Genomic DNA, 461,373 nt, shown 5'->3' on the forward strand with positions numbered 1-461,373 from the left:
CCGTTTCCGTGGTCAAGTCGTACCGGGAGATACGCTCACTCTTGAAGTGGAGATTACTCGCCTTAAGGGCAGTATTGGAAAAGGACAAGCTACTGCGTCGGTTGAGGGGAAAGTTGTTGCCTCTGGGGAAATTATGTTTGCGCTCAGCTAATATTAATTAGCGAATATATATTATACATGGAGAAGGAGAGATTCTAAATGACTCAATTAAGCCCAAAAGCGGCAGAAACCTTATCTCGCTGGCTGGAGAACGCATCTGTTGATGAGTCTACGAAGGCGGAGCTGCGCGCTCTGGAGAACGAGCCACAGGAGCTCGAGGAACGATTTTATAGAGATCTAGAATTCGGTACAGGTGGTCTACGCGGTGTAATTGGCGCAGGTAGTAATCGTATCAATCGTTATACGGTAGGTAGAGCTACACAAGGTTTCGCTAAATATATTCTGGAGACGCATACTGGAGAGGGAAGACCTTCTGTTGTTATCGCTCATGACTCCCGTCGTTTCTCGCCTGAATTCACACTTGAGGCTGCTCTTGTATTGGCTGCTAATGGCATTGAGGCTCATTTATTTACTTCTCTGCGCTCAACACCCCAATTGTCGTTCAGCGTGCGCCATTTGAAGGCAACGGGCGGTATTGTTATTACTGCAAGTCATAATCCGCCTGAATATAACGGGTATAAGGTTTATAATTCTGAAGGTGGACAGCTTGTCCCTGACGAAGCCGAAAAGGTCATTTCTTACATATTAGGGGTTGACACTTTTGATGGTGTGAAGCGGATTTCCCAAGAAGAAGCGGAGCGTCAAGGTCTGCTGCACTGGCTTGGTAAGAAGGATGACGAAGCGTTTACCGATACTGTCGCTGCGGTTAGTCTTGCAAGTGAAGAGATCGCCTCTACGCTTGGAAAAGACTTCAAAATCGTATACACCCCGCTACATGGTACTGGTAACCTGCCAGTCCGCCATGTGCTTGAGAAAATTGGTTTTACACAGGTGCATGTTGTACCTGAGCAAGAGCAACCAGATTCTGAATTTTCCACTGTAAAATCACCGAACCCAGAAGAACGCGAAGCCTTTACACTGGCTATGAAGCTGGGCGAAGAGTTGAATGCAGACCTCTTAATTGGCACGGATCCCGATGCAGACCGTATGGGGGCAGTGGTTCGTGATAATGAAGGTAAATTTGTTGTTTTGTCGGGCAATCAATCTGGAGCTTTGATGATTCATTATTATTTGAGCCGTTTACAGGAACAAGGTAAGTTGCCTAGCAATGGTGCAGTTGTGAAGACTATCGTGACGAGCGAGATGGGGGCAGCTGTAGCCTCTCATTATGGTGCAACTGTATTTAATACGCTAACGGGCTTCAAATATATTGGGGAAAAAATGACTCAATTCGAACAATCCGGAGATTACACATATCTTTTCGGTTATGAAGAAAGCTATGGTTATCTTGCAGGTAACTATGCTCGTGATAAGGACGCCGTTCTTGCGGCTATGTTGATCGCTGAAGCAGGTGCTTATTACAAAGCTCAAGGCAAAACATTATATGATGTTCTTCAGGAATTGTATGAGCAGTTCGGATACTTCTTGGAAAGCCTGGAGTCCCGTACACTGAAGGGTAAGGATGGCGTTGCGCAAATTCAAGGTATCATGAATGATTGGCGTACGAATGCTCCACAAGAAATTGCGGGATCTGCCGTTACAGAGGTGCTGGATTATTCGCTAGGTTTAAATGGTCTGCCGAAGGAAAATGTACTAAAGTATTTGCTGGCTGACGGTTCATGGTTCTGCCTGCGTCCTTCAGGTACCGAGCCAAAGATTAAAGTTTATTTTGCGGTTGTGGGTGAATCTTTGCAGAATGCTAAGGAAAAGGTAGCTAAACTATCCAAGCAGGTTATGGCTCGTGTTGACGGGGAACAATAAAATAAGAATATAGATCGCGCTCTATATTGTGAAATTATATTTTTTACGTAGAAACGGGTACCGTCTCTAAAAGGATGACGATCCGTTTCTACTTTTGTAAAAAAGAGTTTTGAAGTGAAAGAGGAGGTACTTTTGGTGCAGCAAAAATGGCAACGTTGGAATATTTCTTCCCGAAAGTGGCTGTGGATCATAGTTGTGGTTGGCGTTTTAGCTGCCTTGCCAGTTGTCTATGACCGTCTGCAGACGGAGAAGTCTTCCAAGACAGTGGAATTTGTATTTGATTACCGTGATTTAGTTGAAGTAGCAAGCTATCGTGCAAATCCGCAGGATTATATTTCCGAACAGTTAGATCGTCTAAAAGATGCTGGTGTTCAGAGTATGGCGATTTACGAAAGCACGCTGGAAGATTATCGGAAGGCACGTCGTCTAATGATGTGGGGTGCGGCTGATATCGCTAATCTTACGGATACAATCATTCCGGTGAATGAGAACTATACTTATGTTCTTTTTACTAATCCTGATTACTACCAGGCCCTGGCGCCTGTCATTAAAGAGGCATTCGGTAATCTTGGGATTACTTCGAAGGAATGGAGTTTCCGCGGACAACAAGGTCTTATTATTGAGACTCCAATAGAAGATGCTACACTGAAGCCACTTCAGCCGGATCCATTTACACTGGAGATGCTGCATGACAAAGGGTTCACCATTGTACCGCGTCTTGTGGATTCTTTGACTTATAATAAAGCAACAGTTAAGAAGCTGTTAGATCGTTATGAAGAATTGGGTGTAAAACGAATCCTATTCGAGGGAGAGTCCGTTAAAGGGTTTAATGATGATGCCGATACGGGTAGTATCACTGACTTTGCAAATCTCCTTAAGGAACGTGGAATCGGAATTGCAGCGATTGAAAATATTAAGAAGCAGCAGAAGGGCTTTAACAAGCTTGCCTATTTGCTGGACTATAACGTAACACGGTTATACTCCCTTAGCGAAGGGGATTCTGCCTTAGATCCAAAAGTGATCTCAGATCGTTTCGCGCTGGCAACAAAGGATCGCAATATCCGAATGATTTATTTAAATACGATTCCTTCTCGAAATACAGCTAAGGCACAGATTACAGATACGCTAGACAACCTTGTCACGAGTCTGAGTGATCCTGGTGGTGCCGTTGAGCAGATCAAAGACAATGGGTTTAAGTTAGGACAAGCTACGGCTTTTGAGGTTGTAGATTCGTCTTATCAGCGTTACTTCAAGTTAGTTGCGGTAGTTGGCGCAGTCTCTTTAGTAGCGCTGCTGATTTCATACTTTATTCCATGGCTTACGATCCCGGCATGGGTGCTAGGATTACTGGGAAGTGCAGGCCTGCTGGTCTTGAAACCAGAGCTATTTGAGCAGGCACTGGCGCTAGCGGCTGCGATAAGTGCACCAACCCTGGCGGTTGTACTTGCCATTCGTAAGGTTAATGAAATGGGACCTCCGCTACGGAACAATACCCTTACCTATAAGGCTATGAGCCCGCAACGTCGGTTTACGCATAGTCTGGTGCTTTATTTGAAGACGTCATTAATTTCTTTGAGCGCTGTGCCATTCGTGATCGCACTGCTCAACAACATAACCTACAGCCTAGTGCTGGACCAGTTCCGTGGTGTTAGTCTGCTCCATATGGCGCCTATCGGCCTTGTAGCACTTTATGTACTCCTCTATCGCGGAGAGTTTGTCTTTAACAAGACAGGTAAGCTGCTGCGTACACCAATCACATTAGCTATGGTTCTTGCCGCTATGGTTCTTGGGGTCGTAGGTATGTATTATTTAAGCCGTACTGGAAATGGTGGTAACGTAACACCTCTAGAAATGGCCTTCCGTACATTCCTAGAGAATACGGTTGGTGTCCGGCCGCGTAATAAAGAGTTTTTGCTCGCACATCCGTTATTAATTCTTGGTGCATTTCTGGCCTTTAGATATCGGAATGCAGCATTTATCATGATCATTGCCGTAATTGGTCAGCTCTCCATGGTGGATACCTTTGCACATATTCATTCACCTGTTCTGATCTCGCTGGTTCGTGGATTGCTCGGTCTTGGACTCGGACTGATCATTGGTGTAATTGCCGTAATCGTATGGCAGATTGCAGAAGGGTGTTGGAAACGATGGTCGCCACTCCTAAAAAGATAGTTATCTCTGGTTACTATGGTTTCCGTAACAGTGGAGATGAGGCGGTGTTGCAGTCCATTCTAATTGCACTGCAGAAACAGTCTCAAGCTTTGGGTATATCCATTGAGCCTATAGTGCTGTCCATTGATCCTGAGTGGACGAGCGCCACATACGGAGTGAAATCCGTGCACCGGATGAAGCTTGTTGAAGTCCGTCAAGCGATTTATGAGAGCGCTGGTCTGATCAGCGGTGGGGGCAGCTTGCTGCAGGATGTCACAGGTAGCAAGAGTATTCCTTACTATTTAGGTATTATCAAGCTTGCGCAGTGGATGGGGAGACCAACCTTTATCTATGCTCAAGGTATCGGGCCAGTGAATCGCAAGCTTTTTCACCCTTTAATCAAATCCGTGTTTCGTAAATGTACTTATATATCTGTGCGGGATGAACAATCCCGCGAGCTTCTCCTATCTATGGGACTGGAACAGAAAAAGATAGAGGTTGTTCCCGACCCGGTTATGGGCTTGTCTTTGCCAGAGGACACGGATGCTACTACACAATCTTCAGAATTATCTGATTCACTTCCGGTGATTGGGATATCGGTACGTTTTTGGGAGCAAGACCGCAGAGAACTGGAGGCTCTTGCACAAGGCTTGATTAAGGCCAACCTTGAGGTTCCGTTACATTTGCGATTTCTCCCTTTTCACACCCCTTCGGACAATGAGGCTTCACGTTATATGATGGAGAAGCTGACGGGAATCATAATCGAGCATGGTGGGCAGATCAGTATATGTGAGGATGCTATTCACCCGCAGCATATGCTACGGGAAGTGGGACAATGCGATGTTCTGATCGGCATGCGACTTCATAGCTTGATTTACGCGGCTGGAAGACGTGTTCCACTGATTGGTATTTCTTATGATCCAAAGATCGATCATTTTCTGGACAGAATCCAGTGCTATCCTGTTGGAGCAACGAACACACTTGATGCTGAACATGTTGCTGCCGAGATTGTTCATCTTTTGAACACAGGACAGGAATGGAGAGCGGCACGGGAAGATGTCATTTCCAAGTTGATTCAAGAAGCAGAGGCACCAGCTCGGCAAATCGTAGAATATTTTCACCATAAAGGATGATCTAAAGTGAAAGCAGAAAGCGCGGTACCTACAGTTCCTATTTTTGGAATTAGAGTCTCGAAAGTTGATATGGCAGCAACAGTTGCCTATTTGACGGAGGCTGTTCATACCCGTATCCCGCATCAAGTGATTACAGCTAATCCCATTATGGTTATGGCTGCACTGGAAGATCCAGCTTATATGGATATTATGAAATCGGCTGAATTGGTTGTCCCCGATGGGACAGGTGTTGTATGGGCTGCTAATTATTGTAATGAGCCGGTATCAGAACGGGTAGCAGGTTATGATCTGTTACATGAATTGATGCGGCAGGGTGAAAGATATAGTTGGAAGGTATATCTCCTAGGTTCTACGCCTGAAGTGATTCGGGAAACCGCTGAAAGGTTACAATTGCAATATCCGGGTGTAATCATTGCAGGATATCACGACGGTTATTTTGGTCCGGATGCAGATGAAGAAATTGTGGCTGGAATTGTTAAAGCTAATCCTGACTTATTATTTGTTGCCAGAGGTGCAGATAGTCAGGAACCTTGGATTGCTAAATATAAGTCCAAACTGGGCGTTCCGATCATGATGGGGGTCGGCGGCAGCTTTGACGTGATCTCTGGGAAGAGCAAAAGAGCGCCAATAGCCTTCCAAAAAATGAGAATAGAATGGTTGTACCGTCTCCTAAAAGAGCCTACACGGTACAAACGAATGCTTGCACTGCCGAAATTCGCATTAAAAGTGGTGCGTGAGAAAGATAAAGTAACAAAAGTCTAGCAAAATGCCGATATTCACCTAGAAAATGAGATAAATAGCCTAAATAAAGGATTGGAATTTGTTTTTGTAACAGCGTATAATTCAATGCGGTAGAGAAATGGGGGTCGACTGATCAAATGTTAATCATATACATCGCTGGATTTATCGTATGCATGGGACTCGCACTTGGCCTCACACCTTTGGTGAAGAAATTCGCCATTAAGATTGGTGCAACAGATGTGCCGAATGCTCGTAAAGTGCACACGAAAATAATGCCCCGCCTTGGCGGATTAGCTATTTTTCTAGCGTTTGTGTTAGGCTTGCTTGCCGTATTGCCGATTATTCCATACGAGTTCACTCCGCGGGAGGTCAACTTCATCAAAGCGCTGCTGTGTGGTGGCGGACTGATTGTACTTATCGGGGCACTCGATGACCGATTCGAATTATCAGCAAAAGTGAAGCTACTGGGCCAAATTATCGCAGCCTGTATCGTTGTTTTCGGCTTTGGTATTACTGTAGATTTTGTGAATATTCCATTTAACAATACGTATTCCTCACTGGAGAGCTGGATTGCTATCCCGCTTACGATTTTCTGGATTGTCGGTGTTACCAATGCCGTTAATCTGATCGACGGGCTGGACGGGCTTGCGGCTGGTGTATCAGGAATTGCAATTGCTACGATTGCGGCAATGGCTTTCGTGATGGGAAACACCATGGTGGCAATGCTGTGTTTGTTGCTTCTGGGTAGCATCATCGGATTCCTGTTCTTTAACTTCCATCCTGCTAAGATTTTCATGGGTGATACGGGTTCGCTGTTCTTAGGCTTTTGCTTGGCATTACTTGCTTTGCTAGGATTTAAACAGATTGCAGTGGTTTCGTTTATTACACCTTTGCTTATTATCGGTGTACCATTGTCGGACACGTTCTTTGCGATCGTGCGCCGTAAGCTGCAAAAGAAACCAATCTTCGCACCAGATAAAGGTCACTTGCATCACTGTCTACGCGAGCTTGGCTTTAGCCACCGCCAGACTGTACTTATTATTTATGGTATTGCTGCGTTTTTCGGTATTCTAGCTGTCATTCAATCATCCGCAGCTCTTTATGAAGCGAACTGGGTTACGTTCGTGGTCATCTGTATCATGCTCTTCTTCCTGCAGATTGGTGCTGAAATCACAGGTTTGATCGGCAAGACTAAACGGCCGCTGATTGATTTCTTTTTAAGAATGCGTATGAAGGCTGATCCGGAAAGAGGCTCTAAGTCCTAAGCGACTAAGCAATTATTCTAAAATTTTCTAAACTTAACAAAACTCATCCGATTTCGGATGAGTTTTTTGTTGTTTTCCCTAAAAATATCGCTACTTATGACCGATAAAGAACAAAGTGAAGGTTTACGAGAACTTATACTCAAAGGAGAGATATAACACATGCAACGCTTTAAGAGACCGTTCGTTTGGCTGATGCTGGCGGCTTTGATCGTTTCTATGTTCCCAGGTAAATACACGCCGATAGCGGCAGCGGCTACCACGACATACTTCAGTCCGGATGATCTCACGCTGAGAAATACAATTGAGCTGAAACAGGAGATTGTGCCGGATACCGATCCGAATGCCGTATATAATATTTCAAGACAAACCGTTTATAAGACAAGCAATCCGAATTTTTCGATTACCGGTACGTATGCACAGGTAACGACTTCTACAATGAAAGTCACTGTACAGCAATTGACTCAAAGTGGTAGTAAATGGGTTACAGATGCTACCCACTCGACTACCGGCGCAGTAACCACTGATACTACAAATCCTACTAACCGTTTTATTGCTAGTGGGCTCACATTGTTTACAGGATACAATAAGATTACTTTTTCTGGGATGCAAGGTACTTTAGAGCGCTCAGAATCATTTTATGTTCTTTATGATAAGGTTCCTTATATCTCCTCTCTACAAGTTCTTGGAGGTGGACCTTCCGCGATTAATTTGAATGAGGGAACTAAGGTTGTTGTTCCTAATCAACAGATTACGCTACAAGGTAATGTGACCAATGCAACTCGAGTTGGCGTTTCATTGAATGGAGGATCATCACTGCAAACCTCGCTACTTGAGGATGGTACATTTTTCACTCCAGCATTAACGCTTAAATCAGGGGAAAACACTTTGGAGATCGTTGTGCAGAATGCAGCGGACTCGATTACAATAAAACGCTCAATTTATTACTTTAATACAAACAGACCTTTTACTGACTTGCAGATCTATCATGGTGATGGGTCGAACTTTAAAGCTCATAACATTCTTGATAATGTTCCTACACTGACTGCTTCAGATACTACTGCTAATATCATTGGACAAGTTCTTTTACCTTATAGCGCAAGTGATAAATCCTTTGAAGCTGATCATACTGTCAAGATTAATGATCAGGTTGTTCCGGTTAAAGTGTTGAAATCATACACGATTTCTGCTGATGGTGTTTATGCACCTGTGGAGGGGAACGTTGGAGATCAGAAGGAAATAGTTATTCCAGGTCCAGATGGTGTTACACCTCAATACCGACTGGTTTCTTTCATAACTACATCGCCGTTTACCCTTACTTCGGGATCAGGCAACGTGGTACTGTCCATTAAATATGGTTCTTACGAGACGTCAACCAAAGAAAGTTATAAATATCTGAAAGATGAGACTGTGATTACAGATATGTTTTATCTTTCAGGATATAAAGAAGCTACAAGTGTTGATATTTCTTCCGTTTCCAAACTAGCGTTGAATGGATCGCAGGTTGAAAAACCTGATTTCTATGTTTTGGTGAAAACAAATGTTGCCCCAAAAGCAGGAGCGATATTGCAGGGTTCTTACCTACCACTGGGTGCTTCGCTAGTCCTGTCGGAACAGTCTAATGTCACAGGTTTAAAAGCTAATGAAAAGGTGTATAAAGTTGAGGGCTTCTCTAATGGCCAGCAAAAAGTAAAATTTCAATTTTCGGGGTCTCAATCTTTTTATAATGCCGATATCGCCTATGTTTCTAAGAACTATATCTATGTAGCTAATTTGAATGATGGACAGACCTATACTTTTAATTCTGCTACTAGCTCTAATAGTATGACTATTTCTGGTGAATATATTGGATTTGAAAGCATCGGTAATCCTCAATTTTTTATTAATGGTATATCAAACGATAAAATAAAAACAAATGCAAAACCAGATGGATATGAATTTAAAGTAACGCTGACCAATCCAAAGTTCTCCTTTGATTTACCTATATCCTCCGCAGGTCCACTAGTTTATGGTGAGAACAAGATTGTGTTTGTTGGAACCTCGATGGATAAAGCGGGAAATAAAAGAGAGATTCGTAAAGAGCTACGGATTTATATCATCGATACGAATGTCTCTAATTTGTCACAGTTCCATCCGGCTGTATCTAAGGGACGGGTCGATTTTACTCATGATTTAGTGAAGGATTATACAGATAAAGAACTTAATGACATTCTTGGATTGACGTCTGAGTTCATTTATAAGGATGAAAAATTTGTTACCAGCCAAACTAAATATGATTTGGTGTTAAGAGGCGGGGCGGCTACTAAGCTTAACTTGTACCAAGGATCAGACCTGTTCCTTTCTTTTGGTAGTGAAGTTTTGACTGGAAATGCTTCTGGACACAGGAAGCTAAATGAATTCACCTATAATAATCAAAAATACTATTATGATTTCTCCGGTAACAGCACGGAATTTATGCTTCGAATTCGTGATATCCCAGCAGAAACTGCTGGAAGCATTGTATATAATCTTGAATTAATCAATGACACAGGTGCACGGACGAATCAGCGTCTGGAAGTTGTTCGTGAAGTTTCTCCCTATCGCGTACTGTCCCCGGTGGCAACCGTAGGTGAACAGATCGTTGTTAACAAAAACTTTGTTCGTTTTGATATTGAAGCTGAAGGTGCTACAAAAGTCATTATTGATAAATACGAAGCAGAAAAGCGCACCGATCTGCCGAATCGTTTCACACTGGACTATGTAGGCTTAAAAGCAGATAAAGCGACAACGATTAAAATTCAAATTGTTCGCGCTGATTCTACTCTCAGTGATACGATAAGCGTGTATTATGCGAGTGCCGTTCAAGTAGATACGCAGTATATGGCTGAGAAAGTTGCAACAAAGTATAGTGCGTTTAATAAGGGACTAGAGCTGAGTTTCCCTAAAGGTACACTTATGAAAGGCTATACTACCTCAGGTGCAGCTAAGTACTATCCAGATACAAAACTATTGTTCGGTATTGCTGATCCATTGGATGGTGTTGTTGAACGTAAAAATGATTATGGCAATACTATTAACGTCGATGCTGATGCACGGACTCCAGGTGGCTTGAGTACGTTGTTGATCCCTTCAGATCTTGTATTACGTTTTAACTCAACAGTAGAAACTAATAACTTCTCACGTGTATCCGATATTTATTGGCTTAGCGGAGGTTTGGGAGAAAGAGGTACAAAAGGTACTGCTCTTTATAAACCGGCTACTAACGGGATTGCTCCATACTCAATAGAAGGTAATTTCACACAAATTGAAGCTGAACGCAAAATTGTACCATCCCAGCGAGGTGATCTTACACTAACCTTTAATCCAAATATTGTTGATGAGGTTGGTTCCACAATCACTGTATTCCGTTACACGGACTCAGGACAATGGGAGAATATTGGTGGAGAAGTGGACACAAAGAAACACACAATCACGGTGCCATTTGATCAATTTGGGTATTACACTGTAATGAAGCTTCGTCGTGGATATAACGATATTACCAATCACCCATGGGCAAGAAATATCTTGAATGGTCTTTATTCTAAAGGCATTATGAAGAATTTGCGTTTTGACCAATTTGGTGCTGATAATACAACAACACGTGGAGAATTCGCTACGTTGTTAGTGAAGGGCTTGAGCCTTCCATTGAATTATAATAATAATCAGCAGACGTTCTTCGATATTGTACCTGAAGCAGTTTCTACAACTTGGGACTTCAAACATATTGAGACAGCAGCAAGAGCTGGTATTATTACTGGATTAAGCGATGGTTTCTTTGGTCCGGATCAACCTGTTACGCGAGAACAGGCGGCTGTGATGATCGCTCGGGCACTTAAGCTAAAAATGTCTATAAACGACAATAAGTTGTTAACCAGTCTATCTAAATCTTTTGTAGACACCGGTAATATGGATTTTTACTCTCGGCCAGCTATTGAGGCAGTTTCCAAGGCTAAGATCATGGAAGGCAGCGCAGTGACGATTACAGGGCAAAAGAAGCCAGTATATAATTTTAATCCAAAAGGTAAGCTTACACGTGCAGAGGCTGGTAAGATTGCTGTAGAACTGCTCAAAAAGAGCACAAGTATTTTCCCGAAAACTTTTAATTAATGCGTTAGAATTAAAAAAACGGCCAATTTCGCAAGAAATATCTGCGGATTGGTCGTTCTTCATTCCATTTAATTGTTTAATCTCAACCAATTTTACAGTTGTATAATAGTCAACTCAGAGAAAAGTGTAAACTTACCAGAGACATATATTTTGTATTCTGCTTCGATTTACGATACAATAACTTAGAAAATATTATTTTCTGAAAGGTGAAAGCCAACCATGAAACCGATTTTAGCAAAAGCACAGTTGGATTACATGAAAGCCAAGAATATGTTTGAGAATAGAGCAAAAGTGTTGGAGAAGGAAATCGCGGCTAAACGGGCGCTACAGGAAATTACACAAGAGGTCATGGAGGAACTTGTGCAGGCTACAGGATTCCATGATTCATACAACGAGCTTGTTGTGGCTGAGAATGCCCTGATCGAATGGTCTCATACTACAATCAAACATGAGAAGAGCTACCGCGAGAATCGCGCAGCTATTGATGCAATGTATGACAATGTAAACTCAAGTCCTGAAAAGCGTCAGGAATTGATCCAATTATCTATGAAGATTCGTTAGACCCTACTGTAATAGAAGCAAGCGCCGGCAACGGCGCTTTTTTGTTGCGTTCAGCATCATGATGCTGTCTTTAAAGTGGATCTCCGAATGGTGACGGTAAGTAGTGGTCATTAGCTTACGAATCATCAAAGTAATGAACCAGGAGGCTAACCAAGAAAGAACATATTTGATTGAACCTATAAACGAAGGTTTTTAGGTTATAGCTTTAAGAGCTGAAGCTCAGAAGGGGAGCCGCTATATAATCAGCCTACGGTGAATGTGAGTAATCAGGTCTTTCCGCCCCGTTATACTCAAATTTTGTAGGAATGTTTAAATAAATAGCACTAGTGTTAATGATACTTAGTAAATATTGCATAATGACGTTTAGAAAACGACTATGGTATACTATTTTCCGTAGCAACCCATGATTAACAATAGTTAGTAGAACATACATATGTATCTTCTATTGGGATTGTGCCGGAAAACAAAAAAAGAAAAGATTTTTTTGAGAAACCGCAACTTTTCCAAATCTTCTGCGTTTAAGGTGTAGAGTCATTTACACAGGCAGTTGAAATTAACCAGTGGTAAAGCGATTTTAACAAAATGGAAAAATTAGCTTTACGTGACTTGAGGCACATTGTATAATACTTAGGTATAATTAGGAATCTAGTATTGTCATGTCCTGATCATTGTTTACCAGTTTCTGTGATACCCGTCACAGACATTATTTATACTTAATTTGCTCAACTCTGGAAAGGGGGTGCATCGGCTAATGAGTGACACGAGCTACTCAACTAAAGAAAAATCTCAGTTTATGAACGTCCAAGGAGGAGAAAAAAAGGTTATGAAGAAAATTTTATCCGTAGCATTATCTACAGCAATGGCATTCTCGATGTTTGCCTCTGTAGCGTTTGGTGACGCAGCAGCAACTCCGCAACAAAAATTTGACGCTTTGGCAGCAAAAGGTATTCTCAATGGGTACCCAGATGGTCAAGCTCACCTTGAAAAAGATCTTACTCGCGCTGAATTCGCGAAGATCGTTACTAAATTGTTCGATCTTACTGAAGTAACTAACAAATTGTCTTACAAAGACAAAGGTTACAACGCTAAGAACTGGGCAGTTCCTTACATCGAAGCTGTTACTGCAGCTAACTTGATGCAAGGTAAAGATACTGTTAAAGGTATCTTCGACTACAACGGTAAAGTAACAGTTGAAGAAGTAGCGGCTGTATTGTTCCGCGCTTTGAAACTTGAAACACCAGCAACTAGCGACAACACTGCATCAGCATGGGCTAAAGGTTATGCTCAAGCGGTAATCAATGCTGGTCTGATCGCTAAAGACACTAACTTCAAAGCTAACGCTAGCCGTTCTTTGGTAGTTGAAACAGCTTATGCTGTTGATCAATTGAAAGCAGCTCCTACTGTAGCTTCTGCTGAAGCAACTAGCCCTACTAGCGTAGTTGTAACTTTCTCTGACAAAACTACTACTACTGTAACTTTGACTACTGCACTTGTAGAAGGCGTTGAAACTTCAATTTCCTTCAAACACAACAACCACGACTACACAACTAAAGTAACTTTGGCTGCTCCTAAGGTTCTTTCCGTAGAAGCTCCAAACGCTAAACAAGTTGTTGTTAAATTCAACCGTGCAATCAGTGCTGATTCTGTAATTGAAGACGGCAAATTGGTTGCTGACACTGTTAAAGTTGTTCCTGTAAGTGGAACTGCTGTAACTGTTGCTGGTTCAGCTGCAAGTTTGAACGAAGCTGGTACTGAGTTGACTATCACTTTGGATAAAGTTGATACTGACTATCTGAAAGGTCAATACACTGTAGTAGTAAGCGACGCTGTTCTAACTTCTGCTGGAACTAAAGTTGCTTCTTACACTACTTTGTTGACTGTTGCTGATACAGTAGCTCCTACAGTTAAGGCTATCAATGCCGTAGCTAAAGATTCTACTAAAGAAGTATTCGTACAATTTAGCGAGCCAGTAAAACAATACAGCTTTACTGCTACTGTTAACGGTGCTACTGTATCTGTATCAAGAGAATCTGCTGATACATTTAAATTGACTACAAATACTGCACTGAAAACTGGTACAGCTAATGATGTAGTGCTTAACAAAGTTACTGACTTTGCTGGTAACGTTGCAAGCTCACTTAAAACTAGTGTAACTGTAGTAGCTGATACTGCTGCTCCAACGATCGTTAGCGTAACTCCAGAGAGCGATCAATATGTAAAAGTTAAATTTAACAAAAAAGTTAACGCTGCATCCTTCAAGGGTAATGTTTCCTTGTTGAAAGCTGACGGTGACAAAGTTGGTAACATGAACGTTATTACAACTGACGATGGCGACACAATTAAACTACAAGTACCTAGTGGTTTTAACTTCCCATCATCTGGAACTTTCACTGGTACATTGTCATTCGCAGCATCTGTACGTGATACATTGGGTAACACTCTTGGATCTACTGTGACTCAAGCAGTTACTTTTGTTAAAGACACTACTAAACCAACTGTAGTATCTGCTACTTATGGTACTAGTGGTCTTGTACTGACTTTCAGCGAAGATGTAGTACTTGCAACTGGATCTGTTAGCATCATTGATGAATCCACTGGTGCTGTTACTGGTCCAGCGATTACTCAAGCTGATATGACTGTAAAAGGTGCAAAAGTAACCGTTAAGACTAACAGTACTTTGAGCGGAGACTACACAGTTCGTTTGACTGCTGGCTTGGTGAAGGATAAAGCAAGAACAGCTAATGTTTCTGACGCAGCAACTGTTGCTCTTACAGCTGAAAAAATCAACACTAACGATGACAAGAGACCTACTGTTACTTCTGTAGTTTATACAGCTGGTTCTTCAGAAGCTGGATACCACCAATTTACAGTTACAGCTACTGATAACGTTGGTTTGAATGTAGCTTCACTTCGTGATGCTAGCAGCTATGTCCTGAACGGTGCTGCTCTACCTTCTGGTTCTTACGCTGTTGTTGATCCAACTAAGGTTGTAGGTACTGCTACTAAACCAACATCTGCTGAAGTGAAAGTATTCATTCCAGTAGGCGGAATTACAGAAACTAAAGATTACACATTCAAAGTTGTTGGCATCTCTGATGCAGCTGGCAACGGAATGGAAAATACTGCTTCGGCTTCGGTAGTTCATAAGCTTATGAACACAACTGCTCCTAAATTGACTGAAGCAGCTATTAACAGCAATTCCGCTTACCTGACATTGACTTTCTCAAACAAAATTAAAACTGCTTTTGATGCAGACTTTGATGTTGTTGTAGGAGTAGATGGTAAAGAGCCAGTAAAAGCAGTTGTAACTGCAACTGTTGGTTCTGGTAGCGAAGAAGGTAAAGTATTGTTGAAAATCAGTGCTCACGGTAAAGAAATCACTGATTTGAACACTGTTGATTCCCTCACAGTTGAAGTTAAGACTGGTGCTACATCCGTAGACGGTGATGGACTTAAACTTGTTAGTGGTAACAAACAAACTGTAAGATAATTAGCTTCCTTTCGAAGCAAGAATAGCCTCTTCGGAGGCTATTCTTTTTTTATAGGCATTTATCCCCACTCATGAGGAGGAACTTCATTGAAATCGGTATGGAAAGTAACAACAGCTGCTGTATTACTGGCTGGTGGTGTATGGGCTGGATCACTGTTGAATGTTACTGCTGAAGGTGCAGGTGTTGGTTCGCAGCCTGGAACAGCAGATGACCCTGTGGTTACCAAAAGCTATGTTGATCAGCAAATTCAGAAAGCACTTACAGGTGGTACAGGTACAGCTCCAGTAGCTACAGCTACTCCGAGTCCAAGCTCAGCTCCAACAGCTACAACAAACCCGACTACTAGCAGTAATGAATCCGTAATTGTCGATGTAAAACCAGGACAAACCTTAATTGCTTCCGCAGGCGCTGAATTTATCGTTCGTGCGGGTAAAGCGGTTATCTACTCTCAGGATGCAAATGGTGTTGCTGATTTAACGGATGGTAAAGACCTTGCCAATGGAGTAGCTGCACCGACTAACCATTTATTATCTTTCCCTCGTGATGGTCGTGGTATTACTGTGCAATCAGGACAAACTCTTGGCCTTGTTGTCATGGTTCGTGGTGGATATACACTAAAATAATTTGTAATAATATATATTCATAATGCCCGTAAAAGTACTTAATCATACATGCAAACTGATTTCCAAAGTTACAAATCATTGGCGCGATTGAAGAGTAGCTGTTGGACGCACAATATTCCTGTAATCTTACAAATTCACAGGAGGTGCTGTAACATGGCACGTAACAATCGTACAGTGGTACCGGAAAGCCGGGCAATGCTGAAGCAAATGCAATATGAAATTGCAGCTGAATTTGGTTTATATGGAGCGCATTATGGAGGCGGAGCAGACACAGAGTTTGCTTCTGAATTAGGAGCAATCGGAGGTAGTGGTTCTGGCCGTAGCCAGTATCTTGGACATCTTAGTTCGAGAGATAATGGCTCTGTTGGTGGAGAAATCACGAAGAGACTCATTAAGCAAGCCGAACAGTCTCTTCTTTAATAATATCAGGCTGAAGGAATTCTTATTAATCCTATCTGATATTTCTTTTTAATACTGTGGAATCAATATTTATACTGTGATGGAGGGGCTTCGGAGTAATTGACACCACCTCCCAAATAAGATAATATGACTTTTGAGGAAAGCCTTAGACCTTTTCCATATGGGAAAGGTTCATTTTTTTGAAGAGTTTAGTGAATATAAACATGAAATACTGCAATCATCCTTCATAAAAAGAACAGGCCCCTGAGTTTCTTTGTTTTATATTTTTTTATTAATTTGGCCTGTGATTATTAAGGAACTCCTTATACAGTGTCAGACTAACCATAAGGGAGGTTGTTATACTTGTCTATTAAAGGGCGTCATTTGTTTACTTCTGAGTCCGTGACGGAAGGGCATCCGGATAAAATCTGTGACCAGATTTCCGATGCGGTATTGGATGCATTTTTAGCTAATGATCCAAATGCACGTGTAGCCTGCGAAGTAGCAGTAGCAACTGGTCTTGTTTTGGTGATCGGGGAAATCAGTACCAAATCTGAGTATGTAGATATTCCTGCCATCGTACGCAATACCATTAAAGAAATTGGCTACACACGTGCAAAATATGGTTTTGATTATAATACCTGTGCAGTTTTGAGCTCACTTAATGAACAGTCAGCTGATATTGCTCAAGGTGTAAACTCTGCTCTCGAGCACCGTGATCCAGCACAATTGGCTGAAGAAACAGCAAATATTGGTGCGGGTGATCAAGGCTTAATGTTCGGTTTTGCTACGAATGAGACACCTGAACTGATGCCGCTACCGATCGCTTTATCTCACCGTATTGCTCGTCGCTTATCTGAAGTTCGTAAGAACGGAACTTTGGAATATTTGCGTCCTGACGGGAAGACACAAGTTACGATCGAGTATCAAGATGAGAAGCCTGTACGCGTGGATGCTATCGTAGTATCTACACAGCATGCGGAAGAAATTTCTCTTGAACAAATTCAGGCAGATATTAAAGAGCATGTAATTATGCCGGTTGTTCCTGCGGAACTGCTCGATGCTGAAACTAAGTATTTTATTAACCCAACAGGACGATTTGTAATTGGTGGTCCTCAAGGGGATGCTGGTCTGACTGGACGAAAGATTATCGTTGATACGTATGGCGGATATGCTCGTCACGGCGGCGGCGCATTTTCTGGTAAGGATCCAACTAAAGTGGACCGTTCTGCGGCTTATGCTGCTCGTTATGTGGCGAAGAATCTTGTTGCTGCGGGTCTAGCTGATAAATGTGAGATCCAGCTTGCTTATGCCATTGGTGTGGCTACTCCTGTCTCAATTAATGTGGATACATACGGAACAGGTAAGATCAGTGAGGAAAAGATGGTTCAACTGATCAGCAACAACTTTGATCTTCGCCCTGCGGGTATTATCTCAATGCTTGATTTGCGTAAACCAATCTATAGACAGACTGCAGCATACGGCCATTTTGGACGGACTGATGTAGATCTTCCTTGGGAACGCGTAGATAAAGCGGAATTACTCAGAGGTCAAGCAGGATTGTAGTTAATTATATGTTCTTATAATTCGTTAAGCCCGCAAGTTGGCACTTAGTGTCAGCTCTGCGGGCTATTTTTATGTAATGGACAGAATTAGGATTGATTCTAATCATAGAGAAGTAGACTACTAAACTTTGTAAGCCCTTTAACCGAAATATAAGAATATACATAAAGACGTTAGTATGGTTTGAGAGGAGTCTATCACGGCATGAAAAGAAAAATTTCAATATGGACGGCAATTTTTCTAGCAGGAGAACTGGTACTTGGAGCAGGGTATCCTTCTATCGGAATTGGAATATCGGCAGTACATGCTGCAGCGGAATTTGGCATTAGTGTGTCGCCAGCACCTGGAGCAACCTATGTAAATATCGGGTCATCTCTTAAATTAAGCTTTGATCGTCAAGTAAACCCACAGGCTGGAGAAATTACCATCACGGGTCAGGGTGATAGTGCACCTTTTGTAACGATTCCTATTGGTAGTTATGGTTTAATTGGTAGTTCAAAAGATTACGAGCTTAAGTTAGGTCCAAACCAACAATTGACTCCGAATAAGGCATACACGGTCACAATTCCCAAAGGATTGTTCAAAGATAACGAGGGTAATGAATCAGGACTTACTTCATGGGCATTTATCACCGCTCCAGAGAGTAATACGGCTATCACGGCAGGCAACTTTTCACCGGCTAGTAATACAAGAGTAGATGCCGGGAGTTTAAAGGAGCTTAGTCTGACACTAAATAAGCAGCTGTTAAAAGGTGGGGGCTCTATCCGAATCCTGTCCTCAGCAGATAATACAACAGTGCAAGAGTTCAGAATAAAGGATGATGACACTAGAGTTAACGTTCTGACTGATGCTAACTCTACTACAGTTAAATTAACGCTAGAGAAAGCATTGGCAGCCGGAGGGAATTACTATGTTCTTATTGATGCCTACGCTTTTAAGGATGTTGATAATAGAACGTTCTCTGGTATTTCTAGCGGCAATGTATGGAGTTTCTCTACAAAAGGTGTAGCTGAAATTCCCATGACTCCATCCCCGGCTAACGGTGCAGGCGGTATATCTACCACAGGAGCGCTACAGCTCACTTTTGACCGTCCTATGATGCCTGCATCAGGTGTAATTACGGTGTCCCCAGGGGCAGCTAACGATGCTAGAACAAGATGGCTTAATGTGAACTCCCCAGCCGTTACTGGAGGAAGCAGCAGAACCATAACATTGAATCCAGCGTCATCAGCCTCACCGCTGCTAAACGGCACACAATATACAGTTACGATCCCCCAGGGTGCTTTTTATGATCAAGATGGAAATGTATTTCCTGCCTCGGGCCCGTACACTTGGACCTTCACAACGGTATCTTTGACTGGACTTGGCGTAAGTGCTTTGAATCCATCTGATCGAAGTGAATCTATTGCTAACAACAGATCCTTTTCGATCGCTTTTAATCGGGATGTGAATTATAACGGTGCAGTGGCCAATGGTGTGGCTCTATATAAAAGCGGAGGATCTCAGGTGCCGGTTAACGTTACCCGGAGTACCACAACAGCTAAAGAATTTATAATCACACCTTCTGTAGCGTTAGATAGTGATTCAACTTATTACATTGATATCGCTAAAGGGGCTTTTGTAGACGCAAGTGATGCTAACGTTCTATATGACGGGTTAAGTGGTAAAAATTCATGGAGCTTCAAGACCTTGTCTCTGGATAAAGCAGCTCCACAGCTCACATCAGCACAGCTTGAGAATAATCGAACCATTCGTCTGAAATATAATGAGTCTCTCAATTCATCCATAGCGCTGTTAACCTCAAGCTTTGGAGTTACGGTGAACGATGAGAATCGAGCGATTGAAAGTGTTTATATTCAGGGAGACAGTGCCTACTTGGTGCTGAGTACAGGAGTAGCCGTTGGGCAGATTGTAAAGGTCAGCTATAATGGCGGACTGCGGACGATTCAGGATCCAAGCGGAAATGCAGCGAGCACTTTTAGCTCTAAACAGATCACGAACTCTATTGAGTCCTCCATGCCGACACCTAAAGATGGGCGAATCACGGGGAGATCTGTAGTATTAAATTTTAACGACACACTAAAATCGGTTTCCTATTACGCTCATAACCAGTTCTCAGTGACTGCAGATGGAAGCTCACTTGGGGTTAACTCGATCAGTTCCAGTGGCAATACAGTATATTTAACATTGGGCAGTGAAGCATCGAATGGACAGAACGTTCGGGTGTCCTACTATGCAGGTTCGTATCCTTTGCTGAATTCTTATGGTCAAAATATTGCGGACTTTACTGATTTCAATATCCGTAACAGTAACGATACGATTGCGCCAGTGTTTCAAAGTGCAACCGGAGGCGGCACTAAAATCATTTTGAATTATAATGAAGGCTTATCTACAACCAATCTCCCACTGAATAGCCAATTCTCTGTGTTAGTGGGCAGCACGCCTAATTATGTAACTAATGTATCGGTCAGCGGCACTCAGGTCACTTTGACGCTTCAGACAGCGCTGACGGTGAATCAGAATGTGACTATATCTTATGTGCCGGGTTCTGCCGGGGTGAGCGATTTGAATGGAAACCGAGCGGCGTATATTAACCTGCAGCCTGTATCTATCTCAGAAAACAGCGGCACTACTATACCTGAGATTAATTCAGCGACCGTTTCAGGTGACGAGTTAACAGTTACTTTTGCAAAGAATATGCAGGCATCCGGTTCACTCTACGCGAATCAGTTTGGAGTTCGAGCAGATGGCAGCAGTTTGGGAGTGCAATCCTACTATATCTCAGGCAATATTCTGAAAATAACTTTATCCTCGGTTGTGAAGACCGGTCAAACAGTGGACCTGTCCTATATGTCTGGTACCGGAACGATTAAGGATTTGAGTGGGAATACACTATCCTCATTCTCAGCTTTATCAGTTCAGAATCTAACTGGCGTGACCACTGGATCTGGAAATCGTCCATCCTACCTAGGAACACTTGCAACGAGTGAGTTTGGAAAAGAGTATGCACTATTAAAGAGCGATTCCTCGCAAATTGTGGATGACCGTTCTGTATATAATCAATCGGTAAAAAGATATACTTTAAACGCAGATCGAATAGCTGCCAGTTATGAATATCTGTATAAGATGAATAATGATGTATTGGCTTTTGAGGTTCCTTCCACGGAGCAAGCAGCTTTTGTAACTGCTCCGCTAAAACCATTACTAGACGCGGTGAACCGTAATAAAAATACTAAGTTCATGATTCGTCATGGAGACAACCTATTTAGCGTAGGGCTCGATGATATTGATATGAATGGGCTGGCGAGCAGCCTAATCTCGGATAGTAAAAATATCTCGCTCGTGTTCCGCTTGGATAAAGTTCCAGCAGGTACATTTACACCTTTTGAGCAAAAGCTACAGACGATGGGTATGCGAACTATTACTAGTCTTATGGATGTCCGGGTGACGGCGATCGTTAGCGGTAATTATTCGAATGCCAAGGCACTGACAGTACCGGGAGAATATACCGTACGTACTACTTCTTCATTAAATAGTGCGCAGACATCTGCGGCCAGATTGGACCTTTCCTACTACGATGCAGCTTATTTACCTACAAAAATCAGTACGGTTGGCAACTATACGGTTATTCGTGCTCGTACCGCTGGTAATCAGATTTTAGGGACTTTCTTATCCACCCGAGCTTTCACGGATATGGGTAAGCATTGGAGTAATGCAATCGTAGCTGAGCTTAACGCAAAGAATATTATTGATAGCAGCTACGGTAGTGCGTTTAATCCGGAGAAAAAAATTACCCGTGCTGAGTTTGCTATTATGCTCAGTCGAGGTCTAGGTTTGCTAGGAGACCGTGAGACCGCACAACGTTTCCGGGATGTGCAGCCTTCCACACAAACTGGAGATTACATTGGTGCAGCGGCTAAAGCTGGAATTATCACAGGGAATACGGATGGTACCTTCCGTCCGAATGATAATATAACACGCGAGCAGATGGCGATCATGATGATCCGTGCGATGGAATATACCAATCATCCTATTACACTAAGCGGTACTTCTGCCTCAACACTTGCAAAATTCAAGGATAAGGCAAAGATTCAGAATCAAAGTGCGGAGTTCGTCGCAAAGGCAGTACAATCAGGGATTATTTTGGGCATGACAGTAAGTGAATTCGGGCCCCAAGGCAATGCCACCCGTGCTCAAGCTGCCGTGATGTTACAACGGATGCTGAAACAGACTGATTTCTTGTGAACAACTCTTATAAATAACCAAACAATTGGTAAAGCCCGGCAATTATGCCGGGCTTTTTTTGTCGTCTAATTATGACAGCTTTGACTCTATAAAGCTTGGAATCTCTCAATTTCGCAACTTTTTGGCTTATTTTCAGTCTATTAAAAGAGTACTAGAAAAATAGGAACCAGTTTCCAGACTTTGATATGGACTGAAAGAGTACAAAAGAGATGGGAGAGTTACGTTGAAATGAATGAAGTTTTCATGGAGAAGAAGAGTAACGAGGTTGTACGGGGAATAAGATTATCTTCCACTAAAAAGTGGATTGCTGCTTCATTGGCTGGTGTGTTATGGATTATGCCGGTAATTGGCAGTGAAGGTATGATGCTGTTTGGTCAGGGATCTGCACCAATCGCAGCTGCAGCCACAGCTCCTTTTAAAGTAAGTAAGCTGGGAGAAGAAGTGATTACTTCGGGCGCCATTATGATGAAATATAAATATACTACTACACGTTCTGGGGCGAGTGCTTCTGGGCTTGCGGACGTCATTCGTGTGGATCTTAACAATCCATATGTTTCTTTAGATGTGATGACTGGTAAAGGCGGAAACCTGACTACGCGGCAAAGTACTGGCGGGATGGCCAAGGAAACAGGAGCCGTGGCCGCAGTAAATGGCGATTATTTTAATACAGGTGGAGAGGGTGCTCCGATCGGTGGACAAGTATCAGGTGGAGTACTGGTGTCTACCCCTTCACAATTGGATGGAATGTATGCCTTTGCAGTGACAAAAGACCGCAAACCTATTATTGACGAGTACAGCTTCGAGGGGATGGTAACCGCGCCAGATGGCGCACAGTTTGAGATCTCCGGTATCAATAAAGGTGCTTATAGCCCTGAAGGCGGAAGCTCGACTTATAGTCATGCTAATGCTATGTATATCTACACAGATGTATGGACTGCACTGGACCGCCCTAAAAATAGCTCCACCACTCCAACAGAGGTACTTGTTGAGAATGGTGTAGTTACTCAAATTTCAGAAAATGCTGCACTCCCTATGGCGGTACCAAAGGGAGCTTATATTTTGCGGGCACATGGCTTAGCCGCACGATATGTTACTGCCCATTTGACGGTAGGACAACCTGTAACAAGTGTGTACTCTCTGAAATCTAAGACTACACAGCAATCGCTAGATCCTGCGAATCTGCAAACCATGATTGGCGGACATACGATTCTAGTAAATAACGGAAAAGCAGCAACGTTCTCTCGTTCTACTAACAGCATTGGAGGCTATCGTGCACGCACGGCTTTAGGATATTCTCAAGACGGACGTTATGTATATATCATAGCTACTGAGAAAAATGGCAATAGTTCAGGGATGTCTCTAACCGAATTGCAATCATTCATGACCAATATTGGAGTCTGGAAAGGTCTTAATCTCGATGGAGGCGGCTCTACAACGATGGTAGACCGGCCCCTCGGTGAAACCTCTACTACACTCACTTTTAATACAGAGTATGGCACAGAGCAACGCAGTATCGTTAACGGGCTTGGTGTCTACACTAACGCACCGCAAGGTGAAGTCAAAGGAATCAAAATTAGCGGAAGTTCCGCACTGCTGGTTGGACAAAAGGCAACATATTCTTTAAAGGGTTATGACACTTACTACAACCCTATTGATGTAGCAGCAGGTAATCCTACATGGGTATCAAGCGGCGGAAGCGCAACGGTAAGTGCAGGTGAAGTAACGGCAGTGAAGCCAGGTACCGTTACCTTAACGGCTAAAAGCGGTTCTGCAAGCGCCTCTACAACTGTTACAGTTCTGGGTGGTAATGATCTATCCAGTATGAGTGTAGGTGCAGCTACAGCGCCACTGACAGCCGGAACTACTGTGTCTGTCCCTGTTACAGCGGCAACGAAGAGTGGAACAACTATCAATGTTCCGGATTCAGCACTGAAGTGGGAGTTTGTAGGCTTTAAGGGAGCCGTGAAAGATGGCAAGCTTACTGTAAACGCCGTTGATGCAGGGGTTACTACAGGTTATGCTATTGCCCGTTATGATGGATTTAGTGCAGTGGTTGTATTATCAACAACAGCAGCTACAACATGGGAAGATTTCGAGAAGGTAAGCTATCCAATCGACTTTACTACCAATGTTCCAGCGGTACAGGGTACTGCAACGATAGTGGATGGAACGGCTGAAAGAGTAGGCTCCAAGGTGCTGTCACTCAGTTATGATATGACGGCTGGCAGCGGCAAAATGTATGCTTATGCTCAGCTTAATGGTACAAGCGGCAAAACAGTTCCAGCGCTTGCAACTTCGATGTCGGTTGATGTGATGGGCGATATGAGCTTGAATTGGCTGCGTGCTGAATTTGTAGACAACAGTGGAGCTACAGCTTATGTGGATCTTGCGAAGATCATCGATTGGAATGGTTGGAAGAACATTAACATTGACTTGTCAGGCTCAGGCATTAAATTCCCAGCAACGCTGAAGAGACTCTATGTTGTCAACGTAGAGGAAGGCCAAGATGAACGGGCGAAGACGGGTACAGTTGCCGTTGATAATATCAAGTTTACAATGCCATCGCTTTCTAGTGATGCAGGCTTACCGAAAGGTACGGCTTCCATGAGCATTGGTTCAAAAGCAATGACCGTAAACGGAACAAAGAAAGCTATTGATGTAGCTCCAATTGTAAAAGACGGTAGTACTTATGTGCCAATTCGGTATGTCCTTGATGCTTTCGGAGGCAGCGCTACTTGGGATCAGGTGAATAAGAAGATCATGGTATTACGCGGAGCCAAGGCACTGGATCTTACCGTAAATAAAAAAGAATATCTGCTGAACGGCAAACGTCAAAGTGCTGAAGTAGCACCAATCATTTTACAAGGTAGGACTTTAGTACCGTTAAGACTAGTTTCTGAACAGCTAGGATTAACTGTAAAATGGGAACAGAAAACGAAGACCGTAACTATCGAATCGTGATATGTTAATATAAAGGAAAACCTTTAAAACGATTCGATAGAAAAGGGGCAAGCATCCGTGGAATTTCAAGCCGATGCGATTGATCGCGTCATTAAAAATACCATCGACGTGATGGAGAGCAGCAAGTATCAGATTTTTGAAATATTGCAGGTTGCGCGTGATGAACTTGCTGCACTCAACAAAGAACTGCAGCGGGTCATGGACGAAACGGATGAGACATTGAAAAAAGTAGACAAGCTGGAGCTGCAGTATCATCGCTCCAGAATCCGGCTGACAGAGGTCAGCCGGGACTTTGTCCGCTACTCGGAGAAGGATATCCGTATTGCCTATGAGAAGGCTACGGAGCTACAGCTCGAACTCATGATGACGCGTGAGCGAGAGGTCTATCTTCGATCAAGACGTGATGAATTACAAATGCGAGTGCGCAGTGTCGAAAATTCTGTAGAGCGCGCAGAGTCAATTGGTTCGCAAATGAGCGTAGTGCTCGAATATTTGTCGGGAGAACTAGGTCAGGTGACGAGAATTGTCGAATCTGCGAAGAACAGACAGATGATAGGACTCAAGATAATCCTGGCTCAAGAGGAAGAACGGAAGAGAATTGCCCGGGAAATTCATGATGGTCCTGCTCAAATGCTGGCGAATCTAGTCCTTAGGACGGAAATTGTAGAAAGAATGCTGGTAAAGCAGGAATTTGGGTTGGTGCAGGACGAAGTAATAGATTTGAAAGGACAGGTTCGATACAGCCTGGAAGAAATGCGTAAGGTCATCTTTAATTTACGACCGATGGCTCTCGATGATTTGGGATTAATTCCGACTTTGCGGAAATATGTGCATGATTTTGAGGAGAAGACGAAGCTGAGGACGACCTTGGAAACCAGAGGTCAGGAACATCGACTATCTTCAGCCATGGAGGCAGCAGTATACCGATTGGTCCAGGAAGCTTTGTCTAATGCAGCTAAACATGCCTATCCGAGTTTTGTATTGGTAGAGATTACTTACCAAGCGCAGTTAATTAAGATTGTGATTAAGGATAATGGATTAGGTTTTAATGTGCAGAAATTAAAAAATCCGCAGGGCAATCGTGAAAGCTTCGGGCTAGTAGGTATGCGGGAACGTGTAGAGCTGCTTGAAGGCAGAATGGAAATCATATCAGCCGAGAATCAGGGGACAACAATCGTGATCCACATTCCGACGAACGTGGAGAAAGGGAAGGAGTAATGTGATGGAGAACTTAAACTCTACTAAAACGCCCATTAAAGTTCTTTTGGCGGATGATCATCAGCTTTTTCGTGAAGGGCTGAAACGTATTTTGAATATGGAGGAGGATATCGAAGTCATCGGTGAATGTGGTGACGGTATCCAGGTATTAGAGTTCTGTAACGGAACTAAACCAGACATCGTACTGATGGATATTAATATGCCTATTGAGAATGGCGTGGAGGCCACTCAAAAACTGCGGGAAATGTTCCCGGAGGTTAAGGTAATTATTTTATCGATTCATGATGATGAGAGTTATGTGTTTGAAACCCTTCGTAAGGGCGCCAATGGTTACTTATTGAAGGATATGGAGGCCGAATCCCTTATTAATGCAATCCGTTCGGTCTGTGAGGGACACGCTTTTATTCATCCAAAGGTTACCGGAAAGCTAATTAATCAATTGCGGCGCATGACTTACCTTAATGAGACTGGAGTAGCTGCTGATACGGTAGTGAAGGAAGCCGGTGTTAAGTTTGTGGCCGGTGACAACAATCCTCTAACACGTCGTGAAGCGGAAGTTTTGCGCCTAATGGCGGAAGGTAAGAGTAACAAAATGATCGGTGAGTATTTGTTTATTAGTGAAAAAACGGTCAAAAACCATGTTAGCAGTATTTTGCAAAAAATGGAAGTTGATGATCGTACGCAAGCTGTAATTAACTCGATCAAATATGGTTGGGTAACCTTATAAGAATATTTACAGATTTACGGTACATATAGGAATGAATTCAAGGAGAGCACAGCTTGTTCCTTTAAAATATAAGAAAGTATAAGTTTCACTCCATACTTCATGTCTTATATTTCTCGCTTAAACGCTTACCGTCCTTGCAAGGACGCCGAAGGCGTTTATGCTTGATAGGAACTCTGGGCAGTCACCGACCTTTTAAAGCCGGCATATAGTGTTGGTATACAGAGGAGGTGCATCTCCATGGTAGCCCAGTTGATATGGATTGCGGCTGTTTATGTATCCGCTGCAGTGATTATTCATATGCTGCATAATCGGCAGAAGGTGCGGCAGACACCGCAGTCCGTGAAATGGATTCATTATATTTTGATTACTCGCAATCATGCATCTGTTGTGGAATGGTACATTCGGGCGCTGACATTTCAAGCATTTTTAACCGGAAAACGATTTCGAGTAACGTTCATGGATGATGGCTCGAGCGATGGAACCCTTGGAATTGTTTCCAGGCTGGCTGATAGTGGCTGCTCTATCGATCTTGCAACATCTATGTACACTTTTCAGGTGAGTGAAGAAGAGTTGCAGCAACAAGGGATTGTGGTAGACTTGCGGTTGTCAGGGCAGTCTGTTTCGTTGCCTTTTATGGGGATGGCAGGAAGTAGGGGATGCGAATCAAAGCGCGACAGATTTTAAGTGAATATGTGAGTAACGGGTGAAGCACACTCTCCAAGAAATGGAGGAGTGTGCTTTTTGCGTTTGGCTGTAAGGGGAGTGTTGTGGGGGAGAGTGATTTATGGTGAAAGTTAAGGAGGCGGATTTTATGCGAGCGGCTGTGTATGCCTTGGAATGTAGAGGGATCTGGAGTATTTGGATTTCTTTAGATCTTACAGTAGATAGATGGTGGTGGTCTGGCGCTGGACCGGAGCGTCAAGGCAGAGGCTTAGTAACGGTGGACAAACTGGTCTTATTATCTCCTGTACTGCCGCTGGGGTGGGCGGTGAAGCTCCGCGATTATTTTAAACAAAGGCACGGAATGAGGAACTGGGGGGCTAAGGAGTGGGGTCAATACGTAAGCAGTGTTCTTGAGCCTGAGTTGAAGGAGGAAAGGGAAGCAGGAGGAATGGGAAAGGAAGAGTGCCTTAGTGATGGGGTATCGCTATGGCAGGCTTCTGAAATAAGTGGGCGATTTATAGAACAGTCTAGAAAGAACAATGAATGCAGAGGAAATGACCTCGATTATGCTTTGCTTGAATCGGAGGTAGAACAATTCGTACATGCGGTGGCCGGCCGCTCTTTACTTCAGCCGGAAATAGAAGCGCTGCTGGCAGAGGGCTTTCCAGAGCTGACCGGTCGTTGGCGTCAGGCGGTACAACTGGCGCATCTGCAGGGGCGGCTGCAACTGACAGCTGCCGTTGGTAGTCACGCCCCGGCTGCGCATGGGGCGTGGGCCCGCCAGCTCCCTGCGGGCGCTGGCGCTCTGGCGCGTGCGGCGGCTAGGCTGCCGCACGTATTATGGCACGGCGCTGTCGCCCGCCGCGCGGTTTCGCGCTGCCTGCGTTGCGGCAGCGCTCCCAGCGGCCGCACGGCATGCGCCGCGTGCGGCCTTATGGGCTGCGCCTATTGCGAGGCCTGCCTCGCACTTGGGCGCAGCCGGGCTTGTGCGCTGCTGCTGCGCAGCGCAGCGCTTCCGGCCGTGCGGTGCACGGCCGCCCTTGACCCCACCGCGGCCGCAGGCCGGTGGGGACTCAGCCCAGCGCAGGCGGGAGCCGCTGGCGCTGCGCTGGTTTTTTTGGCGGAGCGGCGTGAGCGCTCCGCCAATTCGTGCCCAGAGCGGTTCCTGCTCTGGGCGGTAACGGGAGCCGGGAAGACAGAAATGATCTTCCCGCTCCTAGAGGCCGTGCTTGCCGCCGGTGGGCGGGCGCTCGTAGCGACGCCGCGACGCGATGTCGTACTTGAGCTCGCTCCGCGGCTCGCCAAAGCTTTCCCGGCGGAGACTCTCGCCGTGCTTTACGGCGGCAGCGCAGAACGCTGGGTGAGTGGTCGCTTAACGCTCGCGACCACCCATCAGCTGCTGCGCTTCCATCGAGGCTTTGATCTCGTTATCATAGACGAGCTGGACGCGTACCCCTACCACAATGATCCTATGTTGGCTTATGCCGCAGAACGAGCCTGTAAGGTAGATGGCTCTTTTATCTACTTATCAGCCACTCCACCACAAGAAATGCAGCGGTTGGTCCGGTCAGGCAGACTTCCACATGCCAGAGTACCTGTCCGCTTCCATGGTCATCCTTTGCCTGTGCCGCAGCATCTGTCTATGACATCTGTTCAAACATGCCTAAAGCGTGGGAACTTACCTAGATCGATCATACATACGCTTCGTAGGTCGCTCGAGCGCGAGGCGCAAATCTTTTGTTTTGTGTCGCGTATTGCACATATTGAAGGATTACTGGTTCTGCTTCGTCGGAGCTTTCCCGGCGTAGTTATCGAGGGTACCTCCTCCAAAGATCCCTTCCGGTCAGATAAGGTAACAGCTTTCCGCAACCGTGCCATCTCCCTATTAGTAACGACTACGATTCTGGAACGGGGAGTTACAGTGCCTCGTAGCGATGTTTTTATTTTGGATGCGGACAGCGATCTTTTTGACGAAGCCTCATTGGTTCAGATGGCGGGGCGTGCCGGGCGATCTAAGGATGATCCTGCAGGGCGGGTTGTATTTGCCTCTCTTCAGTGGACTCGATCCCAGCGTGGAGCGATCTCACAGATCCGTACTATGAATGTCATTGCTCGCCGAAAAGGCTATATTAGCAAGGAGACGCTGAAATGAGTGCTCTGTTCTCATGGTTAACCAAAGTTCAGGCACTCTTGTCCCCCTCTATAACTCCATGCTTAACCTGCGGCAAGCGTAACCTTGGATCCTCGGAATTTCCTGGAGTTTGCAGGAATTGCATAGAATCCATTCCTTGGATACGTTCTCCGCGCTGCTTGAAATGTGGTCGGCATGTGGGCTGTCCTGACTGTACCCGCAGTAGTGAACCATCACCGATTATTTGTAATCGAAGTGCAGTGGCTTACACTAGTGTTATGCGAGAATGGTTGGGTCAGTATAAATATCGCGGGAATGAACGGTATGCCCCTTTACTTGGCCTCATGCTGGATAGAGCCTATCTAACCCTAAAAAAAGAGAAGCAGAGCGCTCTTTTATCCCGAAAATCATCCATCATACATCGTTCTTGGTCTGCTGATTTGTTAGTGCCAGTGCCTGTCAGTGATTCTCGGCTTATGGAGCGAGGATTTAATCAAGCGGAAAGATTGGCTGATGTACTATCTAGATGTAGGAAGATTCCACAGCTTCCGCTGCTGATCCGTACACACCATACGGGAAAACAGAGCTTTAAGAGCCGAGCGGAACGACTGGCGGATATGAAACACGCTTTTGCAGAAAATCCGGCAGTAACAACACAATTTGCGGATTGGTTTAATAGGGAGGTACCTCTAAATCGTCCTGTTCGGATTATTATTGTTGATGATATTTATACGACGGGCAGTACCATTCGTGCGTGCGCTGAGATCATACAACAAGTGGGTTCAGATTATGGTTATGCGGTAGAGGTGTATAGCTTAACTTGGGCACGTTCTTAAGTGGGAACAAAATGCATGATTGTGAACACCTCCATTCACTTTTTGAAGACAAACATACACCTAGTAGCGTTTCTTCTGTCCCATAGACGAATTCCCTGCAATCATGTAATCTAGGAGCATAAGAATATTATGCGTTGTACAGAATGTACGGAGAGGAGCGGCTGCTTGTTATGAATCTAGACAATTGTCCAAGGTGCGGCCGGTTGTTTGTTAAGAATCTTATGGGTTTGTGCCAGCCCTGCATCAAAGAGCTGGAGCATGAATATGAGATCTGCGTGGAATATTTGCGGGAAAACAAAGGAACCAACATTCAAGAGCTGTCCGATGCTACGGGAATTTCGATTAAGGAGATCACCCGCTTTATTCGAGAGGGCCGGATATCTATAGCAAATGCTCCTAATATGATGTATCCCTGCGAGGTGTGTGGAACACTGATTCGTGATGGGCATATGTGTGATAGCTGCCGTACTCGGCTTAGAAAGGATCTCACCAATGCCGCCAAGGAAAATGCTGCTGAGGATACTACCAAAAAGACAACAGACGGCGCATATCGTGCCATAGATAAGCTGCGTGGCCTATAAAATCTGCAAAAAAACGTTTGCAGCTATAAAGTATGTTTCAGTCTACGCCGATAAACTTAGTAAAGATTATCGGCTTTTTTATATTAGAAGGAAGGTGAAGTTATGAAAATTAACGAGACCGGACGAATTAACGCGATGAATCCGTATCAACGCAGCGCGGAAGCGCAAAGGCAGGAACAAATGAAGAAAAGTTCACGCAAGGATGAGGTTTCGATCTCTGATGAAGCAATTCAGCTCTTGCAAGCACAGAATTCTGGTAATGATGCTGAACGTGCACTTAAGATCGACAGTTTGAAGCAACAGGTCTCCGCAGGTACCTATCAAGTAGATGCAGCTAAGCTAGCAGAGAAACTCGCCCCTTACTTTAAGCAATCCTCCGAGAATTAGGTGAAACCATCCATGGCATTGACGACATTAATAGAACTATTGGAGCGGCTGGACGAAGTGCATAATCAAATGCTGGAGCTGGCCGCTGAGAAAAAACAGACGATTATGGACAACAAGGTGGATGCCTTAATCGACATCCTGAACCGTGAGTCCAAGCTAATGAAACTGATTGGACAGCTCGAGGAACAGCGAATCGCGGCAGCGTATACCGTTCTACAAGGCGTAGGTATTCGTTCCAACCTGAACCTGAACCTAACTGAGCTGTCCAGACTTATATTTGACCCTGAAGACAAGGCACGACTGCTGCATATTCAGCAGAAGCTTTCTGGCACTTTGCACCGCTTGAAAGAAGCAAATGAGCTAAATCAGAAGCTGATAGAGCAGTCGCTTACTTTTATAGATTATTCTTTGGATCTGCTGGTCGGAAGACCGAATCAGGATATCACTTATCATCGTCCGTCCGATAAGGGCAATGGCGTAAATCGGTCGGGGATTTTTGATGCACGAGGCTAGAATTGTACTGATGAAGTGTTCTGTCAGAGCAGAACATAAGGAGGAGTAAGCAGCATGACATCCACATTTCACTCGATAGAGACGGCGAGACGCAGCCTTTTTACTCAGACCGCAGCTCTTAATACGACTGGACACAATATCGCAAATGCGAATACCGAGGGTTATACTCGTCAACGTGTAAATATGAAGGCTGCTTTACCTATTGAAGCGTACGGATTTAATAAATCTACCGTTCCTGGTCAAATGGGTACAGGGGTGGAATTCTCATCTATCGATCGGATTCGGGAAATGTTTCTGGATGATCAGTACCGTGGTGAGAATTCTGCATTTGGTAACTGGAAACTTCAAGCAGATACCCTCTCTAAACTAGAAGCGATTGTTAACGAACCATCGGATACAGGTATTCGTACCGTTCTAGATAACTTCTGGAAATCATGGTCTGACCTTAGTAAGAACCCTGAAGATCCTACTGCTCGTAAGATTGTAGTGCAAACTGCACAATCTCTGACCGATGCCATGAATTATATGAGCACGCAATTAGATAATCTCGATCGGGATCTAGCTACTAATATTGACGTTAAAGCAAAAGAGGCTCAGGGCTACCTGACCGCTATCGCAGATCTGAATAAATCGATCTATAAGATCGAAGGTATGGGCGATCAGGCGAATGATTTACGCGATCAACGCGATCTGATGGCAGACAAGCTATCCAAGATTGCTAATATTACCGTTGTAGAGACGGAAGCTGGTTATAACGTTTCACTGGGTGGACAGCCACTGGTAGAGGGTGGAGAAGTTACTGCAACCGTAGATAGTGCATTTCTTAATAATGCTTATGCCGCTGGAACTTTGAAGGGCGGCGAGGCCTACGGAATGATTTTCTCCAAAAACACTTATGTTACCGACTACAAGAAACAACTCAACGATATGGCTAGTACGATTGCTACAGGTGACGTTGAAATTACAATACCGGCAGGTTCTAATCTTCCTGAGGGTACGATGTTGACTAATGATGCTAAGATTACGCAAGCGGATGGCACCGTAGTTACTTTGGCCGCTGGTCAGGCAGTGCCTAAGGGAGCAACGATGTATGAGGACGCTAAAACCATTGTTAAAGGCCTGAACGGACTTCACAAGTTAGGTTATGCGATGGATGGAAGCTCTGGTCGTGATTTCTTCGTAACCTCTGGTGACGCTGGAACGATCAAGTTGAATCCGGAAATTGCTGCAGATGTTAGCTTATTCGCAACTTCACTACGTACAACTGTTGATGCAGCTGGCAACACACAGGTCGTTAAAGGAAATAACACCCTGGCGCTCTTGCTGACAAACCTGAAGGATAGTAAATTCACTACGCCAGACGGTAAAGTTAGCAATACTGTGGGTGGGCTTCTAGGTTCTATGGTTGGCCAATTGGGTATTCAATCGCAGGAGGCTGCGCGTCAAACAGACAACTCAGATTATCTGGTAGAGCAGGTTAACTCCCGTCGTCAATCAGTCAGTGGCGTTTCACTGGATGAAGAAATGTCGAATATGCTCGTATTCCAGCATGCTTATAGTGCCGCTGCGCGTTTTATGACTACTTTTGATGAACTGCTCGACAAATTGATTAATTCCACCGGCACAGTCGGCAGATAAAAGGAGATATAGCGTATGTTGAGAGTAACCTCTAACATGATGAATTCACAGCTTTTGCTTAACCTAAACCGCAATGCACGTACAATGAACGACACACAATTACAGCTTGCAAGCGGACAAAAAATCAACAAGCCTTCCGATGATCCGGTAGGGATTACGTATTCCCTGCGCTATCGTGCGGAGCTTTCTTCTAACGAGCAATATACTAAGAATGTAGATAGCGCTCTTTCATGGCTTGATTATAATGATACAGTCCTAGGACAAGCTGGAGATGTTGTTCAGAAGATTCGTGAACTGTCTGTACAAGCTGCGACAGGGACTAATCCACAGTCAGCACTGGACAGTATTAATGCCGAAGTGATGCAGTTAAAAGACCAACTTGTGGATATTGCAAATAGTACGTTGAATGGTAAATACATTTTTAATGGTGAGCAGTACAACACGAAACCTTATGAGTTCGCTAAAGGTGCAGATGGTACATATGATGTATCTAAGCCGATTACAACAGATACCGGGCAGATTCAGTTTATTGTAGGTGAAGATGTGCGTATGCCTATTAGTACGACTGGTAATGACGTATTCGGTAACACTGGGGATGCGGATAATTTGTTTGCAATCATTAATCAATTATCAGTTGCCTTGAAATCGGGTGATTCCAAAGGAATATCGGCACAACTTGGTTTAATTGATACAAGGATGGAAAAAATTCTGACGGCACGCTCTGAAATAGGGGCCAAAACCAACCGTGTAGAATTAATGCAGGATCGGCTTAGTGATTTGAATATTAACTTAACGGACTTACAGGCTAAGACTGAAGATGCCGATTATGAAGGTTTGATTATGAACTCTAAGATTCAAGAGAATATCTATAATGCATCCTTGTCTGTGGGTGCAAAGATTATTTCCACAACTCTCGTAGACTTTATCAGATAACGGAGGTGGTTCTCGTTGCTACAACCGATATTGCAAATCCGTCAGACGCCTGCTGTGATTGGTATTGATGCTGATCCGGGCACTTATTCGATCACTCAGCCTAAAGCTGAGGTTAATATAACGACTACTGCAGGTGAATTAACTGTTCAATCTACTAGACCGGAGCTTACTATTGATCAATCCCGTGCTTGGGAGGCTTATAACGGTGGGAAAATGCTGGATATGAATAAACGGATTTATTCCGGCATTCAACAGTTATATCTTCAGGGAATTGCCAGAAAGGTCGAGCAAGGGAATCGGATGGCTCAGTTTTTTAGACCTGGTAATACAATTGCAGAAGTTTACGGTATGGATACCGAACCAAATTCTTTTCCTGAGATTCGAGGCCCAGCATCATACGACAATGTGGACATTCACATCGAAACGAGAGCCCCACTAATTGATTTTCGAGCCGCGAGAGTGAACATTCAGGTGGAAAGACGTAATCCAGAAATTGAATATACCCGTGGAAAGTTAAATATATATATGCAGCAATATGCTTCTATTCAGTTTATTCCACCAGAATTGAATGTTCAAACGTAGCTTTTTAAGCTATAGATGTGCCAGAAAGCGCCTCTATAGCTTTTGTGCTATATATAATGTGGTGGGATTTTCATAAGATGTTAGTTTTGCGAAGCGAAACTTTTGAGGAGTGAATAACTTGATTATAGAAACACTATCTTGGGGCAAACTGGAAGTAGATGAAATGCAAATATATCATTTTCCGAAAGGACTACCTGGCTTTGATGAAGAAACCGATTTTGCTTTGATTGCGATGGAGGAGACGCCTTTTTGCTATCTACAATCTGTTAGAAACAGGGGTCTATCCTTTCTGTTAGGAGATCCATTTGTTTTTTATCTGTCCTATGAGTTTGAGTTGCCGGATGATGAAGCTGAAGAATTAAGCATAAATGATGGGACTGTCGTTCGTTGTATTATCACGCTGAAGGAACAAACCGAACATTCGACAATTAATCTTCTGGCTCCTATTGTATTGAATCCTACAGCTCGTTTAGCTAAACAGATCGTTCTTCATAAAGCACCTTATCATACAAAGCATAGCTTGCTGCAGGTGCAGTCGGTTATCGATGGAAAGGATGGTGGATGATATGCTTGTGCTTTCTCGAAAAAAAGGGGAGTCCATCGTCATCCAAGATCAGATAGAGCTGACGATCTTAAGTGTGGAAGGTGATACGGTAAAGGTTGGTATTTCTGCACCGAAGCATGTCGATATTTTTCGCAAAGAAGTATATCTTTCTATACAAGAATCTAACCGCGAATCCGTTGCTCCACAGCAGTCTGATCTGAAGGCACTGATCCATCAACTTCGCAAAGTGAATAATAACGATTAATGGTTATAACGTATATACTGAATTCAGAATCTGGGACTGCACGAATGCAGACTCAGGTTTTTTATTTGATTTAAGAGATTTATTCAAGGAATTTCAAAAAAACTTCAATTTGCTCTAAACACTTGGATACATACCGTCGATATATGTAGTAGACGCTGATCCGGCAGGGCGGCCGACCTTAATGGTTCGGCGTTTACCACATGGATGTGGAACTAACTCAATTTCAGGGAGGAAATATCTAATGATTATCAATCACAACGTAACAGCCTTAAATACTCATCGTCAATTATCCATTAACACTGCTAACACTAGCAAAAACATCGAGAAACTGTCTTCTGGCATGAGAATCAACCGTGCTGGCGATGACGCTGCTGGTCTCGCGATCTCCGAAAAAATGCGTGGGCAAATTCGTGGTCTTGACCAAGCTTCCCGTAACGCTCAAGATGGCATCTCTTTGATTCAAACAGCTGAGGGTGCATTGAATGAGACACACAGCATCCTGCAACGTATGCGTGAACTTGCAAACCAATCGGCAAACGGTACTAACACAGAAACTGACCGTGGAGAAATTCAGAAAGAGATTAACTCACTAACTTCTGAAATCAACCGTATCGGTAACACCACTGAGTTCAATACTCAAAAACTATTGAATGGCGATAAAAACGGAGCTGGTTCTGCCAAGGTAGACGCAGTAGCGGGTGTATTTAAAGCGGGCGTAGTAGATCCGACAGCAGCATTCACAATCGATGGTACAACCATTGCTGCTGGATCTGCTGATCTTGCTGGGCTGATTACATCAATTAATGCAGATGCAACGCTGGGTGCTAAGTACACTGTTACTGCGGGTACAGGTGGGGATGCTGGCAAACTGATCATAACCCAAAAAGCAGGTGCAGAAGCAGATCATACTCCAACTATTGGTGGCGGTACCCTACTTGAAACAGTAACAAAAGGTGTAGCAGCAAAAGCTGCAGTAGTAGCTGACGATGCTAAGAGTATGAAGTTCCAGATTGGTGCAAACCAAAACCAAAGCTTGACTCTTGATGTTGCTGACATGAGAGCATCCGCGTTGGGTATTACTACTGCAGGTACGACTGATAAACTTGCTGTAACTGATGGTACAAACAATACAACTACTGAACAGGCTCTTGATGTAACAACTCATGAGGATGCAGCAAATGCAATTACAAAGATCCAATCAGCTATTGATAAAGTTTCCGGCGAACGTGCGAAATTAGGTGCAAACCAAAACCGTCTGGAACATACAATCAATAACTTGGGAACTTCTTCCGAGAACTTGACTGCTGCTGAATCTCGTATCCGTGACGTAGACATGGCAAAAGAAATGATGTCACAAACTAAGAACAACATCCTTGCTCAAGCTGCTCAAGCTATGTTGGCTCAAGCTAACCAACAACCACAAGGCGTTCTTCAATTGCTTCGTTAATTTAAAAATTAACAATTATAGCTTTACAAAAAGAACCTTGGATTTTTTCCAAGGTTCTTTTTTTTTGAATATTTGTGATTATTAATAAAACTTCGGAATTCCCGGGATTTTTTCAAGTTTATCTTTCTTAAGTCCTAAATTATCCCTGAATCTAACCGATATAAAGAGTATAAAATGAGCGTTGGTGGAGGTCGGGCTTTATGAATGTACAGTTTTCTCTTTCTGCTAGTTCTGCTAGTTCTGCTAGTCCTGCTAGTTCCGTAACAAGTGTACAGGGTGTATCTGAAGCAAAGTCCAGTACTGCATCGGTGTCATCCATAAATCAAGAAACGCCTATCCGAAATGCTAAGGATATGAGTTTGAGAGAGAAGCAGGGGGTAAATGTGTCTGTTGCTGAAGAACAGCTCATTCGTACCATTGAACGGGCGGTGAAATCTCTACAGGGACCCCAGACTACGCTGCAGATCAGCATCCACGAGAAGACGCATGATATTATGGTCAAGGTGCTTAATAAGGATACCGGTGAACTCATTCGCGAAGTACCCCCAGAGAAAACTCTGGATCTCGTAGCTAAGATGATGGAAATTGCCGGAATACTTGTAGACGAGAAAATTTAGGAGTAGGAGGTGCTGTTTTGGTTACACGTGTAAATGGATTTTCAGGGATGGATATCGATAGCATGGTAAAGAGTATGATGACCGCTAAGCGTGTCCCCTTAGATAAGCTTAATCAACAGAAACAGATCCTTAACTGGACTAGAGACAGTTATCGCGAAATTAATAGTAAGTTGGTTGATTTTCGTACAAATAAACTTACTGATAAATATGGCGTTAACTCAGCTATGAATGCCAATAAGGCTGTTACAAGCGGTAATACGGAAGCGTTAACCGCTGAAGCTACAGCAACTGCTAACGGAATTGATATGAAAGTAAGTATTACTCAGCTGGCTACCAAGGCTACAATTGAATCAAATGGTGCAGGTTCTGGTTTAACTACAGCTTCTTCACTAGCTAAGGCAAAAATCAACGGTTCAAATGTTGAGATTACGGATGCTGATAAGGCAGAGAAATATAGTTTGAAGATCAATGAGCAAACTTTTTCTTTTACAGGAGCGACAGAGATTTCTACTGTTATTGCAACGATTAATGGTAACACTAAAGCTAATGCTATCGCGAGTTTTGATGAAGTCACTGGGAAGCTGATTATTTCATCTAAGACTTTTGGAAGTAAAGGTGCCTTATCTATTGAATCAGTTGATGGTAGTAATAATTTATTTGAGGCTTTTAAAGGCATTAAACAATACACTGGTAAAGATGTTAAACCAGGCATGGATGCTATTGTATTTGTTAATGATACGATGATAAAAAAAGATAGTAATAATTTCTTGATTAACGGGGTCCAACTGACATTATTGGCTACAACATCCACCCAGACCGATCCTGAGGTGAATCCATCAACAGGAACGGATAAGCCTATTACAATCAAAACTCAATCAGACCCTCAAAAAGCTGTAGATGCAATAAAAGGATTTGTTGAAGATTACAACAGTTTGTTGAAATTGTTGAACGATAAAATATCTGAAGAGAAGTACCGCGATTTTGCACCATTGTCTGATGAGCAAAAGTCAGCAATGAAAGAGGCAGATATCACGACTTGGACAGAAAAAGCCAAAAGCGGACTTTTGAAAAACGATGATATATTAAGAGAAGCGGTATCCTCTTTGCGTGGGGTTATTTCTAACCAGATCGGTGCCTTGAGTTCTATCGGGGTGACTACCGGATCTTACTTTGAGGGAGGAAAACTGAAGTTAGATGAGACTGCTTTGAAAAAGGCTCTTGCCAACGATGCTCAAGGGGTTATGGATCTACTCCAGGGACCAGCCAGCGCCTCCACTACAGGGGTATTTGACAAGTTAGCTAGTAAAGTCAATAACACACTGGATGCACTAGTCTCGAGGGTAGGTACTAACAAGTACTCTACTGATCTAACCAGTACCTTCAAAGAAGAAAGTGTTATGGGTAAGAAGCTCAAAAATTATAACACTCGTATAAGCGATATGTTAACCATGCTAAATAATGCTGAAACACGCTATTACAAGCAGTTCTCAGCAATGGAAACGGCAATGAATAAATTACAGGCGCAGTCTTCCAGTCTTTTCCCCACATCCAGCTAAGAAATTTATAAAATAGAGGGTGAGATTATTGATTACATCTCCGTATGAGAAATACCGTCAGTCTTCTGTTCAAACCTCAACACCTGCACAACTAGTAATTATGTTGTACGATGGAGCTATTCGCTTCGTGAGAACAGCAATGGATGGACTCAGTAAACAGGACTATGAGAAGACAAGTCTTAATTTTGGTAAAGCACAATCTATAGTTAGTGAGTTAATGAGTACATTGGACTACTCCTATGAAATCTCTAATAATCTTTATTCACTTTACGAATATACAAATCATCTATTAATTGATGCCAACATCCGCAAAAGCCCAGAAAAAGCGGAAGAGGCTATCGGGTACCTTACAGAACTTCGGGAAACTTGGCTACAAGCATCCAAAATCGCTGCAGGCCAGGGACAGGCTGAAAGTGCTCATGGATGAGTTAATTCAGAGCCTGAAGGAACTGACCTTAGGTATCACGTACAGACTCGATGAGACTACCTATGAAGAACTGGAGCTTTTTGTCGAGGATCGTCAGGAACTTGTCGACTCTATTGCAGAACAAGCCGGAATTTGTAAGTCGACGCCCGCACAAAAACAAGAAATTAATCGAATTTTGGAGTATGACAATGTGATCTTAGACAGAATGAACGCCCTTCGATTGGAAGCCCAGGACTGGTTGCAGAAGCGTAATCAGGCCAAGGTACAGCGCAGCGCCTACGAGGCTGCTTACACTCCAGATAGCTTTCTAATGGATCGCAGAAAATAACTTATTCTGTGTTTCACTATAGGAGTAGACGGGTATTAAATACCGTCTGCTCTTTTTTTGATCCTTACGCCGCAACTATTTCTTGATTATGGTAAATTAAACGTCCTATTTTACGTGGTAAATTATTGCATGTAAACATTTACTTTTCCAATTGACAATGAAGAAGTTACGGTGGTATAGTCGATTTGTGAGCAAGACTCACGTTCATCTGATGACGAAGGGAATGTTTAATCAATGGAAGGTAAAGTAAAATGGTTTAACGCAGAAAAAGGTTATGGTTTTATCGAGACTGCAGACGGTGGCGACGTATTCGTACACTTTTCCGCGATTCAAACAGATGGTTTCAAAACTTTGGATGAAGGCCAATCCGTAGAGTTCGATATCGTTGAAGGTGCACGCGGACCACAAGCAGCTAACGTAATCAAATTATAATCATACGGCTAAGCCGACCTACATATAAGTAGATGGTTAGCAATTTAGACAGCGCTAGCAAGGATCTTGGGAATTCTCCCGAGGTCCTTTTTTTTGTGTGTTTGAGGCCCCGGCAAAGCTCCACTTTGTGGGGATAATTTGTGCTCTCATAAGCCTCTATCAATGCTGTTAATAGAAAGAAAATAGCGTACTTTGTAAATTTATAATATGGAAAATGTTAGAACTCTTCGAAATGTGGGTAATAAGTATACGTTGAGCTGTTTATCTTACCTCGACGCACACTATGTTAGCCTAGGCCAATACTTCCGAGAAGAGATTCATATAGCCTACGCTATCAAAACTTTTAGGAGGATGATTAGCAGGATGAAAAAGAAGTTGCGCGGTCTTATGACCGGAGTTTTAGGAGTTAGTATGTTATTAGGATCTCTTGGCAGCGTATCTGCCGCCTCCGTGCCTAAGGATATTCAAGGTCACTGGGCCCAAGCTCAGCTACAGGAATGGCTAGATAGTGGATACCTTGGAGGATACCCAGACGGTACAGTTAAACCAAACAAGGCAATTACACGTGGGGAGTATGTGACTCTAGTAAATCGCCTGTTCGGTTTTAAAGAAAAAGCAACTGTAAGCTTTAAAGATATGAAAAGCACGAACTGGAACTACAGTGAAGTGGCTAAAGCCGTGGAAGCTGGTTATATCGGAGGATACGAGGACAATACGTTCCGTCCTAATAGTCCGCTCACAAGACAAGAGGCAGCAGTAATGGCTGCGAAATTACTTAAATTGAGCACCAATAGCACTACTAGCAAATTTAAAGACAATGCACAAATTGCAGCATGGGCAAAAGGTGCAGTAGCCGCTGCAGCGGATAAAAAGATTATTAACGGTTATCCGGATGGAACCTTCGGTCCTAAGAGATCGTTAACACGTGCAGAGGCTGTAGGTATCATCAACACCTCAGTCATCTATTACCCAGGTAGCGGCACAGGTGGTGGAGTAATTCCTACCCCAACGCCAACGGCTACTCCGACACCAACAGCTACCCCAACGCCTACAGCTACTCCAGGTGGTAGTACGGGTGGAGGAAGTGGTGGATCTGGCGGCGGTAACGATGGTGGAAATGTCACAACACCAACCGTAAGTGAGGCAACCTATGGTAACGTTGGTTCGGTAACAGCCGATGTATACCTGACATCTTCCGTAACAGGCTCAGTGTACTATGTTGTAGCTCCTTATACTGCTAACGTAACTGCACCGAGTGCATTACAGGTGGAAAAAGGACAGATCAGCAATGGAACTGCAAGCGAAATTCATGGTAGTGTTGCAACTGTAGCCAAAGCAACGGTTACATTCTCTGTTTACGGATTGAATCCTGGGACGGAATATGCAACATATATCGTAGTAGCTGATGCATCTGGCAATCTGTCTACTGTAACAACAGTTCGTTTAACTACTGCTCAGGCAACTGAAAAGTCGATTACGCTTTTTGAACCAGGACAAGTAGGTACAGTTACAGCAGATGTATATGTTAAATATGGTGCGACAGGTGACACTCCAACCCCAGTAAGATATGTAGTATTACCTGCTAATGAAAAAGCACCTAGCGCAACACAAATTTCTTTAGGTCAGAATAGTGCGGGTACAGCATTGACTGCTCCATGGACGGACACGCTTACGTTCGCTCCTGGTGTAAAACATACGCATACTTTGACTGGATTAACAGCCAATACCGCCTATAAGGTATACGTTATTACAGGATCAGGTATGCAATTGTCACCTGTAGAAATCATTCAAATTCATACCAAGTAACTTAATCTTATACTGTCTCAGTTTGGGAATATAAGAATGGAATTCGTACTATAATAACGACAGGTTTACAATTGGTCCGGTGAGGCGAATAGTTGCTCTTACCGGACTTGTTTTATTTGTGAACACAAGGACAATATTTGTTATCTAATTGTAAGGGCTGTAAGGAATTACTTTTTACTTAGCCTTAACAATTTGGTATAATGAAGGTGTAACTAAAGGAGGAGTGGCCATGCAATTCACCATTCGAGGTCAACAAATTGACGTGACCGACGCTTTGAGAGAGTATGTTGATAAGAAGCTCAGCAAACTTGAGAAGTATTTCGAAGCACCCCCTACCTCTGAAGGGTCTGTGACGCTTGGCGTAGTTCGCGGCCTTCATACGGTGGAAGTAACCATTCCGCTTGCTGGCGTGACGCTTCGTGCGGAAGATCGCAGCGATGACATGTATGCTTCCATAGATGCCGTTGTGGACAAGCTGGAACGTCAAATTCGCAAACACAAAACGAAGATCAATCGTAAGTTCCGTCAAGAGGGACTGAAGACGCTGTTTGTGGATGGAGCTAGTACCGCTGTTGCTGTAGAAGAACAAGATTATGATGATTTAGAAGTTGTGCGGAACAAACGCTTTACAATGAAGCCGATGGATGTGGAAGAAGCAATTCTTCAAATGAACATGGTGGGACATAATTTCTTTGTGTTTTCCAATATCGACACCTCGGAAGTAAGCGTAGTTTACAAACGTGATGATGGTAAATATGGACTGATTGAACAGGGCTAAGATACAATGATGCCAGTTATGCTCTAAGTATAAAGGGCCTCGAGAGTTAGTCAGAACCTAAGAAATTTAAACCGAGCCCCTATTCGCTTGCAGCGAATAGGGCTCTTGTGCGTATAAGCGACTATATTTGAAAAATGTGGCTGATACACCTTGTATTGCGGCATCTCTTACAAACTGTTACAATTTATGAAGCAGCGGAATCGAATTTATAAATGGCCCTTTCAATTTTGTGAGGATGGGCTCGGTTCCACCATCTGTGTTGCATGAAAGGGGTTAACCATGCTAGGACTTGTAAAGAAAATATTCGGAGACACCAACGATCGTGACGTTAAACGTCTCATGAAGACAGTCGATGTAATTAATGGATTGGAACCGGAATTTGTAAAGCTATCTGATGAACAGTTACAAGCTAAGACAGCAGAATTCCGTGCCCGTATTGAAAAAGGCGAAACTCTGGAAGAAATTCTTCCTGAGGCATTTGCAACCGTACGTGAAGCTTCCAAGCGGACACTTGGTATGCGGCATTTTGATGTGCAGTTAATTGGTGGTATGGCTCTGCATGAAGGCCGGATCTCCGAGATGAAGACTGGTGAAGGTAAGACACTAGTAGGTACATTGCCAGTGTATTTGAATGCTTTGCTAGGTAAAGGCGTACACGTAGTAACGGTCAATGACTATTTGGCTCAGCGCGACAGCGCACAAATGGCACAAATCTATAACTTCCTGGGCATGACGGTTGGGGTTAACCTGAGCGGTATGGACCATGCTGATAAACAAGCTGCTTATGCCTGCGATATTACGTATGGCACAAACAACGAATTTGGTTTTGATTATTTGCGTGACAACATGGTGCTTTATAAAGAGCAAATGGTTCAGCGCCCTCTGTATTTCTGTATTATTGATGAAGTGGACTCTATTCTTATTGATGAAGCACGTACACCTCTTATTATTTCCGGACAAGCTGAGAAGTCTACAGAATTGTATTTTTCAGCAGACCGTTTCGTGAAAAAGCTTAAGGCTGAAGAAGACTACACAGTTGATATTAAGGTGAAGTCTGTTGCCTTGACTGAAAAAGGTGTAGCTACTGCTGAGCGCGCTTTTGGTATTGAGAACTTGTATGATCACAGTCATGTAACTTTGAATCACCATATCGTCCAAGCCCTAAAAGCAAATGTAATTATGCGTCGTGACGTAGATTACGTTGTAAACGAGGGTGAGGTCGTTATTGTTGATGAATTTACAGGACGTCTAATGTCAGGTCGTCGTTATAGCGATGGGCTGCACCAAGCGATTGAAGCGAAGGAAGAAATCGAAGTACAGAATGAGAGTATGACTCTTGCAACAATCACATTCCAGAACTACTTCCGTATGTATCGTAAACTCGGTGGTATGACAGGTACAGCGAAGACTGAGGAAGAGGAGTTCAAGAAGATTTATGGTCTTGAAGTTCTTCAAGTTCCTACGAACAAACCAAATCAGCGTGTAGATATGCCGGATGTTGTCTACAAGAGTGAGAATGGTAAGTTCAAGGCTGTCGTGGAAGAAATCGTAGAACGTCACAAAAAGAACCAGCCTGTACTGGTTGGTACAGTGTCGATCGAGAATTCAGAGCTCGTTTCTGAAATGCTGAAGCGCAAAGGTGTTAGACACCAAGTACTTAACGCGAAGCATCACGCTGCGGAAGCAGAAATCATTACCCATGCAGGTCAGCCAGGTACAGTTACGATTGCTACCAACATGGCTGGACGTGGTACGGACATCGTTCTTGGTGAAGGTGTGACAGATCTTGGAGGTCTGCATATCATTGGTACAGAGCGTCACGAATCGCGCCGGATTGATAACCAGCTGCGCGGTCGTGCGGGTCGTCAAGGTGACCCTGGTTCTACACAATTCTACTTGTCGCTTGGCGATGAGCTCATGAAGCGTTTTGGTGCTGACAACGTTCTGACTATGATGGATCGTCTCGGATTCGAGGAAGATCAGCCGATTGAGAGCCGTATGATCACGCGTGCTGTAGAATCTGCTCAGAAACGTGTTGAAGGCAATAACTTTGATATCCGTAAAGTCGTATTGCAATATGATGACGTGATGAATCAACAGCGTGAAATTATTTATAAACAACGCCGTGAGATTCTGGAGTCCGATAATATTAAAGATATCGTGCTTGAAATGATCAAGCCTGTAATTGAGCGTATCGTTCTAGCACACTGTAGCGATGATATTCCTGAGAACTGGGAACTGCAAGAAGTTGCTGATTACGTAAACAGCAAGCTGCTTGAAGAAGGTGCTTTGACCCGTGATATTCTATGGGGTAAGGAAGCTGAGGAGATCATCGAGTTTATTTTCGAACGTGTGCTTGAGAAATATGCTGCACGTGAAGAACGTCTGGGTTCAGAACTCGTACGTGAATTCGAGAAGGTAATCGTGCTTCGTTCCGTAGATAGCAAATGGATGGATCATATTGATGCAATGGATCAATTGCGTCAAGGGATTCACTTGCGTGCTTACGGTGGTACGGATCCACTTCGCGAATATCAATTCGAAGGCTTTGAGATGTTTAATACTATGACTGCTACGATTCAAGAAGAAGTAGCTACTTATATTATGAAGGCTCACATCGAGGCGAATCAGGAACGTCAATCCGTTATTGATGAAGACAAGATCTCTACAAACAGCGAACCTGTTGAGAAACGTCCGGTTCATGTTGAGGCTGTGACTGGCCGTAATGATCTTTGCCCTTGCGGAAGCGGCAAGAAGTACAAGAATTGCCACGGTCAAAACGCATAAGACAAACGTTTAGTAGCGCTCATATTCAGGTGTTGAAGATGTAAGTCTTTAACCCTGATCTCTATGGGTATACTAACCATAAAGAGCGGCTGGGCCCGGGGGTATCCCCCGTTTACGGCCCAGTCGCTTTTTTGGATCTTTAGCACTTGAGTGAATTTGGAATGGAGAGAAGGTTTGGAACTGTAGAAACGGAGTGTTCGCCTTTGTTTCGAGATTCCAACCGCGATGTGGTTATCTATTCAAGGAATCTGGAAACAACAGCGATCGGAAGTCTAATCCTTCTCGGAATGGCTGAACATTCACTCATTCACTAACTATCCAATAGAGCGAAGACCGTAACAACCCATTTTGAAAGGTGAAGTGACCTATGATAGAACCAAATGTAAAGCAGGATCTGCGTGAAATAGGCAAGAAACTAACTGACCTTAGGGGGTCTCTTTGACTTAGATCTTAAGCAAGAGATGATTTCTAACTTTGAAGAGAAAATGGCAGCTCCAGGATTCTGGGATAATAGTGAGCAAGCGCAGAGTGTAATCGCTGAGATGAACGCTGTGAAATCTTCCGTAGATCAATACGAGAAACTTCAACAGGAATACGATGATGCTGCGATGATGGCAGAGCTTGCGGATGAAGAGGGCGATGAGGATCTGGCAACAGAAATCGGAGAGACGATCCGTAGCCTAGGCAGTAAAGTGGATGAATTCGAGCTGCAATTGCTGCTTAACCAGCCGTATGACAAGCTGAATGCGATCCTTGAGCTTCATCCGGGTGCAGGCGGAACGGAATCCCAAGACTGGGGGCAAATGTTGCTGCGTATGTACACACGTTGGGCTGAAAAACGTGGATTTAAGGTTGAGGTGCTCGATTATTTACCGGGTGATGAAGCAGGAATTAAGAGTGTTACACTACTCATTAAGGGCTTCAACGTATACGGGTATTTAAAAGCTGAGAAGGGTGTACACCGACTGGTGCGGATTTCTCCATTTGACTCTTCGGGTAGACGCCACACCTCTTTTGTGTCCTGTGATGTCGTTCCGGAAATTACGGATGATGTTGAAGTTGAGATCCGCACCGAGGATCTTAAGATCGATACGTATCGTGCGAGTGGCGCCGGTGGACAGCATATCAATACCACGGACTCTGCGGTACGGATTACTCACTTGCCGTCGGGCGTAGTGGTAACCTGCCAGAACGAACGTTCACAGATCAAGAACCGGGAACAAGCCATGAAAATGCTGCGTTCCAAGCTCTATGAGCGCAAACTGCAAGAGCAGCAGCAGCAATTGGATGAGATTCGCGGCGAGCAATCCGAAATCGCTTGGGGCAGTCAGATTCGTTCCTATGTATTCCATCCGTATAACATGGTCAAGGATCACCGTACTTCCGTGGAAACAGGTAATGTGGGTGCAGTAATGGACGGAGACCTGGACGCGTTCATTGATGGGTACTTGCGTAGCCAGATCAAGGTTGAGGCGGATTAAGGGATTTTTTCGGGAATATAGGAAAGTATAAGCTTACTCCATGCTTTATCTTTATATTTTTTTAGGGGAAACGGATACCATTCTTTAATATGGATGGAATAGCCGTTTCTTCTTACGTAGAGCAAGATGACACTTTAAGGAGCGCCATGAAATGCAAAAAATCAATTCTCGTAATAAACCCCCGCTGATTCCACTGAATGGACCCGTCCGTCATGTGGTGGATACAATGCTTATTCTGATCGGTTCGCTAATCACGGCACTGGGGTTTAATCTTTTTTTTCTGCCTAATCATATAGCTTCTGGTGGTGTATCGGGTCTTTCTGTATTGGCTGAAGCTTGGTTTGGGGCTGAACCGGCATTTACGCAATGGGCACTTAATATCCCGCTGTTTGTGCTCGGAGTAATCTTCCTGGGTAAACAATACGGCGTTCGCTCGTTGCTTGGGAGCTTTGTGCTGCCGCTATTTATCTTGTTGACAAAAGATTTACCTACACCGACAACTAATCCACTTTTAGCCTCCATTTATGGCGGTATCTGTGTGGGGGTGGGACTTGGCGTTGTGTTCCGCGGACGGGGCTCAACAGGTGGACTTACGATTTTGGCGCAGATCATTCAAAAGATATCCGGTCTCAGCTTCTCGGTTTCCGTTGTGTTGCTGGACGGGACGGTTATTGTGCTGGCTGCATTTATACTCGGCATGGAGCAGGCGCTGTATGCGCTGATCGGATTGTTTGTTACGGGTAAAGCCATTAATGCAATAGAGGTAGGCTTCCGTTATACGAAGGTTGCTTATATTATCTCAGACGAGACAGATGAAATATCTGCGGCGATATTAAATGATCTGGATCGTGGTTTGACGAAGCTGGACGCACATGGCGGGTACACTGGAGATGCACGTACTGTTCTGATGGTTGTGGTAGGTCAGAATGAAGTATCAAGGCTAAAGGCGATTGTCCAATCCGTAGATACAAGTGCATTTGTTATTATTACCGAAGCACATGAAGTGTTAGGCGAAGGATTTAAAAGAGAAGCGTAATCTCTCCTACGGGGGAGGCGACGCTTCTCTTTTTTTCTAAATGAGGTTATATTTAGGATGAATAAAGTTCACATATTGTGTTGTATTTATATTAATAGGGATGTATAATAATACATATTTCTAAGACGGTATGCATTATATTAAATAATATATTCATGATAAGCAGGAAGTGGGGATGACAGTGGAAGGCAAGCTGAGGGCGGCGATTGTTGGATCAACGGGTTATGGAGGCGTAGAGCTGATTCGGCTACTACAAAGTCATCCTAAAGTAGAGATTACTTCGGTAATTTCCTCATCTAGTGCAGGGGATGCGATAGAGGAAGGGTTTCCTCATTTGACGGGCATTATTGACCGAAGGTTGGATGGCGTTGATCCGGCGCAGATGGCTGAGCGGGCGGATGTGGTTTTTACGGCTACGCCGTCTGGTGTAAGTGCAAAGCTGGTGCCTCAGCTGCTGGAAGTTGGACTTAAGGTCGTAGATCTATCCGGTGATTTCCGATTGAAGGATGGCGCAGAATATGAGCACTGGTACAAACATACAGCTCCTGCTGATGAGTACCTAGAACAAGCTGTGTACGGACTTTGCGAGGTGTTCGGAGAGCGTGTGGCCGGGGTTGATTTTATATCTAATCCAGGCTGTTATCCTACGGCTACACTTCTTGGACTAATTCCTGCGATTCAGGCAGGCTGGATTAAGCATGACAGTATTATTATTGATGCCAAATCCGGGGTTACCGGAGCAGGGCGCGGAACGAGCCTGATGGTGCATTATGCAGAGATAAACGAGAACTTAAAAACTTATAAAATAAATAAACATCAACATATACCAGAAATCGAGCAGACGCTCACGGAGATTGCTGGAGAAAAGGTAACCGTAACGTTCACCACACATCTCGTGCCTATGAGCAGAGGAATTATGAGTACGATGTATGCAGGAATGACGGGCAATTATACGGAGCAGGATTTTGTGAATTTATATCGTGAATATTATGCGGGCAGACCCTATGTGCGGGTACGCGATGTAGGTGTGATTCCAGCGACAAAAGAAGTTAGTGGCTCTAATTATTGTGATATCGGATTTGCGACAGATGCTCGTACAGGGCGGGTGACCATAGTCTCCGTCATTGATAACGTTGTAAAAGGTGCGGCAGGTCAGGCGATACAGAACCTTAATTTGATGATGGGATGGGAGGAAACCCTTGGCCTCGGCTACACACCTGTGTATCCATAAGGATCAGCGGTACAAATAACATGAGCGAGATTGAATTATTTACTACCTTGGAAGGTGGAAGCATTACTTCACCTAAAGGATTTAAGTCCGGAGGACTGCACTGTGGATTGAAAAAAACAGACCGCAACGATCTCGGAGTGATTCTTTGTGAGGTTCCAGCTACGGCTGCTGCCGTGTATACGACAAATGTTTTTCAGGCGGCTCCTCTGAAGGTGACGCGTGAAAGTCTTGTGAACGGAACGTTGCGAGCGGTAGTCGTGAACAGCGGGAATGCTAATGCCTGCACAGGTGAACAAGGCGAGGCCGATGCTTATGAGATGCGCGCTGCTGCGGCTCAACATTTGGGTGTGGAGGTTAACGATGTTGCTGTCGCTTCGACTGGTGTGATCGGTGAACTGCTGAAGATGGATTGCGTACGTAGCGGTATTGCTGCACTTCCAGAGAAGCTGGACGGTGGGGCTGCTGGAGCGGAAGAATTCTGTCAGGCCATCCTTACAACCGATTTAGTCAAAAAAGAAATTGCCGTGAAGGTACTCGTCGGTGGCGTAGAAGTTACCATTGCTGGAGCCGCAAAGGGCTCCGGGATGATTCATCCTAACATGGCTACCATGCTCGGATTTATGACTACGGATGCTGATATTTCAGCGGAGGATTTACACAGTCTACTTCGTTCTGCTACGAACGTTACTTTTAATATGATTACAGTGGATGGAGATACTAGCACCAATGATATGTTAGTGTCGATGGCCAGTGGGCTTGCGGGTAATGAAAAGCTGACCCGATTGCATCCGGATTGGGATGCTTTTGCCGCTGGATTCACGTATGTCTGCCAGACGCTTGCGAAAGCGATAGCTCGTGATGGAGAGGGTGCGACTCACCTGATTGAGGTTCAAGTGAATGGTGCTTTTCATGACGAAGCTGCTGCAGCGATTGCCAAGACAGTGGTGGGTTCTAGTCTAGTGAAATCTGCTATTTTTGGAGCGGATGCGAACTGGGGACGGATCATTGCTGCGGTTGGACGCGCGGGTGTTCCAGTATCTCCGGAGCGTGTGAACATTTCGTTAGGTGATATCGAGGTGCTACTGCATTCGAAGCCGGTTGCTTTTGATGAGGAGAAGGCTTTGGCCTATTTGCAAAAAAGTGAAACTGTGCTGATCACTGTAGATTTGCATGATGGAACCGGAAAGGCTACAGCTTGGGGCTGTGACCTAACTTACGATTATGTGCGTATTAACGCTGCATACCGTACCTAATTTGTGGCGGCTTAAGCCCACAAGGGAAGGATACCGAACTTATGACGCTAAATAGCGAGCTTGAACTTATAGATGCATTAGATGGTAGTGGATTGTTTGTGATGAAATGCGGCGGCAGTACGCTGGCTGCTCTTCCTGATTCTTTTTTCGAAGATTTACGAGATTTGCAGCAGGAAGGCATTCAGCCTGTAATTGTTCATGGCGGAGGGCCAGCCATTTCAGAGAATCTAGCAAAGCTGGGCATTGAAAGCAGCTTCGTGAACGGTCTGCGAGTAACCACCGAGGCAGTACTAGATGTCGTAGAGATGACACTGGCAGGGAGTATCAACAAGGCGATTGTAAGGCGAATTCAAGGAAGTGGCGGTCTAGCTCTAGGGCTATCCGGTATCGATGGAAATATGATTACTGCTAGACCCGTAGCTAATAGCGCAGAAGTAGGTTTGGTAGGAGAAGTAACGGAAGTAAAAGCTGAGATCGTAACTGGTATTGTTGGGATGGGATATATTCCTGTCATTGCACCTATCGGTGTAGATGCTGCAGGTCAGCGCTACAATATTAACGCAGATACAGCAGCAGGGGCAGTCGCTTCATATGTAGAGTCTCCCCAAATGATCGTAGTTACAGATGTGCCTGGCATTATGAGTACGGTGGAGGGTCGAAAGGTTGTGCTTCCATCCGTTACCGTACAGGAAATCGAAGCTTTAATTGAAAGTGGAGAAATTTACGGTGGCATGATCCCAAAAGTACGGGCAGCTATCGATTGCATTCAAGGCAGCGTTTCAGAGGTTATTATTGTGGATGGAAAAGAACCGCGGGTGCTTAGCCGAGTACTACAAGGTGAAGCGATAGGCACACGTATTATTCGTTCGTAGAATCATAGATGAATATCATTTAGAGGTGCAGCCTGGTACACAGGAGCACAAGGTGGGAGAGTGACTTAGAATGAGCAAGCTTACACAAGCTGAATTGGATTCGCAAGCAGGGGCACAGCAGACCGATACAGTAGGATCAAGTACGCCGGATGTTGCAGCAGGCAAGCTGAGCGCGGTATTTCCTTCTTACGCCAGATATGATCTTAGCTTAGTTAAAGGCAAGGGCACCTGGGTATGGGATGATAAGGGCAATAAGTATCTTGATTTCACAAGTGGATTAGCTGTGACCAGTCTAGGTCATGCTCCTGAAAAAGTCGGTGCGAAGCTGAAGGATCAGATTGATACGCTCTGGCATGTCTCGAACCTGTTCCATATTCCTGGACAGGACAAAGTTGCAAACCTTTTGACAGAGAATAGCTGCGCTGATCAAGTGTTTTTCTGCAATAGTGGGGCAGAAGCGAATGAGGCTGCTATTAAGCTGGCTCGTCGTTACCACCAGAAGATTAAAGGTGTGGATCGTTATGAGGTCATCACATTTGAACAATCCTTCCATGGACGTACATTAGCCACACTAACAGCTACAGGTCAGCAAAAGGTAAAAGAAGGATTCCTGCCGCTTCCAGCAGGCTTCAAGACTGTACCCTTGCATGATCTCCCGGCGTTAGAAGCTGCTATCGGGGATCATACAGCTGCTATCATGCTGGAGATGGTGCTTGCAGAGGGTGGCGTGCTAGAGGTAGAACCAGAGTTCTTGAATGCTGTAGTGGCACTGTGCAAGAAACACGGATTGCTTCTGATTGTAGATGAGGTACAGACAGGTATGGGACGTACAGGCAAGTTATTCGCTCATCAGCATTATGGAATTGAACCAGATATTTTCACTTTGGCTAAAGGGATTGCTAGTGGGTTCCCAGCGGGCTTAATGCTTGGCAAAGGGTATTTGCGTGAAGCATTCTCACCTGGCAGCCATGCGTCCACCTTCGGAGGAACACCGCTTGCAACTGCGGTTATGGCAGCGACGATTGAGACAATGTTGGAGGATGAGCTTCCTCAACGCGCTGAAGAAATGGGTAAGTACCTGACAGGTCTTTTGAAAGAGAAGCTGGCGGATAGTTCTTTTGTGAAGGATATCCGTGGTAAAGGACTGTTAATCGGGATTGAATGTCAATCACCAGTGGGCGATATTGTTTTGGCTGGACAAAAGAAAGGTCTGTTGTTCGTGACAGCAGGTCCTAATGTCCTTCGCTTACTGCCTAATCTATATGTAAGTAAAGAGGAGATCGACCAAGCGGTGGACATCGTCTCCGAACTCATTCATACTTATGCTAAACAAGCAAACGGGGAGGTAAGCTCATGAGTCAGGGCGTACAGAGTAACAAGCACACCATTGCGCAGCAACTGAAAGGCCGTGATTTACTGGAGCTGAACGATTACAGCCCGGAGGAAATTACGTATCTGATTGATTCGGCGATTGAGCTGAAGAAGAAGCAGAAAAATGGCGAAGAATTTCAGCCGCTGAAGGGGAAAACAATTGGTCTTATTTTTGAAAAATCCTCTACTCGTACGCGCGTGTCGTTTGAAGTTGGAATGTATCAGCTGGGAGGGCATGCCCTTTTCTTGAGCAAAAATGATATTCAGCTTGGACGCGGTGAAACCGTTGGAGATACAGCACAAGTAATGTCGCGTTACCTCGACGGCATTATGATCCGTACCTTCGGCCATGACAAAGTAGAGGATCTGGCCCGTTATGCTTCTATTCCAGTAATCAACGGTCTGAGCGACCTGGCACATCCTTGCCAAGTGCTGGCGGATTATCAAACCATTTATGAGCACAAAGGAAAGCTTAAAGGCCTGAAGCTGGCTTATATCGGCGATGGAAACAATATGGCACATTCCCTGATGATTGGTGGCGCTAAGCTGGGCGTGGACGTATCTATTGCCGGACCGGAAGGTTATGAGCCGGATGCAGCAGTTGTCGCAGAAGCTCGTGAGATCGCTAAAGAAACCGGAGCGAAGATTGTTGTTACTCACAGCCCACAAGAAGCTGTGCAAGACGCTGACGTCATCTACACCGATGTGTGGGCGAGCATGGGCTTCGAAGAGGAGCAAAAGGCGCGTGAAGCGGCATTCAAGGACTATCAGGTCAATGAGGAGCTTGTAAAAGGCGCGAAGAGCGATTATCTCTTCCTGCACTGCCTGCCAGCCCACCGTGAGGAAGAGGTCAGCACAGGCGTGATTGACGGCCCTAACTCGGTGATCTTTGATCAGGCTGAGAACCGCCTGCATGCACAAAAGGCTTTAATGGCTGCGCTGATGAGTTAAGGAATCATAGATAATTAGGATTGAAATTATATTGGTCTAAGATTATATCAAATACTATATAAGATGAACTTAATAAGTAGCGTTGGAATTCCGGTGCGGAGCAATGAAGTGAAAGTTTGGAACTGTAGGAGCGTTAGCGTTCGCCTTTATAATCAGATTTCATCTGCGAAGGCAGACTACAATCATAGAAATCTGATTATAACAGCGACCGGAAGTCCAAACATTTCACGTAGTTGCGCTTTATCACCGGAGTTCTATAAGCGCATTTAAGCGAATCTTATACCCCCCACACGAAAGGAAGTTGCCACACCATGGCTAAAGAAAAAATTGTACTCGCCTATTCCGGCGGACTAGATACATCTGTTATTTTGAAATGGCTTAAAGAAACTTATGATGCTGAGATCATCGCCTTCACAGCCGATATCGGCCAAAAAGAAGAGCTCGACGGTTTGGAGGAAAAAGCACTAGCAACCGGCGCTTCGAAAGTATACATCGACGACCTGCGCGATGAATTCGCTAGCGATTTCATCTACCCTATGTTCCAATCTGGCGCACTTTATGAAGGCCAGTACTTGCTCGGAACTAGTATTGCTCGTCCACTGATCGCTAAGCGCATGGTGGACATCGCCATCGCTGAAGGCGCAACGGCTATCGCACACGGTGCGACAGGTAAAGGGAATGACCAAGTGCGTTTCGAGCTTGGTGTAGCTGCATTGGCTCCGAACATCAAGGTGATCGCACCTTGGCGTCTGGAAGAGTTCCGCAATCAATTCCCGGGTCGTGCGGAAATGATCGCTTATGCGGAAGCTAATGATATTCCGGTACAAGCCTCTGCGGCGAAGCCATATTCGATGGACCGTAACCTGCTGCATATCAGCTATGAGAGCGGCGTATTGGAAGATCCTTGGTTCGATCCAAGTGCACCAGAGAACAAAGGAATGTTCCTGCTGAGCAACGCTCCTGAGGATGCTCCGGATGAAGCGGAATATTTGGAACTCGATTTCGTTAAGGGAGACTGCGTAGCCCTGAATGGTGAGTCCTTAACTCCACTTCAAGTGATGGAGAAACTGAACGAGCTAGGCGGTAAACACGGTATCGGACGTGTGGATATGGTTGAGAACCGTTTTGTCGGCATGAAGAGCCGCGGCGTGTATGAGACTCCGGGTGGAACAATCCTGTTCGTCGCTCATCGCAAAATGGAGTCCATCACGATGGACCGTGAAGTGATGAACCTGCGTGACAGCCTGATCACTCGTTACAGCACTTTGGTGTATAACGGTTTCTGGTTCGCTCCAGAGCGTATTGCACTGCAGGCTCTTGTGACGCAAAGCCAACAAAATGTAACGGGTACTGTTCGTCTTAAACTGTACAAAGGCAATATCATTGGCGCTGGAGTGAAGAGCCCAGTCAGCCTATACAACCCTGAGATTGCAACGATGGAAGCTGATCCTACACAAGCTTATGATCAAGGGGATGCCACTGGTTTTATCCACTTGAACGCTTTGCGCCTTAAAGTTTCTACAGGTGTAAATGGAGCTTCTAAATAGTACGATAACATATACTTAAACGGGCAACCCCGAAGGCCGTTCCTCCCGTCAGGATAGGAGCGGCCCTCTGGCGTCCAAGAGGAGGAAACAACAGGTGAGCAAGCTTTGGGGCGGACGGTTTACTAAAGGAACGAACAAGCTGGTGGAGGAATATACGGCTTCCATTGGCTTTGATAAGGCTTTGGCCAAAGAGGATGTGCAAGGCAGTCTGGCACATGTCACGATGCTGGGCAAATGCGGAATCCTTCCACAAGAAGACGTGGAGACGATTAAGCAAGGTCTGAACAAAGTATTGGACAAGGTTAACGCTGGAGAGGTTGTTTTCTCCGTAGCGGATGAAGACATCCATATGAATATTGAAAAACATCTGATCGAGGAAATCGGTCCGGTCGGTGGTAAACTGCACACTGGACGCAGCCGTAACGATCAGGTGGCAACCGATATGCACCTTTACTTACGCGGCCGTGTAGTTGAGCTAGTTAGCTTGCTGCATGAGTTGCAGGAAGCTTTGATCGAGCAAGCCAAAGACAATGTGGAGACGATCATCCCTGGGTATACGCATTTGCAGCGGGCTCAACCGATCCTGTTTGCTCATCACTTGTTGGCTTACGTCTCCATGTTCCGCCGCGATGCAGAACGTCTGACGGACAGCTACAAACGGATCAACGTTCTGCCACTCGGAGCAGGAGCGCTTGCGGGAACGACCTTCCCGATCGACCGCCATTTTGTGGCGGAACAACTGGGTTTTGACAGTGTGTATGAGAACAGTCTGGATGCTGTCAGCGACCGCGATTTCATCGTGGAGTTCTTGGCAAATGCTTCGCTTATCATGACACATCTATCCAGACTCAGTGAGGAACTGGTGCTGTGGAGCAGCACGGAGTTCAGCTTTGTAGAACTGGATGATGCTTTCTGCACAGGCAGCAGCATTATGCCGCAGAAGAAGAACCCGGACGTACCAGAACTGGTACGGGGCAAAACAGGCCGCGTTTACGGCAACCTGATTGGCTTGCTGACCGTACTCAAATCTTTGCCACTAGCGTACAACAAGGATATGCAGGAAGACAAAGAAGGCATGTTCGATACAGTTACTACACTGACTGGTGCACTGCAATTGTTCGCACCGATGATCTCCACTATGAAGGTGAACAAAGGCCGTATGCGTGAAGCCGTGAACACGGACTTCTCGAATGCAACGGATATCGCCGACTTCTTGGTAGGCAAAGGTCTTCCTTTCCGCCAAGCACATGAAGTAATCGGAAAAACAGTGCTCTACTGCATTAACGAAGGCAAGTTCCTGCTGGATCTGACGCTGGAAGAGTTCAAGCAATTCTCGCCGCTGTTCGATGAGAATATCTATGCTGTTCTTCAACCGGAAGCTGTAGTTAACGCCCGTAACGTTTATGGCGGCACAGCCACCGTTCAGGTGAAAGCTGCAATCGAACGCGCGGAGCAGGCACTGCATGAAGCTAATGAATGGGTTGTAAAACACGGTGACGCTATATTGTAAACCGTATCAATACCAAATCTCGCCTCAGACTTTTATAGGTCGCAGGCGGGATTTTTTTTATCTAAAAGGGCTCTAACTATAACACGACTGGATTCACAGTGTGCTTTACGGTTATCCTTAGATTAGGGATAGGAGGGTGCGTAAGTATGAGTAGAGAGCAAATCCTAGACGAGCTTAAATCGCAATTAAAACTTGGGAATCATATTATTGGAGTAGCCACAGGTGCGGGAATAACGGCAAAGTATGCGAAGCAGGGTGGAGCAGACTTCCTTCTGATGTTAAACTCGGGTAAATTCCGCCAGATGGGGAGGAGCTCTCTCGCTGGGATTTTGCCATTTTGCAATAGTAATGATATGGTGATGGACTTTGCGTCTAGGGAAATCATCCCTTTGGTAAGAGATATTCCTATTATTTTTGGACTTAATGCAACCGATCCGACAAAAGATATGGTGAGCTATATTAGTGAAATAAAGGATAAGGGATTTTATGGAATTAATAATTACCCCACGGTTGGATTAATAGATGGTCAATTTGGAGAAGCTCTCGAAGATGAGGGGAATGGTTATCTACTCGAAGTAGAAGCTATAAGAATAGCACACGAAAAAGATTTGTTTACCATAGCCTTTGTATTTGACGAAATTCAAGCTGCTCAGATGATCGAGGCTGGAGCGGATATTATTTGTGCACATTTAGGCTTAACCGAAGGGGGATTATTAGGAGCCAAAAAAGTATTCTCTCTGGAAGCTGCCAAGGCTAAGGCGGACAAAATTTTTAATACATGCAATGAGCTAAAGCCAGATTTAATTAAATTGGTGTATGGTGGTCCGGTGAAAACGCCAATTGATGTGCAATATATGTACAGTAATAATCAAAACTTGATGGGGTATATCGGGGGCTCTGCTTTTGAAAGAATTCCATCGGAGAAGTCCATTACGAATATAACCAAAGCTTTTAAAGTGTCGGGGACACTGGATGAAGATGATTTTATGGTCAAAATGTTAGACGGCATCACAAAGCACTATGATTATGTTGAATTTGTAAAAGAATACGTAGCTCAAAATTATATGAATGAGATCTTGTTTGCAGATTTAGCTAAGGTGGCCCATGTATCCCGAAGTTACTTAAGTAGTTTGTTTACCAAAAAAGTAGGCTGCAGCTTTCAAACGTATCTCGTACAATTTCGGATGGATAAGGCAGCAGAAATATTACATAGAGACCATATCCAGTTATCTGAGCTAGCACCATTAGTTGGGTACCAAGACTATGCGCAGTTTAGCAAAATGTTTAAGAAGTATAAAGGGTTCTCTCCAAAACAATATAAATCTAACATAAACACAAAAACATAAGACATAAAAGCGTTTTCATTGATAAACCAAAGAAGTATGATTAACTCATAAGTTGATCATGCTTTTTTGTTGTAGATATTTGAAGAGGAGGTTGAAGAAATGAAGACGATTGCCATTGCCGGAACTTTTGACACCAAGGGTGAAGAATATCTCTACATTAAAAATTTGCTGGAAAGCTTGGAGCTAGGTACGTTTACGATTCATACGGGTGTGTTTGAACCCACTTTTACACCGGATATCTCTAACCGAGAAGTAGCAGCAGCCGCGGGTGTAAGTATAGATGAGCTCGTTGCCAAGAAAGATAGGGCACTAGCAACAGAATTATTAGCCAAAGGTATGGAAAAATTAGTACCTGAATTATATAAGCAAGGCAAATTTGATGGAATTATCTCCTTTGGGGGCACTGGAGGGACTTCACTTGTAACCCCTGGTATGCGGGCATTGCCTATTGGTGTACCAAAAGTGATGGTTTCGACCGTAGCTTCAGGGAATACTGCCCCATATGTAGGCACTAGTGATATTGTCATGATGCCATCGGTTGTAGATGTTGCTGGACTGAACTCCATTTCAACAAAGATTTTTACCAATGCGGCCTTCGCCATCGCCGGTATGCTTAAATTTGAGAATAAACAAGTGATAGAGAAAAAACCATTAGTAGCTACAACAATGTTTGGGGTAACAACCCCCTGTGTGACGGCAGCCCGTAACTATCTTGAAGCTAGAGGATATGAAGTGCTTGTATTCCATGCAACAGGTGTAGGTGGCCAGTCCATGGAAGCGCTAATCGAGGCTGGTTTTATTGAAGGTGTATTGGATCTGACCACAACAGAATGGGCGGACGAAATTATTGGTGGTGTGCTAAATGCTGGACCTCATCGGTTAGAAGCTGCTGGAAAACATCATATTCCACAGGTAGTATCGGTAGGCGCACTTGATATGTGCAACTTTGGCCCTTATGATACGGTACCCGAGAAATTTGCTGGACATAAGTTCTATAAGCATAACCCTACAGTTACTTTGATGAGAACAACGGTAGAAGAGAATGAAGCCATCGGTAAGAAGCTTGTCGAGAAATTAAATATGGCCAAAGAAAAAACGGTATTAATGTTGCCTCTTAAAGGGATATCCGGCATTGATGTTGTAGGGGAAGCTTTTTATGGCGTAGAGGAAGATCAAATGTTATTTGATACCTTGAGAAATGGTGTGAACAGAAATGTTGTCGAGGTTATCGAAATGGATTGTGCCATTAATGATGTAGAGTTTGCAGAAGCAGCAGCGCAGAAGCTAATAGATCTCATGAGCAAATAAGGCTTTTATAAGATAAATAAATATTTAAATGGAGGCGTTACACATGAACAAAAATACAAGAACTGAAATCATGGCGAAGTTTAGAGAAGAAGTAGCAAATGGAAAAATTCTTTTAGGTGTTGGGGCTGGCACAGGGATTACTGCAAAAAGCAGTGAAGCTGGCGGAGCGGATATGCTGATTGTTTATAATTCAGGAAGATACAGAATGGCAGGTCGTGGATCACTCGCGGGGTTATTATCTTATGGAGATGCCAACCAAATCGTAGTCGAAATGGGCTCTGAGGTATTACCTGTTGTGAAAAATACTCCCGTATTAGCAGGCGTATGCGGAACGGATCCTTTTAGAGTGATGGAGGTTTATTTAAAACAACTTAAGGAACAAGGTTTCAGCGGCGTGCAAAACTTCCCAACCGTTGGTTTGATCGATGGCGTATTCAGACAGAACCTGGAAGAGACAGGGATGGGATATGGTTTAGAAGTAGATATGATTAGAGCGGCGCATGAATTGGATATGCTCACAACGCCTTATGTATTTGATCCTGAACAAGCTAAAGCTATGGCAGAAGCAGGCGCAGATATTTTGGTGGCGCATATGGGCTTGACTACTAAGGGTACAATTGGAGCTAAGACAGCTCTTACTTTAGATGATTGTGTAGAAAGAATTGAAGCGATTATTAAAGCAGGAAAGGCAGTAAATCCCGATATTATGGTTATTTGTCACGGTGGACCGATTGCTGAACCAGAAGATGCTGCGTACGTAATTGAACGGACAGAAGGTATAGACGGATTCTTTGGTGCATCCAGTATTGAAAGATTTGCTGCTGAAAAAGGAATCACAGAACAGACTGGATTATTTAAAAAAATCACCAAATAAGCATAATTGCCTTCGGCATCCTTATAAGGACGGTAAGCAATTAAGCGAGAAATAAAATAACCCTCCGGAGAGGGCAATCTGAGTAGTATAGAATAAGGTGTAGCTTATAGCTGCACCTTTTTTGTTGTCTATTAGAAGAAGCTAATTATTACTCAACGGCAGCCAAGCCAATATATCGCGTATTTTGGCATCCCAATAGCCCCATTCATGTGTGCCTGGACCTTCTTCATAGGTTAAAGAAAGTGAGGTTGCTCGGCAGGCATCGCGGAAGCTCAAGTTATCGGTGTATAGGAAATCTTCTGTGCCACAGCATTGATACAACGCTGGTTTTGGTCCTGTAGAGCGGTTCACTTCCTCAAGCAGCCATAGCAGGTCTTCGGGCGTTCCGGCGATGTCGTCTGTTCCGAAAATCATTTCGTATTCTTTGCTTTTGACGGTAGGATTTTCCCCGTTCATAAAATTATGCGCCATATCAAGTGCTCCTGATAGACTTGCTGCAGCCGCAAAAGCTTCCGGTTTCCGTAGTCCTAGCTTGATCGCTCCGTAACCACCCATCGACAACCCGGCTACAAAGTTATCCTCGCGTTTATCTGACAATGGGAAGAATGAGCGCGCAAGCATAGGCAACTCCTCACTAATAAAGGTCCAATAACGACCGCCAACAGCCATATCCGTATAGAAACTGCGATGCACATTCGGCATAACTACAGCTATTCCCATCTCTGCTACATATCGTTCTATCGAAGTCCGGCGAAGCCAGATCGAATCATCGTCGGACAAACCATGTAGCAAATACAACGTAGGGTGTAGTTCTCCCCTGGTTACGTTGCTCATACCGATTTGTGTGGTTGTTTTTTGCGGCAAAATTACAGTCATTGAGGTATTCAATCCTAGTACTTCCGAATAAAATTTACACTCTATTAAAGCCATTTCATCCATCCCCTCTCTCTCCAAATAATAGCACAGAGCAAAAGTGAGAGATATTGTAGAAATATCTGAATTATAAGGGTTTTGAGGATTGCTGTAGCTGGATATGAGAGAATATAATGGAAGTAGAAAATTAAGGAAAAAACGTGCAAATATGAAAGCATTCTCGTAGGCGGGAGGAAGAAAGTAGGATGAAATCAGGCCTAAAGCAGGAAAAAGGATTTACATTGATCGAAGTGCTGGCCGCTATTGTGATCTTGTCGATAGTTTCACTGGTACTTACGTCTTACTTTACAAACGCCATGAGTTACTCTAAATCGAACCAGAACAAGACGATTATGGTCAATCTGGCGCGGAACGCGCTGTTTTATGTGGAGAAGCAGGATTTTGAGGAAATGAGTAATTTTTTTGTAACAGATTCACTAGAGCATAAGAAGATTGTAGATGCAGGTGGGGAACTGCCGATGATCAAGGCTTCAGAGTGTACAACGAAATTAACATGCGTATATAGCGATATTTTTGTGAATTCAGGAGCACTACCAGATGTATTAAATCCAATCATTAACAACATCAAATATGAGATTAATATTCGCTACCAGTCTCAACTTCATCAGGAGATGCAAGAGGGAAAGGATAGTGGTGGAGGGGTCGATACTCGTAAGAGTGAAATGGCACCCTATCTGATACCTGTCGAGGTAGAAGTGAGTGGGAATGGAGGGCCAGGAGGGGAAACGTACACTACGGTGGTGGAGGGATATATTACGGATGAGAAGATTCGCTAACCGTCTAAAAAATCAGCAGGGTTTTACTCTAATTGAAATGATCGCAGCCCTTACTATCTTCTCCATGGTTGTAGGGATTATTTCTATGGTGACGATGTTTGGGTTTCGAAGCTATCACAAAATAACGATTGAGAACTCTCTTCGTGAGGAAGCAGATTTGATTATGTCATCTATCATTAATGAATTATATGTATTTGGGCCTACTAGAGTGGAGAATACGACAAGCGGATTGAATTTGATAAAGGATTCAGATGGTGTAATATCTACACGAACTATTCAATTTGTTAAGGGTGGGGAAGGTGGTATTACTACACTTACCATAAATAGTGTCATAAACGATCCTCGCACCTCGATTCATTCCGATCTTTCTGGTTCTACGATTGTTTCTACCAATTCTAATGGTACGGATTGCAAGGCTAATATATCTTGTAGAAGCGGACTGGTCGATATAAAACTACTTCTAACTCAGCATTACGATGGAAGGACATATGATATGGAGATGGTGAGCAAATTTGGTTTTTAGGAGGAATCACATAATGACGGGACAACCTACTAGGTATGCCTATGTCAAGAAAGCTCATATCAAGTTAAAACGTTTAAAGGAAGAGAGAGGTTCGGCACTTGTATTGGTAATGTTCATTCTACTACTTCTTACTATTCTAGGATTGAGTGTGCTGAGCGCGACAATAGGTGGCGCACAGCGTACAGAGACGCGTAAAAATGATGTGCAAAGTCTACACTTAGCTGAAAAAACGCTTGATGAGGCTGTGGCGTATATTACATCGAGCTTAAATAAAAAAATAGAAAGTAATATAGATATGAGCCAAGAAGACTTGGATCAGGCTATAAAGAATTTTTTGGCCACACTTCCAACCACACTTCCAGATACACTTTCGGCAGGCCTTAAGACAAGTACTGGTTTGGCAAATGCAAGTGGGAAAATAAATGAAATTACATATCCGATAGAGGGAACGATTGGAAATGGACAGTTGGTCAGATACATAGTGACTATCAAGTCGGAGGCTGAAGTTAACGGTGTCAAGCGTAACCTTAAGCAGAGGGTGTTTATAGACACTTTTCCAGATTTTCTTAAATACACTATAGGGTCAGAAAAGAATCTTACAATTAATGGAGCTCCATTAATTATTGGGAATATTTACGCAGGAGATACACTAATTATCAGCGACAAGGCTGAGTATATCTATAGAAAGAATGGTGGTTCGATAGTATCACGTCCCTTTGAGCTGGATGGGGAGGCGCATGTCCAATCCCTTGATAAACTAATTTATAGGGAAGCTGGAAAAAGTGAAATAAAGGCTTCTGAAATTACAGAAGAAACTTCTATGAATGGTAAGATTCCTCAAGATAAGGTGGGAATTAGAAACCGTCGAACGTTTGTAGAAGTTAATGTTGAGGGTTCATTTGTGGATAAAGTGGCGGAAGCAATAGGGGCGGGGGCTGACAGAACTACGATTAGGAATAAGCTTGCTGAAGGAGAACTAGCATCTTATTTATCAGGTATGAATCTTTATAATTTTGATGCTATTGACCAGGTTGACTTGATCAAACCAGTTCTTATGGATGATTCGCCTGAGGCTCAGGAGGACTTTGTTGAGAAGATGGTGGAATACAATGAAACAGTAAACATTATAAAGAATCCAACCAAATCAGTTATTTATAAAGGAGATTTGGATCTGGACGGCAGTGGAGACTTTCCGGGTATTTTATATTCAGAAGATGACAAAAACACAACACCATCTCGTAAGTGGTTCATTGTAGACGGAAATCTAATCATTGATAATTATGGTAATAACCAACCAGTGCAGATACGTGCTAATATTTTGGTAACTGGAAAGGTAGAAATTAGAGGTAACGTTCAAATTGATTCCACCATGTTTGTACTTAAAGAACCCTCGACTATTAATGGGATCCTCGAACATACTACATTGGTGGAAGATGCAACCCTTCAAGGCTTGGGTGATAAGGAACTTGTATTGATCTCCCGTGGGCCAATACTAATTAATCGCTTGGCCGCCTTCAGTAACACTCCTACTCAGTTAGATGCCTTTTTCTATACAGATTCTGAAGCCGATTTATATGGTGTAGGATCTATGTTCTCGCTTAGCGGAGGATTCTTTGCAAAGGGCAATCTTACTATAAATGCTGTGCGGGGAACAGCTGTAGGGAAAGACAATGAAATTGTAATAGACAACAACAGCAAGTTAATCCGGTTCAAGGCAGCTTATAACGATAAGATCTTTGAAGATCAGAAGGCTGGGCTTCCCCGTGTGAAGTCAGTGAATATTAGCGTAGAAGACATGCAGTTGGAGTAGGCTATGATATAAATGTGGAATATAAAACCCCCGAGACGCAGTATCTTTGCGACTCGGGGGGGTTGTCTTTTTAGTACCGATCTTCATTCTCTACAGTTACCTCTACAGAGGCTTGGATTTTAGGGTCTTCAATATACGAAACAGTAATAGTGGCTTTCCCCTTCTTTAGACCGGTTATTTTACCATCTGCTGAAACCGTCAGGATGGCTGTGTTGCTGCTTGTCCAGAGGAGTTTATCTTTAAAGTCATTTTTGATTAAGCTTTCTGGCCAAAGTACAAGACCGTTATTAAATAAATCTCTGGAATTATCCGGCCCAACTCCTATTTTGAATGGCGAGGGTAATGATAGGTTAGTTAATTTAACACCAATTGCTATTTCTTTAAAGGCTTCAATAACAGGGGAGGATCCTTTTACAATCACTTTGACCTTGACTGATTTGGTAAACTTGTTGCCCTTTAACTTTATAGTTTTGTTATCAGGGGTAGGTACGTATGTTGCATAATTACTTCCATCACCTTCCAGGCTCCATACGTATTCAACCGGATCGGAATTCTCTACAGGTTGAACGACAGACACATTTAACGGTATTTCATTTCCGATGTTTACAAAAGAATCCCCATTAATTTGTATCTCACGAACAGGATTTGTAATTGTAACGGTATGTTCTTTTGAATAGATAGCACCGTTAGGCTTCCGATCAGTTTTGACTGTGGCCACAATTGTCACTGATCCAGATCGATTAGCCAGCAAGGTTGCTTTACTTCCAATAGATGGATCGGTATTTTTAGTTATTGTAGCATTGGCTGAATTCGCCCCTGGTTTGATGGACCATTCGTAGCCAATTATGGTTTCATCAAAGGGCTCATAACTAGCTTCGAAGGGAACTTTCTCACCGACTATAGCGTCCTTAGCTCCTGTAATCGTTAAATCAGCTGAAACGACTTTTACTTTTGCAGTAGTAAAGACGTGGCTACCATCGCTTCTTACATCTCTAGCTGTAACCACTAATGTTGCTTCTCCGGCTTTTAGACCTCTTATTACTCCGGTGTCACTAATAGAGACTATATCCGGCTGTTTAGACAACCAACTGACTTCTTTGTTGTTGGCATCTTCAGGTGTTATGACCGGTAGCAGTTTCAGTTCACTATCTACCCGAATCACTGTATCTTGAAGTTTAATGTTCGCTACTTTAACGATAGCTTCAAAGGAAATCGGAGAGAAACTTATTGTTACCCGTTCTCGGGTGACTGGTGTAGGGTTCGGTAAATCTCCGGTGAATGGAGACAGATCGATACTGTGCCCACCATTATAACCTGAGATTGATTTTCCGATAAATGAGCCAACAATATCACCAGTGAAAGATATATTTGCTAATGGAGCCAGAACAGTACCATATAATTTGTATCCGCGTAGGCTAAATGATGTTGCTTCATAAAAATTGTATAACACGTTTTTACTGCTTACACCTGTAAGGGTGTTGGTGCCATTGCTGATGGTTACATTTTCCCCGGAAATATTGACAACAGTAGTGGAAGTGCTTGGAGTATCAATGCTCAGGCTATTAATACTTCCATTGGTTGGATTTAAATGAAATACGTTAAGTTTAGGATCGGTTCCCTTTAGAGTAATGGTCTGATACAGATCGGTTGATTTGGACGTCTCCGGTATTGCTGCATAATACAATGAACGATTTTTAAGTTTTTTCCCAACCTCAGTAAAATCAATATAGTTGTCTTTATGCTGAGTTTGATTAATAAGGTAGGCTGGAGCCGTTATATTGCCACCGTAATAGGCCATCCCTTTCATTGAACCACCATTTAAGGTCAAGTTTCTACCTGCCACAACAGTTGCAGTAGTATCGGCATTTGTTAATGAACCTCCTAAACTAAATGATGCAATATTTATATTCCCACCTGCTGCTATACGCCAATTATTTGTGAATCCATTGTTTGGGAAATCAATGTTCTCTAGCATAAAGATTGAATAATCATTAGCTATACCCAGTGATGAGACTGGAGCATTAGAGCCAGGGAATGAAGATGTTGCTGCATGGATTTCATCATAATAAATCTTAGAATTATCCAATAGGTATGCCTTCTTTTCTTGTGGAATTGCAGTAAGACTAAAAGTGTTAGCAGAATTGTTTATCGGTGTATAAGATTTGACGTTGTTACTTTCTGTTAACTTATAGTTAATGTTCCCTAAATTTTTAGATAGAGTATATCCCTCGATTAAAGTACCGCTTTTACTCATGCCTTCTGGAAGAGGATCACTAAATTCCAGATTAGGCGGAAATTTCTCTTCAAATTGAACGTTTGAGATCACTAGATCTTCAATCCCTTGCTCACCTGGATCAACAGCAAGATAAGGAACAGCGTTTGGCGTTACTGTGTACGTAAAAGTGATCGGATTCCCTTTTTCAACAGTAGAGTTAGACTGTGTACGTTGAATCGTAAGGTTTGATTCGATTTTTTGAACGGTTACATTTATAGTTTTAGTAGAGATTGCACCTTGTCTGTCCCTGGCAGTAATCTCAATTTGAAGATTTCCCCCTGCAGGAAGAGGATTGTTAAAATTTTGCGTAACGGTCTCTCCAGATAAAATTGCTTTCTCGTTCATTGTATAGCCGGTAATTACATTATCGTTTTGTTTAAACTTAATACTGGTAAATAGGTTCTTGTCTTTCAAATCCCAGTCATCGACTGTATAGCTGACGACCAGTTGGTTCTGGTAAGAAGGTTTAATGCTTTTGTCCATAGGTGTATGCACAGTAATTTCTGGAGCATGATTGGCACCTGTAAATGCACGGTACATCGTGTTTACGAACAACTTTTGTTCCCATTTTGGGAAAGAGGTTGCTTGAGTTCTATTATAAGATGTTCCGATGATGTGTCCGGTTCCTGAGTAAGTTACACTCCCTTTAGAGTACGTATAGTAGTGGTTCCAGCTGTCGTTAATATCCCGATTACTTCCAGTAATGTTGTACCAAGGAATGATAGTGGAATCTTCTAAGTCAAGGGTAAAGTATTGATTATGTGTGTTGGCTACCTTATTCTTATCATCTTGCTCGCTTAAATTAAAAGGATATTGAGTTAGCAATCCATCGTTCACAGGAGTAACAGAGGTTGATGTACTCGGAGCATTTAAGCCCAAATTGGTTTGAGGGCTGGTTTGACCTGTGATTCCTTGGAACTTATTAATCCATTGGCTACTCTTGTTGTTGCTGGCAATATAAATAGTATCGTGAGTGAACATAACACTTTGCTTGGTATCATTGATGAAATTTAATACAGCATTCGAGGAGAGCTCATCAATTAGAGCTTTTTCATTGTATACATCCCGGAATCCAAACAGGAGCATGTCATATGTGCCATTCAAGCCGTATTTTGGAGTAGAGTTTTCCTTACTTTTAATGTATTCATTGAACTGAGTCATTGATTTTGTTTCGATAACTAGTTCGTAGTCCTTAGATACGTTTTGTAGATAGCTAGGATCCATAACTAATTCATTATTAATGAGTTGGCTGTCATTATTTCCATCAGGTAATATCTGCAATACATTAACCATCGTCTTCTTACCCTTAAATTGAATAGTGCCGGTAGTGAAATCACTTAGAACTTTTTGATTCAAAGAATCTACTGCCTCTAGCTTCCAATATAATAGACCTGAATAAGTCTTAGGAAGCTTATATTTGATTTCACCGATTGCCGAAGTGCTCAAGGACGTAGTAGCAACGACTTGATCTTCAGTCATTTTTATGGACTTATCTAAGCCCAGATAGAGCTTAACAAGTATAGGATTCGTTCCTAAATTAACATTTGAAACATTGAACTTGAATGTGAGCTCGTCGCCGGGCCTATAGATCTTGGGCACACTCGCACCGTATTCGATAATTTGACTCTTGTTAGTAATCTCTAGTTGAGGTCTTTGCTTCATTTTGGACAAATAAGTAGAATTACTTTTTTTCAATTCAGAGATAAAGGTATTTAACTCAGAATCATTAAAGAATAGAACATTAGATTTTGGAGTTAATGCCTGGTATGTATTAAAGGTCTTATATAAAATTCCGTTTTGTGTTGGAGTTGAGAAGGGCTGCTTGTGGAAAATTACGTATAACCCTTTATTAATAAAATAATCGGTGATTTCTTTAGCTTTTAGATTAGTAATGTCGTTCATAACTAATTTGGTATTATGGTCTTTTCCAGAAACACCACTCGTACTGTAAGTCCCCTTCCCAATATAAATCGCATCATATCTTCCATCCAAATCATCCCGCAGCGCCACAAAGCGCTTCATACTCATGGTATCCACTGTGAAGTTAGATAATCCTGCTTTTAGAGATGTTAACTCGCTGCTTCCACTATCCGTAATTTCAAGCATCCGTATTTGGTAATCATTTGAACTAGCTTCTACATTCGTGAAGTGATTTTTGAGTGGCGGAACAAGCAGAAGGAGAAGCAAGATCGTTACTGTAAAAAGATAGATCCTTTTGTTACTGGCAAATTTCATGTTCATCTCTCCCTGATTGTTAACTATTGGTAGATATGGTCGAATTGTATGTTGTATATGCTAGTTTCCGACAGCTTTTTCAACTGAATTCGTTGTAAAATTATCCAATCTATGTTATATACATTCTAGGACATTCAGCATTGATAGACAACATAAATCTATTGAAATATACCTATAAACTTATTACTAAAGTCCCAAGTGTATTGAAAAATACGCTAGTTTGACAAATTTATAAGATCCTTAATTATGGAAAAAATAATCTTCTTATTTTGCAGAAATGGAACTGGTAATTTATCCTCCGTTTATTCCAAGTATTATCCATTATCTAGTAGGCATAAAGGTATAACCAATAACGGCATATGGAGCTGAACGGACATGGCCATCGCAAAAAAGAGACTTGGGGATTTGCTGGTAGAAAATAATATTATTTCGCAGGAACAGCTGCTTGAAGCACTTGCGGAACAGCGTAAAAGCAAGCGTAAGCTTGGCGATCTGCTAATCTCTCAAGGCTATATCACGGAGCAGCAGCTGATTGAAGTGCTTGAATTCCAGCTCGGCATTCCGCATGTCAGTTTATTTAAATACCAGATTGATCCTGCGATTACGCAGATTATTCCTGAAAGTATGGCTAAGCGTTATCAGGTGCTTCCCTTCTTGAAAGAAGGAGGTAAGCTGATGGTTGCGATGGCCGATCCACTGGATTATTTTGCGATAGAAGATTTGCGAATGAGTACTGGCTTCCGGATCGAACCTGCTATTTCTACTAGGGATGAGCTACAGCGAGCGATTGCGCGTCATTATGGGATGCGTGATTCTATGAATCAGATGCTAGTAGAGCTCCCTACACAAGAAGAAATAGAAGAGACAGAGATTACAGATGAGGAATCTCCTATCGTACGTTTGGTCAATCAGATGATTCAGCAGGCTGTTGCTCTGCGGGCGTCTGATATACATATGGATCCAGGTGAGAATAATCTAACGATCCGCTATCGGATTGACGGAACCTTACGGACGGAGCGGATTATCCCTAAGCAGATGCAGGGCTTTATCACCGCTCGTCTGAAAATAATGGCCCGACTGAATATCGCAGAACGGCGTTTGCCACAAGACGGGCGAATCAAAATGCAGTTTGATTACAAAATGGTAGATATTCGTGTATCCTCATTGCCTACGATGCACGGAGAGAAGATTGTGCTGCGGTTGCTAGATTTGAGCACTGGGGTTAAATCTGTAGATGCTTTGGGATTCAGTGAAGGAAATGCGGAAGCTTTTAAAGAAATGATCGCTCGTCCTTATGGAATCTTGCTAATTACAGGACCTACAGGTAGTGGGAAAACAACAACTTTATATTCAGCACTGAATCAACTCAATGTAGAAAGTGCAAATATTATCACGGTTGAGGATCCAGTGGAATATCAGCTTGAGGGCGTAAACCAGGTGCACGTAAACTCGGCTATTGGGTTAACCTTTGCGGCGGGACTACGTTCGATTCTCCGACAAGATCCGAATATTGTAATGGTCGGTGAAATACGGGATGCGGAAACTGCAGAAATTGCAGTTCGTGCCTCATTAACAGGTCATCTAGTGTTGTCTACTTTACATACAAACGATGCAATTAGCTCCGTCTCTCGCTTGCGAGATATGGGGGTGGAGCCTTACTTGATTGCCTCTTCACTAATAGGTGTGGTAGCGCAGCGGCTCGTTCGTAAAATCTGCACCGACTGCAAAGAAACCTACAAACCGTCTGAGCAGGAAGCGATTATGTTACGTAGCTTAGGGCTGCCAGCAGATGAGTTACATCGCGGTCGAGGTTGCGGTAGCTGTAGCAGTTCCGGCTATCGTGGCCGAATAGCGATTCATGAGGTACTCAGTATTGATGATCATTTGCGGCAGCTTATTACGAACACTGCTTCGGTAGAAGAACTGCGTGTCGCAGGAAAAGCGCGTGGACTTGTTCAACTGATGGATGACGGACTACTCAAAGTTAGTCAGGGAATCACGACGTTACAAGAGGTCATGCGTGAGACGGTCTCACATTAGGATCTATAAGGTGAATCGCATTTTAATCTAGGGGGAGCAGCGGATGCCAACGTATACGCGGGATATAAGACAGCTTTTGCAGACAGCTTACTCCTCCAAAGCTTCCGACTTACATATCTCTGTAGGCTCGCCTCCAGTTATACGTATGGATGGAACGCTTTACCCACTTGAGGGTGCACCAGTAGCAGCCGATGAAGCTGCTGAAATGGCAGAAGCGCTGCTTGGCAGTGAACGAAACGAAGTATTTCGGAGCGCAGGTGAGGTCGATTTTTCTTATCCGCTGGATGGCGGCGTAAGATTTCGGTTGAATGTCTATCGTCAGCGGGGTGAGATTAGTATTGCTGCCCGAGCCATTCCTGCAGAGATTCCGAGTCTAGAACAACTGTCGATGCCTCCGATTTTGTCCACTTTGTCGCTTAAACCACAAGGTTTGATATTAGTTACAGGGCCTACGGGCAGCGGTAAATCCTCTACGTTAGCAGCTATGCTGAATTACATTAACAAGACCGAAAGCAAGCATATTGTGACACTTGAAGATCCTATAGAATTTCTGCATAGTCATGGAACCTGTCTAGTGGATCAACGTGAAGTGGGTAATGACACAGCTAGCTTTGCGAGCGGACTACGTGCCGCATTACGTCAGGATCCGGATGTTATTCTCGTTGGAGAGATGCGGGATTTGGAGACCATTACAGCAGCAGTTACTGCCGCGGAAACAGGTCATCTAGTGATGGCAACCTTACATACAACAGACGCACCACAGACGATTGATCGAATTATTGACGCTTTTCCGGGTCATCAGCAGGGACAGATTCGTTCACAGCTAGCCTCAGTATTACTGGCAGTTGTTAGTCAGCGGTTGTTTCCAAGGGCAGGAGGACGCGGGCGGATATGTGCAACAGAAATCTTAGTGAATACACCTGCCGTAGCAAACCTCATTCGTACCGAAAAGACACATCAGATTAAAAATGTGATGCAAACCGGACGCTCGCAAGGTATGCATACATTGGATATGAGTATCCGTGAGTATTTATCACAGGAGCTCATTCACCCGGCTGCAGCAAAGGCATTTATGGCGGAGGTGAATAGCTGATGCCTCTTTTTGAATATCAAGTGAAGACAACCGCAGGCAAATCCATTAAAGGAAAGCTGACCGCAACAGATAAGCCTACGGCAATGGAGGAGCTACGCAAGCGGGGCCTTACGGTATTCTCGCTGATCGAACGCAAAACAACGATTCTATCGATGGATATTTATATTGGTAATCCAGTCAAACCACTTCATTTCATTATTTATTGTAGGCAGTTTGCCACGCTTATGCGTGCTGGAGTTTCGATTGTGGATGCAACACGTATTTTGGCAGAGCAAACAGAAAGTAAACCACTACGTAAAGCACTAGTAGATGTGAACTCTAGCCTGATGCGCGGGATATCGTTCTCACAAGCCGTTCAGGATCATAAAAAAATCTTCCCGCAGCTATTCGTCAGCATGATCCGTGCCGGTGAAGAATCCGGAGATATTGAAGGGACGCTCGACAGATTAGCGATGTTTTTTGAGAAGCAGCACTCGACGACAGAGAAGATTAAATCTGCGCTTACTTATCCGATCACGGTTGGGGTGATGGCGATTGGAGCGGTTATATACCTCCTCTGGGCGATAGTTCCACAGTTTGTAACGATGTTCGAATCGATGAATGCAGAGCTTCCGGGGATTACAAAGATGGTATTGGCCCTTAGCAAAAGCATTCAAGGTCAATGGTATTTCTGGATACTCGGAGTTCTCCTCCTAGTGATAGCTTTTCAGATTACAAAACGCACGGAAAAGGGAGCCTACGCACTCGATTATGCCAAGCTGAAGATTCCGGTGTTTGGCAAGCTGAATCAAAAAGGCTCGATTGCTCAGTTTACGCGAACTTTTTCATCTCTTTATGCCAGCTCAGTTCCGATCCTGCAATCCTTGGTGATTGTAGAAGAGGTAGCAGGAAATAAGGTCATTGGGGGATTTATCCGAAGTGCAGGTGATTCGCTGAGACAAGGAAATCCACTATCTGAACCGTTGAAAAAAGCATGGGTCTTCCCGCCGCTAGTAACACAGATGATTGCGATTGGTGAAGAGACGGGGGCGCTTGACACCATGTTATCTAAGGTAGCTGATTTCTATGAGATGGACGTAGAAAATACCGTTGATCGTCTGAAGTCACTGCTTGAACCATTGCTGATTGCTTTTCTAGCAGGTGTTGTAGGTGTGATTGTGGCCGCTATTATGCTGCCGATGTTCAGTCTGTATGGCAATATGTGAACCTTGCGGTTCCTTGTAAATATTGAGAGGGGTGACGCCCGAGGGAGCGGGGCAGGGCCACAGATCTTTTGCTGGCGCTGGACAAGGAAGGATCACTAGTGTAGTTGGATTCACTGAAACAAAAAAATATAGGCCTTATTATCACACACCACTTAGAGGGGGAAATAAAATGTTAGCACAAGCCATTAAGAGAAGATTGAGCAAAGAGGAAAATCAAAAGGGGTTTACGCTGATCGAGTTGCTTGCGGTTATCGTTATTTTGGGTATTATTGCGGTTATTGCGATACCTTTGATTGGGAACATAATTTCCAATGCAAAAGAGGATTCTGATGTGGCAACCGCTCGTCAAATTTATGATGCTTCAAGATTATTCATTGTGGGCGAAAAGGATGGGAAGTTTAGTGATGACACTACTGCGGTGACAGTAACTCTTGAAGAAATGCAGAAAGACGGTTTTCTAGATAAGGAGATAAGTCTTCCAAGTTCAAAAGTAAAGATCACTGAGGCAACAGTTTATTACACCAAGGAAGGACAACTAGATAAAATTATAATCAAACCAATAGCAGCTGGTGCAGATAAAACGACAGGTGTTTTTACAGCTACACAAGTCTTGAGTTCAAAAGCAAAGTAATTTGACAACTTTATGCTGTTATTATATCTCACTATTTGTTTCTCCAAGGAATCGGACTTCCCGATTCCTTTTTTAAAATCCAGAAAGCCAACAGAGGACATCCATGACGATATTCATCGCAAGTTACATCACATTACTGGGCCTGACTCTAGGCTCCTTCTATAACGTAGTGGCACTGCGGGTGCCAGCTAAGGAATCGTTGCTTAATCCACCGTCACATTGCCCGAACTGCAATACGCGGCTAAAGGCGCGGGATTTGTTTCCGGTGATAAGCTATCTGCTGTCAGGAGGCAAGTGTCGTTATTGCGGCACAAGGGTGTCGCCTTTATACCCGTTAGGAGAAGCGGCAACTGGTTTGCTTTTTCTATGGGTGTACTTGCAGTTTGGGCTGACGGCGAAGGGGATTCTTGGATTCATTCTGGTGAGTCTGGCGGTTATTGTGACGGTTGCGGATTTGAAGCACATGCTGATTCCGAACAAGGTGTTGCTGTTCTTTTTGCCGATACTGCTCATTCTTGTATTGCTCTATCCAGAGGGGCCATTATGGCATCACTTGCTGGGAGCTGTGCTTGGGGGAGGGGCTCTTATCCCCTTTGTTCTGTTAGGAGGGATGGGTGCCGGGGATGTGAAGCTATTTGCGCTGCTAGGCTTGGTGATTGGATTTCCGAATGTGATTTTGGCTTTTTTGATGGCTTGTCTGCTTGGAAGTGTGGTCGGAGGACTGCTAATGCTGCTCGGAATCATCAAACGCAAACAACCGGTTCCTTTTGGTCCATGGTTAGCAATAGGGGCTTTAATTAGTTACGGATATGGTTCAGACATCATTGGCGCATATCTCTCGCTCATCGGATAGGAGGACATCGACATATGCTTGGATTAGGCCCTAAAGTGGCCGGGCTTTCAATTGAAGCTACCGGAATCCGTTATATTAGTTTTAAGAATAAACAGTCATGGGAAGTCCGCAAAAAACGATATCTCCCGCTCCTTCCAGGTATGATCATTGAGAATCAGGTGGCGGATAGCGAGGCGCTTTATGATCGGGTTAGGCAGTGGGTGAGGAAGGAAGGGTTAAGGGGCAGCAAGGTTTCCTTGTCGATTCCACCTTCGCAGATCATTATCCGCAAAATGAGTATCCCAAGTACCAACGATAAGCAGGTTGAACAGCTCGTAAAGCTCGAAGTGGAGACGGGGCTGCATTTGCCATTTGAAAATCCTGTTTACGACTATGTGACGCTCGCAGTGGATGAGGAACATAGCCATTTGCTCGTATTTGCCGCTCCGCGGAAATCGATACAGGATTATGTAGAGATTTTGGAGCGTGCGGGTTTACGAATAAGCAGTGTTGAAATTTCGGCAACCGCCTTGGCGCGAAGTATAGCAACTGCACATGGGGAAAGCTTTGCGGAAACGATGTTGATTAATCTAGAGCCATCCGTCATGGACGTTTATATGTTCAGAAACGGGAATCCGGTGTTCATTCGTACGATTAACTTGCTTGATCTGCATAAAGGTCGAAATGTTGCGGCATTGGAATTTATGGCAGACAGTGAAGTTTTGGCAGAAACAGCAGTTGCTGTGGAAGAGCAATTATCACCGGAACAAATGGTGGAGATCACTGCGGAAATCTCGCGGATGCTCAGCTTCTACCAATATAGCTTGCACGATGGCTCAACTCGTATCAAAAACTTAGTTGTAACAGGTGTCCCATCCATTCGCAAACAGCTAGACCTAGAGCTTCAGCAGTCGCTGGCAGAACTCGAGATTACACCGAAAAGCCTAGATCAGATGGGTAAAGATGCTGTGTCTGATCTCGAGCTAAATGATTACCGAGTAGCGGCCGGGACAGCTCTAAAAAGCATGATCAGCGTGGACACAATTGACCTACTGCCAAGAGAAGATCGGGAGACGTTATTATTCCCCTATGTGACCATGGGTCTTGTGGCGATCTGGCTGGTGGGAACGATTGGGACGGGGATTTATTTTTCGGCTAATAAGGGTCAAATCTCTAATGGTAAAGAGGAGCTGCAAGGCTTGCAGGATCGCAGTTTAATGCTGCAGGTAGAGCTTGGGAAGCTTAAGAATAGCGGACCTGGACAGTTAGATCGGAAGACGGCAATCGCAGAGATTCAGAACAATAAGGTGATTGCTGTTCCCATACTAGATGAATTAGTCGAAGGGTTGCCACCGGATTCTTTTCTCCGTGACATTAACTACACCTACCGGACATCGATTGACTTGACTGTAAATGTACCTACTATGGTAGATGCCTCTAACTATTTAAGACAACTGCGTCAGATGTCCTTTATAGTGGATGCTTCTATTTCGAAGCTGACCGAAGGGACTGTGGATCAGAGTGCGGGGCCAACGAATGTAGCCACTTCCTTAAATATGTATACAGCCATTTATAAAGTAAACTTATTAGCAAATAATCAACAGACAAATGGAACGGATGCAAGCCAAGAGGAGGTGAACAGCGATGGAACAGTTCAATAAGTATCGCTCTCCAATTGTACTGGGTGTATTGATTCTGTTCTTGATGCTGTTTGCCTTTTATATGCTGGGTGTTCAACCGACAAATAAGGAAATATCCGCACAGAACGCAGAGATCAGCCAGCTGGAGAAAGAAGCAGATATTCTTCAAACTAAAATTAATGAACTAAAAAGCAGCGCTACTTCTTTAGATTCCGAACAACAGGAACTTCTGGCAGCACTCCCGAAAGGCGATGACAGCGAAGGATTGATTGATGATTTACGAGAGGTTGGGATGTCCTCACAGGCACGCTTAAAGGATGTCAGCTTTATTTTGGATGAGGCTAATCCGATTCAGCAAATGACTGGTTCGGCTGAAGTGCTGTTCCCGACGGTCAAACAAGTCAAAATGACTGCTGTAGTAGAGGGCACCTATACAAGCATACGGCAGTGGATGGATGAGCTACAGGCGCTGGCACGTATAGTGAATGTAGACTCGTTTAATTTCCAGCAATCCTATGAAAAGCGATCTAAGGATAGTCCTGAAAGTATCTTGACTGCTAACGTAGCTTTCACAGCTTATTATGAGGTTGTTACTCCATCTTCGAATTAGATTTCTAACCGTTGTAATAACACTATTTCACGACTCCACTTTTCCTGTAAATCAGGAGGGTGGATTTTTTTCTTTACTATAAAATATAAATGCGTATTCATTCCTCTGTTTATTGGGTATTTTAGCTTGCGGGGTGCATAAGCTGGAACAGTGGCTATCGCCTGTATTTTTCAGATCAAAAAGGAGGAATTCCGAATGAACAAAAAGTGGATGATTGGTTCGTTGGCCCTTTCCATAGGCCTGATCTCAGCAAGTGGAGGAGCTATGGCAGCTTCACCGTCAGCAGGAAGTACGGCAATCAAGAAGGTGGCTGTGTCTGCGCCTGGGAAAGAGGGCCCTGCTACCATCAATAATTTGACGGTGAAAAGTATCATACCGCTCGTAGTCCATGCAAGAGCTCTTTATTTCTATAGTAATCGAGGCGGAAACATCTTCCCGATAGAAACCTTCACGTATAAAGCGCAGGAGTACCGTTATCTTTCCAGTGACATTGGCACAAAGACGAAGCTGATGAATTACATAAAAAAAGCCTACACTCACAATGCAGCGGCATATTATGTGCAGACTCAATTTTTGGAGTATAACGGAAGAATGTCGCAGGTTAATGCAGATGTGGGCAATTTATTGATGTATGAAAAAGCCACCGCCCGCATGCTCTCTAAAACTGCGACAACCGCTGAATTTGAACTGACCGTTCCTTATCCAGGTGCGCAGGAAAGCAGTGAGTCGGTGTATGTGAAGCTGAAGAAAGTGGAGGGATATTGGAGAATTGACACGTCACCGGATATTCTTTTCTGAGGAAAGGGGAAGGTATTAGAGGAAAGATGATGGTAGGGCTTTGAACTAACTGCGCTTCAGGTCAGAGATATAAACAACACCTGCGAATTTGCCTTTACGGGTAATGATGACACAGTCATTCTTCATAGGATCTGGGCGGCTCATAGCAGTAGCTAATACGGATTCAAGTGGAGTGGAGATATCAAAAATGAGTGGCGTTTTGTTCATGAGCTTCATGGCAGGTTCTTTGTAGAACAGATCTACTCCTGATCTTCCTGTGGCTTTTAAAAAGAAACGGTCGCACATTAACAATCCAAGCGGTTCATTCGTGGCGTTACAGACGACGATGCATTTGGATTCTGGGTGCTGGAACATTACGCGAAGGGCTTCTCTGCAAGTACGTGAGGCGAAAATAGCAGGTGCACTGCGGACAATATTAGAGAGATCATTTACAAGAGCTGTTGACATGGTGTTCATCCTTTCTGATTATAGATCTATTTCTAATGTACCCCCGAATCGTAAATTTTAAAGGCGAGAAAGGTCATCTACAGGTAAAATAGATGAACAAGCAAAAACGGTCAGAACCTCACGAGGTCTGACCGTTTTTTTTTGTAGGTAATCTATTCACTTCGAACGCCATCCTCCACCAACTGCTTTCTAGGTGCTTCTGGAATAACAGATTTGCTTACGCCTCCACGATTGATGGCGATTAATCGTTTTTGTGCGTAATACACGTCACGGGATAATTTCTTTACCTCAGTGGATTTACCGTCAACAAACCGGGTGCTGTAAGTTTCAACAACATATCCGGTCTTCCCATTTTGTATAACGCGTGAGCCTCCACGGGGGAGGGAAGGGTCGTTTACGTACTTGTCGACTGGAGGCAGCACCTCTACGATTTGTGAATGGACCTTATATGTAACATTTTTCGGAAAAGTACCGAAGAGCTTGATCGTTAGTGATCGGCCTTGCACAGCCGCTTTAATGACTAGATATTTGCCAGTCGTATTGCGAAAACGGAAGTTGATATAACCTTCAGCGAAGGTGGCATCCTGGCCTTTGGGTAGATAGTTGACCGGCAAGGAGTGATTGCGTCGCTCCACAATCTCCAGTCCGGTGCGCAAAGCGGCATTGTACAGCGTACTGGAAACTTGGCAGATTCCGCCGCCGACGCCGGCTTGTAGCTTACCGTTCACAATGACTGGCGCTTCGCGGAAGCCGTAATCTATTTTTGCTTTTTCAATAGCTTTGCCATAGTCAAAAACGGCTCCAGGTGGGAGCACGGTTCCGTTCACAGCTTTGGCTGCTGATTCGACGTTGTAGATTCGTCCAGGTCCACTTGCTCCGAGAGAGGTGCTGAATTGCATGATTTTTCGCTCAATGCCTTGCTCCTTTAGAGCGTTTAGAGTGATGTCCGGTTGTAATATGGTTAATGGAACTTCCAAAGTAATTCCCTTCTCTTGCAGCGAGAGTAGTCGACTAAAACGAGTGGGGGCAGCGGCCCATAGTGAGGTCACCATTCCTGTCCAGTCTACCTCAAGGGAAGTCTTCTCGGACGTATACACTACACGATCATCCCCGGTAATTCGCCGTGTAGCATCTACTGGATCACCGAAGGATTCTCTCTCCCAAGCGGGACTTAAGATGGTCTGTAATTGAGCAATATCCAGATGGGCTTCAAGACTCCAATTCTGGGGGAAGTTGTAGCGGGCTTTTACACGATCCCATAGCCGCCCCTCCGTAAGATCTTGTAGACCTTGCTCAAAAGCAGCGGCTTCATAGGTCATTCCAGCTTGTTTAAGCTTGAGGGTAAGCTCAGAATTCCCTTCGACCTGCAACACAAGGGGGATAGATTCAAGGGCCTGTAGCTTTTTCTCCAGTTCGGAACGTACCTCTGAGATATTCAGCCCGCCCACCTCCCATCCGGCAAGGGTTGTACCTTTTGGAAGCGTGTTTTTATGGCCATATAGTTGAAGTCCCCCATAGATTAATGAACCGATAAGAATGAGTGCAATGACTATTATGAGGGTAAGATGGATTTTTTTCATGAATAATCTCCTTCCTGGATGGCTTCTGCAAGCGGCACAGTAGGTGCTTTTTATATGTATATGTACAGACATTACAAAACTTTCGAATAGTGGGGCAGTTACGGGGTACTCAATCGGTTACAGATTTGTTACAATAGATACATTGCGGAAATATTGAAGTTTATGGAAACTTAAGCTGTACCCTGTCGATTCACACAAGTGGAAAATGTCATAATTGGGAAGTGAGAAAATGATTGAAATGCAAGATGTATGGAAGACGTACCCTAACGGAACTCACGCACTGCAAGGAGTTTCAGTAAAAATTGACCGCAATGAATTTGTGTATGTTGTCGGTCCATCCGGCGCGGGTAAATCTACTTTTATGAAATTGATTTATAGAGAAGAAGTGCCAACTAAAGGTCAAATTTCTGTGGGAGGCTTTAACATAGGGAAGCTTAAACAACGTAAAATCCCATATGTGCGCCGTAATATCGGCGTTGTGTTTCAAGACTTTCGGTTATTACCAAGGATGACAGCGTATGAGAATATCGCTTTTGCCATGGAAGTTATTGAAGCCCCGAAGAAGGTCATCAAGAAACGTGTGAATGAAGTTCTCGATCTGGTTGGACTCAAAAATAAAGCAAATCGTGAGCCCTCACAGCTCTCAGGTGGAGAACAGCAGCGTATTGCAATTGCTCGGGCTATCGTTAATAACCCATCTGTTATTATTGCGGACGAGCCTACAGGTAACTTGGACCCTGAGACTTCATGGGGCATTATGCAGCTGCTGGACGAAATTAATTTTCGTGGAACAACAATTGTAATGGCTACCCATAATAGAGATATCGTGAATAAAATGCGCAAGCGGGTGCTTGCGATTGAGAACGGAAACATTGTGAGAGACCAGGCGAGAGGGGAATATGGCTATGAGTTTTAAGACCTTCTTGCGACACTTGCGGGAAGGCTTCAAAAGCGTATTCCGTAATGGCTGGATGTCGATTGCTTCGATCACTTCCATCGTCGTCTCTCTTTTTGTCCTAGGTGTATTTATTCTTCTTGTTCTTAATGTGAATGCTGTAGCGGATGAGGCAGATAGCCAGGTACAGATTAATGTGCATTTGGCACTAAATGTAGATCAGAAGTTGCGTGAGACTTTGCAGACTGAAATTGGCAATATGCCGGAGGTCAGCAAGATTACGTTCATCTCCAAGGATCAAGGACTTAAAGATCTCCGTGCAGATATGGGTGAGGACGCGGCTGAGCTTCTGGAAGGGTTCGATGAAGACAATAACCCTCTCCCAGATACGCTTAAGGTAGAAGTTGTCGAACCTACTACAGTATCATTTGTGGCTGAGAAGATTGAAGCACTCAACAAGACACATACTGATCAGCCCATTTACAAAGTGAAATATGGCAAGGGCTCAATAGAAACCTTGTTCAAAATAACACGCGCTGTACGAAACATTGGTTTTATTTTTGTAGCAGGTCTGGGGCTCATGTCTATGTTCCTCATCTCTAATACGATTCGGGTTACGATACTTGCTCGTCGTAAGGAGATTGGCATTATGAAGCTCGTAGGCGCGACAAATTATTTTATTCGCTGGCCTTTCTTTATAGAAGGGGCATTGATCGGTCTGATCGGATCGCTCATTACCTCCGTTGTCTTGTATTTGGGTTACAGCACTTTGGAATCGACCGTACAGGGAGATCCTATGCTCCAATTGCAGCTAATTCCGTTCGATAATATTTGGATGCTGGTCGTCGGTGTACTAGTTGGACTAGGCGTGCTGATCGGCGTCTGGGGAAGCACGGTTTCTATTCGTAGGTTCTTGAAAGTTTAATATTAAAAAGTGAAGGATGGGGAGTGCAAGTTGAAGAAGATTGCTGCCGGACTAGCCGTAATGTTACTAGCTGTCACTATATTCCAGCCCTCTGATGGATATGCCAAAAAAACAAGTGTTGCCGAAATCGATAAGCAGCTAAAGCAGCTGCAAAAAGAGGTGCAGGAAGCTAAGGCGCAGCAGGAGAAAGCGGCGTCCCAAACGCAGGAAGCACAGCATTATAAGAATAAGACGAATCTCAATCTGCAGTATGTCTTACAGCAAGTGGATCAAGTTAAGGGCAAAATGACCGAAATCTCTACCCAAATTTCCGATACAGAACAATCTCTGAATGTTACGGCAACGGAGTTGGATAAAGCAGAAGCACGAGTCGCCTCTAGAGAGGAAGTCTTAGGATCCCGTGTTCGATTAATGTATACCGATGGTGCGGTTTCTTACTTGGATGTTTTGCTCTCCTCGACAAGCTTCGCTGATTTTCTGGATCGCGCGGATTCACTTAAGATGATTGTGGATCAGGACCAGGAGCTGTTAGTTCAACATAAGTTGGACAAGCAGACGGTGATAGAGAAGAAACAAGAGCTTGAAGGGCAATATGCCCAAGCCAAGCAGCTGTATACTTCTTTGGAACAACAGAGAAGTCTGCTGAAGGAGAAAGAAGCTGAGAAACAGGAGCTTATCGCTTTCTATGATAAGCAAATTCAAGAAAGTGATGATTTAAGTGAAGAGCAGAATGAAAAGCTAGTCAAACTGGCAAGCGAACGCTCTGCGCTGGAAACGCAAAAGGATAAGATTAAGGCAGAGGAAGCCGCTCGCAGAGCAGCAGCGGCTAAGGCGGAAGCGGCTCGTAGAGCTGCGGCGGCTGCCAAGAAGGCTGCAGCTGCAGCTAGTAAGGGAAGCAGTAGTTCTAGCTCCAGCTCTAGTGATACGGGATATTCAGGTGGAGATGGGCCGTTTCTACTTCCTGTAGGATCCGCAAGAATCTCATCCCCTTATGGACCACGGACACATCCAATCACGGGTGAGAAGGGGAAAGTACACACCGGCGTCGATTTTGCGGTTCCACAAGGAACCAATATTCATGCGGCGGATTCCGGAACGGTTATCTTGGCTGAATGGTGGAGCGGTTACGGATATTGTGTAATTATTGATCATGGAGGCGGAGTTTGGACGCTCTACGGACATATACGTAAAGGCGGTCTTAGAGTTAGTGCCGGGGATAAAGTCAATCGCGGAGATGTGGTTGCTGAATCTGGTTCCACAGGTAATTCAACGGGTCCCCACCTTCACTTCGAAGTACGGATTGACGGTAAGATTGTAAATCCTATGCCTTATCTCTAATTTTTAACGAACTTATAACTCATATTATTTGATTGTACGGCATATACTGGAAGAGATACCGTACCTTTCAGGACGGACTTAGGATGTTGTTTACAAGATGGACAAGAAGGGACGGTGGGAACATCATGTTAAAAAAAAGCACCGCGGCGTTTATGATTGTCGCCGCCCTGCTATGCGGTAGTTTAGTAACCTTGGGCGTGACGGGTTATACTCATGTCTTTGGACAAGCTGCAGGACAAGGATTAGCCTCTGCGTTGCAGGTTGCAGGTCTACAGCAGAAGGAATCCCAGAAGCTTGGGACTGCGCTCAGTTTGATTGAGAGCAATTACTACGAGACGGTAGATCGGGAGAAGCTGATAGATGGTGCTGTCAACGGTATGATGGAAGCGCTAGGCGATCCCTATTCCAACTATATGGGTAAAGAAACTGCTGAGAAATTTGAAGAGAGCATTGAGGGTTCCTTTTCAGGTATCGGTGCAGAAGTCTCTTCGGATAATGGTAAGGTAGTCGTGGTCTCCCCAATCAAGGGTTCACCTGCTGAAAAAGCAGGAATTCAGGCTAAGGATGTCATTTTGTCCGTTAACGGAGAATCGCTAGAAGGCATGGATCTAAATGCTGCTGTTGCGAAGATACGCGGACCTAAAGGCAGTAAGGCTACTTTGAAAATACAACGCTCAGGTTCTGTAGAGCCTCTGGAGTTCGCCCTTACACGGGATGATGTGAAGCTTGAGACAGTCTACTCAACCATGGAAAAAGACGGAGTAGGGGTAATCGAGGTTACTCAGTTCTCCCTAAATACCGCAGAACGATTCAAGGAAGAACTTGGGAAGCTAGAGAAGCAAGGCATGAAGGGACTGGTCATTGACGTCCGTAATGATCCAGGTGGTGTCCTTCCGATTGTGATTGAAATGGCTGAAGAGTTCGTTCCAGCTGGCAAAAACATAGTTCAAATTGAGTACAAAGATAAAAAACGCGAAGTTAGTACCTCCAAGGGATCAAGTAAGGCTTATCCAGTGGTAGTGCTAATGAATAAAGGTAGTGCGAGCGCCTCGGAAATATTGGCGGGAGCCTTGCAGCAGTCCGCGGGAGCCAAGCTAATTGGTGATAATTCATTTGGTAAAGGCACGGTGCAGACGAGCTTTGATAAACAGCTTGGAGACGGCAGCTTGCTGAAGGTTACCATTGCGAAATGGCTTACACCGGATGGCACATGGATTCACGGCAAAGGAATTAAACCAGATATTGCGGTAGCGCAGCCGGATTACTTCTCAGTGGCTCCGATTAACAAAAGCGTGACGCTGCAATATAACATGAACAACAGTGATGTGAAGAGTGCACAGACGATGCTGGATGGCTTAGGTTACAAGCCTGGTCGCAAAGATGGCTATTTCGATGCTGGCACTAAGAACGCAGTGAAGAAATTCCAGAGTGAAGCGAAACTTCAAGTCACAGGCATGATTGATGCCAAGACTGCGGAGGCGCTGGAGGTGGCACTGATCAAAGTGATCCAGGACCCTGCCAACGACAACCAACGGAATAGAGGGATTGCTGAGATTCAGAAGGAAATTAAGGCGGCAGCGTCGAAAAAGTAAGAAGGCTGAATTCAGCCTTCTTTTTTTCTGTTAAGATTAGAAAGGTAAACACTTAGGGCAGAAGGGTACAGTTCAATGCGCAGCAGAATCTTTTGTCGTCTCTAAAGGACGCCGAAGATGCCTCTGCTTGCTATAAACTTATCATTAACCGGAAGAAAAGGAGTGTGACGAACAGTTTGAATGTGATTCAGGAATGGTTAGGAAGCTTGGGCACTGCGTTCTTACACTTATTGATCCAGCCATATTACTATATTGCTATTATATTTATTGCGTTGTATTACCGTCGGCAGGTGGCATTAGAACGTAAGCTAATTCATGTGAAGTTACATAGCTGGGGTCAAGAAACGTGGCGAACGGTGTGGAGCGGGCTGGTGATGGGACTAGTGGTTTCTATTGCAGCCATATTGTTAGGAGTATCCTTATCAGGTACAGCTGTGGCCTGCATTTGGGTAGTCAGTATAGTGTTATCGCTATTGCGTGTACGGTATTTGTGCTTCGCTTATTCTATAGGTTTGCTAGGTGTGATTCAATTTGTACTGTCTTTCTTTCCAGATGCCTTACATAGCGGAACGGTCGGGAATATTACAACAGCCATACGGGAGATGGATATTCCCGCATTGCTAGTGCTAGCTGCGCTACTGCATATGGCGGAGGCGCTGCTGGCCCGCTGGCAAGGGGCCAAGCTTGCGACGCCCCTCTTCTTGAAGGGCAAGCGCGGCATGGTTGTCGGCGGCTATCAGCTGCAGGCTTTCTGGCCGCTGCCGCTGTTCCTGCTGATCCCTTCGGGCGCAGGAACGGATCTGCCATGGCAGCCGCTGCTGGGCGGCGGGCTTGGCATTGTCTCTTTGCCCGTCATCATCGGCTTCAGCGAGATGACGCAGGGCATGCTGCCCGGGCGCAAGGCGGCCCGCACTTCAGGACGGCTGCTGATGTACAGCATCGTCCTGCTCGGCTTAAGCCTGCTTGCCGCTTGGTGGAGCCCGCTGACCCTGCTCGCGGCGCTCGCAGCGATGGTGCTGCACGAAGGGTTAAGCTGGTACAGCGCTCTGGAAGAGCGCAGCATCAGCCCCATCTTCGTGCATCCACCGCGCGGCCGCAAGGTGCTGGCCGTGCTGCCGGGCAGTCCCGGACAGGAGCTGGGCATACTGCCCGGCGAGATTTTACTGAAGGTCAACGGGGTCCTGTTGACCGATGCCGCGCAGCTACATGAGGCGCTGCGCATGAATCCAGCGTTCTGCAAGCTGGAGGTGCAGAACCGTGAAGGGGAGAGCAAATACCTTCAGAGCCCGATTTACGACGGGGACCATCATCAGCTCGGCATCATTCTGGTACCGGAGACAGATGGAGCGGTTACTGCGGAGGCGAAGCCATCCAGCATCTTCAGCATCATCGCAATGAAGACAGGTACTCGCAGCCGGCATCTTCCGAACGGCCGACTCAAACGGAACAAAGCTACTGAAGCCAAGAAGGGATCAGCGGAAGGATAACTAAAGTCAAGCCCGGACTCTGGAAATAGAGTCCGGGCTTTTTTGTAGAACTCCTATCCCCGTCCACCCTTCAAATAGAAAATAGCGATTTGCGTACGATCTCGCAGCTCTAATTTACTTAGAATATCCGTTATGTAATTTTTGACCGTACCCTCGCTAAGAAACAGCTGTCCGGCGATTTCTTTGTTGGTATGCCCCTCAGCGATAGAGGCGACAACGGCCAATTCCATTTTGGTCAGTCCAAAAGATTCCAGTGGCTGTACCTGTGGAGATTCAGGACGGGCCGCGGGCTGTAGAAAGGTGGTTAGTTTGCGCGCGATATCAGGGTGAATCAGCATGTTGCCTTCATTAACTGTTTTGACACCTTGTATGATACGGTCAGGCGGTATGTTTTTGAGCAAATATCCACTAGCTCCGTTCCGTAGCGCCTCAATGATATACTCATCGTCATCGAAGGTAGTTAGCATCAGTATCGAAACCTGAGGAAAAGCCTGCTTAATTTTCTCTGTCCCTTCAACACCACCGCAGCCTGGCATCCGAATATCCATCAGAATCACATCCGCCATATTTCCCGCTTGGAGCAAATTCAAGGCCTCATTTCCGTCACTGGCAGCTCCGATCACTTCAATATCGGGGTCCATCCCTATCAGTACTTGCAGACTTTGACGAATAAAAGGATCGTCATCTACAATCATCACCTTAATCATTAGCGTGGCTCCTTCTTCATAATATAGATTTCTTTTTTGCTTCAAATCCTACGTTGCCTATACAATCTCTCCCTGCTTATAAATGGGCAACCGCGTAACAATGGTGAATTGAGGCTCCTGCCGCCATTCCAAGGTTCCGCCGATCAGATGTGTTCGTTCGAACATTCCTTTCATCCCGACCCCTCCACTTTCCGGCAGTTTGGTTAGTTTATTGCCTTCGGGAAGCGTCCCGTTGTTGCTGACCTCCATCGTAACTCCAGTATCACTAAAGTCGACTTTAATCGAAATCGCAGTTGCATTTCCGTGACGTAGGGCATTGGTTATGGCTTCTCGGGCGTTCTTATACAAGATCACCTGAATACTAGGATATAGCGGGTAAGGTATCCCGTGCACTTGGTATGAGGTCTCGATTCCCGTATCGCGGCCGATCTCTTCTAGCAGCCGGTCTAACGCATAAGCTCCCTCTAATTGTGGCGTATAGTTGATACGCTTCACTGCAGAGCGCATATCGTCCATGCTGGCTGACAATTGATCTCGAATGAGCTCCATCATCTGCATTCCGCTTTCAGGGGAGGTGGGTAAGGTGAGTAGCGCGGCTTCCATCATCATTTTAATGCGGATGAGGCGGTGGCCGATATCATCATGGAGCTGGCGGGAGATGCGAACCCGTTCTTTGGACTGGGCTGCATCTTCTATTTGGGCGTTAAACTCCAGCAGTCGGTTGCGGGCTTCATCCAGCTCGAAATGCTTTTTTCGCAGCTCATCGTAAAGATTGAGGGTGTTCTCACGGCCCCGACCCGCCCTCTGTAACAATTCGTTGAGATAGGCGATGAGCAGAAAAGTAATGTTGATGAATGTGATTATAAGTTTTGGAGAATCCCAGAGCGCTATGTTCAAGGTAATCAGATGCACAACCGTAAACACGAGAGGTACTGCTTGGGGCTGAAGTCTAGAATAATAAAGTAATGCTGAAATGGCCGGGAAAATCATTATGCTGCCGTACTGGTAACATAACCAGGCAGTGAACAGTATTTCCACAATGCTTATTAAGGCATGAAAGGAACGGGGTAGCTTTGGCACCATGACCACAAGGAATAGAAGCATCAGAATATGCAACGTGAAGATTCCATAGTCGGCATATGGATAGATGTAAATGCTAATACAAGCAGGAATTATGATGAGTAGGTATCGCAATAGGGTCAGTTCTCTAGTCACACCTAAGACATCCTTTATAGAGTTTCTTCTAATCTTAGCATATTCGCCTACTTCTTCAGGAGATGACTTAAGTCACCTTCAAAAGATGACTTTTCGTACCTCCGTGGTCAATCCCTTTAAGCTAAAATTGTAAATATAGAAGCGCAAAGACAGGAGCGATGAAAAGATGGCAATCGCCGTATTAACCGATGTGGTGAAACGATATGAAGGTAAATTAACAGTAGATCATGTGAACATGACGATAGAAGAAGGAGAAATCTTTGGCTTGCTAGGCCCGAACGGAGCGGGTAAAAGTACAACGATCAGTATGATCTGCGGCTTGCTTAAGATTGACGGGGGAGACATTGTTATCGACGGTCTGCCCGTTTCCTCGAAATCACTTGAGGTGAAGAAAAGAATTGGTTTGGTTCCACAGGAATTAGCCTTATACGACACGATGACAGCGGCGGATAACGTTACCTTTTTCGGAAGATTGTATGGTTTGCGTGGCAAGCTCTTGAAGGAACGGGTAGATGAGGCTCTTGCGTTCACAGGCCTTAGCGATCGTGCTAAAGAGAAACCCTCAACCTTTTCCGGAGGGATGAAAAGACGTCTGAATATTGCCTGTGCTATTATGCATCGTCCCAAGCTGATTATTATGGATGAACCTACGGTGGGGATTGATCCGCAATCTCGTAATCATATTCTTGAATCGGTTAAGGAGCTCAATCGACTCGGTTCAACGATTATTTATACCAGTCACTATATGGAGGAGGTTGCGGCCATTTGCGATCGAGTAGCCATTATGGATAAAGGGCATATCATTGCTTGCGGCACGGAAAAAGAACTGCGAGAACGCGTTGCCAAGGAAGAAAAAATCGTCATTAAAGCTGCTAATATCACACCGGAGCTTGTTCAGGAGCTGACGCTTCACCCTAGAATTAGACGCGTAGAAGCAAAGGATGAAGTAGTCGAGCTGTATCTGCCTTCTTCACAAGGGGAGCTACAGGACATCCTTTTTATTTTTGCCAAGCATAAGGGGATTATCGGCTCGCTAAATATTGAAGAACCTGATCTGGAGACGTTGTTTCTAAACTTGACCGGAAGGACCTTAAGAGATTAAAGGGGGGATTATTCTGATGAATACTTGGACGATTATGATCTATGAGCTGCGAAGACTATTTAGCTCACGTTCTATGATATTAAATATGTTTTTGCTGCCCCTGTTATTGATCTTTCTCTTAGGTGCTTCGCTCTCCGGTGTCGTTGGTGACAAAGGCTCCACTACTATTGATGTTGTGCGAGTGGCTGTTGTTAATCTTACTGGTGAGGGCTATGAGAGCTCGGCGATGATGGATAGCTTTTTGAAGTCAACAGAGCTTAAGGATATCATTACTCCGGTTATGGTGGGTAGTCGAGAGGCGGCAGAAAGCGGTCTGCGAACAGGAAAATATGGTTATGCGGTTGTTGTTCCTCCAGGCTTTGATAGTAAGGTACAGAGCGGTGAAGCCGCACAGCTGGAATTTATACTGGGCCAAAAAAGTACAGATAACAGGGTGGCAGGGACGGTCTTCGATAATTTTCTGAGGAATCTTAATTATAAACAGTCTGTGGCGATGACACTGGGTCCAGAAGCTTTGAACGTTATGGCACCTAGTTCCACCAGTAATGAGCCTTCCGTAAAGCTTGGAGAACTGAGCGAGGGAGGATATTCATATACTTCTTCCCAGTTCTATGCGGTATCCATGATGCTGATGTTTTTGCTGTATAGCGGCTTGACGGTATGTACTTCTCTTTTTAATGAAAAAGAAAATCATACCCTTTTCCGGATAAATTCAATGCCAGTCAAAGGCTCAGAACTGTTTATTGGCAAAATGCTTGGTGTGGGTGTTGTAAGTATAGTACAGTGCGCAGCGATTATTATTCTGACGAATGTGCTGTTCGGTGTGAATTGGGGAAATCGCCCGGGCTTGTTACTCCTATTTTGCTTGCTGATGATTGTGGCTTCGATGACCTTATCTATCGTTATTTCTATGTTCAGCAAGACTGGAGCAAGCGCAAGAAGTGTGGTTACGGTACTCACTGTAAGCATGACCTTCATTAGCGGGGGAATGGCACCACTTCCAGAATCGTGGGTGAACTCTATAGGGGCGTTTACGATTAATCATTGGGCAATGCAGGCTATTCTGAAAATGATGTTACATGCCGATGTATCGCAAATCATGCCGAATTTGGGAGTGTTATCGCTGATCTGCCTAGTGTTGTTCAGTGCAGCGGCTATCTCGTACCGGAAGGTGGGTTATCATGGATAAAATCTTAACGATTGCCTGGAACATGGTGAAACGAACCATTGGTACTAGGAAGGGGGTGCTCATCTATATTCTGCTTCCTTGTATTGTACTTGCAGGTATTGTTTCCGTTACTGGAACGATGGGAGAGAACCCAGCTGTTGTGCTGTATTCGAATATGGATAACGGGGCAGCAGGTAAGCATTTGCTCACTGAACTAAAGAATTCCGGAGAATATAAATTTGTAGAAAAGACTGACGAGACTGCTTTAAGAGAAGGCGTAGTCGATCAGAATGGAGAAGCTGGAATTCTAATTCCAGCAGGCTTCACTTCGGCACTACTTGCTGGAGAAGAACCACAAATTAGTGTGTATGAGCTGAAGACGAATGAAACTTCCGTTATGATTAAATTAAAAGCGAGCACAATTGCTGATGAAATGAGGAGTACGGCCGCGATCATAGGGGCAGTTAATAACGGATCTAAGGACGTTGACGCACAGTTTACTACGGTTATGCAAAGAGCGGAACAGCACAGTATTGGCAGCATTCGAACTGATTATAATCTATATCCTCGGGAGGGATTGGGAGTCGTTACGGGCTTAACGCTAATGTTTCTCATGAGCCTGGTCACGAGCTCTGTGTCTCTGATTATGGATGATCGGAAAGGCCGGACGATGATGCGAATGTTCAGTGCTCCGGTTCGTTCTTACGAGATTGCTATTGGTAATTTTCTGGGTAGCTTCATGGTCGGACTGATTCAGATCGTCGTAGTGCTCGCCTTAGGTCGCTGGGTGCTGCACTATGATTATGAAGTTCCAATCTATCTCTATTTCCTTGTTCTTGCGGCATTTATGCTGGTGTCTATGGGGATCGCGAGTACAGTGGCAGGATTAATTCGTAATCCTAATAATGCTGGTATGCTGAATTCCCTTATTATCACACCGACTTGTATGCTTGGCGGCTGCTTTTGGCCTTTATCCATTATGCCGGACTATATGCAGAAGGCGGCTAACTTTGTTCCGCAAAAATGGGCCATCCAAGCGGTCGACATCGCTGCAACCGGTGGGGGCTGGAATGAGTTGTGGTTACCCTTTGCCATCTTAGGTCTTATGGCTGCTGTGCTACTGGCGATTGGTTCTGCCATTCTCCGCCCAAGTGAAGCTGGAATTAATGCTTAGAAAGCATAAGGCTAGATATTCATAGCTTGGGCTGTTACCTTCAGGTACAATAATAGGTATCAAATGTATTTGATTCTTATTATGTACAATAGAGGACATTTCTAGGAGGATGAACAGATGAGCAGCAATAAATTGGCTTGGACATGGCGGGTGAAGGAAGAATGTCTGGAAGAGTATGTAGCGATGCATTTAAATCCTTGGCCAGAAGTTTTGGAGGAGCACAGTAAGGCTGGTATTTCTAACTACTCCATCTTTCAGAATGGTAATCAATTTTTTTATTGCTTTGAATGTGAGGATACAGAAGCGGCTTTCGATTACATTGCTAAAAGTGACGCCTGCAACCGATGGAATGCCATTACTTCAAAGATGGTTGAAGGGTCATTTGATTTCAATGATGAGGTGCCAATGTTGCCTTTACGTGAAGTGTTCTATCTAAAATAGTGAAGCTGATTCTTTATTAACTAAAATTTGCATAAGGTAAAATATCGGCGTATTTTGTTTACAGTCTTTTATATTACGGTTATAATATATTTAATATTGTTTAATTGAATAATTTTTTGTTTTTTGGAGGAGCCTGTCAACAAGGGCTCCTCTTTGTCTTTTTTTGGCTTGGAGATGTCCCTGGTTGGCAGTTCTTATATACAACAAGGGAGTGGATGAAACATGGAGTTTGTTCTATATCTTATGCTGATTATACTATTCACCAAGCTAGCTGGTGATTTATCTGTACGACTGGGACAACCGTCGGTACTGGGTAAGTTAATTGTCGGTATTATACTAGGTCCTGCGGTACTGGGTTGGATTCAAAATGGAGAGTTTATTCATTATTTTTCGGAGATCGGTGTTCTATTGTTAATGTTTATAGCAGGGCTTGAGACTGATCTGGATCAACTGCGCAAGAACTGGAAGTCAGCTTTCGCAGTAGCCGTCGGAGGTATTATTTTACCTTTTCTAGGTGGATTCGCCATCGGAGAAATGTTTGGTTTTGCTTATCATAATGCTATGTTTATGGGTGTCATTCTTAGTGCAACTTCAGTCAGCATATCGGTTCAGGTACTGAAGGATATGAATAAGTTGAATACACGTGAAGGTTCTACCATTCTGGGAGCCGCTGTAGTCGATGATATTCTGGTTGTTATTTTGCTCGCTGTATTAATGAGCTTTTTCGGCACAGGAGAATCAGTGTCCATTGGTCTTTTAATTACGAAAAAAGTGTTGTTCTTCGCTGTAGCGCTTGTTGTGGGTTGGTTCGTTGTGCCGCGGGTTATGAAATGGATGGCTCCGTTAAAGGTGACAGAGGCTGTTATCGCAGCGGCGCTAATGATTTGCTTTGCGTTCGCGTATTTTGCTGAAATTATGGGGATGGCAGGCATCATCGGTGCTTTTGCAGCTGGGATTGCTATTTCACAAACCTCCTTTAAGCACACTGTGGAATCTAAGCTTGAGCCTATCGCCTATTCGATTTTTGTTCCGGTCTTCTTTGTCAGTATCGGACTTAATGTTTCCTTTGAAGGGGTTGGCAGTCAACTAGGATTCGTCCTCTTGTTGACGGTGATTGCCATTCTGACCAAGTTGTTTGGTGGCGGTCTGGGGGCGCGTCTTACAGGATTTAATAACCATTCGTCGCTTATTATTGGTTCAGGGATGATTTCGCGGGGTGAGGTTGCATTGATCATCGCGGCAACAGGTCTGCAAAGCGGATTGTTGCAGCAGCAGTATTTTACTTCCGTAATTATTGTTGTCATTGTAACTACACTTGTAACACCACCACTCTTAAAATATATGTTCCGCGATCCAGTGCGCGCTAAACAAAAATAATAATCATAGCAAAAGGGTGTCTCGAAAGCCATTTTACATGGCTTTTGGGGTGCTCTTTTTTTGTTTGCTCTAATTCCCTATCCTTCGGAAGGAGAAAGCCCCCCGTCTTAAGACTGAGTATAAAACCAGCCGTAGGGCTGTTTTGACTTCGACCAAAAATGTCTAAACTAAATCTCGGGATGGAAAATAATACATAATGGGGCAGTCATAAGATGAGTACCAGAAATATACGGGGTGGAAGGGGAAACGATAATGAAATGGTTAACCAAATGGTCGTTCGGTAACAAGGCGGCGGTAGGGCTTTTAGTGGTAATGGCGCTTGTAGTGGGAGGGCTGAGCTACACTTCGCTACCGATGGAATTTATGCCAGAGGCAGATAATCCACAAGTGACTGTAACGGTGCTCGGTCCGGGTCAAGATGCCCATGCAATGGAGACGAAGGTTACGAAGCCGATTGAGGCTGGGGCCGCTTTTGTAAAGGGAAAGAAAGAAATACTGTCCACTTCCGGAGACGGATACGCACAGGTGAATATTTTTTATGACTCAAAAACAAATATGAAGGATGCAGCTGGGGAGGTGCAAAAGGTTGTAGATTCGTTGCAGTTCCCTGAAGGGGTGATGGCCCCTTTTGTACTTCAACTGAATACTTCCATGATTCCCGTGTCGCAGGTCACCCTTTCGTTTGACGAAGGTCTGACTAAAGAAAACCTTAAGCTTGCGGAAGAAACGATCATTCCAGAGATGCAACAAGCAGAAGGTGTAGCCAACGTCGCCTTATATGGGAAAGTAACACCGCAAGTGCGGGTGAAGCTAGATCCAAAATTAATGGCTGAGAAAGGAATTACGACACCTCAAGTACTAGGGTTACTTCAGGGACGTAATGTATCGGCATCTCTTGGAGAGCAGACGATTGGTGGTCAGACAGGTAACGTTAATGTGGTTTCTACAATTGATAGTATCGATACTCTAAAAAAGCTACCCGTATCCTCGGGTGTTAAGCTACAGGATATTGCTGTCATCGAATTGAAGGAAGATCAAGAGAGCGTTAGCCGCTCGAATGGGAAAGATGTTCTTTTCGCCATAGTAACCAAAGAAGCTAATGCGAATGCAGTAAGTGTCGGAGATCATATACAGGATACCGTAGCACATATTAACAAAACCATTCCAAATGCAGAGGCAGCGGTCGTATTCAGCACATCAGATATGGTGGTTACCTCGGTCAATAGTATGATGCGTGAAGTATTGCTGGGCGCGCTGTTCGCGACGATCGTAATTTTACTGTTCCTACGCAACCTGCGGGCAACCCTGATTACGGCGGTTTCTATTCCGCTTTCACTAGCGGTTACCTTATATCTGCTTGATATATCCGGCATAAGTCTGAATATTATCACGCTCGGAGGTGTGGCCGTTGCGGTCGGTCGCTTGGTTGATGATAGTATCGTAGTGATTGAGAACATTTACCGTAGGCTGCAAAAAGAACCCTTCTCCCGTGAAATGATTATAAGCGCAACTGGGGAAGTGGCTAGAGCGATTACTTCATCTACGATTGCAACGGTAGCGGTATTTCTGCCGATGGGTCTTCTGCGTGGTAGTTTACAGGCGTTCCTACTTCCGTTTGCCTTAACGGTCACGTATTCACTGTTAACTTCACTCGTTGTAGCTTTGACGGTGGTTCCGCTGTTAAGCTCATGGCTGCTGAGAAGAACTTCAATGAAAGAACACGAGCCGTCTAAATGGTTCACCCGATTCCTCGATTGGAATTTGCGCCGGAAATGGATTACTTTATCGCTAGGTCTTCTCCTTCTGATTGGCTCTATCGCTGCTTATGTGACTATGCCAAAAGGTGCGCTTGATGCTTCAGATGCCAGCTATGTCTCTGTTCAGTTGAATTATCCGAAGGATGTTCCTGTCAAAGAGATTTTAGAAAAAGGAAAGCAGTTAGAGCAAGATTTGATGAAACAGCCTGAAGCGGAAACGGTGATCATGCAATCAGGGAACAGTGCAGATGCGGCCCAGTGGGGGTCCGTCAGCTCGGAGACCTTAGTGGACTATACCGTTGTGATGAAAAAAGGTGCGGATGCGCAAGGCTTCATCGATCATGTCCGTGATGTGAAGGATTCCTACGCTGGGGCAACACTTGTTGCTAATCAAATGAGTATGATGGGTTCAAGCTCCACTAGCGAATATATTGATATCGTGGGTGATAATCTTACAGATATTACTGCTGTTGCAGCAGAAGTTACGAATAAGTTGAAGACTGTGGAGGGGATTCAGAAGGTCAGTAGCAACATGGAGGATACCAAACCTGTCTTTACATTTAAGGTAGATCCAGCACAGACGAATGCACAAGAAATTACCATGCAATTGTCGGCTATGCTGAATCCGATTCCTATGGGGCAAATCGAACTGGACGGTACACCTGCGGGAGTAGTGTTAGATCCTATAGCTGAGCCAAAGTCGGAGCAAGATTTAAAAGCAATGAAGCTCATGACTGCTGAAGGTCCAAAGCCGTTGTCTCAACTAGCAACCTATGAGGTTCGGAATGAACCAGCACTGTTGTTCCATAAAGATGGGAAGCCATATGCGAGAATTACAGCGGAAGTGGATCCGAAGAAGGTGTCTGAAATCGGAGCAGATATTAAAAAGCAAACCGATAGTCTTACCCTTCCAAAGGGTGTGACTCTATTTGCAGGCGGAGCCTCGGTTGATCAGTCAGAGGATTTCGCTGACCTTGGTATGACAGCGCTGATCTCCATCGGGTTGGTGTATCTGATCATGGTCCTAACCTTCAAAACCCTTCGTGCTCCGCTGGCAATCATGTTCTCCTTGCCTTTGGCTGCGATTGGGGCGATTGTTGGACTGATCGTATCCGGCGTAACACCTGATTTCACTGCCCTGTTCGGGGCTCTGATGCTAATTGGTATCGTCGTCACGAATGCGATTGTGCTTATCGACCGTATTAAGCAGAATGAAACGCATATGGGTATTCGCGAAGCCATTCTGGAAGCGGCCGGAACACGGATGCGCCCGATTCTGATGACGGCTATTGCTACCATTTGCGCCATGACTCCACTGCTGTTCGGCCATGCCGAGATGGGCAGCATCGTCTCGCAAAGCTTGGCGATTGTGGTCATCGGTGGCTTGACCGCGGCAACGCTGCTTACGCTGGTTGTGGTTCCAGCGATTTACGAGCTGTTCTACTTCCGTAAATCGGCTAAGGAGCGCAAGGGCGTAGTGAAAGTAGAAACTCCGACGCATGGTGCGTAATATCAAAAAGTTATAGTGATAAACAACTGAAACAGGCCCTTCTCAGACATTTTTAATGATGCTGGGAAGGGCCTGATGATTTAGAGGATGAGAACTTTTCGTGTAGTTGGACAGTGCGAAAAGCAGGCCGACGATACTTGGTATCGTGGCCTGCGTTTTTAATACTACTCATTAGCTGTTAACCGCAAGAACAATTCAATACCGGCTTACGCGCAGCCTGTGTCTCATCCAATCGGCTAATTTCTGTGGTATGAGGTGCGTTGATTACGATTTCCGGTGTCTCCTGCGCTTCTTTTACGATCTGGATCATCGTATTAATGAAGCCGTCGAGCGTTTCTTTACTTTCCGTTTCCGTCGGCTCGATCATCATACATTCCTCAACAGTCAGAGGGAAGTACACGGTTGGCGGATGGTAGCCGAAGTCGAGTAATCGTTTAGCAACGTCTAAGGTGCGTACACCATACTGCTTGAGGTTTTTGCCGGACATTACGAATTCATGTTTACATACGCCCGGATATGGGATTTCAAAATATGGCGCCAGACGGTGCATCATATAGTTCGCATTCAGCACGGCATTTTCGGATACCTCACGCAGTCCGTCTGGACCATAGGTGCGGATATAGGCGTAGGCACGAACGAGAATACCAAAGTTGCCGTAAAAAGCTTTCACGCGTCCAATCGATTCAGGTCCGCCGAAGTCGATTGAGAAGCTGCTATCTTCGTTTTTCACCACAGTTGGTTGTGGTAGGAACGGAATCAAGATGGATTTTACGCCGACAGGTCCGGCTCCAGGGCCACCACCGCCGTGCGGGGTGCTCATTGTCTTATGCAAGTTCAGATGCACAACGTCAAAGCCCATGTCGCCAGGGCGGGTAATGCCCATAATGGCATTGGAGTTGGCTCCATCATAATAGAGTAAGCCGCCTGCTTCGTGCACGATCTCAGCAATCTCGACGATTTGGGTCTCAAACAAGCCGAGTGTGCTTGGGTTAGTCAGCATCAGCGCGGCTGTATCGCTGCCGACGGCCGCTCTTAACGCATCAAGATCGACCATCCCTTTATCTGTGGAAGGGATCGTGATCGTTTCAAGTCCTGCTGCTGAAGCACTAGCAGGATTGGTGCCGTGCGAGGAATCCGGCACGATAACCTTCGTGCGGGTCTCGCCGCGGCTTTCATGATAGGCGCGGATCATCATGAGACCGGTCCATTCACCATGAGCACCTGCGGCAGGCTGTAAAGATACAGCATCCATGCCGGTTAGTGCAGACAAGTCGTTTTGTAGGGTATACATTAATTCCAGTGCGCCTTGAATACTTTCTTCCGGCTGGTACGGGTGGATCTTAGCTAGGCCTACGATGCGGGCAACATCTTCATTGATTTTAGGATTGTATTTCATCGTACATGAACCGAGTGGATAGAAGCCGTTATCTACCCCAAAGTTGCGGCGTGACAAGGAAGTGTAATGGCGAATGACGTCCACTTCGGATACTTCTGGAAGCACGACGGGTTCGCTACGGAGTAAACCTGATGGAATCAGAGCTTCCAATGTTTCTTCCTGCGGCACATCGCATATTGGCAAGGAATAGGCCGAACGGCCGGGACGGCTTAATTCAAAAATTAGACTTTGCTCCGGTTTCATAAACAGCCCTCCAGTGCGCTAGCGAATTGGTCGATTTCGTTTTTGCTTCTTTTTTCCGTAATGGCTACCAGCATTTGTCCAGCAAGTTCAGGATAATCACGGCCCAGATCATAACCGCCTAAATAACCTTCCTTCAGCAGCTTCGAATTAATTGCACTTACGCTGCTTCCTTCCGGAAGCTTCACGACAAACTCGTTAAAGAATGGGGAGGAAAAGGTAAGTTCAGCCCCTGTCAGTTCGCTTAGTTTATTAGCGGCGTAATGGCTTTTACGAATGTTCAGCTCGCCTACTTCACGCATCCCTTCTTTACCCATTACGGACAGGTAGACGGATGCGCAGAGTGCGAGCAGCGCCTGATTGGAGCAAATATTCGATGTCGCTTTTTCACGACGGATATGCTGTTCACGAGCTTGGAGTGTCAGAACGAAGCCGCGTTTACCGTTACGGTCAACAGTTTGACCAACGATACGACCTGGCATGCGGCGCATTAAATGCTCTGCTACAGCGAAGAATCCACAGGTTGGTCCGCCGAGGGAAGCTGGAATACCGAGTGGCTGAGCGTCACCGACTACGATGTCGGCTCCGAGCTTACCTGGTGTTTCTAGTACGCCAAGAGCGATCGGATTTGCACTGACGACGAACAACCCTTTAACAGCATGGATCAGCGGTTCAACGGAGCTAAGATCTTCGATGCTGCCAAAGAAGTTAGGCGATTGCATCAGTACTGCAGCCGTATTACCATCAATGGCCTCAGCAAGCTTAGCCTGATCGGTAACACCGTCTCTATAGTCAATCTCCACTACCTCAAGACCCCAAGCATTAGCTGATGTGCGTAACACTTGGCGCGCTTCAGGATGAACGGTGCGGGAGACAATTAATTTTTTGCGTTTGGTAGCACCAGCTGCGAGGACGGCTGCTTCGGATAATGCGGTTGCGCCATCATACATGCTGGCATTGGCTACTTTCATACCGGTTAGTTCGCAAATGTAGGATTGGAATTCGAAGATCGCTTGCAGTTCGCCTTGGCTGATCTCCGGTTGATAAGGGGTGTAAGCAGTGTAGAATTCTGAACGGGAAATGACATGGTTGATCACCACAGGGATGTGATGGTCGTATAATCCGGCGCCGAGGAAGCTGGCGTGCGAATCGAAGTCAGCATTTCGGTCAGCGAGACCTTTCATGTGACGTAGCAGGGCGTACTCATCGAGTGGTTCAGACATCGGCATAGTGCCTTGATAACGGACGGCTTCAGGGATATCGGAAAACAGCTCATCTATGGACTGAATCCCGACGGTTTCCATCATCTCTACGCGGTCCTGTGCTGTCATGGGCAGATAACGGTGCTTCATTAAGGTTTCACTCCTTGGCTTTTTTAAAATATAAGAAAGTACAATTTTCACGCTATACTTTATCCTTCTATTTCTCGCTTAAAAGCTAACCGTCCTAATAAGGACGCTAAAGGCGTTTATACTTGTAAAAAGGGGCCTTAATCACGACAGCTTTAAGCTGCTTGCCGCGTATCTCTACGAAAACCTCTGTGCCTATTTCACTATAAGCTGTATCAAGCAAAGCTAATCCCAGGTTGCGTTTCAGCGTTGGAGATTGGGTTCCGGTTGTGACCTCTCCGATTTTGATGCCGTCCGCATAGACTGGGTAATGGGAGCGTGGAATGCCTCGATCAATCATTTCTAGACCGACAAGACGGCGGGGGAGACCCGCTTCTTTTTGCTGTATCAACGCATCGCGTCCGATGAAATCTGCTTTGTCCAGCTTTACGAAAAACTGAATCCCTGCTTCAAGAGGAGTGATGTCAGCCGACAGCTCCTGACCGTACAGTGGCAATTTTGCCTCGAAACGAAGCGTATCCCGTGCGCCCAGTCCAGCAGGTGTTAATCCGTGAGGAGAGCCAGCTGCGAGAAGGCCGTTCCATAACGTCGCTGCCCCATCCAGCGGAGCATAAATTTCGAAGCCATCTTCACCGGTATAACCCGTACGGGAGATCAGTACTTCTACACCGCAGACGGTTGCGCGTTCGATGAAGTGGAAAGGCTTGAGCGTTGAGATCGGTGCATCAGTAACTTCTGCGAGTATGGTCTCTGCCAGCGGACCTTGCAAGGCGAGCAAAAGCGTCTCGTCAGAGACATTAGTGAGTGTGACTTCACCGAATTCAGAGGTCAGATGCTCTTGCAGCCACTGGAAGTCCTTATCGATGTTGGAGGCATTTACGACGAGCATATAACGGCCTTCACTTAGTCGATACACGAGTAAATCGTCGACCACCCCGCCGTTTGGATAACAGAGCAGCGTATATTGTGCCGCACCATCGGTAAGGCGGCTGACATCGTTGGTCGTCATTTTTTGTAAAAAGGCTTCAGCGCCGCTTCCGATCACCATGAATTCACCCATATGCGATACATCGAACAGTCCAGCCTGCTGGCGAACAGCCTCATGCTCCTTCACGATACCTGTAAACTGTACTGGCAGCTCCCAGCCGCCAAAATCAATGCACCTGGACTCCGCATATGCGGAATAGAGATCATAAAAAGGCGTTCTTTTCAAAGCATCCATGTCGTCACTCCCCTAGTCTGATTACATACGAAAAAAAGGACAGGCAGAAGCAATCATGCATAAATGCACTAATCGCTTTCTGCTCTGTCCTTTGTACCTGAGAGTTACCCTGCGTAACTAACATGCAAGTTTCCCCGTTGGTGACCTGACGCACTCAGCCTCGCGTCTGATGCTCTCCAGAGGTACGTCCGACAAAGGTCCTTTTGCCTGAGAGATTCACCCCTGTTAGGGCTTACTCCTTCGGCGCCGTCTTCAAGTGAGACAGTCTCTCCCTATGCCATCATCCGCAACTGTATTTGTTTCTTATGTCTCCATTAAACGGGTATAGGAGGGCGCTGTCAACAAGAAAAAGTCAAAAAAACGACAAATTTATTTTACTTTTAGTAATATTGACATTATGCTCCGCGATCACTTAGGCTATAACTAAATTTAGAATTCCAATTTGGAAATGAGGCGGCTTGAAATGAGTGAAGTTTTAGATAACCTTCTTTACAGCGAAGAGCATGAGTGGGCACAGCAAGTGGAAGGACGCGTAGTACGTGTTGGGATTACGGATCATGCTCAGCATTTGTTAGGCGATATCGTATTTGTGGAATTTCCTGAAGTGGGTTCGGCCATTTCAGCTGGCGACAGCGTAGGCAGTATCGAATCCGTTAAGACCGTATCGGAACTCTATTCACCCGTCTCTGGGAAGGTTACCAAGATTAATGATGGTTTAGAAGCTAGTCCAGAGCTAATTAATGATAAGCCGTATGGTGAAGGTTGGATTTTTGAAATTGAAGTGGACGGAGAGTATGCTGATGCTGTAAAAGGACTGCTAGATGCAGCTGGATATCGTGCATTGGTAGGAGAGTAATTGGGATTTTTCACTGTATATTAATTTCACCGCATGTGATATTTGTAGCAGCAAGTTTCTGTTTTTGGGGACTTGCTGTTTGGTGTTTTTATATAAATAGCGGTCGGGATCTTTGAGTTAAATCCTGGGACTCTTTAGAATTATGGGATTTTATTTAAAAGCGAATCTACTGATTGTGGAATTAGGGAAAACCTCCCTTATTTTAGACGAATATAGCGTGACACAAAGGGTTTTAGGGAATTCCTCCCTAAAATTTCGGTGAAAAGCGCTATTTCTGAGTAAATAGGGTATTAATCAGGGAGGAATTCCCTAATTCTGCGCCTGGACAAGGGAATAGGCAGATAATCAGGGAGTATTTCCGTAATAAATAGTGGCGAGCCCATTTTGGTATGTTGATAAGCAGATTCGCTCCCGCACAGGCCTAGCTACTGTAACTAGCTCTGAGTAAAACATTTTTTAGGCACCCTCTTGAAGCTGCCGCAGCACAATGATCTCTACACGGCGGTTCTTTTGCTTACCTGCAGCTGATGTGTTCTCCGCGGTGGGCTGGGTATCAGCATACCCTGCATATTGAAAATTGTCGGGGTTCAACCCTTCATGATCTAAGAAAAAGCGAAGCACTGACAGCGCACGAGCACCAGATAGCTCCCAGTTGTCGTTATAGTGAGAAGCCGAAGATACTGGCGTATTATCGGTATGTCCTTCAATGCTGATCTTTGCGCCGATATCGCTGAATAATCCAGATAACTGCTGAAGAGCAGGCAGGGCTGGAGACTTCAGATCTGCCTTACCTATATCGAAGAGAAAACGGTCACTGAGTGTGATTTCTATCCCCTGCGGTTTGTCGGCAACAAAAATTTGTTCTCCGAGATTATTTTCCTCTACATAGTTCGTAATCACACCCATTAATTCAGCAAGTTTAGCCTCTTGTTCTCGAAAAGCAAGTTCACGTGCCGAAGGTGTTTCGTTCTCCGTTTGTTCAGCAGATCCATCATTCGGTCTCGCAGTTGCAGCTGCATTCCCATTCCCGTCTGTACTTTCCGGTTTGTTCTCAGTTGATTTCCCAGCATCTAAAATGCCGTTCCCACCCTCAAGGACAGTGCTGCCAGATTTGAAGGTCTCGGATAACGAGCCTGTCACGATGTTATATTTGTCAGTATCCAGGCTGCTCATCGCATACAATATAACGAAAAAAATAAGTAAAAGTGTAATTAGATCAGCATAAGTAATCATCCAACGGTCGCGGCTTTCCCGAGTCTCTACACGCCGCTTGCGCCGGTCTCTTTGTCTCATAGAAGACCTCTAGTTTCCGCACGGTCATTCGTGTCCGTGTCTGAGATGAATGAGTTCAGTTTTTTACGCACCAGCAAGGGGTGATCCCCGTTCTGCAAAGAAAGAATGCCGACGAGCAGCATTTCCATACTATGTAGCTGGCTTTGACTGCGGGATTTGATTTTGGAAGCGATGGGTAAAAATATTAAATTAGCGATGGCAACACCGTACAATGTTGCGGTAAATGCCACTGCGATAGATGTGCCCAGATTTGACGGATCTGTAAGGTTGCCAAGTACACGGATGAGCCCCATCACCGTCCCGATAATTCCCATCGTTGGTGCATATCCACCTGCAGCTTCAAAAATCTTAGCATAGTTCTCATGCTTCAATTCTTTAGCATCCATTTCTAATTCAAGGATCTGTCTTACCTGCTCAGGATCAGTGCCGTCGACAATAAGAAGTAGACCTTCACGTGTAAAAGGGTCCGGATGTTCTTCAGCTTGTTTTTCTAACATTAGAACGCCGCCGCGACGGGCCACGGTTGCCATTGCAATAAGTTCTTCTGCTTTTTCTACATCACGATCAGGGTTGCTACCGAAAGCCATGCGTAATGCTGTTGGAATGGAGCGCAGCTTAGATGCCGGGAAACTGATCATAACGGCGGCAAACGTACCCCCGAACACAATCAAAGCTGCATTAAGCTGCAGCAGTCCTGAGAGGCTTCCGCCTTCCCAGAGATAGCCGCCGATTAACGCAGCCAGTCCAGCCAATAGGCCGATTATTGAGGTAATATCCATGCTTCAAGCTCCTAACATTTCTATGTATTATGGTTTGCAACGATCTAGGCAACACTGTATAATGAACGGGAACACATATTCTTATCTTCCATATTTTTTAATTATAAGAAAGTATAAGTTTCACGTTATACTTTAATCCTTATAATTCTCGCACAAACGCTTAACGTCTTTTAGAGACGCCAAAGGCGTTTTAGCTTGCCATCGTATGGAGAGAGAACATTCAGACAACAATTATAATATATTAATCTAGTTTAGACGATAGAGGGGAGACGGGCAAATGAGTGATATTGTCGTCAGTACAAAGACTTTTGAATTGGAGTCCGAGTATACACCCCAGGGCGATCAGCCTCATGCCATAGAGGAATTACTACAAGGCATCCGGCAGGGCAAGAAGCACCAGACGCTGCTGGGCGCGACGGGTACGGGTAAGACGTTTACCGTTGCACAAGTTATTTCCAAATTAAACCGCCCGACGTTAGTTATTGCGCACAACAAGACTTTGGCTGCCCAACTGGCGAGTGAGTTTAAGGAGTTTTTTCCGCATAATTCGGTAGACTATTTCGTCAGCTACTACGACTATTACCAACCAGAGGCGTATATTCCCTCCTCCGATACTTATATCGAGAAAGACTCCAGTATTAATGAAGAGATTGATAAATTGCGCCACTCCGCAACGAGCTCCTTGTTCGAACGGCGTGACGTTATTATTGTGGCGAGTGTGTCTTGTATTTACGGCCTCGGTTCGCCGATGGAATACGGAAGCTTGCTTTTGTCCTTGCGGGTAGGGATGGAGAAGCCTCGAAATGAGATTTTGAGCAGGCTAGTGGATATCCAGTACCAGCGTAATGATATCAATTTTGTACGCGGAACCTTCCGTGTACGTGGTGATGTGGTTGAGATTTTCCCGGCATCTCAGGGTGAGCATGCCATTCGGGTCGAATTGTTCGGTGACGAAATTGAGCGAATCACTGAGATTGATGTACTGACGGGTGAACTGATCGGGGAGCGCGATCATGTCGCTATTTTTCCGGCGTCTCACTTTGTTACCAAGGAAGAAACGATGCGAGTGGCACTGGTCAACATTGAAAAAGAGCTGGAAGACCGCTTAACGGTTCTTCGTGACGCAGGAAAGCTTCTTGAAGCTCAGCGTCTGGAACAGCGGACACGTTATGATATTGAGATGATGAAAGAAGTGGGCTTCTGCTCTGGGATTGAGAACTATTCCGGTCCGCTCACCTTCCGTGAACCAGGGGCAACTCCGTATACATTAATGGATTATTTTCCAGATGATATGTTGATCATTATTGATGAGTCCCATGTAACACTTCCACAGATTCGGGCGATGTATAATGGTGACCGGGCGCGTAAGACGGTACTGGTAGAGCATGGTTTCCGTTTGCCGTCTGCGCTGGATAACCGTCCACTCCAGTTCGAGGAATTCGAAGAAAAAGTGAAGCAGATCGTATATGTTTCAGCGACACCAGGACCCTATGAAATGGAGCACTGCGACACCATGGTGCAGCAGATTATCCGGCCTACAGGTCTTTTGGATCCGATCATTGAGGTTCGTCCTACAGAGGGACAAATCGATGACTTGATTAGTGAAATTCGTGATCAGGTGGAACGAGACGAACGCGTACTCGTCACAACGTTGACGAAGAAGATGTCAGAGGATCTGACGGATTACTTTAAGGAAATTGGGATTAAGGTTCGTTATATGCACTCTGATATCAAAACGCTGGAGCGGATGGCGATCTTACGTGATCTTCGACTTGGTACATTCCATGTTTTGGTAGGGATTAACCTGCTAAGAGAAGGTCTCGACCTCCCGGAAGTATCGCTGGTCGCTATTCTCGATGCGGATAAAGAGGGCTTCCTTCGTTCCGAACGCTCCCTAATTCAGACGATTGGTCGTGCGGCCCGTAACTCCGAGGGTCGTGTAATCATGTACGGTGATCGAATCACTGATTCGATGGAGAAGGCGATGAGCGAAACGTCGCGTCGTCGCGCCATCCAGATCGCCCATAATGAGAAGCACGGCATTACCCCAACCACCATTAATAAAAAGGTGCGTGACATCATCGAGGCAACGAAGGTTGCCGAGTCCAAAGCGGATTACCTCACGGGTGTTGGTGGCAAGATGAATAAGAAAGAGAAACAAAGCCTGATCCAGCGTCTGGAAGCCGAGATGAAGGACGCTGCGAAGAACCTGCAATTCGAACGCGCGGCAGAGCTGCGTGACGCATTGTTGGAGCTCCGGGCCGAGTAATAAACCTTAAATGCATCACCGATATTTAAAATAAGTAATTGAACGGTGCTGTCCTGGCCGTTCTTTTTGAATAAATAGAAAACAGCTTTGATATTTGATTCATTAAGGAGAGGTTCCGTTGGCGAACGATAATATTGTAATTAAAGGCGCGAGGGCGCACAATCTCAAAAACATCGATGTGACGATTCCACGTGACCGTTTCGTCGTGCTGACGGGGCTGAGCGGCTCGGGTAAGTCTTCGCTTGCATTTGATACGATTTATGCTGAAGGACAGCGGCGTTATGTTGAATCCTTGTCAGCTTATGCTCGTCAGTTCTTGGGGCAAATGGAGAAGCCGGATGTGGATTCGATAGACGGATTATCTCCGGCAATCTCTATTGATCAAAAGACAACAAGTCGCAACCCGCGCTCCACAGTTGGTACGGTTACTGAGATCTATGACTATCTCCGGTTGCTTTTTGCTCGAATCGGTCACCCTCATTGTCCAGAGCATGGAATTGAGATTACTTCCCAGACCGTTGAACAAATGGTAGACCGGATTATGCAGTATCCAGAGAAGACTCGTTTGCAAATCCTAGCGCCTATTATTTCAGGACGTAAAGGTGAACACAAAGGACTCTTCACAGATATTTCTAAGCAAGGGTTCGTACGTGTGCGTGTGGACGGTGAGCTAAGAGATCTGTCTGAGGATATTGAACTTGAGAAGAATAAAAAACACACCATAGAAGTTGTTGTAGACCGGATCGTCGTTAAAGACGATGTGGAGACCCGGCTGACGGATTCACTGGAGACGGCACTTAAACTTTCGGGCGGTAAAATCCTTGTGGATATCATCGGTCAGGAAGAGCTTCTGTTCAGCTCTAATTTTGCTTGTCCGATTTGTGGTTTCAGTATTGAAGAGCTGGCACCACGTATGTTCTCCTTCAACAGTCCGTTTGGAGCCTGCACAGAGTGCGATGGACTTGGAATGAAGATGGTGGTCGATCCAGATCTGCTTATTCCTGATGCTGAGAAATCCATTGAAGAAGGTGCTTTTTTAGCTTGGACTGGAAGTACTTCTAATTACTATCCGCAATTTCTGAAGTCCGTGTGTGAGCATTTTAATATTCCACAGAACGTTCCAGTGAGCAGTTTAACACCTGATCATATGAATAAACTACTGCATGGTACAGGTAGCGAGAAGGTTCGCTTCAAATATGAGAATGATTTTGGACAAAAGAAAGATGCGATGGTTGCTTTTGAAGGGATTATTCCGAATCTGGAGCGTCGTTACCGGGAGACCGCATCTGACGGTATTCGTGAATTTATCGAAGGATTTATGAGTGCTAAGCCTTGTCATGTCTGTAAGGGCAAACGTCTGAAGAAAGAAATTTTGGCGGTGACGATCAACGAGCAAAATATTTCGGATATTACCGATCTCTCGATTGGTGACTGTCAGCATTGGTTTGAAGAAATAAAGTTAAGTGAGAAAGAGACAGCTATCGCCAATCTCATTCTTAAGGAAATCTGCAATCGTCTGGGATTCCTAGTGAATGTCGGACTGGACTATTTGACACTTAGCCGCGCAGCAGGCTCGCTATCTGGTGGTGAAGCACAGCGTATCCGGTTGGCCACTCAGATCGGTTCCAGTTTGATGGGTGTACTGTACATTCTGGATGAGCCAAGTATTGGTCTGCATCAACGGGATAATGATCGCCTGATCTCTACGCTTGCTCATATGCGTGACCTAGGCAATACGTTGATTGTTGTAGAGCATGACGAAGATACGATGATGGCAGCGGACTATATTATTGATATCGGACCGGGTGCGGGTATTCATGGTGGACAAGTTATGGCGCAAGGAACACCGGAAGAGATTATGAAAGATCCGAATTCCTTAACCGGTGAATATTTAAGCGGTCGTAAGTTTATTCCAGTTACCGCTAAGCGTCGTGCTACCGATGATCGTTGGATAGAAATTCGTGGCGCTAAAGAGAATAACCTGAAAAATGTGAATGTGAAGATTCCATTGGGTGTATTTACGGCGGTGACTGGTGTGTCGGGCTCCGGTAAATCTTCACTTATTAACGAAATTCTGTACAAGAGCTTGGCACGACAGCTGAATAAGGCTGTGAAGGTGCGTCCGGGTCAGCACAAAGAAATTCGTGGCTTGGAAAATCTCGATAAGGTTATTGAAATCGACCAATCGCCAATTGGGCGTACACCACGCTCTAACCCAGCAACCTATACTGGCGTATTTGACGACATTCGTGATCTGTTCTCGAAGACGAATGAGGCAAAGGTACGGGGGTTCCAAAAGGGACGCTTTAGCTTTAACGTAAAAGGCGGACGCTGTGAAGCTTGCCGTGGGGACGGAATTATCAAGATTGAGATGCACTTCTTGCCTGACGTATACGTTCCTTGCGAGGTATGTAAAGGTAAACGTTATAACCGGGAAACACTAGAAGTGAAATATAAAGGGAAAAACATTTCCGACGTGTTGGAGATGACTGTAGAGGATGCTACAGAGTTCTTCGTGAATATCCCTCGTATTCACCGTAAAATGCAAACGCTGATGGATGTGGGTCTTGGCTACATTAAGATTGGTCAGCCAGGTACAACATTATCCGGTGGTGAAGCGCAGCGTGTGAAGTTGGCTTCCGAGCTATACCGTCGTAGTACCGGTAAGACACTCTATATTTTGGATGAGCCTACAACAGGTCTGCATGTGGACGACATTGGTCGTTTACTAGAAGTATTGCACCGCTTGGTGGATTCCGGAGAATCGGTTCTTGTCATTGAGCATAATCTGGACGTTATTAAGACCGCTGATTATATCATCGATATGGGACCAGAAGGCGGCAGTGGCGGCGGAACCGTACTGGCAACAGGAACACCAGAGAAGATCATTACTGTTACGGAGTCTTACACAGGTAAGTATCTGAAGCCAGTTCTGATTCGTGATACAGAGCGTACTGAAGCGCTTATGCTTGAGACGGCGGAAACTACCTAAGCTATAAATAGCTGGATAGTATAACTACTAAATAATAAAGGTCGCGGCAATTTGCCGTGGCCTTTATTGTTTGTTGTCCAAAATTATTATTTTGGGAAAACAATTGATCGGTACAATTGCTGGTAGTCACCAGTAAATTAGAGCCTTTATCCGTTCTGATGTGAGTTTTCTAGTAAACGTTATATGACTCCTATAAAAAGAATACTAAATAATAGGCGGGATAGGCATATGTAGGGCATGTCCGTCGTAAGATTTAATGAGGAACATGCTGTTGCTGTAAGTATACTTAATGGGTAATAGAATAACTGTAGGCTCAATGGTTCCTTGAAAAATAAATAACTATTTGTAATATACATTTTGTTCTATTAAAAGCTTCAGCTACTAGATTGGGGAAGCAGCCTTAGAACTAAAATCAAACCGATAATCGGCTAATTTGAGGGGGCTTAATCCATAACTGATACTTCATTTCATCACCTTCAAAAAATAGAGCATTACTCGTTAGGTTTGTATCGCTTTCGCCGGAAAACACCAAACGTCAATGAACAAAATCATTAATATATCCGATTTTGCAGCAATAAAATATTTTTTTTGCGACAAATACATAATTTTTCTACAAAACCTATTGCATCGCCCAAATGGTAGCGATAACATAGAAGAGGATATGGGGAATACTGGATCTTGCTTGACAACATTTTTGAGGAGGTAAGGTAATGCTACTTGCAGAAGTTGCCGCGCAAGGACCGTCTAAATTTCATACCTTTGATGTTTTTATGATTTTATTCACTATCCTAATTTTGGTTGGAGTCGTTCGGTTACTGAGAGCTCCCCAGAAGAACAAGTTCGCCATTGCTTTCGGAGCGGTTAGTTTGTTGGTTTTTATAATCTCTGACTATGCCATGGTGATGCATTGGTTAAGTTAACGGAAGAATTAAATTGAACAGCTTTGCACCAAAAGACTCCTTTAACGCCGTGGGCGCATTGAAGGTGTCTTTTTTTCAAATTATATAATGTAAAATTAATCCATTCGCAGAGAGAGGGTCTGGTGAAGGTTGATGAGGATTGGGGAGAAGCTGGTGAAGAAAGGAATGGGCTTGCTGCTGTGCGGTTTGTTGCTGTCAGGAGTATGGAGTGAGTCGGTTTATGCGTTGGGTGATACGACTAAGACGGTTAGCGCGGCGACCACAACCCAGAGAGACAAAATCAAAAATTCAACAGCAGCGGAAGACCCCGTACCAGGGATTATTAAAAGTATCACCCCCTCCGTAGTGGGCATTATCGGCAAAGACGATAGTGGGGGGACTAGCGGACCGGATGATCGATACAATCTGACGCATGGTTCTGGCATTATTGTGAAATCGAATGGATGGATTGTAACCAATGCACATGTCATCAAGGATCTGCAGAATGCCTTGGTAGTGACGTCGGACTCCAAAACCTACAGCATTAAAGAAACATATCTAGATGAAGTTAGTGATCTGGCCCTGATCAAAATCAATGCAACCTCGCTTAAACCTGCAAAGTTTATTCCATCGACCGGCAAAACCGTTGTTGGTGAGAAGGTAGTGGCCGTCGGAACACCGATTAGCTTTTCTCTAAGGAATTCAGCGACCGTAGGGGTTATAAGTGGCCTTAACCGTGAAGTAGCTGCGGCTTATCGTCTGATCCAAAGTGACACAGCGATTAATCCCGGGAATAGCGGGGGGCCGCTAGTGAATATGAAGGGCGAAGTGCTGGGAATAAACAGTCTGAAATACTCAGCGGTGGGCGTGGAGAATATGGGCTTCTCTATACCGTCGGATACCGTGCAGTATATTATGAACCAGCTTTTTAAGTACGGTGAAGTAAAGCACCCGAGTCTTGGGCTGGAACTAGAGCCGAGCTGGTCTACGATTGTAGGATTGCCAACGCTCGATCCCCTGACTGTAACCAAAGTGAATTCTGCTGAAGCACGTAAGGCGGGTGTTGCCGAAGATGATGTCTTGTATAGCATTGACGGCCACCGTGTGGTCTCACTAGTTGATATTAATGAATTGTTTAAAAGCTATTCTCCGGGTACAACGGTACGACTGGTTATGCAAAGTGATGGGGATATCGTCATCCGTAAGCTGGTGCTCACTCAGGGTGATCCCCTATTAAGTGAAGAGGGTTCAGGAACAGATGGGGACGAGCATACGGAAGAGTGATCAGGAAACTAGAGAGGAGGACGGTAAATGGGCTTTAAAGTTTTAAAACAAGGATTGTGTGCGATACTGGCCTTGTTATTGCTATTTTCTATATTACCGATACCAACCGCACGGGCGGCAGAAACAGACAAGCTACAGTTGAGTCTTAAAGTGGGCAGTACTTCTGCTACGGTGAATGGCAAGAAGGTGACTATTGAGCGGCCTTATATGGAGAACGGAACGGTTATGGTACCGCTCGGGGTTTTTAAAAAGACATTTGGCAGCACGGTTTCCTTAGAAGGAAATGATGTAGTGAAAGTAACGTACGGCTCTCATACAGGGTTAATGACGATTGGTAGTATTAGTGCCTGGAAGGATGAGACTAAAGTTAAACTCACCTCCGCACCTCGGATGGTTTCAGGTGTGTTGATGGTGCCGCTGCGTTTTGTGGCGAGTGTACTGGGTGCAACCCTCTCCCAGGGTAACGGTGGTGAGCTGATCATTACCATAGCTCCTGCAGACAATGAAGGCGATGTGCCAGTGGATACTGGTATTGATAGCGATGTAGGGAAGACGCAAATTGGGAACAGTTATTTTCAATGGACACTAAATTATCCGTCTGGACTGATTGCTGGAAATAGCGGTGGTGATGAGAGTGTGGCTACCTTCTCCAGTGCGGACAATCTTTATTATTTGGAGATTCATGCAAGTGATCAGGCGGTTTCAGTGGATGCAGATGGGCTTCTGGAGCAACTAGTTCGGGAAGTCGAGGAAGGTGGGGAGTTAATATTAGATCGAGAGTCTTTCCCTAATGCCTCAGTACCTTATGCACGATTGGTCAGTAAAGATTCTAGCGGAGCACTCTGGGAAAACAGGCTGATCTATGCTGAAGGTAGACTTTACGAGATTTATTTGACGGATGAGAAAGCTACTAATTATAAAGATTTAGCCAAATATGCGGGGTTACTGAGCTCTTTTCGGCCCTCTTTTGACACTAAGGATAACAAAATCCGTGATCTCTCTACCGTAAAGAATGGCTTAAGTGAAGCCTATAATGAGGACTATGGTATCTCACTACAGGTTCCTGCCGCTTGGATTAAGGATGACCAGCATTTTTATTATGAAAGCAAACAAGGAAGTCATTTGAGTGTGGCGATTACATCGGCACCTGCTGGTTCTACACTAGAGAGCTGGGCTGAAGAGCTGAAGACAAAAACGCAGGAGAACTTTGTAGCGGACGCATATATTGTTAAAGGTAGCATGAAGTCTGAAATAACCGGCGTACCTGCGCAAATAAGTGAGACACAGCTGAATTTCGGCAACGGTTGGGCGACAGAATATCAGGCACTCGTACTCAAGAATGGGTACCGTTACTATTTCGAATATGTGACACCTGCTGGACAAGAAGACGATAAGGCCAAATTTAAAGCCATTATATCCTCTATTGATATTGATTTTGATCTGTTGAAGGAGAACTTCGGGCGACTCGCTTGCGATGACTATAAGACAATCAAGAATAAAACGATAACCAAAGTATCTAAAAGATACGGCTATGCCATCGACATTCCACGTTTATGGACACCCAATCAAGATGTATTCGAGACACAGTTGGTAGAGTATCGGTTCATCGGAGGACGTTTCCAGATTAACTCGAAACCTGAAAGCTCAGTCGATTATGTGGTGAATATGCTCAAAGATTCTTATCAGAATAAAAATAATGATCCTAAGGGTCCTCGCATTGAAAGTATAGTGGAGTCTACCTTTGCCGGTGTTCCTGCTACGATCCTTACTGTGCATCAAATCAAGAATGGTGTTCCTGTCCGCAGTAAGCACGTTGTTTTTGGTAAAAATGAGGTGGTCTACACGATTACTGTTACGCTGAATGATGCCAATGCTACTGCAGAACAGCAAGCTTTGTTGGATAAAACGCTGCAGTCGTTTCGGTTTACAGGGAATGAGTAGTTTAGAGGTGTTTGGAGTTCATGACTAACTAATAGTAGAGTGTAATTCAATTAGATGAGAACGTCCCTGTAGCCAAAATGGCGTGGGGCGTTCTTTTCTTTATATAAATGTTGGTAAACACATGGCGCTGAGATGTGATATTTGATACAATTATCAAGTTAATCAACTAGAAATGACCCGCCACATGGCGGTTTGGGAGGATATAAATGAAAGAGCAACAAATACGCAGAGAAGACGTGGAGCTATTGGCACCTGCAGGTGACTGGGATTGCATGCGTGCGGCGGTAGCGAACGGAGCGGATGCTATCTTTTTTGGCGTAGAGAAGTTTAATGCACGGGCGAGAGCGAATAACTTTCGCATGGACGAGCTGACGGAAATTATGGCGTTTTTGCATAGCTATGGTGTGAAGGGTTTCCTGACCTTTAATATACTGGTTTTTGAAAATGAATTGTCTGATGCGAAAGAACTGATTGACGCTTGTGTAGATGCTGGCGTGGACGCAGTGATTGTACAGGATTTAGGTTTGGTCAAAATGATTCGTGAAATCTCACCAGACTTCCCGATTCATGGATCGACACAGATGACGATTACTTCCCCGGAGGCGGTTGAGTTCACTAAGCCTTTCAGTTTGGAGCGTGTGGTACTCGGTCGTGAGAACAATCTGAAGCAAATTAAGACGATAGGGGAACAAGCCCGTCTGCCGATGGAAGTATTCGTGCACGGAGCCTTATGTGTCTCTTATTCGGGTCAATGTCTAACTTCGGAAATGTGGGGTGGACGCTCCGCCAACCGCGGAGAATGTGCTCAAGCTTGCCGTCTGCCTTATGATCTGATGGTGGATGGAGAAGTTAAACCAATGGGTGATGTGACTTATTTGCTCTCCCCTAAGGATTTGGCAGCTATTGATCTTATGCCTGAGCTGATCGAGGCGGGTGTAACTTCTTTCAAAATCGAAGGGCGCCTCAAGAGCCCGGAATACGTTGCGAATGTAGTTAGTAAGTACCGTAAGGCAATTGATCGGTATTTTGATGGCGATATGTCCAAACCATCGAAGGAAGAAGTTCGTGAACTGCAACAAAGCTTCTCCCGCGGTTTCACGCATGGTTTCCTAGATGGAACGAACAATAAAAAGCTCGTAGACGGCACTTTCCCGAAAAGCCGTGGTGTATATCTCGGAACGGTTGAACAAATTCTTCGTGATGGAGTTGTCTGCCGTATTCATGCACCGCTTAAGCGGGGAGACGGAATCGTGTTTGATGCAGGGGATCCGACGAAAAAAGAAGAAGGCGGACGCGTTTACGACCTTCGTCGTAAAGGTGTGAAGCTCGAAGGTGAAGCCGGAGAAGGCTGGATCATCGACATCGTAGCCGGTCGTAATGATGTGGATCTGCGTCGTCTAAATGTCGGTGACCGCATTTGGAAGACAAATGACCCTGCGTTAGACAAGGCGCTGCGCCAGACTTATGAGACAGAGAAGCCGTACCGGGTATTCCCGGTACATGTGCGAGTGCAGGGCTGCGTCGGCGAGAAGCTGACCACCTGGTGGACGGACGTTCAGAAGAACGTTACCGTCCGTGTGGACTCGGAGCTCGCGCTGGAAACAGCGCAAAAGCGTCCGATGGATACTGCGCTGCTGGAAGAACAATTCGGCCGCCTGGGCGGAACCGTGTTCCAGCTTGACGCGCTAGAGTCGCATCTGCAAGGCGACGTCATCGTCCCTATGCGCGAGCTGAACAGCATCCGCCGCCAAGCGGTGGAGCTGCTTGCGGGCGAGCGCCCGAAACCGCCCGTGTACGTGAAACGGGCGATCGAGGTCTACGGCGACGCTACCCGCAGGGACGTCGCTCCGCAGCGCGCCGGTGAAGCGGAGCTCACCGCGCTGTGCCGCAGCCTGCCGCAGGTGCAGGCTGTGCTCGAGGCCGGCGTGAGAAACATCTACGCCGACTTCGAGTTTATCAAGCAGTTCCCGGCAGCGGTAGATGCGGTACGGGCTGCAGGGGCCAGCATCGCGCTGGCCACACCGCGCATTCATATGCCGGGCGAGAACGGCTACCACGCCAATATTCTGCGCCTGCAGCCTGATGCCGTGTTAGTACGCAATACCGGCGCGCTGTATTATTATCTGCGCCGCCGCCAAGAGCAGCCTGATGCCGTGCATCCACGCCTGATCGGCGATTTCTCACTGAACATTGCCAATCATAAGGCAGTGGATCTGTTCCTTGAGGCAGGCTGTGAAATGGTAACACCATCCTATGACTTGAACATTCAGCAGATGGTTGACCTGCTTGAACACAGCGATACTTCTCGTATGGAGATCGTAATCCATCAGCATTTGCCAATGTTCCACACAGAGCACTGTGTATACTGTACCTTCATGAGTGAAGGCACAGACTTTACGAACTGTGGCCGTCCATGTGAAGAGCACCGCGCATCCCTGCAAGACCGTATTGGAATGTCACATCCGGTTCGTGTGGATGAAGGCTGCCGTAATACTGTTTATAACGCAGTTGAGCAGTCCGGTGCGGAATATTTGAACAATTTCCGTGATCTAGGCGTATCCTCGTACCGTGTGGAGTTCCTGGAAGAGACACCAGAGCAAGTGGCTGAGGTAATTAGCCTTTACAGCCGCGCACTGCGTGGTGAAATCTCTGGTACGCAGGTATGGAAGAGCTTGAAGGCTACAAATCAGCTGGGGGTTACACGGGGACAATTGGTTAACGCGAAGTAATAGGGGGTAAAGGAATAGGGCTTGGTGACTACCGGAGGATACTCTGGAGTTGCTTGGCCCTTTTTTATAGATATCATCTCGTCCTCTTTGTTACTTGCATATACTAGATAATGTATAGGTGAGAGTTAGCAAAGGGGGGATCTTGCGATAAATGTTTTATACTTCCGTCTCCCCGGGTGTGATTGGAATTGATATACAAATATAACAAACTCTCTGACATTAGTCTGGTATAACTGCTATAATTGAAGGAAATATGCCATTTTACTATACAGACTTTTAAAATGGAAGAGTAACCGACAGAAGGAGTTAATGTGATGAAGATCCGTAAAGCCATTATCCCCGCTGCAGGTCTTGGTACCCGTTTTTTGCCTGCAACCAAAGCAATGCCTAAAGAAATGTTACCAATAGTAGATAAACCGACGATCCAATATATTGTCGAAGAAGCAGTTGCTTCCGGAATCGAGGATATTATTATCGTCACGGGGAAAGGTAAACGGGCGATTGAGGACCACTTTGATAACTCTTTTGAACTAGAGTTTAATTTAGCAGAGAAGCAGAAGTGGGAGCTTCTTGAGTCTGTTCGCAAATCCTCTGAAATGGCTGATATCCATTACATTCGCCAAAAAGAACCGAGAGGTCTTGGTCATGCGATTTGGTGTGCTCGAAAATTCATAGGCAACGAACCGTTTGCAGTACTGCTAGGTGATGATATTGTTGAGTCGGAGAAACCCTGTCTCAAACAGATGATGGAAGTATATGAACAGTACAAATCCTCTATTGTGGGTGTTCAACCTGTGCCTTGGGAAGAAGTTTCCCGCTATGGATTGGTGGATGGAACTGAGTTGGCTGAGCGGGTCTATAAGGCCAATCGCCTTGTAGAGAAGCCGAAGAGAGAAGATGCTCCTTCTAATCTAGCGATTCTAGGACGATATATCCTGACTCCACGCATCTTTGATATGCTTGGTGAGCAGCAGGTAGGTGTAGGTGGAGAAATCCAGCTAACGGATGCGATCTCCCGCTTAAGTGAAGTGGAGCGGATTATTGCTTATGATTTTGAAGGCAAACGCCATGATGTAGGTGAGAAGATGGGCTTCATTCAGACCACTATTCATTATGCACTTCAGCATGAAGAGCTTAAAGATGACTTACTTCGTTATATGAAAGAGCTTGTCGATAATGAAGTTGCTAAGGCTGGGCTTTAAATAGAACTCATATCATTGAAAAAAGCGCGCCGCTGTAATTACAGCGGCGCGCTTTTTTGATTTCTTCCTTTTTAAAATTGTGAATTTGCGATGGCTTCGATCTGTGCTGCTTCCGCAGGATCAGCTGCGATCAGCGAATCGTATATCGCCTGATCCTCGCCACCAGTTTTCGTTAGTGCAGCAAGGTACCAACGAGCAATTTCACGATTGTTTGCATCTGTCAAATCTTGGCTTAAGGCCGGTTTCAAGATGGAGACTGCATTTTGTAGCTGTCCAGACATATAATGCATTTTCCCTACTTTCAGTTTCACATCTGGAGCAAGAGTCTTGGAAAGTTCATTATCCGCAAGTAACTGATTGTAGGCCAAAAGCCCAACGGCAAAGCCAGCTTTCATATTTTCTAATCTATCTTCATTATCTTGTTGTGCGTAAGCCGCTTGTCCTAAATCAAAAGAACGGCTGATGAGTGAACTGTACCAATCAATATTCCATGGAGTTTCACTATTCATAATATCCGTGTAATTAGGATCCGAATTAAGCTTCAGAGTTGTCTTGGCTGCATCCTCTTGTCCGGATAAAAGTTGCATTTTGCCAACGTTTAAAGCGATAGTTGGCGTTACTGAGAAAGGACGCCCTTGCAGTTGTTCTGGTGGAAGGGTCTTCAGATGTTCTATTCCAGTAAGAACATGATTATATGCTTCTTGAGCTTCATTGAAATACGCTTGTTTCTTTATCTCATCCTTTTGATTAAGTGCTTGTTGACCTAATGCAAGGGAACGGCTGATGAGAGTATCATACCAACTAATATCCCAGTTAAACTTATCAGCATTATCACGGTAAACACCGTATGCAAGATCATTTTGACCTTTTAGGTCATAATAGGTTACTAATTGAGTTAAAATATTTTTGTTGTATGGCTCGTCCTCTAGTGCTCGAGTCAGTACACTATAAGCCTCATTTAGAAATTGTTCATCCTGATTCTGCTTGAAGACCTGTAGATCTAACGAGGATAGGTACAAGACTGATTCTGGATGACCTGGACGTGTTTTTAAAGCCTCAGTTAATGGTTTCTTAATTTCCTCGTAAGAATTACTAACCCCGATTAGATTTTTACCCTTTAGGGCTGCATTACTGGAACCAATATAGCTAATCGAGAGGAATATCAAGAATACAGTTCCTACTGTGAGAACAGCGGAATATCCAAGCCGCATACCAGTTTTATTCCAACTTTTACGTAGCTTTTTACTATCCATGACAACTGCCATTCCCGCCAGTCCAAGGAAGACGAGTATTCCCATAAAGGCATAACTCATATTGAAATCTAGTAGACTGTGAACAAGAATGGATAGAGCAATAATTAGATAAAAGAAACCATTCTCAAAATCATTTTTATCCCGTTTCACATACCCACGAATGTATTTATAGAAAATATACAAAATGAATCCCATAAATACGATAAAACCAAGGATCCCAACCTCAATCAAGTATTGTAAAAAGAAGTTATGCACTTGGCGGCTGGTGTAAGGGTTGTTCTGATAGTGCTCATATAATGAGGACCATCCACCACCACCAGCACCAAGAATCGGATAATCCTTAACTACCTTCATCGCATCTTTATAAAAAGTAATCCGCTCAAGAACACTATGTTGCTGGAAGTTGATGTTCTCAAGACGAGTTGCCATATTGCTAGGTAAGATATTTTTTGCGCTTGTACCTATTAGTAGGAAAGCTACAATTCCGACGAGTGCAACAGAACCAAGTGGAATCCATAGACCTGTCAGTTTACGCGACGACCAATTGCTAAGCTTCTTCTCTAGCCAAGGAGCGACAAACCTCTGAATGACCCAAGATACTACAGCAACAGCCATTGAAGCTCCAAGCAGATAACCCCAGCCCTTCAAGGCACCGGAAGAAGTGAAATTCGTATTTAATTCTAATCCTAGGTTAGTCACTGGAGTCGTAATGAGTAACGAAGCAATACCAGCAACACCAAGATGTAGAATCCAAAGGATTTGCTGTGCAGGTTTCAGGAACATCAGCAGCAATATAAATACGACAGGTAGCAATACTAAACCACCACGAGATAATGTTAATAAGATCGATACAATGACGGGAACTAACATAAGGCTGTGTGTTAACGTTCCGTACCATTTTTTAGAGCGAATAAGAGCAAATATAGCTACAAATAGAAAGGCCATCAAGAATGCTGCGTAGGTATTTGCATATTGAAAGATCGAAGTCAGACGAAGTCCGTTAGAGTCCGTCATTACTGCATCTAAGTAGATATTATTTCTTACGGTGTTTGAGAACCAACCCACTAGAGTTCCCGCTAGTTTGTTACTCCCCAACCAATTTAGTAGTCCAAACCCTACTATGAAATAAGCGATTGCTAGAATGGCATTTTGAATGACAACATTTACTTGCTTTTGCTTCAAGAGATAAAAGGCTATAATGAAGACTGCAACATACATGCTCTGAATAAACAACATATTCATCGCCATATAATGCGAAACTGCGACAAACAATGATAGAGCATAAGTCAGAGGCAGTAATATTGAAGCTGAAGCTACTAAGTCCCTCTGTTCATCTAGTTTGAATTTTTTGTAGTATAAGCCAACGCAGACTAGCAGCAAAAGTCCACTTACTAGTGCTGACACATATATAGGCTTCTCGAAGTCTAACTGCTGTCCGTTAAATAATCCCACTTGAAATGGGGCCCAACATAAAAATAAAATAAAAGCAACAACCAAGGCCCATATCGGACTTGCTGTCTTTTCAACATTTCTCGACTGAGCGGCGTTTTTACCGTATACTGGTTTCGACACGTTATAATCTCCTTTTCCTGTAGGTACGACAATATTTTAGCATAAATTTAATTGCATAGTCTTGTAATAAACTAGTGATGGTATGGAATAAGTAAATAAATATAATTGGCCTGTGCCTTAGACATTCCGAAATGGAACTCAAGGGTACAGGCCAATTTTTTTGATGTTATTTAATATGTGAAATTTAAATCTGCATCTTTTAAAAGAGGTGCACGCTCATCCTTGGCTGACAAAACGGGCACAACATCAATAGGCCATTGAATCCCAATGGATGGGTCATTCCACAGAATACCCCCATCACACTCTGGAGAGTAAAGTTCATCAACCTTATATTGCACTTCCACATTCTCGTTCAAAGTCATGAAACCATGGGCAAAACCTTTAGGGATAAGCAATTGCTTTTTGTTCTCGGCGGATAACTCAATGCCAAACCATTTTCCATAATTGGGACTTCCTTTACGGATATCAACCGCGACATCATAGATAGACCCTAGCGTGCAGCGAACTAATTTACTTTGTGCTTTTGGGTTTAACTGGTAGTGCAGTCCTCGCAGCGTTCCTTTGGTTGCAGAGTAGGATTGATTATCCTGCACAAAATTTAAATAAATTCCCTGCTCTATGAATTTACTTTCGCTGTATGTCTCCATGAACCAACCTCTGTGGTCACCAAAAACTTGCGGCTCAACAACCCACACACCCTGCAGTGCAGTTTCTGTAAACTTCATGTTCCCCCACACTTTCTGTTATTTAATATTGAATTTTCCCGTTTGCTACCTTCATGAGGTACTGGCCATAGCCGGTCTTACTTAGTTTATTTCCGCACTCCCATAAATGTTCTTGTGTAATCCACTTGTTAATATATGCAATTTCTTCAGGTGCAGCAATCTTAATGCCCTGATGATCTTCAATAGTTCTGACAAAATTAGTAGCATCTACTAAGCTCTGATGGGTTCCAGTATCCAGCCATGTAAAGCCACGTCCAAGTAGTTCTACATCCAACTCTCCTAAATTTAAGTATTCTTCATTTATTGATGTAATCTCAAGCTCCCCTCGTGAAGAGGGTTTCACATTTTTTGCGATCTCTACAACACGGTTGTCATAAAAATATAAACCTGTTATAGCGTAATTCGATTTTGGGTTCTTAGGTTTTTCTTCCACGCTTAGAACTTTACCATCATTATTGAATTCTACAACACCGAAGCGTTCCGGATCTTGCACATGGTATCCAAATACAGTGGCACCCTTTTCCTTGCTGGAAGCTCGTTTTAGCATCTTGCGAATGCCGTTTCCATAATAAATATTGTCTCCAAGAATCATTGCAACCGATTCATCATCAATGAAGGATTCTCCCAAAATAAACGCTTGTGCTAAACCATCCGGATTGGGCTGGATAATATATTGCAGCGAGATTCCAAATTGAGAACCATCACCAAGAAGATCTTTGAACCGTGGGGTATCCTCTGGCGTCGAGATAATCAAAATATCTCTTATGCCTGCTAACATTAAAGTGGATAAAGGATAATAGATCATCGGTTTATCGTAAATCGGAAGCAATTGCTTGCTTGTAACCATGGTTAAAGGGTACAAACGTGTCCCGCTGCCACCCGCCAAAATTATACCTTTCATTGTTTAAACAACTCTCCCTTGATTATTGATGAACTAATAAATGTTATTATAGTTAATGGTTCGGATTCTAAAGGACTCTGTGGAAGGATGCATTGTTGTTCTCATTTTACTCTGATTGAGTGGGGCCTGTCCATGTTCTATCCATATTAATGTGTTAAACAAGAGAATTGTGAGAAGCCTGCACACTGAAAGACTCAAATTGGTGAATGTTTAACCACGTGTAAAATAAGTTAAATACTGGAGAGTTTCAACACTGCGTTTTGTATGATAACATTAACTTGTTTTGATGAAAGAACTAACGTGAATGCATTACTTTATTCCATTAAATTTAAGAGGGGGGGGATTCCGAGGTCTAGGCAATAAAAATACGATACACATAACGAATTATCTTACTTAAATCAGAGACTTTACAATATAAAGAGTAGGTACTACCATAGCATGCGTAGAGACGCATATTATCAACATTTCTCGACGGAGCGGTCTTTTTACCGTATACTGGATTCGACAATGCTCCTTATAAATTCGTGTACGTGAATGAAAAACAATCGACAAGAAAAAAATATATATGTTGATAAATGAAGGGAAATTTAGATTGATGAAATTCAAGAGAATAATATTTATTCTGTTTTTTCTGGCGCTTTCTTATATTATGTTTGGGTATGTTGAGAAATATCAACGCGACAATACACAAATAGATCTGAGCTTTAAAGTGAAATCTGATGTTGCTGATGAATACCAGCTATTTTATCAGACGAATCGTGGGGATGACTGGTCAGAAATACAGTCATTTCATTCTACCTATGCCAATGCCAATGAGTGGCAAACTATGAGCTTTACACTTCCTAAGAAAACGCTAGAACTTAGAATTGATTTTGGCTCAAATATTGCGACTGTTAGTATTAGTGATATGAAGTTAACTGGGGTAACTGCAAAGAAAATCAATCTGAAAGAATTATCATACAACGAGAATCAACTAACAACTTCTGCTCAAAGTGAAACAGCGGTTGTTTTAAAAACGGCTGATAAAGATCCTTTCATTACTTTTTCTGCTCAATCTTTTATTACTGAAGTTGTTGATGGTACATCGTTAAGACTGGCGGCATTGAGTACTATCATAAGTGGTCTATTGGGCGGATTTATAACAATGGTGGTTTTTTCGTACAGGGATATAATGATTTTTTTTAAAACCATTTTTTCGGGTAGAAGGTTGATTTTTAGTTTAGGTAATAATGATTTTAAAACGAAGTATGCTTCCTCATACCTTGGTATAACATGGGGATTTATTCAACCTTTGATGACTATTGCTACTTATTGGTTTGTTTTTCAGATCGGGTTAAGAAGTGGTAATGTTTCAGATACACCTTTTATTCTTTGGTTTCTTGTAGCTATTGTGCCCTGGTTCTTTTTCTCGGAAGCTTTTTCCAGTGCTACTAATGTTTTTTCTGAGTATAGTTACTTGGTCAAAAAGGTAGTATTTAAGATTGAGTTACTTCCGATGGTTAAGATCACTTCCGCCTTTTTTGTTCATATGTTTTTCCTGTTTTTCATTTTTATAATCTATAGTGTTTATGGATATTATCCTTCTCTATATAATCTTCAGATTTTATACTACGTAATTTGTTCCGTAGCCCTAGTAATTTCGTTAAGTGTTCTAGCTTCTGCTTTAGTGCTTTTCTTTAAAGATTTGAATCAGATCATTATGATCATATTACAGATTGGATTTTGGTTTACACCGATAGGATGGTCTTATACAATGCTGCCTACATCTTGGACATATATCTTTAAGCTGAACCCTATGTTTTATATTGTTGAAGGTTTTAGGGATTCGTTTATTTCCCACATTCCCTTTTATGATCATCCTTATTATACTTTTTATTTTTGGTTATTTTGTTTAGTAACGCTTGTAATCGGCATTAAAACCTTTGAAAAATTAAAACCCCACTTTGCTGATGTCATATAGAAGGGGAAGAGAATAATGAACTTAATGATAGAAGTTAAAGATATAGTGAAGACATATAAACTTTATAAAAAACCAATAGATCGTTTGAAGGAATCCGTTCTCCCTATGAAAAAGAAGTACCATGAAGATTTTAATGCTTTGAATGGTATTTCTTTTGAAATCAATAAGGGAGATGCCCTGGGTATTTTAGGAAGGAATGGTTCTGGAAAATCCACACTTCTCAAATTAATTACAGGTGTATTATCACCGACAAGTGGTGAAATTAAAGTGAATGGCAGAATGTCAGCCATCTTGGAACTAGGAGCGGGATTCAATCCAGAATATACAGGTCGGGAAAATATATATTTAAATGGATTGATGATAGGTTTACAGAGAGCCGAAATTGATATAAAGATGAATGGAATCATAGATTTCGCTGATATTGGTTCTTTCATTGATCAACCTGTGAAAGTATATTCAAGTGGAATGTTCGCTAGACTTGCATTTGCTGTGGCTATTAATGTTGATCCTGATATTCTGATTGTGGATGAGGCTTTGGCAGTTGGAGATGTGCGTTTCCAAATGAAATGCATTGAAAAGATGAAGGAACTGAAGGCTAACGGCACTACAATTCTTTTTGTTTCCCATGCAACGGAACAAGTGAAAAGATTTTGTAACAGAGCAGTTTGGTTGAAAGATGGAGTAATAGAAGCAATTGGAGAATCTAGTGAAATTGTAGATTTATATGAGGATTATATGAAATACAACAGCAGCGAAGACGATCAATCCCGAGATGCTGAGAAGGTTGAAAGTGAAATTAATGAAGAAATTGAGACGGATATGATATTTCCTAACAATCCTAATATTTTATCTATGATCACCAAGGTTAATATTAACGGGAAAAAGTTCAAGACGTTTGATCAGGTTGAAGTAGAAGTGGAGTATGATGTATACGAAAAAGTGATTAGTGGCTTATTATTGGGGGTTGCCTTATACACTCCTGATAGAGAATATATCTTTGGTCCGAATACCCACCTTGAAAAAATAGAACTTCCCAATACAAGAGGGCGACATAAGGTAAAGTATACAATACCAAGATTGCCTTTGCTTGGAGGTACTTATAATATTGATGTTGGTCTTTTTAATAATGAGGGGATAGTGTGCTTAGATTATAAGCAGGAAATAGTCGGGTTTACCATTGTTAATAAGTATTTTTCAGAGGGACTTGTTTATATTAATCACGAATGGGAAATTTTACAATAAATTTCTGGACTAAGAATTGGAGTTGTTAATGATGATAGTTCCATTTGACCAATATCAAAGATACAAACATGCATCAGAGCTTATCAACACAGTCCGAGAAGAGGGACAACTTTTTTCGATTTTAGAAGTTGGTGCTAATGAACATAAAAACCTAGAAAAATTTCTTTCTGAGGATAGAATAACTTACTTAGATATTGTTGTACCTGATCAGTTAAAAGAGGATCCTTCATATATTGAAGGGGATGCAACTAATATGCCTATTGAGGATAATAAATTCGATTTTATTATTGCTCTTGATGTATTCGAACACATAAGCGATCCACTTAGAGAAGCTTTTATCTCCGAGTTAATGAGAGTATCCAGACATGGGTTCATACTTGCAGCTCCATTCAACACTCCAGGAGTGGAGGAAGCAGAGATTAGAGCTAATAAATATTTTGAATCCTTGTACGGAATGAACTATCAATGGTTAGAAGAACATAGACAAAATGGGCTTCCTGATAGAAATAATCTTACGCACTTCCTCGATTCAAAACATTGGCCATATCTTAATTTTTCGCATGGAAGTCTCGATATATGGGAAAGAATGATCAAAATTCATTTCTTGGCTGCTGGAAGATCTTCTTTATATGATTATAGATCTACGATAGATGATTTTTATAATAGAAATATTTACAATGTGGATTATTGTGAATCAAGCTATAGAAACTTTTTCTTCGTATCTGAGAATGAAGGTATAATCCGTAAAGCAGAAGCTTTGATTAATAAGCGCAATCAACAGGGAGATTATCATGACTTACTTGAAAAGTTGGGATATCTGGAGAGGGATCTGATTACCATAAGTAGTTATGATCTAGCACATAAGGAGTATACTGCTAAAAATCAGGAGTTGAAACAAAAGGATATACAAATAGAAAATATTAGTGTTGAAATGAAGGCTCGAGAACAAAAGGAGCAAGAATTAAGTATAGAAGTTGAGAAGCTTAAAGTTGAATTGCAAGAGGTGAGGAATCACCTGTCTGTACAAACTATGACAAATGAATCTTTGAATGTGGAAAAGGTGAAAGTTGCAGAACAGTTCAACGTTGCTAAAGAAACTATTATTTCTTTGGAACAAACTATCGCCTCACTTGAGCAAACAAAAGCACTTAAAGATGAATATATAAATCAATTGGAACTTATTTCACAGCAACTACGACTAAAAAATAGAGTGAAAAAATTAGTGCCTAAACCAATCCGGTCAAAGGTTAGGCTCAGTCTTTCGGTGATGAGGAAGTTGAAGAATAATCCCTCTTTATTTAAGAAAGGTCTTCAGGAATTCCGACATAAAGGAGCACGCTCATTAAATAATAAGATTCAATCTGTTGTGACTGTGGGGGAATTAACATCAGACTATGTATCACAGGAACTCAGCGCTGATGAACAAGCGTGTTTGAGAGCAGAAATGGAGCAATTCATCAATAAACCAATGATATCTATTGTAGTACCGGTTTATAATGTAGCTCCAAAGTGGTTGGAGTTGGCTATTGAATCCGTTAAAAATCAAATATATCCATTTTGGGAGATGTGTATTGTAGATGATTGCTCCACAAATGCCGATACAGGACGTTATCTGGACAGCATAAAGGATCCTCGGATAAAAATCGTTAAGTTGGATGAGAACTCTGGAATATCAAATGCTTCTAATAAAGCTGTTTCTATAGGAAGTGGGGAATATATTGCTCTGCTAGATAATGATGACGAGATAGCACCTCATGCTTTGTTCGAAGTGGTTAAGGCGATTAATGAGCATAATGCCGATATTTTGTATTCGGATGAAGATAAAGTTGACATGCATGGAAATAAGAAAAATCCGTTGCATAAACCGGACTGGTCACCGGATTTACTAAGATCTCAGATGTATATCGGTCATTTTCTTGTTTTCAGAAGAAAGTTGTTTAACGAGGTTGGAGGATTTAGGACAGAGTTTAACGGCAGTCAGGATTACGATTTGGTATTAAGAATGAGTGAAATAGCTGATAAAATACATCATATTCCTAAAGTGCTCTACTCATGGAGAGAACTCGATACCTCCACAGCATTAAATCCATATTCTAAGCCCTATGCGCATACTGCAGGATTGGCCGCGCTTAATGAACATTTAGCAAGAGTATATGGTGCGGATAATGCTTATGCTACTGAAGATAAACATCTATTTGTTTACGATAGTAGATACAGAGTAAAGTCGGCAAAAGTGAGTATTATTATTCCAACAAAGGATAAAGTGGAACTGTTGGAACCTTGTATTTCAAGTATCCTACAAAAAACAGATTACCCCGATTATGAAATTTTAATAATTAATAATAATTCAGTTGAAAAGGAAACGTTTGAATGGTTTGAAAAACAAAAATTGAGAAGCTCTGTACGAATCGTTAATGCCAATTATGAGTTCAACTGGTCCAAGCTTAATAATCATGGAGTAAGGGAAGCAAGTGGAGAGATTTTTGTATTTTTGAATAATGATACTCTGGTAATTAGTGAAGATTGGCTCCAACGACTGGCTGAGAAGGCCCTACGAGAAGATGTTGGAACGGTTGGAGGTTTGCTGTTATATCAGGACAATACAATTCAACATGCCGGAGTAGTAATTGGACTCGGAGGCTGGGCAGACCACATATTTAAAGGAATGAATCCTAATCATTTCGGATCACCTTATATATCACCAATGGTTACAAGAAATGTAATTGCATCTACGGGGGCTTGTCTAGCAATATCCAAGAAGACCTTAGAAAAGATTGGGCTGTTTAATGAAGATTTCATCATTTGTGGTAGTGATGTTGAGATTTCATTACGGTCAATTGAGCATGGGTTAGTTAATATATATGATCCGCATGTGAAATTATATCATTTAGAATCGAAATCAAGGTCGTCATATATTCCTCCAATCGACTTTGAATTGTCTAAGTTTTTCTATGGTCCATATTTAGAAAAGGGCGATCCTTATTTTAATAGAAACTTAAGTCTGAATAATCTCGCACCAAAGTTATCACAAGGAGAATGATAATTATATGTCTAGATTTATTGATTATATCGCCAGGAAGGCGAAGAATAACAAGACACTAAAGAAAGCCTACCAATCAACGGTAAGCTCTTATTTGAACACGCATATTGGAGAAATAACGCCTTTTAATCCGAGACCATCTGATAACACTGAAAGAAGGCTCAACTTGTTAGTCCCATCTATAAATCAAGAGCATTTATTTGGTGGGATCTCCACAGCTCTTCATTTTTTTGATGAATTATATAGAACGGAAGAAAAATCACATCGCCGGATTATTACTACAGATGCCTCGCCTAGCGATGAGGACTTACTGAAATTCTCTGAATATATTCTTTCATCATCTGAAGATGATTTGATAGAAAACTCATATATTGTTCCTTTCAATGACCGGTACAATAAAACAATGCCAATCGGGAAAGAGGATTTGTTTATTGCAACCTCATGGTGGACGGCTTATTTTGCTCAACGAGTTGTGAGGTGGCAAGCCGAACAATACAATCAACCGGAGAAAAAGATCATTTATTTTATTCAGGATTTTGAACCAGGGTTCTATGCTTGGTCTAGCCAATATTCGTTGGCATTAAGTACTTATCAGTATACTGGGGAGCAAATTGCTGTATTTAACTCAAGCTTGTTAAAAGACTTTTTTAATAACAAGGACTTTAAATTTACAGAAGAATATTATTTTGAACCACGTCTCAATTCATCTTTGAAGAAATATTTGATACCTTTTGAGATGATGAAGAAGAAAAAGAAAATACTTGTTTATGGTAGACCTTCAGTTGCTAGAAACGCGTTTTCTATAATTGTTGAAATGCTTAGAGTCTGGGTATGGATTCAACCCAATCCCACTGAATGGGAAATTATATCTGCTGGAGAGCAGCACAACGATTTAGATATCGGAAATGGAGTGGTTATCAAATCTAAAGGGAAAATGTCACTGGATGATTATGCAAATGAACTGAAAGAAAGTGCGATAGGTGTTTCTTTAATGATTTCACCTCACCCCAGTTACCCACCGTTGGAAATGTCCCACTTTGGTATGTTAGTTCTTACTAATTCTTACGAGAATAAAGACTTGTCAAAGTTGCATGAGAATATCTATTCAGTGGATAACATTAGCCCGGACTCCTTAGCTAAGGAACTTATGGTTTTATGCTCAACATTTACAAAGGACAATTTTGTTGGTAATTGTAAGGGGGTAGTAAGCTATTTAGAGGACAGTAAACAATTTGACTTTATAGAGGATATAAAAGGAAAATTATAAGGATTAATATAGGTATTATTGGGGGGATATATTTGCTAGAAAGGTTAAGTTCAAATAAAAGAATCAATATATATATTTTTTTTATAATGTGTTTTGCGCTGTTACTACTGTATCATAGAAATCCAGCCTTTATGGATGAAGCGGACAACTTGCTTGGCGCTTTAAATATTGCTAATGGATCAGATATCTATAAGGGGTATTTCTCACAACATACTCCATTTGTTTATTATTTTATGTCTATATTCGCAATTGTTGGTGTTAGGGATTATGAGACATTTCGGTTATGTATGAGTATGGTTATTTTGCTGACTTGGGTTTTTATGTATTGTCGTTATTCTACATACTTTGGGAAGAAGACCATTCTCATATTTATGTTGATATATGCACTTACTTTAAATATTACATGGGGATACATGATTCTTAGCGATGTATTCCAAGGATATGCTGTGTTAATTCTATTATTTGAAGCGCTCATTTTTCAAAAGGAAAAATCATTAACGATTAAAAGTATGATAATTATCTCAATGTGTATTTTTATTTCAATCATGTCAGCTTTTGTGAGCGTATACCCTGTTTTTTTTATTGCTCTATTATTTTTATACAATATATTAATGCTACCAACTAAGGAAATACCAATACGGCTTAAAGAATATATTAAATTAGCTGTGATCATTATCATTCCTTTTCTTATTTTAATTGCTTGGTATCTACTCACAGGAAATCTCGAAAATTTCTATGAACAAGCGTATCAAATGAATCGTACTTATTATAGTAATTACTTGGGCGGATTTGGTAGTAGTGTAATAGATCTCTTTAAAAGTACTCCATTAAACTGGACAGGACATATAAAAAATTATTTATTAACTGTAAATAAAGACACTATTTTTAATTCACTGCTGGTTATATTCAATTTGCTTTTTGTACATATTCAATTTAAGAATAGTAAGGTAAGTGGTATAATTCTCTTTTTCTTCTTGGGATTTTGTGGAATTAGAGGATATACAGATTTTCATTCTTTAAATTACTATATAATTTCATTCTTTTGTGTATCTTATGTTGTTGAGTATTATTTTCTAAGGATTTCTGAGATCTCCGAGATTAAGAGAGTGGGGATTAAGGTTCTAGTTTTCTTAATTTTTCTTGTTTCTTTTAACAGTTATATTCCTAATGCTGGGATTAATCTTTTTAAGGGTAAAGGGGTTTTAGCGCAGAATATTTATTATGATTCATATATACAAGAACTTACAAATGAAGATGATTCAGTATGGATAACTAGCCTCACACCCCAATCTTATATAAATAACCATAGAAAACCATCATCCAGAACAACTACCTTAGTACCTTGGTTTTACGATGCATACAAAACAGTAATGATTAACGACTTGAAGGAAAATAAACCTGAATTAATTATCTTTGAAAAGGACAATGAGGTCTGGGGTCATGTATACTCGGAGTTTGCACCAACGATATTAGAGTATATAAATCAATATTATAACTGTCTAAATGAATACGATTCTGTAGAAAAAAATATATACGTAAAAAAAGAAAGATATAAAGAAATTAGTGAGAAGCTCTGGCCTGAGGCATCGCAGTTGGAGGAAGGTAAACTTGTTTCGAATCAATCTCGGATTTTTTTAATTGAAAATGGTTTGAAACGACACATAGCAAGCCCAGAGATATTCAATGAAAAAGGATATGATTGGAATTCTATTATTCCAATAAATGATGAAACAATCTCAAAAATCAAAACAGGACCTGAGATCTCTGGTTTAACTAAGTAAAAGAAAGAGGTGGTTTATGAGTACTCAAACAATTCGATTTATTATTGTTGGAATTTTAAATACATTGGTTGGTTTGGGTGTTTATGCAATCTATCTTTATTTTGTTAATAACAACTATTTGCAAGCTTTGATTACTTCTCATATTATTGGTGTGGCCCATAGTTATTTATGGAATAATAAATGGACCTTTCAACAAAAAAATTATAGCACTAGAAGTGTTATAAAGTTTGTATCAGTATATGCTATTACTTTTTTTGTTAATTTGTTTCTATTAACTTTATTAGTTGATACAATAGGAATGAATAAACTAATCGCGCAGGCAATAGCTCTTTTTTTAACTACAGTAGTAAGTTTTTTTGGTCATAAATACTGGAGTTTTAGAGCCTCCAAAAATTCTTAAGGGGTGTAGTAATGTTAAAGCAAGGTATGATTGTATTATTTAAAGAATCTGATGAATATGCTTTGGTTTCTTCTAATGTGCGAGGGGACCAGATCGAGGTTTATAATCTATTTAATAATCTTCTAAATGGGTCTTCAGAGAAGTATAACTTCGAAGTTACACATGGAGATTTGAAGAATTCATTATATTTAGATACCCGTATAAAGACAAATGTCTCTCAGAAAGATGTTACTCCATTTGCTGAGATTAGCAAAACTGATTTCGAGAAAATAATGAGACTTGATATATTATCAAAAGTTGAGAACTATTACGAACTTTTTCACTCCGAAAGAAATAAGGACTTTGATCCCGAAGCAACCCAAGTATCATATGGAGGTCGTGTATACGACGAGAAAGAAATGAGAAGTTTGGTAGATTCCTCACTTGACTTTTGGTTAACTGCCGGTCGTTACAATAAACAGTTTGAAAAAGAATATGCAGAGTTTCTAGGAGTAAGGTATGCGCTTCTTACTAACTCGGGTTCTTCTGCTAACCTATTGGCTTTTTCTGCATTAACCTCTCCTAAGCTGAAGGATCGCCAAATCAAGCCAGGCGATGAAGTAATTACTGTAGCAGCTGGTTTCCCAACAACTGTAACACCTATCGTACAGAACGGTGCTGTTCCCGTTTTTATAGACGTAGAATTGGGCACTTACAACATCATTGTGGATCGTATTGAAGAAGCAATCACACCAAAGACCAAAGCAATTATGGTAGCACACACAATGGGAAATCCATTCGAATTGGACAAGGTTATGGAGATCGCTGCGAAGTATAATTTATGGGTAGTTGAAGATAACTGCGATGCGTTAGGCTCTACATTTAATGGAAAATTGACCGGTACTCATGGACATATCGGTACATCAAGCTTCTATCCTCCGCACCACATGACTATGGGTGAAGGTGGAGCAGTATACACCAATAATGCTTTGTTAAAATCAATCATAGAATCTTTTAGAGATTGGGGAAGAGATTGTTGGTGCCCGTCAGGTTGTGATAATACTTGTAACAAGCGGTTTGGCTGGGAATTGGGATCATTACCATATGGATATGACCATAAATATACATATTCTCATATCGGATATAATCTACGGGTTACTGAGATGCAAGCGGCTATTGGAGTGGAACAGCTTAAAAAGGTTCCAACATTCACTCAAGCACGTAAAGATAATTTCAATCGGTTATATGAGGGCTTGAAGGACTTAGGAGAGTACTTCATTCTTCCTAGGGCTACCAAAAACTCTGATCCTAGTTGGTTTGGCTTCATGTTAACTGTACAAGACGGTGTTAGTTTTACTAAGAATGAGATTGTTGAATACTTGGAAGCAAATCGTATTCAAACACGAATGTTATTTGCCGGTAATCTAACTCGTCAACCTGCATTCCATAATGTGAATTATCGTATTAGTGGAGATCTTAAAAACACGGATAAAATCATGAATGATACTTTCTTGGTGGGTGTCTATCCAGGATTAACAAAAGAAAAAATCGACTATGTAGTGAGTAAGATCAGAACTTTTGTGCTAGATAAAAAATAGATTCGGGGGGCTATTGATATGAAGGTAGTTATTCTTGCAGGTGGTTATGGCACACGAATTAGCGAAGAATCTCATCTTAGACCGAAGCCGATGATTGAAATTGGGCAAAAACCGATTTTATGGCACATCATGAAATTATACTCACATTATGGTTTTAATGATTTTGTTATTTGTTTGGGTTATAAGGGTTTCTATATCAAAGAGTATTTTGCACACTATTTTTTACATGAATCTGATGTTACATTCGATTTCACTAGTGAAAATCAGTTAGTAACACATACCCATACAGCGGAGCCATGGAAAGTGACTCTTGTAAATACAGGAGTTGATACTATGACTGGTGGAAGAGTTAAAAGAATACAAAAATATGTTGGAGATGAACCATTTATGTTAACTTACGGCGATGGCGTCTCTGATGTGAATATATCTGAACTGGTTAACCAACACAAATTACATGGACGTTTGGCAACAGTAACTACTGTACAACCTAGCGGTCGTTTTGGCGCATTGGATATCGCTGCAAATAATGAGGTTAAAGGTTTTCAAGAGAAGCCTAAGGGTGATGGCTCTTGGATTAATGCAGGATTTTTTGTACTGCAACCGGAAGTGTTTAATTACATTAATGGCGACGAAACCTTTTTTGAAAAGGAGCCTTTAGAAGGGTTAGCAAGTGATGGTGAACTTTTTGGATTTAAACATGAAGGCTTCTGGCAGCCAATGGATACGTTGCGTGATAAAAATTACTTGGAAGATCTTTGGGGCAGTGGAAAGGCACCATGGAAAACTTGGGAGACAAAGTCGGTGAATGTATAATGGTTAATCCAACTTTTTGGAATGGAAAGAAAGTATTTGTGACTGGTCATACAGGTTTCAAAGGTTCCTGGTTATGTTTATGGCTAAGCTCGATGGGGGCCGAGGTTACAGGATATTCATTAGAACCTTCGACAACTCCTAGCTTGTTTGATTTGTGTGATATTAAGGAACTTCTAAAAAGTAATGTAATCTCTGATATAAGAGATAGCCAGCGACTGAATGCTGCTATGCAGGAAGCGCAGCCTGAAATAGTAATTCATATGGCAGCACAACCATTGGTAAGGGAATCATATAAGAATCCCGTTGAAACATATGAAGTCAATGTGATGGGGACAATTAATCTCTTAGAAGCGGTTAGAAATTGTGCAAGTGTAGTGTCAGTTGTTAATGTAACAACTGACAAATGCTATGATAATAAAGAATGGCATTGGGGATATAGAGAAAATGAACCTTTGGGTGGTTATGACCCATATTCAAGTAGTAAGGCTTGTTCCGAGTTAGTTACTAGTTCTTACCGGAACTCATTTTTGAATAATCAGGTTGGGGATAGAAAGATTGCTGTAGCATCTGCAAGAGCCGGAAATGTCATAGGCGGTGGGGATTGGGCAGCAGATAGGTTAGTGCCGGATAGTATCAGGTCTATTCTAAACGATCAAAAGATTGTTATACGAAACCCATCCTCTATCAGACCGTGGCAGCATGTTCTTGAACCATTAAGTGGCTACCTAATGCTGGCAGAAAAGCTTTTTCAAGAAGGAGAGCAATATGCTAGTGCTTGGAATTTTGGTCCTTCAGACGCTGATGCTAGGCCAGTGGAATGGATTGTACAAGAGATTTGCCGGAAGTGGGATGGGGCAAGCTACGAAGTAGATAACAGTGCACATCCACATGAGGCACACTATCTAAAGTTAGATTGTTCTAAAGCCGCAAGTGATTTGAATTGGCATCCCCGTTGGAACCTGGGACAGGCAATTGATAAAATTATTGAGTTTACTGTTGCTTATCAAAAAGGAGAAAGTTTAATAAATGTCTGTATGAGACAGATACAGGATTACAACGGTCTAAATAAGGAGTGAGCACACTTGAAGCTATCGGATTACGTTATAGACTGCATAAAACAACAGGGCGTATCACATGTTTTCGAATTTATTGGTGGCGCTATCGTCCACTTATTAGATTCGGTTTCGTTTAGAGATGATATAGATTGTATTTCTGTACGTCATGAACAGGCAGGTGCTTTTGCTGCTGAAGCTTACGCAAGAATGAATGGGAAACTTGGGGTCGCTATGGCAACGAGTGGACCTGGGGCATTGAATTTGCTAACCGGAATAGGGAGCTGTTATTTCGATTCAGTTCCTTGTTTATTTATCACAGGACAGGTAAATACTTATGAATACAAGTTTGAAAGACCTGTGAGACAGATTGGGTTTCAAGAAACAGATATTGTTAGTGTAGCGAAACCATTAACTAAGTATGCTGCCATGGTTACTGAGCCAGATCAAATTAGATATGAATTAGAAAAAGCAATATATCTGGCTCAAAATGGTCGTCCTGGTCCAGTATTGTTGGATATTCCAATGAATCTTCAAAGAGCACAAATTGAACCTGAAACTTTAGTTAGTTTCTTTGATAGTGAAGAATATAAAGAACTCTCCAAAGATTCAGAATTAAATGAACCTGTTATTTCTAAAATTATTAGTATGTTAGGCGAAGCGAAGAGACCGCTGATTCTAGCAGGTGGCGGTGTAAGGGTCAGCAATTCAACAGAACAACTCTCCAAATTCATAGGGAAAACTGGAATTCCAATGGTCAGTTCATTAATGGGACTCGATGTGATTTCACATGATAATCCTCTGTATTCAGGTTTAATTGGATCATATGGTAACAGATACAGTAACCTGATTCTTGCTAATTGTGACTTATTGCTTATATTAGGTTCAAGACTGGATAGCAGGCAAACCGGAACCCGACCGGATACTTTTGGTCGTGGAGCTCAAAAGATACATGTTGATATTGATTATAACGAGCTTAATAGTAAGGTTGAAGCAACTCTTGCTGTAAAAGCGAATTTAAGTGAATTCTTGGAAAAAATGAACTATGAGTTAGAAAGATCTGAATTCAATAGACCTGATATTAATGAGTGGTTAGAATTAATTGAAAGATTAAAGGCCCTTTACCCAACTTATTCGTTTAAACCCGAAGGAAATGAAATTGAGCCAAATCGCTTTATGGAATTACTATCATCTAAGTCCGAGCAATTTGGTGCAATTTGTCTTGATGTTGGACAACATCAAATGTGGGCATCCCAATCCTTCAAATTATCAAAGAACCAGAGACTGCTGAATTCCGGTGGGATGGGAGCTATGGGATTTGCTCTACCTGCAGCAATAGGTACCTCATTATCAAACGGAGATGAGACTCTTGTCATTGCAGGAGATGGCGGTTTTCAATTGAATATCCAAGAATTAGATACTATTGTAAGATTGAATCTACCAATTAAAATTGTAGTTATGAACAATAGTTCATTGGGTATGGTAAGGCAATTTCAAGATCTGTATTTCGAAGGCAGACAACAATCAACTGTGAATCCTAATCCTTCATTTATAGATATAGTTAAAGCATATGCAGTTCCAGCTTTTCAAATGAACACGATGGACGAAGTTCACCAGCTTGAACAGTTCTTGAATACTGTAGGACCGGCATTCATCGAAGTGAAGTTGGAGAAGAAAACTGAGGTGCATCCTAAGTTAGTTGTCAATAGACCTATTGAGGATATGTACCCTTATTTGGATAGGGAAGAATTGAAAAAAATAATGTTAATTGATCTTGTGGACGAAATGGATATTCCCACCTAAAGGGGTTCTAGAAAATTGTTGAATGATACTTGCGTGAATATAGCTATACTTGGAGCTACAGGTCATATCGCTAAAAATTTAATTAAAGGCCTTTCCGCTACGAAGCACTATCAATTGAATTTATTCGCTCGTTCTACGGAAAGACTTAGTGCCTTTCTTAAAGAAAATAATATTTCAGAACAAATCCATATTTGTGATTATGAACAATTCCAACAAGAAGCTACTTATGATGCCATCATTAATTGTATAGGTGTAGGCAATCCACAAGACTTAGTACAAAATCCATTTAGTGTATTTCAAATTACTGAGCAATACGATAATTTAATTTTGCAATATATACAAAAGAAACCTGCAACAGTTTATATTAATCTTAGTAGTGGAGCAGCATACGGATCAGATTTCGAAGCACCTGCGACAAGAGATAAAATTTTGAACTTGAATGTTAATAATTTAACTGTTAAGGATTATTACGGGATAGCTAAGCTTAATATGGAGGCAAAACATAGAAGTCTTCATAACCTGAAAATTGTAGACCTTCGTGTGTTTGGTTTTTTTAGCTCTTACATTGATTTGGAGTCTAAATTTCTAATAACTGAAATAATTGATCATGTACAGACTGGAGAAATACTATATACCTCATCAGAAGATATTAAAAGAGACTATGTACATCCTGAAGATTTCCTTCAGCTTGTTGAGCTTTGTTTTAATAAGAACATAAAAAATGATGTTTATGATGTGTATTCGCGTAATCCATTATCTAAGTTTGAAATGTTAAACTATTTTGCAGATGAGCATGGTTTGAAGTTCGAAATAAAGGTAGAGACTGCATACGCCTCAATAACAGGTTCAAAAACTAATTATTATTCAAATAATGATAATGCAATGGGAATCGGCTATCAACCTCGCTACACTTCTTTACAAAGTGTTAGAGACGGTTATCAACAATTCAGAATGAGGAATAATGATGAAAACAATTAGTATAGTAACACCTTGCTATAATGAGGAAGAGAACGTTCGGGAGCTATATAATCAAGTGAAGGCAGTTTTTGCAGAAATGCCCGATTATGTTTATGAGCATATTTTTATTGATAATGCTTCTAAAGATAAAACAGTGGCTATTTTAAAAGAAATTGCTAAAGATGACCATAATGCTAAAATTATTGTTAATTCCCGCAACTTTGGGCATATCCGTTCTCCATATCATGCTCTACTGCAAGCCGAGGGTGACGCTGTAATATTATTGGTAGCAGATCTACAGGACCCACCGGGAATGATTAAAGATTTAGTGGCTAAATGGGAGGAAGGCTATAAAGTTGTTTTAGGTGTAAAGACCCAAAGTCATGAGAGCAAAGCAATGTTTGCAATACGAAAGATGTATTATAATTTCATAAACCGTGTCTCTGAGATAGAATTGACAAAAAATAATACGGGTTTTGGGTTATATGATAAACAAATTATCCGTATTTTAAAAGAAATTGATGATCCATATCCGTACTTCAGAGGATTAATTTCTGATATTGGTTTTGAAAGCTATAAAATTGAATATGTTCAGCCTGTTAGAAAACGTGGAATAACTAAAAATAATTTCTATACCTTATATGATATTGCAATGTTGGGTATTACTAACCACTCAAAGATACCATTAAGATTGGCAGCTATACTTGGATTTACTATGTCTGCTTTGAGTATGCTTGTAGCTTTGGGATATTTATTTGCAAAACTGATTTTTTGGAATTATTTCTCGTTAGGTACTGCTCCTCTTATTATTGGACTATTTTTGTTCTCTTCTGTTCAATTATTTTTTATAGGTATCATTGGAGAGTATATAGGATCCATTCATACTCAGGTGCTGAAAAGGCCGCTGGTTGTTGAGAAAGAAAGAATTAATTTTTAGATGATCAATAAGGAGGGCTACAGGTGAAAGGTATTATCCCAGCTGGAGGCATGGGCTCTCATCTATACCCTCTCACTAAAGTCACCAACAAATATTTTCTCCCTGTAGGCAAATATCCAATGATTTTTCACGTAATCTATATATTCAAACAAGCTGGTATTTTCTACAGATGCTGGGACACAATCTTCGCTAGCCAGAGCAAATGAATTGGCTAAGAATGTTCTGTTTGATGAATAGTTTGATAAAATAAAATTATAGAATAGATATTTCGCAAACCTTATCGAACCGGTTGTCCATGGTGACAAACGGGGTGTTTTTATGGAAAGATATAACGCATAAGTTCAGCGTTAACTATCAGTCTATCCAAGACAACCAATCCATCTCTTGGGGTTGTCATTAGTGAATATAACAAACGCCAATTGCTTGTACCAAAAGGCTTCGCGCATGGATTCTGCACATTGGTTCTTAACACCCAAGTGTTATATAAGGTGGACGAATATTATTCCCCCGAAAATGATCGCGGCATATTATGGAATGATCCAGCCTTAGGTATTGATTGGCCGACTTCTAGTCCGATATTATCGGATAAAGATCAACGCCACCCTCTACTTAAGGACGCTGAACTTAATTTTGAGTTATAAACACAATATTTCATGAAATAAAGGTGGTCTACACATGAAACTGCTAGTTACCGGCGGAGCCGGATTTATCGGCAGCAACTTTGTATTATACATGCTGCAACAACATCCTGATTATCAAATCGTTAACGTAGATGCGTTGACGTACGCGGGTAATCTGGAGAATTTGAAGTCAATCGAGAGTCACCCTAATTACACTTTTGCTAAGGCTGATATTACAGATGTACAGGCAATGGATGCTTTGTTTAGCCAAGGTGTGGATGTGGTGGTGAATTTTGCTGCTGAATCGCATGTGGATCGGAGTATTTTGGAGCCGGAAGTGTTTGTGAAGACGAATGTGCTTGGAACACAAGTGCTTTTGGATGCGGCGAAAAAATACAGTGTTACTAAGTTCGTTCAAGTTTCTACGGATGAGGTGTACGGATCACTTGGAGCAACTGGGTTGTTTACTGAAGAAACTCCTTTGACTCCGAACAGTCCTTATTCTGCAAGTAAAGCAGGTGGGGATTTGCTTGTTCGTGCTTACCATGAAACATTTGGTCTGCCAGTAAACATTACCCGCTGCTCGAACAATTATGGCCCGTATCAATTCCCTGAAAAACTAATTCCGTTGATGATCTCTCGCGCACTTGCGGACCAAGCGTTGCCTGTTTATGGCGATGGGATGAATATCCGCGACTGGTTGTATGTTGAGGATCACTGCAGCGCGATTGATTTAGTCATTCATGAGGGTGTGAATGGCGAAGTTTACAACATTGGTGGTAATAACGAGCGTACAAATGTGCATATCGTGAACACAGTATTGCAGGAACTTGGCAAACCTGATTCACTGATTACTTATGTTCAAGACCGTCCGGGTCATGATCGCCGCTATGGAATTGATCCTACCAAGATTATGAACGAACTGGGTTGGAAGCCAAAACATACGTTTGAAACAGGTATTAAAGAAACCATCCAATGGTATCTCAATAACCGCGAATGGTGGACTCGCATTCAATCTGGGGAATACCAGAAGTACGCTGAATTACAATATGGCGATCGTTTGGGAGAATCTCTGTAATGGCTCAACTGAAGGTACTTGTTACAGGTGCGGCCGGACAATTGGGTCAGGATGTTGTTTTACTACTCCAGCATCATGGTCACCAAGTGATGGGCTGCGACCGTCAAGAGATGGATATCACCGATCTGGATCAGTGTATCCGGGTTATTGGTGAGTATGGACCGGATGCTGTCATTCATTGTGCTGCGCATACAGCAGTAGATGCGGCAGAAAGTGACATCGATGCAGCTTATTTAATTAATGCAATGGGCAGTCGAAATGTAGCGCTAGCTTCTGAAAAAGCTGGAGCTAAGCTGGTGTACATTAGTACGGATTACGTATTTGATGGTTTGGGAGTACAGCCTTACCATGAGTATGATAATACAGACCCTAAGAGTATATATGGTAAATCGAAACGTGCGGGTGAAGTGTTAGTTCAATCCCTTTCCTCTAAGTATTTCATCGTACGCACATCATGGGTGTATGGTAAATACGGGAATAACTTTGTCAAAACAATGCTAAAGCTTGGTCAAGAAAAGCCAATGCTTCAAGTAGTCGATGACCAAAAGGGTTCGCCTACCTATACAGTTGATTTAGCTCGTTTCTTGCTTGAGCTTATCCAAACTGAGAAGTATGGTGTATACCATGCGTCAAATAGCGACTCATGTACTTGGTTTGAATTTACACAGGCGATCTTTGCAGAGGCTGAGGATATTTTGGGTTTGAAATTCACCGCAAAGCTTGAACCTTGTGCTACGGAACAGTTCCCAAGACCTGCACCGCGTCCTCGGAATTCGGTGATGGAGCATTTGTCGATACGTACGAATGGATTTGAGGATATTCGACCTTGGCGTGAGGGCCTGAGAGATTTCCTGTTAGAGCTAAAAGAATAAGATAGTAGCAATTGAAACTCCCAAATCGTTCATAACGATACGGGAGTTTTTTGTATTCTTTCGTTATAATAAGAGGGGAGTGTGTAGTTAACAAGAAATTACAAAGTCGAGGATACTCATGAATAACAAAACAGTAAGTGTACATATCGTCACCTACAACAGTGCTGACGACATCATAGATTGTATAGAGGCAGTAATGGCACAGGATTATTTGGTCAAAAAAATTGTCGTAGTGGACAACGCTTCAACTGATGGTTCGGCGGATAAGGTCAGAACGTTCTATCACCAGTTTAACTCGGACTCACCCGCTGCATTCTTGGTGGGGCATGAAGCTATGAACTCCGCAAGGGAGATAAAGCAATATCCAACAATTGACCTTCTGGAGAATGAGCTTAACACAGGCTTCGCCCCAGCCCACAACCAGGCCATTTCGGCCACGAATACAGATTACGTGCTCGTTCTTAATCCTGACCTTACGCTGGCTCCAGACTATATCTCCAGACTAATCACACAGATGGAGAATAATCCACAGATCGGCAGCGCCACAGGCAAGCTTTTGCTAAAGGCCGATCATGGGCTGGTAGACAGCACAGGTCTCCGTATGAACAGAACACGGCGTGCGTTTGATAGCGGAGCAGGCGAACCAGCAGACCAATGGACACAGTCAGGACCTGTATTCGGCGTATCAGGAGCGGCTGCGATGTATTCTCGACGGATGATCAACGACATAAGTGTTGGTGGCGAGTTTTTTGATGCAGACTTTTTTGCCTATAAGGAAGATGTGGATGTGGCTTGGAGGGCGGAGATATTCGGCTGGCAGGGATATTATGATGCTGAGGCGATCGGGTATCACGAACGTGGCTGGAAAACGTCTGGTCGTAACACTAAGCCGTTGTTCATCCGACGAATATCTTACATTAACCGCTACAAAATGATCTACAAGAATGAACCGACTCGAACTTTGCTGAAAACAATCTTCATTTCTCTCCCCTATGAAATTGCAGCTCATGGTTATATGCTTCTGAGAGAGCCACAGTTAATTACAGCGTGGAAGTCCTTTTTTACTCAGCTCCCTGCGTTAAAAAAGAAGCGGGAGTATATACAAGCCGCGATAAAAGAGAGAAAGAAACACAAAAGCTAAACCGCATCTGGAAAAACCTCCCTGAAACGTCACCTCCTCTCAGGGAGGTTTTATGTTATAATTATTGTCGGTAGATTACTATATTTGTCAGGAGCGTTACGCAGTGAATGTAGATGTAAGCATACTTATTGTTAATTACAACACGTGTCGCCTGACGATGGATTGTCTCAGGTCGGTGTATGACTCAGCAACGAACTATTCCTATGAGATTATTTTAATAGACAACAATTCCAATGATGATTCGGTAGAGAAGATTAGTAGAGAGTTTCCAGGTGTAATGTTGATCGCAAATAACGACAATGTCGGTTTTGCCCGTGCTAATAATCAGGGGATGGAAGCTTCATCCGGACGGTATGTGCTGCTGCTGAATTCAGATACGGTGGTACGTAAGGATACGCTAGAGACGATGATCTCCTTTATGGATAGTCGGCCTGATGTAGGAGCGTCAGGGTGCAAGATTATTTTACCGGATGGCTCGCTGGATAAAGCTTGCAAGCGGGGGTTTCCTACACCGTCTGCTTCGTTCTATTATGCTTTTGGATTTAGTAAGCTATTTCCGGATCGTCCGAGGTTTAACGGTTACCAGTTAGGTTATCTGGACCCTGATCTTGATTACCCGATAGATTGTCTGGTTGGTGCGTTTATGCTGCTGCGGCGGGAGACGATTAACCAGGTGGGTGGATTGGATGAAGAGTTCTTTATGTACGGTGAGGATTTAGATTGGTGTTATCGTATTAAAGAGGCTGGTTGGGAGATTTATTATTATCCGAAGACTGCTATCGTGCATCTTAAAGGCGGCAGCGCCAGACGCAGACCGTTTAAGATCGTCTATGAATTCCACCGGGCAATGATTTTATTTCATCGTAAGCATTATAGTAAGAAGTACAACAGTATGATAAATGGAACAGTATATGCCGGCGTAGGTGTGAAGTTCGCACTTTCGCTTTTGCGGAATGCCTTAACTTCGCCTAAAACAGTCCCATCACCTGCTCAGAGTCTTAACTCCGCTAATGAAACAGGTGCACGTAACGAAAAGAATACTGAGGTGAATTTATGATTCGGCGTAATCAGAAATTTTTGACACAGCTCTATATGGTGGCTGACTTTCTTGTCATCCAGCTGTCCTTCCTTATAGCCTGGTGGCTAAAGTTTAGAAGTGGTTGGATGGAGTACGAAAACCCGTTGCCTGTAGAGTCGTACGCTTACTGGAGTATGATTTATGGCGGAATTGCAGTGTTAGTCGGTATACTGCTGTCGCTGTATTTGCCGAAGCGTAAGAAACGGTTTGTCGATGAATTCATTAAGATTTTCCAAGTGCATATTATGGGCATTTTCATTCTGCTCGGTCTGATGTTTTTCGTGAAAGAAATAAATATCTCCCGAACATATCTAGCTCTTTACATGGGATTGAACATTCTTTCTATTATGCTGTACCGTTATGTACTGAAGAAGATGCTTAAATCTTTTCGCGAAAAAGGCTTCAACCGACAGTTTGTACTTATCATCGGTGCAGGTACGCTAGGCAAAAGATTCTACAATAATCTAGAGCAATACCCTGAGCTTGGATATGAAGCGATTGGCTTCTTGGATGACTATCATACTTGGGATGGAATTGAAGAACAACGATATAAACCGATTCTTGGAACAGTTGACCAGTTGTCTGGAATGCTAGAGATGCTGCCTGTGGATGAGGTTATACTTGCGCTGCCACTTGATGCCCATTCGAAGTATCCTTCAATTATTGCGGCCTGTGAAAAAGCAGGTGTACGCACATTGATTATCCCTGACTTTTTCGACTACTTACCAGCGCGCCCTTACTTTGATAACTTTGCAGGCATGCCAATGATTAATGTTCGTGATATTCCACTAGATATGACGGGTAATAAGATGGCAAAACGATTGTTTGATATTGTGTTCTCTTTGTTCGCAATTATTATGATCTCACCAGTGATGCTAATCGTGGCTCTTGGTGTCCGACTGACCTCTCCGGGACCGATTATATTCCGGCAGGAACGTGTGGGATTGAACCGTCGTAATTTTATGATGTATAAGTTCCGCTCCATGAAGATGCAGCAGGATGGTGAAGAGGATACAGGCTGGAGTACGCGGGAAGATCCTCGTAGAACAAGATTTGGGACCTTTATCCGTAAGACAAGTCTGGATGAGCTTCCGCAATTTTTTAATGTGTTGCTGGGACATATGAGTGTGGTGGGACCTCGACCAGAACGCCCATATTATGTGGAACAGTTCCGTGATGAAATTCCAAAGTATATGGTAAAACACCATGTACGACCTGGAATCACAGGTTGGGCACAGAGCAATGGACTTCGCGGTGACACTTCCATCGAGGAGCGGATCAAACACGATATTTTCTATATCGAGAACTGGTCTTTACTGTTTGACATTCGAATTATTTTCAAAACAATTCGCAACGGCTTCGTCAACAAAAATGCTTATTGATTCCTGCACTTATTTTGGATTTATTAAACTTTTATACGATCCCCGTTTCTACCTATGGTAGAGCGGGGTATTGTTTTTCTATTGTTTCATAATCTAAACTTCGCAAAGGAAACTATCAACTATGGATAAGAAAAAGATTGTTGCTACCGTAATTGTAATTGGAGCTCTTATCATGTTACTTGTAATCGCTTTTAGTAATGAAGATGAACAGCCTGCAAGCGGCTTTGAAGCTCACAAGGTCATTGCACATGCTATGGGTGGCATTAACGGGCATACATACACCAATGCTTTTGAAGCATTTGTTGCTAATTATGCACAGGGAACTCGCGTATTTGAAGTAGACTTGTTATTATCAGCTGATGATCAGCTAGTAGGTAGGCATGAGTGGTCAGGCAACATGAGTAAGCTTTTAGGTCAGTTGGATGTTCTCCCTGCTAATAAACAAGGGGTGGTACTAGATTTTAAGGAATTCATGGATAGTCCCATCCTGAATATATACACCCCAATCGATGTCAAGAAGTTGCTTGATCTGATGCAGCATTATCCAGATGCCTATATCGTGACCGATACGAAAGAAATCAAACCTGAACTTATAAATAAACAATTTACATTGTTGGTAGAAGCGGCGCAGCGCCGGGATCCAGCCATATTAGATCGGATTGTTCCACAAATATATAATCAGTCGATGCTTGATGAGATCAATAAGGTGTATTCTTTTCCAGAAGTGCTTTACACTCTGTACCAATCCAAGGATACGGATGAACAAGTTATTGAGTTTGTTAATAAAACAGGTGTGGATATTACCATGCCAGTTGGCCGAGCCACCAAGAGCTTTGTTAAAAAGCTGAAGAAGGCTGGCGCTCGTGTATATGTTCATACAGTAAATGAAGAAGCTGAAATTAGGGAACTGGCCCGTATGGGCGTGGATGGTTTTTATACTGATTTTGTACCCGAAGAGGATTTGATTAACATCTCAGATGTACGTTGAAATCTTAGACTACTTATTACCATTAAAAAATACGAAAAAATGTTCGCATTTTTGTTCGCTTTAAATTGACACACCTGCTGTGCTGGCATAGACTAGATCTATATCTTTTGCGGCGGCAGGAGTGTCTTTGTCTTGCCCAAATGACTATTAAGGATGATTCTCATGAAATCAGTGCAGCAAATGATCAAACCTTGGCGGCATGTATTTAAGCTAGACCCTGACCGGATGATTTCGGATGAGGATTTGGAGGCCGTTTGCTTATCTGGCACGGATGCCATACTGATAGGGGGCTCAACAGGAGTAACCTATGAGAATACAGTGGATCTCCTAGCAAGAGTAAAACAGTTTGAGTTACCTTGTGCACTTGAGGTATCCGAACTTGAAGCTGCTGTTCCCGGATTTGATCTTTATATGATCCCTATGGTGCTTAATACGCCCGATCCAGCTTGGATTGTAGGCCATCATCGCCGAGCTATTGAACGCTATGGATTTATGATTCCATGGGATTCGCTTCTAACGGAAGGTTATATTGTGCTGAATAGTGCCTCTTCAGTTGCACGGATTACAGGGGCTGAGACGGCCATTGATGCTGAAGAAGCGGCTGCTTATGCTCAGGTTGCGGACAGGCTGATGTCACTGCCGATTGTTTATCTTGAATACAGCGGTAGGTTCGGGGATATGGAGACTGTGCGGACAGTACGCGAAATGGTGGAACACGCCCAACTTTTTTATGGTGGGGGCATTACTTGTGAGGCGGAAGCCGAGCAGGCAGCAGCTCTATGTGATACAGTAGTGGTCGGCAATATTATTTATAGTGATGTACAGCAGGCACTGCTAACAGTTGCGGCTGTAAAAAAGACAGTACAAGAGCAATTCGATTAAAATATAAGAGAGTATAAGTTTCACGTGATACATTATCCTTATATTTTCGCATAAACACTTACCGTCCTTATGACGCCAAAGGCGTTTATGCTTAGTGGTTATTTTTAGGACTACTTATGATTTGTGATTTTATATTTAGAAAGGAGCATGTTACACATGCAACTTATTAGCATACAAGACGCAGTAAGTCGACTGAATCCTCCACAAAGACAGGCTGTCGAAACTACTGAAGGACCACTTTTGATTATGGCTGGTGCGGGCAGTGGGAAGACGAGAGTGTTGACTCATAGAATTGCCTGGCTGATTGCCAATCGAAAGGCGCCGCCTTGGGCGATTTTGGCGATTACGTTTACGAATAAAGCCGCGCGGGAAATGCAGGAACGTGTATCTAAGCTTGTCGGACCTGAGGGAAGAGATATCTGGGTATCCACCTTTCACTCTATGTGTGTTCGGATTTTGCGGAAGGATATCGAGCGGATTGGTTTTACCTCCAACTTCTCCATTCTGGACTCTACAGATCAGTTATCCGTAATACGTAACTGTATGAAGGAACTGAATATTGATACGAAGAAATTCGAACCAAAAGCTGTGCAGGCTATCATTAGCGCATCCAAGAATGAGCTGATCACTCCGGCGCAGTATGAGCAGAAGGTTGGCGATTATTTTGAAGGCTTAGTTGCAAAGGTATATAAGATGTATCAAAGGCGTCTAAGAAGCAATAACTCGCTTGATTTTGATGATTTGATTATGAAGACCATCGAACTGTTTAAGGAAGTTCCCGAGGTCCTTGATTTCTACCAAAAGAAATTCAAATACATCCACGTGGATGAGTATCAGGATACGAACAGAGCGCAGTATATGTTGTGCCGTATGCTCGCTGATAGCCACCACCGGATTTGTGTGGTAGGGGATAGTGACCAGTCGATTTATCGCTGGCGCGGAGCGGATATTACGAACATTCTTAATTTTGAAGAGGACTATCCAGAAGCGAAGACCATTCTTCTAGAGCAGAACTACCGTTCAACTGCTAATATCTTGAATGCAGCCAATGGTGTGATCGCACTCAATAGTGGACGTAAGCCGAAGAAGCTGTGGACCGATTCCGAGGAAGGCGCCAAGATTAAGGTGTACCGGGCGGACTCCGAGCATGATGAAGGTTACTTTGTAACCGGAGAAATCAGCAAAAATGTGAAACAGGGTCAAGCCTACCAGAATCATGCGATACTGTACCGTACGAATGCCCAGTCACGGGTAATCGAGGAAATTCTAATTAAATCTGATATTCCGTATCAAATCGTAGGCGGGATTAAGTTCTATGATCGTAAAGAAATCAAAGATCTGCTCGCTTATTTACGCCTGTTGTCTAACCCTGATGATGATATCAGCCTGACGCGTATTATTAATGTACCTAAGCGGGGATTAGGGGATACAACGGTTGGTAAGCTGGCAGCTGCGGCTGGTGAGCGTGGTGTTTCTATTTTCCGCGTACTGCAAACTGTAGATGATTTGGGCTTTGCCGGACGGACGCGGAATATGCTAGTAGAGTTCTACGATATGATTGAAGCTCTGCACCGTATGGTGGAGTTCTTGTCCGTAACAGAACTGACGGAAAAAATACTGGAGATGTCGCAGTACCGTTTGGAGCTGCAAAATGAAAACACTCTCGAATCTCGCTCGCGACTAGAGAATATTGATGAGTTCTTGTCCGTGACGATGGAGTTTGAAAAGAATAACGAGGACAAGTCGCTTGTCTCCTTCCTCACGGATCTTGCACTTATCGCAGATATTGATAGTGTGAATGATGATGAAGAGGACCGTAGTGACGCTGTAGTCCTGATGACGATGCACAGCGCCAAAGGTCTGGAGTTCCCAACGGTATTTATCGTCGGGATGGAAGAAGGCGTGTTCCCGCACAGCCGAGCCTTCCAAGACAATGATGAGCTCGAAGAGGAACGCCGGCTTGCATATGTAGGGATCACCCGCGCCGAGAAACAATTGTTTCTCTCTTGCGCGCGGATGCGTACGCTCTTTGGGCGGACGACGGCGAATCAGCCGTCCCGCTTCATTGAAGAGATTCCGGAGGAGTTGAAGGAAGATACCGCGAAGACACAGGACCGCTTCCAACGTGGAGGCTCGGAGGTAGGCGGTGCTTATGGCGGACGCGGCTTCAGTGGCGGCAGTCGTGGGAACTTCGGCGGCCGAGGTGGAGCTGCTGGTGCGGCGCCGATTGGCAGCGGAAGCACAGCGTCCGCAGCGACAAGCAAGAGCAGCGTGACCGTAACCTCCGGAGGCGCACAGCGCGCTACTGGAGCAGGGGCTGCAGCAGCTGGCGAATACAAAGCGGGTGATAAAGTTTCGCACGGCAAATGGGGCACTGGCACCGTTGTAGCTGTAAAGGGCACCGGGAATGATACGGAGCTGCAGATTGCTTTTCCGGCACCAGTGGGTGTAAAACGACTGCTTGCAGGGTTTGCGCCGATTACCAGGGTGGAATAATAGTAGGAAACGATTAACGAACGGATATTTAGACCACGCTAACCATTAGGAAACTTATTGACGGAGGGATGTACCTGCATGGATGCTATGCATGTGATGGAAGAGCTTGTTGCGGAGTTAAATAATTATAATTACCACTATTACACGCTGGATGCTCCGCTAGTCAGCGATAAGGAATACGATGTTTTATACGACAAGCTTGTAGCACTGGAGGCTGAGAGTGGCTTCGTACTACCGGATTCACCTACACAACGTGTAGGTGGAGAGCTGCTTAAGGGCTTCACGCCGCATCGGCATCTGGCTCCGCTTTGGAGTCTCGATAAAGCACAGAATATTGAACAGCTGCGGAGCTGGAATACGCGGGTACTCCGCTTAGTGAATGAGTACAATCTTAAGAACCCAGGCAACCCTCTACCTGATCCTTGTTATGCAGTAGAACTGAAGTTTGATGGCTTGACGCTGAATCTAACCTATCGGAATGGTGTTCTAGAACAGGCATCGACGCGTGGTAATGGTGTCATTGGGGAAGGAATACTTGCTCAGGTGAAGACCATTAAGTCTGTTCCGTTAACGATTCCTTTTAAAGAAGGGGTCATTGAAGTACAGGGCGAAGGGATTATGAATCTGTCTGTGCTCGCTGATTATAATACCCGGGCTGCAGAGCCACTTAAGAATGCGCGTAATGCGGCGGCAGGAGCACTGCGCAATCTAAACCCGAAGACTACTGCAGAACGTCGTTTGAATGCATATTTCTATAATGTAGGTTTTGGAGAAGGTGTAGAGTTCGCCGATCATCAGGAGATGATGGATTTTCTACGGAATAACAAATTCAAAGTAAATCCTTATCTGACTTACTGTAATGATTTCGATGATGTGACTGAGCAGCTTGCTGGAATCGAGGAGAGTCGTTCAAGTCTTGATTACCTCATTGATGGAGCGGTGATCAAGGTGACGGATTTCCGTATTCGTGAAGTTCTTGGTTACACTGACAAGTTCCCTCGCTGGGCAGTGGCTTATAAATTTGAAGCTGAAGAAACAACGACCGTGCTTGAGTCTGTTAGCTGGAATGTAGGACGTACAGGTAAAGTGACTCCTTTAGCTCGTGTTGAAGCCGTAGAGCTTGCTGGAGTTACCGTACAGAATTGCACATTAAATAATGTGGGCGATATTGAGCGCAAAAACTTGAAATTCGCCTTAGGCTCACGAGTGTTTATTCGGCGTTCTAATGATGTTATCCCGGAAATTCTCGGCAAGGTAACGGAAGAGAATGACGGAGGAGAAATTATTTTCCCTGAGGATTGCCCGGCTTGTGGATTTCCGCTAGAAATGCGCGGTGCGCATCTTTTCTGTAATAATAAGCTGAACTGTAGACCGCAAATTATTAGTCGGATCACCCATTTCGCTTCACGAGATGCGATGGATATTGAGACGTTTAGTGAGAAGACGGCAGGTCAGCTCTACGACGAGCTTAATGTTCATGATTCTGCGGATCTGTATGAATTGTCCTTTGAGCAGCTTGTACAGCTGAACCGTTTCGGGGAGAAAAAAGCACAGAATCTGCTGCAAGCGTTAGAGGATAGCAAAGGTCGCGATCTCGCCTCATTCCTCTTTGCGTTAGGAATCCCTAACACAGGTAAAGCAACAACTAAGATGCTGGCTGATCATTTCCGCGATCTGGATGCTGTGATGCAGGCTAAAGCGGAAGAACTTGCCGAGTTGCCAGACATTGGCGGGATTGTCGCCGAGAGTATTGTTAACTTCTTCGCAGATCCTATAGTTGTGGCGAATGTTGCTCGGTTGCGGGCGCTTGGGGTTGAAGCAAAAGCTCCTGAGGCCGCACGCCCTGTTAGCACGGATTCCTTCTTTAGCGGAAAAACGGTAGTGTTGACCGGTTCATTACAAAAGCTTACACGTGACGAAGCCGCCGAACGTCTGGAAGCACTCGGAGCGAAGGTGTCTGGAAGTGTATCTAAGAAGACGGATTTGGTTATTGCCGGCGAGAAGGCAGGTAGTAAACTGGCCAAAGCACAGCAGCTGGGCATTCAGGTCATCGAGGATGAGGATGAGCTGATTCGACTGCTGGAGATGTAAGCATATTTTTACTAAATTCTAAAAGGGTACCAGTTCCATTTCGTTTAAGTACGAGTGGAGCGGGTACCCTTTTTTTGCGTAACCTACTTATTGTCGTTCGATTTTAAGTACATGTTTCTATTTTCGAGGAAAAACGTTCAATGGATCTGCTAATATAGAAGCTAAAGATAATTATTACTATATTTGAAAGGAACCCCCTCCTGTGAAGAGAGAAACGATATTGTTAGTAGATGATGAGAAGGAAATTGTAGAGCTGTTATCGATATACCTCTGTAATGAGGGCTATCGCCTGCTTAAAGCTTATGATGGGATGGAGGCACTGGCGTGTCTGCAGAAGGAAGAAGTAGATCTGATTATTCTTGATGTCATGATGCCTAAGATGGATGGATTAGCTGCATGTATGAAGATCCGTGAAGAGCGGAAGATGCCAATTATCATCCTTTCAGCCAAAAATACGGATATGGACAAAATCTCAGGACTTAGCATAGGAGCGGACGACTACGTGGGCAAGCCGTTTAATCCTTTGGAGATTGTGGCACGAGTTAAGTCACAGCTGCGTCGTTATCACGCTTTCAATAAAGATAGTAATAGCCTAGGGAATGACAGCAAACTGAGCTTTGAAGATTTAACTATAGATACGTCTAAGCATGAGGTACATATAGACCAGCAGAAGATTAAGCTGACCCCCCGGGAATTTTCTATTTTAGAGCTTTTGGCAAGGCACCAAGGTCAAGTGCTCAGCTTAGAGCAGATATACGATAAGGTGTGGAACGAACCATTTTTAGATGGGGGTAATACTGTTATGGTACATATTCGTAACCTCCGCGATAAAATCGAAGTGGATTCGAAGCGCCCACGTTATATACAAACCGTCTGGGGAGTTGGCTATAAATTAGATGGACCTTCCTGAAAGGATTAGGTGAGGCTTCTTGAATTCAAAATATATAACTACGATTCGTTGGAAGTTTATATACGCCTTTTTGCTTAGTGTGCTTTCCGGTGGATTACTGCTGTTTGCAGGTTACCAGCTCGTTAATTTCATGATCTATCTGAATCCAGTGTCAGAGTCGGCTCCCTATTCACGTATCTTACGCTGGATCATTAATCATATTGGCTCTATGCCACTGCTGACCGCAGCTGGTATTATCAGCTTTTTGCTGTTCTTTTTTATCTATACTCGTAAAATAGTACTGTATCTGGAGGAGATCACCAAAGGAATTCGGGAAATCACAAGCTCCGGGATGTCGCACCGAATTGAAGTCAGAACCACGGACGAGCTGGGAGTGCTGGCTGAGAATATTAATGAAATGGCTGAACGTTTGCAGCACTCTGTGGAAGAGGAACGTAAAGCTGTGAATGCAAAAAATGACTTGATCACGGGTGTCTCCCACGATTTACGAACCCCCCTTACCTCTGTCCTCGGTTTTCTGGAATATATCGAGCAAGATCGATGCCAGGAAGAAGTAGAAATACGATATTACGTGAGCATAGCCTACAACAAATCCCTTGTGCTGCGTAAACTGATCGACGATCTTTTTGAATATACACGCGTAAATAGTGGGGAATACCCTCTAGTTATGGAGCGATTAGATTTAAAAGCATTTATACGGCAGCTAGCGGAGGAGTCAGTTCCCGAACTAACAAAGGCTGAAATGACCTATGAGATCGATGACCAAGCTGGTGAGTTGTGGATAGAGGCTTCCCCTAAAGAATTAGTTCGTGCATATGAAAATTTGATTACGAACGCGATCCGTTACGGTAGAAGCGGCGGGAAAGTGGAGATTGGTTTCAGTAAAAGGGGAAATGAAGCGGTTGTCCGCATTAGCAATTTTGGAGAGATGATTGCAGAGAGCGATATTCCGTTTATTTTTGAACGATTCTATCGAGCAGAGAAGTCTCGTTCACAGCATACAGGCGGTTCAGGCCTAGGTCTTGCCATTTCCAAAAGTATCGTCGAACGCCACAATGGCGTTATTTATGTAGAAAGCTCCCCGCTTCGGACGGATTTTATCACCTATTTCCCATTCTTCATAGAATCTTAAGAAAACTCTTGGCGGGTTCTTAAGATTTGGAAGATATCCTTGTGAGCACAAGGAGGGAATGACTATGCACAAACTTCGGACGGTTCGCATCCATTATCTTTATATTTTTATAGGGAGTGCTCTTTTGAGTGCTGCCTTTCTTTTTGCTGTCGAGCGGGCTGTTGCTTTGCTGTATTCTCATTATTCGGGGAAGTCAGGCGTCTTTTTTGTTCGTCTTATCCATTGGACCATTAATCATATTGGAACAATCCCTAGCGTCATAATTCTATTTGTTCTATTCTTCAGTGGGTTGTTTATTCTCCGTTCACAGAAAATTGCCGATGATTTGCACACGGTACTGATTGGAAGCTCAGAGTTAGCAGACAAGGGAGTAACAAAAGAAATCAAGGTCCTCTCTGGAGGAGAATTAGGCCAAATCGCCGCTAACCTGAATCGTATGCAAAGAATTGAAGTTCCGAATAGAGGCGTAGCAACAGAAACGATGCAGGACACACCAGCTGTAGCTTTATTGATAAGAACTCGGGCAATTCTCCGTGCTCTCCGTGAGGTAGAGGAGGCTGACAACACGGATGATGGGATGGAAGCCCAAGCACTTCTTGAAGCAGCGAGTGTTGAAGCCCGTAGTATGGAGCGGTTCTTAGAGAACCTGATTATAGAATCATGAATGCCGTTACCGAAAAAAAACAAAGTGTAGCCCATTCAGGCAAGGATGGCAGATGGATCGTGCGTACCCGGATACTCCGTCTGGGGTATTTATTATTTGATGGGAGTATCATTGGAATAATAATAGCGCTCGTGGGTTTGCTTTACGTATTTCAATACGGCGGGCAAGTGGTTAAACAGCAAGAGGATAAACTTCAGCTGCCGGAATCGAGCATCATTAAGACCTCGGACGGGACGACATTACGAATGATCCCTTTACCGGGCTCGGGGTATAGACATTCAGCGGAGCTGGAGGAAATGCCTGCATTATTGATAAATACGTTTTTAGCGGTGGAGGACCGACGCTTTTATAGCCACCAGGGATTAGATTATAAAGGGATTTCTCGCGCTTTTCTAAATAATATTGTGGATATGGATCTCTCTGAGGGCGGGAGTAGTATTACTCAGCAGCTAGCTCGCAATCTTTATTTGAACAGGAACAAGAATGTCATACGTAAGCTAAACGAAGCATCCATTGCTCTTGCATTGGAGAGGCAGTTATCAAAACGAGAGATTTTAGGGCTTTACCTCAATCAGATTTACATGGGGCGTGGACAATATGGAGTAAAGGCAGCTGCGGAGCGTTACTTCGGCGTATCCGATTTGAAAAAACTAGAAATATGGCAAATCGCCACCTTGGCGGGAATCCCTAAAGGACCGTCTATTTATAATCCGGTAGACAATAGTACATTATCCAAAACAAGAAGGAATCTCGTTCTACAGATTATGTTAGATCAAGGACTGATTACTAAAGAACAAATGCTTGAGGCCAGAGATAAAAAGTATCAACCTCCCGCTGCGAACAAAGTAGAAGTCATTGGTGTGCATTATGTGGACGCTACGCTTAAGGAAGCGGCTCAGATCACTGGGAAGTCTGTGGAGGAGCTTCGAACGGGTGGCTATACTATCGTTACAGGGTTGAACATTAAAGCACAGCAGGCGCTAGAGCAGGCTTTTCTAAAGGGTTCTTCTTTCCCGCCTGACGGAAAAGATCAGCAGGTAGAAGCAGCTATGACCATAATGGATCATCGTACAGGTGAAGTGGTGGCACTAATTGGTGGGCGTGAACAAAATGAGGGGAGCTTGAACAGAGCTACAATTGATGCGCGGCAGCCAGGCTCCAGCTTCAAGCCGATCATTGATTATGGACCCGCGCTAGAGAGCGGGAAGTATAGCCCGAATAGCATACTTTCTGATCGCAAATACGCTTATGGAAACTATGTACCTGAGAATTTGAACGGTGTGTATCAAGGTCAAATCACAATGAGTAGAGCGCTGCAAAAATCCGTGAATGCGCCAGCTGTTTGGCTTTTGAAGCAGGTTGGAATCTCTTCTGCACGGCAATTTGCAGCCAAATTAGGAATTGTACTGACAGAGGAGGATAACCATTTATCAATAGCTTTAGGAGGGCTTCATAATGGGGTATCTCCACTTAAAATGACACAAGCCTATGGTGTCTTTGCTAATGGAGGTAAATTCAATGAGGCTCATATGGTACGCACGATAATGGATTCAAAAGGGGAGGTTGTGTATTCACATCTCTCCGAAACACGGCAGGTAATATCGCAACGAACCGCAGAGGCAATGACGATGATGCTACGTAATGTTGTCAATGAAGGAACGGGCAAAAAAGCGCAAATGAACAGGCCTGTAGCGGGGAAAACCGGAACAACCCAATTGGATCTGCCAGGCGTAAGCAAGAAAGCTAACCGGGATTTGTGGTTTGTTGGTTATACTTCGGAATGGACAGCTGCAGTGTGGATGGGGTTTGATCGTACAAATAAGGATAATTATATGACAGAGGGCAGCGGGAAGGCTGCCGCTCTATTTTCTACAGTCATGAGTAAGGCGTTAAGTGGTTACTGATGTTACTGATGTTACTGATGTTACTGATGTTACTGATGTTACTGATGTTACTGATGTTACTGATGTTACTGATGTTACTGATGTTTATTGAGCGGCCCATTCTTCTAGTTTCTCGTCTCTAGGAAGCAGGAGAGCAAGGAAACCCAAAAGAGGTAGGAATCCACAAGCTATAAACACTTTTGAAATTCCAATGCTGTCAATCAGATTGCCGAGTACCAAGGAGCCAATTCCTCCGAGCCCAAAAGCAAGACCAGTGATTAACCCTGAAACTGTTCCGATATTGCCTGGATAAAGCATCTGAGCATAGATTACAGTAACAGAGAAGCTGGACAAAAGGATGAAGCCGCCAATCAGTAAGAGTATAGCTGCCCACATTTGGTTCACGAAGGGTAGAGCCAGTGCGAAGGGCACTGTTCCGACCATAGAGAGAAGAATGAGATTACGCCGTCCGAAGCGGTCTGCCAGTGGGCCTCCAAAGAATGTACCGACAGCTCCAGCTGCCAGATACATAAAAATATAGATTTGGGCCTTATCAAGCGTCATTTGATATTTGTCCATTAAATAGAAAGCGTAGTAACTGCCGATAGAAGCGCCGTACCAAGATCTTACAAAGACTAGGAAAACGAGGATGATTGTTGCCGTTCGAATACTTTTGCGTCGGGCAGGATCGATTGCACGAGCTGTTGATTTTTTATGAAACGTATATCCCGCATCCAGCATCTCTCGATACCAGCGAGCGACATAGGTCTGGACGGCAATTCCGGCAGCCGCAACGATAGTGAAGCCAAGAGCGCCGATCTGCCCAAAGGGAATGAATATCCATTTCGTGAGCATTGGTCCTAAAGATTGTCCAGCATTGCCGCCGACTTGAAAAATAGATTGCGAAAGACCTTTCCGCTGACCGGCAGCCATATGAGCAACACGCATGCCTTCGGGATGAAAGGTAGCAGATCCGAAACCGATTAGCATGACGGAAAACAATAAAAGGATATAGTTGTTGGCATAAGCCAATAAAAGTACGCCTAGAAATGTGCTGCACATACCCAGTGGTAACAATATAGGACGAGGCTTACGATCAGCCGCATACCCAATGACTGGTTGGATCACGGAGGACGTCATGTTTAAGGCAAAGGAGATCCACCCAATCTGAGCGAAGGAGAGCATCAAGTTATCTTTGAGAATAGGAAAGATTGCAGGGATGACTGCCTGAATAGAATCGTTAAATAAATGAACAAAGCTGACAGCCAGCAAAATCTTATAGATTGTTGCTTGCTGCAGATTACGCTGCTCCTTGTCCTTGGTGTTTGTTTGGGTCGCAGCACTAGATGGATTTTTTTTCATTTAGACTCCTCTCATACGTATTATTAGAAGTTAATATATGGGATTACGATAAATTCTATTTAGCCATAAATTAAGGATTATTGGAATCAATTTGTGTTGGTTTGTGCTAGTTTGAAAGTATTTATTCGTAGATTATTTTTTATTTCAAAAAAAGCTTGCAAACATAAGAACAGCATGGTATATTATCTCTTGTGCTTATGACGCATCGAACAAATGAAACACAAACGATGAAAAAATAAGTTGACAAGAAATACGACAACATGATATACTCTAATTCCTGTGCAAGAGACATTTGATGTCGAAATGCCGGGAGCAAGTTCTTTGAAAACTGAACAAATGGAACGCGTTAATTTTTAAAAGATTCATTTAATGAATCGTCAGTTTCAAAATGAGCATATCGCTCTTTTCAATACTAATTGGAGAGTTTGATCCTGGCTCAGGACGAACGCTGGCGGCGTGCCTAATACATGCAAGTCGAGCGGAGTCATTTTGAAAGCTTGCTTTCAAAATGACTTAGCGGCGGACGGGTGAGTAACACGTAGGCAACCTGCCCCTTAGACTGGGATAACTACCGGAAACGGTAGCTAATACCGGATAATTTCTTTTTTCTCCTGAAGAAAGAATGAAAGACGGAGCAATCTGTCACTGAGGGATGGGCCTGCGGCGCATTAGCTAGTTGGTGGGGTAACGGCCCACCAAGGCGACGATGCGTAGCCGACCTGAGAGGGTGAACGGCCACACTGGGACTGAGACACGGCCCAGACTCCTACGGGAGGCAGCAGTAGGGAATCTTCCGCAATGGACGAAAGTCTGACGGAGCAACGCCGCGTGAGTGATGAAGGTTTTCGGATCGTAAAGCTCTGTTGCCAGGGAAGAACGTCCGGTAGAGTAACTGCTATCGGAGTGACGGTACCTGAGAAGAAAGCCCCGGCTAACTACGTGCCAGCAGCCGCGGTAATACGTAGGGGGCAAGCGTTGTCCGGAATTATTGGGCGTAAAGCGCGCGCAGGCGGTCATTTAAGTCTGGTGTTTAAACCTTGGGCTCAACCTGAGGTCGCACTGGAAACTGGGTGACTTGAGTACAGAAGAGGAAAGTGGAATTCCACGTGTAGCGGTGAAATGCGTAGATATGTGGAGGAACACCAGTGGCGAAGGCGACTTTCTGGGCTGTAACTGACGCTGAGGCGCGAAAGCGTGGGGAGCAAACAGGATTAGATACCCTGGTAGTCCACGCCGTAAACGATGAGTGCTAGGTGTTAGGGGTTTCGATACCCTTGGTGCCGAAGTTAACACAGTAAGCACTCCGCCTGGGGAGTACGGTCGCAAGACTGAAACTCAAAGGAATTGACGGGGACCCGCACAAGCAGTGGAGTATGTGGTTTAATTCGAAGCAACGCGAAGAACCTTACCAGGTCTTGACATCCCTCTGAATCCACTAGAGATAGTGGCGGCCTTCGGGACAGAGGAGACAGGTGGTGCATGGTTGTCGTCAGCTCGTGTCGTGAGATGTTGGGTTAAGTCCCGCAACGAGCGCAACCCTTAACTTTAGTTGCCAGCAAGTAATGTTGGGCACTCTAGAGTGACTGCCGGTGACAAACCGGAGGAAGGTGGGGATGACGTCAAATCATCATGCCCCTTATGACCTGGGCTACACACGTACTACAATGGCCGGTACAACGGGAAGCGAAGCCGCGAGGTGAAGCCAATCCCATCAAAGCCGGTCTCAGTTCGGATTGCAGGCTGCAACTCGCCTGCATGAAGTCGGAATTGCTAGTAATCGCGGATCAGCATGCCGCGGTGAATACGTTCCCGGGTCTTGTACACACCGCCCGTCACACCACGAGAGTTTACAACACCCGAAGTCGGTGGGGTAACCCGCAAGGGAGCCAGCCGCCGAAGGTGGGGTAGATGATTGGGGTGAAGTCGTAACAAGGTAGCCGTATCGGAAGGTGCGGCTGGATCACCTCCTTTCTATGGAGAATCGTCTTCTGCAATGAAGACATTCAAATCGGAAGTTAAACTTCCAAAATCATTTAACGCGTATCCATTTGTTCGGTTTTGATGGAATTTGCGGGGCCATAGCTCAGCTGGGAGAGCGCCTGCCTTGCAAGCAGGAGGTCAGCGGTTCGATCCCGCTTGGCTCCACCAACAAACTTCATCTTTTTGTTATGTCTAGAATATTTTTAAACTTGATCCTTGAAAACTGGATACCGAAACGAATTTGCGTTTTAGAACATCTTTTAGCTAAAACTTGTGTAAACAAGTACGTTAGTTATTAGCTGGAAGCGAAGATTTTCAATTGTGCGAACAAGCGAAACATCGGAGCGAAGGTTAAGCTAATAAGAGCACACGGAGGATGCCTAGGCGCCAGGAGCCGACGAAGGACGTGGCGAACAACGAAACTGCCTCGGGGAGCTGTAAGCAAGCTTTGATCCGGGGGTGTCCGAATGGGGAAACCCAGCTGTGGTAATTCGCAGTTACTCATCTCTGAACACATAGGAGATGTAGAGGCAGACCAGGGGAACTGAAACATCTAAGTACCCTGAGGAAGAGAAAACAATAGTGATTCCGTCAGTAGCGGCGAGCGAACGCGGAACAGCCTAAACCTAAGAGCTTGCTCTTAGGGGTTGTGGGACGTCTCACATGGAGTTACAAAGGAATATGGTAGGCGAAGAGGTCTGGAAAGGCCCGCGATAGAGGTAAAAGCCCTGTAGCCTAAACTGTGTTCTCTCCGAGACGGATCCCGAGTAGTGCGGGGCACGTGAAACCCCGTATGAATCCAGCAGGACCATCTGCTAAGGCTAAATACTACCTGGCGACCGATAGTGAAACAGTACCGTGAGGGAAAGGTGAAAAGCACCCCGGAAGGGGAGTGAAATAGAACCTGAAACCGTGTGCTTACAAAAAGTCAGAGCCCTATCTATGGGTGATGGCGTGCCTTTTGTAGAATGAACCGGCGAGTTACGTTTAACATGCAAGGTTAAGTCGAGAAGACGGAGCCGCAGCGAAAGCGAGTCTGAATAGGGCGATTTAGTATGTGGACGTAGACCCGAAACCGTGTGATCTACCCCTGTCCAGGGTGAAGGTGCGGTAACACGCACTGGAGGCCCGAACCCACGCATGTTGAAAAATGCGGGGATGAGGTGGGGGTAGCGGAGAAATTCCAATCGAACTCGGAGATAGCTGGTTCTCCCCGAAATAGCTTTAGGGCTAGCCTCGGTATAAGAGTAGTGGAGGTAGAGCACTGATTGGGTGCGGGGTCCGCAAGGATTACCAAGCTCAGTCAAACTCCGAATGCCATATACTTATTGCCGGGAGTCAGACAGTGAGTGCTAAGATCCATTGTCAAAAGGGAAACAGCCCAGACCATCAGCTAAGGTCCCCAAGTGTGTGTTAAGTGGGAAAGGATGTGGAGTTGCACAGACAACCAGGATGTTGGCTTAGAAGCAGCCACCATTGAAAGAGTGCGTAATAGCTCACTGGTCGAGTGACTCTGCGCCGAAAATGTAACGGGGCTAAACACACCACCGAAGCTATGGCTAGATACGTATGTATCTGGGGTAGGGGAGCGTTGTATGTGGGTTGAAGGTGTACCGTAAGGAGCGCTGGACAGCATACAAGTGAGAATGCCGGTATGAGTAACGAAAAGATCAGTGAGAATCTGATCCGCCGAAAGCCCAAGGTTTCCTGAGGAAGGCTCGTCCGCTCAGGGTAAGTCGGGACCTAAGGCGAGGCCGAAAGGCGTAGTCGAAGGACAACAGTTTGAAATTACTGTACCACCGTAATCCGCTATGAGCGATGGGGTGACGCAGGAGGGTAGTGACGCGGACTGATGGATATGTCCGTCTAAGCAGTGAGGCTGATGTGTAGGCAAATCCGCACATCGTTAAGGCTGGGCTGTGATGGGGAGCGAAAATTACAGTAGCGAAGGTCATGATCTCACACTGCCAAGAAAAGCCTCTAGCCAGGAGAAGGTGCCCGTACCGCAAACCGACACAGGTAGGCGAGAAGAGAATTCTAAGGCGCGCGGAAGAACTCTCGTTAAGGAACTCGGCAAAATGACCCCGTAACTTCGGGAGAAGGGGTGCCCCGGTAGTGTGAATAGCACGAGGGGGCCGCAGTGAAAAGGCCCAAGCGACTGTTTAGCAAAAACACAGGTCTGTGCGAAGCCGCAAGGCGAAGTATACGGGCTGACGCCTGCCCGGTGCTGGAAGGTTAAGGGGAGTGGTTAGGGGTAACCCGAAGCTATGAACCGAAGCCCCAGTAAACGGCGGCCGTAACTATAACGGTCCTAAGGTAGCGAAATTCCTTGTCAGGTAAATTCTGACCCGCACGAATGGCGTAACGACTTGGGCGCTGTCTCAACGAGAGATCCGGTGAAATTTTAATACCTGTGAAGATGCAGGTTACCCGCGACAAGACGGAAAGACCCCATGGAGCTTTACTGCAGCTTGATATTGAATTTGGGTACGATCTGTACAGGATAGGTGGGAGCCGTAGAAATCGGAGCGCAAGCTTCGGTGGAGGCGCCGTTGGGATACCACCCTGATCGTATCTAGGTTCTAACCTAGTACCCTAATCGGGTACGGGGACCGTGTCAGGCGGGCAGTTTGACTGGGGCGGTCGCCTCCTAAAGAGTAACGGAGGCGTTCCAAGGTTCCCTCAGAATGGTTGGAAATCATTCGAAGAGTGCAAAGGCATAAGGGAGCTTGACTGCGAGACCTACAAGTCGAGCAGGGACGAAAGTCGGACTTAGTGATCCGGTGGTACCGCATGGAAGGGCCATCGCTCAACGGATAAAAGCTACCCTGGGGATAACAGGCTTATCTCCCCCAAGAGTCCACATCGACGGGGAGGTTTGGCACCTCGATGTCGGCTCATCGCATCCTGGGGCTGAAGTAGGTCCCAAGGGTTGGGCTGTTCGCCCATTAAAGCGGTACGCGAGCTGGGTTCAGAACGTCGTGAGACAGTTCGGTCCCTATCTGTCGTGGGCGCAGGAAATTTGAGAGGAGCTGTCCTTAGTACGAGAGGACCGGGATGGACGTACCGCTGGTGCACCAGTTGTTCCGCCAGGAGCATGGCTGGGTAGCTACGTACGGACGGGATAAGCGCTGAAAGCATCTAAGCGTGAAGCCCCCCTCAAGATGAGATTTCCCAATTAGTAAGACCCCTTGAAGACGACGAGGTAGATAGGTTGGAGGTGGAAGTGCAGTAATGCATGGAGCTGACCAATACTAATCGGTCGAGGGCTTATCCTATACTTAAGACGCAAATTCAATTCGGATTCAGTTTTCAGGCATCAAGCCTGAGCATTTACGCTGTAAATGCCCGTTTGGTGGCGATAGCGGAGGGGTTCCACGCGTACCCATCCCGAACACGACCGTTAAGCCCTCCAGCGCCGATGGTACTTGGACCGAAGGGTCCTGGGAGAGTAGGACGTTGCCAAGCACAATTAGACCACTGTTGAGTAATCGACAGTGGCTTTTTTGCGTTTATTATAGACTGTGGAAAACTTGTGGATAAACTTTTGGATTTGCAGAAAAAGTTACGCACATGTGGATAGATGATTGAAAGAGAAATAACCCCTAAATAGTGTGGATTAAATACATATTTATATGGATCTGTCAACAGAAAACCTAAGTAGTACACGGGTTGCTGTGGATATAGCCGGGATTATGTGGATAGAGTTATTGATAAGTGGATAACTATTTTAACTTGGATGTGACAAGATTTCAAGACTATTTTTAAAACTGTATAGAGCTGTGGATAACTAAAAATAAAGTTATAAATAATGCAATAGATTAGCGCACAATTGACGCTCTTGTTATACTTATCCTAAAAGTAATTTTATAAAGGATGAGGTGAGTTTGTGGTAATAAGACAGTTACGTTCGGAAGAATTCGATGCAAGCATGAACTTGTCAGAATATGCTTTTCAGTACAAGCTTCCTAGTGAAAAAAGAGCAAGTGCTAAGGAAAGATTCAAGCCTGAACAGGTATGGGGTGCTTTTGAGGACGGAACATTGGAAGCTAAATTGACAATTATTCCTTTCCAAGTCTACATACAGGGCAGAGTGGTACCTATGGGTGGTATAGCAGGAGTAGCTACATGGCCAGAGAACCGCAGACAAGGACATGTGGCAAATCTTTTGTCTCATGCACTGCATACGATGAATGAGGCGGGGCAAACGCTCTCTTTTCTACACCCATTCTTGATTCCGTTCTATCGTAAATTTGGCTGGGAAGTTTATTGTGAATATAAGAAATACTCTATTCCAGTAGCGAAATTTCCTAAAAAGGTTGAAGTTGAGGGCAAGGTTAAACGGGACATAAAGGATATCGAAGTATTGGATAGCCTATATACTCGATTCGCTGTCAGTTATAACGGGACACTTAAGCGCGATTTGGACTGGTGGAAGAACTCTGTTCTAGATGATGAAGGAAAGAGTGCAGTATTTTACTCCAAGAGTGGTGAACCAGAGGGATATGTGCTGTATAAGGTAGAGAACAGAGAACTGGTCATTGATGAATTTGTTTTTTTGAATGAACAAGCTCGGCAGGGGCTGTGGACATTTCTTGCGAACCATGATTCGATGGTGACCGGTGCATCCTTAAAGCTGGTGCCTTCAGATGACATATTACCTTTCTTGCTGCCAGATCCACGTATAGGACAAGAGAATTATCCTTATTTTATGGGGCGGATTGTTAATGCCAAGTCATTCATTGAAACTTACGCCTTCAGAGGAAACAGTAGTCAAAAGAAGCAGCTTATATATATCGAAGATAAGTATGCACCTTGGAATGATGGGCTATGGGCATGGAATATCTCTAATGAGGGCTCGGCTACTTTGATTCGAGTGGAAAGGGAACGGGCGGAAGCAGACTTTAGCTGTGATATAGGCACTTTGACGGCCTTGATGCTTGGATACAAACGACCAACAGAGATGGCTCGTTATGGAAGTGTCTCTGGCCACGCAGCAGCACTGGAATGGTTTGAAGAAATTATTCCACAAGCACAGACAGCTTTATTTGATCATTTTTAAAAATATAAGAAAGTATAAGTTTCATGCTATACATTATCCTTATATTTCTCGCATAAACGCTTATCGCCCTAATAAGGATACCGAAGGCGTTTATACTTGACAAAAATTAGGCTCTCCCCTTCGAAAGAAGTTGGGAGAGTTCTTTATTTCCGAATACATTCGCTGAAAAAAGTGAAAAATAAGAGAATCCACTTGGAATTAGCACAGAATATGTTATAATATTAAAAAGTCAAAGAAAGTCAAAGTCAACGAAGCTTAATGACAGCGATCCGATCCTCTGAACACGTGGGATTATCCACAAATGTTTAAGTTCAATTAAAGACCATTGTCATTATGAATGCAAGTTGCAATCGGTATTATAAGATTTAAGCACTGGAGGATGAGTGATGCGCAATATCTCTGATATTATCGAACAATATCTGAAGAATATTTTGCATGAAAGTCCCGAAGGTACGGTGGAAATCCAGCGAAATGACCTGGCGGACCAGTTCTCATGCGTACCGTCACAGATCAATTATGTCATCAGTACACGCTTTACTCTAGAAAAAGGTTATGTGGTGGAAAGTAAGCGTGGTGGCGGGGGATATATTCGTATTCAACGTTTTGAATTACCGCCTAACGTGGCACTGCATGCCCATTTAAACCATACTATAGGTGGCGGGATTGATCAGAACGCTGCTGAAGGGCTGATTTATCAGCTGGAGGAAGCTGGTTTTCTAAGTAAGCGTGAAGCGTGCCTTATGCGCGCTGCTGTTTCTCGGGAATGCCTAACGGTTAAGATTCCATACCGGGATGAGATTCGTGCCAAGATTATGAAGGCGATGTTAATCTCTTTGTTAGGCAAATAATTGTCAACCATAAGGGAGGGGCTTTCGCTTATGCAATGCCAGGAATGTGGCGTCAAGCCGGCAACACTCCACTTCACTAAGATCGTGAATGGAGAGAAGACGGAGTTTCATATCTGCGAGAGCTGTGCACGGGAGAAGGGTGAACTCATTCCCGGAACGGCTGGAGGATTCTCCATCCACAGTCTGCTCTCAGGTCTGCTTGATCTTGAAGGTGCCGGCAAGGAGAAGTCGGCTGCAACGAAGACAACGCAGAGTCTGCAATGTGAGAATTGTGGGATGACGTACTCCCAGTTTAGCAAATTAGGCCGTTTTGGCTGTAGCTCCTGTTATGAATATTTTAACAGTGCACTGGACCCGCTTTTTAAGCGAGTGCATGGCAGTACTTCACATGTAGGTAAGATTCCGAAACGTGCAGGAGCTCAGATTGTGTTTAGACGCCAAATTGATGAACTCAAGCAGGAATTACAGCAAAGTATTACACAAGAAGAATTCGAGAAAGCAGCGGAGCTGCGAGATCAGATTCGTAAACTTGAAAAAGAAATAGCACAAGAGTAAAGTCTTTGATATATAGGGGGGATATGACATGTCAAGTCTCCGATTTACTGAACAAGCGCTTAGTGATTGGATGCGTTCTGGAGGTAGTCACTCCGAGATTGTAATTAGCAGTCGTATGCGTATTGCCCGTAATCTAGAGCATCTTCCGTTCCCAATGCTGGCTTCCTTAGAGCAATCGGAAGAAGTATTAGAGCTACTGGCTCCTGTGTTTCATGAGGAAGCAGCTGCAGATTTCGGATCTTTTCAACTCCTAAAGCTTGATGAAGTGAATGAACTGGACAAAAAGGTATTGGTTGAGAAGCATCTAATCAGTCCTAACTTGGCTAATGATTCGCGCAGTGCGGCCGTCTTATTAAATGAAGATGAGTCGGTCAGCATCATGATTAACGAAGAGGACCATCTGCGAATCCAATGTCTGTTTCCTGGTCTTCAGGTTAGAGAAGCATGGGATCGTGCGACGGCGATCGATGATATATTCGAGGCAGCTGTCAATTACGCTTTTGATGATAAAAGAGGATATTTGACTAGTTGTCCCACCAATGTTGGTACTGGGCTTCGTGCCTCGGTAATGCTGCATCTACCAGCGCTTGTAATGACTCATCAGATCAATCGCATATTGTCTGCAGTGAACCAAGTGGGATTGACTGTAAGAGGAATTTACGGTGAGGGTAGCGAAGCAGTAGGGAACATCTTTCAAATTTCTAATCAGATCACTCTCGGTCAAACGGAAAGTGAAATTATAGAGAACCTTCACAGTGTAGTTACCCAGATTATTGAGCATGAGCGAAATGCACGTGAACGGTTGCTTGTTGATTCCGCCCTGAGAATAACAGACCGAGTGAAGCGTTCTTACGGAATTTTATGTTATGCAGCTCTTATGGAGCTTAAAGAATCTGCTCAACGCCTGTCTGATGTGAGACTTGGGGTTGACCTTGGCATTCTGGAAGGTCTTTCGATTTCAGTGCTTAATGAACTTAACGTTAAGACGCAGCCAGGATTTCTGCAAAAGATGTTCGGCGATGAGCTGAATGCTACTGAACGAGATATGTATCGGGCAAAACTGCTCCGAGAGACACTGGGAACACAACATTAATATAGATATTTATTATTCATGGAGGTGCAGGAGATATGATGTTTGGAAGATTTACGGAACGCGCACAAAAAGTGCTAGCGCTGGCGCAGGAAGAAGCTGTTCGTTTAGGACACAACAATATTGGTACAGAACATATTTTGCTCGGACTTATTCGTGAAGGAGACGGCATTGCTGCTAAGGCATTAATAGCTTTAGGGCTAGGTCTTGAAAAAATCCAGGACGAAGTGGAGACACTGATTGGCAGAGGTCAAGAACAGCCTACGAACATTGCTTATACTCCTCGCGCTAAAAAAGTGATTGAGCTGTCGATGGACGAAGCCCGCAAATTGGGTCATACGTATGTTGGCACTGAGCATATTTTGCTTGGACTTATCCGTGAAGGGGAAGGTGTCGCGGCTCGTGTGCTTAATAACCTCGGCATCAGCTTGAACAAAGCTCGTCAACAAGTTCTTCAGCTCCTAGGAAGCAGCGAGGCTGCCTCTAGTCATAGCGGGACTCCGGCTAACGTCAGCACACCGACCCTAGATGGTCTTGCGCGCGATTTGACCGCCTATGCTAAGGAGGGCAATCTAGATCCAGTTATCGGCCGTAGTAAAGAAATTGAACGTGTTATTCAGGTACTGAGTCGCCGGACTAAGAATAACCCGGTACTGATCGGTGAACCTGGTGTTGGTAAAACAGCTATCGCTGAAGGACTTGCACAAAAGATTATCAATAATGAAATCCCAGAAACACTTCGCGACAAACGCGTCATGACGCTCGACATGGGCTCAGTAGTGGCTGGAACAAAATATCGCGGTGAGTTTGAAGACCGCCTCAAGAAAATTATGGATGAGATTCGCCAAGCAGGTAATATCGTGCTCTTTATCGATGAGCTTCATACACTGATCGGTGCTGGTGGCGCGGAAGGTGCGATTGACGCATCTAACATTCTGAAACCGGCGTTAGCCCGTGGAGAACTTCAGTGCATTGGTGCGACTACGCTTGACGAATATCGTAAATATATTGAAAAAGATGCAGCATTGGAGCGTCGTTTCCAACCGATTACGGTGGATCAGCCTTCTCCAGAGGAAGCGGTCCAAATTCTTTTCGGACTTCGCGATCGTTATGAAGCGCATCACCGTGTGAAGATTACGGATGAAGCTATTGTGGAAGCAGTGAAGTTGTCCGACCGTTACATCCCGGACCGTTTCCTGCCAGATAAAGCGATTGACCTTATCGATGAAGCAGGATCTAAAGTAAGGCTTCACTCTTACACCATCCCGCCAAATCTGAAGGAACTTGAAATGCGCTTGGATGATATCCGCAAGGAGAAAGATTCCGCAGTACAGAGTCAAGAGTTTGAAAAAGCGGCGGCCTTGCGTGATACAGAGCAAAAAATCCGTGAAGAGCTTGATACGACAAAGAATCAATGGAAAGAAAAACAGGGTCGCACGGATTCAGAGGTTACACCTGAAGACATCGCACAGGTTGTAGCTAGCTGGACGGGTATACCTGTAAGCAAGCTGAAGGAAGAGGAGACCGACCGTCTACTTAACATGGAGGCTTTACTACATGAACGAGTGATCGGTCAGGACGAAGCTGTTAAGGCAGTTAGCCGGGCACTACGCCGTGCGCGTGCGGGTCTTAAAGATCCGAAACGTCCAATGGGTTCCTTTATCTTCCTCGGTCCTACAGGTGTAGGTAAAACTGAGTTGGCTCGTGCATTGGCTGAAGCCATGTTCGGCGATGAGAATGCGGTCATTCGTATTGATATGTCGGAATACATGGAGAAGCACTCCACGTCCCGCTTAGTAGGAGCCCCTCCTGGATATGTTGGCTATGAAGAAGGTGGCCAATTAACTGAGAAGGTACGCCGTAAACCTTATTCTGTAGTGCTGCTTGATGAAATTGAAAAAGCGCACCCAGAAGTATTCAATATTCTGCTGCAAGTTCTTGAAGACGGTCGTTTGACTGACTCTAAAGGACGGGTAGTCGATTTCCGTAATACATTAATTATTCTGACTTCTAACGTAGGCGCACAAGCGATCAAGAAGAATTCGACACTTGGATTCACAGCTGTGCAAGATGCTGGAGCAGAATACGGTAATATGAAGGGCAAGGTTATGGAAGAGCTTAAGAAGAGCTTCCGTCCTGAGTTCTTGAACCGGATTGACGAAATCATCGTCTTCCATTCCCTCGATGAGAAGCATATTGCTGAAATCGTTACGTTGATGTCTGATGAGTTGCGCAAGCGGCTGCGTGAATATGATGTTGATTTCGTACTCACGGATGCGGCGAAGGCTTTCCTGGCTAAGGAAGGTTACGACCCAGCCTTTGGTGCACGTCCATTGCGTCGTGCGATTCAGAAGCATATTGAAGACCGTCTTTCCGAGGAATTGTTGAGAGGAAATATCCAAAAGGGTGATTCGCTCAACATTGATGAAGTTGGCGGAGAACTTGTAGTGAATAAAGTGAATGCTCCTGTAGCGCCATTGCTTGAAAAAGAAGTAGAATCCGAATAAAAAAACGGAATAAAAAAAGCTTCCGCTCCTCAGTTTATAGAGGGGCGGAAGCTTTTTTAATATAAATTTATCACTTAAAAATATACATTTAGTACAAATTCCGAATGACCTTTCGTTAAAGGGGCAGAAATGGTAAACTTTCATTAGAAGAAAATATCCGCAATTTAAAAGTTCGGACCGTAAGGAGAACAAATGGCTAAACCAAAAACTAAATTTTTTTGCACCGATTGTGGATACGAATCGCCAAAATGGTTCGGAAAATGTCCCGGGTGCCAAGCTTGGAACTCCATGGTGGAGGAAACGGAAAGCGTAGTCAAAACACAGGGAATGAATGCCCCTATTTTTCATAGTAAAGAAAAGGCACAATCGATCATAAGTATAGAAAGTGACAAGGAACCGCGCATACTGACAGGTATAGGTGAGCTTAACCGTGTTCTCGGTGGGGGGATCGTACCAGGATCGCTGGTACTAGTAGGGGGAGACCCAGGAATCGGTAAATCTACGCTCTTATTACAGACGTCGCATGCTCTGACAACTCAGGGATTGCGAGTGCTGTATATTTCGGGCGAAGAATCGGTAAGGCAAACTAAACTACGTGCGGATCGCCTCGGTGCGTTGTCAGCTGAGCTATATGTACTATGTGAGACGAATATGGAAAGCATAGAAGAAGCGATTGAACAAATTCAGCCGCAATTTCTTGTTATCGATTCGATTCAGACTGTATTTATGCCAGAAGTAACTAGTGCGCCAGGCAGTGTGACCCAGGTTCGGGAATGTACGACAAGATTTATGCGTATCGCTAAGATTCGGGGAATTGCTACAGTTCTCGTTGGGCATGTCACCAAGGAAGGCGCTATTGCAGGCCCACGGATGCTTGAACATATGGTGGATTGTGTGCTGTATTTTGAGGGAGAGCGGCATCATACGTATAGACTCCTGCGGGCTGTAAAGAACCGCTTCGGTTCAACGAATGAAATCGGCATTTTCGAAATGGGTGAAGTGGGTCTAACAGAAGTAGAAAATCCATCGGAGCTCTTCTTATCGGAGCGTCCACTCGGCGTAGCCGGATCTACAGTTGTGGCTAGTATGGAAGGGACTAGACCGGTGCTTGTTGAGCTTCAGGCTCTTATCGCTGCCACTCATTTCCCCTCCCCACGCCGGGTGTGCACAGGTATGGATCACCAGCGGATGGCACTCATTATCGCTGTACTTGAGAAGCGGATGGGCATGTTCCTGCAAAATCAGGATGCATACCTTAATGTTGCTGGAGGCGTGAAGCTGGATGAACCGGCGATTGATTTAGCAGTAGCTGTTAGTATCGCTTCCAGCTTTCGTGATATTTCAACAAAACCTTACGATGTTTTCTTCGGTGAAGTAGGACTTACAGGTGAAGTAAGAGGTGTTTCACGCGCGGAAATGCGTGTGAAGGAGGCCGCGAAGCTAGGCTTCCGGCGGGTGATCATGCCAGAGAAAAGTTTGAAGGGCTGGAAGCACCCGCAAGATATCCAGATTATTGGCGTCAGTACCGTAGCAGATGCACTATCGGTCGCGTTAGATTAGGGGGCACAGGGATTATGAAAGAATATAACCAATTAGAGAATATGAATGATCTGCTCAGACTGGCGGCACCGGGGACACCCTTTCGGGAAGGTCTTGAGAATGTGCTGCGCGCTAAGACGGGAGCACTAATCGTCGTTGGGTATAGTCCTGAGGTGATGGAGGTAGTGGATGGAGGATTCTCCATTAACTGCGATTTTTCGCCCAATTATTTATATGAGCTCGCCAAAATGGACGGTGCCATTATTCTTAGTGAGGATTTGAAACGAATTTTGTATGCAAATACACAGCTAATTCCGGATTCGTCCATCTCTTCAATCGAGACAGGCATTCGTCACCGGACCGCCGAGCGCGTAGCGAAGCAAACAGGTAAACTGGTTGTTTCTATTTCACAGCGCCGCAATATCATTACCCTGTATCAAGGTTCCATTCGGTATGCGTTAAAAGAAATCGGAGCTATTTTGGCTAAAGCTAATCAAGCGATTCAGACCCTCGAAAAGTACAAAGCGGTTCTTACACAAGGACTGACGAATTTGTCTGCTTCGGAGTATGAGGGAATCGTAACCGTAGCTGAAGTGGTCGGAGTGATTCAGCGGGTAGAGATGGTTCTACGCATAAAAATGGAGATCAAACGATATATAAATGAACTAGGCAATGAAGGACGCTTAATCAGCATGCAGATGGAAGAACTGGTTGGAAATACAGAGGAAGAAGCATGGCTCCTATACAGAGACTATGCTAAGGAAGAGCAAGAAGATAAAATTCGTGAAATTATTGCCGGTCTCAAACGTATTAGTGATGATGACCTAATGGATGACAACCATATTGCTCGATTGCTGGGCTACTCTTCTACGGCAATTTCTTCCGAAGAGGTGGTTACTCCGCGTGGATATCGTCTGCTCAACAAGATTCCGCGGCTTCCAAATGTGATCATTCATAATCTGGTGGAGCGGTTTGAAATGCTGCCTAATTTGATGTCTGCAAGCATAGCTGAACTGGATGAAGTGGACGGAATTGGGGAGGTGCGGGCTCGTAATATTCAGGATGGGCTCAAACGTTTACAGAAGCAAGTTCTTATTGACAGGCAAATGTAAATAACATACAATCACGTAATATTGGAGCTGTTTAAGGCCAATGTGAGAAAATTGAGGTGAAGGAATGATACAAAAATCAATTCCGAGTCTTTTTACCATAGGTAACTTGATGCTCGGAATGTTTGGTATCATGATGGCGTTTGACGGTAAAGTTAGCATGGCCGCTATCATGGTTATTATTGCTATGCTGTTAGACGGATTGGATGGCCGAGTTGCTCGTGCACTTAAATGTGAGAGTGAATTTGGTAAGGAACTGGACTCTTTGTCTGATGTCGTTTCTTTTGGAGTAGCACCGGCTGTTATTATGTACGTCTCAAGCCTGCATGATTTAAATTCTGCATTAGCCTGGACAGTAACTGCAATTTTCCCGGTGTTTGGTGCATTGCGCCTAGCTCGCTTTAATGTTCATCCAGGAGTTCCTGGTTATTTCATCGGATTGCCAATTCCTGCTGCTGGTGGTGTACTTGCCACATTAGCTCTTTTTAATAAAGATGTTTCTGCTCCATTTATGATCGTGGCTACATTGCTCTTATCATATTTGATGGTCAGCACTGTTAAATATCCTAATTTTAAGAAGGTTGGATTACCTAAAAAAGTGGTTGTCGGAGCGCCAGTAGTCATTGTTGTTGCCGTGGCTGTTGCTGTTGTGTTCCCTGAACAAATTGCTAAGCTAATCTTCGTCTTACTTGGGATTTACGCGTTATATGGTTTTAAACAAAACATCGATCGATTGACAGCCAGACGCCGTCACCGTCGTAGAAGACGTTCTGAAGATAAAGTGTATCACTCGAAGAACGGTTAAAGCAGTCTTGTAGTAAGGTTGAACTAATATAATTATAGCTAGAGGCTTTGTCGTCCTTAGGGGATGGCAAAGCCTTTTTGCAATTCCAGCGCTACCCCAAGTTTATCGTCTTGAAAATTGGAACATACTGGTGAGGTATAGATCATTCAAGGATGAATAAAAAGGAGGTGCGTTAGGTTATGTGGAAAAAAGTGATATTGTCTTTTGCTTTAATATGTGGTGCTTGGTCTGGTTTTTCGCTATACAATGCGCTTGAAAGAGGATTCCCCAAGGGGATGGAAAAGCTGAGTGAAAGTTTACCTGTAGAGGGAAGCATTTTATTTACGGTGCTGGGTGCCATTATTTTTTTGTTTGCGGGGTCTTTATGCGCGGAATGGGGAGGTTCAAAACTGCGGGAGGCGGTTCTGTACTGTTCGCGTATACCAATGAATGAATTGGCTGCAGGTGCAGCTGGGCTTACAGGGGGGCTTTTGCTATCTCTTCTGTTATATCCTGCTATGATTTGGCTTGGAAAAGCTGGGCAGTTGCTGCAGGTACCCGTTACGTTAGCTTTTGGATATATGGGGCTGCGGATCGGTCTGGAGAAAAAAGAGGAACTAGCTGCACTTTGGACAACTGGACGCTGGGGGCAAGCGGCTGAACCGGAAGGTCGTGGCCTGGAGGAGCATAAAATCCTCGATACAAGCGTTATTATTGATGGTCGGATCGCCGACATTTGCAAAACTGGATTTATTGAGGGAACGATTGTCATACCGGAATTCGTACTTGAGGAGCTCCAGCATATCGCAGATTCTTCCGATCTACTGAAACGTAATCGCGGACGGCGGGGACTTGATATTCTCAATAAAATCCAAAAAGAGCTCGATGTGAAGGTATTAATCTACGAGGGAGATTTTGAAGAAATCTCTGAGGTGGATAGTAAGCTGGTGAAGTTAGCGAAGGTACTGCGAGGTAAAGTAGTTACCAATGACTTTAACTTGAATAAGGTTTGCGAATTACAAGGAGTCTCAGTCCTGAATATTAATGATCTTGCGAATGCCGTGAAGCCCGTAGTGTTGCCTGGTGAGGAAATCGTAGTTCAGGTCATTAAGGATGGCAAAGAGCATGGACAAGGCGTAGCCTATTTAGACGATGGAACAATGATCGTTGTGGAAGGCGGACGGGAATATATCGGAACTACGATGGAGGTTCTCGTCACGAGTGTGCTTCAAACTTCAGCTGGACGGATGATATTTGCGAAGCCAAAGCTCTTGGAAAAAGCACAATAAGCGTAGATAAAGTGCATGGCAAATGTCCTATGGGTTGGAAATGCCCGCCAAACACGTTATGATGGGAATATACGTGAAAGACAGGAGCCTGAGTAATGTCAAACGGTGTGGGCGTCGTCATTGTGGCGGCAGGCAGAGGAACGCGAATGGGGACTGTAGAGAGCAAGCAATATCTGTTACTGCAGGGTAAACCAATCATCGTTCATACGCTGGAAGTATTTCAGCAGCACGAATTGATTTCTGAAATCGTGCTCGTAACCGGTAAGGAAGATATTGAGCGCTGCCGGGAATGGATACAGCTCTATAAGCTGGACAAGGTTAAGGCTATAGTACCTGGTGGATCTGAGCGTCAGCATTCCGTACATAAAGGATTGTTGAAACTTACGACACAGTGGGTAATGGTACATGATGGTGTTCGTCCGTTTGTGCAGCCGAATGAAATTGAGGCATGTTACGAGCGAGCGAAGCAGATCGGTGCTTCAGTTCTTGCTGTACCAGTCAAAGATACGATCAAACAGGTAGATAACGAAGGCAAAGTACTGTCTACGCCGGATCGGCGAAGTCTGTGGGCGATTCAAACCCCGCAGACTTTTCGTCTTTCTGAATTGCTGGATGCCTATGCGGCCGCGGAGCGGGATGGATTTCTAGGTACTGATGATTCCAGCTTGGCAGAGCGTGCTGGTATTCCGGTTTCTGTGGTAGAGGGAAGCTACAGAAATATTAAGATTACGACGCCAGATGATTTGGATTTTGCAGAATTCACAGAAAGAAACAGGGGAGAGGGACAATCATGATCGCTGTAGGACAAGGGTTTGATGTACATCAACTGGTTGAGGGAAGGCCTTGTATTATTGGAGGCGTTACGATTCCTTATGAAAAAGGATTAGTAGGACATTCCGATGCCGATGTGCTGCTGCACGCAGTAAGTGACGCGATTCTAGGCGCACTAGGACTTGGTGATATTGGCAGACATTTTCCGGACACAGATCCAGCGTTTAAGGACGCGGATAGCTTGAAATTATTAGAACAAGTGTGGGCACTTGCTAGCGAGCGAGGTTATAAGCTTGGAAATATCGATTCAACGATTATTGCCCAAAAACCAAAGATGGCGCCATACATTCCACAAATGACGGAGATTATCGCTCGTGCGCTTCACGCGGACCCGTCCAAGGTGAACGTTAAAGCTACGACTACTGAACAGCTTGGTTTTGCCGGTCGTGGTGAAGGAATTGCCGCACAATCTATTGTCTGTCTACTCCAAGATGTGATATCATCTTGAGATGGTCTAAGTAGCAAATCTAAGTTTTAACCATATGAAGCGGAGGGAATATAATGACGGATCAAGTCCGGGTGCGTTACGCACCGAGCCCTACGGGACATTTACATATAGGTAACGCCAGAACGGCGCTGTTTAACTATCTGTTCGCCCGTAATAAAGGCGGTAAATTCATTATCAGAATTGAAGATACAGACGTGAAGCGCAATGTCGCAGGCGGTGAAGAGAGCCAGCTTAAGTATTTGAAATGGCTAGGCATGGATTGGGATGAGAGTGTTGATGTTGGCGGAGAGTACGGACCTTACCGCCAGACTGAACGTCTTGACCTATATCGTGTATATTGGCAGGATTTGCTGGATAAAGGTTTGGCTTACCGCTGTTACTGCACAGAGGAAGAACTGGAAGCAGAACGTGAAGAACAGACTGCACGTGGAGAAACCCCTCGTTATTCCGGCAAACACCGTGATTTGACGGAAGAACAACGCCTTGCCTTTGAAGCTGAGGGACGAGTAGCTAGCATTCGCTTCCGTGTACCAGAAGATCGTACGTACACGTTCGATGATATCGTAAAAGGTACTATTTCTTTTGATACGAAAGAAATGGGTGATTTTGTTATCGTGAAGAAGGACGGAATTCCGACCTATAACTTTGCGGTAGCTGTTGATGATTATTTGATGGCTATCACCCATGTACTACGTGGGGAAGATCATATTTCCAACACACCACGTCAGCTTATGATCTATGAGGCTCTTGGTTGGAAACCCCCAATATTTGGTCATATGACACTGATTGTCGGTGACAACCATAAGAAGCTTAGCAAGCGGGATCAATCTGTAATTACATTTATTGAGCAATATGATGAATTGGGTTACTTGCCTGAGGCTTTGGTTAACTTCATTTCTCTACTGGGCTGGTCGCCAGAGGGAGAAGAGGAGATCTTCAGTAAAGAAGAACTTATTTCTATTTTTGATGCGGACCGTTTGTCCAAAAGTCCGGCTGTATTCGATAAGTACAAGCTGGCGCATCTAAATAATCACTATATTAAGCATGCTGATCCTAAACGGATCTCGGCATTAGCGATTCCACATCTGCAAAAAGCGGGGAAAATACCGGCTGAGCTGAATGATGAGCAGCAGGCATGGGCAGAAAGCCTTGTAGCACTGTATCAAGAGCAGATGAACTCTGCCTCCGATATCGTAGAGCTATCTGAACTATTCTTCCGCAGCCATCTGGAGTTAGAAACAGAAGCGGCGCAGGTTCTGGCGGAAAGCCAAGTGCCTGAAGTCTTGTCTGCTTTCCTAGCTAAGGTTGAAGCTTGTCAGGATTTCAGTGCTAGTAATATGGCTGTACTGATTAAGGAAGTGCAGAAAGAAACAGGGCACAAAGGCAAAGCGCTCTTTATGCCGATACGTGTGGCTTTGACCGGACAAACGCACGGACGTGATCTTAATATAACGATTGCTTTGCTCGGCCAAAACCGTGTCATCGAACGTTTGAAATCACAAATTAAAGGAGCTTAAGGTAGCATTACTTATCATTAAGCCTCTTGTCAGTCCCTTATCTTTTACGCTAAGATAGAACCATATGATAATAGCTGTGATCAGGAGAAGTACGTCCATAAAGGCAATTGCCAGAGAGAATAACCGAGAAAGGGATACCCTTTCGGGCTGGGAGTTATTCATTTGTCCGGGGCAGAACATGCGCCTGTGAGCTGCACGGTTGAACGATCCTAAAGGCTCGTTAGATCGTGCCGGGTACATCGCCGTTAATGATGCCAAGTGGAACGAAGGAACTCTGCCGATGGTAACAACAGCAGTCTGTTTGATTCGTTCAAGCAGAGTGGAACCGCGGTTAAACGTCTCTGCAGCTTTATGCTGCAGGGGCTTTTTTTGTTTCAGGGTATCTTTTCTAATATAACAAACCAAGCAAACACCCACAGCATATGTATGATAAGAATGATGGATTGGAGACAATACCTTCCTTGTGTACCTGTAAACAGGAGATGGGGGAGTCAAGAAGAGAGGAACCGTGATGTTTAAGCATATTAAGTCGGACATTCGGGCGGTATTTGATAACGATCCCGCTGCCCGCAGCTGGTTCGAGGTTGTCTTCACATATGCAGGGTTGCACGCCATTTGGGGTCACCGGATTGCCCATTCTTTTTTCAAACGCCGCTGGTATACAATGGCCCGTATGGTCTCACAGTTTAGTAGATTTATGACCGGTGTTGAAATCCATCCCGGAGCTGTCATCGGAAATAGGCTGTTTATCGACCATGGTATGGGGATTGTTATTGGGGAAACCTGTGAAATCGGTGATGATGTTATTATCTATCAAGGTGTTACACTTGGGGGGACAGGGAAAGAAAAAGGTAAGCGCCATCCCACAGTTGGCAACAATGTAGTTATTGGTTCTGGTGCGAAGGTATTAGGATCGTTTCGTATCGGCGACAATTCAAATATAGGTTCGAATGCGGTTGTGCTGCGTGAAGTTCCAAATAACAGTACAGTAGTAGGAAATCCGGGCCGTGTAGTAAAACGTAACGGTGAACGTGTATCCGATCGCTTGGATCATACCAAGATGCCAGACCCGCTTGTAGATTCACTTCGCTTTCTGCAAAAAGAGATCGAAGAGATCAGAGAGAAGCTTGGCGAAGAAGATAAACAAAAGACCGCGCAGCGGCTAGTCGAAACTCAGCAGTACATTGGTGATTACGAAATTTAAGCATATCCGGTACTTAAGGAATCGGGACAACAGAAAGGGTTGGAATAGGATGGCTTTACAAATTTACAACACAATGACACGCAGCAAGGAGCAGTTTGTGCCCCAAGAGTCGGGCAAAGTGAAAATGTATGTATGTGGTCCAACCGTTTATGGATATATGCATATCGGAAATGCTAGACCTATTATTGTCTTTGATATGGTCCGGAATTATTTGGAGCAACTCGGCAATGAGGTACGGTATGTTACGAACTTCACAGATGTAGATGATAAACTGATACGCAAAGCAGAAGAAATGAACACTTCAGTAGCAGAGGTTGCTGAGATTTTTATTAATGCTTATCGTGAGGATCTTGAAGGGCTTGGAGTAAAACCGGCAACATTGAATCCGCGGGTAACAGAGAGCATGGAGCTGATCATTGGATTCATTAAAGAGCTTGAGGAAAAAGGGTATGCCTACGAGAGTGGTGGCGATGTATACTACCGTACTTCCAAATTTGAAGAATATGGTAAGCTGTCCCGTCAGAATCTAGATGAATTACAGTTTGGTATTCGCGTGGAGGTAGACTCACGGAAAGAGAAACCTGAGGACTTTGTGCTGTGGAAAGCAGCAAAACCAGGTGAAGTGTACTGGCAGAGCCCGTGGGGAAATGGACGCCCAGGCTGGCATATTGAATGCTCGGCCATGGCAAGAGAGTTCTTGGGGGATACGATGGACATCCACGGGGGTGGACAAGATTTGCAGTTCCCGCATCATGAATGCGAATGCGCTCAGACAGAAGCTCTGACGGGTAAGCCACTCTCTAATTACTGGATGCATAATGGATTTATCAACATCGGTGATGAAAAAATGTCGAAATCATTGGGTAACGGATGGCTTGTGAAAGATATCCGTGGGCAATTTAAAGCTGGAACTATTCGTTATTTCATGCTATCGACCCATTATCGTAATCCGTTGAACTTCTCGGTGGATTCAATGACTTCAGCTGAAAAGAGCGTAGAACGTATCTCACTTGCAGAAAGTAACGTTAAGCATCGTCTTGAACTTGCTGCTGAAGGTGCTCAGGGTGAGGTCAGCTTAGAGATTAATGATAAGTTATCTGCTATTGTGGCCAATTTTCATGCTAGAATGCAGGATGACTTTAATACCCCTGATGCGATTACGGCTATGTTTGATTGGGTGAGTCTTGCAAACCATACCCTTGCGAATAGTGAAGCAGCCCCTGCTGATTTTGCTGCGTTGCTGCAAGCTTTTGGGGAAATGAATGCTGTGCTGCGTTTGACACCTGAGCATGAGGAAGAAGAGATCGCGAGTGAAGAAGTTGAACAATTGATCGCGGAGCGGGTTGAAGCGCGTAAAAATAAGAATTGGAGCCGGTCCGATGAGATTCGTGATGAATTAGGTCGCTTGGGCATATTGCTTGAGGATACTCCGCAAGGAATGCGGTGGCGGCGGAAATGAGTGAGGAACGCAAGTTTCAGAACGGGTGGTTTCCTTACGAGCCTTCCAAACCTGCGCGACTCCTCTCGCCAATTGTGCTTGCCTATGTAGGAGATGCCATTTACGAAGTGTCAGTTCGCCAGTATTTAGTATCTCTTCCGAATTTGCGCCCAAACCATTTGCATCGCTCTGCTACAGGACTTGTATCCGCTAAGGCGCAGAGTGCAATTCTTGGATTTTTGGAGCCAAGTCTCACAGAAGAGGAAAAAGATGTCGCCCGTCAGGGGAGAAATGCTAAATCGGGAAGTATTCCTAAGAATGCAGATGTGCTTGAATACCGTCATGCTACTGCTTTTGAGTGTCTGATAGGTTACTTATACTACACAGGTCAACAGGAGAGAATACAAGAAATTGTGAACAGTGGCATACAGTTTATGTTGAAACAGCCGTGATAAGGCTTTTGCGAAATAGAGAATAGGAGAAGTGAACATGGAAGAAGATTTGAAGACAGAAGAGGAAATATTGGCTGGGAAGCATTCAGTGCTTGAGGCGCTTCGTGCGGGTCGTACATTAAATAAAATATGGATTGCAGAAACGGCTCAGAAGCATCTGACCGCACCAATCGTCGCTGAAGCACGTAAAGCGGGGATTGTCATTCAGCATGTGGACAAGCGTAAACTGGATCAGCTTGCTCCTGGAGTTCAACATCAGGGGGTAGTTGCTCAAGCCGCACCTTTTGCCTATGTCGAGGTAGATGATCTGCTGGCTGCAGCTGAAGCCAAAGGAGAGCCTGCATTCTTGATTTTGCTGGATGAGATTGAAGATCCTCATAACCTGGGGTCCATTCTGCGGACAGCAGATTGTACTGGAGTGCATGGGGTAATCGTACCTAAACGTCGTTCGGCTCAGATTACTGCTACCGTCTCCAAAACATCGGCGGGTGCCGTGGAATATGTTCCGGTTGCGCGAGTCACTAACCTAGGTCAGACCATTGATCGTCTGAAAGAGCAGGGAGTCTGGGTAGTAGGTACGGATGTGGATACAGATCAGAATCTGTTTGGATCCAATATTTTCACAGGACCGGTAGCTGTTGTAATCGGTAATGAGAATAAAGGAATGGGACGCCTGATTCGTGAAAAATGTGATGTATTACTTAAGCTGCCGATGGCCGGAAAGATCAATTCATTAAATGCCTCTGTCGCCGCAGGAGTCATTATGTATGAAGTGGTACGCCTTCGGCAACAGCAGGGATAACTATGGCCGACTGGCGCGATGTGCTGCTTGTGGACGGGTACAATATGATCGGTGGCTGGCCGGAACTTGCGGCACTGTCCCAGATTGGTATGCAGGAAGCACGCGACCGCTTGATGGATTTGCTGGCTGATTACCAGGCTTACTCAGGACGACGAGTTATTGCTGTGTTTGATGCATACCGCGTTCCAGGATTGGGTCGGTCATTTGTCCAGGGCAAAGTCCAGGTGTTTTTCACCAAGGAAAAAGAAACCGCAGATGAATGCATTGAGCGATTGGTTGGAGAATTTAGCAACCGACGTCGACAGATCTATGTTGCAACAAGTGACTTTGTGGAGCAACATATTATTTTCGCCCAAGGTGCACTGCGGATTTCTGCAAGAGAATTGCACCTAGAAATTGAAGAGAACCAGAAACAAGTGAAAAAAGCTATCGAACCGGGAAGTATCAGTTCTACACGTCATTCTTTGGAAGACAAACTGCCTCCTGATGTGCGGAGTAAATTGGAAAATTGGCGTAGGCAGTGACAAGAGGAAAGATTTAGGCGATATTTTTATTCCATTTTATGCTATTCCAGATTGTTTTTGGACAAATCCGGTTGACGGTGTAAGGTAACATAATATATACTGATCCTATATTTCGCGAAGTAACGATGTGTCTTGCGTTGCAGCCGGGGGGATTCTTGGTGAGTGTCGACCTCAAGGAAATAATGCTATCCGAGTATGATTTCATAAGTGATGAAGATATTGTCGAGGCTTTCCGTGGTGGCGACAGTGGCGCATTGGAACACTTAATTAATAAATACCGTAATTTTGTACGTGCTAAAGCCCGCTCTTATTTCTTGATCGGGGCAGATCGTGAAGATATTGTTCAAGAAGGAATGATTGGTCTATATAAGGCTATTCGTGACTTTAAAGGTGACAAGCTCTCTTCATTCAAGGCTTTTGCTGAGCTCTGCATAACACGTCAGATTATAACTGCTATTAAGACGGCCACGCGTCAGAAGCATATTCCGCTCAATTCTTATGTTTCTTTGGATAAGCCCATTTATGATGAAGATTCCGACCGGACGCTTATGGATGTCATTTGTGGAACTCAGGTACTAGATCCAGAAGAGCTAATTATCAATCAAGAAGAATTCATTGGACTTGAAGATAAGATGGCGGAGATTTTAAGTGACCTAGAGCGTAAGGTTCTGATGTTGTATTTAGACGGACGATCTTATCAGGAAATTGCTGAAGATCTGAAGCGGCATGTGAAATCTATTGACAACGCTTTACAACGAGTAAAGCGGAAATTAGAAAGATATCTAGAAGTGCGTGACAATTAATGATATAATGAACACAAGAGGGCTCGTACATCGAGTTCTTTTTTTTAGTCTCATGAAATTGCTTAGATAGAATTAGGAGCTAACACCATAAATTTCTATTTGAGTTGATTTTAGTTGTTGCCGTTGAGGGTAGGTTTATACACAGTCGGAATGCCCCATAATGATAAGGAAGACAGCGAAGTGTGAGGAAGAGATAGACCCAAGGACAGGGTACGGCCATATGACTATAACACCCGAAATTACCCAGTGCAGAACGGAATTCTTTCGTTGACACAGACCTTGACATTATGCTAAAGTGTTTTAGGTAGGCCTAAATTCGCGGCTTTTTTTAGGATCAATATTTACGTCTTCTAATTGTATTGTTAGAAGGACGTCTCGGGAGGTGCACATCATGCGGGTAATTATCACTTTGGCTTGTACAAGTTGCAAACAAAGAAACTATGCGACTACCAAAAACAAGCGAAATCACCCCGACCGCATGGAGATGAAGAAATTTTGCAAGTATTGTAACTCGCAAACTCCTCATCGCGAAACCAGATAGTCTGTGGAGGTGTAGTCGGCATGAAACGTAGTTTCAAGTCTATGTTTTCCTTTTTCACTGAGAGCTGGAGTGAACTCAAAAAAGTTCGCTGGCCAAGTCGTAAAGAATTGACCAACTATACATTGATCGTTCTCGGTACAATTGTAGTTGTCGCTATTTACTTCTGGGTTCTGGACATCGGTATTTCCGCTGTGATTGAAGCGATTATTTAGAGAGGTCCCAGGTGGCTTGATATGGAAAAAAGATGGTATGTCGTTCATACCTATTCTGGGTATGAGAATAAGGTCAAAGCCAATTTGGAAAAGCGCGTTGAGTCCATGGGCATGGAAGACAAAATATTCCGCGTTCTTGTTCCTATGGAAGAAGAAATCGTAAACAAAGACGGTAAGAAAAAAACCGTTATGCGTAAAGTTTACCCGGGTTATGTTTTGGTGGAAATGGTTCAGACTGATGATTCCTGGTATGTTGTCCGCAATACTCCGGGCGTTACTGGATTTGTTGGTTCGACAGGCTCAGGGTCTAAACCAACAGCTTTGCTTCCGGAAGAGGTAGAACAAATTCTGAAGCATATGGGCATGGTTGAACCTAAAGCGAAGATTGATTTCGAAATCAAGGAATCCGTACGTATTATGGTTGGTCCGTTTGCGAATTTTGTGGGATCCGTGGAAGAAATTTTGGCTGACAAGAGCAAGATCAAAGTGCATGTGAACATGTTTGGACGGGAAACCCCGCTAGAGTTGGATTTCACTCAAGTGGAGAAAATATAACATAAGCTAAGGGTTTCTTGTGGGAGAGCGCCAATGGCGTTCGAAGACCACTATTTTTGCAAGGAGGTGTCACTCATGGCTAAAAAAGTTATTAAAATGGTGAAACTGCAGATTCCTGCAGGGAAAGCGAATCCAGCGCCTCCAGTAGGTCCGGCGTTAGGTCAAGCAGGTGTCAACATCATGGCATTCTGTAAGGAATTTAATGCTCGTACTGCCGACCAGGCTGGCTTGATCATTCCGGTTGAAATTACAGTATTTGAAGACCGTTCCTTTACGTTCATCACTAAAACTCCTCCGGCTGCTGTTCTGCTTCGCATCGCTGCTAAAGTAGAAAAAGGATCCGGCGAACCAAACAAGAAAAAAGTAGCAAAAATCGGCCGCGCTGCGGTTCGTGAAATTGCTGAAACAAAAATGCCAGACCTTAACGCTGCATCTGTAGAAGCTGCAATGCGTATGGTTGAAGGTACTGCTCGCAGTATGGGTATCACAATCGAAGACTAGTAGTTTTCGAAGAATCGGTCATTCGTGACCCGCAAGTATGTGGGAGGAATTTCCGCTAACACCACAAAGGAGGAACATTTTCATGGCTAAACATGGTAAGAAATACCAAGAAGCTGCTAAGCTGATCAACAGCGAAGCAACTTACGAGCCTTCAGAAGCTGTAGAGCTTGTGAAAAAGGCAGCGACTGCAAAATTCGACGAAACCGTTGAAGCAGCAGTTCGTCTGGGTGTAGACCCGCGTAAACAAGACCAAGCAGTTCGTGGTGTTGTTGTCCTGCCTCACGGCACTGGTAAAACACAACGCGTGCTTGTATTTGCAAAAGGTGAAAAAGCGAAAGAGGCAGAAGCTGCTGGCGCGGATTTTGTTGGTGATCAAGACATGATCAACAAAATTCAACAAGGCTGGTTTGAATTTGATGTCTGCGTAGCTACACCTGATATGATGAGTGAAGTCGGTAAACTGGGTCGTCTGCTTGGTGGTAAAGGTCTTATGCCTAACCCTAAAGCTGGCACAGTTACATTCGATGTTTCCAAGGCTGTGCAAGAAATCAAAGCCGGTAAAATCGAATATCGTCTTGACAAAGCAGGTCAAATTCACGCGCCAATCGGCAAAGTGTCCTTTGATGCTGCACAATTGAACGATAACCTTAAAGCTCTTATCGACGCTTTGAACCGTGCGAAACCAGCTGCTGCTAAAGGTGTATACCTTAAAGGTATCTCGATTTCTTCCACAATGGGTCCTAGCGCTCGTGTGAACACAACCGTCTTCAGATAAATAAGGGTTGACTCTTTGGGTCAATTTTGATAATCTATAACAGTTGTGAAACTTAAGGTATCAATCTTAACCTTGAATATGCTTACCGTAGACAGTAGGTGCCTTAGTGCTTAATTCCCTACCGAGGTGTTGTGATAGAAACAAGAAGTAACGAGCTCGCTCGTATAACTTTCGTTTTATCAAGCCTTCGTGATTCTGCGGAGGCTTTTCTAATGCCTGCGTAGGAGCGGTGATGCTTTCCTTGGAAAGGACGCCGACACATAAATTTTCAGGAGGTGTATACATTGGCAAATGCAAAAGTAATTCAAGCAAAACAGGATGCGGTTGACGTTGTTACTGCGAAACTGCAAAACAGTCTTTCGACTGTTGTAGCGGACTATCGTGGATTGAACGTTTCCCAAGTGACTGAACTGCGTAAGCAACTTCGTGAAGCTGGCGTTGAGTTTCAAGTCCTGAAGAACACATTGCTACGTCGCGCAACTGCTGCGGCTGAGTTGACTGAGTTGGATGAAGTTTTGACTGGTCCAACAGCTATCGCATTCAGCACAACTGATGCAGTAGCTCCAGCTAAAATTTTGAACGATTTCGCCAAGAAAAACGACGCTTTGAAATTGAAAGGCGGCGTAGTAGAAGGACGTGTCATCGACGCGGACCAATTGAAAGCACTGGCTGAGCTTCCATCCCGCGATGGTTTGCTGTCCATGCTGCTTAGCGTACTTCAAGCTCCAATGCGCAACTTCGCGCTTGCAGTTAAAGCTGTTGCTGAAAAAGAAGAACAAAGCGCGTAAGCCTTTGGCTCTTACAGCATAAATCAATACCACAAACAAATTTAAATTATAAATGGAGGTTCAATCATGAGTAAAGAAGCAATCTTGGAAGCAATTAAAGGCATGAGCGTATTGGAACTGAACGACCTGGTTAAAGCAATTGAAGAAGAATTCGGCGTAACAGCAGCAGCTCCAGTAGCAGCTGGCGGTGCGGTAGCAGCAGTAGCTGAAGAGCAATCCGAATTTGACGTAATTTTGACAGGCGCTGGCGCTTCCAAAATCAACGTTATCAAAATCGTTCGCGAAATCACAGGCCTTGGCTTGAAAGAAGCTAAAGACCTTGTAGACAACGCACCAAAAGCAATCAAAGAAAAAGTAAGCAAAGACGAAGCCGAAGCTACTAAAGCAAAATTGGAAGAAGCAGGCGCAGCTGTAGAAGTGAAGTAATTCCTTCTATACTGAAAACCCCTTGAACTTGTTCAAGGGGTTTATTTTATAAAAATATAAGAAAGTATAAGTTTCACATTATACTTTATCTTTATATTTCTCGCTTGAACGCTTACTCGTCCTTATAAGGACATCAGAGGCGTTTATGCTTGATAGAGTTAGTAGGGTTGTGTGAATACAAACTATTAACATAAAGGAAAGGGAGGATAGAGATGTCGCAACATTATTATTCGCAGCAACCGGAAGTGCGTCATGACAGACGTACCATCGACACCGTTCTAAGAGGCAAAAGCTTTCGTTTCACAAGTGATGCAGGTGTGTTCTCTAAAGGAGACATCGATTACGGTAGTCGAGTTCTCATTGAAGCTATGGATATTCCGGACGGTTCAGCAGTGCTTGATGTGGGTTGCGGATATGGACCGATAGGCATAAGTGCAGCATACCTAGCCCCCAAAGGGCAAGTTACGATGATTGATATTAATAGTCGTGCGGTAGAACTTGCGCGTGAAAATGCCCAGCACAATGGAATCCGGAATGTTACGGTAATGGAAAGCGATGTGCTCGGCGCATTGAATGAACATCAAAAGTTCGATGTGATTCTTACCAATCCTCCGATACGTGCAGGAAAAGCTGTAGTGCATCAGATTTTTGAAGAAGCTTATGAGCATTTAAATGAGGGTGGATTTCTGTGGATTGTCATTCAGAAGAAGCAGGGCGCTCCATCAGCGGTAGCTAAACTTGAAAGCTTGTTCTCAAATGTAGAAGAAGTGGGCAAAGATAAAGGTTATCGTATTATTAAAGCTCAAAAATAAAAATCAATAGGTTATTGACATGTGATAGTGATAATGGTATTATTATAAAATGTCAGTATTAAGATAGGCTCCATGTCTTTAGTTTGCTGAAAATGTCAAGCGATATATTGTCGCCGGCTAGCGCAAGCCGCACGGCAAGTTTTTTGCGAATTGGTTCTCTATGCTCTGGCGTAGCGAGTGTTACGCGGTAATAGATAATAGCGCATAAACTGTTGCTTGGTGACGTATAATATGTACGTTTTGGGCAAATCTACTGGATAAGGAGTATTTTGGTCATGGATAAGTGCGCTCTTTTTTCGAAGATTTCGATAAGGGCTTTTCTTTTATTTATGACTGAATCCTTGTAGTATGGTTCCATTATACGGTTCCAAACAAGGGTTCGCAATCAATTTTTAAGTGAGTAGACATGAGGGGTGAGTAAAGTTGGCAGGACATCTTGTTCAGTATGGTCGACGCACTCGGCGGAGCTATGCGAGAATTAACGAGGTACTCGAGGTCCCGAACCTGATCGAGATCCAACAAAAATCTTATGATTGGTTTTTGGAGGAAGGATTGCGGGAAATGTTTCAGGACATCTCGCCGATCCAGGATTTCACAGGTAATTTGGTACTAGAGTTCATTGATTACAGCCTGGGTGAACCAAAATATACGGTTGACGACGCTAAAGAGCGGGACGTGACGTATGCGGCTCCTCTGCGTGTAAAGGTGCGGCTCATTAATAAGGAGACCGGTGAGGTCAAAGAGCAGGAAGTGTTCATGGGAGATTTCCCGCTGATGACGGAGACCGGCACTTTTATTATTAACGGTGCGGAACGGGTTATTGTCAGCCAGTTGGTTCGCTCTCCAAGCGTCTATTTCAGCACAAAAGTGGATAAGAACGGCAAAAAAACCTACACCGCCACAGTAATCCCGAACCGCGGAGCCTGGTTGGAACTTGAGACCGACGCTAAGGATATTATGTATGTTCGTATCGATCGGACTCGTAAAATTCCTGTTACCGTACTTTTGCGTGCTCTCGGTTTCGGTAGTGATGCCGAAATTCTGGAATTGCTTGGCAATGATGAATATATTCGCAATACGCTGGATAAAGACAACACGGACTCCACGGAGAAGGCGCTTATTGAAATTTATGAGCGTTTGCGTCCGGGCGAACCGCCGACACTAGACAATGCCAAAAGTTTGCTGGTCGCGCGTTTCTTTGATCCAAAACGCTACGACCTAGCTAATGTAGGCCGTTACAAAATCAATAAAAAGCTACACATTAAGAACCGTCTTTTCAATCAACGTCTTGCTCAGCCTTTGGTTGACGAAGCTACAGGGGAAATCCTGGCTGAGTCTGGTCAAATGGTCGATCGCAGACTGCTTGATGAATTGATTCCTTACTTCGAAAAGAATGTTGCCTTTAAGAACTACCGTGTTACTGGTGGTGTTATGGACAGCGAAGATATTCCTCTTCAAACGATTGACGTATTCTCGCCAATTGAAGAAGGTCGGGTTATTAAGCTGATCGCTAACGGCAACATCGACAAGTCTGTTAAGCACATTACTCAAGCTGATATTATATCCTCGATCAGCTACTTTATTAATTTGCTTCACGGAATTGGTAATACCGATGATATCGACCATCTGGGTAACCGTCGTCTGCGTTCTGTGGGTGAACTTCTGCAGAATCAGTTCCGTATCGGTTTGTCCCGTATGGAGCGCGTTGTGCGTGAAAGAATGTCGATTCAGGATGCTAATGCAATTACGCCTCAAGCTCTGATCAATATTCGTCCGGTTATCGCGTCCATTAAAGAGTTCTTCGGTAGCTCCCAGCTGTCTCAGTTTATGGACCAGACGAACCCACTTGCGGAACTTACGCATAAACGTCGTCTGTCTGCACTCGGACCTGGTGGTTTGACACGTGAACGCGCGGGCTTTGAAGTTCGTGACGTCCATCACAGTCACTACGGCCGGATGTGTCCAATTGAAACACCGGAAGGTCCGAACATTGGATTGATCAACTCCTTGTCCACCTTTGCTCGTATCAACGAATACGGCTTTATCGAAGCTCCGTATCGTTGGGTAGATCCAAAGACAGGTAAGGTAACTGAACAAATCGATTATCTGACTGCTGATGAGGAAGATAATTATGTAGTTGCTCAGGCTAACGTATTGATCGATGAAGATGGCTCCTTTAAGGAAGACATGGTAATCGTTCGTTACAATAAAGACTCTGACAACATTACAACAATGCCAAGTAATCGTGTAGATTACATGGACGTTTCGCCTAAACAGGTCGTATCCGTCGCTACGGCGCTCATTCCGTTCCTTGAGAACGATGACTCCAACCGCGCTCTGATGGGATCTAACATGCAGCGTCAAGCCGTTCCACTTCTAATTCCTAAAGCTCCGCTCGTCGGAACAGGGATGGAACATAAATCCGCTAAGGATTCTGGCGTATGTGTTGTTTCTAAATATGACGGTATTATCGAACGCTCTTCAGCTAATGAAATTTGGCTGCGCCGGGTTGAAACTGTCGAAGGCAAAGAAGTTAAAGGCGATATCGTTAAATATAAATTACACAAATTTATGCGTTCTAACCAAGGTACCTGTATTAACCAACGTCCTCTAGCTAAAAGAGGGGATATTGTTAAGAAGGGTGACATCCTGGCGGACGGTCCTTCTACAGAAATGGGCGAACTTGCTCTTGGTCGTAACGTAGTCGTTGCGTTCATGACTTGGGAAGGTTACAACTACGAGGATGCGATCCTGTTAAGTGAAAAGCTAGTTAAGGAAGATGTATACACTTCGATTCATATCGAGGAATACGAATCCGAAGCTCGTGACACTAAACTGGGACCTGAAGAAATCACACGTGATATTCCAAACGTGGGCGAAGAAGCTCTGCGCAATCTTGATGAGCGTGGAATTATCCGCATCGGTGCGGAAATCAGTGCTGGTGACATTCTAGTTGGTAAGGTTACTCCTAAGGGTGTAACTGAATTGACTGCAGAAGAGCGTCTCCTACACGCTATCTTTGGTGAGAAGGCTCGTGAAGTACGGGATACCTCTTTACGCGTTCCTCACGGTAGTGATGGTATTATCGTTGACGTTAAAGTATTTACACGTGAGAACGGCGATGAGCTGCCTCCTGGCGTAAATCAATTGGTTCGTGTGTACATCGCTCAGAAACGTAAGATTTCTGAAGGTGACAAAATGGCCGGACGTCACGGTAACAAGGGTGTCGTTGCTCGTATCCTGCCAGAAGAAGATATGCCGTTCCTTCCGGACGGTACGCCAGTACAGGTTGTTCTTAACCCTCTAGGCGTTCCTTCTCGTATGAACATCGGACAGGTGCTTGAGGTCCATATTGGCATGGCCGCATTGCGTCTGGGAATTCACATTGCAACGCCGGTATTCGACGGAGCACGTGAGTACGACGTATTTGATACGATGGAAGAAGCTGGCATGCAGCGTAATGGTAAGACTGTATTGTACGATGGTCGTACAGGTGAACGCTTCGAACGTGAAGTTACTGTCGGCGTCATGCATATGATCAAACTGGCGCACATGGTTGATGATAAGATTCACGCCCGTTCAACAGGACCTTACTCACTAGTTACGCAACAGCCACTGGGTGGTAAAGCTCAGTTTGGTGGACAGCGTTTCGGGGAGATGGAAGTGTGGGCGCTTGAAGCTTACGGTGCTGCATATACATTGCAAGAAATTTTGACCGTAAAATCCGATGACGTGGTTGGTCGCGTGAAGACGTACGAATCCATTGTCAAAGGTGAAAATGTACCGGAACCAGGTGTTCCTGAGTCGTTCAAGGTATTGATCAAAGAACTGCAGTCCCTGGGTATGGATGTTAAGATTCTTAGCGGTGACGAGCAGGAAATTGAAATGAGAGAATTGGACGATGAGGACGAGACGTCAGGCGACAAGCTGAGCCTCAATTTAGAAGGCGCAGAAGTCGGAGCAGAATAATCACGTTGGAGCTTTTGAGTTCCATTTTATAAAGGACCGCGCCCTCTTTTGATGTAACAGTCAGAGGAGGGCAAAGCGGTACTAAATCAGGATTAGGTTAAGGAGGGTTGCTCCTTGTTGGACGTTAACAATTTTGAATTTATGAAAATCGGACTCGCTTCTCCGGAGAAGATTCGTTCATGGTCCCGCGGAGAAGTTAAGAAACCGGAAACCATTAACTATCGTACATTGAAACCGGAAAAAGAGGGTCTTTTCTGTGAGCGTATCTTTGGACCGCAAAAAGACTGGGAATGTCATTGCGGTAAATACAAACGTGTCCGTTATAAGGGCGTAGTCTGCGACCGTTGTGGCGTTGAAGTTACTCGTGCTAAAGTTCGTCGTGAACGTATGGGTCACATTGAATTGGCTGCTCCGGTATCTCATATCTGGTACTTCAAAGGTATCCCAAGCCGTATGGGTTTGGCACTAGATATGTCTCCAAGATCACTTGAAGAGATTATCTACTTCGCTTCGTATGTTGTAACTGACCCAGGTGAAACACCACTGGAAAAGAAACAACTTTTATCCGAGAAAGAATATCGTAGCTACCGTGAAAAATACGGTTACGGATTCCAAGCGGGCATGGGTGCTGAAGCTGTTAAGAAGCTTCTTCAAGACATCGACATCGAAAAAGAGCTGGAATTCCTCAAAGAAGAACTGCGTACGGCCCAAGGCCAACGTCGTAACCGGGCGATCAAACGTCTGGAAGTCATTGAAGCATTCCGTAACTCAGGCAACAAACCTGATTGGATGATCATGGATGTTCTTCCGGTTATTCCTCCGGAGCTTCGTCCGATGGTTCAATTGGATGGTGGCCGTTTTGCTACGTCTGATTTGAACGATCTTTATCGTCGTGTTATTAACCGGAACAACCGTCTGAAAAGACTGCTGGATCTTGGTGCACCTGACATTATCGTGCAGAACGAGAAACGGATGCTACAGGAAGCTGTCGATGCTCTCATCGATAACGGCCGTAGAGGACGTCCGGTAACGGGTCCTGGTAACCGTCCATTGAAATCTCTCAGCCACATGCTGAAAGGTAAACAAGGACGTTTCCGTCAGAACTTGCTCGGTAAACGGGTTGACTACTCTGGTCGTTCCGTTATCGTTGTAGGACCGTACCTCAAGATGTATCAGTGCGGACTTCCTAAGAAAATGGCGCTAGAATTGTTCAAGCCTTTTGTCATGAAGGAATTGGTTAATAAGGGCCTAGCCCACAACATAAAGAGCGCAAAACGTAAAGTTGAGCGTGTAAGTCCTGAAGTATGGGATGTACTTGAAGAAGTAATCAGAGAGCACCCAGTACTTCTAAACCGCGCACCAACACTTCACCGTCTCGGTATCCAAGCTTTTGAACCGATTTTGGTGGAAGGTCATGCTATTCGTCTTCACCCACTCGTATGTACGGCTTATAACGCCGACTTTGACGGTGACCAAATGGCGGTGCACGTTCCTCTGTCAGCAGAAGCTCAAGCGGAAGCACGTATTCTCATGCTTGCATCCGGTAATATCTTGAACCCTAAAGACGGAAAACCGGTTGTAACACCTTCCCAGGATATGGTCCTTGGTACTTTCTACCTGACCATGGACAACAAGGAAGAAAAAGGATCAGGTATGATTCTGCGTACCGTAAATGAAGCTGTATCAGCTTACCAACGCGGAACTGCAGGTCTTCATGCTCGTGTAGCTATTCCAGTTAAAGCACTAGGTAAGACTTGCTTTACGGAAAAACAACAAGGCGCAATGTTGATTACTACGATCGGTAAGATTATATTTAATGAAATTTACCCAAGTAGTTTCCCTTATATCAATGAAGCGACTAAGACTAACTTGCTGCATGGCACGCCAGAGAAATACTTTATCTATGAAAAAGGCGCAGATATTCGCGAGCTGATTGAATCCGCTCCTGAAGCCAGCGCTGTAGGTAAAGAATATCTGGGTCTGATTATCGCACGTTGTTTTGAAACTTATCATACAACCAAAACCTCTATGATTTTGGATAAAATTAAACAACTCGGCTTTACTTACTCCACACGTTCCGGTGTTACCGTTGCTGTGTCGGATGTTATCGTGCCTGAGGAGAAAGTTACGATCCTGAAAGAGTCCGAAGCTAAGGTAGATGTGGTTGCTAACCAATATCGCCGTGGTCTGATCACTAATGACGAACGGTACGACCGTGTTATTGAGATCTGGTCGAAGACGAAGGATGATCTTACGAACATCCTGCTTAAATCGATGGACCGTTTCAACTCTATCATGCTCATGGTTGACTCCAAAGCGCGGGGTAACAAATCGCAGATCACTCAGCTGGGTGGTATGCGTGGTCTGATGGCAACACCTTCGGGTCGGATTTTCGAATTGCCAATTAAAGCGAACTTCCGTGAAGGTCTTACGGTCTTGGAGTACTTTATCTCCACTCACGGAGCGCGTAAAGGTCTTGCCGATACCGCACTTCGTACTGCTGACTCCGGTTACTTGACTCGTCGTCTCGTTGACGTAGCTCAGGACGTTATCGTTCGTGAGGAAGATTGTGGAACGGACAAAGGATTTACAGTTAGTCGAATTCAGGATGGTAAAGAGGTTATTGAGGATCTGTATGACCGTATTGAAGGTCGTTACTGCTTCGAGACTGTTCGTCATCCAGAAACAGGCGAAATCATTGTTCACCGCAACGATTTGATTGACTCCGATAAAGCGGAAGCAATCGTAGACGCTGGTGTAACTAAGCTACAAATCCGCTCTGTACTAAGCTGCCGTGCTCGTCATGGTGTTTGTAAGAAATGTTACGGTCGTAACTTGGCAACTGGTAAACACGTTGAGATCGGTGAAGCGGTTGGTATTATCGCTGCACAATCTATCGGTGAACCAGGAACCCAGCTTACAATGCGTACGTTCCATACCGGCGGTGTTGCCGGTGATGACATCACGCAAGGTTTGCCGCGTATTCAAGAGTTGTTTGAAGCCCGTAACCCTAAAGGTCAGGCTACAATCAGTGAGATCGATGGTGTAATCAAGGAAATCCGTGAAACTAAGGATCGTCGTGAAATCGAGGTTCAAGGTGAAGCAGAATCCAAGACTTATTCCATTACTTATGGTTCACGTCTACGTGTCAGCGAAGGCCAAGAAATTGAAGCCGGCGATGAGTTGACAGACGGTTCGATTGACCCTAAAGAAATGCTGCGAATCAAAGGGATCCGTGGGGTACAAAACTACATTCTGCAAGAAGTTCAGCGTGTATATCGTAACCAGGGCGTTGAGATCAATGATAAGCACATTGAAGTTATGATCAAACAAATGCTTCGGAAGATCCGTATCATTGACGCAGGTGACACAAGTCTGTTACCAGGCGCGTTTGCGGATATTCATGAATATGAAGCTGCTAATAAGGAAGCCATCTTGTCAGGTAAAGAGCCTGCAGTTGCTAAACCGGTCTTACTCGGTATTACCAAGGCATCTCTTGAGACAGATTCCTTCTTATCCGCTGCATCTTTCCAAGAAACTACTCGTGTCTTAACAGACGCTGCTATCAAAGGCAAAGTAGATAAGTTGCTTGGACTCAAAGAAAATGTTATTATCGGTAAGTTGATTCCTGCAGGTACTGGTATGAATCGTTACCGTAATGTTAAGCTAAGTGATCCAAATGCAGAAAGCGCGCTTGAATCTTTAGAGCCGGTTCCTGCTGAATAAATTAGCAAACATGGTAGTGAACTCGTGTCATACCTAATCATAGGTGTGACACGAATATCTGCTGTGTATAATATTCATAAAAATTATTGCTGAATTTCTTGACACCATCTATTGATAATGCTAAAATGTCTAAGGTGCGTGAGTAGCCATGTTATCCTTGTTCATTGGAGGTAATGATTATGACTGATGATAGAGGACTACAGGATGCTCAGGTCAAGATCGGTACCAAACAAACCGTCAAGGCGGTAGAGTTGGGCCAAGCTGCAGAAGTCTATGTGGCAGAGGACGGAGATCAAAGGCTTACTTCCAGGATAGTTATGCTTTGTAACAAACAAGGTGTTAAGATCACATACGTGGATACGATGCTGAATTTGGGCAAGGCCTGCGGAATAGAAGTTGGCGCTGCGATGGCAGCCGTCTTAAAACAATAGCTACGGAAATGTTTTTGTACTGGGGTGAACTCCAGCGGCAAGAACTTTTCATTTGTCTTTTTATGAACCGCCTGGGTCTGTGGGCTTAGAGTTCTTAAATCGGCTATCATTTCAGGAAGGGGGTGGCAACAACATGCCAACAATTAACCAATTGGTTCGTAAAGGCCGTCAAGCCAAAATCGAAAAATCTAAATCTCCCGCTCTTCAAAAAGGGTATAACGCCCTCAAGCGTGAGGCTACAAATTTGAGCGCTCCGCAAAAACGCGGTGTGTGCACTCGTGTTGGTACTATGACTCCACGTAAACCAAACTCAGCGCTTCGTAAATATGCCCGTGTTCGTTTGACGAACCGTCTCGAGGTAACAGCTTATATCCCGGGTATCGGACATAACTTACAAGAGCACAGTGTTGTATTACTTCGCGGAGGTAAAGTAAAGGACCTTGCAGGGGTTCGTTACCATATCGTTCGTGGTGCATTGGATACAGCAGGTGTAGCTAACCGGATGCAAGCTCGTTCTAAATACGGTGCTAAACGTCCTAAAGCTAAGAAATAAGAAAAAATTCTAGAATAATAAACATTTAAGAAAGGGGGATATCCATGCCACGCAAAGGTCCAGTTACTAAGAGAGACGTATTGCCAGATCCGTTGTATAATAGCAAGTTGGTTACTCGTTTGATTAACCGCATTATGCTGGGTGGTAAAAGAGGTGTCGCTCAAAGCATTCTGTACAATTCATTCAAGTTGATTGAAGAACGTACGGGTAAAGATCCGATGGAAGTTTTCGAAGCTGCCATCAAGAATATCATGCCGGTTTTGGAAGTCAAAGCTCGTCGTGTCGGTGGTGCTAACTATCAAGTACCTATCGAGGTTAAACCAGAGAGACGTACTGCTCTGGGATTACGTTGGCTCGTAAACTACTCTCGCAACCGCGGTGAGAAGACGATGGAAGAGCGTTTGGCGGCTGAGATCATCGACGCTTCCAACAACACAGGCGCTTCTGTTAAGAAACGCGAAGATACACACAAAATGGCTGAAGCAAACAAAGCGTTCGCTCACTACCGTTGGTAGGATTAAGGTCATTCAAATAACTTATATTTTGAAGGGAGATCCATTTCATGGCTAGAGAGTTCTCCTTAAAAAATACACGTAATATCGGGATCATGGCGCATATTGATGCTGGTAAAACAACTACCACAGAGCGGATTCTTTTCTATACAGGCCGTACGCACAAAATCGGTGAAGTTCACGAGGGTGCTGCTACAATGGACTGGATGGAGCAAGAACAAGAGCGCGGAATCACGATTACGTCCGCTGCTACGACTGCTGCGTGGAAAGGTCACCGCATCAATATCATTGATACCCCAGGACACGTTGACTTCACTGTTGAAGTTGAACGTTCCCTGCGTGTATTGGATGGGGCAGTAGGTGTATTTAGTGCAAAAGAGGGCGTTGAGCCTCAGTCTGAAACCGTATGGAGACAGGCTGACCGTTATAACGTTCCACGTATTGCATATGTGAACAAAATGGACATTATCGGTGCGGATTTCCTTAACGTAATCGAAACTATGCGTGATCGCCTTCAAGCCAATGCAGTTGCTATTCAATTGCCAATTGGTGCAGAAAGTGATTTCACTGGTATTATCGACCTTGTTGAGCAAAAAGCACACATGTTCAGAGATGATCTAGGCCAAAACATCGAAGTAACGGATATTCCGGAAGAATATTTGGCCAAAGTTGAGGAGCTGCGTCTCGAGTTGATCGAGAAAGTTGCTGAACTTGATGAAGATCTGACTATGAAGTACCTGGAAGGCGAAGAAATTACAGTTCCGGAAATTAAAGCTGCACTGCGCAAAGGCGTAGTTGAAGTTAAATTGTTCCCTGTAATTGTTGGATCCTCCTACCGTAACAAAGGGATTCAGCTTATGCTGGATGCTGTTGTTGATTACTTGCCATCTCCTCTTGACGTTCCAGCTATCACTGGACATCTTGATGATGGAACTGAAGCAGTTCGTCATTCTTCGGATGAAGAACCGTTTGCAGCTTTGGCATTTAAAATCATGACTGACCCTTATGTAGGTAAACTTACGTTCTTCCGTGTATACTCTGGTATTCTAGAGTCCGGATCTTACGTAGTTAATGCTACTAAGAACAAGCGTGAACGTATTGGTCGTATCCTTCAAATGCATGCTAACAGCCGTCAAGAGATTTCCATCGTGTATTCTGGCGACATCGCTGCAGCAGTTGGTTTGAAAGACACCAGTACAGGTGATACACTGTGTGATGAGAAGCATCCAGTAATTCTGGAATCAATGAACTTCCCTGATCCAGTTATCGAAATCGCTGTTGAACCAAAAACAAAAGCTGACCAAGATAAATTGGGCGTTGCTCTCGGTAAGTTGACTGAAGAGGATCCAACTCTTCGTGCTCATACTGATGAAGAAACAGGCCAAACTATCCTGGCTGGTATGGGTGAACTTCACTTGGACATCATCATCGACCGTATGCGTCGTGAGTTCAAAGTAGAAACCAATGTGGGTAAACCACAGGTTGCTTACCGCGAAACGTTCAAGGCACCTGCTCGCGTCGAAGGTAAATTTGTACGCCAATCTGGTGGTCGTGGTCAATACGGTCACGTATGGGTTGAATTTGAACCCCTCGAGCCAGGTACTGGTAGCAAATTCGAAAGTAAAGTTGTCGGTGGCTCGGTTCCTAGAGAGTACATCGCTCCTGCACTTGCGGGTATCGAAGAACAAATGAAAAACGGCGTACTTGCAGGCTTCCCGCTTGTAGACGTTAAAGCTACCATCGTTGATGGTTCTTACCATGATGTCGATTCCAACGAAATGGCATTTAAAATTGCCGGCTCGATGGCGCTTAAAGCAGCTAAAGACAAGTGTAAACCTGTCCTGCTTGAGCCAATCATGAAAGTAGAAGTAACTGTTCCTGAGGAATATATGGGTGATGTTATGGGTATGCTGAACTCCCGCCGTGGCCGTATCGAAGGTATGGATTCCCGTGGTGGAGCGCAAATTATCCGTGCTAAGGTGCCTCTTTCCGAAATGTTCGGATACTCTACAACTCTTCGTTCTGGTACTCAAGGACGTGGCGTATTCTCAATGGAGCTTTCTCACTATGAAGAAGTTCCTAAATCCATTGCGGAAGAGATCGCTGCTAAGAACAAAGGCGGAGAATAATTACTAGTTTTAACTTGCCGTCCGAGTATAATTACTCAGTCATCTAAGATAAACATATATGCGGGCGGCTCAAATATAAGGAACCCCACATTAAGGAGGAACTGTTCAAATGGCAAAGGCAAAGTTTGAACGTAACAAACCGCACGTTAACATCGGTACTATTGGTCACGTCGACCATGGTAAAACGACTCTGACTGCTGCAATCACTACTGTATTGTCCAAAACTTACGGTGGCGCAGCTATCGCATTCGATCAAATCGACAAAGCTCCTGAAGAGCGCGAACGTGGTATCACAATCTCCACTTCCCACGTTGAATATGAAACTCCTAACCGTCACTACGCTCACGTAGACTGCCCTGGTCACGCCGACTATGTTAAAAACATGATCACTGGCGCAGCGCAAATGGACGGAGCTATCCTGGTTGTATCCGCAGCTGATGGCCCTATGCCACAAACTCGCGAGCACATCCTGTTGTCCCGTCAAGTAGGTGTTCCATACATCGTTGTTTTCTTGAACAAATGCGACATGGTTGAAGACGAAGAGTTGTTGGAATTGGTTGAAATGGAAGTTCGTGACTTGCTGAGCGAGTATGACTTCCCAGGCGACGACACTCCAATCATTCGTGGTTCTGCTCGTGAAGCTCTTCAAAACCCAGAAGGCGAATATGCTAAGAAGATTGTTGAAATGTTCGAAACAATCGACGAGTACATTCCACTTCCAGAGCGTCAAACTGACAAACCATTCTTGATGCCTGTCGAAGATGTATTCTCCATCACTGGCCGCGGTACTGTGGCAACTGGTCGCGTAGAACGCGGAACAGTTAAAGTCGGAGAAGAAATCGAAATCGTTGGTATTCACGAAGAAACTAAGAAATCTGTAGTTACGGGCGTAGAAATGTTCCGTAAATTGCTGGATTCCGCTCAAGCGGGCGACAACATCGGAGCTTTGCTTCGTGGTGTAGACCGTACTATGATCGAGCGTGGCCAAGTATTGGCTAAACCGAACTCTGTTAAACCACACACTGAGTTCACTGCTCAAATCTACGTTTTGACTAAAGAAGAAGGCGGACGTCACAAACCATTCTTCACTGGTTACCGTCCACAGTTCTACTTCCGTACAACTGACGTAACTGGCATTATCAACTTGCCAGAAGGTACTGAAATGGTTATGCCTGGTGACAACATCACTGTAACTGTTGCTTTGATCTCCCCTATCGCTATTGAAGAAGGTACTAAATTCTCCATTCGCGAAGGTGGACGTACAGTTGGAGCAGGTAGCGTAGCTTCCATCCAAAAATAAATTCGTTTCTATCTGCGGGTAGACTCTGAATCATAGTGCCCCGGATTCTTCTTGCGGAGAATCCGGGGCTTTTTGTTATTTTATAGGATAAACCATCTTAAATTCGACAATATACGATAAAATAAGTATGAAATTTCGAATAATTCTACAAAATTCAACAAAATTCAACGATAAATTGTTTACAATTTTAATAATCATAGAGTAAAATGAAAGGAAGGTAATATTGTAAAAAAATAGTAATTGAGGGGAGAGTGATAACATGGGAAAATGTCCTTTTTCATTCATGCATGCTATAACATCACGTAATAATAACGAGGATTCTCACACCCCTAATTTGATAGAACATAAACACCAGACTAAGCGTACTGAAGATTTTTTTCATACTCTTGAGGGTTATGACGAACTCAATGAGCAAATGAGAATGATTGATCTATCTGAATCAGATTTGAACTTATTACGTAGGGTGAAGCCTAGCGTTGAAAAGAATATAGACTATATCATTGATCAATTTTATAATTCGGTATTAGGTGTGGATAAACTCGAAGCCATTATATTGGAGCATAGTAGTATCGAGAGGTTGAAAACAACACTCCGCGAGCATATCATTGAAATTTTTGATGGCAAAGTTGATGAAGAATACATAGCAAAGCGAATGAAGATTGCTAATATTCATAAAAGAGTAGGACTTGAGCCTAAATGGTACTTATCTGCTTTTCAAAATCTTCAGAACGTTTTTATACAAGTTATCTATAATGAGACACATGATGACAATACACGTCTACATGTAGTTAAGACCGTAACTAAGCTGCTTAACCTTGAACAACAACTTGTCCTAGAGGAATACGAGAAGGAGAACGTCAAAGAGAAGGAACAGCAATACCTTTTGGTTAAAAATGAATTAAAGCAGAAAATTGCTGAATTCAGCAGCGAATTAATAGATTTTAGTATCGACACAAATGCCGCTGTGAAGCAGCTAGTAGCCAGTAGCAATGAAGTGAGTAGAACATTCCAACGTACAGCTACATCCGCTGTAGAGTCGCAGGGGTTGGCTACAGATGGACATGAGCATTTGGATAGCTTAACAGGACAGATTAATCTTATTTATCAAAGTACTAGTGAAATGGAACATTCAGTCCACGAATTAAGCAATTCCTCTAAACAAATTCAAAAAATCGTAAACTCAGTTAAAGATATTGCAGATCAAACTAAAATTCTTTCACTTAATGCAACGATAGAAGCCGCTAGAGCCGGAGTGCATGGTAGAGGGTTTAGTGTAGTTGCTCAAGAAGTTAGTCGGTTGGCAGAGGATACGAAGAATACTGTAATTCAGATCGTAGAGCTGACTTATAAATCGGGAAGTCTCACACAACAGGTCGTTGAGGAGATACGTAAGGTACAAGAGCTAACCAAAAGTGGGAGATATCAATCCGTAGAGACTAGTCTTTTGTTTTCCGAAATTGTAGAGGCGATGAGGAGTAGCACACAAGAGATTGTTATAGTAGAAGAAGAAATAAGAACATTGATTCAGACAATAGAGGGAATTGGGTCAGCAACAGCACAGACTGCGGAGTCAGCAGAGATTTTTAAGTCTGCCACTGCGAATCTTTAACCTATATAATAGTAATAAAGCAACGCATGAAAAAAATATGCGTTGTTTTGTTATTTTAGCTTGCAATACTGCTGCCTATTATATATAATAATAAATGTTGTTCTGAGACGTTGCGATGATGTGAGAGGTTACTGACACACCCGGCCCCTTTGCCATGAGGTCGACGTCAGAAAATTTTCACGGAGTATGTCCGATAATAAATTGGGCGATAGAAGGAGGGACTAAAATGGCAAAGCAAAAAATTCGTATTCGCTTGAAAGCATACGACCACAGAATTCTTGATCAATCCGCAGAGAAAATCGTTGAAACTGCAAAACGTTCGGGTGCTGGTGTATCTGGACCGATTCCGTTGCCAACTGAGAAGCAAATCATTACTATTCTCCGTGCGGTACACAAGTACAAGGATTCCCGTGAACAGTTTGAACAACGGACTCACAAACGTTTGATCGATATTGTGAACCCAACACCACAAACTGTGGATGCCTTGATGCGCTTGGATCTACCGTCCGGTGTAGATATCGAAATCAAATTGTAATTCTATTTTTAGCAACTTAGGAAAAGAAAAGAGGTGTCAACATTGAAAGGTATCTTAGGAAAAAAACTCGGTATGACTCAAGTGTTTACTCCAGAAGGTAACGTAATTCCTGTTACTGTTATCGAAGCAGGCCCTTGTGTAGTACTGCAAAAGAAAGACCTGAATATCGACGGATATGAAGCAGTGCAATTGGGCTTTTCTGATAAAAAAGAAAGTCGCTCCAATAAGCCTGAACAAGGTCACGCCAAAAAGGCAAATGCAACACCTAAGCGCTACGTTCGTGAAATTCGCGGTGTTGACCTCGGGTCTCTCGAGGTTGGACAAGAACTGAAGGCTGATATTTTTGCTGAGGGCGAATTTGTTGACGTAACTGGCACATCTAAAGGTAAAGGTTTCCAAGGTAACATCAAACGTTGGGGACAAAGCCGCGGACCAATGGCACACGGATCGCGTTACCACAGAAGACCGGGTTCCATGGGTTCTATCCAAGCTAACCGTGTTCCGAAGGGCAAACGCCTCCCAGGACATATGGGTCACACGACTATCACGGTTCAAAAGCTTGAAATCATCAAGGTTGACGTTGAACGTAACGTATTGCTGGTTAAAGGCGCTATCCCAGGTCCTAAAAACAGCTTCGTGAAAGTTAAACAAACCGTTAAGAAATAATTACCTAAGAAAGGAGGAACATGAAATGCCAAAAGTAACACTTTTTAATATTAGTGGCAACGAAGTTGGTGAAGTAGAACTGAGCGATACAGTATTCGGTATTGAACCGAATGAGCACGTTCTACACGAAGCTGCGCTTATGCAAAGAGCTTCCCTTCGTCGTGGTACACACAAAGTAAAAGGACGTTCTGAAGTTCGTGGCGGTGGACGTAAGCCTTGGAAACAAAAAGGTACAGGTCGCGCTCGTCAAGGATCCATTCGTTCTCCACAATGGAAAGGCGGCGGCGTTGTCTTCGGACCAACACCACGTAGCTATTCCTGGAAATTGCCTAAGAAGGTTCGTCGTTTGGCGATCAAATCCGCTTTGTCCTCGAAAGTACTCGAGAATGACATTATCGTATTGGATAGCTTGACAATGAATGCTCCGAAGACGAAAGAATTCGCAGCAATCTTGAACAACCTGAAAGTGGAACGCAAAGCTTTGATCGTAGCTACTAGCTATGATGATAACGTAGCACTTTCCGCTCGTAACATCCCTGGGGTGAAATTCGTAGCGGCTGACGGCATTAATGTTCTTGACGTACTGACGTACGACAAACTGATCATCACTAAAGAAGCAGTTCTGAAGGTAGAGGAGGTGTTCGCGTAATGAAAGATCCTCGTGATATTATCAAACGTCCGGTGATTACGGAACGTACTTCCGACTACATGAGCGAAATGAAATACGCTTTTGAAGTGGATATCCGTGCTAACAAAACCGAAATCAAAAAAGCTGTCGAGGCTATTTTCAAAGTAAAAGTAACTAATGTGAACACAATGCGCGTGCCTGGCAAACTGAAACGTTATGGTAAATATTCTGGTTACACTCCAGAGTGGAAAAAAGCCATCGTTAAGCTTAGCCCGGACAGCAAACCGCTTGAATTTTTTGAAGCGGTAGAATAATACTCTTAAAGTAAGGAGGAAACTATAGTGCCAATCAAAAAGTACAAACCGACCTCTCCGGCAAGACGCCATATGTCTGTGTCTACGTTTGAAGAAATCACAACAAACCAGCCAGAGAAATCGTTGCTTTCTCCGCTGTTCAAACATGCGGGACGCAACAACCAAGGTAAAATTACGGTTCGTCACCATGGCGGCGGACACAAACGTAAATACCGTATTATTGACTTCAAACGGACTAAAGACGGCATACCAGGTAGCGTTGCTACAATCGAGTATGACCCGAACCGTACATCTAATATTGCTTTGATCCACTATGCTGATGGTGAGAAACGTTATATCATCGCTCCTAAAGGCCTAAAAGTTGGGGATAAAGTAGAGTCCGGCCCAACAGCCGACATCAAAATTGGTAACAGTCTTGCACTGGAGAACATCCCAGTGGGTACAGTTATCCACAACATTGAGTTGAAACCAGGTAAAGGCGGACAATTGGTTCGTGCTGCTGGTACAGAAGCTCAATTGCTTGGTAAAGAAGAAAAATACTGTTCCGTTCGTTTGTCATCCGGTGAGGTTCGTAAGATCCTTAGCGTATGCCGTGCAACTATCGGTTCCGTAGGTAACGAAGATCATGAATTGATCAAAATCGGTAAAGCTGGACGTAGTCGCTGGCTGGGCCGTCGCCCTGAAGTACGCGGTGTAGTAATGAACCCGAACGATCACCCACACGGTGGTGGTGAAGGCCGCGCTCCAATCGGACGTAAATCGCCTATGTCTCCATGGGGTAAACCAACCCTTGGTTACAAAACGCGTAAGAAAAACAAGGCATCTGATAAATATATCGTTCGCCGCCGCACAAAATAAGACGCTTCTGGCAAGTTAATAAAGCGCGAAGCGTCGATTCGCGGTTTGAAGAACCGGATGAAGGGAGGATTCACACATGGGTCGCAGTTTAAAGAAGGGGCCGTTTATCGATGGCTACCTGCTTAAAAAAGTTGAGGAACTGAACGAGGCTGAAAAAAAGGTTGTAGTTAAAACTTGGTCCCGTCGCTCAACCATTTTCCCTCAGTTTATCGGACATACGTTTGGTGTATATGACGGCCGTAAACACGTGCCTGTATACGTAACAGAAGATATGGTAGGTCACAAGTTGGGCGAGTTCGCGCCAACACGTACTTACAAAGGCCACGCGGGTGACGATAAGAAAACAAGAAGATAATAATAAGGTCTCTGTTTGAAAGGAGGTTAAACAATGGAAGCAAAAGCACATGCAAGATCGGTGCGGATTTCCGCTCGTAAAGCGAAACTGGTTGTTGACTTGATTCGTGGTAAGCAAGTGGGGGAAGCAATTGCTATTCTTCGCCACACTCCGAAATCCGCTTCTCCGGTCGTTGAGAAGTTGCTTAATTCGGCAATTGCGAATGCTGAGCATAACTATTCTTTGGACGTGAACAGTTTGTTCGTTAGCGAGGTTTTCGTTAACCAAGGACCTACTATGAAACGTTTCCGTCCGCGCGCCATGGGCCGCGCAAGTCGGATCAATAAACGCACGAGCCACATTACACTGGTGGTATCTGAGAAATAAGGAGGGATAACACGTGGGTCAAAAGGTAAATCCAATCGGACTCCGGATCGGGATCATTCGCGATTGGGAATCTAAATGGTATGCAGGAAAAGATTTCGGTACTCTTCTGATGGAAGACGTCAAAATCCGGGAATACCTTAAAGGTAAGTTGAAGGATTCCGCTGTTTCCCATATCGAGATCGAAAGAGCGGCTAACCGCGTGAACGTTACAATTCACACTGCTAAACCAGGTATGGTTATTGGTAAGGGCGGAGCAGAAGTAGAAGTACTTCGCAGCGCAGTTACAGCAATCGCTGGTGGCAAAAAAGTACACATCAACATCAATGAAATCAAGCACCCTGAATTGGATGCAATTCTTGTAGCTGAGAGCATTGCTCAACAATTGGAACGTCGTGTATCGTTCCGTCGTGCACTCAAACAAGCGATTCAAAGAACAATGCGTTCTGGCGCAAAAGGGATTAAAACTCAAGTAGGCGGACGTCTTGGCGGAGCTGAGATTGCTCGTTCAGAAGGTTATAGCGAAGGAACAGTTCCACTTCATACGCTTCGTGCCGATATCGATTACGGAACGGCTGAAGCACATACAACTTACGGTCTTATCGGCGTAAAAGTATGGATCTACCGTGGAGAAGTTCTTCCCCCAGCTAAGAAACAAGCTGCTCAGGAAGGAGGCAACTAATCATGTTGGTACCAAAACGCGTAAAACACCGCAAGCAACAACGCGGACACATGAAGGGTATGGCAAAGGGTGGTACTGAATTGAACTTCGGCGAATTCGGCCTGGTTGCAATGGAACCATCTTGGATCACTAACCGTCAGATCGAAGCTGCTCGTATCGCAATGACACGTTATATCAAACGTGGCGGTCAAGTTTGGATCAAGATTTTCCCAGATAAGCCTATTACTCAAAAGCCTCTCGAGGTTCGTATGGGTAGTGGTAAAGGTAACGTTGAAAAATGGGTAGCCGTAGTTAAACCGGGCAAGATTATGTTCGAACTCGGAGGCGTGTCGGAAGAAATCGCTCGTGAAGCGATGCGTCTTGCCGCTCACAAGCTGCCTGTTAAGACTAAGTTTGTGAAACGTGAAGAATTGGGTGGTGAAGCAAATGAAAGCTAATGAACTTCGCAACTTAACCACTGCTGAGATTGAACAAAAGATCGCTGGATTCAAAGAGGAACTTTTTAATCTCCGTTTCCAATTGGCAACTGGCCAACTGGACAACCCGACTCGGATTCGTGACGTGCGTAAGGAAATAGCTCGTGCTAAAACCGTAATCCATCAAAGAGTGCTTGGGATTAGTTAAGTGAGACGGATCTCAGATCCGTATTCAGGAAGGAGGCTAACTAATGAGCGAAGAACGTAATGCACGTAAAGTGCTAATCGGTAAAGTGGTCAGTGATAAAATGGATAAAACCATCGTAGTCGCTGTTGAAACCTATAAGAAGCATAACTTGTACCACAAACGCATCAAGTCTACGAAGAAATTCAAAGCACATGATGAGGAAAACGTTGCGAAAATTGGCGATACCGTAAAAGTCATGGAAACTCGTCCGTTGTCCAAGGACAAACGTTGGAGACTAGTTGAAGTGGTTGAAAAAGCGGTTATCATCTAAGATAATCAAAAGAGTTTTTCCGGAAGGAGGAAATTATAATGATTCAACCATTTACACGCTTGCATGTGGCTGACAACTCTGGTGCGAAGGAACTGATGTGTATCCGCGTACTGGGTGGTACTGGACGCCGTACAGCAGCAATCGGTGATTTGATCGTTTGTTCCGTTAAACAAGCAACACCAGGCGGCGTTGTCAAAAAAGGTGATGTTGTTAGAGCGGTAGTTGTTCGTACGAAACGTTCCGTTCGTCGTAAAGATGGATCTTACATCGCATTCGACGAAAATGCAGCTGTTGTTGTTAAAGACGACAGAAGCCCTCGTGGAACACGTATCTTTGGACCAGTTGCTCGCGAACTTCGCGATAAAGACTACATGAAGATCGTTTCCTTGGCACCGGAAGTAATCTAATAAACACGAGCACCAATAAGTTGAAGGTTAGTTATAGGAGGTGTAATAAATGCCTAGAGTGAAAAAAGTTCTGGAATCCCATAACAATAAACTGCACGTGAAGAAAGATGATGTGGTGCTTGTGATTAGTGGTAAAGACAAAGGCAAAAAAGGCCGTGTCATCGCTGCTTATCCTCGTGAAAACCGCGTTCTGGTAGAAGGCGTCAATATGGTGAAAAAACACCAAAAGCCGAACCAGCTGAATCCACAGGGTGGAATTATTGAGCAGGAAGCTTCGATTCATGTGTCCAACGTAATGCACATCGATCCGAAGTCCGGCAAAGTAACACGTATCGGTTACAAAGTATTGGACAACGGTAAAAAAGTTCGGATTGCTAAAAGATCCGGAGAGATTATCGACTAATCTAGCCCTTAAGAAAGGAGGTTAAATCTTCATGGCAGCAAGAATGAAAGAACGTTATCTCAACGAAATAACACCTGCTTTGATGCAGAAGTTTAACTATACAACTGTTATGCAAGTGCCTAAGATCGAGAAGGTTGTCATCAACATGGGTGTGGGTGACGCTGTTCAAAACTCCAAAGTACTTGATGCTGCAGTTAATGACATGCAGTTGATCGCTGGTCAAAAACCAGTAATCACTAAAGCTAAAAAATCCATCGCTGGTTTCAAACTACGCGAAAATATGCCGATTGGGGTTAAAGTAACACTGCGCGGCGAGCGTATGTATTACTTCTTGGACAAATTGTTCAACGTAACGCTTCCACGCGTACGTGACTTCCGTGGTGTTTCCACTAAAGCCTTTGACGGCCGTGGTAACTACACACTTGGTCTTAAAGAACAATTGATCTTCCCCGAGATCGAATATGACAAAGTGGATAAAGTCCGCGGTATGGACATCGTTATTGTAACGACTGCTAAGACGGACGAGGAATCCCGCGAGCTGCTGGGTCAGCTGGGAATGCCTTTCGCAAAATAAAGTCGGTTAATCCATTTTCTCCGAAAATGTTTAGGAGGTGTCAGGCTAAGTGGCAAAAACTTCGATGAAAGTTAAACAACAACGTACGCCTAAGTTTAAAGTACGTGCATATACACGTTGCGAACGTTGTGGTCGTCCACATTCGGTACTGCAAAAGTTCAAAATTTGCAGAATTTGTTTCCGTGAATTAGCTTATAAAGGCCAGATCCCTGGCGTGAAAAAAGCAAGTTGGTAAGAAGTTTATAAACGGGAAGGAGGTTTACACACATGACTATGTCTGATCCTATTGCAGATATGCTTACTCGTATTCGTAACGCTAACATTGTGCGTCACGAAACGGTAGAAATGCCTGCTTCTACTATGAAGAAACAAATCGCTGACATTTTGAAGCGTGAGGGTTTCATCCGCGATGCGGAATTCGTTGAAGATAGCAAACAAGGGATTATCCGTATCTTCTTGAAATACGGCCCTAACCAAGAGCGTGTTATTTCTGGTTTGAAAAGAATCAGTAAACCAGGCCTTCGCGTATACACGAAGAGCAATGAAGTGCCTCGTGTACTCGGTGGTCTAGGAATCGCGATTATCTCCACATCTAAGGGAGTTATGACCGACAAAGAAGCTCGTCAATCAAAATCTGGCGGAGAAGTTGTCTGCTACATTTGGTAATAAACGTCACAAGATAAGGAGGTGCAACACATGTCTCGTATTGGTCGTAAACCAATCGCAGTACCTAGCGGTGTAGATGTCACTTTGGACAACGCCGTTATTACAGTAAAAGGTCCAAAAGGTTCTTTGACTCGTGAGCTTCATAAAGACATGAAGGTTACAGTTGAAAATAACGAAATTACCGTTGTTCGTCCGTCGGATAACAAATTGCATCGTTCACTTCACGGCACAACCCGCTCCGTTGTCAACAACATGGTAGCAGGCGTGACTGAAGGTTTCTCGAAATCTCTGGAATTGGTTGGGGTCGGATATCGTGCAAGCAAATCCGGAGATAAAGTCGTTCTGAACGTTGGTTACTCCCACCCGGTTGAAATTACACCGGAAGCAGGTATTGAGTTTGAAGTTCCTGCGAACACGAAGATCATCGTTAAAGGTATCGATAAAGAACGCGTTGGCGCATATGCTGCTAAAATTCGTTCCGTTCGTGAGCCAGAACCGTATAAAGGTAAAGGTATCAAATATGAAGGCGAGCGTATCATCCGCAAAGAAGGTAAAGCTGGTAAGAAGAAATAACCAGTTTGAACTTAATTGTAAGATACCCCGTGCATCTTAAAGTGAAGCTGTTTACGGCAAACTGAAGGGAGTGAAAGGGAAGTCATGATTACAAAAGAAGATAAAAACAAGGCTCGTCTCAAAAGACACCTGCGTGTTCGTAAGAAGATCCAGGGAACTACTGAGCGTCCACGTTTGAACGTATTCCGTTCTTCAAAACACATCTACGCTCAACTGATCGATGATGTTAAAGGGGTTACTATCGTATCCGCTTCTACACTTGATAAAGAACTGAGCGCTAACATCGGTAATGGCGGCAGCGTTGAAGCTGCAGCGAAAGTTGGCCAATTGGTCGCTGAGCGTGCTAAAGAAAAAGGCTATGCAGTGGTCGTATTCGACCGCGGAGGTTACTTGTACCATGGACGAATTCAAGCATTGGCTGACGCAGCTCGTGAAGCTGGTCTTGAATTCTAGAATAATTCTTAAAAGGAGGTTAACGACTTGCGTGTAGATCCGAACAGTTTAGAACTGACAGAAAGAGTTGTACACATTAACCGTGTAGCAAAAGTTGTAAAAGGCGGACGCCGTTTCAGCTTTAGTGCACTCGTTGTTGTGGGCGATGGCAATGGCTACGTCGGTGCTGGTATCGGTAAAGCCGGCGAAGTTCCGGATGCCATCCGTAAAGGCATTGAAGACGCCAAGAAAAACCTGATTCACATTCCAATCGTAGGAACTTCGATTCCCCATCTCGTTACTGGCCACTTCGGCGCAGGACGCGTGTTGCTGAAACCAGCATCAGAGGGTACTGGCGTTATCGCTGGCGGTCCAGTTCGTGCGGTATTGGAATTGGCAGGCGTTGGCGACATTTTGACAAAATCACTGGGTTCTTCGAATTCCATGAACATGGTCAATGCAACTTTGGAGGGACTTTCCCGTCTGAAACGCATTGAAGAGGTCGCGAAACTTCGCGGCAAATCTGTCGAAGAATTGCGCGGTTAAGGAGGGGAACGTCAATGGCAAAATTGCAAATTACCCTCGTACGTAGTGTAATCGGACGTCCAGAAACACAACGTGTTACTGTTAAGACGCTCGGCCTACGTAAACTCAACACGACAGTGGTTCACAATGACAGTCCTGCAATTCGCGGAATGATCAACAAAGTGAGTCACTTGCTATCTGTAACTGAAATTGAAGGCTAATCGCCTCGCATAAATTAACAAACATAAGGAGGTGCAAACGATGAAGTTACATGAACTTGCTCCAGCTCCTGGTTCCCGCAAAGAACGCAATCGCGTTGGTCGTGGACCAAGTAGCGGAAATGGTAAAACTTCCGGTCGCGGTCACAAAGGTCAAAACTCACGTTCTGGCGGTGGTGTTCGCCCGGGCTTCGAGGGTGGACAAAATCCGCTCTATCGTCGTCTGCCTAAACGTGGTTTCGTCAATCCTACCCGTAAAGAGTATGCGATTGTGAACCTTGAAGATCTGAATAGCTTTGCAGAAGGAACAGAAGTGACTCCGCAGTTGTTGCTTGAAACTGGTGTTGTCAAGAATTCCAAAAGCGGCATTAAGATTCTCGGCAACGGTGAGTTGACCGTAAAATTGACTGTACAAGCAAATAAGTTCTCTCAATCTGCGGTAGAGAAAATCGAGGCTGCCGGCGGTAAAACCGAGGTGATCTAATGTTCAAGACGCTTAAGAATATCTGGCATGTTGAAGATTTGCGCAAAAAGATCCTGTTTACCTTGTTCATTCTGATTATCTACCGTATCGGTTCGTTTGTTCCGGTTCCTGGTGTGAACAAAGATGTACTGCAAACAGCAAATCAGAGCGGTGACGCTTTGATGGGACTCTTGAACACCTTTTCGGGCGGAGCGCTCAAAAACTTCTCGATATTTGCGATCAGTATTTACCCATACATTACAGCATCCATCATCGTGCAATTGCTATCGATGGATGTTGTTCCTAAGTTTGCTGAATGGGCTAAACAAGGGGAGCACGGGAAAAAACAATTGGCGCAAATCACTCGTTACGGTACAGTGATATTAGCCCTGATCCAAGGTTTTGCTACGTCGATAGGGTTTAACCGGATTTATGGAACTCAAATGATGCCGAATGCGACATTTGCTGATTACTTGCTGGTTGCCATTATCTTGACGGCGGGTACTTCTTTCTTGATGTGGCTTGGTGAACAGATTACCGAAAAGGGAATCGGGAACGGGATTTCGATCCTGATTTTTGCGGGAATCGTCGCCGGTATCCCGGGACATATCACGAGTACGGCTAACTCAAGCTTTATTCAGCCGGATCAGGTGTTCCTGAATATTCTTAAAGTCGTTATCGTGCTGATTGTGATTGTGGCGATTATTACAGCAGTTATCTTCGTACAGCAAGGTATTCGGAAGATTCCTGTTCAATACGCTAAACGCGTAGTCGGCAATAAAATGTACGGTGGACAGAATACGCATATTCCGCTCAAGATTAATGCGGCTGGTGTTATTCCGGTAATCTTCGCCGTATCATTGCTTCAGTTCCCAGTTGTTCTCTCCAGTTTTTGGTCAACGCATGATTGGGCGAAATGGATTGCTAAGTATTTAGCAATGGATGCACCCCTTGGTATGCTTCTGTATGTAGTGATGATTATTGGTTTCACGTTCTTCTATACGTTCGTGCAAATGAATCCTCAACAGATGGCTGATAACATGAAGAAGAATGGTGGGTACATTCCAGGTATCCGTCCTGGTAAAGCCACAGAGAAATATCTGACTAGAGTAATGTCTCGCTTGACCATGTCCGGTGCGTTGTTCCTAGCCGTGATTTCTGTAATGCCGGTATTCTTCGGTGCTTTATCCGGATTGCCCAAAGAAGTTCAAATTGGTGGTACTGCACTGCTAATTGTTATCGGTGTGGCATTGGATACTATGAAGCAGATCGAGAGCCAATTGATTAAACGCCATTACAAAGGCTTCATCAATAAATAGGCGATAGGTTCCGGCGAAGCTTGAGATCTCTTTCTTCCCGGCACCTATTGTGCTGTTTCTTGCTTGGTGGCGAACTTTTGGGGGGAGAGAGAAATCGTGAACATTTTATTCATGGGCCCTCCGGGGGCAGGCAAGGGAACACAAGCGGCAGAGATCATAAAAGAATTTGGCATTCCTCATATTTCGACAGGAGATGCTTTCCGTTTGGCAATCAAACAAGAGACTCCAGTAGGATTGAAGGCTAAATCATTTATTGATCAAGGTTTGCTTGTACCAGATGATGTGACCATTGGGATAGTTGAAGAACGGCTGCAGCAGTCCGATTGCGAAAAAGGATTTCTATTGGATGGTTTTCCAAGAACTCTTTCGCAAGCGGAAGCGCTGGATGAAATTCTAAGCCGTTTGAATACTTCTTTGGATCATGTCATCAACTTGAATGTTGACCGTGGACTGTTGATGGCGCGTCTTACTGGACGTCGTATCTGCACAGTTTGCGGAGCATCCTACCATTTAATCTTCAACCCGCCGAAGCAAGATGGCATTTGCGACATTGATGGCGGTGAATTGTATCAACGTCCGGATGACAACGAAGAAAGTGTAGGCAAGCGTCTGGATGAGTATGATAATAAGACAGCGCCGCTGCTTGCGTTTTATGATAATAAAGGTCTTTTGCGTCAGGTAAATGGGGAAAACGAAATCAATGTCGTTTCTTCTGAAATCGTATCTTTATTGCGGGGTTAATGTAATGATCATTTGTAAATCCGAACAGGAACTTGCCTTTATGAGGGAAGCTGGTCGAATTGTTGCCGAGAGTCACCGTCTTATTGCTGAGGCCATTGAGCCTGGCATTACAACGGGCGATCTCGACAGAATCGCCGATCAATACATTCGCAGTCAAGGTGCTGTGCCGTCTTTCAAAGGCTACAACGGTTTTCCTGCCAGCATTTGCGCTTCAGTCAACGAACAATTAGTGCATGGATTTCCAGGTAAACGCAAACTGATCGAAGGCGATATTGTAACGCTGGATATCGGTGCAGAGTACCGCGGTTATCACGGTGATTCCGCCTGGACCTACGGTGTGGGCAGCATTTCCGAAGAGGCTCAGCGTTTGCTGGACGTTACGGAAGGCTCCTTGTACGCGGGACTGGCGTTAGTTAAGCCGGATGTGCGCTTGTTTACAATCTCCCATGCTATCCAGCAATACATCGAAGAGGCTGGTTTCTCAGTCGTACGTGAGTATGTTGGTCATGGTATTGGGGCAAAACTGCATGAAGAACCGCAAATTCCGAATTATGGCATAGCGGACCGCGGACCACGTCTGAAACCGGGTATGGTACTCGCGATTGAGCCGATGGTAAACGTAGGAAAGAGACATGTCAGAACGCTGGAAGATAACTGGACTGTCGTTACGGTGGATGGCTCCCTATGTGCTCACTTTGAGCATACAGTAGCAGTTACTCCGGACGGCATGGAAATTTTCACAAAACTGAATGCGTAGGTGATCTCCACTTGAATACTGTGAGCAGCCCGCAGGTTGGTCAATTAGTGAGAATTCTCAAAGGCAAAGATGCCGGAGAGGCAGCCGTTGTTATCGCAGTTGTTGATAGCAGATTTGTATACATTGCAGATGGAGACAAACGTAAGTTTGATGGGCCAAAGAAGAAGAATATTCTTCATCTTGAGCTCATACCCTTCATCAGCAGTGAGGTTGTGAACAGTTTGGAAGAAACTGGGCGGGTAACAAACGGAAAGCTGCGTTTCGCAGTGACGAAGTATGCTGGCCCAACCGGAATAAGTGCTTATGAGAAAGGAGACTAACTGTGGCTAAGGAAGATGTCATTGAAGTAGAAGGTACTGTCCTTGAACCGTTGCCAAATGCAACGTTTAAGGTTGAGCTTGAGAACGGTCATCAAATACTTGCCCATGTATCCGGTAAATTGCGGATGCACTTTATCCGTATTTTGACCGGAGACAAAGTGGTCGTGCAGTTATCGCCTTATGATTTATCAAAAGGTCGTATAACTTACCGTAAATAGATGGGAACTACGAAAAAAGTTTTGCTTCGCAAAACTTTGAGGAGGTAATTAACATGAAGGTAAGACCTTCTGTAAAGCCCATTTGCGAGAAATGTAAAGTAATCCGCCGCAAAGGGACTGTTATGGTGATTTGCGAAAATCCGAAACACAAACAAAAACAAGGTTAAGAAGGGGGTGTAGCGTAAAATGGCTCGTATAGCTGGAGTGGATTTGCCACGTGACAAACGCGTTGAGATCGCCTTGACTTATATTTTCGGAATCGGTAAAACGACTTCTCAGAAAATTCTTAATGAAACAGGCATTAGCGCTAATACACGTGTCCGTGATTTGACGGAAGATGAAGTCAGCAAACTGCGTGAAACGATCGACAAAACGGTTAAGGTTGAAGGTGACCTGCGTCGTGAAATTTCCTTGAATATTAAACGTCTTACTGAGATCGGCTGTTACCGCGGTGTTCGTCACCGTCGTGGATTGCCTGTTCGCGGTCAACGTACTAAAACCAATGCCCGTACCCGGAAAGGCCCGCGTCGTACGGTAGCAAACAAGAAGAAATAATAAGGGGGGATAAGAGACAATGGCTAAACCGAAAAAAGTCGTACGTACCAAACGTCGCGACCGTAAAAATATCGAATCCGGCGTGGCACATATTCGTTCCACGTTCAATAACACCATCGTTACCATCACAGATCCTCACGGAAATGCAATTTCCTGGGCAAGCTCCGGCGGCCAAGGATTTAAAGGTTCCCGTAAGTCGACTCCATTCGCAGCACAAATGGCAGCTGAATCAGCAGCTAAAGCAGCTATGGAGCACGGCATGAAGTCGGTTGAGGTTATGGTTAAAGGACCGGGCGCGGGCCGCGAAGCAGCCATCCGTTCCCTTCAAGCTGCAGGGCTTGAAGTTAACCTTATTAAAGACGTAACTCCGGTTCCTCACAATGGATGCCGTCCGCCGAAACGTCGTCGCGTATAGTGAAATCAGTATTGTAAATGTGGTATAATTCTGACGCATCTGCTAATAATAGGTGTTTAGGCATACTACATGATGCACCTGATGGGGTGACAGTTTCATATAGGAGCGACGTTGAAGGAGGGGTAAACTCGTGATAGAAATCGAAAAGCCGAAGATTGAGACCGTAGAAGCTAATGATGAAGGTACCTATGGGAAATTCGTAGTTGAACCGTTGGAACGTGGGTATGGCACGACTCTGGGGAATTCACTTCGCCGGATATTGCTTTCTTCGCTTCCAGGAGCCGCAGTGACTTCGGTCCAAATTGACGGCGTTCTGCATGAGTTCTCGACCGTTCCAGGCGTAATGGAAGATGTGACGGAGATCATTCTGAACCTTAAAGCCTTGTCCCTGAAGATTCATTCAGACGAGGAAAAAGTGTTTGAGATTGATGCCGAAGGGGAAGGCATCGTTACCGCAGGTGATATCCGTGCGGACAGCGATGTTGAGATCCTCAACCCGGATCTTCACATTGCAACGCTGGGACCTGGTGCGAGACTTCACATGCGTATTTTTGCAGGCCGTGGTCGCGGCTACGTCCAAGCGGACCGGAACAAACGCGACGATCAGCCAATTGGCGTTATCCCGGTTGACTCCATCTACACTCCTATTTCACGCGTTAACTACGGCATAGACAATACACGTGTTGGTCAAGTGACCAACTACGACAAATTGACGCTTGAAATTTGGACAGATGGCAGTATTAGACCGGAAGAGGCTGTAAGCCTCGGAGCCAAAATTTTGAACGAGCACCTCGTATTGTTCGTAGGTCTTACGGACGAAGCGAAAGACGCCGAAATTATGGTTGAAAAAGAAGAAGACAAAAAAGAAAAAGTGCTAGAGATGACAATCGAAGAGCTTGATCTTTCTGTCCGCTCCTACAACTGCCTCAAACGTGCTGGTATTAATACCGTACAAGAGCTTACCACGAAGACTGAAGAAGATATGATGAAGGTGCGTAACCTTGGTCGTAAATCTTTGGAAGAAGTTCAGGAGAAGCTTGAGGAACTTGGTTTGGGACTACGTACAGAAGAATAACTACAGATTGTTACAGTAAAGGAGGGAAAACACATGGCATACCAAAAATTGGGCCGTGATTCCAGTGCGCGTAAAGCGTTATTTCGCGACATGGTAACGGATCTATTTTTATACGAGCGCATCCAAACAACGGAAGCTAAAGCGAAAGAAGTTCGTTCTATCGCTGAAAAGTTGATCACTAAAGCTAAAAAAGGCGATCTTCATGCTCGTCGTCAAGTAGCTGCATTTGTTCGCCGCGAGACTGTTGATGGTGAACAAGATGCAATTCAAAAATTGTTCTCTGACATCGCTCCTCGTTACACAGAGCGTCCAGGTGGATACACTCGTATCCTGAAACTCGGACCTCGTCGTGGGGACGCTGCGCCTATGGTTTATCTTGAATTGGTAGACCGCGCGTAGTATCACAAGTATTGATTTCCGATGCTTCCCTTTCATCCGGCCCTCTTTGGAGTAAAGATGGGGGAAATATCAGCGTTATTGTGCTGCAGAGGCGCAAGACTCTGCTGTACTAATAACCGTGGGAATCACCTTGGTTCAATTGAAGGAGCTCCCGCAGGGGCTCTTTTTTTTGAAGTAATGGAGTGAAGTGTTAATGGATGCCGTCCTTCTAGGGACGGCAAAGCCATTTCTTCCTCTTGAATAAGATCAGACAGTGCTTCGATCGACGTTTCTGCTGAACGGTTTAAAAAGGAGAACGGAATGCGTAATCTATTGATGAAGGTCAATTATGACGGAACAAATTATGATGGCTTTCAGACCCAGCCTCAGGGCAATACGATTCAAGATCGGCTGGAGCAAGCGATACTCCATCTGACAGGTGAGGAGCTTAAGATTACTGCTTCTGGTCGCACAGATGCCGGAGTACACGCCTACGGTCAGCCTTTTAACTTTACGACCTCCTCTCGAATCCCACTTGAACGTTGGTGTCTGGCGCTTAATGCCCGGCTGCCACAAGATATCGTGGTTACTGAGGCTAGGGAAGTACCGCTGACGTTTCACTCTCGTAGAGGAGCTAAGCGTAAAACTTACCGATACACGATTAACGGCAACAGGTTTCCAGACCCGTTTCAACGGCGCTGGCAGCTTCATCATCCGGTGAGGTTGGACATTCCTGCGATGCAGCAAGGCTTAACGCATATTTTAGGGACACATGACTTCACTTCGTTTGCTTCACGGAGGTCTACTAAGGCCTCTCATGTACGAACGATCTTTGAAGCTCATATGGAAGTAGACCGCAGCATGTGCCGACCCTCTTCATTAGATCAGGGAGTGATCCAAACTTATATAACGGGTAGTGGATTTCTTCAGCATATGGTTCGCATTATTATGGGGACTTTGATCCATGTGGGGGAAGGTAAAATAGATGCTGATCATGTTGCTGAGATATTGGCGGCATGTGATCGTTCTGCTGCTGGTCCAACAGCTATGGCCAAGGGGTTGGCTTTGTGGAGTGTAGAATATGACGAGACTGAAAGTGAATCTTTTTTTCTATAAATTTCTTCCTGAGTAATAGGCTGAATGTTTAAAAATCACTTGCACTTGTTATGTTTATACTGTAATATAAAAGTTGTGTTTTCTTGATGGCTATCCCACAGCCCCGATCAAGGAAATGCCAAAAAAATGCTTTGCTTAACTCACATAATTGTAATTCAATGAGAAACAAGATATACGAAACAGAAGATTTTCGTACGAGAACAAGGAGGAAACATTCATGCGTACCACCTATATGGCGAAGCCGAACGAAGTTGAACGCAATTGGCACATTATTGATGCCGAAGGCAAGACACTCGGTCGTTTGGCCAGCGAAGCCGCTGCTTTGATCCGTGGCAAACACAAACCGCAATTCACTCCACACGTTGATACAGGAGATTTCGTTATCGTAATCAACGCTGAGAAGATTCACTTGACCGGTAAGAAATTGCAAAACAAGAAATACTACCGTCACTCGATGCACCCAGGTGGCTTGAAAGTTACTAATGCTGAAACTTTGCTGAATACTAAACCAGAACGCGTAATTGAATTCGCTGTTCATGGTATGATTCCTAAGACTCGTCAAGGGGACCACATGAAGCTGAGATTGAAAGTATATGCAGGCGCCGAGCATCCACATGCAGCACAAAAACCTGAAGTTTACGAACTTCGCGGATAAGAATAGAGGAGGACAGTTTCATGGCACAAGTACAATACTATGGGACAGGTCGTCGTAAACATTCGGTAGCACGTGTTCGCCTTGTACCGGGTGAAGGACGCATTGTCATTAACAAACGTGAGATGGACGAATATTTCGGTGTGGAAACACTGAAAATGATCGTAAAACAACCTTTGAACCTGACTGAAACACTAGGCAACTACGATGTAATCGTTCTTGCACATGGTGGCGGCATTTCCGGTCAAGCTGGAGCAATTCGTCACGGTATCTCCCGTGCATTGCTTAAAGTTGACCCTGAATATCGTGGTGCGCTTAAGAAAGCCGGCTTCCTGACTCGTGACCCACGTATGAAGGAACGTAAGAAATACGGCTTGAAGGCTGCACGTCGTGCGCCTCAGTTCTCGAAACGTTAATATTTATCAAGAATTCAACCCTTGGCCTTTACGGTCGAGGGTTTTATTTTTTTTGCAGCCCCTTTCGAACAAGAAATGGGCTTTTTTTGCATTCCTTTACTAATTCTGAGGGTTGAAACTCATTGACTTCCTCAGTAAAAGTTATATACTATTTCATATAGAAATAGTTGGTTTTATTACTTCTTTTACCTCATTTATTCATACGATTAATATTTTGGATGGAGGAATACCTTAATGAACCTGCTCGAGAAAGAAGAATTGATCAGAATAAAGGCCGAAGAATTAGAGAGTGCTTCACCCGAGGATATTATCCGCTGGGCTGTAGAAACATTTCCTAACATTACTTTTGCCTGCAGCTTTGGTGCCGAAGATGTAGTGCTTGTTGATATGCTTCACAAAGTTAGTCCATCTACTGATGTCTTTTATCTCGATACAGATTATCATTTTAAGGAAACCTACGAAACCAGAGATTTGATGGCAGACAAATACGGATTAGAGTTTGTACGAGTGTCTCCGCAACTCACCACGCAGGAGCAAGCACTTCAATACGGTGATGCGCTATGGACGGTTGACCCAAATCAATGCTGTGGTATTCGTAAAGTTGAACCATTGACTCGTATATTATCTCAATATGAGGCATGGATTACTGGAATTCGTCGCGATCAAGCGCCTACCCGTGCAAATTCTAAAAAGGTCGAGTATGATTATAAATTTGGTTTAGTGAAGTTTAATCCTATTGCGGATTGGACGTCAGAAGATGTGTGGAACTATATTCGTGAAAATGACATAATCTATAACCCTCTACATGACCGTAACTATCCAAGTATTGGCTGTGAGCAATGTACACGTCAGGTTATGCCAGGTGAAGATCCGCGTGCTGGCCGTTGGTCTGGATCAGAGAAGACAGAGTGCGGATTGCACAAGTAAGACATATCCCTGTGGGAACATAGAAGGAGAGACTAAGATGACTTCAATACGTCCGCATGGCGGAGCTTTGGTTAACCGTGTAGTAGAGGGTACTGAAAGAGAAGAATTGCTAAATCTCGCGCGTGATAGCAAGGCAATTGCCTTAAATACCTGGACTTTATCCGATTTGGATCTTATAGCTGTAGGAGCATTTTCGCCACTGACAGGCTTTTTAAATGAGCAAGACTATCATTCAGTAGTAAAAAACATGCGATTAGCAGATGGCACAGTATGGAGTATTCCAATAACACTGGCTGTAGAAGATGATGTGGCTGCCGGTTTATCAATTGGGGATAAAGTTTCTCTAATCGGTGAAGAGGACGGAGAGATTTACGGATTATTGGATATTGAGAGTATATATACTGTTGATCAAACGATTGAAGCACAAAATGTCTTCAAAACAACAGACCCTGAACATCCAGGTGTGAGCAAGCTGTTGGCTCGCCCTGCAACTTATGTTGGAGGACCCATTACAGTCTTGAACCGCCCACAGCCAGAGAAGTTCGGTGAATTTTATTTTGATCCTGCGGATACGCGTAAGATATTTGCTGAAAAGGGCTGGAGAACGGTTGTAGGCTTCCAAACACGCAATCCGGTCCATCGAGCTCACGAGTACATTCAAAAGTGCGCTATGGAGGTTGTAGACGCTCTATTCCTAAATCCGCTTGTGGGTGAGACGAAGTCAGATGATGTACCGGCAAATGTACGGATGAAGAGCTATCTGGCGCTTTTGGAGAACTATTATCCTGAGGATCGTACCTTCCTTGGTGTTTTTCCGGCGGCAATGCGTTATGCAGGCCCTAGAGAGGCAATTTTCCATGCAATGGTTCGCAAAAATTACGGCTGTACCCATTTCATCGTCGGTCGTGACCATGCTGGGGTAGGTGATTATTATGGCACTTATGAAGCACAGGAAATTTTCTCGAATTTTAGTGCTGAAGAACTTGACATTACTCCATTATTTTTTGAACATAGCTTCTTCTGTAAAAAATGCGGGAATATGGCATCCAGTAAAACTTGCCCTCATCCTAGTGATGATCACATGACATTGTCGGGTACGAAGGTACGTGCTTTGCTCCGTGATGGCCAATGTCCTCCGCCAGAATTTACACGGCCTGAGGTTGCGCAGATTCTGATTGAAGGTATGACTCAAGAAGTTACAGCTTAATCATTAACAGCTAGTACTATTTGACCTTCTTGTCCCATATAGATGAGTATTATCTATCGGGACGAGGGGGTCTTTGTTATGTCTGGCCGAAAGCAGAGTAAAGTCTCGGTCTGGATTTCATGGAGCAGTATCAAAAAAAGTATGCTTGGCGTGATGCTGCTAGCTATAATGATTGGAATTATCGCGTATGACATGCCTACCGCTAAAACACTAAATTATTGGAGTCTGCCCTTGTCAGGAAAAGTTATTGCTCTCGATGCGGGACATGGTGGAGCTGATGGAGGAGCGGTTAGCCGGGAAGGGCTAATTGAGAAAGATATTAATCTCGCGGTATCGCTTTATTTGCGTGATTATCTGCAGCAGGCAGGGGCTATTGTAGTAATGACTCGTGAAGGTGATTATGATTTGGCTCAGGAAGGTACTAAGGGCTATTCTAAGCGTAAGACAGAAGATCTTAAACAAAGAGTAAGAAGTATCGAAGAAAAAGGCGCAGACCTTTTTATAAGCGTTCACATGAACAGTGTCCCTTCCAATCGTTGGAGTGGAGCACAGACCTTTTACTACCCCAATCACAAGGATAATAAAGCTATAGCGGAGTTTGTGCAGAGTGAGCTGAAGACTACGCTGGAGAACACGGATCGTGTGGCTAAGACAGTGAATACTGTTTATCTGTTAAAAGCATTGAAAATACCAGCGGTACTTGTAGAAGTTGGCTTCTTATCACATCCTCAGGAATCTGCTCTACTTGGAAATGATGTCTATCAGCGTAAGGTTGCGACTAGCATTTATCGGGGGATTCTTCGGTACGCCTCCGAGTAGTCAGGACTACTCATGGGAAGACAGGTAATGCTATAATAGACAAAAACTCCGGAGAATTCTCAACCGGAAAGGAAACAGAGGTGCTTCCCATGCTGACTAAGGAACAAATTCAGGAAATACTGCAGCCATTAACAGACTCTGAAACTGGAAAAAGCCTTGTGGAACTACAGCTGATCCGTGACATTATGATTAAAGAAGACCGTATTTCTTTATCTATCATATGTCTGAATCCTGAAGAGCAAAGTCGCATGGATCTAGAACAACAGGTTCGTGAATTGCTTGAAGCGGGTGGGGTTTCTAATGTACATATCCGGCTTCGTGATGCAACCGATTATGAACGTGCTATACTTCGCGGAGAGAGCGTAGAGGATTTCGATGAACCTGGGAAACTTAAAGGACATGCAGCTGGCCTTGATGACCATGAATTAATTAGCGAGAGCTCTGGCGTGAACTTTATCGCCGTGGCCAGCGGCAAAGGTGGAGTTGGTAAGTCAACCGTAACGGTGAATTTGGCCGTAGCCCTTGCAAGAAAAGGGAAAAAAGTTGGTCTTATCGATGCTGATATTTATGGTTTCAGTATTCCCGATATGATGGGGATCGAAGAGGGACCAGTTGTAGAAGAAGGAACGATTATTCCTGTGGAACGATTTGGAGTGAAGGTCATGTCTATGGGCTTCTTTATTCGTGAGAATAGTCCAGTTATTTGGCGGGGACCTATGCTAGGTAAAATGCTTCGCCAGTTCTTCAATGATGTTGGTTGGGGTGAACTTGATTATATGCTGCTTGATCTTCCCCCAGGTACTGGTGATGTGGCACTTGACGTGCATCAGATGCTGCCTCACAGCAAAGAGATTATAGTTACGACACCTCACGCTACCGCAGCGTTTGTGGCGGCTAGAGCGGGCTCTATGGCTCTACAGACAGATCATGAGATTATTGGAGTCATTGAGAATATGGCTTATTATGAGTGCACTGACTGTGGTAAGAAAGATTATATCTTTGGCAGAGGCGGAGGAGCGAGGCTTGCCGAGACGCTTCATACGGAGCTGCTTGCACAAATACCGCTAGGTGCACCGGACAACCATATTTCCGAACCGGATTTCTCACCTTCTGTATACAAAGAAGAGACACCATCAGGACAATTATTTGCAGAAATTGCTGATAAACTTATTGCCAAATATGAGCACTAACTCTTGTGCATAAAAAAGAGGCCTTCCCACACGTATTAGTGGGATAAGGCCTTTTTTTTTAAGAACTTGAATCATCGCCGCTGCCGCCGCCACTGCTTTCCTGTTTGTCGCCACCTTCGCTACCCTTTTCTTTTTTCTCTTTTGGTTCAAGTTCTTCTTGTACGACTTTTTTAAGTAAATTCAATACTTCCATGCGAAATAATGGAGTTTGCATGGATTCCTGCATGGTCTTCATGGATTGTTTACGGTAATCAGGTGTTTTAGTGAGATTTAAAAACATTGTCATCATTTCTGGAGACTTCATAATTTCTTCGACTGATTTCTGATAAGTGGGATCCTTAATTAGCTGTAGGTGTAGTTCCTTGCTTTGTGATTGAATGGCTTTAGCAAAATCGCCCGCGAATTTGGGATCAGTCATTATCTTCTCGATTTCCTTCTGATATTCCGGTGCAGTGAGAGTATTTTTAACAGCGAGCTTGATCTCCTCTGTTGTTTGAAGTGGCATCATCTTCATGCTCATTCCACTGGTACCGCTAGAGCTGGAGCTTGATAATGATTCCTCAACCGCTTTTTTACCCTCATCGCTTTTCAATATATCTAAAACCATGGTCTTCGTTTCTTTATAACTGCCTTGTCCGGAAGAAGAACTGCTCTGCTCACTTCCGCAAGCCGTTAAGGCCATAACAAAGCTCAATGCCAAACCCACAGATCCGATAAATCTCCATTTCATTGGCGCTGCCCTCCTTTATAGGATTCTCTAGATGTATTATGCCGAATTAGATCACATTTATGTTGTGGGTGTAATGGTGTTTTGTCGGTATCCTTGGTAAAATAAATCTGACAAGAGGAGGTGAATTGGCTGAGTATAAAAAAATGGTTTCATTTATTTTGGACTACCCTCCTTATAGGAGCGGGTGGGGCTGTAATCGCTGGTCTGGCACTGCAATTCGTAAATGGTAAGATTGATTTCAAAAGTGTCGGGGATTTCTTTTTATACCCGCTGATTCTGCTTGGCTACGGTATGCTTGTAAGCGTTTATTCGCAACTTGGTTTTTTTGCCTATTTGATTTTGAATTATATGGGCAACGGCGTTTTTCCACAAAAGGTTTGGAAATACATACAACTAGTGCTTTCTGTGCTCGCATTGCTTGAACTGATTTTTTTGCGTACCGTCGTTGGTGGGGAAAGAAATGTTATGTCTGATCTAATATTAGGAATCGTTATTTTGCTAGCAGCTATTATTGTGTCTTATTTCAAAGTAAAAAGTACAAACATCTCAGCTTTGATTCCAACCCTCTTTTTTATGACAGCTATTTCAATTGTGGAAGTTATTGGCGTGCTTCGTATAGGTGTTGATAGTGCAACGGTATTTATTGTTGTTCCGCTTATCGCTTGTAATGCATTCCAAATTTTGATGCTACACCGTATTCTGAAGCCGGCAGCCGGATAATGAATGGGGAAGGCACTAAACAAAGAACCCCGTGCTCTGATCTCAGAAGACGGGGTTTTTTGCTCTAACTGTATCTTAACGATTAAAATCTGATTGTAGAGGTTAATCTTAAAGAACGATACGCTCACAAAACTAAGCGTATGCTTTCGAAGTAAGTTTTGTACGAAGCGTCCCGATGATGTATATGCTTTACAAAACTTTCAGGAGGGGAATATATGGACATCAAGCGCTATATGATAAAAGACACAAAAGAAATCCGGCTTAACAAGCTGGATCCGGACGACACAGGTGTTTTTAAATCCAAAAAAGAAGTAGAAGCCAAAACAGAAGAGCTTAAAGCACGTTTGGCAGAGCTCCAAGATATTTTGTTTGCTCAGAAAAAGCATTCGCTGCTTGTTATTCTGCAAGGAATGGATTCCAGCGGTAAGGATGGCACGGTTAAGCATATTTTTTCAGGCATTAATCCACAAGGATTTATAGTGACCAGCTTCAAGAAACCATCTCTAGAGGAAGAGGCTCATGATTTTCTATGGAGGGTTCATCAGAAGACACCCCCTAAGGGATATATCTCTGCATTTAACCGCTCGCATTATGAAGATGTATTGGTACCACGGGTACACGGAGGGTTAAAAAAGGATGACTTGAAGCGTCGCTTTCGTTACATACGGCAGTTCGAGGAAATGCTGGTGGAAGAGGGGACGACAATTATCAAGCTTTTTCTGCATATTTCTAAAGAGAAGCAGCTGAAGAAGATTAAGGAACGGCTTGAAGATCCCAAAAAACATTGGAAATTCGATGCAAGTGATCTCCAGGAGCGGGAGTATTGGGATGATTACCAAGAAGCATATGAAGATGTCTTCAAGGAATCTAGCATAGATAAAGCACCCTGGTACTGGATACCTGCCAATCATCAATGGTACCGCAACTATTTGACCTTATCCATCGTTGTAAAGACACTGGAGAGTCTGGATCTGAGCTATCCGAAGCTGAATACCCCCACACCTGACATATCGGAACTCATTTCTCCACGTCATTAATCCTTTGGACAGATCAACATCCATTACGGCACCAGAGATTGAATATGTTTTTACAGCCCAGCTGCGTCCTCAATGGCATTACTCAGTGAAGCTGAGTCGCGTACTTCTTTACCTTCGGTGTTGCTTTGACTAATCAGCTCAGAGACGGTAACGAATTCATAACCTTGTCTGCGGAGCTCGTCGATAATGAGTGGAAGTGCTTCATGTGTTTGTTTACAGGAATCACTGGCATGTAGAAGGACGATATCACCTGGATGCGCTTTTGTCGTTACACGCTTCACGATATTGTCTACGCCGATGTTCTTCCAGTCCAGGGAGTCTGTATCCCATTGAATGACCTTGTAACCGAGATCGTTGGCAACCTGAAGGACTCTTTTGTCAAAATCTCCATTAGGCATACGAATCAAATTAGGTTCAGTGCCGGTTAATTCGGTAAGTACGGTGTGAGCCGTTGAGATCTGTGTACGAATTTCTTCGTTGCTTAGTGTGCTGTAATTGACGTGTTTATGACCATGACTTCCAATTTCAAAACCTGCATTCTTAATGTTAGTTACAATGTCTGGGTGAGTCTTACTCCATGGAGACGATAGGAAGAAGGTGGCTTTGTCCACTTTCTTGTCTTCAAGTACCTTCAAAATTGGTTCGGGTCTTTTCTCCCCCCAGCTAATATCGAAGGTCAGGGCAATCAGCTTCTTCTCTGTTGGTACACTGTAGATCGCGGAAGGTCCGGATTCAGAAAAAACGGTTATGTTTCCCCTCTCGACATAGACAACTCCAGCAGCAAGAAGCACAGCGGCGAAGATATAGATGAATCGTTTAATCTTTTTGCCGCTGAATACATAAAAAGAATTCATAATGACAGCGCTCCTCTCCCATGCGAAATGCTTGTTTGTTCTAAATGTATGCTCGTACCGCAAGGTTATGACCTAAGAAACAGAGATCACAATTTCAGGAGGGTATTTATGTTGTCGTTCTTCACGTTTATTAAAGATCTAAAAACGATCCGGAAGGCTTTATTGCTATCCTGTCTGCTGTTCGCAGTAGGAGCGGTTATAGGGTGGGTAGCTACTAGCAGTCTGGAAAAGCTATTGGTTCAGCAATTAGAGGGGCTCAGTGAAATCAGTGGCAACCTTAGAGATTCTTCTAATCCGCAATGGAGCTTCTTTGTATTTATATTTTTGAATAACAGCATCAAGGGTGTTCTTATCATATTTTTAGGGGCGCTGTTCGGTATACTGCCAGCCATATTCTTATTTATTAACGGAGCGGTTATCGGCTATCTGATTCATTTATCAGCACTGCAAGGACAGGATTTATTCGAACTAATAGTAAAAGGACTGCTGCCACATGGGATTATAGAGATTCCAGCAATCATTATTGCTTGTGCATTTGGACTTCAGTTCGGCGGGAAAGTAGTTGCAAGTCTGTTTAGCTCATCCACTAAAAAAGTGAACAGAGGTGTTGATTGGTCTTCGTTCATGCGTCAAACACTTACGGCATCTATTTGGACAATAATCCTGTTATTTGTTGCAGCCATCATTGAAAGCACAATAACTTTTTCTCTTTTATCATAAAACTTCCGAGAATGGAGCATAACATTAAAGCTATTCATCCAAGGATTGCCTAAAGGTCAGAAGTATATAATCGTGACGAAACCATAAAGGGAATTTTTAATAATTATGGTTATAAAAAGAGTACTCCGGTTAATCTAGTGTAAGAGGATCTTAAGGCAGCTTTCTCCATGAGATGGACTAACTAATTATGTACAAGGGGTTTTTGGTTTTAGTGAATGTGTTACTTGCAACTTCATGAAGGAGGCCAAGCATATGTTGGGAATGTTGTTCAACGAAAAAGAATGCAAGGAACTGGATTATGTTTTGCGGAAAGAACTTGATGAGATGCTGTTAGATTTGAGCGATCAGCGCTTGGACCAAAATATCAGGCATGCCATCGCCAATAGATATAAGACTGTATTTCGTATGTATGCTCGTTTTGCTCCTCAGAAAGAGCTTTCCAAGTATGCGTGGGGTGGACGTTCTTCTCAGTATAAACACTAAGGATAAGCGGTAAATGCAAGAGTCTTATATGAATTTAAGATTTTTTAATAAAATAGCTTGACTAAAAAGGAGTGCTCGTGATAAATTATATCTCGCGCTCCTTTTGCTTGTGTAAAAGGGAAGCGGAAGGCAAGAAAAGTTGAAAAAAACTTTTTCAAAAAAAAGACTTGCCAAACAACGAAACACTGTGATATATTATAAAGGTCGCCGCTGACAAACAACGACGACGAAATGAGAGACATTGATCTTTGAAAACTGAACAACGAGTGAGTGGGAAATCACGAAAGTGAAATCCAAAATTAGAGAATTAATTTTCTCGTCAGATGTTTCAAAATGAGCATATCGCTCTTTTCAATACTAATTGGAGAGTTTGATCCTGGCTCAGGACGAACGCTGGCGGCGTGCCTAATACATGCAAGTCGAGCGGAGTCATTTTGAAAGCTTGCTTTCAAAATGACTTAGCGGCGGACGGGTGAGTAACACGTAGGCAACCTGCCCCTTAGACTGGGATAACTACCGGAAACGGTAGCTAATACCGGATAATTTCTTTTTTCTCCTGAAGAAAGAATGAAAGACGGAGCAATCTGTCACTGAGGGATGGGCCTGCGGCGCATTAGCTAGTTGGTGGGGTAACGGCCCACCAAGGCGACGATGCGTAGCCGACCTGAGAGGGTGAACGGCCACACTGGGACTGAGACACGGCCCAGACTCCTACGGGAGGCAGCAGTAGGGAATCTTCCGCAATGGACGAAAGTCTGACGGAGCAACGCCGCGTGAGTGATGAAGGTTTTCGGATCGTAAAGCTCTGTTGCCAGGGAAGAACGTCCGGTAGAGTAACTGCTATCGGAGTGACGGTACCTGAGAAGAAAGCCCCGGCTAACTACGTGCCAGCAGCCGCGGTAATACGTAGGGGGCAAGCGTTGTCCGGAATTATTGGGCGTAAAGCGCGCGCAGGCGGTCATTTAAGTCTGGTGTTTAAACCTTGGGCTCAACCTGAGGTCGCACTGGAAACTGGGTGACTTGAGTACAGAAGAGGAAAGTGGAATTCCACGTGTAGCGGTGAAATGCGTAGATATGTGGAGGAACACCAGTGGCGAAGGCGACTTTCTGGGCTGTAACTGACGCTGAGGCGCGAAAGCGTGGGGAGCAAACAGGATTAGATACCCTGGTAGTCCACGCCGTAAACGATGAGTGCTAGGTGTTAGGGGTTTCGATACCCTTGGTGCCGAAGTTAACACAGTAAGCACTCCGCCTGGGGAGTACGGTCGCAAGACTGAAACTCAAAGGAATTGACGGGGACCCGCACAAGCAGTGGAGTATGTGGTTTAATTCGAAGCAACGCGAAGAACCTTACCAGGTCTTGACATCCCTCTGAATCCACTAGAGATAGTGGCGGCCTTCGGGACAGAGGAGACAGGTGGTGCATGGTTGTCGTCAGCTCGTGTCGTGAGATGTTGGGTTAAGTCCCGCAACGAGCGCAACCCTTAACTTTAGTTGCCAGCAAGTAATGTTGGGCACTCTAGAGTGACTGCCGGTGACAAACCGGAGGAAGGTGGGGATGACGTCAAATCATCATGCCCCTTATGACCTGGGCTACACACGTACTACAATGGCCGGTACAACGGGAAGCGAAACCGCGAGGTGAAGCCAATCCCATCAAAGCCGGTCTCAGTTCGGATTGCAGGCTGCAACTCGCCTGCATGAAGTCGGAATTGCTAGTAATCGCGGATCAGCATGCCGCGGTGAATACGTTCCCGGGTCTTGTACACACCGCCCGTCACACCACGAGAGTTTACAACACCCGAAGTCGGTGGGGTAACCCGCAAGGGAGCCAGCCGCCGAAGGTGGGGTAGATGATTGGGGTGAAGTCGTAACAAGGTAGCCGTATCGGAAGGTGCGGCTGGATCACCTCCTTTCTATGGAGAATCGTCTTCTGCAATGAAGACATTCAAATCGGAAGTTAAACTTCCACAATAGAACCTTCGGGTTCGAACACTCACTCGTGTTCAGTTTTGAAAGAGTAAGTCTCTTTCATATACGTTTGGTGGCGATAGCGGAGGGGTTCCACACGTACCCATCCCGAACACGACCGTTAAGCCCTCCAGCGCCGATGGTACTTGGACCGAAGGGTCCTGGGAGAGTAGGACGCCGCCAAGCGGACAACCATTCTTTGGTTGATTCACAATGTTATATATGTTATATGGGCTTTTAGCTCAGTTGGTTAGAGCGCACCTCTGATAAGGGTGAGGTCGGTGGTTCGAGTCCACCAAGGCCCACCATATAACTTTATATCTTTTATGGGGCCATAGCTCAGCTGGGAGAGCGCCTGCCTTGCAAGCAGGAGGTCAGCGGTTCGATCCCGCTTGGCTCCACCATAATTTTTAATTCAATACCTTCTTTAAACATTGATCCTTGAAAACTGGATACCGAAACGAATTTGCGTTTTAGAACATCTTTTAGCAACTTGTGTAAACAAGTAAATGTTATTAGTGAGATGATTCCAAAAGAGAATGTCATTGTATGATATTTTCCTGCGGAAAAATCAAGGTTAAGCTAATAAGAGCACACGGAGGATGCCTAGGCGCCAGGAGCCGACGAAGGACGTGGCGAACAACGAAACTGCCTCGGGGAGCTGTAAGCAAGCTTTGATCCGGGGGTGTCCGAATGGGGAAACCCAGCTGTGGTAATTCGCAGTTACTCATCTCTGAACACATAGGAGATGTAGAGGCAGACCAGGGGAACTGAAACATCTAAGTACCCTGAGGAAGAGAAAACAATAGTGATTCCGTCAGTAGCGGCGAGCGAACGCGGAACAGCCTAAACCTAAGAGCTTGCTCTTAGGGGTTGTGGGACGTCTCACATGGAGTTACAAAGGAATATGGTAGGTGAAGAGGTCTGGAAAGGCCCGCGATAGAGGTAAAAGCCCTGTAACCTAAACTGTGTTCTCTCCGAGACGGATCCCGAGTAGTGCGGGGCACGTGAAACCCCGTATGAATCCAGCAGGACCATCTGCTAAGGCTAAATACTACCTGGCGACCGATAGTGAAACAGTACCGTGAGGGAAAGGTGAAAAGCACCCCGGAAGGGGAGTGAAATAGAACCTGAAACCGTGTGCTTACAAAAAGTCAGAGCCCTATTAATGGGTGATGGCGTGCCTTTTGTAGAATGAACCGGCGAGTTACGTTTAACATGCAAGGTTAAGTCGAGAAGACGGAGCCGCAGCGAAAGCGAGTCTGAATAGGGCGATTGAGTATGTGGACGTAGACCCGAAACCGTGTGATCTACCCCTGTCCAGGGTGAAGGTGCGGTAACACGCACTGGAGGCCCGAACCCACGCATGTTGAAAAATGCGGGGATGAGGTGGGGGTAGCGGAGAAATTCCAATCGAACTCGGAGATAGCTGGTTCTCCCCGAAATAGCTTTAGGGCTAGCCTCGGTATAAGAGTAGTGGAGGTAGAGCACTGATTGGGTGCGGGGTCCGCAAGGATTACCAAGCTCAGTCAAACTCCGAATGCCATATACTTATTGCCGGGAGTCAGACAGTGAGTGCTAAGATCCATTGTCAAAAGGGAAACAGCCCAGACCATCAGCTAAGGTCCCCAAGTGTGTGTTAAGTGGGAAAGGATGTGGAGTTGCACAGACAACCAGGATGTTGGCTTAGAAGCAGCCACCATTGAAAGAGTGCGTAATAGCTCACTGGTCGAGTGACTCTGCGCCGAAAATGTAACGGGGCTAAACACACCACCGAAGCTATGGCTAGATACGTATGTATCTGGGGTAGGGGAGCGTTGTATGTGGGTTGAAGGTGTACCGTAAGGAGCGCTGGACAGCATACAAGTGAGAATGCCGGTATGAGTAACGAAAAGATCAGTGAGAATCTGATCCGCCGAAAGCCCAAGGTTTCCTGAGGAAGGCTCGTCCGCTCAGGGTAAGTCGGGACCTAAGGCGAGGCCGAAAGGCGTAGTCGAAGGACAACAGTTTGAAATTACTGTACCACCGTAATCCGCTATGAGCGATGGGGTGACGCAGGAGGGTAGTGACGCGGACTGATGGATATGTCCGTCTAAGCAGTGAGGCTGATGTGTAGGCAAATCCGCACATCATTAAGGCTGGGCTGTGATGGGGAGCGAAAATTACAGTAGCGAAGGTCATGATCTCACACTGCCAAGAAAAGCCTCTAGCCAGGAGAAGGTGCCCGTACCGCAAACCGACACAGGTAGGCGAGAAGAGAATTCTAAGGCGCGCGGAAGAACTCTCGTTAAGGAACTCGGCAAAATGACCCCGTAACTTCGGGAGAAGGGGTGCCCCGGTAGTGTGAATAGCACGAGGGGGCCGCAGTGAAAAGGCCCAAGCGACTGTTTAGCAAAAACACAGGTCTGTGCGAAGCCGCAAGGCGAAGTATACGGGCTGACGCCTGCCCGGTGCTGGAAGGTTAAGGGGAGTGGTTAGGGGTAACCCGAAGCTATGAACCGAAGCCCCAGTAAACGGCGGCCGTAACTATAACGGTCCTAAGGTAGCGAAATTCCTTGTCAGGTAAATTCTGACCCGCACGAATGGCGTAACGACTTGGGCGCTGTCTCAACGAGAGATCCGGTGAAATTTTAATACCTGTGAAGATGCAGGTTACCCGCGACAAGACGGAAAGACCCCATGGAGCTTTACTGCAGCTTGATATTGAATTTGGGTACGATCTGTACAGGATAGGTGGGAGCCGTAGAAATCGGAGCGCAAGCTTCGGTGGAGGCGCCGTTGGGATACCACCCTGATCGTATCTAGGTTCTAACCTAGTACCCTAACCGGGTACGGGGACCGTGTCAGGCGGGCAGTTTGACTGGGGCGGTCGCCTCCTAAAGAGTAACGGAGGCGTTCCAAGGTTCCCTCAGAATGGTTGGAAATCATTCGAAGAGTGCAAAGGCATAAGGGAGCTTGACTGCGAGACCTACAAGTCGAGCAGGGACGAAAGTCGGACTTAGTGATCCGGTGGTACCGCATGGAAGGGCCATCGCTCAACGGATAAAAGCTACCCTGGGGATAACAGGCTTATCTCCCCCAAGAGTCCACATCGACGGGGAGGTTTGGCACCTCGATGTCGGCTCATCGCATCCTGGGGCTGAAGTAGGTCCCAAGGGTTGGGCTGTTCGCCCATTAAAGCGGTACGCGAGCTGGGTTCAGAACGTCGTGAGACAGTTCGGTCCCTATCTGTCGTGGGCGCAGGAAATTTGAGAGGAGCTGTCCTTAGTACGAGAGGACCGGGATGGACGTACCGCTGGTGCACCAGTTGTTCCGCCAGGAGCATGGCTGGGTAGCTACGTACGGACGGGATAAGCGCTGAAAGCATCTAAGCGTGAAGCCCCCCTCAAGATGAGATTTCCCAATTAGTAAGACCCCTTGAAGACGACGAGGTAGATAGGTTGGAGGTGGAAGTGCAGTAATGCATGGAGCTGACCAATACTAATCGGTCGAGGGCTTATCCTATACTTAAGACGCAAATTCAATTCGGATTCAGTTTTCAGGCATCAAGCCTGAGCATTTACGCTGTAAATGCCCGTTTGGTGGCGATAGCGGAGGGGTTCCACGCGTACCCATCCCGAACACGACCGTTAAGCCCTCCAGCGCCGATGGTACTTGGACCGAAGGGTCCTGGGAGAGTAGGACGTTGCCAAGCGGATATTCCCTGATAGCTCAGTTGGTAGAGCACTCGACTGTTAATCGAGTTGTCACAGGTTCGAGTCCTGTTCGGGGAGCCATGCTCTCATAGCTCAGCAGGTAGAGTGCTTCCATGGTAAGGAAGAGGTCACCGGTTCGAATCCGGTTGAGAGCTCCACAGATTTGCAAGGCCCGTTGGTCAAGGGGTTAAGACACCTCCCTTTCACGGAGGTAACATGGGTTCGAATCCCATACGGGTCACCAACTTTTACTTGTACTTACCCTTAGAGGGTCCCATAGATATGGAGGCTTAGCTCAGCTGGGAGAGCATCTGCCTTACAAGCAGAGGGTCGGGGGTTCGATCCCCTCAGCCTCCACCATAATCTTCCTGAGAGATTATGGGCAACATAGAGGTAACATCAATGGGGATTAGCCAAGTGGTAAGGCAACGGACTTTGACTCCGTCACTCATAGGTTCGAATCCTATATCCCCAGCCAAGTGCGAGCCATTAGCTCAGTTGGTAGAGCACCTGACTTTTAATCAGGGTGTCGAAGGTTCGAGTCCTTCATGGCTCACTTTTATTATTACATGCGCGTGTGGCGGAATGGCAGACGCACCAGACTTAGGATCTGGCGTTTCACGACGTGGGGGTTCAAGTCCCTTCACGCGCACCACTTATTGCGGACGTGGCTCAGCGGTAGAGCATCGCCTTGCCAAGGCGAGGGTCGCGGGTTCGATTCCCGTCGTCCGCTCCATAATTTTTGCGCCCTTAGCTCAGCTGGATAGAGCGTTTGACTACGAATCAAAAGGCCGGGAGTTCGAATCTCTCAGGGCGCGCCATTTTTTTTATTAAGCAATTATAGTATTTTAACGGGATGTAGCTCAGCTTGGTAGAGCACCTGGTTTGGGACCAGGGGGTCGCATGTTCAAATCGTGTCATCCCGATTTTCACCTTTGCGGGTGTAGTTCAATGGTAGAACTTCAGCCTTCCAAGCTGATAGCGTGGGTTCGATTCCCATCACCCGCTCCATAATTTTATAGTAACGGGATGTAGCTCAGCTTGGTAGAGCACCTGGTTTGGGACCAGGGGGTCGCATGTTCAAATCGTGTCATCCCGATACTCAGCTTAATTGCTCTTAGAAAGCTCTTACTTCGGTAAGAGCTTTTTTTGTTATGTATAGAATTAAAACACACATAAATTCATATAACATATGCTCTATCATTCTTCCAAAAGAAACTGTACTTCTGGCGGAATGCCAATCCGTAGATAATAACTTTTACAGGATTCTTCTTGCTCAGGATTACTGCCTATGGATAGTAGCTTTACAGCAAAGACGTTAGCTTGACGCTCAAGCTTGCCAGGAGAGAAGTAAGAGCTTTCTTCCAGGAAAAAGCGGTTAATCCCCTTGTGAAGGCGATCATGTCCTAATTCATGCGCACAAACGAAGCGCTGCCACTCAACTGGCAACTCATTATGAATGACGATAAATCTTCTTCTTAGTTTTCGGTAATATAATCCCTTTGTGCCTGTCCCAAGGTTCATGAAGCGAATATGAATACCTAGCGCTGAGGCCAGCTCGAACGGACAGTTGGTTTTATATTTTTTAATCAGATTATTGATCAGTTCATCCATATTCTTCACCTGCAGCATGTTAGTGTAGTTATTAAGTGTTGTTGGATTTCTTTCTCTTGTTCATCTGTTTGGCTTCCCAGAATAAGCCGGTCAGTACATCTTTTATCCTCTGTTTGTCATCCTTGTCTAGTGGAATCCCATCAAACATCAGCTCTCCATCATCCTCCAGCATTTTACGGAAGTCACGTTTATCCTTGCTTGTAGCCCACTCTGGGACAATCTCTTCGCTTGGAAGAGCCTGTTCCTGCAAATACCCCGCTTGATCCATTAGCTCCTCGTACGGGACTCCTGTAGCCTCTGCTATTTTGCGTAATGTAGTTGGCTTAGGAACACCTCTTAGACCATTTTCAATCCGTGAAATCTGTGATCCGCTAATACCTGCTGCTGCTGCCAATTGATTAATAGTAAGTCCCTTAGTTTCGCGAAGTTGCTTCATATAATCCCCAAAATCCTGTTTCATCTCAACCACTCCTTATAGACTGAAGCTTATGTTATTAATATAAGCCATTTTTGCCAATTGGTAAACAACAAAGCGTATATTATTGCCAAAAGGCAAGATAATGGAGGGAAAGCTATTCTTTTTCGCTCAAAACAGACTCAAACGGGGTTTTACGAGATTGGTAGAGAAGTGGTATATTATAGAAAAATACGAACAGAATACGAACACTTTTATATTTTAGCACATTGCTTAGGAAACTTCCGCAATTTAATCTCATTCTGTTAAAACCTAAAGGAGTGCATAAAATGATGAACTTATCTGCTTTACCGGAGCTAGACCGTCGCCGAACCCAGGTCGCTATAGAGAGCATGTTGGAGAAATACCGTATTTTTAAGACCGTTACATTTGAGGCTAAGGAAGCCAGTACTACTTATTCGTATACAGAAAGATTTCATGGTCCTACGAATACTGTTACTGATCAGACTGCTGCGATAGCTTCTTATAATGTGGATATACCGGCTGCCAGGAGGGCTTTTTGCTCAGCGATAGACTCTGTGGTAGAAAGACTCGATACGAGGGAACAGCAATTAGTAAGAGAGCGTTATATGAAAAGAGACGAAACGTACGATTATACGATTTACAATCATGTGTTTGATCCACCGGTGAGTAAGGACACTTACGTGAAGATACGTTCGAAGGCTTTTTATAAGATGGCTTTGGCTTTAACAGATCTCGGTCTACTGTCCCTTAACACTTTAATAACAGCACCTAGAGTGAAGAAAGAGAAGATTAGTATTACTTAAGAGAAATAGACGGTTACTAAAGACTGTGTCGTCCGAGCGGATGATGCGGTCTTTTTTTATTGATTTTATGTTCCTCCGAAAAACCGCTCTATACCATCCCAAAGCTAGCTTAAACCTCGTCGGTATACCGTCTCTGCAAGGCAAATAGGGGTGTATATTTATAACATGGCAAATGAAGCAAAAAGAACACCGCAAGAGCATGAATGCTCTGCTAATAGTTCAACCCTAGTGGTGATGAGAACAAATCTAGCGGTGAAAGATTCTTTTGGCATTGGCCTAGTATAGAAGGGTATTATCCAACATTGGATAGTATCCTTTTTGTTCTTAATTTTAGTAGAGGGGGTGTCTTCTTAAATGTTAATGCAATTGAAGGTTAACACCATCAAAGATCGGCGATCCGCCGCAGATCAGAAAGGAATGAAGTGATGTCGGTACAACAATTACGAGAACACATTACGAGTGCGCTGGAGAGGTACTTTCCAGATGTGCCTGTATATGTGGAGGGGGAGAAACCTCAGACGGCTTATTTTTATCCCGGACTGATCTCAGCGACTCTGGATCGGCAGCGGGAAGGCCGATATTTAGCGGTCTATCGCTTCGGTATCCGTTATGAACAAGGCAGTCTTCTGGAAGCTGAGAGAATGGCAGATAAGCTGAGTGAGGCAATGGCAGGGATGGAGCAAGAGGGTGGCTCCTTTCGTGTAGCTAGGCAAGCCTGGGAAGCTGGGGTAGAGGGGCATGGACCGCTTTTTACAACGGACTATATGGTGTATTTGCAAAGTGAGAAGCCTGACCCTATTAAGATGGGACAAATGATAGGAGGAGAAAGACTGAAATGAGCACAAAGGTGAGTAATGGAGATCGTTTTGGTAAAGAGCAGATTGTGAATTCATCGCTTTTTACGGTTAAGGAAAAGGATGTGCTGAACGTTATTTTGCAGGATGACAAAAGTTATACGATCGAAGAAGCGAAGCAATCTATGGGATTGTTTATTAATAAGGAGGTTTTGAACTAATGGCAGGCGGAACATGGACAACTCAAAATAAGGTACGCCCCGGGGTGTACGTAAATGTAGCATCGAATCAAGGTGCCATCGGCAAAATGGGAGAACGCGGAATTACTGCTTTGGCACTTGCCTTATCTTGGGGAGAACCCGGAGTGATCATGAAGATTACCCCGCAGGACGATGTAAATAAGCTGCTAGGTTATGATCTGGAACATTCGACACTACTACCAGTGCGCGAAGCGCTGAAACGTGCGGGAACGTTACTGCTCTATCGATTGAATGAAGGGGTTAAAGCGGCGGTCACGAACAATGGTCTACAGGTTACGGCTAAATATGGCGGTGTACGCGGAAATGATCTTTCTGTTGTTATTGAGAAGAATATTGAGAATAATGCTCTTTTTGATGTAAAGACACTGCTGAATGGAACTGAACTGAATAAACAAACGGTTGGAACGGCTGAAGAGTTGGTCGCTAACGATTATGTACAATTCCAGAAAAATGGTGCAGAAGGCTTGAAGCTAACCGCAGGGATGCCGCTTATTGGCGGAGCTAATGGTACGGTGACAAATGGTGCGCATAGCGATTTCTTGTCTGCTCTTGAGGTGCTTGAGTTCCAAACGGTTGGACTAGTATCGCAGGATAGTACGCTTAAGGCGCTGTATAGCTCTTGGGTGAGAAGACTGCGGGATACGGAAGGTAAGAAAGTGCAGGCTGTACTATCGGATTATGCTACTGCGGGTCATGAGGGTGTGATCAGCGTGAAGAATGGGGTAGTACTGAGTGACGGAACTAGGATTGATAACAACAATGCTGTTGCTTGGGTGGCCGGTGCTACGGCTGCTGCTGAGGTGAATCAATCACTGACTTATCAGGGATATGACGACTCCGTTGACGCTGATGTGCGGCTTAGCCATTCTGAGACGACTGCAGCTTTGCTGCGAGGTGAATTGCTCTTTACTTACAGTGGAGGGCGAGCTGTGGTGGAGCAAGATATTAACACGTTTACGGCATTTTCTCCGGATAAAGGCAAAGCGTTCTCCAAAAATCGTGTGCTACGCGTGCTGGATGGGATTGCGAATGATCTGAAGCGTATTTTTGAGAACTACTACATTGGTAAGGTAGCGAATAATGAAGATGGACGGGCTCTGTTCTGGTCACAATGTGCGACTTATATGAATGATCTGCAGGATATGGGTGCGATTGAGGGCTTTAACGCGCAGACAGATGTTGTCGTTGTGGCTGGTGCGGATAGTGATAGTATCGTGCTGGATGTGGCTGTGAAACCGGTAGATTCCGTAGAAAAAGTATATATGAAAGTGAAGGTGGTTTAAGATGGCATTTTTAAAAGCTAGTGATACGATTTCCGGCCAGGAGGGCCGTGCGTATGCCGTGATTGGTACGCAAGCTGAAGAGATGTTCTATGTGAAGACGCTTGAAGCTACGGTAGAAAAAACAAAGGCAGAGGTGAAGACTCTAGGCCGCCGTGGTGTTCAGCATAAAGCGACTGGATGGTCGGGCAGCGGTTCGATGACGATTTTTTATATGACTAGCCGTTTCCGCCAGATGATGCTCGATTATATGAATACAGGTGTCGATCAATATTTCGATATTGAGGTTACGAATGAAGACCCATCGTCCAGTGTTGGAGCACAACGCATTATTTTAAAAGGCGTGAACCTTGATAGTGTCATCATGGCTTCTCTTGATACAGAATCAGATGCGCTGGAAGAAGAAGTGAGCTTTACCTTTGAAGACGTGCAGATTGTGCAAGCATTTGGCGCTCCCGCCGGCTCCGGAAAATAATAAAGACAACTAGATAGGAGCAAGTAAGGCCCGGGCGTGCAGGTGAGCGGCGGGTCTCTTCTCTGTCTAGTTAGTAGTACTAGAAGAAACTAAATCATTTTAGGAGGAAGACAATGAGTGAATTAAGTTTGTTTTTTGCGCAAAATGTAGCATGTGACACGACCGAGGAGTTTGTAGTATCGCAGCGGTTTAAGGATAAGGAAGGAAACGCAGTTGCCTGGAAGCTACGCAGTATGAACGAGGATGAGAATCAGGAATGCCGTAAAGCAGCTACTCGTAAGGTCAAAGGTAAGAACGGAGTGTATACCTCCGAGATTGAACCGAATGATTATATGGCTAAGCTTATGACCTCAAGTGTGGTGCATCCAGATCTGAAAAATGCTGAGCTACAACGTTCTTATGGTGTTCTTGGTGCCGAAACGCTGCTGCGTAAAATGCTGCTTCCAGGTGAATTTGCGGCACTGGGTGAACGGGTACAGGCCTTGAATGGCTTCGGTACAGATATGAACGAGCTGGTGGATGAAGTAAAAAACTAATCAACGAGGGCGACAGTGAAGCGAACTTAGCTTACTACGCCCTCCACGAGCTGCATATTTTACCGCATGAGCTGATGAAGCTGTCTTCGCGCGAACGTGCCGCAATTTATGCGATGATTGCTGTTCGTGTGGAGAAGGAGAAGCGGGATCAGGCACGGAGTAAGGCGAGGAAGAGATGAGGGGGTGAATGAATGGCAGGTATGCAAAACAATATAGCTGGAATCCAGCAAGTCTCCAACCAATGGATCAATGATATAACCAATCAAATTACAACTCAGGTTTCTGCAAATATTTCAAATTCCTTTTCCGCAACCTTAAACCGAATAAGTATGAAAATAGTCAATAAACCCGTGTACAACATTACTAACAATTACAGTGCAGCTTATACCAGAATTCAAGCTTCTATTGGAGGCGCAGTACAGGCTCAGGAGAGACTGAACGGTGCGGCAGAACAAGGAGCAGCAGGGGCTGAACAGCAGGCGGGTACATGGGAAAAGATCACCGGTGCTTTTGGGAAAGCCAAAGGTGTGCTGGAAAAAGTTAAAGGAGTTATGGAAAAGGTGCTTGCGCCTGCAGCTGAACAGCAAAAATGGGAGGATCTTTTTAAAGCGAAAACCGGAAATGCTGATGTTGGTGTGGCAATGTTTGATAAGTTCAAGAAGAGGGCACTAGATACCGGGCAGGATGTAAACAAGTCCATGGAAAGTGTCTTGTCGTTTTATCCTAAAACTCAAAATACGGATCAGTTAGATAAGCTTATGGATTATTCCACAAGGCTAAGCATGATGTCTCCGGAGGGTAAAGATATTGGTGATACTTCATCGGCGATTACTTCTGCTTTTGAGGGGGATTCTAGTGATTTAGCATCCATGCTTCAGGTGGATAAAGAGGATCTGGGTGGACTTGATCTAGTGGCCGGAACGGGCAATATGGAAGCCTTTTTGAGTACTTTGGGAGATATTATGACAACGTCAGGGATGACGAGTGATTCGCTACAAACCATGATGGATTCACCCGTTAATCAATGGCAAGCTCTTCTTGGAAACTATAACAACTCTCTGGCTGGTATGGGAGAAGGTGCTCTTGCAGCATTGTCACCACTATTAGGCATTCTTAACCAGGCATTTTCAGATGGAAGCTTTCAGCCAATTATCGATGGGATAGCGATTGGACTGGCGATACTTGCACAAGTATTCTCGCAGGTCGTACAAGGTGCATTGTATCTCTGGAGTGTTCTTAGCAACCCTGTTGTTTTGCCGATTGTTTTGGGTGTTGTTGCTGGAGTTATTGCCTTAGCAATCGCGATGAATGCCTCAACAATTGCAACTAGAATTTCATCTATTGCTACCGGAATTGCTACCGCAGCCCAAGGCATTTTCAACGCTGTGATGAGTGCTAATCCAATTGCACTTGTAATAGGGCTTATAGTTGCACTTATAGTAGCATTTTTAGGGATTGTGGCAGCCCTTCAGCCTGTGAGGGACTTTTTGGCGAATATGTTCAGGGGACTGGGACAGCTCGTTGCAGAATTTGTGGGCTTTGTTATCGATCTTTGGACCGGATTTGTTAATGGTATTATTGGCGCTGTGAACTTTTTGCTAGATAGTATAAATAAAGTAGTTGGAGCTGTTGGCAAATTTATTGGTATAGAGTCGGAGATCAATCTTCATATTGAAGAGGTTGATAGCAGTCAATTCAAAAAGGATTTGCAAATGGACATTGGAGCTTCTTTTAATTCAGGGGCAGAAAAAATCCAGAATTTTGATATCAATAAGTTTAAAGAAAAATTAAATGTGGGTGGAAATAAGAGTAATAACACCACATTAAATCAGTGGAATACTACCCATTCAGGGGATTTGTCAAAACCTTTGCAAACGCCTACCGTACCTGAAATTCCAGTAGTTCCTACGATGAATACACCTTCAGCTACGGGTTCTTTTCAAAATGCAGGAACTCCAGGTAATCTAAACACCGTAAACCGCGTGAAGCAACTCGACTCCATCAACGACACTGTAGACATCTCTAGCGATGATCTGAAAATGCTGCGTGAGCTAGCGGAGATTCAGGCGATCCAGAATTTTGTGGAGCTTACGCCGACGGTGCAGGTGACGACCGGGAATATTAATAATGCCGGAGACATTGATACGATTATCAACAAGATCGGGCAAAAGCTGAACGAGGAGTTTGTCTCTACAGCACAGGGGGTGTATACGTAACGTGGAAGAGTACGGGATTTTTCTTGGTTTTAATAATCAGGCGGAAGCATTCCGGCTGCCAGTCAACCCGGAGACCTTAGAGATCAAAGAGAGCGGGGATGGAAAAAGCTATACCATTATAGATTTGGGTGAAATCAATACGATTGCTTATCCGAAGCTTACGGAGATTACAATTGAAAGTATTTTTCCGGCACAAAAGTATCCGTTCGTATTGGTGCAAGAAGACGGGTTGAAGAGACCTTTTGAATATGTGGAGCTGATTAAGAAGTGGATGACTAGTCGCAGACCTATTCGTTTTGTATTCTCTGGGGTGAGTTATGCTGATGACTTGAAAAAAGCTGATGGGAAGCTAAACAACCCTCAGAAATGGTTAAAGGAATCATCGACTAGTGAGGATAAATCCATAGAAATTGATTTCGGTGTGAACATGGCTATGAGTATTGAAGGTTTCTCTTGGAAGCTCAGTGCGGGTACATCAGGGGATATTGAATATTCTTTATCTCTCAAAAAGTATGTATTCTATCAAGCGGTAGCAGTTAAGGTTGTCAAAGATGAAGTGAAGGTAGAACAGAAGCGGGCTAATGAAAAGCCCAAACCTAAAACGTATATCATGAAATCTAAAGACAATCTATGGAAAATAGCTAAAGAAATTCTTGGAGATGGCAAAAGGTGTGGAGAAATCCAGAAACTTAATGGCATTAAAGATAGTGAGCTGAGGAAGCTTCCAATCGGTAAGGTCATTAAGCTACCGTAGGAGGCTGTTATGGAGCTACTTGTAAAGAATAAGGAAGGACATTTATGGGATATTTCAGGTATCGTCTCCGATATTACATGGAAAACTGCTCGTTCAGGCAAACCATCAACGCTAGAGTTAACACTTGTGGACAGTGGTATCTATCAGCATCCCAAGTTTAGCATCAGCAACGGTGATATTATTCAGTTCAGCAAAGATAATGTGGATGTATTCTACGGGTTTGTGTTCAGCATTGATACAGGCTCGGATCAGGAGATTAAGCTGACTGCTTATGATCAGATTCGTTATTTACTAGGCAATGGTAGTTATGTTTTGCAGGATGTCACGGCTAGCGATGTTATTACTAAAATAACCAAGGACTACGGCCTGAAGACAGGTGTGCTGGAGAATACAGAGTACCGAATTCCCTCATTAATTGAAGATGACAAAAAGCTGTTGGACATCATTATGGGAGCGATCGGCAGTGAGCTTCAGTATAAGGGGCGGTTGATGGCTTTTTACGATGATTTTGGCAAGCTTACGCTGCGTAAACCGGAGTCTATGCTGCTTAACCTAGTGCTGGGAGCGGGGCATTATCTGTACGATTATTCGCTCAAAAAAAGTATTGATGATGATACGTACAACACCATTTTTCTATACAAGGATAACGAGAAGTCTGGTAAGCGTGATTTCTTTCCGGTTAGCGATAAGGATAATGTGAAGCGCTGGGGTATCCTGCACTTGTATCAGAAGGCCGATGACAAAGCGAATGCTGCACAAATTCAGGAGAAGGCAAATAATCTGCTAAAAATGCACAACCGTGAAAAGCTTAGTCTCTCCGTACAGGCGATTGGTGATATGCGCGTAAGGGCTGGTAATTTCATTTATGTCCTGCTTGATGAATTCAAGACTCAGGTGTTTCTGGTGGATCAATGCAGTCATAAGATTTCCGGTGGGGAGCATACGATGTCCCTCGATATAAAGGTGGTGTAGAAATGATGTTGGATATTATAAAAAAAGCAAGCTTAGGAGCCGTGGGAAATACAAATCCCGTGGCTTTTTCTTATGGGACGGTAACGGAGGCAGCCCCTTTGCAGATCCAGGTGGATCAACGTTTTATTTTATCGGGGAATGCGTTAGTGCTGCCTGAATCGGTAATGGAATGTAAAGTCGAGCTAGAGGGTAGAGAAGTGGTAGTGCGTCGAGGGCTTGCCTCTGGTGATCGGGTTCTGATGGTTCGGATGCAGGGTGGACAAAGCTATATTGTTCTGGATCGGCTGGTGAGTCCGATATGATTCCTGCGATTGGAAAATCTGGACCGATAACTGCCCTTCTTGAAGGCGAGGTCAACCTTGAACGTGGGGAAAGCCCCAGTCTAACTTACCGAATGGATTGGGACAGACAAAGGATCACTGGCCAAGCGGATGGACTTGAGGCAGTGCAGCAGGCAGCGGCCAAAATTCTGCGAACCGATAGATTTGAACATCTGATTTACAGTTCGGATTACGGAACAGAGTGGCAGCTGGTTCTGGGTAAGGATCGGCTGTTGGTCAGAGCTGAAATCAGACGTGTCATTAGTGAGGCCTTACTTCAGGATGAACGAATCCTTAGCTTAGAGAATATTGAGGTTTCGTTTACCGGAGAAAACTTAACTTTTGACTGCAAGGTGGTCACACGTTACGGGAATTTTCAGCTGAGAAAGGAGTGGAATGAGGATGTATGAGGATCAGACGTATGAGGCTCTTTTAGAGCGGATGCTGGACCGGGTTCCGTCAGGTCTGGATAAACGCGAGGGCAGCATCATTTATGACGCGCTCGCTCCGGCAGCAGCAGAGCTCGCGCAGATGTACATTGAGCTGGATGTGAATAATAATCTGTATTTTGCAGATACAGCGACCGGAGAGTACTTGGAGCGAAGTATCTCCTGGTCAGGAATTGTTAGGCGAGAAGCGAGCAAAGCGCAACTGAAGGGGATTTTTTATAAAGCGGATGGAGGATTTGTAGATGTCCCTCTCGGAAGCCGCTTTTCACTCGATATGCTGAATTATATGGCTGTGGAGAAGCTATCTCCTGGAGTGTATCGGCTAGAAAGTGAAACCGCTGGAGAAGAAGGAAATCGATATTTTGGTTCTTTGCTGCCAGTGGATTATATTTCAGACCTCGCGCGCGGAGAAATAGCTTCTCTTCTGATCCCTGGAGAGAACGCCGAAAGTGATGAATCGCTACGCCAGCGTTATTTGGATTCAGCCAGACGCCCAGCTACTAGCGGCAATAAATATCACTATATGGAGTGGGCGATGCAGGTTATTGGGGTGGGAGGTGCACGTGTTTTTCCGCTATGGAACGGTCCTAAGACGGTGAAGGTGATTGTTGTGGACGCTGAGAAAAAACCTGCTTCTGAGTTATTGGTGACTAAGGTTCAGCATTACATTGATCCGGTCTCTGGAGCGGGTGAGGGGCAAGCACCCGTAGGTGCAGTTGTAACAGTAGCGTCGGCGAAAGGCAAAAGTATTAGTGTAAGCGCAAAAGTTACCCTCGCTTCAGGTTATGCGCTGCAAGCTGTAAATGATGAATTCAAGGGGATTCTTGAGAGTTATCGCAAGGAGAAGGCTTTTTCAGCAACCTATATTAGCCAGTCAGTAATCGGTGCACTATTGCTAGCTACTGAGGGAGTCGCGGATTACAGTGAACTGAAGCTGAACGGTGGAGCGGGCAACGTAATGTTGAACGAAGAAGAAATACCTTTGTTCGGCAACGTTTTACTGGAGGTGTAGCATGGGTTACCCGGAGAAAGTTGATATTTTTCAAGAAAAGCTTAATAAAAAAGCAAATGGTGGCAGCTATGTTATTGAAGAGAGATTACCGCTTGTAAATGGCATGTATAGTGGTGCGCTTGCGCATGACAACATCAATAATCAGACCATCGCGGTGTACACAGGGTCACAGTATTCCGGGATCGAGCTACGTAATTTTACGGTGTCTTTTCCGGATGAAGCGCCATGGCGGCGGTTGATTAAGATTTTTGCCGATGTGCCCGAGGTTTATGTGACTTACGAAACCCCCGGGGATACAGTTGAAGCGGATGATATTAATGGTTTGCAGGTAAGTATTACCGCTGTTCAAACTGAAATAGAACGGTATAAGAACAAGGGTCAGATTGACGGAGGATCATTCAGAAGAGAGGTGTAAAATGGCACAGACTATACAAATAAAGCGGGGAACAAAGGCTGAGCTAACGAGTTATGGCGTGTTGAAGGCGGGTGAGCTTGGTTTTTGCAGTGATACTAAGGAAGTTTATATTGGTGACGGCACGTCTAATTCCATGGTCGGAAGGGCGTTGTCCGGGCCAGAAGCTTCGCGTCCGGTTGCAGGAGCCGTTGGCCGTTTGTATTACGTGACTACGGGTACGAATAGCGGATATTTGTATTTTGATGATGGGGCAGCTTGGCGGCGGGTGAACGCGCAGAAGCTTAGCGATCTGACAGGTACAATTGATGATATCGCTGATGGAGCAACCTACGCGAAGGTGCTTAAAGCGGATATTAGTGCGGGACATATCAATAAAGTATCAGATGGCACGAATGTAAAGACTGCCGCTGAGATCAAGACTCACATTGACGATGTGACCAAGCACCGGACGATCAATGATGCCGGGACTACGATTACAGATTTGTGGTCAGCGCAAAAGATTAAAAATGAAATTGAGTTGGCCAAGCATAACATCGAACCGCAAGCGTCGGTAAAAGATCAGAACCTGCTGGCTCCACCTGCCAGTCCGGTTGAGGGTGACCGATACATTATTCCAGCGGGAGCAACCGGGGCATGGGCGGGGAAAACCAATCAAATCGTTGAATATCAATCTGCCGCTTGGGTATTTTATGTTCCGGCTGTAGGCTGGACCGCTTACGTCGATGATGAGCAGAAGATTTATAGCTGGAACGGTAGCGCATGGGTGCGCACAGGTGGTGCGTTACAGACTATTACCGCTGGTAACGGGCTGATCGGCGGCGGTCAAGCCGATGCTGTGACGCTGAATATTGGTGCAGGTAATGGGATCACGGTTACTGCAGACGCGATTGCGGTGACGGCTGGAAAAGGGATCACCGTGGACTCGGCTGGTGTAGCCGTAAGTGTGGATGGAAGCAGTATCGTTTACGATGCAGCGAATGGCAATAGACTTACTGTAGCCAGTATTGATGGCGGAACATTCTAGGGGGCGGGACAATGGCTTTAAAGACATTGATTCAAATACGCCGCGGATTGGAAAGTGCGATTGGAGCACTGGCTATTGGTGAGCTTGGCTATTGTACAGACAGTGGCAAGCTGTACATTGGTTCTGCTGCTGGTAATGTCTTACTGGTAGCCGCGCAGAGTACCGGAGATATGCTGAAAAGCATTTACGATACGAATAACAATGGCAAGGTGGATTTCGCGCAACAAGCGGATAGTGTAGCTTGGGCGGGTGTAGCGGGTAAACCAGCGGTATTCCCTCCGGCGGCGCATACACATGATTATTTGCCCAAAGGGCCCCTAACCTGGAATCAACTGAAGGGGGTGTAGAGGATGAGTTACGGCAGCTCTTTATACAGCGAATTGCAATATTCCGCAGATAAAGATTCGAGCCATCCGGGTGAAGTCGAGGCGCCTGATCTAATGCAGTATTTGCCGGATTATTATAAGGATGTCCGTGAAATGGAGAAGCTTCAGGAGACCATCGGGCTAGAAATTGGTGGACTGAAGGTAGGCACTATAGATGTACTGGATCAGGCGTTTGTTGAAACGGCAACGGTAAGTCTTGGACGTTGGGAGGCTGAGCTTGGACTAAATGTCGATTTATCCAAGTCATATGCCACACGCCGAGAGATGATTAAAGCGAAGCTGCGTGGAAACGGGACGACAACGCCGGAGATGATCCAGCGGACGGCGTCCGCCTTTTCGGGTGGAGTGGTTGAAGTTAAGGAAGTGCCTGATGAGTACCGTTTTGAGATTCATTTTGTGAGTACACTGGGCATACCTCCGAATATGGCAGGGTTGATTCAAATCATCGAAGAGATTAAACCCGCACATTTAGCTTATGAATTTGTGTTCAGCTATACGTGGTGGGACTCCGTTAAGGTTTTGACCTGGGAGAATGCTCACAGTAAGACATGGAACGAATTAAGAACTTATAGATAGGAGAGTGACACATGCAAACCACAGGAAATTTGGGATTAAAGAAGCCCGAGGGAACAGATATCGTTGATATTGCCGATTTAAATGGGAATATGGACATCTTGGATAATGCCGTTACTAGCAAGGTCGATAAAGTTACTGGCAAACAGCTGTCGACCAACGATTACACCGCAGCTGAGAAAACTAAGCTGGCGGGGATTGCTGCGGGAGCGAATAATTATGTGCATCCTAATCACACGGGGGATGTTACTAGTAATGGTGATGGAGTTACGGCTATTGCGGCTGGAGTGATTGTAAATGCAGACGTTAATTCTGCGGCTGGGATTGATGCTTCGAAGATTGGGACTGGCGTGGTCTCGAACGCAGAGTTTGGGTATTTGGATGGGGTGACTAGTGGGATTCAGGGGCAGTTGAATGGTAAGGCGCCTTTGGTTACTACACCGCAGCAGACGACGGCTGATATTACTTTCTATGTGCGGACGGATGGGAACGATACAAACAACGGTTCAGCTAATACGGCAGCAGGGGCATTTAAAACAATCAATAGGGCTATCGGCATGATTCCTCAAGTTGTTAATCATACTGCATCTATAAATGTTGCATCTGGAACCTATGCCGAAGATGTGAGAATAAGCGGCAAAGTAGGCGGTGGTCATGTTCAATTTATGGGTACTTCTGTAACTATCCGCTCCTTCGTGGCTGAACGGTGCAATCGTATTGTTATAGACGGTTTTTCTGCTAATACCACAACCTCAATGGGTTTTAATGCGTATGACGGCGGAAACATCGACATTAAAAATTGCTCCTGTGAAACTACCGCTAATTATCCGGGCATTAATATTGCAGGTCAAAACGCAGACATTAGAAATTCTTCGGTATCTGGACGAAACTTTGGAATAATAGTCGGAAGTGCTTCGATTGTTACATCACTCGATAACACGGGGCAAGCGAATGGCGTGGGTCTTTACGCTAGTCATGGCGGTTCAATCTATAAATATGGCTCACAGCCATCAGGAATAACTTCCGAAGGCTCATTAAATGGTATCATCACTAGTGGAGTTCTTAACCCTTGGGGAGATAATACATTTTCAAAACGAAGTGCCTTTTCTGCCATACCATCTACTAATCAAGTGGTTCCGAAAGCTATTTTAACAAAGATTAATTTCCAAACTGAGTATTACGACAATCTCGGTGAATATAACCCTTCGACGAGTATGTTTACAGCAGCGAAATCAGGGCTTTATCTAATTGAATGTTCTATTGTAGTTAGTTCGCCGGAAGCACTAACTTCTCATTACCTCCAAATTTATAGAAACGGAACAAACAGAGAAATAGGTACTTATGGTATACCAGTGAACTCTGGTGGCGACATACAGCTATCTTTAACTGCTATGCTCCTTATAAATGCCGGAGACAAACTTGAAGCCTATGTGCAGCATCATAATTCTATAGATAAAAGCATAACGACTGATTCTATATATTCAAGATTCAAGGTATCTCAAATTGCGTAATGGAGGAATTATAATGAACATATCAGCAGCAATTATGCACATGCACCCAAAATCTGACCCAGTGCATGACTTTATGGTGCGGGATGACGGTCCTGAACCTGTATTACGCGAAGGCGTAGATGGTCACATACGCTACGAGATCCGCCCATTAGAAGAAGATGAATCCAAGTTAATAGAAGGGGTACACTATCGTTATGCAGTGGATTTTAATCGACTAGTCGAAGGCGTAGACTACGACATTATTGAACGCGGCCCATACATCGCCACCTGGAACCTAGACTCACCGCAACCAACGGAAGCAGAGCTCGAAGCTGCATGGGAAGCCTACCTAGAAGCCGAAGCCAACAAACCGCCAGAATTAAGCGAAATCGAACAACTACGCACAGAGAATACAGCTTTGCAGAATCGGCTACAAGACGTCGAAGTCATTATGGCTGAATTACTCAGCATATAAACCCAAAAGGAGGTGAGTTGTAATCATGACAATGGATTCATTAACAGCCGCCAAAATCCGGCTGATGACTAATGCCTGTATCACTCGTTATGATCGTGAGGAAGGTCCGATAGAGGATATCATTTCTTCCTATAACATGCAGCCGGATAATGAGATTTTGGTTAAGGATCAGATTATCCAGAAACGATCAGATATTCATTTTGCTGAAAATGATTCGACTGAGCAAGCTTCATCAGCTAAATAATTAGCACGCATCCACACAGGAGCGTGTTTTTTTGTGCCCTCGGTGGTGCCGGGGGCTATTTTGCATCAACATCATTACAGAAAGGAGCGGACGAATGAAAGAGGGGGATATTGCGCAATTGGAGAAGCTGCTGCCGCTGGCGGATAAGTATGGGCTGGCTTATATTGTTGCGTTTATTTTGATGATTGTGCTCATGGTATTATTGCGTGCGATTGTCAAAGGGAACCTTGTACCGCGAGAACTGCTGGATCGTGCAGAGGAGGATCGGGATCGTCTGCAAGCGATTCTGGACAAGGAGCGCTCGGAGTTTATGCAGCCGACACTGGACGTCTTAAAGAAACTGAAGATTGACCATACGGAAGACAGGGGGAGTTAGGAATGCTGTCACAATGGATTCGGCGGCTGCTTCTCCCCCGGCATGTTGATAAAGAGATGGAGCTCCGCAGAGCCTCTACCAGCGTTACGCTGACCATAAGTCATTATAAAAATGTCTCGCAGGAAATTCAGGAGGAGATTGATCGTAACCGATTCGCCAAATATTTAGTTTATGATCGAGGGGATCATGATGCACATGATTGATTTTTTATTATTGGTGCTATATAGCACTGCTGCAGCCTGTGGAATATACATCATTTATCGCCACAGACAATATTTTTACGAACGATTCAAAAAAGGTGTGGTCAGCGTGTTTATGCTGGCTATGCTTTTTTTCTTAATGGCCTATACATTCAATATGTTAATCATTCTACTATTCCGTTTGGTAGCTCTACTAGGAGCGGACTCGGCAGCACGGCTAATTTGGCTGAACTATAGCTGGGCTATTGCTCAATTCGGAACAACAGTCGGCATTATTATATTGGCTTTAATGACACGTTCCGGGAAATATGACCAATTTATTTATCTGAAAAAGAAAGACAGAAAAGAGGATCATCATGCTGACACTAATGCAGGTGAAAAATAAATCAGCCTCACGCCTAACAGGTCTACACCCCGTAGTCCGTTCCGCTGCTACTGCTCTAATCGAACGTTGTTACAAACTCAACATCCCCATTCTCATTACGCAAGGACTTCGCACAATTGCCGAGCAGGATGCTCTTTACGCACAAGGTCGCACTAAACCTGGAGCGATTGTTACCAATGCGCGTGGCGGGTATAGCTACCACAATTTTGGACTAGCCGTAGATTTTGCTCTTTTGCTGCAGAATGGATCGAGTGTGTCATGGGATATGCGCCGGGACGACAATAACAACCAGATCGCAGATTGGCAGGAGGTTGTAAAAGAGGCCAAGGCACTTGGATTCGAATGGGGAGGCGATTGGACGAGCTTTAAAGACTATCCACATTTTCAAATGGCGTTTGGGTTAACACTCACACAGTTACGTGCAGGGGCAAAGCCCTCAATATCCGCAGTGGAGTCAGCGTATAAGGTCATCAATAGGAAGGAGGAAGAAGAATTGAAGAGTGATATTATTGCCGTTGTAAAGGTTAACGGGGTTAAGGTTGCAGATGGAGTGCTTGAAAAAGGCATCACCTACGTTCCCGTTCGTATTATTGCAGAAGCGCTAGGTGCACAGGTGGGTTATGATTCCGCCACTAGGACGGTTGAGATTACAAGTACTCACTAAGGAGGTATCTATCATGGAAACTAGAGAGATTTTAGATGATGTTATGGCATTCGCCTCTATCTTAGCAGTATTCGTACTGGCACTTGTTCAATTGGTCAAAAATAGTATCAACATCCCGCGTAATGCAGTCCCTGTCATCGGACTATTGATAGGCTTGCTCATCGGAGCGGCAGCGTATCCTTTTACCGATCTGGATATTGTCCTTCGCCTTTGGGCTGGGGGCTTTGCAGGTTTATCTGCGACGGGGTTGTTTGAGTTAGCTTTTAAGGATCGCCCGGGGACGACGAAAGAGTAAATGGATAATAGGTTTAAATCATAAAAAAAGGGCTGTTCCAAAACGTCTGAATAGACCTAAGGAAGAGCCCCATTGTTTTTTATGAGATTACATAGTTAAGCTTCAGAACGAAAGCGTACTTCCAGGCAGCAAAGAGTACAGCCCTGCAAAACCTTCTCCTTCTAATATAGAAGTGACATGATCAATATGCGATTTGGGAGCATGAACGAGCACCGACCGGCGGCTGGGAACCGTTCGTAGCATTTCCCGAATATCCGGTAAGCCTTGGTGGACTTTATAGCGAATGAGTGAGATTGTACATCTCGTGTCGCTAGATTCTTCTACCATAGAATGTTTAACGAGACGGTGCCCGAAACTGCCTGCCGCCAAATGTCCCGTGAAAATCACATGGTTCTTAGGAGAAGCAGAGAGCTGATGAAAATACTCTTGTGCTTTTGCCGACTGCATCATTCCGTCATTGGTAAACACGATTGAGCTCTTGAGATTCAACAATGCCTTTGCACGTTCCTCTGAATTAGATACAATGCACAAGTTCTTTCTATTAAAAAGCATATCAACGCGCTGAATAGCGCCCTCTTTCAGCCATTCGGTCTTATCGCTCAAACCTCTTAAAGGAGCTATGAGCTCTTCTTCGACGATCAGCTGATCATCCGGGAAGCACTCGCTTGCCCATACGATCAATTCCTGGCTTCTGCCATGGATAGGCACCGGAAGGAGGATTGAACCCCCTTTTTGCAGAGTGTTACAGATCGCTGACTCTAATTGCTGTAACTTTACAAGCTGCTCATCAGGATCCGCGCCGTAGGCGGCATCGATAATGGATAGATCTACGACATCTTTTGTTTCGGCTTCCATAATCGTTGGTGAATCTGCCATGAGCAGCAGCGACTCCTTCGTATAATCCCCTGAGAAAAATACGACTGTTCCGTCCCATTCGAGGATCAGCCAAACCGAACCTGCTAAATGTCCGCTTCGCCCCCATTGTACTCGAAGATTAGGTGCAATCCTCAGCCAAGTCTGAGGGGGGATATGCTCCTCCAAATACATGAACTGGATAGATTGCTTATCTATTTCTCCATAAGGTAATGATGCGGACTGAGCAGCCACGTATTTATCCCATGCTTCGAAATAATCGGGAAGCTGTTTAACGGTAGCTTTCGTTGTCCATACCTTACCTGAATATCCGTACTTATATAGTAGAGGAAGTGCTATGGAATGATCCTCATGCGCATGGGACAGAAACACTGCCTGCAAATGTGGGATGATGTCTGTATCAAGCAGGGGGTATTCACCTGGACCTTCTTTTTTGACACCACAATCGAGTAGAATACCAGATTGCCCATCTTTGTCCTGCAAAAGATAGGAGGAACGGCCATGCTCTCCGGCCCCTCCCCAAATGGTTAGTGTGCTCATCGTTGTCTCCGCTTTCTATCTGGGCTTAAATATTCTAATACTAGTAGTAATATAGTGGTAACGCCGACAGAGATTACTGCCATGGCCATCCCCATCGCTACAGCACCTTGTTCAAACTGGGCAAAAATATAGGTCGCCGATGTCTGCATTGAAGGTGGAAGAATGAGTAAGGAGGCTACCAGTTCCCGATTGGAAATGGTGAAGGTCATCATCCATCCAGCCACCATCCCCGGTAGAATGAGTGGGAGCAGGATACGGCGGAACACATAAAGCTTGCTTCCTCCGAATACTTGTCCCGCTTGCATAAGGGAAGAATCGATCTGCCCATAGCTCGCTTTTACATACTGAACAGTGTAGGGAATGAATAGTACAACGTAGGTAAGCACAACCATCCAGTAGGTATTATAGAGCGGAATAGGCATCCAGCGAGCATTCCATAGCAGGATTAGCCCTACTACAATTACAATTCCAGGAACTGTGTTGGGAAGTAGGCTGAATAGATCTGTAATTTTCTGCTTGAATGTAGCTCCTTTTCCTACAGTTAAGGCAAACCAAGTCCCAAGAATAACTGCGATACTGGAAGCAACGATGGCTAATGTGAAGCTATTTAATAAGGCCTCAAGACCTTGAGAACCCGGTAATAGCAGCTCTGCATAATGTTTTAAGGTTAAATTGCTCCAAGATACGCCTTCTCCTCGCAGCTTCAATAATGAGGCTGTTATGATTGAAAAATAAGGAATGCCGATAGATGCTAGAAGTAATAGAACAACATACCCCCAACTAAGAACCCCTATGATCCCCGTACTTTTATAACGTTTGGTACGAGTCCCTTTTCCGCCTATTAAGCGATATGAGAAGCGGCTGCTAATTAGAGTCTGGATGTACCACATGACGAGACAAACCCCGAGCAGCAAGGAAGCTAGTGAAGTAGCCTTTCCAAAATCTATTGGCCAACTAGAGATATACTTATGGATCTCAGAGGTCAGAACGTAAAAGCCGATCCTACGACCAAAGGTCGCAGGGGTACCAAATTCGGCAATCGTTTTGACGAAGATGAGAAGAGCTCCAAGCCCATAGCTGGATAATAGCAAGGGAATGATTACTCTTTTAAATCTGTAAAAGAACGGAGCACCATGAACAGAGGCTGCTTCCTCCAGATTGCCCCCGATCTGCAAAAGCGCATTACGCAGCAGTAAATACAGGAAGGGGAATAAATGCAGGCTCATGATCAGCACCATCCCTCCATAACTAAAGAAATACGGAGTCAGCACGGAGGAAGCGGGCAGAAACTGTTCCATATACCCACCCGTCTGCATAAATAACATCCAACCCATTGAACCAATGTATGGCGGAGTCATAAAAGGGATTAGTAGCACAACATCAAGCCAATTATGATGCCCTAAGTCCGTTTTAGCCATAATCCAGGCCAGAGGTAGTGCAAATAGCGTAGTTAGTAGAATAACGCTTACCCCGAGCCCGATAGAATTCAGCAGTACCTCAACCAGATCATCACTACCCATAATGGTTCGTAGTGGCGCGGCTATATCCAGCTGCTCATTGGGATAGATACTGGTCCAAAAAATGAGCAGGAGTGGCAGCAGTACGAGCACTGTCAGTATAAATAAAGCAAGTCCGCCGCTCACCCATTTAAATGAGCGTAAAGAGTTAATATTCATTACGCTTATTTAAAAATTTGTGTGAAGGTCGAGGAAACTTCATCACTATGTTCGTTCATCCATTCCCATTTCACATCAAATGTCTTAATTTCATCGAGATTCGCACGATTCTCTGCTTTCACATCGGTTCTACCTGGCAATAAGTAGGCTTTAGCAACTAGCGCTTGTGCTTCATCAGATAGAAGATAGTCGATAAAAGCCTTGGCATTATCTACATTCGGACTTGTCTTAATAATCGCAGCCGGGCGAGGGCTGATCACTGTTCCTTCAGCAGGGTAGACGATATCTACAGGCTCTCCATCAGCTTTTGCCTTATAAGCCATGTAATCTACACCTGAGGCAACGACGGATTTAGCACCGGTAATAACCGGATCAAGTGCCTCCTGGTTGGCGCCCGCCATCGCTACACCATTGCTTTTGTATTGTTTAAAAAGATCCCAACCGCTGTCCCCTTTAGCGCTTAAATATCCAGTTACGAAATCTAGAGCCGAGCCAGATAGCGAAGGATCTGGAATATTGACGGTTCCTTTCCATTCCGCTTTAGTGAGATCATCCCATGAAGTCGGAGGTGTGCTTACTTTTTTAGTATTGTAGACAATCCCCAGTGCGGATGCGCTATAGCTAAAATAATTGCCATCTGCTGTGTCTGACCAATCGCTAACGAGCTTATCTGCATTAACCGCCTCTTTATATGGAAGCAATAAACCATCATTCTTCATCCCTTGCATGGACGGAAGGGAGGCGAGAACAACAACATCGACTACTGGATTGGACTTTTCTGCTTCCATACGGGCTAATATTTTTCCAGTAGTGCCTTGGAACATTTCCACCTTCACACCGGTTTTGGCTTCAAAGCCGTCTTTAATTTTATTGGCTAGACCTTCAGGGCCTGCGCTGTAGACGACAAGACTGCCACTCAGAGCTTTCTCTGTGGGTTGTGGTGCTTCAGTTTGAGTTGTAGTGTTAGCGGTTGAAGTCGGATTGCTTGCGTTAGCAGCAGGAGTGTTAGTAGAGCTACAGCCGGCTAGACTCGCTCCGATTATAGTTGTTAGAAGAAGTGTACTAAGTCCTTTAGTGTTATTCATTGATTTCAATGTGAATGCCTCCCTAATATTTTTTGCATCTTGCTGCATGGAACAGCATCATACGAGCTATTCCATGCAGTGGACGCTTAATTCAGATGATGGATCTGGTGCTCTGAAGCGTAGACCTGGATCGACTCTCCAACAGGTAGACGTTGATCATGATAAGCGGTCCAAGCGGTTTGGTTCTCCATTTCTAGAATGACCTCATAGCGATCACCCATATAGCTCACATGTCGAATCGTCCCCGTAAAAGGGAGAGAGGAAGCATTCTCCTGAGACCAACGTAAATGTTCCGGACGAAGCATTTGCTTATCGGGAACGATCCAGTTGGATTTTCCAATAAAATGAGCTACAAAAGGATGATTGGGTTTCTGATAAATCTCCTCAGGAGAACCTGTTTGTAAAATAGTTCCACCTTGCATCACGACCACTTCATCTGACATAGACATCGCCTCGGTTTGATCATGGGTGACATATAGAGCGGTAATACCCATGTTCCTCACCAAGGAGGTTAACTCCAGCCTCATTTCATCTCGCAAGACTGCATCCAGTGCACTTAACGGCTCGTCGAACAATACGAGTTGGGGTCTAGTAACTACAGCTCTGGCAAAAGCAACCCGTTGCTGTTGTCCACCGGATAGCTGATGGGGAAAGCGTAGCTCGAGTCCTTCTAGTTTTACGGATCGAAGGGCTTGCTGAACCCTAATCCGTAAATCCTTTTTCTGCTTAGAGGCACGAAGTCCGAAGGCGACATTCTCGAAGACAGTTAAATGCGGCCAGAGCGCGAAATCTTGAAAGACCATGCCAAAGTTGCGGCTATGGATGGGGCGACTAATTTTTTTGTTACCTGAGAAAATAAACTCGTCATCCATTAGGATTTCTCCAGCATCCGGTGTTTCTAGCCCAGCAATCAGACGGAGTAGTGTCGTCTTTCCACAACCTGAAGGACCGAGTAATGTCGTAAAGCTTCCAGCGGGAATCTTCAGATCTGCAGCCTTCAAGGCATGCACATCTCCGAATTTCTTTTCCAATCTGTGGATTGTAATTTCCTTCATCTCTATCTACCTGCCTGTTCTTAAGCTTGTTCTTAGTGTAAAGGTAAAGAATTCCCGCTATATTTGCTGAATGTAACTGTGATATTAACTTTTTTGCCGATTTATTTTAACATTCATAGAATTCTTCTATGTTACCGTTTAGTGAATAGGCGAGGAGTGGATGATAATGAACCTTAATTTAATCAAGCTGGAGATCGTAGAACTGTTAAATAAACATAAGAAAATAACTACAGTAGCCGATAAACTCGGACTGAAGCAGCCCACCGTTACGTACCATTTGAAGAATTTAGAGCAGCAATTGGGGGAGAAGTTATTTGAATCCAGAATGGATAAAATGATTCTTACGGAGAGTGGAAAAGCGTTTCTTCATTATGCGACTAAAATCAATGCACTTGCTGCAGAAGCGGAGCGGGTTGTAAAAGAGTTCAGTCAGGCGGGGCGAGGAACGCTTAAGATTGGTGCCAGTTACGTTCCAGCTACTTATATTCTTCCGAAAATATTGGGGCTGTTTGGAGAACAACATCCGGGGATTACGATCTCTTTATCGGTTAAGCCTTCCCCTGTAATCAAAGAAATGCTGGCTAGCCATGAGATTGACCTTGGTATTTTGTCTACAGAATCTTTTTATCTACCAGATCTGCATACTCAAGCCTTGTGTGAGGACGAGCTCGTGCTTGTTTTTTCGCCATCTCATGAATTTGCCTCATTTTCTAATCTAAACCCGGCTATGATTGCTTCAGCAAGTTTTATATTACATGACAAGGAGTCGAGTACACGCCAACTGACGGATAAATGGTTTGAGCGTGAGGGGAATGAACCGAGGACCTATATTCTACTGGATTCACTGGAGGCCATAAAGCAATCGCTTATGAGTGGAAAGTACGTTTCGTTTATATCGCGTCTTGCTGTGGAGGATGAGGTAGCCAGAGGAAGATTGCTAATGCGCACCATTCCAGATTATAATTTTCAAAGACATATTTATTATTCGTATAACCGCGATCGTCATTATTCTCCTCTTATTGGCCTGTTCATCGATCAGATTCGAACGCTCCGTATTTAAATACACATAATGAAGGTATGCTAGAGCCATTATATATAAGAAAGAATACATAAAATATAAGGACTGTATAAATTGAGAAATTGGTGTATAATCTTAGATACTGTGTCGCTTTACAGCGCAAAATAGTTGGAGATTTTCACGCAGTTTTATTGTATGATATGAGGAAACCTTTAATAGGCGATTTTTAGACAGACAATAATTAACACATTGATCCGGAAGAGAATGGGGGGAGCAGCATGACCGAACTTACGACTACCGTCAGCAAAAGCAACTCTAACAATCTGCTGCGACGGGACGTACGGTTCTTGGGGAACATTTTAGGAGAGGTCTTGGTTCACCAAGGCGGTAACGAACTACTAGAGATCGTGGAGAAAATTCGCGAAACCAGTAAATCGCTGCGCTCACTATTTTTACCTGAACTGCACAGTGAATTTAAGGAGTTAATCAATTCTTTGGATCCAGAGAACCGTCATCAGGTAATAAGAGCGTTCGCTATTTATTTTCAGCTCGTGAATATTGCCGAACAGAACCATCGGATTCGCCGCAAACGTGACTATGAACGTTCAGCTGGGGAGACAGTCCAACCCGGTTCTATAGAAAGTGCGATTAAAGAGCTTCGTGAACGTGATTTCTCTCATGAGGAAGTTAACGAGATTATTGCAGGATTATCTCTGGAACTTGTAATGACGGCACATCCAACGGAAGCTATGCGCCGTGCTATTCTCGATATTCATAAGCGGATATCTGATGATGTTATGGGTCTGGATAACCCTACCTTAACCTTCCGGGAGCGTGAACAGCTCCGTGAGAAGCTATTAAATGAAGTGATTACGCTATGGCAAACGGATGAACTGCGTGACCGTAAGCCTACCGTACTCGATGAAGTACGTAATGGGATGTACTATTTCCATGAGACGATCTTCCATGTATTGCCCGATGTTTATCAAGAACTTGAACGTTGTCTCAGTAAATACTACCCAGGGCAGAATTGGCATGTACCAACCTACTTACGTTTTGGCTCATGGATTGGTGGAGACCGTGACGGTAACCCTTCGGTAACTTCTACAGTTACTTCACAGACTTTGCGCATGCAGCGTAAGCTGGCGATTCGGGAATATCAACGGATTATGCGTGAACTCATGAAATATCTAAGCTTTAGCACAAGTATTGTTAAGGTGACGCCTGAGCTAGTAGAATCCATTGAAGCTGATCGTGAGATCATTAATCTTGGCAAGATGGAAGAATGGCGCAATGATAATGAACCTTACCGTATTAAGCTCAGCTATATGATCTCCAAGACACAAAATGTTCTGGATGATGAGAAAAAAGATACTCTTGAGCGTTATTCTACACCTGAAGAGTTTATCGATGATTTGAACGTGATTGACCGCAGCTTACGGCATCACTATGCCGATTATGTGGCCGACACTTACATTAAGAAATTGATCCGCCAAGTGGAGCTGTTCGGTTTCCATACGGCGACACTTGATGTGCGTCAGCACAGTCAAGAACATGAGAATGCTATGACTGAAATTCTGGCGAAAATGAACATTACGCCGGATTACTCCAAACTGTCTGAAGATGAGAAGATTGAGCTACTGGAGAAGCTGTTGAATGATCCACGTCCAATCACTTCTTCTTATCAGACGTATAGTGAGGGTACAGAGGAATGTCTTGCAGTGTACCGGACGATCTTCGCTTCGCAAGAAGAGTACGGCAAACAATGTATCACTAGTTATTTGATCAGTATGGCAGAAGCGGCAAGCGATATTCTGGAGGTTATGGTCTTCTCCAAAGAGGTAGGACTATTCCGCAAAGATAATGACGGTACAGTCGTATGTACGCTGCAAGCTGTGCCACTTTTTGAAACGATTGATGATTTGCATGAAGCACCACAAATTATGAATAGATTGCTCAGCATGCCTATCTACCGCGATGCAGTAAGAGCAATGAATGATTTGCAGGAAATCATGCTTGGATATTCAGATAGTAACAAAGATGGCGGCGTGGTTACCGCTAACTATGAACTGCGTGTTGCTCTGAAAGAGATTACAGCTACAGCCGATAAGTTCGGAATCAAGCTGAAGTTCTTCCACGGTCGTGGTGGAGCGCTCGGCCGTGGCGGCATGCCGCTTAACCGCAGCATTCTGGCTCAGCCAGCCTCGACGATTGGCGGCGGCATTAAGATCACCGAGCAGGGAGAAGTTATCTCCTCCCGTTATTCGATGCAAGGGATTGCTTACCGCAGTCTAGAGCAAGCAACATCTGCGCTTGTGACTGCAGCGATCAATGCGAGAATTCCACAAGCGGATTTATATGAAGAGAAGTGGGAAGAGATTGTTGCCCGTATCTCTGAAGTTTCGCTTCACAAATATCAGGATTTGATATTCCGTGATCCGGACTTCCTGACTTATTTCAAAGAATCTACACCTCTGCCTGAGGTTGGAGAGCTTAATATTGGTTCACGCCCTTCCAAACGGAAGAACAGTGACCGCTTTGAAGACTTGCGTGCAATTCCGTGGGTATTTGCGTGGACACAAAGCCGTTATTTGCTTCCAGCGTGGTATGCTGCTGGAACCGGACTGCAGAGTTTCTATGAGGGTAAGGAAGAGAATCTGAAGATAATGCAGCATATGTATGAGAACTTCTCATTCTTTACTACACTGATAGATACGCTGCAAATGGCTATTTCAAAAGCGGACCTGATCATTGCTAAGGAATACGCCAGCATGGGCAAGAACGAGGAAGCGCGTCAACGGATCTTCGGCCAGATTGAAGATGAATTCAAACTGACCTCTGAGTTGATCCTGAAGATTACTGGCCAGCAGGATATCTTGGATAACGTCCCTGTGATTCAGGAGTCGATCAGACTCCGCAATCCTTACGTTGATCCACTTAGCTACCTGCAGGTTCAATTGCTATCCGAGCTTAGAGCGCTCCGTGAAGTTGACGGAGACGATAGCGAATTGCTTCGCGAAGTATTGCTTACCATCAACGGCATTGCCGCTGGTCTTCGGAATACCGGCTGATATAGTCTTAACACAAAAAGTCCGCCCTTTATCGGGGCGGACTTTTTGTGCTGCTTCAGGGTCAAAATGCTGAATTAAAGGGGATTATTACCTGTAAATCGGTATTTCAAGCTCATTTCGATAAAATATAGGGAGTTGTTCCCTTTATATCAGCTGAACTTGGTGTAATTAATTGAATTTGTCCAATATACAGGGAGAAATTCCTTATAACTTTTTCATAAAACAGCTGTGACCTAAGTTATAGGGTGGTTTTCCCTATAACTCGTTCCATCAAAATGTAATCCTCAACCTACACTGGAGTTCCTACTTGCTAAATCACCGAAAACCCTGACGAAAGTATAACAATGTCTGCTCCATATACGACAAATTTAAACTAACAGAAGCCTATTCAACCGACGGGATGATTTTGTTGCTTAATACGAGCTACTTTGCTCATAAACTAAATATTGTGCTGCGAAGTGATTCTTTTGTCCTGAAAAATATTGTGGTGCTTTGCCCAATATTGATCTTTCAGGCCCTACCCAAGTAACCGAGATGTAAGCGAAGGTAAATAGTGTGGCACTTATTATTCAGGTGATGGAGTAGCGTAGAGAATGTTTGGAACTGTAGGAGCGTTAGCGATCGCCTTTATTGTCAGATTTCTACCGCAAGTAGCGGTTTAAATCAGGAAATCTGACAATAACAGCGACCGGAAGTCCAAATATTTCTCGAAGCTGCACTTAATCACCTATACCAAGTTGTCCAGTTTTTAACTCAGTTTACAGAGAAGGTTACAATACAATCCTTGATTTTTACACAAACTTGAATTACGATTTAATTGCTTGTACCGTGGATATTTGAAAATAAATACCAAGGGCGGCAAGTCTGGGGGAGTTAACAGGTGGAGAATTTGGAAGGCAGATTGACAAAGCTCGCCTTAAAAGGCGACCAAAGGGCATTTGCCGAGCTTGTGGAACTATATAAAGACAAAATATATCATTTGGCGTACCGGATGCTGAACAATCGCCATGAGGCGGAGGATATAGTTCAGGAGACCTTTTTGCGTGTGTATAGAAACTTGGATCGGTATGATGATAAACAGAAGTTCTCTACCTGGATTTATCGGATTGGTACGAACCTCTGTATTGATAGATTACGCAAACGGAAACCAACCTATTCGCTCGATGCAGATATGAACGATCAGGAGGGCCTTGACGGCTATTCGTTGATTCCAAGTGATAATGTAACACCTGAGACCGAATTACTGCTCTCTGAGACACAGGGGCTAATCTATGAGGCCATTGACAGTCTGCCTGTGAAATACAGGTCTGTGATGATTCTTAGATACCTGCAGGATTTGTCGCTTCAGGAAATAAGTGACGTGCTCGACATGCCTGTAACCACGATTAAGACGCGTGTACACCGAGGTCGTGAATTTTTACGTAAAAAATTAGGCCCGAAAATGTAAAAATAGATTTTTTTTATGAAACATCTTTGGGAGAGCGACGTATGTAAGTTAAGCAAGTCTTATGTGTCCTGACCCTTTGTCTTAGGATAATTAAATAGCACTCATGAAAGGATTGGCTCCTATGGAATGCAAACTGGCCGTCTCTATGATGCACGACTACTTGGATGACGACTTGCCCGATCAGCAGCAGAGGGAGTTGAAGGAGCATCTTCTATCCTGTCCAGATTGCCGTGCAAAGTTTAAAGAATTAGAACAGACAGATATGTTGATGTTCTCCCTAATGCATCAGAATCCTGTTGCCTCAGATGATCTTGTGAGCCGGATAATGAGTTCATTGCCAAAGACCAAGAAAGAAAATGCTTTTGTTACCTGGATCAAGAGACACCCTGCACTTACAGCGGCATCTCTGTTTCTTGTCGTAATGCTGATGAGTTCCGTAACTTTTTGGAGTCCAGATAGACAACTTGTAGTTAGAGGTGCAGATCTGGATCAAGTGGTTATCAAAGGGGATACTGTAATCGTACCTTCCGGCAAGATTATTACCGGTGACCTTACCATAGAGAATGGTAAAGCACAGGTATATGGGGAAGTGAACGGCAACGTAACAGTCATTGACGGTTCTTTGTATCAGGCTTCAACAGCTCATATTTCTGGGCAAGTCAAAAGCATAGACCAAGCGGTAAGTTGGCTCTGGTATAAAGTGACGAACATGTTCTCTGAAGTTGCCTACCGTTAAAGAAAGCGACAGTGGTTACCTTGAGCTGGAATATTATTTTGCGCCTCTTTTTCCGGAAAGATGGCGCTTTTTTGTTGCCTAAATTTAGAAAAATTAGAAAATGGGTGAGGGGCTAAACTTGCAACTGGAGCCCGAACGTTATAACCTAGATATTGATACAGATCTAACAGACATTTTACATAAACCCAGCTAATATGAAATGACGGGGGTTTTAGGCAATGAGTTATTTTACAGACTTAACATGGAAAGATTCCATTAAAGATATTATTGATATACTGATCGTCAGCTACATTATTTATAAAGTGCTTAATATGGTCCGCGGAACTCGAGCGATTCAGCTGCTGAAGGGGATTCTGGTCCTGGTTTTGATTTGGGCTGTGAGTACCATGCTAGACCTCTATACGCTCAAATGGCTAATGAATCAAATGTTTACATTCGGGGTGCTGGCGGTCTTTATCATCTTTCAGCCGGAACTACGAAGGGGACTGGAGCAGCTTGGACGAGGTAAATTTTTCGGACGGGCTGGGGAAAGTGATGAAGAACTCAGTAAATTAATTGGCGAAGTGATTAAAGCCGTAAATTATTTATCACATAGAAAAATAGGGGCATTAATCGTATTCGAGCGAGAGACAGGCCTTAATGAATATACGGAATCGGGTATCGCCATGCGTTCTTTAGTCAGCTCTGAGTTGCTGATTAACATCTTTATACCTAACACCCCTCTGCATGACGGAGCCCTTATTATGCAGGGGAATCAGATCGCCGCGGCTGCATGTTATTTACCTTTGTCCGAGAACCCTTTTATTAGCAAGGAACTGGGGACAAGACATCGCGCGGCTATCGGGATTAGTGAGGTTGCGGACTCGGTGTCTGTCATTGTCTCGGAGGAGACAGGACAGATTTCTCTGGCCATCAATGGTCAAATTGTAAGGGACATTAAGGAAGAATCAATGATTTCGAAGCTCCATCAAGAGCTGAGTGTAAGTTCATCGCTGAAGGAGAAAGGTTCAACTTTCTGGAAACGGAAGGGGGACAAAAATCATGGATAAGTGGATGAACAATAACAATTTCAATAAGATTCTAGCCCTTGCATTTGGGATCATACTGTTTACTATGGTTCGTATCGACACTGCGCCTGTTGGACAGACCACGGTCGATACTAAATCGAAGATTATTGAGAATGTAAAGATCGAAGAGATCGGTCTAGATAAAGATAAATTTGTACTGGAATACAAGGATGTAGATAGTGTGAGTATGGAGGTTAAGGGGAAGAACTCGGATATCTCTTTTCAGTTCTCGGACGACTATAAAGTGACCCTTGATCTAAGTAAGGTTGAGCCTGGAGATAATACGTTGCCACTCTCATATTCATTACCTAGAGGTGTAACTCTTGTCAGAATGACTCCTAAAGAGGTCAATGTACATGTAGAGCTGCGAAATACAAAGTCTTTTCCCATAACATTGGTTACCAAGGGAGAACCAGCAGCGGGGTATCAATTAGGTACCCCAGTCTTGCAGCCTACGGATACTGTTGAGGTTACGCTGCCAGATAATGAGTTAAGCAAAGTGGTGAAGGTACAAGGCACTATTGAGCTAAATGGCGAGAACGAAACCTTTAAAGAGAAAAAATTGAAGCTGCATGCTTATGATAATGAAGGAAAAGAAGTGAAGGATGCCGTCATTGAGCCGGCTACCGTTTCGGTGGAATTGCCAATTACCTTGCCTTTTAAGAGCTTACCGCTGGATATCGGCTTTACCGGACAACTTCCGGGTTCTCTCGTCTTATCAAATGTAACGCCTGAGCTGGAATCAGTCGTGGTATATGGTCAAGCCAATGCGTTAGCTGCATTATCTACCTATGAAGCAAGTGTCGATCTTAGCGCTATAGATTCTGCAGGAACGAAGCAGCTGAAGGTAGAACTGAAACCTCCGGCAGGAACTGAGAAAGTAATGCCTGAAACCGTGAACGTTTCATTAACGATCTCAGAAATTGCTGAACGGACGGTTGAAGCGGTACCCATCAAGTTACAGGGTGTCGGTGATGAGTTTGAAGGAAGTATTGTTAATCCAACGAGCAAGGATATAGCCCTTACCTTAACAGGTGCACCTACTTTGCTAAATCAACTAAATAAAGACGATATAGGTGTTGTGGCTGATGTGACTGGCCTGACTGCCGGGACTCACGAGGTTTCTTTACGGGTATCACTGCCTAAATTCATCGCACTGGCTAATTCAAGCGTGCCTCTTACGGTAACTGTACAGTTGCTGTCACCTGCAACGCCGGTGCCTACGCCTCATCCAGACACGGGTAGTGTAATTACTCCTGAGCCAAGCTCTGAACCTGTTATAGGCGATGAGGAGGCCACTGAGAAGCCTACCCATAGCGGAGAAGTTGGAGCTACAGCGACGCCTGTCCCCACGGATAGCAGTCCAGAGAATAATGGCACAGCTAACACAAGTACGAATTCCGAAAATCCTGTAGGTACAGGGGGAACGTAACCTTTTATTGAAATACGTCTTTTAGGATATGTCCCAAAGGTACACCAAAATAGTATTTAAATCATAGGATAGAACATTAAGCTAATGTAGCGTATTCAAAGGAGAAAAATAATGGGGAAGTATTTTGGAACTGACGGTGTGCGGGGAGTAGCAAACCGTGAATTAACTGCAGAAATGGCTTATAGTATTGGTCGCTGTGGAGGATATGTACTAGCGGGTAACGTGCATAAACCAAAGGTTGTCATTGGGATGGATACACGTATTTCCGGACCTTTGCTCGAATCGGCTCTTATTGCTGGTTTGCTGTCTATTGGGGCAGATGTAATCCGTATAGGTGTAGTGAGTACACCTGCTGTTGCTTATATTACGAGATTATTAAAGGCAGATGCAGGGGTCATGATTTCGGCATCACATAATCCGGTTGAAGATAATGGCATTAAGTTCTTTGGCGGAGATGGTTTCAAGCTTACGGATGAAACTGAGCTGCGTATTGAAGAACTAATGGATGCTGAAGTTGATGAATTGCCTCGTCCTATCGGCTCTGGATTAGGTATGGTTACGGTTGATAATGACGCCAAGTACCTTTATCTGGAGTATTTGAAGACAACCATTTCTCAAGATTTCAAGGGAATTAAGGTTGTACTCGACTGTGCTCACGGCGCAGCGTATGAACTTGCACCAAGATTGTTCAGAGAGCTGGGCGCTGAGGTTATTTCTATTGGTGCTGAGCCTGATGGATTGAATATTAATGCTGGATTTGGTTCGACACATCCAGAGACTTTGCGTGAGGAAGTATTACGTCATGGAGCGGATTTGGGACTTGCTTTTGACGGAGATGCTGACCGATTGATTGCGATCGACAATAAAGGCGATGAAGTGGACGGAGACTTTATTCTCTGTATTTGTGGGGATGCAATGAACCGTGCTGGTAAGCTGAAAGATAGCACGATTGTATCAACGGTTATGAGTAATATCGGATTCTACAAGGCTACCGAGAAATTATCCCTCAACACTGCTAAAACAGCTGTAGGCGACCGGTATGTGATGGAAGAAATGCGCCGTGGTGGTTTTAATCTAGGTGGAGAACAGTCTGGACATGTTATCTTCCTTGATTATAATACAACAGGTGATGGTATTCTGACGGCTATCCAGCTGGTAGATACGCTTAAAGCTTCCGGTAAGCAGCTTAGCGAGGTTAAGAGCATGATGACGAAATACCCGCAGGTACTAGTCAATGTTCGTGTACAAGATAAGACCAATTATCCTAACAACCAGGCTATCGAAGCAGCTATCGCTGAAGTAGAAGGCAAGCTGGGCGACAATGGCCGTGTGCTTGTACGTCCGTCGGGTACGGAGTCTTTGATTCGCGTCATGGCAGAAGGCCCTGATAAGGCAGATCTAGATCTTTATGTGAATCAAATTGTAGAAGTTGTTCAACGCGAATTGGTATAATTCATTACCATATCTATATAGCCGGTGTAGAGAGTGATTTGGACTCGTTACACCGGTGTTTATTATTTTTGGATGGATCGTCTGAATAGGGATTTGTGAAATTTAGGTTGGTGCAGCATTGCCAAAGTAATGTAAGGTGCATATAATAGATTAAGTGTCATTCTAGAAGGAAAGCGGGGATTGTGAGGTTTGCAATAGCAAGCGCCAGAGCTTGGTCGAGCGCGGGGGAGAAGGGAAAGCTGCTACATGGTTATGTAGACAAGGCTTGAACGGATCACGGCAGACGTAAGCTGACGAGGTGGAGGTGTTCGAAATGTTCGGCGGGGACCTCCCGGTGATGCACCAGAGCCGTAAATGGAGACGGAAAATGGAAGGGCGACCTTTCACACAACGTTTTCATGGGTGCATAAGAAATATAAAATTCATGTGTGCGCGCATCGTAAAGAAACACGGTAGTTCTGCCACGGCAGAGAAGAAGGCTGTGCATTTCATGAACATAAGATGTAAGTGACAGTTTATTTTGTTGATCCAAAAATACAACAGAATATTTGCTTTTTCTCAAAAACATGCCGCACGGCACGTTTCTTTCCTTATGCCGCCACATTACGATAACTCGGACGGGGGAAATAATAATGTGTGGTATTGTAGGATATATTGGTAATCAGAATTCGCAGGGGATCTTGGTTGAAGGATTGAAGAAGCTGGAGTATCGGGGATATGATTCCGCTGGTATAGCTGTATTCACTGGGGAAGGACTGCAAGTAGTGAAAGCACAAGGCCGTTTGGCGAATCTGCAGTTGAAGCTGGAAGGCAGCCCACTGGCAGGTAGCGCAGGTATCGGACACACACGCTGGGCAACTCACGGTAAACCATCCGATGAGAACTCCCATCCACATACGGATAACAGCATGAAGTTCTCGGTCGTTCATAACGGTATTGTCGAAAACTATCTGGATCTGAAAGAAGAGCTGATCGCTGGCGGATGCCACTTTGTCTCCGAAACAGATACAGAAGTTATTTCACACCTGATTGCTCGCGAATATGATGGAGATATCGTGAAAGCTGTGCAAAAAGCGATTACCTTCATGCGCGGTGCTTTTGCATTAGGCGTCCTGACTGAATATGAACCAGATAAATTGGTGGCTGTGCGTCAAGCAAGCCCGCTCATTATTGGTCTTGGCGAAGGAGAAAACTTTATCGGGTCAGATATTCCTGCACTGCTTGAATATACCCGTAACGTATATATTTTGAACGACGGCGAAATGGCAGTCTTGACAAGAGATGCTGTCGAACTGATGACGATTGAAGGAAACTTTATTTCTCGGGAAATGATTACTGTCGATTGGGATGCAGTTACCGCAGAAAAAGGCGGCTACGAGCATTTCATGTTGAAAGAAATCCACGAGCAGCCTAAGGCTTACCGCGACACTATGCGTGGTCGTATTAATGCTGAGGGCAACAAGGTTGTTTTGCCAGAGTTGAACATCACAGAAGAACAAATCAAGAACATCCGTAACATCCAAGTTGTTGCTTGCGGAACGGCATACAACGCTGGTGTGGTAGGACGTACTATGATCGAATCTTTGGTTCGTATTCCAGTAGAGAATGACATTGCTTCGGAATATCGTTACCGTTCACCAATCGTGACCCCGGAAACTTTGGTTATCGTTGTCAGCCAATCCGGTGAGACTGCAGATACATTGGCAGCTCTTCGTGAAGCGCAAGCTAACGGTGCACATGTTCTGGCAATCACAAACGTAGTGGGCAGCTCTATTGCTCGCGAAGCGAATGATGTGTTGGTAACCTTGGCAGGTCCAGAAATTGCAGTAGCCTCGACCAAAGCCTACACTTCACAATTGGTCGCTTTCGGATTGTTTGCTCTTTACTTGGCTGAAGTTCGCGGTACACAAACCGAAGCTCAAGTGGCTAAGATTCTAGCAGCTATGCAAGCTCTACCAGAACAAGTGGAAGAGATCCTAGCTCAAAAAGAAGCGATCAAAGGTTATGCAGAGCAAATTTCTGAGCACAAGAACCTGTTCTTCATCGGCCGCGGCGTAGATTATGCTGTTGCTCAAGAAGGTTCCTTGAAGCTGAAAGAAATCTCTTATATTCACTCTGAAGCTTATGCAGCAGGTGAATTGAAACACGGTACATTGGCTCTGATCGAGGAAGGCGTTCCGGTTATTGCCCTGGCAACTCAGGAAGCTGTGCTTGAGAAGACCGTCAGCAACATCAAAGAGGTGAAAGCTCGCGGCGCAGACGTGCTTGCGATCACTCACCAAGAGCATTTGACTGACCTGCTTAGATCAGTGGATCAAGTGTTTGTTATTCCTAAGACATTGCCAATGCTGACAGCAGCGTTGTCTGTAGTACCTCTGCAATTATTGTCTTATTATGCTTCTCTTGCGCTGGGTCATGATGTGGATAAACCACGTAACTTGGCGAAGAGTGTTACTGTGGAGTAGGAATTGTTGGGGATAGCCAATTAATGTCAGAAGAAAATAAAGTATTAGACTGAAAAATAAAGTATTAGACTCGGAAAATAAAGTATTAGACTGAGAAAATAAAGTTGTAGACTGGGAAAATAAAGTATTAGACTGACGGATTCGGTAATACTACTACTAGAAGCTCTTCAACTGTCTACAGAACTGACATCGAGAATATACAACATGACTCTAATTGAGGCTGCCTTCGGGCAGTCTTATTTTTTTGATTAAGGGGGTGTGGTTCGTAATGGCCAAACGAAAACGGGAGATCACAGAAGCAAAAATAGAGCGTTTTATTAAAGAAGGAAGAGGCCAAGGAACAGGTAATGACTATATTCCATGGCTTCGAGTTCAAGATGTTCCCTCAGAAGGCAGAGCCACTCGTGGGGTAGGCTGGACAACTGGCCGAAGACATGAGCTTCTTTCAGATATTGAACGTGACTATTGTTATCTGCTGGATTACTCAGATGGTGTATCGGATATTCGTGAGCAGTTCCCTCTCTTACCTCTGGAAGAAACAAAATTGATAGCTGAAAGAATAGGTGTGAAGCATCCTGCAGATCCCAAAACGGGCATTGCTATTGTGATGACGAGTGATTTTTTAGTCACCTACAAAGAAAAGCAATATGCCAGAACGGTAAAACCTTTCTCTGAGTTGGAAAATGAACGCACGATTGCAAAATTTGAAATAGAGCGAGTTTATTGGACAGAACGCCATGTGGACTGGGGAATTATTACCGACCATGACTTGCCTGATATTCTGATTAGAAATATTGAGTGGGTACACAAAGAGTATCATAATAACAATGTTTCAGAATTAGGCGTTTTCGTTATTCAAAATCTACAGAAGATACTTTCCGAGCGTTTGAGTTCTGGAGAAAACATAGCAAGAGGTTGCTCAATCTGCGATGAACAACTCGGATTAGAGATAGGAACGTCATTAGCTCTGTTTCGTCACTTTATAGCCCGGAAAATCTGGTCCGTAAATATGAATGAAAGAATTATTCCATCGCATCCTGCGAAAGATTTCATGATAAATGTAACAGAAGAGAAACAAGCAAAAGGTGGGTGAATGATGTGCAATCACTATATGAAAATATGGTTGTGGAATGGAAGTCTTCTGATTCTGAAGACCGTTGTGTAGAACGTATTTTGTGGATTTCACCTGTCGATGATCTGCTTTGTTGCATTGTAATGGGAGACGAGAAAGCTTTCCCAAATATGAGAACCCACTCTGAATATACTGCGGCTTTTAAAGCGGATTTGCTAAAACAGGTTGATTGGATCAATGATAACATCCCTTTGCTAGATTATGATATAAATAGTGAACATTTACTTATTCGTGATAAATCATGGGACGCGATTAAAGATATTGTAACTGACGAGCCGGATTGCTTCGAAAAGGGCTTTAGAGGGTTGAAAATCAGGGAAGTACAAGCAAGAACAGGAATACATAAAAGCACCATTTATCGCTATCTGCGCAGATATTGGCAAGGTGGCAAGATGAAAAATTCCCTATTACCCCATTTTAATAATTGCGGAAATGTTGGGAACGACAGAGCAGCTAAAGAGAGCAAACGGGGCCGCCCAAGGAAATTTGAGGATGAGCCTGTAGGTATTAATATCGATGAAGAAATCAAACAGTTGCTGCGTTCAGGCATAAAATTATTTTATAACAACAAAGACAAATCTCCTCTTAAGCATGCTTATCAAAAGACACTAGAAAAATTCTTTGCATCCGGATTCAGGCAAGAAGGCCAAGCGCTTATCCCGGTTCTTCCATCTCCTGATGAGTTGCCGACTTTTGGACAATATAAATATTGGTTTAACAAAGAAATGAACTTGGAAGATACGATTACAAGCAGACATGGTAAAAAAAGGTTCTCACTGGATTACCGCCCCATTCTTGGAAGCTCTACTTACGAAAGTTTTGGGCCAGGCTCTAGATTTCAGATTGATGCAACTGTAGCAGACGTATATTTAGTGAGTGAATATCGCCGGGAATGGATTATTGGGAGACCTATTATTTACATTGTAATAGATGTGTTTAGTCGATACATTGCAGGGATTTACATCGGTCTTGAAGGACCAAGCTGGATTGGTGCAATGATGGCATTAGCTAATACGACAACAGATAAGGTGAATTTTTGTGCTCAATATGGTATTGATATTGATCCAGAGGACTGGATCAGCAGCCATTTACCGCAAAAATTAACAGCTGACCGTGGAGAACTTGAAGGAACTAGGCCAAGCCAACTTATTGATGTTCTGGGCGTAGATGTTGAGAACGCTCCTCCCTACCGAGCAGATTGGAAAGGGATTGTGGAGCAGCAGTTCCGACTAGCGAACCTGCGAAGCATCCGATTTATTCCAGGCGCAATTAAAGGACGTTTTAGAGAGCGTGGAGAACGGGACTATCGTCTAGATGCAAAATTGACTCTTCGTGAATTTACTCAGATTATGATTCACAACATTCTTTATCATAATAATAATCATCATATGCTGTGGTATGACCGGAATGAGTTTATGGTGGCTGATGATGTAACGCCTATCCCTAGAGAGATATGGAATTGGGGGATTGTTAATCGAAATGGGCGTCTAAAAAAGCTGCCAGAACATATCGTAAAGCTTAACCTAATGCTTCAGGGAGAAGCCACTGTTACTGCCGCTGGCATTCAGTTCAAAGGTGTGCATTATGGATCTGATTTGGCGATGAGGGAGCAGTGGTTTGTAAAGGCCAGGGCGGGTAAAACGTGGAGGGTTAAAGTATGTTACGATCCCCGTTCGACTAATGAAATATATTTATGGTTGGATAACGGCCATCGATTCGAAACATGTACCCTACTAGAACGTGAAGAAAGATACCTTAATAAAAGATTTGAGGAAGTTGAAGATCTACTAGAGATAGAGAGGTATCAGGGACGGCATCAAGATGTGAATAATATGCTCTCGAAAATTGAGCTTGATGCGCAAACGAAGGCGATTATCGAAATGGCAGCCAAGAAGACAAATGAAGCTATTAAGCAAAGCGAAGAAAGTAACAATCAGCGTGTAAAAGGAACAAGACAGCGGCGCACTACCGAAAGAATGGCTAATCGTGAACATGAGGCTTTTCAATTATCGGGACAAGGTGAAGCCCGGAAAGACTCAATTAATAATGTAGTACCTCTAAAAAGTGATGAGACTACTGACAAGAAACAAGCATACATTCCTCCAGCTGACAATCTCTCGAAGATAAAAGCGTATTTGCATGAAGAGGATGATGAAGATGAGTGAATTTGATGTTCCGTTATTTCAATTCAGTCGTGGTAACTTCGTGGAGGCAGATTATCAAGATCCATTACTAGAGGACTACCGAAATAACCCGTTGCTAGAGGCTCTTCCACCGATATGGGACGATAAAACGGTTGTAAATAAATTGGCTTCAAAGCCGATCTTCCATGTTTCAGAGCGTGATTTGCCGATTCATCTCCGGTTGCATTGTATTCAGCGGATCTCGCGTGATTTTTTTAGACCTTTAACCAGGCATTTAGAGTTACAGCAGAGCATTTCCAGACTGATTAGAGATGGCTATGTTGGACGTAACCCTCTTACCCCTAATTATGCCTTTAGAGCCCGTAAGGATGCCTATGATCTGATTATGCAGGGGAATACAAACGGATATCCAGTCAATACACCAACCTCAGCAGGCTTTGCTTTAGTTGGAATATCGGGGATTGGTAAATCCAGTAGTCTATTGCGTATTCTGCAAATGTATCCGCAAGTGATTCTGCATCGGAAGTATCAAGGTCAAGATATGCCGGCACCATATCAAATTGTCTGGCTGAAGATGGATTGCCCGCATGATGGTTCGATAAGAGGATTATGTCTTAACTTTCTATTGGCTGTAGATAGCTTGGTCGGAACAAGATATTACAAAAAGAATTCAACCAGAAATCCGGATGAATTATTGCCTATAATGGCACAGGCTGCGGCTGTGCATTGCCTTGGTGTGCTCGTCATAGATGAAATTCAAAACTTGCAGGAAGCTAAAGATGATCGGGCAGCACAAATGCTCAACTTCTTCGTTCAATTAGTGAACACGATTGGCTTGCCGGTAATTCTTGTTGGAACCTATAAAGCTCTTCCTGCCTTGAACGGAGAGTTTCGAAATGCCCGGCGCAATAGTGGCCAGGGAGATGCCACTTGGCATCATTTCAAGAAAGACGATGAATGGGAGTGGCTATTACAAGGTCTTTGGAAATACCAGTGGACAGATATTCAGGCTGCATTAAACCATGAATTTATTGATGTGATGTATGACGAGTCTCAGGGATTTCAGACATTGCCATTAAACTGTTCATGCTAACCCAATGGAGAGCTTTAGATAGAGGAATTAAGAAAATTACACCGGAATTAATTCGTTCTGTAGCCAAAGACCGATTAACCTTGATACGGCCTGCGTTGGAGGCTCTACGTTCTGGGAAAAAAGTACAGATTCAAAAGTTTGCCGATATCTACGATAGTGTTTCAATCGATGATTACTTGGATCGGATAGAAGCCGAGCTACGGCAAGCTGAGCGCTTGGAAGTGATCCGGACAGAACTTGGTTACGACATTGCTGAACAGACTGTAAATGAGTTAAGTACGTGGCTTGTAGATGCCGGCTTTGAGTCTTCTATAGCTCTTAGTTCATCTAGAGAAGTAACACAGAAATATATTCAAGAGTCAGATACGGTGGATCTTCACAAGGAAGCATTGAAGCTAGTGTTGTTGAAGCAAAGTGCAGCCTCTAATAGGTCGTCAGAGCAAAGTAGAAAGAACAAGTCTAAAGTGTTGCCTACTGAGCCCAATGACTTGCGAGTTATTACTGCCCAAGGGAAAAAACAGCGGAAATCAAACTACGATGCGCTTAAAGTAGCTGGGTATATTAAAAATCCATTGGAATTCTTCGGATAAGGTTGTGTGCAGATGAATGGACGATGTGAATTGCCAATTCCTTATCCGGATGAGCTTCAGTATAGTGTCGTTGCCCGTTATCATCTTAGATCAAATAACAGCAGCCCTAAATGGACACTCAAAGATGTATACGGAACTGAAAATGTTATTGCAACGATTGATCTGCCCAGCCATATAGGTGAACTATCTCGTAGAAATATAGTTAAGAACATATCGGTTGATCAATGGATCAATGAGCACACCTTCTATCCGTTCTATGCACCATTTATGCCAAGGAATCGAGCTATATTATTGCGTAAATTGATGGAGAGTGGGGATGGTTCGGGAATCCATACACTGGTTGGAATTACAGCCAGCACTTTTGATCGGGATAGCAAAATACTCTTCTGCCCTTCATGTTATGACGAAGATGTTCAACAATACGGTGAGCCCTTTTGGCACAGAATCCATCAACTCCCTGGTGTATGGCTTTGTCCTATACATGGTGATATTCTTCATCAAATGACTTATCCAGTTTCGGAACGACATGGTCTTACTGTTCTTCCTATTTCGAGAAGGATGTTCCGCTCAATTCCTGTTTTAGAGAACGTATCTGATAAGACTTTTGAACGCTTATTAGCCATTTCAAAGGATATTCAAGCGCTCCTACAGATGAAAGAAGAACGAGGATTTTATAATTCTAAACCCTTGTTGCTGTCACGCTTGTCTGAGCTAGGTCTTCTGACTGCAGCTGAAAGAATAAGACAACAGGAATTAAGAGAACGATTCATCACGTTCTATAGTTACGATCTGCTGGACAAGCTTGAAAGCATCCCAAAGCAAGATGACCACACTTGGTTGGCAAGTGCTACAAGATCAATGAGATATACAGTTCATCCTTTACGCCAGATACTCCTCATACACTTTCTATATGGGTCATTTAAAGCTTTTTTAGAGCAACCGGTGGAAGTCCATAGCCCATTCGGTAAAGGTCCCTGGCCCTGCTTAAATAAAGCATCAGAGCACTATAAAAAAGCAGTCATACAAAGTTGTGAGGTTACACGTTGCTCAGATACTGGGAGACCTGTGGGAACATTTGTGTGCGAATGTGGATTCTCCTATTCAAGACGTGGGCCGGATCAGAATGAAGAGGATAAATTCCATAAGGGAAGAGTTAAGTCTTTTGGAGCTATCTGGTTTAGCAAGCTTCACGAATGTCTGCATGCAGGTCTCTCCTATCGTTCAACAGCAAGAGTACTCGGCGTGGATACAAATACGGTTATTAAATATTCTGCTGTTGGAGTTATGGAACAGAGAAACAAATTGAAAGTGAATCGGATAAAGAAAGTTGCATCATCAAAATCACTGCGTTCTAAGGAATGCAAAAAGGCACGTGTTAATTGGGAAAAGCGCGATTTGGAACTGAGTTGGCAGATTGAGGATATGTGTAAGGAATTATTTGCGAGTAATAATAAGCCGGTTAGAATCCGTGTTTCAGTAGTTGGTAAGCGAATTGGGAAGCTAAGCATGCTCGAAAAGCATAAAGATAAGTTGCCAATAACAATAGGCATTTTGAACAACTATCTCGAATCAACTGCTCAGTTTCAGTGTAGACGGGTGCGTTGGGCTGCTGAACAAATGTGGGGTGAATGGCCATTGAAAAAGTGGAAACTTGTAAAGAAGGCTGGACTTCGACCAGGTTATCTTGAAGTTGTGGAAGATGAAATTAACCGATGTATTGGTAGCAACTCGAATATAGCCCCTCTTTCTACTACTGAGGTGATACAATGGCATCATTAACTCTGAGACCCACATTATCTGGAAATCAGGAAGCTGAACTATTTTGGTTTGGCTCACCGCATATGGATTACCATGGAAACTGGAAAATTAAAGTTGCTTTTCGAACGGCAACTATGAGTACAGAAATTGTCTCATACCCATGGGGTACCCTCCCTAATTTACGTATTGGACAGTTGTACACGGATGGAAAATATGATCCGGTTAAACCCATAAGTGGATCGCCCTACCACCTATCTATTAGTAATTTCAATCAAGGTATCGTAACCAATGGTTTTAAACTGCCTAAACGCCTAATTGATTTCGGGAAAAACCCTGAACTCGGATTGCAGAACATTATTCAGTTTAAAGCGGATCGGCTCACATATTGTATTCCAGTCATTGAATTTATTCGAGCAATGTTTATAAATTCAAAGAATTTAGCAATTCAATTACTTCAGCCACATGGATTAGAGCTGCTTGTAGATAGAAGTGAAGTTAACAACGAAACATTATATTTTGATATGAGTAAACGTGTCCCACAGAGATTAGCTACAGAAAGCAATGCGCAGCATATGTCATGGATATATAGTGATGTCAGAGTAAGAGCTATGTGGGACTCTGTATATCAGCATATCTTCAGTCAGGCAATCAAGAGTTCTCCGCAGAATCCCAACGCTGCTCTAAAGAAAGGCATTCCATTAAATGTGGATTTACCTGATCTTGGGCCTATTGAGATGTATGTTCGTGGAGAAAAAGTCTTTGATTATATTCTGGTAAAAGAGATTATTGGGTTCAGTGGATTTAGGCATCCGCATAAGAATATCATTTTTTGGCATCCATCAAAAAAACAGATTGAAACCAGGAACGGGGATAAACATGTGCGTTTAACCTCAAAGCCGGATAATGATGAGTACATATTGAATGATGATAGCAAGGATGCAAAAGAGGATACCAATCAAGATGTATTAGAGGCCCCACCTACTTTTATGCGCTTCTCTAACTCTCCAGTCGTGACGACTAGAAAGCAAAATAAAAAACGGTCAAATACAGGAAGCGACATCATAGTTACAACAGGAAGAGGAGGTAAAAACTCAGGTTCATTGGAAGAAGTAAGCACCCAGGATTCTGCTGTTGGCGGTGATACGCCTCCTATCGATTTCCAGACACTTGAAACGATACCTGTTACTGAGGCTTTTGGTCTGGAATCTTTCTTTGAAATGGTTCACGTTCTTAAGGAAACAATGTCTGCTAAGATCAACCTATCTGTATTAAGAACTCCCCACGGGAAGCGCTTCTCTACTTGCCCTAATGGATCACGCCGTACATGTGCTGTTGTTCAGGTTGTAAGTGTAACTTCTACAGCATATATCATTGAGGTGGCGAGACCGGATAATTGGTCGATTTCTACTCTGATTCTTAAACCTAATCAGGAGTTATCACTTAAGAAAATCGAGCAGAACATAAAGTTGCTTCTTGAAGGGTTGGTTGAAAAAGGCGGGCATTGGGATCAGTATGTTCTTGATCGTTGTAAAGGGATGGAGATTGAAAAGGTTAAGCATTATAGGAGTGATACTAATTGGGATTGGGCAAATCGTTTGCTACACAAGTCAATGATTTAAGAGTAGTCCTTATAGTAAAATTGTGGTATTTTTAGTGGTGAGATACTATTGTAAACTGGGGTTGAAAAAATGAATAATATATATTTGCCAGAGCTGAAAAAAATAGAGATAAGAAATTTCTCGTTATATCAAAAGGATATTATTTATGAATTCATACATGGCCTCAATTTGATAATTGGTGGAAATGGCATGGGTAAAACAAGCTTTATTAACTTAATTAAATATGGACTAATTGGGTCATACAAAAAAGATCTTGATGTTAGAACATATAAAGGTGAGAGGAGACAAGGACGACTGCAGTATTCTCCTGATTACTTTAAAAATCGGATGAGCGGCAATTATGATCAAGACATTAAGGCAGAGGTTGAACTTACTTTTGATGTTTGTAACACTACTTTTATTGTTACAAGAGGTTTATATGAAATCACTTTGAAAAGTGTATTTGTAACAGAGAATGGAGAAGGCTTTTTTCTCCCTGGTGAACAGATTAGACAAGATAAGTATGAACGTCTAAATGAAGATGAAAAGAGTAACCTTCTTCAAGGGAGGTATGAAAGTCTAGTAGCAGAGAAAACTAATATAAATGATTTTAATGACATAATATTTTTCGTTAATCAAATACTTTTTTTTGGTGAAGATAGAAAAACTATTGTTTGGGATTCATCGATTCAAGGAAGGTTATCAAGTAAGTACTTTAATGATCCTGCGCTTGATGAAAAGTTTCAGGAAACTAAAAGACAGGCTAAGTATCATGACAGTATTGCACGCCATAAATCTGAAGACATGAGAGCAATTAGTAAAATACTGAAGAGAATTGAAGGGGAATCTGGTGATAAAGAAGTCAATGCCTTAAATGAAATAAACTTATCGAAAAGAAAATTGGAAAAATATACTCTGAATCTAAATGAAGCTCAAATTGAAAGAAAAGATCGCGAGAACCGAATGAGTGTGTATGTTAATGAAAGAATAAATATTAATAAAAAAATAAAGGATCTTGAACAAAAAATCAGGGAAGAAGAATCAAAGATTTATCAAAGGATATGGGGTACACTTAATCCTAATTACAAAATTTACGAGGACAATCTGAAAGTAATTCATTCATGCCCTATGTGCAATCAACATATAACTGAAAAGTTTGTAATAGAAGAAGATAATTGTTTTTTATGTAATCAGAGTATTAGAGTGGAACAAGAATTACCGAAGCATGTAACAGATATGAAAGATGATTTAAGTGAAATGCTTTTGTTGTCTCAGAGATGTGAAAAAGAAATATATAATATTGAAATTGAGTTACATAAATTGGATCAAGAGTACAATAAATTAAAACGAGAAGTATTTGAGTTACAATCTCGCTTAAGAGATATAGATCATAATTTATACAGTAAAGATGATAAATCTCAAGAATCTTATACCTATACTGCAATGATGTCAGAAATGGAAGAACTGGAGAGGGAGAAAAAAGAAAATTCATCCAAAAGTGATGAATATAATAAGATGGCTGATGATATATTGAAAAAAATTGAAAATAACTTGTCGAATATCACCAAAGAATTATCTTCAATGTTTGCTGATTTTGCAGGGGATTTTTTAGGTATGAATAGTAAGTTATCATTTGACAGTATGGAGGGAGAAGAAGTCAAAAGGTATATACCCGTAATTGATGGAAAGCCTAGACTCAATTCCCTAGAATTATCTGAGTCACAAAGGTTTTTTACTGATCAATCATTTAGAATGAGTTTGTTAAGATTTTTTTATACCACACCTTCTTTTTTTGTATGCGAAACACCTGATAGTAGTTTGGATATATCGTATGAAGCTAATGCAGCTCAAATTTTCTTGAAATATTTAAATAAACCTAATACTTTGATTATTACTTCGAATTTTAATAACAGTGAATTTCTTGATTTAATAATAGATAAGACACCAAAATTAAATTATTTGAACTTGTTAGAGCATGGACGTATATCATCTATACAACGTGATAGTAAAGTGTTATCAGAGATCTCAAAAAGAATTGAGGAGAAGATAGTTGCAAAATCTTAATGAAAAAATATACAGGGTGAATGGTGACATTTTAGCAACATTAACTACAGGAGAAGATCTAGCGTGGGGAGCTATGAATGAACTTTCAATACAGAGAATTTTATATATTTCATCTATTCTATTTAGTTTTAGATTTGAGAACAAATACAATCCGTATGAAATAGATTATGATTTTTCTGTTTCGCTTAGAGGACCTTTCTCTGATGTAGTTCCCTTCTCAATAAAATTCCTACTAGCAAATAAGTTTATCATTATAAATGAAAATGATGAAATAGAACTTGCAGGTAGAGAACTCCCTGATATGACATCTATGCCGTACTACACTGAAAGAAAAGAATGGATTGAAACAATTATATATATTTTAGGCATTTATGGTGAAGAGAAGATATATGATTTTGTATTTCGTGACCCTCAATATCAAGATAATTTACAGAGAAATTCGATGAAGGAGATTAACTTAAAGTCTGGAAACAAAACTGAACTTACATTGCGAAGATTAAAAGCTGCCTTTGAGGGTACTTTGGGGAAATCTGCTTTAGAATTAGATAACAAGAAATATTTAGAGATGTATTTCGAATACGTATTTAGTAAAATACTTCGAGGTGAAACAGAATAATGCAGCGCTTTGAATTTGACAATCCTGATTTTATGAATGTGATTGGTTCTAAGGTAGAAGATTTCTTATTGCAAGCAAAAAATCAAATACTGAATAAACCTAAATTCAAAATTTTAAAGATGCAGCACTTAGAAAAACTATGGCGCAATCGAATAAATAAAAAGAATCTATTTACATTACTAATAAAAGAGGAAGATCTAGATCTGATTGATTTCAAGAATATAAATTCAAATTTTGAAGCAGACGTTTTTGGGGTTTCAAGATTGAACAACATTATTGAAGTGAATAATATTATGAATATCACTTCTTATAAAAGTATTACGTTTAGAAGTTCAACTGAAGCTAAACAATATTATAAGAAATGCTCCAGAGAAGGGTATTGTGTACTTTTTTTTGGTTCAGATGGAATAGATATTTTTATCAAAGGTGAAAATATAGGTGAGATAAATCTATTTTATTGTACAGAAGATCTTACTAGATTTGCAGAGAAAAAAGATATATCTCAAATTTATGAGGTTATTAAAAGTTATGAACTAACATATTTAAGTAATCAAAGTGAATATATGGTTTTCTTTGCTGACAATAGTACATTAAATCAGTTTGATTCTTCTCTAATACGCAGAAATATCCTTAAGAATAAACCTGAAAAGTACATGAGAGACCATTTGAAAAATTATCTGAACGATAGAATGCGACATACCTTTTTAATTGAAACTGAGTTATCTGCAAGTAAAAGAGAATTAGATATTTATACGGAGGTTAATGGAGAATTTTATTTTTTTGAAATTAAATGGTTAGGGCAAGCCATTAATGATTCCGGAAATAAGCTGACTAATCCATATGGTGATGCTCGGGCTAGACAAGGAGTTACCCAAACGCTTGAGTACATCGAAGAACTTTTAAATGTTATGGATATTAATGTTAAGATGGGTTATTTGATTCTATTTGACGCAAGAGATGATAAAAAAGAAGTGGATTACCAAAGTTACAATTTTGTTAGTTCAAATCTTAAATCTTACATGCAATTATTTGAGATAATTCCAAATATAAATTTGAATAAACGTCATCCTGCTTAGTCCGGCTCTACCGGGCTTTTTTTTTTGTTTTTAATTAGTTTCTAATGCGTATTCCGGAGTAGAAGATATTCTGTTACAATGAATTAAGAGTCTTGCGATAAGAATGGAGAAATAAAAGTGATACCTTATGAAGCTATGAAAATAAAAGATTGGTCATTTGAATATAATAATTTTGTAAGTGCTAATAAAAATAAAAAGAAATCAGTCAATCGTTGGTTTCCAATTTTAGAAGGGTTTTCAAATGATTTTGTGGAGTCGATTATTCGGGAGCAAGAAAAAAATAACTTGTTTTGTTTAGATCCATTTTCGGGTGGTGGAACTACTTCATTAGTTAGTCAAGAATTAGGAAATGATTGTTATTCGTTTGAGGTAAGTCCTTTTATGAGCCAGGTTTGTAGGGCGAAATTGAGAAAAAATTATAAAACCGAAGAATTCATAGAAGTTATTAAATTACTTAAATCACTATTGTATAATGAAAAAATTGTTCATGATTATAAGATCGGATTAAAAACAATTTCTAAAAGTACTAAACTTAAAAAGTGGATTTATCATAAAACAGCTTTACTTTCACTGTTGAATATTAGGAAGGCAATTGAAATCATCTCAGTAACTAATCCGAAATATTTTGATATACTGTCCGTTACTCTAGGATCTATTTTACTTCAATTTAGTAATGTATTCAGAGATGGGAAAGCCCTTAAATATAGAGAAAACTGGAAAAATAAAACCCACAAACAAAAAGATATTTATAAAGTGTTTTTTGAAAAATGTGAGCAAAGTGTAATGATTGATATTGGGAATATTGAAAGAATGATAGGGAATTCCCAAGTTAATAATATAGATCTCTTATATAATGGGGATTGCAGAGAACTAGTTAGTATTATCGATGATAATAAGATAGATTTAGTTATTACCTCTCCCCCCTATCTAAACTCAAGAGATTATACAGATTCTCATATGATAGAGTTATGGATGTTAGGTCATGTATTGAACTATGAAGATGTTAGAGTTTTAAGAAGAAAAACAATGAGATCACATGTCCAAGTTCGATGGGGAGAGATACCTCTACCAAATAGTAAGATTCTAAAGGATAGGCTTTCGAAAATAATGAATTTTGAAGAAAAGTTTTGGAATAAAAGTATTCCCAGTATGATTATTGGTTATTTTTCCGATCTGGAAGATTTGCTCCGCAAAATTAAACCGAAGATGAAACAAGATGGGAAACTGTATGTTAATGTTGCAAATTCATCTTATTATGGAGTTGTGATTGAAACTGATCGAATTATCGAAGAGATTGCTATAAATCTTGGTTATAAAATTAAAGAAATTAGACTTGCTAGAAAAATCAAGACAAGCAGCCAACAGTCAGAAAAAGTTGGTTGGTTACGTGAGACTGTTATAGTAATTCAAAATTCGATTTCTGGTTAAGTATCAAAAAATTGTTGTATTCATAATTTAGTGAAATAAAGTTCTGATTCAGTCTAGAACTTTATTTTTTTATAGAATATGTAAGTCTCGTGGTTTAATTTCTTTAGTCTACAACTTATTTTTCAATACCTGACGATTTTGTAACCAAAAAACCGCATCAAATCAACAACACTAGTCTAATACTTTATTTTCTTCGGACAATTAATGTAGAATGACATTAAAGTTGGTTATTAGACATTAATGTGAGTAACTTAACAATAATGTTTGTATCTTAACAAAATAGATTGTAATTACTGTTTATAATCATTTTAGCTTGCTAAGTCGCTCATATTTTTGAGCGGTTTTTTTATGCCTTTAAAGAGGAAAATAGGAAAACGAAGTAAAATTAGGCTTTACTGTGAGGAGAAAATAAAGTGTTAGATTCAGCAAATAAAGTTGTAGACTCGGAAAATAAAGTATTAGACTGACGCTGCTTGATTAAGCTAACGGGCAGTTTAGAGCAACATTAAATTCGGTATAATTTTGAAAGGAATGACAGCGGTGAAGACAGATAAAGAAATGTTGATATCGGTTATATACAACGACACTTCAAGAGATGACGAAATTGACGATGCCGTTATGGATTTATCCAAATTTGATGACGATGAAGTGATACAAATTCTTATGAAAGTAGCAAATGACGCTTCATTCGATCACATGATAAGAGCCAGTGCAGGAGAATCTTTGGCAGATATTTGGTTAAGAAGAAGTATCATCAACTATACACAGTTAGGAACTCTGACAGAGATTGCATTGAAAGAAGCATTGGCAATGATTAAATCCAACCGAACTGATTGGTATACGACTTTTTCGGAATTATTCCCGATGAAAGTAAAGTGAGAACCGATTTTACGCTAATAGAACACGATTACCTTCTGAGTTTTCTCACCGTACTATCCCTCCTTTACTACCCGTTTGTGTCAACTGCGTCCTATCTGTTGGGAGAGGAGGGATACTCCTACTCCCTTATATCTTCGTACTGTGCAGATTTGCCTATAATTACCGGAATAAAGAGATTTGGCCGAAATTAGCATGCAGAATCGTATTTAATTGGGAGGTCTGGCACGTTCCTGCGTCTCTCCCGAGCTTAAGTTTCTCATTTCGGGCTGGAATCCGGCATGATCCGGTGCCCCTGTCAGTCCAAAATTCCGGGAAAAATGCGCGGCTTGGCATACTGTTCTGATTGTGGCATTTAGCGAAAATGCCAGCCGCAGTTTTTTGAAGATTAAGAATATAGATGTAACCTTGTACCCGTCTCATACATCTAATCAGCAGAAACAGTGACAACGAATGAACAATAAGACCTCATAGAGAATGGAGGCTGACGGTTGGATATTGATCAAGAGGAAGAAGTCAGGCGCGCGCAGGAAGGAGACGAGGAAGCTTTCATCCATCTTGTGAAGAGGCTGGAGCTGCAAATGTACAATGTGGCGAAATCGATTGTGAAGAAGGATGAGGATTGTGCAGACGCGATGCAGGAAACGGTATTGAAGGCCTACAAGGCCATTTCAACGCTGCACAGCCCCTATTTTTTCAAAACATGGCTGTTTCGTATTTTGATCAACGAATGCAATCTGATTTTACGTAAGCGTGCGCAGAATATCACTATGGCCGAGCTACCCCAGAGGCAAACGGTTTCCACCGAAGTTGAAGCTATCGACCTTCGCGAAGCGGTCTACCGGCTGGAGGAAGTGTCGCGGACGATCATTATCCTGCATTATTTTCAGGATCTTCCGCTGCAGCAGATTGCAGACATCATGGAGCTGTCCGAGAGCGCGGTCAAGACACGGCTGCACAGGGCAAGGAAAACGTTATATGGATGGCTTGCAGACCCCTCAGAAAGGAAGGTGAACGCATGAGCAATCCGGAACTTGAGCTTGATCTGGGAATCTTGAAAGAGCAGAGGATTGAAGAGATGCCGGAATTAGTACGTGTCCGTATGGAGCAAACCTATCAAATGATGAGCAGCGTACCTCCGAAGCCTGTCTCTGTCAAGAAAAAAAGCCGCTGGCTGCGGAATGTTATGATTACAACGGCAAGTGTGGCGGCTGCGGGAGTTATTTTCATCAGTCTGGGATTCATTTCACCTGCGATGGCTCAAACCTTGAAACAAATTCCCTTCGTAGACAGTGTATTCAGATTGGCGGGAGACCTCGGGCTGCAAACCGCGAATGAGAAAGGGATGACTGCAGCTGTCCATCAGACGGTTACCCATCAAGGAGTAACGCTTAGTGTATCCGAACTGATGTATGACGGGAGCCGTTTATCCCTGGTGTTGACCCGTGATACGCCGGAGGACGCGAATGAAACTTTTTATGATTTGTGGGGGAGCGAGAAGGGTCCGGAAGGGCTTGTGAACAACATCGACTTTTTTATCAACGGTGAACCGGTAAATACCAGCTGGGGGATCTCCTCCGGCGGAGACCAGGCCCCTGACTCCCTCATTGTTACCACCTTTGAATCGGTAGAGGTGCCCGACGAGTTCGATTTTTCTATGGTGGTCAGAATAGCTAAGCTAAATCAGGATTTCGAATTCAATATTTCGGTGAAAAAGAATAATACGAACAGTATCATGCTGACCCCGGCAGAGATGAAGACACACGATCATATCCACATGAAAATCAAGCGAATCGAGCTTAGCCAAACGACGACCCGTTTGGTTGTCGAGATTAGGGGTGAGCCCGGTGAAGACATTCGGGAGTTTCAGCAAAAGATTCCGGATAAATATAAAATCACAGGGTTCCTTAATATTGATTTTGATCTTACCGATGAGCAGGGGCGAACCCCGACATTTATCGGAGGCAGCGGTTCGGGTGAAGGAGATTATTTATCCTATACAACCATGTTTGAGCCGATGGAGGCCACGCCGAAAACGGTCACCGTAAAGCCGTATATCCGCTCCAGAGAAAATAAAGTATATATTCCCGAGCTTGAATTTACAGTGCCTGTACAATAGCAGATTGGCAAAAAAATCTCCGGCAGATCACTTGGGACTGACCCCCGTTTATGAGACAGGGATCAAAACACCTTGCAAGTTTAAGCAGCCAGTCGTCGGAAATCCACCGGCGACTGGTTATTTAGTTTCGCTTGAATCCGAATTGAGTTATAGTAGGTGATGTAGTCTCGAACGGTCTGTTCAACGATTGCCGTCGTTGTACACATAAGATCTTCGAGGTAGAACGTGCTGCTTATGATCGCAAAAAAAAGTATCGTTCTGGCAATTCGATGATTCACACACATAAATAATTCCTTTTCTTTCTGCTTTGAAATAACTCATATTAATCATCCTCGCTCTTCGTACTGGGAATCTGCTGACGTTGAGCTTCCATCAAATTACGTTTAAATGTAACAAGAGCTGCGGATACGATACTCCAGATTTCAGTTTCAGATAATGATTCAGGATCTACCCTTCTAATACCGCTATTTCCTTAATCCTCTTATTATCAAAAGATTCTAATCTAACTTGCATCGTTTTCACTCCTTCACAGTTTGCGTCTACTGCTCAGTATCTTCGTACTATGCAACAATCACTATGACTCTCGATGAAAAATCTTCTTTAAGCTAACTGTGAGGCTAGCGTAAACAAAATGATCAAAAGTATTAACCATACGTAGTTAATTACAATTCGGGATTAGCACAATGATTTTCGGCAGCTTCGTTTGGTTAACGAGGGTAGTTTAAGTAAATGTAAATATTTACTTGCGAACTAATGTTCGGTATAATAAACTTGATTCCATTACAAAAAGGAGATGTTGGATATGTATAAACACATTAAAGATTTTGCCGCAACTTGGCAGAATGAAACGGAAGCAACAATGCGGACACTGGAGATGCTGACCGACGAGTCTCTTGGCCAACAGATAACAAGCGATCATAGAACGCTTGGACGTGTTGCATGGCACCTTGTACAGACGTTGCACGAAATGCCATCTCGGACGGGACTGTCTTTCGAAGGACCGGGCGAAGATATGCCGGTGCCAGCTTCGGCAGCAGACATCGCGTCAGTCTATAAGAGGACCTCACAAGCGCTCCTTGATGCTATACAGTCCAGTTGGAAAGATGAGAATCTGCTTATCATGAGCGATATGTATGGTGATCAATGGCCAAACGGCTTAATGCTGGATATTCTCGTAAAGCATGAGATTCATCATCGTGGTCAGATGACAGTCCTGATGCGTCAGGCAGGCCTTCGTGTGCCGGATCTTTACGGCCCGACAAAAGAGCAGTGGGCCGAGTACGGAGCGCTACCTCCAGTAATTTAGAGTAAGATTATATTCGCTTTGGCCGTTTGGCTATAGTGGAATTTATAAGTATTTTATCATAGGATTGAAAGTGGTGGCTTGAATCATAGACAAGACAAGAGGATACCATCGGACTGAAACTGTTGATTCTATTGAACTCCCATGGAAGAACGCAATTACTTCTATAATCTGTGGTGTCGCGTGAGCGACATGGATGGCTAACGGGTAAGTTGAGCCACGCGGATTGAGGTTAAGATTTATTGAACTAACTGGATACTATAGTTTAATAGCATAAATTGTTGAGCAGGCCGAAGCCTGCTTATTTTATTGAACGGTTAAGCTGCTTGCTTAAGGGGCATACCTTTGTGTGGGATGTAAGCTTTTTTGTCTTGTGCAAGCTAACTACTCTTTTACTGTCGGGTGTTAATTAAAAATATCTTTTACCAAGCTCACGAATATATTTCCTATCAAAAACTTTGAAGCCATTACGATCGTAACGATTACAAGACCGATGACATTGCCAAGGTTTTGTTTTTTAACATCATTCATTCTGCAACACCTCTCTATTCCTCAAACGATAAATTCATAGGCTCGTCTAGAAGTTCACACATAAAATCGATATTCGTCGTAGGCACCTTGGTATCCACTTCCTCGAATTGAAGCCCATCTATCCAGACCTGTCCACTCCCGGACAACAGCACACCAAAAGCAATCGCGGCACTATTATCCGGCACATCCAGCACGATGCTGTAATGGTTCCACTCCGTATCTCCAATAATGGGGCGGTCACTCATGTTATCGAATTGCAGTACATCATGAAGAGCATCATCGACTCGCATCCAGAACCCACAAAACCCTCTCACTGCTTTTGTTTTGATAAACCCTGAGAGCTTTAGTCTTTTGCCCATATATTTGTCCGCTTTGAATTGCTGCATCATCGTTGCAAATTCGCCTTCCGTCGGTACCACTGTAACCGACTTTAAAAATCCGGACGCTCTCCCTTGATGGAAGGTTTCCCGGTCAATCCCCATCTGATAGTTGAAGGGGTGACTTCCGCTTAATTGCCATCCCTTTAATAATTGTTCATTTTTCATTTTCATTTCCTCCCTTTGCATCGTTAATTTGCCCATGATTTTGCGATACTGCCCTGGCGGTAATTGATAGTATTTCTTAAAAGAACGGGTGAACGATTCTTGGCTCTCAAAGTGATAATAAATGGCAATATCTATAATTCTTTCATCTGTGAACAGTAACATGTTGGACGAATTTGCAATTCTCCGAAATCGGATATATTCAGATACGCTCACGCCAACCTCTTGCTGAAAAATCCGATGGTAATGATACTTTGAAAACCCTGCAAACTTAGCCATACTCTCTAGTGACAATTCTTCGGGCAAATGCGTCTCTATATAGGCAATCGACTCTTGGATGATCGGACTGTAGCTCATGTTATAACCTCCTTAAGAATAAAATATCAGAAGCAACCGCTGCATATTTGATATATATTGCTTTGTTTCTCGGGTATATAAAGGATAACTCCATCCATATTATTGTGTTCACATAAAGATAGCAATAATGATCAAAAAGGTGTGGTGCAATGAATGTATATTTGAAGTAGAACGTAAAATTATTTTTCGGTAAGGAGTTAGATGCAATGAAATGGAAGGCGAATACCCTTAGTCTGCGTAGCTTGTTGTGCATGCCGCTCACTTTGATCATGCTTAGTACCTCGATAACATCAGCGGTTATCCCGGTCAAGACTGCATATGGGGAAGCAGCGGTGAATGAACAGCAAGTCAGAACAGCAAGATCGTATCAGGCTACTTTATCCGATTGGAAGCGTTGGGCCGCGGATCATGCTTATGCCTTACACACGATCCAACCGGAATCATGGTCTTCGAACGGAGGATCCATTGGGCAGGACAAATTTAGCGACCTTGATATACTGATCCCGTTGCTCGCTGATAAGCGAATCGTATATTTGGGAGAAAATTCACATGGTGTGGCCGAATTTAATCTAGTCAAAACTCGCCTCATTCAATACATGCACCAAACGCTAGGGTTTAACATTGTTGCATTTGAGAGTGGTTTGGGCGATGCAGCCCTTGGTCAAGGACGGATAAAAAAGACGGCGACTCCCGATACGATGAGGCGTTCCATATTTGGCGTATGGTGGACGGAAGAGACGAAGCCGCTATTCGAATACATGAAGGAGACACATAAGAGCGAATCGCCTTTGCGACTGACGGGCTTCGATATTCAGGTGCAATCCCCACTTTTTCAGAATGCGAACTGGATTCCAAGTATTAAGCTGAAGGACAGAGCGCTGCAAGCGGAACAAGAGGTTCATAAGTGGAGAATGAGCAAGGATCAAAGCGGATTCCGTAAGGCCAAGCCTGAGCTGATTAAGGTGTATGAAGAGCTATTGCAGGCCGTGACTAAGAATGAAAATGCGTTGAAGATGGACTATCCCGATGAGCCGCATATCGTCAAGTTAATGAAGCGAGCGCTAGAGGATCGAATCCGGGTCATTCAGGAATTTAATGAGCTGTGCATCCAATCCAATCTATTAACAGAACAAGGGGATTATAGCGGCGCTCAGTCCATGATGGAATGGCGCGATCGGGCGATGGCCAGCAACCTTGCATGGTTGGTGACAGAAGTTTATCCGGAAGAGAATATCATCGTATGGGGCCATAATGGCCATATCAGCAAAGCACAGTCTCTGATTTCCACCATGCCGAAGAGTATGGGAGAGCTTATGCCAAAGGAACTGCAACAGGAAAGCTACGTCATGGGTCTATTTATGGGCGAAGGACAAGCAGCCGAGAATACGAGGGAACCGATTCAGTTGAATCCGATTATTCCGGGGTCTATGGAAGATATTTTGGCGGCTGTAGGACAGCCATATACATTCATGGATTTACGCTATCGGGAAAATGAACGGGGAAATTCTTGGATGTTCGAACGGATGATAGCCTCTTATCAGGTGCAAATGCCGATGCCGTTAGAGCTAAGACGGCATTTCGACGGCGTCCTTCTCATCAAACAAGCGAAGATGCCGACATATTTGCCGGACACACATAAGTGAGAAGGAAACCGTTTTAAAAAAGTTATTCTTCTTAGATTTCAGGCTCAGCTTCGTATCCCTTCGGGACAAGCTATTTTTTTGATTAAGACTCCTGAGCAGACAAATCTAAACTACATTGAAATAGGTGGAACGGAACAATGTGCACTTACCTTGGAAGTCAATGATTTTCACGGACTCTACAGCCAAATGAAGAACAACGGAGCTAAGGTATCGGAGATTGAAGATAATGGGGTATGTAGTAATGTCTGGTGATAAGGAAGTCTGGAACCAGTAAATAAAGTTTAGAACCGCTAAAGTCAGTCCCGATGATGCTCATGATATCATCGGGATTTTTCTATATAGGGAGTTATTATGTCAACTATTGGAGATAGAATTAAAAAAGGGTGAATTTAAGCCAGCCTTAGATATTTTATTGGAAATAAATAATAAACCTAGCTTGGATTTATATTGGTTGTTATATGGTGAGAAACAAACAACGAGACAGAAAAATAATGCTGAAGGGAAGTTTAATATAAAAGAAACTGACATGATTGAGAATTTTGATAAGCTGAATTTAGATGATCAGGACGAAATAATTGAATTTTTTAAAAGAAAGTAAGCCGTTACATATAGATAGGAATTAGTTTTTGATTAGTGAATAAGAGGGTTAGACTAACTGCAGTCGCCACAAGGGCTCAAGCTAGTGCTATTCCGTCAAGGAGAAGTGACTCACCGGAGCAAAATCAAAATCCTCGACTCGACAACCTTTCCGTCATTGCAACTCAGCTCCAGCGCCGCCAGCGGATACATTCCGACATGTACCAGTTCAACATTGTTCTCTAGCTTAACATGTTAACCTAGAGAATTTAAATTGACATCTATTTTGTAAACGATGTATAATTAAGGAATATTTTCCCTATATTTGAATTAATTTCTTCTAGATCTATTTCTATGAACCTCATTGCGAGCGCTCGCCTTCAAACAATAGAAATAGAACCCCATCATGCGATTTGATGAAACGGGTATTAATTACTTCTTAACAAAGGAGGCGACATTCTAATCTTCTATAATGGCAGTTTGATTGGGAGAAGTTGAAATCTGACTAAATGAAAATTAAAGGAGTGGACTTATCTTATGAAACGGTTATTCAAGAGTAAATGGTTGATAGCGATTCTGGCACTTGTATTTATTGGATCCGCAGCACCTGCTGTATTTACTCAGACGACGCATGCTGCCGGCACGCCGAACCCTCATGTCATTATAAATGTAAATAGCAATAAAACATTGGGAGTAAGTGGATGGGATAAACAAGCGGATGGGGCGCTTATCATACAATGGAACTTTAATTGGAATTCCATTGTTAATGATCAAAAATGGTATTTGGAAGCTCTAGGAGACGGCTATTATCACATCAGAAACGTAGAAAGCGGAGATTTACTGGAAGTCAGCGAATCGTCTACATCCGATGGTGCTAATGTGATTCAATGGCCGGATAATGGCGGATGGAACCAACAGTGGAAAATTGTTCCAACCAATCAAGATAGAGGTGACTCGTCGTATATTATCAACCGAGGTAGCGGCAAGTATTTGGATATGTCGGGACAATCGACATCCGACGGAGGACAGGCTGTTCAGTGGGATTTTAATGGCGGCGCCAATCAGCGTTGGTTCATTCCGCCTGCATCGTAACACATATGAAGCTAATGCCGCGCCGTTTCTACACTTAGAAACGGCGTGGTTTTTTAGATAGAGAAATTCAAGTTGACACATAAATGCAATCACTAGCGTTGCATAGTTCTAGATTGACGTTGCTTCATAAGCTATAGGGCAGGATAGATTAATAAATACCGAGAGGATGCCGTGATAAGTGGCATCCTTTTGTTTCGCTAAAGGACAGTTTGGCTATAGCTAGTGCTACAATTGGCATGAGAGAAATTTCTTGAACAAATGAGTTGTTAAAATGAAAAACGAAAGTAATGGCATACTTCAGCAATTTTAGGGAGGATATTCCATTGAATTATAAAAGCATTCTCATCCTTGACTTTCCCCTGCACGGGAAACTGTATACTCACATTATGTTATAGATTGGAGATGATATTTTGTTCAAAATCAGTGTGTTTTCCAGGCTAAGCAAAGTCTCCTTAAAAACACTGCGTTATTATGACCAGATTGGCATACTAAAGCCGAGAAGGGTGGATCACGATACTTGCTACCGTTACTATTCCGCAGATCAGCTACTAGAGCTCAACCGAATCTTAATCTATAAGGAATTGGGTTTTACATTGCCCCAAATTAAACAGCTGCTTCAGGAAAATATTTCATTAGAAAATATTCAAGGCATGTTTAAGCTGAAAAGAAGTGAAATACAGTAAATCATCGATACGGAACAAGCCAAACTCGTCAGGATTGAGGAGCGTATGCAGCTTATAGAAAAAGAGGGGCAATTCGAAACGGGTCAAGAAATCAGAGTCAAAGCAGAGGGTGCTCAATTGTTTCTTTATCAGAAAGCATGCGGGAAAGAAGAGGACATTCCGGATTTGCTTCGTCAATTTGATCAGTTTATAACGACGGAAACTCGTCAATTAATTCAAGGTCCTCAGGTTGTTTTGTGGAAAGAAGTCGAAGGAAAAGAGGATGAGTTTGAGTTTGAAGTCGGGTATTTTTTAACTTGTGAGCTGCGATCATTTCCAGAACAGTTTCAGCTACGGACTCTTCCTCCTGAACCGATGATGGCCACAATGGCTTTTCACTCAAATTCTAATTTTGATTGTGCGGCCTGTGTTCATTTAGCGAAATGGATTGAGAAAAATAACTATCAAATCAAGGAAAACGAATCGGGTAGGGAATTATATTTACCGTTATCTCCAGAACGAGATGCACAATTCATAGAAATACAAATTCCCATTATAAATAGATAACTGAAGAAGGTGGAGTGGGGGAAATTGAAAAATAAACGGATCATTTATATTCTGGCACTGGCTGTTTTTCTGATTGGAACCATTGAATATATTATTACGGGAGTTATTGAGATGATCGCTGTGGACTTGGGAGTATCTACTTCAGAAGTTGGATTATTGGTGACTGTGTTTGCTCTCTCCGCAGCCATTGTCGCTCCGGTTTTGATTGCATTAACGATCAATGCAGATCGCAAGAAACTACTAATGACCACCCTTGGTGTGTTTATTGCCAGCAACGGACTTATGTTTGTAGATCTTGCTTATGAAACAGTACTATGGATACGTATTATCCAAGGGGCTAGCGGAGGAATCGCTACTGTTGTAGCCATGGCAATAGCGACACGACTCGTTGAAAGAGAAAAAAGGGGCAATGCCATCGGTATCATTTTGATGGGGCTTAGCAGTTCGCTAGTGCTCGGTGTTCCTGTGGGCACATTTTTTAGTGAGATGTTTGGATGGAGAGTGCTATTTGTTTTAATTGGATTATTAAGTGTTCTTCCATTATTTATCATCTATAAAAAGGTTCCGGCAATAAAAGAAGAAGAAAAGGTTACCCTTAGAATGCAGCTCTCTATTTTAAGAAATCCAACCATTCTGATGGCCTTGGCTATTACGTTATTTTATGTCGGCGGCTATTCTACACTGTTTACTTATATTACTCCTTTCTTGCAAGCCACGTCCTCTCTTTCCATGACCGAAATTAGCGGTGTTCTGTTCCTGGCGGGCATTTGCAGCTTTGTCGGATCAAGGCTGGGCGGACAATTGGCAGATGCAAAAGGATCGAAATTCACCATTTGTCTCGGACTCCTGTTACAAGGGGCAACTCTTCTTTTATTCGCTCTAGCCGGTGTCAATCTCTTGGTATTAATCTTGGTTTTAATGATTTTTATGTTAGCAACGTGGAGTATTTCCCCGGCCCAGCAACTATATCTGGTTACTCTGGCACCTCGAAATCCGGACATTGCCCTTAGTGTAAATACTTCGTTCATCCAATTTGGTTTTGCACTGGGATCTGGATTAGGCGGGCTAGTCATCAGTCGTACATCTGTCCTATATTTGAATTGGCTGGGCTTTGCCGCTGTAAGCATAGCTTTACTTCTTGCCATCTTACTATTTAAAAAAATGAGCAGTAGGACTGGAACTCCTATTGTTACTAGATAAATACGAAATGGACTGAACTAGGGTGAAACTAAAATGATATTCCGTCTTATTGAAGTGAGACAATCATGTATTCCTCATCTCTTAGAGTGAGCAATGATGTTTCTATTTTCCACCCTAAATGGTGTATAAGACAGTATAACTCTTAAGTCATAACGTTATAAAAAGTTGCACCCTATCACCTCGTTAGATATGATTATCTAACGGGGTGTTTTTTTGTAACTACGCCTGAACAAAAGGCGATTCTGAGGTTAGGAGTGATCGACATGGAGGTTTTTGCAGACTATTTAGCGCAAATTGATAACCCACAGCATCGGGAGCGAATGGAAGAGGTGTTGGCTTGGGTAACTAAGAAATTCACAGATTTAAAACCAAAAATTGCGTGGAATCAGCCTATGTTCACTGATCACGACACCTATATTATTGGCTTTAGCGTATCCAAACAACATATGGCTGTTGCGCCTGAAATCGCAGGAATTAATCATTTCTCAGATGCAATTGTACAGGCAGGCTATGATCACACCAAGCAGTTGTTACGGATCCGATGGGATAGTCCGGTTGATTTCTCATTACTTGAGAAAATGATCGAGTTTAACATTATGGACAAGGCAGATTGTTCAACTTTTTGGCGAAAATAAAAAAGTAGTTAGCCTCGATGATGAATACATCATCGGGATTTTTTTAATTAGGAGTAAGACACTCCTACATAAAAGGTTGCTAGAAATGGAGCTAATGACCTCGCCTGTCGGTATTGGGGGCGAAAATATTAGTTCTTTTTGTCGAATCCATAATTCTTTCTAAGCGGATCATTAGCAAACATGCTAATATAATGACTGAAAAGGTTGAAAGCCCTTACTTTTTTACGGATAGGGGCGATCATCTCATGCTCATATGACAAAGAGGGGAAGAGACTGCATGCGGCGGATACTGTCGATGTTAAAGTTAAATACGCTGCGAAATCAAATGTTGCTCGGTTTTCTCGCCGTCATGCTCATCATTCTGACGTTCGTTGGAGGGATTACGTTCCATTCAGTCTCGACGCTACTCAAGAACAATGCGGAGAAGCATATTCAGCAAACCGCGATTCAGGCTAACGGCCGTTTGGAAAGCGTTCTCGAACAGATTAATTCTCTGACGACGCTGGTCTCGACTAACGATTATATTCAGCAACTCCTTTTACGCGATATAGAGGGTCATCCCGCTACCTTTACGGAACGGCAAGCGCTGCCATCTATTATTAATCTGGTCCAAATCTACACGGACGGTATCAAATCTGTTGAGCTTTATAATAAAGACGGAGTGAGGCTGTATCCTCTCGACGGCAGTACCCTTAGAGATAAGGTACCCGAGGATTGGATTGAAATGGCGACCAGAAAGGAAGGCAGTCTCGTTTGGTTCGGTATTGATCCGCTTGATTCTACATCGCTTGTAGCGATTCGACAGATCAGCCTTATTGATCGGCATTTCACAACTGGAGGGTATTTACTCATTCGCTCAGACCGAGATAAGTTTGCACTTAAAGACTCTTTATCCGGGGAAGGGGACGGAGAAACAGTATTACTTCTCGCTCCTGATGGGCAGTTCATCACGTCTAACGATGACAGTATTTCACAAAAGACAGCAGCAAAGCTGGTGGAGGAATCCGACGATCAGAATGTTTCCATCGGCAAACGGTCCTTTATCGTTGTCAAACAGCGGTCTTCCGTGACAGGATGGACGCTACTCATCTTAACCCCGGTTAACGTCATCACCAAGGGGATTTCGGTCTTGCGGACGACCATTGTCGTATCGGCTTTGATGGGTACCTTACTGTTCACCCTGCTTTCTTTTTTCCTATCTATACTTATTACCAGACCTGTGTTCAGGTTGATCAAAGCTATGAGAAGTACCCGTCTAGGCATCCTGAAGCCTATCGAGAATGTATCGTCCACTATGGAAATTCAGGAACTGAATTATTCCTATAACAAAATGGTTGATAATATCAACGAGCTGATCCAGTTGGTTTATGAGAAGGAGTTATCCCGGAGTCATACGGAGTTGAAGGCACTTCAAGCGCAAATTAATCCGCATTTTTTGTTTAATACCCTAGATGTTCTGTACTGGTCGCTGCTGGATAGGGATGAAGATCAACTGGCGGAGTATGTTGTCGCCATGTCTGATTTATTCCGCTATACGATCACCGGCTCGAGTAAAGGGGGATGGGTGAAGTTACAGGATGAGCTGGAGCATGTAAAGCGATATTTGCTTATTATGAAGATGCGATTTGAAGATCGCTTGGAGTGGGAAATTGAGGCTCCTCCTGAATTTTCGAATGTGGAGTTACCCCGACTGTTGCTGCAGCCTCTTGTAGAGAATGCCGTATTGCATGGGGTCGAGAGCAAGATTGAACCGGGATGGATAAAGCTAACGGTTGCTGGAGATGAAGAATGGGTCACCATTACGGTGGAAGATGACGGGATGGGTATGGACGAGGAGATGCTGCGCTCTCTTGTGGAAGGGCTGGATAGCGGAAAGGTATCTTCTTCAAAAGATTCCGGCGTCGGAATCGCTAATGTGCATAGAAGGCTTCAACTATTTTTTTCGAGAGAGAATGAGCAGGGTGCGGCAATGACCATCGATAGTCAAAAAGGTCAAGGCACCCGTATAAACATCAAAATTCCTGTTCGAGGAGACAAAATGCCATGAGAAGCCGAACAATTCTTATTGTCGACGATGAACCGAGATCTAGAGAAGGAATGAAGAAAATACTAGAGGTGTGGGCAGCCGGTCATTATGAAATCCTTACGGCAAGCAATGGGATCTCGGCTATTGAAATTCTGGAGGAAATACCGGTGGAGCTCATGATATCGGATATCCGCATGCCGGGAATCAGTGGTCTTTCTTTAGTTAGCCAAATAAGGGATAAAAAAATACAGCGTCAGCCATCCGTTATTCTCATCTCCGGTCATGCCGAGTTCGAGTATGCTCAGCAAGCGATTCAGTTGTCCGTAGTTGAATATTTGCTCAAGCCAGCCAGCCGGGAAAAGCTAATCGCATCTGTGGAGAATGCCCTGAAGGCAGGGGAGGAGCAGGAACATATCGGCTTCATGCGGAAGATGGCTGATCCACAATTAATGGCCATAAGAGATGAAGATGCCGCATTAAGCGATCCGGTCCGTCAGGCGATAGATTATGTGGAAATGCATATAGAAGAGGCGATCAGCCTGCAGGAAGTAGCCGGACTTGTTCATCTGAACGGGAGCTATTTCAGTTCTCTTTTCAAGGAGCAATGCCAGATGAATTTCAGCGAATACGTCGCCCGTAGAAAATTGCAGAAAGCGAAGGAATTACTGCTGAAAACGAATCTGCCTATAGCGGAAATTGCCAGCCTTACGGGTTACCAGACGGTTAAATATTTCAACAAGCTCTTCAAGGAATACGAAAGAATGAGTCCAGGGCAGTATCGTTCTTCCATGAGGAATGGTATAGAAGCGAATATCCAATAACGGCTCGGCAAGGGGGGAATATCTACGAAGAGGATCGGATTATCCATTACCCTTTTCTTAACATTGTTGTTGATAACAACTGCTTGCAATGGGGATAAGGGGAGTAACAGCAAGAGCGACGGCGAGAAAATCACTTTAAAAATGATGCATCTATGGCCGGATAGCAATAACTCCGCGCAAAACAAAATGGTAAAAGAAATCATCAGAGAATTTGAAGAAGCTAATCCGAATATCACCATCAAGACAGAAGTTCTTGAAAATGAGCAGTATAAAAGCAAACTGAAGGTACTTGCCGCTTCCAACGATCTACCGGACATCGGATTCACCTGGGCAGCAGGCTTTATGGATCCTTATGTTAGGGGAGATAAGTTTGCAGCCGTGGACGATCTTTTACAGGATGAGTTGAAGGGAAAATTCGTAGCTGGTACGACGGAGGGGTACTCTTTTGATGGGAAGACGTATGCCCTTCCTGTCGAACTAAACATAGTTCCGGTCTACTATAATAAAGAAATATTTTCGGAATTTAATCTGCAGCCTCCCCAAACCTTGGATGATCTCAAAGCGATCATTCGAACACTGAACAACAATGGCATAACACCTGTTACTCTTGGAGGCAAGGACGGTTGGCCGGCTTCCTTCTGGTACATGTATCTAGCTGATCGTATTGGGGGACCTAACCTGATGGATAAAGCTGTTGCGGATCAGGACTTCACAGATCCTTCCTTGCTAGAGGCTGCAAGACAAGTACAAGAGTTGGTAAACCTGAACACATTCATCAAAGGCTACAACGGATTATCCAATGATGAAGCCAAGGTACAGTTCATGAACGGAAAGTCAGCCATGTTCGTTACAGGGACTTGGGAGCTGCCAGATTTCACGACCACTACAAATATAGCCCAAGAATTTAAAGTCAACATCGGTTATTTCAAGTTCCCGACAGTTGAAGGCGGCAAAGGCAACGTGGATGATTGGGTCGGTGGTCCGGGCACTGGATTGTTCGTTTCCAAAAATTCGAAGCATGCTCTGGAGGCCAAAGAATTCGTCAGCTTTTTCGTTCAAAAGTGGGGAGAGCATTCTGTTGTCAATGCAGGCGTAATTCCGGCTACCAAAGTAGATACTGCGGCCATCAAGCTACCGCAAATGTTCATCGATTTATTAAACGAGTTAAATAAGGCTAATAAAGTAACTCTTTATCTGGATACACAAATGAAGCCCGTCGCATCTACCATACACATGAATCAGATTCAGGCATTGTTCGGCGAAGCCGTCACGCCAGAAGAGTTCATCAAGAAACAGGATGACGCGCTAAAAGCGGATAAGTAATAATCAGAAATATAAACAGATCATGGAGACGCCAAGGGATAGATCCCTTGATGTCTCTTTTTTTTGCGCTCTATAGAACTGAATCTAAAAATAGTGGAAGTTTTCCTAAAGAGGGTGTCCTTATGCTTATGGATTGCAGGCTCTATAATTATGTATGCGGTTACAAAAAGCCGAAGTAATAATACAAAAGGGGAGGCAAAGATATGAAAAGTATGAAACGTAGTTTAGTGGGGATCTCTACATTGCTCGTGATGTCATCTGCTCTCGCAGCATGTGGTGGGAACTCGAATTCTAACTCATCTAGCTCAAGCCCAACGACTGCACCAGCAGCCAACGCTACCGAAGCTCCATCAAAAGGAACAGGCGAGAAAGTCACTATCAATCTCTGGAGCTTTACAGATGAGATACCTAATATGACCAAGAAGTATATGGAAACTCATCCGGACGCGAATGTTGAGTTCAAAACTACAGTTATTGCAACCACCGACGGCGCTTATCAACCTGCGCTTGATCAGGCTCTGTCCGCTGGAGGAAAAGATGCTCCGGACATTTATGCAGCTGAATCAGCATTCGTACTCAAATATACACAAGGGGACGCATCCAGCTATGCAGCCAACTATTCTGATATGGGCCTTGATGACCAAATGGTTAAGGATGCTGGCATCGCGCAATACTCGGTTGATATCGGTAGCTTAGACGGTAAATTAAAAGCCCTCGGCTATCAAGCGACCGGCGGCGCCTTTATCTATCGCCGCTCCATTGCGAAGGATGTTTTTGGAACAGATGATCCAGCCACTATCAAAAATGAAATTGGACCAGGCTGGGATAAATTCTATGATGCAGCCGCGAAGTTGAAAGCTAAGGGATACGGCATCGTTTCTGGTGATGGCGATATCTGGCACCCGATCGAGAACAGCTCTGACAAAGGTTGGATTGTTGATGGTAAGCTTCATATCGATCCGAAGCGTGAAGAGTTCCTTGATCTTTCTAAAAAGCTGAAAGACAATGGCTATCACAACGATACGACAGACTGGACGGAAGCATGGTACGCGGATATGTCCGGTGCCGGCGCTCAACCGATCTTCGGTTTCTTCGGTCCTGCTTGGCTCATCAACTACGTGATGAACGGTCAAGTAAAAGACACGAATGGCGACTGGGCGGTTTCCGAACCACCGACAGGCTTCTTCTGGGGTGGCACTTGGCTGCTTGCCAACAAAGACGTTACCAAGGACGAAGCCAAGAAACAGGCTGTTGCGGACTTTGTGAAGTGGGTTACACTCGACACCTCCGAAACGGGACTCCAACATTACTGGGCTAACGGTACGATGAAGGAAGGCGAGCAAGGTACGAAGGACAGCGTTGCTTCCTCCGTTGTCATGTCGAAGTCAAACGGTGAAGTTCCACTGCTCGGTGGTCAGAACATGTTCGACGTGTTTGTACCGGCCAATGCAAACGCTTCAGGTAAAAACTTGACCCAGTACGACGAAACAATCAACAAGCTCTGGCGTGATCAAGTGCGTGAATACACCGCGGGCAATAAGGACCGTGCCAAAGCGATCGAAACCTTTAAGCAACAAGTCAAAGACCAACTTGGCATTGAAAGCGAATAAGAAGGATTCGGAGGGGCGGGGGAGTAATCCCGCCCCTTCATATCAACTAAAGAGGTGAGAGCATGCGCCGCAAAAATGTGAACTATTCGAAATACGGTTATATTTTTACCTTCCCATTTGTTCTTGCATTTCTGATTTTCTCACTGTATCCCATTTTATATACCGCAGTCATTGGATTCACCGATATGAAAGGAATCATACCAAAACCGATCCATATTCTTGATAATCCTTTTCAAAACTTCAAAGATCTTCTCTTTGATAATCCTTCGTTCCGGAAGTCTTTGATCAACACTGGATTGCTCTGGATTACTAACTTCGTTCCCCAGATGCTTCTCGCGCTCTTGCTAACGGCATGGTTCACGAATAAGCGTCTCAATATAAAGGGACAAGGCTTGTTCAAGGTTCTGCTCTATATGCCTAATATCATCACAGCGAGTACGATTGCCGTGTTGTTTAGCACTTTATTCGCCTATCCGATGGGTCCTGTAAACAGTTTGTTTCAAATGTTGGGGTGGACCGACGCTCCGGTGTTCTTCCTGCAGGATAAGACGACAGCACGGGGCATTGTCGCGTTCATCCAGTTCTGGATGTGGTACGGCAACACCATGATCGTCCTGATTGCTGGCGTTATGGGTATAAATCCTGCTCTCTTCGAGTCTGCATCGATTGACGGGGCCAACGGGTTTCAAACCTTTTTCCGCATCACACTGCCGAGTCTGCGTACGATATTGCTGTTCACACTAATTACATCGATGGTGGGTGGTTTGACCATGTTCGATATTCCGCAATTATTCCTTGCAGGCGGGCCGGACGATTCTACGCTTACCACATCCATGTTTATCTACGGGCAAGCATTCAAGGGCAGCTATATGTACAATCGTGCTGCAGCAGCGAGCATGATTATGTTCTTGATTTCGGCAATATTGGCCGGAATACTGTTCTACGTGATGCGTGACCGTGATGCGTCAAGACTTAAAAAAATACAAAAACAAAAGAATAGAAAAGCTGCTATAGCAGCCCGTGAGGGAGGTGTAACACATGGCAAATAATCAGAAAAGCGGAACCGTTAACCGAAAGATCAACAAGACAATTATCTATGTTGTTTGCATCTCTTTGGCGGTGCTCAGTATCCTGCCGTTTTGGATCATGTTTGTAAATGCCACACGCTCTACACCGGAAATTCAAAGCGGACTTTCTCTGCTTCCTTCGAGCCACATGATGAGCAATCTGCGAGTGTTGCTCGATAAGAGCTTTGATCCGCTTCAAGGGTTCCTGAATTCATTTATTATTGCCAGTTCTGCAACCATCTGTACAGTCTATTTCTCGTCCTTGGCGGCCTATGGGCTCGTCACTTACAGCTGGAAGCTACGGGGGCCATTCTTTACCTTCATCATGTGCGTGATGATGATTCCTTCCCAGGCAAGCGCAATCGGATTCTATCAGTTCATGTATAAATTACATTGGACCAACAATTTTCTCCCGCTGATTCTACCAGCAATTGCTGCACCGGCTGTGGTGTTCTTCATGCGCCAATACTTGCTCGCAACTCTGTCGATAGAGATCGTGGAAGCTGCGCGTGTAGATGGGTCTGGTGAATTCTTCACTTTCAACCGGATTATCTTACCGCTGATGATGCCGGCAGTAGCAACACAAGCCATCTTTGCCTTTGTGGCTAACTGGAACAACTTGTTCATGCCGCTGATATTGCTGACACAGAAGGAGAAATATACTATGCCAATCATGGTAAGCTTGCTCCGAGGTGATATCTACAAAACGGAGTTCGGCTCGATCTATATGGGTCTGGCTTTGACGGCTTTACCGTTGTTTATAGTTTACTTCTTGTTATCCAGATACATTATCGCGGGCGTAGCGCTTGGTGGTGTCAAAGAATAACCCCGGCAAGCTGGCTTCGAATAAGGAAGGACCGTGGAACGAATCAATTCCAATCTAGGCCTGTTGATTAGCTAAATTATAGTTATGGAAATGTGAGAGCATTAGCTGAAAATACTTTAGGAGCGCCTTAGTGTACCTTTTTTTGAAATATCAGAAAGTATAAGTTTCACATGTCTACTCATGTTCTGATATTTCTCGCAGAAACGGAACCGTCCCTATAAGGACGGTAAAATCCATTTCTGCTTGGCTAATCAACAGGCGTAATCTCAATCAGGAGGAGAGTCCTATTATGGCAACAAAAAATGAACCGTTAGTTACCCATCTCTATACAGCCGATCCCTCCGCTCATGTATTTGAGGGCAAGCTGTATATTTACCCATCCCATGATATTGACCATGATGGACCTACGAATGATAATGGTGACCAATATGCGATGGAGGATTATCATGTGTTTTCCTTGGAAGATCCTAAATCGCCCTGTGTAGATCACGGAGAGGCGCTTCATCTTCGGGATGTGCCTTGGGCTTCGAAGCAAATGTGGGCGCCCGATGCCGCGTACCGGCAGGGGACGTATTATTTATTTTTCCCAGCCCGGGACAAGCAGGGTATTTTCCGTATCGGAGTGGCTACGTCAACTTCTCCGTCTGGTCCTTTCCAGGCTCAAGAAAGCTATATCGAAGGGAGCTTCAGCATCGATCCAGCAGTATTCGTGGACGAGGATGAAAGAGCCTACATGTATTTTGGCGGCTTATGGGGCGGACAATTAGAAAAGTGGCAAGACGGTATTTTTCAACAAGATGCGGTAGAAAAGGGCCCAGAGGAACCGGCTTACGGTCCTTGGGTGGGCGAGCTGAGTGAAGACATGCTGTCATTCAAATCTGACCCTCAGGAGATCTCCATTATTGATGAAGAAGGGAACTCAATCCTTGCGGGTGATGAAGACAGGAGATACTTCGAGGGTCCATGGATGCACAAGTATAAAGGGAAATACTATCTCTCGTACTCTACTGGCACAACCCATAAGATCGTCTACGCGGTGAGTGATAAGCCTTGCGGACCCTTTGTTTTTCAAGGAACGATCCTGAATCCAGTCGTTGGCTGGACGACCCATCATTCTATCGTGGAATTTAACGAGAAATGGTATTTATTCTATCATGACGCATCGCTTTCTGGCGGCGTGGACCATAAACGCAGTATGAAATTCACGGAACTCCATTATGAAGAAGACGGCAGAATCCGGCCGGTAGAGCTTTAATCGAACGACTCGACCTTTCTATGAGTTCCTTATGAAGACCTACTTAAGGATGTCTTGAAGCTAATACTTCAGAGACATCCTTATTTGTCTTTTCATTTCTGTCAGAGCCTTTTGATTTTAGAAGGCAAACCCATTATCTAATATTGTATTCATTTTACAGGGGCTATCGCCCTATGGAGGGCAGATGTATAATCATGGAATAAAGCGCAAAGGATTTGAAGCGATGAAATTATATTTGTTTATTATTCAAGCCTTTTATTTATTATCGCTAATTCCCTAACACGAGTGGAAATTGGATTAACCGTCCAGTTCCCTTCGTGTTTTTTGCTCTGCACAGCATCATATAATCATCTCTCTTGACAATCATGTATTGAAAATCTAAAAATGAGTGGAAGAAACAATAAAAAATTCAATTAGGTGGGAGGGAATGGATTGGCACGATATTCATTAAAGCAGGTATTAAAAAAAGTTGTTCCATCATCATTGAAGTATAAGCTTTTCGTTGCATATTTCTTATTGCTGCTTATACCTCTATCATCCATTAACCTATATAACTTCTACACCGCTGAAGAAAAGATGTGGTTAAAAAATAGTGAACAAAGCCAAAGCTCATTAGAAAAGATTCGGCAGGAGTTAGAAGATTATATGGGTATTGCTGCAAAAACAATGATATTGATTGAACAAGACCCATCCACAGAACAAAGATTGAAGCACCCAGAGCAATATACCTATCTTGAACGGAGAGACGAGATTGAAGCACTTCTCAATGGATTTATGATCAGTTTGTTTCTCTCTGCCCCCCCTGTGTTCTACACCATCTCAGATCTTAAAGACAATGTATTCTTAACGTATAGTCCACTGAACAATAACAATCAATCAAAGACCATGATGGCGATGTACTCGGAGATGCTCTCCAACAACGAGACTTACAGATGGCAAAGAGAGGCGAATTATGTAAACCGAGACTATACAACGAGTCTGGATATATTGTCCCTATACAGTGTTCTTAAGGACAAATCATTAAACCCTTATGCTATCGTGCGTATAGGTATAGATTATAGGCAATGGATTTCTAAAATGAAGAAGAATTCAACGCAAGGTGAACATTATTTGATCATGGACAAGAATGGCGAGATCATACTTACGACTGGAAGTAGTGATCAAGTTAATGGTGCTCAGCTATTTGAGAAAATGAAAACGATTACTTCCACAAAAATAATGGATAAACAATTTGCTTATCATTATAGTTACGTTCCAAAACTCGAATGGTATTTAGTCCGCATGGTACCGCTTGATACCTTGTTTGCAGAAACCAATCAATTGAAACGTTCATTTTTCTGGACTTTTACCATACTGACCGTATTGTTTGTCATGGTGACATTCTTTATTTCATCTAGTGTGAGTCGTCCTCTAAGGGAATTGCAATTGAAAATGCGACAACTGGCGAAGACGAATCTTAAAACGCGGTTAGATGAAGAGCGCTTTGATGGAGAAATACTAACCCTTGCACAAAGCTTTAACTCGATGGTAGTGGAAATTGAAAGTTTGATTTCTAAGCTCAAGATAGAGGAGCGGCAAAAGGAGGCTGTCCGATTTCAAGTTCTGCTCTCACAGATGAACCCTCACTTTTTATTAAATACTCTAAATACAATAAAGAGTATGTCTGTTATTCCGGAGGAACAGCATAAGGTCCATGAGGTATGCATCGCACTGGGCAGAATCCTTGAGACAAGCCTGAATACCGACGTTGATATGATTTACTTGGAAGAAGAAATGAGTATGATTCAAGCTTATTTTTTGATCCACCAGCAACGTTTTGGAAGTCATATTCAAATTAAATATGAATGCGAGTCTGATCTGAACCACACGCTTGTTCCGAAATTTAGCATACAGCCGCTTGTGGAGAATGCAATTACACATGCCTTTCAGACGATTGCAGAACCTGTCATTACAGTGCGAGCTAGTAAGCAGGAACAGAATTTAGTGATAGAGGTTTCTGATAACGGAATGGGCATAGAGAAGGCAGGGGCTATCAAATCTTTAAGACGGCGTAAAGGGATTAGTATCGACAATATTAAAGAGCGATTACAACTTTTGTTTAAGGACAAAGCGAAGTTCTCAATGGTCTCTTCTGAGCAGGGGACAACTGTTCAATTGACTATTCCATATCTGCTATCAGAGCCGTATCGAAAAGGAGAGAAATAACATGTGGAGAACACTTCTTGTTGAGGATGAGATACATTCATTAAGCTACTTAAGAAATTTTATTTCATGGGAAGAGGAAGGCTTTTCGATTGTCGGAGAATGCCACCATGGGCTAAGTGCATTTGAGTTTATTAAAGAGCACCAACCTGATTTAGTCATATGCGATATTATGATGCCTGTAATGGACGGTATTACACTTTTGAAAACTGTTCGTGACAATGGCTATAATTGCAGGTTTATCATGTTAACTTGCATGAGTGAATTTGAGTATGCGCAACAAGCAATCGAGCATGGTGCGTCAGGATATATTCTGAAGTTATCTTTAGAACGTGAGAAGATGCAGGCACTATTAAAAAAATTGAATAAGGAACTGCAACAAATGAGGAAGTTAACGATGATCGAAAAGATTTTACCGGAAAGCAAGCCGACTAATACTAAACAGACCTTCACGGATCACCCTGAAATCAATAAGATCATGAATTATATATATCAAAATTACAAAGACCAAATCACGCTGAAAGAAATGTCCGCTTATATCAATATGAATCAGAATTATGTAAGTGAATTGTTTAGTAAAAAAACAGGCCATTCGCTTATTTCTTTTGTCCAAAAGGTGAGAGTGGAGAAGTCCATAACCTATTTATGCGATACAGATTCGTCAATTTCGCATATTTCAGAGTTATGCGGTTTTATAAATGTAAATTATTACATACGAGTTTTCAAAAAAATTATGGGGGTAACGCCAAGTGAATATCGGAGATCCACAATCATGCCCTATAAAAAATAAAAAACGTAAACACGAAAAATGTGTAATTTTACACGAAATCTGTTTCTGTGAACGCGCTTACTCCGGTGATATGCTTTAGCTGTAAAACTTAACTTAGAACACGGAGGGGTTAATGTGAAGACAAGAAAGAGATATTCTGCACCTGTAGTGTTACTAGCTATCACCCTAGTACTAGCAGCATGCGGTAAATCAGGGGACTCTAGTACTAGCATCAATGCAAGTGATAGTCCATCTAAGCCTTCGAGTAGCGCTGTTTCAGAAGAGCCTGTAAAACTAACATTCTGGGGCTCCGTTCCAGAAGAAGCGGGTCCGCAAGAAGCAGTAGATGCTTGGAATGCAGAGAACCCGAAGATTCAAGTGGAGTATATTCGATACGTAAATGACGATAGTGGAAATCTTAAGCTGGATACAGCATTGGTAACGGGGCAGGATGTAGACCTTTATGTGAATTATAACAAGGGGTTTCTTGGTAAACGTGTTGACAGTAAGGCTGCTCTTGATTTAAGTCAATTTAGCGATTATGACATTTTGGATGCCATGGGTCCTGAGGCGGCAGATTGGCAAGTTAACGCTAAATTTTATGGCATACCAACAAGTAAAGGAAATAACTTTATTTTTCTTAATAAAAATGCTTTAGACGCAGCAAATTTACCAATTCCTCCACTGGACTGGTCCCAGAATGATTTACGTAAATATGCGAAGGTGTTGAAACAAGATTTTGAATATGGCTATGCACAATTTGATTGGTACTATTATATGCAAATTGACGGCACCTTCCAAAATGCGATCGCTGAAAATAAAACTTCGAAATTTGATGCCCCAGAGGTCAGAGAAAGTCTGCAAAATTGGCATGCCATGATGCATGAGGATAAATCAATTCCAACCTATGGGGATCAAAGTGCTTCTAAAATGGCTGTGGATGCAATGTTCTTAACTAAAAAAGCAGCTATGCTTGGCGCCGGTGGCTGGATTTTTAGATCATCTAACAATCTGACAGATTATCCTCGGGATTTCAAAATTGCTTTTGCCACTATACCAAGTGCAGTAGATAAACAATCGAATTTCAAAATTGAAGGCGGCTTAGGCGATGTGGTTTCTATTAATGCAAATTCAGAGCATAAAGAAGAAGCTTGGGCCTTTCTAAAATGGTACGCGGATGTTGGTTCGCAATATTTGGCAAAGGGAGGAAGAATTCCAGCCTCTAAGCATACGGATTTGGATCAAACTGTTAAATTGATGACAGCTGGCATGGAGGATCTTTATGACATGGACTCGTTAAAAGCAGTTGTACTCGGGAACAGTCCTAAATATATCAACAGCATTGACCGTAAAGTATCGGATATGAGGAAGGAAGAAATAGAACGTTATTTCCTAAAAGAGAAAAGTCTAGACGAAACAATTAAAAGTATCGTTAAGAGACATAATGAATTATTGGCCCAGTAACAATTGATAGATTTCTGGAGGAAGCATTCAGGGATTCAGGGAATCTTCCTCCACCTACTCGGAGGTACTTCTATGAAGTGGAATTATAACTTAAAGCAGAAGCTGGCAGGATACCTATTTATCACACCGAGCATGATCGGCATTATATTTTTCTTTTTGGTGCCTGCATTATTCTCATTCTATTTGATGTTTACGGACTGGACTTATATGAGTGGAAAATCACCCGAATTTATAGGTATAGATAATTTTAATAGATTATTTAATGATGGGTCCTTTTATCGATCAATTAAGAACACTTTTATATTTGTTATGAGTGTGCCCGTATCCATGTTTATTTCGTTTTTTATTGCTTATTTTTTAAATCGCAAGGTTTACTTTCAAAAGCTGCTCAGATCCATGTATTTCTTACCTTATGTCATGAACGGCGTGGCTATTGCATTTGTATGGATGCTGTTATTTGAACCCCAAAATGGTCCTATCAATGGAACGCTGAGAGCGATTGGTATATCTGACCCTCCTGGATGGCTGTCTACAACAAACACTTCAATTTACGCCATCGTTATTATCCAGGTTTGGATTATGATTGGCTACAACATGATTATTTATCTTGCAGCCTTACAGGAAGTATCACCAGAATTGCTGGAAGCAGCAAAAATCGACGGCGCTAAGTCGAATCAAATTGTAAGGCATATCATGTTGCCGTTAATCAGTCCATCTTCTTTTTTACTCCTAATTACTGGCTTTATAGGCGCGATAAAATCCTTTGGCATTATACAGGCGATTACTGGTGGCGGACCAGGGGATAGTACGACAGTCCTATCACTATATATTTATAAATCTGCATTTCGTTATTATGAGATGGGTTTTGCCTCAGCGGCGTCATGGGTGCTCTTTGCTTTTGTTCTCATCCTCATGCTTTTCAATTGGTACGGACAAAAAAAATGGGTGCATTACGGGTAAAAGGAGGCTAAACCATGAAAGCAACTGTTATAAATCATATTCTACAGAAACAAGCATCCGTTAAGAAACGGACGCATCCAATAGAACTCCGAAAGCTAATTCCAACGGCCATTGCATTAATCTTCGGTGTACTTATGATTCTCCCGTTTATATGGATGCTTAGTACATCTGTAAAAACACCGTTAGAAGTGTTTGACTATCCGATTAAATGGATTCCGGATAAGTTTCAATGGAGTCATCATTTCAATGTTTGGTTTGGTGAACAAAACTTTATTCAATATTATTCGAATTCATTAAAGGTGGCCGTTCTTTCAACGGTAGGTTCATTATTCGTATCAAGCTTAGCGGCATATGGATTTGCCAGAATTGAATTTAGGGGTAGAGATTCATTGTTTCTGTTGTACTTATCCATGATGCTTATCCCTCCCCAAATTTTATTCGTGCCAAAGTTCATTATGTTTAACGAAATGGGTATTTTTAATTCACATTGGGCATTAATCTTGCCTGGCATCTTCACCATCTTTGGCGTGTTTTTGCTTCGCCAGTTCTTTATGGGTATTCCGAAGGAGATCACGGAAGCTGCATTAATAGATGGGGCAGGCCACTTTCGGATATTCATTCAATTAATTGTACCACTAGCTAAACCAGCCATTGCCACACTTGCCATTCTGGATTTCTCGTGGAATTGGAATGATTATGAGAATTCACTAATATTTCTGATCGATAAGAATCTATACACGATACCGCTGGGGCTACAGAATTTTATTTTAGAAAATTCAATCGATTATAACGGTATGATGGCGGCAGCTTCAGCAGCGATCCTGCCTATGATAATCATATTTATAATTTTCCAGAAATACATCATTCAAGGTGTTGCCAATGCTGCGGTGAAAGGTTGAGGTGAATGTAATGAGGGAGGAAACCATTCAGATAGACATTACAGTAGTAGGAGGAGGTTTAGCCGGTGTCAACGCGGCGATCGCAGCTGCTCGTCTAGGACGAACCGTTGCACTTGTTCATAATCGTCCTGTTCTGGGTGGGAACTCCAGCAGTGAGGTGCGCGTCTGGGTCTGTGGGGCAACCGCGCATGGTAAACACCGTAATGCGCGAGAGACGGGTATCATGGGCGAATTGTTTATTGAGAATCAGTTCTGCAACCCGGATGGGAACCCTTATATCTGGGATCTAGTTGTAATGGAGGCAGTGAAAGCCGAACCGAATATCCGTTTGTTCTTAAACACTGATGTGCATGAAGTTGAAGCTGAGGGAGAAGCGGATCAGAGACGCATCTGCTCCGTCACAGGCTGGATGATGGGTTCCGAACGAAAAATTCGACTGAAAAGTGAAATTTACCTCGATTGTACAGGTGATGGGCTGATCGGATTTCTTGCTGGTGCTCAGTACCGATTGGGACGCGAAGCCCATAACGAGTACGGAGAGGCTTGGGCTCCTGAGAATGCCGACGATATCACTCTAGGCAGCACGATCTTGTTCTACACCAAAGATGCGGGTCATCCTGTAAAATATGTACCGCCAAGCTTCGCTAAAGATATTTTGCAAACAACGATTCCTATAACAAGGGTAATTCGCAGTGGTGATTCTGGTTGCGATTACTGGTGGGTCGAGTGGGGGGGCGAGCTAGATACCGTACATGAGAATGAGCGCATTCGGGATGAGCTATGGTCTGTCATCTATGGAATATGGGACTATATTAAAAATTCTGGCAAGTTTGACTCTGAAAATATGACGTTAGAATGGATTGGTGCGTTGCCCGGCAAACGAGAATATCGCCGCTTTATAGGCGATTACGTGCTTAATCAAAACGATATTATTGCACAACGAAGATTTGAGGACAGCGTCACCTTTGGTGGTTGGTCGATCGACCTTCACCCGCCTCAAGGTATGTATTCGATAGAAAGCGGTTCGAAGCATTGGCATATGGATGGTAGCTATCATATTCCGTTTCGGTCACTTTATTCAATCAACGTCTCCAACTTGATGTTTGCGGGACGTAATGTGAGCGCAACGCATATTGCCTTTGGAACGACCCGGGTCATGGCGACCTGCGCAGTTATGGGTGAGGCAGCGGGAACAGGCGCTGCAATAGCGGTACAGCATGGGGGTTCGCCACGTGATGTCTATGAGATACATCTGGAAGAGCTAAGTCAGACACTGCTACGACAAGACGCTTCTGTCCTTGGTATCGTCAACCATGACGATCGTGATCAGGCGCAGAGGGCAACCATTTGTGCCTCAAGTACCCGAGTACGGCTTGCTGCAGAGAATCCATCGGACAAATTCGCGCTAGAGACAGATGCTGGCTTGCTGTTACCTGTTAATCCTGAGCTTTCAGAGTTGGAGTTGCTGCTAGACTCAGCTGGCGATACCAAGTTAACGGTAGAAGTATGGAGCACGGGAAGTCCGCAAAATTATGTACCTATTCAATTAGAAACATCGGCGACAGTAAGCGTTTCAGCTGGCGAAGCTCAGTGGGTGAGTTTCCCATTGTCTTGGAAACCGGGTACTCCGAGGAATGCATTCATTATTATAAAGTCCAATTCTTGTATTACCCTGCGCGTCGATGATCGTTACGAGACTGGCGTTCTAAGTTTCCGTAAAAACGATGGTGTGATGGAGACGAATACACTCACGGATCAGCAAGAGGATCAACTGTTGGTCATGTGGAGGACTAATGGACTTGAACGAAAGACTTTCTGCTTTCGCGCGTTTCCAGAGATAGAAGCCTATAGTGCGTATAAAGCGATCGACGGTTATCGTCGTCCATACGATGGTCCTCACGCTTGGAAATCGGAAGAACTGAGCTGTGGAGAAGAGGCCTGCCTAGAATTGAGCTGGACAGACAGACCTGTCGAACTGAATCAAGTACACATCGTCTTTAACGATGACGTAAATGAAGATCTAATTAATCTTCATCATCACCGTACTCCGTTCGATACTATTCCGGAGCTTGTTCGGGATTATCGACTAGAAGCATTTTCGGAAGGAAAGTGGACTGTATTACATCGGGAAAAGGGGAATTACAAACGAAAAAGAATACATCGTTTGCCTGCTCCAGTCAAGGCAAGTGCGCTTCGCCTCGTCGTGGAAGCTTCAAATGGAGGTCGTTTTGCGGAAGTTGTTGAAGTTCGCGTCTACTCATAATCATTCATTACGTACCACTGGGAGGCGTTATTATGATTCAAGAAGAGTCATCGAATTATTCGAAACGAATTTGGTTCAACAAATCTGCAACAGATTGGAATGAAGCTCTACCTGTTGGAAATGGCAGGCTAGGAGGCATGATTTTCGGTGGTGTTCGAGAGGAAAGGATCGCACTCAATGAGGACAGTGTATGGTCAGGGCAACCGCATGAGAATGAAAATCCTTTGACGCAAATTTCGTTAGATCAAGTCCGCGACTTGCTATTCCAAGGCAAACACAAAGAGGCGCATGATCTTGCACATGAAACAATGCGCATTCCTAATAACCCGAATTACGGAAACTATCAGCCGCTTGGCGATTTGTTGCTCTCATTTAGGCTGCCAGAGGGTGAGCCGTCTAATTATGAACGGGAATTGGACTTGAATACAGCGATTACAACCACATCATACCGTTTCGGAGAAACTCATTTTTTACGTCGAGTATTCTGCAGCTTTCCGGATCAAGCACTTATCGTTAGGTTAGAACAGGAAGGGCAGCTTCTTCGAGATTATGCTTGCACGATTATGTTGGATCGGAAACAACCGGTTAAGCTAACGTTCGATGGCTGCGATACGCTCATGATGAGCGGGGAGTGTGAGGATGGCGGGGTTGGTTTTGAGGTGCAGCTGCGTGTCGTTCTAGAAGAGGGTTGTGTCTTCCCAGTTGAATCTGGCTTGCGCCTTGAAGGCTTTCGAACGGCAACTATATTTATGACCGCTCAAACTACTTACCGGAAGAGGGAACCTGCACTCGTTTGCCGAGAAGAATTGGATAAAGCAGTGTGCAAAGGTTACGAAGCTATCCGATTGTCTCACGTAAAGGACCATGGTGAGCTGTTCGAACGGGTTCAACTGCGCTTAGACGAAGGTGGGAAAGAAAACATACCCACGGATATTCGGCTAGAAGCATTTCGCCATGGAGAAATTGATCTCAGCTTGATTGCGCTGCATTTCCACTTTGGGCGATATTTACTCATTGCATGTTCGAGGCCTGGGACGCTTCCGGCTAATCTTCAAGGCATATGGAACGAGAGCTTTACACCACCCTGGTTCTCCGACTATACGATCAATATAAACCTGCAGATGAACTATTGGCTTGCAGAAACCTGCAATCTGTCAGAGCTTGCGGAGCCCCTTTTCACCTTTTTGGAGGCGTTACGCCGGGAAGGAAGACGAACTGCTTTGGAGCGTTATGGCAGCAATGGCATTGCATTCGGCGTTCGTACGAATCCTTGGCACACGACGACCCTTCGGAACTACGTGCATTTGCTGTGGCATGAAGGAGCAGCATGGCTGGCTTCACATATGTGGGAGCATTATTTATTTAGCGGTGATCTCGATTTTCTGCGACTGAGGGCTTATCCGTTCATAAAGGAGGCAACACTCTTTTATCTCGACTTTATGGTTGAGCACCCGGTTACAGGACACCTAGTATCTGGACCGACAACGTCGCCCGAGAATCAATATATCGCGCCTGACGGCACAATCGGAAGCCTTGATATGAGTCCAGCAGCTACGGTGCAAATTATTAACGAGCTTTTTGAACAATGCATTAAAGCTGGCCCCGTAGTTGGTGAAAACGAGGGTTTCTTGGAAATAGTTTCCCAGGCTAAGGAGAGGCTACCCCCTTTGCGTATCGGTAAGAAAGGACAACTGATGGAGTGGTCTGAGGATTATGTAGAAGAAGAACCAGGTCACCGTCATATGTCCCATTTGTACGGCCTTTTCCCAGGAACCAGTATTCATCAAGGGAGTCCAAATTTGATTGAGGCCGCGAGGCGTACGATTGAACTACGCTTGGCAAATGGCGGTGGTCATACTGGCTGGAGCTGCGCGTGGTTGATTAATCTATTCGCACGTTTAGAGGACGGAAACCAAGCGGAAACTATGATTGAGATGCTGTTGCGGCACTCTACACAATTCAATCTCTTAGACGTTTGTCCGCCATTTCAAATTGACGGTAATTTCGGCGGATCAGCAGGTGTGGTTGAAATGCTGCTGCAGAGCACTTCCGATGAACTTGCTTTACTGCCTGCTCTTCCGGACTCGTGGAGCAACGGCTTCGTTTCAGGTTTACGCGCACGTGGAGGCTTCGAGGTTTCCATAACGTGGGAGGTAGGCTTGCTAAAAGAAGCGCGTATTGTTGCTTCACGTGAACAACAATGTTTTATTCATGCTACACAAGCTTTCATTATTGATGGCGAAGCTGCAACAATACAACGACTTGCCCCGAATCGAGTTTATGCAGAAGTGAGCGCAGGGGCTTGCTTGATTATCCGCGCCGAATAATTAGACATATGAACAGACAGAGAAGATCACTTATTGTCCTGTAAGGTGATCTTCTTGGGTTCTTCAAAAGAGGAAACGAATTTGAATTTTAACTTAGCTATGGATGTAGCTTTTTATTATGATCAACTTTATGTAAGCGCATACTTTTAACGGTAGATCAACTGAAGGGAGTAGATCTCTAGCATGGTTAAAAAGATATTATTTCAATTCATGCTGTTTTCATTGTTGTATTTCTCAATTTCTGCGGTTAGTTTTGCGTCTTCCATTGTAATTGATAATGGGGATGAAGGGTATGAGGAGAACGGTAAATGGGAGAAGAGTGGTGTGCTGGGTTATAAAGGTTCTGGATCAAGATATACAACCGAACCAGGGAGTTGGGCAAAGTGGACCCCGAAAATTCAGAATCCAGGAGAGTACGAAGTATTTATCTACAGCCTTGTCAATGCCGCTAGTGAGAGTAACGTCGAAATTGAGGTTGTACACGAAAATGGAACGGATCTTATATTTCAGAATTGGAAAGCTGGGACGCCAGGTTCATTAAGTTCATCAGGTTGGGTTAGTCTAGGGGTTTATACTTTCACCGAAGAGAATTCGGGATATGTAAAGATAACTAAAAACTCAAAGGATCGGAATTTATATACACGGGCGGATGCAGTGAGATTTGAAGATTTGAATCCTCAGGTACCAGAGGAGCCAGAAGTAGTACCATCAGCGACCTATTATATTGATCCTTTTAATGGAAATGATTTAAATACTGGAACTAATGCGGATGCTGCATGGCAAACTCTTGAAAAGGTCAATTCTGTTGTTTTCCAGCCAGGAACTAAGCTTCTATTTAAAGCTGGAGGGTATTGGAAGGGACAGTTGAAGCCTCAAGGATCGGGTAGTGATGGAAACCCTATCATTATTGATCGATATGGAACAGGCAATAAACCTATTATTGATGGAGATGGAATAATTGATGAGGGGGTAGTACATCTTTTTAATCAGGAGTATTGGGAAATTAATAATTTGGAAATTATCAATGACGCTCCAGAAGCGGCGAGTAGGTACGGCATTTATATTCAAATTGACAATGAAGATAGTGAGAATCCTTTAACAGCAGATCATATTTATGTTAAGGATTGTTATGTGCATAATGTTAAAGGTGATAATCGGAGTCCCCATACAGGGGTAGGCATATTTTATTATGTGACAAGTGCGGATACCTCGACTTTTAATGATATTTTAATCGAGAATAATACAGTTAAAACCGTTGACCGATCGGGAATTATTCTGAGAAGTCCAGATGGAACATTTAGTACGAATGTAGTGATTAGAAGCAACTTTGTTGAAGACATAGGCGGAGATGGGATCGTTGCAAAAACGAGTAAAGCGCCTCTAGTAGAATACAATATAGCAAAGGATACCTCAGCAAGAGCTAATAATGCTAACGTTGCGATATGGACCTGGTACACGGAGGATGCTACCGTTCAATACAATGAAGCCTATGGCACAAAACGTCTGCCTAATAATTTAGACGCCCATGGTTTTGATAGTGATTTTAATAATCGTCGGAATATCTTCCAATACAATTATAGTCATGATAATGGCGGGGGCTTTATGCTTATCATTAACGCTACTGAAGGCGGTTATAATGATTCTACTATTGTTAGATATAATATTAGTCAGAATGATAAGGCAAAGGTAATTGAATTATTAGGTGATAATACGAATGCTCAAATTTACAATAACACTATCTATCTGGATAGCTTATCCAACGCATTGATGGTACGAGTTAGTAACTATTTCGGCATTCCGAAGTCAGCAAGCTTTTATAATAATATATTTTATAATTTAGGAAGTGGCAGTTATGAATTTCCTAAAGTAGAAAACTTTTTGTTTGATACCAATATCTTTTATGGCATGTCGCCACCGGTTTCAACAGAGGAAGCGGACATTACTGTCATAAATTCGGTATACGGTGATCCAAAGCTGGTGAACCCTGGTTCTGGCGGAATGAACATCGATTTTGGCGATCCGAACAGACTTAGTGGGTATAAGCTACAATTGGATTCATCTGCGATCAACGCTGGTCTAGTTATCGAGAACAATGGAGGAATCGATTTCTGGGGAAATTCATTGTACAATGGGCAGCCGGATATTGGGGCATTTGAATATCATCCCGAGACTAACAGTGGGTCAGGCAACAATGGCAACGGAAATACGGGATCAGGAAGCAATATCATATATGTTACCCCAACTCTTCCGCCCTCTAGTAAAGATGCTTCACTTTATATACCAAAAGATACTGAGCTTCGGAAAGATTCTATGAAGGATGGAAATAAAGCAGTAAATGTCGTGATTGATAGTAGTCGACTAGCTCGAAAATTAGCTGATCTAAGCGTTAAGGATAAACCCACACTAACAATCGATATACCAGGGGGGCATTCATCGGTCGCTGTTCAATTACCACTGTCTATATTGTATAACAGTCTTAAAGATAATTCAGAAACTGTGATAACTGTAAAAAGTGACTTAGGTTCATTCGATTTTCCGCTTGAAATATTGAAGCGCAAAGAAATCGAGGCTGTGAATGCTTCTGATACAGGTGCCGCTCTGATCGTCCGTATGGATAAGAATAATACACAGATGACACAGCAGTTTGATCAAGCGTTTGCCAATCAAGGATTAGGTCGTTTAAGCGATATTTTTGAGTTCAAAGTATTTCTTAAATCTAATGATAAAGTAGAAGAAATTCGTAACTATGGCGACAAATTTATTACACAAGTGCTGAAAGTAAATAAAGCTATTAAGAATACTTCGCGAGTTACTGCAGTTGTTTACGATCCGGTTAGTGGGAAATTGAAGTTTATTCCATCGTTCTTCACTGTGAAAAATGATCAGACAGAAGTGGTGATTAACAGCAATACAAGTAGTTTGTACACCATTGTTCAATACGAGAAAGTATTTGAAGATATGGATGGACACTGGGCAAAAAGGGATGTGGAGAGCTTGGCTGCCAAAATGGTTATCCAAGGAACAACAAACCGCTTGTACTCACCAGATATGCAGGTTACACGTGCACAGTTCGCAGCTCTTCTCGTAAGGGCACTAGGATTGTCTTCGGATTTCGTTTCTAATGCATTTGCGGATATTACTTCTTCGATGTGGTATGCATCAGAAGTCAATGTCGCTGCGAAATATGGCTTGGTTCAAGGAACGGGTGAAGGTGAATTCGATCCTGATAGCCTTATCACGAGAGAGCAAATGGTCGTTATGATGATGAATGCTGTTCGATTAATCGAGGGGGATGGGGGAACCGAAGTATCCAGTAATATTCCTTTTGAAGATAAAGAACAGATATCAGACTATGCATACGGTGCTATAGGAGCTGCTTTAAATGAAGGCCTGATAACTGGAAGGACGGCAACAACCTTTGCTCCACAAGACGCTGCGACACGTGCTGAAGCTGCTGTCCTCTTAAAGCAAGCCATGCAATATTTGAGGCTTATGAATTAAATTAATTATCTGGAATATCTGAGTTAAAGGTTGATTTAATATCAACCTTTAACTTTGATGATCTAAAAATATTTAAAGTTCATTCCTATGTGAGAGGAGTGTTATCTTTGATGAAGACGTTCATTATACTAGTGACAGTTATTGTTGCTTTGCTATCCTTATTTCTTATTGCACCGTCTTCCAATAATGATGTTGAAGATATTCAAACCGTAGCGACAATGAATGGTGAACCGATTCAAATCCCAGAATTCATGCTTATTTTGAACAATAATTATGTTGCAAAAACATATAATTATTTTTCAAATAACTACGGTGTCAAAAATTATAAAGATTTTTGGACAACAGTCTATGGTAACGAAAAACCTATAGACTATGCAAAGAATTTGGCCTTGAAAGAGTTGATTAGAATAAAATCAGAACAAATATTGATGAAAGAGTATGGAGTGGCTAACGATATTTCTTATGGATCCTTCTTGAATGAACTTGAACAAGAAAACAAACGGAGAAAAATAGCAGTTGATAATAATCAGGTGATATACGGTCCGATTGAATATAGCGAGTATCAATATTTTTCACATGTATTTGCTAATCATGTTGTAGAGCTTAAGAAAAAACTTGAAAAAGAAACCTTTAATATTAATGAAAGCGACTTAAGAGCGTTATATGAAAATGTAAAAGAAGAGTACTTCATGGATTCATATCAAATAAAAGTAGAAAAAATAAGTATGAAAAAAAGTAAGAACGCAGACAAGGTAATGAAGAACTTGTTAACAAGTCTACAAAATGGATATTCTTTTAAACAATTAAGTAATGCTAATCAAGAGATCTTGTTTGAAACACAGACCTTCAATGAAACTACATCAAAAACGGATTATGATGTAAATCCACAACTTCTTAATGAAGCCAAAAAAATAAGCGTTGGTGAGATTAGTAATATTATAGAAGAAAATAACACTTTAACAATTATAAGATGCATAGAAAATAAAGATAGAGGTTTTCAAGAGTATGACAAAGTTAAGGAGCAAGTCAAAACCCAAATCATAGATGAAAAATATGAGGAACTGATTCATAATAAAATAGAACATGCGGATGTGGAAATTTCCGATGTTGTGTTTAATAATTTAATCGTAGAGCAGTAGAGAATTCTACAATGAAGATGGGGCTCAAATCAGGTTTGAATGGAATAAATGCTTGCGTTTTAGTTATATCGAAGTTATTATAGACTCCTAAAGCCTTTAATTGGTTTACTGAATGAAATATTCAAAGCGGTGGGCACCGACTCAGACGGAAGCAGATCTTCTTTCTGGATATCATCCGTGCGATCCGTTCTTTTTTTGGGAATATTACAGATAACATAAGTCTCTAATATCTTTAATATAAATTGAAAAGCGAAAGGGAGAATTAGTATGACTCATGATTGTGTAATTATCGGTGGAGGACCGGCGGGTCTAAATGCTGCTCTCGTGCTAGGCAGGGCAAGAAAAAGTGTGATTGTGATTGATGAAGGACGCGCACGTAATAGGGTTACTCGAGAAACGCATGGCTTTCTTACTAGAGATTCTATAAGTCCAGGCGAATTTAGGAGGATTGCGAAGGAGCAGATTAGTGCCTATCCATCCGTTACTTTTGCGGAAGATACCGCCCTATCGATTACGGGAACCGATGGCGATTTTCAAATTACGACGGTTCAGGGTCAGACTTTTCAAAGTAAAAAAGTGCTCTTCGCCATAGGGATGAAGGACCTCCCGATGGATATTAAGGGACTCTCAGACGTATATGGTAAAAGCGCCTTTATCTGCCCCTATTGTGATGGATGGGAACTAAGAGATCAGCCTCTTGTCGTAATTGTTAAGGGAGCCGATGCAACGCATATGGCCCAAGTGTTATCTGGTTGGACGAAAAAGATTACCATATGTACTAATGGATCTGATGACTTGACGGATGCACAACGCGAAGAGCTAAATCAACATAACATTCCTGTCTATGACTCACCGATTCAGTCGATCGAATCTGACAATGGCATGGTGCAGCAAGTTGTGTTGAAGGATGGTACTAGCATCGGATGTACGGGGATATTTTTTAGACCGAAGCTCATGATCGGGTCGGGTTTGCCACAAGCCATTGGTTGTGAACTCACAGAAACAGGAGCAGTCATCATCGATAATCTCGGTAAAACGAACGTTTCAGGCGTTTATAGTGCCGGTGATGCAGCAACACATCTTCATCAAGCCATTATTGCCGCTTCTATGGGCTCCTTAGCTGGGGTCGGCATTAACAACGAACTAAATGAAGAGGAATGGCGTAACATATGATGTTATTGTACAAAATAGTCTAATTCATTTATTCCCTTGAGCTGAATCTTCATCCAGATTAGTATAGAAACTAGCTATATTTATTCTGAGAGGGGTAGTTCAAAATAAAAATTGGATTTCTAATTATTGATATGCAAAACCTTTTCTTACACGATCATATGGAGAAGTTAAATGTAAGTGAGGCTTGTGAATACATTAATCATGTGTCTGGGTTACTTCGTGCGAAGGACCAAATCGTCATCCATATACAAGACATGGAAGGGGCGAATGCGGATACGGATCCAGAAGCAAGAAATAGCATACCGGAAATTACAGTAGCACCGACAGATATCCAGATGGCAAAAGAATATTCTAATGCTTTTTGGAGGACGGATTTGGAACAACTTCTACGTGAACATGGTGTTGAATTCATCATCGTTGCGGGCTTCGCCGCAGAACATTGTGTAACCTTTACTATTAACGGTGCACAAGAAAGAGGCTTTCAAGCAGCCCTTTTACAGAAGGCAATCCTTAGCACACGGCCAGATGCTATTACCTCGATTTACCGTGATCGGCACATGATCTCTTACCCGGTGATCGAATTTTTAATGGAGACCATTGCTTGAGATTCTACTAATAGAAGCTATTGTTTATAATTGGAGTTACGTATTAGATAACTAATATGTAACTTCATTTTATTATTGTGAAAAATACATATGGAGGTAATTAAGTTTGAGTACTCACTACTATCTCAGTTGGTTTAATAATTTTTTTCCAGAGAAGCTGGTCCATTGTTTGCATGAGGATATACAAGACAGAAAATCGCTTGTTATGATTAGCGCTGAACCGTCTGGTTATACAGGGGAGCAAATTAACATTGATGATGTTTCTGAATGTACATGGTTAAATCAGGCTAACATTATTTTTGATGAATATCATTTCATTGATTACCGCATGCAGAAGGAAGATGCGCAGCGATTAATTCACAACGCTTCTGTCATTTTTTTATGCGGTGGAGATCCTGTTTTGCAAAACGATTTTTTGGCGGATTATGAATTATCAAATGTTATTAAGAACAGCAATGCCGTTATAATGGGTGCCAGCGCCGGTGCGATAAACATGGCTGCAAAATGGTTATGCTTGAAAAACACTGGCAATGAAGTTGAAACAAGTACTATTTATGATGGTATTGGCTTTGATCATTTTGCCTATGAATCTCATTCTAAACGCGACTACGCTACGTTTGTTCAAGGTTACCTGTTCCCCTTGTCTGAAGAGATTGATGTTTATGCGGCAGAACAGGAGAGTGCAATGCGTGTAAAGGACGGCAAAATAGAAATAATGGGTCCGGTATATTTAATTTCCCACTCAAAGATTCAGAAATTGGTTGAGACGCTCTAATTAGGCTTACAGCGAATCATCTGAGGTTATTAATATCTCCAGGACTTATTGTTTGGTAGAAATGATAAATTTTTTAGACCGCCTTCAATGGCGGTCTTTCTATGTCCGGCAGATGCTAGCTGTTCATTTTATTGAACTAACGGGCAGGATAACTCAGTAATTTCGCGAATAAGACGTTATAAGAAATCACCAAGAAACTATAAGGAGCAGAAAACATGAAATGCCCTCACTGTAACAACGAATTAAATGAACTTCCTTTATGTTACGGAAGTGAAGCGCCATATTATTTTTACACTGTACCAGAAGAGAAAAGAACAGAATTAATTAGAGATTTTTGTGTAATTGATGAACAGCATTTCTTTATTAGAGGACATATTGAAATACCAATAATTGATAGTAAAGAGAAATTTATATGGAGTGTTTGGGTTTCTCTTAGCGAAGAAAACTTTTTGAAATCTAATGAATTATTGCACGTAGAAGGAAGGGAAACTGAAAAACCTTATTTTGGTTGGTTATCGACTGAACTTTCAATATATCCAATAACTACATTATCGTTAAAGACAATGGTACATACACAAGAAGTTGGTGCTGTTCCGTTAATAGAATTAGAACAAACGAATCATCCACTTGCAGTTGAACAAAGAGAAGGAATTACAATGGAGAGAGTTAAAGAAATTGCTCATTTAATAAATCATAGTCTGTAAGAGAAGGATTTGAAAGTTGCTCTCCTTGGTCTGCTAAGGGTTTTTCGGTGAGGCGTAATCAGTAGATAACCCTGCAAGGCTAAGTCTATCGGACTGGTGCGTAATGTCGATTAAGCTAGCGGGGCACATTAGTGGAATAGCGGTTGCTTCGGCAGCCATTTTTTATTTGTTCAACTAACAGGCAGGTTAGTGAAACCACACAGTTTTCTCTAACGTATAATCATTATTCAAATTTTTCCAATATGGCTCATACAGAGGTGAACTTGGCTGGAGCATTTTTATGACTTGGTTCAATTGGCGTTCTCGATCGCTCTCATCTATTCCTTAGTGTCAATTCCATTCACCTATTTTTCTACACAAGAGATACACTGGGGTTATGAAATTGCTCCAGCCGGTTTAACTTGGTTTGTGGCTGTCAGACTGTCACAACCGAGCAGCATTCAGCGGTGGATAGTACGTACCGCCAGACGAAGAGAAGCACCTAATGAAGAAGACCATAGTCCTTCCCCACATTGATATTCCATACTTTCAATTAGGGAGGACAACGATGAAAAAGATTTTGTTGTTTCAAAAATGGGCCAAGCCCATTCTCGTCATGTTGATTGGAGTTATTCCGATCATTGTGCTCAGCGGGTGTTCGACAGCATCCCAATCAAACTCGATTAATGCCGATTCAGCAGGGGTATTTAACCACTTTTTTATTTATCCATTTTCGATCTTGATCAAATTCTTCGCGAATGCATTTCACGGAAACTACGGATTATCGATCGTGCTGATGACTTTCATCATCAGACTCGCGATCATGCCGCTCATGATGAATCAAACCAAGAAACAAATGGACATGAAAGAAAAGATGGCCGTCCTCCAGCCGGAGTTAACTGCACTTAAGGAGAAGTATAAGAACGACGTCAGTGCGGATGCAAAAAAACAACAGCAAGTCGAGATGATGCAGCTCTACCAGAAGCATCAATTTAATCCCTTAAATATGGGGTGTTTACCGATGCTTCTCCAATGGCCGATCACCCTCGCATTTTACTACGCCATTCGTCGTACCCCAGAGATTGCAGCGGACGATTTTCTGTGGTTTAGCTTGGGGAAAACAGATATGATTTTGCCGCTTATTGCCGCTGCGGTGTATTACGTTCAGTTCCGCGTGTCTCAATCCGTTTCAGCGCAGTATCAGCAAAATCAAAATAACCAAATGGCTTTCATCGGATTGTTGTCACCGATCATGATGGGTGTATTTTCTTTTCAGATGCCCGCCGCGTTACCATTATATTGGGCAGTTGGCGGTATATTCATTATCGTGCAAACGATCATACTCAATAAAATGTACACGAAGCCAAATGTAGCGAGTAAAAACTTACCCACCGGTGTAGAAGATTTATGAAATTGAACCAGGTCATAAAAGCTGGAATAAACACTTGCAGTACTGATGGGAGAAAAAGGTGAATATATGGATTCAAATGAACTAAAACCTTTAATGAACAACACAAAATGGGAAGAAATAAGACAAGCAATGCTCAACTATGCTTTTCCAACCAAATGGAGGACTAAAGACATTGATACTGGCTATATCAGCCTTTGGGATGGAGATTGGTATTACCATTTTTCAGATGGTGGCTACAAATTTATTGAGTGGTTAGAAATTCATGCTGAAGATGACTTGATAAAAACTGATTTAATTCAAATCCTGAAAAAAATACATGTTCCAGGTGAAGTAACTACCGACTCCATCATAATTTATGGATATAACAAAACTAATGAATTCATTGATTATATTTGAGTAATTACACCAATGGGTAGCGTTAGCTCAAATACGATTAGGCAGCCGTCAGTCAACGCGATCAGCTGCCTTTATTCAACTAACGGGCAAATTAACGCTATAAACCTCTTAGGATTAGTATGCTTAGGTAAAAGAAGTATTCTCATGAATTCTTTAATGTAAATAAATACAAAATCCACTTCAGTTAATCCATTTTCTATACATATTTTTAAGAGTATATTGAGGTAATTAAAGTGATTATTCACTTTGATAAATCCGAAATTGCTTTGTCTATATTATTTTATGGCTTCGTAAGGATTGCAAAACCATCGAAATATGGGAGTTTAAAACAGATGTTGTGCCGTAGTTAGTTTTATGAAAGGAAGGTATAGGGGTGAGTATTTATTACGCTTCAAGCAAAGAGGATATCACTAAGGATGCACTCCAAGAGTTATTTCTTTCGGTAGAATGGGAGTCTGGCAAGTATCCAAACGAGCTTTTACAAGCAATCGGAGGGTCTCATTCAATTGTTACCGCTTGGGAAGGAGGAAAGCTTGTCGGTTTAATAAATGCTTTGTCAGATGGTGTTTTAACGGTATATTTTCATTATATGCTTATTAATCCGAGTTATAAGAGTATCGGTATAGGTAAGGAAATGATGAATATAATGCTTGATAGATATAAAGGGTGTAAAACAAAAGTATTAATTTCTTATCCTCATGCAGTGGATTTCTATAATAAATTTGGCTTTAATACAGAGGATGGAGCTACACCAATGTTCATCACAGAGTTGATATGATTGATGGTATAATTTTCGTATACAAATAATTACATAAATTAAATCCTTAAAAAAAGGGGATGAGCAATATGGCAAATATCGAGCACTTACAGACCGTGAATGTTCCAGCTTCAACGGTATATGAAGCATTAACCACTACAAAAGGACTTTCAGAAATATGGACAAATGAACTAATAGTCAATGATCAGATCGGTTGTATAAATGAGTTCCAATTCGGCGGCAAAGGTTTAACAAAGATGCGGGTTGATGAGCTTGTTCCCGATAAAAAGATTTTGTGGCAGTGTGTTGATTCAGATCCAGAATGGATAGGTACGACAATTTCTTTTGATATGAAGGAAAAAAACGGGAAGACTTCAATCATTTTTCGTCAGATGAATTGGGAGGAAGTGACCTCATTTTATCGCGTATGTAATTATAACTGGGCTATTTTTTTGTACAGTCTTAAACAGTATTGCGAAGAAGGCGAGGGTCTTCCGTATCATAAACGGAAGTTTTAGAACCATTGAAAACACGGATGGGTGACTAAAGTACATGATCCCGAGAACTGATTTCGAAAGTACTGGGTAAGTACGAAGAAGTTGTCACCCAAGTCTTGACAATCCTTCGTTCAACAAACGGGAAACCATAGTTCTATAAATAGCGGTAATCTAAGATTTTAATTTGCCTTGAACAACTGATGAATGAAAACGATTGAACTTTTGTGGTTAAACCATTAAATTTTTATGTTTTTAGCCTAAAAGATGCATTGACCCGGAAAAGGTTGGAGCCTATAATCATAAACAGGGAAAATTCATTAGATATGGAGCTATCTGTAACCTGAGGATTTCTCAATAGTTCTATTTGTAAACGCATACAATGAGGTTTTTCCATATTTTCTAAGAAGGAGGAGATTGATAAGTTAGATTGTTTCTTTTTTTCTCATTTTTGCAAACGTTTGCACAACGTAATTTGCACTTAAAATTAATGAGGAGGTTATTTAATTGGTACGAAAACAATCTAGGCGGTTTGTTTCTTGGTTGATCATTTTTTCGCTAATCTTTAGTTTATTCGGTTTATCGGGCGGGGCTTCAGCCAGCAACACTGATTATACAGTCTCCTATACGAACACCACAGCATCTTCTGTGACACTGCATTGGACTACGAATAATTGGACGAATACTACGGACACAGTCATGTCTAAAAGTGGGACCACGTTTACGGCCAACCTCAATGTGCAGGAGGGCGCAACACTCATTTATTGTTATCACATCACAGCCCCGACGGATAGCTGGGACAGCAACGGAGGGAAGAACTGGACGGTAGTTATTCCGGTTGCTGGGAAGTATGAAGCTGAGAGCGCAGCCTTGTCAGGTAGCGCAAAAATAAATACGAATCACAACGGATTTACCGGCACTGGTTTTGTTGATGGATACACAACCACAGGAGCAACTACCACCTTCAATGTTCAATCTTCCGTTGCAGGCGCCTATAATGCCACGCTTCGCTATGCCAATGCGACTGGCAGTGCCAAGCAAGTTTCCATTTATGTGAATGGAGCAAAGGTAAAGCAGTCCACTTTAGCGAATTTGGCAAACTGGGATACATGGAGTGACCAAACAGAAACGCTCTCCTTACAGGCAGGAAATAATACGATCGCTTACAAATATGACTCGGATGATACTGGGAATATCAATATCGACTATCTAACTCTTTCAGCCACAGCAACACCAACCGAAACACCAACAGTAACACCAACGCCAACACCAACCGTAACACCAACGCCAACACCAACGCCAACACCAACCGTAACACCAACACCAACAGTGACGCCTACACCAACACCAACCGTAACACCTACACCAACGCCAACTTCGGCTGGCTTAACGGTTCATTTTAAGAAACCAGCAAACTGGAGCTCAACGATCCGAATCCATTACTGGAATCTGAGTCCGACAACGGTTCCAACAAGCGGAGCTTGGCCAGGAATTCTGATGAAATCGGACGGAAACGACTGGTACAGCTATACTATTGCCAACGCCACCGGCACAAGCCTTATCTTTAATGATGGCAACGGCAAACAGACGGCCGACTTGTCCCGCAGTGTAAAAGAGGGCTGGTATAACGCAGATAATGTGTGGTATGACGCTAATCCAGAAATTCCGAAGATCCCCGTGATTTCAGTCTCTCCTACGCCGAAGACATATGATTCTGCCCAAACTGTGAAGCTCTCCAGTATCAATACTGGCGATAAAATCTACTATACGACAGACGGGTCGACACCAACGACATCTTCTACCTTATACACGGCTCCAATCCAAGTAGTTTCTACTACGACTATCAAGGCTTTTGGTGTTAACTCCTTAGGTCAAGCAGGCAGTGTAGGCACTTTTGCTTATGTCATTGACCTAAATCTCGACCTGCAGGCCCCAACGATAACCGCGAATTTACCTGTTGGGAATTCAAGCTCTGCGGTTACCGTCTCTTTTAATATAAAAGATAACAAAGCGGCAACGACCACTGCATATTACACAGATAATGGGACGGAACCAACTACCAGTTCAAATCTCTATATCTCGGGCAATGCTTTAACTGCTCTGGCAGGACCGTCCATTCTTATTAATAAGACGACGACACTGAAATTCCTGGTGGTCGATGGTGCCGGAAATGAAACGAAACAGAGCTTTATCTATACGATTGGAAATAAAGGCGATTTCCGTGAAGACACCATTTATTTCGTAATTACTTCACGATTCTATGATGGTGATCCGAGTAACAATGTACATTCATGGGAGGATGCTAAAGCAGGAAATCCGGATTCAGACCCAGCTTGGAGAGGTGACTTTAAGGGACTGATTCAAAAGCTAGACTACATCAAAGCGCTCGGATTCAGTGCTATTTGGATTACGCCAGTGGTGCAGAATGCCAGCGGGTATGATTATCATGGCTACCATGCGATTAATTTTTCCAAAGTAGATCCAAGGTATGAATCAGCGGGAGCCTCTTATCAGGAATTGATTAATGCAGCTCATGCCAAAGGGATAAAGGTTATTCAGGATGTTGTTGTGAATCATACAGGTAATTTTGGGGAAGAGAATCTGTTGCCTATGTTCAAAAAAGATCCGACTGCAGCGGACACCATAAATAACATGTTTAAAATTACGGATAAACTGCCAGCTAACTATGATACAATGACCCCTGATCAGCAATATCAGGCCAGACTCGCAATCATGAAAAATGCGGAAACCAACAATAACATGTATCATACCGAAAAAAGTCTTTCCTGGGAATCTTACACCGTACAGACAGGACAGATTGCAGGAGACGCCGTGGACTTGAACACGGAAAATCCTGTAGTGAATCAGTATCTAATTGACAGCTATAATCAGTATATTGATATGGGTGTTGATGCTTTCCGGGTCGATACTGTGAAGCATGTGAGTCGGTATATTTTTAACAAATATTTTGTTCCTGCTTGGAAAACAAGAGGGGGCTCAAACTTCTTTGTCTTCGGTGAAGTGGCTACTCGGTATAGAGATGTATGGAACAGTGGAATTCCGGCAATATCGACTCCATTCTATACATGGAAAAGCTCGAAAGCCTATCCGGGTGATGGACAAAATGACTACGCTTCCAACAAGCTGTCTGTGGAACAAGAGTGGGCAGATAACTCTACTACAGCAGGGCAGCCAACCTCGAACAATGCTTTTTTAATAGGCAATAATTATCACGCACCTGACTATTCGATGAAATCGGGTATGGATGTTATTGATTTCCCGATGCATTGGGCATTCAAGACTGCACAGGAAGCATTCAGTATGAAGAGCGGTGATCAATATTATAACGATGCTACTTGGAATGTAACTTATGTTGACTCTCATGACTATGCACCTGACCAAGCCCCAGAGAATCAACGATTTGCAGGGACACAAAGCACTTGGGCTGAGAATCTCTCGCTGATGTTCACCTTCCGGGGAATACCTGCGATCTATTATGGTTCTGAAATTGAGTTTAAAAAAGGATCAGTCATCGATGTAGGCCCAAATGCACCACTTAGCTCAACAGGGCGTGCTTACTTTGGCGATCAAATTGAGGGTAGTGTTACTGTTCGGGACTACGGTAAGTATACAAATGCTACTGGCACACTTGCCGATTCATTAAACTATCCTTTGGCAAAACATATCAGACAACTCAATTTAATCAGAAGAGCTGTTCCAGCCTTGCAAAAAGGCCAGTATTCCACAGAAAATGTATCCGGTGAATTGGCATTTAAAAGAAGATATACCGATAGCGCAAAAGGTATTGATAGCTTTGCGTTAGTTACGATCTCAGGAAATGCGACATTTACCGGAATTCCGAATGGAACTTACGTGGATGCGGTGACTGGCGATACCAAAAACGTTACTAACGGTACAATCACTCTGGTATGCTCTGGAAAAGGAAACGCTAGAGTGTATGTATTGAACGGTAGCGGTGGAATTGGAGTAACCGGAACCTACCTGAAGTAGTATAAAGTCTTTTAGTAAAAAGAGAAGAAGCAACCTCAGTTCGGATTGTTCACCGATCTAAGGTTGCTTCTTCATATACAACTTAATCATTTAATCCTTTTCCATCCAGAATTTGCGGCATCCATTTTTCAACCCTAGATACTCGAGTTTTAGATTGCTTGGGCTCATTAAAATGATGAAGGTATGCTTTTTGCCGCCCGGGCGTCAAAGCTTCAAAAGCATTTTTCAAGGCAGGCATTTCATCAAGTTTAGTTTGAAATTCATCAGGAATGATGAAATCTGTATTCTTTTTGAATTCCACTTCCAAACCAGCTTTTTCAACTTCGATGGCTTCATAAATATATTCTTTTATGATGCTTTCTTTTTCAAGGATCTCTTGAACATTGGTGAACCGGATCTGGCGTGCAGCTTGTACATTCTCCGTTTGTTGAATCAGAATCCCATGGGTATCCTTTAATAAGACACCTTTATGAAACAGCAGTGCAATATATTCTTTAAATCCATGGATTAAGACTATGTTTTTGTTCTTAAACGTGTAACAAGGATGCATCCATTTAAAGTCTTCGGTCAGCTCACAGTCAAGAACGATATTTCTCAACGTCTCGTATTCTTCCTGCCACTGTTTTACTTTCCTTAGAAATCCATCTACCTTGGGATTCGTTTTGCTATTTGTCATTAAGGAACACCCTTCTTCCTCATAATAAAATTAAGCATTTTCAACTTCCATTTATTTAGCTTATCCTTTTTTCGGCCGATCTAACTGTACAGTTTGCATACAGACACTAGTAAAGCTAACATAATAGTAGATGTCTCTTATAAAAATGGCTAGTAAAACTTATGTTAGAGAGGTAATTATGAATACAATAACCGTCGATTTAGTTGCAAGATTAATCAATGAACAATTTCCAGAGTGGTCCGATTTAGAGATTAAACCAGTAAAATTCAGTGGGAATGATAATCGAACGTTTCATTTAGGTGAACATATGAGTGTGAGGTTACCAAGTGCAGCTGCTTATGCTCCACAAGTAGAGAAAGAGCAACTATGGTTGCCTATATTAAGTAAAGAACTCACGTTACCTATTCAAGTACCTTTAGCCAAAGGGAAGCCTAACGAAGAATATCCATTGCCGTGGTCTATCAATAAGTGGGTAGAGGGTGAGCCATTAACGTACCAAAATATTAATAATCTTAACCAGTTTGCAAGAGATTTGGGAGCATTTTTAATAGAATTACAATCTATTGATGCTAGTGGGGGACCTTTAGCAGGAGAACATAATTTCTATAGAGGTGGATCTTTAGCTGTATATGATGAAGAGTCTAGACATGCGATTGAGCATAATAAAGATATTTTTAAAGAAGATCTATTGAGAGAAATCTGGGAATTAGCATTAGATTCTAAATGGAATTCCAAGCCGGTTTGGGTTCATGGAGATATTGCGCCAGGGAATTTACTAGTCAAAGATGGAAAGCTGTGTGCAGTCATTGATTTCGGAATCTTGGGTGTAGGCGATCCTGCTTGTGATGCGGCAATGGCATGGACCTTTTTTGATGAGGATAGTAGAAAGGTATTCAAGGATGTATTACAGATGGATGAAGAGACTTGGAATAGAGCAAGAGGATGGGCTTTATGGAAAGCATTAATCACATATAATGGAAATCAATATTCTAACCCAAAGGTAGCGAGAGAATCTTTAAATATTATCAATCTAATAGCACATGACTTCGAATTGTAGAAATTGCCCTACATAAAACATGTAAACTAACCCATACTAGTTCATAAGTATGATAATTTATGAACATTTAGCGACTGACAACGATTATCATATTAGAATTATTATAAATAACTTGACAGGCCTTAATTTGGTTAATTATAATAATTACAAATAGTATTCAGATATGTGATGTTTGCAGATTTGAATATTGTATCCACAAAAAATAAAACTTAAAGGAGATTTTAATAATATGTCACTTATCGGAACAGAAGTCCTACCATTCAAAGCAAGCGCATTTCAAGATGGGAAATTCATCGATGTATCAGAAGAAAACTTTAAAGGTAAATGGAGTGTAGTTTGCTTCTACCCAGCTGACTTTACATTCGTATGCCCAACTGAACTTGAAGATCTGCAAAACCAATATGAAACCCTGAAACAATTGGGTGTTGAAGTATATTCCGTTTCCACAGATACTCACTTTACACATAAAGCATGGCATGAAAGCTCTGCAGCTATTGGCAAGGTAAAATACATTATGATCGGCGATCCTTCTCATGTGATTTCCCGTAACTTTGATGTTCTGATCGAAGCTGACGGTCTTGCTGATCGTGGTACATTCATCATTGATCCAGACGGTATTATCCAAACCGTTGAAATTAATGCTGGTGGTATTGGTCGCGATGCTAGTGCACTTGTTAACAAAATCAAAGCAGCACAATATGTACGCAATCATCCAGGTGAAGTTTGCCCAGCGAAATGGTCCGAAGGTGCAGAAACTCTTAAACCAAGTCTCGATCTTGTAGGTAAGATTTAAGGAGCGAAAGCTAAATGAAATTAGATCAAGAAATAAAAGCTCAACTAGCTCAATACCTAGAACTCTTGGAAGGCGACGTAGTACTGAAAATCAGTGCAGGCTCTGACGAAGCATCTCAAGAGATGGAAGCGCTGGTTGATGAAATTGCCAAAATGTCAGCTAGGATAACGGTAGAAAAAACCGAACTGCCTAGAACCCCAAGCTTTAGCGTAAATCGTGTGGGTGAAGATACGGGCGTAACCTTTGCTGGAACTCCGCTAGGACATGAGTTTACTTCATTAGTGTTGGCTCTATTGCAAGTTAGCGGAAGAGCGCCTAAGGTTGAGCAAAGTGTTATTGATCAGATCAAAAGCATTAATGGCGAATATAAGTTTGAAACTTATGTCAGCCTAAGCTGTCATAATTGCCCTGATGTTGTACAAGCACTGAACCTAATGAGTATCTTCAATCCTGGCATTACCCATACGATGATTGATGGCGGAGTGTTCAAAGAAGAGGTAGAACGCAAAGAAATTATGTCTGTTCCAAGCGTTTACCTTAACGGTGAATTTTTCGAAAGTGGTCGTATGACGGTTGAAGAAATTCTAGCTAAAATGGGTAGTACTGTAGACGCATCAGAGTTTGACAATAAAGCTCCTTATGATGTACTTGTTGTTGGCGGTGGCCCAGCAGGTGCAAGTGCAGCAATTTACGCAGCGCGTAAAGGAATTCGCACAGGGATTGTCGCTGAACGCTTAGGCGGACAGGTTAACGACACACTTGGCATTGAGAACTTTATCAGTGTAAATTACATTGAAGGTCCTCAGCTAGTGGCTAAACTCGAAGAGCAAGTGAAAGAGTATGGCATTGATGTGATGAAGTTACAACGTGCCACACGTTTAGATAAGAATGATTTAATTGAAGTTGAACTCGAGAACGGTGCTGTTCTAAAGAGTAAGACGGTCATTCTGTCGACAGGTGCTCGTTGGCGCAATATGGGTGTGCCTGGTGAAGCTGAATTCAAGAATAAAGGCGTAGCCTACTGCCCACACTGTGATGGTCCTTTGTTTGCAGGCAAAGATGTTGCCGTTGTCGGCGGCGGTAATTCAGGGATTGAGGCAGCTATTGACCTTGCGGGTATAGTGAAGCATGTAACGGTTCTGGAATTTGCTCCAGAGCTCAAAGCAGATGCTGTACTGCAAGATCGTCTCTACAGCCTACCTAACGTTACTGTGCTTAAAAACGTGCAAACGAAAGAAATTACCGGAACTGATAAGGTAGATGGTATTTCTTATATCGATCGTGCGACAGAAGAAACTCACCATATTGAATTACAGGGTGTGTTTGTACAGATCGGTTTGGTTCCGAACACAGATTGGTTAGGTGACATGGTTGAACGTACTCGCGTTGGCGAGATCGTTGTAGATAACCATGGTGCCACAAATGTACCAGGAGTATTTGCTGCTGGCGATTGCACTAATAGTGCTTATAAACAAATCATCATTTCGATGGGATCCGGTGCAACTGCAGCTTTAGGTGCATTTGATTATCTGATCCGCAACTAATCGATACTGTTAATTAAAGCAAGTAACCCAAAGCCCTCACTTTTCACAAGGTGGGGGCTTTTTTGTATGCTATCCGTATGTTATGAGAGAAAAAGGGGATTTGTAAACTTTTTTGGAGGATTTTATGAGAATTCCTCGAATACATATTTCAAATATGAATTAAGCAAAATTGAGAATTTAGCACGGTTGGAAAAACCTTTTGCTGGAATGGAGACTATATTTCTGTGATTAATAATATTGAATCTTTAGACAAATTTATCGCGATTATACCTATAATAAAATTATCTATTCCGGCTGATTTATCCATAGCCATATGTGATTTGGAACGGTTTGTTGCTTATTTTCCTGGCAATACCATTAATTTAAACATTACCGAAGGACAGCTTTTAAACAAAGAAGAACCGCTTTACATAGCTATACGAGAGAATCAAGAATTAAAGTCCGATGTTCCGGCCAACTTCTATGGATTTGAGTTTACGGGTACAGCGACACCTCTTCATGATCAAAACGGTCAGGTCATTGGCGGGATTGCAGTTCAGATTCGTAGACAAAGTGAATTAAAGGCTATTGTAGAACAAATCTCAGAATCACTGACCCAAGCTAATGAGCAAATCAATAATATTTCGTATGGATCCAATTCACTTGCGGATTACTCTCAGCAACTACTTATTCAATCCCAACAAGCTGGTAAGGATGTGGAGAATACTACAGAGGTCCTATCGATTATTAAAAAGGTTGCTGACCAAACGAATTTACTCGGGCTGAATGCAGCAATAGAAGCAGCTCATGCAGGTGAGAAGGGAAGAGGGTTTGAAGTCGTAGCTAAAGAGATTCGGAAATTTTCACGGGAAACCGTTTCTTCAACTCAAAACATAAATGAAACCATGTTACAGATTAAGGGGATTACGAACCAAATGGCTAATTCGATAGAGAAGATAGCGGCGATCGGACAAGAACAGGCTGCATCTGTTCAGCATACTTCTGCATTTATTGAGGAAATAAAAATAATGTCCCAAAAGCTTAACGAGTTTGCGAATAAATTGTAGCAAGAGAATCAGTTCTTTTTTTGTTGAAACAAAAGAATATTTTAAACGTATATTTAAATTCATGGATGGTATAGTAAGATAGTAGTTGAGTAACAAACTTAGGAGGAATAAATTATGTCAACGCCGCACAATGCAGCACAAAATGGTGAAATCGCCAAAACAGTATTAATGCCAGGAGATCCGTTAAGAGCGAAGTATATCGCAGAAACCTATTTGGAGAACCCAACCCAATTTAATACGGTACGGAATATGTTTGGATATACAGGCACTTACAAAGGTAAAGAAGTGTCAGTAATGGGTTCGGGAATGGGAATGCCAAGTATCGGTATTTATTCTTATGAACTATACAAAAATTATGGTGTGGAAAACATCATTCGCATCGGTAGTGCAGGTGCCTACACAGATAAATTGAATTTATTTGATGTGGTACTGGCGGATAGTGCGTGGAGTGAATCTACATACGCCTATGTGCAAAGTGGTGTAGAAGGAGACGTACAGCTGCCAAGTAAAGAATTGAACGAAGTCATTGAAGAAGCGGCTAAACGTATTAACAAGCCACTTTTGACGGCAAGAATTCATTCAAGCGATGTATTCTATCATGAAGACAACGTGCCAGGCCACAATGAATTTTACAATGAACATGACTGTGTATGTGTAGAAATGGAGAGCTATGCATTGTTCCATAATGCGAAAGTATTAGGTAAACAAGCAGCATGTATTCTTACTATTTCAGATTCATTAGTTACTCATGCAGTAACCACGGCAGAAGAAAGACAAAATTCTTTCAACAGCATGATGGAAGTTGCATTAGAAGCAGCGATTTCTCTTTAAGATTAAGAAGTGAAAGATAAACTAAAACATCTTTATACAGAAATTGTATAGAGGTGTTTTTTTTATTTTTATTTTTATAAACTTCTAGCTGAGGATATACCCTTAGGTTCGTTATTGACAAGAAGAAAAATCCAGATCATAATAACATATGAGCACTTGTTCATATGTTATTATGATCTGGAGCTTTTGAATACCACTGCGCGCGCATACAAATACTATCTTGCTGAAGGTAAATAGGAGGTAAATCATGAAGGACAAGAAGAATAATCACAATCATCAGATTGAGCGCTTAGACGGGCAACACTCTGATCACGATCACAGCGGTCACAATCACTCCCATGCAGGACATGATCATTCACATGGGCCTCACGGTCATCATCATTTTGATCCTAGCGGAAACAAGAAAGGACTAATGATTGCATTAATAATTACAGTAGGAATTATGTTTTTGGAGTTTTTTGGCGGACTGATCACTAACAGCTTAGCGCTGCTATCGGATAGTGGGCATATGCTAAACGATGCAAGCTCCTTAGCATTAAGCCTAGTAGCGGTCTGGTTTGCAACTAAACCTGCATCTCCCAATAAAACATATGGATTTCATCGGTTTGAAATTCTAGCGGCACTATTGAATGGGGTCACCTTATTTGTAGTTGCTGGTTTTATCATCGTGGAGGCTTATGGCCGATTCTTCGAGCCGCCTACGGTTGCAAGTGGTTCTATGATGCTGATCGCATGTATAGGTCTTTTAGCCAATGTTGCTAGTGCTTGGTCTCTTATGAGAAAAGGAGATGTAAAGAATAACATTAACCTTCGCAGCGCTTATCTTCATGTGCTTGGCGATGCTTTAGGCTCGGTAGGAGCTATTATTGCAGGTTTAGTTATGATGATTTTTGGCTGGTATATTGCTGACCCGATTATAAGCGTACTAGTTGCTCTATTAATTCTTAGAGGTGCTTGGGGAATCATCAAACATACCGTTCATGTTCTTATGGAAGGTACACCGATTACAGTGAATCCATCTGAGGTGAAGGCAGTTCTAGAAAGTATCGAGGGCGTTATAAATGTTCATGATCTTCATGTTTGGACAATTACCTCGGGTCTTGATTCACTAAGCTGCCATCTCTTAATCAAAGATCAGGAAGATGATCAACGTATTTTGCAGCAAGCCATTCAGTTAATAGCGGAACGCTTCAAAATCCAGCATACTACTATTCAAATTGAGACATCGGTGATATCCCATGAAGTGATGAAAGTCTAATTATATTTTATATTTTGAATAGATTAGGGGGGCTATAGTATAATAAAACTATATGGAAAGGAGTGATTGGTGCATGGAAGATCATACGCACGAGCACGAATCATGTAGCACGGGTGAACGAAAAAGTCATCACTCTGAGAAGACTAAAAAGAACCTGGTTAGCCGACTCAATAGAATTGAAGGACAAGTAAGAGGGCTAAAGGGATTAATTGAGAAGGACACCTATTGTGATGATGTGCTGCATCAAATCTCTTCGGTCCAATCTGCTTTGAACGGCGTAGGAAAGCTTTTGTTAGAACATCATATGAAGAGCTGTGTCGTAGAACGAATTCAAGATGGTGAAAATGAAGTGTTAGATGAGTTATTAATTACCATCAATAAATTAATTAAATAATTGATAATAGAAAGGATTCGTTGGAATCCTTTTTTATTTAGATTCATGTATAGTATAGGGGGGTATACTAATGTTGTTAGGAAATATACTGAAGGAGGACGACCCATATGAACGTAGAGGTATTTACAACACCGACTTGTGAGGATTGCAGAAATTTTAAAAAGTTCTTAAGTGAGCATCATATTCCATTTACTGAATTTAATATTGCAGATCATCCTGACCATGCAGATACGTTATTTAATCGAACTGGAAAAAGATTGGTTCCTACCATTTTCATTAACAATCAGGTATTCTTCGGATTTGTGTTCAATCGTCAAGAAATTGAGAAACAGCTGCTTGTCTAATGTTCAGTTCGGACAATTTCTCTGAGCATGATAAGTTAGCTCACGATTGGGTATATATAGAGTAGGGGACTATACTAAATTACATCTTGAGAGGAGCTTTCATGATGTCATATCAAAACTACAAAGCGTGTATTGAAGAATGTTTAAAATGTATGGTGGCTTGTAATCACTGTTACTCATCTTGCTTGGAGGAAGATCATGTTGGAATGATGAAGGAGTGCATTCGCCTGGATCGTGAATGTGCGGAAATATGCGGATTCACTGCACATGCTCTGTCGATGAACAGTAAATATGCCAAGGCCTTATGTTTAGCTTGTGCAGAGGCTTGTGAAGCCTGCGGCAACGAATGTAAAAAGCATGACCATGATCATTGCCAGCAATGTGCAGAAGCATGTTTTGCCTGTGCGAAAATCTGCCGTGAAATGGCTGCTTAACTCAGTAGGACTCTCTTCAGAGAGGACGGATTCATGAGGGAGTTTTCTCAGAAACAGGATTTCTGTTACTGAGAAAACTCCTTTTTAAGTATTTAGAGTATAGTTTGTCGCTTGACATAATATAGGGTAGGGGGGTATACTAACATCAAGAAGAGGATGATGCAAACAATGGAAATCATCACAAAAGTGGAAGAGGTGTTTATATAATGACTACTGCTGCGGCGGGACAATCACAAACATCATTACAAATCACAGGGATGACTTGTGCTGCTTGTGCAAACCGCATAGAAAAAGGCTTGAACAAGTTAGAAGGTGTAACAGAAGCCAACGTAAACTTTGCAATGGAAAGGGCTACAGTGACTTATGATCCGAACATAGTGGACGTAAGTAAGATGGAAGCAAGTATTCAGAAGCTAGGGTATAGCACGGCTAAAGAAGCTGTAGATTTACAGCTTGTAGGTATGACATGCGCTGCTTGTGCATTGAAAATTGAAAAGACTCTGAATAAACTGCCTGGCGTAAGCACCGCTAGTGTGAACTTTGCGATGGAAACAGCACATGTCGAATATAATCCCGTTGAAGTTTCTGTATCTGACATGCAGAAGCGGGTGGAGAAGCTTGGATACAAGGCTGTTCCCAGACAAGAGCAAGGTGACCCAGCGGAACAGCGACAACAAGATTTATCCAAACAAAAACGTAAGCTGCTGATCTCCGCGATTCTATCGTTTCCACTGCTGTGGGCGATGGTGAGCCACTTTTCCTTCACTTCGTGGGTATGGCTGCCTGATCTTTTTATGAATCCATGGTTCCAATTGATTATGGCAACACCAGTTCAATTTTATATTGGTAAACAATTTTACATCGGTGCTTATAAAGCACTCCGTAACGGCAGTGCGAACATGGATGTTCTAGTTTCACTTGGGACCTCAGCGGCCTTTTTTTACAGCCTTTATTTAACCATTGTTTGGGCTGTCGATGGTGGGAGCGCGCATCATGGACCAGAAATGTATTATGAAACGAGTGCAGTATTGATTACTCTGGTTCTAATGGGAAAATTGTTCGAATCCTTGGCAAAAGGACGGACCTCGGAAGCTATTAAATCCTTGATGGGCCTGCAGGCCAAGACAGCTTTAGTTGTCCGCGACGGTGAAGAATTAAGCATTCCGGTAGAGGAAGTTATTACTGGTGATATAGTACTTGTTCGTCCAGGGAATAAAGTACCTGTAGATGGTGAAGTTCTGGAAGGGATCTCTTCAGTAGATGAATCCATGCTGACCGGAGAAAGCCTCCCTGTTGAAAAGAAAGCCGGAGATTCCGTCATTGGAGCGACGATTAATAAAAACGGTATGCTTAGAATCAAGGCAACAAAAGTAGGTAAGGAAACTGCTCTTGCGCAGATCATCAAAGTGGTAGAAGAAGCGCAAGGTTCAAAAGCTCCTATTCAACGGGTTGCTGACGTCATCTCCGGTATCTTTGTTCCTATCGTTGTTGGGATTGCCGTTATTGCATTTTTAGTGTGGTACTTCATCGTAACACCGGGTGATTTTGCAGGAGCTTTGGAAAAAGCAATCGCCATTCTGGTTATCGCTTGCCCTTGTGCTTTGGGTCTGGCTACGCCAACCTCCATTATGGCTGGTTCCGGACGTGCAGCTGAACTGGGAATCCTGTTCAAAGGCGGAGAGCATTTAGAGCAAACACATAAAATTGATACGATTATCTTGGATAAAACAGGCACAGTAACAAAGGGCAAACCTGAGCTTACCGATATTTTGGTCGAAGGCAACGAGACAGAATTTCTTAGACTGGTGGGTGCAGCCGAGAAGAATTCAGAACATCCACTTGCAGAAGCTATTGTCGCAGGCATCTTGGAAAGAAATATTGAATTGCCAGGGACAGAATCTTTTGAAGCTATACCGGGTTTTGGGATCAAGGCTGTCGTGGAAGGCAAGGAGCTGTTAATTGGTACTCGGCGTCTCATGGACAAATACGGTGTAGAGGCAAGTCATGCTTATAACATCATGTCTACTTTAGAAGAATCCGGTAAAACAGCAATGCTTGTGGCTATAAATAAAGGGTACGTAGGTATGGTAGCCGTTGCGGACACCATTAAAGAAACCTCTCAGGCTGCTGTCAGTCGCTTGAAAGGAATGGGAATCCAGGTCATCATGATTACCGGAGATAACGAACGTACGGCAAAGGCGATCGCTGCCCAAGTTGGCATTGATCATGTACGCGCTGAAGTGCTTCCAGAAGGAAAAGCGGAGGAAGTGAAAAAATTACAAGCGCAAGGAAAGATAGTAGCTATGGTCGGCGATGGTATTAATGATGCTCCAGCTCTAGCTACTGCAGATATTGGGATGGCAATCGGTACGGGTACGGATGTGGCTATGGAAGCTGCAGATGTTACTTTAATGCGAGGCGATCTATCCAGTATTCCTGATGCCATCTACATGAGCCGTAAAACGATGACTAATATTAAACAAAATCTATTCTGGGCGCTTGGATACAACTCCCTTGGGATTCCAATCGCAGCACTTGGTTTCTTGGCTCCATGGGTAGCGGGTGCAGCAATGGCGCTCAGTTCGGTTTCCGTTGTACTTAACGCGCTTCGTCTACAACGTGTGAAGATCCGTAACTAAATCGCTTGAGGAATGGAGACGGAGATAAGGATATGGGAGAGATAACGAAAATCGCAGTTGCGCCTCCAATTCAAGTGGGAGGAAGCCTGTTCACACCAGAGCAGCTTGCTACAATTGGAGCTATTGTAGGGACAAATGCAAGAATTGAAATGACATCTTTTAAACAGCTATATTTGGAGGTACCTCTGGAACATCGTGAAGAGATTGTGGAACAACTTGAGCGTACGGGCTTGGAAGTATATCCAGCGGGTTTTGTCACAAAAAGCCTGATTGCTTGTAATTTTTGTAAAGGAGCTGAGGAAGCAGGTCTGGCAGTTGCACAGAAATTAAATCAGTCCATCGCAGGGATTGAAACACCTATGCCACTGAAGATTGGTTATGCGGGCTGTGCACTCGGAACAAGCGAGCCTTTGTTGAAAGACATTAGTGTTGTCAAAATGCGTAATACCTATGAGGTTTTTATTGGAGGAGAACCTAAAGGACTTAAGACTTCAATCGCACAATCTCTTAGATCAGGGCTAAGTGAAGATCAACTCATTCCAGTGATTTTGTCATTGATTAACTACTATAAAGCCAACGCCAAAGGCAAAGAGAAATTCAGAAAATTCATTGACCGGATGACGATAGAATTGCTGCAACAAGTTGTTGCAGTGTAGGGTAAGGTTATAATTTTAAGAGGGGCTTCCTTTATAGGAGCTCCTCTTTTTAGTGTGATCTAAGAATAATGCTACGAAATGCAAAGTTTGTAAAATTAATAAACTATTTAAGTAAATAAAGTGTTAAAATTTATAAAAATAATACCTTTATTATCAAGATAAATAGATGCCATAGGGGATGGCATGGAAGATGCGATGATCATTATATAAACAGAATGAGAGGGAAGTTGACCAAATTATGATCAATCTTAGTTCAGAGCGACAACAGCAAGTTAGCTATATTGGGATTACTGAGGCTGATTTAAATGTATTGAAAAGTAAGGAGAAAGAATTCAAGCAAATCGTAAGCTCCCTTGTAGATGAATTGTATAAGCAGATGATAGAGGAACCTGAGCTACTTCACATCATTGAACAGCACAGTACGCTTGATCGATTGAAGGAAACGCAGCAGTGGTATTTTTTATCCATGGCCTCGGGTGTGATTGATGAAGCATTTATTGAAAGACGACTGCTTATAGGTAAAATTCACTCGCGTATTGGTCTGACAACGAATTGGTATTTAGGCACTTACATATTATATTTGGATCTCGCTACAGCTTATTTTGAACGGATATTACCGACTGATTGGAAACCCGTCATTCATGCATTAACCAAGATGTTTAATCTGGATTCACAGTTGGTTCTTGAAGCCTACGAAGTCGATGAAAAAGCAAAAATAGAAAATTTATTGGAAAAGCAAAACCATTTGCTTACAGGTGTTAGTTCTGCGGTTCAAGAATTAGTATCCTTAATGGTTCAACTGAAAGATAGCAGTGAATCCATCGAGGAATTAGCTAGTAAGAATGCTGATTATCAAGAGAAAACACATCAAACTGTGTTATATCTCGACAAAGAGGTAGAGTCTATTCATCAAGTGGGTACAATGATTAGGGAAGTAGCTGATCATACGCATCTTTTGGGCTTAAACGCGGCCATTGAAGCGGCAAGAGCAGGGGAGTACGGAAGAGGCTTTGAAGTCGTCGCGAATGAAGTTCGGAAGTTAGCTCGTCGTTCTAAGGATTCAATAGGAACGATTGATGAGAAGCTGAATAATATCAACTCCACACTGTCCAAGGTGAAAAAAGAATCGGAACACAATTCCATGTATTCTAGAGATCAGGTGAAGGGCTCTCAAGAACTGGCCTCCTTCGTGAATCTGATTGAAAAAGTGACCGTCGAGTTAGAAAACTTGAAATAATCAAGCATGTCCTCATATTGCGGATCGAATGTTATGTATTCATTTCTGGTACAAGGAGCGATGAGTGTGCCTGTAGATCATCATGAACAAGATGCAGAAAATTCATCTAGAAAGATTGTGGCAGGTTTATTCATATCGCTGGATGGAGTGGTAGACTCACTTGAAGCCTCACCTAAGAAGTGGGGGAGCAATGAAATGAATGAGACGATTGCTGCCGGTGTTGCACAGGCGGATACTGTAATGCTTGGACCACGTACTTACAAGATGTTAGCCCAGTTCTGGCAGCATCAGAGTGACAATCTACCCATGGCAAGATTCCTGAACCATTCTGACAAATATCTGGTCTCCAGTACGATTACGGAGGACATGCTCGAATGGCAACCTGCGAGCCTGATCAAGGGCAAGCTCTTCGAAGAGATAATGAAGCTAAAGCAACGGCCTGGAAAGAACATTCAGATCCCTGGTAGTCCGAGATTAGTCAGATCCCTATTACAAAATGGATTGTTAGATGAGCTTAGGCTTAATATCTGTCCCGTAGTCATTGGCTCTGGAATGCGTCTTTTTGACGAGATCACGAATCAAGTCCCACTTCATCTTGTGGACTCAAAAGCTTACAGTAACGGTGTAGTAGGCTTAACGTATCGCATATAATCTTTGAAATGAAACACTCCTTCAGAATATTCTGAGGAGTGTTTTTTTGTTTAACAGTGCGGTTTAGACGTCGGTTTTGGAAACACCGTTTAAGCTGGGAACATAATCGGCAGCTTTATCGATGTTTACCATCTGAGCCGCTTCATTAAAGTTATTGTTATTCTGTGCATTGTTTTTCTTACTTGGTTGATGTTTGCCTGGTTCACCTTTGGGACTGGCGTTATTTTTTGGCATGACATTCACCTCCATATTCTCCCCATAGTATGAGAAGGTAGTTTGAATTTTATGCCAGACAAGGAGGTGATGGGGTGCACGCGTTGTTTATAGATGAAGGAATATCATGCATAAAAGTATATTATTCCCTATTGAAATCATTTAAAATGGTAGAGAATACATGGCTCGAATTACAAATATGTATAATTTTGTTCTTCCGGGAGATTCAAATGAGAGTGAAACCCGTTATTTTTTCATATCAGGGCTACTTTGCAGTTTTTGCTTTCTTATCATTCATTTTGTGGGGATCATCATATCAGCATATGGGCTTGTCTGGCATCAAAGAGCGTGTAGCGAGTTTAGAAGGAAAATGTACGTTTAACTCGGAGAAGGGTAAAGGGTTGGAGGTTATTATTTATTTACCGACAACGACTTTTGTGGAGAAGAAAAATAGAGGAGGCGATGACGATGATACGTATCTTGTTGGTTGATGATCATCCTTCAGTTGGAGAAGGAACCAAGAATATGATTGAGCAGGATGCTGATATGGAGGTAACCTTTGTTTTGTCAGCGATGGAAGCTTTCGATATGCTGGAGCAGCAAGGATTTGATGTGATATTATGCGATCTTAATATGCCTACAATTAGCGGACTCGAATTCACCAAAAGAGCCGTTCAGCGTGATCCTGAATCTAAAGTGGTGATTTATACCGGATATGAAATCAGTGCGCATTATAACCTGTTGATGGAGTCAGGGGTTACAGGATTTATCTCTAAGACAGCTTCCAGAGAACAACTGTTAAATACCATTCGTTGCGCACTAAGAAATGAGGCTGTCATTCCAGTTTCTTTACTCAAGCAGCTGCGCAGAAGTGATATCAAGATATCCAATAACCGAGATAATCAGCTCATTGAAGAAGTATCTATTAATCAAAAGGAACAAGAAATACTCCAGGAAGTTGCCAGTGGAAAAAGTAACAAAGACATAGCCAGCAAGCTCTTAATGTCACAAAGGACAGTGGAGTATAATCTGACGAGAATCTTCGAGAAGCTGAGTGTGCATTCGAGATCAGAAGCTATCGTAGAGGGAAAACGGCTGGGACTTGTTAGAACGGAGCAATTTTGAGCTGGACAAATACATAGTCTTGTAAATTTACAAATTCGAAGATATGAAGGAGAGATCTCATAATGATCGACATGGACAAAATATATTTGATTACAGATATCCCCGGTTATTCACCACAAATTAGTCGTCTTTTATCCATGATGAACTACGCAAGACACACAACATTAGAGGCTGTTAAGGACTTAAGTGTAGACCAACTAGACTATTTATTGGATTCAGAGAGTAACTCTATTGGATCATTATTATTACATTACGCTGCGGTAGAATATGCGTATCAAGTGGCAACGTTTGAGGGAAGAGATTTGTCTGAGGAAGAATTAACAATATGGGGGCCAGCGTTAAGCTTAGGAGACGAAGGGCGAGCGATGATTAAAGGGAATGATCTTAACTATTATTTAGACCGTTTAAATGAAGTAAGAGAAAGAACGTATGCATTGTTCGCAACCGTTGATGATGACTGGTTATATACAGAAGAGGAATTCTGGCATAACAAACAGGCGAACTACTATTTCATGTGGTTTCATGTATTCGAAGATGAAATTAATCACAGAGGCCAAATTAGATTGATACGAAAAAGAGCGCTAGCTTAAAGAAAGGGGAGCATAAATGGAGTTCATAGAGAAGAGTATTAAGCCTTTATTTAACAAGTATCCGTTGCTCTCGAAATTTATCTTAGCAGTGCTAATCTTTGATATCGTCTATTACACAGGTAAAGAAGTTGGGCGAATTGCCTATTATATGACTCACTAAATCTTTATAAAATGTACCTAACAGAAAAAGGTGAATTCGACTCCATGCTGAGTGAGAATTCGCCTTTTTCTATGACTTGACCTAAAAATAAACGGAGGAGAGTTACGAAGGGGCAATTTGGAACTGTAGGAGCGGTAGCGACCGCCTTTGTCTCCGAATTTCATCCGCTAACAGCGGTACAATTCAGGAAATTTGGAGACAACAGCGGCCGGAAGTCCAAAAGTTCCCCGTAGTTACCACTTCCTCCTTAAATGTATTGTCTCAAGATGTGGAGGGATTCCAGTTCATTATCAGTTCACACAAATTTGTTAGGATTGGAAACATCAAAGGCAGAGAAAAAGAGCGTGACCCAGGAGAGGAAGAGATCGGAATGAACATATTAGAGGTTAAGAATGTTAAAAAATCGTATACTTTATATGGTAAGGAAAAGGTTCCAGTACTCCATGATGTGAATTTAAGCTTTGAGACAGGTGAATTTGTCTCCATCCTCGGTGAGTCTGGTTGCGGCAAGTCCACACTAATGAATATCATTGGTGGAATGGACTCTGATTATGAGGGCGATGTCCTTGTTCGCGGGAAGAATCTAAGCAAGATGACCGAAAAGGAAATGGATGATTATCGCAAGAACAACATCGGCTTCGTATTTCAAAACTTCAATCTGATTCCACACTTATCAGTCTTGGAAAATGTTACGGTTGCGATGCAGATGACGAATACAAGCGAGAAGGAACGTAATAAGCGTGCTATAGAGATTTTGACGGAGGTAGGATTAAAGGATCATCTGAAAAAACGTCCGAATCAACTGTCCGGTGGACAGAAGCAACGGGTATCCATCGCACGCGCATTGTCGAACAATCCAGATATTATACTGGCAGATGAACCTACGGGTGCGCTGGATAAGGATACAGGTGATCAAATCTTAGTTTTGTTGGACAGCATAGCGAAAAGAGGAATCTTGGTCATTACCGTGACCCACTCGCAGAAAGTAGCTGATTACGGTAGCCGTATCGTTAAGCTTGAAGAGGGATTGGTGAAAGACGATATTCATTTGAAGGAACGTTCCATGGCTACCTATGATGGGGGAGATGGTTCGGCCCGAAATCTCAGCTTAATGGCTTCTTTCAAAATGGCCCTTCAAAATATGAAGCTTAATGCCAAACGTAATGTATTGGTAGCTTTGGGTGGATCGATAGGTATTTTAAGTGTACTCTTGATGCTCTCCTTAGGAAATGGGATCACTAGCTATATTAATAATGAAATTAATTCAAGTATGGACCCTTTGCTGGTAGATATCACTAAGCCAAATCCAGAAGCCAAAGACATGAAAGGCCCAGAAGCGATGATGTTACCGGGTGTTTCGTTTACAAAGGCCGATGTTGAAACGATTCGTAACCTCCCAAATGTAGATCATGTGGAGACTATAACAACGATTACAGGTAAGTCTACTACGGTTTTTGGAGAACAAACGGGTAGTCTCACACAATTAACCACCTTAAACGATACATTTGATAAAGCGACAATTAAAGCAGGGACTTTACCGAAAGAAAATGAAGTGTTATTACCAACAAAAATAGCGAGTGAATTAAGTGGAAATGACCAACCAAATGCTATAGTAGGGAAGTCAATTTATCTGTATATTAATGAAATGGATGCTCATCATAAACCGCTAACGTTGGAAAAAGAAATTACGGTCTCTGGTGTTTATGAAGCCACTGATCCAAGAGCACAAATGTCACCAACAGGATTTATTCCAACACAGACGCTGGAGCAAATGTATACTGATAAAGGGATTACCATTGGTCCGATTCAGGTTAATGCTTTTGCAACGGATATGAAATATGTAAATGATATTAATAAAGCGGCTGTTGATGCGGGTTTCTCGGGCTCTCAAACGGCATCAATCATGGAGCGTATTACGACTTATGTGGATATGGCTACGATCGTTCTATCTGGTATCGCAGGGATATCACTCATCGTATCAGGGATTATGATATTGGTTGTACTTTATATTAGTGTAGTCGAACGGACTAAAGAAATTGGGATCCTTCGTGCGATTGGGGCAAGAAAGAAAGATATCAAGCGAATATTCTTTTCCGAATCCGCATTATTGGGAATATTTAGTGGTGTTTTCGCAATAATCTTTGCAGCGATCATTAGCTTTGGCTTAAATATACTTCTGGAAAATGCTTTTGGCGTAAAGCTTATTAACTTATCTGGATCTTATATCGTATTCGGATTAGTTGTAAGTACAGGGATCAGTATTATCGCTGGTTTGATGCCTTCATCGAAGGCTGCCAAGCTCGATCCAATGGAATCTCTACGATACGAATAAATATAATGTTGGAAAGGAAATTGATGTATGAGCACAATTCTAGTGGTTGATGATGATTCCCATATCCGTAAATTAATACGATTATATCTTGAAAAAGATCAGTTTTCCGTAGTGGAAGCGGAAGATGGTCAAATAGCATTAGACATTCTAGCTCATACAAAAATTGATTTAGCGATTGTGGATGTGATGATGCCTCATATCGATGGTATTGAACTGACAGAAGATATTCGATCTTATATTGATATGCCGATCCTAATGGTTACAGCCAAAGGAGAGTCTAAGGATAAAGTCAGAGGATTTAATGCGGGGTCAGACGATTATTTAGTAAAGCCGTTTGATCCCATTGAATTGGTACTGCGTGTGAAATCTTTATTAAAGAGATATCATGTAACCCCTTCGAATGTTATTCAATTAGGGGGAGTAACGATTGATCTAGGGAATTTAACAGTCGCTAATGCCGATCAAATGGTTGAATTGAAAAAGAAGGAATGTGAACTGTTATTTGCTTTGGCGGGTTCGCCAAGGCAAATATTCACCCGTACTCAGCTAATAGAGAATATATGGGGAATGGATTATGAAGGCGATGAGCGGACGGTTGATGTGCATATCAAACGATTGAGAGAACGTCTTGAACCCATCCCACAGTTCATTATTTCTACGGTAAGAGGACTTGGATATCGTCTGGAGCTAGCCTAGATGGTGAGAAAAAGTCTGCGTCTTCGAATCGTCGTTACGTTCATTGGTATTGTTTTAGTCAGTTTAATTATTTCCTTTTTTCTTTTTATGCAGTTTTCAGAAAAAAATAATACCCCAAACCATATGTTTATTAATATTGCTAAAGATATAGCAAAGGTGACAAATCTAATAGATGATCCGGAAAAAGTAAACGCATTTGCAGATCTGCTTAATCGATTTGGTATAGATATAGCGGTTGTTAATGAGCCAAGTGAATCTGTTTTTTCTTTAGACAAGGAGAAAGTTGCTATCTTATTCAATTCCAACACAACCGATGCGGTCTTTCTATCGGGTAGGGGTGGACTTGCTATCGTAGGGGTTCCTAAGATAGATGATGGAAAAGGTGCTTTCATTATTAAGATTGATTTTTCATCGACTGTAAGAGGCTTGAGAATTACGCTTCTGTTTACACTATTAGCTGTACTAATCATCGGAAGCTTGCTTATCTTGTTCATGTCCAGGTATATTGTGAAGCCTATTAAGAAGCTAACTGTTGCAGCGAAGGAAATGGCGTCAGGCAATTTATCTGTCCGATTGACTTATCGTAATAAAGATGAATTTGGTGAACTGATGGAGAGCTTTAATCGTATGGCAAGTGAGCTGCAGAAAATGGACTCAGTTCGTGATGATTTTGTCAGCAATGTTTCTCATGAAATGCAGTCACCGCTTACATCGATTAGAGGATTTACAAGAGCGCTGCAAGACGGTGTCATTCCATTAGAAGAGCAAAAAGAGCATCTGGATATTATCTATGAGGAAACCTTACGCCTATCTAGGCTTAGTGATAATCTGCTCCGATTAGCCTCACTCGATTCGGAACACCATCCGGTTAATCCCACCACATTCCAATTAGACGAACAATTAAGAAGAACGATCGTATTAGCGGAACCACAGTGGGCACGGAAAGATATTATGATTGAATTGGATTTATTGCCTTGCGAGATCACGGTAGATAAAGATTTATTTGATCAGGTCTGGCAGAACTTAATAAATAATGCTATAAAATATACGGGGCAAGACGGTACCATTCATGTTGAAATTGAGATGAACGCGCAATTTGTGAAGGTATATATCAAAGATTCTGGTAAAGGCATTCCTGAGGAAGCACTTCCGCTTATCTTTGATCGATTTTATATGGTGGAGAAAGCGCGTAGCAGCGCTCTTAAAGGGAATGGACTTGGACTTTCCATTGTGATGAAGATTCTGAAAATACATGATTGTAATATTGATGTGGAGAGTAAAGTTGGAGAAGGAACCCAGTTTGTTGTAACGATTCCTAGAACCTAAACCACATGAATAGTTAATGGGCTAAAGCTAAAGGCAAACTTTGAGGGGGATGATGATGCAAGATCTAAATCCTATCTATTTACGCGAATTGAAGCATATGGACTGGAAAGATGTTCATTCGTATTGTTCACAGGATCGTGTGTGCCGTTTTCAAGCCTGGGGTCCAAATACTGCTGATCAAACTCGTTCATTTGTGAGCCAGGCACTAGATGACTCTCAAAAAGTTCCCAGAACTCGGTTCGCGCAAGCCATAGTTGCAGTAGGAACTGAAAATTTGATCGGCATGGTTGAATTAAATATTAGAAGCCATACGGACAGAAGCGGTGAAATCGGCTATATTGTCCATCCTGATGTCTGGGGACAGGGAGTCGCTACAGCAGCAGCCGGACTAATGTTGAAGTTTGGTTTTGAAGAACTGCATCTACATCGAATATACGCGACCTGTGACCCTCGAAATAGTGGATCATCCAAGGTGCTCACCAAGATTGGCATGACCTATGAAGGCAGATTAAGAGATGCTTTACTCATAAAAGATGGCTGGCGAGATTCTTTAGTGTTTAGTGTATTGGAGCAAGAATGGGATAAGGAAGTGCGCTAAAATAAAGTCTTGCTTCTAAATGTCTAGTTCATTACAATATAAGTATTCGCTTATATAAGTGTTGAAAGGAGGAGAAGTAGGGATGCAGTCACTGACGGATATTGCAGATGATTTGAAGCTCTTAGGAGATAAGACGCGACTGGCCATGCTTTCACTTTTGAAAGAACGGGAATGGTGCGTGTGTGAATTCCTTGATATTTTTGATATATCCCAGCCGGCGATTAGTCAGCATTTACGGAAATTGAAGAATCGAGGGATCGTGAAAGAAAGCAAACGAGGGCAGTGGGTGCATTATTCATTAAATGTCGAGGATAAACCACATCTTAAGGCTGTTCTTCAACAAATGCCCAGCTCAGCCGCGATATTGGCTAGTTTGAATAAAGAAGTTAAAGCACCGTGCTGCGACTAAAATATAGTTGTAGTTTTTTAAAGTGTATATAACTATATAGTTATATGGTGATATAGGATTTATTCGTAGATTATAGGAGTGTTGAGAAAGTGGTCATTCTAGCCATACTTATTTTTATGGTAACTTTAATTTTTGTAATCTGGCAGCCTCGAAATTTATCGATTGGATGGTCAGCCTGCGGCGGAGCGATCATTGCTTTACTAGCTGGGGTTGTTAGCTTTAATGATGTCCTGGATGTAACACAGATGGTGTGGAATGCGACGTTGGCGTTTGTTGCAATCATTTTAATTTCCTTAATTTTAGACAGTATTGGATTTTTTGAATGGGCTGCTTTACATATGGCGCGAGCAGCACGGGGGAACGGAACACGAATGTTTGTCTATGTCATCGTTCTTGGTGCATTGGTTTCTGCCTTTTTTGCAAATGATGGAGCGGCGCTAATACTTACCCCTATTGTACTTGCTATGGTTAGAGCGCTGAATTTTGATGAGAAAAAAGTATTTCCATTCATTATTGCTAGCGGCTTTATTGCGGACACCACCTCATTACCGCTTGTGGTTAGCAATCTTGTGAATATCGTATCGGCTGACTTTTTTGGAATTACCTTTATGGAGTATGCGGGGAAAATGATTGTACCTACGCTATTCTCATTGATAGCGAGTATCGTGGTGCTTTATTTCTTTTTTCGCAAAAGTATTCCGAAGCGATTTAATGATTCCGAGCTAAAAGATCCGCAAGAGGCTATTAAAGATAAGAAGATGTTCCGTCTATCATGGATTGTACTGGCTATTCTTTTAATAGGGTATTTCGTTAGTGGATTCTTGAAGATTCCGGTATCAGTGGTTGTGGGAATCATTGCAATTTTGTTCATGCTCCTCGCGAGAAGAAGCCCTTCCGTCAAGGTGAAACAAGTGCTTACAGGAGCACCTTGGGCGATTGTGTTCTTCTCCATTGGAATGTATGTCGTGGTATATGGACTTCGGAATGCGGGTCTAACTGATCTACTCGCTAAGGCGATAGGAATGATTGCTGATCAGGGTCTATTCGCTGCAACTATGGGTATGGGGTTCATTGCTGCATTGATCTCATCATTGATGAATAATCTGCCTACTGTAATGATTGACGCACTCGCAATTGATGCAACGCATACAACCGGAGTTATAAAAGAGGCATTAATATATGCGAATGTTATAGGTTCAGACTTAGGCCCTAAAATTACCCCAATTGGCTCACTAGCAACGCTGCTGTGGCTCCATGTGCTTTCGGCCAAAGGTGTGAAGATATCCTGGGGAACGTATTTTAAGACGGGGATTATATTAACTATCCCAACGTTGTTTATTACACTTTTAGGTCTCTATCTGTGGTTGTTGATTACTTAATTTGAAAAGGGGAAGATCAGGATGAACAAGAAAACGATTTATTTTTTATGTACAGGAAACTCTTGCCGGAGTCAGATAGCTGAGGGCTGGGCGAAGCAATATTTAGGGGGAGAATGGAACGTGTACAGCGCTGGAATTGAAGCCCATGGTCTAAATCCAAAAGCTGTACAAGCTATGAACGAAGTAGGCATAGATATCACTGGACAGACCTCGGATATGATTGATTCTAATCTGCTGAATAATGCGGATCTAGTCGTTACGTTATGTGGGGACGCTGCGGATAAATGTCCAATGACGCCTCCGAAGGTCAAACGGGAACACTGGGGCTTCGATGATCCGGCAAAGGCGCAAGGGACCGATGAAGAGAAGTGGGCAGTGTTCCAGCGTGTGCGTGACCAGATTGAGGTAAGAATCAAACGATTTGCGGAGACCGGCGAATAGTTACCAGGTGAAGCATCCTATTCTTTTAAAAATATAAGAAAGTATAAGTTTCACACTATACCTTATCCTTATATTTCTGGCAAAAACGCTTATCGTCCTTTAGGGACGCCGGAGGCGTTTTTGCTTGTCTTAGGATATTTCACAACGGGCCATTTCACTTTCCTTAAGGCGTTCATTACCTCTGGTCCAACGTTCAGGTTACTTTGAACCAATTCATGGGGAGTGAGAGCCATCCATTGATTCAGAGAAACGTCGGCAAAACGATCGCTTTTGAACATTTCAAGGAACCATAAGGAGTCGTCGCCTGTATTCTGAATATAATGTCCAAACGCAAAAGGAACATATCCTACATCGCCTGCTCTGTAGTTGAAGGTGCGTGCTACACCATTTCCAGCGAATACGGTCATGCGTCCTTTTCCGGTAAGATAATACTGCCATTCATCGTTATTTGGATGCCAGTGCAGCTCTCTCATCCCTCCGGGTTCAATTTCTACCAATGCGGCAGCTACGGTTTTGGAGATGGGAAAGTTACTGGAATCGACAATTCTGACACTCCCGCCGGGAGTCTTCAGCGGAGGTTGAGTCAATAAGGAATGTTTAAAGGTTTGTGGGATCTCTCCGTATGGAGATTCTACCCTTTGACTTTGCAATGAACCCGGAACCTGATCCTGATAAATATAGACCTGTTCGGTGGGAATGGAGTCAAATGCAGCGGCAGGCACCCCAAAGTTAGCCGAAAGCACTTCTTTCGGAGTATGAGCAAACCAATCGGAAATGGACAAGGTGTTTAGATCAGAGAAACTTCCATCGTCGAATACAAGCAGAAACTCACAGCCTTCTTCAAGACCTTGTATAGAGTGGGGAATACCTGGCGGAAAATACCATAGATCACCTGGCCCCACATCTGCTATGAAGTTTCGACCATTTTGATCTACGGCAGTAATTCGAGCTCGACCTAGCAGCATATAAGACCATTCCGCTTGCTGATGCCAATGGAGTTCACGTACTCCACCGGGGGTTAGGCTCATGTTGACGCCAGCTAGTGTAGTGGCGATGGGGAGGTCTCTGACCGTCACCTCTCTCGACCAGCCACCATGATTAAGCTGCATGTGTGCATCGGAGAAAGAGAATTTTAAATTGGGGACGAGACCGGCATCGGTCACAGGAGGAACAAACATATCCGGATTCTCCAAATCCCGCATAATATCACGTGGTCCTTTATCTAATCCCCCTGCGCCATCGCTTCGAATGGGCTGAGGGATATTTGTCGTTCTTGACGAATCCTGTCCATCTGCAGTCATCCATCGCACTCCTTTCATGATTCTAAATAACTCAATGAAAATATATGCGGAATGCTGTCTTTTATGATGAATAGCAAAAGTGGAACAAGTTGACATGCGCAAGGGGATCATAGATTATTAACCTATAGAGGTTAAGGTTCCAGACGGAGTAGAGAGGGAGAGGGGTTTGAGATGAATCATATTAAGGAGTCCTTACAACGATTAGGGAAAATAAGAGCTTATGTCATAGGTCTATTAGTGATTATGTTCGCCGCGGGTTCTGCGGTTACACCTACATCGGTGTCGGCAGCTGTCCAGTTAGGGACTCAGGTAATGCCACTGTCATACGGGGGGTATTACGTCCTTTTTCCAGGTAAACTCGCTCCTTATTTTAAATCAGGTAAATTAATGGTGCCGATTCGGGCTTTTTCGAGTGCGATAGGTGCAGATTTGCTCTATGACGCATTAACGAACAGCGTTACAGTTTCACTACTGGATCGCTCTGTAGGGAAGATTAAAGCAGGGCAGCTAGAGGCAGAATTTAATGGAGAGACAGAAGATTCATTAGGCATCGCCCCAGAGATCAAGGATGGAATCCTGTTTGTTCCAGCATCCCCTATTCTAGAGGGGTTAAAGACATTTCGCTGGGAAACTCAGTTCAATAACGTGAATAAATTAACCCTTGGCATTGGCGCCAGAAAAGGGGAGGAATGGGCGAAGCCTGAGGCAGATCGTGCGCTCACGCCTTACCCAGTGGAGACGACAGCACATCCGTATCCGTTATATCCTTTTAAGCTAACACAAGCTCAATCCGGAAAAGAATTCAGACTAACCTTAGGCGTGCAAAATACCTCCGGCTTCGTCATCCCTAAAGGGAATGCGGAACTAGAGCTGGTGAGTGTGGACCGCAAGGGGAATTCTTACTACCAAACCTTAAAAGGACCTGATGTGTTAACCTCCAAGGCGGCATTGTTGTCATTTTCCGTTTCCATTCCTACAGAAGCTGAATACGTCATTTTCAGATCACGTACATTGAGAGCGGAATAAGTATCATAGGTGTTCTAACAAGATATACAGAGAGCAGGTTAAGAAATAGATGACAGGTAACGAAGGGCAGCACTATCGCTTCAGTGAAGCACCCATTTGGGAGTTGCAGCGGGCTTATTATGAAGAACAGGGATTAAAGGCTTGGAATAATGATCAGGTTCCGCAGTATATTACGAGTAATCCTATGATTGCGACAGCATATGCGGAAATGATCTTCGGATTCCTGCAAGATCGGGCTGGACAAGGACATCTCTCTGAAACAGTCACTATACTGGAATTGGGAGCTGGGGCGGGTCGGTTAGCGTTCCATATCCTTAAGAAGCTATGCGAAATCATAGATTATGCGGGGACTCCACTTCCTCCTTTTCGTTATGTGATGAGTGATTTACCCGTTAAAAATATAACCAGCTGGCAGCAGCACCCAAGCTTACTTCCATTCGTAGAGCAGGGTATATTGGATTTCGCACGATTTGATGCTGTACAGGATACTGAACTGTATTTAGTACAGGCTAAGCTCAGCATCAAACCTGGGGATTTACAGCAGCCGCTGCTGCTTGTGGCGAATTATTTTTTTGACAGTATCCCGCAGGAATTAATTTATGTGGATGAAGGTAAAATATTTGAATGTGAGGTGTCGATTCAGTATTCAGCGGATGCAGATTCGGACAACCCCTCAGATGTACTCGGCAAAATCATTCCTCAGTATCATTATCGCCGTGCGGCTAATTACGAAGCGGAGACCTATACCTATCATGACGTTATAGCGCTTTATCAGCAAAAGCTGGAGGATTCCCATATCCTGTTTCCGGTGGTGGGGCTTACATGTCTGGAGCGGCTTGCTAGGTTGTCTAAAGAAGGTTTCGTACTACTAACAGCAGATAAGGGAGATCACCGTATCGAGAATTGGGAATTTGCCGAGCCACCTGAGCTTATTCATCACGGAAGCTTCTCCTTAACGGCGAACTATCATGCGATTCAGCATGTGTTGGAGCAAAAAGGGGCTCAATCCTTATTTACCACACATCACTATAAAAACTTGAACATCGGATGTATTCTTATGCTGGACGCGCCGATGAGCTATACGAACACTCGGCTGGGCTACAAACGGTTTGTAGAGCGTTTTGGTCCGGATGATTTCTTCAGTATGAAGGAATGGGGCGACCATCAATTAGACGCTATGGAGATACAGCAAATTTTGGTCTTTTGGCGATTAGGCGGGTACGATGCGGAATGGTTTATCCACAGTGCTGAACGGATTTCTGAGCTATTACCCACTGCAAGTGATGAAGAAATGCTGGATCTTCAGCAGGGGATACGATTAATGTGGACAGGTTACTATCCGATGGTACAGAGCTATGACCTATCACTGGATGCCGGGTTACTGCTGTATGAAATGGATAAGTTCGAGGAGGCGTTAGCCTACTTAGAGCGGTCTATGCATGTCAATTCGGAAGAACCATTAGCCTCGGTGCTTTATAGTATGGCGATTTGTAATTATGAGCTTGGAGCTGAAGGGGCTGCACTGGATTACGCGCGTAGAGCTTTTGCTGTAGAGCCGGATAATGAAGTAGTGTTGGAACTAATAACGGCACTGAGCGAGGATTAAATCGTAAGAAGACAGAAGTACAGCACCATTTACACAGGACCATCTATTTGGTATCCTATACAAAATAATTAAACGCGATGACGAGAAGAGTAAATAAAATCATTCCTTCACAGAGAGCCCTGAATGATGAGAACAGGGTAAGGGAGATTTTATCGAAACAAGCCTCTGAGCGGCATATCGGAACCGATCGACGGGGATGGTATGACGGGAGCTCCTGTTATAGAGCTAGAGTATAAGCGCTGCGTAAGCTGCATTGCCGTACTTGATGAGATTAATATGGCGACATATTAATGAACCTGGGGTGGTACCGCGAGAATTTCGTCCCCAAGACCATAAGTCTTGGAGGTGAGGTTCTTTTTATTTTACAGAGGCGGATATCACTTATAAACAGGAGGTAATACCAATGAACAAGGAACCGGAAGTATTAGCAGAGAGTTACATCGACAGATTGATTCAAGAAGAGCTGGAAGCTGGGACTTACAGTAGAGATATTTGCACGAGATTCCCACCGGAGCCTAATGGGTATCTGCATATTGGCAGTGCGTATGCTATTCACACGAACTATACGACTGCGAAAAAGTATGGCGGGAAGTTCCATTTGCGGTTCGATGACACCAATCCTTTAAAAGAGGATCTGGAGTATGTAAATGCTATTTGCGAAGATATGTTATGGATGGGCTACCCGCCGGACCATACTTTCTACGGATCAGACTATTCGGAAAAAATATATAATAGCGCGGTAAAGTTAATTCAAAAAGGAAAAGCCTACGTCTGCGATTTATCACCTGAAGAGGTGTCAGCTTATAGAGGAACGCTTACGGAGCCGGGAAAGAACAGCCCTTATCGGGAGCGTTCTGTGGAAGAGAATTTGAAGTTATTCACGGAGATGAGGAATGGAGCCTATCCGACGGGAGCCAGAGTATTACGGGCCAAAATAGATATGAGCTCACCTAATATCAACTTGCGTGATCCAGTGATTTACAGAATCATTCATGCGGAGCATTATAGAACCGGCAACGATTGGTGTATCTATCCGATGTATGATTTTGCCCATCCTATACAAGATGCGATCGAAGGGATTACGCATTCCCTATGTTCCATTGAGTTTAAGGATCATCGACCACTGTATGAGTGGGTACTGAATGAACTGGATACCCCTGAGGCTCCAAAGCAAAGGGAGTTCGGACGCGTAAATATCACCGGCGTCGTTACTAGCAAACGGTATATTAGACAACTGGTTACAGGACATTATGTGGATGGCTGGGATGATCCAAGACTTCCAACGCTTCGCGGACTGCGGAGAAGAGGTTTTACGCCGGAGAGTATTCGGAATTTTGTGAAGGAAATTGGTTTTGTTAGAAATAGCACCATTGTAGATATTGCCATGTTAGAACATTCGCTTAGACAAGATTTGAAGGCGAAGGCAACTAGCGTGATGGCTGTTCTAAAGCCTCTAAAGGTGGTTATTACCAACTACCCTGAGAATCAAAGCGAATGGCTGAAGATTGAGAATAACAGTGAGGATAAGACGCTAGGGGAAAGGGAAGTTCCTTTTTCACGGACGCTTTATATTGAACAAGAGGATTTCATGGAGGAGCCACCCAAAGGTTATCACAGGCTGACTATAGGGAATGAGGTTAGGTTAAAGGGTGCCTACTTCATTAAGTGCAATGAGGTGCTCAAGGACGAAGTAACTGGAGAAGTTATAGAGCTTCACTGCACCTATGATCCGAGAACGAAGAGTGGAAGTGGATTTAATGAACGGAAGGTTAAAGCGACCATCCACTGGGTATCGGCAGAGCACGCGATCAAGGCGGAAGTTCATCTATATGAGCGGTTGCTAAAAGATAACGACGGTCCTAAAGAAGAGGATGAGCGCTGGGACGCGTATCTTAATCCAGATTCCCTAACCATTCTGAAGGACTGTTTGTTGGAGCCTTCCATGGCGAGTGCACTTCCAGAAGATAAATTTCAATTCATCCGGCATGGATTCTTCTGTGTGGATAAGAAATATACCTCAGCAGATAAGCTGGTACTGAACCGAATTGTGCCGCTGAAGGATACATGGAAGAAAAATTCGTAATTCACAGCACATCCTTTCTCCACAACTTTTCTTTATGATATAGAGGTCATAATGAAATTGTAGGAAGTAATGTTATGAATTGGTCTTGGGTAATCACATTGATCTGTCCTTTGATGATGTTATTTATGATGTTCGGACTGGGTGGGAAACATGGACACGGGCATGGGTCGAGAAAGCAAGCGTCGCCTGATTATCAAGAGCTTCAGAAAGAATTGAATGAGCTGAAAATGCAGAATGAACAAATGAGAAGAGATATTCAAAGTCTCACACCATAAGCTTTCGGAGTAATTGGCTTAAACCGGGCGAAGATCGGGTAATTCCTGATGTCGTCCGGTTTTTTTGTTCTTGGTCGTAGGTGGACAAGCATATGAAAATTTCTAATGAAACATATTTACATTTTTCAGAAATGAGCATATACTTTAAATATAAGTTGCACAGAGGAAACTTTCGTGTATATAGACAACTTTTTTTGGGCAAGAGGAGGAATGGACATGTTGGAACAAACTTTAATAGAAAAACCACATATAGAACAACCGCATATGAGACAACATAAAAACTCCATTTCGGCGCAAGCCGTACTTAATGGGGAGACCAAAGGAATTAAAAGATTACTTCCTTTCTTAGGTCCAGCGTTTATCGCTGCGGTTGCTTATCTGGATCCAGGTAATTTTGCCACCAACATTACGGCAGGTTCAAAATACGGCTATCTTTTATTATGGGTGATTGTAGCCTCGAATTTAATGGCCGTTCTTATTCAGGCGTTATCTGCCAAGCTTGGTATTGCTACAGGAAAGAATCTGCCGGAGATCGCTCATGATCGTTTTCCGAAGAGTGTATCGATCTTCTTATGGATTCAAAGTGAACTGGTGATTATAGCTACGGATCTGGCGGAGTTTATCGGGGCAGCATTGGGGCTTTATCTATTATTTGATATTCCCATGCTGCCGGCAGCACTCATTACTGCGGTCGGTTCATTTGCTATCCTAGAGCTTCAGCGCCGGGGTTACCGTTCCCTTGAGGCCGGAATTGCTGCAATGATTCTTATAGTTGTATTAGCCTTTGCTTTTCAAGTAATTGTAGCTAAACCGGATATGGGTGCTGTTGCTGTAGGCATGTTTACACCTAAGTTTGAAGGGGTGGATAGCATTCTTTTGGCCGCAGGAATTCTAGGCGCAACCGTGATGCCACATGCCATTTATCTACATTCATCACTTACACAGAACCGTATTGTCGGAGTAAATGAAGCGGAGAAGAAACAAATCTTTAAACTGGAATTCATAGATATTATTATTGCGATGATTATTGCAGGGGCAGTGAATCTGGCGATGGTTATTGTCTCAGCCGCATTATTTTTTAAAAATGGTATCGTGGTTGAGGATTTGGATGTTGCGTTTCAGCAATTTAGTCACTTAGCTGGACCCGTAACGGCGATCTCCTTTGGCTTAGGACTACTCATCGCAGGACTATCGAGCTCTTCTGTAGGAACTATGGCTGGCGATGTGGTAATGCAAGGCTTCATCAACAAAAGAATTAACCTGTACTTACGCCGTGCGATTACGATTATTCCACCTTTGGCTATCATTGGTTTTGGTGTAAATCCAACGAAGGCGCTCGTTATCAGCCAGGTGATCTTGTCCTTTGGGATTGCCTTTGCTCTGGTACCACTGGTTATGTTTACAAGCAATCGTCAGATTATGGGCGGGTTAGTGAATCGTAAGATGACAGCTGCTCTCGGCTGGCTTATCTCTGGTCTGGTTGTATCGTTAAATTTATTTTTGGTATATCAAATATTTGGATAAGGCAGGACATCTTTATTTGGTGAGTGAAAAAAGGTATACTTGAGCATGTTTATAATTCACGCCAGAGTAAGGAGATCGACAATGTCCATGCAAGAAATATCCGGTTATAAGTCTATAGCCCTTGATATTGCACAAAGAATTGTAAGCGGGGAATTTCCCGTACAGAGTAAGCTATCCGGGCGTTCTCTATTGGCAGGGCAATATCATGTTTCTCCCGAGACGATTCGTAAGGCTATGGGATTATTGAAGGATGAGAATATAGTGTTTGTTTCGCAGGGGAAAGAGATTATTGTCATCTCTGATCAAAAGGCGTATGAGTATATCACCAGGAATAACTATCTGAAATCAGCTTATTCATTGAAACAGGATCTACAGCAATTGTTGCTTGAAAAGAAGAAGCTCGACGGTAAATTTGAGAAGCTACTAACTGGAATTATCGAGGCATCAGACCGGATGAAGAATTTAAAGCCGTACCACCCGGAAGAAATTACAATCCATGAAGAATCACATGTGGTTGGCAAAACCATTGGAGCATTACAATTTTGGCAGAATACAGGGGCTACGATTATAGCGCTTCGCCGAGGTGCTGATATAACCATCTCTCCAGGTCCGCATGTCATACTCAGAGAAAATGATGTACTTGTAGCCGTTGGTGATGAGAAAATGTACCAAAGAACGGAACAATTTATCAATAAAAATTGAGAAAATCATTTATAATAATAGCTTGAAAAAGGCTATCCAGCGGGGGTTGATATGCTCCCCATATAGTAGACAGGCGAAATAATAAAAACCTGCTGCTGTATGGGGAGTATTTTTATGGAACAAAAGAAGTATACGGCACTCGAAAAATTAACGATTCTCCAAGAAATTGAACGGGGCGACATTGGTTTGAAAGCTGCGGCCCGAAAATATGGATTATCCAAAACCTCTGTAGTGAAGTGGCGGCAACGTTATCAATTGTATGGGTACGAAGGGCTGGAAGTTCGAATCCACAACCGTACGTATTCCGCAGAACTTAAACTCCATGCCGTTAAGGATTATCTCGAGGGAGGATTGTCACAAAACCAAATCATCTGCAAGTATAAGATTGCAAGTTCAACCCAACTTGCCAACTGGATTAGGAAGTATAATGGTCATAGCAACAGCTTAACAGCTCATTCAGGAGGATCTAAAGCTATGACCAAAGGACGCGTAACCACTTGGCAGGAACGGATAGATATCGTGCTGTACTGCCTTTCGAACGGAGAAGACTACACGAAGGCGGCAAGCCATTTTCACGTGTCTTACCAACAAGTATATAGCTGGGTAAAGAAGTACGAAGCAGGCGGTGAAGAGGCGTTACGAGACGGCAGAGGACGTACTAAAGCGCCCGAAGAACTTACGGAAGCAGATCGCCACAAACTCGCGATGCAAAAGCTGGAGTACGAGAATGCACGCCTGCGTGCGGAGAATGCTTTTCTAAAAAAGTTAGAGGAACTCGAAAGGAGGAGACGTTAAGAACCATTCGCCAGGAGATCATCTATCTGGCCATTCAAGCCGTTCAGCAGGAACAGTCTTGCTCCATTCGACTTATGTGTGAAATCGTAGGGATTTCACGGTCAAGTTACTATAAATGGTTGAATCGCAAACCCAGTTCCCGAGAGACCGAAAACGAGAAACTGACAGAGGCTATGCTTCTCTTGTATGAGAAGGTGGAACGAACCTTTGGGTATCGTCAATTGACCCTGCATTTGCGCAGACAAATGAACAAATCTATTAACGCAAAACGAGTATACCGGCTCATGAGACGCCAAGGTATCCAGTCTGTCATCCGCAGAAAAAGAAAGAAGTATGTAGGCTCCACGCCTCAGCAGGTCGCGGAGAATGTGCTGAACCGTAATTTTGAGGCGGAAGCTCCAAACCAAAAATGGGTAACGGATGTAACAGAATTCAAATACGGCAAGGGTAAGAAGGCGTATTTAAGTGCAATAAAAGATCTGTATGACAATTCCATTGTTGCTTACGTTCTGGGCCATTCCAATAATAATTCGCTAGTTTTTAACACGCTGGAATTAGCATTGCAGGCAGCGTCGGAGAGCCGAACCTTACTCCATAGCGACCGCGGTTTCCAGTATACCTCTCTGCATTTTAAGAAGATGCTGGACGATGCAGAACTGAAGCAAAGCATGTCCCGAGTAGGCTGCTGCATTGACAATGGGCCGATGGAATCCTTCTGGGGAACATTGAAATGTGAGAAGTACTACTTACATACCTACCAGACCTTTGAAGAACTCCAAACAGATATTGATACCTACATTCACTTTTACAATAACGAACGGTTACAGGCAAAATTAAACGGCCTCAGTCCCATTGAATTTAGGACTAAGGCCGCTTAAACTACTTTTATTTTTTGTACTGTCTACTTGACGGGGTGCAGTTCAGGTTATCACTGGATAGCCTTTTTTTATAATTAACATATTACAATTATTAACAAACAACTTATTGAACATATGTAGGTTGTCAGTTTGGGGATTGTTTGTTATAGTTTAACTTACAGAGTCGCCCGGTGAGATGATCTGACGACAGAAATAAGAAGGAGAGACCCTATGCTGAAATTTGAAAAAGTAGGTAAGAAATACCCGAATGGTTATGAAGCAGTTAAGAATATTAGCTTTGAAATTGAAGCTGGAGAAATACTAGTATTGATCGGTCCGAGCGGTTGCGGAAAGACAACAACGATGAAAATGATAAATCGTCTTGTTCCGCATACTTCAGGTCATATTTATATCCACGGCAAAGATATCACCAAGGAGAACCCCGTAACCCTCCGCAAGAACATCGGTTATGTTATTCAACAAGCTGGTTTGTTCCCGCACTACACCATAGAAGACAATGTTGGCCTGATTCCTGACCTAAAGGGGTGGGATGTGAATAAGAAAAAAGAACGGGTGCTCGAAATGCTCCGTCTAGTCGGACTTGATCCGGTTCTATATGCCAAACGTTATCCGAAACAATTATCAGGTGGGCAGCAGCAGCGTGTAGGTGTAGCCCGTGCATTGGCTGCTGATCCCGAGATTATATTGATGGATGAACCGTTTGGTGCTTTGGACCCTATTACCCGTGAGCAGCTGCAGGATGAATTGCTGCGCATGCAACAAGAAGTGAAGAAGACAATAGTATTTGTAACACATGATATGGATGAAGCACTGAAGCTTGGAGATAAAATCGCTATTCTTAAAGATGGTGAAATCGTTCAACTAGATACACCGTATGAGCTGCTCAGCCGGCCTGCTAATGATTTCGTAGAGTCATTTATCGGCAAAAACCGTATTTACCAAAACCCTGAGTATATCCCCGTAACAGAAGTCATGCGTGACAATCCATCCACATCCCTTCCAAGCCGCACGCTGGGTAAAGCTCTTACCTTTATGCGTCAACGCAAAATGGATACACTACTGGTTGGAAACGAGAAAGGTAAGCTACTTGGCATAGTCTCCGCTTATGATGTTACCGCTAAAATGGAACAAAGCCTTACTATCGAAGAAATTATGACACCACCTGGGGTGGTGCTGCAGGATACAGCAACAGCAAGAGACGCATTATCATTGATTACGGAAGCTCCTTACGGCATTATTCCGATTGTAACCGCTGAGGGGAACATTGCCGGGATTGTTACAAGAGGTAGTCTTCTGACGGCGTTTGCAGCACAATGGGGAGGCACGAAAGAGGAGGAAGTGTCTGTATGAGAGATCAATCGTTATGGCAACAACTTATATATCAATTAGATATACGTATGGAAGATTTGATTCATTCTATGGGAGTGCATATGCAACTTGTGCTCTTGTCCATGTTATTTGCAATTATTGTTGGCATTGCGCTTGGAATCATGATTACACGGGTTAAACCTCTGAAAGGGATTACGCTTGGTGCGGCTGGGATTTTTCAGACAATACCTAGTCTGGCGATGCTCGGATTTATGATTCCTTTATTTGGTATAGGGATGAAGACGGCAGTTGTAGCTTTGTTTCTGTATTCACTGCTGCCAATTATCCGCAACACCTACACGGGAATTACTGATGTGGATCCGTCTATAGTGGAAGCGGCCCGGGGAATGGGTATGAAGAGCTGGCAAATTCTATTCAGGGTTCAACTCCCTTTAGCTTTAAGTGTAATTATGGCGGGGATCCGTACTGCTGCAGTTATTAATGTCGGGACAGCAACACTGGCAGCCTTTATCGGTGCTGGCGGATTGGGTGAATTTATTTTCCTAGGTATTCAACGGAACATCGAAGCACTAACCTTACTGGGTGCTATTCCGGCCGCGATTCTTGCACTCGTGCTGGATTATCTGCTTGGATTGCTTGAACGGTTAACGACTCCAAAGGGATTGAAAGTATAACTAAAACTCTGGTCTCGAAAGAATATAAAAGGGGAGATTATATATGAAAATTCCAAAATTGATGACAGGCGTTTTAACTACAGTATTAATGGGGGCGCTACTTGCCGGGTGTGGTGGCGGGAATAATAACGCTGCTGCGGGTAACAGTGGAGAAATCACGATTGGCTCCAAAAACTTCACGGAGAATGTTCTACTCGCTCATATGATGGCAGATTTGATAGAAGATAAAACAGATATTAAAGTGAAGCGTCAGATGAACTTGGGAGGCTCTAATGTAGCTTGGAGTGCGCTTGAGAATAATAATATCCAGCTATATCCGGATTACACCGGAACCATTGTAGCCAATTACTATCAAGAGGAGACGGGAAACTCTGAGGAATCGTTGGCAAAAACCAGAGAACTGCTTGAAAAAGATGGACTGGCCTTTCTGGATCCATTCGGCATAAATAATACCTATACTTTAGCTGTTAGTCGTGAAACGGCTGAGAAGTACAATCTAAAGACTTTCAGCGATTTGGCCAAAGTATCTGGAAATATGGTTCTTGGCGTAGAGTTCGAGTTCTTGGATCGTGAGGACGGATACCCCGGTATCCAAAAACTCTACGGAATGGATTTCAAGCAGAGCAAAGGAATGGACCATGGTATCATGTACCGTTCGATCGACGATGGGGAAACAGATGTAACCAATGCATATGCGACGGATGCGCAAATTAAAGTACATGATCTGGTGATTCTGCAGGATGATAAAGAATTCTTCCCACCTTATGATGCAGGACCGATTATTCGTCAGGAAACGTTAGATAAATACCCTGAATTGAAAGGCGTCTTAAATCAATTGAACGGACAAATCAGTGACGAAGAAATGCAGCAATTGAACGCAGAGGTTGATGTGGATGCGCTCAAGGAAGAGGATGTAGCTCGTAATTTCCTGATCAAAAAGGGATTAATAGAAGGCTAAATATGAAATACAAACTAAAGCAGGCTAGGGAATTTCCTAGCCTGCTTCTTTGCTGATTATTTATAGGTCTGTCTAGTTTCTGAAATAGTCTGCCAATCCTTCCGCGATAGCCTTTGCTGCTTTTTTCTGATAGGAGGATTTGCGGACAATAGATTCATCTATAGGATTGGTAAGGAATCCGAGTTCAATTAAGGTAGCTGGAATTCGATTCTCCCTCAGGATGTGATAATCGCCAAAGGACAACCCGTTGCTCTTAAGACCGATACCTTGTCCCAGCCGGGTTTCAATTGCTCGTGCCAGCTTCAGATCATCGGATTCGGAGTAAAAGAAGGTCAGTGTCCCGGACACTTTTTTCGGAGAAGAATTATAATGAATGCTTACAAATGCATCTGCACGCAGAGCCTCACTCATCTGAACACGCCGAGCGAGTGTAGGCTTCTGATCCTCCCGGGTACGTGTCATTTCTACCCGTGCACCTTTAGCTACAAGGGCATCGCGAACATAAATTGCAGTTTGCAGATTCAAATCCTTTTCCATGGTGTTATATGTAGTGCCGAGCATTCCCGGATCACTGCCGCCATGACCGGGATCTACGACGATTAATTTTCCTCGTAAATTTCCTGTGCGCGAAATGTTGCTTGTAGTGCTTGTGCTTCTTGGCGTGGTTCCAGATCGGATATATTGCGCTGCGACCCAACCGATGTCACCGCTAGCTGTTCGAATTCGTGCCCAATCGTTCTGACGAAGGAGGAGGGTAGCTGTATCCTTAGCTTTTAAAGAACCGAGTACCTTATATTGTGTGCCTGGACCGCTTCGAACGCGTAGTGAATCTGCCGTAACTGTAACCTTTGTGGTACTACTCAAGGCGCTGGTTGAGGTGGAAGAAGTAGTGCTGGGTTTGGAAGCTACCGATGATCCAGAAGCGCCAGATTGCTTGGAGCTATTGTTCACCTTTTTAAGGTAATAGCCGGCTACCCAGCCAGAGGTGTTCCCCGTCTTAACCTTCAACCACCCGTGTTGTTCATCGGTCACAGTTACCTTTGCTCCGTTCTTAATAGATCCTACAACAGTTGCATTCTTTGCCGGCTCACTGCGTACATTTAAAAAGTTCGCGTATACCTGAGCGGTATAACTAACTGCTGCCGTTTTAGCTTCAGCAGGCTGTGACGCTGTTATACCCACAAGGCTTGCTGCAAGCAATGTGACACCTATCATTTTTTTCATAGTATCCTCGCTTTTTCAAAGTAGTCGTAATTTTTTACCCACTTTACGAGGTTTAGAATAATATTTTTTGAGATATTTATGAGAACTTGGCCTCTTTTCCGGTGGTCTAAAGACTTGTATAATTATTACATATCGGGAAGGATGAAGGAGCACTGCCGTGACTAAACCAAAGCTATTCATTGGATCTTCCAGGGAATCCATACGTTATGCAAGAGCGATTCATGAGCAGCTGAAGAGGGATGCTGAAGTACATCCTTGGTATGCCAATGCCTTTCGAGCGAATGAATACACGATGGAGGCTCTGGAGAGAAATTTGGATGAGAGCGATTTTGCCGTATTTGTGTTCTCGCCAGATGATGTCGCCAAAATACGCGGTAAATTTTATTATGTGACTCGTGATAATACGGGGTTTGAAATGGGATTGTTTTGGGCCAGATTACGGCGTAATCGCGTTTTTTGCTTAGTGCCGGATCAGGTGACTGCCCGCGACGATTTAATCCCTGGACAGAATGTTGAAGAATATCATCTGTTGTCCGATTTGTCGGGAATTACAGCTTTAGAGTATGAGATGCACCATGATAATCCTACGGCTGCTGTGGATGTGAGCTGTGGTAAGATTATTGATAGTGTCCAGGGGTTTGGAAAATTCCGTGACCCGGTGAAAGATTTAGAGCAGCTAAAGATGGAATTAAGGCGCAAAGAAAGTATCCTTCATTTTTTTTGGCAATATAATAGTAATGTGACCATCTCTGAGGATGGAGAGAAGTATCACGCACTCAGTGAGGCGATCCGCAATTCTTTCTTACCTCCGAAGCATTGTCGTGTGATCGGTGCTGCGATCTGGCAGGCTCAAGAGAAGGAACAGCTTGTTCAGGTGGGAGGGAATGTCGGACGTGGGCACTCCTATTCCTTGACTGTTACGAAAGGGAATGAGAAGCAGCCTAGTGTGGTAGATGCATTTTTATCGAGCAAATGGACTTTTTTTCAACGCACGGAAGTTGCGGAGGTATATATCCTATGCTATCCTCTAGGTAAGAAGTATGTTCTTTCCGTACACTTTTCAGGGAGTGATGGATTATCTGCGGATGATCTTAAGGCGGTAGTTGCGAATAATCAGGATTTATTCCGTACCATCAATCATTTAGTAGGGGAGGATTCAGCATGAAGCGAATAAAGGGTATTAACAACTTATCGGGTGCTGTTCTCCGCTCTGCAAGTGGTGGAAGCAGGAGTGCAGAAGATAATAAGAATAACACAAGCAAAACAGGGTCGAGCCATTCCGCTCAGCAACCAGCTTCAGCTCAAATTTATACTGCGCCTTCTTTAGATGGTGGAGACGATGAATATAAGAAGCTTATTAGCGGGAAGGTGGACAACAATAAACCATCCTTTGCGTAACAAGTATAAGTGCTGTCTCAAAAGTAGTGAATCTACTTATGGGCAGCTTCTTTTTTTTGAGAGTAATTAGGGAAAAGCTCCCTGAAAATAGCTGATAATTACTCTAAATGAGTGAAATCAGGGAATTCCTCCCTAAAAATCGGGGAAATATCTATATTTACCGCCGAATCAGGTTAATTATAAGGAGGTATTCCCTAATTGTTAGTCTATTGAGTAGAAATCTCCGATTTTCAGGGAGATATTCCCTAATTCTTGAGCAGAGCTTCCGGTTCACTTCTTACAGCAAGACACAATGTTGCAACAGCACAAAAAGCACTTCTCCACGAGCGGGAGAAGTGCTTTTTTATTAACTGGTACAGCCCCTCAGTTCTATCGGCTATTCTTCTTGGCAATTTCGCGTCGTACGACAGGGGCGACCTCAGTTGCTAATAGTTCAATAGCTTTGGCTACCTTGGCGTAAGGAAGGCCGCCGATGTCGAGCTGAGTCATAAAGCGGCTATGGCCGAACAGCTCATGCTGATAGAGGATTTTTTCAATAATTTGCTGCGGGCTACCTACAGCCATCGTGTTATCAGCAGATACATATTGCCCAAAGTCGTCACGAGATACACTGTATTCTTGACCAGGTTTTGGGCTGATGGAATTACGATAACTATAGTAGTATGGGTAATATTCATCGAGCGCTTGCTGTGAAGTTTCGGCAATGTAGCCGTGGCTAGTAATCGCAATCTTTAAAGATTCAGGGGCATGACCCGCCTGAATTCCAGCGCGTCGATAAGTTGCAGCAAGCTCTTGGAAAGGTTCTGGACTACCGCTAAGAATGGCGATGGCCATTCCAGTCCCGAGTACCCCAGCTTTTTCCGCGCTTTCAGGAGAACCACCTACACCAATCCATACAGGAAGGCTTTGCTGAAGAGGGCGTGGTGCAATCTCAGAATCCTTCAAGGATGAGCGGAAGGAACCCTCCCAGTTCATAATTTCATGCTTATTAAGCTCGAGAAGCAGATTAATATTCTCGGCGAATAGTCGATGATAGTCTTCAAGTTCGTACCCAAAGAGCGGAAAAGATTCCACAAAAGCACCACGTCCAGCAATAATCTCTGCACGGCCATCTGACAGTAAATCAAGTGTGGCGAAATCCTCGAATACGCGCACGGGATCAATGGTGCTTAATACAGTAGTGGCGCTCGTCAACTTGATTCTGCGGGTAACCTGGGAGATGGCTGCCAGCACGACTGGAACCGAAGAAATTGCAAAATCAAGACGATGATGCTCACCTACACCGAATACATCAAGCCCCGCCTCATCCGCCAGCTTGGCCGCAGCTACAACTTCGTCGAGTCGTTGTTTCGGGCTGATCTTATTCCCGGTATGACAATCAGCTACAATGTCTCCTAAGGTGTAGATACCGAATTCAAAATCGGATGCTGGTGCTGTGGTTACCTCGTTACTCATGATTACAAACCCCTTGTTATTCATATATTTGATAAAGCTTGTTCGTTTATAGAAGAATGTGATTATTATAACACAATAACTTACAAATTGTAAGTTTATGAGTAAATGTTTTGATTTCTGCTCTTTGGGATGTCAAAATGAGGAAGAATAATCCATGTTCTTACATCCTGCTCGTCATTAGTATTATATTTTATTTTGAGAATCTATCCAATTGAAGCATTTATAAGAGGAGGCGTGTGGTGGTGAGTGGAACATTATTGAAGTCATATCTTCGTACTGTGATTATTGGTTTAGGGGTATTGCTTATGGTAAACCCGGTACAAGCTGCTGCGGTTGATTCGCACACTTCCTTTATAGGCTCGAATTTAGATGATTATTATGTAAATTTGTCTGCTGCGAAGGTTGAGTGGTCCACTACGATGGATTTGCCAACGCTAGGAGATATACCGACGGACTACATTATGGGCAAGGGCGTTGTTGCAGTTGGTGCGGGCAAAGCTTTTATCCTACAAAAGGGTCAGCTTTTAGCCATTAACGCTCAGACGGGAAAAGTAATGTGGAAATATGGCTCCAAATTAAAGACACCGTTACTTTACCAAGATGGTGTGGCCTATGTGACTTCAGAAGCAGGCACAATCTATGCAGTCAACGCGGCTACTGGAAAAAATAAATGGAGTTCATCGGCAAACAGTAAAGGCATCAGCCAATTAGTTATTGATAAAGATCAGCTTTTTGCTGCCAATGGTGATATTCAAGCCTACAATCTGAAGGATGGGAAACTGCAGTGGCGTGATAATTTCGGTGAAAAGCTGTATGAACCGTTCATGGTTGAGGGAAACCTGATATTAGCTCAAAACTCAGAATCCGGAACGTATACGTATGACATTCTACATGCCTTTGATCGAACAACGGGTAAAGAGCTTTGGAATAACAGAGATCATTATTTTCCGATTACTGAGATTAATGGAACGCTTATAACACAACGGAAGGCTACCTTATTCGACGCTCTTCCTCTTACTACACTCGACAGTTTGGATGTTAAGACAGGTAAAGTAGTGAAGACGGTAGTTTATAACCCTGCTAATATTGACCCGAATGATCCCGAAGCACCAAAGGGGGGCATTGCTTGGAGTGACGGTGACAGAATTTTCATAACAGGACAAAAAGGTGTCTACAGCTATCCAGTCAATGTTGATCCTGCTACCGTAACACGCGATAATTATTCTTACGAATCCATCGGAGCTAAGTTATCCTACGCCGCTGGTCCTTATGATGGAAGAATTCTTTTTAGTAACGAACAGAGCATTTATGGTGTTAAAATGGCGAATAAATCAGCGGTTCAGTACAGTGGAATCAGCAATCCGATTGCCCGCTTCGATCTGCTTGGACATGGCATGTATGTAGCCCAGACTGACGGCAAATTAATCGCGATAGATTTGATTTCCGCAAAACCGGTTGTGCAGCTCAAAACATCAGGTAGAGTGTTCGGCCCAACCTTGCTGGAAAGCGGTATGATTATTGTGCAGAGCAAAGGTATTTTGACCGCTTTTAAGGAGCCTCAGGTTTTGAAAATGAAATAATCGACTCCATAACGGCTCTCCGATAAATACTCGACAGAGTCGTTTTTTATGGAGTAATCCACAATTCCAGTGCGAAAAATACAAATCTATTTTATGATAAATAGGTTATATAATGAGTAGGTTGTACAATTAATGAAATTAGATAGAAGGACCGGGGGATATCATGGAACAGCAAGCAATTTGGGCAATAGGTATTTTTCTACTGATTTATGGACTGATTATTTCTGAGAAAATTCACCGTACGATCTTAGCGATGTTAGGCGCAATTGTTATGGTAGCGATGGGCATTGTGGATCAGGAGACGGCACTACATCACATTGATTTTAATACCATCGGATTACTTGTAGGCATGATGATGATTGTAGGGATTACTGCAGAGACAGGACTTTTTAAATATGCGGCAGTGAAATCAGCAAAGCTGGCGAAAGGGAAGCCGAGAAGAATCCTGATTGCTTTGTTTGTTGTTACTGCTGTGGCTTCTGCTTTCTTGGATAATGTTACAACAGTGCTACTTATGGTGCCTGTTACCTTCAGTATTACAAGGCAACTGCGCATAAATCCGCTGCCTTTTTTGATGTCACAAATTATTGCATCTAATGTCGGTGGGACGGCAACATTGATCGGAGATCCACCGAATATTATGATCGGAAGTGCTGTGAAAGAGCTGACTTTTATGTCCTTTATCAGCAATCTAACACCTGTGATTATCATCATTATGTTAGCGTATATCCCGCTTTTACTACTGATGTTTGGTAAGCAGATTAAATCCACTCCGGAATTGCAGCAAAGTATCATGAACATGGACGAGAAGGCAATGATTACAGATCATAAGCTGTTGCGAAAATGTTTGATCGTACTTGGAATTACGATTATGGGCTTCTTTTTACATCAGGCGTTACATTTGGAGTCAGCGACGGTTGCCTTAGCGGGGGCTTTTTTACTGCTCTTATTAACCGGAGGAGAACACATGCTGGAAAAAGCTTTTCACAGCGTGGAATGGATTACGATCTTCTTTTTTATCGGACTGTTTGTTTTGGTATCAGGACTCGTCGAGACAGGTGTCATCGCGGAGCTGGCTGCCAAAGCGATTGATTTAACGGGTGGGGATGTGCTCATGAGCTCGATGATGATCTTATGGGTCAGTGCAATTGCTTCTGCGTTTCTTGATAATATTCCTTTTGTAGCAACGATGATTCCTTTGATACAGGAGATGGGGCAGATGGGGATCACCAATCTGGAGCCCCTCTGGTGGAGTCTAGCCTTGGGTGCCTGCTTGGGTGGCAATGGTACATTGATCGGTGCCAGTGCTAATCTGATCGTTGCTGGTCTAGCTGGAAAAGAGGGCTATCCGATTACATTCATGAAGTATTTGAAGGTGGGTTTCCCTTTAATGCTGCTGTCCATTGTGATCTCAAGCATATATTTATATTTAAGGTATCTGATGTAAACAAGTGTGTCTGAAAAAAGTTTTATTGTTGACAGCTTTTCAAATGGATGATATTTTAAATATTATAATTCCAATTGATTTACTTTGAATAAAAATTACCGACTGTTCCTACAGAGGTATTGCGAATGTAAAAGCGCAATACCTCTGTTTTTTTGTATACAGAATTTAAGGAGGGGTCACGATGGGAGAAGCGTTGCTGTCGATTTCAAATCTAAATAAACGTTTTGAGTCTACCGGAGGTCATGTTCAGGCACTGTATAATGTTGATCTCCATGTGCAAGAGGGTGAATTCATTACGGTCATCGGGCCCAGTGGCTGTGGCAAAAGCACGCTGCTGCGCATCGTGGCCGGTTTGGACAGTGGATATACGGGGAGCGTTACCTTAGGAGGGACGGAGATTGGGGGTCCCGGAATCGATAAGGGATTTATTTTTCAAGAGCATCGTCTCTTTCCTTGGCTCACCGTAGAGAAGAATATTGCTTCTGATTTGCCGCTAGGCAACAAAGAAATTAGACGCAAGGTCGATGAGTTAATTGATCTCGTCAAGTTAAATGGGTTTGAGAAATCCTATCCCCGGGAGTTATCGGGAGGGATGGCCCAGAGGGTGGCGATAGCCCGTGCGCTACTGCGAAATCCCAAAATCCTGCTGCTGGATGAACCGTTTGGTGCACTGGATGCGTTCACTAGAGCGCATATGCAGACGGTGTTACTGGACATTTGGCGGGCCAACAAAACAACCATGATTTTTGTAACGCATGATATTGATGAGGCTGTATTTCTAGGTAATCGGGTAGTGATTTTAGAACCTCGCCCCGGGAAAATACGTAAGATTGTCCCGGTTGATTTGCCGTATCCACGTAAAAAAACAACGTCTTCCTTTCAAGAGCTACGCCTGAAGGTGCTGAATTATTTTGAAAAAGTCGATGAGCTTGAGCTTATTGACGGGGCAGGAATATAAATATGTCGACCATACCAATGGAGACCTCCGAAAGTGTTCAATATTCGAGGGTCTCTTTTTGTTATTTAAAGAGATTGTAAAGCTAAAAAAGGTGGGTGCAGAGCATGACAAACCGGGCTATAGCCGTAAGAACTTCCGGACGCCCCGGAAAGGTAACAACATTTGGACTGGGCCTTCTGCTGCCGGGCACTGTGCTAATTCTGTGGCAGACCCTTGGACACTATGGAATGATCTCAGAGATGCTGTTCCCGACGCCGTATACCATTGCAGAATCATTTGTAACTTTGGCTGCTTCAGGGGATTTATGGCCGAACTTTAGGATCAGCTTGGTCAGAGCCCTTGCCGGATTCCTGCTCGGTGGTGGACTTGGTCTGCTATTAGGCATTCTCGTAGGTCTGTTCCGCAGATCAGAGAAATTGCTAGATCCATCCCTGCAAATGATTCGCATGATACCAAGCTTGGCGGTAGTGCCGCTATTCATTTTATGGTTCGGGATCGGTGAGGAGTCTAAAGTGCTGTTGATTGCTAAAGGAGCATTTTTTCCGCTTTATATTAATACGTTCATGGGTATTCGCGGCGTGGATAACAAGCTGTTCGAAGTATCTCGAGTGCTTGGATTCAGCCGGTTAAAGCAGGTTGTAAGACTAGTACTTCCAGCCGCATTGCCGAATATTATTCTCGGAGTGCGCCTTTCCTTGGGGCTCTCTTGGTTAGGTCTGGTAGTCGCAGAGCTGATTGCTTCCACTTCAGGCATTGGGTATATGATGTCGGACGCGCGTCAATTCGCGGATACACCTGTGGTGTTCGTGGGAATTATTATTTTTGCCATTGCTGGACTGGTGAGTGATTCTATTGTTCGCTACATTGAACGTCGGCTGCTGAGATGGCAGGACAGCTATCGCGGATAAACAGAAAACGCGCAAGAAACGAAAGGGGGATGCGCCATGAGCGATGGAGCAGAAGCTATTTTGAATAACACTACAAGAGCAAGAGAATCGCTAGATAGCAGTGATATTGCCCCTTTATCGACTAAGACATTGGAGAAATCGGTGGTACCTATTGCATGGAAATCTCTACTGTCAGATTGGGGAACGGGCGCTATCATTCCGGTGGTGACAATAGTACTTTGGCAGCTGGCAGGAAGCACCGGACTGATCTCCGCGCAGTTTCTGCCGACTCCATTGTCGATCGCCAGAGCTTTTACAGGCCTATTGGTGACTGGAGAGTTAACTCATCACCTAGGTGTCAGTATGGGGAGGGCGGGAGTTGGATTTCTTATCGGAGGCGTTCTAGGCCTTTTATTCGGAGTACTGACTGGCTTGTTTCGCAGTGTGGAATATGTGCTCGATCCTAGTGTACAGGTTCTTAGGCTTGTTCCTCATCTAGCTATAGCACCGCTAATTATTTTGTGGTTCGGCTTTGGGGAGATGTCCAAAGTAGTGATCATTCTGACAGGGTCATTCTTTCCGCTCTATATTAATACGTTTATGGGCATCCGCAATGTGGACAATAAGCTGTTTGAGGTGTCCCGGGTGTTAGGATTTAGCCCTTATCAGAGGCTGCGCAGGCTGATATTACCGGCAGCACTACCCGGGATTTTGTTAGGATTGCGACTGTCATTGGCTGTAGCATGGATCGGTCTTGTTGTAGCTGAACTCATTGGATCACAATCCGGCATTGGATTCCTGATTAATGAGGCGAAGCAGAACTCTAATACAGAGGTTGTATTTGTAGGCATTATTATCTTTGCTATTGTCGGCAAGCTAATCGATTCTTTGTTCCGAATCATTGAACGCAAGTGTCTGTTCTGGCGCGATAGTTACGAAGGGTAAATCATTTGAGGAGGTCTTGAGCTATGAGTGGATCGATACAAAAAGGGTCGCTGAATTTGGTGGCGGATGTGCTTGTTATAGGTGGAGGACCGGCAGGAACATGGGCAGCCCTTACGGCCTCAGCGAAGGGTGCGAAAGTTGTCCTCGCAGATAAAGGCTACTGCGGTTCGAGCGGTGCAACGGCCCCCTCAGGAACAGGAGTCTGGTATGTGAAGCCGGATGAGAAGCTCCGGGAGGAGGCCAAAGCAAGTCGTTATACATTGGGCGGTCAGTTGGCTGAATCCCGCTGGATGGACCGAGTGCTAGACCGTACCTATGCCAATATGAACAAACTTGGCGTTTCAGGATATCCATTCCCTGTAGATGAGCAGGGTAACCAGTATCGCAAGAGTCTTCAGGGACCGGAATATATGAAATTAATGCGTAAGCTAGTGAAAAAGGCGGGCGTTAAAATTTTAGATCATAGCCCAGCCATGGAGCTCCTTGCGGATGAGCATGGCGTAGCCGGAGCGGCTGGAGTCCATACCCAGAGTGGTGAGACCTGGACAGTTCAAGCAGGGGCAGTCGTTATTGCTACTGGGGGTTGTGCCTTCCTAAGTAAGGCGCTTGGTTGCAACGTGCTTACTGGTGATGGCTATCTATTTGCAGCTGAGGCTGGGGCGAACTTGTCCGGCATGGAATTCTCCAATGCCTATGCTATCTGCCCTACGTTCTCCTCTGTAACCAAGACAGCATATTACAACTATGCCAGCTTTTATTATGAGGATGGAAGCATTGTGGAAGGGGCGGGTTCCAAGAAAGGGCGTTCAGTTATCGCTCGGAATCTGCTAGCAGGTAATCAGGTATATGCCAAGCTGGATGGAGCACCAGAAGATTTAAGACCTCTTCTGCGGGTGGCGCAGACGAACTTTTTTCTACCCTTTGATCGACAAGGGATCGATCCTTTCAAGGATGCATTTCCGGTTACGCTTCGTCTCGAAGGAACGGTTCGTGGGACGGGTGGTATTCATATCACGGACGAAAGCTGTGGTACAGGTGTTCCCGGACTTTATGCGGCAGGAGATGCAGCTACCCGTGAGCTAATTTGCGGGGGATTTACTGGTGGTGGCAGCCATAATGCGGCTTGGGCTATGTCATCCGGCAGTTTTGCAGGAGAAGGAGCTGCTGTCTATGCGCAGAGCCTTGGCTCGAATGCAGCGTACCGTAATCCAGTCGGCTTATCATCTTCTCCACTGGTTCATCAAGAAGTGAAGCCTGGAGTATCAGCTCATACGTCAGAGGTTGTGTCTGCTGTGCAGGCTGAAGTGAAGCCGTATGACATTAATTTATTCCGTACGGATAAAGGGCTGACCTCTTCATTAGGTCGTCTGGATGAATTGTGGAAAGATCAGCGTAGCCGTGAGATTCAGCGTACACCTGAAGGGGTTAAAGCGCGTGAAGCTGAAGCCATGACTGCAACCGCCCGCTGGATGTACAATTCCGCGCTTGCCCGTACGGAGACGAGGGGCATGCATAAGCGTGAAGATTTTAAGGGAACGGATCAAGAACAGCATCATCGCTTGATTAGCGGTGGATTGGATCAGGTATGGGTGAAGACAGAAGCCGTGGCCAAGGAGGGTGTTCTATCATGATTGAGGTGATCAGCGCTGCCAGATGTGTAGAGTGCAACCAATGTGTATCGGTCTGCCCGACCAATGTCTTCGAACGGGTAGAGGATGGCATTCCTGTTATTGCCCGGCAGAGCGATTGCCAGACTTGCTTTATGTGTGAGTTGTATTGTCCTGTGGATGCTCTCTACGTTGCGCCAGATTCAGAGAAAGTGATTGGGGTGACAGAGGCAGGGCTAGAGGAGCAGGGATTACTTGGTGGTTATCGTGAAAAGGTAGGCTGGGGCAAAGGCAGACAACCGGTAGCAAGTCATGACTTTATGTACAAATTGGCGTCGAGGGCAGGGTTCTGACCTTGATTAAGATTAAGATAAATAACATAAATCTAGGGGGAGAAAGAAATGAAACCAGCGTACAGAGAGATTCAAGGGAAACGTTCTAAAAGGATACGATTTGCACTTTTAACTACGATTATGATGGTTATGCTGGTTCTTCAGGCTTGCGGAAATAACGCTGGAGGAAATGGAGCATCTGCATCCGGCAGCTCTAGTACAGAGAAATCTGGAGGCAAAGCCGAAAGTAACGTTCCAGCGGTACTGAACTTTAGTTTTATAGGCTCAAATAAGCTGAATGTGCCAGGTGGCGCGGAGGGCTGGGGCTTTTATAAAGGGATCATTCAAGAAGAGTTGAAGAAATATGGCATTACTGAAGTGAAGCTTACGGGCTTTCCAAACGGTCCTGATCAGACAGAATCCTTAATTAGTGGTCGATTAGATATCGGCAGCCTTGGGGATACACCTGCTATTATTGCTTATGCTTCTGGCGCCAAGACACGTCTGATTTCACAATCCTCAGCCAACACTATCGGTTATCTAATCGGTAAGAAGGATGGACCAAAGACGGTGAAGGATCTGCAAGGGAAGACTATTGCCATTCAAAAAGGCTCTTTCATGCACCGCTATGTGGTTGGATTACTTCAGGAGGAAGGCGTAACTGACTATAAACTCGTGCATATGCTCATTCCGGATGCTACCGCAGCTTTGGCCCGTGGAGATGTAGATGCTACGACTAATTTGGGTGTACCTGCGCTGAAGTTAATTGACCAAGGTTATACTCACTTAGACGATGCCTCGAAGCATCCGAACTTGCTCGGCACTAGTGCAACTGTCGTGTCCGAGGACTATCTGGCGAAATTCCCTGACTTTCCGAAGGCGTGGAACGAAGCCCGTGAGAAAGCCTTGGCGGATTTGAAACAACACGAGGATGAATATTATCAATTTTTGGCCGAAATCGGAGATACAACGCCAGAGCTGGCGAAGCAAGTAAATCCAATCAGTGATATCAAAGATACCGCGTTCACTGACGAAGGAACCAAGCTACTGGAGGGTACCAAGAACTTCCTTGTCGAAGAAAAATTAGCGAAAAAAGACTTTAATATTAGCGATTGGCAGCTGAAATAACAATTGCTTGGAAAGCGCAAATGCTTGGGAGGAAAAGATATGTCGCAGCTTAAGAAGGAAATGACAGTGGATGTCCTCGTGCTTGGCGGAGGTCCCGCAGGAGCTTGGGCGGCATGGAGTGCAGCGTCACAGGGTGCAAAGGTAGTCCTGGCCGATAAGGGCTACTTGGGCACAAGCGGCGCCACTGCTCCGGGCGGTACAACGCTGCTCGTTATCCCTCCAATTGCCGAGCTGCGTGAGCAGGCGGTTCAATCCAGACTAAAATCTGGTGGATATCTGTCGGAGAATGCTTGGATTCACCGAGTGCTGGATCAGGTAGAGCAGAATCTGGCTCTAGTCGAGCAGTGGGGTTATCCTTTTCCGAAGGATGAGGTAGGAAACTCACTGCGCACACATCTGCACGGACCAGAGTACATGCGGATTATGCGAAGAGTTGTCCGCAAAGCGGGGGTCACGATCCTCGATCAGTCGCCAGCGCTAGAGCTTCTTCATGATGAACATGGGGTTGGCGGGGCGCGTGGGATCAACCGTCTGACAGGGGAGTCTTGGGAAGTGAAGGCAAATGCCGTTGTGATGGCAACCGGAGGCTGTGCTTTTCTCAGCAAAGGTCTTGGCTGCAACGTATTGACAGGCGAAGGGCTGTTGATGTCCGCTGAGGTGGGAGCCGATTTGTCAGGCATGGAATTCAGCCGTCAATACGCTCCGAGCTTTGCAGATGGAACGGTAACACGTGGTCGTATGCTAGCGTGGGCTACGCTTTATGATGCGGACGGTCATCCGCTGCATAAAGGGGATCGGACCTTTGGCAGCATCCCTGAAATGATGCTCAAGGGGCCGGTTTATGCTTCGCTCGATCTGGCAGATACAGCGGAGAAACAGGATTTTCTGCGAAAAGCGCATCCGATTTTCTTTATGCCGCTGGAGCGGGCGGGAATTGATGCGTTTAAGCAGAAATTCCCGCTCACCCTGCGCTATGAGGGCACGATGCGCGGCACTGGGGGTCTGCGCTTGAGCGGCACGGACTGCCGGACGACCGTGCCCGGACTCTATGCGGCCGGAGATGCCGCATCTCGCGAGAAAGTGACCGGCGCCATCTCCGGCGGCGGGGCTTATAACGCTTCCTGGGCCATATGCAGCGGAAGCTGGGCAGGCCAGGGAGCCGCGCAGCATGCGCGGTCCAGCCGAGGGCAGGCGAACGGCCGCAACCTGACCGCAGCGGGACGCTACGGTTTGGCGGCTGGCACCGACACCTCGGAAACGCTGGAGGTGAAGCCGCTAGTCGCGGCGATCCAGCGTGAAATCTTACCGCTGCAGATTAATTATTTCCGCAGCGAACCGGGCATTTCTTCAGCCTTGAAGCGGCTGAATGCCTTGATGCCCTTGCTGAACGGGCGCGTTCCCGCCACCGTACAGGGCATCGTGCAAGCACGCGAAGCCGCGGCTATGCTCGCGGTCGGCAGATGGATGTACACTGCCGCGCTGGCCCGGAAGGAGACGCGCGGCCTGCAAAAGCTCGCGGAATATCCGGAGCTTGATCCGCGTCAAACCCACCGGCTGATTGTATCCGGTATAGAGCAAATAAGCATCGGTACCGAGGCTGTGCCCCATGCTCATGAACTGAATTTACTAAAGGAGGGGCAGGCGATATGATTGAACTAATCAGCGTGGAACGCTGCGTGGGTTGTAAACTGTGCACGAAAGTATGTCCGACAAACGTATTCGAAATGCAGGGGAAGATTCCGGTTATTGCGCGTCAGGAAGATTGCCAGACTTGTTTTATGTGTGAAGCTTATTGCCCTGTAGATGCACTTTATGTAGCGCCACAGGCAGATCAGCTGATCGGTGTAAATGAGGAGGCGCTAATCCAGACAGGGTTGCTAGGGAGCTGGCGGGCTGAGATCGGCTGGGGACCGGGCGCTAATGGCTCAATGGCTGAAAGGGATACCACCCCTTATTTTGAAGTGTTTACCGAGCAGTACCGTACGTGAAAAAGCCGCCCAGAGTTGGAGTCTGGGCGGCTTATTGTTGTATAGAAATTCATTCTTTATAGGCCTTTGTCCCGGGATTTCCAACGCGAAGAGCGGTTTCAATCAAGAAATCTGGGGACAACAGCGGCCGGAAGTCCAATTATTCACCACAGTGACTACTGTGCTTTAAGTTAATATCATTAGTTCGGTATATATCTAAAAAAATCTATAGCAGTGCTTCGATCGCTGGCTCAATATCCAGCGGATCCACAGTAGATTCGAATCTTGTAATTACATTGCCTTCGCGATCAATTAGAAATTTTGTAAAGTTCCATTTGATTTCGTCATTGTTCAGTGCTTCCGGATCTTTGCTCTCAAGCATGCTTTGAAGCAGCTTTCCTGAAGAATGGTTCATGTCGAAGCCTTCAAATCCAGCCTGCTCAGTAAGGTGAGTGAAGAGGGGATGTTTATTTTCGCCCTTTACTTCAACCTTCTCAAAGAGAGGGAACGTAACGCCGTAATTGATTTGGCAAAAGACGTTCACTTCTTCATTGCTGCCAGGTTCCTGTTCCCCAAACTGATTGGAAGGGAAACCGAGAATTTGGAAGCCGCGATCTTCGTATCGCTCATAGAGCTTTTGCAGGTCGGAGTATTGGTGGGTAAACCCACACTTACTTGCTGTATTCACAATCAAAAGTACTTTACCTTTATATTCCTCTAGTTCGATCTCTTTTCCTCGAATACTGCGTGCTGTATATGGATAAATGCTCATGCTGCTACATCCCTTCAGTTATGTATTGTCAACGCTAAAGCTGCCAGTGAATAAGAACAGGAAATATTTTCAATGATTTAATTGTAAACAATCAAAATATCGCTGTCAACTTCATACATAGAAAGGGATTGGAACCTTTTAAGCAGTGGCAGAATAGTATGGGTATGGGTTATTTCATACTTCAAAGCCTGTTCTAGCGAGTTGTTATAAGAATAATTGTATCTCATATGATTTTATTGCGTTAAAGCTACTCAGCGTTCCATTATTATCTTGCATCGGAAACATTTTTTGATTAAGATAGCAGAAACCAGCGCAAAAGACGCGCTGACATAAATAAGACTATGACGAAGAGAGTAAGCATTATAGCGGATCTTAACAGGGAAGGCGTGCCGGAGACTGAGAGCACCCTCATGAGACGATTAATGCCGAAGTTCACTTCCGAGTCGGCCCCTGAAGTAGTTTGTCACAGGTCGTGACAGGTATGAGTAGGGAGGCCCGCGCCCCGCGTTACCGGGTTTAAGATAGAGTTAATCTTTAGTCGAGGGAATCCGATTTTCTATTCCTTTGTGCTAGTTTAAGGGTTAATTCTAAATAAGGGTGGTACCACGGCTCCTCGTCCCTTGCGACGGGGGGCCTTTTTGCGTTTCAAATTATAAATAAGAAGAGGGAGTGGAAGGGTAATGAGTAACGTAGAATTGGATGTTCTTAGAGGTCGTCTGGATGAAATTAATGGGCAATTGCTGGAGCTGATCTCCGAGCGGGCTAAAATTGTGCAGGAGATTGGAGTAGTTAAAGAAAAGCAAGGTGTGCCTAAATTCGATCCAGAACGTGAAAAGAAAATGCTGGATCAGCTCGTAGCGAGCAACAAAGGACCTTTCACTAACGGAACCATCCGCAGCCTCTTCAAACAAATTTTTTCAGCATCTCTGGACTTACAATCCGATGAACATAAAAAAACTTTACTAGTAGCGCGTAAGAGTCACAAAGAAGACACTGTGATTGTTCTGCCGGGAGATGTTACTGTTGGCGGTCCTTCTTCACTGATGGTAGCTGGTCCTTGCTCTGTGGAAAGTGAACTACAGACCCGCACCGTAGCTGCAGCCCTGCAAAAAGCTGGTGTACGTGTTATGCGTGGAGGTGCCTTCAAGCCGCGGACTTCTCCTTATGATTTCCAAGGTCTAGGTATGGACGGTCTAAGAATATTACGTGAAGCTGCAAATGATTATGGTCTGCTGACCATCAGTGAAATTGTAGACCCAAGACATATTGAAGAGTCCTTAGATTATGTAGATATCATCCAGATCGGTGCACGGAACATGCATAATTTCGAGCTGCTTAAAGCGGTCGGAGAAGTCAATAAGCCTGTGCTGCTGAAACGCGGATTGGCTGCTACGCTCGATGAATTCATACATGCAGCGGAATACATTATGTCTCGTGGTAATACACAAATCATGTTGATTGAACGCGGAATTCGTACGTATGAAAAAGCGACCCGCAACACGCTCGATATCTCAGCAGTGCCTATTCTTAAGCAGGAATGCCATCTGCCAGTATTGGTCGATGTTACTCACTCCACAGGACGCAAAGATATTCTTATCCCTTGTGCAAAAGCCGCACTCGCAGCCGGAGCCGATGGTATTATGGTCGAGGTTCATCCTGATCCTGCAACTGCGTTGTCCGATGCTGCGCAGCAGCTGAATATTGATGAGTTCAACAACTTCTTTAATGAAGTGAAAGCTTCCGGACTATACCGGTAATCTAGAAATATAGAATTTGAATGATATTTCAAGGATTGGCTAGAAAATGAGGTGAATAAGCGCTTACAAGTCTATCTAATCTTTTTGTGAAGGTGAAGGCGGGTCGAGTACAATAAGGAACATTAGCGTTGCACCGGCCCCGGGTCTTTTTGAAAAGGCCTATATACCTTATTAGTCACAGGAGGAAATTAGATTTTGAAGCAGCTTACCTTAAATAATGGGTGGTTTTCTAACACTCGAACCGATATTTTATCGGGGATGACCGTAGCCGTTGCACTGATTCCTGAAGCGATCGCTTTTTCGATCTTGGCGGGAGTAAGTCCGATGGTTGGTTTATATGCCTCTTTTTGTATTGCAATTGTAACCGCACTTGCCGGAGGCAGACCCGGAATGATCTCGGCGGCTACAGGGGCTATGGCCCTATTAGTCGGAAGTCTCGTACTAGAGCATGGAATAGAGTATCTGTTCGCGGCAACTGTACTGGCTGGTGTGTTTCAGATATTGATGGGGATGCTAAAGCTGGGCCGATTCATCACTTTTTTGCCACAGCCGGTCATGACGGGGTTTGTCAACGCGCTGGCGATACTGATTTTCATGGCGCAGCTTACCCATTTTAAGGGACAAGGCTGGGTGATGTATGGACTGGTAGCTCTGACATTGCTTATTATCTATACGGTTCCTCGGTTTACCAAAGCCGTACCCTCAGCGCTTGTAGCGATTGTTATCGTTTCTATTCTTAGCATCGCTCTTCATCTGGACGTAAGAACCGTAGGGGATATGGGGAATATTACAGCAACTTTGCCACTATTCCATTTACCGCAGATCCCGTTCACGCTGGATACGCTGCTTATTATTTTGCCATATTCACTCTCGCTGGCCGTAGTTGGGTTATTGGAATCACTGATGACTGCCACCTTAATAGACGATATTACGGGCACAGGTAGTGATAAGAACAGAGAGGCGAAGGGACAGGGGCTGGCGAATGTAGTCACTGGTTTTTTCGGAGGGATGGCAGGCTGTGCGATGATTGGCCAGTCAATGGTTAACATGAAGTCAGGAGGACGCACGCGTCTGTCCACGTTTGTATCAGGGATCTTTTTATTGTTCCTAATTATCGTACTTGGCGATGTGGTTAAGCAGATTCCGATGGGCGCGCTCGTTGGCGTAATGATAATGGTCTGTATCAGCACCTTTGAATGGGGCTCGCTTAAATCTCTAACCCGTGTTCCGCTTAGCGATGCGTTGGTTATGATTGTGACGGTGGTCACCGTGGTGGCTACAGACAATCTTTCTATTGGCGTTTTGTTTGGGGTTCTGCTAAGTGCTTTAACGTTTGCTTGGAAAATAGCTTCGATCCGCCTAACAGTTCAGGAAGCTGCCTCTTCCAAAACATATGCGGTTACCGGCCAGCTGTTCTTCGGCACGACAAGCCACTTCATTCATGAATTCGCCTACGATAGCGATCCCGATCATATTATTATCGATTTTTCACATTCCCATGTGTGGGACCAATCCGCAGTTCATGCCATAGCGAAGACGATGAGCAAATACGCCGAGCGTGGCAAAAAAGTCACCATTACCGGACTTAATGATCAGAGCTCACAGCTGGTTCAGCGGGTGGGACTATCCATATAAAAAAAGATTGCGCTATATGCGCGATCTTTTTTTTATAGCAGATATTAACTGTAAGAGAAGACGAGCAGGGTTTTACTTTTGGTGCAAACTGATATAAAGTATAAAGTGGATAATGTTTATCCGCTTTATACGCGGGTGGTATAGTCTACAGTTTATATTAAGCAATTTATGTAGATCGAGGTGCTGTACATGCATATGAAAACAGGGGTAGAACAGTCAGTGTATGCACTGGTTCTGCTTAACATGCTGCCGGACAAAGCGGTGTTGTCTGGAGAAGCGATTAGCCAGCAGCTCGGAGCATCGGCGACCTATTTTCAGAAACTGTTAAGAAAGCTGGTAACCGCAGACATCATCACGTCTGTTCCCGGCATTAAAGGTGGCTTTAAATTAAAGAAGAGACCTGAAGATATTCGTGTATATGACGTTTACCTTGCGGTGGAAGGACAGCAGTCGCTGTATTCATCCAATGGTATTCTGGTAGACATGTTGGATTTAGAGAAAGAAGATAGCTGCTGCCTGTTAACCAATCTGATGGAAGAAGCTGAATCCTCTTGGAAAGCTGTATTAAAGCGGGAGACGATTGCTTCGTTGTCGGAGGAAATGCGTGGTGAACGCTTTAAAGATAAGATTGCAGCCTTAGAGGAATGGATCAGCAATAAAATGGTCATCTGACCAAAGAAGGGATGTATTCGCATGAGATTAAGCGTATTGGATCAGGCACCCGTGACAAGTGGTAACACAGCGGAAGGTGCTCTGAATAAAGCAGAAGAACTAGCTATTTTAGCAGATGAGTTGGGATATAGCAGAATGTGGATGGCTGAGCACCATGGCGGAAATACATTTGCTAGCTCAGCTCCGGAAGTAACGGCAGCCCGTTTAGCCGCTAAGACCAATCGTATTCGAATCGGCACCGGCGGTGTAATGATGATGCATTATTCTCCACTTAAGCTGGCGGAAGTATTTAAAACGTTAAGTGCTTTTTCCCCGGGGAGAATTGATTTCGGTGTGGGGCGAGCTCCTGGTGGCGATACAAGTGCCATGTACGCTCTGTCTGAAGGCCGCGAGTTAATGCTGCATAACATGTATGATAAGCTTGGCATTACTATGCAGCTGCTTAGTGATCAGATTCCGGAAAGTGAGTTGTATGCCAAAAATCTTGCCGCTCCAACGAAGGTGGCGCTCCCTGAGGTATGGTTGTTAGGCTCGAGCGGCAACAGTGCGCGAAAAGCAGCACAGATGGGAGTCGGATACTCCTTTGCGCAATTTTTTAATGGTGCGATGAGTAATGAGATTTTGGATCAATATCGGAATAACTACCAGCCTTCTATCTTCATGGACAAACCTGAGATTAGTGTATCCTATATGGTAACCACAGCAGAAACGAAGGAAGAAGCTGAGTATGAGGCATTACCGCAGGATATTTTTCGGTTGATGATGAGCAAGGGCAGAATTACTCAGGTGCTGACACCAGAAGAAGCTCAGAACATTTCGTTATCGGAAATTGACCGGATGTCAATCAAGGAAAGCCGTAAGATTCATTTGGTTGGTGCGGTTAAAGACATCGCCGCACGCTTGCAAGAAGAACAAGCTCAATATGGTTTCCAGGAAGCGATGATATGCAGCATTCCGCATTCGCAGGAGAAACGTCTAGAGGTTTACCGACTACTGGCGCTTGAACTGCTAGGTTCTTGATACTTTCCACTCAAACCCGCATTTGATGCGGGTTTTTTTTGTGCCCAATTTAGCTTTTTGATCGACGCATGCCCTCAAAAGACAATAAATTAACCCTCTCGCCCCCTAAAAGTAACATTTGATTATCTAACTTCATCTATGATTAATGAAAGATTTGATTTTAAAAAGAGGATAGGAAGTGAATAAGAGATGTTTCCTCTACATAAATCCGTTACGCTGACAGCTTTGCTTCTAATGAATCTGCTGGCAGGTTGCCAACATCAGGTGGACCCATCCCCCTCTCAATCGGCTAACGACTACCACACCTCAAGACCGAAGCCAACGGACACCGCTGCAAATCTCATTAAGCTAGAGTGGAAGCTGGTGGATACAATCCCCGTAGTCTCTCAACTAAGTGCTCCACCTACAGGCGCTACTTTAATTACAGAGAAGAAGCTGGATAATTTCGGAGGAGTCAAAGTGAGGGTGTATACGATGGCTAGTGACGAAGACTACGTGTATGCCAACATTTCTACTTCCAAAGGACAATACAGTCTAGGGGCGATAGGAACTTATAATTATCGTCAGCCGGAGGATATCAAGGTAGAAGTGGTGCGGATTTTTAGCGAAAAGGTGCTGAAAATCACCGGTGGACTAGGAGCAAATAATTCGCTCACTAACTATTATTTAATCGACGAGAGTGGTAACCCCTCGGGCTTGCTGCAAATAGATACCGGACATTCCAAAGAGCTGGATGTTGATGGGGATGGATCTATTGAGGGTGTAGCCGCGCATGGAAATCCGATGAGTGCCTACATTTACCGCTGGAATGTTGATCACGCTGAGGTAACTTACGTTAATGATGCTTTGGAGGCGGACTCCGTAGTGCTAACGGATGAAGGAATATATGAAGCTTTTAATATCGGGGACAAGCAGAGCAAAAGATTCCGCTTGACCCTAGAAGGACTGATCCCAGAGCGGTAACGCCATGACCACTGCTGCTGAAATATTTCCTGCGACCAATTCCCTCAAATCTCCGTATAGACGATTAAGCTTAAATGATTATCCATAATCTAGGAGGGGTATTGGATGAATATGCAAATGAATCCGAAATTGAAACAGCTGCGACCGGGGAAAATAGTTAGCGGTGTTGCAGCGGTGCTCATTGTATTGTTGATTGGCGCGAACTCTTTTGTATCTGTGGAATATGGGCATGTAGGTTTGTACAAAACCTTTGGTAAATTAAATGACAATACGTTGTCACCTGGTATTCATTTTAAAGTTCCGTTTATTCAGACGGTGATTCAAGTCAATACGCAGGTAACGAAAGCGGAGACCGATACTTCAGCCTCTTCAAAAGATCTTCAGCCCGTATCCACACATGTAGCGGTGAACTATTCCGTAAATAAGGCTTCCGCCTTTAATCTGATGAACAATATCGGAGGTAATTTTGATAATGTGATTATCAATCCGGCCATTCAAGAAATCGTTAAAGAAGTGACAGCCAAATATCCAGCAGAGGATTTGATTACACGCCGTGATGTAGTGTCGAGTGAGATCAGTGAGCACTTAACCGCTAGGCTCGCAAAATATGATCTGATCGTCAACGATATTAACATTGTTAACTTTAAATTCTCTGAGGCGTTTAACCAGTCGATTGAAGCGAAGCAGGTCGCCCAGCAGCAGGCGCTGAAGGCCGAAAATGATCTCCGGCGAATTGAGATTGAAGCGAAGCAAAAGATCGCCCAGGCGCAAGCCGAAGCCGAATCTTTAAGACTTAAGAAGCAAGAGGTTACACCTGAGCTGGTGCAGCTGAAGCAAATAGAGGTTCAGGAGAAAGCGCTGGAAAAATGGAACGGCGTGCTGCCATCTGTAACAGGGGGAGCCACTCCATTTGTGGATGTTCAATCCCTGACTAAATAATTTATTATTGGATTTCTGATTTATTTCACAAATTGCTGTGCTGTGTTTGAGTTCTAGCTGTCTGCTTCAACATCTGCTCCTCTGATGGGAAAGCCCTACTTCTATAGAAGTAGGGCTTTTTATGCTATTAATATTGATAAAGCATTGTAGGAATTTGCCAACCAGCACCAACCGACCAGAAGAAGACATAATCGCCACGTTTGATTCGTCCGTCTTCGACTCCGCGTTGAAAGGCGATAAAAGGACTGCTTGTAGCCGTATACCCGAACTCGTCGCCTACATAGATGAATTTCTCATCAGTAAGTCCAAGACCCTCTTGGATGAGTTCGATATTTTTGAGAGAGAATTGTGAAAGGCAGAAGGCAGATATATCATCTGTAGTCAGGCCGTTTCTTGAGAGAAGCTCTTTCATGTCTGCAACCGCCGCATTTACACAAACTGTACCGTCAAAGGGTGTCCAGCGTATCCGAATTTGCTCAGGTGTAATGTCCTCGTGATAAATATTCGATAAACCGCAAGCAGGGAACATAATATTCTCAGATCCCTCAGAATCAGTGTAATAAAGGGAGTCAATGAAGCCTGATTGCTCGCTACTCCGTTCCAGAATGACAGCTGCTGCGGCATCTCCGAAGTTAGGGTAAGTAATTTCATCATCCGTATTGCAGTGCACTGAGCTATAGTCGCTTCCCACGACGAGTGCGTACCGGATACTAGGATTAGCTTGCATATAACGACTTGTCTGCTCTACAGCAGACACCATTCCTGCACAGTTGGCATTGGAATCTTGCGTAATGGTCCGATGTTTACCTTGTAGCATGCGGTGCAGCAGGAGTGCGTTGGTAGGATAGGTATATTCCGGTGTCTGTGAAGCGAACATGATCATATCCATATCTTCACCTTGTAAATTGGCTTCTTGTAGCGCTTTTTGGGCGGCCTTGAGTCCCATCGTTAGGGCATTTTCATCCTTATCGTTTACGATGTATCTCCGGTCACGACCCATGACTTCTAGGAATCGCTTAATGTCCTTGCCCATACTCTGGAAATGCTCCAGATAATAATCATTAGATACGACATGTTCCGGATGGTAATAAGCGGCTTGGCGGATGGTTATATGTCCCAAATGAAACCTCCTATGCTTCAATAATTTCGTAATTTTCTAATTTCGTTGCCCGGGCTACTCGGCTTAGCTGCATTTTTAGGACAGGGCTTTTGGCAATAATGAAGGTTACTTTTTTAAATCCTGATTCTTTATACAGTATGTAGCATTGCTCAAGCATAGGAAGAGTGTCGGGCGAGGATACGTTTAATGTCTTGCAATCTAAAATGATCTCATATTGTGCTGGGTCAAATGTACTTACGATTTGGTTGTACTCCTGAATGAAGCGCCCGGCGTCCTCGGTTGACATAGAACCTTCTACTTGTACATTCAATTTTTGGACTGCAGCGTTTGAGGTGAAATTAAAGTTTCCCATTTTAAATCGATCTCCTCCTAAATATGATGAAAGAAAAATTTAAATAAATAGGCTAAAAAACCCATTTATATAGATATTATCGTATTTTTTAATGGGAAAGTTTAGGGGGATTATCCTTTATATTTTAAAAAATACAAGAAGGTATAAAATTAACTTGAAAAGATAATTTAGTAAATAATGACCTTCTCTAAGTGTATTTATATGAGTTAATCGAGGTTAGGGTGGGTCTGATCGTCCAGTCGACTTTGCAAAGCAGAGTTCTATTGGTATGATTACAGAGATGAAAAAAATTCACTATCCAAATCATGGAGGAATGACAAAAATGAGCGAAATTACACTATCGCGGATCATTGATCATACACTGCTTAAAGCTGATGCACGGAAAGAAGATATCGTTAAATTGGCAGAGGAAGCAAAAGCATATAAGTTTGCTTCAGTCTGCGTAAACCCTGCTTGGGTAGCTACTGCCCATGAAGTGTTGAAGGATACGCCTGAAGTTAAAGTCTGCACAGTTATCGGCTTCCCGCTCGGATCCTCGACAACAGAGACCAAAGCATTTGAGACTACCAATGCTATCGCTAATGGTGCAGGTGAAGTGGATATGGTCATCAATATCGGAGCGCTGAAAGATGGTAACAATGAGTTGGTTAAACGTGATATTGCAGCAGTTGTAGACGCAGCTCGCGGCAAAGCACTGACTAAGGTCATTATCGAGACCTGTTTATTAACGGAAGAAGAAAAGGTTCGTGCCTGCAAGCTTTCTGTTGAAGCTGGAGCAGACTTCGTAAAAACATCCACAGGATTCTCTACAGGTGGGGCAACGAAGGAAGATATCGCGCTGATGCGTGCAACGGTTGGACCTAATGTGGGTGTGAAGGCTTCCGGTGGTGTTCGTAGTGCAGAAGATGCACATGTAATGGTACAAGCTGGTGCAAGCCGTATTGGTACCAGCGGTGGTGTAGCTATTGCTAAGGGTGAAACAAGCCAAAGCAATTACTAAAAGAAGATAAGTAAAATGGTAGCGGTGAGATGAGGTGGATAAGCTTTATCCGCCGCTATTCTATTTTTTATTGCGTAGATGTTCTGTGTCAGGTACATATGGTTATACACGTTTCTTCGGCTTGAAAATTTTTATTGAAAGCGTTATCTGATATTCATCGGACATGCTTTCCTTCGAATAAATCAAAATATAATAATTCGCACCGGAATAATGAGATTTTTTTCTTTTCAAATGATGTCGTTTATGAGAGAATGGGTACAATTATTATTTGTTAAAGATTTCTATTCTTATTTATAAAGGGAGGAAATACCTATGTCAGAAGACCGTAAGCTGTCATTTGAAACTTTGACTGTTCATGCAGGCCAGGAAATTGATCCAACTACTTTCGCACGTGCTGTACCGCTTTATCAGACCACGTCTTATGGATTCCGTGATGCTGATCATGCAGCGGATCTGTTTGCGCTCAAAGAATTCGGTAATATTTACACTCGGCTGATGAATCCGACTACAGATGTATTTGAACAGCGTTTGGCAGCACTAGAAGGTGGAGCAGGTGCACTTGCTACAGCTTCCGGGGCAGCGGCTATTTCTTTCTCCATTCTAAATATTGCGGGCGCTGGGGATGAAATTGTATCTGCGGCAAGCCTATACGGTGGAACTTATAATCTTTTTTCTACAACGCTGCCTAAGCTTGGCATTAAGGTGCATTTTGTGGATTCGGATAATCCAGAGAACTTCCGTGCTGCGATTAATGATAAAACCAAAGCTTTGTATGCAGAAACTATTGGTAACCCACAGGGGAATGTACTAGATATTGAAGCCGTTGCAGCGATCGCACACGAACATGGAATTCCTCTTATTGTGGATAATACGTTCCCAAGCCCATATTTACTGCGTCCGATTGAGCATGGAGCTGACATCGTTGTTCATTCGGCAACTAAATTCATCGGCGGGCATGGTACATCTATCGGTGGAATTATTGTGGACGGTGGTAAGTTTGATTGGAAGGCAAGCGGTAAGTTCCCAGGACTTACAGAGCCTGATCCAAGTTATCATGGCGTTGTTTATACGGAAGCTGTTGGACCGATTGCTTATATTATCAAAGCCCGCGTTCAATTACTTCGCGATTTAGGTGCTTCTATTTCACCATTTAACTCTTGGATGCTGTTGCAAGGGCTCGAGACACTCCATTTGCGGATGGAACGTCACAGCCAGAATGCACTAAAGGTTGCGCAATATTTGGAGGCACACGCAGATGTAGAATGGGTAAGTTATTCTGGACTTCCTACTCATCCATCTCATGAATTAGCGCAAAAGTATTTACCTAAAGGTCAAGGCGCGATCCTTACCTTCGGTATTAAAGGTGGAAGTGCTGCGGGACGCAAGCTGATTGAAAATGTGAAGCTGTTTTCGCATTTGGCGAATGTCGGTGACTCCAAGTCATTGATTATCCACCCTGCAAGCACAACACATGCACAGCTGTCGGATGAAGAGCAAACCACAGCGGGAGTAACTCCGGAATTGCTTCGCTTATCGATTGGTACGGAATCTATTGATGATATTATTTATGATCTGGAACAGGCCATTGCCGCCAGTCAACAATAGAACAATGAAGTTCAAGGAAGGCATCTGCTGCTATGCGGCGATGCCTTTTTTTGTGATTTAATAAGGCTAATTATTCATATGATTTGGCAACGCTTGCATATTTCATGGGAGGTTCCCGTATTTATAAGTGTGGTAATAAGATGTCGGTGGCATGATGTTTATTTACTAGGCGTACCGGCAGCAATCCAAAGATAAAGGGTGGGTGCGAAGATGAAGGGTGAACGTCAGCAGGATGGTTTTCGGAGTAGTGAAGAGCGCCCGTTCAAGTTCATGTATAAGGCCGGTGATCGGGCTGTTGGGATGGAAATGAGTCAAGCCGGATCCGTTGCCTCCGCTGCCGCAGAATTTATCACCGGAGTAGAGCAGAAGGATGTCGTAGAACCTTTGAACCGTTCTTATTTTAAGCGCCCTGGAGAACAGTCGGCTTTCTTAGTGCTGCGTGAAGGACGAGAAGAACGTGAAGAGCGCCCTACTACAAGAGAAGGAACAAGATCCGTTCAAGCTGGACCTTGTCTGATACGAAGTGAGGAATGGCTGCTTGAACCTGAATTGTTCTGTCTTTATGAGAACTGGTTATCCAGTGAAGATGAGCTGCAGGCTAATCGAATGCTGCAGCGGATTTATTATCGATTGCAGGCAGCGATTACAGCGCTGCTGGAATCGCCGGATGGTGAATGGGCAGCCATCACCCTGCTGCATCCAGAGGAGCTTGCGGCGCAGCCCGCAAAGCTCACCACGCTTCAGGACGCGCAGCTCGAAGCGCTTTTTACTGCGGTGGCGGAGAGCCAGCGTCAAGGCGGCGATTGCCGCCTTGACCTGCTGGTCGCCTACACCGCAAGCGGAGCCGAATTCGCCGCAAAGCGCGAATTCATCGAGGTCGTGGCCGATCAGACACTCGGCCACGCTTATGCGGCGGCGTGCCGCATCGGGGCGCTGATCGCGCCCGATGTGGAGCCCTCCGCCGCCGCGGAAATCGCGCGCATCGCCGATTTCCTAGTGCTCGACGGCGCGGCGAGCGAGCTCGCGCCGGAAGGGGCCGCCGCAGAGGGCTTCACCCTGGCGGCGGGGGAGATCCTTGCCGCCGTGCGGAGCGTGAAGCCCTCTGCGGTAGTTCTCGCCGCGGGGACTCCGGCGGCGTCGGCTTTGGCCGATCTGTATCAGATCGGCCTCAGCGGGATCTTTTGCAGCGCAGGTCAGCGGACCGAAGCGCTGCTTAGAGCAGCCTGTCTGATCTGGATCGCCAGGCAGCAGGAAACACTGGATACTGCCGCCGGTGGAAGGCAGTAGGACAACAACGAAGCGGCTGTCACATAAGCCGCTTTCTCTTCTAAATAAGACGATCCGTTTCATTTAGAATCGATAAAAAGACAAAAGAGCAGTGATTCTGCTGTTATTGGAGAATCACTGCTCTTCGTTATTGAATGATCACTGTAATTTATGGTTGGGAGCTCTTCTTCAACAGAGCTTTTAGATAAAATTCGCCACTAAACGGGCAGCTAACACATATTCTGAAATAAATGGCGTTTAGCTGAATAGATAGGCTTTACTTTTTAATTCCTGGTGGTATGATTAAAATATAAGTTGCACTAAGGAAATATAGTTGTACTATTGCAACAATGATTATCATTCTCACTACCTATAGTTATCAATCATGCTGTCCCGGCTAAGCCGGGGCAGCATGTGTCATTTTAGGGGTCTTAATAATGGCTCTCATTCTCACTTGGCAGAAGCAAAACTCCACAAAACAGAGCGTATGCTCACGAACTAAGTTTTGTTTCGAAGAAAAACCAATGAAGTTAGGCTCCACAAAACAAAGCGTATGCTCACGAAGCAAGTTTTATTTCGAAGAGAAACCAATGAAGTTATCCTACAAAACTCTTAAGGACGGCGATTATTATGCAAGCAACATCAAAACATTTACCCAAGCAGTCATCTATCTCTGGCAGCATGAAGAAGCCAGGGGCTCCAAAGCGCCGGTTCGATCCGCGTGCCATGCTCAGCAATTCTGAAATGCAGGCTGCTCTGGGCAGCGGACTGCTTATGCTTTTCGCTTGGTCAGTTGGTGGATGGTCAGAAATTCTTTCCATAGCACTCTATGTCATTTCTTATACGATTGGTGGCTGGAACAAGGCAAAAGAAGGCGTAGAAACGCTCGTCAAAGAACGAGATCTCGATGTGAACCTATTAATGATTGCAGCCGCACTAGGCGCAGCTTCCATTGGATACTGGAATGAAGGTGCTATGCTTATTTTCATTTTTGCACTCAGTGGAGCATTAGAGAGTTATACGATGGAACGTAGTAAAAAGGATATTTCCTCGCTGATGGCACTCAAACCGGCTACGGCTATTCGCATTGAAAAAGGAAGTATGAATGAGGTTAATATCGACCAGTTGGTGATCGGAGATCTGCTGCTTGTGCGCCCGGGAGATTTAATTCCGGCAGACGGCAAGGTATATCGGGGGGAATCGGCAGTAGATCAGGCTTCCATTACGGGAGAATCGGTTCCTGTAGAGAAATGTGCCGGTAGCGAGGTTTTTGCAGGCACTGTGAATGGAGAAGGCCCCCTTTATATTGAGGTAACGAAAGCAGCTGAGAACACCCTTTTTGCTAAAATTATCAAAATGGTAGAAGAGGCAGAGACGGAAGTTCCTAACTCCCAGCGTTTTATTAAAAGACTAGAAGCCATCTATGCACGGGTTGTCGTAGCCTCCACAGTGGCACTGATTATCCTTCCACCGTTTTTGCTGGACTGGAGCTGGAGCGCAACCTTCTATAAAGCGATGGTCTTTCTAGTAGTAGCATCACCTTGCGCTCTGGTCTCTTCCATTATGCCAGCGATGCTGTCAGCCATCTCCAAAAGTGCGCGAAAAGGGGTTCTGTTTAAAGGCGGGGTCCATCTGGAAAATATGGCACGCACAACGGTTGTGGCATTCGATAAGACAGGGACGCTTACAGAGGGAACTCCTCAGGTAACTGATTTTATTGCAGGTGAAGGCTACAGTCGGCAAGAGTTGCTAACGGTTAGCGCATCCATTGAGCATATGTCCCGTCATCCACTGGCGGAAGCGATTGTGCGTAAAGCAGAAGAGGAAGGTTTAGCGCTACAGGGAGTAGAAGACAGTAAAACCATCACAGGTTGGGGAATTGAAGGTCAAATCGACGGACATCTCTGGAGAATCGGAAAGTCTAATTTGCTCGATGAGCTGACTCCATCTGCTATGAATCCTGAACTAGAGCATTGGAAACTTAAGCGGCAGCAGTTGGCTGAAGAAGGGAAGACCGTCTCCATCATTCTGGACGGTGAGCAAATTGCCGGAATGATTGCTTTACAGGATACGGTTCGCCCACAAGCAGAAGCCGCAGTGCGTAAGCTGCAGGAGCTTGGGATTAAGGTGGCAATGCTTACCGGTGACCGTGACGCTACAGCTCAGGTTATTGCAGGTACAACTGGAGTGGATATGGTATTTGCCGATCTATTACCGGAGGATAAAGTGAAGCATATCAAAGCACTACGTGAAAAGTATGGTCACGTTGTTATGGTTGGTGATGGTGTGAATGATGCACCTGCTTTGGCGACAGCAACCGTAGGCATGGGGATGGGTATGAAAGGAAGCGGCGCAGCACTTGAAATAGCCGATGTAGTGCTTATGAATGATAATATAGAAGAGATCGCTTCAACCATATCATTGGCGCGTCGTTCGCAGCGTATTGTGAAGCAAAATATGATTTTTGCTGTGACTGTGATTGCAGTGCTTATGATCAGCAACTTTGTGCAAGGGATCGCACTTCCTTTTGGCGTGATAGGGCATGAAGGCAGTACGATATTAGTGATTCTAAATGGACTAAGATTATTGCGATAATATTTTTTAAAATTAAATTGTTCACAAAATAGTTTCGGAACTTGGGAGTCTGGCATATTGACATATTTGCTTTCAGTTATCATAATTAACACTACATTATAATTATTTTAAATAAGAAGCGACGTCATTGCCGTTTAGCTCAAGGAGGACATAGATATGTATAAATCAATAATTGTTGGTACTGGACCGGCAGGATTAACCGCCGCTATCTATTTGGCTCGTGCCAATTTGAACCCACTAGTAATCGAAGGACCTCAACCCGGTGGACAATTAACCACAACTACAGAAGTGGAGAATTTCCCTGGATTTCCTGAAGGAATCATGGGCCCTGACTTGATGGATAATATGCGTAAACAAGCTGAACGTTTTGGTGCAGAATTCCGTACGGGCTGGGTGAACAGTGTAGAACTTGGAGAGCGCCCTTTTAAGCTGAATGTTGAAGGAATGGGTGTTCTTACTACAGATACATTGATCATTTCCACAGGCGCTACAGCAAAATACCTCGGTATCCCAGGGGAGCAAGATAACGTAGGACGCGGTGTGAGCACCTGCGCAACCTGTGACGGATTTTTCTTCCGTAATAAAGAGATCGTGGTTGTTGGTGGCGGAGATTCCGCACTTGAGGAAGCAGGTTTCTTGACTCGTTTTGCTTCCAAAGTGACTTTGGTGCACCGTCGTGGAGAATTGCGTGCTTCGAAGATCATGCAGGATCGTGTACGCGCTAATGTTAAAGTAGACTGGAACTTGAACCGTACTCCTCTGGAAGTGACTTCGAGCGAAAGAGGCGTCAATGGACTAAAAGTGCTTAACAATGAGACTGGTGAAGAAGAAATCATCGAAGCAAGCGGCGTGTTTGTTGCGATTGGCCACCACCCTAATACCTCTTTCTTAGGTGGACAGATCACAACCAATGCGGATGGCTATATCATGACGAACCCAGGCACTTCCGAAACTAATATCCCAGGTGTGTTCGCATGTGGTGATGTACAGGATACTCGTTACAGACAAGCGATTACTGCAGCAGGTAGTGGATGTATGGCAGCTATGGATGCTGAGAAATATATCGAAAGCTTAGAGCACAGTGCAGTTATTCTATAATTTGGTTTGAAAAACCCTCATTGCTACAATTGATATCATCACTGTATTTCTTTTATAGGAGGTCATACCATGGAGAATGTAATTGTATATACCTCAACAAATTGCCCGCATTGCCGTCAGGTGAAGAGTTTTTTAAGCGAAAAAGGCGTATCCTACGAAGAACGCAATGTCGAGCAGAACGATGATTTTGCGCAGCAAGTATGGGACATGGGAGTGAGGGCTATTCCTGTAACTGTAATCGGTGAGCATAAAATTGTTGGCATGAACAAAACTCAGTTCGACAAAGCACTCGCGACTGTTTAAAAATATAAGAATTTATATGCTGCACAACTATAATATCCTTATATTTCTACGAAGAACCGATGTCGTCTTAATAGGACGATAAAGTCGTTTCTTCTTGTTAAATAAGATTTGCGTAAGGAAATTGTAATGGGCCGCTTCCGATTAGGAGGCGGTCTTTTTTGAAATATAAGAAAGTATAAAATATCTGCGAGCTTTAGCATACAAAAAATAGTCTGACGCATCTGTGCGCAGACTATTTTTATGAAAGTAGATCTAGAAGTAGAGTTTAGGTTTGAGTGAAAGATGTAATGAGCTGAAATAGTACGTATACAGCAGCGCCGCTGCCAATAAGAATAAATCCTGATTTCTTTTTAGCTTGAAAAAAACGGAGCACGCCGAGGCTGATCAAAGGGGCAATAATGAGCAGAAAAAGCAACACAGTGATGAACATCTGTGCCGAGATATCAGACGTATCAACATAGGTCATGGACTCGCTCTCCATTTCAAAAAAGGGGTTGTAGTGATAAATGTCACACTAGCTTGACCTTTATTATATAGGATTTCTGTTCTTTTTACTGCACTTTTGATTCACTCAAATGCGTCAATTTTACGTCAATTATTTCAAAATATAAGAATGTATATGTTCCACGCTATAAATTATTCTTATATTTCTCACATAAACGCTTCGCTTACCGTTATGGATTATAGGGTCACCCGAATATCGCCCAGGAAATGCATAACAGCAGAGAAACCTGCGCCGATCATCGTTCCACGGCTGCCGAGCTTAGAGAATGTAATTTCGAGTTGCTGCTTATGGTAAGGAAGAGTACGCTCAGCTACAACCCGGCGCAGCGGTTCGCCTAGCCATTCTTCAGCCTCAGACAATGCCCCACCGATCACAATAAGCTCTGGATTGAAGCTATTGATTAGATTGGTCACCCCGATACCGAGATATTCACCCATCGTTGAGAAGTGATGCAGGGCGTCTTCTTGCCCGCCGGCTGCAAAGCGAACCAGCTCTGGCGTAGTATGGGCAGGGAGGGAGAGATCGGGATTATCATAAGTTTTCTCAGAGGCATATAACTCCCAACAACCACGACTCCCGCAACTGCAAGGCTTGCCTTGTGCTTCAATCGTCATATGTCCGGTTTCGCCGGCATATCCTCTTGCACCCTTGTACAGCTCCCCACCAATAATAATTCCAGATCCAATCCCTGATCCCGCACTGATGTAAAGGAGATGCCTTACCTCTCGTGCCGCTCCAAAGTTGAGTTCACCCTGTGCACCCGCGTTCGCTTCGTTATCAATGGTGACAGGAACGGAAAATTCAGCTTCGAGTATCGCTCGCAGCTCGACCATTTCCCAGCCAAGGTTGGGAGCGAAGAGTACAACACCATTTTCATCCACCATCCCGGGGACACCTACTCCGATGCCGACGATGCCGTAAGGGGATTCTGGAGCGTTGATAATACAGCCTGAGATAAGTTTTTTCATTTGTTCCAGAACGTAAGGGAAATCATGGTTTTCTAAAGAGAAATCGCTTTCGTAAAGAATGCCCCCGCTCAGATCACATAAGACCGCTGTTAGCTGCTTTACCCGTAATTCTATGCCGATTACACTACCAGCCATCGTGTTAAAATGCAGCATTAACGGTTTGCGGCCACCGCTTGATTCCCCAGGTCCGACTTCAGTTACCAATTCTTGCGTGCACAGCTCGGCTACCAAATTGGACACAGTAGCTTTATTCAGTCCGGTCATCTCTGAGACCTTCGCGCGCGAGAGTGGAGAGTGTCTTCGAATGGTATGTAGTACAATCGATTTATTTATTTTTTTGACCAGCGCTTGGTCTCCAGTAACCTTCACAAATCACACATCCTTCTTAAATTATAAGAAAGTATAAGCTTCACGGTATACTTTCTCTTTATAATTCTCGCATAAACGCTTACCGTCCTTAAAAGGACGCTAAAGGCGTTTTAGCTTGGCATAGTTCCCATTTGTTGTATGCCACTTAGTCTAGAGTGATGTGCTGCAAATTGCAATACGTAGCGTCCAGAGGAAATTTTCCAACAGGGATCTCCTATATTTGGGAAGAGGAGAGAGGAGGCTAGACAGGGTCCCAAAAAATGGACAAAAAAAACTTATCAAAACTTTGTTTAACCAATATACAAAGTCCGAAAGATGTGTTAAGATGATCCTGTAAACGCTTGCGGGCGAAGCACAAATTGAGGAGGATTACACAATGGCTTATTTTGAGACAGTGAACAAAATCTCTTACGAGGGAAGCCGTTCCACCAACCCTTTCGCATTTAAATTTTACAATCCTAAAGAAGTCGTAGCCGGCAAAACTATGGAAGAACATCTGAAATTTGCAATGGCTTATTGGCATACATTAACTGCTGGCGGTTCTGATCCGTTTGGCGCTGAAACAGCAATTCGCAGCTGGAACAAATTGAACGGTCTGGACAAAGCTAAGGCTCGCGCTGAAGCAGCATTTGAATTTATGGACAAGATGGATCTCCCTTACTTCTGCTTCCATGATGTAGACATCGCACCAGAAGGCGCATCTTTGCGTGAATTCTACAGCAACATCGACACCATCGTTGATATCCTTGAACAAGGCATGAAGACTTCCGGCAAGAAATTGCTGTGGAATACAGCTAATATGTTCACTAACCCACGTTATATGCACGGTGCAGGTTCTACACCTAACGCTGATGTTTTCGCACATGCAGCAGCACAAGTGAAGAAAGGTCTGGAAGTTGGTAAACGTCTGGGCGCTAGCAACTATGTATTCTGGGGCGGTCGTGAGGGTTACGAAGAATTGCTGAATACAGATATGGGTCTTGAACAAGACAACATTGCTCGTCTGTTCAGCATGGCTGTAGATTACGCTAAGGAAATCGGCTTTGACGGTCAATTCCTGATCGAGCCTAAACCAAAAGAGCCTACGAAACATCAATATGATTTCGATGCAGCAACAACGATCTCTTTCTTACAAAAATACAACCTCGACAAGCACTTCAAGCTGAACCTTGAAGCTAACCATGCTACGCTTGCAGGTCATACTTTTGAACATGAGCTTCGTGTAGCTCGTATCAACGGCATGCTCGGATCGCTTGATGCTAACCAAGGTGATACATTGCTCGGATGGGATACAGATGAATTCCCAGTTAACATCTACGATGCAACACTTACACTGTATGAAGTACTCAAGAATGATGGTCTTGGCAAAGGCGGAATCAACTTTGACTCTAAAGTACGTCGTCCTTCCTTTGAGCCTGAGGATCTGTTCCTAGCACATATCGCTGGTATGGATACTTATGCAAAAGGCTTGAAGGTAGCTGCTAAATTGATCGAAGATCGCGTATTCGAAGATTTCGTTGAAAAACGTTACAGCAGCTTCAATGAAGGCGTTGGTGCGGACATCGTATCCGGCAAAGCAACTCTGGCTTCCTTGGCTGAATATGCTTTGAACAATGAGAACCCACGCCCTAACCAATCCGGACGCCAAGAATACCTGAGAGCTACCCTTAACCAATACATCTTGGCTGAGTAGTCTTTACAGGGAGCTTGAAGCTTAGGCTTTGAATCCAGTTTGAACAAATGCAACGGGGGTTGCTGAAGAGAGCATTCTTCGGCAGCCCCCTTTTTGTACAAAGATATTCTAGAAATGCTCATAAATCTAAGTGGATGCTTACGAAGCGAGTTTTATTCGAAGTAGTTCAATGAAGCCTATGCTCATAAAACTAAGCAGGATGCTTTCGAAGTAAGTTTTATTGCGAAGAGAATCAAGTAGCTAAGCTCCATAAAACTTTTAGGAGGTAAAAAATGAAATACGTTATAGGTGTAGATTTGGGCACTAGCGCAGTGAAGACTGTTCTAGTGGACCCACAGGGCAAGGTGGCTTTTGAGCATTCCGAGTCCTACCCGCTAAGCAGACCGCAGCCGAACTGGAGCGAACAAAATCCTGAGGACTGGGTAAAAGGCACGCTGGTCAGTCTTCGTCGTTTGATTGAAGTATCGGGCATAGATCCATCACAAGTTGATGGTCTTAGCTTCTCCGGGCAAATGCACGGATTGGTACTAGTGGATAAGGAAGGGCAAGTGCTTCGTCCGGCCATTCTTTGGAATGATACTCGTACTACTGCACAGTGCAGAAGAATAGAGAAGACGCTCGGAGCAAAGCTTATTGAGGTTGCTAGAAACCGTGCACTGGAAGGCTTCACACTTCCTAAAATTCTATGGGTACAAGAGAATGAACCTGAGGTATTATCACAAGCGTATCAGTTCCTGTTGCCAAAAGACTATGTGCGTCTCCGGTTGACCGGTGATTATGCGATGGATTATTCCGATGCTGCAGGAACGCTTCTATTAGATGTAGGTTCTAAAACGTGGAGTGCTGAAATTGCTGAAGCTTTTGAACTGCCGCTTTCCCTTTGTCCTAGACTGGTAGAGTCCTTTGAACAGACAGGAACGTTATTGTCGGATATTGCGGAAGCATCAGGTCTTTTATCATCAACAAAGGTATTTGCTGGTGGTGCGGATAATGCATGCGGGGCTCTTGGAGCAGGTGTCCTTGGTGAAGGCCGGACGATGTGCAGTATTGGTACATCTGGTGTAGTTCTTTCCTATGAGAGCAACAAAGACTTGAATCTCGAAGGCAAAGTCCATTTCTTCAACCATGGTGAAAAAGATGCCTACTATATCATGGGCGTTACTCTAGCGGCTGGTCATAGCCTTACATGGTTCAAAGAAACCTTTGCGGCAGACAAAAGCTTTGATGAATTGCTAAGTGGAGTAGCTTCCATTCCAGCGGGTAGCGGCGGACTGCTCTTTACACCTTATATCGTAGGGGAACGTACACCACATCCAGATGCGAATATTCGCGGAAGCTTTATTGGTATGGATTCTGGGCATACGTTGACTCATTTTACACGTTCCGTATTAGAGGGCATCACCTTTTCGCTACGTGAATCTATTGAGATTGTACGTGATTCAGGTAAAGAGATTACAGAAATCATTGCGATCGGTGGCGGGGCTAAAAATGAGGCATGGCTCCAGATGCAAGCAGATATTTTCAATGCATCCATCGTGAAGCTTGAAAGTGAGCAAGGTCCGGCTATGGGAGCAGCGATGTTGGCAGCTTACGGTAGCGGTTGGTTCACATCACTTAGTGCATGTGCAGAAGCTTTCATCCGACCTGCGGATGTATATAAACCAGATCCGAAGCAAGCGGCAATCTATGACGGCTTATTTAACCTCTATCAGGAAGTCTACGATCAGACCCGTGAACTGAATAACAAGCTGGCAGCGTACCGCCAATAATTAAGGACGCCGAAGGGTTTATGCTTGATATGTCTGATAAAAAAGGTCTTTCGCATATGGCGAAGGACCTTTTTATGACCATCTCGTTTATTGATCTAAGGATAGGCTGTATTCGAAGTTGTTGCCGTTCCTATTTTTCTTCTGTAAAGTATGGGGTATCTCCAGGGCAGCGTTAAACTCTGCATGAGATAGTGAAGGTTTCGGGGGGCGGAAGGCCATGTTCCAATGGATTGTTAAGCTGTTGAATGACATCAAAATCCGCAATAAGCTGTTGCTTGCTTTTTTACTCACTACGTTACTTCCGGTATTACTGGTAGGAGGTTACCTTACGTTTGAGATGAGGACCATGGCGTTTCAGAGCGCACTGGAACAAGCTTCAATTAACGTAGATCGGGTAAAGAAAAGAACAGAAGAAGTCATCGGTGTATCTCAAGATATCGCATATCGCTTGAGCAATGATGCACGGTTGAAGAGACTTGCCATACGTCAGTATGTTAGCACTTATGATGTGGTGGAAGCTTACCGCGATTATTCGGATATGCGTGAGTATCTAAGGTTGTATAAAGATATATCCAACATTCGCTTATACACTGACAACGCTACGCTGCTTAACAACTGGGAGCTGATCAATCCTTCACCTGAGATTAAGGAGAGCCAGTGGTATCAGAGAGCACAGCGGTACGATAGTCTTGTCGGTTGGGAATATATCGAAGATGAGCGTGATAAGCGGAATTATTTAAGTCTTGTCCGCAAAATCGAGCTGGAGGGCTCCAGTAAGATCGGTGTACTCGTTATTAATGTGAACAGTCAGCAGCTTGCATCCATTCTAAGCCAGGAATCTTTTGATACCATGATCGTCGATGATCAAGACAATATCATTGCAGCGAACCGGAAAGATCGGACAGGTAAAAAGCTGGTGGATGTTTCTTTTGACACGAAGCTCTTGGGTCAGGGAAGTGGAAGCTATGAAGCAGTAGTAGATGGCGAAGCTTCCAAAATTGTGATCGAGGAGCTTAAACCACAAGCCAGCCGAAATGCACTACGAATTATATCTGTTTTTTCGATTGAAAGTATAGTTAAAGAACCCAATCAAGTGATTAAGCTTTCGATTACTGTGGTTGCGATAAGTGTTCTATTGGCCTTTTTAATTATATATAGCTTCTCCTCGTTGTTTTCACGACGATTGCTGCATTTAAGCAGACATATTAACCGAGTCAGTACTGGGGATTTTGATACGACATTAAAGATTGATGGCAAGGATGAAATCGCCCTGTTAGCTCGTCAATTCAATTCCATGGTACGCAGCATTAATGATTTGATGTATGAGGTACAGGAATCCAATGCTCAGAATAGTCTGCTGGAACAGAAACAAAATGATATACGATTCAAAATGCTGGCCAGCCAGATTAACCCGCATTTCTTATTCAATGCACTAGAAGCGATTCGGATGGAAGCTCACATGAAGGGGCAAGTGGAAATTGCCCGTGTGGTACGTCTTCTAGGTAAAATGATGCGCAGTAACCTGGAGGTAGGCCGAAGTAAAATTTTGCTTAGTCAGGAATTAGAAGTGGTACGTTGTTACTTGGATATTCAGCAATTCCGTTATGAGGAGAGGTTGAAATATCAATTTACTGTAGACCCTGCCGTTGAATCTCTTTATATGCCCCCGCTTCTTATTCAGCCACTTGTTGAGAACGCAGTAATCCACGGACTGGATAATAAGATGGAAGGTGCATTTGTGACGGTGGAAGTTGTACAAGTTGGGGATCATGCTAAATTTACGATTACAGATAACGGAGTAGGAATATCTCCAATTCAGCTGGAGGAATTACTGAACACGCTTGAGCGTAAGGAAGAGCGTGAAGGTGAGCGAATTGGACTTCGTAATGTACATGACCGGCTAAAACTATCCTACGGCGCAGAATATGGGCTAACGATTGAAAGTAGACCTAATGTAGGAACGATTATTTTCTTCTGCATACCAATGGAGGACAACAATCTATGATAAAAGTGATGATTGTCGATGATGAGCCGAAGCTACGGGAAGGACTTCGAAGTCTGATCCCATGGGAGAAGCTCGGTTATACGGTGGTAGCTACAGCAGCTAATGGCTTGCAAGCACTTGAAAAGTATCATACCTTCTACCCGGAGCTGATCGTTGCTGATATTCGTATGCCTGGAATGGATGGTCTGGAAATGATTAGTGAGCTTCGTAAAGAAGGCTCAGAAAGTCATGTACTCATTTTGAGTGGACATGCTGATTTTGAATATGCTAAGCGGGCAATTGGTTATCGGATCGACGGCTATTTGCTGAAGCCAGTGGATGAGGATGAGATGATCGTATGTCTGGAACAGCTACATGAAACAATCGAGCAGGAGCAGCGGTTCAGTGACTGGAATGAGGAGGAGCCCGCTCGCAATAGGGAAACTTTACTCCGAGCGCTTCTACAGCCAACCTCAGAGGAAGAACTGGAGGAGGACCTTAGCAGACATGTGGATGCGCTAGGACTCGATCAGGGAAATTATGAAGTCATTCTCATTGAGTTAAGAAAAACAGCTGGTGCAAATGATGAGGATCTCCGGGGAATCAAAACAGTAATGGAACAGCATTTTAGTAATCATCCTAATGCATCATTCTTTACATTGTCACAGTATTTGGGCATTCTCATGAAGGATCCGGATCAGAGCGCGAGCAAGCGGGAAGAATTATATAAGGGATTATCTGCAGTGATAGAACCAAAGGGTTACGACTTCATTGCAGTAGCGGGGGGAGTAGTACCTCGACCTGAAATGGTGGGAGAATCGTTTAATTCAGCACGTGAGCTGTTAAGACGTTCCTTCTTCTTCAAGAAGGGGATCATCATCAGTACAGATCCTTCAGGATTTCTGATGGAGATGAAGGAGAAGACTGAAGAGGATCAGGAGACGGAGAGTCGTCTGCTGCTTGCAGTAGAAACCGGAAGTCTGAGCGCGATTCGACCGATAGTGCTAACTATCTGTGCTGAACTTGTATCTGCGGGCAGCGACGAATTGCGAATTAAAGAGACCTTTGTGAGACTCCTTAGTACTGTCCTGGCCCGTCTGGAGCCTACGTATCCGGAAATTCGCACCTATGCAGCAGAGCATTCCCCTCCAATAGGGGAGCTTTATCAAAGTTATTATTTGTCTGATTTGCAGGATCAGGCTGTCTCATTTCTCGAAGAAATTGCGGGTCAGATGACCAGTGGGCGTGGAAATGAAATTAAGAAGATCACAGAAATAATCAACCGTCGCTACAATGAGAACCTAAAGCTGGAGACCTTATCCGAGTTATTCTGCTACAACAGCGCTTACCTCGGTAAAATGTTCAAGAACACCACAGGAGAATACTTCAATACGTACGTGGATAAAGTCCGGATTGAGAAGGCTAAGGAATTTCTGACGCAAGGGATGAAAGTATACGAGGTGGCCGAGAAGGTAGGGTATATGAACCCCGATTATTTCAACGCTAAGTTCCGTAAATATGTAGGAATCTCACCAACTTCTTATCGTAAAAGTATTTAAGGTTGGTGTGGTGTTCTTGTTTGATATACCTGCGGCTGTGGATCAGATGTTTTTCTGAACCACAGCCCGCAGGTCTTTTTTTTCTACTCCCACCAATTGTACGTGGTGAAGTATTAATGCAGTTAAATAGACACCTGCTTAAGCTTATGCGGGTGAAGGGTTAATGCAGTTTCTTTTGATTTTCGGTTCAATAAAATCTGCTGGGAAAGGAGTTAAGAGGAATTTTTGAAACTGTAGAAGCGTTGAAATCTTCTAATTTTAAATTGGTGACTGGTAGAAGAACGAAGAGGAATATTTGGAACTGTAGAAGCGGAGCGTTCGCCTTTATCCTCGGATTTCTACCGCGAGAAGCGGTTCAAATCAGGAAATCTGAGGATAACAGCGATCGGAAGTCCGAATATTCCGCGTAGTGGCTGGTTACCAGAAGCCTAGTTAGAAATTTCGAAGAACCAGCGATCAAAAGTTCGAACATTCCTCGTAGTGACTAATATCCAGCAAGCAAAGTGTTTTTAGGAGTCCAATTCAAAGAATAATGCAGACGCCAGCAGCATTAGCCCCCCTGTGTCGATGAGCCGAAATGAGAATTCACCCCGGACAAAAATCTCTAATTTTCACCTGATTTTAAGTCGAATTTATAGGGTACTGCAATCGCTTACAAAGTTTTAGAATTAAGGCATAGAGAGGAGGGGCTTTATGAAAGCGGACACAGTAACTGCTCAAATCCCGCCGGACACCCGAATGCGCAACAAAAAGCCTGCTTCAGGAGGACGGTTTTGGAGAAGCTTTAAGAATCAAAAGTATTTGTGGATGATGTCGATACCTTTTGTAATCTGGGCATTCGTCTTCAGTTATCTCCCATTATGGGGCTGGACGATGGCTTTTCAAAAGTACAAGCCCGCACGTGGCTTTTTTGAACAAGAATGGGTAGGTTTTGAACACTTTAAGACACTGTTCAGTGACTCGCAATTTCTTCTGGCGCTGCGTAACACGCTGGCGATGAGCGGAATGGGCTTGGTCGCAGGCTTTATCTTTCCGATAACGTTTGCAATATTGCTCAATGAATTGCGTCTTGGATTTTTTAAACGTTTTGCTCAGACCGTCTCGTATTTGCCTCACTTTGTATCATGGGTGGTTGCAGCGGGAATTGTAACTAAAATGTTATCTAGCGAAAATGGTCTTGTAAACGATCTCTTGTTAACAATTGGATTTATAGACTCGCCTATCCAGTTCATGGCTCAGGGCCATCTCTTCTGGGGAATCGTTACTTTATCAGATGTGTGGAAAGAAACCGGATGGAATGCGATCATCTACCTTGCAGCCATCTCGGGTATTGGACCTGAACTGTACGAAGCGGCTCGAGTGGACGGTGCCAGCAGGCTCCGCCAGGTATGGCATATTACTCTTCCTGGTATCCGGCCGACCATTACAGTGCTACTCATTATGTCGATTGGTAATTTGCTGAATATCGGCTTTGAGAAACAATTCTTGCTTGGAAATAACCTCGTTACCGACTACTCTCAGGTGCTGGATCTGTACTCTCTGAAATACGGACTAGGCATGGCGAGATATTCCTACGGTACCGCGATCAATATATTCAACTCAGTGATCAGTGTAATCCTGCTGTTTACGATTAATGGAATCTTCAAGCGTACAACTAAAGAGAGCCTTCTGTAACACAGAAGGCCCTTCTACCAATCGTGGCTGCAATATTGCCCTTTTCATGAAAGGAGAGCGTTACAGTGGGAAACACAGCTATCACCGGAAAGTCGTGGTCAGACCGGATCTTTGACTTCATAGTGTACTTTGTAATACTGTTCGTGGTTGTAATCACGATCTATCCGTTTCTGAATGTGCTTGCTATCTCGCTGAATGATTCAGTGGATAGTGTGCGCGGCGGTATCACCATTTATCCTCGGGAATTTACCTGGGACAATTACTTGAAAATCTTCAGTTTCGCAGGGCTGATCACCGGGTTTAAAATATCCGCTTTGCGGACAGTCGTCGGTACTTTGTTCGGTCTGATCAGTGCCTCGATGCTAGCATTTACGATCAGTCGTCCTGATTTTGCAGGCCGCAAGTTCGTCTCCACATTCTTGGCGATGACCATGTATATCTCTGGAGGAATGATTCCAATATACATGCTGATCAAGGATCTGCACATGATGAACAGCTTTGCAGTCTATGTATTACCTGGACTGGTTAGTGCCTTTAACGTCTTCGTCATCCGCTCCTTCATTGACGGACTGCCGTATGCACTGCAGGAATCGGCGAAGCTGGATGGAGCGAATGATTTTACCATTTACTGGCGTGTCATCCTGCCGCTGATGAAGCCGGCCCTAGCAACAATCGCACTGTTCCTAGCGGTAGGTCAATGGAATGCATGGTTTGATACGTATTTGTATAATGGTTCAAGCCCTCATCTGACAACATTGCAATATGAACTGATGAAGGTTCTGCAGAGTACAACCAGTGGTAATGGTGGCGATTACCGCTCAAACATTGCTTCTCTAGCTTCGAATCAGGTCTCGCCAGAGTCTATCAAGATGGCGATTACGATTGTCGTAACCGTGCCAATTTTGTTGGTGTATCCGTTCATTCAGAAATATTTTGTTCAAGGTATGACACTTGGCGCTGTGAAGAGCTAATCACAGCTAATAGGGGAGCATAGTCTCCCCTAAGCTTTAAGAGTGTTTTGTATCCGTTTTCTTTTTTTGTGGGAAGTTTTGGGATAAGTATTAACAGGATTTATCTGTGATACGATAGATAAACAATTTTAAGGAGGGTTTATGTAATGGGGAATAATAGAAAAATAAAAGCTAAAGCAACGGCACTTACACTTACTTCTATTATGATGCTCGGCATGCTCGCAGGTTGTGGTGGAAACAACGGCAATAATGCAGCTGGAGATGCAGCTGGAAATGCAACAAATAAGGGGAATGCGGCTAATTCGGCCAATGCGGTTGAGGATACTTCTCCGCTCACGATGACTTTCTTCAGTGCTGACCCTAACCCGAACTGGACAGGCATGCAAGATGAAGTAGGTAAAGTGATTACGGAAAAAACAGGAGTTACCTTGAATGCTGAATACGCGGTTGGTGACCCTGCTCAGAAAGTAGCGTTGATCGCAGCAAGCGGTGATTATCCGGATCTGATCAGTGCCAAGACCGACGTAAGCAAGCTGGTGGATGCAGGCGCAATGCTTGATCTGACAGATCTGATTGAAAAATATGCTCCGAACATCAAAAAAGTATTAGGCGAAGAAGGCATGAAACGCTCACGCTACAGTGACGATGACCACGCGATCTATGCTATTCCTACGTATGCAGGTGTGGATAACAAATACTTTGATGCTGGCGGCGGATTTGAACTACAACACCGTGCTGTTAAAGAAGCGGGATATCCTGCAATTAAAACTGTCCAAGATTATGAGAACGTAATCAAGGCTTACCTGGAAAAACATCCAACTGATGAAAATGGTAACAAAAACATCGGTCTGACCCTAAATGCAGATGATTGGTACATGTACATTACAGTAACTAACCCAGCATTCACTACTACAGGCTCTCCTGATGATGGAGAATATGCAATTGATATCGACACACAAGAAGTAACTTATCACTTCCGTCGTCCTGCCGAGAAAGAATATTTCCGCTGGCTCAACCATATGAACGATATCGGATTGCTTGACCCGGAAAGCTTCGTTCAAAAGTATGATCAGTACAAAGCTAAAATCGCTACCGGCCGTGTTATTGGTTTGATCGACCAAGACTGGGGTTATGGCGATGGAGAAAGAGCATTGAAAGCTGAAGGTAAGCTGGATCAAGGATACGGACACTATCCAGTAACCCTGTCTGAAGAGTACAAAGAAACTTCCTTCTGGCCTACAGGCTTTATGGGTGGTAACGGCATTGGGATCAGTGTAGATGCTAAAGATCCGGTACGTGCAATTAAATTCTTGGACTACTTAGCTTCCGATGAAGGTCAAGTATTGGTTAACTGGGGTATCGAAGGCAAGCATTACAACGTAGTTGACGGCAAACGCGTCATTCCTGAAGATGTGAACAACCGTAAATATAATGACACTACCAATTTCCAAAAAGAAACAGGACTTGGCAATGTCGGATCAAACTATGCTCTGCTTAGCGCTCACTATGGTGACGGCGTATTGGATCCAACTGGAAACTACTATACAACTCGTTTCCCTGAGCAAGTAACTGTAGGCTACAATGCAGTTGAAAAAGAAACACTTGCTGCTTATAAAGCAACAACTTGGAAAGACCTCTTCCCAAATGAAGATGAATTTAAAGTTAAACCTTGGGGCGCGGCATGGAACATCACGATTCCTGGGGATAGCGAAATTGTCGTTCTCGACAACAAGCTGAAGGATATCAGTTGGAAACGGATTCCTGAAGCCATCTTGTCCAAACCAGCTGATTTCGACAAAGTTTGGGATGCTTACATGGCTGAACTCGATAAAGCTGGTGTAACAAAAGCTGAAGATTTACGTGAAGAGCTGGTTAAACAACGCGTGAAACTTTGGAATGAGTAATTATTGAATTAAGGTTAATAAAATAAAAGCATGAAGATGGCGGGAAGTCCGAACGAAAGTCCGGGCTTCCCGCCGATTTGTTTTCATCTGTAATTACAGGATAGGAGGAATATACGTGGAAGAAAGTAAGAACACTGGGCGGCATAAGCTCTGGTATAAGCAGCCGGCAGCTGTATGGGAAGAGGCACTGCCAGTGGGTAATGGCCGTTTGGGCGGCATGATCTTTGGCGGAACGGAAGAAGAACTAATTCAACTAAATGAAGACACCTTATGGTCGGGCTTTCCGCGGGATACAGCTAATTATGAGGCGCTGCGTCATTTGGCTCCGGCCAAACAATTGGTGGCAGAGGGGAAATACAAGGAAGCGGAAGCGCTAGTGGATGCCAAGATGTTAGGCAGACGGACTGAATCCTATCAACCGCTCGGAGACTTGCGAATGAAGTTCAATCTTGGTGGTCCTGTAGAGGATTATCAGAGGGAGCTTGATTTGGATCAAGCGCTTGCTACGGTGTCCTATACTGCGGGGGATGTAAGGATTGTGCGCGAAGTTTTGGCCAGCAGACCAGATGAACTTATAGTCATTCATATCCGTGCAGAAGGAAAAGAAGGGCTGGGGATTTTGCCGGATTTCTCAGTGGATCTGACTTCGCCGCATCCTTTCCGACTAGAGATCACTCCGGATGGCGCGCTGATGATGACCGGTCGTGCTCCATCGCATGTGGCTGATAATTATGTAGGAGATCATCCGCGTTCCGTATTATACGAAGAGGGGCTTGGCATAAGTTTTGCCGCTGTAATGGAGATCCGTACAGATGGCGGCAAATGTAATGCTGAGAACGGCATGTTGTCGGTTTCAGGTGCGCGCTCCATTACGATCCGCCTAGCTGCCGCAACCGATTTTGTCGGGTATGACCGGATGCCAGGAAGCGGCGGTAAGCTGCCTTCGGAGTTGTGCCTAGAGCAATTGGCTTTGTCCTCTAATGGATATGCAGAGCTGAAGAAGCGCCATCTAGAGGATCATCAGTCCTTGTTCCGCCGCGTGGAGTTGACGCTTGCACCTTCGTCCTCCCGGATAGAGATTCCTACGGATGAGAGACTAGTACGGTATCAGGAGGGGCAGGCAGATTCTGCGCTAGAAGCGCTGCTGTTCCAGTATGGCCGCTTCCTGATGATTGCTGGCTCACGACCGGGGACGCAAGCTCTGAATTTGCAAGGGATCTGGAATCCCTATCTTCAGCCGCCATGGAACAGCAATTATACGACTAATATAAACATTGAAATGAATTATTGGCCAGCCGAGTTATGCGGGTTGGGTGAATGCCATGAACCTCTAATCGATTTTATTACGGAGCTTAGTATGGCTGGCAGCCGTACAGCAAATATTCATTATGGCGCACGTGGCTGGACGGTGCATCATAATACAGATTTGTGGCGTATGACGTCTCCGTCAGACGGCAAGGCGATGTGGGCATTTTGGCCAATGGGAGGCGTTTGGCTCTCTCGCCAATTGTGGGAGCGTTACGCTTTCCGTCCAGATGAGGAATATTTGCGAAACACAGCTTATCCTTTGTTAAAGGGAGCCGCGTTATTTTGTCTGGATTGGCTGGTAGAACTGCCTGATGGAAGCTGGACAACGGGTCTGTCTACCTCACCGGAGAATGTATTCTTGACTGCTGATGGCACGCCATGCAGTGTTTCAGCTGGCTCAGCTATGGATTTATCGATGATCGCTGAGCTGTTCAAGCATTGCATTCAGGCTGCTGAGATTTTGAATACCGATGCCCAGCTGAGGCAGGAGCTACGCCAGAAACAGGAACGACTCGCTCATCCTGGGATTGCACCGGACGGACGTATTCGTGAATGGAATGAGGATTTTGCTGAACAAGAGCTTGGGCACCGCCATGTCTCTCATTTGTATGATTTATATCCCGGGAATGTAATTAGTCCTTCCTTCACACCAGAGCTAGCAGAGGCGGCAGCGTTATCGCTTAAGAAGCGCTTGGAAGGCGGGGGCGGACACACGGGCTGGAGTGCAGCCTGGCTACTTAATCTATATGCGCGTTTGAAGGATGGAGAGAGTGCGTATAGCTGTTTACGTCGTATTTTGCAAGATTCAAGTCTGCCGAATTTATTCGGTAATCACCCACCATTTCAAATTGACGGTAACTTCGGAACTACGGCCGGAGTTGCTGAGATGCTCTTGCAGAGTCATCAGGAAGGGCTTGAATTATTACCCGCTCTTCCAGAAGAATGGTCTGAAGGCAGTGTGAAAGGTTTGGTAGCCCGAGGCGGCTTTATCACAAGTATAGAATGGCGTGAGGGACGCTTAACGAAGGCGGAACTGACCTCGACGCATGGACAAATATGCAGAATTTACAGTCACCAGCCTTTGCTCATTCAAAGTCCCGATGGTTCACGAATAGGGATAGAGATGGAATTTGAAACCGTTATAGGAGAGACCTATATCATTACACCGCAAAGCGAATAAAACACATCGTTCTAGCATATAGGCTGTTCTCAGAGTAGAATTATTCTACAGGGAGCAGTCTTTTTTTGCCTAAACACTCATTATCTATTAAATGGTAGGGTTCATTACAAGTCTATAGGAGCCGGAGGAACGGAATATATATGTGGAAAAAACGCTTCACATTAGTAAAGATCATTCTGGGAGGAGTGATTATATTCGCTGCTATTCCACCGATGATTTATTGGGGCTGGGGTCATGCTTATGCGGCTTCGAGTTCACCCACCCTTCGTTCTGTAAATGAAGTAGCACAGAAGCTAACGGGTGCAATGAACAACCGCAGGGAGACCATTACTTTTACTTATGAGAGCAAAGTTTCAAATTTGAAAACGAAAATACAAGCGGCTCTGGATCAAGCGATGGCTAGTGACCCTTATTTGTATTACATTATAGACAGCTACGGATATACTTATCGAGGAAGCGCAAGCACTGTAAAAGTTACGGTGGAAGTGAAATATTTGGAGACGCTGGAGCAGACGGCTTTTGTAAACAAAGAAGTGAAGGCTGCGCTGAAGAAGATCATAACGCCGGGCATGAACAATCATCAGAAGGTGAAGGCTATCCACGATTGGGTTGTGCTTCATCTGAAGTATGACACTTCGTATCGTAAATATACGGCTTATGAAGGATTGAAGAGTGGCAGCGCCGTTTGCCAAGGGTATTCGCTGTTGACCTATAAGCTGTTAAAGGAGGCTGGATTCACGAATAAAATCGTTGAGGGTACAGCCAAACAGCCTGGAGGACGTAGCCAGTTGCATGCCTGGAATCTTGTGCTGTTAGATGGACGGTGGTATCATCTCGACACGACTTGGGATGACCCGACACCTGATAAGGCAGGTGTGGTTAGCACAGCATACTACTTGAGAACGGATGCGCAGATGCGTCAGGATCATAGCTGGACGAAGTCTTATCCGGCAGCTTCTGTAGGCTATCATAAGACCTTGACTGCGCTTGTGGAGCGTGGAGGACAGAATGCGGTTGTCTATAAACAGCTTCAGAAGGATCTCAATTATGAGCTATATGCCGAGGAGCTAATTGTACGTTCGGTAGGAGATCTGACTCGGCTAGCGAATAAGGCAATTGCCTCTGGTGAGGTGTCTATATTATTCCGTTATCAAGGGAGTGGGACCAAGCTTAAGAATGACCTGCAGGAGCTATATAAGCTTGGACTAGAGGATGTATCTTACTCCAGTTCTGCTTTTGACAATACGGGCGATCTCAAAGTGTTTGTGACTTGGGAATAGAAGGATAACCAAAAAGGACATCCCATAAGCCTAAATGGCTACGGGACGTCCCTTTTTTGTTTTTTTACCGGGTCTATTTTATTCTGGGTGAGTACTTAGGTCGCATTTATCCAAAGGAATAATATTACTCTTCCGGAACCAGCGATAGCCGACCCAGATCAAGACAAACAGCGGCAAGCTGATATAGGAAACGGCGATACCATACCAGTCGATATTTCCACCTGAGAAGGCGCCCATATTCTGACCGAGGATAGCTACAATACAAAGTCCTAAAGCAAAGATAGGTCCGAATGGGAACCATCTAGCTCGGTAAGGTAGTTCATCTAGCGAATGCCCTTGTGCTATAAAAGCACGTCTGAAACGGTAATGGCAGACCGCAATACCCAACCAGTTAATAAATCCGCACATACCAGAGGCGTTCAGTAGCCAGTTATATACGGCACCGTCACCAAAGAATGAAGCGAGAAAGGCGAGCATTCCGACAGCCGTAGTTACTAGCAAAGCGCCAACAGGGACACCACGGCGATTGAGCTTACCCAGTGCGCGCGGAGCCATGCCATCCTTAGCCATTGCATACAGGACACGGGTGGAAGCATACATTCCTGAGTTCCCTGCCGACAGTACAGAGCTGAGAATGACGGCATTCATTACGGATGCAGCAATTGCAAGCCCGGCTTTATTGAACACGATCGTAAACGGACTGACTCCGATGTCATCGATGCCTCCACGCAGAAGATCTGGATTCGTATAAGGAATCAACATTCCGATTACAAATATAGCAAGGATATAAAAGATTAATATACGCCAGAATACTTGGCGGATCGCAATTGGGACGTTGCGGCGTGGGTTCTCGCTCTCACCAGCAGCAACGCCGATTAGCTCGGTACCCTGGAAGGAGAATCCGGCTGCCATAAAGACCCCGACGAAGGCGAAGAAGCCACCGTGGAAAGAGCTGCCCCCGATTTGGAAGTTACTGAAGCCTACGGCTTCTCCACCCATAATGCCGAATATCATGAGGACACCGACAACGAGGAAGGCGATAACGGTAATAATTTTGATAATGGCAAACCAATATTCTGATTCCCCGTAGCCACGAGCAGATAGGAAGTTTAGGCCGAACATCAGCAGTAGGAACACCAGACTCCAGAGAAAGGAAGGGCTGTCCGGGAACCAATATTTAATGATGACGGTAGCCGCTGATAGCTCTGCTGCAATCGTAACCGCCCAGTTATACCAGAAGTTCCAGCCGATGGCGAAGCCAAAGGCGGGGCTGACGAAACGAGTGCCGTAGGTACTGAAGGACCCGGAGTCCGGTAAATAGGTGGCGAGCTCCCCAAGACTAGTCATTAGAAAATAAACCATTACACCCACTGCCGTGTAAGCTAGAAGCGCTCCACCAGGTCCTGCTGAAGCGATCGCGCCGCCACTGGCTAGAAACAGACCCGTACCAATAGATCCGCCAAGTGCGATCATGGTTAAATGTCTTGCTTTGAACGATTTTTTTAGCGCAGGCTGATTTATGTTGCCTTGCGCTGGGTTTTGCTGATTGCCCTGCATGAATATGACACTCCTTATGATCTAATCTTACTGTTCATGAACGGGGAGTGCTGAGCTGCTGACTCCCGCAAGGCGGGAGGTATACTTCGTGATTTCCAGAAGGTTATGGATGACTGTACGAAACATACAAATTCTGTAAACGCAAAGAAGCCGCAAACTATGTCTGCGGCTTCCATCTATACAGCTCCGCATCATACTCCCTGTGAAGATAGCGCAACACACTGCAGTCTGCTACTTACGCAGGCTGTACAATGTGACAGTTCCGTGCCTTTCGGCAACGGCCCCAGCCTGCACCGCTGTAAGAGCTACAGCGCAAGCTTCGGCGGATATTCCTTTCGGCGTGATTCATAGACGGCTCTAACGTCTCCACACGCGTACTCTTTATATCCGCGACCTCTACCTCATCTTAGTATGACGAGGCTATCTTTACTTCATTCATTTATAAACAACAGGAATTAGTATAAAGCAAGTTTACTTCTCAAAGCAATGACAAAATCAGGTACTTCCGTGTTAATTACGACGGCGTTCTGACATCTGCTGCCATACGGTGCCTGCTGCGGCTTCACCTGAGGCGATACGCTCCAAAGCCATCTTGGCCTGAAGGCCAACCTCGAACTCTGGATCATCCGCTGCAAGTGTGAGCGCATCTTGAGCTTCGGATGTGCCAACTTCATAAAGAAAACGAGCTGCACGCCAGCGGACAAGCTTGCTCTTATCCGTTAGTGCCGCCGTCATCACTGGCGTGGCGGCAGGATCGCCGATGTCGGATAGCGTATCGCCAGCCGTACGTCTTACGGCTGGGGCGCTGTCAGCCATCGCCTCATAGAGCAGCTCCATCGCCTCAGGCGTGCGAAGGTCGCCTAGATACACGACCGCAAGCCTGCGAATATGCAGCTTGGAATCGTGTAGCGCCGCCTTAAGCTCCGGCAGGAGCTCCGCCGTCGGCGTAAGATCCTCTAGCGCGGCGTAGCGCACGCGCCAATCCTCATGCTTCAGGTCTCGCAGCAGCTCATCCTGTGTACGAGTTCGTCTCTGCTCGACGAACTCACCTTCGGCTCCGTGCGCAATGGCTTGCTGCACGAGGGAGTCGAGGCGTTCCTGCGGATACGCTGCCTCGATCTCTTGCTCGACCTCGCGCGCAATGTCCGCGGGCTCGCCATAACGCACGCCGTAATCGGTGAGCTTGCGCTCTTTGATCATCACGGCGCTAGCCACATCCATAACCGCTTTAGTAAAGCGGTTAGCTAAGGATATGCGCTCTTCATTCGCGCCCGTTTTGACGCGGATTTGCATCGGAATTCCGCGGAACAATTGGACGAAGACCTGCGCTTCCCCAAAATGAGCACCGGCATTCTCGTCAGCTAGGCTCCAATCTCCAGTTACACCTTCGCTGTTAGCGAAGCGGCTTTGAACTTCTCTTAGAATGGCTGCCCAATCGGCATTGCCTTTGCGCTCAAGTGCTGCGAAGTCAGCAGCATGATAAATGCTAATAACGCCCGGTATCGTTAACATTTCACGTGCCCAAGCAGGTGCGGAACGCTCACTTTCTGGAGTATAGGTTCTGCGAATTCCGGGTTCTAAACTTTCGTCCAAATGTAGCTTCATCGTATTTGGACTTGGAGTCGGTTCAATAAAAGTAATCTTCATACGTAGCTCCCCCTTGAACGGTATATGCACCGCCATACTTTATACACATATTATCTCATTTCTGGCGTGAAACCAAAAGAACTCTTCTATTATTTCGCTAAAGTCTGCAATTGTGATGAATAAAAGGGCGAACCTTTATCATGCTATTTGTATATTTTGCAAAATACGCTGCTGTTCAATATAGTTGTAGTATATTCGCTAAAGCTAGGGTTGCTCGGTAAACTTCTGTAGAAGAGGTGTTGTATGCCTAAAACTCGTTACCATAACGTCGATAATGTAAGTACCGATAAATCATTAAAGGAATTTCGCCAGTGGCGTGAGGAGCGTCGTCGCAAGAAGAAGGACTATTCATATGTTGTACCGAATACGCCGCCCAGATTATCTTATCTGTCTGAGAATCGATTGGAGTCTACCATTACGTGGATTGGGCATTCAACATTTTTCCTTCAATATGAAGGGATGAATATCATTACAGATCCCATCTGGGCGAGAAGGCTGGGCTTTGAGAAAAGACTGGGACAACCTGGGATTCCACTTAGCGAAGTGCCACCGATTGACCTGATTCTGATTTCGCACTCTCATTATGACCATTTGCATATCGCCTCTATCCGCAAATTATATCGGGCAGGGACAACGCTTGTAGTTCCTGTTGGTCTGAAGCGAAAAATGCTTCGAAAAGGGTTCCACAACTGTGTGGAAATGGAATGGTGGCAGGAGATTAAGCTAGGTAAGATCAAGCTTAGTTTTGTGCCTACCCAGCACTGGACGCGGAGAACGCCATGGGATACGAATACTTCTCATTGGGGTGGGTACATCTTGGAGCCCGCTGATTCCGGAAATCAGAAGTCTTCTCCGAATCTTTATTTCGCTGGGGACAGCGGTTATTTTCCTGGCTTTAAGGAGATCGGAAGTCGTTATAAGATCGATATCGCGCTTATGCCGATTGGGGCCTATGAACCGGAATGGTTCATGACCTCTCAGCATGTAAATCCTGAGGAAGCCATACAAGCTTTCCTAGATGTAGGGGCGGAGACCATGATTCCGATGCATTACGGTACCTTCAGACTTGCTGATGATACCGCCCGGGAAGCACTGGATCGCATGGAGAACGCCCGAGTTAAACACGCGATTTCGGAGGAAAGAATTCGTACACTCGGTTATGGAGAAACACTGGTCGTACAAAAGGAGAATCGCACATCTGGGGAATAATTGAAAAAATTCCTCCTTAAAAGTTGTCGCCGTAAAACAGTTGGAATAAGTTTCGTAGGAGAGAGATCAGCTTAAATGCCTATTTCACGGGATTTTTGCACTGATTTTATGCTATAATGAGCCGAAACCCTAAAGTGAAAAGGATGGTAATGCGTAATGATTAGCACAAGCGGCGTAACACTCCGCTACGGAAAACGCGCTCTCTTCGAAGATGTAAACATAAAATTCACCCCTGGTAACTGCTATGGTTTGATTGGTGCCAATGGTGCTGGTAAATCAACCTTTCTGAAAATTCTGTCTGGGGAGATTGAAGCGAACACGGGTGATGTTCATATAACACCAGGTGAACGCCTTGCAGTTCTGAAGCAGAATCATTTCGAGTACGATGAATTCCCAGTACTTGAAACAGTAATTATGGGTCACACTCGTCTTTATGAAATCATGAAAGAAAAGGACGCGCTTTATGCGAAGTCTGATTTCACGGAAGCAGATGGTCTACGTGCCGGTGAGCTTGAAGGCGAATTTGCAGAACTTAATGGCTGGGATGCAGAGCCAGATGCGGCGGCTATGCTGATCGGTCTTGGCATTATGCGTGAACTGCATGATAAGAAAATGGCCGAACTGAGCGGCAATGAGAAGGTACGGGTACTCTTGGCACAAGCCTTGTTTGGCCGTCCAAACAACCTCCTGCTCGATGAGCCTACCAACCACTTGGATCTAGAATCGATTGGCTGGTTAGAGAACTTCCTCATGGATTATGAAGGTACTGTTATCGTCGTATCCCATGACCGTCACTTCCTGAACAAAGTATGTACGCATATTGCGGATATTGATTTTGGCAAAATCCAGATGTACGTTGGTAACTACGACTTCTGGTACGAGTCCAGTCAGCTTGCTCAAGCTTTACAGCGTGATTCGAACAAGAAGAAGGAAGACAAGATCAAGGAACTGCAAGCCTTTATTCAGCGTTTCTCGGCCAATGCTTCCAAGTCTAAACAGGCGACTTCTCGTAAGAAACAACTCGAGAAAATTACGTTGGATGACATTCGTCCATCTAACCGTAAATATCCGTTCCTCAACTTCAAACCTGAACGTGAAGCAGGTAAGCAGCTTCTGACGATCAGCGGATTGACCAAATCGGTTGAAGGTGAGAAGGTTCTTGATGAAATCAGCTTTGTAGTTAACAAAGGTGATAAGATTGCTTTCGTGGGTCCTTACTCCCAGCCTAAATCACTTCTATTTGATGTGATCATGGGTGAGCAGGAAGCGGATGCGGGTGAATATGCGTGGGGCGTCACTACAACTCAAGCTTATTTCCCAAAAGACAACTCCAGCTATTTCGATGGCGTGGACTTGAATCTCGTAGAATGGCTGCGTCAGTATTCTAAAGATCAGGATGAGACGTTCCTGCGTGGATTCCTTGGACGGATGCTGTTCGCCGGAGAAGAAGCACTGAAGAAAGCGAGTGTATTGTCCGGGGGCGAGAAGGTTCGCTGTATGTTGGCGAAGATGATGCTGAACGGTGCGAACGTGCTTGTATTCGATGAGCCTACCAATCACTTGGATCTGGAATCCATTACGGCACTGAATAACGGACTGATTGATTTTGACGGGACTATTCTCTTTACTTCCCATGACCATCAGTTCATCCAAACGATTGCTAACCGTATCATCGAGATCACACCTACAGGTGTAATTGATCGCACGATGACTTACGATGAGTATTTAGAGAATCCTGAAATTAAGGAAATGCGCCAACGCATGTATCCTGTAGAAGTATAATATTTACTTTCCGTTATGCGGAAGGAACCCGTTAAGCAGCTACTCTAATCCTGATAGGATTAGGGTAGCTGTCTTTATAATTTCGATTTTGAAAAGGTAACGGTAGGTGAAGCATGTGGACAGAACTATTTTTATTATGCGGCATGGGGAGACCGAGTTTAATACGCAAGGTCGTTACCAAGGCCAATTGGACTCACCTCTGACTGAGCATGGAATGGATCAAGTCAGACAAATGGGTAGGCTGCTTCGTTATTCGGTGGAGCATTTCTCCGAATGGAAGGTGATTTCAAGTCCACTTGGGAGAGCGCTGCAAAGTACACAAATTTTGTGTGAAATCTTAGGTTATGATTTCAATGAAATAGAAACGGATTCTAGGTTAAGTGAAGTTTCCGTTGGTTCTTGGTCAGGGCTAACGCTCAAGGAAATTGAGCAGGGCTGGCCAAATAGTCTTGAAGATACGACTATGTATGATTGGTATTTTCGTTCACCAGATGGAGAGAGCTATGAAGTGGTTCAGGAGCGTGTCACAGACTGGCTGGATAGCTTGTCCTCCACTCCGCGGGTCATTGCGGTTACACATGGATTAACAAGTAGAATTCTACGGGGAGTATACGCTGGGCTTACAAGACAGGAAGCCTTATCACTTGAGGTTTCCCAAAGCGCATGTTTTCAGTTGTCTAATTGTACAATAAAGAGAATCAGTTATGAATTTGATGAGTTCTAGCCCATCCTTTAAGGCAGACGAACGCATAAAAGGCTGCGTTGTCCCTGAGGGATGCGCAGCCTTTAATGTTTATAAAATAGTACTAGGATCCGCCGGTACGACGGCGTTGGTTGTTAGGCTTTTTGTTATTCTGACTTTTTAGTGGTTTAGCGGATCCGGCCTGAAAAGTTGATCCAGGTTTGGAGGAAGATTGTTGTTTCTTCTGCTCCAGCTTTTGCCGGATAGCTTCAGCTAAATTGATTTTTCCTTTTTCATTGTTTTCGCTCATTATGATAACCTCCTTTGAAGCAAGTCCTTCACTTTATTCTAATTGTTTTTAAATGCTGCTACAAGGGCAAGAATAATTGAAAGAATTCTTTTCTAACAAAACAGAAAACGAGGAGATAGCCAAAATGGTTGATATTTACGAAGATATACGTAAAGGCGAGCGTGGCGCTTGGGTTAGCATAGCGGCTTACCTCATTTTATCGACTTTCAAGCTGGTTAGCGGTTATCTATTCGCCTCTAGTGCATTGGTCGCGGACGGAGTCAATAATTTAACTGACATCGTAGCATCTGCAGCCGTGTTGGTTGGTCTAAAGATTTCGCGGAAGCCACCTGACTCTGACCATGCTTATGGACATTTTCGGGCAGAGACAGTAGCTGCATTGTTGGCTTCTTTTATTATGGCGGTAGTAGGTATTCAAGTGATTGTGGAGGCGGTGCGGTCCTTTTTCGATCGTGCAAAGGAAACCCCGCAGCTATGGTCTGCTGGTGTGGCTCTAGTGTGTGCAGTAGCAATGATGGGAGTATACATATACAACAAAAGGCTGGCTAAGCAGATAAATAGTAGTGCACTCATGGCAGCGGCGAAAGATAATTTTTCCGATGCTATGGTTAGTATAGGTGCGGCTGTTGGGATTGTAGGTGCCCAGTTCGGACTGCCATGGATTGATTCTGCGGCGGCAGTAGTTGTCGGACTGATTATCTCTAAGACGGCATGGGATATTTTTCGTGACTCGACCTACCGGCTTACGGATGGCTTTGATGAAGATAGATTGATGGATCTACGTAGTACGATTGCTCGAACACCGGGAGTAGAGGGGATTAAAGATGTGAAGGCACGGGTTCATGGGAATCATGTACACGTGGATGTTGTAGTGGAGGTAGACGCGAATATTACAGTGGTGGAAGGTCATAGGATCAGTGACTCCATTGAAGAGAGAATGAGCAAGCTACACAATATTATGAATGTACAGGTGCATGTGGAACCTAAAGATTAAATTTGAAAAATTCTATTTTAAGGAAAAAACAAACATATTTAAGGAGGATTCAAGACTTTAGTCCTGTATTTTACCATAAAGTGGCATGATTATATGTGCAATTTGGAGCATGTTCCAAATCCCGGGCAAGCCTATAATGAGGGCATAAAGGAATGTAGTTCACACCTTTGTTGAAATCTCATCATGGTATTGGGGGAACGTATGATTAAATCACATAAGCAATTAACAGCATCCTTATTGGTTTCAGCTGCAATTGTTGCAGGTTTAGGAGTATCTGCTCCTGGAAATGCAGCAGCAGCCTCAAGTCCATCAAATTCAGTTATGGCAGCAGCAGCCGGTCAAACAGCGGTCATCGAGGCAAGTGTTCGCCTTCGCAGTACACCTTCTACAAGTGGAGAAGTAGTGAAGTATTTGCAAAAAGGAGATCAAGTGCAGATTGTGGCACAACCGAATAGCTATTGGTATCAGGTGAAAGCAGCGGATGGATCCGTAGGCTATACAAGTACAGATGATAAGTATATCAGCGTAAATTCATCTTCAGTAGGTACACCAACAGCACCATCAGCACAAACGGGAACCATAAAGTACGGAGTGAATCTTCGAACTGCTCCTTCTACAAGCGGAAAAGTACTGAGGCTTCTGAAGAAGGGGGAACAAGTACAGCTTCTGGCACAGCCGAACAGCTCCTGGTATCAAATTCAAACCTCTGATGGTAGCATTGGATATATAAGTTCAAGTGATCAATATACTTCGTTCGCTAATAATGGGGGGACTGGGACGGTAACGCCGACACCAACGCCGCCAGCACCAGTACCACCTATTTCTACACCTGGGGCTTCTGCCCAAATCGAGAGTGTAATCTCAGCAGGTATGGGCTATCTGGGTACACCTTATGAGTTTGGTTCCAGCAGATATGATACAAGCACCTTCGATTGTTCTGATTTTATCCGGCAAATTTTCATGGATGCTGTGAATTTGAAACTGCCTGCTGATTCCCGTCAACAGGGAGATTGGGTGAAATCGAATAGTACGGTAGTTACGTCTACTTCCGGTTTGAAGCGCGGCGATCTAATGTTCTTTATGGATTATAAAGGGAACTCCGCTTCAGCGTATGAAGGGATCGACAAATCTAAGGCAAGAATATCGCATGTTGCTATGTATCTAGGAGATGGACAAGTTCTCCATACGTATTCCGTAGCTTCAGGCGGGGTGAAAGTAGATAAATTAAGCGCTTCTTGGACGAATCGTTTCCTCTTCGGGGGATCGGTCATCCGATAATTATATAGGTATACAGAAGCGGCAGCATCGCATGTTTGTGACGGGTGAACAAAGGCGGCGTAAGCGCAAAAGCTACCCCCTCAGTAGAATGATCTACTGAGGGGGTAGCTTTTTGTAAATATAAGAATTTATATGTTCCGTTCTATAAATTATCTTTATATTTCTCGCTTAAACACTTGCCGTCCTTATAGGGACGCCGAAGGCGTTTATGCTTGTTATCATCTTTTTTATACTAATTACATAGTTACATTGGCAGCAACAGGAACCTTTACCCACGCTTTTCCTAGCCAAGTGTAGATTTCTCTCCATTCATTGCCCCAAGTATCCGTAATCACTTCACCTGTGGTATCAAGCGTTTGAGCGCTAAGCCAGCCTGCGGGAATCATACTGCCAACTGAAAAGTGGAAAGCTGTTTTTTCGGTTAGAACAATTTGTGGTGTGGCTGGAGTAATATCCGATGGGGTAATGATCGTTTCAAAAGATGTTGTGTAAGTGCTTCCAGTTCCGGGCGTAGAATCTGTAGTTGTCCCTGTTACCTCAGCGGCTGATGCTGTAGCTGCTATTGAAGCCATAAGTCCCAAGGCAAGTGTAATGCTGGCGAATTTTTTCATGTTAAGTTCCTCCTCATTATGATCTAACTTCAAAACTTTTTCTTATTTTCTCAAGTGACATCTGTGTGGGAATGACCTATACTTTCTGCATGATGAATAAGATATATGGATAGATATGGGAGGAGGCTACATCGATCTACCTCTGCGTCCCGTGAAGAGGGAAACAACAAACAGAACCAAGAATACGAAGAATAGTATCTTTGCAAGACCAGCAGCGGCTGCTACAAGATTGAAGAAACCAAAGATACCAGCGATTACAGCTACAACTAGCAGAATTGCGGACCATTTTAACATTACATATCACCTATCCTTTTTTTGATTTGTAGTCATTGTATAAACGGGGACTTTGATTCTGAAACAAAGGGGAGCAGGGAGTTTTGACAACGCTCGACAGATTGTTTCGGCATATGGTAGTAGGGGTAACTATGCAGTATACAAGGCTGATTAGCCACTATTTATGAGATTTGGAAGGGGTTATGAATATGATCATTGAACTTAGTGTAGCTCTCGTTGCTATCGCATTCGCAATACTTGTTTTCTTTCTAATTAAGACTTTGCAGTCAGCGAAGCAATCTCTCGACAAAGTAAGCCAGACCTTGGTGGAAGTGCAGAAGACGATGGATGAACTGACTTATGAAGTGAAGACTACAGTCAGACATGCAAATGAAATTACCGCTGATGTACAGAATAAAATTCAGAAGATTGATCCTGTCATAGATTCTGTGAAGAATTTGGGAGAAGTTATGAATGAGTTAACCTTAACCGTTAAGCAAGTTTCAGTAACTGTGATTGAGAGATATCGTAAATCACATGAACTGAGGGAGAAGCGTAAGGGGGTATCCATAAAAGAAGCTCCGCTGACTCCAGCTGAGGAACGTACGGTAAACTCTTATGATGCTGTTAATAACGAGAAAGCACCGGGGAAAATAGCTACTGTGTTAAAAAGTGTAGATGTAGCTGCAACTCTTTGGAAAAAATTCCGTCATTAAAGTTAAGGCAGCAAGTCCTCTGTAAATGGCGGCTGCAGATAAGAAAGGTGGGATAACAACATGAACATTATCATACTCTTGTTTAGTCTACTTTCCCCATACTTTGATGCGTCTCCACAGTTGACGCCTATCTCGACTTTTAGTGATCAGCCTAAGACAGTTCTTACATTTGAACATTCCTCAGAAACGAGCCCTGCTATAAATCAGTTTGATTCACTGCAAGGTGTTGCTTTATATGCTACGAAGGAAGAATTGCTTCTGGCCAAGGGCAATCCGCTGGCGGTAACAAATGATCCATTGCAAGGGACAGAGGAGTACCAATACGCAGATGTAACAGTGGGTGTTGGTGAGGGGTTTGTACTGTATGTGCATGTCTCACCTTCTCAAGCACAGCAGTTTGGGCTACAGGTAAATGGGGTGGGAATTGATCCCGTGAAGGATAATGTGCAATCGACCTTGGGTAAACCGTATTTTATTGCCGAAGATGGTGATGTATATATGAGAGGAAACAATGCGCTCAAAATATATCGAAATTTGGCAGGTGAATTTGAAGGTATTGATTTATTTGATAGTATTTCTTCTTAATATGTTTCACTTTTGATCATTTTGGTTAATAAACAGAGGCTGTCTTTACCATAGAGTAACCTCCCGAACCACTACATGTAGTGGTTCGGGAGGTTACTTTGCTGAAGGCGTAAATGAACCTATTACTATATTTACATATATTAAAAATAGAAATAACACATTTAAATAGCGTATGATATAGGTAATGAGTCGCAGAATTTTACGTTCGTAATACTATTCGTGTGAGGTGAAGATGATGAGAATCTTAATCGTAGATGACAATCCGACTAATGTTATCATTATCCGTGAAATCCTGAAAAAAGAAGATTACCGAAATTTCGTAACCGCATCCTCTGCAAAAGAGATGCTTACACGGTTGGGTATCGGTTCTGTGAGTGAAGATGGACGTCCTCGGATGTCAGATATCGATCTGATTTTACTGGATATGATGATGCCGGAAATGGATGGAATCGAGGCATGTCGTGTTGTACAGCAATACGAACACCTAAAGGATATTCCAATAATAATGGTTACAGCTGTTGGCGATTCCAAGAAGCTGGCAGAAGCACTGGATGCAGGTGCAGTAGATTATGTTACGAAACCCATTAACAAAGTGGAGCTGATGGCCCGAATTCGGCTCGCGTTGCGGTTGAAGCGAGAGAAAGATTGGCATAAGGAACGAGATCAGCGAATTCAAGAAGAATTGAGACTGGCCGCACTTGTTCAGAATGCTGTGTTGAGCTTGCCTCTTCAGGAAGAGAATTTTGAGGTCAATGCCATCTATCAGCCATCCTCTGAGCTTGCCGGTGATTTATACGCGTGGTACCCCCTTGGTGATGGCCGATATGGCGTGATCCTGCTGGACATTATGGGACACGGAATATCGTCATCTCTTTTTTGTATGTTTCTTGCTTCTGTGTTAAAGGACACGGTAACTACGTATGTAGAGCCGGAAAAGGTAATTCAGGAGCTCAATCGAAGGTTTAATCAGCTCTATATTGAGAAAAAGCTGATCCAATACTACTTTACGACCATTTATCTTGTGATAGATACCCGTATGAAACGTATTGACTACGTCAACGCCGGGCATCCACCTGCGCTATTTTTTGAAGGTGTGGCTAAGACTCCAGTCATGCTGGAAAGTAACTGTCACCCAGTAGGTTTGTTTGAACGGATTGATATTCAGCCACAGAGCTTAACCTATGAAGATGAAGGGCATCTAGTTCTTTATACAGATGGTCTATTGGAACTGGTTGAGGGCGAACAAGAAGAGCAGCTGAAATTTATGATTCAACATTTAAATGTTGAACATGAGTGGAACGAAGAAGCTATTCGAGCTGCTTTTTTCAATGTTGAGGTTCCTAAAGAGCGTGATGATGATAAGTGTATTGTGTGGATCTCACTGAAGAAGGGAACAGATAGAGAATGAAGATAAAGGCTAAACTCTTAATTGGCTTCAGTGCCATGTTAGCGATTATGCTTGCACTTACGATGATAGGATACGACCGCTTAAATTATATGAATAACCAACTGGAAGGGTATCAGGATAGATATATGAAGGGGCGATCTTCTTCGGGGATGCGTGGAGAAGTCAATGATATGGCGCGAATATTGACCACGACCATGTTAAGTGCAGATGCATCATCGGTAGAATCTCAAAAGAATGAGATTAATAAAAAGATTACTAAAGCGAATGAGCACTACGAGAAAATAAAAGCATCGATGACTAGCGCTGAAGAAATGCAAATGGTTGGTCAAATAGATGATGCGTACACCACTTATTTAAATTATCAGGAAAAGGTATTGAAACTGCTATCGGCTGGTTATTTTCAGAATGCTAGCACGTATTCCAACACAGAGGGACAAGCGATTCAGAATGCCGTGTTAAACGCTCTGAACAGTCTCTCTGATTATAATGCTTTTATTATGAATGAAGAGAGTACGAAGGCCAACGAAGCTTATAAAAGTTCGACTCAGATGGTAGTTCTAATGATGATTATGGGCTTACTTCTCGGACTTGGAGTGGTTCTATGGATCATCCCAAGCATCACTCGGGGGCTTAATGTCGTTTCGATGATGATTACCAGCTTTGGCAACGGTAAAGTGAGGGCTATACGGCGTATAAAGGTTACTACTAAAGATGAAATTGGTGAGGTTGCTCTTGTCTTTAAAAAGATGGCTTTAGATCTTGAACAGAAGCAGCAAATGGAACAGGCCTATGCGCAAGCGCAGAATGACCAATCCTGGCTGAATGCGAATGTTGCTCGGGTGACGGAACTATTGCGAGGTGTTAGCTCCTTGGATCAGGTCTCACAGACCTTCATCAATGAGTTTACCCCTGTGCTGGGAGCACAGTTCGGAGCTGTATATTTAAAAGATGCCAATCGTCCTGATTTTTTACGAAGCAGTGGATATTATGCAGTAGATAATGATAAGAAACCTAAGGACGGGTTTGTGATTGGTGAAGGGCTTGTAGGACAAAGTGCGCTCGATATGCACCCGATCAGACTGGAGAAAGCTCCTGAAGACTATTCATCCGTTAAGTCCGGATTCGTGGATGCACAACCTGGATATATTTCTATCCATCCGCTTATTTTTGAAGACGAACTGCTAGGCGTAGTAGAATTTGCTTCATTCCAACCTTTTAGCAGTTTGAAAAATGATTTGCTGCAACAACTCGCTAATAATTTAAGTATTATTTTTAATAATATTAGCCGTCGTTTGATCGTGGAGAAGTTGTTGCGTGATTCACAAGCTCTTACGGAAGAGCTGCAGTGTCAGTCGGAGGAATTACAGACTCAGCAAGAGGAATTGCGTCGTTCCAATGAGAACTTAGAAGAGCAGACGGATGCGCTTAAACGTTCGGAAGAACTACTCCAGCGTCAGCAGGAAGAACTGGAGCATTATAATACGGAACTTATTGCCAAGACCCGCGCTTTAGAGGAACAAGTGCAGGAGGTTGAAGAGAAGAAAGATGAAATTGAGCATGCAAAAATTCAATTAGAGAAACAGGCCAAGCAATTATCCGTTACTAGTAAATATAAATCAGAGTTCTTAGCGAATATGTCTCATGAATTGCGAACTCCGCTCAACAGTCTCTTGATTCTGTCGCAGCTACTCACGGAGAATAAGGATGGCAACTTGTCAGAGAAACAGGTTGAATTTGCACATACGATTTATATGTCAGGTGCAGACTTGCTTAAGATGATTGATGAGATTTTGGACTTATCCAAGGTTGATGCTGGCAAAATGGAACTGAACCAAGAAGAAATTAAATTAACGGAGCTGAAGAGCTTTGTGAAGCAGAATTTTGCTCCGCAAGCGCTCAAAAAGGGACTTTCTTTAAAAATTACCTTTAACGAGCCACTGCCAGATAGTGTCATTGCCGATGGTCATCGGTTGAAGCAGGTGTTAAGAAATCTGCTTTCTAATGCCTTTAAATTTACGATGGAAGGATTTATTGAGTTCTCGGTTAGTCAAGCAGATGACAATCTTATTCCGCTAGATCTGCCAGGTGAAGTTGAATATATTGCTATTGCTGTAAAGGATAGCGGAATTGGTATTCCGGCAGACAAAACTGATATTGTGTTCGAAGCCTTCCAACAGGTGGATGGAACTACCAGCCGTAAATTTGGGGGGACAGGCTTAGGTTTGTCCATTAGCCGTGAGTTAGCACGTTTAATGGGTGGAGCTATTGTACTGGAATCCCGTGAGGGCCAAGGTAGTACCTTTACTATGTATTTGCCAGTTATAGGGAATTATATTAAGCAGCAACCTGCAGTAATAGAAGCTGCTGCTTCTAGAGAAGATGCAACCTTCGAGGGGTATATTGGAGATATACTTCCAACCCTTGTACCAACGCAGGCTCATGCACCTATCCCACAATTAGTGATCGATGATGATCGTGATCAATTAACTGCAAATGATAAGGTTCTGCTTATTATTGAAGATGATGAGAGCTTCGCAAAAATACTGCTGGATATGGCTCATGGCCGCAACTTCAAAGGACTGGTAGCCCTCCAAGGGGATACCGGATTGCAGATGGCGAAGACTTATTTACCAGACGCGATTATTCTTGATATTCAGCTGCCGGTTATGGATGGCTGGACCATCCTTAGAGAACTAAAGAGTGCATCACAGACTCGCCATATCCCTGTCCATGTCATCTCTGTAAATGATGAAGTGAAGCAGGGGCTTATGATGGGGGCAATGGCTTATTTAAGAAAACCTTCTTCTAGAGAGGCGCTTGAACGGGCTTTCTCGCAAATCGAGAACTACACCTCCAGTACGTTGAAGTACTTGCTGATTGTAGAGGATGATGAGATTCAACGTCGTTCGATCATGGAATTGATTGGTCATGACGATGTGGCTATAACCGCAGTTTCAACTGGCGGGGAGGCACTGAATGAGCTGCGGAAGCAGAGATATGATTGTATGGTTCTAGATTTGATGCTTGAGGATATGACAGGCTTCGATCTGCTGGATCAGATTCGTGATGATGAGGAATTAAATGATCTGCCTATTATTATTTATACGGGTAAGGATTTGGATGGCAAAGAAGAGACGCAGCTGCGTAAATATGCGGAATCAATCATTATCAAGGATGTACGTTCTCCAGAGCGGTTGTTGGATGAGACAACATTGTTCTTGCACCGGGTAGAAGCAAATCTTCCGGAAGATAAACGTAAGATTCTGCAGAAGCTTCATAATAAAGAAGAATTGTTTGAAGGAAAGAAAATACTGCTCGTCGATGATGATATTCGCAATGTCTTTGCGCTCTCCAGCGTACTCGAAGAGTATCATATGGAAGTGAAGTTTGCGGAGAATGGACGCGAAGCGCTGGAAATGCTGGTAGAGCAAGAAGATTTTGATCTTGTGCTAATGGATATGATGATGCCAGAAATGGACGGATATGAGGCTATGCGCCGGATTCGCGAGATGCCACAGTATCAGAAACTGCCTATTATTGCGCTGACCGCCAAAGCTATGAAAGAGGATCGTGCCAAATGCATTGAAGCTGGAGCCTCTGACTATATGAAGAAGCCAATTGCAACAGGTCAACTTCTATCTTTAATGCGAGTCTGGCTGTATTCGTAACCTTAATATTGGGGTAATACTTTAAAAGAACTAACAAAAAGCCATTCTTCAAAAGTACGGCGTGTTGATAAGGGAGTCGGGATAACAATGAAAGCAATAGAACACGGATATGAGGAGCAACCCGTTCTGGCGGGAAGTGACGAACTGGAGCAAATTGAGATTGAGCTGCTTCTTGATGGGGTACACCGTTTATATGGCTATGATTTCCGGAATTATGCGTTGCCTTCATTAAAACGACGCATCTGGCATCATGTTCATGCGGAGAATGTACTCACCATATCCGCGCTGCAAGAGAAGGTTCTGCATGATCGGGCTTGTTTTGAACGATTTGTCTACAGTCTCTCTATTCCTGTGACTGAAATGTTCAGGGATCCGGGATTATTTCTAACTTTTCGCCAGAAGGTAGTTCCTTTGTTAAGAACCTATCCCTATATTCGTATCTGGCATGCCGGATGTTCCACTGGGGAAGAAGTTTATTCTATGGCCATCCTGCTTCATGAAGAAGGGCTTTATGATAAGGCTCGAATTTATGCCACAGATATGAATGAGCGTTCTTTACAGCAGGCTAAGGAAGGCGTTTATGATATTAGCAGAATGAAGCAATACACAAAGAATTATTTGGAGGCAGGAGGTACTCGGGCATTTTCCGAATACTATACTGCGAAGTATAACTCAGTTATTTTACAACCTTATTTACGCAAAAATATTATTTTTGCTGAGCATAATTTAGCTACTGACACTTCATTTAATGAATTTAATGTTATTTTCTGCCGGAATGTAATGATCTATTTCAATGATGAGCTTCGTGATCATGTTCACGGGTTGTTTCATGAAAGTCTAAGTCGCTTTGGAATCCTTGTTCTGGGCTCTAAGGAGTCCATTCACTTTACGAAATATAGCGATTGCTATGAATCTTTAGACAGAGTGGAGAAAATATACCGTAACATAAAATAACGCATGTAGGAGGGTGGTCCTATGGGGTTTCAAGAACCAATTCATATACTACTAGTCGACGACCGTCCTGAAAATTTGCTGGCGCTGGAGGCAGTGCTTGAGAGCCAGCATTACGAGCTAATTAAAGCTACCTCCGGTGAAGAAGCGTTGCGCTGTTTGTTAAGGTATGATTTTGCTGTCATTGTACTAGATGTACAGATGCCGGGTATGGATGGAATTGAAACTGCCAAATTGATCAAGGCCAGAGAGAAAACGAAGGAAATTCCGATTATTTTTATCTCTGCCAATAGCAAAGAAGCGGAGCATTTATTCGCGGGCTATTCGGCAGGGGCTATTGATTATATGGTCAAGCCTTTCATTCCGCAAATTTTGAACTCTAAGATACAAGGCTTTGTCGAAATGTACATCACGAGCAAGAAGCATCAGACTCAAACCATGCTGCTGCAGCAAAAGACGAAAGAACTGGAAATCATTAATAGTGAGCTTATCAAGGCAAAAGAAGAGGCGGAGATTGCCTCCAAAGCAAAGTCAGAATTTCTAGCCATGATGAGTCATGAAATTCGTACACCTATGAACGGCGTAGTTGGCATGATCGATTTGTTAATGGAGACGGATCTTACTTCTGAGCAAAAGGAATATTCGGAGATCATTCGGAAAAGTGCAGACACGTTGATTACGGTAATTAACGACATTCTTGATTTTACTAAAATGGAATCCGGAAAAATGGAAGTTGAAGAGCACTTATTTGAACTTCGAAATTGTATTCAAGAGGTGTTCAGCCTCTTCTCGATAGAAGCCGGAAAGAAGAACCTGGAGCTCGCTTATTTTATTGATCAGAAATTGCCTCGGCTTTTATATGGGGATATGGCTCGTTTACGCCAAGTTCTAATTAATCTGATCGCTAACGCAGTTAAATTCACAAATCAAGGTGGGGTCTATCTAGTCGCCTCGATCAAGAGTGTTGCGAATCATAAGATGGAAGTTGAATTCACAATTATGGATACGGGGATTGGTATTTCTCCGGAGAAATGTGACCGATTATTTGAGCCCTTCTCGCAGCTTGATTCTTCCATGACACGGAAATATGGGGGAACAGGTCTGGGACTAGCTATATGTAAATCTCTTGTCGGAATGATGGGCGGAGAAATTCGGGTAGAATCGATGGAGCAAAAAGGAGCTACTTTTATCTTTACGATTCAGGCATCCATGCCAGGAGAAGATTTGATAGGTGGATATCAAGAAGAGGAATCCACGCATCCTGTTCCCAATCAAGAGGGGAGAAGTAGAATCCTTGTTGTGGATGACCATCCGATTAATCAGCGTCTAATGGTCAGCATGCTGGATAAGCTGGGCTATGCGGCCGATATGGCTGAAGATGGTCAACAGGCTGTGGATATGGCGATTAAACATCCTTATGATTTTATCTTTATGGACCTTCAAATGCCAGTGATGGATGGCTTAGAGGCGACCGCTCAAATTCGTCGAGAGGGTGGTCCTGCTGCCGAGAAGACCATTATCATTGCAATGACGGCGAACGTCATGGAAGGGATTCAGAATCGCTGTAAGGCCTCTGGAATGGATGATTACATCAGCAAACCGCTGAAGATGAGTAGTATAAAACAAATTATTTCTCGATATTCTAGCAACGACAATGTATTAGTAGAACCTGATATATCTATTTTCCAAGCGTAATCTAGTATTTACCAATCTGTTTTTTTAACGTTATCTGATTCAAAGGTATATCATTAAGGTTATTAATATAGAAAATATTTGTTCAGGAGAGATCGTCTAATGAATACGCATAAAAGTAACAAGTTCCATGCTAAGACAGAAACCAAAGGGAATGTATGCACAGTTTTCCTGAGTGGTGAACTTGATTTATCAGTTGCTTCCGATTTCCGCCTGGTTATGGAGCCACTTGTGGGAGACACCAAACTAGATTTAGTTATTAATCTAAAAGAATTAAAATACATCGATAGCACAGGGATTGGTATTCTACTTTCGATCCTGAAATCAAGACAAGGAATGGACGTTAAGTTTATGGTTGAGGATGTTCCTCCACAAATTCAGAAGTTGTTTGACATGACTGGTATTTCCAAGTTTTTTGCCTCCCAAGAGAATTCCCACTAGGAAAGGATAGAACAAAGAATGAGTGATGATGTGCAAAAAGTAATTCTTCAGTTGCCTGCTAGCGCAGAGTATGTGGATATTGTTAGGTTGAATTTATACGGCATTGCCTCGAAAATGGGTTTCACCTATGAGGATATAGAAGACATGAAAGTGGCAGTGTCAGAGGCGTGTAACAATTCAGTATTATATGCTTATGGCCAAAAAGACGGAGTAGTAGATGTTATTTTTGAGGTAGAGGAAAGCTCCTTATCCATTACAGTCAAAGACGAAGGGGAGAGCTTTGACGGCTTGGACAAGTCTAATGAACGTATGACACTGCATGATAAGGAGTTAAGTGACGTTCAGGTTGGCGGGTTAGGGTTCTACTTAATGCAAGCGTTGATGGATGACGTTAGTGTTGTAAGTGAAGCCGGAAAAGGGACGGTGGTAACTTTGAAGAAGCACCTTAATTTTAGCGAGGAGAAAGTATGAGTGACAAAGTGACTCCCCCCGAGTCCATGAATGAAGCAGTCACCCAAATTTGGGAGTATCAGCAGACCAAGGATAACGATCAGGCGACGTTGCTGATACAGAAATATGAGCCTATGGTGAAAATGGCTGCTGGGAAGATTTCCCGTAATCGCCCCGACTTGTATGAGGATTTATATCAGGTCGGGCAAATGGCGCTCATCCGGTTACTGCAGCAATATGATATCAGTCTCGGAATCCCTTTTGAGCCCTATGCGATGAAAAGCATGATTGGACATATGAAGAATTATTTGCGTGATAAATCTTGGTACATACAGGTTCCTAGACGGATTAAAGAAAAAGGAGCGCTTGTTCAACACGCGATTGATGAACTTACAGTGAAGCTTGAGCGTTCTCCTGCGGTCGATGAGATCGCTCATTATCTTGATCTGTCTGTTGAAGAAACTGTAGAAGTACTGGCAGGCAGAGAATGTTACCATTACGTATCTCTAGATTCACCGCTTTCTCAAGAGGAGACTGGAGCTACGCTAGGGGAGCTTATCAGCTCTGATGCGAACGATTACGAGACTGTAGAGAAACGAATGGATCTGCAGCAAGCACTAGGACAATTGAAGGAGCAAGAGCAGCAAGTGTTGCTGCTAGCCTTCCAAGATGGTCAATCCCAGCGGGCAATCGCTCAGAAGCTGGGGGTTTCACAGATGAGCGTTTCACGGATACAGAAGCGGGCCACTGAGAAGTTAAAGCAGATTATGGCCAACTCATCCTATTGAGCTCCTTTATGTGTAATATACATTACTTGGATTTGAATTCTATTGTTCGACGATAAGGACATGCCTCTCTCCGTGTGGAGAATAGCATGTCCTTTATTTGTGTTCCGCAACGCTCCTTGCCCCGCTTGTCCGGCTAACCCTGAAGGATTAGACGGACAAGCGGGGTAAGGGGGAGCGGTGATAGATGGGCGATAGATAGCCCAGTTGTTAGCTGTTCGCATCGATGTATTTTTTGATCTCGCCAAGGTACTCACCGATCACGGGAACATCAAGAAATAGGCTAAGAATGTAGCCCAGAACACCAAGGACTACGAACGTTCCGAGAGATAGGCCGAGACCTCGGGATATACCGGCCATCAAGTTTGTGATAATTCTTTTTTTTGGATCTGAGTAGTTATCAAGGATGTCCTTAAATTCTGATTTTTCTAGTGAATCAGCAATCTTGTCCAGACGATTGTTTAAGCGTTTGACCTCATGACGTAATTCGAAAGGATGTTCATCAATTTCATATGCTTTTGTTTGGCTATTTGATTCTCCCATGGAGCACCCCTGCTTTCTGTAGCCCGATCGGGCATTCATTAAGGATCTATTCAATCAGATGAAACTTTATATAGGGTATAACTAAACAACAGCCAGCTGCGGACAGCTGGCTGTTGTCGGATGAAATGATAGCTGTATTATGCCGCAGATTAGTAACTGGATTTATAGGAGGATTTAACATCCTCTTTCGCATCTTTAGCCTCATCGGCGACTTCTTTAGAGGATGCTTTGGCTTCGTCAGCCACTTCTTTAGAAGCGTCTTTAACATCAGAGGCTACATTATTTGAGGCTTCACTTATAGTGTCACCAATTTTGCTGCCTGCGTCTTGAAGGGTAGCGGCAATTTGCTGCTTGCTGTCACTGACAGTAGTGTAGATATCAGAGGCTTTGACTGAAACCGTACTAGCCAGATCGGTTGCTTTTTCACCTACCGTTGTGGCAATGGCTTTGGTCTTGTCAGTTACGACACCAGCAACTTCTTTTGTTTTGTCAGTAGCAAGCGTAAGTTTATCGGACAGATCACTGCGCATTTCACGACCAGGCTTTGGTGCAAATAATAGGGCTGCTGCAGCACCTATTAAGCTACCAATAAAGATGCCTTTGAAAAAGTTGCTTCCGTTTTCTACTTCATGCTCTACTTTATGTTCTACGTTACTCATCACCAATCACTCCTTATAAGTTATCTTACTTCGTATTTAAACTTTGGCGTATAGGCTGAAACAATTGATGAGCAAGGCGTAGATGGCGAGGGGCTCTTGTTATGGACTATTTATTAACAGCTTGGAATACCGCATAGCCGAATTCGGGCAGATTCAGATGTAGTAATGATGTGAATTTTTCTGTTCGCTTCTGCGTCTCTAGGTTTACCCATATAGCATCCATCCCGGGTACAGGAATGGTGGCGTCGACTAGCACCTCTTCATTGTTTAGCACGATTAAGAAGCGGTTATGTTCGTCCCACCGTTCATATACAAGCAGTCTTGGGTGGTCCGGGATCTCCAGCGATTTAAAGCCGCTACTACGGAACGCAGTATGCGACTTACGAAGACCGATCGTCCAGCGATAGTATTCAAACAGTTCCCTGTTCTGTTTCTGGATGTCCCACTCCATACATTTACGATTATCTGGGTCATATTCACCTTCCATACCGATTTCATCGCCATAGTAAATACATGGTGTTCCCTGAAAGGTCATTTGGAACAAAACAGCCAGTTTTAATCTCCGGATGTCACCACCGCAAAGGGTCAGGAAACGAGTTGTGTCATGGCTGTCTAATAGATTAAAATTGGCCTCTGTAATTTGCTGCGGGTAATTCGCTAGCATAGTAGCAATCGATAGAGAGAATTGTGAAGCATTAATTTGTCCGTGAGCGAAGAAATTAATCTGAATATTGGTTAGTGGGTAATTCATAACGGCATCAAATTGATCGCCAAGTAGCCACGGCAAGGAGTCATGCATAATTTCGCCTACAAGATAGGCTTCTGGATTAATGCTTTTGATCGTATTACGGAATTGTCGCCAGAACGTATGAGAGACTTCATTCGCGACATCAAGCCGCCAACCGTCTACACCGATTTCCTCAATCCAATAACGACCAACGTTCAACAGATAATCTCTGACTTCAGGATTCTCAGTGTTGAATTTTGGCATGATAGGCTCGAATGCAAATGTGTCATAGGTGGGAATTCCGTCGATGACTTGTGGTGGCCACTCACGCACATGAAACCAATCGGCATAACGGGAAGAGCGCCCGTTGGTGAGCAGATCAACAAATGGCGGAAAGGTATGGCCGCAATGATTAAAGACACCGTCTAGAATGACGCGGATCCCTTTGGAATGACAGGCGTCGACAAGTTCTTTTAGCAAAGCGTTGGTTCCAAAATGAGGGTCCACCAAGAAATAATCCTTTATATCATATTTATGATTGGTGGTTGCCTCAAACAGAGGATTGAAATAGATGGCGGTAATGCCCAATTCACAGAGATAATCCAAATGGTCTAGTACACCTTGCAAGTCTCCTCCGAAGAAATTCCGGGGACTCGGCGTACCGCCCCAATCTAGCACATCTGCCGGATCGTTAGTAGGATCGCCATTTGCGAAACGCTCCGGAAAAATTTGATAAAATACTGCATCCTTTACCCATGCTGGAGGGGAGTGTACATCTTCACGGTTCAAGAAAGGAAAGTCGAATAAGCCCTCATATATTATGACTGGAGGCTCTGAGAAGAAGCCTTTTTCCAAATAATAAAGGACCTCATCTTTGTTATAAAGTGCAAAATAGTAAGTGAGTCTGCGATAAACAGGACGGACCGCAGCCTGCCAATAATCGAATAAGCTATCAGAAGCCATGTGCTGCATGGGAATCACCTCATGGGTTTTGTCCCAACTGTATTTATCTCCGCAAAAAAGATCAATCTTTGACACGTTATCCCGTTTAGTTCTTATGCGAATATGCAGTGTAGACTCATCGTAGGCATATGACCAATTCTGCCCCATGCGATGATAAACGGCTTCTTGTTGAATCATAATCAATTTCCATCCCTTCGTGGCCTGTAAACGCAAAAAAGGGCCAACCTCATGATAATCAGAGGTTGAACCCTTGGCGGTTTCATTGCCTTTAAATTTTGTCTGAATCTTATCATACCCCTCAAGATTAAAGCAATAGATTATTTCACATGAATTCACAATATGGAATATTTAGTATGTAGTTAAAAAAAGGAGAAAATATAAGGAAAAACAAGAAAAGTGCTATTAAATCACCCCATTTGGATCTATACTCTGATTGCAATCCAAATTATGGGTATTATAGAATGAGGGCGAACGAACTTGATTTTTCTTAATACGCAAACAAATTAAAGGCACTGTTACCTAAAAGGTACAACCTCGGCACTTTGTGCAAATGAGGTTGTACCTTTTTTGCATGCTCTTTTTCTATGCGTGTTAGGTCTGATCACTTATGAATAAAGGGGAGATGAGCAAATGAAGAAGAGTAAACGATCTAAAATGCAAGCGGTATCATTTAGTTTGACCCTAAGTCTGCTGTTGGCATTGACGGTTACGGCTTGCGGTTCAGGCAATGGGAACTCTACGGCTCAGCCGAATTCAAGCCCGAATTCCACAGTGAACGAGCCGGGGGGAACTACAAATGAGACGAATCCCGCCGAAGAGGAGCTGAAACCGGAAGCTGGGGCCGAATTAACGGTCTGGGAAGCCAAGGAGCAGGTTGAGTACATGAAGCAGTTAGCCGCTGATTTCGAAAAAGAATACGGCGTTCCTGTCAAGGTTGAGGAAATGGCGGGCGGCGATCAGGGAACAAGGTTGGCGACAGATGGCCCGTCCAAACTAGCGGCCGATGTGTTGACTCTCCCGCATGATCAGATCGGTCAGGCTGTCAAAGCGGGATTGCTTTTGCCAAATGATGTGTTTGAGGAAGAAACGAAATCAACTATGGTGGAGACAGCTATTCAGGCATCGACTTATGACGGTATCCTTTACGGCTATCCTAAATCGGTGGAGACCTATGCGCTGTTCTACAACAAGGATCTGATATCCGAAGCTCCAAAAACTTGGGATGATGTGATCGCTTTTGCCAATACGTACAATAAGCCGAAAGAGAACAAATTTGCGATCATGTGGGAATTCGTCGGGTATTACAGCTATCCATTCATTGGCAGCTTCGGCGGATACATTTACGGGGACAACAATACGAATGTCAAAGATATCGGCTTGAATAATGAAGGCACCGTCAAAGGATTTACCTTTCTTCAAAGCTTAAAAGGAATTCTCCCATTGAATGCAGGAGATATCACCTATGACGTTAAAACTCAATTGTTTCAGGAAGGCAAGCTGGCGATGAACATCGACGGGCCTTGGTCCATAGCGATGTTCAAGGATCATGTCAACCTTGGAGTGGCGCCTCTTCCGAAGGGCCCTGAAGGACAAGACAGCATTTCTTTTTCCGGTGTTAAATCGTATTATGTCAATTCCTATACGGTATATCCGGTCGCTAGCCGCTTGTTCGCACATTTTGCAAGCAGCAAGGAGAATCAGCTAAAGAACTTTGAAATGACGGGTGCGATTCCTGCGAGCATTGAAGCTGGAGAAGCGCCGGTAATCAAAGATGATCCGATTATAAGTGGATTCTTCGAGCAATTCCAACACTCCGTGCCGATGCCTTCCCTATCGGAAATCAAATCCGTCTGGGAACCGCTAAAGGCAGCATTTGTATCCCTGTGGAACGATCCGGGTCTTGATGTTAAGCAGACGCTCGATAAGACTGTATCAACGATTCAGGCCGATCTGGATTCGAAGTAAAGGACAGGTGATTTGAGCTATGCACAAAAAAACAGGTGCAGCGCTACTCTCGGCTATTATTCCGGGACTGGGCCAGTTCTTCAATCGACAGTGGCTGAAAGGATTAGTATTCCTGCTGGTGGGGTCTGCTGGAATCTATTTTATTGCTCATGATCTAATGGGTTATTTGCGGGGGTTGATCACACTTGGTGAATTTCCAAGCCGTATGGTCAAGGTAGGTAAATTAACCCGGATGGTGGAGGGCGATCACTCCATTTTTATGATGATCAATGGTCTGATGTCATTGCTGGCGCTGCTGTTTTATACAGCTTTTCATTTACTGAATATCAGGGATGCCTTTCTAGTTGGAGCTGCGCGGGACCGGAATGAGCCCATTCATTCATTCGGTGAATCGCTCAGACATATGGGGCGTAGAAATTTCGCTTATCTTGTACTTGCGATTCCTTTTGTGGCAGTGGTTTTTCTGACGATATTGCCGCTTGTTTTTTCGGTGCTACTGGCGTTTACGAACTATGCCGACCCGATTTTACCGCCTGCGCATCTAGTAGAATGGGTGGGGTTCGGTAATTTTAATAAAATGCTAAGTTTGGATGTATGGAGTTCAACCTTCGGCGGAGTGCTGACTTGGACACTGATCTGGGCGATTATTGCTACTGCGACGACTTACATTGGAGGTGTGCTCATCGCTGTACTTATTCACCAGCCCCGTGTTCGGTGGAAAAAGCTTTGGCGTACACTGCTGATCGTTCCCTTTGCTATTCCTAATATGATTTCTCTGCTCGTCATGCGTAATATGTTCAATAATCAGTTCGGACCGATCAATAGTTATGTAAGAGCTTTGGGATTGGAGGGGGTGGCCTGGCTGACTAATCCTTTCTGGGCAAAGGTCACCGTAATTCTGGCTAATATGTGGATCGGAATTCCGGTTACCATGATTCTGGCTTTTGGGGTACTGACAACGATTCCAAGGGATATGTACGAAGCTGCTGAAGTGGACGGTGCTGGGGCATTCTACAAATTCCGCATGGTTACACTGCCTATGGTACTGTTCGCGACTGCTCCAATCCTGATCATGCAGTTTGCCGGTAACATTAATAGCTTTAACGTCATTTACCTGATGACCAACGGAGAACCGGTTAATCCGGATTACCAGTACGCGGGCCATACCGATCTGCTGGTGACTTGGCTCTACAAACTGGCGCTTAACCAATCGCAATACAGCTTTGCTTCCGTAATCGGGATTGTCATCTTCCTGCTGGTCGCGACCTTCTCCATCTGGAGCTACCGCCGAACGCGATCCTACAAAGAGGAGGATATGATTGCATGAAGCCAAAACTGACAGAAGTGTTTAAAACGATTGGAAGCCATTTGCTACTGATTGTGCTCAGTTTTATTAGTCTTTTTCCAGCGTTTTGGATTATTATGTCTTCATTCAAGACGGGAAACAGTTTGTTCAGCGACTCGTTGATTCCTAAAAATTTCACGTTCATTCATTACAAGGAACTGTTTGAGCAAACTAAATATTTGATTTGGTTCATGAATACACTAAAGGTTGCAGCGCTGTCTACGCTACTTGGCACTTTTCTGCTGCTGTTGACTTCGTATGCCATCTCTCGCTATCGGTTCACGGGCAGAAAAACGACACTGACCGCGCTTCTAGTTCTGCAAATGTTTCCGGGATTCATGGCTATGATTGCAGTTTACGTGCTGCTGAACACGCTTGGGCTACTGAATTCCCATTGGGCACTTGTGCTTGTATACAGCAGTGGCGCCATTATCACCAATGTGTTTGTGGCTAAAGGTTTTTTTGATACTATTCCTAAAAGTCTGGAAGATGCTGCGCGGATGGATGGGGCGAGTCATATGAAAGTTTTTCTATCTATAATGATCCCGCTGTCCAAACCGATGCTTACCTATGCCAGTCTTATGATATTTAATGGCTGCTTTGTGGATTTCATATTCGCTGACCTTGTATTGCGTACGGAAGAGACGAGAACGCTCGCTGTCGGGCTTTTCCGGATGGTGAATCAAAGCAATTCGACCGAATTCACATTGTTCGCCGCCGGAGCGGTGCTGGTTGCTCTCCCGGTCACGCTACTGTTCATTTTCCTTCAGCGTTTCCTGGTGGACGGTCTGACCGCAGGTGCAAGTAAGGGTTAATTCGATTTGCGCTCCCTCTCTACAGCAGTACTGAATTCCATAAAAACCACTTCCTTTTCAGAAGAGCAAGAATCTGAGGCGGAAGTGGTTTTTTAATTTAAAAGCTTCATTTATGTTCCTGTCATTCAGGATTTATTGCTGATGGAATTGTTTTTGTGTGGTTTCTAAAATCTTCTTGGTGCGGAGAGGATTGAAGAATGATGAAAATAGGAGTAGAATTCCTCATGGAACTAACACTTAAGGGAGTTTGTGATGTACAAAAAATCCCCGGAGCACGGGGTTATTTTCTAGCATTTATTAAATGTAGAATCCTAATAAATCCTTGTGAGTTATAGAGCAGCAAAGAGAAAAGAGGAGAGTTACCATGGAAACAGTATTAGTAAGAGAATATCGGTCAGATTTGCTGGAATGTGTCCATAGCGGACATATTGCAATCGTAGGAGAACACGGGAACGTAAAGGGCTATGCAGGTGATCCTGAGTTTGTATCCTTTACCCGTTCTGCGGCCAAGCCACTTCAGGCTATCCCAGGCATTCGTGGAGGAATCGTGGAGCATTATGGTTTTACACCCGCAGAGGTTGCCCTAATGACTGCTTCTCACCGAGGAGAGAGCTACCATGTTGCCGCGCTAGAGAGTATTTCCTCCAAGATTGGGATCGATGAGCAACAAATGATATGTGCCACTAGCTATCCACTGGATTATACGAGTAGAGAGAATGCCATTCGCGGCACGGGCAAAAGAAAGTTCTATCATAACTGTGCGGGCAAGCACATGGGGATTTTATCATATAGTAAGCTCAAAGGACTACCACTTGAAGAATACTCTCAGCCGGAGCAAACGGTTCAGCGTGAAATTATAGATACAATTGCTTATATGGCTGGTGTAGCACCAGACAGTATTGGTCTAGGTACGGATGGATGCGGTCTGCCGGTATTTGCCATGCCTTTGACAGCCTTGGCGACTGCGTATTTGAAATTAGCCAATCCTGATTTAATTGCTGACGAGGCAACTCGCAAAGCGGTTACTACGATTACTGCGGCCATGAATGCTCATCCGGAGATGGTTTCTGGGTCTGGTCGCCTTGATTCAATCCTTTTGGAAGATGAAAATATTATTGCTAAGGGTGGATTTAAAGGCGTATATTGCTTTGGGTTGCGCCGCGAGCGACTAGGCATTGCCTTCAAGATTCTGGATGGATCAGAAGAAGAGTGGGGACTTATTGTACAGGGGATTTTAAATCAGATTGGATACAGTCAGAAAAATACTTTGGAAAAGCTGCGTAATACATTTTCAGGTGTGATCTACAATGATGGTGGTACACGGGTAGGTCATGCAGATACAGAATTTCAGCTTCATTTCATGAAATAGGAACTTAAAAAGGAGCCCGTCGCTGCGCATCCATCTCGGATTCGCAGCGACGGGCTCCTTTTGTAAACGAAGAACAATTATTTCTGACGTAGACGGCCGAGTTCGGAGACGAGCGCTTCCACCTGAGAAATACTGAGTCTATCGCTGCCCATGGCTACCTCATAGACATCGAAGATATCTTCATATTTATCTACTGAAAAAGCGGAGGCTTGCATTGCAGCAGCACTTGCCATCTTCAGTTTGTTCTTGATGGCCTCGATCATATATTCAACATTTTCCTGACTAGGTTGTGTTAAATCCATAGGGTTATTAACATCCTTTCTGTACACTGATTCATGTATTTTACCATGATTGTGAGCTTGATCACCATTTTTTTGTCGGGCTCACAGAAATCATGTTAAATTAAAGGCATGAAATCAAAAATATCGTCGAAGGGAGGAAAGGTATTGGCAATTAGAGAACAGGGAAGCAGTAAACGAAGCAAAATGGACGATGTAGGATTGGTGTCCTTTTTTATGGAAATTGCAGCGCTACATTCAGCTAAGAAAGTTACCTTTCTGTGTATCGGAACGGATCGATCTACAGGTGATGCTCTCGGTCCACTAACAGGCAGCAAACTTCTGGAATATGGCTTTCCGCACGTAATCGGTACGTTGCCATCTCCTTGCGATGCAGATAATTTGGTGGCCAGAGTCGCTGAGATTCCATCTGAGCATATCATTATTGCTGTGGATGCTTGCCTAGGACCTCCAATAGCTCTTGGATATTACTTCGTTTCGAATGAGCCGCTTCAGCCAGCACAATCGGTGGGGGTATGCCTTCCCGCAGTGGGGCATTATAGCTTGGCGGCGATTGTAGATATCAACGGTCCCAAGCCCTATCGGACGCTGCAGACGACTCCACTACATAGAGTTATGGTTATGGCTGAACAAATTGCCGCCGCAGCAGCAAAAGGGTTTGGAATTGGGCGTTAAGAATAGGATGCCGGTTTCAAGGAGAGCTGTTTTGCTTAATAATAGATATTAGTTAATATATCTTAAGTATTTTGGAAAGAGGGAAGCAGCCATGGAAAGAGTACGTTGTGACGGAAGCAATATTTGCTACAGTGATCAGGGGAAAGGCGAGGTTATTGTATTACTGCATGGCTTTTGCGGAAGTGCTGAATACTGGGAACAGATCATTCCCATCTTAAGCAGCGACTACCGAGTGATTGCTCCCGATTTACGTGGTCATGGAGCTTCAGAGGCTCCACTAGGCCCCTATACTATTGAACAAATGGCAGACGATGTTCTGGGCTTGTTAGATACACTAGAAATTTCTGAATGCACCATGCTGGGACATTCTCTTGGTGGGTATATTACACTTTCGTTCGCGCAGCGGTATGCCTCTCGATTGAAGGGCTTCGGATTAATCCATTCTACTGCATATCCGGATAGTGAAGAAGCTCGGGAGAATCGATTGAAAAGTGTCAGCAGGATTCAAAATGAAGGCATTACTCCTTTTGTGGACAGCTTCGTCCCAGGAATTTTTGCTAAAGCAACCGCTTCTGCATCACCACAGCTGCTGGAGCGAGCTAAAGAAATTGGTTACAAAACGCCTCCACAAGGAGCAGCGGGAGCTGCACTGGCGATGCGCGAGCGTCCGGATCGGCGTGATGTGATCACAGCTACCACGTTGCCGGTACTACTTGTTGCTGGCGAGCAGGATGAACTGATTCCTGCGGAGCGCACCTTTACTTCGGATAAACCAAATATAACGCAAGCTACGATTTCTGGAGCGGGCCACATGAGCCTCTTTGAAGCTCCTGAACGGTTAGCTGAGGTTATCAAGAAATTCACCCAAGCTACGGTTAGTATTAACAGCCATTCATGATCGCTGAAATAATAATTCAAAAAGAGGCAGTTCCGCGTCAAAGTAACTGGCGTGGGCTGCCTCTTTTTTAGGAGACTATTGAAATTTACGGATTCCCAATCCGGCAAAGATAGCTATGATTGTTACGCCGCCAATGTGGAACGGCATTTCATGTCAATAAGTAGAAGGATTCTAGTCATTATTTTTCCCGTAATTGCTTTAGTGGCATAGCGTAGTGCAATGGTTTAAGATAAATGAATAAAACACATATAATACCTAGATACAAAAGCTTCACAGTTACAGTATGGAAAAGGGGGAAGTTCATGTTCCGAAGAGACTATATTGTCCGAATGATCGAAGATATGACGGCGATGGTTGCCAAGGTTCTAACGCTGAAGCAAGAGCGAAAGACAACGGAAGCCTTATGGGAAATTGATGAGCTATTGAACCGACATTTTCCGCTGAACTCACGTCTTTTAAATTCACTATCTGTAGAAGATATTATAGATATGTTCCGGTTTAACGGTGTATTGGAGTCAGATAAGCTTCAAGGTGTAGCTAAGCTGCTTAAGGAAGAGGGCAGCATTTATGCTGCAAATGGCGATCATGACGCGGTACTATTCAGAAGTATGAGAGCACTGCATTTATATTTGTACGCAGATTTGCACGGCGCTGATCGAGAAATGCTGCAGATGACAGAGGATATTAATGAACTTCTGGAGGAAGTCAAAGCGTATCGTCTTCCAGCCAAGACGGAACGGCTGCTTCTAGATTATATGGAGTCAATCGGACATTATAGTAAAGCGGAGGACAGTCTGTATCGACTATGGGAGCAGGGAGAAGATGTCTCACTGGAAGGTGATGAATTGTACAGACGGCTGCTGCTTAAATCACCGGAAGAATTGGAACAAGGCTCGCTTCCTATCCATGAAGTGGAACAAGGATGGAAAGAGTGGCGCCGGATCACAGAAGTTCGGAGGGAGTCGGAAGCCTAATGAATACCCCTTTATTTATTATCGATGCCTTTGCAGGAAAAGCATATTCAGGAAACCCGGCAGCAGTATGCTTGCTGAAGCATCCAGTCGACGAGGCATTTATGCTTAAGACAGCAGCAGAAATGAACTTGTCAGAGACGGCATTTCTCTGGCCGGAGAATGATGGATATCGTCTGCGCTGGTTCACGCCCAAGGTTGAGGTTAATTTATGTGGCCATGCTACTCTAGCGAGTGCACATATATTATGGGAGGTGGGATTGCTGGATCCAGAGGTGGAAGCTAGATTTTATACACGCAGTGGGTTGCTTAGAGCTTCTCTTGCGGATGACCTCATCTCACTGTACTTCCCGCCTTATGAGCTTAAGTCTTCTCCTACAATTCCGGCTCTTATAGAAGCGCTTGGTATTACAGAAGAAAATGTGGTAGAAACTATGCTCTATGCTGACAATGTACTTGTACGGCTCGATCAGGAATCCCTAGTTCGCGAACTTAGCCCAGACTTCGGGGCTTTATCCCGGCTTGAAGAGCGAGCCTTTGCGGTTACTGCAGAAAGCTCCATCGAAGGCATTGATTGTGTGTCACGGTTCTTTGCACCGAAGATGGGGGTAAATGAGGATCCGGTCACAGGCTCAGCACATACTGCGCTAGCACCTTTCTGGGCTAGTCGACTTAACCGTACGCAGTTGACCGCTTATCAAGCTTCCGAACGAGGAGGCTTACTTCAACTTGAGGTAAGCAAAGATCAAATTAAGATGTCTGGCCGAGCAATAACTATTGTTAGTGGAGAGCTGCATGTGAAGCCCTGATAGGATAACTCTTGTAGAGCCGTGATATAATGGAACGATGATGGTTAGGAGACAATGATTCTCCATTTTTAATCCCGAAAGTGAGATGTGCGTTGTGGAATCTTTAAAAGCTCTTATTGAACAACTGATTAATGACCGTACCTTGATTATGGCTACCTTAAGCCAAGTACGTAACAAAGGGGAGACCTGTACGAAGGTACAGATTAAACCTGTCGAACTAAAAGGTAAGTTGCATTATCAGTTTGCGTCCTATATTGGTACAAAGGTTGAACATCGCAACGTACCGGCAGAATTAGCAGCGGAGGACATGACTCTTTTATTTAGAGAATCATATCGCCAAGGCTTGTTATGCACGGTGGAAGCGGATTATCAGGTGCTGATTAGCAAGAAATTCAAAGTATCCATCCTTACCAAGTCTCCAAGTAAAAAAGAAGAGCCGGATCTAGCACACAACCGCCGCAAGCGTTATGTGCTGGAGGATGGAGAACCTGTGCCATTTCTTGTGGAGCTTGGCATAATGAACAGAGAAGGAAAAGTGCTGGCCAAGCGATACGATAAGTTCCGGCAGATCAACCGTTTCTTGGAGATGGTTGAGGATGTGCTTGCCGATCTGCCAACGGGACGGCCATTAACGATTGTTGATTTTGGCTGTGGTAAATCGTATTTGACCTTTGCTCTTTATCACTATCTGACCGTCCGCAAGAAGCGGGAGCTTAATATTATTGGACTTGATTTGAAAGCGGATGTAATTGAGCATTGTAATGAGCTTGCTGCGAAAATCGGTTATGATCACCTGAAGTTCCTTGTGGGTGACATTGCCGAGTACGATGAGCTGGATCAGGTAGATATGGTTATAACGCTTCATGCTTGTGACACAGCTACAGATGCTGCACTCGAAAAAGCAGTACGTTGGGGCGCCTCCGTCATTTTGTCTGTGCCTTGCTGTCAGCATGAATTGTTCGCGCAGATTGAGAATGAAGTAATGAGTCCGATGCTTTCACATGGGATACTTAAGGAACGTTTCTCTGCCTTGGCTACGGATGCTATCCGTGCCAAATTGCTCGATATGATGGGTTATAGCAGCCAGCTGCTGGAATTCATCGATATGGAGAATACACCGAAGAATATTTTAATCCGCGCCGTTAAAAGCTCGGGTGGTGATAACTCCGTCAAATGGCGTGAATACACCGCATTCCGTGATTTTATAGGGGCGAAACCTTACCTTGAGCGCGTATGTGCTGACCTGCTTCCGAGTGAAATTTCGGTGGAGGGGTAGCACGAGCAATTTTCCCCATCCGGCGGGATTTTCGAAAAATAGTTGTACATTATGCAATTACACTAGGATGCAGTAACGAATATCAGAGGTTAGTTGTACTTTTTGCTTCTATATAGCTTTTTTGATGAGAATTGGGACGGTACAGCTCCTTCGTGGAGAGGTATCGTCCTTTTTGCATTCTAGTTTTGCGAAGGGGAAATGTGGAAAGGATAGAGATAACTTAACGAATATAGGGGTATCTAAATGGGGAGCGTTAACAGAGAGCGGAGTCTGGATTCAATAATCGTATATTTTAGTGCAGCCTTAGTCATCGCAGCCGGAGTAGGAGCTTGTTTGCTGCGTGGATTTTTTTTTACAGAGGAGATGTACCTCTTTCTGACCCTATGGTTTGTGATGTGTTCTGTGGCTTTGCTTTATTTGTACATTGGAGTAGGCAAGTGGAGAAGTAGCACAGGGGGAGCAAGTGGAGTACGTAGAGCTTTGAAAATAATGTTGACTGCACCTTTAATAGTTCTATCACTCTATCAGATTCATTGGCTAAGAGATCCTCTTTCGGCACAGGGAACAATGAATGAAATATTACGGTGGGGCTTGTATGCTAGCTTTGCATTTTTGGTTTGTTTTTGCGCGTTGAATCGGGTGGGGCGTCAGCTTATCATTGCTGCGTGGTCTATTTTGGGCATGTTCTTAAGCATAAGTGCTTTGCTGGCAGTGTGCGGGGGGGTAGAGTTACCTTTCGCTATAGCCTACAGTAATTCATCGGAAGTAAGCATTACAGGTGCCAGATTAGCAGGGGTGATGGAATATCCTAATGCCTTTGGTGCTGTGATGGCTGTTTTTCTACTGGAGCGGCTGTTTGCTGTCGCTGCTTATTATGTAAGACCTCAGAAGAGTGTGGATGGATGCGATAGATTGGAACGGCGAGAACCGCGCAGCACGGCCGCCGCGCTGCTGCGCTTGCTGCCGCTGTTCCCGTACGCCGCCGCGCTGCTCCTCAGTGAGTCGCGCGGCGCGTGGCTGATGGCGGCTTGCGCCTGCGCCGCCGTTTTGCTCTGGAAGCGGCAGCTCATCGCGCCGCTTCTTGCCGCTGGCGCCGCGCCCGTGGTCGCCGCGGCGCTGCTCTACCGCCAACTGGCCCGTGCCGGGTTGGCGGTAGATCCTTTGCCCGGCCTGCTGTTGCTGGCCGGGCTTTGGGCCGGCGCGTTGCTAGCCGGCCTATGGCTGTGCCGCCGCCAGCGCAGCGCGGCGGGCATTGCCCGAGCCGCCATGCTGGCATTGGCGGCAGCAGGTTGGACGGCGGCGGGCACCGCCGTCCTCCTGCACGTGCGCGAGCGGATCACCGGACCGTCATCGACGGTATCCGCGCGTGGTCTGTTCTACCGCGACGCCTGGCGGCTGGCGGTAGAGGCACCTTGGCTGGGGCGCGGGGGCGAGACTTGGCGGAGTTCATACCTCGCCGCCCAATCTCGCCCTTATGTTGGCAGCCAAGTGCATAACGGTTATCTCGACATCCTGTTGAACCTAGGATTTGTCGGCCTGGCAGCCATACTGCTTATGCTGCTAGCAGCAGGCTGGCTGCTGGCTCAGAGATCGCCGCGTCTGCTGCCGCCATTTTTGGTTATCGTTATGCATAGCGCAGTCGATTTTGACTGGAGCTACGGATTAATCTGGCTGCTGCTTTTTTGGCTGCCAGCACTTGCCCTGTCTGAATATGAGCAGAAACATCAATCTGCGAATACCCGCTTTACGTCCATAAGTTTGCTCACCACTCATTTCGCATCCGCGAACCTCGGCGCCACTATCCCTGCATTCGCGAGCCTGTCACATCCATATCCCCGCCGACTATTTATCACTGTCGCCTGCTGCCTTTGTCTCATGTTATCTGTATTGTCCCTTCAGGCCGCACAAGGAGAGAGGTACTACCGGCAAGCAGTTCAGACGGTTGATCCCTCGGTGAAGGTAGATTTGCTAGAGCAATCACTAGCGTGGAATCCCCAGTCTCCCAAAACAGCTGTAGCATTATCCAGGCTACTTACGGGTGAACAAAGTGTGAGTATACTCCAGCAGAGTTTGCAATATTCTCCGGATAATGCAAGTTTAAACTGGGAAATGGCTAGACGATGGATGTACAGTGATGATCCGGGAGCTGCATTATATTGGATACGTCGAAGTATTCAGCTTGATAAATACAACTCTGTTAAGTGGGTCAAAGGGATTGAAGGCATGCTTATGATGGGCCGGAAAAAGTTAGCGGAAGGGAATCGAATGGAGGCCATAAGCTGTATTGCCTCAGGGAACGAGCTTCTGCGGGAGTATAGAGTGTTGGCAGAATACGAGGGAAGTAAAGGTGAGCAGCATAATGACCGGAAGTTCCAAATAACAGAACAAGCCGACGACCTGAGTCGACGGCTTAGTGTACTTGCTTCACGATTTTAACTGACGTGAAATGATCCAAGAGTATAGAACAGGAACGAGAATAACAAGTACAAGAGCTGTAATAATAAGGGTCTGAGACAAGACGCCGCTCAAAAAGGCTCCCCCAAAAATAAGCAACCCGCCGATCATCCACATTCTTCCGGAAAGACGATGTGTTTTTCGCCACACCTCTGGGCTAGAGAGCGTCCATGCTGTGCGAACACCGAACAAATAATTATCTTTTACCTGTGGCATGTAGTTGCCGAGCGCAATAAACATCACTCCTAGGGCTCCTATAGCAATTTTACCCACATTAATATCTTTACCCAGACCGTAAGCAACCGTGAGCACGAGCATGAGATTAAAAAGCACCCCAATGGCGAGTCTGCTCATAGCATATGCATTTTCGAACTTCTTATAATTTTCCCGTTTAGGATCGATGCTACGTGTGAATTGCATGATCAGCGGAAGCACAATACCCAGGATTCCGAACATAAAAATAGCTATGTTTTTATCCCAATACCGGTTGACTTTACCCGAAATTCCCCACTGCGCGGGCAGCTCCTGTGGCAGCTTGCCATAATTGATTAAAGCATAAGCTAATGAAGCTAAACCTAATATCACAATCAGTGTATCTTGCCATCTCCATTTAAAATCCTTCATCTTCAATCAGCCTCCTTCTCAGAATCCATACCACGGCTTTGTTTTCCGTCCAGTGATTTGCTTTCCGTCTCCGTTTGCTTTCCCGTACCTGTAAGCTCGAGCAACCAGCCAAGAACCTCTTCGAGAACCGTCGTATTTAATGAATACATAATGAATTGACCTTTTCGTTCATCCTGTACGAGATCGGCATGCTTCAGTGCATTCAGATGGTGAGAAATGCTTGGTTTTGACATGTTGAAAAAATCAGCAATTTCACCTGCGGTTCGGTCCTTCTCCCTTAGTAACCGAATGATTTGGCGACGGGTAGGGTCAGCTAGTGCTTTGAAAGACTCATTCATATTCTTATCTGTCAATGCGTATTCTCCTCATTTTAATTGAGAAAGAAATTGTCACCGAATCTTTGGATTTACCGCCGTTTGAGGCTATGCCCTTGCTAATACTAACTGTGGGCAAGTACTCGATGAATGGTTCGAAACATAGAAGCGGAGGAGAGGATATATGATGCTGACGAATAAGGTTGCAGTTGTTACAGGTGCGGGTTCTGGGATTGGAGAAGCAATTGCTCTTCTTTTTGCCCAGCAGGGGGCTAAGGTTATTGCAGCGGACATCCATCTGGGGGGTGTTGAAGCGGTGGCCAAGAAGGCAGAACAAGGTCATGGCAACGGGGTGGTGTATCCTGTAAAAGCAGACGTTTCGAAGGAAGAGGACACTCAGCGAATGATTGATGCCGCAAATACACAATTTGGTGGACTTCATATTCTCGTTAATAATGCGGGGATCATGGATAAAATGACCCCGGCTCATGAAATCACAGACGACTTATGGGAGAACGTAATTGCAGTGAACGTCACCGGACCCATGAGAGCCATTCGTAAGGTCTTACCGATTTTTATGGCACAAGAAGGTGGATGTATCATCAATGTAGCATCGATCGGCGGCTTAGAGGGATCACGTGCAGGAGTGGCCTATACTGCCTCCAAGCATGCTGTCATCGGTATGACTAAAAATGTAGGGTATCAGTACTCGAAGCTTGGAATTCGCTGTAATGCTATAGCACCAGGTGGGGTATAGACGAATATTGATTTGTCTAATCCGAGTGCTTTTGGTAGTCAAAAGGCAGGAGATGGTATGGCGTCAATGCCGCGAACAGGGGAAAGCAGCGAGATCGCATCGATAGCTTTATTCCTGGCTTCAGAAGCTGCGAGCTTCGTGAATGGAACGGTAATAACGGCGGATGCCGGATGGACCGCTTATTAAATAGCTTTTACATTTTAGACAAACAGGTGTCCATTTCCATCTTCATTGCTGGAAGTGTACACCTTTTCTGGTTATACAGGTTGTTCTAACTCTTTTTAAGAGAGGGTCGATATAGGGTAATGGCCTCGCCGCTGTAAGTAGATGTGATAAGGTTGCTTGTGCTAGAATAGGCTAAGAGAAACTGGAAAATAGAGCAGAGCGGCAGAGCTTTTAAAAATATAAGAAAGTAAAAGTTTAGTATCTATACTTTATGTTCTTATATTTCTCGCTTAAACGCTAAGCGTCTTTATATAGACGCCAAAGATGTTTATGCTAGATACATAGCCATATTCTGCGGAAAAGGGAGGAGGAGTACGGTTGCATGTTATTTCTGATCTGATCTCAACATTGTTTGAATGGATTCAGAGTCTTGGTTATTTTGGGATTATGATCGGACTTATGATTGAAGTTATTCCGAGTGAAATTGTACTGGCTTTCGGTGGCTTTTTAGTATGGAGTGGAGATATTAATTTTTTCGGCGCCGTATTATTCGGTACGATCGGCGGAGTCATTGCACAGATTTTTGTGTATTGGATTGGCCGTTATGGTGGCAGACCTGTTTTGGAGAAATACGGGAAATATATTTTCATTCAAAAGAAGCATATTGACCATTCGGAAGAGTGGTTCAATAAATACGGGACTGGCGTAATCTTTACAGCTCGTTTTATTCCGGTTGTTCGTCATGCCATTTCCGTTCCAGCTGGGATATCGAAAATGCCTTTAGGTAAGTTCACTTTGTTGACTACGCTTGCTGTTATTCCATGGAGTGCTCTGTTTGTATATCTGGGTATGACCTTGGGGAATAAATGGGAAGATATTGACAAAGTAGCAGCTAAGTATACCAACGAAATTATACTTGTAGCGATCGCTCTGATCATCATTTACTTTGTGTTTAAATGGTACAAATCCAAGAAAAAGGGGACTACAAAATGAAGCAGAATGTAGCTCAAAAGTTTGGAAAAGGCCTAACACCGCGCCAATTCGTAGAAAGTATGACGAAGAATCAACAGGCTTTTGAATCCTGGTATGAGAAGTTTAATTGGGAAGATGAGAGCGATAAGGAATATTTCGAAAGTCTGAACCATCGCGACGATTTGCGGGTACTTATCCTAGCAGCGGATTGGTGTGGAGACGTAGTACGCAATGTTCCTGCTGTATTCCGTATTCTGGAGACGGCGGGAATGAAGACAGAGGTATTTATTTTGGAAGAGAATCCGGAGCTTATGGATGATTTCTTGACCATGGGTGGCAGATCTGTCCCAGTCGTGATTTTTGCAGACACTGGAGGATATGTGCTCGGACATTGGGGTCCTAGACCAGAGCATGTGCAGCGTATAATGAGAGAGTTCAAACGTGAGAATCCTGATCGTGAGGCCGCTGATTACGACAGCAAAATCGCAGAAGCACGTAAGGCCATGGGGCAAGCCTATGGGGAAGGAACGGAATATCAGGCAGTTATCGCAAAAGAACTGCGTAGTCTGATTTCCGGATTCTAAACCGATGCTAAATATACGTTCATTTAATCTGGGTCCGCTTCAAACGAATGCCTACTTACTGACAGGTGCGGATCCTGCGAAGGGTATCATCGTAGATCCTGGTATGAATCCTGCTGCATTAGTGCGGAGTATCGAAGGAATGGAAATCGAAGCTATTTTGTTAACACATGCACATTTTGATCATATGGGCGGTGTAGACGAAATTCGTAAAGCTAAGAAATGTCCTGTTTATTTACATCCACTTGAAAGTGAATGGCTAAGTAGCCCCAAGCTGAACGGTTCACTAATGTGGTCGGAGGTGTCACCTCCTCTAGCTACAGATCCTGCGGAATATGATCTGGCAGAAGGGCAAGTTCTGCAGTTCATTGGACACACCTTCCGTGTGTACCATACACCTGGTCACTCTCCAGGCAGTGTAAGTTTCCTTTGTGGAAATGATCTATTCTCCGGAGATGTACTCTTTAAAATGGGAGTTGGGCGCACAGATTTACCTGGTGGTAGGGAACGGGATCTGTTTGATTCTATTCGTGGCAAGCTATACAAAATGGATGACGAAGTGAAGGTTTATCCAGGACATGGTCCACGGACAACCATTGGATTTGAAAAGATTCGAAACCCTTATGTTCCTCAATAGACGTTGGTTCTAGTAGAACCGACAAAAACCGAGGAAGTTTTAATAGACAAAAGACTACAAAAGGACTAGAATGAGGTTAATTAAATGTAACATTAACCTCGCGAAGCACGCAGACTGCGGAATTAATCCCGGTTTGCGTTCTTTTTTTTGTCTTCATATAGGCTTAAAAGCATGGAGGGAAGTAGAATGGAGAAGAATATATACTACCCGCTGGACTACGGTTGGTATGACTCCAAGGAGAAATGGAACCATTTTTGCAGCAGTAATTGCCGTTTTTTTTCGGAGTGTTCAGGAAAGGGTGGCTTTTGTTCATCCATAGAACGTAGAGACATACAATTTGAAGATAAGGAACTTCGTAAGGGCTTGCTTCAGGAGGCCTGTGGGGTTTACGGGGGAGTACCAGTGGTTTCAGGAGGCGAGCTCAGAAGAACGCCTCTTTTTTGGCATTTTCCGGCAAGGAAAGGGATAATTCAGCCCTGGCGGCGTAAGTTGTGGGATCTCAAAAAATAATTATGGAGTGGAATGAACGATTCATAATACATATTCGTACTACAAATAGAAACGAAATCTTGAATGGAGGGGCAGATGAGCGATCAGTCGCTGGAGAGAATCAGACGGGCACAGCAGGGAGATACTTCAGCACTGTCTTCACTGCTGCGAGAACACTATACTTTTTTATTCAAATATTTAATCAAGGTGACCATGGACCCGTTGCTGGCAGAGGATCTTGTACAGGACACCATGGTCAGATGTATGGAGAAGATCAACACCTATAACGGAACTTCTTCCTTTTCCTCTTGGTTAATCACAATTGCCACCAGAATATTTATTGATCGCAAGCGGCGCTGGAAGCGTGAAGCGGAATGGAAACAGCGGGAGCAACAGGAACAGGGGATCCGTTCGATTCGTTGGCGATTTGAGAGCAGGGGGGAAGAGTGGAGTGAAGTGCTGGATTCCCTCTCCAAATTACCTTCTGCGCAAAGAGTGGCTGTGCTACTGAAGCATTACTATGGCTATAGTTATGACGAAATTGGCGAAATCCTGCGAGTTCCTTCAGGTACAGTCAAGTCGCGTGTATCCCTTGGACTTAACCAACTACGAAAGGAGCTGAATGAGGATGGAGAAGGATAAAGATAAGGAGCCTGAGTTGTATTTGCATAAGCTTTCAGATGAGCTTGACCGGTTAGATGCACAATATAATGACATCACACCACCTTCATTACAGGAACTGGAGAGGTTAATGGTTGATGCCTCTGTGCATAGAAAGAGCATGGAACGTAAAGAGCTGCTGTTATTCTGGGGCATATCGTTGATCCTGATCAGCGTATTTCTATCCATTCTCGGTTCTGCACCGATGATCTATTGGATTATTCAAGCGATTATTCCTATTGCGGGACTCATTGCTCTAGGAATAGCGAGGATCAGGAGGAACAGAGAAGGTGCGCAAGAATGAATGAGCTGCAGGATGTGCCTCTATGGTTATGGTTTTGCATAGCGATAGCATTAATGCTGCAAGGGACATTGCTATTCAGGGACGCAAGACGACGCGGAAGAAAAGCCTGGTTCTGGGGTCTATGGGCTATAACTACAGTTCCTTCACCCGCTTTGGTCTATTTACTTGTTGTCATTCTACCGGAAAGACGTAGGAGAAAGAAGATGTGAAGGTCCAGGATATGAGCTCGTTCCTTTCATTACACAAAAGGAGTGGTACTTCATGGAAGATGTAAATTGGGGATTAATTATGCCGTTGATCATTTTGCAGGCTTTACTGGCTATTATCGGTTTGATTTCTTTAGCCAAAGCAGATAGAGTACGCGGTCCAAAATGGATGTGGATTATAATCATTATTTTCGGAAATATATTAGGCAGCGTAGCTTATTTCACGATAGGAAGGAAAGATGTCTAATGTCACTTCTTCAAGTTACGAATTTGCGCAAAAGCTATGGGGCGCATATTTCCGTACATGATATAAGCTTTGATATTGAAAAAGGGAGATGTGTCGCTTTACTAGGACCCAATGGTGCAGGCAAGACGACCACACTACGTATGCTGGCGGGTCTTCTAGAACCTACCTCTGGAATGATTTCGTTTGAGGGGAGCCGTCCTGGAGCAGAATATCGCAGAGGACTAGGATATGTACCGCAATCTCCAGCCTTTTACGGTTGGATGACTGGACAGGAATATGTTGTGTTTGCTGCAAAGCTTAGTGGAATGGGAGCTAAAGAAGCAACAAGCAGCGCTTTGGAATCGCTTATACGTGTAGGCCTCAAAGACGATGCACGCCGCAAGATTGGTGGATATTCCGGGGGGATGAAGCAGCGGTTGGGTCTCGCACAGGCACTTGTGCATCGCCCTCGACTGCTTTTACTGGATGAGCCCGTATCTGCACTTGATCCGATCGGCCGCAGGGAAGTGATGGAATTGCTACGAGAAATACGTGAAGAGACAACGGTAGTTTTCTCCACGCATGTGCTGCATGACGCGGAAGAGATTTGTGATGATATTATTTTAATGAATCATGGACGCATTGCTGAGCAGGGGTCTCTGTCGCAGCTTCGTTCACAATACAGCCTTCCTGTTATTCGTTTACGTACCGAGAAGCACAAAGAAGCCATTCAGTGGCTGGAATCTCTTGCCTCCAAGCCGTTTGTACTGGATTCGGAGTTGTTTGGAGATCATGCGGTATTTAATGTGCATGATGTAGAAAAGGCCCGCCAGACGATTTTGCAAGAAGCAGCGCAGCTCGAAATTCCATTGCTGCAATTTGAAGCAGGCTCTTCCACATTAGAGGATTTATTTATGAAGGTGGTGGGCGTATGAGCAGCACCTGGGTCCTTTATCGAAAAGAAATGCTCGAGATGGCTCGCAGTTATAAGCTAATCTGGATACCTGTCGTGTTCATCATTTTAGGCATTATGCAGCCTTTAACTATTTATTATTTGCCGGAAATATTAAAAGCCTCCGGGGATGTGCCCCCAGGTCTGCTGGAAGGGTATGAAATACCGCATGCCGCAGTTGTGATGGCGCAAGCACTGGGACAGTATGGAACAATTGGAATGCTGGTATTGGCGCTAGGCTCGATGAATACTTTAGCTGGAGAACGCTATAGCGGAACTATGGAGTTAATTCTAGTAAGACCTGTTTCTCCCGCAGCAATAGTGATCGCTAAATGGACAGCTCAACTGACCCTGCTTGTTGTTGCGCTTGGATTGGGTGCAGCGGGTGCAGCTTATTACACGGAGCAGCTAATTGGTTCAGTACCGTGGGGCGATGCTATCGCAGCTTCAGGAGTATATGGTTTGTGGTTATTATGTGTTGTCTCGGCTACGTTGTTGTTTAGTGCCTTTTTAAGACCGCCAGTAGCTGCTTTTTTAGCACTGGCGTTAATGGCTGGATTGTCATTAGGCTTAAGCTTATTGCCTACATGGTTTGACTGGACACCCGCAGGACTTTCCGGACTGTCAGCAGGAATTCTTACAGCTGGAGAGGGCTTTAGAGCAGGTCCATATCTTTCTGCAAGTGTATTGATCATAATTTGCCTTGTTGGGGCTGCGCTTTTGACAAGAAAGAACAACTTTCCCGATTGATTATTAAGCTGTACTGTATCGAATATAGTATATTTAAAAATATAAGAAAGTATAAGTTTCACACTATACATTTTCCTTCTATTTCTCGCATAAACGCATATCGTCCTTAGGGGACGCCGAAGGCGTTATTGCTTGGTAGAATTTTCAGGATCGTCCGGCCTGCCGCTAGACAGTTCTATCTTTTTTTAGTAGACTGTTGAAACAAGCAAAATCATGATAGATTTTGGGGTCAGGAGGTAGGGCGATGCTGCGTTTAGGAGAAAAGATTGTCATTGTTGCGGACGCTTTTGAGCAGAGTCTTCCTATCGGGGAATACGGCTACCTAATTGCTTACGACCGCAATCCCGATAATGCGTTTGACTATGTTATACGTGTACCGGAAGCCAACAGGAACTTTTATGTTCCGGCTGAAGACATTGAGGCGGAAGAACATTTATTAGTAGCTGAGGCTGAAAGAGCAACGCATGAAGCGTTAATTGATTATGCTTTGTCCACGTACAATGAGAAGCTGTTCCATCATTTGATGAACGGTGAAGATATGGATACAGAAGAGACGGAAACAACGTCAACCGAAAGCATGTCCCAAGCAGATTTCATCAAACAAGTGAATCTTAGAGCTTGGATTTAAGGAAGGCCGGCGAAAGCCGGCTTTTTTGTTATAACCCCATCATTGAATTGTCCAAGCTTCTACAATATAATTAAAAACGTTATCCGGGCGCTTTAGCCCTTTAAACAGGAGGGATTTATCTTATGAGCATTACCGTTAAAGATGTGCAGCATGTGGCCAAGCTGGCTCGTCTGCAATTGAGCCCGGAAGAAGAGGCAACCTTTACAGAACAAATGAATGCTATTTTACAATATGCTGAGAAGTTGAATGAGCTAGATACGGAGAATGTGAAGCCGACCACGCATGTACTGCAGGTCAGTAATGTGATGCGTGATGATGTTGTGAAGGAAAGCCTAACGCAAGAGGAAGCACTTCTTAACGCGCCGGATGATGAAGACGGACATTTCAAGGTCCCAGCTGTTTTGGAATAACTACATAATTAGAAAGGGGGAAGAATCTTGAGCCTGTTTCAAAATCGATTGCCTGAAGTACATCGCATGTTAACTGCTAAAGAAGTATCGGTCAGTGAACTGACTGAAGAATCGCTGGCGATTATCGCTGAGCGGGATAAGAAAGTAAATGCATTTTTGACCTTGAACGAGGAGGGCGCTCGTAGCACCGCACGCGCTTTGGACGACAAACTGGCATCTGGAGCAGCACGTGGATTGCTGTTTGGTCTTCCTGCCGGAATTAAGGATAATATTGTAACTAAGGGACTACGCACGACCTGTGCCAGCCAATTTTTGAAAGATTTCCAGCCGATTTATAACGCTACTGTGGCTTCTAAACTGCAACAGGCAGATGCCGTAACGATCGGTAAATTGAATATGGATGAATTCGCAATGGGTGGATCTAATGAGAATTCAAGCTTTGGTCCTGTACGCAATCCTTGGGATTTAGAGCGTGTGCCCGGCGGTTCCAGTGGCGGATCTGCTGCAGCAGTAGCTGCTGGCGAAGTATTCTTCTCACTAGGTTCGGATACTGGGGGTTCCATCCGCCAGCCTGCTTCCTATTGTGGTGTTGTAGGTCTCAAACCTACTTATGGTCTTGTATCACGTTATGGACTGGTAGCCTTTGCTTCCTCACTCGATCAGATTGGACCATTAACACGTAATGTAGAGGATTCTGCATATGTGCTTCAAGCGATTGCTGGTTATGATGCCCAGGACTCTACTTCAGCTAAAGTTGAAATTCCTGATTATTTGAGTTCTCTGACTGGTGATGTTTCCGGACTTCGCATTGCTGTACCTAAGGAATACTTAGGAGCAGGTGTCGATGCTTCTGTGCGTGAGACAGTCTTGTCCGCACTTAAGGTGC

Annotated in this window: 405 protein-coding genes, 15 tRNA genes, 7 rRNA genes, 5 pseudogenes, 2 riboswitches and 2 other annotated features (2 of these 436 cut by a window edge); of the genes and pseudogenes, 386 read left to right on the plus strand and 46 right to left on the minus strand. The window is 43.8% G+C overall.

The genetic code is table 11. From position 1 onward, the window contains the following. From fabZ to MKX35_RS05605, 48 genes and pseudogenes are all read left to right on the plus strand, one after another. Positions 1-151: the final stretch of a 3-hydroxyacyl-ACP dehydratase FabZ gene (fabZ, locus tag MKX35_RS05370; RefSeq protein WP_076285655.1), read on the plus strand. 272 nt of this gene lie to the left of the window's left edge; 151 of the gene's 423 nt are visible here — the last part of the coding sequence; its start codon lies off the left edge, out of view; it ends in the stop codon at positions 149-151. Between the two features lie 47 nt (positions 152-198). Then, positions 199-1,920 (plus strand): phospho-sugar mutase, encoded by a 1,722-nt coding sequence (locus tag MKX35_RS05375; RefSeq protein WP_076297913.1) that lies wholly within the window; start codon positions 199-201, stop codon positions 1,918-1,920. Positions 1,921-2,055: 135 nt separating this feature from the next. Then, complete coding sequence (locus tag MKX35_RS05380; protein ID WP_076297912.1) at positions 2,056-4,092, plus strand: DUF5693 family protein; 2,037 nt, start codon at positions 2,056-2,058, stop codon at positions 4,090-4,092. Next, positions 4,068-5,204 carry a polysaccharide pyruvyl transferase CsaB gene (gene csaB / locus MKX35_RS05385; RefSeq protein WP_076297911.1) on the plus strand — a complete coding sequence of 379 codons (1,137 nt, stop codon included), beginning with the start codon at positions 4,068-4,070 and terminating at the stop codon, positions 5,202-5,204. Before MKX35_RS05380 ends, csaB begins: the two co-directional genes overlap by 25 nt. Before the next feature lie 6 nt (positions 5,205-5,210). Beyond that, positions 5,211-5,966, plus strand: a complete 756-nt coding sequence (locus MKX35_RS05390) for a WecB/TagA/CpsF family glycosyltransferase (RefSeq protein WP_042192439.1) — start codon at positions 5,211-5,213, stop codon at positions 5,964-5,966. A 116-nt stretch (positions 5,967-6,082) separates the two neighbouring features. Beyond that, on the plus strand, positions 6,083-7,210 hold the full coding sequence (locus MKX35_RS05395) for a glycosyltransferase family 4 protein (protein ID WP_042131352.1): 1,128 nt from the start codon (positions 6,083-6,085) through the stop codon (positions 7,208-7,210). 159 nt (positions 7,211-7,369) lie between these two features. Further along, a complete protein-coding gene (locus tag MKX35_RS05400) occupies positions 7,370-11,332 on the plus strand; it encodes an S-layer homology domain-containing protein (protein ID WP_076285659.1) in 3,963 nt (1,320 codons plus the stop codon). A 219-nt stretch (positions 11,333-11,551) separates the two neighbouring features. Beyond that, positions 11,552-11,893, plus strand: a complete 342-nt coding sequence (locus tag MKX35_RS05405) for a hypothetical protein (protein WP_042131350.1) — start codon at positions 11,552-11,554, stop codon at positions 11,891-11,893. Positions 11,894-12,686: 793 nt separating this feature from the next. Beyond that, on the plus strand, positions 12,687-15,383 hold the full coding sequence (locus MKX35_RS05410; protein WP_179086619.1) for an Ig-like domain-containing protein: 2,697 nt from the start codon (positions 12,687-12,689) through the stop codon (positions 15,381-15,383). An 87-nt stretch (positions 15,384-15,470) separates the two neighbouring features. After that, positions 15,471-16,007, plus strand: a complete 537-nt coding sequence (locus MKX35_RS05415) for a hypothetical protein (RefSeq protein WP_076285661.1) — start codon at positions 15,471-15,473, stop codon at positions 16,005-16,007. Positions 16,008-16,160: 153 nt separating this feature from the next. Next, on the plus strand, positions 16,161-16,427 hold the full coding sequence (locus MKX35_RS05420) for an alpha/beta-type small acid-soluble spore protein (protein ID WP_076285662.1): 267 nt from the start codon (positions 16,161-16,163) through the stop codon (positions 16,425-16,427). Between the two features lie 342 nt (positions 16,428-16,769). Next, entirely contained in the window at positions 16,770-17,972 is a 1,203-nt protein-coding gene (gene metK, locus MKX35_RS05425; RefSeq protein ID WP_042192431.1) for a methionine adenosyltransferase, read from the plus strand. Between the two features lie 201 nt (positions 17,973-18,173). Further along, positions 18,174-22,214, plus strand: a complete 4,041-nt coding sequence (locus MKX35_RS05430; protein ID WP_076297909.1) for an Ig-like domain-containing protein — start codon at positions 18,174-18,176, stop codon at positions 22,212-22,214. A gap of 228 nt (positions 22,215-22,442) precedes the next feature. Next, positions 22,443-25,175 carry a stalk domain-containing protein gene (locus tag MKX35_RS05435; RefSeq protein WP_081382657.1) on the plus strand — a complete coding sequence of 911 codons (2,733 nt, stop codon included), beginning with the start codon at positions 22,443-22,445 and terminating at the stop codon, positions 25,173-25,175. Positions 25,176-25,232: 57 nt separating this feature from the next. Next, a complete protein-coding gene (locus tag MKX35_RS05440; protein WP_042131343.1) occupies positions 25,233-26,393 on the plus strand; it encodes a sensor histidine kinase in 1,161 nt (386 codons plus the stop codon). Between the two features lie 4 nt (positions 26,394-26,397). Then, positions 26,398-27,120: a response regulator gene (locus tag MKX35_RS05445; RefSeq protein ID WP_042131342.1), complete on the plus strand. Its 723-nt coding sequence runs from the start codon at positions 26,398-26,400 to the stop codon at positions 27,118-27,120. 237 nt (positions 27,121-27,357) lie between these two features. Further along, positions 27,358-27,804, plus strand: coding sequence for a glycosyltransferase family A protein (locus tag MKX35_RS05450; protein ID WP_076285666.1), 447 nt, complete (start codon positions 27,358-27,360; stop codon positions 27,802-27,804). A 643-nt stretch (positions 27,805-28,447) separates the two neighbouring features. Continuing rightward, positions 28,448-29,935: pseudogene (locus MKX35_RS05455) on the plus strand (DEAD/DEAH box helicase); the annotation flags it as partial. A 257-nt stretch (positions 29,936-30,192) separates the two neighbouring features. Further along, positions 30,193-30,750 (plus strand): ComF family protein, encoded by a 558-nt coding sequence (locus MKX35_RS05460; protein ID WP_341043891.1) that lies wholly within the window; start codon positions 30,193-30,195, stop codon positions 30,748-30,750. 170 nt (positions 30,751-30,920) lie between these two features. Continuing rightward, positions 30,921-31,331, plus strand: a complete 411-nt coding sequence (locus MKX35_RS05465) for a TIGR03826 family flagellar region protein (RefSeq protein WP_076298115.1) — start codon at positions 30,921-30,923, stop codon at positions 31,329-31,331. Between the two features lie 102 nt (positions 31,332-31,433). Next, on the plus strand, positions 31,434-31,718 hold the full coding sequence (gene flgM / locus MKX35_RS05470) for a flagellar biosynthesis anti-sigma factor FlgM (protein ID WP_076297907.1): 285 nt from the start codon (positions 31,434-31,436) through the stop codon (positions 31,716-31,718). Between the two features lie 12 nt (positions 31,719-31,730). Continuing rightward, a complete protein-coding gene (locus MKX35_RS05475) occupies positions 31,731-32,231 on the plus strand; it encodes a flagellar protein FlgN (RefSeq protein ID WP_042192416.1) in 501 nt (166 codons plus the stop codon). A 54-nt stretch (positions 32,232-32,285) separates the two neighbouring features. Further along, on the plus strand, positions 32,286-33,869 hold the full coding sequence (gene flgK / locus MKX35_RS05480) for a flagellar hook-associated protein FlgK (protein ID WP_076297906.1): 1,584 nt from the start codon (positions 32,286-32,288) through the stop codon (positions 33,867-33,869). Between the two features lie 15 nt (positions 33,870-33,884). Further along, positions 33,885-34,802: a flagellar hook-associated protein FlgL gene (flgL, locus tag MKX35_RS05485; protein WP_076297905.1), complete on the plus strand. Its 918-nt coding sequence runs from the start codon at positions 33,885-33,887 to the stop codon at positions 34,800-34,802. A gap of 15 nt (positions 34,803-34,817) precedes the next feature. After that, the gene (locus MKX35_RS05490) at positions 34,818-35,384 is read left to right on the plus strand and encodes a DUF6470 family protein (protein ID WP_076297904.1); all 567 of its coding nucleotides are present in this window, start codon (positions 34,818-34,820) and stop codon (positions 35,382-35,384) included. Between the two features lie 109 nt (positions 35,385-35,493). Continuing rightward, entirely contained in the window at positions 35,494-35,949 is a 456-nt protein-coding gene (fliW, locus tag MKX35_RS05495; RefSeq protein WP_341043894.1) for a flagellar assembly protein FliW, read from the plus strand. 1 nt (position 35,950) lies between these two features. Then, positions 35,951-36,193, plus strand: a complete 243-nt coding sequence (gene csrA, locus MKX35_RS05500) for a carbon storage regulator CsrA (protein WP_076297902.1) — start codon at positions 35,951-35,953, stop codon at positions 36,191-36,193. Between the two features lie 241 nt (positions 36,194-36,434). After that, the gene (locus MKX35_RS05505; protein ID WP_076297901.1) at positions 36,435-37,640 is read left to right on the plus strand and encodes a flagellin N-terminal helical domain-containing protein; all 1,206 of its coding nucleotides are present in this window, start codon (positions 36,435-36,437) and stop codon (positions 37,638-37,640) included. Positions 37,641-37,840: 200 nt separating this feature from the next. After that, on the plus strand, positions 37,841-38,257 hold the full coding sequence (locus MKX35_RS05510; protein WP_076297900.1) for a flagellar protein FlaG: 417 nt from the start codon (positions 37,841-37,843) through the stop codon (positions 38,255-38,257). A gap of 17 nt (positions 38,258-38,274) precedes the next feature. Then, a complete protein-coding gene (fliD, locus tag MKX35_RS05515; protein WP_256716177.1) occupies positions 38,275-39,813 on the plus strand; it encodes a flagellar filament capping protein FliD in 1,539 nt (512 codons plus the stop codon). Positions 39,814-39,841: 28 nt separating this feature from the next. Further along, a complete protein-coding gene (gene fliS / locus MKX35_RS05520) occupies positions 39,842-40,240 on the plus strand; it encodes a flagellar export chaperone FliS (protein ID WP_076297899.1) in 399 nt (132 codons plus the stop codon). Then, positions 40,233-40,568, plus strand: a complete 336-nt coding sequence (locus tag MKX35_RS05525; RefSeq protein ID WP_076297898.1) for a flagellar protein FliT — start codon at positions 40,233-40,235, stop codon at positions 40,566-40,568. Before fliS ends, MKX35_RS05525 begins: the two co-directional genes overlap by 8 nt. Before the next feature lie 234 nt (positions 40,569-40,802). Next, positions 40,803-41,000 carry a cold shock domain-containing protein gene (locus tag MKX35_RS05530; protein WP_019915069.1) on the plus strand — a complete coding sequence of 66 codons (198 nt, stop codon included), beginning with the start codon at positions 40,803-40,805 and terminating at the stop codon, positions 40,998-41,000. Positions 41,001-41,363: 363 nt separating this feature from the next. Further along, positions 41,364-42,806 (plus strand): S-layer homology domain-containing protein, encoded by a 1,443-nt coding sequence (locus MKX35_RS05535; protein ID WP_076297897.1) that lies wholly within the window; start codon positions 41,364-41,366, stop codon positions 42,804-42,806. Between the two features lie 229 nt (positions 42,807-43,035). Further along, positions 43,036-43,584, plus strand: coding sequence for a ribosome hibernation-promoting factor, HPF/YfiA family (gene hpf / locus MKX35_RS05540; RefSeq protein ID WP_042131328.1), 549 nt, complete (start codon positions 43,036-43,038; stop codon positions 43,582-43,584). Positions 43,585-43,863: 279 nt separating this feature from the next. Beyond that, the gene (secA, locus tag MKX35_RS05545; RefSeq protein ID WP_076297896.1) at positions 43,864-46,371 is read left to right on the plus strand and encodes a preprotein translocase subunit SecA; all 2,508 of its coding nucleotides are present in this window, start codon (positions 43,864-43,866) and stop codon (positions 46,369-46,371) included. Between the two features lie 367 nt (positions 46,372-46,738). Continuing rightward, positions 46,739-47,852, plus strand: a protein-coding gene (gene prfB, locus MKX35_RS05550) for a peptide chain release factor 2 (protein ID WP_143759238.1) whose coding sequence is annotated in 2 segments (ribosomal slippage) — positions 46,739-46,810 and positions 46,812-47,852 — 1,113 coding nt in all. Because the reading frame shifts where the segments join, the coding sequence is not laid out codon by codon here. A gap of 151 nt (positions 47,853-48,003) precedes the next feature. Beyond that, on the plus strand, positions 48,004-48,888 hold the full coding sequence (locus MKX35_RS05555) for a YitT family protein (RefSeq protein WP_076297895.1): 885 nt from the start codon (positions 48,004-48,006) through the stop codon (positions 48,886-48,888). A 175-nt stretch (positions 48,889-49,063) separates the two neighbouring features. Next, positions 49,064-50,119, plus strand: a complete 1,056-nt coding sequence (gene argC, locus MKX35_RS05560; protein WP_076285680.1) for an N-acetyl-gamma-glutamyl-phosphate reductase — start codon at positions 49,064-49,066, stop codon at positions 50,117-50,119. A 20-nt stretch (positions 50,120-50,139) separates the two neighbouring features. Continuing rightward, positions 50,140-51,372 carry a bifunctional ornithine acetyltransferase/N-acetylglutamate synthase gene (argJ, locus tag MKX35_RS05565; RefSeq protein ID WP_076297894.1) on the plus strand — a complete coding sequence of 411 codons (1,233 nt, stop codon included), beginning with the start codon at positions 50,140-50,142 and terminating at the stop codon, positions 51,370-51,372. Between the two features lie 41 nt (positions 51,373-51,413). Then, entirely contained in the window at positions 51,414-52,244 is an 831-nt protein-coding gene (argB, locus tag MKX35_RS05570; protein ID WP_076297893.1) for an acetylglutamate kinase, read from the plus strand. A gap of 70 nt (positions 52,245-52,314) precedes the next feature. Next, complete coding sequence (locus MKX35_RS05575) at positions 52,315-53,601, plus strand: acetylornithine transaminase (protein WP_076297892.1); 1,287 nt, start codon at positions 52,315-52,317, stop codon at positions 53,599-53,601. Beyond that, positions 53,598-54,566, plus strand: coding sequence for an ornithine carbamoyltransferase (gene argF / locus MKX35_RS05580; RefSeq protein WP_042192355.1), 969 nt, complete (start codon positions 53,598-53,600; stop codon positions 54,564-54,566). Before MKX35_RS05575 ends, argF begins: the two co-directional genes overlap by 4 nt. 311 nt (positions 54,567-54,877) lie before the next feature. After that, the gene (locus MKX35_RS05585) at positions 54,878-56,113 is read left to right on the plus strand and encodes an argininosuccinate synthase (RefSeq protein ID WP_076297891.1); all 1,236 of its coding nucleotides are present in this window, start codon (positions 54,878-54,880) and stop codon (positions 56,111-56,113) included. Positions 56,114-56,207: 94 nt separating this feature from the next. After that, positions 56,208-57,623, plus strand: a complete 1,416-nt coding sequence (gene argH / locus MKX35_RS05590; RefSeq protein WP_076297890.1) for an argininosuccinate lyase — start codon at positions 56,208-56,210, stop codon at positions 57,621-57,623. Positions 57,624-57,769: 146 nt separating this feature from the next. After that, positions 57,770-58,969 carry a phosphoenolpyruvate hydrolase family protein gene (locus tag MKX35_RS05595; protein ID WP_076297889.1) on the plus strand — a complete coding sequence of 400 codons (1,200 nt, stop codon included), beginning with the start codon at positions 57,770-57,772 and terminating at the stop codon, positions 58,967-58,969. Between the two features lie 99 nt (positions 58,970-59,068). Beyond that, positions 59,069-60,277, plus strand: a complete 1,209-nt coding sequence (locus MKX35_RS05600; RefSeq protein WP_076285686.1) for a Tm-1-like ATP-binding domain-containing protein — start codon at positions 59,069-59,071, stop codon at positions 60,275-60,277. 43 nt (positions 60,278-60,320) lie between these two features. Beyond that, positions 60,321-61,151: a phosphoenolpyruvate hydrolase family protein gene (locus tag MKX35_RS05605; RefSeq protein ID WP_076297888.1), complete on the plus strand. Its 831-nt coding sequence runs from the start codon at positions 60,321-60,323 to the stop codon at positions 61,149-61,151. Between the two features lie 141 nt (positions 61,152-61,292). On the opposite strand, the gene MKX35_RS05610 is transcribed toward MKX35_RS05605, so the two are convergent. Continuing rightward, positions 61,293-62,081, minus strand: a complete 789-nt coding sequence (locus MKX35_RS05610) for an alpha/beta hydrolase (RefSeq protein WP_076298113.1) — start codon at positions 62,079-62,081, stop codon at positions 61,293-61,295. 188 nt (positions 62,082-62,269) lie between these two features. Here MKX35_RS05610 and MKX35_RS05615 point away from each other — a divergent pair, with 188 nt between their 5' ends. The 3 genes from MKX35_RS05615 to MKX35_RS05625 are packed head-to-tail and all read left to right on the plus strand — an operon-like array spanning position 62,270 to position 65,193. Beyond that, on the plus strand, positions 62,270-62,860 hold the full coding sequence (locus MKX35_RS05615) for a type IV pilus modification PilV family protein (RefSeq protein WP_076297887.1): 591 nt from the start codon (positions 62,270-62,272) through the stop codon (positions 62,858-62,860). Beyond that, entirely contained in the window at positions 62,844-63,383 is a 540-nt protein-coding gene (locus MKX35_RS05620; protein ID WP_076297886.1) for a type II secretion system protein, read from the plus strand. The genes MKX35_RS05615 and MKX35_RS05620 overlap by 17 nt, the downstream gene beginning before the upstream one ends. 13 nt (positions 63,384-63,396) lie before the next feature. Beyond that, on the plus strand, positions 63,397-65,193 hold the full coding sequence (locus MKX35_RS05625) for a hypothetical protein (RefSeq protein WP_076297885.1): 1,797 nt from the start codon (positions 63,397-63,399) through the stop codon (positions 65,191-65,193). 70 nt (positions 65,194-65,263) lie between these two features. Here the strand turns inward: MKX35_RS05625 and MKX35_RS05630 are convergent, their stop codons facing one another. After that, positions 65,264-69,703: a DUF5057 domain-containing protein gene (locus MKX35_RS05630; RefSeq protein WP_076297884.1), complete on the minus strand. Its 4,440-nt coding sequence runs from the start codon at positions 69,701-69,703 to the stop codon at positions 65,264-65,266. Between the two features lie 375 nt (positions 69,704-70,078). On the opposite strand from MKX35_RS05630, the gene MKX35_RS05635 reads away from it, so the two are divergent. The 8 genes from MKX35_RS05635 to MKX35_RS05670 all read left to right on the plus strand — a co-directional run bounded on the left by MKX35_RS05635 (position 70,079) and on the right by MKX35_RS05670 (position 78,552). After that, positions 70,079-71,743 (plus strand): GspE/PulE family protein, encoded by a 1,665-nt coding sequence (locus MKX35_RS05635; RefSeq protein ID WP_076297883.1) that lies wholly within the window; start codon positions 70,079-70,081, stop codon positions 71,741-71,743. 43 nt (positions 71,744-71,786) lie between these two features. After that, on the plus strand, positions 71,787-72,836 hold the full coding sequence (locus tag MKX35_RS05640) for a type IV pilus twitching motility protein PilT (RefSeq protein WP_076297882.1): 1,050 nt from the start codon (positions 71,787-71,789) through the stop codon (positions 72,834-72,836). Next, positions 72,836-74,041 carry a type II secretion system F family protein gene (locus tag MKX35_RS05645; protein ID WP_076297881.1) on the plus strand — a complete coding sequence of 402 codons (1,206 nt, stop codon included), beginning with the start codon at positions 72,836-72,838 and terminating at the stop codon, positions 74,039-74,041. Before MKX35_RS05640 ends, MKX35_RS05645 begins: the two co-directional genes overlap by 1 nt. A gap of 169 nt (positions 74,042-74,210) precedes the next feature. Further along, on the plus strand, positions 74,211-74,672 hold the full coding sequence (locus tag MKX35_RS05650) for a type II secretion system protein (protein ID WP_076297880.1): 462 nt from the start codon (positions 74,211-74,213) through the stop codon (positions 74,670-74,672). Between the two features lie 103 nt (positions 74,673-74,775). Next, positions 74,776-75,525, plus strand: coding sequence for a prepilin peptidase (locus MKX35_RS05655; protein ID WP_076297879.1), 750 nt, complete (start codon positions 74,776-74,778; stop codon positions 75,523-75,525). Positions 75,526-75,539: 14 nt separating this feature from the next. Beyond that, positions 75,540-77,165: a pilus assembly protein PilM gene (pilM, locus tag MKX35_RS05660; protein ID WP_076297878.1), complete on the plus strand. Its 1,626-nt coding sequence runs from the start codon at positions 75,540-75,542 to the stop codon at positions 77,163-77,165. Beyond that, on the plus strand, positions 77,149-77,754 hold the full coding sequence (gene pilO / locus MKX35_RS05665) for a type 4a pilus biogenesis protein PilO (protein ID WP_076297877.1): 606 nt from the start codon (positions 77,149-77,151) through the stop codon (positions 77,752-77,754). Before pilM ends, pilO begins: the two co-directional genes overlap by 17 nt. A 195-nt stretch (positions 77,755-77,949) precedes the next feature. Next, on the plus strand, positions 77,950-78,552 hold the full coding sequence (locus tag MKX35_RS05670) for a DL-endopeptidase inhibitor IseA family protein (protein ID WP_076297876.1): 603 nt from the start codon (positions 77,950-77,952) through the stop codon (positions 78,550-78,552). 45 nt (positions 78,553-78,597) lie between these two features. Here the strand turns inward: MKX35_RS05670 and MKX35_RS05675 are convergent, their stop codons facing one another. Together MKX35_RS05675 and MKX35_RS05680 are read right to left on the minus strand one after the other, a co-directional pair. After that, positions 78,598-78,999 carry a CBS domain-containing protein gene (locus MKX35_RS05675; RefSeq protein WP_076297875.1) on the minus strand — a complete coding sequence of 134 codons (402 nt, stop codon included), beginning with the start codon at positions 78,997-78,999 and terminating at the stop codon, positions 78,598-78,600. Between the two features lie 152 nt (positions 79,000-79,151). Then, positions 79,152-80,579 (minus strand): VanW family protein, encoded by a 1,428-nt coding sequence (locus tag MKX35_RS05680; RefSeq protein WP_076297874.1) that lies wholly within the window; start codon positions 80,577-80,579, stop codon positions 79,152-79,154. A gap of 229 nt (positions 80,580-80,808) precedes the next feature. On the opposite strand from MKX35_RS05680, the gene ftsE reads away from it, so the two are divergent. From ftsE to MKX35_RS05705, 5 genes are all read left to right on the plus strand, one after another. Then, positions 80,809-81,495 (plus strand): cell division ATP-binding protein FtsE, encoded by a 687-nt coding sequence (gene ftsE, locus MKX35_RS05685; protein WP_042192319.1) that lies wholly within the window; start codon positions 80,809-80,811, stop codon positions 81,493-81,495. Next, positions 81,485-82,399, plus strand: coding sequence for a permease-like cell division protein FtsX (ftsX, locus tag MKX35_RS05690; RefSeq protein ID WP_042192317.1), 915 nt, complete (start codon positions 81,485-81,487; stop codon positions 82,397-82,399). The genes ftsE and ftsX overlap by 11 nt, the downstream gene beginning before the upstream one ends. Positions 82,400-82,429: 30 nt before the next feature. Further along, entirely contained in the window at positions 82,430-83,737 is a 1,308-nt protein-coding gene (locus MKX35_RS05695; protein ID WP_042192315.1) for a murein hydrolase activator EnvC family protein, read from the plus strand. A gap of 125 nt (positions 83,738-83,862) precedes the next feature. Then, on the plus strand, positions 83,863-85,329 hold the full coding sequence (locus tag MKX35_RS05700) for a S41 family peptidase (protein WP_076297873.1): 1,467 nt from the start codon (positions 83,863-83,865) through the stop codon (positions 85,327-85,329). A 176-nt stretch (positions 85,330-85,505) separates the two neighbouring features. Then, on the plus strand, positions 85,506-86,816 hold the full coding sequence (locus tag MKX35_RS05705; protein ID WP_076297872.1) for a PDZ domain-containing protein: 1,311 nt from the start codon (positions 85,506-85,508) through the stop codon (positions 86,814-86,816). A gap of 53 nt (positions 86,817-86,869) precedes the next feature. Here the strand turns inward: MKX35_RS05705 and MKX35_RS05710 are convergent, their stop codons facing one another. Both MKX35_RS05710 and MKX35_RS05715 read right to left on the minus strand, forming a co-directional pair. Further along, positions 86,870-87,523, minus strand: coding sequence for a response regulator transcription factor (locus tag MKX35_RS05710; protein WP_076285705.1), 654 nt, complete (start codon positions 87,521-87,523; stop codon positions 86,870-86,872). Between the two features lie 57 nt (positions 87,524-87,580). Next, positions 87,581-88,738 carry a sensor histidine kinase gene (locus MKX35_RS05715; RefSeq protein ID WP_042192307.1) on the minus strand — a complete coding sequence of 386 codons (1,158 nt, stop codon included), beginning with the start codon at positions 88,736-88,738 and terminating at the stop codon, positions 87,581-87,583. Positions 88,739-88,904: 166 nt separating this feature from the next. Here MKX35_RS05715 and MKX35_RS05720 point away from each other — a divergent pair, with 166 nt between their 5' ends. The 6 genes from MKX35_RS05720 (at position 88,905) to MKX35_RS05745 (ending at position 97,267) form a co-directional block, all read left to right on the plus strand. Beyond that, on the plus strand, positions 88,905-89,840 hold the full coding sequence (locus MKX35_RS05720) for an ABC transporter ATP-binding protein (RefSeq protein ID WP_076297871.1): 936 nt from the start codon (positions 88,905-88,907) through the stop codon (positions 89,838-89,840). Positions 89,841-89,856: 16 nt separating this feature from the next. Next, entirely contained in the window at positions 89,857-91,029 is a 1,173-nt protein-coding gene (locus tag MKX35_RS05725; RefSeq protein ID WP_076297870.1) for an ABC transporter permease, read from the plus strand. Next, positions 91,022-92,182, plus strand: a complete 1,161-nt coding sequence (locus MKX35_RS05730) for an ABC transporter permease (RefSeq protein WP_076285708.1) — start codon at positions 91,022-91,024, stop codon at positions 92,180-92,182. The genes MKX35_RS05725 and MKX35_RS05730 overlap by 8 nt, the downstream gene beginning before the upstream one ends. A gap of 117 nt (positions 92,183-92,299) precedes the next feature. Further along, the gene (locus tag MKX35_RS05735) at positions 92,300-92,623 is read left to right on the plus strand and encodes an L-rhamnose mutarotase (RefSeq protein ID WP_042192298.1); all 324 of its coding nucleotides are present in this window, start codon (positions 92,300-92,302) and stop codon (positions 92,621-92,623) included. Between the two features lie 222 nt (positions 92,624-92,845). After that, complete coding sequence (locus tag MKX35_RS05740) at positions 92,846-94,000, plus strand: cation:proton antiporter (protein ID WP_042192295.1); 1,155 nt, start codon at positions 92,846-92,848, stop codon at positions 93,998-94,000. Positions 94,001-94,252: 252 nt separating this feature from the next. Next, the gene (locus tag MKX35_RS05745) at positions 94,253-97,267 is read left to right on the plus strand and encodes an efflux RND transporter permease subunit (protein ID WP_076297869.1); all 3,015 of its coding nucleotides are present in this window, start codon (positions 94,253-94,255) and stop codon (positions 97,265-97,267) included. A gap of 178 nt (positions 97,268-97,445) precedes the next feature. Here the strand turns inward: MKX35_RS05745 and gcvPB are convergent, their stop codons facing one another. The 3 genes from gcvPB to gcvT all read right to left on the minus strand — a co-directional run bounded on the left by gcvPB (position 97,446) and on the right by gcvT (position 101,474). Next, on the minus strand, positions 97,446-98,906 hold the full coding sequence (gene gcvPB, locus MKX35_RS05750) for an aminomethyl-transferring glycine dehydrogenase subunit GcvPB (protein WP_076297868.1): 1,461 nt from the start codon (positions 98,904-98,906) through the stop codon (positions 97,446-97,448). Beyond that, complete coding sequence (gene gcvPA, locus MKX35_RS05755; RefSeq protein ID WP_076297867.1) at positions 98,903-100,255, minus strand: aminomethyl-transferring glycine dehydrogenase subunit GcvPA; 1,353 nt, start codon at positions 100,253-100,255, stop codon at positions 98,903-98,905. The genes gcvPB and gcvPA overlap by 4 nt, the downstream gene beginning before the upstream one ends. A 106-nt stretch (positions 100,256-100,361) precedes the next feature. Then, positions 100,362-101,474 carry a glycine cleavage system aminomethyltransferase GcvT gene (gene gcvT / locus MKX35_RS05760; RefSeq protein WP_076297866.1) on the minus strand — a complete coding sequence of 371 codons (1,113 nt, stop codon included), beginning with the start codon at positions 101,472-101,474 and terminating at the stop codon, positions 100,362-100,364. Between the two features lie 185 nt (positions 101,475-101,659). Further along, a riboswitch (glycine riboswitch) is annotated at positions 101,660-101,758 on the minus strand. A 179-nt stretch (positions 101,759-101,937) separates the two neighbouring features. Here gcvT and gcvH point away from each other — a divergent pair. After that, complete coding sequence (gcvH, locus tag MKX35_RS05765; RefSeq protein WP_076286985.1) at positions 101,938-102,330, plus strand: glycine cleavage system protein GcvH; 393 nt, start codon at positions 101,938-101,940, stop codon at positions 102,328-102,330. Between the two features lie 456 nt (positions 102,331-102,786). Here gcvH and MKX35_RS05770 read toward each other — a convergent pair whose 3' ends face one another. Both MKX35_RS05770 and MKX35_RS05775 read right to left on the minus strand, forming a co-directional pair. Continuing rightward, complete coding sequence (locus tag MKX35_RS05770; protein WP_042192284.1) at positions 102,787-103,623, minus strand: flagellar motor protein MotB; 837 nt, start codon at positions 103,621-103,623, stop codon at positions 102,787-102,789. After that, positions 103,620-104,402, minus strand: a complete 783-nt coding sequence (locus MKX35_RS05775; RefSeq protein WP_076286986.1) for a flagellar motor protein — start codon at positions 104,400-104,402, stop codon at positions 103,620-103,622. Before MKX35_RS05775 ends, MKX35_RS05770 begins: the two co-directional genes overlap by 4 nt. Before the next feature lie 277 nt (positions 104,403-104,679). Between MKX35_RS05775 and uvrB the strand changes: the two genes are divergently transcribed. From uvrB to galU, 7 genes are all read left to right on the plus strand, one after another. Further along, positions 104,680-106,671: an excinuclease ABC subunit UvrB gene (gene uvrB / locus MKX35_RS05780; RefSeq protein WP_076297865.1), complete on the plus strand. Its 1,992-nt coding sequence runs from the start codon at positions 104,680-104,682 to the stop codon at positions 106,669-106,671. Positions 106,672-106,789: 118 nt separating this feature from the next. Next, on the plus strand, positions 106,790-109,663 hold the full coding sequence (gene uvrA, locus MKX35_RS05785) for an excinuclease ABC subunit UvrA (RefSeq protein WP_042192277.1): 2,874 nt from the start codon (positions 106,790-106,792) through the stop codon (positions 109,661-109,663). A 710-nt stretch (positions 109,664-110,373) separates the two neighbouring features. Then, positions 110,374-110,583: a hypothetical protein gene (locus MKX35_RS05790; RefSeq protein WP_042192275.1), complete on the plus strand. Its 210-nt coding sequence runs from the start codon at positions 110,374-110,376 to the stop codon at positions 110,581-110,583. 129 nt (positions 110,584-110,712) lie between these two features. Continuing rightward, positions 110,713-111,846 carry a S1C family serine protease gene (locus MKX35_RS05795; RefSeq protein ID WP_371915757.1) on the plus strand — a complete coding sequence of 378 codons (1,134 nt, stop codon included), beginning with the start codon at positions 110,713-110,715 and terminating at the stop codon, positions 111,844-111,846. 27 nt (positions 111,847-111,873) lie between these two features. Beyond that, positions 111,874-113,787, plus strand: coding sequence for a stalk domain-containing protein (locus tag MKX35_RS05800; protein WP_076297864.1), 1,914 nt, complete (start codon positions 111,874-111,876; stop codon positions 113,785-113,787). A 206-nt stretch (positions 113,788-113,993) separates the two neighbouring features. Continuing rightward, positions 113,994-116,516, plus strand: a complete 2,523-nt coding sequence (locus MKX35_RS05805; RefSeq protein WP_076297863.1) for a U32 family peptidase — start codon at positions 113,994-113,996, stop codon at positions 116,514-116,516. Positions 116,517-116,830: 314 nt separating this feature from the next. Next, complete coding sequence (galU, locus tag MKX35_RS05810) at positions 116,831-117,718, plus strand: UTP--glucose-1-phosphate uridylyltransferase GalU (protein WP_076297862.1); 888 nt, start codon at positions 116,831-116,833, stop codon at positions 117,716-117,718. 71 nt (positions 117,719-117,789) lie between these two features. Here the strand turns inward: galU and MKX35_RS05815 are convergent, their stop codons facing one another. The 3 genes from MKX35_RS05815 to rfbA all read right to left on the minus strand — a co-directional run bounded on the left by MKX35_RS05815 (position 117,790) and on the right by rfbA (position 122,169). Beyond that, entirely contained in the window at positions 117,790-120,543 is a 2,754-nt protein-coding gene (locus tag MKX35_RS05815) for an O-antigen ligase family protein (RefSeq protein WP_076297861.1), read from the minus strand. A 170-nt stretch (positions 120,544-120,713) separates the two neighbouring features. Then, the gene (gene rfbC / locus MKX35_RS05820) at positions 120,714-121,268 is read right to left on the minus strand and encodes a dTDP-4-dehydrorhamnose 3,5-epimerase (protein ID WP_076297860.1); all 555 of its coding nucleotides are present in this window, start codon (positions 121,266-121,268) and stop codon (positions 120,714-120,716) included. Positions 121,269-121,290: 22 nt separating this feature from the next. Beyond that, the gene (rfbA, locus tag MKX35_RS05825) at positions 121,291-122,169 is read right to left on the minus strand and encodes a glucose-1-phosphate thymidylyltransferase RfbA (protein ID WP_076297859.1); all 879 of its coding nucleotides are present in this window, start codon (positions 122,167-122,169) and stop codon (positions 121,291-121,293) included. Positions 122,170-122,764: 595 nt separating this feature from the next. Here rfbA and MKX35_RS05830 point away from each other — a divergent pair. From MKX35_RS05830 to MKX35_RS05960, 27 genes and pseudogenes are all read left to right on the plus strand, one after another. Then, entirely contained in the window at positions 122,765-124,129 is a 1,365-nt protein-coding gene (locus MKX35_RS05830; RefSeq protein WP_076298112.1) for an ABC transporter permease, read from the plus strand. A 15-nt stretch (positions 124,130-124,144) separates the two neighbouring features. Beyond that, positions 124,145-125,371 (plus strand): ABC transporter ATP-binding protein, encoded by a 1,227-nt coding sequence (locus MKX35_RS05835; protein ID WP_076297858.1) that lies wholly within the window; start codon positions 124,145-124,147, stop codon positions 125,369-125,371. 28 nt (positions 125,372-125,399) lie between these two features. Next, the gene (locus MKX35_RS05840) at positions 125,400-128,411 is read left to right on the plus strand and encodes a glycosyltransferase (RefSeq protein ID WP_218641846.1); all 3,012 of its coding nucleotides are present in this window, start codon (positions 125,400-125,402) and stop codon (positions 128,409-128,411) included. A 7-nt stretch (positions 128,412-128,418) separates the two neighbouring features. After that, the gene (locus MKX35_RS05845) at positions 128,419-129,678 is read left to right on the plus strand and encodes a rhamnosyltransferase WsaF family glycosyltransferase (RefSeq protein WP_076297856.1); all 1,260 of its coding nucleotides are present in this window, start codon (positions 128,419-128,421) and stop codon (positions 129,676-129,678) included. A 32-nt stretch (positions 129,679-129,710) separates the two neighbouring features. Further along, a complete protein-coding gene (locus MKX35_RS05850; RefSeq protein ID WP_076297855.1) occupies positions 129,711-131,459 on the plus strand; it encodes a hypothetical protein in 1,749 nt (582 codons plus the stop codon). Between the two features lie 16 nt (positions 131,460-131,475). Further along, positions 131,476-131,859, plus strand: coding sequence for a GtrA family protein (locus tag MKX35_RS05855; protein ID WP_076297854.1), 384 nt, complete (start codon positions 131,476-131,478; stop codon positions 131,857-131,859). A gap of 11 nt (positions 131,860-131,870) precedes the next feature. Beyond that, positions 131,871-133,436: a lipopolysaccharide biosynthesis protein RfbH gene (rfbH, locus tag MKX35_RS05860; RefSeq protein ID WP_218641845.1), complete on the plus strand. Its 1,566-nt coding sequence runs from the start codon at positions 131,871-131,873 to the stop codon at positions 133,434-133,436. An 18-nt stretch (positions 133,437-133,454) separates the two neighbouring features. Next, positions 133,455-134,249 carry a glucose-1-phosphate cytidylyltransferase gene (gene rfbF / locus MKX35_RS05865; RefSeq protein ID WP_076297853.1) on the plus strand — a complete coding sequence of 265 codons (795 nt, stop codon included), beginning with the start codon at positions 133,455-133,457 and terminating at the stop codon, positions 134,247-134,249. Beyond that, the gene (gene rfbG, locus MKX35_RS05870) at positions 134,249-135,325 is read left to right on the plus strand and encodes a CDP-glucose 4,6-dehydratase (protein ID WP_076297852.1); all 1,077 of its coding nucleotides are present in this window, start codon (positions 134,249-134,251) and stop codon (positions 135,323-135,325) included. Before rfbF ends, rfbG begins: the two co-directional genes overlap by 1 nt. A gap of 6 nt (positions 135,326-135,331) precedes the next feature. Continuing rightward, the gene (locus MKX35_RS05875; protein ID WP_076297851.1) at positions 135,332-137,104 is read left to right on the plus strand and encodes a thiamine pyrophosphate-binding protein; all 1,773 of its coding nucleotides are present in this window, start codon (positions 135,332-135,334) and stop codon (positions 137,102-137,104) included. Between the two features lie 15 nt (positions 137,105-137,119). Beyond that, positions 137,120-138,082 (plus strand): NAD-dependent epimerase/dehydratase family protein, encoded by a 963-nt coding sequence (locus MKX35_RS05880; RefSeq protein WP_081382652.1) that lies wholly within the window; start codon positions 137,120-137,122, stop codon positions 138,080-138,082. Next, positions 138,066-138,998 carry a glycosyltransferase family 2 protein gene (locus tag MKX35_RS05885; protein WP_076297850.1) on the plus strand — a complete coding sequence of 311 codons (933 nt, stop codon included), beginning with the start codon at positions 138,066-138,068 and terminating at the stop codon, positions 138,996-138,998. The genes MKX35_RS05880 and MKX35_RS05885 overlap by 17 nt, the downstream gene beginning before the upstream one ends. Positions 138,999-139,021: 23 nt before the next feature. Then, positions 139,022-139,159, plus strand: a pseudogene (locus tag MKX35_RS05890) (sugar phosphate nucleotidyltransferase); the annotation flags it as partial. A gap of 118 nt (positions 139,160-139,277) precedes the next feature. Then, positions 139,278-139,639 (plus strand): annotated as a pseudogene (locus tag MKX35_RS05895) (dTDP-4-dehydrorhamnose 3,5-epimerase family protein). A gap of 34 nt (positions 139,640-139,673) precedes the next feature. Next, entirely contained in the window at positions 139,674-140,696 is a 1,023-nt protein-coding gene (gene rfbB, locus MKX35_RS05900; RefSeq protein WP_076286918.1) for a dTDP-glucose 4,6-dehydratase, read from the plus strand. Between the two features lie 8 nt (positions 140,697-140,704). Next, positions 140,705-141,568 (plus strand): dTDP-4-dehydrorhamnose reductase, encoded by an 864-nt coding sequence (gene rfbD, locus MKX35_RS05905; RefSeq protein WP_076286933.1) that lies wholly within the window; start codon positions 140,705-140,707, stop codon positions 141,566-141,568. Between the two features lie 118 nt (positions 141,569-141,686). Further along, positions 141,687-142,709, plus strand: a complete 1,023-nt coding sequence (locus MKX35_RS05910) for a glycosyltransferase family 2 protein (RefSeq protein WP_076286917.1) — start codon at positions 141,687-141,689, stop codon at positions 142,707-142,709. A 157-nt stretch (positions 142,710-142,866) separates the two neighbouring features. Then, positions 142,867-143,766, plus strand: coding sequence for a glycosyltransferase family 2 protein (locus tag MKX35_RS05915; RefSeq protein ID WP_371916453.1), 900 nt, complete (start codon positions 142,867-142,869; stop codon positions 143,764-143,766). Then, a complete protein-coding gene (locus tag MKX35_RS05920; protein WP_076286915.1) occupies positions 143,763-145,169 on the plus strand; it encodes an undecaprenyl-phosphate glucose phosphotransferase in 1,407 nt (468 codons plus the stop codon). Before MKX35_RS05915 ends, MKX35_RS05920 begins: the two co-directional genes overlap by 4 nt. A 121-nt stretch (positions 145,170-145,290) precedes the next feature. Continuing rightward, on the plus strand, positions 145,291-146,157 hold the full coding sequence (locus MKX35_RS05925) for a phosphatidylinositol-specific phospholipase C/glycerophosphodiester phosphodiesterase family protein (protein WP_076297848.1): 867 nt from the start codon (positions 145,291-145,293) through the stop codon (positions 146,155-146,157). A gap of 162 nt (positions 146,158-146,319) precedes the next feature. Further along, positions 146,320-147,039, plus strand: coding sequence for a heptaprenylglyceryl phosphate synthase (locus tag MKX35_RS05930; protein ID WP_179086618.1), 720 nt, complete (start codon positions 146,320-146,322; stop codon positions 147,037-147,039). 156 nt (positions 147,040-147,195) lie between these two features. Next, the gene (gene pcrA, locus MKX35_RS05935; RefSeq protein WP_076297846.1) at positions 147,196-149,535 is read left to right on the plus strand and encodes a DNA helicase PcrA; all 2,340 of its coding nucleotides are present in this window, start codon (positions 147,196-147,198) and stop codon (positions 149,533-149,535) included. Between the two features lie 78 nt (positions 149,536-149,613). Further along, a complete protein-coding gene (ligA, locus tag MKX35_RS05940; RefSeq protein WP_042192224.1) occupies positions 149,614-151,626 on the plus strand; it encodes an NAD-dependent DNA ligase LigA in 2,013 nt (670 codons plus the stop codon). Positions 151,627-151,828: 202 nt separating this feature from the next. Further along, positions 151,829-152,536 (plus strand): response regulator transcription factor, encoded by a 708-nt coding sequence (locus MKX35_RS05945; RefSeq protein ID WP_076297845.1) that lies wholly within the window; start codon positions 151,829-151,831, stop codon positions 152,534-152,536. A 19-nt stretch (positions 152,537-152,555) separates the two neighbouring features. Next, positions 152,556-153,668: a sensor histidine kinase gene (locus MKX35_RS05950; protein WP_076286910.1), complete on the plus strand. Its 1,113-nt coding sequence runs from the start codon at positions 152,556-152,558 to the stop codon at positions 153,666-153,668. 64 nt (positions 153,669-153,732) lie between these two features. Further along, a complete protein-coding gene (locus MKX35_RS05955) occupies positions 153,733-154,332 on the plus strand; it encodes a hypothetical protein (RefSeq protein WP_076297844.1) in 600 nt (199 codons plus the stop codon). Further along, entirely contained in the window at positions 154,329-156,236 is a 1,908-nt protein-coding gene (locus MKX35_RS05960) for a transglycosylase domain-containing protein (RefSeq protein WP_076297843.1), read from the plus strand. Before MKX35_RS05955 ends, MKX35_RS05960 begins: the two co-directional genes overlap by 4 nt. An 84-nt stretch (positions 156,237-156,320) precedes the next feature. Here MKX35_RS05960 and MKX35_RS05965 read toward each other — a convergent pair whose 3' ends face one another. Next, positions 156,321-157,577, minus strand: a complete 1,257-nt coding sequence (locus MKX35_RS05965) for an MFS transporter (RefSeq protein ID WP_076297842.1) — start codon at positions 157,575-157,577, stop codon at positions 156,321-156,323. A 413-nt stretch (positions 157,578-157,990) separates the two neighbouring features. On the opposite strand from MKX35_RS05965, the gene MKX35_RS05970 reads away from it, so the two are divergent. From MKX35_RS05970 to MKX35_RS06345, 76 genes are all read left to right on the plus strand, one after another. Further along, positions 157,991-159,548, plus strand: a 16S ribosomal RNA gene (locus MKX35_RS05970). A 101-nt stretch (positions 159,549-159,649) separates the two neighbouring features. Then, a tRNA-Ala gene (locus tag MKX35_RS05975) sits at positions 159,650-159,725 on the plus strand. 181 nt (positions 159,726-159,906) lie between these two features. Continuing rightward, positions 159,907-162,835: ribosomal RNA gene (locus tag MKX35_RS05980) — 23S ribosomal RNA — on the plus strand. Between the two features lie 73 nt (positions 162,836-162,908). Further along, a 5S ribosomal RNA gene (gene rrf, locus MKX35_RS05985) occupies positions 162,909-163,025 on the plus strand. The 16S, 23S and 5S rRNA genes sit together here with 1 tRNA gene alongside, the layout of an rRNA operon. A 421-nt stretch (positions 163,026-163,446) precedes the next feature. After that, positions 163,447-164,619, plus strand: coding sequence for a GNAT family N-acetyltransferase (locus tag MKX35_RS05990; RefSeq protein ID WP_076300958.1), 1,173 nt, complete (start codon positions 163,447-163,449; stop codon positions 164,617-164,619). A 386-nt stretch (positions 164,620-165,005) separates the two neighbouring features. After that, the gene (locus tag MKX35_RS05995; protein ID WP_042131251.1) at positions 165,006-165,467 is read left to right on the plus strand and encodes a CtsR family transcriptional regulator; all 462 of its coding nucleotides are present in this window, start codon (positions 165,006-165,008) and stop codon (positions 165,465-165,467) included. Between the two features lie 30 nt (positions 165,468-165,497). Next, complete coding sequence (locus MKX35_RS06000) at positions 165,498-166,022, plus strand: UvrB/UvrC motif-containing protein (RefSeq protein ID WP_042192214.1); 525 nt, start codon at positions 165,498-165,500, stop codon at positions 166,020-166,022. A 28-nt stretch (positions 166,023-166,050) separates the two neighbouring features. After that, complete coding sequence (locus MKX35_RS06005; protein ID WP_042192210.1) at positions 166,051-167,115, plus strand: protein arginine kinase; 1,065 nt, start codon at positions 166,051-166,053, stop codon at positions 167,113-167,115. Between the two features lie 35 nt (positions 167,116-167,150). After that, on the plus strand, positions 167,151-169,619 hold the full coding sequence (gene clpC / locus MKX35_RS06010; protein ID WP_076286859.1) for an ATP-dependent protease ATP-binding subunit ClpC: 2,469 nt from the start codon (positions 167,151-167,153) through the stop codon (positions 169,617-169,619). A gap of 192 nt (positions 169,620-169,811) precedes the next feature. Further along, complete coding sequence (radA, locus tag MKX35_RS06015; RefSeq protein WP_042131247.1) at positions 169,812-171,179, plus strand: DNA repair protein RadA; 1,368 nt, start codon at positions 169,812-169,814, stop codon at positions 171,177-171,179. A 14-nt stretch (positions 171,180-171,193) separates the two neighbouring features. Continuing rightward, entirely contained in the window at positions 171,194-172,270 is a 1,077-nt protein-coding gene (gene disA / locus MKX35_RS06020; RefSeq protein WP_042131246.1) for a DNA integrity scanning diadenylate cyclase DisA, read from the plus strand. 64 nt (positions 172,271-172,334) lie between these two features. Further along, positions 172,335-173,072, plus strand: a complete 738-nt coding sequence (gene pssA, locus MKX35_RS06025) for a CDP-diacylglycerol--serine O-phosphatidyltransferase (protein WP_042192208.1) — start codon at positions 172,335-172,337, stop codon at positions 173,070-173,072. A 179-nt stretch (positions 173,073-173,251) separates the two neighbouring features. Next, on the plus strand, positions 173,252-174,340 hold the full coding sequence (locus MKX35_RS06030) for a PIN/TRAM domain-containing protein (RefSeq protein WP_076300959.1): 1,089 nt from the start codon (positions 173,252-173,254) through the stop codon (positions 174,338-174,340). 95 nt (positions 174,341-174,435) lie between these two features. Then, the gene (gene ispD, locus MKX35_RS06035) at positions 174,436-175,134 is read left to right on the plus strand and encodes a 2-C-methyl-D-erythritol 4-phosphate cytidylyltransferase (RefSeq protein ID WP_076286858.1); all 699 of its coding nucleotides are present in this window, start codon (positions 174,436-174,438) and stop codon (positions 175,132-175,134) included. Further along, complete coding sequence (gene ispF / locus MKX35_RS06040; protein ID WP_042192203.1) at positions 175,131-175,619, plus strand: 2-C-methyl-D-erythritol 2,4-cyclodiphosphate synthase; 489 nt, start codon at positions 175,131-175,133, stop codon at positions 175,617-175,619. The genes ispD and ispF overlap by 4 nt, the downstream gene beginning before the upstream one ends. Before the next feature lie 53 nt (positions 175,620-175,672). After that, complete coding sequence (gene gltX / locus MKX35_RS06045; RefSeq protein WP_076286857.1) at positions 175,673-177,136, plus strand: glutamate--tRNA ligase; 1,464 nt, start codon at positions 175,673-175,675, stop codon at positions 177,134-177,136. A 511-nt stretch (positions 177,137-177,647) separates the two neighbouring features. Then, positions 177,648-178,340, plus strand: a complete 693-nt coding sequence (cysE, locus tag MKX35_RS06050) for a serine O-acetyltransferase (protein WP_042192199.1) — start codon at positions 177,648-177,650, stop codon at positions 178,338-178,340. A 49-nt stretch (positions 178,341-178,389) separates the two neighbouring features. After that, a complete protein-coding gene (gene cysS / locus MKX35_RS06055; protein WP_076300960.1) occupies positions 178,390-179,799 on the plus strand; it encodes a cysteine--tRNA ligase in 1,410 nt (469 codons plus the stop codon). After that, on the plus strand, positions 179,796-180,230 hold the full coding sequence (locus MKX35_RS06060; RefSeq protein WP_042192194.1) for a Mini-ribonuclease 3: 435 nt from the start codon (positions 179,796-179,798) through the stop codon (positions 180,228-180,230). Before cysS ends, MKX35_RS06060 begins: the two co-directional genes overlap by 4 nt. Positions 180,231-180,267: 37 nt before the next feature. Beyond that, positions 180,268-181,032, plus strand: coding sequence for a 23S rRNA (guanosine(2251)-2'-O)-methyltransferase RlmB (rlmB, locus tag MKX35_RS06065; RefSeq protein WP_042131237.1), 765 nt, complete (start codon positions 180,268-180,270; stop codon positions 181,030-181,032). A gap of 2 nt (positions 181,033-181,034) precedes the next feature. Continuing rightward, a complete protein-coding gene (locus MKX35_RS06070) occupies positions 181,035-181,556 on the plus strand; it encodes an NYN domain-containing protein (protein ID WP_076286854.1) in 522 nt (173 codons plus the stop codon). Positions 181,557-181,714: 158 nt separating this feature from the next. Continuing rightward, complete coding sequence (gene sigH / locus MKX35_RS06075) at positions 181,715-182,359, plus strand: RNA polymerase sporulation sigma factor SigH (protein WP_036680496.1); 645 nt, start codon at positions 181,715-181,717, stop codon at positions 182,357-182,359. 391 nt (positions 182,360-182,750) lie between these two features. Beyond that, positions 182,751-182,900, plus strand: a complete 150-nt coding sequence (rpmG, locus tag MKX35_RS06080; RefSeq protein ID WP_076099620.1) for a 50S ribosomal protein L33 — start codon at positions 182,751-182,753, stop codon at positions 182,898-182,900. Positions 182,901-182,920: 20 nt separating this feature from the next. After that, the gene (gene secE, locus MKX35_RS06085; RefSeq protein ID WP_036680497.1) at positions 182,921-183,112 is read left to right on the plus strand and encodes a preprotein translocase subunit SecE; all 192 of its coding nucleotides are present in this window, start codon (positions 182,921-182,923) and stop codon (positions 183,110-183,112) included. A 21-nt stretch (positions 183,113-183,133) separates the two neighbouring features. Further along, positions 183,134-183,667, plus strand: a complete 534-nt coding sequence (gene nusG / locus MKX35_RS06090; RefSeq protein ID WP_036680499.1) for a transcription termination/antitermination protein NusG — start codon at positions 183,134-183,136, stop codon at positions 183,665-183,667. Between the two features lie 75 nt (positions 183,668-183,742). Next, the gene (gene rplK, locus MKX35_RS06095) at positions 183,743-184,168 is read left to right on the plus strand and encodes a 50S ribosomal protein L11 (protein WP_042131235.1); all 426 of its coding nucleotides are present in this window, start codon (positions 183,743-183,745) and stop codon (positions 184,166-184,168) included. Positions 184,169-184,250: 82 nt separating this feature from the next. Then, positions 184,251-184,943 carry a 50S ribosomal protein L1 gene (gene rplA, locus MKX35_RS06100; RefSeq protein WP_036680504.1) on the plus strand — a complete coding sequence of 231 codons (693 nt, stop codon included), beginning with the start codon at positions 184,251-184,253 and terminating at the stop codon, positions 184,941-184,943. Between the two features lie 67 nt (positions 184,944-185,010). Continuing rightward, positions 185,011-185,163: a sequence feature (ribosomal protein L10 leader region), on the plus strand. 64 nt (positions 185,164-185,227) lie between these two features. Then, a complete protein-coding gene (gene rplJ / locus MKX35_RS06105; RefSeq protein ID WP_042192187.1) occupies positions 185,228-185,731 on the plus strand; it encodes a 50S ribosomal protein L10 in 504 nt (167 codons plus the stop codon). A 66-nt stretch (positions 185,732-185,797) separates the two neighbouring features. Further along, positions 185,798-186,157: a 50S ribosomal protein L7/L12 gene (rplL, locus tag MKX35_RS06110; protein ID WP_036680508.1), complete on the plus strand. Its 360-nt coding sequence runs from the start codon at positions 185,798-185,800 to the stop codon at positions 186,155-186,157. 212 nt (positions 186,158-186,369) lie between these two features. Beyond that, entirely contained in the window at positions 186,370-186,969 is a 600-nt protein-coding gene (locus MKX35_RS06115) for a class I SAM-dependent methyltransferase (protein WP_076300961.1), read from the plus strand. 423 nt (positions 186,970-187,392) lie between these two features. Beyond that, entirely contained in the window at positions 187,393-190,938 is a 3,546-nt protein-coding gene (rpoB, locus tag MKX35_RS06120; protein WP_076300962.1) for a DNA-directed RNA polymerase subunit beta, read from the plus strand. A 114-nt stretch (positions 190,939-191,052) separates the two neighbouring features. Next, positions 191,053-194,664, plus strand: a complete 3,612-nt coding sequence (gene rpoC / locus MKX35_RS06125) for a DNA-directed RNA polymerase subunit beta' (RefSeq protein WP_042192182.1) — start codon at positions 191,053-191,055, stop codon at positions 194,662-194,664. 179 nt (positions 194,665-194,843) lie between these two features. Further along, on the plus strand, positions 194,844-195,095 hold the full coding sequence (locus tag MKX35_RS06130) for a ribosomal L7Ae/L30e/S12e/Gadd45 family protein (RefSeq protein ID WP_042131229.1): 252 nt from the start codon (positions 194,844-194,846) through the stop codon (positions 195,093-195,095). A gap of 133 nt (positions 195,096-195,228) precedes the next feature. Next, the gene (rpsL, locus tag MKX35_RS06135; RefSeq protein ID WP_036680518.1) at positions 195,229-195,648 is read left to right on the plus strand and encodes a 30S ribosomal protein S12; all 420 of its coding nucleotides are present in this window, start codon (positions 195,229-195,231) and stop codon (positions 195,646-195,648) included. Positions 195,649-195,692: 44 nt separating this feature from the next. After that, a complete protein-coding gene (rpsG, locus tag MKX35_RS06140) occupies positions 195,693-196,163 on the plus strand; it encodes a 30S ribosomal protein S7 (protein ID WP_036680520.1) in 471 nt (156 codons plus the stop codon). 47 nt (positions 196,164-196,210) lie between these two features. After that, positions 196,211-198,289 (plus strand): elongation factor G, encoded by a 2,079-nt coding sequence (gene fusA, locus MKX35_RS06145; protein ID WP_042192180.1) that lies wholly within the window; start codon positions 196,211-196,213, stop codon positions 198,287-198,289. Between the two features lie 109 nt (positions 198,290-198,398). Continuing rightward, entirely contained in the window at positions 198,399-199,589 is a 1,191-nt protein-coding gene (tuf, locus tag MKX35_RS06150) for an elongation factor Tu (RefSeq protein WP_042192178.1), read from the plus strand. Between the two features lie 283 nt (positions 199,590-199,872). Continuing rightward, complete coding sequence (locus MKX35_RS06155; RefSeq protein ID WP_341043941.1) at positions 199,873-201,198, plus strand: globin-coupled sensor protein; 1,326 nt, start codon at positions 199,873-199,875, stop codon at positions 201,196-201,198. A gap of 226 nt (positions 201,199-201,424) precedes the next feature. Further along, positions 201,425-201,733, plus strand: a complete 309-nt coding sequence (gene rpsJ / locus MKX35_RS06160; RefSeq protein ID WP_017692074.1) for a 30S ribosomal protein S10 — start codon at positions 201,425-201,427, stop codon at positions 201,731-201,733. A gap of 42 nt (positions 201,734-201,775) precedes the next feature. After that, positions 201,776-202,399, plus strand: a complete 624-nt coding sequence (rplC, locus tag MKX35_RS06165) for a 50S ribosomal protein L3 (protein WP_076286852.1) — start codon at positions 201,776-201,778, stop codon at positions 202,397-202,399. Positions 202,400-202,424: 25 nt separating this feature from the next. Continuing rightward, entirely contained in the window at positions 202,425-203,048 is a 624-nt protein-coding gene (gene rplD, locus MKX35_RS06170) for a 50S ribosomal protein L4 (protein ID WP_042192174.1), read from the plus strand. Then, the gene (rplW, locus tag MKX35_RS06175) at positions 203,048-203,341 is read left to right on the plus strand and encodes a 50S ribosomal protein L23 (protein WP_036680537.1); all 294 of its coding nucleotides are present in this window, start codon (positions 203,048-203,050) and stop codon (positions 203,339-203,341) included. Before rplD ends, rplW begins: the two co-directional genes overlap by 1 nt. A 27-nt stretch (positions 203,342-203,368) precedes the next feature. After that, positions 203,369-204,199 carry a 50S ribosomal protein L2 gene (rplB, locus tag MKX35_RS06180; RefSeq protein ID WP_042192171.1) on the plus strand — a complete coding sequence of 277 codons (831 nt, stop codon included), beginning with the start codon at positions 203,369-203,371 and terminating at the stop codon, positions 204,197-204,199. A 76-nt stretch (positions 204,200-204,275) separates the two neighbouring features. Further along, positions 204,276-204,554 (plus strand): 30S ribosomal protein S19, encoded by a 279-nt coding sequence (gene rpsS, locus MKX35_RS06185; RefSeq protein ID WP_036652940.1) that lies wholly within the window; start codon positions 204,276-204,278, stop codon positions 204,552-204,554. Between the two features lie 33 nt (positions 204,555-204,587). Further along, entirely contained in the window at positions 204,588-204,920 is a 333-nt protein-coding gene (gene rplV, locus MKX35_RS06190) for a 50S ribosomal protein L22 (RefSeq protein ID WP_036680546.1), read from the plus strand. A gap of 13 nt (positions 204,921-204,933) precedes the next feature. Next, complete coding sequence (rpsC, locus tag MKX35_RS06195) at positions 204,934-205,599, plus strand: 30S ribosomal protein S3 (protein WP_042192169.1); 666 nt, start codon at positions 204,934-204,936, stop codon at positions 205,597-205,599. Positions 205,600-205,601: 2 nt separating this feature from the next. Continuing rightward, positions 205,602-206,036 (plus strand): 50S ribosomal protein L16, encoded by a 435-nt coding sequence (rplP, locus tag MKX35_RS06200; RefSeq protein WP_042131224.1) that lies wholly within the window; start codon positions 205,602-205,604, stop codon positions 206,034-206,036. Beyond that, positions 206,026-206,223, plus strand: a complete 198-nt coding sequence (gene rpmC / locus MKX35_RS06205; protein ID WP_019908232.1) for a 50S ribosomal protein L29 — start codon at positions 206,026-206,028, stop codon at positions 206,221-206,223. Before rplP ends, rpmC begins: the two co-directional genes overlap by 11 nt. 43 nt (positions 206,224-206,266) lie before the next feature. After that, positions 206,267-206,533: a 30S ribosomal protein S17 gene (rpsQ, locus tag MKX35_RS06210; protein WP_042131223.1), complete on the plus strand. Its 267-nt coding sequence runs from the start codon at positions 206,267-206,269 to the stop codon at positions 206,531-206,533. Between the two features lie 38 nt (positions 206,534-206,571). Next, the gene (rplN, locus tag MKX35_RS06215) at positions 206,572-206,940 is read left to right on the plus strand and encodes a 50S ribosomal protein L14 (protein WP_036680556.1); all 369 of its coding nucleotides are present in this window, start codon (positions 206,572-206,574) and stop codon (positions 206,938-206,940) included. 49 nt (positions 206,941-206,989) lie between these two features. Beyond that, positions 206,990-207,343 carry a 50S ribosomal protein L24 gene (gene rplX, locus MKX35_RS06220; RefSeq protein WP_076286851.1) on the plus strand — a complete coding sequence of 118 codons (354 nt, stop codon included), beginning with the start codon at positions 206,990-206,992 and terminating at the stop codon, positions 207,341-207,343. A gap of 31 nt (positions 207,344-207,374) precedes the next feature. Beyond that, positions 207,375-207,917 (plus strand): 50S ribosomal protein L5, encoded by a 543-nt coding sequence (gene rplE / locus MKX35_RS06225; protein ID WP_042131222.1) that lies wholly within the window; start codon positions 207,375-207,377, stop codon positions 207,915-207,917. A 49-nt stretch (positions 207,918-207,966) separates the two neighbouring features. Beyond that, positions 207,967-208,152 carry a type Z 30S ribosomal protein S14 gene (locus MKX35_RS06230; RefSeq protein ID WP_013312154.1) on the plus strand — a complete coding sequence of 62 codons (186 nt, stop codon included), beginning with the start codon at positions 207,967-207,969 and terminating at the stop codon, positions 208,150-208,152. 32 nt (positions 208,153-208,184) lie between these two features. Next, positions 208,185-208,583 carry a 30S ribosomal protein S8 gene (rpsH, locus tag MKX35_RS06235; protein ID WP_036680560.1) on the plus strand — a complete coding sequence of 133 codons (399 nt, stop codon included), beginning with the start codon at positions 208,185-208,187 and terminating at the stop codon, positions 208,581-208,583. A 30-nt stretch (positions 208,584-208,613) separates the two neighbouring features. Further along, entirely contained in the window at positions 208,614-209,156 is a 543-nt protein-coding gene (gene rplF, locus MKX35_RS06240; RefSeq protein WP_042192166.1) for a 50S ribosomal protein L6, read from the plus strand. Between the two features lie 84 nt (positions 209,157-209,240). Beyond that, positions 209,241-209,609 (plus strand): 50S ribosomal protein L18, encoded by a 369-nt coding sequence (rplR, locus tag MKX35_RS06245; RefSeq protein ID WP_042131220.1) that lies wholly within the window; start codon positions 209,241-209,243, stop codon positions 209,607-209,609. 27 nt (positions 209,610-209,636) lie between these two features. Further along, complete coding sequence (rpsE, locus tag MKX35_RS06250) at positions 209,637-210,134, plus strand: 30S ribosomal protein S5 (protein ID WP_036652980.1); 498 nt, start codon at positions 209,637-209,639, stop codon at positions 210,132-210,134. A 14-nt stretch (positions 210,135-210,148) separates the two neighbouring features. Continuing rightward, complete coding sequence (gene rpmD / locus MKX35_RS06255; protein ID WP_036680567.1) at positions 210,149-210,334, plus strand: 50S ribosomal protein L30; 186 nt, start codon at positions 210,149-210,151, stop codon at positions 210,332-210,334. Between the two features lie 40 nt (positions 210,335-210,374). Beyond that, positions 210,375-210,815, plus strand: coding sequence for a 50S ribosomal protein L15 (gene rplO / locus MKX35_RS06260; RefSeq protein ID WP_036680569.1), 441 nt, complete (start codon positions 210,375-210,377; stop codon positions 210,813-210,815). Continuing rightward, complete coding sequence (gene secY, locus MKX35_RS06265) at positions 210,815-212,113, plus strand: preprotein translocase subunit SecY (RefSeq protein WP_076286850.1); 1,299 nt, start codon at positions 210,815-210,817, stop codon at positions 212,111-212,113. Before rplO ends, secY begins: the two co-directional genes overlap by 1 nt. A gap of 96 nt (positions 212,114-212,209) precedes the next feature. Further along, the gene (locus MKX35_RS06270; protein WP_042131217.1) at positions 212,210-212,854 is read left to right on the plus strand and encodes an adenylate kinase; all 645 of its coding nucleotides are present in this window, start codon (positions 212,210-212,212) and stop codon (positions 212,852-212,854) included. Between the two features lie 4 nt (positions 212,855-212,858). After that, positions 212,859-213,611, plus strand: a complete 753-nt coding sequence (gene map / locus MKX35_RS06275) for a type I methionyl aminopeptidase (RefSeq protein ID WP_042192159.1) — start codon at positions 212,859-212,861, stop codon at positions 213,609-213,611. Positions 213,612-213,622: 11 nt separating this feature from the next. Beyond that, complete coding sequence (locus MKX35_RS06280) at positions 213,623-213,931, plus strand: KOW domain-containing RNA-binding protein (protein ID WP_076300964.1); 309 nt, start codon at positions 213,623-213,625, stop codon at positions 213,929-213,931. Positions 213,932-213,933: 2 nt separating this feature from the next. Next, entirely contained in the window at positions 213,934-214,149 is a 216-nt protein-coding gene (gene infA / locus MKX35_RS06285) for a translation initiation factor IF-1 (protein WP_036652996.1), read from the plus strand. Positions 214,150-214,202: 53 nt separating this feature from the next. Then, the gene (gene rpmJ / locus MKX35_RS06290) at positions 214,203-214,316 is read left to right on the plus strand and encodes a 50S ribosomal protein L36 (RefSeq protein ID WP_003322638.1); all 114 of its coding nucleotides are present in this window, start codon (positions 214,203-214,205) and stop codon (positions 214,314-214,316) included. A 19-nt stretch (positions 214,317-214,335) separates the two neighbouring features. After that, entirely contained in the window at positions 214,336-214,704 is a 369-nt protein-coding gene (gene rpsM / locus MKX35_RS06295; protein WP_036680583.1) for a 30S ribosomal protein S13, read from the plus strand. A gap of 19 nt (positions 214,705-214,723) precedes the next feature. Then, complete coding sequence (rpsK, locus tag MKX35_RS06300) at positions 214,724-215,119, plus strand: 30S ribosomal protein S11 (protein WP_019908251.1); 396 nt, start codon at positions 214,724-214,726, stop codon at positions 215,117-215,119. A gap of 130 nt (positions 215,120-215,249) precedes the next feature. Next, the gene (locus MKX35_RS06305; RefSeq protein ID WP_036680585.1) at positions 215,250-216,194 is read left to right on the plus strand and encodes a DNA-directed RNA polymerase subunit alpha; all 945 of its coding nucleotides are present in this window, start codon (positions 215,250-215,252) and stop codon (positions 216,192-216,194) included. Positions 216,195-216,227: 33 nt separating this feature from the next. Beyond that, a complete protein-coding gene (rplQ, locus tag MKX35_RS06310; protein WP_019908254.1) occupies positions 216,228-216,593 on the plus strand; it encodes a 50S ribosomal protein L17 in 366 nt (121 codons plus the stop codon). A gap of 300 nt (positions 216,594-216,893) precedes the next feature. Continuing rightward, positions 216,894-217,688, plus strand: coding sequence for a tRNA pseudouridine(38-40) synthase TruA (truA, locus tag MKX35_RS06315; RefSeq protein WP_042192157.1), 795 nt, complete (start codon positions 216,894-216,896; stop codon positions 217,686-217,688). Positions 217,689-217,905: 217 nt separating this feature from the next. Next, on the plus strand, positions 217,906-218,343 hold the full coding sequence (gene rplM, locus MKX35_RS06320) for a 50S ribosomal protein L13 (protein WP_036680589.1): 438 nt from the start codon (positions 217,906-217,908) through the stop codon (positions 218,341-218,343). A gap of 20 nt (positions 218,344-218,363) precedes the next feature. Continuing rightward, positions 218,364-218,756 (plus strand): 30S ribosomal protein S9, encoded by a 393-nt coding sequence (gene rpsI / locus MKX35_RS06325; protein ID WP_025706574.1) that lies wholly within the window; start codon positions 218,364-218,366, stop codon positions 218,754-218,756. 234 nt (positions 218,757-218,990) lie between these two features. Then, complete coding sequence (locus MKX35_RS06330) at positions 218,991-219,683, plus strand: phosphoadenylyl-sulfate reductase (RefSeq protein WP_076300965.1); 693 nt, start codon at positions 218,991-218,993, stop codon at positions 219,681-219,683. Positions 219,684-219,720: 37 nt separating this feature from the next. Continuing rightward, positions 219,721-220,890, plus strand: coding sequence for a sulfate adenylyltransferase (gene sat / locus MKX35_RS06335; RefSeq protein ID WP_076300966.1), 1,170 nt, complete (start codon positions 219,721-219,723; stop codon positions 220,888-220,890). A 78-nt stretch (positions 220,891-220,968) separates the two neighbouring features. Then, entirely contained in the window at positions 220,969-221,709 is a 741-nt protein-coding gene (gene cwlD, locus MKX35_RS06340) for an N-acetylmuramoyl-L-alanine amidase CwlD (RefSeq protein ID WP_042192151.1), read from the plus strand. Between the two features lie 89 nt (positions 221,710-221,798). Then, positions 221,799-222,899 (plus strand): Mrp/NBP35 family ATP-binding protein, encoded by a 1,101-nt coding sequence (locus MKX35_RS06345; protein WP_076300967.1) that lies wholly within the window; start codon positions 221,799-221,801, stop codon positions 222,897-222,899. A gap of 58 nt (positions 222,900-222,957) precedes the next feature. Here MKX35_RS06345 and gerD read toward each other — a convergent pair whose 3' ends face one another. Next, positions 222,958-223,629, minus strand: a complete 672-nt coding sequence (gene gerD, locus MKX35_RS06350) for a spore germination lipoprotein GerD (RefSeq protein ID WP_042192146.1) — start codon at positions 223,627-223,629, stop codon at positions 222,958-222,960. Between the two features lie 129 nt (positions 223,630-223,758). Between gerD and MKX35_RS06355 the strand changes: the two genes are divergently transcribed. Both MKX35_RS06355 and MKX35_RS06360 read left to right on the plus strand, forming a co-directional pair. Then, complete coding sequence (locus MKX35_RS06355; protein ID WP_042132517.1) at positions 223,759-224,349, plus strand: KinB-signaling pathway activation protein; 591 nt, start codon at positions 223,759-223,761, stop codon at positions 224,347-224,349. A 215-nt stretch (positions 224,350-224,564) separates the two neighbouring features. Continuing rightward, a complete protein-coding gene (locus MKX35_RS06360; RefSeq protein WP_042192144.1) occupies positions 224,565-225,386 on the plus strand; it encodes a PPK2 family polyphosphate kinase in 822 nt (273 codons plus the stop codon). 50 nt (positions 225,387-225,436) lie between these two features. On the opposite strand, the gene pdaB is transcribed toward MKX35_RS06360, so the two are convergent. Beyond that, a complete protein-coding gene (gene pdaB / locus MKX35_RS06365) occupies positions 225,437-226,240 on the minus strand; it encodes a polysaccharide deacetylase family sporulation protein PdaB (protein WP_076286841.1) in 804 nt (267 codons plus the stop codon). Positions 226,241-226,348: 108 nt separating this feature from the next. Here pdaB and MKX35_RS06370 point away from each other — a divergent pair, with 108 nt between their 5' ends. From MKX35_RS06370 to MKX35_RS06465, 20 genes are all read left to right on the plus strand, one after another. Beyond that, positions 226,349-226,960 (plus strand): stage II sporulation protein M, encoded by a 612-nt coding sequence (locus MKX35_RS06370; RefSeq protein WP_076286840.1) that lies wholly within the window; start codon positions 226,349-226,351, stop codon positions 226,958-226,960. 252 nt (positions 226,961-227,212) lie between these two features. Further along, the gene (locus MKX35_RS06375; RefSeq protein WP_036680631.1) at positions 227,213-227,443 is read left to right on the plus strand and encodes a hypothetical protein; all 231 of its coding nucleotides are present in this window, start codon (positions 227,213-227,215) and stop codon (positions 227,441-227,443) included. A 358-nt stretch (positions 227,444-227,801) separates the two neighbouring features. Continuing rightward, positions 227,802-229,359, plus strand: a 16S ribosomal RNA gene (locus MKX35_RS06380). 124 nt (positions 229,360-229,483) lie between these two features. Beyond that, a 5S ribosomal RNA gene (gene rrf, locus MKX35_RS06385) occupies positions 229,484-229,600 on the plus strand. A gap of 45 nt (positions 229,601-229,645) precedes the next feature. Then, positions 229,646-229,722 (plus strand) — tRNA-Ile (locus tag MKX35_RS06390). A gap of 20 nt (positions 229,723-229,742) precedes the next feature. Then, a tRNA-Ala gene (locus MKX35_RS06395) sits at positions 229,743-229,818 on the plus strand. Positions 229,819-229,989: 171 nt separating this feature from the next. Next, a 23S ribosomal RNA gene (locus MKX35_RS06400) occupies positions 229,990-232,918 on the plus strand. A gap of 73 nt (positions 232,919-232,991) precedes the next feature. Then, positions 232,992-233,108, plus strand: a 5S ribosomal RNA gene (gene rrf, locus MKX35_RS06405). Positions 233,109-233,114: 6 nt separating this feature from the next. Next, a tRNA-Asn gene (locus MKX35_RS06410) sits at positions 233,115-233,190 on the plus strand. A gap of 1 nt (position 233,191) precedes the next feature. Continuing rightward, positions 233,192-233,267: transfer RNA gene (locus tag MKX35_RS06415), tRNA-Thr, on the plus strand. An 11-nt stretch (positions 233,268-233,278) separates the two neighbouring features. Then, positions 233,279-233,353 (plus strand) — tRNA-Glu (locus MKX35_RS06420). 40 nt (positions 233,354-233,393) lie between these two features. Further along, a tRNA-Val gene (locus tag MKX35_RS06425) sits at positions 233,394-233,469 on the plus strand. Between the two features lie 43 nt (positions 233,470-233,512). Then, positions 233,513-233,587, plus strand: a tRNA-Gln gene (locus tag MKX35_RS06430). A gap of 5 nt (positions 233,588-233,592) precedes the next feature. Then, positions 233,593-233,665: transfer RNA gene (locus tag MKX35_RS06435), tRNA-Lys, on the plus strand. 15 nt (positions 233,666-233,680) lie between these two features. Next, a tRNA-Leu gene (locus tag MKX35_RS06440) sits at positions 233,681-233,764 on the plus strand. 6 nt (positions 233,765-233,770) lie between these two features. Continuing rightward, positions 233,771-233,845: transfer RNA gene (locus MKX35_RS06445), tRNA-Gly, on the plus strand. Positions 233,846-233,853: 8 nt separating this feature from the next. Then, positions 233,854-233,930: transfer RNA gene (locus tag MKX35_RS06450), tRNA-Arg, on the plus strand. Between the two features lie 31 nt (positions 233,931-233,961). Then, positions 233,962-234,035 (plus strand) — tRNA-Pro (locus tag MKX35_RS06455). An 11-nt stretch (positions 234,036-234,046) separates the two neighbouring features. Next, a tRNA-Gly gene (locus MKX35_RS06460) sits at positions 234,047-234,120 on the plus strand. A gap of 14 nt (positions 234,121-234,134) precedes the next feature. After that, positions 234,135-234,208, plus strand: a tRNA-Pro gene (locus MKX35_RS06465). Positions 234,209-234,309: 101 nt separating this feature from the next. Here MKX35_RS06465 and MKX35_RS06470 read toward each other — a convergent pair. Both MKX35_RS06470 and MKX35_RS06475 read right to left on the minus strand, forming a co-directional pair. Then, a complete protein-coding gene (locus tag MKX35_RS06470) occupies positions 234,310-234,723 on the minus strand; it encodes an ImmA/IrrE family metallo-endopeptidase (protein WP_076285600.1) in 414 nt (137 codons plus the stop codon). Between the two features lie 31 nt (positions 234,724-234,754). Continuing rightward, complete coding sequence (locus tag MKX35_RS06475) at positions 234,755-235,183, minus strand: helix-turn-helix domain-containing protein (RefSeq protein ID WP_042192135.1); 429 nt, start codon at positions 235,181-235,183, stop codon at positions 234,755-234,757. A gap of 287 nt (positions 235,184-235,470) precedes the next feature. Here MKX35_RS06475 and MKX35_RS06480 point away from each other — a divergent pair, with 287 nt between their 5' ends. The 24 genes from MKX35_RS06480 (at position 235,471) to MKX35_RS06595 (ending at position 251,560) form a co-directional block, all read left to right on the plus strand. Next, on the plus strand, positions 235,471-235,965 hold the full coding sequence (locus tag MKX35_RS06480; RefSeq protein WP_042194591.1) for an ArpU family phage packaging/lysis transcriptional regulator: 495 nt from the start codon (positions 235,471-235,473) through the stop codon (positions 235,963-235,965). Between the two features lie 425 nt (positions 235,966-236,390). Beyond that, entirely contained in the window at positions 236,391-236,804 is a 414-nt protein-coding gene (locus tag MKX35_RS06485) for a phage tail terminator family protein (RefSeq protein ID WP_076300986.1), read from the plus strand. Continuing rightward, a complete protein-coding gene (locus MKX35_RS06490) occupies positions 236,801-236,980 on the plus strand; it encodes a hypothetical protein (RefSeq protein WP_076300987.1) in 180 nt (59 codons plus the stop codon). Before MKX35_RS06485 ends, MKX35_RS06490 begins: the two co-directional genes overlap by 4 nt. Further along, entirely contained in the window at positions 236,980-238,302 is a 1,323-nt protein-coding gene (locus tag MKX35_RS06495; protein WP_076300988.1) for a phage tail sheath family protein, read from the plus strand. Before MKX35_RS06490 ends, MKX35_RS06495 begins: the two co-directional genes overlap by 1 nt. 1 nt (position 238,303) lies before the next feature. Next, positions 238,304-238,774, plus strand: a complete 471-nt coding sequence (locus MKX35_RS06500) for a phage tail tube protein (RefSeq protein WP_076285579.1) — start codon at positions 238,304-238,306, stop codon at positions 238,772-238,774. A gap of 113 nt (positions 238,775-238,887) precedes the next feature. Further along, a complete protein-coding gene (locus MKX35_RS06505; RefSeq protein ID WP_042131197.1) occupies positions 238,888-239,310 on the plus strand; it encodes a phage tail assembly chaperone in 423 nt (140 codons plus the stop codon). A gap of 191 nt (positions 239,311-239,501) precedes the next feature. Then, positions 239,502-241,526 carry a hypothetical protein gene (locus tag MKX35_RS06510; RefSeq protein WP_076300989.1) on the plus strand — a complete coding sequence of 675 codons (2,025 nt, stop codon included), beginning with the start codon at positions 239,502-239,504 and terminating at the stop codon, positions 241,524-241,526. 1 nt (position 241,527) lies between these two features. Continuing rightward, entirely contained in the window at positions 241,528-242,280 is a 753-nt protein-coding gene (locus tag MKX35_RS06515; RefSeq protein WP_076300990.1) for a LysM peptidoglycan-binding domain-containing protein, read from the plus strand. Positions 242,281-242,289: 9 nt separating this feature from the next. Further along, positions 242,290-243,252: an XkdQ/YqbQ family protein gene (locus MKX35_RS06520; RefSeq protein ID WP_076300991.1), complete on the plus strand. Its 963-nt coding sequence runs from the start codon at positions 242,290-242,292 to the stop codon at positions 243,250-243,252. A gap of 5 nt (positions 243,253-243,257) precedes the next feature. Continuing rightward, positions 243,258-243,554 carry a DUF2577 domain-containing protein gene (locus MKX35_RS06525; RefSeq protein WP_076301021.1) on the plus strand — a complete coding sequence of 99 codons (297 nt, stop codon included), beginning with the start codon at positions 243,258-243,260 and terminating at the stop codon, positions 243,552-243,554. Beyond that, positions 243,551-243,982 (plus strand): DUF2634 domain-containing protein, encoded by a 432-nt coding sequence (locus MKX35_RS06530; RefSeq protein WP_076300992.1) that lies wholly within the window; start codon positions 243,551-243,553, stop codon positions 243,980-243,982. Before MKX35_RS06525 ends, MKX35_RS06530 begins: the two co-directional genes overlap by 4 nt. Then, on the plus strand, positions 243,975-245,033 hold the full coding sequence (locus tag MKX35_RS06535) for a baseplate J/gp47 family protein (RefSeq protein WP_076300993.1): 1,059 nt from the start codon (positions 243,975-243,977) through the stop codon (positions 245,031-245,033). Before MKX35_RS06530 ends, MKX35_RS06535 begins: the two co-directional genes overlap by 8 nt. 1 nt (position 245,034) lies before the next feature. Continuing rightward, positions 245,035-245,448 (plus strand): phosphoglucomutase, encoded by a 414-nt coding sequence (locus MKX35_RS06540; protein ID WP_076300994.1) that lies wholly within the window; start codon positions 245,035-245,037, stop codon positions 245,446-245,448. A 1-nt stretch (position 245,449) separates the two neighbouring features. Next, positions 245,450-246,472 carry a DUF2793 domain-containing protein gene (locus MKX35_RS06545; protein ID WP_076300995.1) on the plus strand — a complete coding sequence of 341 codons (1,023 nt, stop codon included), beginning with the start codon at positions 245,450-245,452 and terminating at the stop codon, positions 246,470-246,472. A gap of 11 nt (positions 246,473-246,483) precedes the next feature. Further along, positions 246,484-246,819: a hyaluronate lyase N-terminal domain-containing protein gene (locus tag MKX35_RS06550; RefSeq protein WP_076300996.1), complete on the plus strand. Its 336-nt coding sequence runs from the start codon at positions 246,484-246,486 to the stop codon at positions 246,817-246,819. Positions 246,820-246,822: 3 nt separating this feature from the next. Beyond that, positions 246,823-247,434 (plus strand): putative phage tail protein, encoded by a 612-nt coding sequence (locus tag MKX35_RS06555; RefSeq protein WP_076300997.1) that lies wholly within the window; start codon positions 246,823-246,825, stop codon positions 247,432-247,434. An 11-nt stretch (positions 247,435-247,445) separates the two neighbouring features. Further along, positions 247,446-248,942: a C1q-like domain-containing protein gene (locus MKX35_RS06560; RefSeq protein WP_076300998.1), complete on the plus strand. Its 1,497-nt coding sequence runs from the start codon at positions 247,446-247,448 to the stop codon at positions 248,940-248,942. A 34-nt stretch (positions 248,943-248,976) separates the two neighbouring features. After that, positions 248,977-249,396, plus strand: coding sequence for an XkdW family protein (locus tag MKX35_RS06565; RefSeq protein WP_443189892.1), 420 nt, complete (start codon positions 248,977-248,979; stop codon positions 249,394-249,396). 25 nt (positions 249,397-249,421) lie between these two features. Beyond that, the gene (locus MKX35_RS06570; protein ID WP_076301000.1) at positions 249,422-249,640 is read left to right on the plus strand and encodes a hypothetical protein; all 219 of its coding nucleotides are present in this window, start codon (positions 249,422-249,424) and stop codon (positions 249,638-249,640) included. A 94-nt stretch (positions 249,641-249,734) separates the two neighbouring features. Further along, positions 249,735-250,016, plus strand: a complete 282-nt coding sequence (locus MKX35_RS06575) for a hypothetical protein (protein ID WP_076301001.1) — start codon at positions 249,735-249,737, stop codon at positions 250,014-250,016. Positions 250,017-250,018: 2 nt separating this feature from the next. Next, positions 250,019-250,219: a hypothetical protein gene (locus MKX35_RS06580; RefSeq protein WP_036681274.1), complete on the plus strand. Its 201-nt coding sequence runs from the start codon at positions 250,019-250,021 to the stop codon at positions 250,217-250,219. Then, the gene (locus MKX35_RS06585; protein WP_076301002.1) at positions 250,212-250,601 is read left to right on the plus strand and encodes a hypothetical protein; all 390 of its coding nucleotides are present in this window, start codon (positions 250,212-250,214) and stop codon (positions 250,599-250,601) included. The genes MKX35_RS06580 and MKX35_RS06585 overlap by 8 nt, the downstream gene beginning before the upstream one ends. Beyond that, complete coding sequence (locus MKX35_RS06590) at positions 250,573-251,265, plus strand: M15 family metallopeptidase (protein WP_076301003.1); 693 nt, start codon at positions 250,573-250,575, stop codon at positions 251,263-251,265. Before MKX35_RS06585 ends, MKX35_RS06590 begins: the two co-directional genes overlap by 29 nt. 13 nt (positions 251,266-251,278) lie before the next feature. Beyond that, on the plus strand, positions 251,279-251,560 hold the full coding sequence (locus MKX35_RS06595) for a holin (protein WP_076301004.1): 282 nt from the start codon (positions 251,279-251,281) through the stop codon (positions 251,558-251,560). 102 nt (positions 251,561-251,662) lie between these two features. Here MKX35_RS06595 and MKX35_RS06600 read toward each other — a convergent pair whose 3' ends face one another. The 4 genes from MKX35_RS06600 to MKX35_RS06615 all read right to left on the minus strand — a co-directional run bounded on the left by MKX35_RS06600 (position 251,663) and on the right by MKX35_RS06615 (position 256,789). Then, complete coding sequence (locus MKX35_RS06600) at positions 251,663-252,973, minus strand: MBL fold metallo-hydrolase (protein WP_076301005.1); 1,311 nt, start codon at positions 252,971-252,973, stop codon at positions 251,663-251,665. Further along, on the minus strand, positions 252,970-254,649 hold the full coding sequence (locus MKX35_RS06605; RefSeq protein ID WP_076301006.1) for an ABC transporter permease: 1,680 nt from the start codon (positions 254,647-254,649) through the stop codon (positions 252,970-252,972). Before MKX35_RS06605 ends, MKX35_RS06600 begins: the two co-directional genes overlap by 4 nt. Positions 254,650-254,654: 5 nt before the next feature. Next, a complete protein-coding gene (locus tag MKX35_RS06610; protein WP_076301022.1) occupies positions 254,655-255,734 on the minus strand; it encodes an ABC transporter substrate-binding protein in 1,080 nt (359 codons plus the stop codon). Positions 255,735-255,820: 86 nt separating this feature from the next. Further along, positions 255,821-256,789: an ABC transporter ATP-binding protein gene (locus MKX35_RS06615; protein WP_076285562.1), complete on the minus strand. Its 969-nt coding sequence runs from the start codon at positions 256,787-256,789 to the stop codon at positions 255,821-255,823. A gap of 166 nt (positions 256,790-256,955) precedes the next feature. Here MKX35_RS06615 and MKX35_RS06620 point away from each other — a divergent pair, with 166 nt between their 5' ends. The 21 genes from MKX35_RS06620 (at position 256,956) to MKX35_RS06720 (ending at position 285,971) form a co-directional block, all read left to right on the plus strand. Next, positions 256,956-257,849 carry a LysR family transcriptional regulator gene (locus tag MKX35_RS06620; protein WP_042192084.1) on the plus strand — a complete coding sequence of 298 codons (894 nt, stop codon included), beginning with the start codon at positions 256,956-256,958 and terminating at the stop codon, positions 257,847-257,849. A gap of 236 nt (positions 257,850-258,085) precedes the next feature. Next, entirely contained in the window at positions 258,086-260,878 is a 2,793-nt protein-coding gene (gene ppc, locus MKX35_RS06625; RefSeq protein ID WP_076285561.1) for a phosphoenolpyruvate carboxylase, read from the plus strand. A gap of 880 nt (positions 260,879-261,758) precedes the next feature. Beyond that, the gene (gene sigW / locus MKX35_RS06630; protein WP_042192081.1) at positions 261,759-262,325 is read left to right on the plus strand and encodes an RNA polymerase sigma factor SigW; all 567 of its coding nucleotides are present in this window, start codon (positions 261,759-261,761) and stop codon (positions 262,323-262,325) included. A gap of 121 nt (positions 262,326-262,446) precedes the next feature. Then, positions 262,447-263,061 carry a zf-HC2 domain-containing protein gene (locus MKX35_RS06635; RefSeq protein ID WP_042192079.1) on the plus strand — a complete coding sequence of 205 codons (615 nt, stop codon included), beginning with the start codon at positions 262,447-262,449 and terminating at the stop codon, positions 263,059-263,061. Between the two features lie 218 nt (positions 263,062-263,279). After that, the gene (gene cdaA / locus MKX35_RS06640) at positions 263,280-264,110 is read left to right on the plus strand and encodes a diadenylate cyclase CdaA (RefSeq protein ID WP_042192076.1); all 831 of its coding nucleotides are present in this window, start codon (positions 263,280-263,282) and stop codon (positions 264,108-264,110) included. Then, positions 264,103-265,560 (plus strand): CdaR family protein, encoded by a 1,458-nt coding sequence (locus MKX35_RS06645; protein WP_081383085.1) that lies wholly within the window; start codon positions 264,103-264,105, stop codon positions 265,558-265,560. The genes cdaA and MKX35_RS06645 overlap by 8 nt, the downstream gene beginning before the upstream one ends. A 111-nt stretch (positions 265,561-265,671) precedes the next feature. After that, positions 265,672-267,012 carry a phosphoglucosamine mutase gene (gene glmM / locus MKX35_RS06650; RefSeq protein ID WP_042192071.1) on the plus strand — a complete coding sequence of 447 codons (1,341 nt, stop codon included), beginning with the start codon at positions 265,672-265,674 and terminating at the stop codon, positions 267,010-267,012. A gap of 632 nt (positions 267,013-267,644) precedes the next feature. After that, positions 267,645-269,477, plus strand: coding sequence for a glutamine--fructose-6-phosphate transaminase (isomerizing) (gene glmS / locus MKX35_RS06655; protein WP_076301009.1), 1,833 nt, complete (start codon positions 267,645-267,647; stop codon positions 269,475-269,477). Between the two features lie 268 nt (positions 269,478-269,745). After that, a complete protein-coding gene (locus MKX35_RS06660) occupies positions 269,746-270,570 on the plus strand; it encodes a TnsA endonuclease N-terminal domain-containing protein (protein ID WP_076301010.1) in 825 nt (274 codons plus the stop codon). Between the two features lie 5 nt (positions 270,571-270,575). Then, on the plus strand, positions 270,576-272,774 hold the full coding sequence (locus MKX35_RS06665) for a Mu transposase C-terminal domain-containing protein (protein WP_256716429.1): 2,199 nt from the start codon (positions 270,576-270,578) through the stop codon (positions 272,772-272,774). Then, on the plus strand, positions 272,767-273,846 hold the full coding sequence (locus tag MKX35_RS06670; protein WP_256716430.1) for an ATP-binding protein: 1,080 nt from the start codon (positions 272,767-272,769) through the stop codon (positions 273,844-273,846). The genes MKX35_RS06665 and MKX35_RS06670 overlap by 8 nt, the downstream gene beginning before the upstream one ends. Continuing rightward, a complete protein-coding gene (locus MKX35_RS06675; protein ID WP_256716431.1) occupies positions 273,840-274,436 on the plus strand; it encodes a hypothetical protein in 597 nt (198 codons plus the stop codon). Before MKX35_RS06670 ends, MKX35_RS06675 begins: the two co-directional genes overlap by 7 nt. A gap of 12 nt (positions 274,437-274,448) precedes the next feature. Further along, complete coding sequence (locus MKX35_RS06680; protein WP_076301011.1) at positions 274,449-276,215, plus strand: TnsD family Tn7-like transposition protein; 1,767 nt, start codon at positions 274,449-274,451, stop codon at positions 276,213-276,215. Continuing rightward, positions 276,203-277,813, plus strand: a complete 1,611-nt coding sequence (locus tag MKX35_RS06685) for a Tn7-like element transposition protein TnsE (protein WP_076301012.1) — start codon at positions 276,203-276,205, stop codon at positions 277,811-277,813. The genes MKX35_RS06680 and MKX35_RS06685 overlap by 13 nt, the downstream gene beginning before the upstream one ends. Positions 277,814-277,882: 69 nt before the next feature. After that, positions 277,883-279,856, plus strand: coding sequence for an AAA family ATPase (locus MKX35_RS06690; RefSeq protein ID WP_076301013.1), 1,974 nt, complete (start codon positions 277,883-277,885; stop codon positions 279,854-279,856). Further along, the gene (locus MKX35_RS06695; RefSeq protein WP_076301014.1) at positions 279,843-280,472 is read left to right on the plus strand and encodes a hypothetical protein; all 630 of its coding nucleotides are present in this window, start codon (positions 279,843-279,845) and stop codon (positions 280,470-280,472) included. Before MKX35_RS06690 ends, MKX35_RS06695 begins: the two co-directional genes overlap by 14 nt. Then, positions 280,472-281,548, plus strand: a complete 1,077-nt coding sequence (locus MKX35_RS06700) for a hypothetical protein (protein WP_076301015.1) — start codon at positions 280,472-280,474, stop codon at positions 281,546-281,548. The genes MKX35_RS06695 and MKX35_RS06700 overlap by 1 nt, the downstream gene beginning before the upstream one ends. 117 nt (positions 281,549-281,665) lie before the next feature. Further along, positions 281,666-282,976 carry a DNA methyltransferase gene (locus MKX35_RS06705; protein ID WP_081383086.1) on the plus strand — a complete coding sequence of 437 codons (1,311 nt, stop codon included), beginning with the start codon at positions 281,666-281,668 and terminating at the stop codon, positions 282,974-282,976. Between the two features lie 540 nt (positions 282,977-283,516). Continuing rightward, positions 283,517-283,855 (plus strand): hypothetical protein, encoded by a 339-nt coding sequence (locus MKX35_RS06710; protein WP_076301016.1) that lies wholly within the window; start codon positions 283,517-283,519, stop codon positions 283,853-283,855. Positions 283,856-284,349: 494 nt separating this feature from the next. Continuing rightward, on the plus strand, positions 284,350-284,874 hold the full coding sequence (locus MKX35_RS06715) for a sigma-70 family RNA polymerase sigma factor (RefSeq protein ID WP_076301025.1): 525 nt from the start codon (positions 284,350-284,352) through the stop codon (positions 284,872-284,874). Beyond that, entirely contained in the window at positions 284,871-285,971 is a 1,101-nt protein-coding gene (locus tag MKX35_RS06720; protein WP_076301017.1) for a DUF4179 domain-containing protein, read from the plus strand. The genes MKX35_RS06715 and MKX35_RS06720 overlap by 4 nt, the downstream gene beginning before the upstream one ends. Positions 285,972-286,051: 80 nt before the next feature. On the opposite strand, the gene MKX35_RS31840 is transcribed toward MKX35_RS06720, so the two are convergent. Next, positions 286,052-286,249: an IS3 family transposase gene (locus tag MKX35_RS31840; protein ID WP_179085823.1), complete on the minus strand. Its 198-nt coding sequence runs from the start codon at positions 286,247-286,249 to the stop codon at positions 286,052-286,054. Positions 286,250-286,773: 524 nt separating this feature from the next. Here MKX35_RS31840 and MKX35_RS06730 point away from each other — a divergent pair. After that, positions 286,774-287,277 carry a DinB family protein gene (locus MKX35_RS06730; RefSeq protein WP_036683089.1) on the plus strand — a complete coding sequence of 168 codons (504 nt, stop codon included), beginning with the start codon at positions 286,774-286,776 and terminating at the stop codon, positions 287,275-287,277. Between the two features lie 542 nt (positions 287,278-287,819). Here MKX35_RS06730 and MKX35_RS06735 read toward each other — a convergent pair. After that, positions 287,820-288,704 carry a helix-turn-helix transcriptional regulator gene (locus MKX35_RS06735; protein WP_076301018.1) on the minus strand — a complete coding sequence of 295 codons (885 nt, stop codon included), beginning with the start codon at positions 288,702-288,704 and terminating at the stop codon, positions 287,820-287,822. Positions 288,705-288,910: 206 nt separating this feature from the next. Here MKX35_RS06735 and MKX35_RS06740 point away from each other — a divergent pair, with 206 nt between their 5' ends. The 32 genes and pseudogenes from MKX35_RS06740 to MKX35_RS06895 all read left to right on the plus strand — a co-directional run bounded on the left by MKX35_RS06740 (position 288,911) and on the right by MKX35_RS06895 (position 329,836). Continuing rightward, positions 288,911-290,347 (plus strand): erythromycin esterase family protein, encoded by a 1,437-nt coding sequence (locus tag MKX35_RS06740; protein ID WP_076301019.1) that lies wholly within the window; start codon positions 288,911-288,913, stop codon positions 290,345-290,347. 78 nt (positions 290,348-290,425) lie between these two features. Further along, positions 290,426-290,599 carry a hypothetical protein gene (locus MKX35_RS06745; RefSeq protein WP_179086751.1) on the plus strand — a complete coding sequence of 58 codons (174 nt, stop codon included), beginning with the start codon at positions 290,426-290,428 and terminating at the stop codon, positions 290,597-290,599. Between the two features lie 109 nt (positions 290,600-290,708). Then, positions 290,709-290,945, plus strand: a complete 237-nt coding sequence (locus MKX35_RS06750) for a hypothetical protein (protein ID WP_076301020.1) — start codon at positions 290,709-290,711, stop codon at positions 290,943-290,945. A 515-nt stretch (positions 290,946-291,460) separates the two neighbouring features. Continuing rightward, positions 291,461-292,015, plus strand: coding sequence for an RICIN domain-containing protein (locus MKX35_RS06755; RefSeq protein ID WP_341043964.1), 555 nt, complete (start codon positions 291,461-291,463; stop codon positions 292,013-292,015). 410 nt (positions 292,016-292,425) lie between these two features. After that, positions 292,426-293,244 (plus strand): annotated as a pseudogene (locus tag MKX35_RS06760) (MerR family transcriptional regulator). 24 nt (positions 293,245-293,268) lie between these two features. Further along, complete coding sequence (locus tag MKX35_RS06765) at positions 293,269-294,444, plus strand: MFS transporter (RefSeq protein ID WP_076285550.1); 1,176 nt, start codon at positions 293,269-293,271, stop codon at positions 294,442-294,444. A 263-nt stretch (positions 294,445-294,707) separates the two neighbouring features. Continuing rightward, positions 294,708-295,079, plus strand: coding sequence for an iron chaperone (locus MKX35_RS06770; RefSeq protein WP_076285549.1), 372 nt, complete (start codon positions 294,708-294,710; stop codon positions 295,077-295,079). 295 nt (positions 295,080-295,374) lie between these two features. Beyond that, positions 295,375-297,126, plus strand: coding sequence for a histidine kinase (locus MKX35_RS06775; protein ID WP_143759590.1), 1,752 nt, complete (start codon positions 295,375-295,377; stop codon positions 297,124-297,126). Beyond that, positions 297,123-297,926, plus strand: coding sequence for a response regulator transcription factor (locus tag MKX35_RS06780; RefSeq protein WP_042192060.1), 804 nt, complete (start codon positions 297,123-297,125; stop codon positions 297,924-297,926). The genes MKX35_RS06775 and MKX35_RS06780 overlap by 4 nt, the downstream gene beginning before the upstream one ends. A gap of 141 nt (positions 297,927-298,067) precedes the next feature. Next, the gene (locus MKX35_RS06785) at positions 298,068-299,249 is read left to right on the plus strand and encodes an extracellular solute-binding protein (protein ID WP_081383083.1); all 1,182 of its coding nucleotides are present in this window, start codon (positions 298,068-298,070) and stop codon (positions 299,247-299,249) included. Between the two features lie 203 nt (positions 299,250-299,452). Further along, complete coding sequence (locus tag MKX35_RS06790; RefSeq protein ID WP_081383079.1) at positions 299,453-300,859, plus strand: ABC transporter substrate-binding protein; 1,407 nt, start codon at positions 299,453-299,455, stop codon at positions 300,857-300,859. A gap of 62 nt (positions 300,860-300,921) precedes the next feature. After that, entirely contained in the window at positions 300,922-301,908 is a 987-nt protein-coding gene (locus MKX35_RS06795; protein WP_042192055.1) for a carbohydrate ABC transporter permease, read from the plus strand. Further along, entirely contained in the window at positions 301,898-302,752 is an 855-nt protein-coding gene (locus tag MKX35_RS06800) for a carbohydrate ABC transporter permease (RefSeq protein WP_076300923.1), read from the plus strand. Before MKX35_RS06795 ends, MKX35_RS06800 begins: the two co-directional genes overlap by 11 nt. Positions 302,753-303,041: 289 nt before the next feature. Beyond that, the gene (locus tag MKX35_RS06805; protein ID WP_076300924.1) at positions 303,042-304,007 is read left to right on the plus strand and encodes a glycoside hydrolase family 43 protein; all 966 of its coding nucleotides are present in this window, start codon (positions 303,042-303,044) and stop codon (positions 304,005-304,007) included. Between the two features lie 432 nt (positions 304,008-304,439). Beyond that, a complete protein-coding gene (locus tag MKX35_RS06810; RefSeq protein ID WP_076300925.1) occupies positions 304,440-306,212 on the plus strand; it encodes a cache domain-containing sensor histidine kinase in 1,773 nt (590 codons plus the stop codon). A 1-nt stretch (position 306,213) separates the two neighbouring features. Further along, the gene (locus tag MKX35_RS06815; RefSeq protein WP_076300926.1) at positions 306,214-306,999 is read left to right on the plus strand and encodes a response regulator transcription factor; all 786 of its coding nucleotides are present in this window, start codon (positions 306,214-306,216) and stop codon (positions 306,997-306,999) included. Positions 307,000-307,113: 114 nt separating this feature from the next. After that, positions 307,114-308,442 (plus strand): ABC transporter substrate-binding protein, encoded by a 1,329-nt coding sequence (locus MKX35_RS06820; protein WP_076300927.1) that lies wholly within the window; start codon positions 307,114-307,116, stop codon positions 308,440-308,442. A gap of 72 nt (positions 308,443-308,514) precedes the next feature. Then, entirely contained in the window at positions 308,515-309,402 is an 888-nt protein-coding gene (locus MKX35_RS06825; RefSeq protein ID WP_076300928.1) for a carbohydrate ABC transporter permease, read from the plus strand. A 134-nt stretch (positions 309,403-309,536) separates the two neighbouring features. Further along, a complete protein-coding gene (locus MKX35_RS06830) occupies positions 309,537-310,301 on the plus strand; it encodes a carbohydrate ABC transporter permease (RefSeq protein WP_256716427.1) in 765 nt (254 codons plus the stop codon). A 10-nt stretch (positions 310,302-310,311) separates the two neighbouring features. After that, positions 310,312-312,564, plus strand: a complete 2,253-nt coding sequence (locus MKX35_RS06835) for an FAD-dependent oxidoreductase (protein WP_076300929.1) — start codon at positions 310,312-310,314, stop codon at positions 312,562-312,564. A 32-nt stretch (positions 312,565-312,596) separates the two neighbouring features. Further along, complete coding sequence (locus tag MKX35_RS06840) at positions 312,597-314,891, plus strand: glycoside hydrolase family 95 protein (protein ID WP_076300930.1); 2,295 nt, start codon at positions 312,597-312,599, stop codon at positions 314,889-314,891. Between the two features lie 183 nt (positions 314,892-315,074). Then, positions 315,075-318,392 (plus strand): S-layer homology domain-containing protein, encoded by a 3,318-nt coding sequence (locus MKX35_RS06845; protein ID WP_076300931.1) that lies wholly within the window; start codon positions 315,075-315,077, stop codon positions 318,390-318,392. 131 nt (positions 318,393-318,523) lie between these two features. Then, the gene (locus MKX35_RS06850) at positions 318,524-319,531 is read left to right on the plus strand and encodes a peptidylprolyl isomerase (RefSeq protein ID WP_341043973.1); all 1,008 of its coding nucleotides are present in this window, start codon (positions 318,524-318,526) and stop codon (positions 319,529-319,531) included. A 267-nt stretch (positions 319,532-319,798) separates the two neighbouring features. Next, positions 319,799-320,704: an NAD(P)/FAD-dependent oxidoreductase gene (locus MKX35_RS06855; RefSeq protein ID WP_076300933.1), complete on the plus strand. Its 906-nt coding sequence runs from the start codon at positions 319,799-319,801 to the stop codon at positions 320,702-320,704. Between the two features lie 125 nt (positions 320,705-320,829). Continuing rightward, positions 320,830-321,309, plus strand: a complete 480-nt coding sequence (locus MKX35_RS06860; protein WP_341044455.1) for a cysteine hydrolase family protein — start codon at positions 320,830-320,832, stop codon at positions 321,307-321,309. 106 nt (positions 321,310-321,415) lie between these two features. Continuing rightward, entirely contained in the window at positions 321,416-322,084 is a 669-nt protein-coding gene (locus MKX35_RS06865) for a Type 1 glutamine amidotransferase-like domain-containing protein (protein WP_076300934.1), read from the plus strand. A gap of 215 nt (positions 322,085-322,299) precedes the next feature. Further along, positions 322,300-322,788 (plus strand): DUF2199 domain-containing protein, encoded by a 489-nt coding sequence (locus MKX35_RS06870; protein WP_076300935.1) that lies wholly within the window; start codon positions 322,300-322,302, stop codon positions 322,786-322,788. A gap of 547 nt (positions 322,789-323,335) precedes the next feature. After that, positions 323,336-324,178 (plus strand): membrane protein insertase YidC, encoded by an 843-nt coding sequence (yidC, locus tag MKX35_RS06875; protein WP_076300936.1) that lies wholly within the window; start codon positions 323,336-323,338, stop codon positions 324,176-324,178. Between the two features lie 45 nt (positions 324,179-324,223). After that, positions 324,224-324,574: a DUF6678 family protein gene (locus MKX35_RS06880; RefSeq protein WP_341043977.1), complete on the plus strand. Its 351-nt coding sequence runs from the start codon at positions 324,224-324,226 to the stop codon at positions 324,572-324,574. 373 nt (positions 324,575-324,947) lie between these two features. Then, positions 324,948-325,352, plus strand: coding sequence for a GNAT family N-acetyltransferase (locus MKX35_RS06885; protein ID WP_076300937.1), 405 nt, complete (start codon positions 324,948-324,950; stop codon positions 325,350-325,352). A gap of 68 nt (positions 325,353-325,420) precedes the next feature. Next, positions 325,421-325,849, plus strand: a complete 429-nt coding sequence (locus MKX35_RS06890) for an SRPBCC family protein (protein WP_076285537.1) — start codon at positions 325,421-325,423, stop codon at positions 325,847-325,849. A 483-nt stretch (positions 325,850-326,332) separates the two neighbouring features. After that, positions 326,333-329,836 carry an alpha-amylase family glycosyl hydrolase gene (locus MKX35_RS06895; protein ID WP_076300938.1) on the plus strand — a complete coding sequence of 1,168 codons (3,504 nt, stop codon included), beginning with the start codon at positions 326,333-326,335 and terminating at the stop codon, positions 329,834-329,836. A gap of 82 nt (positions 329,837-329,918) precedes the next feature. Here the strand turns inward: MKX35_RS06895 and MKX35_RS06900 are convergent, their stop codons facing one another. Next, positions 329,919-330,512: a YdeI/OmpD-associated family protein gene (locus tag MKX35_RS06900; RefSeq protein ID WP_076285535.1), complete on the minus strand. Its 594-nt coding sequence runs from the start codon at positions 330,510-330,512 to the stop codon at positions 329,919-329,921. Between the two features lie 178 nt (positions 330,513-330,690). On the opposite strand from MKX35_RS06900, the gene MKX35_RS06905 reads away from it, so the two are divergent. The 13 genes from MKX35_RS06905 (at position 330,691) to MKX35_RS06965 (ending at position 343,396) form a co-directional block, all read left to right on the plus strand. Next, positions 330,691-331,569, plus strand: a complete 879-nt coding sequence (locus MKX35_RS06905) for an aminoglycoside phosphotransferase family protein (RefSeq protein ID WP_076300939.1) — start codon at positions 330,691-330,693, stop codon at positions 331,567-331,569. A gap of 229 nt (positions 331,570-331,798) precedes the next feature. Continuing rightward, complete coding sequence (gene ahpC / locus MKX35_RS06910; protein WP_042192019.1) at positions 331,799-332,362, plus strand: alkyl hydroperoxide reductase subunit C; 564 nt, start codon at positions 331,799-331,801, stop codon at positions 332,360-332,362. A 14-nt stretch (positions 332,363-332,376) separates the two neighbouring features. Then, positions 332,377-333,906, plus strand: a complete 1,530-nt coding sequence (gene ahpF / locus MKX35_RS06915; protein ID WP_076285533.1) for an alkyl hydroperoxide reductase subunit F — start codon at positions 332,377-332,379, stop codon at positions 333,904-333,906. Between the two features lie 224 nt (positions 333,907-334,130). Beyond that, positions 334,131-334,952 carry a methyl-accepting chemotaxis protein gene (locus MKX35_RS06920; protein ID WP_076300940.1) on the plus strand — a complete coding sequence of 274 codons (822 nt, stop codon included), beginning with the start codon at positions 334,131-334,133 and terminating at the stop codon, positions 334,950-334,952. Positions 334,953-335,066: 114 nt separating this feature from the next. Then, positions 335,067-335,783, plus strand: coding sequence for a purine-nucleoside phosphorylase (gene deoD, locus MKX35_RS06925; RefSeq protein ID WP_076300941.1), 717 nt, complete (start codon positions 335,067-335,069; stop codon positions 335,781-335,783). A gap of 247 nt (positions 335,784-336,030) precedes the next feature. Further along, complete coding sequence (locus tag MKX35_RS06930; protein ID WP_081383081.1) at positions 336,031-337,041, plus strand: cation diffusion facilitator family transporter; 1,011 nt, start codon at positions 336,031-336,033, stop codon at positions 337,039-337,041. Between the two features lie 73 nt (positions 337,042-337,114). Further along, positions 337,115-337,435, plus strand: coding sequence for a metal-sensitive transcriptional regulator (locus MKX35_RS06935; RefSeq protein ID WP_042131123.1), 321 nt, complete (start codon positions 337,115-337,117; stop codon positions 337,433-337,435). Positions 337,436-337,542: 107 nt separating this feature from the next. Next, on the plus strand, positions 337,543-337,779 hold the full coding sequence (locus MKX35_RS06940) for a glutaredoxin family protein (protein WP_060625785.1): 237 nt from the start codon (positions 337,543-337,545) through the stop codon (positions 337,777-337,779). 104 nt (positions 337,780-337,883) lie between these two features. Further along, positions 337,884-338,213 carry a four-helix bundle copper-binding protein gene (locus MKX35_RS06945; RefSeq protein WP_076300942.1) on the plus strand — a complete coding sequence of 110 codons (330 nt, stop codon included), beginning with the start codon at positions 337,884-337,886 and terminating at the stop codon, positions 338,211-338,213. A 206-nt stretch (positions 338,214-338,419) separates the two neighbouring features. After that, positions 338,420-340,852, plus strand: coding sequence for a heavy metal translocating P-type ATPase (locus tag MKX35_RS06950; protein WP_076300943.1), 2,433 nt, complete (start codon positions 338,420-338,422; stop codon positions 340,850-340,852). Positions 340,853-340,884: 32 nt separating this feature from the next. Next, on the plus strand, positions 340,885-341,508 hold the full coding sequence (locus tag MKX35_RS06955; RefSeq protein WP_076300944.1) for a nitrite reductase: 624 nt from the start codon (positions 340,885-340,887) through the stop codon (positions 341,506-341,508). Positions 341,509-341,746: 238 nt separating this feature from the next. Further along, on the plus strand, positions 341,747-342,745 hold the full coding sequence (locus tag MKX35_RS06960) for a globin-coupled sensor protein (protein WP_042192005.1): 999 nt from the start codon (positions 341,747-341,749) through the stop codon (positions 342,743-342,745). Between the two features lie 6 nt (positions 342,746-342,751). After that, on the plus strand, positions 342,752-343,396 hold the full coding sequence (locus MKX35_RS06965; RefSeq protein WP_341043985.1) for a dihydrofolate reductase family protein: 645 nt from the start codon (positions 342,752-342,754) through the stop codon (positions 343,394-343,396). 63 nt (positions 343,397-343,459) lie between these two features. Here MKX35_RS06965 and MKX35_RS06970 read toward each other — a convergent pair whose 3' ends face one another. Next, positions 343,460-343,630 carry a hypothetical protein gene (locus MKX35_RS06970; RefSeq protein WP_156113190.1) on the minus strand — a complete coding sequence of 57 codons (171 nt, stop codon included), beginning with the start codon at positions 343,628-343,630 and terminating at the stop codon, positions 343,460-343,462. Between the two features lie 209 nt (positions 343,631-343,839). Between MKX35_RS06970 and MKX35_RS06975 the strand changes: the two genes are divergently transcribed. From MKX35_RS06975 to arsC, 11 genes are all read left to right on the plus strand, one after another. Continuing rightward, the gene (locus MKX35_RS06975; protein WP_143759589.1) at positions 343,840-344,100 is read left to right on the plus strand and encodes a hypothetical protein; all 261 of its coding nucleotides are present in this window, start codon (positions 343,840-343,842) and stop codon (positions 344,098-344,100) included. Beyond that, entirely contained in the window at positions 344,078-344,734 is a 657-nt protein-coding gene (locus MKX35_RS06980; RefSeq protein ID WP_076300947.1) for a response regulator transcription factor, read from the plus strand. Before MKX35_RS06975 ends, MKX35_RS06980 begins: the two co-directional genes overlap by 23 nt. Before the next feature lie 62 nt (positions 344,735-344,796). Next, positions 344,797-345,324 (plus strand): DinB family protein, encoded by a 528-nt coding sequence (locus MKX35_RS06985; protein WP_076300948.1) that lies wholly within the window; start codon positions 344,797-344,799, stop codon positions 345,322-345,324. 16 nt (positions 345,325-345,340) lie between these two features. Next, on the plus strand, positions 345,341-345,484 hold the full coding sequence (locus MKX35_RS06990; RefSeq protein WP_179085821.1) for a hypothetical protein: 144 nt from the start codon (positions 345,341-345,343) through the stop codon (positions 345,482-345,484). 370 nt (positions 345,485-345,854) lie between these two features. Then, positions 345,855-347,816 carry an ABC transporter ATP-binding protein/permease gene (locus tag MKX35_RS06995; RefSeq protein WP_076300949.1) on the plus strand — a complete coding sequence of 654 codons (1,962 nt, stop codon included), beginning with the start codon at positions 345,855-345,857 and terminating at the stop codon, positions 347,814-347,816. Positions 347,817-347,843: 27 nt separating this feature from the next. Continuing rightward, on the plus strand, positions 347,844-348,512 hold the full coding sequence (locus MKX35_RS07000) for a response regulator transcription factor (RefSeq protein WP_042191977.1): 669 nt from the start codon (positions 347,844-347,846) through the stop codon (positions 348,510-348,512). Next, complete coding sequence (locus MKX35_RS07005; protein ID WP_081383082.1) at positions 348,513-349,838, plus strand: sensor histidine kinase; 1,326 nt, start codon at positions 348,513-348,515, stop codon at positions 349,836-349,838. It abuts the gene before it with no gap. 49 nt (positions 349,839-349,887) lie between these two features. Further along, positions 349,888-350,436 (plus strand): GNAT family N-acetyltransferase, encoded by a 549-nt coding sequence (locus tag MKX35_RS07010; protein WP_305953498.1) that lies wholly within the window; start codon positions 349,888-349,890, stop codon positions 350,434-350,436. Positions 350,437-350,518: 82 nt separating this feature from the next. Then, entirely contained in the window at positions 350,519-350,845 is a 327-nt protein-coding gene (locus MKX35_RS07015; RefSeq protein WP_042191975.1) for an ArsR/SmtB family transcription factor, read from the plus strand. Positions 350,846-350,934: 89 nt separating this feature from the next. After that, complete coding sequence (locus tag MKX35_RS07020; RefSeq protein ID WP_076300950.1) at positions 350,935-352,224, plus strand: arsenic transporter; 1,290 nt, start codon at positions 350,935-350,937, stop codon at positions 352,222-352,224. A gap of 21 nt (positions 352,225-352,245) precedes the next feature. After that, the gene (gene arsC / locus MKX35_RS07025) at positions 352,246-352,665 is read left to right on the plus strand and encodes an arsenate reductase (thioredoxin) (RefSeq protein WP_076300951.1); all 420 of its coding nucleotides are present in this window, start codon (positions 352,246-352,248) and stop codon (positions 352,663-352,665) included. 89 nt (positions 352,666-352,754) lie between these two features. Here the strand turns inward: arsC and MKX35_RS07030 are convergent, their stop codons facing one another. After that, complete coding sequence (locus MKX35_RS07030; protein WP_076300952.1) at positions 352,755-353,966, minus strand: oxalate decarboxylase family bicupin; 1,212 nt, start codon at positions 353,964-353,966, stop codon at positions 352,755-352,757. 171 nt (positions 353,967-354,137) lie between these two features. On the opposite strand from MKX35_RS07030, the gene MKX35_RS07035 reads away from it, so the two are divergent. From MKX35_RS07035 to MKX35_RS07080, 10 genes are all read left to right on the plus strand, one after another. Further along, the gene (locus tag MKX35_RS07035) at positions 354,138-354,992 is read left to right on the plus strand and encodes a copper amine oxidase N-terminal domain-containing protein (protein ID WP_076285520.1); all 855 of its coding nucleotides are present in this window, start codon (positions 354,138-354,140) and stop codon (positions 354,990-354,992) included. Positions 354,993-355,041: 49 nt separating this feature from the next. Further along, a complete protein-coding gene (locus MKX35_RS07040) occupies positions 355,042-356,598 on the plus strand; it encodes a hypothetical protein (protein ID WP_076300953.1) in 1,557 nt (518 codons plus the stop codon). Between the two features lie 68 nt (positions 356,599-356,666). Next, positions 356,667-356,927: a binding site (T-box leader), on the plus strand. A gap of 74 nt (positions 356,928-357,001) precedes the next feature. Then, positions 357,002-358,681, plus strand: a complete 1,680-nt coding sequence (locus tag MKX35_RS07045) for a glutamine--tRNA ligase/YqeY domain fusion protein (RefSeq protein WP_076285518.1) — start codon at positions 357,002-357,004, stop codon at positions 358,679-358,681. A gap of 56 nt (positions 358,682-358,737) precedes the next feature. Next, a complete protein-coding gene (locus MKX35_RS07050; protein ID WP_305953500.1) occupies positions 358,738-358,956 on the plus strand; it encodes a DUF2933 domain-containing protein in 219 nt (72 codons plus the stop codon). A 264-nt stretch (positions 358,957-359,220) separates the two neighbouring features. Then, positions 359,221-360,480, plus strand: a complete 1,260-nt coding sequence (locus MKX35_RS07055; protein ID WP_042194556.1) for an Nramp family divalent metal transporter — start codon at positions 359,221-359,223, stop codon at positions 360,478-360,480. 81 nt (positions 360,481-360,561) lie between these two features. Then, positions 360,562-361,182 (plus strand): TrkA C-terminal domain-containing protein, encoded by a 621-nt coding sequence (locus MKX35_RS07060; protein ID WP_256716426.1) that lies wholly within the window; start codon positions 360,562-360,564, stop codon positions 361,180-361,182. Between the two features lie 114 nt (positions 361,183-361,296). Further along, positions 361,297-362,855 (plus strand): IS3 family transposase gene (locus MKX35_RS07065; protein ID WP_143759361.1). Its coding sequence is split into 2 segments (ribosomal slippage): positions 361,297-361,930 and positions 361,930-362,855, totalling 1,560 coding nucleotides; the frame shifts between segments, so codons are not numbered across the junction. A gap of 210 nt (positions 362,856-363,065) precedes the next feature. Further along, complete coding sequence (locus tag MKX35_RS07070) at positions 363,066-364,205, plus strand: ABC transporter ATP-binding protein (RefSeq protein ID WP_076300689.1); 1,140 nt, start codon at positions 363,066-363,068, stop codon at positions 364,203-364,205. Continuing rightward, positions 364,202-364,858, plus strand: coding sequence for an ABC transporter permease (locus MKX35_RS07075; RefSeq protein WP_076300688.1), 657 nt, complete (start codon positions 364,202-364,204; stop codon positions 364,856-364,858). The genes MKX35_RS07070 and MKX35_RS07075 overlap by 4 nt, the downstream gene beginning before the upstream one ends. A 43-nt stretch (positions 364,859-364,901) precedes the next feature. Then, complete coding sequence (locus MKX35_RS07080) at positions 364,902-365,816, plus strand: glycine betaine ABC transporter substrate-binding protein (protein WP_076300687.1); 915 nt, start codon at positions 364,902-364,904, stop codon at positions 365,814-365,816. A 72-nt stretch (positions 365,817-365,888) separates the two neighbouring features. Here the strand turns inward: MKX35_RS07080 and MKX35_RS07085 are convergent, their stop codons facing one another. Then, positions 365,889-367,040, minus strand: coding sequence for an N-acetylmuramoyl-L-alanine amidase (locus tag MKX35_RS07085; RefSeq protein WP_076300686.1), 1,152 nt, complete (start codon positions 367,038-367,040; stop codon positions 365,889-365,891). 157 nt (positions 367,041-367,197) lie between these two features. Between MKX35_RS07085 and MKX35_RS07090 the strand changes: the two genes are divergently transcribed. Both MKX35_RS07090 and MKX35_RS07095 read left to right on the plus strand, forming a co-directional pair. Then, on the plus strand, positions 367,198-368,205 hold the full coding sequence (locus MKX35_RS07090) for a TIR domain-containing protein (RefSeq protein ID WP_042191948.1): 1,008 nt from the start codon (positions 367,198-367,200) through the stop codon (positions 368,203-368,205). Next, positions 368,202-368,438 carry a hypothetical protein gene (locus MKX35_RS07095; RefSeq protein WP_076300685.1) on the plus strand — a complete coding sequence of 79 codons (237 nt, stop codon included), beginning with the start codon at positions 368,202-368,204 and terminating at the stop codon, positions 368,436-368,438. Before MKX35_RS07090 ends, MKX35_RS07095 begins: the two co-directional genes overlap by 4 nt. A gap of 369 nt (positions 368,439-368,807) precedes the next feature. Here the strand turns inward: MKX35_RS07095 and MKX35_RS07100 are convergent, their stop codons facing one another. Next, positions 368,808-369,893 (minus strand): LLM class flavin-dependent oxidoreductase, encoded by a 1,086-nt coding sequence (locus tag MKX35_RS07100; protein WP_076300684.1) that lies wholly within the window; start codon positions 369,891-369,893, stop codon positions 368,808-368,810. 242 nt (positions 369,894-370,135) lie between these two features. Here MKX35_RS07100 and MKX35_RS07105 point away from each other — a divergent pair, with 242 nt between their 5' ends. The 10 genes from MKX35_RS07105 to MKX35_RS07150 all read left to right on the plus strand — a co-directional run bounded on the left by MKX35_RS07105 (position 370,136) and on the right by MKX35_RS07150 (position 380,765). Further along, entirely contained in the window at positions 370,136-371,473 is a 1,338-nt protein-coding gene (locus tag MKX35_RS07105) for a PQQ-binding-like beta-propeller repeat protein (RefSeq protein WP_076300683.1), read from the plus strand. Positions 371,474-371,636: 163 nt separating this feature from the next. Beyond that, entirely contained in the window at positions 371,637-372,920 is a 1,284-nt protein-coding gene (locus MKX35_RS07110; protein ID WP_076300682.1) for an ArsB/NhaD family transporter, read from the plus strand. 181 nt (positions 372,921-373,101) lie between these two features. Continuing rightward, the gene (locus tag MKX35_RS07115; protein WP_076300681.1) at positions 373,102-373,878 is read left to right on the plus strand and encodes an ABC transporter ATP-binding protein; all 777 of its coding nucleotides are present in this window, start codon (positions 373,102-373,104) and stop codon (positions 373,876-373,878) included. A gap of 104 nt (positions 373,879-373,982) precedes the next feature. Further along, on the plus strand, positions 373,983-374,786 hold the full coding sequence (locus tag MKX35_RS07120) for an ABC transporter permease (RefSeq protein ID WP_076300680.1): 804 nt from the start codon (positions 373,983-373,985) through the stop codon (positions 374,784-374,786). Between the two features lie 36 nt (positions 374,787-374,822). Further along, positions 374,823-375,710, plus strand: a complete 888-nt coding sequence (locus MKX35_RS07125; protein ID WP_076300679.1) for an ABC transporter permease — start codon at positions 374,823-374,825, stop codon at positions 375,708-375,710. 23 nt (positions 375,711-375,733) lie between these two features. Continuing rightward, positions 375,734-377,341, plus strand: coding sequence for an FAD-dependent oxidoreductase (locus MKX35_RS07130; RefSeq protein ID WP_076285506.1), 1,608 nt, complete (start codon positions 375,734-375,736; stop codon positions 377,339-377,341). After that, on the plus strand, positions 377,338-377,670 hold the full coding sequence (locus tag MKX35_RS07135) for a 4Fe-4S dicluster domain-containing protein (protein WP_076285505.1): 333 nt from the start codon (positions 377,338-377,340) through the stop codon (positions 377,668-377,670). Before MKX35_RS07130 ends, MKX35_RS07135 begins: the two co-directional genes overlap by 4 nt. A 48-nt stretch (positions 377,671-377,718) precedes the next feature. Beyond that, entirely contained in the window at positions 377,719-378,777 is a 1,059-nt protein-coding gene (locus MKX35_RS07140; RefSeq protein ID WP_076300678.1) for an ABC transporter substrate-binding protein, read from the plus strand. Between the two features lie 39 nt (positions 378,778-378,816). Further along, positions 378,817-380,427, plus strand: coding sequence for an FAD-binding protein (locus tag MKX35_RS07145; RefSeq protein ID WP_076300677.1), 1,611 nt, complete (start codon positions 378,817-378,819; stop codon positions 380,425-380,427). After that, entirely contained in the window at positions 380,424-380,765 is a 342-nt protein-coding gene (locus tag MKX35_RS07150) for a 4Fe-4S binding protein (RefSeq protein ID WP_076285502.1), read from the plus strand. The genes MKX35_RS07145 and MKX35_RS07150 overlap by 4 nt, the downstream gene beginning before the upstream one ends. Positions 380,766-380,970: 205 nt before the next feature. Here the strand turns inward: MKX35_RS07150 and MKX35_RS07155 are convergent, their stop codons facing one another. After that, complete coding sequence (locus MKX35_RS07155) at positions 380,971-381,516, minus strand: glutathione peroxidase (RefSeq protein ID WP_042191922.1); 546 nt, start codon at positions 381,514-381,516, stop codon at positions 380,971-380,973. 680 nt (positions 381,517-382,196) lie between these two features. Here MKX35_RS07155 and MKX35_RS07160 point away from each other — a divergent pair. From MKX35_RS07160 to MKX35_RS07185, 6 genes are all read left to right on the plus strand, one after another. Further along, positions 382,197-383,273: a bifunctional 3-deoxy-7-phosphoheptulonate synthase/chorismate mutase gene (locus tag MKX35_RS07160; protein ID WP_076285501.1), complete on the plus strand. Its 1,077-nt coding sequence runs from the start codon at positions 382,197-382,199 to the stop codon at positions 383,271-383,273. A 192-nt stretch (positions 383,274-383,465) separates the two neighbouring features. Then, complete coding sequence (locus tag MKX35_RS07165; RefSeq protein WP_076300676.1) at positions 383,466-384,908, plus strand: SulP family inorganic anion transporter; 1,443 nt, start codon at positions 383,466-383,468, stop codon at positions 384,906-384,908. A gap of 189 nt (positions 384,909-385,097) precedes the next feature. Continuing rightward, the gene (locus MKX35_RS07170; protein WP_042191916.1) at positions 385,098-385,580 is read left to right on the plus strand and encodes an RrF2 family transcriptional regulator; all 483 of its coding nucleotides are present in this window, start codon (positions 385,098-385,100) and stop codon (positions 385,578-385,580) included. Between the two features lie 21 nt (positions 385,581-385,601). Beyond that, positions 385,602-386,600 carry an LLM class flavin-dependent oxidoreductase gene (locus tag MKX35_RS07175; protein ID WP_076300675.1) on the plus strand — a complete coding sequence of 333 codons (999 nt, stop codon included), beginning with the start codon at positions 385,602-385,604 and terminating at the stop codon, positions 386,598-386,600. A 189-nt stretch (positions 386,601-386,789) separates the two neighbouring features. Next, positions 386,790-387,563: a hypothetical protein gene (locus MKX35_RS07180; RefSeq protein ID WP_076300674.1), complete on the plus strand. Its 774-nt coding sequence runs from the start codon at positions 386,790-386,792 to the stop codon at positions 387,561-387,563. A 105-nt stretch (positions 387,564-387,668) separates the two neighbouring features. Continuing rightward, entirely contained in the window at positions 387,669-388,502 is an 834-nt protein-coding gene (locus MKX35_RS07185; RefSeq protein WP_042191910.1) for a prohibitin family protein, read from the plus strand. Between the two features lie 127 nt (positions 388,503-388,629). Here MKX35_RS07185 and MKX35_RS07190 read toward each other — a convergent pair whose 3' ends face one another. Together MKX35_RS07190 and MKX35_RS07195 are read right to left on the minus strand one after the other, a co-directional pair. Beyond that, entirely contained in the window at positions 388,630-389,622 is a 993-nt protein-coding gene (locus tag MKX35_RS07190) for a ketoacyl-ACP synthase III (protein WP_076285496.1), read from the minus strand. Between the two features lie 10 nt (positions 389,623-389,632). Continuing rightward, entirely contained in the window at positions 389,633-389,974 is a 342-nt protein-coding gene (locus MKX35_RS07195; protein ID WP_076300673.1) for a hypothetical protein, read from the minus strand. 322 nt (positions 389,975-390,296) lie between these two features. On the opposite strand from MKX35_RS07195, the gene deoC reads away from it, so the two are divergent. From deoC to MKX35_RS07225, 6 genes are all read left to right on the plus strand, one after another. Next, positions 390,297-390,974, plus strand: coding sequence for a deoxyribose-phosphate aldolase (deoC, locus tag MKX35_RS07200; protein ID WP_143759565.1), 678 nt, complete (start codon positions 390,297-390,299; stop codon positions 390,972-390,974). Between the two features lie 312 nt (positions 390,975-391,286). Beyond that, positions 391,287-392,579 (plus strand): homocysteine synthase, encoded by a 1,293-nt coding sequence (locus MKX35_RS07205; protein WP_042131076.1) that lies wholly within the window; start codon positions 391,287-391,289, stop codon positions 392,577-392,579. Positions 392,580-392,789: 210 nt separating this feature from the next. Then, positions 392,790-393,866 (plus strand): hypothetical protein, encoded by a 1,077-nt coding sequence (locus MKX35_RS07210; protein WP_076300672.1) that lies wholly within the window; start codon positions 392,790-392,792, stop codon positions 393,864-393,866. A 609-nt stretch (positions 393,867-394,475) separates the two neighbouring features. Beyond that, positions 394,476-396,440 (plus strand): heavy metal translocating P-type ATPase, encoded by a 1,965-nt coding sequence (locus tag MKX35_RS07215; RefSeq protein WP_081383054.1) that lies wholly within the window; start codon positions 394,476-394,478, stop codon positions 396,438-396,440. Positions 396,441-396,596: 156 nt separating this feature from the next. Further along, complete coding sequence (trxB, locus tag MKX35_RS07220) at positions 396,597-397,538, plus strand: thioredoxin-disulfide reductase (protein ID WP_042191901.1); 942 nt, start codon at positions 396,597-396,599, stop codon at positions 397,536-397,538. A 69-nt stretch (positions 397,539-397,607) separates the two neighbouring features. Then, positions 397,608-397,841, plus strand: a complete 234-nt coding sequence (locus tag MKX35_RS07225) for a glutaredoxin family protein (RefSeq protein ID WP_042191899.1) — start codon at positions 397,608-397,610, stop codon at positions 397,839-397,841. Between the two features lie 265 nt (positions 397,842-398,106). On the opposite strand, the gene MKX35_RS07230 is transcribed toward MKX35_RS07225, so the two are convergent. Beyond that, on the minus strand, positions 398,107-398,307 hold the full coding sequence (locus MKX35_RS07230) for a hypothetical protein (protein ID WP_042191897.1): 201 nt from the start codon (positions 398,305-398,307) through the stop codon (positions 398,107-398,109). Positions 398,308-398,522: 215 nt separating this feature from the next. Beyond that, complete coding sequence (locus MKX35_RS07235) at positions 398,523-399,683, minus strand: ROK family transcriptional regulator (protein ID WP_076300671.1); 1,161 nt, start codon at positions 399,681-399,683, stop codon at positions 398,523-398,525. A gap of 376 nt (positions 399,684-400,059) precedes the next feature. Between MKX35_RS07235 and xylA the strand changes: the two genes are divergently transcribed. From xylA to MKX35_RS07280, 9 genes are all read left to right on the plus strand, one after another. Further along, complete coding sequence (xylA, locus tag MKX35_RS07240; RefSeq protein WP_042131068.1) at positions 400,060-401,376, plus strand: xylose isomerase; 1,317 nt, start codon at positions 400,060-400,062, stop codon at positions 401,374-401,376. Positions 401,377-401,648: 272 nt separating this feature from the next. Continuing rightward, entirely contained in the window at positions 401,649-403,145 is a 1,497-nt protein-coding gene (gene xylB / locus MKX35_RS07245; RefSeq protein WP_076300670.1) for a xylulokinase, read from the plus strand. Positions 403,146-403,362: 217 nt separating this feature from the next. Further along, the gene (locus tag MKX35_RS07250) at positions 403,363-405,150 is read left to right on the plus strand and encodes a sensor histidine kinase (protein ID WP_076300669.1); all 1,788 of its coding nucleotides are present in this window, start codon (positions 403,363-403,365) and stop codon (positions 405,148-405,150) included. Then, positions 405,147-406,688 carry a response regulator transcription factor gene (locus MKX35_RS07255; protein WP_076300668.1) on the plus strand — a complete coding sequence of 514 codons (1,542 nt, stop codon included), beginning with the start codon at positions 405,147-405,149 and terminating at the stop codon, positions 406,686-406,688. Before MKX35_RS07250 ends, MKX35_RS07255 begins: the two co-directional genes overlap by 4 nt. A gap of 738 nt (positions 406,689-407,426) precedes the next feature. Beyond that, positions 407,427-408,362 (plus strand): ABC transporter permease, encoded by a 936-nt coding sequence (locus MKX35_RS07260; protein WP_256716397.1) that lies wholly within the window; start codon positions 407,427-407,429, stop codon positions 408,360-408,362. Between the two features lie 65 nt (positions 408,363-408,427). Further along, positions 408,428-409,333 carry a carbohydrate ABC transporter permease gene (locus MKX35_RS07265; protein WP_042191881.1) on the plus strand — a complete coding sequence of 302 codons (906 nt, stop codon included), beginning with the start codon at positions 408,428-408,430 and terminating at the stop codon, positions 409,331-409,333. Positions 409,334-409,479: 146 nt separating this feature from the next. Continuing rightward, complete coding sequence (locus MKX35_RS07270; protein ID WP_076285489.1) at positions 409,480-411,237, plus strand: ABC transporter substrate-binding protein; 1,758 nt, start codon at positions 409,480-409,482, stop codon at positions 411,235-411,237. Between the two features lie 115 nt (positions 411,238-411,352). Further along, positions 411,353-413,725 carry a glycoside hydrolase family 95 protein gene (locus MKX35_RS07275; RefSeq protein ID WP_143759564.1) on the plus strand — a complete coding sequence of 791 codons (2,373 nt, stop codon included), beginning with the start codon at positions 411,353-411,355 and terminating at the stop codon, positions 413,723-413,725. Positions 413,726-413,865: 140 nt separating this feature from the next. Beyond that, positions 413,866-415,005, plus strand: a complete 1,140-nt coding sequence (locus MKX35_RS07280) for a transglutaminase domain-containing protein (RefSeq protein ID WP_076300665.1) — start codon at positions 413,866-413,868, stop codon at positions 415,003-415,005. 78 nt (positions 415,006-415,083) lie between these two features. Here MKX35_RS07280 and MKX35_RS07285 read toward each other — a convergent pair whose 3' ends face one another. Both MKX35_RS07285 and MKX35_RS07290 read right to left on the minus strand, forming a co-directional pair. Further along, positions 415,084-416,562 carry an amino acid permease gene (locus tag MKX35_RS07285; protein WP_042131059.1) on the minus strand — a complete coding sequence of 493 codons (1,479 nt, stop codon included), beginning with the start codon at positions 416,560-416,562 and terminating at the stop codon, positions 415,084-415,086. A gap of 201 nt (positions 416,563-416,763) precedes the next feature. After that, a riboswitch (Lysine riboswitch) is annotated at positions 416,764-416,969 on the minus strand. 103 nt (positions 416,970-417,072) lie between these two features. Further along, a complete protein-coding gene (locus MKX35_RS07290; RefSeq protein WP_076300664.1) occupies positions 417,073-418,209 on the minus strand; it encodes a virulence factor in 1,137 nt (378 codons plus the stop codon). Positions 418,210-418,452: 243 nt separating this feature from the next. Here MKX35_RS07290 and MKX35_RS07295 point away from each other — a divergent pair, with 243 nt between their 5' ends. The 3 genes from MKX35_RS07295 (at position 418,453) to MKX35_RS07305 (ending at position 421,924) form a co-directional block, all read left to right on the plus strand. Beyond that, a complete protein-coding gene (locus tag MKX35_RS07295; protein ID WP_076285485.1) occupies positions 418,453-419,418 on the plus strand; it encodes an MBL fold metallo-hydrolase in 966 nt (321 codons plus the stop codon). 156 nt (positions 419,419-419,574) lie between these two features. Beyond that, positions 419,575-421,200: an ABC-F family ATP-binding cassette domain-containing protein gene (locus tag MKX35_RS07300; RefSeq protein WP_042131056.1), complete on the plus strand. Its 1,626-nt coding sequence runs from the start codon at positions 419,575-419,577 to the stop codon at positions 421,198-421,200. A 115-nt stretch (positions 421,201-421,315) separates the two neighbouring features. Then, positions 421,316-421,924, plus strand: coding sequence for a histidine phosphatase family protein (locus MKX35_RS07305; protein ID WP_076300693.1), 609 nt, complete (start codon positions 421,316-421,318; stop codon positions 421,922-421,924). An 82-nt stretch (positions 421,925-422,006) separates the two neighbouring features. Here MKX35_RS07305 and MKX35_RS07310 read toward each other — a convergent pair whose 3' ends face one another. Further along, positions 422,007-422,192, minus strand: a complete 186-nt coding sequence (locus MKX35_RS07310; RefSeq protein WP_042191867.1) for a hypothetical protein — start codon at positions 422,190-422,192, stop codon at positions 422,007-422,009. Between the two features lie 124 nt (positions 422,193-422,316). On the opposite strand from MKX35_RS07310, the gene MKX35_RS07315 reads away from it, so the two are divergent. Both MKX35_RS07315 and MKX35_RS07320 read left to right on the plus strand, forming a co-directional pair. Then, positions 422,317-423,186, plus strand: a complete 870-nt coding sequence (locus MKX35_RS07315) for a cation diffusion facilitator family transporter (protein ID WP_042191865.1) — start codon at positions 422,317-422,319, stop codon at positions 423,184-423,186. Between the two features lie 201 nt (positions 423,187-423,387). Beyond that, positions 423,388-424,464: a C40 family peptidase gene (locus MKX35_RS07320; RefSeq protein WP_076285484.1), complete on the plus strand. Its 1,077-nt coding sequence runs from the start codon at positions 423,388-423,390 to the stop codon at positions 424,462-424,464. A gap of 236 nt (positions 424,465-424,700) precedes the next feature. Here MKX35_RS07320 and MKX35_RS07325 read toward each other — a convergent pair whose 3' ends face one another. Both MKX35_RS07325 and MKX35_RS07330 read right to left on the minus strand, forming a co-directional pair. Then, entirely contained in the window at positions 424,701-425,075 is a 375-nt protein-coding gene (locus tag MKX35_RS07325) for a hypothetical protein (protein WP_076285483.1), read from the minus strand. Positions 425,076-425,201: 126 nt separating this feature from the next. Beyond that, a complete protein-coding gene (locus tag MKX35_RS07330; RefSeq protein ID WP_042131050.1) occupies positions 425,202-425,369 on the minus strand; it encodes a DUF1328 family protein in 168 nt (55 codons plus the stop codon). Positions 425,370-425,557: 188 nt separating this feature from the next. On the opposite strand from MKX35_RS07330, the gene MKX35_RS07335 reads away from it, so the two are divergent. The 9 genes from MKX35_RS07335 (at position 425,558) to MKX35_RS07375 (ending at position 436,047) form a co-directional block, all read left to right on the plus strand. Next, positions 425,558-426,064 carry a DUF948 domain-containing protein gene (locus MKX35_RS07335; protein WP_076285482.1) on the plus strand — a complete coding sequence of 169 codons (507 nt, stop codon included), beginning with the start codon at positions 425,558-425,560 and terminating at the stop codon, positions 426,062-426,064. A gap of 60 nt (positions 426,065-426,124) precedes the next feature. After that, a complete protein-coding gene (locus tag MKX35_RS07340; protein WP_076300663.1) occupies positions 426,125-426,649 on the plus strand; it encodes a hypothetical protein in 525 nt (174 codons plus the stop codon). 235 nt (positions 426,650-426,884) lie between these two features. Further along, entirely contained in the window at positions 426,885-428,057 is a 1,173-nt protein-coding gene (locus MKX35_RS07345; protein WP_076285480.1) for a SpoIIE family protein phosphatase, read from the plus strand. Continuing rightward, positions 428,054-431,725: a response regulator gene (locus MKX35_RS07350; RefSeq protein WP_076300662.1), complete on the plus strand. Its 3,672-nt coding sequence runs from the start codon at positions 428,054-428,056 to the stop codon at positions 431,723-431,725. The genes MKX35_RS07345 and MKX35_RS07350 overlap by 4 nt, the downstream gene beginning before the upstream one ends. An 87-nt stretch (positions 431,726-431,812) precedes the next feature. Beyond that, positions 431,813-432,679 carry a CheR family methyltransferase gene (locus tag MKX35_RS07355; protein WP_076300661.1) on the plus strand — a complete coding sequence of 289 codons (867 nt, stop codon included), beginning with the start codon at positions 431,813-431,815 and terminating at the stop codon, positions 432,677-432,679. Positions 432,680-432,700: 21 nt separating this feature from the next. Beyond that, positions 432,701-434,371, plus strand: a complete 1,671-nt coding sequence (locus tag MKX35_RS07360; RefSeq protein WP_076300660.1) for a response regulator — start codon at positions 432,701-432,703, stop codon at positions 434,369-434,371. Between the two features lie 99 nt (positions 434,372-434,470). Further along, positions 434,471-434,809 carry an STAS domain-containing protein gene (locus MKX35_RS07365; RefSeq protein WP_042131044.1) on the plus strand — a complete coding sequence of 113 codons (339 nt, stop codon included), beginning with the start codon at positions 434,471-434,473 and terminating at the stop codon, positions 434,807-434,809. Between the two features lie 18 nt (positions 434,810-434,827). Next, on the plus strand, positions 434,828-435,280 hold the full coding sequence (rsbW, locus tag MKX35_RS07370; RefSeq protein WP_042191848.1) for an anti-sigma B factor RsbW: 453 nt from the start codon (positions 434,828-434,830) through the stop codon (positions 435,278-435,280). Next, positions 435,277-436,047 carry a sigma-70 family RNA polymerase sigma factor gene (locus tag MKX35_RS07375; RefSeq protein ID WP_042131042.1) on the plus strand — a complete coding sequence of 257 codons (771 nt, stop codon included), beginning with the start codon at positions 435,277-435,279 and terminating at the stop codon, positions 436,045-436,047. The genes rsbW and MKX35_RS07375 overlap by 4 nt, the downstream gene beginning before the upstream one ends. Before the next feature lie 207 nt (positions 436,048-436,254). On the opposite strand, the gene MKX35_RS07380 is transcribed toward MKX35_RS07375, so the two are convergent. The 3 genes from MKX35_RS07380 to MKX35_RS07390 all read right to left on the minus strand — a co-directional run bounded on the left by MKX35_RS07380 (position 436,255) and on the right by MKX35_RS07390 (position 439,113). After that, entirely contained in the window at positions 436,255-436,587 is a 333-nt protein-coding gene (locus MKX35_RS07380; protein ID WP_042191847.1) for a DUF5665 domain-containing protein, read from the minus strand. A gap of 149 nt (positions 436,588-436,736) precedes the next feature. Next, on the minus strand, positions 436,737-437,246 hold the full coding sequence (locus MKX35_RS07385) for a YtxH domain-containing protein (RefSeq protein WP_076300659.1): 510 nt from the start codon (positions 437,244-437,246) through the stop codon (positions 436,737-436,739). Positions 437,247-437,352: 106 nt separating this feature from the next. Continuing rightward, on the minus strand, positions 437,353-439,113 hold the full coding sequence (locus MKX35_RS07390; protein WP_081383056.1) for a glycoside hydrolase family 13 protein: 1,761 nt from the start codon (positions 439,111-439,113) through the stop codon (positions 437,353-437,355). A gap of 453 nt (positions 439,114-439,566) precedes the next feature. On the opposite strand from MKX35_RS07390, the gene MKX35_RS07395 reads away from it, so the two are divergent. The 4 genes from MKX35_RS07395 to MKX35_RS07410 all read left to right on the plus strand — a co-directional run bounded on the left by MKX35_RS07395 (position 439,567) and on the right by MKX35_RS07410 (position 444,430). Continuing rightward, positions 439,567-440,901 carry a sugar ABC transporter substrate-binding protein gene (locus MKX35_RS07395; protein ID WP_081383053.1) on the plus strand — a complete coding sequence of 445 codons (1,335 nt, stop codon included), beginning with the start codon at positions 439,567-439,569 and terminating at the stop codon, positions 440,899-440,901. Between the two features lie 19 nt (positions 440,902-440,920). Next, complete coding sequence (locus MKX35_RS07400; protein WP_042191843.1) at positions 440,921-442,228, plus strand: sugar ABC transporter permease; 1,308 nt, start codon at positions 440,921-440,923, stop codon at positions 442,226-442,228. Then, positions 442,225-443,061 carry a sugar ABC transporter permease gene (locus MKX35_RS07405; RefSeq protein WP_076300658.1) on the plus strand — a complete coding sequence of 279 codons (837 nt, stop codon included), beginning with the start codon at positions 442,225-442,227 and terminating at the stop codon, positions 443,059-443,061. Before MKX35_RS07400 ends, MKX35_RS07405 begins: the two co-directional genes overlap by 4 nt. Before the next feature lie 364 nt (positions 443,062-443,425). Further along, positions 443,426-444,430, plus strand: coding sequence for an asparaginase (locus MKX35_RS07410; RefSeq protein WP_076285476.1), 1,005 nt, complete (start codon positions 443,426-443,428; stop codon positions 444,428-444,430). A gap of 77 nt (positions 444,431-444,507) precedes the next feature. Here MKX35_RS07410 and MKX35_RS07415 read toward each other — a convergent pair whose 3' ends face one another. After that, the gene (locus MKX35_RS07415; protein ID WP_042191840.1) at positions 444,508-444,732 is read right to left on the minus strand and encodes a DUF1128 domain-containing protein; all 225 of its coding nucleotides are present in this window, start codon (positions 444,730-444,732) and stop codon (positions 444,508-444,510) included. 144 nt (positions 444,733-444,876) lie between these two features. Here MKX35_RS07415 and yyaC point away from each other — a divergent pair, with 144 nt between their 5' ends. The 6 genes from yyaC to MKX35_RS07445 all read left to right on the plus strand — a co-directional run bounded on the left by yyaC (position 444,877) and on the right by MKX35_RS07445 (position 451,794). Beyond that, entirely contained in the window at positions 444,877-445,404 is a 528-nt protein-coding gene (gene yyaC, locus MKX35_RS07420) for a spore protease YyaC (protein WP_256716395.1), read from the plus strand. A 91-nt stretch (positions 445,405-445,495) separates the two neighbouring features. Continuing rightward, on the plus strand, positions 445,496-446,302 hold the full coding sequence (locus MKX35_RS07425) for an alpha/beta fold hydrolase (RefSeq protein ID WP_076285475.1): 807 nt from the start codon (positions 445,496-445,498) through the stop codon (positions 446,300-446,302). A gap of 302 nt (positions 446,303-446,604) precedes the next feature. Then, a complete protein-coding gene (locus tag MKX35_RS07430) occupies positions 446,605-447,276 on the plus strand; it encodes a DUF6483 family protein (protein WP_076285474.1) in 672 nt (223 codons plus the stop codon). Further along, complete coding sequence (locus tag MKX35_RS07435; RefSeq protein WP_076285473.1) at positions 447,276-448,082, plus strand: PhzF family phenazine biosynthesis protein; 807 nt, start codon at positions 447,276-447,278, stop codon at positions 448,080-448,082. The genes MKX35_RS07430 and MKX35_RS07435 overlap by 1 nt, the downstream gene beginning before the upstream one ends. 85 nt (positions 448,083-448,167) lie before the next feature. Further along, entirely contained in the window at positions 448,168-449,358 is a 1,191-nt protein-coding gene (locus tag MKX35_RS07440; protein ID WP_076300657.1) for a class I SAM-dependent methyltransferase, read from the plus strand. A gap of 243 nt (positions 449,359-449,601) precedes the next feature. Next, positions 449,602-451,794: an O-antigen ligase family protein gene (locus MKX35_RS07445; RefSeq protein WP_076300656.1), complete on the plus strand. Its 2,193-nt coding sequence runs from the start codon at positions 449,602-449,604 to the stop codon at positions 451,792-451,794. Here the strand turns inward: MKX35_RS07445 and MKX35_RS07450 are convergent. Together MKX35_RS07450 and MKX35_RS07455 are read right to left on the minus strand one after the other, a co-directional pair. After that, entirely contained in the window at positions 451,783-452,436 is a 654-nt protein-coding gene (locus MKX35_RS07450) for an SdpI family protein (protein WP_076285470.1), read from the minus strand. The two genes, MKX35_RS07445 and MKX35_RS07450, sit on opposite strands and share 12 nt — an antisense overlap. A 2-nt stretch (positions 452,437-452,438) precedes the next feature. Continuing rightward, positions 452,439-452,774, minus strand: coding sequence for an autorepressor SdpR family transcription factor (locus MKX35_RS07455; protein WP_076285584.1), 336 nt, complete (start codon positions 452,772-452,774; stop codon positions 452,439-452,441). Between the two features lie 160 nt (positions 452,775-452,934). On the opposite strand from MKX35_RS07455, the pseudogene MKX35_RS07460 reads away from it, so the two are divergent. The 14 genes and pseudogenes from MKX35_RS07460 to gatA all read left to right on the plus strand — a co-directional run. After that, positions 452,935-453,693 (plus strand): annotated as a pseudogene (locus MKX35_RS07460) (SDR family oxidoreductase). Positions 453,694-454,050: 357 nt separating this feature from the next. After that, positions 454,051-454,665 (plus strand): DedA family protein, encoded by a 615-nt coding sequence (locus tag MKX35_RS07465; RefSeq protein WP_042191826.1) that lies wholly within the window; start codon positions 454,051-454,053, stop codon positions 454,663-454,665. Further along, positions 454,662-455,228: a thioredoxin family protein gene (locus MKX35_RS07470; RefSeq protein ID WP_042191823.1), complete on the plus strand. Its 567-nt coding sequence runs from the start codon at positions 454,662-454,664 to the stop codon at positions 455,226-455,228. The genes MKX35_RS07465 and MKX35_RS07470 overlap by 4 nt, the downstream gene beginning before the upstream one ends. 4 nt (positions 455,229-455,232) lie before the next feature. Further along, entirely contained in the window at positions 455,233-455,862 is a 630-nt protein-coding gene (locus MKX35_RS07475; RefSeq protein WP_042191821.1) for an MBL fold metallo-hydrolase, read from the plus strand. A 186-nt stretch (positions 455,863-456,048) separates the two neighbouring features. Next, a complete protein-coding gene (locus MKX35_RS07480) occupies positions 456,049-456,372 on the plus strand; it encodes a hypothetical protein (protein WP_042191819.1) in 324 nt (107 codons plus the stop codon). Positions 456,373-456,447: 75 nt separating this feature from the next. Next, the gene (gene sigY / locus MKX35_RS07485) at positions 456,448-456,993 is read left to right on the plus strand and encodes an RNA polymerase sigma factor SigY (protein WP_042191818.1); all 546 of its coding nucleotides are present in this window, start codon (positions 456,448-456,450) and stop codon (positions 456,991-456,993) included. Then, positions 456,980-457,315 carry a YxlC family protein gene (locus MKX35_RS07490; protein WP_076285467.1) on the plus strand — a complete coding sequence of 112 codons (336 nt, stop codon included), beginning with the start codon at positions 456,980-456,982 and terminating at the stop codon, positions 457,313-457,315. The genes sigY and MKX35_RS07490 overlap by 14 nt, the downstream gene beginning before the upstream one ends. Further along, positions 457,312-457,524: a hypothetical protein gene (locus MKX35_RS07495; RefSeq protein WP_042191816.1), complete on the plus strand. Its 213-nt coding sequence runs from the start codon at positions 457,312-457,314 to the stop codon at positions 457,522-457,524. Before MKX35_RS07490 ends, MKX35_RS07495 begins: the two co-directional genes overlap by 4 nt. Positions 457,525-457,576: 52 nt before the next feature. Next, the gene (locus MKX35_RS07500) at positions 457,577-457,768 is read left to right on the plus strand and encodes a PLDc N-terminal domain-containing protein (RefSeq protein ID WP_042191814.1); all 192 of its coding nucleotides are present in this window, start codon (positions 457,577-457,579) and stop codon (positions 457,766-457,768) included. Further along, a complete protein-coding gene (locus MKX35_RS07505; RefSeq protein ID WP_042191812.1) occupies positions 457,768-458,682 on the plus strand; it encodes an ABC transporter ATP-binding protein in 915 nt (304 codons plus the stop codon). The genes MKX35_RS07500 and MKX35_RS07505 overlap by 1 nt, the downstream gene beginning before the upstream one ends. Beyond that, complete coding sequence (locus MKX35_RS07510; protein ID WP_076285466.1) at positions 458,679-459,449, plus strand: ABC transporter permease subunit; 771 nt, start codon at positions 458,679-458,681, stop codon at positions 459,447-459,449. Before MKX35_RS07505 ends, MKX35_RS07510 begins: the two co-directional genes overlap by 4 nt. 244 nt (positions 459,450-459,693) lie before the next feature. Then, a complete protein-coding gene (locus MKX35_RS07515; protein ID WP_042131017.1) occupies positions 459,694-460,077 on the plus strand; it encodes a hypothetical protein in 384 nt (127 codons plus the stop codon). Positions 460,078-460,199: 122 nt separating this feature from the next. Then, positions 460,200-460,487 carry an Asp-tRNA(Asn)/Glu-tRNA(Gln) amidotransferase subunit GatC gene (gene gatC, locus MKX35_RS07520; protein ID WP_042131015.1) on the plus strand — a complete coding sequence of 96 codons (288 nt, stop codon included), beginning with the start codon at positions 460,200-460,202 and terminating at the stop codon, positions 460,485-460,487. A 27-nt stretch (positions 460,488-460,514) separates the two neighbouring features. Beyond that, positions 460,515-461,373, plus strand: the 5' portion of a protein-coding gene (gene gatA, locus MKX35_RS07525) for an Asp-tRNA(Asn)/Glu-tRNA(Gln) amidotransferase subunit GatA (protein ID WP_042191806.1). The gene runs 599 nt beyond the window's last position; only the first 859 of its 1,458 coding nucleotides appear in the window; the start codon lies at positions 460,515-460,517; its stop codon lies off the right edge, out of view.

This window comes from Paenibacillus sp. FSL R5-0923 (assembly GCF_038009145.1).
Lineage (GTDB): Bacteria > Bacillota > Bacilli > Paenibacillales > Paenibacillaceae > Paenibacillus_AQ.

Excerpts from the sequence above, each read along its gene's own strand:
- rplW (WP_036680537.1), top strand. The coding sequence starts at position 203,048 with ATGAAAGATCCTCGTGATATTATCAAACGTCCGGTGATTACGGAACGT.
- MKX35_RS06835 (WP_076300929.1), top strand. The coding sequence starts at position 310,312 with ATGAGGGAGGAAACCATTCAGATAGACATTACAGTAGTAGGAGGAGGT.
- MKX35_RS06620 (WP_042192084.1), top strand. The coding sequence starts at position 256,956 with ATGAACCTTAATTTAATCAAGCTGGAGATCGTAGAACTGTTAAATAAA.
- rplF (WP_042192166.1), top strand. The coding sequence starts at position 208,614 with ATGTCTCGTATTGGTCGTAAACCAATCGCAGTACCTAGCGGTGTAGAT.
- MKX35_RS06690 (WP_076301013.1), top strand. The coding sequence starts at position 277,883 with ATGAATAATATATATTTGCCAGAGCTGAAAAAAATAGAGATAAGAAAT.
- MKX35_RS06790 (WP_081383079.1), top strand. The coding sequence starts at position 299,453 with ATGAAAAGTATGAAACGTAGTTTAGTGGGGATCTCTACATTGCTCGTG.
- map (WP_042192159.1), top strand. The coding sequence starts at position 212,859 with ATGATCATTTGTAAATCCGAACAGGAACTTGCCTTTATGAGGGAAGCT.
- MKX35_RS06980 (WP_076300947.1), top strand. The coding sequence starts at position 344,078 with ATGATACGTATCTTGTTGGTTGATGATCATCCTTCAGTTGGAGAAGGA.
- argC (WP_076285680.1), top strand. The coding sequence starts at position 49,064 with ATGACAGTGGAAGGCAAGCTGAGGGCGGCGATTGTTGGATCAACGGGT.
- pcrA (WP_076297846.1), top strand. The coding sequence starts at position 147,196 with ATGCAACTTATTAGCATACAAGACGCAGTAAGTCGACTGAATCCTCCA.
- MKX35_RS05770 (WP_042192284.1), bottom strand. The coding sequence starts at position 103,623 with ATGAGACAAAGAGACCGGCGCAAGCGGCGTGTAGAGACTCGGGAAAGC.
- glmS (WP_076301009.1), top strand. The coding sequence starts at position 267,645 with ATGTGTGGTATTGTAGGATATATTGGTAATCAGAATTCGCAGGGGATC.
- MKX35_RS07310 (WP_042191867.1), bottom strand. The coding sequence starts at position 422,192 with ATGAGCGAAAACAATGAAAAAGGAAAAATCAATTTAGCTGAAGCTATC.
- MKX35_RS05830 (WP_076298112.1), top strand. The coding sequence starts at position 122,765 with ATGAAATTCAAGAGAATAATATTTATTCTGTTTTTTCTGGCGCTTTCT.
- MKX35_RS05710 (WP_076285705.1), bottom strand. The coding sequence starts at position 87,523 with ATGATTAAGGTGATGATTGTAGATGACGATCCTTTTATTCGTCAAAGT.
- fusA (WP_042192180.1), top strand. The coding sequence starts at position 196,211 with ATGGCTAGAGAGTTCTCCTTAAAAAATACACGTAATATCGGGATCATG.
- MKX35_RS07350 (WP_076300662.1), top strand. The coding sequence starts at position 428,054 with ATGAAGATAAAGGCTAAACTCTTAATTGGCTTCAGTGCCATGTTAGCG.
- MKX35_RS07355 (WP_076300661.1), top strand. The coding sequence starts at position 431,813 with ATGAAAGCAATAGAACACGGATATGAGGAGCAACCCGTTCTGGCGGGA.
- MKX35_RS07325 (WP_076285483.1), bottom strand. The coding sequence starts at position 425,075 with ATGAAAAAATTCGCCAGCATTACACTTGCCTTGGGACTTATGGCTTCA.
- MKX35_RS05640 (WP_076297882.1), top strand. The coding sequence starts at position 71,787 with ATGCCAACGTATACGCGGGATATAAGACAGCTTTTGCAGACAGCTTAC.
- MKX35_RS06375 (WP_036680631.1), top strand. The coding sequence starts at position 227,213 with ATGTTGGGAATGTTGTTCAACGAAAAAGAATGCAAGGAACTGGATTAT.
- MKX35_RS05885 (WP_076297850.1), top strand. The coding sequence starts at position 138,066 with ATGATGAAAACAATTAGTATAGTAACACCTTGCTATAATGAGGAAGAG.
- MKX35_RS07495 (WP_042191816.1), top strand. The coding sequence starts at position 457,312 with ATGAATGAGCTGCAGGATGTGCCTCTATGGTTATGGTTTTGCATAGCG.
- MKX35_RS06560 (WP_076300998.1), top strand. The coding sequence starts at position 247,446 with ATGCAAACCACAGGAAATTTGGGATTAAAGAAGCCCGAGGGAACAGAT.
- MKX35_RS07340 (WP_076300663.1), top strand. The coding sequence starts at position 426,125 with ATGAACATTATCATACTCTTGTTTAGTCTACTTTCCCCATACTTTGAT.
- MKX35_RS06495 (WP_076300988.1), top strand. The coding sequence starts at position 236,980 with ATGGCAGGCGGAACATGGACAACTCAAAATAAGGTACGCCCCGGGGTG.
- MKX35_RS06530 (WP_076300992.1), top strand. The coding sequence starts at position 243,551 with ATGATTCCTGCGATTGGAAAATCTGGACCGATAACTGCCCTTCTTGAA.
- MKX35_RS06775 (WP_143759590.1), top strand. The coding sequence starts at position 295,375 with ATGTTAAAGTTAAATACGCTGCGAAATCAAATGTTGCTCGGTTTTCTC.
- MKX35_RS05925 (WP_076297848.1), top strand. The coding sequence starts at position 145,291 with ATGGATAAGAAAAAGATTGTTGCTACCGTAATTGTAATTGGAGCTCTT.
- nusG (WP_036680499.1), top strand. The coding sequence starts at position 183,134 with ATGGAAAAAAGATGGTATGTCGTTCATACCTATTCTGGGTATGAGAAT.
- MKX35_RS06870 (WP_076300935.1), top strand. The coding sequence starts at position 322,300 with ATGAAATGCCCTCACTGTAACAACGAATTAAATGAACTTCCTTTATGT.
- pssA (WP_042192208.1), top strand. The coding sequence starts at position 172,335 with ATGATACAAAAATCAATTCCGAGTCTTTTTACCATAGGTAACTTGATG.
- MKX35_RS07430 (WP_076285474.1), top strand. The coding sequence starts at position 446,605 with ATGTTCCGAAGAGACTATATTGTCCGAATGATCGAAGATATGACGGCG.
- MKX35_RS06360 (WP_042192144.1), top strand. The coding sequence starts at position 224,565 with ATGGACATCAAGCGCTATATGATAAAAGACACAAAAGAAATCCGGCTT.
- MKX35_RS05525 (WP_076297898.1), top strand. The coding sequence starts at position 40,233 with ATGGATGAGTTAATTCAGAGCCTGAAGGAACTGACCTTAGGTATCACG.
- MKX35_RS06845 (WP_076300931.1), top strand. The coding sequence starts at position 315,075 with ATGGTTAAAAAGATATTATTTCAATTCATGCTGTTTTCATTGTTGTAT.
- ahpC (WP_042192019.1), top strand. The coding sequence starts at position 331,799 with ATGTCACTTATCGGAACAGAAGTCCTACCATTCAAAGCAAGCGCATTT.
- rpsH (WP_036680560.1), top strand. The coding sequence starts at position 208,185 with ATGACTATGTCTGATCCTATTGCAGATATGCTTACTCGTATTCGTAAC.
- rplM (WP_036680589.1), top strand. The coding sequence starts at position 217,906 with ATGCGTACCACCTATATGGCGAAGCCGAACGAAGTTGAACGCAATTGG.
- MKX35_RS07005 (WP_081383082.1), top strand. The coding sequence starts at position 348,513 with ATGGTGAGAAAAAGTCTGCGTCTTCGAATCGTCGTTACGTTCATTGGT.
- MKX35_RS06680 (WP_076301011.1), top strand. The coding sequence starts at position 274,449 with ATGAATGGACGATGTGAATTGCCAATTCCTTATCCGGATGAGCTTCAG.
- MKX35_RS06770 (WP_076285549.1), top strand. The coding sequence starts at position 294,708 with ATGGAGGTTTTTGCAGACTATTTAGCGCAAATTGATAACCCACAGCAT.
- MKX35_RS07295 (WP_076285485.1), top strand. The coding sequence starts at position 418,453 with ATGCCTAAAACTCGTTACCATAACGTCGATAATGTAAGTACCGATAAA.
- MKX35_RS06740 (WP_076301019.1), top strand. The coding sequence starts at position 288,911 with ATGAAATGGAAGGCGAATACCCTTAGTCTGCGTAGCTTGTTGTGCATG.
- rfbB (WP_076286918.1), top strand. The coding sequence starts at position 139,674 with ATGAAACTGCTAGTTACCGGCGGAGCCGGATTTATCGGCAGCAACTTT.
- MKX35_RS06345 (WP_076300967.1), top strand. The coding sequence starts at position 221,799 with ATGCTGACTAAGGAACAAATTCAGGAAATACTGCAGCCATTAACAGAC.
- MKX35_RS05635 (WP_076297883.1), top strand. The coding sequence starts at position 70,079 with ATGGCCATCGCAAAAAAGAGACTTGGGGATTTGCTGGTAGAAAATAAT.
- xylB (WP_076300670.1), top strand. The coding sequence starts at position 401,649 with ATGAAATACGTTATAGGTGTAGATTTGGGCACTAGCGCAGTGAAGACT.
- MKX35_RS05805 (WP_076297863.1), top strand. The coding sequence starts at position 113,994 with ATGAAAGAGCAACAAATACGCAGAGAAGACGTGGAGCTATTGGCACCT.
- rfbA (WP_076297859.1), bottom strand. The coding sequence starts at position 122,169 with ATGAAAGGTATAATTTTGGCGGGTGGCAGCGGGACACGTTTGTACCCT.
- MKX35_RS07445 (WP_076300656.1), top strand. The coding sequence starts at position 449,602 with ATGGGGAGCGTTAACAGAGAGCGGAGTCTGGATTCAATAATCGTATAT.
- MKX35_RS06070 (WP_076286854.1), top strand. The coding sequence starts at position 181,035 with ATGGCCGACTGGCGCGATGTGCTGCTTGTGGACGGGTACAATATGATC.
- rplA (WP_036680504.1), top strand. The coding sequence starts at position 184,251 with ATGGCTAAACATGGTAAGAAATACCAAGAAGCTGCTAAGCTGATCAAC.
- rsbW (WP_042191848.1), top strand. The coding sequence starts at position 434,828 with ATGAGTGATGATGTGCAAAAAGTAATTCTTCAGTTGCCTGCTAGCGCA.
- MKX35_RS06155 (WP_341043941.1), top strand. The coding sequence starts at position 199,873 with ATGCATGCTATAACATCACGTAATAATAACGAGGATTCTCACACCCCT.
- rplE (WP_042131222.1), top strand. The coding sequence starts at position 207,375 with ATGGCAGCAAGAATGAAAGAACGTTATCTCAACGAAATAACACCTGCT.
- xylA (WP_042131068.1), top strand. The coding sequence starts at position 400,060 with ATGGCTTATTTTGAGACAGTGAACAAAATCTCTTACGAGGGAAGCCGT.
- MKX35_RS06615 (WP_076285562.1), bottom strand. The coding sequence starts at position 256,789 with ATGAAGGAAATTACAATCCACAGATTGGAAAAGAAATTCGGAGATGTG.
- MKX35_RS05625 (WP_076297885.1), top strand. The coding sequence starts at position 63,397 with ATGACGGGACAACCTACTAGGTATGCCTATGTCAAGAAAGCTCATATC.
- MKX35_RS07205 (WP_042131076.1), top strand. The coding sequence starts at position 391,287 with ATGTCAGAAGACCGTAAGCTGTCATTTGAAACTTTGACTGTTCATGCA.
- MKX35_RS06330 (WP_076300965.1), top strand. The coding sequence starts at position 218,991 with ATGAACCTGCTCGAGAAAGAAGAATTGATCAGAATAAAGGCCGAAGAA.
- gcvT (WP_076297866.1), bottom strand. The coding sequence starts at position 101,474 with ATGGATGCTTTGAAAAGAACGCCTTTTTATGATCTCTATTCCGCATAT.
- MKX35_RS05575 (WP_076297892.1), top strand. The coding sequence starts at position 52,315 with ATGAGCAAGCTTACACAAGCTGAATTGGATTCGCAAGCAGGGGCACAG.
- MKX35_RS06720 (WP_076301017.1), top strand. The coding sequence starts at position 284,871 with ATGAGCAATCCGGAACTTGAGCTTGATCTGGGAATCTTGAAAGAGCAG.
- MKX35_RS07110 (WP_076300682.1), top strand. The coding sequence starts at position 371,637 with ATGGAACAGCAAGCAATTTGGGCAATAGGTATTTTTCTACTGATTTAT.
- ppc (WP_076285561.1), top strand. The coding sequence starts at position 258,086 with ATGACCGAACTTACGACTACCGTCAGCAAAAGCAACTCTAACAATCTG.
- MKX35_RS05645 (WP_076297881.1), top strand. The coding sequence starts at position 72,836 with ATGCCTCTTTTTGAATATCAAGTGAAGACAACCGCAGGCAAATCCATT.
- rfbG (WP_076297852.1), top strand. The coding sequence starts at position 134,249 with ATGGTTAATCCAACTTTTTGGAATGGAAAGAAAGTATTTGTGACTGGT.
- MKX35_RS07115 (WP_076300681.1), top strand. The coding sequence starts at position 373,102 with ATGGGAGAAGCGTTGCTGTCGATTTCAAATCTAAATAAACGTTTTGAG.
- csaB (WP_076297911.1), top strand. The coding sequence starts at position 4,068 with ATGGTCGCCACTCCTAAAAAGATAGTTATCTCTGGTTACTATGGTTTC.
- MKX35_RS06600 (WP_076301005.1), bottom strand. The coding sequence starts at position 252,973 with ATGAGCACACTAACCATTTGGGGAGGGGCCGGAGAGCATGGCCGTTCC.
- MKX35_RS07510 (WP_076285466.1), top strand. The coding sequence starts at position 458,679 with ATGAGCAGCACCTGGGTCCTTTATCGAAAAGAAATGCTCGAGATGGCT.
- clpC (WP_076286859.1), top strand. The coding sequence starts at position 167,151 with ATGATGTTTGGAAGATTTACGGAACGCGCACAAAAAGTGCTAGCGCTG.
- MKX35_RS07085 (WP_076300686.1), bottom strand. The coding sequence starts at position 367,040 with ATGAAAAAAATGATAGGTGTCACATTGCTTGCAGCAAGCCTTGTGGGT.
- MKX35_RS06855 (WP_076300933.1), top strand. The coding sequence starts at position 319,799 with ATGACTCATGATTGTGTAATTATCGGTGGAGGACCGGCGGGTCTAAAT.
- MKX35_RS06880 (WP_341043977.1), top strand. The coding sequence starts at position 324,224 with ATGGGAGAAAAAGGTGAATATATGGATTCAAATGAACTAAAACCTTTA.
- gltX (WP_076286857.1), top strand. The coding sequence starts at position 175,673 with ATGACGGATCAAGTCCGGGTGCGTTACGCACCGAGCCCTACGGGACAT.
- MKX35_RS07130 (WP_076285506.1), top strand. The coding sequence starts at position 375,734 with ATGAGTGGATCGATACAAAAAGGGTCGCTGAATTTGGTGGCGGATGTG.
- MKX35_RS05510 (WP_076297900.1), top strand. The coding sequence starts at position 37,841 with ATGAATGTACAGTTTTCTCTTTCTGCTAGTTCTGCTAGTTCTGCTAGT.
- gcvPB (WP_076297868.1), bottom strand. The coding sequence starts at position 98,906 with ATGAAACCGGAGCAAAGTCTAATTTTTGAATTAAGCCGTCCCGGCCGT.
- MKX35_RS07185 (WP_042191910.1), top strand. The coding sequence starts at position 387,669 with ATGAATATGCAAATGAATCCGAAATTGAAACAGCTGCGACCGGGGAAA.
- ahpF (WP_076285533.1), top strand. The coding sequence starts at position 332,377 with ATGAAATTAGATCAAGAAATAAAAGCTCAACTAGCTCAATACCTAGAA.
- MKX35_RS06660 (WP_076301010.1), top strand. The coding sequence starts at position 269,746 with ATGGCCAAACGAAAACGGGAGATCACAGAAGCAAAAATAGAGCGTTTT.
- MKX35_RS07175 (WP_076300675.1), top strand. The coding sequence starts at position 385,602 with ATGAGATTAAGCGTATTGGATCAGGCACCCGTGACAAGTGGTAACACA.
- MKX35_RS06970 (WP_156113190.1), bottom strand. The coding sequence starts at position 343,630 with ATGCCAAAAAATAACGCCAGTCCCAAAGGTGAACCAGGCAAACATCAA.
- MKX35_RS07335 (WP_076285482.1), top strand. The coding sequence starts at position 425,558 with ATGATCATTGAACTTAGTGTAGCTCTCGTTGCTATCGCATTCGCAATA.
- MKX35_RS06700 (WP_076301015.1), top strand. The coding sequence starts at position 280,472 with ATGCAGCGCTTTGAATTTGACAATCCTGATTTTATGAATGTGATTGGT.
- MKX35_RS06965 (WP_341043985.1), top strand. The coding sequence starts at position 342,752 with ATGTCCTCATATTGCGGATCGAATGTTATGTATTCATTTCTGGTACAA.
- argJ (WP_076297894.1), top strand. The coding sequence starts at position 50,140 with ATGAGCGAGATTGAATTATTTACTACCTTGGAAGGTGGAAGCATTACT.
- sat (WP_076300966.1), top strand. The coding sequence starts at position 219,721 with ATGACTTCAATACGTCCGCATGGCGGAGCTTTGGTTAACCGTGTAGTA.
- MKX35_RS07260 (WP_256716397.1), top strand. The coding sequence starts at position 407,427 with ATGCGCAACAAAAAGCCTGCTTCAGGAGGACGGTTTTGGAGAAGCTTT.
- rplQ (WP_019908254.1), top strand. The coding sequence starts at position 216,228 with ATGGCATACCAAAAATTGGGCCGTGATTCCAGTGCGCGTAAAGCGTTA.
- MKX35_RS05505 (WP_076297901.1), top strand. The coding sequence starts at position 36,435 with ATGATTATCAATCACAACGTAACAGCCTTAAATACTCATCGTCAATTA.
- MKX35_RS07375 (WP_042131042.1), top strand. The coding sequence starts at position 435,277 with ATGAGTGACAAAGTGACTCCCCCCGAGTCCATGAATGAAGCAGTCACC.
- MKX35_RS06505 (WP_042131197.1), top strand. The coding sequence starts at position 238,888 with ATGAGTGAATTAAGTTTGTTTTTTGCGCAAAATGTAGCATGTGACACG.
- MKX35_RS06685 (WP_076301012.1), top strand. The coding sequence starts at position 276,203 with ATGGCATCATTAACTCTGAGACCCACATTATCTGGAAATCAGGAAGCT.
- MKX35_RS06800 (WP_076300923.1), top strand. The coding sequence starts at position 301,898 with ATGGCAAATAATCAGAAAAGCGGAACCGTTAACCGAAAGATCAACAAG.
- MKX35_RS05840 (WP_218641846.1), top strand. The coding sequence starts at position 125,400 with ATGATGATAGTTCCATTTGACCAATATCAAAGATACAAACATGCATCA.
- MKX35_RS06730 (WP_036683089.1), top strand. The coding sequence starts at position 286,774 with ATGTATAAACACATTAAAGATTTTGCCGCAACTTGGCAGAATGAAACG.
- MKX35_RS06795 (WP_042192055.1), top strand. The coding sequence starts at position 300,922 with ATGCGCCGCAAAAATGTGAACTATTCGAAATACGGTTATATTTTTACC.
- MKX35_RS05745 (WP_076297869.1), top strand. The coding sequence starts at position 94,253 with ATGAAATGGTTAACCAAATGGTCGTTCGGTAACAAGGCGGCGGTAGGG.
- MKX35_RS06645 (WP_081383085.1), top strand. The coding sequence starts at position 264,103 with ATGGATAAGTGGATGAACAATAACAATTTCAATAAGATTCTAGCCCTT.
- MKX35_RS07395 (WP_081383053.1), top strand. The coding sequence starts at position 439,567 with ATGAAGAAGAGTAAACGATCTAAAATGCAAGCGGTATCATTTAGTTTG.
- MKX35_RS07095 (WP_076300685.1), top strand. The coding sequence starts at position 368,202 with ATGAAGCGAATAAAGGGTATTAACAACTTATCGGGTGCTGTTCTCCGC.
- MKX35_RS05595 (WP_076297889.1), top strand. The coding sequence starts at position 57,770 with ATGAGTAGAGAGCAAATCCTAGACGAGCTTAAATCGCAATTAAAACTT.
- MKX35_RS05655 (WP_076297879.1), top strand. The coding sequence starts at position 74,776 with ATGACGATATTCATCGCAAGTTACATCACATTACTGGGCCTGACTCTA.
- MKX35_RS07230 (WP_042191897.1), bottom strand. The coding sequence starts at position 398,307 with ATGACCTATGTTGATACGTCTGATATCTCGGCACAGATGTTCATCACT.
- rfbC (WP_076297860.1), bottom strand. The coding sequence starts at position 121,268 with ATGAAGTTTACAGAAACTGCACTGCAGGGTGTGTGGGTTGTTGAGCCG.
- MKX35_RS06960 (WP_042192005.1), top strand. The coding sequence starts at position 341,747 with ATGATCAATCTTAGTTCAGAGCGACAACAGCAAGTTAGCTATATTGGG.
- rpsL (WP_036680518.1), top strand. The coding sequence starts at position 195,229 with ATGCCAACAATTAACCAATTGGTTCGTAAAGGCCGTCAAGCCAAAATC.
- MKX35_RS07170 (WP_042191916.1), top strand. The coding sequence starts at position 385,098 with ATGCATATGAAAACAGGGGTAGAACAGTCAGTGTATGCACTGGTTCTG.
- MKX35_RS06935 (WP_042131123.1), top strand. The coding sequence starts at position 337,115 with ATGGAAGATCATACGCACGAGCACGAATCATGTAGCACGGGTGAACGA.
- pilO (WP_076297877.1), top strand. The coding sequence starts at position 77,149 with ATGGAACAGTTCAATAAGTATCGCTCTCCAATTGTACTGGGTGTATTG.
- MKX35_RS05610 (WP_076298113.1), bottom strand. The coding sequence starts at position 62,081 with ATGGCTTTAATAGAGTGTAAATTTTATTCGGAAGTACTAGGATTGAAT.
- MKX35_RS06005 (WP_042192210.1), top strand. The coding sequence starts at position 166,051 with ATGTCAAGTCTCCGATTTACTGAACAAGCGCTTAGTGATTGGATGCGT.
- cysE (WP_042192199.1), top strand. The coding sequence starts at position 177,648 with ATGTTTAAGCATATTAAGTCGGACATTCGGGCGGTATTTGATAACGAT.
- MKX35_RS05675 (WP_076297875.1), bottom strand. The coding sequence starts at position 78,999 with ATGTCAACAGCTCTTGTAAATGATCTCTCTAATATTGTCCGCAGTGCA.
- MKX35_RS07055 (WP_042194556.1), top strand. The coding sequence starts at position 359,221 with ATGAGACAACATAAAAACTCCATTTCGGCGCAAGCCGTACTTAATGGG.
- MKX35_RS05405 (WP_042131350.1), top strand. The coding sequence starts at position 11,552 with ATGAAACCGATTTTAGCAAAAGCACAGTTGGATTACATGAAAGCCAAG.
- MKX35_RS07290 (WP_076300664.1), bottom strand. The coding sequence starts at position 418,209 with ATGAAGATTACTTTTATTGAACCGACTCCAAGTCCAAATACGATGAAG.
- MKX35_RS07390 (WP_081383056.1), bottom strand. The coding sequence starts at position 439,113 with ATGATTCAACAAGAAGCCGTTTATCATCGCATGGGGCAGAATTGGTCA.
- MKX35_RS05915 (WP_371916453.1), top strand. The coding sequence starts at position 142,867 with ATGGATTGTCTCAGGTCGGTGTATGACTCAGCAACGAACTATTCCTAT.
- MKX35_RS05535 (WP_076297897.1), top strand. The coding sequence starts at position 41,364 with ATGAAAAAGAAGTTGCGCGGTCTTATGACCGGAGTTTTAGGAGTTAGT.
- pilM (WP_076297878.1), top strand. The coding sequence starts at position 75,540 with ATGCTTGGATTAGGCCCTAAAGTGGCCGGGCTTTCAATTGAAGCTACC.
- flgM (WP_076297907.1), top strand. The coding sequence starts at position 31,434 with ATGAAAATTAACGAGACCGGACGAATTAACGCGATGAATCCGTATCAA.
- MKX35_RS07195 (WP_076300673.1), bottom strand. The coding sequence starts at position 389,974 with ATGGGAAACTTTAATTTCACCTCAAACGCTGCAGTCCAAAAATTGAAT.
- MKX35_RS07255 (WP_076300668.1), top strand. The coding sequence starts at position 405,147 with ATGATAAAAGTGATGATTGTCGATGATGAGCCGAAGCTACGGGAAGGA.
- gerD (WP_042192146.1), bottom strand. The coding sequence starts at position 223,629 with ATGAAATGGAGATTTATCGGATCTGTGGGTTTGGCATTGAGCTTTGTT.
- rplN (WP_036680556.1), top strand. The coding sequence starts at position 206,572 with ATGATTCAACCATTTACACGCTTGCATGTGGCTGACAACTCTGGTGCG.
- deoC (WP_143759565.1), top strand. The coding sequence starts at position 390,297 with ATGAGCGAAATTACACTATCGCGGATCATTGATCATACACTGCTTAAA.
- flgK (WP_076297906.1), top strand. The coding sequence starts at position 32,286 with ATGACATCCACATTTCACTCGATAGAGACGGCGAGACGCAGCCTTTTT.
- MKX35_RS05800 (WP_076297864.1), top strand. The coding sequence starts at position 111,874 with ATGGGCTTTAAAGTTTTAAAACAAGGATTGTGTGCGATACTGGCCTTG.
- MKX35_RS05995 (WP_042131251.1), top strand. The coding sequence starts at position 165,006 with ATGCGCAATATCTCTGATATTATCGAACAATATCTGAAGAATATTTTG.
- rfbH (WP_218641845.1), top strand. The coding sequence starts at position 131,871 with ATGTTAAAGCAAGGTATGATTGTATTATTTAAAGAATCTGATGAATAT.
- rplD (WP_042192174.1), top strand. The coding sequence starts at position 202,425 with ATGCCAAAAGTAACACTTTTTAATATTAGTGGCAACGAAGTTGGTGAA.
- ftsE (WP_042192319.1), top strand. The coding sequence starts at position 80,809 with ATGATTGAAATGCAAGATGTATGGAAGACGTACCCTAACGGAACTCAC.
- MKX35_RS05835 (WP_076297858.1), top strand. The coding sequence starts at position 124,145 with ATGAACTTAATGATAGAAGTTAAAGATATAGTGAAGACATATAAACTT.
- MKX35_RS06830 (WP_256716427.1), top strand. The coding sequence starts at position 309,537 with ATGATTCTCCCGTTTATATGGATGCTTAGTACATCTGTAAAAACACCG.
- MKX35_RS06780 (WP_042192060.1), top strand. The coding sequence starts at position 297,123 with ATGAGAAGCCGAACAATTCTTATTGTCGACGATGAACCGAGATCTAGA.
- rlmB (WP_042131237.1), top strand. The coding sequence starts at position 180,268 with ATGGAAGAAGATTTGAAGACAGAAGAGGAAATATTGGCTGGGAAGCAT.
- MKX35_RS07455 (WP_076285584.1), bottom strand. The coding sequence starts at position 452,774 with ATGAATGAGTCTTTCAAAGCACTAGCTGACCCTACCCGTCGCCAAATC.
- trxB (WP_042191901.1), top strand. The coding sequence starts at position 396,597 with ATGTATAAATCAATAATTGTTGGTACTGGACCGGCAGGATTAACCGCC.
- MKX35_RS06805 (WP_076300924.1), top strand. The coding sequence starts at position 303,042 with ATGGCAACAAAAAATGAACCGTTAGTTACCCATCTCTATACAGCCGAT.
- MKX35_RS07490 (WP_076285467.1), top strand. The coding sequence starts at position 456,980 with ATGGAGAAGGATAAAGATAAGGAGCCTGAGTTGTATTTGCATAAGCTT.
- MKX35_RS06635 (WP_042192079.1), top strand. The coding sequence starts at position 262,447 with ATGGAATGCAAACTGGCCGTCTCTATGATGCACGACTACTTGGATGAC.
- MKX35_RS07145 (WP_076300677.1), top strand. The coding sequence starts at position 378,817 with ATGTCGCAGCTTAAGAAGGAAATGACAGTGGATGTCCTCGTGCTTGGC.
- yidC (WP_076300936.1), top strand. The coding sequence starts at position 323,336 with ATGAAAAAGATTTTGTTGTTTCAAAAATGGGCCAAGCCCATTCTCGTC.
- MKX35_RS06535 (WP_076300993.1), top strand. The coding sequence starts at position 243,975 with ATGTATGAGGATCAGACGTATGAGGCTCTTTTAGAGCGGATGCTGGAC.
- cwlD (WP_042192151.1), top strand. The coding sequence starts at position 220,969 with ATGTCTGGCCGAAAGCAGAGTAAAGTCTCGGTCTGGATTTCATGGAGC.
- MKX35_RS05460 (WP_341043891.1), top strand. The coding sequence starts at position 30,193 with ATGCGAGAATGGTTGGGTCAGTATAAATATCGCGGGAATGAACGGTAT.
- pdaB (WP_076286841.1), bottom strand. The coding sequence starts at position 226,240 with ATGAATTCTTTTTATGTATTCAGCGGCAAAAAGATTAAACGATTCATC.
- MKX35_RS06545 (WP_076300995.1), top strand. The coding sequence starts at position 245,450 with ATGGCACAGACTATACAAATAAAGCGGGGAACAAAGGCTGAGCTAACG.
- MKX35_RS06825 (WP_076300928.1), top strand. The coding sequence starts at position 308,515 with ATGAAGTGGAATTATAACTTAAAGCAGAAGCTGGCAGGATACCTATTT.
- MKX35_RS05855 (WP_076297854.1), top strand. The coding sequence starts at position 131,476 with ATGAGTACTCAAACAATTCGATTTATTATTGTTGGAATTTTAAATACA.
- rpmD (WP_036680567.1), top strand. The coding sequence starts at position 210,149 with ATGGCAAAATTGCAAATTACCCTCGTACGTAGTGTAATCGGACGTCCA.
- MKX35_RS06570 (WP_076301000.1), top strand. The coding sequence starts at position 249,422 with ATGACAATGGATTCATTAACAGCCGCCAAAATCCGGCTGATGACTAAT.
- MKX35_RS07480 (WP_042191819.1), top strand. The coding sequence starts at position 456,049 with ATGGAGAAGAATATATACTACCCGCTGGACTACGGTTGGTATGACTCC.
- deoD (WP_076300941.1), top strand. The coding sequence starts at position 335,067 with ATGTCAACGCCGCACAATGCAGCACAAAATGGTGAAATCGCCAAAACA.
- MKX35_RS05630 (WP_076297884.1), bottom strand. The coding sequence starts at position 69,703 with ATGAAATTTGCCAGTAACAAAAGGATCTATCTTTTTACAGTAACGATC.
- MKX35_RS07450 (WP_076285470.1), bottom strand. The coding sequence starts at position 452,436 with ATGAAGGATTTTAAATGGAGATGGCAAGATACACTGATTGTGATATTA.
- MKX35_RS05775 (WP_076286986.1), bottom strand. The coding sequence starts at position 104,402 with ATGGATATTACCTCAATAATCGGCCTATTGGCTGGACTGGCTGCGTTA.
- MKX35_RS05680 (WP_076297874.1), bottom strand. The coding sequence starts at position 80,579 with ATGAAAAAAATCCATCTTACCCTCATAATAGTCATTGCACTCATTCTT.
- MKX35_RS07000 (WP_042191977.1), top strand. The coding sequence starts at position 347,844 with ATGAGCACAATTCTAGTGGTTGATGATGATTCCCATATCCGTAAATTA.
- MKX35_RS06930 (WP_081383081.1), top strand. The coding sequence starts at position 336,031 with ATGAAGGACAAGAAGAATAATCACAATCATCAGATTGAGCGCTTAGAC.
- gatC (WP_042131015.1), top strand. The coding sequence starts at position 460,200 with ATGAGCATTACCGTTAAAGATGTGCAGCATGTGGCCAAGCTGGCTCGT.
- MKX35_RS06370 (WP_076286840.1), top strand. The coding sequence starts at position 226,349 with ATGTTGTCGTTCTTCACGTTTATTAAAGATCTAAAAACGATCCGGAAG.
- rpmC (WP_019908232.1), top strand. The coding sequence starts at position 206,026 with ATGAAAGCTAATGAACTTCGCAACTTAACCACTGCTGAGATTGAACAA.
- MKX35_RS07250 (WP_076300669.1), top strand. The coding sequence starts at position 403,363 with ATGTTCCAATGGATTGTTAAGCTGTTGAATGACATCAAAATCCGCAAT.
- MKX35_RS07150 (WP_076285502.1), top strand. The coding sequence starts at position 380,424 with ATGATTGAACTAATCAGCGTGGAACGCTGCGTGGGTTGTAAACTGTGC.
- MKX35_RS07045 (WP_076285518.1), top strand. The coding sequence starts at position 357,002 with ATGAACAAGGAACCGGAAGTATTAGCAGAGAGTTACATCGACAGATTG.
- secE (WP_036680497.1), top strand. The coding sequence starts at position 182,921 with ATGAAACGTAGTTTCAAGTCTATGTTTTCCTTTTTCACTGAGAGCTGG.
- rplL (WP_036680508.1), top strand. The coding sequence starts at position 185,798 with ATGAGTAAAGAAGCAATCTTGGAAGCAATTAAAGGCATGAGCGTATTG.
- MKX35_RS05410 (WP_179086619.1), top strand. The coding sequence starts at position 12,687 with ATGAACGTCCAAGGAGGAGAAAAAAAGGTTATGAAGAAAATTTTATCC.
- secY (WP_076286850.1), top strand. The coding sequence starts at position 210,815 with ATGTTCAAGACGCTTAAGAATATCTGGCATGTTGAAGATTTGCGCAAA.
- MKX35_RS06785 (WP_081383083.1), top strand. The coding sequence starts at position 298,068 with ATGATGCATCTATGGCCGGATAGCAATAACTCCGCGCAAAACAAAATG.
- rpsJ (WP_017692074.1), top strand. The coding sequence starts at position 201,425 with ATGGCAAAGCAAAAAATTCGTATTCGCTTGAAAGCATACGACCACAGA.
- MKX35_RS05465 (WP_076298115.1), top strand. The coding sequence starts at position 30,921 with ATGAATCTAGACAATTGTCCAAGGTGCGGCCGGTTGTTTGTTAAGAAT.
- MKX35_RS06480 (WP_042194591.1), top strand. The coding sequence starts at position 235,471 with ATGAACTTATCTGCTTTACCGGAGCTAGACCGTCGCCGAACCCAGGTC.
- MKX35_RS05445 (WP_042131342.1), top strand. The coding sequence starts at position 26,398 with ATGGAGAACTTAAACTCTACTAAAACGCCCATTAAAGTTCTTTTGGCG.
- sigY (WP_042191818.1), top strand. The coding sequence starts at position 456,448 with ATGAGCGATCAGTCGCTGGAGAGAATCAGACGGGCACAGCAGGGAGAT.
- MKX35_RS07385 (WP_076300659.1), bottom strand. The coding sequence starts at position 437,246 with ATGAGTAACGTAGAACATAAAGTAGAGCATGAAGTAGAAAACGGAAGC.
- rpmG (WP_076099620.1), top strand. The coding sequence starts at position 182,751 with ATGCGGGTAATTATCACTTTGGCTTGTACAAGTTGCAAACAAAGAAAC.
- MKX35_RS07100 (WP_076300684.1), bottom strand. The coding sequence starts at position 369,893 with ATGAGTAACGAGGTAACCACAGCACCAGCATCCGATTTTGAATTCGGT.
- MKX35_RS06485 (WP_076300986.1), top strand. The coding sequence starts at position 236,391 with ATGTCGGTACAACAATTACGAGAACACATTACGAGTGCGCTGGAGAGG.
- MKX35_RS05620 (WP_076297886.1), top strand. The coding sequence starts at position 62,844 with ATGAGAAGATTCGCTAACCGTCTAAAAAATCAGCAGGGTTTTACTCTA.
- MKX35_RS06475 (WP_042192135.1), bottom strand. The coding sequence starts at position 235,183 with ATGAAACAGGATTTTGGGGATTATATGAAGCAACTTCGCGAAACTAAG.
- MKX35_RS06525 (WP_076301021.1), top strand. The coding sequence starts at position 243,258 with ATGTTGGATATTATAAAAAAAGCAAGCTTAGGAGCCGTGGGAAATACA.
- MKX35_RS07440 (WP_076300657.1), top strand. The coding sequence starts at position 448,168 with ATGTGCGTTGTGGAATCTTTAAAAGCTCTTATTGAACAACTGATTAAT.
- uvrB (WP_076297865.1), top strand. The coding sequence starts at position 104,680 with ATGAGTGATATTGTCGTCAGTACAAAGACTTTTGAATTGGAGTCCGAG.
- MKX35_RS07365 (WP_042131044.1), top strand. The coding sequence starts at position 434,471 with ATGAATACGCATAAAAGTAACAAGTTCCATGCTAAGACAGAAACCAAA.
- MKX35_RS06940 (WP_060625785.1), top strand. The coding sequence starts at position 337,543 with ATGAACGTAGAGGTATTTACAACACCGACTTGTGAGGATTGCAGAAAT.
- MKX35_RS05430 (WP_076297909.1), top strand. The coding sequence starts at position 18,174 with ATGAAAAGAAAAATTTCAATATGGACGGCAATTTTTCTAGCAGGAGAA.
- MKX35_RS06565 (WP_443189892.1), top strand. The coding sequence starts at position 248,977 with ATGCACATGCACCCAAAATCTGACCCAGTGCATGACTTTATGGTGCGG.
- MKX35_RS05910 (WP_076286917.1), top strand. The coding sequence starts at position 141,687 with ATGAATAACAAAACAGTAAGTGTACATATCGTCACCTACAACAGTGCT.
- MKX35_RS06985 (WP_076300948.1), top strand. The coding sequence starts at position 344,797 with ATGATCGACATGGACAAAATATATTTGATTACAGATATCCCCGGTTAT.
- MKX35_RS06995 (WP_076300949.1), top strand. The coding sequence starts at position 345,855 with ATGAACATATTAGAGGTTAAGAATGTTAAAAAATCGTATACTTTATAT.
- MKX35_RS07315 (WP_042191865.1), top strand. The coding sequence starts at position 422,317 with ATGGTTGATATTTACGAAGATATACGTAAAGGCGAGCGTGGCGCTTGG.
- MKX35_RS07415 (WP_042191840.1), bottom strand. The coding sequence starts at position 444,732 with ATGGATTTAACACAACCTAGTCAGGAAAATGTTGAATATATGATCGAG.
- glmM (WP_042192071.1), top strand. The coding sequence starts at position 265,672 with ATGGGGAAGTATTTTGGAACTGACGGTGTGCGGGGAGTAGCAAACCGT.
- MKX35_RS06945 (WP_076300942.1), top strand. The coding sequence starts at position 337,884 with ATGTCATATCAAAACTACAAAGCGTGTATTGAAGAATGTTTAAAATGT.
- MKX35_RS07330 (WP_042131050.1), bottom strand. The coding sequence starts at position 425,369 with ATGTTAAAATGGTCCGCAATTCTGCTAGTTGTAGCTGTAATCGCTGGT.
- rpsM (WP_036680583.1), top strand. The coding sequence starts at position 214,336 with ATGGCTCGTATAGCTGGAGTGGATTTGCCACGTGACAAACGCGTTGAG.
- galU (WP_076297862.1), top strand. The coding sequence starts at position 116,831 with ATGAAGATCCGTAAAGCCATTATCCCCGCTGCAGGTCTTGGTACCCGT.
- gcvH (WP_076286985.1), top strand. The coding sequence starts at position 101,938 with ATGAGTGAAGTTTTAGATAACCTTCTTTACAGCGAAGAGCATGAGTGG.
- MKX35_RS07070 (WP_076300689.1), top strand. The coding sequence starts at position 363,066 with ATGCTGAAATTTGAAAAAGTAGGTAAGAAATACCCGAATGGTTATGAA.
- ispF (WP_042192203.1), top strand. The coding sequence starts at position 175,131 with ATGATCGCTGTAGGACAAGGGTTTGATGTACATCAACTGGTTGAGGGA.
- cdaA (WP_042192076.1), top strand. The coding sequence starts at position 263,280 with ATGAGTTATTTTACAGACTTAACATGGAAAGATTCCATTAAAGATATT.
- rpsS (WP_036652940.1), top strand. The coding sequence starts at position 204,276 with ATGGGTCGCAGTTTAAAGAAGGGGCCGTTTATCGATGGCTACCTGCTT.
- MKX35_RS07515 (WP_042131017.1), top strand. The coding sequence starts at position 459,694 with ATGCTGCGTTTAGGAGAAAAGATTGTCATTGTTGCGGACGCTTTTGAG.
- gcvPA (WP_076297867.1), bottom strand. The coding sequence starts at position 100,255 with ATGAAGCACCGTTATCTGCCCATGACAGCACAGGACCGCGTAGAGATG.
- MKX35_RS06510 (WP_076300989.1), top strand. The coding sequence starts at position 239,502 with ATGGCAGGTATGCAAAACAATATAGCTGGAATCCAGCAAGTCTCCAAC.
- MKX35_RS05955 (WP_076297844.1), top strand. The coding sequence starts at position 153,733 with ATGCACAAACTTCGGACGGTTCGCATCCATTATCTTTATATTTTTATA.
- hpf (WP_042131328.1), top strand. The coding sequence starts at position 43,036 with ATGCAATTCACCATTCGAGGTCAACAAATTGACGTGACCGACGCTTTG.
- MKX35_RS07400 (WP_042191843.1), top strand. The coding sequence starts at position 440,921 with ATGCACAAAAAAACAGGTGCAGCGCTACTCTCGGCTATTATTCCGGGA.
- MKX35_RS07380 (WP_042191847.1), bottom strand. The coding sequence starts at position 436,587 with ATGGGAGAATCAAATAGCCAAACAAAAGCATATGAAATTGATGAACAT.
- truA (WP_042192157.1), top strand. The coding sequence starts at position 216,894 with ATGCGTAATCTATTGATGAAGGTCAATTATGACGGAACAAATTATGAT.
- MKX35_RS06130 (WP_042131229.1), top strand. The coding sequence starts at position 194,844 with ATGACTGATGATAGAGGACTACAGGATGCTCAGGTCAAGATCGGTACC.
- MKX35_RS07475 (WP_042191821.1), top strand. The coding sequence starts at position 455,233 with ATGCTAAATATACGTTCATTTAATCTGGGTCCGCTTCAAACGAATGCC.
- MKX35_RS07030 (WP_076300952.1), bottom strand. The coding sequence starts at position 353,966 with ATGACTGCAGATGGACAGGATTCGTCAAGAACGACAAATATCCCTCAG.
- MKX35_RS06840 (WP_076300930.1), top strand. The coding sequence starts at position 312,597 with ATGATTCAAGAAGAGTCATCGAATTATTCGAAACGAATTTGGTTCAAC.
- rpsG (WP_036680520.1), top strand. The coding sequence starts at position 195,693 with ATGCCACGCAAAGGTCCAGTTACTAAGAGAGACGTATTGCCAGATCCG.
- MKX35_RS06605 (WP_076301006.1), bottom strand. The coding sequence starts at position 254,649 with ATGAATATTAACTCTTTACGCTCATTTAAATGGGTGAGCGGCGGACTT.
- MKX35_RS06890 (WP_076285537.1), top strand. The coding sequence starts at position 325,421 with ATGGCAAATATCGAGCACTTACAGACCGTGAATGTTCCAGCTTCAACG.
- MKX35_RS06540 (WP_076300994.1), top strand. The coding sequence starts at position 245,035 with ATGGGTTACCCGGAGAAAGTTGATATTTTTCAAGAAAAGCTTAATAAA.
- MKX35_RS05420 (WP_076285662.1), top strand. The coding sequence starts at position 16,161 with ATGGCACGTAACAATCGTACAGTGGTACCGGAAAGCCGGGCAATGCTG.
- MKX35_RS05475 (WP_042192416.1), top strand. The coding sequence starts at position 31,731 with ATGGCATTGACGACATTAATAGAACTATTGGAGCGGCTGGACGAAGTG.
- MKX35_RS06555 (WP_076300997.1), top strand. The coding sequence starts at position 246,823 with ATGAGTTACGGCAGCTCTTTATACAGCGAATTGCAATATTCCGCAGAT.
- rplK (WP_042131235.1), top strand. The coding sequence starts at position 183,743 with ATGGCTAAAAAAGTTATTAAAATGGTGAAACTGCAGATTCCTGCAGGG.
- rpsK (WP_019908251.1), top strand. The coding sequence starts at position 214,724 with ATGGCTAAACCGAAAAAAGTCGTACGTACCAAACGTCGCGACCGTAAA.
- ispD (WP_076286858.1), top strand. The coding sequence starts at position 174,436 with ATGTCAAACGGTGTGGGCGTCGTCATTGTGGCGGCAGGCAGAGGAACG.
- MKX35_RS05400 (WP_076285659.1), top strand. The coding sequence starts at position 7,370 with ATGCAACGCTTTAAGAGACCGTTCGTTTGGCTGATGCTGGCGGCTTTG.
- radA (WP_042131247.1), top strand. The coding sequence starts at position 169,812 with ATGGCTAAACCAAAAACTAAATTTTTTTGCACCGATTGTGGATACGAA.
- rplR (WP_042131220.1), top strand. The coding sequence starts at position 209,241 with ATGATTACAAAAGAAGATAAAAACAAGGCTCGTCTCAAAAGACACCTG.
- MKX35_RS05740 (WP_042192295.1), top strand. The coding sequence starts at position 92,846 with ATGGAGTTTGTTCTATATCTTATGCTGATTATACTATTCACCAAGCTA.
- MKX35_RS07225 (WP_042191899.1), top strand. The coding sequence starts at position 397,608 with ATGGAGAATGTAATTGTATATACCTCAACAAATTGCCCGCATTGCCGT.
- MKX35_RS07405 (WP_076300658.1), top strand. The coding sequence starts at position 442,225 with ATGAAGCCAAAACTGACAGAAGTGTTTAAAACGATTGGAAGCCATTTG.
- MKX35_RS06900 (WP_076285535.1), bottom strand. The coding sequence starts at position 330,512 with ATGACAAATAGCAAAACGAATCCCAAGGTAGATGGATTTCTAAGGAAA.
- MKX35_RS06905 (WP_076300939.1), top strand. The coding sequence starts at position 330,691 with ATGAATACAATAACCGTCGATTTAGTTGCAAGATTAATCAATGAACAA.
- MKX35_RS07135 (WP_076285505.1), top strand. The coding sequence starts at position 377,338 with ATGATTGAGGTGATCAGCGCTGCCAGATGTGTAGAGTGCAACCAATGT.
- MKX35_RS06955 (WP_076300944.1), top strand. The coding sequence starts at position 340,885 with ATGGGAGAGATAACGAAAATCGCAGTTGCGCCTCCAATTCAAGTGGGA.
- MKX35_RS07035 (WP_076285520.1), top strand. The coding sequence starts at position 354,138 with ATGAATCATATTAAGGAGTCCTTACAACGATTAGGGAAAATAAGAGCT.
- MKX35_RS07160 (WP_076285501.1), top strand. The coding sequence starts at position 382,197 with ATGAGTAACGTAGAATTGGATGTTCTTAGAGGTCGTCTGGATGAAATT.
- MKX35_RS07320 (WP_076285484.1), top strand. The coding sequence starts at position 423,388 with ATGATTAAATCACATAAGCAATTAACAGCATCCTTATTGGTTTCAGCT.
- rpmJ (WP_003322638.1), top strand. The coding sequence starts at position 214,203 with ATGAAGGTAAGACCTTCTGTAAAGCCCATTTGCGAGAAATGTAAAGTA.
- MKX35_RS05585 (WP_076297891.1), top strand. The coding sequence starts at position 54,878 with ATGGCTAAAGAAAAAATTGTACTCGCCTATTCCGGCGGACTAGATACA.
- MKX35_RS07435 (WP_076285473.1), top strand. The coding sequence starts at position 447,276 with ATGAATACCCCTTTATTTATTATCGATGCCTTTGCAGGAAAAGCATAT.
- MKX35_RS06115 (WP_076300961.1), top strand. The coding sequence starts at position 186,370 with ATGTCGCAACATTATTATTCGCAGCAACCGGAAGTGCGTCATGACAGA.
- MKX35_RS06815 (WP_076300926.1), top strand. The coding sequence starts at position 306,214 with ATGTGGAGAACACTTCTTGTTGAGGATGAGATACATTCATTAAGCTAC.
- MKX35_RS05930 (WP_179086618.1), top strand. The coding sequence starts at position 146,320 with ATGAAATCAGTGCAGCAAATGATCAAACCTTGGCGGCATGTATTTAAG.
- MKX35_RS06060 (WP_042192194.1), top strand. The coding sequence starts at position 179,796 with ATGAGTGAGGAACGCAAGTTTCAGAACGGGTGGTTTCCTTACGAGCCT.
- MKX35_RS05700 (WP_076297873.1), top strand. The coding sequence starts at position 83,863 with ATGTTAAAAAAAAGCACCGCGGCGTTTATGATTGTCGCCGCCCTGCTA.
- MKX35_RS07060 (WP_256716426.1), top strand. The coding sequence starts at position 360,562 with ATGTCCATGCAAGAAATATCCGGTTATAAGTCTATAGCCCTTGATATT.
- MKX35_RS07155 (WP_042191922.1), bottom strand. The coding sequence starts at position 381,516 with ATGAGCATTTATCCATATACAGCACGCAGTATTCGAGGAAAAGAGATC.
- MKX35_RS06470 (WP_076285600.1), bottom strand. The coding sequence starts at position 234,723 with ATGGATGAACTGATCAATAATCTGATTAAAAAATATAAAACCAACTGT.
- MKX35_RS07075 (WP_076300688.1), top strand. The coding sequence starts at position 364,202 with ATGAGAGATCAATCGTTATGGCAACAACTTATATATCAATTAGATATA.
- csrA (WP_076297902.1), top strand. The coding sequence starts at position 35,951 with ATGCTTGTGCTTTCTCGAAAAAAAGGGGAGTCCATCGTCATCCAAGAT.
- MKX35_RS06490 (WP_076300987.1), top strand. The coding sequence starts at position 236,801 with ATGAGCACAAAGGTGAGTAATGGAGATCGTTTTGGTAAAGAGCAGATT.
- MKX35_RS07270 (WP_076285489.1), top strand. The coding sequence starts at position 409,480 with ATGGGGAATAATAGAAAAATAAAAGCTAAAGCAACGGCACTTACACTT.
- rfbF (WP_076297853.1), top strand. The coding sequence starts at position 133,455 with ATGAAGGTAGTTATTCTTGCAGGTGGTTATGGCACACGAATTAGCGAA.
- cysS (WP_076300960.1), top strand. The coding sequence starts at position 178,390 with ATGGCTTTACAAATTTACAACACAATGACACGCAGCAAGGAGCAGTTT.
- MKX35_RS05395 (WP_042131352.1), top strand. The coding sequence starts at position 6,083 with ATGTTAATCATATACATCGCTGGATTTATCGTATGCATGGGACTCGCA.
- MKX35_RS06520 (WP_076300991.1), top strand. The coding sequence starts at position 242,290 with ATGGAGCTACTTGTAAAGAATAAGGAAGGACATTTATGGGATATTTCA.
- MKX35_RS07505 (WP_042191812.1), top strand. The coding sequence starts at position 457,768 with ATGTCACTTCTTCAAGTTACGAATTTGCGCAAAAGCTATGGGGCGCAT.
- MKX35_RS05920 (WP_076286915.1), top strand. The coding sequence starts at position 143,763 with ATGATTCGGCGTAATCAGAAATTTTTGACACAGCTCTATATGGTGGCT.
- MKX35_RS07015 (WP_042191975.1), top strand. The coding sequence starts at position 350,519 with ATGCAGTCACTGACGGATATTGCAGATGATTTGAAGCTCTTAGGAGAT.
- MKX35_RS05375 (WP_076297913.1), top strand. The coding sequence starts at position 199 with ATGACTCAATTAAGCCCAAAAGCGGCAGAAACCTTATCTCGCTGGCTG.
- MKX35_RS05965 (WP_076297842.1), bottom strand. The coding sequence starts at position 157,577 with ATGAAAAAAAATCCATCTAGTGCTGCGACCCAAACAAACACCAAGGAC.
- MKX35_RS05730 (WP_076285708.1), top strand. The coding sequence starts at position 91,022 with ATGGATAAAATCTTAACGATTGCCTGGAACATGGTGAAACGAACCATT.
- MKX35_RS07280 (WP_076300665.1), top strand. The coding sequence starts at position 413,866 with ATGTGGAAAAAACGCTTCACATTAGTAAAGATCATTCTGGGAGGAGTG.
- MKX35_RS05960 (WP_076297843.1), top strand. The coding sequence starts at position 154,329 with ATGAATGCCGTTACCGAAAAAAAACAAAGTGTAGCCCATTCAGGCAAG.
- MKX35_RS07410 (WP_076285476.1), top strand. The coding sequence starts at position 443,426 with ATGGAAACAGTATTAGTAAGAGAATATCGGTCAGATTTGCTGGAATGT.
- MKX35_RS05725 (WP_076297870.1), top strand. The coding sequence starts at position 89,857 with ATGAATACTTGGACGATTATGATCTATGAGCTGCGAAGACTATTTAGC.
- MKX35_RS05670 (WP_076297876.1), top strand. The coding sequence starts at position 77,950 with ATGAACAAAAAGTGGATGATTGGTTCGTTGGCCCTTTCCATAGGCCTG.
- MKX35_RS06595 (WP_076301004.1), top strand. The coding sequence starts at position 251,279 with ATGGAAACTAGAGAGATTTTAGATGATGTTATGGCATTCGCCTCTATC.
- flgL (WP_076297905.1), top strand. The coding sequence starts at position 33,885 with ATGTTGAGAGTAACCTCTAACATGATGAATTCACAGCTTTTGCTTAAC.
- MKX35_RS05530 (WP_019915069.1), top strand. The coding sequence starts at position 40,803 with ATGGAAGGTAAAGTAAAATGGTTTAACGCAGAAAAAGGTTATGGTTTT.
- MKX35_RS07500 (WP_042191814.1), top strand. The coding sequence starts at position 457,577 with ATGGAAGATGTAAATTGGGGATTAATTATGCCGTTGATCATTTTGCAG.
- MKX35_RS06990 (WP_179085821.1), top strand. The coding sequence starts at position 345,341 with ATGGAGTTCATAGAGAAGAGTATTAAGCCTTTATTTAACAAGTATCCG.
- MKX35_RS07180 (WP_076300674.1), top strand. The coding sequence starts at position 386,790 with ATGTTTCCTCTACATAAATCCGTTACGCTGACAGCTTTGCTTCTAATG.
- MKX35_RS07080 (WP_076300687.1), top strand. The coding sequence starts at position 364,902 with ATGAAAATTCCAAAATTGATGACAGGCGTTTTAACTACAGTATTAATG.
- MKX35_RS06610 (WP_076301022.1), bottom strand. The coding sequence starts at position 255,734 with ATGAATAACACTAAAGGACTTAGTACACTTCTTCTAACAACTATAATC.
- MKX35_RS05650 (WP_076297880.1), top strand. The coding sequence starts at position 74,211 with ATGTTAGCACAAGCCATTAAGAGAAGATTGAGCAAAGAGGAAAATCAA.
- MKX35_RS07360 (WP_076300660.1), top strand. The coding sequence starts at position 432,701 with ATGGGGTTTCAAGAACCAATTCATATACTACTAGTCGACGACCGTCCT.
- MKX35_RS06590 (WP_076301003.1), top strand. The coding sequence starts at position 250,573 with ATGCTGACACTAATGCAGGTGAAAAATAAATCAGCCTCACGCCTAACA.
- MKX35_RS05555 (WP_076297895.1), top strand. The coding sequence starts at position 48,004 with ATGCAAAAAATCAATTCTCGTAATAAACCCCCGCTGATTCCACTGAAT.
- secA (WP_076297896.1), top strand. The coding sequence starts at position 43,864 with ATGCTAGGACTTGTAAAGAAAATATTCGGAGACACCAACGATCGTGAC.
- MKX35_RS06580 (WP_036681274.1), top strand. The coding sequence starts at position 250,019 with ATGCTGTCACAATGGATTCGGCGGCTGCTTCTCCCCCGGCATGTTGAT.
- tuf (WP_042192178.1), top strand. The coding sequence starts at position 198,399 with ATGGCAAAGGCAAAGTTTGAACGTAACAAACCGCACGTTAACATCGGT.
- MKX35_RS07140 (WP_076300678.1), top strand. The coding sequence starts at position 377,719 with ATGAAACCAGCGTACAGAGAGATTCAAGGGAAACGTTCTAAAAGGATA.
- MKX35_RS06550 (WP_076300996.1), top strand. The coding sequence starts at position 246,484 with ATGGCTTTAAAGACATTGATTCAAATACGCCGCGGATTGGAAAGTGCG.
- MKX35_RS05605 (WP_076297888.1), top strand. The coding sequence starts at position 60,321 with ATGAACAAAAATACAAGAACTGAAATCATGGCGAAGTTTAGAGAAGAA.
- argB (WP_076297893.1), top strand. The coding sequence starts at position 51,414 with ATGACGCTAAATAGCGAGCTTGAACTTATAGATGCATTAGATGGTAGT.
- rplV (WP_036680546.1), top strand. The coding sequence starts at position 204,588 with ATGGAAGCAAAAGCACATGCAAGATCGGTGCGGATTTCCGCTCGTAAA.
- MKX35_RS05450 (WP_076285666.1), top strand. The coding sequence starts at position 27,358 with ATGGTAGCCCAGTTGATATGGATTGCGGCTGTTTATGTATCCGCTGCA.
- MKX35_RS06735 (WP_076301018.1), bottom strand. The coding sequence starts at position 288,704 with ATGAGCTACAGTCCGATCATCCAAGAGTCGATTGCCTATATAGAGACG.
- MKX35_RS06030 (WP_076300959.1), top strand. The coding sequence starts at position 173,252 with ATGTGGAAAAAAGTGATATTGTCTTTTGCTTTAATATGTGGTGCTTGG.
- MKX35_RS06585 (WP_076301002.1), top strand. The coding sequence starts at position 250,212 with ATGATTGATTTTTTATTATTGGTGCTATATAGCACTGCTGCAGCCTGT.
- MKX35_RS07285 (WP_042131059.1), bottom strand. The coding sequence starts at position 416,562 with ATGCAGGGCAATCAGCAAAACCCAGCGCAAGGCAACATAAATCAGCCT.
- MKX35_RS05435 (WP_081382657.1), top strand. The coding sequence starts at position 22,443 with ATGAATGAAGTTTTCATGGAGAAGAAGAGTAACGAGGTTGTACGGGGA.
- MKX35_RS05615 (WP_076297887.1), top strand. The coding sequence starts at position 62,270 with ATGAAATCAGGCCTAAAGCAGGAAAAAGGATTTACATTGATCGAAGTG.
- arsC (WP_076300951.1), top strand. The coding sequence starts at position 352,246 with ATGAACAAGAAAACGATTTATTTTTTATGTACAGGAAACTCTTGCCGG.
- rpsQ (WP_042131223.1), top strand. The coding sequence starts at position 206,267 with ATGAGCGAAGAACGTAATGCACGTAAAGTGCTAATCGGTAAAGTGGTC.
- MKX35_RS07345 (WP_076285480.1), top strand. The coding sequence starts at position 426,885 with ATGAGAATCTTAATCGTAGATGACAATCCGACTAATGTTATCATTATC.
- MKX35_RS05735 (WP_042192298.1), top strand. The coding sequence starts at position 92,300 with ATGAGCAGCAATAAATTGGCTTGGACATGGCGGGTGAAGGAAGAATGT.
- MKX35_RS06950 (WP_076300943.1), top strand. The coding sequence starts at position 338,420 with ATGACTACTGCTGCGGCGGGACAATCACAAACATCATTACAAATCACA.
- MKX35_RS06975 (WP_143759589.1), top strand. The coding sequence starts at position 343,840 with ATGAGAGTGAAACCCGTTATTTTTTCATATCAGGGCTACTTTGCAGTT.
- MKX35_RS06500 (WP_076285579.1), top strand. The coding sequence starts at position 238,304 with ATGGCATTTTTAAAAGCTAGTGATACGATTTCCGGCCAGGAGGGCCGT.
- MKX35_RS07300 (WP_042131056.1), top strand. The coding sequence starts at position 419,575 with ATGATTAGCACAAGCGGCGTAACACTCCGCTACGGAAAACGCGCTCTC.
- ligA (WP_042192224.1), top strand. The coding sequence starts at position 149,614 with ATGGATGCTATGCATGTGATGGAAGAGCTTGTTGCGGAGTTAAATAAT.
- MKX35_RS07010 (WP_305953498.1), top strand. The coding sequence starts at position 349,888 with ATGATGATGCAAGATCTAAATCCTATCTATTTACGCGAATTGAAGCAT.
- MKX35_RS07210 (WP_076300672.1), top strand. The coding sequence starts at position 392,790 with ATGAAGGGTGAACGTCAGCAGGATGGTTTTCGGAGTAGTGAAGAGCGC.
- MKX35_RS07425 (WP_076285475.1), top strand. The coding sequence starts at position 445,496 with ATGGAAAGAGTACGTTGTGACGGAAGCAATATTTGCTACAGTGATCAG.
- MKX35_RS07040 (WP_076300953.1), top strand. The coding sequence starts at position 355,042 with ATGACAGGTAACGAAGGGCAGCACTATCGCTTCAGTGAAGCACCCATT.
- MKX35_RS05720 (WP_076297871.1), top strand. The coding sequence starts at position 88,905 with ATGGCAATCGCCGTATTAACCGATGTGGTGAAACGATATGAAGGTAAA.
- MKX35_RS05845 (WP_076297856.1), top strand. The coding sequence starts at position 128,419 with ATGTCTAGATTTATTGATTATATCGCCAGGAAGGCGAAGAATAACAAG.
- rpsI (WP_025706574.1), top strand. The coding sequence starts at position 218,364 with ATGGCACAAGTACAATACTATGGGACAGGTCGTCGTAAACATTCGGTA.
- MKX35_RS07125 (WP_076300679.1), top strand. The coding sequence starts at position 374,823 with ATGAGCGATGGAGCAGAAGCTATTTTGAATAACACTACAAGAGCAAGA.
- disA (WP_042131246.1), top strand. The coding sequence starts at position 171,194 with ATGAAAGAATATAACCAATTAGAGAATATGAATGATCTGCTCAGACTG.
- MKX35_RS07120 (WP_076300680.1), top strand. The coding sequence starts at position 373,983 with ATGACAAACCGGGCTATAGCCGTAAGAACTTCCGGACGCCCCGGAAAG.
- MKX35_RS06575 (WP_076301001.1), top strand. The coding sequence starts at position 249,735 with ATGAAAGAGGGGGATATTGCGCAATTGGAGAAGCTGCTGCCGCTGGCG.
- MKX35_RS07470 (WP_042191823.1), top strand. The coding sequence starts at position 454,662 with ATGAAGCAGAATGTAGCTCAAAAGTTTGGAAAAGGCCTAACACCGCGC.
- MKX35_RS06675 (WP_256716431.1), top strand. The coding sequence starts at position 273,840 with ATGCTAACCCAATGGAGAGCTTTAGATAGAGGAATTAAGAAAATTACA.
- ftsX (WP_042192317.1), top strand. The coding sequence starts at position 81,485 with ATGAGTTTTAAGACCTTCTTGCGACACTTGCGGGAAGGCTTCAAAAGC.
- MKX35_RS06755 (WP_341043964.1), top strand. The coding sequence starts at position 291,461 with ATGAAACGGTTATTCAAGAGTAAATGGTTGATAGCGATTCTGGCACTT.
- argF (WP_042192355.1), top strand. The coding sequence starts at position 53,598 with ATGAGTCAGGGCGTACAGAGTAACAAGCACACCATTGCGCAGCAACTG.
- MKX35_RS06670 (WP_256716430.1), top strand. The coding sequence starts at position 272,767 with ATGAGTGAATTTGATGTTCCGTTATTTCAATTCAGTCGTGGTAACTTC.
- MKX35_RS05600 (WP_076285686.1), top strand. The coding sequence starts at position 59,069 with ATGAAGACGATTGCCATTGCCGGAACTTTTGACACCAAGGGTGAAGAA.
- rplO (WP_036680569.1), top strand. The coding sequence starts at position 210,375 with ATGAAGTTACATGAACTTGCTCCAGCTCCTGGTTCCCGCAAAGAACGC.
- MKX35_RS06000 (WP_042192214.1), top strand. The coding sequence starts at position 165,498 with ATGCAATGCCAGGAATGTGGCGTCAAGCCGGCAACACTCCACTTCACT.
- MKX35_RS05790 (WP_042192275.1), top strand. The coding sequence starts at position 110,374 with ATGCTACTTGCAGAAGTTGCCGCGCAAGGACCGTCTAAATTTCATACC.
- MKX35_RS07215 (WP_081383054.1), top strand. The coding sequence starts at position 394,476 with ATGCAAGCAACATCAAAACATTTACCCAAGCAGTCATCTATCTCTGGC.
- rplP (WP_042131224.1), top strand. The coding sequence starts at position 205,602 with ATGTTGGTACCAAAACGCGTAAAACACCGCAAGCAACAACGCGGACAC.
- rplX (WP_076286851.1), top strand. The coding sequence starts at position 206,990 with ATGCCTAGAGTGAAAAAAGTTCTGGAATCCCATAACAATAAACTGCAC.